Below are 453056 nucleotides of genomic sequence, written 5' to 3' on the forward strand. Positions count from 1 at the left end.
GTGCAGGCTCGACCGATGACTCGCCTGTGCTGCGGGTGCTGACCGGTTCCCCGAAGAACGGGTGCGGCTCCCCCGCGCCGAACGTCTGCTCCTCGTACGCCGGAGCCGGGGCGGCCGACTGGACGGCCACCAACTCGTCGTTCCCCGGCGCCCCGGCAGCCAGTACGGCGGCCGCCCGCTCCGCCACTTCGCCCGCTGCCGCCCGGAGCTCGGCAAGCACCGGCTCCAGCAGAACCTCAGGCACAAGGCCACAGGTGTCCCGGTCAGTCAGGCCGTAGTCCCGCGCAAGGAACGCCGCGAACTGCTCCGCAGACGCGATCGTGCCGTACTGCGCCACGAAGTCCCGCCCGGCCTGGGCCAGGTCGACGAGAACGGGCCCGGGCACCTCCTCCCAGATACCGGGAGTTGCAGCCACGGGCTTGACCGGCAATTCCGCTTCCAGAGCCGGAGCCGGAGCTGGCGCGGGGGTGTCCGCGGCGGCGGGCTGGCTGGCCGGCCGCAGTTCCGGAACCTCGGCCGAGGCCAGCCCAGCCGCGAGCTCAGGTACGGATGCAAGCTCGGGCTCGGGGCGAGAGAGCAGGATCGGGCTCAGGCCGGCTGCGGTCAGTCCCGCGGAAGCGGTCTGCGCGAGCGGGACGCCGATCCGGGCCAGCCGCAGCGGCATCAGCGCGTCCACCGGCGCCTTGCGCCGCCACCCGCGCCCGTACCGGGCCTGCATCCGCGCCTGATAAATCAGGCGGTCCTGCTCCATACCCACGGCCTGCTCGTAGCTGCGCAACTCCCACAGTTTCATGCGGCGCCACAGCTTGAACGTCGGGATCGGGGCGAGCAACCAGCGCGTGAGGCGGACGCCCTCCATGTGCCGGTCGGCGGTGATGTCCGCGATCCGGCCGACCGCGTGCCGGGCCGCCTCCACCGTGACCACGAACAGAACAGGGATCACCGCGTGCATGCCCACGCCGAGCGGGTCCGGCCACGCGGCCGCGCCGTTGAAGGCGATCGTCGCCGCGGTGAGCAGCCACGCGGTCTGGCGCAGGAGGGGGAACGGGATGCGAATCCAGGTCAGCAGGAGGTCGAGCGCCAGGAGCACGCAGATGCCGGCGTCGATGCCGATCGGAAACACCAGAGAGAAGTCCCCGAAGCCCTTCTTCAGCGCGAGTACGCGCACCGCGGCGTACGAGCCCGAGAACCCGATCCCCGCGATAGCCACGGCACCGGCGACGACGACGCCGATGAGTATCCGGTGCGTACGAGTCAGCTGTAGCTGCGCCACTGGCCTTGATCCCTCGTTCCTCGCGTTGTCGTTGAGGCCACCCTTGCATCGGGAGTTTGTGCAGGCAGGGGATTTACCTCGAATGGATGTTGGACACGGCCGCTGATGGGGAGCGGACGCCGTATTACGTCGTAATACGGCACGCTGGGCCGACCGGTCAGGTACGTACGCCGCTCGTATTACGACGTAATGGGCTGGGCGGGGCTGCCGCTGCGTGACGCAGCACATCTGGTGAAGCACAGTCAGTCCGCCCGTGTCATGGGCGCTGACGCGGCCGCCCGCGCCGGGACGACGGCCTTTCGGATCCCGTGCCGTACACACTTCTCGGTCCGGCATGCCCAAAGGCTTGCCCACCGCCCTCAGTACGCAGGTGGGAGGCTTGCCCTCTGCCTGGGCAAGCCTCCCGTGACCGATCGGGCAAGCCTGATGGAGAGTTGGGCAAGCCCCCTTGTGACCGGTCCGCGCAAACCCGGGCAAGCCCCCAAGGGGGGTGGGCAAGCCTCAGAGTGGGGTGCGGAGGTTTGCCCGCACGCGATGCCGACAGCGAGGGTGCGGTGGAGGGGTGACCGGTGGCCTCAGGTCGGTCATGACCGGTGACTGGCGGGGCACGGATCGACCACCTGGCCGGTCGGCCTCGGTCACGGACCGATCGGTCACGCCAAGGGACTACACGAGGAACCGCTCGCCGGTGACCGATGACCGGTCCCAGTACCCTGGGAGGGGTACTTCGGTCGGCGTCCGGTGGAGCACAGGTCCGCCCGGCCCCGCTCCTCGCGCCGTTCTTCCAGGTACCGCGTCGCGACCAGGACCTGACGCCGACTGGTCTTCGGGGAAAGCCCGGGCGCCGGCCGACCGCAGCCCCCGACAGCCTGATGCCGCCATCCCCCGCTCCGGCCGGCCAGGCGGCCACTTACTCGATCTCGTGCTGGATCGACCCGTCGCAGGCCCGGGGCATCGCCAGTCTGCCGCCTCGGAACGCGGGTCACCTCACCGCTCGCAGTCACATCGGCCAGCCAGCCCCCGGCGTCCGGATCGATCAGGCCGTAGTCGCGGGCAAAGGAGTCCGCCAGATCCGCGGCAAAAGCCTCCAAACCGCCGACGAGCTGGAGCTGTAGGTATCAGCTGAGCACCTTCTGCCGTTCCCCGGAAGACGTCCTGTTGACGACGGGGTCCTCGCTCGTATCGGCGGGAGCTCGCGGAACAGCAGCACGCCCTCAGAGACCCGGCGATACATGAACTGTCGCAACGTGGCCTTCAACGGCGCGTGCCCGTCCACGATCTGCCGTCCGGAATCGAAGCAGACCTCTTCCCCCGGCTGTCGCGTGGGAAGAGGTGTCATTCTCCGGAAGTGACCTGCCCACTGGGCCTGGCCTGCACAAACGGGCCGCCTGCGATTCCAGGGGTTCACACCTTCGGTCACATCCGCGGTCCCCCACCGGAAGCAACCCTCCAGACAACGGTCCAGCCCCGCTCCGGTGCAACCCCTCTCCACCGCCCGGACGCCGCCTGACAGTGAGGCGGCACATACGCCGCCAGCAGCGGGGATAAGGCCCCTGGGCCTGGGGCCGGGCCCGGCCCTCAGGTCCAGCGGCCGCCGCCGCTGGCCGGACGCGAACACTCCCCTGCCACGTGCCCGCCCGGCAGGACCACCGGCCGGCCCCGGCCGCGATGGTGCGTAGCACCGCATTTTCTCGGCGTCCTCGCCGAGTTCCTCCTTTCGGCCGGTGAGGCGTTTCTAGGGGGCGCGGCCGACCCGCGTCGGAGACGGCCATGCCCAGGCGGTGGACCATCGCCGCGGCCTGCGCCGCCTCCCCCAGCGCCTCGGGTGTGGCCGTCGGCCGGCTCGTCGAGGTCGCATGACGGGTGCCGCAGCGTCGACGTCGAGTCCCACGTCCAGGCGCGGCCGCTGGAACGGAGCGGTACCGGAAGACGAGGCGCAAGCCGCGGTCCGCACGGTCGCCGGGCAGCGCCACCGCGTACCCGACCAGGGTGCCGTCATCGCCGTGGCGCTCGCGTACGCGCAGCCCGGCACGGAGCCGCTCCAGGGAATCGGTGTCGCCGTCGACGAGGGCGGCCGCGGTCCGGACGGTGCGGTGCGGCGCGGCGCTGGGACTCCCGGGCGGTCTCGGCCAGACCTCGGCGGGCGGCCTTCTCCGCCTTCCCGGTGACGGGGCGGCGGCGCGCGGTGCGGTTCGGGGGTGACATCGGGGTGAGGCCTCGAGTCGTCCCGTGCGGGGTGTTGAACCGCCCCGCACGGGACTCGCCGGCGTGCCTCGCGGGCGCCGGCGTCGCGCACGGCGTGTGTCGTTACGCCGAACGGCGCCGTCGGGCCATGCCGTACAGGGCTCCGCCGAGCGTCAGGGCCGCGGCGGCGAGTCCGCCCGCGACCAGCGCGGTGGATCCGGTGTTGGCCAAGTTGCCGCCGCTACCGCCGTTCTGGACTGGGGTGTTGCCGGTGCCCGGGGCGGTGCTCGTGGAGGCCGAGGCCGAGGGCGTGGTCGAGCCGGACGGGCTCGGGGAGGTCGAGGCGGACGTCGACGGGCCGGGCTGCGGCTTGTCGGCCGGTGTCACGGTGATGGTGAGCCGGGCCGTGTTGTTGCCGAGGTCACGGTCGATGTCGGCGATCTTGAGCTGGCCGGGACCGCGGTCGGCCTTGTACCGGTACTCGCCGTGGTACGTGCCCGGCTTGACCCACGACTCGATCTTGAAAGTCCCCTTGACCGAGCCGCCGGTCCCTCCGAACACCCGGCGCCCCTCCGGGCCCGGGCGGCCGCCGACGAAGCTGATGCCGGGCGGCAGTACGAACTCGGTTTCCACCACGTTGTCGTCGGCGCCCGTGGCGGCGACCGACCCGGTTCCCTTGATCTGCCAGCCCGGGTTGAGCAGCACCTGACCGCCGGCCGGGCCGCTGCCGCTGGCCCCGGTCACGGTGAAGTCGGGCTGGTTCGCGGGGTTTCCGACCGTCACCTCGCGGCCCCAGAACCCCCACTCCTTGAACGGCTCGGACGGTGTGACCTTGATCGCCGCGGCGGTTCCCTTGACCCCGCCCTGCTGCGGCTTGTAAATCGGCTTGCCGCCCGGCGTCCAGGAGACGTAGAAGAGATCCCGCCACAGCTCCGGGGTCGCGGTGACGTTCAACCCCGTGTCGAGCCGGTAGTACTTACCCGGCTCGAAGGTGCCGGTGAAACTGCAGAACAGGTACTCGTCACGGTACTCCCGCACCGGGTCGACCTTGAAGTGTTCGCAGTTCGAAGGCCGCTCCTGAGGATTCAGTTCCAGGCCCGGCGGCAGGTGGACGCCCAACTCCGCCCCCTCGACGGGCTTGTCGCCAGCCACTTTGAAGCCCAGACGCAGGCTCTGCTTCTGGCCGTTCTCGACCGTGGTGTCGAGAAGCTCCTCGGAGGCGACGAGACCGCCGAACGGATCCTCCCGGTTGGCTTCAGGCCGGTTCGGGCCCTGCCCACCCACCGGGTTGGCCGGCGTCACCGGGCTCGGCGCCGACGCCGCCTGGGCAGTGGTCGCGACGCCCAACACCACCGTACCGGCGGCCAGAGCCGCCCCTATCCGCCGCGCTGCAGTGCTGTGCGTGCGGTTCAACCGCATCAAGATGGTCCCCCTCGTGTCACATGGGTCAGACGTTCGAGCACGCCCGACTCCTGTACGACCGACAGGGAGTCTGATCGGTTGCCCAGAATGATCAAGAAATCCGGGCGCGAGCCGGACCCGACTCACCCACGCGCGCTGCGAGTTCGCCGCCGCTCGGGCTCTCGTCGAAGAACAAGGATTCCCGTGGCGACGTCCTCACGATCCGGACCCACGAGATCGAACTGCCGGCGCTGAACGAACGGCACCGGCCTCTGGACGAACATGGGCAGGCCGGACCCCTCTTCACCCCTCGTCCGGCGAGCGCTCGAGGTCGCAGGTGCCGAGCGTCAGGTACCCGTCGTCGTGAGGCAACTCGCCGCTGCACAGACTGCAATGGCTCGCCTCCGAGATCAGGTCCACCAGGGCCCGCTTGAAGGAGAACACCGAGTGTGTCGAACGCCTCCGGAAGACGCCGCACTCGCCACGCCGACCACGCTTGACCAGCCTTTAGGGTTTACCCATGAGCTTGACAGCAGGTCACGAGGGAGGAGCCCTGCCCGGTCCGACGGCATCGGCGCGGGGCTGGCAGGCGCCGAGCGCGGTCGAGCGGGGGCTGTACGAGGCGAAGGCGTGCGGCGACTGGCCCGCGTACTACGACCTCGTCGCACGGGCCGACCTGTACATGATGCAGTCGCGGGCGTACGTCGACGCGAACGGGAGCAACACCCGCTTCCACCCCTACTGGAACCCGCAGACCCAGACCATGTGCCTGGCCGTCTACACCGGCGGCATGCTGCCGCCGCCCGTCACCGACCCGGTCTACAACTGCTACGACCTGGGCTGGTTCGCGGAAGTCTGGAACCAGAACGACCCGCCCTACCTCGTCGTCAACCCCGGCAGCCCCTGCGAGGGCGTCCTGCCGGCCGGGCCGGACGGCCGCGCCCTGTGGCAGCGTCACTCCGCCCCGGTCGAACGGCCGGGGCTGGCCCAGGACGTCGTCCACACCCTGGAGGTGGGCGGCCCCCTCACCGGCCCCGTCGCGTTCGGTCTCGCGGTCGGCGCACACATCAACGTGCACAACGGGCGCTACTGGAACTCGATGGCCTACCACGGCTGCGGCTACCGCGACGAGAAGCGCACCCTGGAACGCTGGTGGGGCGTCACCACCCGGGAGGACTGGCAGGACACGCAGGAACAGCTGCTGCGCGCCGGAATGGTCAGCGGGGTCTGGGAGTCCGTCCTGCAACTTCGTCGCGCCATGGCCCTGGACTTCGCGGGACCCGTCGACGTCGACCACTGGCGCCAGGCCGCGGAAAACGTGGTGCGCCGGCGCGCCGAAGCCGCAGCCGAACCCCGCCTGACCGAGGACGGCGTCACCCCGGGCCGCGCCGTCACCGCCGCGGAGCTGGAGGGCCAGGTGACCGGCCGTCAGCGGCTGATCGGCCGCATCGCCCGCTACGAGGCGCGGTTCCGCGCCGACGGCCTGCTGCCCGAGGGGGGCTTCGTCCGTAGCGTCGAGGCCTGGGACTACGGCCGGGCCTCAGGCATGGCCCGCTGGGGACTCGCCGCACGCCTGTGCTCCCTGCAGGAGGCGGAGGCGGCCGTGGTCCGGGCCGGCCGTCTCGTCCAGCTCAACTACCGTTCGTGGGAGGACTTCTCGGCCGCCTACATCCTGGGCCGCTGCCTCCACTTCGACGAGGAGGAGTTCGGCGAGTGGTACGAGACGGTCCTGGCGACCCACCGTGCTCTGACCACGGACCCGGCGAGCCCGTGGCGCACGCTTCCCTGGACCTGAGGATCCCGCCTCGGCACCACGGTTCGGCTCCCCTCAGGACTGGAGGAGGAGGGTGTACGGGCTGCTCGACAAGGCGTCGCGATCGGTGGAAGTGAGGCCGTGGAGCCGAAGTGCCGGGACAGAGCCCTGTTCCTCTCCGAGGAAGCCAGAACCAGGGGCTTGACCTCTGTCTCCCGGCCCACAAAGCCCAATTGGGTGGCTGCGTCATCGCACTTGCGGCATGGCAGGCCGTCAGGGTCGCGGGAGGGTGAGGAAAGAGTGGGGCGGCACGCCGGGACAGGCCTGCCGCTGCGGGTCTCCCTGCTGCGGTGCAGGCTGACGGAACGGATTGTCCAACAGACCTCCGACAACGGAGTTCGGTGCTGCCGGGCCACTGCGCCGCTCAGACCCTCCCAACGTCCGCACAGGACTCCGTGACCTTGACAAGAACGATTGGGCATCCTTACCGCGCTGCTCGCGGCCTCGGGATGCGCCACCGTCCACCCCGTTCCTGCCTCAGCGATTGCAGTCAAGTACGACCACGTCGTCACCCATGCCGATGACGAGGCTTTGGCCGACGGCGGTCATGCACTGGGCCCGCGTCGGCAGCGCGACCTTCTCCCGGAGCCGGACCGGAGCGAGATCCCAGACGTGGACCGTACCGCTGCCGTCCAAGGTGACGGCGTCCGTACGGTCGTCCCGCTTGGTGCAGGCCACCGCGAGAACTCCTGACGGGTGTCCCGCAAGGGTGGACCGCAGGGTGCCGTCCGTCAGATCCCACACTTGTACTGCGGTGTCGTTCCCGCCCACGGTCAGCGCGTGGGGACGGCCCTCCAGGACGGTGCCGGCGAGTGCCCGTATCCAGTGGTGCCCTGTGTGGACGGTGGCGGTGACACGTCGGCCCTTCTCCGTGAGCCTCCACAGCCGCAGTGCGGCGTCATCACTGCCCGTGAGGAGGTGGGGGCGGCCGTCGACGGTGACGGGCTCCATGGCCCGCACCGCCGACCGGGTGCGGTCGCTGTGGAGCGGGTGCACCACGTCCTCGTCCAGATCCCACACGCGTATGGTGCGGTCCTGGTCGGAGGTGACCACGTGGGGACGGCCGTTGACATCCGCCCACGCCGCGGTCTCCACCCGGAGGTCGGAGCCGGGAAGGTCCCGAAGCCCGGTCCCTGCGGCGAGGTCCCAGACCCGGGCGACGCCGCAGCAGCCTCCGACGGCAGCGTAGGGGCTGTCGTGGACTCTTGTGCACGACAGCGCCTCCACACGGTGCCCGTGGGGCAGGGTGCCCCGTTCCGTCCCATCTGCCAGATCCCAGACCCGTATTGTGGTGTCGCCTCCGGTGACTACGTGCGGACGACCGTCGATCTCCACGGCGTCCACGGCCTGTACGGTCCCGGTGTGGCCCTTGCGTCCCGCGGCCAAGGCGACGTCACCCAGGTCCCATACGCGCGGGGGCGCGGAATGGCCGCCGCTCACAGCGTACGGGCGCCCGTCGATCTCCGTGCTGGCCAGCACGTCCACATAGCCGTGGTGTCCGGTCAGGACGGCGCGCTCCGTGTCCTCGGTCAGATCCCACACGTGCACCGTGCAGTCACCACCGGCGGTCAACACGTGGGGGCGTCCGCCCAGGTCGAAGCAGCTCACGGCAGCTATCCACGACGTGTGCCCGTCCAGCACAGCGCGCTGCGAGCCGTCGGCCAGGCACCAGACCCGTGCCGCGTGTTCCCCGCCGCTCCCGGTGATGGCGTGGGGGATGCCGTCGATCACCGTGCAGGCCACCGAGTAGACGGCCGACGTGTGACCGGTGAGCACGGCCCGCTCGACGCCGTCCTCCAGGTCCCACAGCCTCACCGTGTTGTCATAGCCCCCGGTCACGGCCACGGGGCGGCCGGCGACCTCGGTGAACGCCACCGCTCGTACTTCCTCGGTGTGGCCGGGCATCCGCGCACGTTCCGACCCGTCGACCAGGTCCCACAGCCGGACCAGGCAGTCCTCTCCCGCAGTCACGGCATGCGGACGGCCGTCGATCACCGTGCAGCCCACCGCGCGTATCCAGCCCTTGTGACCTGCGAGGGCGAACCGCTCGGCCCCGGTATCCAGATCCCACACCCGTAGGCTGCCGGAGCAGGTTCCTGTGACGACATGGGGACGCCCGTCGATCTCGACGCAGTCCAGTGCGTAGACCCCGCCGTCCTCGGTGATGACAAGGCGTTCGGTTCCATCGACCAGGTCCCACACACGGACGTTCGCGTCGTAGCAGCCGGTCACCGCGTGGGGACGCCCGTCGATGACAGTGCACGCGGCGGCGTCCACACCCAGTCCCGTCTTGGTGAAGCGCAGCGCTGGATAAACCATCGTGCCGGTCGCCCAACGCGGCCGCCACGGGCGGCCGCGAGACAGCTCCCGGGCGAGGCCGATCTCACCGTGGCGCGCGGCGTCGACGGCGAGGACGTCCCGTCTTTCGGGCAGGGTCGCGATGGCATGGACGTGGACGGATGCCCGGTAAATACTCCGCCGCACCGTCTCCTGGGACGAGCCTGGGATGTTGAGCGCGCGGAGCAGCCCCCGCGGGGCCGCGTGCACCATGTACTCGGCGTCCTCGAGTATCTCGTCCAGGGCACCGGCCGCGGCGGCGTGCGCGGCGAGATGGTCGACGATGTACGGTGCGGCAGCCAGCCAGTCGCGGTGCCCGCTGTCCCCGTCAAGGGGCACCTCGGCCAGCAACGCGCTCGTGACCGCCCGTTGCGTCTGCCGTTCGCCCGACCGAGCTCCCCGGGCACGCAACCGGTAGGCCACACCCTCCGGTGTCTGCGTCTCGACCAGGAGTTCGCCCGCCCGGTCCCGGAACGCGCTCACGTCCTGAGCCGTCCACGGTGACCCGACAGGGCACGTGCCAAGACCGCCCACAGGGCAAGTGGCAGACCCTCGCCTTCGGCGAACGCCAACGGCCGCAACAGCGCGGCTTCGACGTCGGAATCCAGCGTCGGCCCGACGTCCCTGTTACCGTTCGCCATCGCCACACGCTCCTCGCAGCCCGTTCACGACCCCGTCCCTCCCCACTGCGGGTGGACGGGTCACCAACCTGGCCACGGATGCTACAGAAAGCCACTGACATTGATACTCGTACGCGGGTTCCTGAGGTCGTGGCTCTGCCACTGGCTGGCGCCCTGCTGGGCTGTCTTCGGGCTGTACCGTCCGGCCGCCGGGGCCCGTTCCAAAGCGTGCGTCCGCTGCCCGATGTCAGGCCATGAAGGCCAGCAGCGGCCTGGGTCTCACCCACGCGGTGATGGGGGGTAATGGAGGTAGCGCACACGATCCCGGAGCCCAGGGACCAACGGGCCAACGGGCCAACCGCCAGCGGCGCGGAAGCAAGGGCGGCCGTCCGACCGGGTCCGACATAGAGATCTACCGGCGCCGCAACGAAGTGGAGCGGACGATCAACCGGCTGAAGATCTTCCGTGCGGTCGCGACCCGTTACGACAAGCGAGCCTACGTCTTTCACGGGACGGTCACCGTCGCCTCGATCCGGCTCTGGCTGCGCACGTGAGCCTCGGTCGCCGCTACTCCAGCATGCGTTCCGCGTTATCCGGAACCCAGGGAAAGGGCACGTCGGGCCACCGTGTCGAGACCCACGCGTCGAGGTCGACGGCGAGAACGGCATCCATGAAGGCATGCGGCGGTCTGTAGCCGTGGGCGGTGACGTAGTGCGTGATCAGGAACGGAGCGGCATAAGCGATGCCGGGACCGCCCGGAATCCGCACCTCCCCGTTCCCTTCCGGAGCCTCATCCTCAGGACACAGGTCGCACTCGTGCACCCCGAGGCAGACATTCATCCACTGGACCTCCTGGACAGCCTTCAGCTTCTCCACGAACACCGTGGGGACCGTCCCTGTCGAGTACGGCCTGCCGGCTTCCAGCCACCCGATGTTCAGGCGGGTGTACGCCGGGCGGTACGAGAGCGCGTAGAAGCCCGACGCTCTGTCCGTGAACGCATCCTCGTCCTGGTAGTCGTACTCGCTGAGATCTTCGTAGAACACCCGCACATCATCGCCGCACCGCCCGTTGACGCCCACGCGATTCCACGACCCATCGGACACGACCTGGACGGCCTGGTCCCGGCACTGAGCTGACGCCGCCCGAAACCCCCGTCCTCGGGCGGCGTCAGCTCAGTGCCGGGATCGCGAGAGGCCCCCGGTCGTCGGCGGGGGCTCCGGTTTCCCGTCCCCTCACCGACCCTCCGGCGCCCACTCTGCCGAGCCCCGGAGCACCGCGCATTGGCCTGGCGTGCACAGTGTCTTGACGGAGAGTCGCCCCGCCGCCCGCGCCCCGGGGCCCGGCTCTTGTTGCGCGAGCCGCTACGGCCGGTGTAAACCCGTGATCATGCTGCCCGAGAGAACGTTCCGCAGCGCGGAACTAGCGCCCGCCGACCGTTTCGAGAGCTGGCGGGCCCTGATGTCGGAGACGCATGCGCCCATGGAGATGCGCAGTGAGCACGCCGCCGACTTCTGGGTGAACCAGCGCGTCATCTCGCTCGGCGGGATCACGGTCTATCCGATGGAATGCCGTCCCCTGACCTTCCAGCGGACACCGAAGCTGATAGCGAGGTCGGACCCCGAGGCGTTCCACCTCTCGCTGATCAAGCGCGGGGCGGGAGCGGTAACGCTGGGCAAGGACACGGTGGTGCACGGTGTGTTCGACATCCACACCAGTGACACGTCACGGCCGTTCGAGATCAGTTCCGGCCCGCATTCCGTCGAGATCATCGGGGTCGAGGTACCCAAGGCGCTGCTGCCGCTGTCCCCGCATACCGCCGGCCGGGTCATCGGCAAGCGCATCTCGGCCCGGGAGGGAATGGGGGCCCTGCTGGCCACCTTCCTCAACCAGGTGACCAAGGACAGCCGGTCCTACCGGCCGGCCGAGGGCCCGCGCCTGAGCGGCGTACTGGCCGATCTCGTCGCCTCGCTCTTCGCCGGCGTCCTCGAAGCGGACCGGTCCTTGACCCCGGAGACGCACCGGCGCGCCCTGGCGCTCCGTGTGATGGCCTTCATCCGGGACAACGCCGACGATCCGCTGCTGGACGTCCCCGCGATCGCCGCCGCCCACCACATCTCCGTCAGCTATCTCCACCGGGTGTTCCAGCAGGTGGGGGACGGGGCGACGGTCGCGGCCTTCCTTCAGGGCCAGCGGCTCGCGCGGGCACGCCAGGACCTGGCGGACCCGCTGCACCAGGAGGTGCCCGTGCACGTCATCGGCGCCCGGCGGGGCTTCCGGCACGCGTCCGCGTTCAGCCGGGCGTTCCGCGAGGCCTACGGCCTGCCGCCTGCGGCCTTCCGCGGGCAGGCCCGGGCGCAAGACCTGGCCGGGGCGGACGCCTCCTAGACCTTCTCTTCCGGATCTTGCCGAGTGGACTCGCAGACAGAGAGGGCTCGCGCGCTGGCTGCGGATGTGGTCGGCCGCCGGGCTTTCGGGCTGAAGGTAAAGGAGCCGAAGGTGCCCTTCGCCGCGAGGAACAGCCCGTCTTCGTCGGCGGCGGCCAGCGCGTCCAGGCGCCGACCCGGCAGGCACACACACACGATCCGGCCGTCGGCCCCAACTGCCGGATGCCGCCGTTGGCGTCCCCCCACCAGGACGCCGTCGGCGTACGGCGGAGGGCCGACCACCATCCGCCGATCCGCCTCGACTGACCACGTTGACGTCCCGTTGGTGGAATCCACTGCCTGACCACCTCCCTCGGGGCTTGTCGGCCCCCTCTTCCAGGGTCCGCCAGACCAGCCGGAGGCGGCTCTGCAGGATGGCCATCGCATCATCCACCCGGGGGCAGCGGGCCTGTCGGAGGCGCCCTGCGGGGCGTGTGCGGCACGGTGGCGGCATGCGTCGCTGGTCCCTGCCCCTGCTCCTTGTCGCGCTGCTCGCGGCCTCGGGATGCGTCACCGTCCATCCCGCCCCTACCCGGCCCGCCGGGGCCTCGCCCGTCGCGGTAGCGGAAGACCGCAAGCACCCCGTCGACCCCCGACCCGCGCGACCGGACACGGGGGTGGCGCTGCTCGTCTCTCCCATGCTCGAGTCTGCGGCCGCACCTCCGGCCGGCGACGCCGTTCCCGAGGCCGGTCGACCCCGCCCCGGTCCGCCGTGCGCCCCGCTGCCAAGCCCAAGCCCAGGAAGGCGAAGGGGCCGAGGCGTACGCCCGCACCGCACCGCCCGGTACGCGCCCCAGGAGCGGGGGGCCGCGGACATGACGGAGCTGCGCCGCGCCGCGCACGGCGTTGCCAGCCCCGCCGTGGCCGCGCCCTGCCACCAGACCTACGTGTGACCGTGCACCGCAGTTGGCCCCGCTGGACAGCTCTGATGCACCATCACAGCCCGGTTGCTGAGAACAGGGAGTCCCAGAAGACCGCTTCCGGGTCGGGTTCTTCTGGGTGGAGCATGCAGCGTCTGCAGCGCAGGAGTCCTGGTTCGTTGGTGCCGGAGGCGGCGTTCATCCATGGCAGGGACTCCATGGCGTGTGCGCGCTTGTCGTCGGCGAGGGTGTCGACGGTCTGGCGGAGTTCCTCGGGTGCGGATTGGTCGGTGAGGCAGAGCCAGCCGACCGCCGCCGCCAGGCGCGCTTCGGGAGCCTCCGTCCGGTCGTGCCACCGTTCGCGCAGCCACGTGACGCTCGGCGGGTGCGGGTGGGCCCGGGTTATCTCGGCGGTGGCCAGGAGCAGGGCGGCGCGGACCATGGCGTCACCTTCGGCGGCGAATCCGTTGGTCAGGGCGGTCCGGATGGTGTGGTCGGGGTCGGCGGCGGTCGCCAGGACGTAGGCGGCGTCGACGCGGACGGTGGGGTCGGATTCTCCGAGGAGGGGCAGGAGTGCGGAGGTGTCGGTGGTGATCGCGGCTCGGGCGGCGGCCACCGACCAGCCGGCCGGGTAGCCGGTCACTTCGTAGCCGTAGTCGTCGTGGGTGTCGGGGGCGTCGAGCCGGGGATCGTTGCGGTGGAGGAGGAGTTCCTCGCGGGAGGCGACGCCGTGGTGCCTGGCACGGGCGGGGCCGGAGAGTACGGCGAGGGCGGCGGCGCGGTGCGGGTGGTGGGCGTCGATGGCCAGGGGGATGAGGAAGGGCACGGCGAGGGCGGCGGCGGCCCGGCTGTCGTTGGCGCACAGGCCCCACAGCACACCCGTCGCGTCCATTCCCGGTTCGCCGTCAGTGCGCAGGTGGTGAACGGCCTTTCGGGCGTCGTGCCCATGGGGGAAGTTGCCCCACGGGACCGCATCAAGGTCCAAGCCCTGTCGGGGTTCGGGCAGGATGCCGGCCACCACCGCCCGCACGTCGAACGGGCCGCCTGAGAACGAGGCCAGGTCCGCCCCGTCCGCCACTTCCCGGCACATCGCGAACGTCGGATCGGTCCGCCAGTCCTGCACACCACACCCCCACCGTCGAACCCCCGGAACTTGATCATGACCGGTCCGGCGGCCCACCGGAAGCCACTCGGCGGATTGACATGCACAGCGCGACAAGTCCAGTGCTCATCGGACAGATGCAGTGCTCAGTCACACGTGCGACTGAGCACGATACCCGGCCTGGATGGCCAACTCCGGTGCTCAACATTGCGGCAGGTGCATGGCGGGCAACGGCTGGCGCGGCCCCGTGCCCCGTGGGGGGGGTGAGGCTTCTGCACCACCCCTCGAACGGCCCCGCCGAGCGGGAGCAAAGAGCTACGCGGCGTTCGACGCCTGGTGGCGGGAGTCCGGGAAGCAGCCGACACGGCCTCGTACTCCCGAAGCTGCCGCGAAGTAACAAGTAGCTCTACGTCATCAGGCGCAACTCGGCCTGCACCGGATTCCCCTCGTCGTCAGTCACACGGCTGACCCTCGGTAGTAGAGGCAAGGGCCTGGACATGTGACAGGGCGATACGACGGCGCGCGAGATCGACGTCGATGATCTTGACAGTGAGGGCGTCGCCGACCTCAACGACGTCTCTGGACGATTCATCCAGCTCGCTGGTGCGCACGAGCCCCTGGAAGCCGTCCTCTCGGTCCTCGATGCCGACGAAGACGCCGAACGGCACGATCTTGGTGACCGGCCCGATGACCACCTCGCCGATCCTCTGCGCCACCTGCGGCCAGGGGTCTTCCTGCACTGCTCGGAGCGACAGCGGTACCCGTTCCCGGACCATGTCGACGTCGAGGACCTCGGCCGTGACCTCCTGGCCGACGCTGACGACGTCGGACGGGTGGTCGAAGGGACGCCAGGACAACTCCGGGATGTTGATCATCGCGGTGAAGCCGCCGATGTCCACGAAGGTGACGCCGAAGCTGGCGATGGTCGTCACTGTGCCGGTGACGACCTGGCCGCGCCGCAAGGTCTTCAGGAAGGCCCAGTCCCGGTCGCTGGGCGTCGGCTCGGTCTGCCAGCGAGCGCGTAGAACGCCGTCGCTGTCGGGCAGCACAGCTGTGAACAGCGGGAGATCTTCACCGGCATACATGGATACGACGCCGGCAGCACGCGCGGTGGCGAGCTGGGAGGTCACTGCCTCGAACTGGGTCTCGTCCACGACCATGCTCGTGATCTGCCCGTCCTCGTCCTCCCAGACGATCTCCACGAGGCCTTCGTCGGGCAGAGCGGCCACGGCCGTGTCGACGTCGGTGAGCAGGTCTGGCCAGATTGCCAGCTGTGCGCGTGGGGCCAGCTCGGAGCGCACAGTCTCGATGTTGTCGCGGGTCAGGCGGTGCCACCGGGAGGCGTTGACGGCGAAGACCTCCTCCAGGAACAACGCGCGGTGGGCACTGACGGTCCAGTGCAGGCGGCCCCAGAAGTCGGCGTCGGCCGGGCGCTGCACGTACGCGGGGTCGTCGGGGGCGAAGTCATACGGCGAGGCGTCCAGGCGTTCCGGGAACAGGCCGAGCGCGCGGGTGCGGGCCAGTGCGGTTGCGCAGGGCTGGTTGCTACCGATGTAGATGTACTGGTCCCAGCCGACGTGCACGGCGAACGCTCCCCCTGCCTCCAATCGGCACCAGGCGCCGTTGCCGCGGAGCATGGACCGGACGAGTTCCAGGCCGACGGCGATCGGCACCAGAGCGCCGTCGTGGAACCCGGCCGGGAACAGGTAGGACAGGCCGTAGCCGTCTACCGGTGGCTCCAGGCCGAAGTGGGCGAAGCCTCCGATCTGAGGCTCGCGGATCTCCAGCTGGTCAATGCCTGCCGCCTCCGCGAAGGCGGCGATTGCCGCCAGGTAAGCCTCCTCGACCGGCCCGTGGTCACTGACCGTGTCCTCAGCACCGGTGTAGTGACCGCGCTCGTCACGGTGGGCGGGGTCGTACTTGGTGATCCGGTAGACGAACGGCGGCACGCTGCTCCCTGGCTGGTCTGAAGGGGATCCCAGCGTAGGTTCCGCTGCCGGGTCCGCAGTCAGGATTTTCGGAGGAACAGCCCAGGTCACCCTGGCTGGCTGCACGGCCCGGGCGGGCAGGGCAAGACCCGAGTCACCCACCACCTCTACCAGCTGCTCACGGCCCAGGGCTGGACGGTACTGTGGCCGCTCGCCGGCGCCCGCCCCGACCAGCTCACCGCCCTCGTCGAAGCCGCCTCCAAACACCCCGGCACCAGCTCGTTCAAACTCCTGCTCCTGGCCCGCACCGCCGGCGACTGGTGGCAGCAGGCTGCCACCCGCCACCCGCCAGGCCGAGGATCACCTCACCACCGCCCGCACCAACCTCCTCGCCCCCTGGAAGACAAGCGCGACCGGCGCGCCGGCCACTACCTCGACGCTACCCGCGCCCTCGCCCAACCAGGTCACCGCCTGGCTCGCCGCCCTCTACCCCGCCACCAGGTCGCGGAACGGTCCACCGTGGGGCGCCCTGCAACCCGACCGCCTCGCCGAACGCCACACCGGCCGCACCCTCGACGCCGACCCGCACCTCGCCGACCGCCTCCTCGACGGAGTCGGCGGCACCCAGGCTGAACAACTCCTCACCGTCTACAGCCGCGCCGCCGCCCACCCCGCCTTCCGAGGCAGGCTCGACACCCACCTCACCGACCTCTGCATTCGCCACCACCGGCAACTCAGCCCGCACATCGTCACCACCGCCACCCGCACCGACCACCCCACCCCACCCCACTCACCACCGCCCTCGACACCATCACCACCGACCCCGCAACCACCCTCGACGACCTCGACGCGCTGTACGGCCGATTCCCCCGCACCAGCCACCGCCTCGCCACCACCGCCGCCCGCCTCGCCACCACCCTCACCCGCCGCTACCGCTCCCTGGCCGAGGCGAACCCCGACGCCTACCTGCCCGACCTCGCCAGCGCCCTCAACAACCTCTCCAACCACCTGGGCGGGGGCGGCGCGATGAGGGCTGGCGTAACGCTCCACTACCCGAGGTCGGCGGGTCCCATGTCCGCCTCCCCCGGCTGGGCCGGCCGGAGCGGCAGGGCGCGCACAGGGGCGACCCGGCGGGGAATTCCGGAGACCGGGTGGAAGGTGCCCGCTGGGTCTTCTTCCGGGCACAGGTGGCCGTGCGGGGCGGCAGCGACCAGGCGGAGTGCCCTGGCACCGGGCATGCGCGAGATCGGGGACTTCACCGGTACCCGACGACGTCCACGGCCGGGCGTGACGCGATGGTCACGTGAACGGGTCGAGAGAGCAAGCTTGTGGTCTCCTCGGGCGGCGCGGCGGTCATCGAGATGGCCTCCCATTCACCGAGCTCATCTTGCCCGGTTTCGCCGCCCTTGCCGTCCGAGGACGCGTCAAACGCTGAACCCGCTGCAGGAGCGCGGTTCGCGATGTTTCCAATTGGAGACATCGCTGGCACGGTGACGGCCTCATGGAGGAGGGCGTCACCGTGCCTCAGGGCAGAAGTCAGGTGTTGGCCGGTGCGCTGGTCCCGTCCTCGACAATGTCAGCGTCGGTGACGTCTTCGGTAGAAACCTCTGCTCGGGGAGACGGGAGGGTGGGGGCACTCTTGTCGACCGCCTTGCGACCGTCGGCAATGCGGCGCTCGGCCTTGCGGAGTTCAGCTTCCGCCGCATCGAGGAGCTGACGCGCCTTCTCCGGGTCCTCCTTGGCCAACGCCTCCACGGTGCGCGGCGCGACGGCCTTGCAGGCGGCGCCGAGGTGGGTCGCGGCAGTCGCGCGAGCCCTGCCGGGTTCCGGCTTCTGCGGGGCCTTCGTGTAGCCGGGCGCGATGGCGGCGACCTCGATCGAGGCTGCGGTAATGCGCGCGCTGCGGACGGCGCCGCGCCGGGCGAGCTCCGAGGCGATGTCTGCCTCAGTAACCGGCTCCAGGGCTACGGTGAACTCCTCGCCCGTGCCCTCGGCGGCCTCCTTCGCGGCCGCATGGGCGTCGACCTTCGCCTTCTCGGCGGCCTTACGAGCCTTCTCCCGGCTTCACGCTCGGCCGTGGCTTCGTTGATCTCCAGGAGCGGCGTTTGTCGACTGATTCCGGAGGCAGTTGGTGATCAGGGGGCCCGAATGTCGATGCCGAATGACGGCACAGCCGTGTCCCAAGGCTCGGTGACCTGCGCCGGATAGCCCGATGGGGGTGCGATGCGGGCCTCGGCGAGAATGGCGAGATGGATCATCGTTTCGTTGGTATTCCGGACCTGGCTGACGTTCCGCGCGTTGCGGTCGTCGTCGACGTGATGCGGGCCTTCACCGTCGCTGCCTGGGCGTTCTCGCGCGGCGCGGAGAAGATCGTCCTGGCCTCGTCCGATGGTGAGGCGCTGGCCCTCAAGGAGAGTCGTTCGGGCTGGCTGGCTCTGAAGGACGGTGCCCCGGCAGCAGGCTTCGACACGGTGAACTCACCCGGTCTGATCCGGTCACTCGATCTGGCCGGTCGCACGGTGGTGCAGAAGACGACATCCGGAACCGTCGGCGCGCTGGCCGTCGCGAGCGCGCCCCTTGTCTTGTGCGCGAGTTTCGTGGTGGCCGGCGCGACAGCGCGGTTCCTGAAGGCGGAGGGTTCCGGGCCGGTGACATTCGTCGTGACCGGCGACGCAGGCCAGGCCGCTGAAGACCTGGCCTGCGCTGAATACATCGCTCAGCATCTCGCCGGAGGCGACGCCGAGGCGGCCCCGCATCTCCACCGTGCGAGGACCTCCCGGGCAGCCGCCGACCTCGCCGACGGGGTGCGACGCGGATACCAGGGTGTTCATCCCGACGATGTCGACCTGTGCCTGCAGATGGACAGGTTCTCCTTCGCGATGGTCGCTCGCCAGGAAGACTCTCTGACTGTGCTGCGGCCTTCTTGGCAGTCGCGGTGCGCAAGACAGCCGCGATCGTCATAGCAGCTTCACCAGGTGTGCGAGGCCGGGATGGCAGGTACCCCGGCTGGTGAGGTTCTGGCCCGATATCACTCGAAGTTACGCTTTTCCAGTCCGCCGCTCGGCCCGGCATAGGTCCGTGCGGGGGATGCGTCGGCATGCCGATCCTCTGACGGGAGCCGACAGGACGTCCTTCCGCTAGACACCCGCCCATGGTCATCGACTACTGCAGGACAACGACCGCTCGTTGGCGGTCCATGGGCGGGACCGGCCTTCCGAAGCAGACTGAAGGGCGGATCCCATGGCGCTGGGACGGCTTCCCGAAGTGAACCGGCGAGCACTCCGCGCGGCGCGCGGCTGGCCGCGCGCATTGGTCCTCGTTCTCGCTGTCGCGCTCGCCACGGTGACACCGGCCGCCGGGGTGGCTGCCGAGCCGCGTCCCGGCGCCCCGCGCACGGCCGCCGGGCCGGCGCGGGCGGACGGGGAGGGAACCCTGACGCGCGCTCCGCTGAAGCGGCGCGTCGACGTCCGGTCGCTGCCGCGACCCCAGAGCACCGCCAAGCCGCAAGTACGGCCGTCCCTCCCCGCTCCGAAGCGGCGGGCGCCTGCGGGGCCGAGGCGGGAAGCGAGCCTGCCGGCCACCGCCGCGGCCCTGACCCCGAAGGCCACGGAGACCGGAGGGTCTTCGAAGGCGGCGCCGTCCACCGCCGTCATCGAGCGGCTGAAGACCTTCCGTACGCTCGGGAACGCGGACAACGCCGCTGCCGCGCGAACCGCGCCCTCCGACACGCAGCTTGCGGTCGGGCCCACGCACATCGTTCAGTTCATCAACCGGTCGGGGCAGGTCTACGACAAGGCCGGCAACCGGGTTGGTGCCACCTTCGACCTGGGATCGTTCTTCGGCTTCGCGGCGAACAGCGGCGGTGACCCTCGGGTGCACTACGACGCGGGGTCGAATCGCTTCTTCGCCGCGTACGAGGGGCTCCTCACCGGTGGCGACGAAGTCGACGTCGCCGTCAGCGACACCTCCGACCCCCGCGGGAACTGGTCCGTCTACGTCGCTGCCGCCAACACCGGCAACGTGCAGCACGACCGGCCCAAGCTCGGCTACACCAACGACAAGGTCACGCTGACCTGGAACAACTACGACCTGACCACGAACCCCAAGACCTTCCTCGGCGAGGTGACCGCGGTCGTCAACAAGGCGGAGCTCCTGGCCGGCGGCCCCGCGGTCACCATCATCACGTTCGGCCAGGACAACACCAAGGGCGAGGTCGCCCCGGCCGTCTCGCTGTCAGGGATCAACGACCAGCTCGCGTTGGAGCACGCCGGCACCGACATGGTGGTGACCACCATCACCGGTGTGCCCGGCGTCAGCCCGGTCAACCAGACCGAGAACACCGTCGCCATCGGAACCGCCCCGCCGCCGCCGGACGCGGTCCAGCCGGCCGGGGGCGACTCCTCGATCGAGACCAACGAGGACCGGATCCTGTCGGTCGTCTGGCAGAACAACCGCCTGTGGGGCGTCTTCAACGTCAGCTGCACACCCGTCGGTGACACAGCGGTCCACGCCTGCCAGCGGTACATCCAGATCTCGACCGGCGGCACGCAGACCCTGACGACCAACCTCGACCTCGGCATGGTGGGCGGCGACATCTACTACGGTTCGCTGGCACTGAACGACGAGGACGACCTGTTCTCCGGATTCACCGCCTCCTCCTCCACCATGTTCCCCACCGCGGTCGCCATCGCCGTTCCGGGCGGCAACTTCCCGGCGAGGACGTTCGGCGACTTCTACGCCGCGGGGACCGAGGCCTACGCATGCCGCTGCCTCGGCAGGCCGCGCTGGGGTGACTACTCGGGCACCGCCCGCGACCCCAGCAACCCCAAGGACGTCTGGACGGTCCAGCAGATCGGCGCCGTCGCCAACACCGGATCCTTCGGCGGTGACTGGAGCACGGCGATGGACCGGGTCACGCTGTCCCCGCCCACCGTCACCGGCGTCACCCCCAACCACGCACCCGAACTCGCCCAGTGTGTGAACACCGTGACCGTCCGCGGCACGGAATTCCCCACGAGCGGTGCCACCGTCAACTTCGGCTCCGTGCCGGCGACGAACGTGAACGTCATCGGGCCCGAGGAACTGACCGCGCAGGCGCCACAGCAGGCTCGGGGCACCGTGGACGTCACCGTGACCAACGCCAACGGCACCAGCCCGGTCACCGCCGCCGGCCGGTTCACCTACGACCCGGACACCTCCCCACCAGCCACCTTCGCAACCATCTCGCCGACGCCGAACAGCGCCGGCTGGAACACCGCCAGCCCCGCGAACGTCAACATCGGAGCACTCGACGGATCCTGCGGCTCCGGCGTCCAGAAGATCACTTACAGCGCGAGCGGCGCCCAGCCGGCCGCCTCCACCGACGTCCCCGGTGCGGCAGCCACCGTGGCCATCACCACGAACGGCGTCACCACGGTGACGTACACCGCCACCGACGCCGCCGGCAACACCTCCCCCGTACAGACGATCACGGTCCGGCTCGACACCGCGGGTCCGGTGATCACCATCGTGCGCCCGGCGGCCGGCACCTATCTGTACCGCCAGCCGGTCACCGCGTCCTACTCGTGCACGGACGCCACCTCGGGGGTGGCGAGCTGCGTGGGCACGGTCCCCAACGGCAGCCCGATCAACACCTCGACGCTCGGCTCGCACACGTTCATGGTCAACGCCACGGACAACGCCACCAACCCGTCCACCAAGACCGTCAACTACAACGTGGGGTACCGGATCTGCCTGCTCTACGACCCGAACCGCCCGGTCCGCCTGCTCGGCCAGGTCGTGATCAGCCTGCGGATCTGCGACGCGAACGGCAACAACCTCTCCAGCTCGAACATCACGCTCACCGCCGCCCGCATCACCGGCCCCGTCACCAGGCCCGTCACAGGCCGGTTCAGCTACCTCCTCTCCTCCTACAGCCTCCCCGTCAGCACCCAGAACCTGCCCAACGGCAACTACAACCTCGAATTCACCATCAGCGGAGCCGACACCACCACCCACGTGGCACCCTTCACCCTGCGCTGACACCCAAACTCCCGTCGGAACGCACCGGCCCGACCCCAGTCCCTCAGGGTTGGGCCGGTGCGCGTCACGGCCCGGCAGCGTGTCGTGCGCCGGTCCGGCCGGGGGTGGCCGCCGCGCCTGGCAGCGTGCCGCGTACGGTCAGCGAATGCACGATCAGCGAAACCAGGATCAGGGCCCCGACAAGCCGGAACAGAGGCAGGCCGCCCTGCCCGCTGACATCACCGACGGGGCTGCAGAGTCTGAAACGGTGGTGTTCGTGTGCGCAACATGTGGCGTCCCCCTGACGGGGCCACTCACACTGCTGCCCGGAGTTCCCGAGGCTCCGTACTACGCATGGTGGGACGCCGATGAGCCGGGTCCGTCACCGGCGACCGTGCCGTCGGGCTGCTATGCGATCGAGACGGAACCGTACGGTGGGCCCTTGGTCGTCGCCCAGGCGCCCGGGCCGGTGATGCCGCGCCACGGGGAGCACTGGAACGTGGAGGGGAAGCCGCTGGTGTCGCAGGGCCCGCGAGGCAACATCGTCATCAACCCGGGCGACGCCCGCGGCCTGAGGCTGCAGCATGCATCCCCCGCCTGCTGCGGAGCGACCCCGGACGGCGGAATGAACCAGCTGTGCGCCTGCGGAACCCTGGTCGCGACCCTCTGCTCCGACTGCTGCCTGCCGTACGAACTCCACCTCTCAGCCGACCACGTCCGCGCGGTTCGCCCCTGAGCCGGACGCGGGCCGCTGCTGCCTCTCGCCGAGATTCCAACGTCGGCCAGGCACCGGCTGATGCCGGCCACGACGACAACCGCTGCCAGATCTCGGTTCGGGCACAGATCCAGGGAGCGGTTGCGGAGGGTAACGGTTTCGTTCGGTTGCAGAGAAGGGCCCGGGTCCTTCAGCGTTCACGCATCCTGGACCACCACCAGCCGTCCATTGCCCACTCGAGGCAATTGGGCTCCGGCAAGGTACGGCGCTCGAATTCCTGATCGATGCGCGCGATCAGTCGGCCCAAGTCCCTTTTGGCTCCAGGGGGAAGGTGCCGCATCGCCAACTCCAGTTCGTCACGGGCATCTTCCACTTCGATCCCGGGCGAACAGGCCTGGGAGGCGTTCAGGTAGCGTCCAGGCTGCTTGAAGGCCCACTCGAAGCGGGAGAGCGCAGTGGCGACCGCGTTGGGCCACATCTCCTGGTCTTCGACCCGGCAGATTGCTGCACGAGTCCGCGCGGAGACACCTTGGACCCTCAGGACCGAATACTGCCATCGTGGCCGCCACCGCTCGGCGCGGACGGCCTTTGGACGCCTACGCGGCATCGCCCTTTCGGATCAACATGAGGCCATCCTGCCATGGCTCGGTTCTCGCGCAGATCGGAATGGCTGACGTCCGGGCTGCCGATCTCCTTCCGTCCGCTCCCGTCCTTGACCGCGAGCGGGAGCGCGGACACCGCGACCCCGATCGGCAGCACCTGCGGCACAGCCGCGGCCCGCACAGGGGCGTCGGGTTGTCCGGCCGCCTGCGCGACCGCGGGTACGGTCCGCCCGGACGCGGCGCGCTTGAGCGCCGCTGCCGGCAGGCCGGTCTTGACCGCCAGCTCGTCGCACGTCAGCCGCGCCTCGGTGCGCAGCGAGCGCAGCTCGGCGGCCAGCGCGCCGCGGAACCGGACCGTGCAGTCCACGGGCAGTTCAGGACCTCCCACCCCCGTCCCTTACCGGCCAGCCCGGTAGGCGGCCTGGGCGGCCGCGGCCACGCTGCCGCGCCCATCCGGGGCCGGCGTGAACACGTCAGCATCCTGATCCCCGCGGCACCGCTCAGGCGCTTGAAGATCTCCGCCAGCTCCATCTGTACTCAACGGGACGTGGCGGCCATAGGAGGGGAGGTCTCGGCCATTCCTCTGCGGAACCCTGACGGGGTGAAACGGGACTGGCATCCTCGTTGTGCCCATGACATCACATTCGTAGTGAAAGGGGACACCTGTGCAGATCCGAGGGCTCATCAGGTCCGCGACGGTGTTGGGTGTTGCGGCGTTGATCGGAGTGACCACCGCAACGTCGGCGTCAGCTACGACCGTCGGCCGCGGAGCCAACAGGGCCGAGGCATGGTCGGGAGGGGCACGCGCGTACGACGGGGAGCGCGACGGCAACGGCGTGTATGCCGAGGTGTATACGGCGGCCGGCGGGCACACCTACGTCTGGGACGGCAACGGCAGCGACGGCAACTGGGGGCCGTGGACCGACTTCCCCGGCACCCGCATCACGCAGTTCCGTGTCTGCGAGGATCACTCGGGCTGCTCCACCTGGGTCTACAACCCCTAACGTCTCCCTTCCTCCGAGCGCGCGATACCCAGCCCTGCCCCCTGCCGCCTCCCCGGCGGCAGGGGCGTCGTCACATCCACACCCCGCAAGGATCACCGCGCCACGAGCAGGAGGCGGGCCGGCGCAGTCACCGTGCGCTCCCCGCGGTCCTGGCCGGCGCGGTCTGCTGCCGGTGGCCGGGGCGGCGGCGACGGCCTGGTCCACACCGACACCCGCCGCGTGCGCGTCGGCGAAGACACGGGCGACGTCAAATGCCCTGGGCGTCGAGGCTGCCCATCGCGGCCGCATTGTCAGGCCAAGAAGCAGACGCGCGGATAGACGCACCCGTGGCAGGTCGTCGCCGAAGCGGTCGGCGCGGTGGCGAGACCGACCGAGGCCAGGGCGCCGAGGGCGGCCCCGATGACGGTGATTCTTCGATAACAAGGCGTGCCGACCGCACAGCGACTGGTAAGCAAGATCAGGAGGCGGCGGCCTTCCTCCGGCTGGCCGCTTGCAGCAAGGATTTCGACCGCTCGTGATCCGCATGTGCCGTTTCACGTCAGGCTTCGCTTCGGGCCTCCGTCCTCTCCCGCCGTCGCCGGAACCTGGAGCAGCACCGGTAGCGCCAGGCGGAGGTTCCGGGGGTTCATCGGCCGCTACGGCGGCCGGGAGGACGTACGGATCGAGGAACGAGCGGAATTGCATCGGATGCATCAGTCGGCGTGAACTCGGACCAGGATTGGCGCTGGCCAGCATGGCAGCCCCCGGGGAGGGCATGCTCGGGGCTCCGTTGGTCACGTTGCTGAACCCATGCGATGGGCTCGGCGCAGAGCACGTGTTCCACGGAGCACAACGAGCGAGAATCCGGCCGCTGGTAGTTGCACATGCCGTAGCGGCATGTGGTGTCGTCGAGGGCACCACAGCACGAAAGGCCCTGTCTGCGATGTACCCCTCCGCCACGCCTCCCCGCGAGGTCAAGATCGGCGATGCCGCCGCCTTCGCCGGAACCACCCCGCGCGCCATTCGTCACTACCACCAGATCGGGCTGCTGCCGGAGCCCGAGCGAGGCGGAGACGGACGCCGCCGCTACGGCTACGACGACATGATCCGCCTGCTGTGGATCCGCAAGATGTCCGAAGCCGGCATCGGCCTGGACGACATGCGGGCCGCCTTCGACGAAGCCCGGGACGTCGAGGACGTCCTGGGCCGGCTGGAGGAGACCCTGGCTGCCCAGGAGGCCGACATAAAGCGTCAGCGCGCGGCAGTCCAGCGCCTGCGGGTCGTGGGCAGCCCACTGGGCTTGCTCTCCCCGTTGGTCACGGATCGGCTCAGCCACCTACCGCCTGGCGCACTGCGCCCCTCCGACCTGGACGCCCTGCTGGTCACGGAACGGATCTTCGGGCCGCTGGGAGCGGCAATTCAGGCCAGCGTGTTCATCACCCTGGCGACCCATCCCGCCCTACGGGCCGAGGCAGACCGCCTCGACGCGGCCGACGCCGCCCTCGATGACACCGTCGACCCCCACGACCCGCAGGTCGAGGAACTTGCCGCGCAACACTGCGCCCACCACGAGGCCCTGCTCCAGGCTATTGAAGCCGCCGGACTGGACGTGGCTGAGGAGAAGCTCTTCGAAATCTACGACGCCGAGGCGAGCTGCGAGGAGGAACCCCAGATGAGTGCCTTCGAAGCGATAACCAAGATGCCCTACGGCTTCTCCGCGGCCCGGACGCGGTGTATGGAGCTCACGGCACGGCTCCTTCACGGGGGCCTCGCCGCAGGCAGCTGATCGCTGGTGTGGCCGTGCGTGAGGATCCCGGACGGGCCGCCGACCCGAAACCGGCGTCTCGACACGGCCCGCACACTCCACGAGCGGGAACCCAAGCCGCCGACCCGGACCACGCTCCTTGAAACTCCCCACTTCGTTGAACACCAGAGAGAGTGATGCGAGGAGCATCCTTGGCCGTCTTCAAGGCTCTGGCCGCTTTTCCGTGAAGGCGAGGAGGCCGGCAGGAGGCAGGGGTACCGCCCCGAATATGTCATCGCCGCAGTTGCGGGCGGTCGCTGCCGAGGCCGCTCCTGGCCGCCTCCACGAAGGCGAGACGGCACTCGCGCTTGGTGGGTGCCCGGCCGTTTGCCGCCACGTCGCGGACGATCTGGTGGAGTGCCTCGGTGTAGCGACGCGCGGCTTGAGCGACCTCATGCAGGCAGACCAGTTCAACGGCCTTTTCGGCGAGCCACAACGCGTGGAGGATCTGGTCTTCGGGCTCATCCGAAGCTGGCAGACCCAAGCTCCTTCGGTCCAGCACCAGTTCGACCTTCTGTGCGGCGGCCAGGAATGTCAGGATGACTTCCTTGCGCTCTGCCCGCTCGGTCTCCACTCGGCGTTGCAGGTCGCGTCGCATCTCAACGCGAGTTGCCATGTGCTGTCCCACGAGTGTGCCCATGGTTCCCAAAAGGACGCCGACCAAGGCAAGTACCGTTCCCACGCTGACTCCGTCCACGGCATCCAGGCTGACTCATGCCGGCGGGCACCGTCCAGGACTTCGTACTTGCCAGGCACTTTGGGGCCGTATGCGACTCGGTCTGATGCGGCTGCGTACGTGAAAACGAGGTTCTGGCACAGATCTTGGGGAGCCATCGCGGTGCGTTACCTCGGCGCTTGATTGCGAGGGACGGGATTATGTGAAACTGCGTACGTCATGGCCTCCGCAGCCGGACTTGGCGTTCCGTCATTTTCCCGGTCATCTCGGCTGTAGACGGTGAAGGTGACGGTGCTGGACGACCTATTCCCCTTCCCCGCGCCTCTCGGCCCGAGGATGGCCGGTCCGCGTGTGCGGTGGTGACTACCCACCGCCAGCACCCAACTCCCCACCACACGCCCCCGGTCACCACGGCCAGGAGGGTGCTCCCCCTTCCGCGTGATCGGAGACGACCGATGGAAGCGGAAACACACCAGAGGCGCCGGGGGTGGGGTGCCGGACCGCCAAGGCCGGCCTGGGCCGCGGTCGGCCGGGGTCAGGACCCGCCCCGCCTACCACACCCGCCGCTCCACCCAGGCGCCTCGACAGAAGAAGATCCGGGTTGGCGTCACACTTGCGACAGGCGTGCTGTTCAACGTCGTCGGCGTCCGTCCGGTCAGTCGGGGAGAGCTGCCGAGGGTCCGTCATGGGACCGGATTTCACACCAGGCAAGTCTCGGTCCGTCCGCTTTTGAATGAGAACGAGTTCTGTGAACGGATCCGGGACCCGCGGGGGCCTGCGGCTCATTATTGATCTTGCTCGCGCAAAGGACCGTTCATGCGAGATCAGACCGTCCATGAACGGCCTGGAACGTTCCCGCCGCGGTGAACGCGTTGGCGATCGGCGCGATGAGCGAGGCAAAGCGGCGGGTACCCGCGGTGCCGATCGGCGCCCATAGTTCGGCGCAGTGCTCGTCCGTTTCCACTTCGATGCGCTCGCGTGCCGCACTGCCGGCGTCGGTTACCACGCCGTGGGAGTCGAGCCAGCCGCGCGCGACGAGGCGTGCGGTCGCTGCGCTCCACTCCTCGTCGTCCCACTGACGGGTCGCTCGCGCGAGAGCTGTCGGGAGGCGGCCGGTTGCGGTGTGCAGAACGAGGCAGTCGCACGGCCCGAGGCCGTTGTCGGCGAGTACAACGAGGTGGGCGTCGCCGCGCCACTCGCGCGCCACCGTGATCTGCTGCCACAGTGCGACAAGAGGATCGGAGGGAAGCGCGACCGAGGCGTTCGCAGCGGCCAGCACCTTGCCGGCGTACTCGGCACCGGCGACGACAGGGTCGATCAGCAAGCGCGCCTCGGCAAGGTGGCCGTCCGTGAGATGCACGTTGACGCGCCGCATCGCCCGACCGGCGGCCAGGAAACGGGCGGCCTGCCACCGCTCAGGCGGCGCGGCGTCCCACACGCCCGCCATGGCCCGCACTGCCCGCGGGCTGAAGTTGTAGAAGGCCGCGAGCGTGACCTGCCACGGAACCGCGCCCATCGCGGCCGACCGGAAGGCCAGATACGCCGGCCCGCGGTCGGTCACGCCGAGCCCGGCGGCCTCCTCGGCGCTCTCGGGGGCGAGGTAGATGAACAGGTGGGCGGCGCTGACGACGCGGCTGACGTCACGGACGGCGTTCAGGTCCATCGGGCCGTCGCCGAGGAGGGCGGAGTCGGGAAGGTTGTCGAGGTGCATGGCGGTGGTGCCTCCGGGGAGTCGGGCGGCGCTGTCAGGCGGGTGTTTCGGCAGTGGCGATCAACACGGCGCGCCGAGGGTGTGACCGGCCGCGGTGAAGCCGAGGACGGCCGGTGTGGTGTCGGCCGGGACGCCTCTGGCGGGGATGTCGAGGGCGTGCACCGCGATGAATTGACGGTGCGGGTCGCGTCCTGCCGGCGGGGCGGCGCCGAAGTAGTGGGCCACGCGGGCGTCGTTGGGCAACCGGTAGACACCCTCAGGCAGTTGTGAGCCGGTGCCGTCGCCGGCGCTCTCGGGGAGCTCGGTGACGGTGGCGGGGATAGCGGCGACCTCCCAGTGTCAGAACCCGGACTCGGTGGGGGCGTCGGGTCGTGGACGGTGACGGCATAGCTCTGGGTGCCGGTGCTGGTGACAGTGAGCGAGGCCCGCTTGGGAAAGACGGGCGAAGGAGTCGTTGGCAGGCACGGCTGTCGTTCCTTTCCGGACGAGGACGTCCTCATCAGCTCCTGAATCGACAGTAACATGGATAATCGATTATCTAGTGGATCGTCTAGGATGGGCTCATGACTCAGACGGCGCACTCCTCCAGCCCGCCGGGGAAGCAGATGCTTTCCGAGCAGGTCTACGCACACCTGCGAGACGCGATCATGCGCGGGGACCACTCCCCCGGCGCCCCCCTCAAACCGCAGGATCTCGCCAAGGAGCAGGGCGTGAGCTTGGCCGTGGTGCGCGAGGCGCTCGTGCGGGTGGTCGGCGAGGGGCTCGCCGACCGGCTGCCCAACCGCGGTTTCGCGGTCCCGTCCTTCTCCGACCGCCGCTGGCAAGAGATCGCGGAAGCCCGCCGGACCGTCGAACCGGTCGTACTGCGCATGTCCATCGAACGCGGCGACGTCGACTGGGAGGCCCGCGTGCGGGCCGCCCACCATCGCCTGGTGCGCACTCCGGCGTACGTGCCGCAGGAGAGCGAGTACTACACAAGCGCGTGGGCCGAGGCTCACAAGGCCTTCCACCGCACCTTGCTGGAGGGGTGTGACAACAGCGCACTGCTGGAGACCTTCGACCGTTTGTGGACCGCGAGTGAGCTGGCCCGCCGTTGGTCGGCTCACCGCAACCCCGACCGGGACGGCGCCGAGGAACATCGCAGGCTGGAGGAGGCGGCGCTGGCCCGCGACGCCGACACCGCAGCCGCGCTCCTGGTCCAGCACCTCACCTTGACCGCGGCGGCTCTGACCGACGATTCAGGCCTCTGAGGAGGATCGGGTCCTCCAGGCGCCGTAGCTCGGGGATGAACCGGGACAGCGGGTTGTCCGCGGATCGGACGGCGTATGCCTCGATCACCTTGAGCGCGTCGCCGTCGCCGGTGGTGAACCCCGCCCGGCCAGCCGTGACGCCCCTGCCGTCGCGGATGTTCTTCGCGTAGCCGTACTGGATCTCGGTGGTGCTGTTCCCGAAGAGGCTGACCAACTGGTCGGCACGGCGCCGCTGCTCGGCGGTCAGTCCGGCCGGGTGCCGGCGGCGCCGTCGAAGTCGTCCGACCAGACCGGGTGCCAGGACGAGGGCGGAGGTGCCGGGGACGGGCTCGCGGGCGGGGTGCAACCCGTCAGCGCCCGAGGAAGGCCTTCGCGTCGGCGGGGGTCGGCAGGCCTTTGGGGTGCGGGGTAGGTGTCGCAGTTGTCGGGGTCGGCGGCCTGGTAGCGCTTGGCCGCGCAGTCGTCGATCCACGCGTACATCGTCTGCGCGATCCGGCGGCGCTTGGCGCCGGTGCGGACATCCGGCATCGCCTCGTTCCAGTCGTTGTCCATGACCACCGCTCCGGACGCGACGCGCAGCAGCAGATCGGGTTTCCACTCCCTGCCCGCTCCCGGCTGGGCCTGGAAGGCGTTGATGTAGCGGATGTTGTACGCGCCGGGCGCGTGCTGCGCCGTGACGGTGTCTCGTCCGCTGCCCGGCCGCCTTCGCTCAAGCAGCCGGACATCGTGAAGGCGCCGGCCAGGGCCGCCACCGTGAGCGCCGCGGCCGTCCGGCCGGTACAAGTCCGCTGTTTCATGGGCATGGAGACCTCCAGGTCGAGAGTTCGTGGGTCAATTCGTCCGCGTGACGGGCAGGCAGGCATGCGGGAACGGCGTCCCGGCGGACGGCGGGAGGACGAACGGGTCCGTGGCGTGGCGCCACCGGCTCACGCATGCCGTTTCGAGGTGCCGGCCGGACGGCCTCCAGGCGGGTCGGGGCCGGTCGGTCAGGCGGTCAGGCGGTGCCGGACACCAGGCCGGCGCGGTGGGCCAGGACGACCGCCTGGACCCGGTCGCGCAGGCCCAGTTTGGCCAGGATCCGTGAGACGTAGGTCTTGACGGTCTCCGGGGCGACGAAGAGGGCTTCGGCGATCTCCGCGTTCGACAGGCCCTCGGCCACCTGCCGGAACACCTCCAGCTCGCGCGGTGTCAGTGCCTTGACGACCTTCTCGTGTTCGGGGTTGGTGCGACGGATGTGCTCGGCGAAGTGGCCGATGAGGTGGCGGGTGACCGCGGGCGCGAGCAGGGCCTCGCCCCGGGCCACCGTCCGGATCCCGTTGACCAGCTCGGCCGGTGGTGCGTCCTTGAGGAGGAAGCCGCTCGCTCCGGCCCTGAGGGCGTCGTACACGTACGCGTCGACGTTGAAGGTGGTGACGACCAGGACCTTCGGCGGGTCCTCGGCATCGGGTCCGGCCAGTTGCGAGGTGGCCTGGATGCCGTCGAGCAGGGGCATCCGGATGTCCATCACGACCACGTCGGGACGCAGCCTCCGCGCGGCCTGGACCGCCTCGTGCCCGTTCTCGGCCTCGCCGACGACCTCCATGTCGGGCTGCGCGGAGAAGATGGTCACGTAGCCCGTGCGCACCAGTGCCTGGTCGTCGCAGACGAGTACGCGGATCGGCGGCGGCGCGTCGCTCTGGCTCACGGGGCTACTCCTGCAGGGGTTTGGTGGGAATCGTGGCGCGGACCTCGAATCCGCCCTCGGGCCGGGGTCCGGCCCCCAGTTGACCATCGAGCATCCGCACCCGGGCGCGCAGCCCGGCAAGACCTCGCCCGCCCTGCGGTCCCGGCCCGTGCAGTACTGGTGCGGCCTGCGGGGAGCCGGCGGATCCGTCGGTGATCACCGTGATCTCGATGCGTTCCCCGCCGTGGTGGACCGAGACCCGTGTCGGCTGCCCGGCCGCGTGCTTCATCGCGTTGGTGAGCGCCTCCTGCACCACACGGTAGGCGGCCAGTTCCACGTTCACCTGCTGCGGCCGCCGCTCGCCCTGCTCGCTGAACTCGACCGGCTGGCCGGACCTGCGGGCCCCTTCGACGAGGTCCGTCACCCGCCCCAGGGTCGGGGCCCGCTCCGCACGCGCCGCCTCTGCGGCCGCGCTCTCGCCGGTCGCCTCCAGCACGCCGAGCAGATACCGAAGCTCCCTCAGCGCCCGCCGCCCGGTGTCGCTGACGGCAACCAGCCCCTCTCCGGCCCGCTCCGGTGCGGAAGTGATCAGGAACTGTGCCGCGTCGGCCTGGACCACCATGGCCGTCACGTGGTGGGTGACCACGTCGTGCAGCTCGCGGGCGATCCGGGCCCGCTCGGCCGCCGTGGCCACCTCGGCGGCCAGCCGCCGCCGCTCCGCCTCTTGCGACCTGCGCACGCACACGCTGCTCCCGACCAGCCAGATCGCAGCCAGAGTCAGGTAGAACGCGGAAAAGTCCGCGACGCCCAGTGGTGAGCCGAGACGGTTCAGGACGAAGGCCAGGGCGACGTAGCCCGCACTCGCCGCGGCCGCCGTGCTCCGGCGGAAGCGGACCTGATGGGCCCCGGCCGAGTACAGCGCGACGTACAGGCCCATGCTGCCGAACGTCGTCGCGAAGCCGAGCGCCTGGTGCGCGGCGAACGCAGCGGCGACGACGGCCAGACAGGCGGCGGGCCACCGGCGCCGGGCCGCCAGCGGCAGCGTCTGGGCCAGGGTCAGCGCGATGCTCAGCACGCTCGCCGGCCGCTCCGGCAGATCGCCGATCTGCGCGCCGATGTTCGACAGGGTCGGCGCGAAGGCGAGCAGCGCGAGCACCAGGGCCAGGACGCCGTCCTGGAAGGAGGCGCCCTCTTCCCTCCACCGGTTGAGCGGCGCCCGGAGCCGTGAGAGGCCCCAAGATGCCTGACGGGACGTCATTTCCGTATCCTCCGGCCGGTCTGTGTCAGTGCCGGGCCCGCCGCCGGGGCAGCAGGTTCCCGCCCCGGCGGGCGAGGACGAACATCGGGACGGTGATCAGCACGCTGAGGAGGACGGGCACGACCGATGCCTCCAGTCCGAAGATACCGCCGGTCAGCAGCGACGAACCGTGGGCCTCCACCGTGAACAGGCCGTCGGGGGTGTGCCCGGAGACCGGAACACCGGCCAGCTGCTGAACGGTGTTCCAGGCGAAGTGCAGGCCCGAGACGAACCAGATGCTGCGCCGCCACATGTACGCGGCGCCGAGCATCACACCCGCCTGCACAGCGATCGCCAGCGCGCTCCACAGGCCGGCCCCCGCCCCGCCCAGATGGGCGGCACCGAAGGACACCGCGGTCACCGCGATGGCGATCCGGCTGCCCCACCTCTGCTCCAGGCCCTGCAGGAACAGACCGCGGAACATCAGCTCCTCGGTGACCGCGGTACCGATCTGCACCATGACCGCGGACCCGACGACCGGAAGCAGGCTCTTCCCGGCCCAGGAGAAGGAATAGCCCCCGGACGACGAGATCAGCAGCAGGGACACGAGGATGAAGCCCAAACCGATCCCACCGCCGAGCAGCGCCTCGCGCAGCGCGCCGGGCCGGGCGATCTCCGGCGTGGCGCGCCCGGCGAGCCGGCGCATCACCAGCGCGTACACGGCCACCGCGGCGGCCGCACCCAGCACCGGCACCGGACCGGGCCCCGTCGCGGTCACACTCGCGACCAGCCCGACCCCGACCAGCCCGGTCGCCGTCCAGCCGAGCGGGGAGCGCAGGATCCTGCCGAAACGGCCGCCCCGGCCGACCGGCTCGGTGTCCGGACCGGGGTCCGCTTCGTGCTTCGCAGTGGATGTCGTGCTCATGATGGCCTCCCCTGTGGCGGTGGTCGCACCGGCGGCGACCTGACGACCACGCTAGGAATTCGAAGGCATCCGCGAATCACCCTCCGATGGACAACCCTGGTAGCTCTCACGGGGGATGCGCCGCACCTGGCGACCCGATCCAGCCCTCTCGACCGCGGAACGCAGCCGAGGCACGAACAGGAGACGCTGCTGTTCCTCGCGGCGCTTGCCCGGCTCCTGGCGCTTGTCCGGCATACCGCCCATGACGGCGACTCCTCACATGCGTGGGGTGGGGATTCCACCCGCCCGCCGAAACGGCACGTCACCACTCGCGCCCACTCGGCTACGGATCACGGCGAGAGGGTGACGGTCTCGCTCCGGCGCGATGTGGATTCGCCATGCGCGGAGAGCCTGCTGCGCAAGGTCGTGGACCGTGAGTACAGCGCGGACGCCGAGCGTGTAGCTCTACCCGCGCCGTCCGGCCACCGTGGATCGCCGAGCAGGAACAGCAGTTCAGCAGCGCCGATCAGTCTCAGCGGAACGCGGCGGCATTGCGGGCAGCCCAGTCGGCGAAGGAGCGCGGGGCGCGGTCGAGGACCTGCTGGACGTCCGGGCTGACGCGCAGTTCGGCCGGTGTCGGGGAACCGAGGATGTCCAGAGTGTCGTCGGCGAGCTCTGCCGGCATGCTTTGCGTCATGGCGGTCTTGGCTTCGTCCCGGGTGAGCTCGTGGAACGTCACCGGTGAGCCCAGCGCGGCGGCGATGGCCCGTGCCTGCTGGCGGGGGGTGATGACCTCCGGGCCGGTCAGCTCGTACACCCTGCCGTTGTGCCGGTCATCCAGCAGGCAGGCCGCCGCGACTGCGGCGATGTCCGCCGGGTCGATGATCGGCACACCGACGTCGCCGAAGGGCGCGGCGACGGTCTGCCTCGCGCGGACGGACTCGGCCCACCACAGAGCGTTGGAGGCGAAGCCGCCGGGCCGCAGGATGGCCCACTCCATGCCGGACCCGCGCAGTGTGTCCTCCAGGGTGCGCATCGCGATCCGCGTCGGGCCGAAGGGCCTGGTCGCCACGCCCAGCGTGGAGAGCAGGACGACCCGGCGGACCCCGCCGGCCGCAGCTTCGCTGACGATGTCGGCAGCGTCGGCTCCGGCGGAGTGCAGATCGCCGGACAGCAGCAGGAACAACGACTCCGCCCCGGCCAGCGCAGGCCTGAGGCCGGCCGGCTCGGCCAGGTCGGCCACCACGTGCCGGACCCCGTCCGGCACCGGCGCCGGATGCCTCGAGACAGCTGTCACCTTCTGGCCCGCCTCCGCCAGCGCCTGCGTCAACGGCCGGCCGATGTTTCCGGTAGCCCCGGTCACCACGATCATGATCATCTCCTGGTCGAAAGTCCTCTTTGGCCTTGACGCTAGGAGCCGGGCTAACCTTTGGTAAGGACATACCTCTGGGTAAGCTCATTCCATGACGGAAAGCGCGCAGCTCAACCATGCCGGGCCGGTGCAACGTTATGACGTGTTTCACACGGACTGCCCAGCGCGCAATGTGGTCGACCACGTGACCAGCAGGTGGGGCATCTGGGTGCTGATCTCCTTGCGCAGCAACGACCTCCGGTTCTACGAGCTGCGCGAGAGCATCCACGGCATCAGCGAGAAGATGCTCGCCCAGACCCTGCGCACGCTGGTCCAGGACGGCCTGGTCTGGCGGGAGGTCGAGCCGGCAACGCCGCCCCAGGTCACTTACGGGCTGACCGAGTTCGGCCGGGACCTCGGTGAGCCTCTGACCGAGCTGTTCGACCGGATCACACGGCGGCTGCCACCGCGCGCCGCGGAATAGTCGCCCCTGAGGCCCATCGAGACGGCGCACGTCGTCCAATCTGCAGTCCTGCGCCTGGTTGTGATGGTCGGCGGCCATCGGACAATTCGGGGAGGCCCGCGTCATGACGGCAAGCCGGGCGCGCGGGCGGCCGCATGCCCTTTGGTGTGGAGTGCCTTGGTTCGGCTGCCGAGTTGGGGATGTTCAAGCCCGTCGGTCAGCGGCCCGTGCTACCGCTTGATGTCCCCGCCTGGGTCGGCGGCTGGCGGGTGCGGGGCCGGCACGCCTGCCGCAAGCCGGGCGTCCGGACGCGCCGTGTGGGTGCGGACCGCGGGCTCCCGCCTGGACGGCCCCGCCGGAGCCCGATCGTCGCCGGGGTCAGGAACAGGCCTCTTCGGTCTGCCCCGTGCCGAACGTGACTTGAGTGGTGGCGCCGTGGGTGCCGGGCGCCGGGCCCTGCCGAAACCACTCCGCCGCCGCTGCCCGCGGGTACGGGCGCGGCAGATTCCAGCCGGTGGGCACCGGTGACCACCGCGCACAGCGGCGGAAGATCGACTTACTCGCTCCGGGCTGTTCCAGGAAACTGAGGAAGGGCGATCCCCTCAAGCGGGATGGTGGAACCGCCGGATGCCGTTGCCATCCGCCACGTCGCCGAGCGGCTGATGAAGGCTCACCCTCAGATGGACACGGGGCTGGTGCAGAGCTCAGTACAGACGGCCTACGAAGAGCTCAGGTACGCGCGCGTGCGTACCTACCTGCCGGTCCTGACGGAACGCAGGGCCAAAGACCTGCTGCCTCCCGACGAGCAGACGGAACGCCACAACTGACCCCGACCTGGGCGGCTGCCCCCTACGACACCAGCACCTTGCTCTCACCCCGGTGGCCGACGAACCGTCCCTGTGCACATCGGCCGCCCCCTCCCGCGCCTCTCCCTCACCAGGACGACGAGAGAGCGCAGCAGCCGGACCGGCCTGCCCGGCCGAACCACACAACTCCCCCGCGCCGGGAGGCGGGAGCACTGCCAGCTGCCGCTCGGCTCGGCGCCCGCCTCATGTTGGCTGAGGCATCCGGTCGGGGAGCAAGCTCGCCGGCTCGGCACGGGTAAACCCGGAGGGCGGTACGCCATCGGACAGCGGGCCGCGACGTCCTGTTCGGCACCGTGCGGTGCCCGAGAGGTCCACGCCCGCCGGGGAGGGACGGAAGGGGCTCCGACCAACCGGCCACCCCCTGATCACACCGCCTTCTCCCCGGTCCCGCCGACAGCCCGGCCGGATCCCGACTGCGACCCGCCCCGCCCGCGCACCCGCCCACGCCCCCGCGGCCCGACAACGCACATGGCCTCGGACACCGGACGAGTAGGTACGTATTCGTTGGTCAAAGGTTCTGGCCGACTGGGAAGGAAGAACGCCGTCGCCGGCAGCAATGGACAAGTACCGGGAACCAAGGGCTGTCGACAGTCAGCCGGCCAGAGGGTTTCCGCAGGTCGGCAGTGTCGGCAACCGTGTCGGGAATCAACGTCGGCAATCGGCAGGCACCGACAGTCCTACTCGCGGGTTACTTGCTTCCCGGTGTCCGCGGTGGGAGTCCGCGCAGCAACGTGGGCGGGCCGGGCGCTGAATTGCAGGGCCGACAGGGCGCGCGTCACCCTGATAGTCGAGGGCAGGTGCTGACGTGCATACCAGCGACGAGATCTACCACCGGGTGCTCTGGGACCCGCGCTTCGACCCCGAGCGGTTCGTGATGGGGATCGCCGAGCGCGGGGCCCCGCCGAAGCGGGTCCTGCTCGGCGACTTCGTGCCGGGCGGGGAGATCCCCTGGCACCGGGTGGTGTTCTTCGAGGCGGACGGCCAGCTCGTCTGGGACCGCGCCTCCGGCGTCGACCGGCTCGACGAGACCCTCGTCGAGCCGGTCATTCCCGTGCCGGCCCCGGCCCCGGCCCCCGGCGATGTCCTCGCCGTCCCGTCGACGAACCGCACCGCCGTCGCCTGGCTGCCGCCGGCGCAGTTGTGGCCGCCGATCCAGCACATTCGCCGCGAACACGACCGGCAGATCCGCCGCTGGCCGCCGCACGTCAACGTGCTTTTCGGTTTCGTCCCCGAGGCCGAGTTCGCCCGGGCCCTGCCGCTGGTCGCCGCTGCGCTCGCGGAGACGCCGCCGTTCACCGCCCGCCTGGCGGGCGTCCACTGGTTCGTACACCTCGAGGACGCCACCGTCTGGCTCAACCCGGCCGCTGCCGGCCACGAGCCCTGGGAGCGGCTGTGGGAGTCCCTGGAGCTCCGCTTCCCGCTCTGCGGATCGCACCCGCACGGCTTCACCCCGCACCTGTCCCTTGGCCGTACCCCGAACCCGCGCTCCCTCGCCCACAAGGTGGAGGCCCTCCTCGGCCCCATGACGGCCCGGGTCGACGAGCTGGTCCTGCTGTCCCGGCGCGGCGACGAGCCGATGCGGGTCCGGGCCCGCGTTCTGCTCGGCAGCGGCGAGGTAGGTCACCCGGAGAATCCGGCCCTTCCGAACGGCCCTCCGCCGTCACCGCCCGCCTGATCAGACGCTCACCGGTCTCCACGATCGCCGCCCCAGCGGGGAGTCCTCGCACGGGTACGCGGTGAACCGCTGTGGTCGATGCCGGTGCGCGGCGGCGGTCAACCGGCGTAGCGTGGTGGGGTATGAGCGAGGTTGTGGAAGCCAGGGGTCCGAAGGTTCCGCCGAGTTTTCCTCCGAAGTCGCCGCCGCCTCAGAAAAAGCCGGTGGAGCCGCCGCGGCCGCAGCCGACGGTGAAGCCGAAGTCGCTCACCGGGGTACCGCCCCGGCTGGTCGTCACCAGTCGGCGGGCGAGGGTGCTGGCGTTCCGTGCGGACCAGTGGGCGGCGAAGAAGGCCGCGGGGCAAGCCGCGCTCGCCGTCGCCGAGTGGGACTACCCGCTGCTGGACGAGCACGACTTCCTCAAGACGGTCCACAGCCTGGTCCACACGGCCGTGGCAGCCGGCGGGAAACGCGTCAGCGTCCACCTCGCCGACCAGGACGCCAAGATCCTCGTCATGGTCCTCAACCACCAGACCGGCGAACACCACGATGCGGGACCCGCTCCGACGGAGGTGGCGGTACTGCGTACGGTCGACGCCTGCGGCACCCACACCGACCACGACGGCCACGCCTGGTGGGCACTCCTAGACGCCGCACCCCGGCCGAAGAAGGGCCTGTCCTAAAGGTTGTTGCAGAAGGTTGGGTGCGGGCAGGTCTGCGTGTGAGTGGACCTGCTTGTTCACCGTGTCATGGCGAGGTTGTGCATGGTGGCGACGGCCTGGACAGCGTGGTGGAGGCCGTCGCCTTTCTGGCGGCAGTCGCGGAGGATCTTCCAGTTCTTCATACGGGCGAAGGAGTGCTCGACGCGGGCACGGACCCTTCGATGTTCGGCGTTGTCCTCCTGCTGACCACGCAGGAGGGGGCGTCCAGCACGTTTGCGGTGCGGGACGATCAGGCCGGTGCCCAGGTAGGCGCCGTCGGCGATGACCGTCGTCCCCGCGGCCGTGGCCGGCAGGCCGGACTCGCGCCAGACGTGGGCATCGGCCTTGTTGCCGGGCGCGGGCCGGGCCGAGGCGACGACCAGCCGGGTGTCGGCGTCGATGACGACCTGCACGTTCGCCGAGAACCGGCAGTTCCTCGAGGAAGCGCCCACACTGCGGTCACGGACCGGGATCAGGGTGCCGTCCACGATCCACAACCGGGCCGCGTCGGCGACGGGCCGCGGCGCCGGCTCCAGTGCCAGCAACGGCCCGAGCCGCTGGATGACCCGGCAGACGGTGGCCGGGGAGACACCGAAGAGCGGGGCGAGCTGCCGCATCGTGAGGTTGGTGCGGTAGTAGACGGCCACCAGCAGCACCCGGTCCGCCAGCGGCAGACACCACGGCCGGCCACCACCGGGCCCTTCCCCAACCCGCTCCCCCACCACCCTCACCAGCTTCGCGAACCGGTCCATCCGCAACCCGGTGAACGTCTCCACCCACACCGGCTCAGCCCACAACACCCCACCCATACAGGAGGAATGCCCAGAACCGAGGCTTCCGCAACAACCTTTAGCGCCTGTTGTGAAAGTGGCTGGAGATGCGGGGTGGCGTTCAGAGACTGCGGATGGCCCCGGCCAGGTCGGATCCGTAGGAAGCCCAGCAGATCACTGAGCCGTCAGCGTCAAGCTGACCCATGAACCACTCACCGTCGTCCCTCACGAGGCACAGTTCGTGGAACGCAAGAATCACATCGGGCTGGAGCAGCTCGTAGTCGTCCTGCCCGGCGGTCTCGACGACTACGAGCCGATCGAAGGAGAGCGGGGCGGCGCTTGGGTCTCCGGAAAGAGCGCGCAAATGTTCGATCGTCCATCCGGCGGGGAGTCCTGAGTTCACCGGCACATGGTCTCAACCGGGTGCCCGTCACAGCCACTCGTTGGTGACTGCGCCATGCCGGCTAGCCGCCACCGCCCCCGCCACATCCGCTGCTGCCGCCGCAGCTGTAGCCCCCGGCGCCACTGATGCCGATGCCGGATGGCCCGCCCCGGCCGCGGTTCCGGGGGCCGGGGCGGCGCCGGGGCGCGGGGCGGGTGGTGCGTTTGACGTGGAGTTCGAGCAGGACGGCCGGCCCCAGGGCCTGCTCCAAAGCCGCGAGGAGCTGTCGGGCGTCGGTGTCCGGCGGGAGGACGGCCCGGCAGACGTCGGAGTCGTCCCGGATCAGGCGCAGCGTCAGGACGCGGGTGGCGGGGTCGGGGTCCCCGGCGTACGGCTCCTCGATCTCCTGCTCCAGGCGCAGGCGAGCCGGCTCCTCCATCGGCCGCCACGGACCGCTCCCCAGGCCGCGCACCAGGCGCACCCCGGGGGGATCGCCGACGGCGGAGAACCTGATCCGGTACACCCGGAAGCAGGCCACGGCCAGTGCGCCCGCGAAGCCCGCCGCGGCGGCCGCGGACACCATCCAGAGGGCCACCACCCCCACCGTGGCCCAACCGGCTCCGGAGAAGAGCACGATCACCGCCACCGGCAGGACGAGGGCGAGCCCGAGAAGGCCCGCACCGAGCGCGGTCTGCGCGGCGCTCCCCAGCGAGCGCGGCACGGTGAGCCAGGAGGCGCCGCCCGCCCGCAGCACCACGTCCGTCGTCCCCGACTCGCCCCGCTCCACGCCGCCGGGCGCCCCCGGGCTGTGTGCCGTCATTGCTCCACGGTAGATGTGACGCCAGGTCACTGACCAGATGTCGTACGCGAGACGGCGTTGAGGCACATCGGTACACCCGTTGGCGCAGAGAATGACCACGGGTGGGTGTGTTGTCCCGGGCCGTCTCCGACGCGGCGCTACAGCCGATCGGGAGCAGGCAACGCCCGTGGCCTCGGCTCTCTCACCCCCCGGCCGCCGTCCCGTGCGCTGCGCCCGGGGCGGGACCGTCCTTTGGAGGGTGCGGGCAGCAGTGATGCCGTGTCAGCCCAGGGCGCGGTCGAGGTTGAAGGCGGCGCTGATCAGCGAGAGATGGGTGAAGGCCTGGGGGAAGTTGCCCAGCTGTTCTCCGGTCGGGCCGATCTCCTCTGCGAACAGACCGAGGTGGTTGGCGTAGGTGAGCATCTTCTCGAAGGCGAGCCGGGCCTCCTCCAGCCGGCCTGCGCGGGCCAGCGCCTCCACGTACCAGAAGGAGCAGATCGAGAAGGTTCCCTCCGGGCCGTGCAGGCCGTCCGGACTGGCGGCCGGGTCGTAGCGGTATACCAGCGAGTCGGAGACCAGATCCACGCCGAGCGCGTCCAGGGTGGAGAGCCATTTGGGGTCGGTGGGCGAGATGAACTTGGCCATCGGCATCATCAGCAGCGAGGCGTCCAGCACGTGGTCGTCCAGCCCCTGGACGAACGCCCGTCGCTCGGCCGACCAGCCGCGCCGCATGATCTGCCGGTAGATCGCGTCCCGGGACTCCCGCCAGCGGGTCAGGTCCGCCGGCAGACCGCGGCGGTTCGCCATGCGCATCGCCCGTTCCAGCGCCACCCAGCACATCAGCCGCGAGTACACGAAGTTCCGGCGGCCCGCCCTGGTCTCCCACACCCCCTCGTCGGGCTGGTCCCAGTGCTCGCACAGCCAGTCCACCACGGCACCGACCTCGTCCCAGCGGTCGCTGCTGATCGGCTGCCCCCACTTGTCGTACAGATAGATCGAGTCGATCAGGGCGCCGTAGATGTCCAGCTGAAGCTGTCCGGTGGCGGCGTTGCCCACCCGGACCGGTGCGGAGCCGAGGTATCCCTCCAGGTGCGGAAGCTCGTACTCGGGCAGCTCGGCGCGCCCGTCGATGCCGTACATGATCTGCAACGGACCGGTCTCCCCCGTGCCCCGCAGGATGCCCCGCTCGGAGATGAACCCCATGAACGCCTCGGCCTCCGAGGTGAACCCCAGGCGCAGCATCGCGTAGACGCAGAAGGCGGCGTCGCGGACCCAGACGTAGCGGTAGTCCCAGTTGCGCTCGCCGCCGATCTGCTCGGGCAGGCTGGTGGTCGGTGCTGCGACGATCGCGCCGGTCGGCGCGTAGGTGAGCAGCTTCAGCACCAGCGCGGAGCGGTTCACCATCTCCCGCCACCGCCCGTGGTAGCGCGAGCGGGCCAGCCAGTGGCGCCAGAACCGGACGGTCGCCTCGGCCTGCTCCTGAGCCTCGGCGCGCGGGCACGCCCGGGGTGGGGCATCGTCGCCGATCTGGTCGAGGGCGAACACGTTGGACCCGCCCTCACGGAGCTTGAAGTTCGACCAGACGTCCCGGCCGTCCGTTTCCAAGGGGGTGGTGGCGGTCAGCGCGAGCGTCAGTGAAGGGGAGCGGAACACTGCCGTGTGGCCTTCGAGGTGCGTGGTGTGCGCTTCGGTGCCATAGCCGAAGCGGGGGGCGATCCGCGCCCTGAACGGGAGGGTTCCGCGCACGCAGACCACTCGTCGGATCAGCCTGTGCCGCGCCGCCTCGCGCGAGTCGTCGACCACGGGCATGAAGTCCTGGATCTCCGCCACCCCGTCCGCGGCGAAGAACCGCGTGATCAGCACGTTCGTGTCGGGGAAGTAGAACTGCCTGGTGCGGGTCGCGACCTCGGCGGCCAGCTCGAACGACCCGCCCCGCTCGGCGTCGAGGATGGACCCGAAGACGCTGGGCGCGTCGAAGCGCGGGCAGCAGTACCAGTCGATGGTGCCGTTCGTGCCGACCAGGGCGGTCGTACGAAGATCGCCGATCAGGCCATGGTTGGCGATCGGGATGTAACGGCCGCTGTCCACCTGCTCGAAACCAGTCGTGTCGAACGCCATGCGGGCCTCCCTGCCACTGCGGCCGGGGCCAGGAGATGAGCCTCGCTCTTCATGCTAGACCGTTGGTGCGTTGCGGCCCGTCGCAGCCCGTTGCGGCCCGTTGCAGCTCCTGGAGCTCCGGCGCCGGCCATCGCACGCTCGGCCTGGATCACGCCGAGCAGCGCGTTGACCGTCCGTACTCGGTATGTGGCCGCACCGCCTGCCGAGCCGGTGCCACACGAACCATGGTTCATCCTCCGGATCTCCGCCGCACGGCAGGCGGCGCGGCCCGCGTCAGTGACCGGCGTCGGACGGGATCTGCGGTATGAGGCTGATCATGTCCGGTGCGACTGCCGTCCTGTCGCCTCGGTCTGCTGGAACGCACGCCGATGGCCTCCCTCGAAGCGGAGCAGCACCGTCGCCTCGTCGCCGACTCCGAGAATGTCCTGGAGTTAGATCTTCAGGTGGGGAAGTCATGAAGAATCGCCCCCACGGCGCTCGAGACGCTGACCGAACGCACCCTGCGTCTCGCCGGGCGGCTCCTCCCGGTGCGTGGCGGGCCACGGGAGGAGTGATGCCTGCTCCCGTGGCCCGGCTCCTGCCGCCCTGCGGACCGCGGCCTTCGGCACCGGTCCGGATCCGTGACCGCCGGCGCCTGCCCTGTGACGCGCCGGCGGCTGGGTGGCGGGCGGGCATGCGGTCCGCGGGGACCCTGGAGCTTCACCGTCCGGGCGTGGCACCCAGGGCGATGTCCAGCAGTGTGTGGGCTGCCTGCCGGGCATCCGTGAACACCTGCGCGTCGTTGCAGGAGGCTGCCAGTGCGTTGGCGCCTTCGTAGAGCACGGCGAGTTGCCTGCCGAGCGCGTCCGGGTCGGCTGCTCCGGCTTCTGCGGCTGCGGCCACGAGGCGATCACGGAAGGCCTGCTTGTGCCGCTGCGCAAGGCGGGCCACCTCTGGGAGTTCTCCAGCCCCCTCGATGACGGCGTTGTGGAAAGGGCATCCGCGGATCAGTGTCGGCGGATCCCCCTCGGCGGGGGCGAAGATCGCCAGAAGCCGCTGTGCAGGGGGCAGGTCTTCGCGCTCCAACTCCGCTTCGGCAGCGATCGACTTCTCCGACTCGAACCGGCGGAGATACTCCTCCACGAGCGCGTTCTTGGTCGGGAAGTGCACGTAGAAGGTCCGGGGCGAGACGTGCGCGGCCTCGATCAGCGCCGCCACGCCGGTGGCATGTATGCCACGGGTGTAGAAGAGCTCCTGTGCTGCCCGCAGTATGCGCTCACGCGCACCACGTCCGCCGCGGGCCGTCCCGTTCGTCGATGCCGTTGCCGCCACGCCCGCAAGTATAGCGAACGCTTTACTTGCGTCAGGAGGAGGCGTAGCGTCGATATCAGGTAAAGCGATCGCTATACCCTGACGGAGTCAACAGGGGAGATCCCCATGACACGGTCCTACGCACAGGCGCCGATCCGGACGGTGGCCGCCGCCAACGGCATCGAGTACGCGTACCGCGAGGTCGGCGAGGGTGGTGTGCCGCTGGTCCTGCTCATGCACTTCCGGGGCAACCTCGACAACTGGGATCCGGCGCTGGTCGACTCCCTGGCCCAGGGCCGGCGGGTCATCGCCTTCGACAACACCGGCGTCGGCCGCTCCAGCGGCACGACCCCCGGAACGATCGCGCAGATGGCGCTGGACGCCATCGCCTTCACCGACGCCCTGAAGTTGGCCCAGGTCGACCTCCTCGGCTTCTCCCTGGGCTCCTTCGTGGCCCAGGAGATCGCGCTGATCCGCCCCTCTCTTGCACGGCGCGTCGTACTCGCCTCGGCGGCACCTCAGGGCGCACCCGGTATGCACGGGTGGACGAGCTGGGTCATCGACGCCGTCGGCGCTCCGGAGATCGATCCCGCCCGGGTGCTCGACGTCTTCTACACCCGCTCCCCGGAGAGCCGGTCGGCCGGCGAGAAGGCCATGGGGCGGATGTTCACCCGGGAAGAGCTGGACGTGCCCACGACGTGGCAGACACGCCAGGCACAATACGACGCGGTCACCGCCTGGGGCATTCCCAACATCTCGTTTCTCGGGCGGGTGACGGCCATCGGGGCATCGGTGTTCGTCGCCAACGGCGACAGCGACCCGATGATCCTCCCGCGCTACTCCCATCTGCTCGCCGGTCTGATCCCGCAGGCACGGCTGAAGATCTACCCCGACTCGGCCCACGGGTTCCTGTTCCAGCACCACGCCGAGTTCGCCGCCGACGTCGAAGCGTTCCTCACCGATCCGCAGTGACCGAAAGGAGGAGAAGCGATGACCGATCTGCTCGATGAAATCGTGGAGGCCCACGGCGGTCTCGTCCGCTGGGACGAACTCGCTCGAAGAACCGGAACGACCGCGGGACCCGTTCGCCTGCCGCACCCTCGGTGCGCCGTGGACGACCCTCCAACGGGCCTGCTTCGCCGGCACCGCGATGTGGCCGTACCTCATCCGGCTCTTCACCTTCACCCTCCCGGACCTCGACACCACGGACCTGGAACCCAGGCAGGAGAACGGTGCGCAGTGGCGACGGCTCCAGATGCGCTGGCCGGGCCGTCTCGCCACCCACAAACAGCGTCCAGCCCGTCCACGTCGGCAACGACGGCCTGATCCGGCGCTCGGACTACGACGTCGACATCATGGCCGGGGGCCTCGGCGCCCACTACTGCACGGGCTACACGCAGAGCGCCGGAATCACCCTCCCCACCGCGCACCGCATCCTCCCCCGCGCACCCGAGGGCCAGGCGGCGGCCGAGCGCTGGTCGTCTCCATCGACCCCAGCGACATCACCTTCGCCTGATCACCCCGAGACAACCGCCCGCGACGGCCCGACGACCGCCCGAGCCCGGCCACCCGGACCGCACCGCACCGCACCAACGCATCAGAAGGGTCAGCACTCATGAACACGCAGTCCCTCGGCTACGCCGTACACATCTGCGACCCGCTCCCCATCAGCGTCACCGAACCCCTGCCCAACGGCGAAGGCCGCACCTTCCAGCCGATCTCGACCACCCTCGTCCACGGCGAGCGGGACGCCGTCCTCGTCGACCCCCCGTTCACCTCGGGCCAGATCGAGGAGGTCGCCGCATGGGTGGCCGCCGGCGGGAAGAACCTCATCGCGATCGTCGCCACCCACGGCCACGGCGACCACTGGTTCGGCGCCAACGAGTTCGCCGAGCGGTTCGATGCTCCCGTCGTGGCCACCGCCGGCACCATCGCCGTCATGCACGGCAACGTGGAAGCCCGGCCCTTCGCCTGGGACAAGCTCTGGCCCGGGCAGATCCCCGACGCCCCGGTCACCGCCGTCACCGTCCCCGACAACACCCTCGCCCTCGAAGGACACGACCTTCACCTCGTCGAGGTCGGCCACACCGACACCGAGCACACCAGCGTCCTGCACGTGCCCGACCTGGGCCTGGTGGCCGCCGGCGACGTGCTCTACAACGGCGCCCACATGTACATCGGCGAGTCGGCGGGAGGCGGCCTGGACGCCTGGCGCGACGCCATCGACACCGTCGAGGCCCTCGCACCCCGGTACATCGTCGCCGGCCACAAGAACAAGGACCTCGACGACGACGCCACCCGTGTCATCGCCGAGACCCGCCGGTATCTCGACGACGCCGAGGCGGCGCTGCAGGAGTGCTCCTCCGCGACCGAGTTCTTCCACAGGATGGTCGACCGCCACCCCGGCCTCCCCTACGGCAGGACCCTCCTGTGGGTCGGCGCGAAGACGCTCTACGCCCTGCGCGAGCCGGGGGCCGACCCCGTCGGCGCCGCCGTGGGCGGCTGGTTCTAGGAGCGGTCACGTGCACCCCGCGACGACACATCTGATCGTCCTGCCCGGCGGGGGCTATGCCTCGCACGCCCCGCACGAGGCGGAACCGATCGTCGCGTGGCTCTCCGCACCGGGCCTGTCGGCGAGCGTCTTCCGCTACCCGCTCCAGGTGCGGTACCCAGAACCCCTCCTGGCGTTGCGGGCCGAGATCCGCCGCAGGCGCGAACAGGGGGCTGAGCGCATCGGCGTGATCGGCTTCTCGGCCGGCGGGCATCTCGCGGGCCTGGCCGCACTCGCTCCCGGCGACGATCCGCGCGAGTCCGTCCAGTTCGCCGTCCTCGGCTACGCGATCACATCGATGGAGACCGAGACGTACCGGCCCGCGCGGCTGATCCTGCTCGGGGAGGACGCCTCACCGGACCTGCGCCGCCGGACAAGCCTCGACGCGCTGGTGACCGAGGCTTCTCCGCCCTTCTTCCTCTGGCACACCGCCGAGGACATGTACGTCCCGCCGGAACACACCTACCGGCTCGCCTCGGCACTGGCCGCGCACGAGGTACCGCACACCGTGCACGTCTTCGCCCACGGCCCGCACAGTCTCGGCCTCGCCGAGGGGGCCGGCGACGCCGCGACCTGGACGAAGCTCGCGGAATCCTGGATCGCCGAACAGGTCCGCACGACGCACCCGGACACGTCCTGACCGGATCCACGCACCACTGGCTCTGTTCACGAGACCTCGTGGACAGAGCCGTCCCTGGGACCGGCGCGCTGCCGCGGTGTCCCGGGCACGGCGTGCGGAGCGCGTCGAGCAGGCCCGGCCGACCGCGATTCGTACGGGCCGGGCTGCCCCAGGCGGACAGCTACTGGTTCATCCGATCGGCTGCTCGCGCCGCTCGGATCGGCCGGGATCGAGTAGTTGGGGTTGGCTTGGGAGACGCGTAGAGCGGCGGAAGATCGACTTCCGGGCCTGGGGCCGCTCGGCAAGACTGGGGGAAGCGATCCCCGATGGAAGGCCGAGGTGCGTGGTGCCGCAATCCGAGGATGCACTCGTCATCGGCCACGTCGCCGAGCGGCTGATGAAAGCGCACCCTCAGCTGGACCCCGAGCAGGTGCAGGCATCCGTGGAGACAGCCTACGAGGAGCTCCGCTACGCACGCGTCCGTACCTATCTGCCCGTGCTGATGGAGCGCCGGGCCAAGGACCTGCTGCACTCCGACGAGCAGCCGGGATCCCCCTGAGCGCAGGTGGTTCCGGCGCCGGGCGGGGGAATTCGAGGCAGGTCGGTACTTCTCTCTCCAGGAGTCGTGCCTGCTGTCGGGTCGGCGCGTCCGCCGGACGGGCCGGGATCGGGTCGAATGCGGGCGGTGGGTCAGTCCGTGGCTTCGGCGGCCCGCTCGATCAGCTTGGCGGTGATCTTCGGGTTGCTGATCATGGCGACGTGTGAGGCGCCGGGGACTTCGACGACGGTGGCGCCGGCCCGCTGGTACTCGAAGCGTTCCAGCGCCGGCGGGATGGCTTTGTCGGCGCCTGCGACCAGGCCCCAGGAGGGGATCGAGTGCCAGGCGGCCTGCTGGGTGGTGTCCTCGAAGGACTGGGCTGAAGGGTCGCTGGGTGGCCTGCATGACGCGTGTGGTGGAGGCGGGGAGGTCGGCGGCGAAGACGGTGCGGAACGTGTCGGCCTTGAGGTAGAGGTCGGTTCCGGTGGTGCCGTCGGGGTTGGGGTAGGGCACGGGGTTGAGGGCGGCCTGGATCTCGCTGCCGGGGTACTTGTTGATGAGTTCGCCGAGTTTTTCGCCCTTGTCGGGAACGAAGGCCGCGACGTAGACAAGTGCCTTGACGTTGGGGTTTCCGGCGGCGGCGTTGGTGATGACCGCGCCGCCGTAGGAGTGGCCGACCAGCACGATCGGGCCCTTGACGGATGCGAGGACGCTGGCGAGGTAGGCGGAGTCGGTGGTCAGGCCGCGGAGCGGGTTGGCCGGTGCGAGGACCGGATATCCCTTGTCCTGGAGGCGTTCCACCACGCCGTTCCAGTTGGAGGCGTCGGCGAAGCCGCCGTGGACCAGGACCACGGTGGGCCTGGGCGTCGGACGCTTGTGGTCGCTGTCGTGTTCGGTGGCGGTCGCGGCGGGTGTGACGGTGGCTGCGGCGAACACAGCGGCCAGGGCCGCGGCCCCGCCGAGGGCGCGGCGTCTGTGCGGGGGCTTCAAGGCAGTCTCCTGTCGGGGCGGGCGGGGAGGCGGCGGTTCAGCTGCGGGCTGCCTGTCGGATCAGGTCGGCGACGGCGTCGGGCTGCGAGACGTAGACGGAGTGGCTGGCGGCGACCTCGACGGTCTGGGCGCCGATCCGCTCGGACATGGCCTGCTGGGCCGGGGGCGGGATCATGCGGTCGTCGGTGGCGATCAGGTACCAGGCCCGCTTGCTCCGCCAGGCCGGCTGGGACACCGTGCCGCCCAGGGCGTCGACGCCCCAGGGGACCTGGGAGGCGGCCATGAAGTCGGCCTGGGCGCGGGGCAGGTCGCCGGCGAAGGACTCGGCGAACTTCTCGCGGTCGAGGAAGAGGAAGCCGTTGTCGGGCGGCAGGATCGGCGGGACGGGGGCGCCGGGCGGCGGGTCGGCGATCAGGGTGCTGACGGACTCGCCCTTGTCAGGGGCGAATGCGGCGATGTAGACGAGTGCGTTCACCTTGGGGTGGTTGCCGGCCTCGGTGATCACGACGCCGCCGTAGGAGTGGCCGACCAGGGTGACGGGTCCCGGAAGGCGGTCGATGACCTGCTGGGTGGCGGCGACGTCGCCTTCGAGGGAGAGGGTGGGGTTCTGCACGACGGCCACGTCGTAGCCGTCGGCGGTCAGGGCGTCGTACACGCCCTGCCAGCCGGAGCCGTCCACGAAGCCTCCGTGAACGAGCACGATGTTCCCGGCCGGTGCGTCGTCGGTCATCGGTTCCTCCTGGGGTGTGCGGGTGTGGGCCCGGTCTGCTCGGGCCGTGCGGTGACCTTACGAATGCGGTCGAATTCATCGCTTCCGTCATCTGACGTAGTTCCGGCCTGCCGGTGAGTGCCCGGTCGGGTCACTGCTGGTCGAGGCGTTTGAGCGCGTCGCGAAGTCCGGCTCGGGAGGTCACTCCGACCTTGGGGAACAGCTGGTAGAGGTGGGTGGAGACGGTGCGCGGGGACAGTGCGAGCCGCTCGGCGATCCGCTTGTTGGTCAGGCCGGCGGCGGCCAGGGCTGCGATCTGCCTCTGCTGCGGGGTGAGGACCGCGCCGGCGGGGCGGGGTGCTGTTCGGGCGGGGGTGCCGCAGGCGCGCAGTTCCTGGTTCGCGCGGTCGGCCCACGGCTCCGCGCCGAGTTGCTCGAAAAGGTCCGCGGCGGTGCCCAGGTGGTGTCGGGCTTGTGCGCGGGCGCGGGCGCGGCGGAGCCGTTCGCCGTAGTGGAGGTGGATGCGGGCCAGGTCGAAGGGCCAGCGTTCGCCTCCTTCGACCGCGAGGGCGTCCTGGAAGCCGGGGTGGCGGTCGTCGTCGGCCGTGAGTGCGCCGGTGGCGTGGACCAGCATCTTCAGGCGTGGGGAGAGCGTGTCCAGCCCCGCGGTGCGGGCTGCGGTGGCGTGGTCCTGGGCCTGGGTGCGGCGGCCTGTTCTCATGGCCGCTTCTGCCAGGTCCATGACGGTCCAGATCGCGTGCGAGGCGAAGGGCGGCAGTGTTCCGGGGGGTGTGATGAGCGTTGCCTGCTGGTAGGCCTCCTCGAAGTCGCCCTGTCCCAGGGCGGACAGGGTTCTGGCGTGGGCGGCGTAGGCGCGTACGGTGTCGGCGCGCCGGGGGCCGGCCCAGTGGTTCATCTGGTCGGTCAGGGTGCGGGTGGTCCCGTGGTGGCCGCGGGCCGCGGCGGTGCATGCGAGAAGGTATTTCCCGACCCAGGCCTGCATGGGGTAGTGGTGCTGTTCGCACAGGTCAAGCCCTTCCCTGGCCGCCTGCTGCAGTTGCTCCCACTGCCCGGTCAGCCAGGCGTGGTTGCCGAGGAGGAACAGGGCGTCGATGGCGGGTGCGATGTGCTCGCCGCGGCGGCCGCCGGCCACGACGCGGTGCAACGCTTCGGTGCATCCGTCGAGCCGGTCCAGGTATGCGCCGGTGATGGCGGTGCGGACGATGCGGCGGGGGTCCGGATCGTGGGTGAGGGCTGCGATGGCTTCGTCCAGCACGGCGAGGTCCGACGGACCCGTGCGGGCGGGGTCGGCGAAGGTCCGGCGGGCCGCCGCCAGGAGGACGGGGGGCACGGGGTAGTTGGCCAGAGCGGTGTCGAACGGGGGCCACAGTTCGGGTCGGCCGCCGAAGAAGCAGACCAGGAGCAGAGTGTGGAGGGCATCGGCCAGCCCCGTGTCGGCGGGGTCGTAGGGTGCGGGCCGGGTGGTGAGGGCGCCGCACAGCAGCCTGTGCGCGGTGTCGATGTCGCCGGAGCCGTTGAGGAGGTAGGCCGCCCCGGCCACCGCCATGGCCGGCGAGTCCGCCCCAGGCGCCGTGCGCCGCGCGGTGTCGAGCAGATGCGGCACGTCCCGCAGGTCGCCGCTGAGGTGCGCGCTGGTGCAGGCCGCCTCGGCGAGGCGGCGGGCCCGCTCGGGGGCTTGGGGGGTGAGGTCGGCGGCGCGCAGCAGCGCGGCCACCGCGGCGGGCCCGTCACCGCGGCCGGCGATGACGCCGGCTGCCCGTTCCAGCAGGGCGGCGACCCGTTCGTCGGGGCCTTGGGCGGCCTGGGCCAGGTGCCAGGCCTGCCGCTCCGGAACCTCTTGCCAGGCCCGGGCCAGCGCGCGGTGGGCGCTGCGGCGCTGGTCGCTGGTCGCCAGCTCCACCACCGCGGAGCGGGTGAGCGGATGCCGGAAGTGCAGGCCGGCCGGTTCGTGGACGCGGATCAGCTGGGCGCGTTCGGCGGGAGCCAGGTGCTTGAGACCGCACCGGCCGGTGGCGGCGCGGCGCACCACGTCCAGGTCGCCGGTGGCGTCCAGGGCTGCCAGGAGCAGCAGGTAGCGGGTGGCCGGGGGCAGGCCGGTGATGCGGGAGGCGAACGCCGACTGGAGCCTTCGGCTGAGCGGTAACCGTTCGGGCAGGGCGGTTGCGGTGCGGGGTGAGGCGTCGAGTGCGATCGGGAGCTCCAGGAGCGCGAGGGGGTTGCCCTGTGCCTCGGTGATCAGGCGCCGCCGTACCCGGGGGGCGAGCGCGGGAAAGGACCGCTCCAGCAGGTCGTGGGCGTCGGCTTCGCCGAGGGGGCGCACGTCGTGGATCGGGAGCCCGCTGTGGTCGAAGAAGCTCTCGGTGCCTTCGCGGGCCGCGCACAGCATCCCGGCGGCGAAGCCCGCCATCCGCCGTGCGACGTCGCCGAGGATCGTGGCGCTGGCCGGGTCCAGCCACTGGATGTCGTCCACGACGATCAGCGTCGGCCGGTGGCCGGCGAGCCGGGCGGCCAGCGACAGGACGTCGCGGGCCACCGATCCGTGGTCGGGCGGCGGGCCGTCCCTGTGGCCCAGGGCCACGGAGAGCGCTTCTCCCAGATCGGCAGGCGGCTGTGCCGCGGCCGCCTCCGCGATCAGCCGACCGAGGCCGCTGTAGCTCAGCTGCGCCCGGTACTCCGCGCCGGCGGCCGCCACGACGTGCATGCCCCGGTGCTCGGCTCGGGCGGTGGTGGCTGCCAGGAGCGCGGTCTTGCCGACGCCCGGCTCGCCGAGCAGGAGCAGCGGGCCGCCGCCGCCCGGCGTGCGGGCGATACCTTCGAGGAAGCGGTCGATCCGGGCAAGATCCGCCGTGCGCCCGACCAGAGGGCCGTCCGCCTCGAACACCCGCGGACCGACTTGACCCGCCGCGCGGCCGTCTTCGGCGCCGCTACCGCCGGCTGACTGCTTCGATGGAGTTGGCATCGCGCATACCTACCCGTTGTCGGCGAGGACGAAGGCGGCGACCTCACGGGCGAAGCTCTCCGGCTCCTCGATACGGCCGAAGTGCCCACTGCGCTCGAGGACCGGTATCCGCGAGCCGTGCGGCAGCTTGTGCCGTTCCTCCGCCCACCGCGCCCCGCACCCCACGTCGTGGCGGCCGGGCGTGAGTGATGGCGGGTCGGGAAATCCCGGTGAGAACGATCTTGCTGGGGGTTCGCCTGCCTCGTAGGAGCTTCGAGCTGACGGGGGGACTGCGCCGGCGCGCGGTTCGCGCAGGTCGGGGGGTCTTCCGGCACCCGTCGGCTGTGGGCGCGTCGATCTGCCGTTCGAGCTTCTGCCCGCCGGTCGAGACCCGACCGGTTCGAGGTAGGTCATGGCCCGGTTTTTTGACGCCTGCCCTCACGTGCGAGGGCTCCGACGTGCGGGCCGTGTCGGTGGTGCGCTGTCGTGGACGTTGCCGATCTTGGCTACCGGGCCCGAACGTTGACCGGCTGCATTCTTCCGCTGCTGGTGGTGCGGCTTCTCGAACTCGGTCATGAGCGGAAGGTGGAGTCCCAGGCCGGCCGCGGGCAGTGGTTCTGCGCGCTGGAGTGGGCACGGCTGCTCGGGCATCGGGGCAAGCCCGAGCAGGCGTTGGAGGTGCTCGCTCCGTACATCGCCACGAACTGGTGGCCGACGATCCGAGCCCGGGCGGGGCTGCTGGAGGACTGGGGCCGGGTGGAGGAGGCGATCGCGCCGTCCCGCCCGTACGCGGAGGCCGGTGACCGGCTGGCGCTGGTCTGCTTCGCGCGCCTGCTGGCCCCCCACGACCGCAGCGGTGAGGCGTTCATACTGCCGCGCGCCGGGATCCAGGACCGGTTCCTCGCCGAGTGCCTGGTCGACGTCGCCGAAGCGGCGCCCCTGTTGGAGGCCCGGGTAGAGGCGGCGGTCCCCGCTCGCAACGACCCCGACTGCAACAGCCTCCGGATGAAACCGTCCAACGCAGTGGGCCTGCCCGCCACGATCAGGGAACGCCTGGGGCGGATCGAGGAGGCCATCGCCCTGCTGCACACCCGCGAGGCCACCTCCGTCAACGGCCGTGACCAGCTGACCGACCTGCTGGCCAGGCACGATCGGATCACGGAACTGCGTGTGTACGCGGCGTCCGAGCATCACGGGCACGCCCTGCAGCGCCTTGCCGAAGTACCGGAGGAACGCGGCGACATGGAAGGCGCGATCGCCGCCCTACCGCGCGGTGCTACGCCGGACGGAATGTGGCATGTGGCCGTACCGCTGTCCGAGCTGCTGGTCCGGCACGGATGGGGTGACGAGGCGATCGAGCAGACGCGGGCGCACCCCGAGGGCGACACCTGGTACGCGGCCCGGGCCCTGTCCGACGTGCTCGCCGAAGCCGGCCGCACCGAGGAAGCCGCCGCAGTCCTCGAACAGCACCCGACATTCAACAGATCTCTCCGTGCCGAGCTCCTCATCGACCTCGGCCACATGGGACGGCGCCTATTCCACCGAACCACCGTTCTGACAGCCCGGGCTCGTACGCACCACGTCTCCACCGTACGCCGCGGGCCGGTTCATTCACTGCCCTCGCCGTCTTCGACGGCGTGCTGCCCGAGATCAAGCCGTCCCCGCCGTTCACCACCAGCTCAGGGATCACCCGGACGGCCGAGTTCGGCGGCCTGGCATGCGCCGGTCTGGGCATCGGCCTCGTCGTGGCCGCCCGCTCCTCTTCCGCCCGCACCCACCCGGTCTGTGCCAGCGCCATGGCAACGGGGAGGCCCATGGGCCGGGTGCCGGAATGCCAGATTCCCTCTGGGGATCGACGAGCGGCCGCGACGGTTCCCGGTCGAAGCGCGCAAGAGAGCGCCCGTCCGGCCGAATGGGGCTTCGCACGCCCGGCACCGACCGCGATCACCCGAGCAAGACTCCCGTTCGATCGACAAGCCCCACGATCGGTACGACAACGGCTTCTGAGCTTGTCTTTTATGGTTTGTGAGCTTTGAGCTTATTACGTTCAGTGATGCTTTCAGGGCGTCTGGTTGATTTGCCCACGTCGTAACGGGTGGCGGGCCATCGGTTCTTCGAGCCAAGTGGGCGCCCTGGTCCGGGAGTTGAAGGTTTGGGCGCACGGGCCGGACTGTGCAGGTGAGGGCGGGGGTTCCTGAACCCGCGGCGGACGCGGGCCGGGGTGAGCCGGGCGGGCTCGGCCGGTTTCTCCCAGGGGCGGCGGAGATCGGCCGCGGCCTCGCGGGTGAGCCGGAGCTGGGTGTGGGCGGCGATCACGAGCCACGTCCACCGGTCCGCGGCCTCGGGTGCACGGAGCCTGGGGCGGGTCCAGCCGAGTGTCTGCTTTACGAAACGGAAAGTATGTTCCAGGCCGAAGCGCCGCAGGAACGCTTGCCGGCGCAGGTCGACGTCGGTGCTGGCCATGCCGGTCTTGGAGGACCACACCCAGAGGGGCAGCGGGTCCTGGCCGCCGGGCAGGTGGTCGACCTCGAGGCGGATGAGGCTGCCCTCGATGACGGGGAGTTCACCGGTGTGGTCGATCCACGCGCTGCGGGTGGTGAGCCGGGGGTGGATACGGTCCCAGGCCATCGCCTTCGCGGTGCCGTAGCGGTCGGTGACCTGCACCGTCTCGGCATCCGGCTCGCCCCAGGTGTCGGGCTTGGCGAAGCGGAACTCCTTGCCGCGCTTCGGCGGCCGCCCGCCCTGGGGAAAGGACAGGGCGTACTCCTTGAGCGAGGGCGCCGGACGGCGCATCACCCGGTCCGAACGCGTCCGCCCGAGCACCTCGATGGGGAGGCCGGTAGGGAGGTAGGCCATGCGCGGAGCGTCGTAGCCGGCGTCGAAGACGACCAGGATGTCCGGGTCGCCGTCTTCCCACTGCCCCTGGGCGATCAGGTCGGTGACGACGCGGCGGACCTGGGCCGCGGTGACCTCGGCGACGTCATCGTCGGGGCCGAGCCGGACGGCGTCGAGCAGCTGGCACCACGACGTGCGCCCGGTCTCCAGGGCGGCGACGAAGGAGTAGGGCCAGCCGGGGATGAACTGGTCACTGGAGCGTCCCGAGCGTCCGTAGACATGGCAGAACAGCCGGTCCGGGCTGGTCGGCGCGTCCGGACGCAGCCACGCGGAGACATCGACGGCCAGGACCAGACGGTTGTCGGCGGCCTTGGGCTGCGGCAGCATCGCCAGGGCCTTGCGCAGCCGGACCGCGTCGACACGGCCCTGGTTGAGCGCGTCGTACAACGCTCCGTGCCCCCGCCGGTGCTCGGCCAGCAGCGTCAGGTCCACCGGCGAGGTCACCGGGCCGTCCTCGCAGAGCATCGCGTCCGTGAGCTCGAACAGCGTGTCACCACGGCGGGTCAGACATGCGTAGAGGTCCTCCCGAAAGTGGGACGTGAAGTCGAACGCCTCGTGCCGGGCATCGTGGTGCAGCACACTCGCTCCTGCGGCCTTCGTACGAGTGCGGTTCTGTGACGGAACGCATGCTCGTGCGGGGGCCGTCCGCCTGTCCGGCAAATGCCCAGGTGAGTGACCCAGTTCGAGACGCCATTCGAGGGCGTGGCACGATATTCCGCATGACGACAAACCGAAAGGTCCATGCCGCGTAACCGGCCAGGACACATCCGGGCCGGCCTTCCGCGCCGGCACCGAGAACAGAACGCCAAGCCCGTCATCGACGGACTGTCCCCACGAGTGCTGTCCGAGATCGCTCGCCTTGAGCGCACTCGGAACTACCTGGAGCCGGGAGAGACTGGCTGGGCCGTGCGCTTGTGGAAGGACCATGTTCGCCGGTCCGCACGCGAGTTGTGGCACCACTATGAGCACGGCGACGTGCACGACTACTGCTGCGGCAACCCCTTGCAGGCCCGCGCCGTCCTCGACACCGTGCTTCGGGCCATGTCCCCTCGCGGCGCCCGTGAACTCCGCAAAGTCATTGCCCACCTCGACAACCAGCTCACTCGCAGCACACACCCGCCGCAAGTGACCGGTGGCGGACCATAAAAACAAGCTGAGAGCGGCGAGCACATCGACGACGACCCGTCCGAAGACGCGTTGTCCCTGCTGATCGACGACCTCGACGGCGCGGACCGCGGCGCTCAGGAGCGCGGCAGCGTATGCCCGAAGGCCCGGACCGGTTGCAGACCTTCACCGGGTACCTGGAGCGCAGTGGTGCCACCCGAACGGCACCGCAGGACCTCACACGGACGCCGGGATCCGCTGCGCCTCTCACCCTGCCGCGCCGGCCTGGGCTCGGCTCTTGCCGCCCGCGCCGGAGTGTCCCACCGTCCCGTTGCGGCCCGGCCGATGTCACCGGGGCGTGTTCGCCCGTCAGCCGTCGAAGCGGTGACGGGATGCCTCGATGTGACCGACGTACTGGTGCGTCCAGTCGCACAGTCCGTCGATCGTCACCCGTAGCGCCTGACCCGGCTCCGTGAGGGTGTACTCGACCCGCGGCGGCACGACGGGATACACGGTCCGCTCAAGCAGCCCGTTGCGCTCCAGCATGCGCAGGTTCTGGGTGAGCATCTTGTGGCTGATGCCCTCGATCCCGTTCCGCAACTCGCTGAAGCGCAGGGTGTCCTCCCCCAGGGCCTCGATGATCAGGAGCGCCCACTTGTTGGCGATGTCCGAGAAGATCTCCCGCCCCAGAGAGTCCGCACGCCTCAGGTCCGCTTCGTCGGGCGAGCCTGAGAGCTGCTTGGTCACCATAAGGTTCCCCAGTCACCGAAAAGTGCGTTCTTCCATGTCAGCGACCACTCTCCTACGGTTCCTGAGTAACCACAAGTGACCAAGCGAGTCGTGGATTGCCTCAAGCAAGCTCACGGACGCTCATGACAACGGAGGCGCACAGCATGGCCATCACCCTGGTCAACCCCAGCGGACTGCCGGAGATCGACGCCTACCGGCAGGTGTCGATCGCTACCGGGTCGAAACTGGTCTTCGTCGCCGGGCAGGTCGCCTGGGACGCCGACGGTGTCACGGTCGGCGAAGGCGACCTCGCCGCTCAGGTCGAGCGGTGCTACCTCAACATCGCCACCGCGCTGGCCGAGGCCGGCGCCTCCTTCGACGATGTGGCGAAACTGACCGTCTACGTCGTCGACTGGACCCCCGCCAAGATGCCCCTGCTGATGGAGGGGATCACCCGCGCGTCCGCGAAACTGGGTGCCGCACCGGTCCCACCTGCCTCGCTGCTGGGCGTCGCGGCACTGGACGTACCCGAGCACCTGGTGGAGGTCGAGGCCACCGCCGTCATCGACTGAACCCCGTCGCCACGGCTCCTCGGCGCCCCGGCCGGCCAGGGGACCGAGCCGACCGGGACCGACCCCAGCCAGGAGGGCCGCGTCCGCGCCCTCCCCGGCGATCAGGTACCTGAGATCGGTCAGGGCCGTCAGCGCGACAAGCGGGTCCTTCACCGCAGTGGTCGCCGTGTTCGCCTTGGGGCGGTCAGCATGGCAGAGCGATAGCCCGCCCGCCCCGGTGGGCGGCGGATGAAGTCCTCGAGCGCGGCGAGGGCCTGGCGCTGGTCGATCGTGTCTTGGCGGGCGATTCGGACGAGCGCCCCACCGGTCTGCGCACCGTCCCTCCGGGCTTCATCCGGGTCCGTGGCCGGGGGTGGCGGGCTGAAGCCGGAGCCGGGCCGTATGCCGCCGACCGGGGCGGTGACCGGCGACGTGCGACGGCTGCGGGTCCTGCCCGCGGTCGACAGCGCCACGGGGCCGGGAGCGGCCCTTGCAGGTGCGGCCCGCGGCGGGGTTCAGAAGGAGACGTCGAAGGAGTCGATGCCGGCGGACTCGACCCGGAGCTGGTCGGCGCGGGTTCCGCCGTCCTTGAAGTAGATCTCCTGCAGTCCGTCGGCGACGATCGCCGCAGTTCGCGGCCGTCGGCCCCCTGGGCGCGGGGCTCGAACAGGCGCAGGAGGAGGCACAGCGGTGCGACGCACATGGAAGAGGCGGCCCGCATCAGTGCGTCACGCGTCCGGCCGGCCACGGCGCTCCGGCCACCTGTGCGGCCACCGCACATGCTGCGAGTTCACCCCTCGGAGCTGGTGAGCTTTTCGAGCTTCCGGGCCGCCGCCTCCGCCCGTGCCCATGCCTTCGCAGCCGTACGCCCGGCCTCCCGCAGACGCGTAGCCGCGCCCGCGCCCGCCGCACGGGCCGTCACCAGTAGCTCCCTCGCAGCCTGTACGTCGTCCTCGGCCACCTCCACGGCGGCGGCCGCGCGGTTCAGCAGTTCCTGCGCGGCTGCCCGCCCCGCCTCCACACGCTCGCGTTGCGCCTGCCCCGTCCCGCCTGCCCCCATCCGGTACCTGGGTCCGGACGTGCTCCGGCGCCGATCCCCCGGACCGGGCTGCCTGCGCCCGTCGCGGCGGAGCGGCGCCGGGCAGCGGTTCCAGACCGGTGGAACCCAGCACCGTGTCCGGGGCCTTCGCCAGCCGGCGAGGAGCACGTCGACCGCCGCGAGGTCGAGCTCGGCTCATGAGCTCACCAGGTTGGAGAGCGACCTCATGCAACGCAGGACACAGGCCGAGACCGAAGGCCGGATCGGTCAGATCGAGGGCATCGACGTCGCCCCTGCATTCCTACCTTCCTTCGCACCAAGCGCAACGAGACCCAACGCCGATTTCAGCGGCCATCCGTCGACCTCGGCCTCCCCGAAGCGAGAAGTCATGGGACCGGAAAATGATCACACCCAGTTCAGGCGGGCCAGGTGCCGAGAGCGCGGGCGAGTTTGTCGTTCTGCTCACGCGTGATGCCTTGTCCCAGCCGGATGCCGCAGCGGGGACTGTGGTGAGCACCGCAGACGAGGATCCCGTCGAAGATCTCGTCGCTGCCGATCGGCTTCTCCGGAGCCGGCATGACCCATTGGGCGGCTGCGAACAGGGGATGATCCAGCATCCGTCCCGCCAGACGTCGTGCTTCACCGGCCGGGACCCTCGCCCACAGCAAGGCTTCGGCGACTACGTCGACGGCTTCTGCCGGGGTGTCCTGGTCTCCCAGCGTGGGCAGCAGGAGCAGCAGCCGGGCATGGGGGTTCTGGACGCCGGGCGCTGCTGGGTCGGGGGTATGGGCGATGTGGATGAGCTCTCGCCATGCCAAGCCGGGGCCGGCGTAGTGGCCGTCCACAGTGGCCAGGTACCCGTGACGCCCCCAGTCGGCATGAGTCACGAAGTACTCAATGCCGGCGTCATCGGGGTGGTTGGCATGTATCACGACAGCGGTGTGATCGTCGGCGAACGGTATTCGGAAGGCCAGCCACGCTTCCTCGTTCATCAGTACCTCGGCCGCCGCGTCAGCGTCGGCGCCGTCCACGCCGAACAGCTCGGGCAACGGGACATCGTGCTCGTCGTCCGACTCGCACATCCACATCAGGCAAGCCGCCCAGAACCCGGGTAGGGCCATCAGCTCTTCGCCGGCCACAACCGGGCCCTCGTCGTATCCGTTGATCAGCACTCATCAAGAGTGCCAGGCCCCTATGACAGTGCGTTCCGTCCTTCTCCCTCGTCAAGCGACAGGTATCCCACCCCCCTCTTCAAAGGAGCCTCACTGACGAACCACATACCTACCCTCACCCGATCGACCAGAGCCGTCGCGGCCGAGCTCGGCGTCGGCCGGCGCTTCGTCGAGCGCTACCGCCCCAGCGAACGAAAAGCCCGCGCCGACCACCTCGAAGTCGAACTCACCGACATCGACTGCATCGACGTCTCCTTCCGAGAACAAGCCGGGCGGTCGCACCCCACCCGAAGCAGACTGAGCCGAAGCACGACAGTTGACGCAGAAGCGGGCTTGTTGTCATCCGGAAGACGGCTGTCCTGTCGTAGGCAGGGCTGCGTCTTCGGGCGGTGCCCGGGTCGGCTGCCGACCCGGGCACCCGGTCCACGTCTCTACTCCATGAACTGGAAGGTCCACGCCTGGCTTCGGTCGCTGACGTCGAGTGGCCTCAGCGCGATACGGGGCGGGAAGATCCGCAGCAGGCTGAGGTCCAGGGCCAGCTCCTCGCCGTCGACGGGGCCTCCGGGGACGACGATGTGGAAGGTGTGCGGCTGGTCGCTCTGGTAGAGCGCCCACTCGCGGGGCTCGGGGTATCCGACGACCGGCTTGTTCGTCTCCGGGTCGCCGTCGTAGGAGACATAGGTTTCACTGCGGAGGTTGCGGATCGTGTAGTTGCCGTTGCTGAGTTTCTCCAGCTGCCATTCCTGCTCGCCGGGATTGCCGGTGGGCGGCAGCAGGACAACGGGTGTCTTGGGTTCCGATGCCCCGTCCAGCAGCGTGAGCAGCTGCTCGCGAGGGCGGGTGATCATGTACAGGCCGTTCGGTACAGGTGCCATGGCCGACTCCACTCGTGTCGTGCGGTGCCCGCGAGGGTCACCGCTGATCTTTTGGGTCAGGCGAATCCCTTCCCTGCCGACGTCCGACAGAGGGTCGGAAAGGCCCTGCGTCACCCTCCAGGAGTACAGCGGATGCGTCCCGGCGCTCGATCGTCTCCGTCCGGCGGCAGATGCTCTGCGCATCCCATGGCGTGAGAAGGAGCGTGCCGATCCGGTGACAACTACGGCGCCTCACCAGGTCGACACCTGCCGCTGGTGACACCTGCCGTACGTCGGCACACAGGCGTACCTCTCCAGAACACGGCGGCGGCGGTCACCATGCCGGTGACCGCCGCCGTTTCCCGCCCGGCTGCGTCAGCCGGCCCGCTCGAAGGCGAGGTTCGCGTTCGGGCAGCCGGCCGCATACGACAGCAGCGCCTCGCGCTCGGCCTGGTCCACCGCCGGCCCCAGCGGTGCTTGGTGGCCACCCACACACCGATGCCCCGGCAGTGCACCGCCGGGGCCGGCCTCCAGGTCGCTCTTCTGACGGTTCCAGCGGGCCGTGACGCCGACGAGGGTGACGTCCGATCCCAGGTCGTTTCCGTACCGGTGGCGGCGCTCCGTCTTCCTGCCGTGGCCACCGGCCGACGGGGAGCGCAATTCGAGTCGGGTCGCGTTCCCGGACCGCCCTGGTGGCGAGCAAGGCTGCTCATCCTCACGGATCCGGCCTCACGGCCTGGCGTCCGGTCCACGATCATGGAGCGGGAGTCCGATCCTCGCCCCCACCCTTCGACCGACAAGGAGCCCGCATGTCCGTCGAGCTCGACTTCCCGGAATTTCCCTACGAGGAGCCCCCCGGCGGCATCACCTGCCGGCAGGAGCCCTGGAACGGCGTCCTCGTCGCGGTGGACCAGATACCTTTCAAGACCGGCGACAAGGTCACCTTCCACATCACGGTCTGCAGCGACGCCACCGGGCAGACGCCGGCTGCGGAGATCCAGGGTGTCGCGAGCATCACCGCTGACACCACCTCGGCCAGCTACACCATCCCCTGGGACGGCGTCCTGGACGCCGTCACCGAGGGTTCCATCATCGCCTTCTACACGCTCACCCCCGCCGACGGCAGCGCGTCATCGACCTCGCAGGAAGCCATCGTCCGGTACTCCCGTCAACGGCCCGGCGGCGCCGTGTGCGGTCCGGACGACTGAGCCGCGTGGGGCAGGTCCTCGCGCCGGCTGCCGTGCTGCGAGTCGAATCCCGATGGCGTTCCTGCCCGCATCGCCGCGACGGGCAGCCGGAGATCAGCTGTGGGGTTGCGACGTGCGGGCTTCCAGCTGGGCGGTCCAGTCTGTTGCGGCGCAGCGGCGCCGTGGTGTGGCGGTCACGACGTGAAGGCCGAGGAGTGGGGCCGGAACGGCCGAGGGAGGTCTTGGGCGAGTGGGGTGAGCGCGGTATTGCGGGCAGGACGCATGGGAATGCCGTGTGCGCACTTGGTCCCGCTTGTACACGTCACGGATCTCCTCCGCGATCGGCAGAGACATAATCGTCTCTGTGAGGGTGTACTCGTCAGGGTGGGCGGTCGTCGGGGCGAGGACGGCACAAGCCTGGGAAACCGCGACGACACTGCGACGGCAAGTCGTGATCACGGTCCGGTGATACCGGGCGCAGCACCACCGGTATGAAGGCCCCGCCTCCGGCCGACCCACGGCCGTACTCCGTCTTCCTCGGTGCACGCCTGGCCCGTCTGCCACGGTGTCGCTGACCGCGCCGACCGCGCGGTGTGTCCTTCGACCTCCGCAGGCTCCGGCGCTGTTGAATCGAGTCATGACCAAGCGCGACGACTCGGCTCTGTTCGGCAACCGATTCCTGACGGTGCCCGCCCCCTCGGAGACCTTCCCCGAAGAAGGCATGGCCGCGACGGACGCGATGAGGCTCGTGGATGTGGATCTCGCCATGGAGGGCGACCCGCAGCGCAACCTCGCCACGTTCGTCACCACGTGGATGGAACCGGAGGCGCAACGGCTGATCGCCGAGAACCTTCACCGCAATTTCATCGACCATGCCGAATACCCCATTTCCGCCGAGATCGAGCAGCGCTGCGTGCGCATGCTCGCGGACCTCTTCCACGCGCCCGGCAGGACGACCGGATGCCGGACCCAGGGCTCGTCCGAGGCGATCATGCTCGGCGCGCTGTCGTTGAAGTGGAAGTGGCGCGAGCGCCGCCAGGCGGCCGGCCTTTCCATCGACCGGCCCAACCTGGTTTTCGGGGGTGACGTCCACGTCGTGTGGGAGAAGTTCTGCCGCTACTTCGACGTCGAGCCGCGGATCATGCCGCTTGCCGAGGACAAGTACACGATCGGCCCGGAGGACGTGGAGCCCCACCTCGACGAGAACACGATCGGCGTCGTCGCCGTCCTCGGCACCACGTTCACCGGCCACATGGACGATGTCGTCGGGATCGACAAGCTCCTGCGGGACGTTCGCAAAAAGCGGGACCTCGACATTCCGATCCATGTCGACGGCGCCAGCGGCGCATTCGTCTGGCCCTTCCTCTACCCGGACTCGAAATGGGACTTCCGGCTCGAGCAGGTCCGTTCGATCAACGTCTCGGGACACAAATACGGACTGGTCTACCCCGGCATCGGATGGCTGGTCTTCCGCGAAGAGGCCGACCTCGCCAAGGACCTCGTCTTCTACGAGAACTACCTGGGCAAGACCGACGCGACGTTCACGCTGAACTTCTCCACCGGTGCGTCGATGGTGCTCGCGCAGTACTACAACTTCGTGCGGCTCGGTCGCCAGGGCTACACCTACGTCATGAAGGCGATGCAGGAGAACGCCCGCACACTGGCGGACAACCTGCGCAGCAGCGGCCGCTTCGAGGTGATCGGAAGCGACCTCGAGCAGCTGCCGCTGGTCGCTTTCCGCCTCGCCGGCAAGCACGCCTACGACGAGTCCGACATCGCCTGGCAGCTTTCGGCGGAGCGGGGCTGGATGGTGCCGGCATACACCCTCCCGCCCAACGCGGAACGGGTGAAGATCCTGCGCGCCCTGGTCAAGGAAACCCTGAGCCGCGAACAGATCGACCGCCTGACCCAGGACATCGCCGACGCATGTAGCACGCTGGACGACAAGGGGGCGGCCCACAGCATCGAGCGGACCCAGGTCAAGCGCGGCACCGGCTACTGACGCACTGTCACGGAGTGGTCCTCTGAGCGGCCGGCAACCGGCAACCCGTGCTGTTACCTGTCCCGCGCGGTCAGGTGCAGGACCTGGGCCTTGGAGCGGGTGGTCCCGACCACCGCAAACATGCCGTCGTCACACAGCACGCCGGCGGCCGCCCGGCCCACCCGGGGGGGCAGCCGCTGACCAGCGGTGTCGGCTACCGCAGGTCTTGCTGTTCGGCTTGTTCGGCCTGTTCGGCCTGTTCGGCTCTCGTGAACAGGGCCGACGGGTGGCTGTCGCCAGCTCGGTGAAGTGCGTTCGGAAGCCGTCCCGGTCCTGTTCGACGGCAGACAGCAGCCAGTCCTGCTGGGCGGCCCGATCCGATCAGCGCGCCGGCGGCCAACGGTGTGCAGGTCTCCGTGCAGAACGTGGCAGCAGGGCGTTGCGGTTGTCCGGGAGACGGCCTCACGCTGCTGGACTCGCTGCACGGGCGCCCGACGGCCCGCGGGGACGTCGCAGGGGCCGGACCCGGCGGGTCCGGCCCCTGCGGGCTTGTGTGGGGCGTCAGTTCTTGACGGGCTCCGTGCAGAGGACGAACTTGTCCGTCTCGAGCTGCTGCGCGAGAGCGACCTCGGCCACGCCCTCGCACTTGTCGAGATCGAAGGTGTTGTCAACGACCTTGACGACCTTGTAAAGGTCGGCCACCTTCTCGGTGCAGCCCTTGCTCTCGACCTTGGGGTCGTTCTCCGGGCCGGTGACGACGACGCAGTCGCCGGCCTTCGCGTGCACCGGGGCCTCGCCCGTCAGGTAGGGAAGGCCCAGGCGCCAGAACAGTGCGACCGCGATCGCCACGCCGACGCCGAGGATCTTCTTCCCCAGGCCGCCCTTCTTCTTCGCGGGCTCGGACGGCGCGACGGTGGCGTCGAACGGGCCGGGAGCGGCGGGCTGCTCGGGGGTCTGCGGTGCGGGCGGCGTGGCCATGGAGTTGCCTGTTCCTGCGGGATGCAGTTCGACCTCGCCACCACTACCGGGGGGTATGGCCGAGCCGATTCCGAAGACTTCACCGAGGCCCAGGCCGATGAGCGGCCCCTCACCGTCCAGCGGTAGTTGCGCAGAATCGTGCTCGTGAAGGGACGAGTTGTTACGACCAGCCCTGCTTCACTTCGGCGGGTGCGGTGTTCCAGTTCTTGGGTATGAAGGTGATGATGTAGGTTCCGCGGTCGAAGTCGGTGTATCCGGAGGACCAGTTGCGGAACTTGCTCTCGTACACCTGCATGGGCCCCATTCCACCTTCCGGCGAATGGTAGTGGTTGGCGTGGGTCCATATGGTGTTGTTCGGGTTTGCTTCTTTTTGATCCCCGAACCAGCCGTAGTCGAAGTTGACATAGCTTTCGCCGGGCTTGGCGGGGCTGCGTGAGGTGTTCTTGTCCTTCGACATGTCGACGAGGCCTGTGTTCTCGTTGGGGCGGAAGGCGTCGGGGTCGCCGTACTTCCGCTTGTCGGAGGCGCTCCGGGGGTCCTGCCCGCTCCAGAAGTGCTTCGAGTAGATGACCGCCTTCATCTTGGACGGGTCGTGGTTGCCCCCGTTCCTGTCCTTGAAGGACGGGGTGTTCCTCAGGGCCGAGTAGAAGTTGGAACGGCTGTCTTCGGCGGCGAGAGCGTCGTCGCGCTTCGTGAGCTCCGCCTTGAGGCTGCTCAGGTAGGCAGTCTCGTCGTGGGCGCTGTCCAAGGCCTTGTTCATGACGGATGCCACATCGCGGGCCCGGTTGAAGCCCTTTGCCTCGTCAAAGCTTTGCTTGGCGATGCGCCCCTCGAATTCGGCCCGCGTCTCGCCCGGCCGGGGGCTGGTGTTCTCCAGAGCGTCCCTGTGCTTTTCCTCGTCGAAGGACGCGAAGGCCAGTTTGTTCGTCGGGTAGGGACCTGAATTGACCCAGGTGACACCGACGCACCCGTAGGACAGCTGCTCCCGCTGTTGTTCGGTCATCTGCTGCACTCGTCCGTCGCGGTGGCTGTAGACCTGCTGCCACTTGCGTATGTAGTTGCTGACGCCGGTGGTGGCCCTGTCTCCACGGGCCCGGTATGCGTCGGGCATGCGGTCCAGTGGCTCGGCGGGCGGCGTCACCCTGCCGTCGGCCGCAGCGGAGGGCCTGAGGGACTCGGTGGCGCTCGGCAGGTCCCCGCCGGGGGTCTTGTCCGGCCGGCCCAGGTCCAGGGCCTCTTCGTTCAGCGCGTTGATGAGCCTGATGTCATCCGCTGTCAGGCCGTTGCTGTCGGCATAGGAACCCTTCCCGTCGCCGGTACCGCCGACTGCCTGGCTGACGGACGGGGTGAGACCAGCGGTGCACAGCACGATGCCCACTGTGGTGAGGGCGAGGAACCCTGAACGTTTGTACATGAAAGCCTGGAATTCCTTTCATTGAAAAATGACACGCGAGAGCGCGAAGCGTGTGCGCGGCGGCATGAAAGAGCTGCCGAAGCCGTCCTGCTCCCGGCTCCCGGCTCCCGCTTTTGCCTCGCGCGTCCGGAAGTGGCAAGAGACCGGCACCGGACGGAATTTCACTGCTCCTACGCCGGTTCTCGAATGGATAGTCAGGTCGTACGAGAAGTGATCATGTCCCGGTGCCGATTCCTCGGCAACACTGCGGCTCCACATTCGGCCAGCAGGCCAATGGGGTGGTATCCGGTCATGCGGACCGGGCCTGCCCTGCGCCGGTACGTGCAGCGGCAGCGTTCTCCTGGCCCCTGCCGCACGATCCGTGGCGCGACCGGACCCGGCCGCCTCGAAAGCCCCGCGGAATGGTCTGTGGTGGCGCTGTCAGCCGTGCCGGGGAATGTCAGGCGCCGGCGGCGATACGGACGCGGGAGCTCCGGCCGACGCGTGCGGAGTTCCGGCCCGACGCGGCTCTGCCTGCCGGGAGGACCGCAAGGTCTTCGCCACTCTCCCCTTCGAACCTCGGTCGGCTCGCTGCCGGCCCAGCTCTGTCATGAGCCGTCGTCTTCCGTAGAACGGCCGGTAAGGCCCTCTCCGTGCGGAGTTCTTGGCGACTGCAGCGGCAGCGGCAGCGTGCACGGTGTCCTGATCGGCGCCCGGCAGCACTGACCTGTTCCCGAGCCGGGCCGCGGGGGCCCGGCGCCTGCCGCGGTATCCCGGACGACGAGTCGCCATCGCGGACCAGGCCGCCGGACAACCGGCCGGGCAGCCGCACCCTTTACGTGCCCCGTGCCGTCGCGGTTACCTGGAGCGCACACGTACGAGCCACGGGGGCGGGCATGGCGGGCTGGCACGGGGGATGGGCGCGCGGACTCTGGCGGACGGCAGTGGCGCTGGCCGCGCCGCCGCTGGCCGCGGCCCTGGCGTTCGGGGTGGCGTGGGAGTCGGCGTACGGGGCGTTGGGCGACTGGGGGTTCTTCCTCGGCGGGCTGCTGCTCCCACTGGTCCTGCTCGGCTGGCACGCCACACGGCGAGGGGCCTCGCTCATCGCGTGGTCCGCCCTCCCTGCCGGTCTCGGCGCCATCCTGGCACTCGCTTCCGTGGGGCACAGCGCGCTGGAGGACCGGGGCGTCGAGATCAGCTGCCTCGTGCTGAAGGTCACCGAGCACACCGAGACGGAATCCTCCATGGACTCGGAAGGCCACTGGACCTCCACGACCCGGACCTCGTACGACCACCGCCTGGGCTGCCCCGCAGGCGGACCGGAACACCTGGACGCCTCCTCGCGGCTCGCGAAGGAGGGCGAGTCGCTGGCGGTGGTGCACGACCCGCAGGGCAAGGTCTCGCCGAGGGCTGCAGGGGACGTCCACGGCCGAGGCCTGCGCACCGCGGCTGAGGTGGCGGTCGGGGCGGCGGTGCTCCTGGGGCTGGTCGGCGGAATCAGGGAGGCGTACCAGAAGCGGCGCCGGAGGCCGCGGGGGCCGGCCGGGCGGTGAGACGCCCGTTCGAGGGCGGCACTTTTCAGGCGTTCCGCGGCACCCGCCCACGGCTCCTTTGACCTCGCCGTACGTGGTGGAAACGAGCGGGCCGGCTCACCGTCGGGGGGCGCTGATGGAAGCGAACCCCAAGCCATGGACGCACGTGTGACGAGACGTGAGCGGGATCGACCCGTGACTCCAGTACTTGGGTGCACCCTGTGCGGTCAGACCTCGGTCCGGCGGCGCAGCCGCTCGGTGACGGCATGGCCGATGCTCCGGGTCCGGGCGGCAGTCGCGAGCGGGTACAGCACCGCGTACCCCGTCCAGGCGTGCCGGACAGCGGCGGGTCGGCGCTGGGGCGGGAAACGGGACAGGGCCACGGCCACGGTTACGGCCAGAAAGCGCGCTGCCGCGCCTTCTGCAGGTGGGGCCGAGCCCGCCGACCGCGCGCGGAGGTTCCCGTGGCGGTCCGCCTCCCGAAGGACGCCCCCTCACTCGTCATGAGAACGCGCAGCAAGGCGGACTCGCATTCGCGCCCGTTCCGGGATTCCTGCCCGAACGTGGTCACCGGGCTACCGCGCCTGCAGAGGGTGGACGCCGTGGATCCGTGATCTCGATCATCGGGGCAGCTCGTCCGGCATGGGTGCGAGCACTTGGGCCACGTAATCGCTGAACAGCTTGCTCCGGACCGCGCGCTGGGCACTTGGCTGAAGGCCTTGAGTCGCCGGCCGGCGGAGCGGGGCGCCCGAGCGCCGGGCGCTGGCCAGCACCACCGTCCCGGCCGGGAGGCTCAGGGCCAGACCGACGGTCCCGTACCCGGACCGGTCAGCCCACCAGCCGCACGCGGCCAGCACCATAGCCGCCAGCATGCCCGCGCCGGTACGGCGCTGCCTGCACCGGGGTCACCCCCTTCCAGTTGATACGGCCACCCCGGCCAGGCCCTGAGTCCAGGCTCCGTAACCCGTCCCGCGACCCGCGACCCGCGACCGAACACACCGGACACTGACAGCGCCTGCTGCCCGGCAAGGGACAGGAACGCCCACCCCGAAATCGGTTCGCCATCGGCTACCGTCCGTGGGGTTCGGGCGGCTCCTCCCCCGCGTACATCCCCGTGAGTTCGGCGGCGATCCGGGCCAGCCACTGCCGTACCTCCGGCGGCTCCAGTACCTCGACCCGCGCTCCCAGCCCGGCCAGATGCCCTGCCAGGGCCTTGGCGGCCGGACCGTCGACCCACACCTCGGTCCAGCCGTCGGGCAGCGGACCGCCGACGCGCACGCGGCCGCCGAGGAACCGTTGCAGCAGGGCCAGTGTGTCGGGGTGGACGCGGGCCCGGGCGGTCACCGCGTGCATGCCGTCCTGGAAGGCTCCGGACAGCGTCCGCCACGCCGTGGCGAGGTCGAAGTCGGGCGGCCGGGTCACCGGTTCGCCGGTCGGCTCGACGGAGGTGACCCGGCTGAGCCGGAAGGTGCGCAGGCCCTTGTCCGTACCGGCGACCAGGTAGTCCACGCCCGCCTTGGCCACGAGCCCGAGGGGGTCGACGGTGCGTTCACCGACTGGTTTGCCGACGCCCGCGTACCCGAGGCGGACACGGATCCCGTCCACGACGGCGCCCTGGAGCGCGGAGCGGTGGGCGGCATCGGCGGTGACGGCGTTGCGGGACCAGTCCGTGGCGTCGACGACCCCCGCGCGAGTCGCGGCCTGGGCCTGCGCCCGCATGGTCGGCGGCAGGGCCCGGACCAGCTTGCGCAGGGTGGTGCGCAGTTCGGGGGTGGCCGACAGGGGGCCGGTGACGAGGAAGAGCGCCCGGATCTCGTCGGCGGTCAGCCCGGTGAGGTTGGTACGGGCCCCGCCGACGAGGGACCAGCCGCCGCCGCGGCCGCGCTGCGAGTAGACGGGGATGCCGGCCGCGGCCAAGGCCTCCAGATCTCGGCGCGCGGTGCGCTCGGACACCTCCAGTTCCGCGGCCACTTCGGGGACGGTGACGCGGCCGCGTTCTTGGAGGAAGAGCAGGGTCGCCACCAGCCGGTCGGCTCTCATGTGCCCTTTTTCCTCCTTCGTGGGTGCCGCGTCGTCGCCTCTCAATTCTCTTCGAAAAACTGGCCAGAAGGTGGCCACTTCTGCTTACAGGATGAACCCATGAACAAGACCGAACAGCTCATCGAGACCCCGTCCGACTCCACCGGCACCGTCGCCGCCCCCTCCTCCTTCGATCCGCGGACCGACCTCGCCGCGGCCGTCGAGCTGGCGGGCCTCACGCTGGCCGCCGTCCGGCCCGAGCAGTACGACGCCCCGACCCCCTGCGAGGAGTTCGATGTACGGCGACTGTCGAGCCACCTCGTCGCCGTCGTCCGCCGGATCTCGGTGATCGGGCGCGGCGAGGACCCGTTCAGCGTCCCGTCCTTCGCCGACGAGATCGCCGACGGCGCATGGGCGGCGGCCTGGGTGCCGGGCGCCCGCGAGGTCGCGGAGGTGTGGGCGGATCCGGGCATCCTCGGCCGGCAGCTGCGCCTGCCGATGGGCGTCCTGCCGGGCGCGGCCGCCGCGGCCGTCTACACCCACGAACTCACGGTGCACACCTGGGACCTGGCCAGGGCGACCGGACAGGACCCGGACTGGGACCCGGCCCTCATCGAGCGCGTGATCGGCGTCGTGCGCCGCGCACTGCCGGCCGAAACCCGCGGCGGGCGGATCCCCTTCGCAGAGGTGGTGGCCGTGGACCCCGAGGCCCCGGCCATCGACCGGCTCGTGGCCTGGGCCGGACGCCGGCCCTGAGGGCCCCGGTACGGGGGCAGCCGGAGGGCAGCGGCCTATGGGGCACGGTCGACCGCCCCGTCCGGGCTCTTCCTCACAGCCCAGGCCGCGCACTTGTCCGTCGCCCCCCCGGCCGCCCTGTACGCGTTCTGGCAGCTGACCGGGCTGATCGGCCTGGTCTGCGGGTTCTTCGGCAACGCCGGCGCCCGCAACGCCTGAGTGCTGTTCGGTATCGGCAGCTTCGCCATGATCTGGTCAGCCGCCCCGGCCGGGGGCCGCGCCGCCGCCGGGCACGGCATACGCGGTACCGCGCGCGGACTCAGTTGTTGACGAAGGTGAGGCTGGTCGCGTCGTAGCGGGTGCCCGCGATCTGCTCGGGTGGGGCGGCGGCCTCGATGGCGGCGAGGTCGTCGGCGGTCAGCTCGACGGCCAGGGATGCGAGGTTCTCCTCCAGGTAGCGCTGTCGCCGGGTGCCGGGGATCGGCACCACATCGTCGCCCCGGTGCTGTACCCAGGCCAGGGCGAGCTGGCCGGCGGTGACTCCCTTCGCCTCGGCGAGTTCGTTCAACTTCTCGACGATCAACAGGTTCCGCTCGAGGTTCCCGTCGGCGAAGCGCGGCTGGCTGCGCCGCACGTCGTTCTCCGCCAGCCCTTCGACCGAGCTGTAACGGCCGGTCAGGAAGCCGCGCCCGAGCGGGGAGAACGGGACGAGCCCGATGCCGAGTTCGCGGCAGACCGGGCCGATCTCCGCTTCGAGGTCGCGGGTCCACAGCGACCATTCGCTCTGCAGCGCCGCGATCGGGTGCACCGCGTGCGCCCGTCGGACGGTGTGCTCGCCGGCCTCGGACAATCCGAGGTGACGGACCTTTCCGGCCTGCACGAGTTCGGCCATCGCGCCGACGGTCTCCTCGATCGGCACCTGCGGATCGACCCGGTGCTGGTAGTAGAGGTCGATGTGATCGACCCCGAGTCGACGCAGCGACGCCTCACATGCCTGCCGCACGTAGGCGGCGTCGCCCCGGACACACGTGGGCTCACCCAGACGGTTGGCGAAGCCGAACTTCGTGGCCAGCACCACCTCGTCGCGGCGCCCGGCCACCGCCCGTCCGATCAGTTCCTCGTTGTGCCCGGCGCCGTAGAAGTCGGCCGTGTCCAGAAGTGTCACCCCCAGATCGAGAGCACGGTGCACGGTGGCGATGGACTGCGCGTCGTCCGTCGCACCGTAGCCGTGGCTCATGCCCATGCACCCCAGGCCCTGCGCGGAAACCGCCAGACTGCCCAGGTGCCGGATGGGAACTTCGGTCATGTTGCTGCCTCCTGAGCTCGGAATCACTGCTCAGGACGTTAGGTGTTGGAGCGCACTCGAAGTCAACCCGGCGCCCACCCCCGTCCTCCGGGCCACAGAGCGGCTCCGCCCACCCGGCTCGCAAACACCACCACTCTCCGCGAGGGGACCTGTCGCTGCGCCGGGGGTGTCCGTGCAGACGCATAGGCCGAGACAGAAGCGGATGCTGAGCGCTGAACGCCGGGTTGCGTGTCCCGTTCCGGGGCGAGTCCCGGGCTCCTCGGCGTCGCCCCGCCAAAGGTGCCCCGAGGCTGCCGCGGAAGCCGGCAGGCAAACCTCCTGCAGAGGGCCGAGAGGAACTCGCCGCACACCGATTCCAGTTGACCGGCGTACCCTCGGGCCTGGACAAGACGACCCGCGCTGAAGCCCTTCGGTCACTTACTGGGCTGCGGCAGGCCAGGACCGTGCCGCGACCCGCACCGACGCGATGCACTCCGCCACAACGACCGCCTCCGCCGTCCCCCACAGACCACAGCGCTCATGCCAGGAATCCGGCCGAGGGCGTGCGGTGCGCCGGATTCCGGCCCGAAGTGTCGACGGCCATCGGGACATTCGGCAGACCGGTCCACCACCCCGAGCCGCCCCGGCCGCGGACAATCGCGGCCGCGCCGTCGACCACACCCGGCTCGCCGCCGCCCCGGCCTCACGCTCCGGAGCATCCCCACAGGTGTGGGGTCGACGCCGGCTCCAGCCGCTCGACGGCTGTGACCAGGGCTGTGCGGCGTGCGGGGGTGGGGGTGGGGGTGGGGTGTCGGCGGTCTGCCTGGCCGCGGCGGCACCGACCTCCGGCCGACCCAGGTGGTGGCGATCCGGTTGGCTGGTGCGAGGACATCGACAGGGTCCCAGGACGGGGCGGCTGTCGGTGCGGGCAGCGGTCACGTACGGCGGTCTTCGTGCAGTACCCGGAGGACCCCGGAGCGGGTCGGCGGCGACGGGATCCACTTCGCGCCGACCGTGACCGAGTTCAACGGCACGCTGTGGTACCCGGTCACCGGCGCCGGCGGCGCCGTGTACTGGCGGACCTTCACCGAAGCCGTCGGCTGGAGCGCGATCACCCGGTTCCGGGGCTACATGGCGACGACCGGCCGCACCCTGGCCACCCACGCAGCAGGCTGTGGCTGCTGCCCGCGGGCAGCGACAGCCTTCTGTGGCTGACCGTCACACCGGCGGCAACGCCTGGGACCCGGCGTTCCCCGACAAGCTCGGGCGGAAGTTCACACACACCATCGTGCTCGCCTTCTACAGCGGATACACGTGGCGGATGCGCAGCGCCGAGGACTGCGCCCTCCACCCCGCCCGATGCTCCGAGAAGCCGACCGGACCCGAAGGGGACGGACGCGATCCATCAACGGCCGGCGCACCAACCACGGCCCCGCCCTCGCCATCCACGGCGGCAGCATGTGGATCTCCACCTCAGCCTCGCCGGCGACCTCTACGCTTCCGTCCGCGGCGGCGCCCACTGGGGCACCCCCAGATCGTCGGCGGCGGAGCCGTCAAGCCCATGGATGAGGCCGTCGCCGTCGCCGTCGACCACGACAACAAGCCGTACGTGATGTACCGCCGCTGACGGCTGCGGGCCCACACGCGGACACGGTGCCCTGCCTCCGCACACCACAGGCAGGACACCACCCGCAGCAGCATCAGATGGGGCGGACCTGCTGCGCCTGGGGACCCTTGGGGCCCTGGCCAGTGGTGAACTCCACCCGCTGGTTCTCCTCGAGCGACCGGAACCCGGACGCATCGATCTCGGAGAAATGCACGAACACGTCCGGAGTGCCGTCATCCGGCGAAATGAACCCGAACCCCTTCTCCGCGTTGAACCACTTGACAGTCCCCTGAGCCATGACACGCCTTCCCGGTCCACCCCGGCCCGCGAACACCGCAGGCCGGCAGCACACCGTTACTCCCCCACCCCGCACAGGCGAAACACCACCCAGGAGTGAAAGAGACGAGACCGAGCACGACGACTCCCCCGCCTCCCAGTGGCCGAGCAACAGGCCGTCTCCGCGAGCGCGAGGCCGACCGAGGCACGGAGTCGATTACGCGCGCTCCGGCTGCCGGATCCAGTCCCGCGAACCATCTCCGCAGGTGCAGCGTTCAGCCGCACGTGCATCGCCGCCCTCGGCGGCATGCAGGGAAAACGTGGCCTGCAAGGACGAACAGACGCAGCCCGTCAACCGCCCACCCTTGACTCGTACCCGGCGCCGCCAGCAGACTCGGTACGCTTGCTGATCTTCGCTGGGGGGGCTATGAACGGCTTGATCATTTTCTATGCATGTCTGGGACTGCCGGTCTGCGCACTGGTCGCGTTCCTCCTCTGGAGCGACAAGGCCACACGGACGAAGAATCTCGACGGGCTGCAGATGGAGGAACAGGCCCGCCAGCAGGCCCGATTCGACAAATTGTCCCCCGCACGCAGGCTGTACACCCCGCCGGGCGAACTCAACCGCCGCCGCTGACCCACGGGCGGCCCCGCCCAGGAGAGCCCGCCGGTGCAGAGAACCGCCCTCGTGCCCTACTCCCGTCTGCCCCGTGCGCACCACGACCGTCACGTCCTGACCAGTACTGTCGACGTCTTCGGCGCCGCCCACTGGCTGCTCTCCGAACGGGCTCCGGAGCCCGGCGGCGATGTCCGGCCCTTCGACGCGCTGGTCGTCTCCGCCCATCCCTACGGCAACGTCGAACTCACCGAGCTGCGCTCCGTGCGAGCCCGGTGGCCGCACCTGGACCGCCTGCCCGACGGCGGGTTCGTCGTCGCCGCGGCCCGCGCCCGCCGGTACGAGGACGCGGACCAGGTCCAGGTCCAGGTCCAGGTCTCCGTCCAGGTCTTCGACGAACTCGGCCGCGAGACCTCGTCCTTCTGTGTCGGGGACGCCATCGAGCGCCTGCTCGTGGACGGGACCGGCCACCTCTGGGTCGGGCATTTCGACGAGAACCCTGTGGGAACCCGACGCTGGAGCGCCACGGGGCGGCTGGCCTGGGCGTCCGACGACGTCCACATCCCCCGACTCGTGGACTGCTACGCCCTGAACGTGTCCGGCACCTTCGCCTGGGCCTGCCCGTACGCCGACTTCCCACTCCTCGAGATCCGCCCCAACCGCCCCGACCGGGCGGTGAAGGTGCGGGCGAACACCGTGCGGGGCGCCGAGGTGGTGGCCGTCCACGGCGAGCGGGTCGCCTTCTACGGCGGCGACGGCGAAGAGCGGGACCGGCTCGCCCATGGAGAGCTCACCGAGACCTCCGTGGAGCCGACGGAGGTCGGCCTGCTCACCCTGCCCGACGGCGCTCCCCACGGCCGCCGGCGGGTCGTCGGCCGGGGAAGCAGGATCTACGTACAGGCCGATCGCCGCACTCCTGGTGATCCGGGGCAGCTCGCGATGAACCTGGAACTGCCGTACCGGGACGACCTGATCACCCCCTGCGCCGAAACGGACCCGGAGGTCTTCCAACTCGCGAAGCGGAGTGACCGGCCGAACGGATCTGCGCCGCCTGCCCCAGCACCGCCCCCAAAAAACAGCGCCCGCCAGAACAGGATCTGGGACGGGCGAGTGGCCGCCGGTCTCATCCCGACTGGGGCGGGGCGAAACGATCCACAAGTCTCCGAGAACACGAAGTGGCGGGCGCCGCCCATTAAGAGCTGCCGGGCGCCGAGCAGTATGTGTGAGACTCCCTCTGAATGATCACTCGGGGGGAGTTTCGCGTTGAACGCGCTGTTGAAGAGGGTGTGGATCGGGCTGGCCACGACCTTGATCGTGAGTCTGGCCGCCGTGGTCCTGCCGAACCACGTCCAGATAGGCGACGACGGGCACATCCACCTGGGTGCGCCCCCGCCCGCGCCGTCCCCGTCCACGGCGGTGCCCACTCCGGAGTCCACGTCACCGCCCCTCAAGCGGGACGCCGTGGAGGAGGTGATCCGGACCGCGGTCAGCGCGGCCGGCCTTGACCCGGCGCAGGGCCGCCCGACCGTCGCGGCCGCCGCCAACTCGGACAGGACGGGCTGGATGGCCGTCCGCGAGAAGACCGCCGCACAGGCGGAGATGAACGCGATCTGCGCCGACCTGGAGCGCCAGGGCTGGACGCTGAACCCGAACGGCGACCGCCCCGACGCCTCCCGCAGCTACAAGCGCGGGGGCTGGTACCTGCTGGTGAGCACGCGTGGGAAGACCCAGGCGCCGTCCACCACCTCCACCTTGACCGACTCGCAGACCTACCTCACCCTCACCGGGCTCCAGCTGAACCTTTCCGACATACCCCTCCCCGAGATCACCGTCCGCATCGGCTGACCCCTTGATACGGCCGAGGGCAAGGCGTTGCTACCCGAGCCAGACGATGTCCCGGACGGACAGGAGCCGGGTGACGTCCGGACAGGCGCACCGCCCCGGACGTCGTCCATGAAGGCGTCGACGGCCGGGGCCGCAGCGACCCGCAGCTGCCAGGTGCGCACCACCTCGTGCGAAGGGCTGCGGCCGTCACGGCAGGTGGAGGTCGCCCTGGGCGTAGCTGCATGACGCGGCCTCGCTCGTACCCAAGCTGTCGCAACCTTCTCCATCGGAACCGTCGGCCGCTCCGGTGAGAACCCGACTTCACCCGCCGACCCGCCCGCTCCTGGAACGCCACTGTTGTGCGTGCCGTCACCTGTCCCGCGCGGGCAGGAGCAGTACCAGGGCCTTGGAACGGGTAAGTCCCGAGCACGGCGGCCACCGCTTCGGCGCCGTTGCGCCAGTCGGGCAAGCTGCGCGACCCGTGGGGAAGCCCTGCGGCAGGGAAGACCCTGCGGTCCGCCGAGAAGGTGAAGCCGAACCGCGCCTCGACCACCTTGAGTGGGGGCACCGGGACTGCCCGCGACCGTGGCGCCGCGGACGAGTACGCCGCGCCGAGGGAGGCTCCAGTGCGCGGAAGCCGCTGTGTCCACACTGAAAGACCTGAACGACGCGGTGTGAGCCCGCAATCGGGTTCGCACCGCGTCGTCCTGGTTCGGCTGGGTGGTTACAGCTTCAGCCAGGGGCTCTTGTTGGCCAGGGTGGCGGTGTGGCTGCTCGTCCAAAAGATGGTCGTGTAGTTCCCGTAGGCCCGGCCGGCCCGGCCGTTGAAGTCGGGTGAGGTGAGGTGCATGTTCCTGACGGCTCCTGAAGGGCAGTCGTAGATCTTCTGCGACATGATCCTCGAGCCGCCGGTCTCCAGTGTCTGGAGCATGATCTTGCAGGCGGGGTGCCCCGCGCGCAGGGTGACGTACGCGTCGGGCCGGCCGACGCCCGCCCTCGGGGCGCTGATGCAGGACTTCCAGTCGACGTAGCTGGAGCCGAAGCCCTCCGAGTACTCCCAGCAGCCGCCACCGCTCGCCGCGTGCGCGGCGGGAGCGAAGACCAGTGACGAAGCGAGGATTCCGGCCGCGCTCAGGATGCCTGCGGCGACCCTGGCGATCTTTGACATGCCCATTCCCCCATACTGTAGCCGCGTGGTGACGGATGGTCACGATCGAAATTATGGCCCGCCCCGCAGGCCGTCCACCGATCGACCCACGTTCAGAGGTAAATTTGAGGAAGCGGCACCACGGCCATCCTCGCCCTCGACCCTGACCAGCGACGGATCGCCGTCGACCCGGCCGAGCGCGAGGCACTCCTGCGGTACGCGGCCCTCTGCCCCAACACCCGACCGGCTCTCCGCACTTGGCGACTCGCGTACGGCGCGCCGGTCAGTCGCGTCTGACCGCTTTGGATATCGCGTCCCGGCTCCGGTGTAGCCGTCTCCCGGTTGCAGAACGGCTGGCGCGAGGCCGGGCCCCTCACGTGTGCAGGTCGCGCGACTGACGGGTGATCCGGCGGACCGCCCAGGCGATCACCACGGCCGACCGGGCGGCCAGCCACAGCGTGGCGGAGGCATCCGGACCGGCGGACGGTCCGACCACGCTGTGCCAGAGCCAGGGGGCGGTCACGAACCCTGCGGCCAGGGCGGGGGCCAGTCGCCACAGCAGGAACGGCAGGGCGGCGAACCAGTCGAGCGAGAGCGCCAGGAGGTCGTACCGGGGCGCGCCCCGGTAGGCTCCGACCAGCGCTGTTGCCACAAGCGCCGGCCCCGCGACGAGCAGCGTCACCGCATAGGTGGTGAGCGTTCCGGCGGGGGCGCCCGGCAGGAGGGCGGCCGACCGGGCAACCGCCGCCGCGGCCCAGAGCAGCAGGCCGGGTACCACCAGGTGACCGACGGCCAGGGTTGCGGGAGAGACGGGCAGCAGCAGCGTACGCCGCGGCCGGTCGGTGTCCTGATAGGCCGGTTCGGCCAGGGCAACCGCGGCCAGATGGAGGGGCACGACCAGGAACAGGCCCAGCGCAGTGGCCTGCAGCGGCCCGACCGGGCCGTGCGGGGTGTCCCGCATCCAGTGGGTGACCAGCTGGAGCTGGGCGACGCCGGCGGCCAGCACTACGAGGGCTGCGGCCGAGCGGCCGGGGTGGCGCAGGAGGACGACGGCGTCCCGCCACGGCCCCACCGCCCAGCGCGATCGGGGCAGCGGCAGACGCAGCCGTGGGCGCCGCCGTCCGGTACGTGCGGCCGACTGCATCACCAGCGTCAGTGCGCGCAGGTCCAGCAGGACCGCGCCTTGCGCGGCCTGCCGGCTCGTCCCGCCCCGGCTCAGCAGTTCGGTGGTCGGGATGCTCCCCGCCACTTCGAAGGCCGCCCGCAGTACGGCGGCCGTACCGAGCACGAGTACACCGAGCGCCGCCGCCCAGGCGGTCGCGTCACCCCGGGACGCCGCCACCGTCGCCCATCCCGCCCAGCCCCACGGCCCGCAGAACGCGGCCGTCGCCGTCAGCGCGGGCACGGACGGGCCCGCGACGACGACCGTGCCGCCGGCCACGGCGAGACAGACGCCCAGGGCCCGGGCCCGGGGGGCCAGGGCGGGGCGGGCTTCTGCCAGTGCTCCCACGGCCACGGCCAGACAGGCCAGTGCCACGTGCGCGCCGAGGGCCACGGGGAGCACGGTGAGCCGCGGTTGGCCTTCGAGCAGGAGCGCAAGGGCAGCCATGAGGGTGCCGATGAGCAGTCCAGCGAGTGAGGCAGCGGCCACGGCGCGCGTCAAGCGGGGCCGAAGGAGTCGTCCGCGGTCACCGGGCAGCGGTAGCAGCCAGGTGATCTCGGAGGCGGCGAGCAGCACCGGCCCGAGCCTCGTACACACCGCCAGTTCGCCCGCCCACAGCAGCAGGTTGGCGCCGACTTGCACGGCACGGGCCGTCGCGCCGCCGGACCAGCCGAGGGCGTGTCCTACGGCGGGTGCCGTCCGTATCAGGCCGGCGAGCACGACGGCGATCGCGATGGCAGCGCACGCCCAGGTCCATACGTCGTCGAAGCGCAGCCGTCCCGAGCCACGCTCGCGCCGGGCCGCCGTCATTCCTGCGATCGCCTCGGCCGTGGCGGCCGCCGGATCGGCGGCGTCGTGCAGACCGTCTGCGCTGCGTTCGGTCACCGCCATGGCCACGCCGCCGACTGGGCGGTCACCTCGGCGGGCGTTCCGAGAGCGGCTGCGCGGCCCCGATCGAGCAGCAGTACCTCGTCGGCGACCTCGCCCACGACTCCGCGGTCGTGGGAGGCCAGCAGGATGGCCGTACCGTTCTCCTTCGCCGCCAACAGCGCGGCCGCAAGCCTGCGCCGGGCCCGTACGTCCAGCCGCTGTTCGGGCTCGTCCACGACGATCAGACGTGCAGGTCGTACCAGGACCGAGGCCAGCATGAGCATCTGCCGCTGTCCCGCCGACAGGGTGCCGGGGAAGGCGTCGAGCCGCTCCGCCAGCCCGAGTTCCGCCAGGACCCGGGCCGCTGCCGGTCCTGCGTCCACGCCGAGGCCGTGGGCAGTTGCGACCATGCGCACATGCTCGGCGACCGTCAGATCCGGGAAGCAGTCGGCCCCGTCGAGCAGCAGCGCGACGTCGCGGCGGAAGGCCACGTCCACTTCACGCGGCGGGGCGTCGGCGAAGCGCACGTCACCCCGGTCCGGTTGCTGCCGGCCGACACAGACACGCAACAGTGTCGATTTCCCGGATCCGTTGGCACCCGCCAGGGCCAGGCAACGGCCCGGCCCCAGGACCAGGTTCACGTCCTCGAGCACGGCCTCGCCGTCGTATCCGACGTGGATGCCGCTGGCCCGTAGGAGATTCGGGCCCGGCGCGTCCGGTGTGTCAGTCATTCCCCGCCGCCCTCTTCCCCACTCGCGGTCCAGAGCCGCAGGGCTGTCTCCGCCGAGATAAATTCATCATGCATGAAGATATCAAGGCGGTTCGGCGTCATTTGGGTGTGAGATACGAGAAGGCTGGTTTCCCTCGATGCCGACGGACCGCAGATCGACGGTGTCCGGATCCGGGGGCGAAGTGCAGGTGCGGCCGCGGGTGCTTCGCCGAGCCCGACCGAGAGGACCTCTCCGTACGGGTGGCACTGAACGCGAGACCGAACGGGTCGCGGAACGCGCCGCCAGGCGGCCAGTCCTCAGCGGTGAGTGCGCCGGCGCCGGCCGCAGGACCCCCTCGCGGTCGATCGCCCGAACCGCAACGGCTCGCGGCAGGTCGCAGAGTCGCACATCGTGACCTGCGAAGATGCCGCTCGTCCCGACATGTGGCCCAGTTCTTACCGGCGGGGCTTACGGGGGTATTGTCCCCCGGTCACGGACGGCAAACGGATCGTCCGTCCAACACAAGGGAGCCGACATGACGGATCTGAACGCGCTGCGGGGAAGCCTCGCGTCAGGTGAGCACCAGTTCGCCGACACCCTGACCTTCGTCACCGCGCATTACGAGTATCAGCCGCAGGCGTTCCGCAACGGGGACCTGGAAAACGCCTCAGGCGAGAACGAAGGCTCGTGCAAAACGCTGGGACTGGCCCTGCTGGAAGGGCTGAGCGACCAGGAAGCCCTGCAGGCATTCGGCGAGCACTACCGCAGCGTGCTGGCGACGCCGAACGACACTGATCACGGCAACATCCGCAACCTCATGGCCCATGGCCTTGCAGGGGTGAATTTCGCCGGGCAACCGTTGACCCGCAAGAGCTGAACAGCGACGGCACCGGCAGCGAGGTGGGTCCGGCCTTCCCGGCGCGCGCCCTGGCACGCCGAGCGCGTACGGCGACCTGCTCGCGCGCTGTCGGCCCGCCTCCTCACCCGAAGTGGTGACACCTTCCCGCCGCTGTTGATGCCGGTGGCGATGTCCTCGGCGTCACGAGCTTCGTAGACCTCGATGTCGCCTTGGGCTCCGGCATGGAATCCGCCGAGGGTCTGGTCGCCGCACATGCCGAGGGCGTCCTTGTTGCTGTCGACGACCACGGCCTCGAGCTCCTCGTCTGCACGGGACGCCCACGCCGGATGCGGCAGATCTGAAAGGATCCTCGGCATGCCGATCAAACAGGGCCCGGCGGCCCTCCTCGATGACGCAACTCCGTGGAACGGCCTGTACGAGCAGGCCGCCGAGAAACAGAACGACCTGGTCTCGGAGGTCCGTACCGCGGTCGAGTACGGAATGCACGACCCGGTGGACTCGGTGGAGATGGCCTGCACTGCGGCCGAGACCGCCGGTGCCACGGTTCAGGCCCTGTCAAGCCCGTGGTCCCTCTACACCCCGCAGGACGCCGCGACGGTCGCCTCGGCGCTCTTCGTCCAGCTCCGGTACAGCGCCGACGCCCTTGCAGAGCTGCAGCGGGCGGTGGGGCGGGTGGTCGAGCGCGGCGAGGCCGAGCTGGTTGCCCCGGCTGGTGCCGGAGAGTCGACGAACCTGAGCGACGCCCTGGAGTCGCTGCGTGCGCTGTCCGACACGATCTACGGCCTGGTCGCCCGGCATGCCTCCACCACGGTGCGCGCCCTGCACGCAGCCCCGGGTTCGGCCCCGGTGCCGGCTGACGCACACCAGACGGTGGCGGCCGTGGCAGCCCTGCTCGCGGAGCGGCGCGAGGGGACGGTGACGCTGAACACCGGCCACGAGGACGGCGACTACGACCCTCACGACGATGACGGGTTCGGGTGCGGCTGCGACGTCACGATCCTGGTCGACGGCGAGGAGTACAACTTCCACCGTGGTGACTCGGAATGGTCGCTCACCAGGGCATCGGACGGCCTGGAGACATCGAGCGGCAGCACGGTCTACGACTCCTGGGAGACCATGAGTACGACGTTGAAGACCGCCCACCCACAGCAGCTGGCCGGCGACATCCTGAAGGTCCTCGCGGCCGACCAGAGTGCTCGGCAGGGCTCCGTCGGCTCGCTGCGGGTCGTCACGACCGACCGGAACTGAGGCGTCGTCGAGAAGGCCGGCGGCTGGTCGGCACGCACCCGGGCCGGAGCCGCCGAGGCGGTCGCGCCCTGGTGCGTTGCCGGGCCAGAGGTCGATCCGGATGTCCTGGACGCGCGTGGCTTCCACCTTCAGGCCATGGGCGGGCCCGGGCGGCTGCAGCACCCCGCATGTCGGCCTGGACCCACCAGACGTCTCCCCGGACATCCGCACTCATCGTTGTGACCGGGCCGCTCATCGCATGCGGGACTGATGACTGCCCGGCACGGGGCCCAGGCGGCGTACCGCGCCGACCACGTACAAGGGATTCTTGCCCGAGTGGCTCGGGACGTCGGACAGAAGCAGAAATGCCTGGACCACCACGCCAACGCCCCACGCGCGGACGCTTCCGCTCGGCCAGGGCTCGGCCCGCGCCGTTGCACGTCGGCCGGGCCCACGTCGCAATCGGTTGAAGAACGACCGGTAATGCTGCAGCGCCAGCCGCAGTTCTTCCGTCGCTACCTGCTCACCTTGGCCCCACTGCTCCTCCAGCCCCTGCTTGTGGGCGGAGAAGGTACGGGCGAGGCTCTGCATCACTTCCGCCACCAGGGCGTCCGCCGATGTGACCGCGTCCTGCGGGTCGTCGACGAACCGGCTCTGTATCTCACTCCACTTCTTGTGGTACTCCGCCGTGTCCTCGGCACCCAGCAGCGGTTCGTCGGTGCCCGCCTGGGCCGGGCCGGTCCCCGCTTCGCGATCCGTCGGGGTTTCGTCCCCGCCTTCGCGGAACCCGCCCTCATCGGCGGCCACGTCCCTGGTGGCCTCCCCCGGGTACACGGGCGGCCTCGGACCGCCGACGGCCCGTCTGAGCGCGTCGAGCTCGTCATCCGTCGCCGAGGTTACGAGGACGACCCGCCAACCCCGTCGGTCCAGCTCGCGCAACAGATCCGCCGCCGCTTGCAACGGGGGCAGCCGGTCGAAGTACGTGCCGTAGAGGGTGCTGTGCGCGGCGCTGAGCCTGTCGTCCTCGCTCGTATCCCTGTGCTCGCCCAGCACATGGGCAAGGAGGTCCTCGCCGGGCAGTCCGATCGCGCGGTGGATGTCGTGCATCGCAACGTCGTGGCCCGCCTGCCGCAAGGCCTCCCACCAGCAGACCACGTGCAGGTGATTGGTATCGGCGAGGGTACCGTCGACGTCGAACAGCGCGGCGCGGTTCATGTCCACCTCCCGCAGGGTTCAGCGACCGAGCTCGTTCCTGATCCGGGTCTCGTTCACGGAGGAGGGTCGCGGAGGGTCGTTGTCACAGCTCCCTCGGTGTCAACAACGGCTTTGTCCCGGACCGGTCCAGGCCGAAGTGGCTGCCGCGGTGGCTGACGTGGTGGCTGACGCACCCGTCGGCGAACAGGGAGCATATCGGGCGCCTTACCGCCATAGTCCGGTTGAAACGTTCCGAAACGTGTCCGTGCACGGCGGATCGCACGCCGCTCTGTGCATACCCGCTGCCGGATGCCCTCTTCCTGGTGGAGGGCCCTGCCCAAGGCCTCAGGCCGGGTGGCCGGGCTCCAGGTCGCGCAGCTCCCGGTAGCGGAGCAGTGGGGGCAGGCCGCCCTCGATCGGCGGGCAGACCGCTACGGGAGCCAGGAGGAAGCCCACGTGGTCACCGCCCTCGATACGTCCTTCGATCCGGCCGGTGAACCAGATGGGCACCTGTTCGAGGACCGGACTGCCTGCTTCTCCGGGCCGCCAGGCGACCCGCGCGAACTTGTCCACCTCGTCGCCCGTCTCCCCTCCGAAGAGTTCCGCCAGCGCCCGGTCGTCGCGGCGGAGCAGGTGCACGGTGAGGCACTCGGCCTCACGCGCGACGCGGTAGGTGCGGTTGGCGATCGACAGCCAGACGGTGAATCTCGGCGGGTCGATGGAGCACTGCGAGGCGAAACCCACCAGGCAGCCGTCCCGCTCGCCGCCGGACGCGGCCGTGACCACGAACACCGGGCCGTCGAGCACGGCGGTGAAGGGGTCCAGCTCCGTCACGGCGTCTCCTTGTTCCGAATGCTCCGGTGGCTCTCTGGGCGGCTACCCCGGGTGGTGATCCGCAACCGTCGACGCGGCCCCGGCAGGGCAGGCTGTGCTCGGTCGACCGCCGGCGTCGCTCGGGGGCGGGGCTCACAGGCCGAGGCCGAGGAGGGCGTTCTCCACGACCTCGGTGAGCGCGGGGTGGATCCAGTACGGGGACTTGGCGAGGGTCGTGGCGTCGATGCCGAGGGTCGCCGCCAGGACGAGGGGCTGGATGAGGGTGGGGGCTTGCTCGCCCATCAGGTGGGCGCCGAGGAGCCGCCCCGTACCGGGCTCGGCCAGCACTTTGCAGAAGCCGGTGGTGTTCTCCATCGCCCAGCCGTAGGCGATGTCGCCGTAACCGGCCATGCCCGTCCGGTAGTCCAGCCCTCTGTCGCGGCACTCCTGTTCGGTGAGACCCATGGAGGCGATCTGCGGGCGGGTGAAGACCGCCGAAGGTACCAGCTCGTGGTCGGCGGCGATCAGGTCGTCCGGGTTGCGGAGGTTGTGCGCGACCACCTGCGCCTCGCGGTTGGCCACGTGCTTGAGGGGCACCGGCGAGCAGATGTCCCCCAGCGCGAAGACGCCTTCCGCCGTGGTGCGCTGGTGTGCGTCGACGACCACTCGGCCGTCGTCGTGGGTGGCGATTCCAGCAGCTTCGAGGCTGAGCCGGTCGCTGTTCGGGACCCGGCCCACCGCGACGAGCAGCATGTCCGCCTCGACCGTCGATCCGTCGTCCAGGGTCAGCCGCAGCGCGCCCGGCCGGCCGCCGACCGCCGTGAGTTCCCGGCCGAGCCTGAGGTCGTAGCGGGAGCGGACCAGGTCGGTGAACCGTCCCCGGACCGTCTCGTCCTGGGGGCCGAGCAGGTGCTGCTCCTTCTCGATGATGGTGACGGAGCTCCCGGTCTCGGCGAACACGTCGGCCAGTTCCGCGGCGATGTAACCGCCGCCGAGGACCGCCAGGTGCCGGGGCGGAGCGTCGATGCGCATGATCGTGTCGGACGTCTCGTACGGCAGGCCCGCGTCCAGTACCGGCCCCGGGACCAGGGGCCGACCGCCCGCCGCGACGACGATCTGCCCGGCGCTGACACCGACGGCCCCGTCCGCCCGGTCGATGCGGAGGGTCCTGGGGCCGGTGAACCGCGCCCTGCCCTCGTACACGGTGACCCAGTCCTGCTGGTCACGGCCCGTACGGCCTTCGTCCCGTTCGGCGTCCAGCCGCGCGAAGACCCGGTCGCGCACCGCCCGCCAGCGCACCGCCCGCAGCTCGGCGTCCACGTCGTACGTGTCGGCTTCCCGGACGGTGCGGGCGACGTGCGCCGTGTAGGCGAGCATCTTGCTCGGGATGCATCCGGCGTTCAGGCAGGTTCCGCCGAACCAGCGCTCCTCGACGATGGCCACGTCCAGATCGGCGAACGAGTCGCCGATGACGGCGTTGCCGGACCCGGCACCGATGACGACAACATCGTGGTGACGCATCCGGTCAGCCTACGAGGCCCTGTGCCGGGCCGACGCGTCGGCACACTGGTACGCCGGCCTCTGCCCGGCGCGTGCCGCGAGCTCACCTGCACGCCGCCGGCTGTCCGTCGGGGCGCGACATAGCGCAGGAGCTGGAGCAGGCGGCACAGCACGCCGGCGATCCGGCCGGGCGACAGCGGTTGCGGCCGCGGCTGCGGGAGAAGGCCGAGCAGGAGTACGGCAGGGGCAGCGGAACCACGGACCCCTGCAGGCCGGGCCCACGGGTGATCGGCTCCGGCCCCAATCGCAGGGCGAACCGCTTCAGCCTGCGACGGCTGTGGCCCGGACCAGATCGCTCACCACGTCACTGAGGTGCCCCCGCCGCAGGTACGCGGCGCGCTGGCGGGCGGCCCCGCCTCCGGAGCGCCGCACCCGGTGGAACAGCTCCTCCGCGAGCTCGAGGTCTCCCGTGGCGGCGAGCCCGGGCGCGGCACGGACCAGGAGCCGCTCCGTCAGTGTCAGGGCCGGTGCGTACTCCCCTCGCGCGGGGTCGAGGCCTTCGCCCGCCAGCCCGTGCCGGGCGGCGAGCCGGTGGGCGGCGTGCAGGCACCCGGTGGGCAGGTCGGGCGGCGGGCGCCCGTCCCCGATGTCGAGCAGCAGTGCGGTGGCCAGGCCCCGCACCAGGGCGGTGAGCAGCAGCACCACGTCGAGGTCGGCGTTCACGTCGCAGACCCGGATCTCCAGCGTCGGTACGTGCTCGGAGGGGCGCGCGTACCAGTAGATCATTCGGCGGTCCAGCAGGGTGCCCGTCTTCACCAGGTGGTCTGCCAGGCGCTCGTAGCCGCCTTCGTCGAGGAGGGGTGCGGGCCCCACGCCGGGCCAGCGCGCGTGTTCCACGGATCTACGGCTCGCCCATCCGCTGTCCTTCCCGAGGGAGAAGGGCGAGTTGGCGGCGAGGGCCTGAAGTACCGGCAGCCAGGGGCGCATGTGGTTGGCCAGCGCGAGGGCCTGGCCGCGCCCGTCCGCCCCGATGTGGATGTGGCACCCGCACACCATCCCGTCGTACGAACCGACCAGGGAGGGCCAGCGGGCAGCCATCCGCCCGTATCGCTCTCCCGGGGTCACGGTCGGCGGACTCCCGGGTGGGATCACGGGGGTGCCGGTGGCGACCAGAAGACATCCCTCACTGGCTGCCACCTCCCCCAGCACCTTGCGCAGCAGGGACAGTTCGGCCCTCAGCTCGCTCAGTTCCGTCGTGGGCCCGGTGCACACCTCGACCTGCGCGCTGAGGAATTCCGCCTGGACCTGGTCGCCCAGGACCGCGCTCGCGGCTTGCACCACGTGGGGACCACGGGCCGCAGGCCGCCCCGTCAGCCGGTCCACCAGCACGAACTCCTCCTCCACCCCCACCGTCGGACCGGGCCTGCCCTGCAGCAGCGTCGTCTGTGGACGGTCTGTGCCGCAGGCTGGGGCGATCACCATGGAGGACATGAAAAAGCCCTTCGTCGAACGGGCCGGAGCCGACCGCAACCGGCTCCCCTCAGTACCTCGCTCCTACCCCGTCGACCGACGGCCAGTCGCTGGGGAGGCCCGTCCTCCGCCGCCGAGGAGGAGTCACAGATCCTGCCCGGGCTGATCGCGGGCCCACGTCCACCTCGGCGACGCCGGCGCTCGCCCCGCACCCCCCTCGTTGCCCGGGCCCGCGCCGGATGGCGGCCGTGATGAGGATCTGCCGCCAGGAGCGGTCTTCGTCCGTGGCGCTGGGAGCATCCCCTCGCCTTCGACGGTCTTCCAGACCTGTTTGAACGCGTCGTCGCCGGCTGACTTGTCGCGCACCGGACCGCGCTCCTTCTCCGTCTCGTCGGCGTACTCGTGGTGCGTCACCGGTGCCCGTGCAGGCCCTCTGCGATGAGGGAGACGCCGATGCCCAGCATCCAGACGTCCTTGGCCAGCGCGATTCCCTGCTCGGTCGGTCGCAGACTGCCTTCCTCCCGCATCCCCGGCGTACGCAGATAGAGCCCGATCGTGCCTACGGAGAACGCGGTGAGCGCAACCCCGGCGACGGCGGCAGGCACGACCGGCACGAGCAGCGCGGCGGCGATGGCGAGCTCCCCGGCGGAGAGCAGCCGTACGAACTTCTCAGCGTCGTGCTTGTCCAGGAACGGGTAGGTCGTGGCGGCGAACTGGTGCAGCTGCTCGGCTGTGGCCTCGTCCGCGCCGAGTTTCGTGAGCCCTGAGTTCAGAAAGAACGCGCCTACCGTGAGCCGGAGCGGAAGCTGTCGTGCTGCGGAGCATCTTGCCCAAGCGGATGCCATGCCGAGCCTCCCAACATTGGCCCCGTATACCACCCTGCCATCCGTTCCGACCATGTCAAACGGGGCCACTCCGCTCCCAACCGCCGGACCGGGTTCACCCGTATGGACGGGATGTCGGTCGCCTGGCAGGACCGTCGGTGATCCGTGGGCGATGTGTCGGTGGCCGCTGGAACCGTGGGGGTCGCGCTTCCCCGAGCGGGCAGCCGCAGCCGCCTTCAACAGCAAGGGATCCCCGTCGCCATGTCGTCCCTCTCCTCCGCTCCGCCCTGGAACGTCCGACGGCTGCCCGGTGCCCATGGCCGTGTCTTCCTGGTCACCGGCGGCAACGCGGGCATCGGGTACTTCGTCGCCGAGCAGTTGTCGGCGACCGGAGCCACCGTCGTACTCGGCAGCCGGAATCCCGCCAGGGCCGAAGCCGCCACGGCCTCGATCCGGGCACGCGTCCCCGGCGCACGGGTGCGGGCCGTACGGCTGGACCTCGCCGACCTGTCGTCGCTCGGAACAGCGGTGGAATCACTGGCGGTGGAACGCCTCGACGCGGTCGTCCACAACGCCGGCATCGCGCTCGACGACATGCCGCGCAAGGAGACCGGGGACGGTCACGAGCTCATGTTCGGCACGAACCACCTCGGGCACTTCGCCCTGACCCGGTGGCTGATGCCACTGCTGTCGGCCGCGCCCGCGGCCCGCGTGGTGACCACGGGCAGCTTCGCGGCGAAGTCCGAGCGGCTCGACCTCGACGACCTGCAGTCCCGGAAGGACTACCGGCCGGGGCGCGCCTACGGGCGCTCCAAGCTGGCCCAGATGTACTTCGGCATCGAACTCGACCGACGCCTGCGCGCTGCCGGCAGCACGGTGGCGAGCGTGGTGGTCCATCCCGGCGGCGCGCTGGACTCCCTCACCCCGTCACGGCCACCGGTCCATGTGACAACCACCGGCGCACGGCTGAGCGCGGCGCACCCCGACGCGAACCGGTGTGGAACCACCTCGCAGACCCGTCCGCCGCGGCACGATTGTGGGACGCGAGCTGCGGGCTGACCGGCGGCGACCCCGCTGCCGTCCCCGGATAACGGGCCCGGCCCAGTCACCATCAGCGTGCCCCCTGCCCGCACGGCTGACCGATCGGAGGACACATGGTCATGGGGTCATCTGCCTTCTTGCGCACCCGTTCAGGTGAGGAGGGAGCGGGTGTCGGTGAGGGTCAGGAGCCGCTCGACCCGGCGCCCGGCGGCAGTGATGTGCAGGCCGCGTCCAGCCCGCAGGGCAGCATGGCGGGCGGCCAGGAGGGTGTTCAGGCCGGCGCAGTCGCAGAAGGTCACCCGCTCCAGGTCCACCAGCAGGGTCGCACGGTGGGAGACGAGGGCAGCCAGAAGGGCCCTGCGGAGGAACGTGGCGTTGTCGAAATCGATCTCGCCGCTCACGACGACCTGGACCGTCCCGGGCTCCGGGCCGGAGGTCACCCCGACCTCCAGACCGGCCGCGCTCGAAGGACAGGGCCCGGAGTCGGACATGATGGCGGTCATGGCTGCCTCCCCACACGTTCTGGGGCTGTTTCTGCTTCCAACAGCATGGTCGGCACCCAACCGACATACGTCAAGAAATACGCGAAAAACAGGACGTATATACAAAATGGGTGCAAGCTTGGGGCATGGGTGATGAAGGACTCCCCCACGGGTCGTGGACGTTCCTGACCAGCCACGCCCGCGTCCTGCTCGCTCTCGCTCGCGACCCCGAAGTCCGCCTGCGGGAAGTCGCCGAGACCTGCGTGCTCACCGAGCGGACCGTCCAGGCGATCGTCGCGGACCTGGAGCAGGACGGATACCTCACCCGGGTACGCAAAGGACGACGCAACCACTACCGCATCACCCCCGGAGCCACGTTCCGCCACCCCGCGGAGGAGGGCCGCGACATCGCGGGGCTGCTCGCCCTCTTCGCCGACGACCCGCCTGCGAGCCACCGCAGACCGCGGCGGGCCTGACCGGCACCGCACACGTTCCGGGCCTCCGGCCCTCACGGCACGCCGCGCGCAGGGCGTGGACCGCCCACCCCCCTGGCCGGCCTACTCCCCCTGCGTCGTGGCGTGCGGTACGGCCCCGCGCGTGGCACGGTGGCAGGGCGACGAGAGGTCCACGCACGCGGGGCCCGGCCGGTCGACGAAGCCACCCCGGCCGGGCCCCGCCACGGATGCCGACATGATCTCCACGGTCCGCTCCGCGTGAGACCTGGTCGCCGGAAGGCACGCTCGTCGCCCAGCGCTTCCGGGCGCTGGACGGCGCGCCGCCGCCACCTGCCGGGCGGTACTGCGCGGCGTACTCGCCCGGCCCCCGGCACCGAGGCAGAAATCACTTGGACGACAGACCCTCGTCGTCGCGGGCGAGCGCATCCTCCGGCACCGGCGTCGCCGTGCGCCCGACGAACCTCATGGCGACGCACGCCCCCAGGTACAGCAGGGCAGCGACCAGCAGCAACGCCTGATAGCCCGTCACCAGGGCCAGGTACTCCAGCGCGCCCCCGGTCAGCGCGCCCAACAGGTTCGCGCCGAACGCGGAGGTCGGGTCAGGGGCGAGCGCGAGGCGGTCCGAGAAGATGAGGTTGGCGAAGAAGATGGGGGCGAATGCCAGGGCGACGGCCGCGGCCAGCCGTGCGGCGAAGGGCAGCGAGAGCACGGCATCCGCCGGAGCGAGCCAGGCCACCGCGAGGGAGCCGAAGAGCAGAAGCTGCAGCAGTGGCTGTTTGACCCGCGGTAGGCGGCGCCGGACCTCGACCCCCGCGAGGACGGCGAGCAGGACGCCGATGAAGACGAGGGCGTTGACCAGCCAGGTCGTACCGAAGTAGAGCGCGAAGTTGATCACGTTCTTCGTTTCGAGCAGCATGAAGGCCGCACCCAGCAGGAACATGTCGGTGTAGCGGACCGTGTTGCGGAGGCGAACGCCGGCCAGGCGCACCGACGCAACGGTCACCAGCAGGATCGCCCCCAGCACGCCCAGGTAGAGGGTGGGAATGTCCCGGCGGAACAGGTACGGGAAGGGGTGGTCATCGCTCGCGGCCGCCGGGACCGCGCCACTGGGCTGCCAGGTCTGCTTGCAGGACTGGTCTGCGGGCGTCATCCCGGCCATCAGTACGACCGCGTTCGTGCCGAACGGCGTCATACAGGGGGCATGGCCGTAGATGTCTTCGAGGGTGCCGGCGAAGCGGTCGATCAGCCAGCTCGTCCGGTAGTAGTTGTACATGACGAACGCGCCGTTCGGCGCGAGGTGGTCGCGCGCGGCTTCGAACGCCTGCCGGGTGAACAGGTAGCTCTCCAGACGCAGGTTGCTCGCTCCGGACACCAGCGTCAGTGAGTCCGGCAGCGCCAGGACGACGAGGTCGTACTTGGCGTGCGTCCGCTCCAGGAAAGCCCGCCCATCGTTGATGTGGACATGCACCCGTGGGTCGTCGTACGGCTTCGCAGGGTGCAGCTGGGCGCCGATCTGCTGCAGCCGCGGATCGATCTCGACCGCGTCCACGCGCTCCGCTCCGTTGGCCAGTGCCACCGCGACGTCGTTGCCGTTGCCGGCCCCGATGACAAGGACTCGCTTGTGCGGGTTGGCGGGGGTCTGGTCGTAGGCCTGCCGGTAGAGCGAGTTCTCCTGCAACAGCGTGGGAAGGGGCATGATGAGCTGGTGCGGGACGCCGTTGACGGAGATCGAGCCGTCAAAGAGCTGGATCTTGTAGTACGGCGACCAGGAGGTGCCGGCCGTCGTCGTCTCCGAGAACAGGGCGAAGACCATCGCCGCGAGCGGGATGCCGTACCGCAGGATGTTGCGCCGTCCGCCGAGGATCAGCAGGGCCGCGGCGGCGAGTACGCCCCAGACGACCGACGGGGCACGCAGCCACGACAGCAGGGCGAAGGACACCGAGCCGGTGAGGCTGCCGAGCAGGTCGTAGCGGTAGGCGTCGAGCGGGGGCAGGCGGCGGAAGAAGTCGGCGGTGATCTTGCCGATCACCATCATGATCACTGCGGTCAGCAGGAAGATGGCCGGCAGCGTCGCCCACTCGGGGAAACCGGTGGTGTTCACGGAGGTGAAGTAGATGATCTGGCTGCTGCTCTGACGCACCTGCACCGGATACTCGCGGACCAGGACGACGAGGAGCGCGAGCGGGACCGGTGCCCAGCGTTTGAGCCACTGCCCGCGGGCGGCGGGAATCAGGAACCCCAGGCCGACGCCGAGGAACGACCCCAGGAGGATGAAGTTCGAAAAGTAGCTGAGGTGGACGACGTTGGCGCCCGCCCATCTGATCAGCGCCAGCTCGACGAAGAGCATGGTGGCACTGGCCAGCAGTAGCATCCAGCGTACCGAGTTGCCGGTTTGGCTGGTTTTGGTCAGCTTCATGTGTGGTGAGACTGCCACCTTGGGCAGGGGGAGACGGGACGCCTTGCCGGTCGGGCCCGGAGTCCGACGGAAGCCCCTGCCGCTTCGGTGAAGCGGTCACGGAATCAAGGGGCGGTCAACGCGTTGACGAGCCGGGCGAACTCCGTACGCTGCCGGTCGGTCAGCGAGGCGTAGAGCTGCGCCTGCATCTCGTCGGTGAGCTGCTCCGCACGTTGCAGTCGTGGGATTCGTGTCGCGGCAACGGGGTGCGGATCCTGCCAGCCGTAGCGGGTTGCCTGTTCGACACCGAGGTTGATGACCATGGCCTCCTGGCCGCTCAGCCCACACAGGCGCACCGCGGTCAGATGGCAGGCACCACGATGTTCCCGTAGTACGTGTATGCGCTGCATGGCCGCACCCACCGGGTCGTTGCCGGGGCAGGGTTGCGCGCGCCAGCCGGCGAACAGCGGAAGGGCGTCGGTGTCGGCCTCGTCGATCAGCTGCTGTGCCAGGTGATTGAAGTGCTCCACATCGACGTCGCCGGGGACATGGTCGCGCCCCCATGTGCGGAGGGCCTGCGCGTAGCAGGCGGCGGCCTCCTCTGCCGGCATCACGGGCCGTCCCGCCAGCCAGCCCGTGGTGACGAGGTGGGGGCCGAGGAAACCCTGTACCGCTTGGACCACCGAGACCGGTGCCTCGCCGAGCACCCCGAACCGTCCGCGGCAGTAGAAGCCGCGCCCCGGGGCGAACCCGGCACTCATACCGACGGCGGCCGTCGCCTCGTCGGACATGAACGCGTCACCGAAATCGTGGAGGGGCCGGGCAACCGCGGAGATGCAGTCGAAGATTTCCATGCACTGAAGGTCACGCACACCGACTCGACAGGTCAAGGGGATCTTTTCTGATGGAATCCTTTAGCTAATCTATCGGATCATGCTGGATATCCGCCGTCTGCACATGCTCAAGACCGTCGCCGCCCGCGGCTCGATCACCGCGGCCGCCCAGTCACTGGCGCTGACCGCCGGGGCCGTATCCCAACAGCTGGCTACACTCCGGCACGACGTGGGAGTCGACCTGCTGCGCCCCGACGGGCGAACCGTGGCACTGACGGAGGCGGGCCAGGTGCTCCTCGAACACGCCGACCGGATCTTCGCCGCCGTAGAGGAAGCCGAATGCGCCATCGCAGCGGCCAAGGGAACGGTCGGTGCCACCGCCACGCTCGCCGCATTGCCCTCCACCGTCGCCAGGATCGTGGCCCCCGCGCTCACCGCACTGGGCACGCACCACCCGCAGCTCACGGTGACCTGCCTCGTCACCGACCAGGCACAACTGCGGGAACTCACACTCGGCACCGTCGACGTGGTACTGGGCCAGCGGTATCACCACCTGCCCGACACCGCTCCCCGGGGCATCGACATCTCTCCGCTGCTCGACGATCCCCTGCTCGTCGTCACCGCGGCAGACCAAGCCGGCGAGGGGCCCATCGCCCTGCGCGACCTGGCCACGCACAGCCTCGCCGTACCACCGCCGGCCACGGACTGCGGACAGGCCATCCTGCGCGCCTGCCACCAAGCGGGTTTCACGCCCACCACGCGCTACATCACCGCCGACATCGCCGCCCAGCTCACCCTTGCACGGGCCGGCCTCGCCACCGCGCTCGTCCCCCGAACGGCCATCGACCCGGCCACACCAGGAATCCGCACGGCACCCATCGCGGACCACTCGATCCAGCGCCTCCTGTTCGCCGCGACCCGTCACACCGAGGCCGCGAACCCGACAACCGCGGCCGTCATCGCGGCGCTGCTCGCAGCCGCGCGGCAGGATCTCACCACAGACCACCCGCCGGTCTAGGCCGGTATCGGCGGGTGGGCGGCAGGAGCGGTCAGGCGACGCGCTCAGCCCGCACTCCCCTGCCCGGCCCGGACCGGCGAGTACGCCGGCGGCGGTCCGGGGTGTGGAAGTCAGGCGGCCGATAGACGGCAGGAACGGAAAAAGTTTTCCGCAGACGTCTATCGAATGGCCGTTCGCCGGGAATGCTGCGTGTGATCCCCCGTCCTGCGCGACGCTCCCACACGGCGTCGCCCGGGCGGGCCTTCCGTTCTGAGCCCTCGGGAGGTACTAACGCCATGCAGTCATCCCCCACTCCGTCGCCGGCCCCCAGCCGCCGCGACATCCTCGGCCTGGCCGCCGCCGCCCCGCTCGTCCTCGGCATCACCACCCGCCCCGAACGCCCACACGTCCCGGTCGGCCCGACGGTCCTGCTGCGCGGCGCCTCCCTCGTGCTCACCATGGACCCGGCCCTCGGCAGCGACTCCCTCGGCACCCTCGAGGACGCCGACGTCCTCATCCGAAACGGCACCATCGCCTCCGTCGGCACGGGTCTTCGGCCCCCGCCCGGCACCTGGATCGTGGACGCGTCGGGCAAGCTGGTCATGCCGGGGTTCGTCGATACCCACACCCACCTCTGGCAGGCGGTGATCCGCGGGGGCTGTACCGACGGGGACCTGTTCGGCTGGTTCACACGATGTACCGACCCCCAGCGGGGCCGGCTCACCCCCGAGGCCCTGCACAGCTTCGTACGCCTCGCCGCCCTCGACGCCGTCCAGTCGGGGGTGACCACCCTCGTGGACTGGGTGGACATCTTCTCGTACGACCTCATCGAGAGCTACGTACGGGCCCTGGCCGGAACCGGAGTGCGGTTCACCTACGCGATGTTCCCCTCCGCAGCCGACCCGACGCTGGTCACGAAGGTGAAGAAGGAACTCGTCGACCCCGTTCCGCTCGGCGGCTTCCAGGTCGCCACGCACGCGGCGCGAGCCGTCCAACACCTCAACCACGCGCACTGGGAAGCCGCCCAGGACCTCGGAGTCATGCTCAACTCCCACGTCCTGGAACGCCCCGAGCAGCGCGCCGACGACCCCATCGGGGTCCTCGCCGACATCGGCGCCCTCGGTCCGCGGCTGCTGATCAACCACGCGATCCACCTGACCGACGACGAGATCGCCGCCGTCGCCGCGCACGACGTGCGTGCGGCGCACTGCCCGCTCAGCAACATGCGGCTGGCCTCCGGCATCATGCGGCTGTCCGAGTTCGGGCGGCGGGGCGTCAAGGTCGGCCTCGGCCTGGACGGCGGCACCAACGACAGCTCGGACTTCCACGCGCTGATGAAGACGGCCATCGGCCTGCAGCGCGCCCGCGCGACGCAGGCCGGGATCTTCCCGCAGGTGCACGACGTCCTGCGGATGGCCACCCTGGGCGGCGCCGAGGCCCTCGGGATCAGCGACCGGACGGGCTCGCTGACCCCCGGAAAGCGGGCCGACGTCGTGGTCGTCGATCCGGCCGCCCTGAACTTCGCGCCGCGCTTCGACTGGGTCGGCCAGACCGTCTTCAACGGGCGGCCCGAGAACGTCGAGGCCGTGTTCGTCGACGGACGGCCCCTGAAGTTCGACGGCCGGCTCGTGGACATCGACACGAGCCGCGTCGTACGGGAGGCGGAGACGGCCGCCGCCCGACTCCGCGCGGCCGGATAGACCACGCCGGCCCGGCGGACCGTATGCCGCCCTGATCCGGCTTCTCCGGACCTCCTCGCTCCGGTTGCGATGGGTGATCTCAGGCCTGTACCGGTGGCCCGGCCGCCGCCGCTGGGTCAGCCGACCGCCTCCCAGGCCCTCATCGGACCGTCCAGCCAGGCCGGTGGCAGCTCGGCGGCGTCCCACTCCTCCCGCAGTGCGGCCGCCGTCGTGGCGAGCCGCTCCAGCACGGCGACGCTGGTGGCGGAGTGCAGGAGGGAGTAGCGGCTGTGGATGGCGGTGGCACTGCCGGGCCCGTACTCCACGTACAACCGCTCCAGACGGGCCCGGTGCGCTGCGGCGAAATCCGCCAGCCGGCCGGCGTACCGGGCCCTCTGCCGGGGGGTCATCGTGGCGAGGACGGCGCGGAGTACCTCCTCGGTGACCTCGGGGTCGAGATCGGAGACGGCGGTGAAGGTGAGGTACAGGGGAGTGACGGCCGCCTTCGCCTGCTCCACCTCCATCCGGCCGACGGGCGGCCGGGCGGCGGAGGCGGTGCTCGGTCCGTCGGGGTCGACTGTTTGCCTCAGTGCCCGTTCGGCGATCCCGCCGAGCCCGTCGGCGACGGCACGGGCACCGTCCAGCCAGCCCGACTCGTACGGCTCGCCCTTGTCCCCCGGAACGGACCCCCCGAGCGCGCCGACCTCCTCGCACGCCCTGGCCAAGGCGCCCGCCTCGACCAGGGCGATCAGGCCCTCCGCATCATCGGCGGAGACCCCCGCCCGGCCGAGCAGCTGGAGCAGCGTCCTCTTCGCGTTCAGGACGCTGACCGAGTCCAGCTCCTGCCGGTTCTCCTCGGCGGCATGCATCGGATCCTCCTCTTCCCCTGGGCCGGCGGTGCAGTGTGGTGTGGTGTGGTGTGGTGTGCCGGCGCGCAGCGCACCGTTCGACGGTTCAACGCGGGACGGGGCCGCTGTGATCCCTGCGGACGCCCTGCTGCCCGACGACTGCATCCGTTCGGCGGAACGGCCTTGACCAGGCCCGGCGCGGCTCCTCCGTGCGGCGGGGGCCCGTCAGCCCAGGACGAGCGGGAACCTGACCGCCGCGTCGCGCAGTTCGGCCCGCTGCGCCTCGGTGGGCGCGCTGCGGCCGGTGCCGACCAGGAGCGCGTCCCGGTCGGTGAACGACGTGGGGAAGGCCGCCCCGGCGATCCGTTCCAGCAGGGCGCGGGAGCGGGCCAGGCTCTCCTCGGGCGGCCGGGTCCGCGCGTCCGGGAGGTGGGCGATCAGGTCGAGGTGGTGCAGCGTCCACTCCAGGACGTACGCGCCGAGGTAGTCGCCCACGGTGAGGACCTCGTCGCGGGTGCCCACCCGGGCCCTCGGGTCGGCGAGTTCGGCGGCACGGCCGGCGGCGGAGCCGATGTCGTCGAGGTGGAACCGCAGCAGGTGCGGGTCCTCGTACGCGGCGGCCAGCCGGACGGTGAGAGCGTCGAGCGGGTCCTCGCCGGTCGGGGGCCGGTCCTCGACGTGCCAGTAGGTCACCGCGTCGACGGTCGGCTCCGCCACGGCGGGGGTGGCGAGGGTGATCAGGACGTCCTGGGCATCGATGACCAGGTGGCACACGAGGTCCCTTACGAGCCAGCCGGCGCAGCCCGACGGCCGCGCGAAGTCCGGGTCCGGGGTCTCGGCGACCGCCGTGCGCAACGCCGTCCAGGAACGGGTGAAGAGGTCCACACCTGCACCGTAGTGCGGCGCCGCCGCGGGGGACAAACGCGGCTGCCGGGTCCGGTCGGTGATGGCCGTCCGCCTGGACGCGACCGACCGAGTGCGGTACGTGTTCGGCCTCGCCCGGGTCCCCGACCAGGTGGGCCGGTACCTGGCGGACCTGGACACGCCCACCGCGGCGGTCCGGGCGAGGCCGTCCTGCGTGTCCTGGCCGAAGGTGGTCCGACCGGCCTCCGGCAGGGCGCCGATCGCCGGCTCCAGGGCACGCCGCGTGGAGCCGACCCCGTCCGCGCCGACATCGCCTCCCGCCGCAAACTGCGGCCGTCCCCGCAGAGTTGTCGGAAGATCACAAGTTCCGCGGCGGCCGGTCGGCTCCGGGTTACGCTCCCGCTCCGGGTTCCTCGGCACCTACGCCATCTGGGCAACCTTGCCGAACGCCCGGGCCTGCCGTGAGATCGCCGTCCGCCCGCGGTTGCTCTCGGCGCAGACCGACCACCATGTCCAAGACCTCGCACAGATCGGCCGGCATCTGGAGGTAGCCGTCGCGGTCCTGCCGCCGCCGCATCACACCCCCGCACCGCACCCCCTCACCGGCCGTTGGCGCCACGCCCGTGGCCGCAGCAACTTCGGCCACCTCCGCGTCCACACGACGGCGACAGCCCGCTGGACCCGGCTCTGCCCCCGCCCCGCACTCCCTCGGATGGAAAGCCCTGCCCTGGTGACCCTGGCCGCACACCCGACCACCGCCCCGCCGCTCGCCACATACGGCGCCGTACTGGGCAGCCGACACGTTGTCCGCCTGCTCGGCGGCACCCTGATCGGGCGGCTGCCCAACTCCATGGTTCCCGTGGGGCTCGTCCTGTGGATCACCGGCGGCGGCGGGTCGCTGTCCTTCGCCGGAATGCTCGCCGCCCTCTACGGGCTGGCGTCCGGGCTCTCCCAGCCGGTCAAAGGCAGGCTGATGGACCGCTACGGTCAAACCCGTGTGTCGACACCGGCGGTGCTGCTCAACGCCGGCTCCCTGGCATCGCTCCCCTTGATCCGGGCCTGCGGGCACCCCGCGGCGGTGACCGCGGTGGTCGGGCTCGCGGGTCTGGTCACGCCACCGCTGGAGGCAGGGCTTCGGGCGCTGTGGCCGACGGTCCTCCCCGACTTGGGGCGGCGCCGAGTCGTCCAAGCCCTCGACACTGGCTCGCAGGGACTCCTTTACATCGCCGGCCCCCTGCTCGCCTCGTGGCTGGCGACCACGCACGGGCCCGACACCGCCCTGGCCGCGACCGCCGCCCTCGGGCTGGTGGGCACGACGGTCGTCCTGACCGCCGCGCCCTCGCAGACCTGGCGCCCTGCCGCCGGGGTGACCGAACGAGGACGGCTGATGAGCGCCGGCCTGGTCCTGCTGTTCACGGCGCTGGCGGGAACGGGGTTCGCGTTCGGAGCGATGAACGTGTGGGCCGCAGGCATGGCGGGCACCCATGGGCAGGCCATGCTCTGCGGACTGCTGCCCGCCGTGTTCTCCACGGGCAGCTTCCTGGGCAGTCTGATCTACGCCCGCCGGGCGTGGCCCGGCACGACCAAATCCCAGCTCATCACCACCAGCGCCCTGTTCCTCCTCGGTTGGATACCCCTGCTGGCCCAGCCCGGACCCCGTACGGCCTTCGCCCTCATGGCGATCCCGGGGCTGTTCTTCACCTTGATCATCACCAACGGCTTCCACACCGTGGACTCTCTCGCCTCCGCCTCCCGCACCACCGAGGGGTACTCCTGGCTGATCCTGTCGGTCGGCACCGGGCAGGCGGCCGGAACCGCCCTCACCGCGGCCCTCGCCGCCCACCCGGATGTTCTGGCCGCGCTCCCCGCCGGCGGCGCCGCCACCGCGCTGACCGTTCTCGTCCTCGCCCGCCGCAAGCTCGGCCCAGGCCGTCGCCTCGGCCGCCACCGGCGTCCCCGACAACAAGTGCCCCGGCTGGTCGCGTTCGAGGGAATCGGTGTCGCCGCTGGCGGGAGCGGCTCGACCACTCGGCGAACCGGTTGCGGTACCGGGCGAACAGCGTCCGCCGACGCTCCGTTGAACGCAGTGGTGGCGCCCCAGGCGTCCGCGTCGCCGGGAGTGGAGAAGGGCGGTCGCACGACGGCTCCGACATCTGCGGCCCCGTCGGATCCACCACCGGTCGGCACGGCCCCGAACGGGGACGTCCGCGGCCTCGACCGTCGGCGCGCAGCGGACCGTCTTCGGGCTCGCCTGCGCGCCGGTGGCGAGGGTGGGGTCGAGGTCGACGGTGGTGACCTGCTCGTCGCCCACCAGCGCGTACGGCAGACCCCCGTCGAAGCCGGTCCCCGCGCCCAGCCCCAACACTCGTACACCGGCCGGGCCTGGTCCTGGGCCGGGGGCGGTGAGGCCGGCCAGGATGAGCATCCGGGCCACCATGGAGGGCATGGAGGCTGACGTGGGCGGCGCCGCCCACGACGAATCCGTTGCGATCCGTCACCGGTCACGTCTCGACCGACCACCGGTAGGACTGCTCGTACTGTCGGCAGACCTGCCCGGACTGTCCGCGCCCGGGGCCGCGAGAAACGCTGACGGGGTCCCGCACGGTGCGGGACCCCGTCAGGCGACTGCACGGGCAACGCCCAGGTCCGGGGGCAGGAACCCTACGGTCCGGTGGCGCTGGACCGGCGGGGCCGGACGTGGCCGGTCAGGCCGTCGTACGGCGGCGTCGGCCGGTACCGGCCACCAGCGCCGCGCCCATGGCCAGCGCCACGCCGGCGCCTCCGAGCGCCCAGCTGGTGGCCGCGTCGGCACCGGTTGCGGCGAGCTCCCCGCCGGACTCGGTGGTGGTTCCGGAGTGGCCGGTGGTGCCGGTGTCGCTGATCGGCGTCGTGGTGGTGCCGCCGTTCGGGGCGGGCCGGTTGCCGGTGTTCGTGTCCGGGGCGGCGGCCAGGATCTTCACCAGGACCGGGCGGCTCTCGCTCCGGATGTTCCCGCCGATCTCGAGGACCGTACCGGAGGCCCGGAACTGCGCGAAGCCGAGCGGCGTATCGGCGGTGAACCGGATGCGCAGCTTGACGTCGAACGCCTTGCCCGCGGGAACGGCGCCGCCGGCGAGGTGGTTGACGACGTAGACGCCGTCGCTGTAGCCGAGTTCCGCGCGCTCCCAGCCGTTCCTGCCGTAGACCTCGACCTCCAGCTGCTCGCCTTCCGTCGGGACCCAGTCGGGTCGGGCGAGGCTGAAGTACAGGTGGAAGTCGGCCAGGGCCGGCTTGCCGGAGTTGTCGACGTGGACGGTGAGGTCCTGCCAGGCCCCGCCCACCGCGATGCCGTCGGGCAGACCGCCGATGGTGAGCTCGGGGCCTTCGGTGACGACGGGCAGGTCGGTGTTGGGGGCCGCGCCCGTGATGGCGGTGTTGTACCAGGCCGAGGGCGAGGCGCTGGTCTTGCCGCCGACGCGGCTCCTGCCGTCGGAGGTGAGGTCGAATGCGACGACCGGGGTGTCCGCGGCGAAGCTGATCCGCACGTCGACGTCGAAGACGGCGTCGACGGCCACGGAGGCGGTCGTGGCGAGCCTGTAGTCGAGCCCGGGGCCGCGCTCCGGGCCGTGAACCAGCTTCGCCGGCTGCCAGGAGACGGACCCGTCCCCGGCGGTGACCCGCTGCTCGACCTTGACCTGCGAGGCCTTGATCTTCCCGTCCCACTGCATGACGGAGATCTCGGGCGTGTAGTTCGGAACGGCGAGGTGGCCGGTGTTGTCGACCCGCACGGTCAGCGGGGTCCAGCTGCCGTCGGCCTTGAAACCGGCCTTCGGGATCCCCCGCACGCTGACCTCGGGGCCCATGAGCATCCCGGTGGGCGGCTCCTCGTCGGGGTCCTCGGCCGCAGCGCCTGCGGCGTCCTTGGCCGGCGCCTGGGCGGCCGGGGGTACGGGCGTTCCGGCGGCCGGCGGCTGCGGGGCGGCCGGCGGTGCCACCGCGGGCCCCCCGGCCGTCGGCTCGGCCGCGGTGCCGGTGGCGGCGGGCTTCTCCGCCTCCGCCTGGGTCGTCGGCCCGGCGACCGGCGCCGAGTCGCCCTTCGGCTCGGCATCCGGCACGGTCACGGCCGGCTGCCTCTGCTCTTCGGCCATCGCGGGCGTGGTCAGCAGGACCGGACCGACGACGGCCGCGGCCGCGACGGCGGCGATACGCTTGATCTTCACTTCTGGGATCCCCCTCGTTTTGAACATGCTCAGATTAGAGGGAGCAGTGGGGCGGGTGTCCGAAAATCGGATCACGGGTCGGACAAGACTTCCGGACGCTCCCGCTCCGCCCCGCGCGCACCCCCAACCACCGGACCACCGCTACGCGTCGTGCCCCTCGGGAGGCGGGCGGGGCGGGGTCCGTCCTCCGAGGTCCATTAGGGTCCATCACGGCGACCCGGCGCCCGGGCCGCGCGGCGCGGGTCGGCAACGGCCCCGGGGACAGGGGGAACCATGGAGTCTTTGCTGCCCGGTGACCCGCCGGAGATCGGCGGGTACCGTCTGCTGGCCCGGCTCGGTGCGGGGGGCATGGGCGAGGTGTTCCTGGCGCGGACGGCGTCCGGGCGGGCACTGGCGCTGAAGACCGTGCACCGCGAACTGAGCCTGGACGCCGACTTCGCGCACCGCTTCGACCGGGAGATACGCACCAGCGACCGGGTGCGCAGCCCCTGGACGGTGTCGGTGGTCGATTTCAGCGCGCCGGGCGCGTCACCGCAGTGGCTGGCGACCGAGTACGTGCCCGCGCCGTCCCTGGGTGACTGGGTACGCGGATGGGGGCCGCTGCAGGCCCAGGCCGTCCGGAGCCTGGGACAGCAACTCTCGGCGGCACTGGTCGGCGTACGGGCGGCAGGGGTGGTCCACCGCGACATCAAACCGGCGAACGTACTGCTCGGCACGGAGCGGCCCTTCCTCATCGACTTCGGCATCGCCCGCACGGTCCGCGACCCGCGGCACACCCGCACCGGCACGGTCATCGGCACGCCCGGCTTCCTGGCACCGGAACAGGCCACCGGCGCGGTGGCCGGGGCCGCGGCCGACGTGTTCTCCCTCGCCGCGGTACTCGTGTACGCGGCGACCGGCCGGAGTCCCTTCCTCGCGGACGGCGAAGAACTCGACCTGCCGGCCCTGCTCTACCGGATCGTGCACGAAGAACCCCGGCTCGACGGGGTGCCGCAGCCGCTGCACGCTCTGGTGAGGGAGTGCCTGGCCAAAGACCCGCAACAGCGTCCCCGTGCCGAGGAGATGGCGGCACGGCTGGCCGACGACGGGCCGGAACAAGGCTGGGGACCCGCCGCACCCCGGGCCCTGGCGGCGGAGGCCGGACGCCGGGAGGCCGAACTCCGTCACCTCCTCGCCCTCCCCCCAGCGCCCACCCACACCCCCGGGGCGGACGGCCCTCCCCCCGCGGCCGTGCCCGCATCCGTGCCTACGGCCGTGCCGGTCCCGCTGTCGCCTCCGCCGCCGTCGCCGTCGCCGTCGGCGCTGCCGGGCGTGCACGCCGGTGCCGGGACTCCGCCGTACTCCCCCGCACCCCCGAGGCGCGCGCCGGGGCGGGCAGTCCTGCGCTCGCGGGGCGCCGGTACGGCAGCGGGAGCCGCCGCCGTCACCGCCGCGGCCGTCGCGCTCGCGGTATGGCTTCCCGGACACGGCGACGACGGCGACGGGCGCGGGGCGCCCTCCCCCGGAGCCTCGGCACCGTCCTCGCCCGGGGCGTCCTCACCCACGCCGTCGGCGGGCCCGGCAGGAGCGCTGCCGGCCTCGTGGGCCGGTACATGGGCGGGTACCGGACCCGGAACACCGGACGCGGACGGTGTGTCCCGGGCACGCACCGGCGAGTTCTCGGTCACCGTCACACTGAACGGCGGAACGGTGGGCGAACTGGTGGGCCGACAGGTCAGCGACCTCAAGGAGGCCGCCACCGGGCGGAACCTCGGATGCACCGAAGCCCTGCGGCTCCAGCAGATCCGCGGGAACACCGCGGTGTTCGAAGCGGCCACCAGCCATCCCACCGACCGTGCCGCGGTCCTCGAGTGCCCCCGGGGCAACCTGTACGTGCTGACGATGACGGAACCGGACCGCCTCACACTGGAATCGGAGGGCGCCCAGTCGGCAGGAGCTCCCACGGCGCTGAACCGCCGCCCGTGACCCCCACGCCTTTGACCTCGACCGGACTTGATGTTCTACACATGGAGGCATGACCACTCCACTGCGTCTCGCTCTCGTCGTCGGCAGCACCCGGGAAGGCCGGTTCGGCCCCACCGTCGCCCGCTGGTTCGAAACGGTCGCCGCCGCCCGCACCGACATCGAACTCACCGTCGCCGACCTCGCGGACGCCGACCTCCCGGCACACTGGACCACCGACCTCACGCCCCGCGGCCACGCATTCGTCGAACGCCTCGCCGCAGCGGACGCCTTCGTGGTCCTCACCCCCGAGTACAACCACTCCTTCCCGGCCTCCCTGAAACAGGCCATCGACATCACCGGACCCGTCTGGCGGCGCAAACCGGTCGGATTCGTGTCCTACGGCGGCCTCTCCGGCGGCCTGCGCGCCGTCGAGCAGCTCCGCCCCGTCTTCGCCGAACTCCACGCCACCACGGTCCGCGAAACCGTCAGCTTCCACCGGTTCCCCTTCGACGAATCAGGGACACCGCACGACAGCGACACCGCCGCGCACGCCGCAACGGCCCTCCTCGACGACCTCCACTGGTGGGGCCACGCCCTGCGCACCGCACGCCGACACGACGAGACCCTGCGTGAAACCGCCTGACGGACCCCGACGCCCCTTCAGCGGGCGGCCGGTGCACGGGCTCAGGTGGGAACGGCACGCGGCAGCGCGGGGCCGCGCAGGACGTCCAGCCGTGCCTGCGCCAGCCGCAGATGACGGGGGTCCAGGGCGGGCAGGGCTCCCAGCAGAGCGAGCAGTTCGGGCCCCGAGCCGACCACCGAAGCCCGGTCCCTGACCTGGGACCAGCAGTACAGCGCCCCGGCCGCCGCGGCGTAGACCTCGGGAGCAGCCGCCCCCTGACCGGCCAGCCGGACCCGGCAGGCGCCCATCCACAACCCCGTCGCCAGCAGGAAGTCACCCGCCATCCGCGCCAGATCCGCTCGGATCTCCGCCCACTGGACCGCTTCCGGGGAGGAGAACCCGTACACGTGCCGGACGTGCTCCTCCCAGGCCCCGGCCAGAGCAGCCGCCTCCGCATGACGGCCCCCGGTCGCCAGCGCATGGATGTACGGACGCGGATCCCCGCCGGCGGGCGGAGCGGCCGGCCCGCTCCCGTGCTGCAACCACCCCTGCAGGTCCGGCCCCTGCCGATCCGGCGTTTGCTGTGGAGGTAGTTGCTGCGTGCCGGGGCCCGTGCCCAGCTCGCGGGCCGTCGGCAGAACCAGCGCACCCGGCGGAAGGCCCGCGGCCCCCGCCGCCAGGGCATGCAGCTGCACATCGGCCGGCCGGACCGGACCGCGGCGCAACTGCTCGATCCAGTGCCGCGTGTAACCGCTGACCGTGCCGTTCCCCGCCGCGAAGCCCGGCGGACACACCACCCCGACCACCACCCCACCCGGCAGGCCCGGCAGACCGCCCCACTCCTGGAGCAACGGCCACGCCTCCCGGTCCGCCACCAGATCGACGAGCACCCTCGTCGACCCGGCAGGACGGGCCCGCAACTCACCCACCACCCAGTCCCACGGCACAGCCGTGTACCGCACAGCTGCCCGTGCCGTCCCCGCCAACGCCAGAAACAGCCCGCGGCCACGCCGGCCGGCCGTGAGCCGACCCGAGAGGTAGACGAACAACGGACCCGGAGTCACAGCCGCCGCACGCAACCGCACCAGCACCGTGTTCGGATCACCCACCCCGTCCAGACACACCATGTCGGTGGGGAGTTCGCTCCCCAGCAACACCGAAGCCGGCACCATCCCAAGAGCCGCGACATTCGCACTGGGGGCGAGATGCACCGCCCGGCGGGACACCGCCGCGTCCCCCGCCACGAGTAGGACATGACCCCGCTGCTGCCCCGGACCGATCAAGTACATGAACAGACCGTACCCACCCCACGAACACCACCACCACCGACCGCCACCGGACGGGCCCCACGCAACCTGGTCTACCCTCGGTCGGATGATCGAGTACGTGAACCAACTCGGCCCCGGCGCACCGCGGATCGGGCCGCCGCCCGCGGGCACGGCCGCCTCGGTATGGTCCCTGGACACCACCGCGGACACGGTCGGCGGGTACCGGGTCCAGGAGGCGGACGCCGTCCTGGACGCCGGGGAACGCGAGAAGGCCGCGCGGCTGCTGCTGCCCGGCCACCGCCACCGCTATCTCGCCTCGCACCTGGGACTTCGGGTCCTGCTCGGCGCCCGCCTCGGCCTCGACCCGCGGGAGGTCACCCTGGTGCGGGAGGACTGCCCGTGCTGCGGCGACCCCCACGGCCGTCCCGCCGTCGCCGGCGGCGGGATCCACTTCTCCCTCTCCCACAGCGGCGACCTGGCCTACCTCGCCCTCGCCGCCGTCCCGGTCGGCGTGGACATCGAGGAGACACCGGGCGCGGACGCCGTCGCCGACGTCCTGGGCTCCCTGCATCCGGCGGAGACCGCCGAACTGACCGCCCTCGTACCGTCGCTTCGCCCCGATGCCCTCGCCCGCGTGTGGTGCCGCAAAGAGGCCTGCCTCAAGGCCTCCGGCACCGGACTCGCCCTGGGCCTGGCCGAACCGTACGTCGGCTCCTCCCCCGCCCCGGCGCCCGTGCCGGGCTGGATCCTCACCGACCTGCCCGCTCCCGACGGCTACGCCGCCGCCCTCGCCATAGCCGACCGCCAGGAGCGGGGGAACCGGGCATGATGATCACCGTCCCGGGCGGACACGTCACCCTCTCGGACCGCCGCACCGAACGCAGCTGGACGGTCGAGGTCGCCCCGTACCTCCTCGCGGCGTACCCGCTCACCCGGGCCGACTACGCACAGGTGGCCGGAACGCACCCCGACAGCGGGCAGGACGGGGGGCGGCTCCCGGCGCACAGCGTGTCGTGGTGGGACGCGGTCCGGTACTGCAACGCCCTGTCCCTGCGGGAAGGACTGGCCCCCGCCTACGACCTCGCCGACACGGCAGACGCCGCCGACTGCGTGGACGACCCCATCGCGTGGGACCCGGACGCGGACGGCTACCGGCTGCCCACCGAGGCCGAATGGGAACACGCCTGCCGGGCCGGCACCGCAGGCCCCCGCTACGGGCCCCTCGACGACATCGCCTGGCACCGCGGGAACTCCGGGGAACGGATCCACGAGGTCGGCGGCCGCCGTCCCAACCCGTGGGGCCTGTACGACATGCTCGGCAACGTCTGGGAGTGGTGCTGGGACCTCTACGACCCCGAGGTGTACGGCTCCTACCGGGTGCTGCGGGGCGGCGGCTGGTTCGACGAGCACTGGAGCTGCCGCGCCTCCGTACGCCGGCGCAGCCACCCGACGCTGCGGATCGAGGACGTGGGGCTGCGCCTCGCCCGCTCCCCGCGGCCCTGACCCGCCGTTCGTTGACTTCGGCGCGGCAGGCAGGGCCTCGTGCGGACGTCAGGACTGCGGCGACGGCACCTCCGGCGCCAGTGAATTGCCCGTGGGGATGCGGCCGCAGTCGGACGGGGCCGGCCTGCCCGCGAAGCGGTCGCCCAGCCAGCCCAGCGCGGCGGGGGCCCAGGCCACGGAGGCACCCGTGTGGCTGAGCAGCTCGTACTGGCTGTACTTGACGGCGGAGTTGCCGGTGGCGCAGTACTGCCGGGCGAGCGCCCGCACGTCTCCGGAAACCATGACGCCGTCGCCCGTTCCGATTCCCGGGTGGTTGCCGAAGGTCCCCTCCAGGACGCCCGCGTCGCCCTGCGCGATGAACCCGGGGATGGCGGGGGTGGCCGCCGAGCCGAGGTTGATCTTGTTCATCGCCTCCACGAACGCGGGGATCGAGTTGGGGTCGGCGTACTGCGACTTCGCCATCTTCTTCCAGGTCAGCCCGGGGTAGCGGCCGATGGCGTCGACGATGGAGCCGTGCTCCAGCTCCTTGTACACCTCCAGGCCGTAGCCGTTGAGATAGGACTTGAGGTCGATGCCGTAGGAGCGGGAGACTCCGATGACCGCCATGGGGATGACGCCCGACCACGCCAGTGAGCCGTCCACGTACTTCAGGTTGTGCGCCGGGTCCACGAGCAGGCCGCCCTCGGCGTAGCCGACCAGCTTGCGCTGGACGTCCGGCGCGTAGCTCGGCGCGAGCGCAGCGGCCCAGTTGGTCGCGATGGAGCCGCCGGAGTAGCCCATGAGGCCGAATGCGGTGGTGGAATTCAGTCCGGTCTGCGCCGACCTGGTCGCGGCGCGGATCGAGTCCAGCGTGTTCGTCCCGTACTCCGGCCCCGCGGCGAAGTTCGCCCGCTGTCCCTCGGTGTCCGGGATGACGACGTCGTAGCCCTGCGTCAGCAGTGGCGCCAGGAAGACGGCCTCGACGTTCGGGATGAGGCCGCCGAGGCTGACGTTGCCGGCGATGGCACGGGAGGGCCCGTCCTCCGGGCTGAGGGAATCGTAGAACGACTGGTAGGACACCGCCTTGCTGCGGTCGCCCGTCGGGCTGCGCACCACGGTGGTCACGTTGGCGGCCGGGCGGCCCTGGGCGTCGGTGGTGCGGTAGAGCAGTTGGACCGCCTTCAAGGGCGTGGAGATGCCGAGGAGGTGGTACTGCAGGGTCCGGGTCTTGAGCACGGTGCCCGGCGCGAACGCGGACAGGGGCGCGCTGCCGCCATAGGTGTAGAACGGGTCGCCTGTCGTGGAGGTCGCCGCCGCGGGGGCGGACTGGGCGGCGGTGGCCGCCGGCGCGGCGGTCATGGCCGCCGCGGTGACGACGGCGACGGCGATCAGGCGAACGGCTGCCTTGGACATGTGTTCCTCGAATTCCGGGTGGGGGGACTGACGCGCCGGTACGAGGTCGTGTACATCGGCGCGCCAGGCCGGGGAGGGCGGTCCCCGGCAGGGGGATTGCGGTGCGCGACACGGCCGGGTCTGCCGCGTCTGGCCATCCACCGGCCAGTCGTGTTACCAACCAGTAGGTGATGTCCCGGAAACATCATCGAGCCGGTAGGCGGCCGCGTCTCCGGGGCGGGGAACAGAGATGTGCGAGGTGGATTGTGACCGGATCCAACGCGGTGGGACGGGTTTCGGTACCGCAGTTCGGCGGTGTGCCGGTACACAAGCGGCTCCAGGACGCCGCCGGGGCGCTGGAACGCGCGGTGATGGTCCGGCTCGTCGAGCGGCTGCCCGTCTACGGAACGCTGTCCGCGGAACACCTCGGCGGCGACATCGCCAAGCAGGTGACCCGCGGTATACGGAGCTTCGCGGCCGTGCTGAGCACCGGGGAGATGCCCGGTCAGGCCGAAGCGGCGGCGATCCGCGAGTCCTCGGCCCGGCGCGCCGACGAGGGCGTGCCGCTGGAGGCCGTGGTCGGTGCCTACCACCTGGGCGCGGAGGAGTGCGCCACCCAGGTCTTCTCCACGGCCGAACCGGGTGACCTGGGCGACGTACTGCTGGTGCAGCGCCAACTGCTCGCCTATCTGCGGCTGGTGAGCTGCGAGGTCGCGGCCGGGTACGTGCAGGAGCGGCAGACGGCGCTCAGTGACGAGCAGGTGGCCCTGCAGTCGTTGCTGTCCCGGCTGCTCGAGGGCGGCAGCCCGCAGGCCGCCGCCGACCGGGCGGGCATCCGTCTGCCGCCCTGCTACCTGGTGCTGAGCATCGCCGTGGGACCGCACCCGGACGAGCTGGTGCCCGGCATGAACCATGCGGTCGCCGCGCGCCGCAAACTCCGGCGGCTGCGCAACGAACTGCAGCGGCAGACGAGGGGTGTCCCGCTGTCCGTGCTGTCCGGCGAGGGCGGGCTGGTACTGATCCCGTACGAGACGCCGGCCGCCGATTTCGGCCGCGTGGACCGGGACCGGGTCTCCCGGCTGGTCCAACAGCTCGGCCGGATGTGCGGCGCCGAGCTGGTGGCCGCGGCGGCGGCCGCAGCGCCGGAAGGCGTGGCCGAGGCCGCCCGGCTGGCCGGCGAGGTACGCGAGGTGGCGGAGGCGTCCGGCCGGGGACCGGGCCTGTACCTCCTCGACGACGTGCTGCTCGAATACCAGCTGAGCCGCCCCAGCCCGGCCAGGGACGGACTCGCCGCGCTGCTCGACCCGCTCGACGCGCGCCCGGAACTGCTCGTCACGTTACGCGCCTTCCTCGCGTCCGGCCTCGACCGGCGCCGGGCCGCCGCCCGGCTCCAGGTCCACCCGAACACGGTCGACTACCGCCTGCGCAAGGCGGCCGAGTTCACCGGACTGGACGCTGCCCGCGGCGCCGACGCGCTGACGCTGCGCGCCGCACTGGCGGCCCACGACGCCGTACGGCAGGGCAGGCCCGACTCGGGCTGACGGGCCACCCGTTCGGCCGGCAGGCCCCTACCGAAGACGGTCAGCCGGGTATTACGGTGGGACGCGAAGGCCTCCGTGCGGTGAGTTCCCAGAAGGCTCCCACCGCACCTGAGGCCTTCGCCATGTTCAGGACCTGCCGGGCGTCAACCACGCTCGCGGCCGTCAGAAGAGACGGTGGCCCCGCACCCACACGGTCCTGCCGCCGTCGGGGCGCACGAACCGTAGCTTCTTGACCCCTGAGTACTGTCCCGCAGTCATGAGGAACGCCGGTCCGAGGATGATGCCGACAGCGACGGCAAGGACGAGTTCGCCCACCGTGTTCACCGCTGCCGTGTCCCCCTCCTCGACGGTCTGTCCTCCGTAGTGGATGAGCAGCGGGAAGGTGACGAGCAGCGAGAGCAGCAGCAGCCATCCCAGCCATCGGTAGACCTCGTACTTCGCCCGGGCCTTGGCCCGGCTCTCCACCACGGCGGACATCGTTCTGCGGCAGCGCGGGCAGATGAAGTCGACGGTCTCATCGCCCTTCGAAGGCCGCCGGCCGCCGTTCACCGACATGTGGGCCACGCTCCACTTGACGGTCATGGAGCCGGCTCCCTGCGTGATACTGACCCTGCATCCCACGCTCAGCGTGCAGTCCTCGGTCAACAGCGTCTTCGCCAACCCCATGGACCCCCCAGCCCCCTGCCCCGTGTACGCCACGAGAGCAGCCAGAGTGTAGGCCCTCGACGCGGGCCTTGGAGGCGAGTTCTACTCATCCCCCGCCGCGGGCCTCGTCGGGCCGGGGCGACACCGTTCGATCGGCAGACCCGCCGTTCAGTGCCCGGGGCCGGGCCGGGCGGGAGGGTCGGGGTTTCCGAGGGATTGGCACAGCGGACATCCGTGGGGGTCGTTCGTGGCGCTCGCCCGGCGAGGCGAGGGCAGGGGGAAGCCCGCCCTGTATTCGTCCTGGAGTACCTGGATCGATCCCCTTTTCCCCTCGGGCGAAGTGATCGAGCCGGCCGTGCCGGCTTCAGCGAGGCGGCGCGTCACGCGCATCAGCGCGGCCCGGACCGCGCTCGCCACCCGCACCGTCGCCCGCCGGACACGGCGTCGCACAGCCGACCATGAGCATCGGTCCGATAAGTCGCCACAGGGCCCTTTCCCGTGTCCCTTCACAAAATCAGTTACTCCTCGGTCGCACGGAACAGAAATAGAATGATACGCTTTTTGTTTTAGGTATTTCCCGCCCTTCGCGCCGGACATTTAGCACGGGGGTGCGTCGAACGGGAATTACACACACCGCCGACAGTTCAGGAGGGACACCGTGACACCAGATCCGGCAATGTACGAATTGCCGGGGTTTTTACGTGATCGACAATGTGTGGATTGCCGGGGTTTTTAAGGGATTCAACGCCGACAACCGCACTTTCGGTCGAGTGCACGCCCTGTCGGATGCGAGAAATTGCATGGCATTCCGTCCGAGATCATCGGCGCATCGCCATACGGCAGTAGCATCGAATGCCTATCGCGAGCCGGGACCCTCGTCGCCGGGCGTCGGCATCACCCGGCCCACCGGGGAGCACAACGGCCAGTACGGCTCATGGGCGATCTGGAGCGGGTCCGCACCCGGGTAGGCCGAGACACCCGCCGTCCGCTCCACCTGCGCCGCGCCTTGCCGGCGGGCCAGCCGGATGGCGTCCACATGGCAGGACAGAACGTCCTTGAAGCGCTGTTGGCGCCTCAGCTCAACGGCGTCCACGCGCCACAGACGGCCGGTCCCCGATGACGCGAACGCGGTACAACCTGTACCCAGTGCGGCAGAGAGCAGCACCATCCACAGGAGAAGATGTCCCACAACTGATCCTTTCGAAGGCTGAAGCTCGAGGGGGCACACGATCCGGCCCCCGTCGATTGCCCGGCATAACGCAGAGGCATATGCAGAGTTGCGCCCCACGCGCCGATTGCAGCCATGCGCAGCAATCTGCCGGTGTTCGCATCTCAGCTGTTTTGCCGATGATCAGTCAGCGAGCAGTGACCCCGGCCGCCGATCGGTGCGCGCGTGCACAGGAATGTAAATACGACGAGCCGGCGACATGCGCGGACTCATCCGGTCGCACGGGCTGGGTGCCGTCAGAGGGGCGCATGGCAGGCGACAGAACCGGTGCGGGCCCGCGCCAGCGCGACCCTCATCGCCCCCCTGAGCTGCGGATTGGCAGCGCGGCGGGACGTGGCCGCTGAGCTCTTTCCGCGTTCCGGGAATCGGCGGAGGTGGGACCGACGCTTATCCATCCGCCACGATCACCCGGATGGCGCATACCCTGACCAACATCAACAGCGTTTATGGAATATGACAACAGCAAAGCCCCCCTTCTTCTTCCGCAGGCCTCCAGAAGAAGACGAAGGGGGAGGTGGTTTTCACACCGGGACTACCCGGATCGGAAAGTGGACTTTCACTCCAGGATCAACCGGCTGCAGCGGGAACGGGAACGCGACGCTGGAGGACGAGGGCCGGGAAATCGATCTGAGTTACTCGTCCTCGGTCCTCGAGGACTTCCTCCGTACGATGAGCATGATCCAGGTCGAGTTCGACCGGAGGTCAGGGAGCGCAGCACCGTCCACGACCGTCGGCGAGCGCTCGGGCGGCAGTTGCCGTGCATGAGCCGTACGGGTACCCGGACGTCCACGGCCTCCACCCCGAGCCGGCCACCACCATGTCCTGGCGTCTGCCGGAACACGGGGAACCCCTGGGCAGGTCCGGTGAGACGCCTCTGGCGTGGGATCCGGTGGAAGAACTCGCGAGCCTGCTCCAGGAGGGCTCCGCACCGGGACAGCCGGAGTCCTTCACCCGCACCGGCTACGACGGCACCGGTGACACCGTCAGCACCATCGGCCTCGTCGCGGGGCTGAAGCAGACCCCTGCCGAGCGGCCGCCCAGACGAACTTCCAGCGGTCACCGGCGGAACGGGTCGAGGACGCCGGTGGCGACCCTGCTGCAAACGGGGAGCCTGTTCACCGCCGTGCTGGTCGCCGTCATCGCCGCCGTGGTGAGCGTCCTCAGCGGGATGGCCATCTGCGACGCCCTGCGCCACAGTGCCGGACTCCACACGGCCCGCGATGTGGTGAGCTGGTGGCCCCTGCTGATCTACGGGCCCTGGACCGTCGCGTCCCTGTCCATCCTCCGGTCCGCGCTGCACCAGCGCCGCGCGGTTCATTCCTGGTCGATCGTTCTGCTGTTCTCCACCTTGGCGACGCTCCTGTGCGTGGCCCAGGCACCCAGAACACTCGCGGCCGAGACGTCGTCCGCGCTCCCCGCCGTCGCGGCGCTGGCCTGCTTCCAGCAGCTGGTCCGTCAGATCACGCTCACGCGGCCGCCCCGCCAGGCCGCTCCACGACACCGGAACCGGTCGGCCTCCGTCCTCGGGGCCGGGCAGACGGCCACGGCCCGCACCGGCCCGGACGGCGCCCGTCCCGGCTACTCCGCGGCAGACGGAAGAACGGACCGCTCTCCGTCCAACGGCCGCAGGTTCGGGTACGGCGCATGACGGTCGCACCTGCGCGGCGGCATCCCTCGCGCAGGCCAGGGCTCCCGCGCGCGCGTGCGGTACGGGGCGACCGCGAAGAGCGGAGGCAGTGACAGCCGCCAACTTCCTGGTCAACCCGTTCCTTCCCACGCGTCACAAGGGTGCTCGCCTGCACCTTTGAAACGAAGATCGAAACCGATAGTCACGGGCCGTACGAAGACTCAATCCGACGGTCCATGCCCAGGTCCGGGCCCGTTCACCGGGCCCCGGGCATCCTGCTGCCGCGGCACGTCCGAGCGACGCGTCGTTCGGCGCCGTGCCCCGTCGGCTGCCCGCGGCCACCTCTCGCCCCACTCCCCCTCCATTGCGCATGAAAGGCAAGAACCATGGTCTACGAACTGAGCCACGCCGAGCGGATGCAGTACAAGCGGCTTCAGGACGCCGCCTACCAGGACGGCGAAGACGCCGTCACCAACCTCCAGGCGGCGCTCGCACTCGCCGGCATGACCCTGCCCTCCCTCTGCAACGACGGCCCGGTGGCCAGCCACGGTTTCGTCCGGCTCGGTGGATGCAATGCGGCCTTCGCCAACCGGCTCGCCGAGGTCATCGCCGCGGGCGCCGACGCTCTGCAGTACCAACGGTGAACCGGCACACGGCCACCTCGGGCCGACCGCAGCACAATGCCGCCGAGTTCAGGCCTGCCGAACGAACCCGCCATGGACCCCCTTGACCGCTGGGACCGATCCGCACCGACCATCCGCGCAGGCGCGCCGGCCGTGGGCCTGTTGCCCACTCGGAACGCTCCGGCTCGCCTGCGCGGCCTCATTTGAAATCCAAACGACATTTATTGTGTATTTTTGCAACCCTTCGGGCCGAGAAACACATCCAAACAGACGGACCTACCCGTTCTGCCCGTCCGAGGGCAGCCGCCCTGTTCGGAGCAATGTTCGTGCACGAGTACCCGCAGACGCAGCAGCCCAGGCGATCCCGCAAGAAGGTGTGGATCACTTCCGCGGTGGCGGTGGCCCTGCTCGCCGGCACCGGCGCCGGGTTGATCTACTGGACGACGGACTGGTTCGACGGGAACGGGGAGTCCGTCAGCTACGCGAAACCCGCCGCAGGTGCGGGCGAGGACAAGGGCAAGGACACCGGCGGCGGGAAGCAGGCCGCCGCGCCGAGCGCGGACCCGGACGTGTCCCTCCCCGCCGGTCCGTTCACCGACTTCAAGCAGACGGTCAAACTGGACGACGGCACCCGCATATCCAAGGCCCGGGTCAAGGGCGCCAAGTCCGGTTTCGACGGCAGCGTCTGGGTGTGGACGCCCAAGGAGTACGACCGCCCGGAGTACGCGAAGAGCGCCTTCCCTGTCATGATCGCGCTGCCCGGAGGCAACGGGAACGCCGACAACTACTGGGCGACCATGCCGAAGCTGGGCCTCCAGAAGGCCATATCCGAGGGCTCCGCAGCCGGCAAGAGCCTCCCGTTCATCCTGGTCATGCCGATCCTCAACCCGGACGCCAAGTACTACTACGACGGCTCCGACATCCCCGGCCAGGCCAAGATGGGCACCTGGATCGGTGAGGACGTACCCGACATCGCCCGGGCCAACTTCCGTACGTACAAGTCCCGCGACGGCTGGGCCTTCATGGGCAATTCCTCCGGTGCCTTCGTCGGCCTCAAGCAGCTCCTGCAGAAGCCGGACCGGTTCCGGGCCGTCATCGCCAACGGCGGTGAGATCGTCCCGGACTCCCCGCTCTGGAAGGGCCACCAGGCGGAGATGGACGCGAACAACCCCGAGAAGCTCGCCCCGAAGCTGATAGCCGGCAACGGCCCGGAGGTGAACGTCCTCTTCCAGTACGGCACGAAGGAAGGCGGCCGCGACCGGATGGAGAAGTTCCAGCAGCAGTTCGGCAAGGGCCCGATCAAGGTCACGATCCACGAGATACAGGGCGGCGACCACAACGGCTGGGACTACGTCCGGGGTATGACGGAAGGCGCCCTGGAAGAGCTCAGCAAGCTGATGAAGGGCCCGAAGCCGCAGTAGGGGCAGGTGCGCAAGGCCTGGGCGGCCGGGCGTGGTACGGGTGGCCGCGCCCGGAGGCCCCTGGGGTGGGGCTCCGGGCGCGGGGCGTGTGTCAGGCGTGGTCGGGCGGCATGGCGCCGATCATCTCTGCCAGTACGGTCCGCCGGTCCTCTCCCGGGCGGGCGCGCAGCGGACGGGCCAGGCGGGCGCTGTCGTAGTGCCAGCGGTGGTCCAGGTCGCGCGGGACCGTTGCGCTCTCGTGGAAGGCGGACCGGGTGCCGAGCAGTTCCGTGAGGTCCTGGGCGAGGTCACGCCAGGACACGTGTCCGCTGCACGCGTTGGCGACTCCGTGCACGGGCCGGTCCAGGCACTCGGTCACCGCCCGGGCCAGCGCGGCCGCGTGCACCCAGGCGGCTCCGTACCAGGCGTGTCCGCCGGTACCGGGGCGTGGCAGGTCGATCGGCCGGCCCTGGCGGGCGGCCTGGTAGAGGGTGCCGATGGCACCCCAGCGCAGCTGTTCGCGCAGCCGGTCGTGCGCGCCCCAGACGAGCGGTGACCGCACGGCGCTCGCGCCCCCGCGTCCCTCGGTCCCCGCGGCGCGCAGCACCATGGCCTCGCAGTCGAGCTTGGCGGTCCCGTACGGGCCGACGGGCTCCTGGGGCGGCGCCTCCTCGGCGACCCGGTCGGTTCCGGGGTGCCCGTAGGCGTCGACGCTGCTGACGAAGACGAACGGTCCGCGCCGCCAGGCGTCGACCATCGCCTCCATCGCCGCCAGGTCCACGTCGTGCCGGGTGAAGGTGCAGGCGGCGTGGACGACCGCGTCGGCCTGCGCGACGGCGTCCCGCAGCCCGGCCGGGTCGGAGAGGTCTCCTTCGATGACGTCGACGCCTTCGGTGGCGATCAGATGGGCGGACTCGGGCCGGGCCAGTGCCAGCACGGGGCGGCCCTGGGCGGCGAGTTCACGTACGACGAACGCGCCCACGCCGCCCGTCGCGCCGGTGACCAGCACCGTGCCCGGGCGGATGTCCCGGGAACGGCGGGCCGGCCTGCTCGCCGCCTTCGCGGCGCTCTGCCGTGCCGCCCGTTCGTCGAGGAGCGCGGTCAGTGCCCGGGGGGTGCGGGCCTGGAGCACGTCGAGGCCCGTGAGCGGCAGTCCGAGGTCCGTACGGAGCCTTTCGGCGAGCTGTACGGCTTTCAGGGAGTGGCCGCCGAGGGCGAAGAAGTCGTCGTCCGGTGCCGGGGCGACGCCGAGCACTGCGGTGAAGGTGTTCTCGACCGCTTCGGCCCGGGGGCCGGACGGGATGTTCGGCGTGGGCGGCCCGGGCGGCCCGGGCAGCCGGGCGCGGTCGAGCGGCCCGGCGGCCGAGCGCGGCAGCGCGTCCAGCAGCGTGACCGTCGCGGGCAGGGCCTCGGGGGCGAGCGACCGGCGCAGCAGGCTCAGCAGTTCGTGGCCGGACGGGCCGACGCTGTCGTGCAGGACGGCGTAGGCCACGGGCTGCCCGTCCGCGGGCCGGACCACTGTGGCGTCGGCGACGCCCGGGTGGGCGCGCAGGGCCTGCGCGGCCGGGTGGCGGTCGCCTTCCGGGTCGGCGTCGTCCCGGTGGCCGGCGGCGTGGTCCGGTCCGGGCAGGGGCAGTCGGCTCAGGGCGAGTTCCGGGTCGGCCGCGACCGCGTGGAGCAGGGCCGCGTAGTCCCGTACGGCCGCCTGCGCCACGGTGTCGTCCAGGGTGTTCGCGTCGTACTGGACGAGCGCCTGCGGCTGTGCGTCGTCGCCCGGCACCAGGCCGTAGGACAGGGTGAACTTCGCGCCGTCGGAGGGGATGTCGACGTACTCGGCCGAGGTACCGGGCAGCCGGAGCACCGTCGGCTCGCCGAGGATGTCGGAGGTGACGCGGACCAGTGCGGTGCCGTCGGCGCCGCGGGCCCCGGCGCCGAGGCGTTCGAGGACCAGGTCGAAGGGGATGTGCCGGTGGCGCTGGGCTTCGAGGAGCGCGTTGCTCACGCGGCGCAGGAGTTCGGCGAACGAGGGGTCGCCGGAGACGTCCACCCGTACGGGCAGGGTGTTGACGCACAGGCCGACGAGGCCGCGCATGGCGGTTCCGCTGCGGTGGGTGCCCGCCACGCCGATGACGAGGTCGTCGTCGCCGGTGAGGCGGTGCAGTGCGGCGAAGGCCGCGGTGAGCGAGACCGCGAAGAGCGTGGCCTGCCGCTGTGCGCCCAGCGCCCGCAGGGCTTCGGGCACGCCGGGCGCCAGCGGTACGGTGTGCGCGGCTCCGGGGCGCGCCGTTGTGGGCGGGGCGGCCGGCCGGGGCAGGCGCGGTGGGGCGGCGTCGGCCAGCAGGGCGCTCCAGCGGTTCAGTTCCGCCTCGAAGCCGGGGATGTCGTCGTGCTCGCGGCGCGCGTGGTCGGCGTACTGCGGTGCTGCGGCGAGCGGGGGCCGGCCCGTTCCGTCGGCGGCCGCCGTGTAGAGGACGGCGAGTTCGGCGGCCACGGTCTCCAGTGAGGCGGCGTCCACGGCGATGTGGTGGAACGTCAGCAGCACGGTGTGGTCCTGCGGGGCGTGGCGCAGGACGAGGGCGCGTACGGCGTCGCCCGCCGCGAGGTCGAACGGCCGGGCCGTCTCGCGCCGCAGCAGCTCCGGGGCGTGTCTCAGGTCGGTGTCGACGACGTGTACGGGGACCGTCCTCGGCGTCGGGAGCACCTCCTGGCAGGGCTCGCCCGCGTGCTCCGTGTAGCGGGTGCGGAGAACGGCGTGCCGGGCCACCAGCCGGGTGAGGGCGGTGGCGAACGCGGCCACGTCGAACGGACCGCGCACACGGGTGGCGAACGGTACGTGGTACGAGTCGCCCGCGCCGCCGAGCCGCTCCATCAGCCACATGCGGCGCTGGGCGCGGGAGAGGGGGACGCGTGCGGTCCGCGGTGTGTGGCCGTCCTGGCCGGTGAACGCATCAGCAGTGTGCTCGGCCGTCGTGCGCCGGGCGGTTCCGGCCCGGGCCCGGCGCAGCAGCTCCTGCTGGAGTTGCTGCCGGCTGTCGCGGGCCGCGGAGTCGGTGTCAGTGGACATCGCTGTGCTCCGGGGTCTCGGGGTGGAGGTCCGCGTGGGCGGCCAGGAGGGCGCTTTCGACCAGTGCGGCCTGGGCGGCGACGGTCGGTGCGGCGAAGAACTCGGCGAGGGAGAGTTCCACGCCGAGTTGCTCGCGCAGGTCGTCGGTGACGGCGAGGGCGAGGAGGGAATGGCCGCCGAGGAGGAGGAACTCGTCTGCGGCGCGGGTGACCTCGATGCCCAGGGCCTGGCTCCACACCTCGGCCACGGCCTGTTCCAGCGGTGTCATGGGCGCCGCCGCCGGCTCGTCGGCGGGCCGGTGTCCGGCGGCGTGGGCGTGTGGGGTGACCGCGCGCGCGGTGAGCGCGCGCCGGTCGACCTTGCCGGCCGGGGTGAGGGGAAGCCGCTCCAGCACGGTGACCGTGTCGGGAACCAGGTGGGCCGACAGGACCGCGGTGAGCCGCTCGCGCAGTACCGCGCCCTGCGGTACGGGGCCGGGCGCGGCGACGACGAACGCGACGAGGCGCGCCTCGGGGGTGCCGGCGCCGTCGACGGTGACGGCGGCGTCGGCCACGTCCGGCTGCTCGCGGAAGGCGTGTTCGACCTCGGCCGGTTCGATGCGGAAGCCGCGGACCTTGACCTGGTCGTCGTTGCGGCCGTGGAACCGGAGGATGCCGTCGGGCCGCAGGGAGACGATGTCGCCCGTACGGTAGAGCCGCCCGCCGCCGGCGGGGTGCTCGACGAACCGTTCGGCGGTGAGTGCGGGCAGGCCCGTGTACCCGTCGGCGAGCCTGCTGCCGCCGATCCACAGTTCGCCCCGGTCGCCGTCGGCGACCGGGTGGCCGTCGGCGTCCAGGACGTGCGCCGTGGCCCCGGAGATGGGCCTGCCGATCGGTATCGGCCCCTCGCAGTCCTGAGCGGTGACCCGGTGGGCGGTGGCGAAGGTGGTCGTCTCGGTCGGCCCGTAGCCGTTGACGAGCTCCAGCCAGGGGAAGGCGGTGAGCACCTCGCGGGCCGGTGCGGCGGCCATCGCCTCGCCGCCCACGACGACCGAGCGGAGCTGGGCGAAGACGCGGGAGCGGCGTGCGGCGAGCTGGTGGAAGAGGGCCGTGGTGAAGAACGCCACGGTCACGCCGTGCCGTTCGACGTGCCGGGCCAGGTCTTCCAGGGAGGGCCGCTGCTCGGTGCAGACGACGACCGCGGCGCCGCCCGCGAGCGCGCCCCAGACTTCGAACGTGGAGGCGTCGAAGGTCATGGGCGAGTGGAACAGCACGCGGTCACGGCCGGTGAGGGTGACGTAGTCGGGTGCGGTGACCAGCTCCGCGATGGCCCGGTGCGGCACGAGGACGCCCTTGGGGCGGCCGGTGGATCCGGAGGTGAACATGATGAATGCGGGGCTGTCCGGGTCGGACTCGTCGACCGGCCGACCGGTCGTGAGCGGCTCCTCGGGCAGGGCGAGGACGGGGCCGTGGAGTGCGGCCGCGTCCAGCATCTTCGCGTCGCCGAGGGTGAGCGTCACCTCCGCGTCGGCGATCATCGCCTCGGTGCGCGGGCGGGGCTGGGCGGGGTCTAGCGGCACGCACACGGCTCCCGCCAGCCACAGCCCGAGCTGTGCCACGACCGTGCGGGACGACCGCGCCGTCAGGAGCGCCACCCGGTCGCCGCGGGCCACCTCGTGTGCGCGCAGGTGTGCCGCGAGGGCGCGGCCGGCCTGGAGGAGGCGTCCGTAGGTGAGGGTGGTGTCGCCGTCCACGACGGCGAGGGCGTCGGGGGTGAGTTCGGCGTGCCGCGCGACGAGCGCCGGCAGGGCGGTCGCCCGCGCCTGCGACGGTACGGGGGTGTCGTGCGCCGGGTCGGCGGGCTGCGGGATGGTGGTGGTCATGTCAGGCTCCTTCCGGGCGCGGGGTCCGGCGCTGGTCGAGGAGGGCGGCGAAGGCGCGCAGGTCGGTGCTGCGCAGCAGCTCGGGGGCGCGCAGGCGTACTCCGGTCTCGCGTTCCACGGTTGCCAGCAGCCGGGCGGCGACGACGGAGGTGCCGCCGGCGTCGGTGAAGTGGTCGCCGAGGCGGATGCCGGGCCGGCCGAGGAGGTCGCGCACGGTCGTCAGTACCAGCCGCTCGGATTCGGTGGCGATGGCGGTGGCGTCGGCGGGGTCGTCCGTGGTGGCGGTCCGGGGCGCGACGGGCGCCTGGGCTTGGGCCTGGGCTGCCAGGGCGGGCCGGTCCACCTTGCCGTTGGCGTCGAGCGGGAAGCCGTCGACGATCCGTACGGCGGTGGGAACGGCCTGCTCGGGGAGCCACGGGCGGACCGCGTCGAGGAGGTCCGCCGCCGCGGGTGCGGTGCCGTCGGCGGGCCGTACGTGGGCGACGAGGCGGCCGTGGCCGGAGCCGTCGCGCAGCACGGTGACGACGGCGGTGCGCACGCGGGGGTCCTGCTCGAAGGCGGCTTCCACCTCGACCGGTTCGATCCGCACGCCGCTGATCTTCACCTGGTCGTCGAGGCGGCCGAGGAAGTCCAGGCTGCCGTCGGCGTTCATCCGCACCCGGTCGCCGGTGCGGTAGAGGCGGTCGATCGCGGGCAGCGCCAGTTCTTGCGGAGGCGAGGTGAAGCGGCGTGCGGTGAGTTCGGGGTCGAGGTAGCCGAGCGCCAGGCAGTGGCCGCCGACGCGCAGTTCGCCCTCCTGCCCGCGGGCGACGGGGCGGCCTTCGTCGTCCGTGACGACGAGGGTGACGCCCGGCAGCGCGGTGCCGATGGGCGGCGGTGCCGGGTCACCGGCCTCGGGGTCGGTGCCGCGCATGGTGTGGGTGGTGGTGACGACGGTGGCTTCCGCGGGGCCGTAGGCGTTGTGGACGGTCGCGGTGACGTCGGCGCCGGGGCGGCGGCGCATGCGGTCGCCGCCGACGACGAGGTGACGCAGCTTCAGGTCCTGCGGCCAGGGCCGGTCCAGGAGCGGCTCGACGGTGGGAGTGGCCGCCACGGCGTGGGTGAGGCCGCTGTCACGCCACCAGTCGGTGAGCAGGTGCGAGTCCCAGCGGGTGTCGTCCGGGGCCGGGACGAGGGCGGCACCCGAGGTCAGGGCGGCCCACAGTTCGAGCAGATGCGGGTCGAACGCGACACCGATGAGCAGGGACTGGCGGTCGCCCGGTGCGAGGCCGGTCTCGGCCCGGTACCAGTCGAGGGCGACGGACAGCGAGGACTCGGCCACGGCGACCGCCTTGGGGCGGCCGGTGGAACCGGAGGTGAGGACGGCGTACAGGGCGCCTTCGGGCGCGCGCCGGGTGCCGCGGACGGAGTCGGCGAAGGCTGCCACCGCGGTGGCGGGGGCGTTGACCCCGCCGGTGGGCAGCGGGAGCAGGGCGTGCTCCCCGCCGCGGTGTTCCTCGGGCAGGACGGCGGGATCGCCGATGAGGCAGGCGACGTCGAGGTCCTCGGTGACGGCCTGGATGCGGCGCTCGCCGGGGCGCGGGCCGAGCGGCAGGTAGACGGCGCCGAGCCGGGCGAGCGCGACGGCGGTCACCACCAGGGCGGTGGACCGGTCGAGGCAGACGCCGACCAGGTCACCGGGCCGGACGCGGTCGGCCAGATCGGCGGCGACCAGCGCGGCCGCCGCGTCGAGGTCCTGGTACGTCCAGATCTGGGTGCGGTCGATCACTGCCGTGGCCTGCGGGGTGCGCCGGGCCCAGTCCTCGAAGCGGGCGAGCACACCGGTCGGTTCGGCGGCGGGGCCGTGGGCGACGCTCAGTGGGGATCCGGCATCGAGGGGCGTGGCGGGGGCGACGGCTGCGGTCGGGGACTGGATCATCACGACTCCGTGGAAAGGGTGGTGGTGGCGAGGGCCGCGGCCTGGTCGGCGAGCACGGGGTTACGGAAGAGCACCTTCAGCGGCGGGCGCGTGCCCAGCCGGGGCTCCAGCCAGGCGGCCAGCTCGGCGGCCAGCAGGGAGTGGCCCCCGCTGTGGAAGAAGTGGGAGCGGGCGTCGAAGCGGCTGTGGCCGAGGACCTTGCGCCAGCCTTCGGTGAGCAAGGCCGTCACCGGGTCGTCGGACACGGCAGACGCGGCGGACACGGCGGTGGCCTCGGCCGCGGGCCCGGGCTCGGAGTCGGCTCCGGGCTCGGGCGCCGCGTCGTCGCCGGAATCGAGCGCCGCCGCCCGACGGGACAGTGCCGTGCGGTCGGGCTTGCCGCCGGCGAGGGTCGGCATGCTGTCCAGCCGTGCCCACCGGGCGGGCACGAGGGGGCCGGGCAGGCGGCGGCTCAGCTCGGCGTGCAGTGCCTTCTCGTCGAAGGCCGCGCCGGCGGCTCCGTCTTCGAGGAAGCCGACGAGCCGGGGCCCGCCGGGGCCTTCCCGGTCCAGTACGACGGCGCAGGACCGGCCGCCCAGCACCGCGGACGCGGCCGCCTCGATCTCCTCCAGCTCGATGCGGTGACCGCGCAGCTTGATCTGGTGGTCGCGCCGACCGAGGAAGTACAGCAGACCGTCCAGACCGCGGTAGCCGAGGTCGCCGGTGAGGTAGACGCGCTGTCCGTCGAGTGCGTCGACGTGGACGAACCGGGCGGCCGTCGCCTCCGCATTGCCCGCGTAGCCCTGGGCGAGACCGGGTCCGGCGACGGCGAGTTCACCGACCGCACCGGTGGGCAGCGGGCGGTGGTGGGCGTCCAGGACGTGGACGCGCTCGCCCGGGAGTTCGGTGCCCAGGGGGATCTCGGTGCCCTCGGCGAGGGCGTCGCGGGAGATCTCGTGGACGGTCGAGCTGATGGCCGCCTCCGTGACGCCGTACGCGTTGAGCACGGTGGCGTCGGTGTCGGCGAGGACACCGCGCAGTGCCTCCGCGGGAAGGCGCTCACCGCCGAGGACCAGGAGCCTGGGCGCCCAGCTCTCGTCACGCAGTACGGGACGCAGGTCCTCGCGGGTGGCCAGGAAGTAGCTGGTCGGCAGGTTGGCGACGGTGACCCGGGCGGACGCCAGCAGTTCGGCGAGTTCGGCGCCCGTGGGCACCTCGTGCTCGGGCAGGACCAGGCACGCACCGGCGTGCAGGGCCGGCAGCACCTCCTCGAGCGCCACGTCGAACGACGACTGGGCGAACATCAGGACCCGGTCCGAGGTGGTGAGGCCGAACCGGTCGGCGGCCGCCGTCAGATGGTGCACGAGCGCCGCGTGGCCGACGGCGACCGGCTTCGGCGTCCCGGTGGAGCCGGAGGTGTGGATGACGTACGCGGTGCCGGGGAGTTCGGCGGTTCCGTGCGCGGGAGGCAGGACCGGTGCGTCGATCCGGGCGGTCGGCAGTGCTTCCGGCAGGGCCGGGGCGCCGTCGCCGGTGAGGACCAGCGCCGGGGCGAGGCGCTCCAGCAGCAGACCGAGCCGGGCCGGCGGATCGGACGGGGACAGCGGGCAGTAGACGGCGCCGGTCCGCAGGCATGCGAGCAGGGCGACGAGCGAGTCGGTCCCCCTGGGCAGGACGGCGGCCACCGGCCGGCCGGGCGTCACGCCGGCGGCGCGCAGTCGCTCGGCGAGCGAACCGACGCGGTCGTCGAGCTCGCCGTAGGTGAGACGGCGGGCTCCGCACAGCAGGGCGGGCAGCGACGGGTGGTGCGCGGCCACGGGATCCAGCGGATCGCGGTCGGCGGGGACGGGCACGGGCGCGGCGGCCGGCTCCACGGCGGTCGGTACCAGGTCGGCCAGCGCGGTCTCGGGGCTGTCGAGGTAGGCGCGCAGCAGGTCCAGGAAGCGACCCGAGAGCAGCCGGGCGACGTCTTCGCCGAACAGGTCCGTGTCGTAGTCCCAGACCAGTGTCATCCCGGGCGAGCCGTGGCGCGGGGTGACGCCGCGCCGGTCGTCCGGGAGCAGGACCACGTCGAGGTCGAAGCGGGTGGTGCCGGTGTTGAAGCCCTCGAAGAGGGTGATGTCGAGGCCGGGCACGTCGATCTCGGGCAACGGTGCGTCGTGGGCGCTGAACATGACGGAGAAGAGCGGGTTGTCGGCGCCGGAGGTGTGCATGCCGAGCGCCCGGGTCAGCTCCTGGACCGGTACGTCCTGGTGCGGCAGGGCCCGGATGAGGGTGTCGGTGACCTCGTCCATGGCGTCCTGGGCGGGGGCGGCGCCGTCCAGGGCGAGCGGCAGCGGGATGGTGTTGACGAACATGCCCACGGCGTCCTCGTAGCCGAGCGGGCGGTTGCCGACGGCGGTGCCGATGACCATCCGGGAGCGGCCGCTGTGCCGGCGCAGGAGTTCGGCGAACAGCCCGAGGAGCGTGGAGAAGGGGGTGAGGCCGCGTGCGCGGGCGTGCGCGCGCAGGCGTTCGGCGAGATCGGCGCCGATCGTCTGGCGCAGCTGTCCGCCGTGGTGCTTGCGGCGGGCACCGGGGCGGGTCAGGCCGGGCAGCGGCAGGTCGTGCTGCTGGTCGCGCAGTTCGGCCCGCCAGAAGTCGAGCGACTCGGGGGCGTACGCGGCCCCGGCCCGTTCCTGGACGTGGTCCGCGTACGAGGAGGCGGGCGGGAGCTCCAGGGGCTCGCCGAGGACGTGGGCGCGGTAGACGCGGAAGACGTCGTCGAGCAGGATCGCGAAGGAGTGCCCGTCGTGGATCAGGTGGTGTTCGACGTGGATCAGCCGGTGGTGGCGCTCGGCCAGTCGTACGAGCGTCCAGCGGATGAGCGGTGCCTCGAAGGTGTCGAGCGGTGTCTCGGCCTCGGTGCGCAGGAGACGGGCGAAGGCCGCCTCGGGGTCCTCCTCGGTGCCGAGGTCGACCGTGTGCAGCCTCGGCGCACACTGGCGCGCGACCCGCTGCGCCGGTACGGATCCGGTGGAGGCGACGAGTTCGAGCCGCAGACCGGGGTGGCGTGCCAGGGTGGCGTCGAGGCCGCGGCGCAGCGCCTCGGTGTCGAGGGTGCCCCACAGGTCGAGTGAGGCGGTGAAGTTGTAGGCGCGACTGCCGGGCTGCATCTGCTCGTGCAGCCAGACGATCTCCTGCGAGGAGGAGAGGGGAAGCATGGGCGATCCCTGAGGTTGTCGGGTCGGTCTCCGTGCCGGTCACGGTCGTGTCCGGTGGTCGTGCGGGCGGCTTCGCGGGTCGCGCGGTGCCGCTTTCCACGTGGGGGGCCGTGGGGGGGGGATGCCGTGGGGGGATGCCGTGGGGAGCTCGGGGGGGCGCGGTGGCGGGGTCACCGCAGGGTGTGTTCCCAGGGGGCGTCTTGCCGATCAGGCCGGATCAGGGAGCGGGATCTGATCGGCAGGACACCCCCTAGGCAGTGTCCGCAAAGTAGCGCCGGCCGCCCGGAGGGCGGGCCCCGCGGCGTCTGGTGCCGTGCATCGCAAGGCGGAGGGCCGCCCGTGTACTGGACGTACTCGGGCGGCCCGACAACGCGGCGAGGTGCGGTGCCAGGCGTCGCGGGGCAGGCGGGACTTTGCGGACACGGCCTACGGGCGCAGCGTGTGGGTGAGTGCGTCGAACGCCCGGTGCGCGGTCTCGTCGTCGAGTACCGCCCGGTCCCACACCATCCGCACGCGGATCTCCGCTCCCTGGGTGACGGAGACGGCGAAGGGACCGCGTACGGGTCTGCCGTCGACGTGTACTTCCCGTCCCTCGACACCGGCGAGCACCAGGGGCGGGCGGCGGCTGTCGTCGTCCACGGTGAGCAGTCCGTCGAGGCCTCCGGTCCAGGCCGAGCCGGCGGCCCGGACCGCGGCCACGACCGCGTCGAACGGTACGTCGGCCCGGTCGAGGTCGTCCCACCACGCGTCGGCCGTCACCTCCGGGCCGGGTCCGTCGCCGGTGTAGGCCGGGAAGACGAGGGTGTTGAGGAAGCAGCCGACGACCGGCGCCGTTCCCGTGGGGCGGCCGCCCCACGGGTAGCCGAGCGGGACCGCGTGGCCGGGGCCGTACAGCTCGCGGGCCGCGGAGCGGCAGGCGTCGAGCAGCCCGGGGAAGGACACGCCGCCGTCGTACGCGGGCAGCCGGGCCTGCGCGGCGCCGCTGGGCCAGGTGCCCTCGGGCACGCGTGCCGGACGGGGTGCCGGGGCGTGGGCCTGCAGCGCGCGCAGCCGGTCCGCCCAGTACGCGGCCGCTTCGGGGGTCTCCGCCCTTTCCTCGGCGGCGAGTTGCCGCAGGACCGCGTCCTGGTAGGCGGCGAGTTCGGCTTCCGTCTCCCCCGGTTCGACGGGGGGTTCGGTGGCTTCCTCGCCGTACGCGGCGCCGAGTTCCTCGACGATCCGCGCCAGCGAGCGGCCGTCGCAGACGGCGTGGTCCAGGGCGACGGCGAGGATGTCCTCCGCGCGCTCCTCGTCGCGTACGAGGAAGAGCCGCAAGGGGGGACCCTGCGCGTCCCAGGCGGCCAGCGCGCGACGGAGCCCGTCGGCGGGCGACTCGCCCGGTACGAGGGCCGACCGGGTCACGGCGACGTCCGGATCGGCGACGCGCAGGACGGGGGTGCCGCGGACGACGGCGGGCCGTGAGCGCAGGGCGGTGTGCCGGGCGGCGAGCCTGGACGCCGCTGCCCGCAGGCGTTCGGGGTCGATGGTTCCGGACGGGAACGCGAAGAACATCGGTACCACGTCGGGACGTCCCGACGGGTCCAGCGAACGCATCAGCAGGAAGCGGCGCTGTGCGCCGGTGACCGGCAGCAGGGTGTCGGACCGGTCGCCGGTGAGGCGCCGGTGACGGGCCAGGTACTGACTCGTGATGCTGAGCACGTGGTCCTCTTCGTCGTGGCCGCGGTCGCGCGGAACGGGGTGGCGGCGGGGCGCGGTGCCCGCGCAGGGCTCGTCCCCGGCCGCCGGACGGCCGCCGTACGGTGCGGTGGTCGGGTGGTGGTCAGGCGGTGGCTGCGGGGGCCGGTCGTTCGTCGCCGTCGGTGGGGGCCGCGTCCTGCGGTGTCCCGTGGGTGTCGTCGGCACCGCCGTCGTCCGGCGGACCGGGCAGGTCCCGCATCCGGCGCAGCGGGGAGAGCAGCAGCGGCAGGGGTACGGCGAGGATGCCGACGGCGCACCAGGCGAGTGCCGTACGCGACCCGTAGGACTGGGCGAGGACTCCGCCGAGGAGTGCGCCCAGCGGCAGGGTGCCCCACATGAGGAAGCGCAGGGTGGCGTTCATCCGGCCGAGCAGCCGTGGTGGGCACATCCCTTGCCGGAAGCTGACCTGGGCGACGTTGTAGACGACGGCGCCGAAGGAGACGACCGCCGATCCGGCGGCGAAGAGGACCGCCCCGGGGACGCCGTGCCCGGACAGCGGCCACAGCAGCGCGAACGGGCCGGTCACGAGGACGGAGAGGAGCATGACCCGGGCCTGCCCCAGCCCGGCGGCGAGGCGCCCGGCGCACAGGGCGCCCAGGAGCCCTCCTACGGCCGACGCGGACAGCACCAGTCCGAGCCCGCCGGCCTCCAGGCCGACGACACGGACGAGATGCACGGTCTGCGTCGCCATGAGGACGGCCGTGGAGAAGTTGGCGAGGCCGGTGGTGAGGGCGATGACGCGGAGCAGCGGATGGCCGAAGACGAAGCGGACGCCTTCGCCGATCTCCTTGCGCAGGGAGCCTCCGGCGGCGGCGGGTTCGGGCGCTTCCTCGGCCCGCTCGACGCGCTGGAGGAAGAGGGCGGAGAGGACGTAGCCGACGGCGTCGACGATGACCGCGAACTGCGCTCCGACGAGCTGGACCAGTCCGCCGCCCATGCCGGGGCCGGTCACCTGGGCGGTGGAACGGACGGTCTCCAGGGCGCCGTTGCCGGCCACGAGTTGATCGCGGGGCAGGATCTGCGGCAGGTAGCTCTGGTGGGCGACGTCGAAGAACACGGTCGCCACGCCGGTCACGAGCGCGACGGCATAGAGCTGGGCCATGGTCAGGACGTCGGCGAGCGCGGCGGCGGGGATGCTGGCCATGGCCACGGCGCGCACCAGGTCCGCGCGGATCATCAGGGGCCGCTTGCGCATGCGGTCGGTGAGTGCGCCGGCGGGCAGCCCGACGAGCAGGAAGGCGGCGGTCTCCGCGGCGGTCAGGAGGCCCACCTGAAAGGCGGGAGCGTCGAGTTCGAGGACGGCCACGAGGGGCAGCGCCACGAGTGTCACCTGTGCACCGAACTGTCCGGTGGCAGCTCCCGCGAGTAACAGTCGGAAGTCGCGCAAGCGCAGAGGGCCACCGGCGGTGGCTCGGGATGTGTCGGACATGTGAACGACATTCACGGATTCATCGCGCAAGAGTCAAAGCAAACCTGTCACTTTCGGACTTGTTTTGCTGCCTTGCGAACACAGATCGGGAAATCTTTCGCGCCACCTGGGGTGCGGCCGCGTGAATTCCTGTCAGTTGCGTGTGACGCGTGGGGCAGGTGAGGCAAGGGAGGACAGGGGGAAGGGTGGGGGGCCGAGCGACACCACTTACCCTGAGTAACGGGTTCTATCCTGACCGAAAAGACCCACCCTTGATCACACCCCCGCGGAGGCACTCGTTCCGTCCGCTATGCACGCCACCGGACGGCGGCAGGGGTGCCGGCGTCCGCGCCCGGGCCGGCGCCGGCCGCGGTCCGGCGCGCGCAGTGCCGGACGACCGAGGCCAGGTCCCCCTCCGAGCGCAGCAGGCGCCGCTGGACGCGTGCCCCGTTCCCGTGCTCCAGGAGGCCGGCGATTCCGGCCCGCACGAGCTCCTCGTCACCGGAGTCGGCCAGGGCGTCGCCCACGTGCCGGTACAGCGCGTCGACGGCGGCCTCGGGCGCGGTCTCCCGCAGCGTCCCGGGGTGCAGCAGCGGACCGTCGAGTCCCGAGCGGCCCGCCTGCCACGACGCGAGCCGGAGCAGCCCGGTGCTGACCCTGGCCGGGGGGTCGCCGGCTCGCCACTCCCGGGCCGCGGTCTCCACCAGGGCGCGTACGAGGGCGGCCAGCAGGACGGGGGTCGACGCGTCGAGGCACACGTCCGCGACCCTGACCTCCACCGTCGGATAGGAGGCGGACAGCCGCGCGTCGAACCAGATCATCCCCGTGTCGCGCAGCACGCCCGACCCGACCATGGCCCGCACCTCGGCGTGGTAGCGGTCGGCGGAGCCGAAGACGTCCACCGGCCCGGCCGCGGGCAGCCGGTTCCAGACCCGGCTGCGGTAGCTGCCGTAGCCGGTGTCCTCGCCCTGCCAGAACGGGGAGTTCGCGCTCATCGCGGTCAGCACGGGCAGCCAGAGCCGGATGCGGTCCAGTACGGCGACGCCCTCCTCGTCCGACTCCACCGATACGTGGACGTGGCAGCCGCAGGTCAGCTGCTCCTGCGCGGTCATGCCGAACTGCCGCGACACCCACTCGTAGCGGTGTCCGGGGGACATCGAGGGGCGGACGGCCAGCGGTGACGTACCGATCGCCGCGACGACCGCACCGGCCGCCGCGGCGTGCCGGGACGCCTCGGCGCGCCACCGGAGGATCTCCTCCTGCAGTTCGCCCATCTCCGTCACCGGTCTCGTGCCGAACTCGACCTGCTCCTCCTGGAGCTCCGCCTCGAACGTGTGGCCGACCTCCTTGCCGTCCGCCGCACCGGCGGTCGCGGCGCGGTCGGCTTCGGCGAGCACGGCTCCCGACACGGCCAGCGGCTCCCCGCTGTCCGCGTCCGCCAGCAGCAGCTCTTCCTCCACGCCCACGCTTCGCATGCCATCGCCCATCGCTTCGTCGTTGTGTTCCCCGATCGGTTGTCAGCGTCTGCCCGGACCCACCGCGGATATGCGGAAGGAAACCCTCCGGGTCAGGTTCTGCGGCACGGCAGGCGGCGGGCTCGGGGAGGGGGCGGGGCGCGGCCCCGGACAGCAGGACCGTCACTCGCTCCCGGACGGGGCCGACTGCTGTTGCTCGAACGGGGAGGGCACCGGGAAGTAGGCCTCCAGGAAGGCAGTGACGACGTTGTGCTGCTGCGCCGCCGAGAGTCCGCCCCCGGCTGCGCCCTCGCCGGGTCCGTCCGGGTCCTCGTCGTCCGCGAGGCAGAAGGCGTCGTGGCCGCGCTCGTCGGCCAGATCCGGCAGCCGCTCGATCTCGGAGCGGCGCGCGGTGCTGACGTAGGTGTGCGCGAGGTCGCCTTCGACGGCATGTCCCTCGGCGAGCGCCAGGTGGGCGGCGAGGGTGACGGGGGCGAGGTCGTCGGCGCTGCGAAAGACGGAGCGGGCGGTGGCGGCGAGCCGACCGGGCAGCAGTTCTTCGACGCGGGCGAACGCGGAACGCGTCAGGGGGTACGGGGTGTGCGCCAGGATGTGGGGGTAGGTGCGGCCGACGGCCTCCTCGACGGCCTGCCGGGTGACCTTCTGGGACGAGGTGAACACGTCGTCCCCGGCCCGGCCGCCCGGGTCCACCGCCCGCCAGTCGTGGAAGACCTTGGGCAGTCCCGAGGGCAGGAAGTAGTTCTGCGGGCGCTGGGGCCGGCCGAGGAAGATGTCGTCGTTGAAGTAGAGGAAGTGCTCGGCCAGGCCGGGGATGCGGTGCAGCCGGCTCTCGATGGCATGGGAGTTGAACACCGCGGGGGCCGCAGGTTCCGTGGACAGCTCCCGATGGTCGATGACCGTGATGTGGGGATGGTCGGCCGCCAGCCAGGCGGGGGCCTGGTCGTCGGTGACGAGGAAGATGCGCCGGACCCAGGGTGCGTAGGCGGCGATGGAGCGCAGGCAGTAGCGGAGCTCGCCGCGGTCGCGGTAGCGGTTCTCGGCGAGGTCGATCCCGCCGGTCTCGTCGGCCCCGGAGGGGTGACCTGAACCGGCCTCCGCCTCGGCGGCCTGGTCCCGGCGTCGGCGCCAGGCGGGGTCGGCGGCGTCCACCCAGGTGATCACCGCGTCGATCGGGAAGTCGATGTCATCGGGGAAACGACTCGAGAAGCAGTCGACGACGGGGTACTCCCGGTCGTCGATGCGGCGGGTGGTGGAGGCGGCCAGGGAGGGGACCCACCAGCCGTACGGGGTCTCGCGCAGCACGGCGAGAGCGCCCTCGCCGGAGTCGGGGGCCTCCCAGAACTCCAGGTCGCAGCCGGTCTCGGGGCCGTACCTCAGGGTCCGGCCGGAGGTGATGACCGGCCGGTGGACGCGGACGGCCCGCACGCGGGCGGTGTGCGCCGACTCCTTCCCGTCCACGCCGTCCTTCCCGGTCTCGACGGACTCGACCGCCGCCGGGAGGTCCTCGGCGAGTACGTCCCCGGCTTCACCGTCGGCGGTGAGCAGGCGCGCGTAGACGGGGAGCCCCGCAAAGGCGGCGGCGCACGCTTTCAGAGCCGCGGCCCGGTCGCCGGGGGCGATGGCCACCCGGTGGACGAGCCCCCCGTCCGGGACCAGCCCGTAGGGGACGGCCGCCGCCTCCAGGGCCTCCGCGACCGACCGGAGACTGGCGGTGCGGGCATCGGCGGGGAGGAGGTCGTCGCGTACGGTCACGAGCCGGCCGCAGTGCCGGATCAGGCCCGGCATGCTCGCCAGCAGCTCCGCCTCACGGGAGGTGAGCCCGCTGGACGAGGGGATCCTGGCGCCTATGCGCTCCCGCCCCGCGGGACCGGACTGCGGCGGAACACCGCCGGGCCGACGCAGCGTCCGGGCGAGTCTGCGCAGCCCGGCGGGCAGGAGAAGGCGGTGGACACCCTGCATGTACGACCTCGGTGTGGGGTGCCGGTGCGCTGCAGCCGGTCGACCGAGCGTCCGGGGCAGGAGCGGCGCGCTCAGCGGCAACGATGGATACCTTGTTCACGCTCACTTTTGCTGTTGTTCGCTTTTCACGCAAGAGTCGTGAGCGCCGCCGTCCCGACTCACAGCCAATTCTCAGTTGTGCCGGCAGTTCGCCGGGCCACTCCCCCCGTACCTCTGGTGCCGCGGCCCGCCCGGAGGGGATCATGGGCGCTGCGCGTTGGCCGTCATCGCCGCAGCGAGTGCTGGAGGTACGTGTGTCCGTAGCGTCGAGTCGTGCGTCCGGGGGCTCCGAGGTCCCGCTGCTCCGCGAGACGATCGGGGACAACCTCGACCGGACCGTACGTCGCTTCCCCGGCCGGGACGCCCTCGTGGACGTGGCCGCCGGCCGCCGGTGGACGTACGCGGAACTGGCCGCCGAGGTGGACGCCCTCGCCCTGGGGCTGCTGGACCTCGGGATCGTGCGGGGCGACCGGGTCGGCATCTGGGCGCCCAACCGTGCCGAGTGGACGCTGGTGCAGTACGCGACGGCGAAGATCGGGGCGATCCTGGTCACGGTGAACCCGGCGTACCGCTCCCACGAGCTGGAGTACGTGCTCGGGCAGTCCGGTATCCGGCTGCTGGTCGCGGCGGAGCGCTTCAAGACCTCCGACTACGCGGCGATGATCGAGGAGGTCCGGCCGCGCTGCCCGGGGCTGGAGTTCACCGTCCTGTTCGACGGGCCGCGCTGGGACGAGCTGCTGGACCGCGGGCGCGGGGTCGATCCGGCCGCGCTGGCGCGGGCGCAGGCCGCACTGAGCCCGGACGACCCGATCAACATCCAGTACACCTCGGGCACCACGGGCTTCCCCAAGGGAGCGACCCTCTCGCACCACAACATCCTCAACAACGGCTTCTTCGTGGGCGAGCTGTGCGGTTACGACGAACGCGACCGGGTGTGCATCCCGGTTCCCTTCTACCACTGCTTCGGGATGGTGATGGGCAACCTCGCCTGCACCAGCCACGGTGCGGCGATGGTGATCCCCGCGCCCGCCTTCGACCCGGCGGCGACGCTGGCGGCGGTGGAGGCGGAGGCCTGCACCTCCTTGTACGGGGTCCCCACCATGTTCATCGCCGAGCTGGCCGCGCCCGGGTTCGACGGGTACGACCTGTCGAGCCTGCGCACCGGGATCATGGCCGGTTCGCCCTGCCCGGTGGAGGTCATGAACGAGGTCATCGAGCGGATGGGGATGACCGAGGTCTCCATCTGTTACGGCATGACGGAGACCTCGCCGGTCTCCACGCAGACCCGGGCGGACGACTCGGTCGAGCGCCGGGTCTCCACGGTGGGCCGGGTCGGCCCGCACCTGGAGGTCAAGGTCGTCGATCCGCAGTCCGGCCGGACCGTCCCGCGCGGCACCCCGGGAGAACTGTGCACCCGGGGCTACTCGGTGATGCTCGGCTACTGGGGCGAGCCCGAGAAGACCGCCGAGGCCGTCGATCCGGAGGGCTGGATGCACACGGGCGACCTGGCGGTCATGGACGGGGACGGCTACCTGAGCATCACCGGCCGGATCAAGGACATGGTGATCCGGGGCGGTGAGAACCTCTACCCGCGCGAGATCGAGGAGTTCCTGCACGCCCACCCCGACGTCATGGACGTCCAGGTCATCGGGGTGCCCGACCCGAAGTACGGGGAGGAGCTGATGGCGTGGGTGCGGATGCGCGAGGGGGCCGAGCCGCTGACCGCGCAGGCCGTGCGCGCGTACTGCGCCGGGCGGCTCGCCCACTTCAAGATCCCCCGCTACGTCCACGTCGTCGAGGAGTTCCCGATGACCGTCACCGGGAAGATCCGCAAGATCGAGATGCGCGCGATGGCGACCCGCCTGCTGGAGGCGGAGGCGGCCGGCGGCGCCTGACCCTGCCGGGGCAGCGGCCGGGCGGCGGACGGTCCGGCCGGGCCGCCGCGGCCGCCGGCGCCGTGCCCTGAACAACCCCCCGGCGGCTCTCAGTCCTTCCGTTTCGCCGCCGGCTTCGCGAGCGTGCGATAGCCGGGGTGCACGCCCGGCGTCAGTTCCTGCTGTGCCGCGACGCGTTCGAGGAGTTCCAGAAGCCGCGCCCGCCCGTCGGGGTCGAGGGCGGCCAGCAGGTCGTCCTCATGGGCGGCGGCCGCCCGGGAGACCCCACCGAGGGCCCGCCGCCCCTCGGGGGTGAGGTGCAGTTCGTAATTGCGGCGGTCCTCGGCGCTGCGCCGCCGCTCGACGAGCCGCTTGTCCTCCAGGACGTCGATCAGGGCGACCACACGACTCGGTACGACTCCCAGGTCCTCGGCGAGGGCGCGCTGGCTGCGGCCGGGCTGCCCGGCGACCATCCGCAGCAGGCCGACGTCGGCGGGGGTGAGCCCCAGGGTGGCGACGCGTTCCGCGAACCGCCCCGCGGCGTGGGCACCGATCTGCGCGAGGAGGAAGGCCGCTCCGCGCGGAGCCGGAGCCTGGGCCTGGGCCGGAGTTGAGGCCGGGGCCGCGGAGGGATCTGGTTGCCGGGCGGTGTTCACGCGGCTATCGTACGCGACATGTAATGATTCACCGCAGTGAATCGTTCTCCTCAAGAACGGATTGTGCCGTGGAAGCGATCAAGAACCTTGTCCCGCGCGACACCCGTACCAACGCCCCGCAGTCCGGGCCGCCGCCCGGCGTCCTCGCCGTGGTCTTCACCGCCCTGTTCCTCGGCGGCCTCGTCCTCAGCACCGTGCTGGCGGGCGGCGATCCGTTTCCATCGCCGTTCGGCGACTCGGACGCCATCACCGCGTACTTCCGCGACCACGGGAACGCGGTCCGCGTATCGGGGGCCCTGCAGTTCGCCGCCTCCGTCCCCCTGGCCATCTACGCCGCGACCGTCTCCGCCCGCCTGAACCGGCTCGGGGTCCGGGCGCCCGGCGCCACCATCGCCCTCGCGGGCGGGGTGCTCGCCTCGGCGTTCCTGGCCTGCTCCGGCCTGGTCACCTGGGTCCTGTCCCACGCCGAGGTGACACAGCGGCCGGAGCTCGTACGGGCCCTGCAGTACCTGGCGTTCGGCCTGGGCGGCCCCGGGCACGTGGTGCTGCTGGGCCTGCTCGTCGCCGGGATCGCCGTACCCGGGCTGCTGGCCGGGCTGCTGCCGCGGGCACTGGCCGTCGCCGGTCTCGCCGTGGCCGCCGTCGCCGAGCTGGCCACCCTCGTTCTGCTGACCGAAGGCGTCGCGCTGCTCCTGCCGGTCGCCCGCTTCACCGGGCTGGCCTGGCTGATCGCGGCCGGCTTCCTGCTGCCGCGCAGCCGTGCCCGTATCCGCGTCCGTGTTCCCGAGGAGAGCTGACATGACCAACACCGGCCCGAACACCTCGCAGGTACAGCGCCTGCTGCGGTTCCACCAGCCGGAGAAGCTCCTGCGCCACCTGGGTCCGCTCGACGAGCCGGTGCTGGCCGCCCTGTTCGGGACGGACGCCGGGGACTACCGGGGCCGGCTGGCGCAGTTCGAGGCACGCAACCGGGAAGCGGCGGCCGCGCTGTCGGCCGAACCGGGCGCCACCGCTCGGATCGCCGCACTGCCGTTCCGGCCGGGTGAGCACGTCGTGGCCCTGGGCGAGAGCACCACCGCCGACCGGCTCTCCTGGTTCGAGATCCTGCGGCACCTGCTCCCCGAAGGCGTACGGTGCACCAACCTGGCCGTCTCGGGGAGCACCACCGCCCAGGCGCTGGCGCAGCAGCTGCCGGCGCTGGGGTTCCGGCGGCCCGACTGGGTGTTGTGCATGCTCGGCGCGAACGACGTGCAGCGCATCGACGGCACCCCGCTCGTCGGGTTCGCCGAGACCCGTCGCAATCTGGTCGCCCTGCACGACCTGGCGGTGGCCCGGACGGGGGCCCGGTGGGTCTGGCTCACCCCGGCGCGCACGGACCCCGGCCTCGTGGACCGGTACGAGCACTTCCGGCGGGCCGGTCTGAGCTGGTCCGACGCGGACCTCGACGCCGTGGCCGACTTCCTGCTGGCCCGGCCGGAGCCGGTGGTCGACACGCGCCGCGCGGCGCGCGGGCACCATGAGGCCGACGGCCTCCATCTCTCCCCCGCCGGCCAACGCGCCGTCACCGCCGCCCTGCTGGAAGCCCTCCACCCCTGACCACGTGGCGTGCGCGCGCGGCGGTGCCGCCTGCAGCAACATGGTGTTCACCGCATCGCGCACCCGGGGTAACACCCGCTTCCTAGCGTGACCGGCGCGGGACCACAGGCATGAACGGCGCCGCCGCAGCACACTCATGACGGCTCATCGCCCCCCGTCCTGTCGGCGGCGGCGCATCACCGGCACCCAGCCCCACCGGGAGGCGTGGCATGAGCACCACCGAGTCGCAACGGACCACGGCACGCACGAGGAAGGCCGCGGCCGACCAGGCGGTCAAGGAAACGCTGGAGGACTACACCCTCCGTTTCGCACCCCGTGGTTACCGGCGCTGGACCCCCATGGTCGTGGCCACCACGGCCCTCGGCGGCATCGCGTACATGGCCGACTTCTCCATCGGCGCCGGCATCGGCCTGACCCATGGCACCGGCAACGCGCTCACGGCCATCGCCGTCGCCGCGGTCGTCATCTTCCTCACCGGCTTACCGCTGGCCTACTACGGCGCGCGGTACAACATCGACCTCGACCTGATCACTCGCGGCTCCGGTTTCGGCTACTACGGCTCGGTCCTCACCAGCGTCATCTTCGCCAGCTTCACCTTCATCTTCTTCGCCCTCGAAGGCTCGATCATGGCGCAGGGCCTCGAACTCGGCCTCGGACTGCCGCTGTGGCTGGGCTACGCCGTCTCCACCCTGATGGTGATCCCGCTGGTCGTCTACGGCATGAAGGCGCTCAGCAGGCTCCAGGTGTGGACCACCCCGATCTGGCTGCTGCTCATGGTCGGACCGCTGGTGTATCTGATCGCCGCCGACCCCGGCACGGTGGACCGCTTCCTGGCCTACTCCGGCACGGACGGCGACGGCGCCGTGAACACCGCCTCCGTCATGCTCGGAGCGGGCGTGTGCCTGTCCCTGATCGCGCAGATCGGCGAGCAGATCGACTATCTGCGCTTCATGCCGCCCAAGACCGAGGCGAACAAGCGGACCTGGTGGACCGCCGTGGTCATGGCCGGCCCCGGGTGGGTCGTGCTGGGTGCGCTCAAGCAGGCCATCGGCGTCTTCCTCGCCGTCCGCGTCATCGCCGAGGTCGGACCGGCGGCCGCGCCCGAGCCGATCCAGCAGTTCCGCAGCGCCTTCGACGCGATGATGCCGGCCTGGTCGGTCGTCCCGCTGGCCGTGGTCCTGGTGGTCATCAGCCAGATCAAGATCAACGTGACGAACGCGTACTCCGGCTCGCTGGCCTGGACGAACTCCTTCACCCGCGTCACCCGGCACTACCCCGGCCGCATGGTCTTCGTCCTGGTCAACCTGGCGTTCGCACTCGCCCTGATGGAAGCCGACATGTTCAGCTTCCTGGGCGGCATCCTGGGCTTCTACTCGAACTGCGCGATCGCCTGGGTGGTCACCGTGGCCACCGACATCGGCATCAACAAGTACGTCCTGAAGCTGTCCCCGCTCCAGCCCGAATTCCGCCGCGGCATGCTCCACGCGGTCAATCCGGTCGGCGTCGTGGCCTTCACCGCCGCCTCCGGCCTGTCGATCGCCATGTACTTCGACCTCCTCGGCGACATCGTCCAGCCGTACTCGCCCGTGGCCGCGGCCGTCATCGCCTTCGTCCTCACCCCGCTGATGGCCGTGGCCACCAAGGGCCGCTACTACCTGCGCCGCACCGACGACGGCATCGGCGAGCCCCTGCTGGACAGCGACGGGAACCCGAGCGCGGCCGCCTTCGACTGCCACGTCTGCCGGCAGTCCTACGAGCGCCCCGACCTCACCGCCTGCGCCACCCACGACGCGGTCGTCTGCTCGCTGTGCCTGAGCACCGACAAGGCCGGCGACCACGTCCTGCCGGCCACCGCGTAGGCCGACCGGCCCACCCCGGCCGGCCGGCGGTCACTCCGGGCTGTGCCGGGGTACGTCGGCCGTCGGCGGGATGGACGCTCCGCGTCGCGGGATCTGCAGGTGGAGCCGGTAGCCGCCGTCCGGGGTGGGTCCGTCGGAGAGGGTGCCGCCGAGGTGTTCGGCCCGTTCGCGCAGGCCGATCAGTCCGTGCCGCGCGCTGGGCAGCGCCAGAGCGGGATGCCGGGCCCTGGTGTTGGTGACCGTCACGTCGAGGGCGGGTCCGGGTCGGCGGAACCCGACCACGACGGTCGAACCGGGGGCGTGTTTGCGTACGTTGGTCAGGGCCTCCTGGACGGTCCGGTAGGCGGCGCGCTCCACGGCGGGGCTCGCGTCACGGGGGACGTCACCCGTCAGTGTCACGTCCAGGCCGCTGTCCGCGATCAGGCCGTCGAGCCGGTCCAGGGCCGCCTGCGGCTGCCGCCTCGGCTGCGGTTGCGGGTCGGAACCCGCGTCGCTGCCGCCCGGGGCTCTCAGCACGGCGACCATGTGGCGCAGTTCGTCCAGCGTGGCCGCGCTCAGCGTGCGGATGGTGCGCGCGGCCTCCCTGGTGTCCGTACGGTCGGCGGACACCTGCAGGGCGCCGGCGCGGACCGCGATGAGGCTGACCTGGTGGGAGACCACATCGTGCATCTCCCGCGCCAGATGGGCGCGCTCGCGGGCGAGGACCTGCTGGGCGTGGAGCTCGCGCTGGTGTTCCTGCGCCGCGCGCAGCTCCTCCATGTTCCGGGCGAGTTCGCGGCGGGTGAGTACGAGCCGGCCGAGGAGCACCGCCACTCCCCCGGCGGTGAGCGAGTAGCCGACGGCGACGGCGAACTCGGCGGGGTGGGCTGCCTCGTACGGGCCGAGGTCCGGCAGGTTGGCGCCGGTCCCGTACGCCAGTACGCACCCGGCCAGGGCCCTGCGGGTGCGGTGCCGCTCGGCCACGGAGAAGAGGGCGGCGAGGGCGGCGAGGACGTTGTTTCCGAGTTGCACGACGAGCAGGGCGAACACGAACACCGTCACCGGCCGGTGTCGGCGTGCCAGCAGAGCCAGGGCGGCGGCGGCCCCGGGAGCGGCCGCCGACCATGTGCCGGTCCCGGAGAACACCCACGCGTCGGCCATCGCGGCGGCCGCCAGCCCCGCGTCCACCGCGCGGGGGCCCGGGGTGCGGCCGGTGAGCCACGCGGGCCCGGGTCTGTCCGGGTCCGTACGGTCGCTCATGTCCGCGCCCCGTCGAGCAGGCCGGCACGCTGCGCCCACAGGGCGGCCTGGACGCGGTTGCTGACGTCGAGTTTGGACAGCACGGCGCTCACGTAGTCCTTGACGGTTCCGACGCTCAGATGGAGACGGCGCCCGATGTCGGCGTTCGACAGTCCCTGCGACAGCAGCACGAGGATGTCCCGTTCGCGGGCGCTGAGCAGGGAGACCGCGTGGGTGGCGGCGCGCTGCTCGCCGCGGTGGTGGAGGTATCCGCTGATCACGGTGGCCGTGACCCGCGGGGCGAGCGCCATCGCGCCCGCCGCCAGTGACCTGACCTGACCTGGCAGGCGAGTTCGTCCGGGTCGGTGTCCTTGACCAGGAAGCCGGAGGCCAAGGACTGTCTGCTCAAGGCCGGCATCGGCGGCGCCGCCGCCCTGATCGTCGGACGCGTCAACAAGGACGCCGCGAAGAAGATCGCCACCAGTGTGGTGGCGGGCGGGGTCACCGGCTGCCTGAGCGGGCTCGTATGAGCACCGCGCTCCGGTGGGCGGCCAAGGCCGCAGCCACGGCCCTGTCCGTGCTCGCCCTGGTCCTCGTACGCGTACTGGCCGGCCCGCCCTACTGGGCCGAACTCCTGCTGACCGCGGTCGTGGCGGCAGCCGGCGCCTGTGTCTGGTCATGGATCGACAGGACGGAGCCCCGAGCCACGGAGTCGCCGACAGCCGCCCGGCCCTGAACCGGCCCCGGTCCGGGGCGCGTCCGTGTCCCTCGCGGGCACGCACCGGACCGGGGGCGTCGTTCGGGGCGGCCGGATAGGCGGCCTCCAGGACCGCGCCCAAGGTCAGCCGCTCCAGGCCCTCAGCACTCTGTCGTCCTCGACCTCGAAGTTCAGCCTGCCTTCGAGGTACTCCATGGTCAGCACGGTGCCGGGCGGGACCACGCGCACGGTCGTCCAGCCGCGTGCCAGTGCCCGGCGTTTCGCCTCGCCGGTGCCGAGCCCTGCGTAGTGCGCCGGATCGTCAGCGGCGGGTACGGAAGCGGATGCGGTCATGGCTCCCACCTGCCCCACCGAGGTGCTGCACATGCCCCGACCGCCCGACCGCTGCGCACACCTCACGCGTCACGCGCCGCGGCCCGGCTGGGCGCCCGGTCGAGTGCGTACCGCACCAGGGCGGCCGCCAGCACCGGAAGCTCTTCGGCATCGACGAGACGTGCCAGTCCCCCGGCTGTGGTCGGCAGGCCGAGCGAGGCCGCGGCCTGGCGGGCGCGGCCGTCGAACGACGGGCGCAGCTCGGGCCACACGCTTTGGGCCTCGCGACAGAAGATGTCCGCCCCCACCGGCCCGATCCGGTCGACCTCCTGCAGCAGCTCCCGCACCCGGGCCGGGTCCCCGTCCGCCGCCTCGCGCAGCCGTCGCAGGTCTCCGCGGTAGCGGCGCAGGACGAACTCGGCCCCGGATGCCAGCGCGGTGGCCGTGCTCTCGTCGTACCGGCGGTAGTGGGCCCGCCCGAGGGCGTCGACCCGGTCCTGCCACGAGGAAGCAGCCATCGCCCGCGGGGTGCGGAATCCGGCTGCGAAGAGTTCCCGGGCCGCGACCACCGCGATCGCCGCCTTGATCCGGACGGAGAACAACACGCAGAGGGTCAGCAGCTGATACAGCGGAGCCGGGGTGTTCCGCAGCCGGATGCCGGCCTCCTCGGCGTGAGTACGCCCGTACTCACTCAGCAGTCCCCGCACCGCGGCACGTCGTTCGACCATGTCGAAGCCCTTTCCTTCGAGAGTCGACGGCGGTGGATCCGGCCGTACGCCACGGTCCTCACCCGCGGTCGACCCTGCCTTGGATTTTTCCCATTTCTATCGATTCACGCGTTTCCGGCACCGGGCTCCGGGCAGGCGCCGACTGGGGGGAACCGACGTACAGGGAGAATCCGCCATGGACGACCAGGGAGGCGCCGGCGGCGCCCCGCTCCACGACCACGACGACGAGCAGAGCCGGCGCAGGGCACCCCACGTGGCGCCCCGCTCCACGGCGCCCCGCCCGGGCGAGCCGGCCGTACGGGCGGCGGACACCGACGAGGCCGCCCGCCTGGACCGGCCCGGCGACGGCAGCGAGTCCCCGCGCGAACGGCGCCGGCCCGGACGGGAGCACTGACAGCGCCCCTGCCCTGCCCCTCCCCCGACGCACGGGCGGGGGGCGGGCGGACGGTCCGCCCAGCGGTCGGCGCGGGCTTCTCAGAGCCCGTAGCGCATGCGCCCCAGGGCCGTCATCGGCCGGTCGTGCGCGGCGACCGGGGCCGGGAGGCAGGTGGAGCCGGTGAGGTACCGGTCCACGGCGGCGGCCGCCGCCCGGCCCTCGGCGATGGCCCACACCACCAGCGACTGCCCCCGGCCCGCGTCGCCCGCGACGAACACTCCCGGCGCCCGCCCGCCGCCCGCCGCGAAGCCGGCGTCCCGCGCGAAGTTGCCGCGCTCGTCGAGCTCCAGCCCCAGCTGCTCGCGCAGGCCGCCGGCCCGCTCGGGGCCCGAGAAACCGAGTGCCAACAGGACCAGCTCCGCCGCTATGACGTCCTCGGTCCCCGCCAGCGGGCTGCGGGCCACCGGCTCGACCGCGGTCAGGTGCAGCGCCCGTACCCGGCCCGCCACGTCCCCCTCGAAGCGCAGGGTGGCACAGGCGAACAGCCTGGGGTCGCGGCCCTCGCGCCCGCGGGCCTCCTCGTGGGCATGGGAGATCCGGTACGTCCTCGGGTACACCGGCCAGGGCTCGTCGTCGGTCCGGCCCGCGCCGGGCTCGGGGTTGATGTCGAGCTGGAGCACGGAGATCGCGCCCTGCCGCAAGGCCGTCCCGAGGCAGTCGGAGCCGGTGTCGCCGCCGCCCACGACGACCACGCGTCTGCCTTCGGCGGTGACGGGCGACACGGCGTAGTCGCCCTCCCGTACCCGGTTGGCGCAGGTCAGGTAGTCCATGGCCTGGTGGATGCCGTGCAGCGAACGACCCGGGACCGGCAGCTCCCGGCGCTCGCCGGCCCCGATCGCGACGACGACGGCGTCACAGCGGCTCCGGAGCTCGTCGGCTCCGGCACCGGCCGGACCGCCGACGTCCGCACCGGTGACGAACGCCGTGCCCTCGGCCCGCATCTGCTCGATGCGCCGGTCCAGGTGGACCTTCTCCATCTTGAACTCGGGGATGCCGTAGCGCAGCAGTCCGCCGATCCGGTCGGCCCGTTCGTGGACCGTGACGCGGTGTCCGGCCCGGGTCAGCTGCTGCGCCGCGGCCAGTCCGGCCGGACCGGAGCCGATGACGGCCACCGTCTTGCCGCTGCGCTTCTCCGGCGGTCTGGGCGCCATGTAGCCGCGCCGCAGGCCCACGTCCGCGATCGCCTGCTCGACGTTCTTGATGGTCACCGGGTCCGCGTTGATCGTGAGGACGCAGGCGTCCTCGCAGGGGGCCGGGCAGAGCCTGCCCGTGACCTCCGGGAAGTTGTTGGTCGCATGGAGCCGCTCGTACGCCGCCTGCCAGTCGCCGTGTGCGGCGTACGCGTTCCACTCGGGTATGAGGTTTCCCAGGGGGCAGCCGGTGTGGCAGAACGGTATGCCGCAGTCCATGCAGCGGCCGGCCTGCCGGGAGACGAGCGGCAGCAGCGCCTGGCCCGCGTAGACCTCGCGCCAGTCGCCGAGCCTCTGCTCGACCGGGCGGGCCGGCACTGCCTCGCGGGGGATCCTGAGGAAGCCGAACGGATCGGTCACGGGCCGCCTCCCTGGATCGTGGGCGCGGCAAGGTACACGGCCCGCGCACCGTGTCGCCCGTACGCGCGTTTCTGTGGCGGTTCAGCCAGGTTACGCCGCCTGCGCGGCAGTGCCCTGCGCGACCGGAAAAGGTGACCGGGCGGATACGGAAGGTGACGGCCGCCGACCGTGTCGGTGCCGGCGTCGCCGACGCCCGGCCTCCGCCGAACGTCGGCGTCGTCCCGTAGGACAAGCCCTAGTTGAACGGTTCCAGCGTCATGAAGGCCTCTTGCGGGTTGCCGTCGTGCACGAGCGACTCGTGGGCGCCGACGTCGTCGAAGGCGAAGCCGTACGCCTTACCGTCGGCCATCTGTCCGTGGATGATGCGGGAGTAGTGGTTGGTGACGGCGTCACGGTAGAAGCCGGCGTTGTTCGGGTCGGGCTGGACGGGGTTGGTCAGAAGCGTCGACCGGTTGAAGCCCGCGCACAGGGTGCGGGAGATCGGACCGCGAACCTGGTCGTTGGGCGCGTCCAGGAGCTTGTAGCAGCCGAAGACGCTGTCGGAATCCGGTTTCTGGAAGCTGGTGACCACCGCTCCCGAGCCGTTGGTGAAGTTCATGACGTTGCCCGAGACCCGGCCGTAGTACTTGGTGTTCGGCTGGTTCACGAAGGGCGTCACTGTGAGCGTGGAGGAGCTGTACTTGTTCCAGACCCGGTTGATGTAGTCGTTCATGACACCGGCGGGGATTCCGCCCGCCTCGATGCCGTGGCCCGGCGCGAGCGCGCGCAGCGGCGTGCCGTCGGGGCGGGTCTGGATCAATCCGCCCCAGCCGGCCGAACGCAGTTGGCCGAAGACGGCGTTGTAGCCGCCCGGCCTCAGCCGGCCCGTGTTCGTGACCGCGCCGTTCGCCGCCTTCACGCCCACCGCGTACGGGGCCGAGAACATGTCGACCTGGGTGCTGTTGATCCACAGGCCGGCATCGTTGAGCGTGTACTCGGACCAGTTGAACAGGATGTTGCGGTTGGGGTCGGAGGGGTTCTGCACGGCGGGCTGCACGAGGCCGCCGGTGCCGAGCTTGAAGACGATCTTCTGACCTATGGAGAAGTAGACGCGCCCGGAGAACTTGGGTATCCGGATCGTCTTGGTCTGCCCGTCGGCCGGACCCGTGATCGACGCGTCGGGAGCGGGGGTGGGGGGATTCCCTCCCACGGGCCAAGGGTGGAATCCGCCGTTGGCGTCGGCCCAGCCCTGCCGGCCCGTCGCGAGCTGCGTGCCCAGGTTGTAGACGTATACCGGCTCGCTGCGTCCCGAGGTGTTCTTGATCGTGAGCGGGATGGTCGCCGGTACGGCCTCTGCCGACGTGAGCGGACCGAGGGCCATGAGGCCGGCGGCGACCGCCAAAGCCGAGAGCCCGGATGCCAGCACCTTCGATAAACGGAACACGATCTTCCTCCTTGTGGGGCACCTGACGTGGGGGAGGTGCGACGCTCTCACGCCTATGAGTTGACGGGTGAGAGCGCTCTCAGCCTCCGACTGCGTTCAACTCCTGTCAATGAACTTGTCCGATGCGGAGCAGAAAGCCCGATCGGCGTCGCGACCCTCAGAACGGCGCGGGCGCTCGCGTGAACCGGTCCGAGACGTCCCCGACGAGGTCGGTCCCGTCGGGTCGCAGCGTCATGACGGGAGCGCCGGGCGACAGGTCGAAGCGGTCGATCTCGGCCCACAGGAGATTCGGGCCGGTGGCCAGTTCGAAGAAGTACCGCTTGCCGGTGAGGTCGCAGACGGTGCGGTACTCGGTGTTGTAGGTCTTGAACCTCCCCTCCCGGTACGGCGCGCCGAAGGGCACCGACGCGTTGCGGGTGACGGCCAGGATCGCGGCGACCGCCTGCCGGTCGTCCGCCGGCTCGGGCAGCAGCGCACCGAAGTAGGCGGCGCGCTGGAAGCGGTCGACCGCGTTCACGTTTCCCGGGAGGGGGACCTCGCTGCTGGGCCGGTCGTGGCCGAGCCCCTGCACGGCGCGCACCTTCTCCCGCAGCAGCCGCAGTTGTTCCTCGTAGGAGGGTTCGTTCGTCATGATCGTGTAGCTGCGGTCGTGGTGCACCTGCCGCCGGCCCTCGATGTATTCGACGATCGCCGAGTCCCCCGCAGCGTCCTCCAGGGCCACGTGCACCGAGGCCTGGAAGCCGCGCAGCTCGACCGGCACCAGCTGACAGGTGTCGAGCAGGTCCAGGGCTTCCTGCACATTGCGGGCGCTGTCCAGCAGGTACTGGATCCACAGGGCGATCTGGAGGCCCGGCCTGCCGGGGTCGCGGGGGCCGAGGTCGGTGCTGTCCAGGTACAGCATGTGCGCTGCGAGGCCGGCTTCGTTGATGCCGTCGGCCGTTCCCGCGCCGTAGACGGTCGTCACGAGGCTGCCGAATCCACTGGTCCACCGCAAGGGGTTGTCGGCGACGACGGTGGTACCCCCCAGCATGCCGCCGTTGCGCTCCAGGCCCCGGGGGAACACGGTCAGGACCGGCTCGGTCGACTCCGGCCAGTCCATCGTCCGGCCGGCGAGGACGGCGTGGTGGTTGGTGTTCCACAAGATCCGCGTGCACATGGGTGACTCCCTCGTCCCTCTCTAACCGACGGGGTCCTGACCGATCGGGTCCTGACCGATCGGGCTCTGACCGACGGGGCCAGGACGAGCGCGGGCGCGGGTCCGGTCGCGGAACCACGCGCACGCTCCCACCAGCGCCGCAACCCCCACCCCGTACACCGGCAGCCACAGGGTCGTCGTGGCCGCCAGGCACTCGGCGACGGCCTTACGGGCCTGCTCCTCCCGAACGAACGCCACGGCCGCGCCGTCACCGGCGGCCAGGTTCCCGACCGCGGCCTCCGCCTGGAGGGCCGCGTACCTGCCCGCCAGCACGCAGTCGCCGCGCGTGCCCGGCATCGGGAACAGCCAGGCCCGGCGCTGCAGCAGCGGGGCCAGCGCGACGGCCACGCACAGGCCGACGACCAGCGAGTACGCGACCAGGCCGCGCATGTACGGCGAGCGGATGTCCGGGCTCCACTCCGCCCGTCGCTGAAAGGCGACCATCACCGCGAGCAGGGTCACCCCGATGAACGTGGCGAACCACTGCCACGAGCCCTGGGCGAGCGCGAACGTCAGAACCGCGGCAAGTCCGATGCCGATGACCCCGGGAGCGGGAACGGCGTCCGCGGCGGACACGGCCCTCGTGGCCACTCGCGGTCCGGAATCACTCACAGGCCTCTCCTGCAGGGCGGGAAGACCCAGCATGCGCCGCCGGACGCCGCGGCCCCGGGTGCCATGCCGGGCGCTCCCCGCGGCCCGCCCGGATGGCCCGCGCCCTGGCCGGCGGCCACCGGCCAGGGCGCCGGAGGCGGATGTCTCCGGCTCGGCTACTGTCGGCGCCACCGATGTTCGTTCCGCGGTCCGGGCGCGTCGCGTCCGAACCGCCGTCCGGGAGACGCCGAAGCATGCACACGCCACCATCGCCGCCCGGGGCGGAGCGTACTGACGGATCGTCCGTCCGGATCGGCGCTCTCGTTCCGCTGACTCGACCCGGCTGGGTCGAGGCGGGCCGACACCTGCTCGCCGGTCTCGAACTGGCCGTGCGCGAGGTCAATGACGCCGGCGGGATCGGCGGAAGGCCACTCGGGCTGGTGGTCCGGGACACCGCGGCCGATCCGCAGAGGGCAGCGGCGGCCGTGGACGAGTTGGCTCGCCTGGGCGTGGCCGCCGTGGCGGGTGAGTACCACAGCGTCGTCGCTCGCGCCGCTGCCGCCCGGGCCGACGCCCTCGGCCTGCCGTTCCTCTGCTCGTCCGCGGTTCTCGACGCGCTCACCGAACAGCCGTCGCGATGGGTGGCGCGCCTCGCCCCGGCACAGTCCCACGGCTGGCGGATCTACGCGGACTTCCTCCTCGGCGCGGGCCACGGCCGGATCGCGGTGGCGACCCAGCCGAGTGTCTACTGGGCGTCCGGGGCCCGCATTCTGCGGGAGTACCTCGCTCCGCGCGGGGGCACCGTCGTCGAAATCGACGTGCGCGGCCTCGACCCCGCCGCGGTGTGCGACGAACTCGTCTACCACCGGGCGACGGCCCTCCTCCTCCTGGTCGGCCACCCGGAGCCGGCCGTGCCGATCGTCGAGGCCGTCCGCCGTGACCGGCGCCTCGCCGGGATCCTGATCGGTGCTCCGGCCGGGCAACCGGAATTCCCCGCATGGGCGACGCTGCTGGGCGGCGACGGCGCCGCGATCCCGTTCCTGCGCTACCTGCCGGAACGCCTCGGCCCGCTCGGTGCCCGCGTCGGGGCGGCCCTGCGCGAGCGGCTGGGCCAGGCACCCTCCTTCGTCGCCTTCGAGGGGTACGACACGGTCGTCGTCCTCGCCGACGTGCTGCGTACTCAGGCCGGCGAGGACGGGGCACGCGCGGGCGGACCCTGGCCGCACGTGGCGGTCGAAGGCACCCGCGGGCAGATCCGGTTCACCCGCACGCCGGGCATCGGCGTCTGGCAGTGGGCCTGGGCTCCGACCCAGGTCGTGGACCGAGACCCGGCGGAACCCGATCGCTTCCGCATCCTCCGCGCCGGCTGAGCGGACACGGAACCCGCGCGTGGGTGCCCAGGACATGAACACTGCTGGTGACGCGGGGCGCGGCCGGGTAACCTCCGCTTGATCATCCGCATCGTTCCAGGGGGCCGACCATGCCGAGACGCGTTGCACGACGGACTTCCGGCTTGCCGGCGCTCGTGGCCCTTGCCACGCTGGCCGCCGCCGGCTGCAGCGCGAATCCCTCGAAGCCCGCATCCGCGCCCCCGGCCTCCGCACCCGCCGCGTCCCCTTCGGCCGCATCGCCTTCCGCCGCGACTTCCGTGAGCCGTACGCTGACCGCCGAACAGCTGGTGGCGGCCGCGCTGCCGACCGAGGAGGGCCCGGACTCGTACGGGCACCCCGTCGCCGTCCGCGAGTCCCGGGGCAAGGACCGGGAGTCCGAGGCCTCCGACCCCGCGTGCGCACGGATGCTGGAAGCCGCCGATGCCCGGCGGCCCTCCCGCCCGTCCCCGGTGGTGGCCGACCAGACGTTCAACTGGAAGAACGACATCAACGGCGGCAACTCCACGCTCGCCTCCTACGGGAACTCCGGCGCAGTGGCGGTGTTCGCCGAGGTCCGCGAGGGTCTGAGCACCTGCCGGTACTACGAGAGCCCGGGGCCGACCACGACGTACAAGGGCACGGTCACGGTCGACCCGGCCCCGCAGCTCGGTGACGAGGCGGTGCAGTTCGAGATCACGGCCCCGAGCGAGATGGGCCCGCACGTCACCCAGTACACGGTGGTCCGCACCGGGAGCGTCATCGCCACGTTCACCAAGCTGTCGGTCGGCGGCCATGACGTACGCGCCTTCCCGCCCGCCATGATCGCCCAGCAGATATCCCTCCTCCAGCAGGCACAGAGCCGAGTCCGGCTGGAGACGACCTAGCCGGCGGCGGCCGGTCCCAGGGCCTGTTCCAGGACTTCCAGGACGGTGCTGACGAACAGCTCGGCCTTGTAGCCGGTCTGCGGCAGCGGCCGGCAGCGGGCGAGGACCGTCGCCGCGGCCGCGGCGAGGACGTCGGGCGTGGCCTCGCGGCCGATCAGGGCGGCTTCCACCTCCGTGAGTCGCAGTGGTACGCGGGCCACCCCGCCCGCCGCGACGGCGGCGTGCCTGACGGTGGAGCCGTCGAGCACCAGGCGGGCGGTGGCTTCGACCAGGGGCCATTCGGCGTGGGCCCGGCTGATGGCCCGGTGGCAGGCGGCGCGTTCGCCGGGCCAGGGCGCGGGCAGGTGGACCGAGGTGAGGATGCGGTCCGGTGGCAGGAGGTGGTCGGCGTGGGAGAGCCGGTCGCCATCGCCGTACAAGTCGGCCACGCCGCGCGGGGATTCGCCGTGGACGTGTACCTCGGCGTCGTAGGTGAGCAGGGCCATCGCGAGGGTGGACGGGTGCGGGGCGACGCAGGGGCCGTCGCCGCTGACCACGCCGAAGTGGTGGTCGCCCTGGCGCGCGGGGCAGCCGGGGCCGCCCTTCTGGAGGCAGCTGAAATGGGGATTGCGGTAGTACCAACAGCGGTTGCGCTGCAGCAGGTTGCCGCCCACGGTGCCGGCGGCGCGGATCTGCGGGGTGGCCGCGGTCCCGGCCGACAGGGCCAGGGCCGGCCAGCCGGCGTGTACGCGGGGATCGGCGGCCAGCTCGGCGAGAGTCGTCAGGGCGCCGATCTGCAGCCCTCCGCCGGGCAGCGGCGTGCAGCCGCGCAGGTGGCCGGCTCCGGCGAGGTCGGTGAACGGCCCCGGAGAGATGCCGCTGCGCTGCCGGGCGCTGGTGTCGGTGCCGCCGGCGCGCAGCTCCCCGCCGCGGGCCAGGACGGCGGCCGAGAGGTCGGTGAGGGCGGTCTCGGTGCTCACGTACCCAGTCCTTCCAGGAGCCGGTCGGGGCGGATGGGCATGTCGTACGGGCGCCAGCCGGTGGCGTCGTGGACGGCGTTGGCCAGGCAGGCCGCGGTGGGCAGGGTCGCGATCTCGCCGAGGCCGACTCCGCCGCCGGGCACGTGCTCGAAGCCCTCCTGGTGGAAGTGGACGGTGATCTCGGGGGTGTCCCCGATGCCGGGGATGCGGTAGTCCTCGAGGTTCTCGGTCAGTACCCGCCCGGTGGCCGGGTCGGTGCGCCGCTCCTCGTACAGGGCGTAGCCGATGCCCTGGACGACAGCGCCCTGGCACTGGCTGCGGGCGAGGCGGTCCTCGTGGATCCGACCCGCGGCGATGCCGCTCCACACGCTGAGCGGGCGGACGCGGCCGAGCCGGGTGTCCACCTCGACCTCGGCGACCTGCACCGATCCGGTGAAGCCGCGGCCGATCACGATGCCGCCCAGGGTGAAGGGGGTGACGAAGCCCCGGCGGTCGCGGGGGCGTCGGCCGGTCACCCGTACGCCGTGCGCCATGGCCAGCCGGGCGGCGACGTCATCGCCGCCGAGCGCGTCGCGCAGCCGGGCGGCGGCGTCCGCGGCGGCGGGCACGAGGGAGGGCGTGGTGCGGCTGCCGCCGGAGATGGGGCCGTGGACGGCATCGCTGTGGCCGACCTCGGCGCGCACCCTGTCCTCCGGCAGGCCGAGTGCCGTGGCGACGGCCCGGCGCAGCACGGTGCGCGAGCCCGTGCCCATGTCCTGTACGGCGCACCGGGCGACGACGATGCCGTCCTCGACGGTGAGTTCGACCTCGGTGACGGGATCGAGGAAGTACATCCAGTTGGCCGCCGCGACGCCGACGCCCCGGCGGAACCGGCCGGTGCCGCCGCGGGGGCCCGACCAGACCGGGAGCGCGGCGGCCCGCTCGTAGAGGGCGTGCCGCTTGGGGTTGCCGTCCCAGCGGCGGCGCAGGGCGATCGGGTCCTGGCCGAGCCGGTGGGCCATCTCGTCGACGGCCTGCTCCAGGGCCCAGCACATGGTGGGTCCGCCGGGGCCGCGGAACGGGGCGCCCGGCGGACGGTGGGTGACGGTGTCGAAGTCGCGGAGCCGGCGGGGGGCCTTGCCGTACATGAACCGGGCCAGTGCCGCCACGGTGCCGCCGACCGAGACGCCGCCGTCGCTGTCCGCGTCCATGGCCAGCGCGCTCAGATCGCCGGCTTCGTCCGCGGCCATCGCCAGCCGGATCCGGGCGCCGGGCCGGTATCCGCCGTCGGTGAGTTCCTCGTCCCGGTCCAGCACCACCCGCACCGGGGCGTCGTGCAGCCGGGCCAGCTCGACGGCGGCGACGACGTCGGAGGTCAGTCCCATCTTGCAGCCGAAGCCGCCGCCCACGTGGACGGCCCGTGCCACCACCTGTTCGACGGGCACGCCGAAGCGTTCGGCGGCGAGTTCGGCCGTGCGTTTCACGGACTGGGTGGACACCTCCAGGTGGAGGGTGCCGTCGATCCAGTGGGCCAGGCAGGCGTGCGGTTCGAGCGGGGTGTGGGTCTGCGCGGCGGTGGTGTAGACACCTTCCACGACCCGCTCGGGGGTGCGGCTGCGGGCCTCGGTGATGCGGCGCACGGCTGTGGCCGGGCGTTTGCTCATGGCGGACGGGCCCCGGAGGTTGCCGCGCCAGCGGGCGGGCACGAGTTGGGGCGTCTCGCCGGAGCCCGGTGCCCGCTTGCGTGCCGCCTTGTCCGCGTACACCAACGGGCCCTCGCCGGTCCGGGCCTGACGTACGTCCAGGGCCGCCGGGAGGACCTCGTAGTCCACCCTGACCCGGGCGGCCGCCGCCCGTGCGGACGCCCGGTCCGGCGCTGCGACCGCGGCCACCGGCTGTCCGACGTACCGCACCACGCCGTCCGGGGGCAGCAGCGGTACGAGGGGCAGGTCCCCTGCTTCGAGGGAGCGTACGTGCGCGTGCGCGTGCGGCGAGCGGATGATCACCCCTTCGAGCAGTCCCTCGGGGCGCAGGTCCGTGGTGTAGCGGGCCGATCCGTCGGTCTTCTGCGGAGCCTCGGTGCGCGGAACCGCCGGTGCCTCCCCGCCGGTCGGGGCCGTGTCGTAGTCACCCGCGCAGGCCGCGGCCACCGCGCCGAGGATTCCCTCGTACGCACCGCACCGGCACAGGTGGCCGGCGAGCGCGTCCGCGATCGGCTCCCGTCCGGGCCGGGTGCGGCCGTGGTCGGCTCGCCACCGCTCGAAGAAGGCCGCCGCGGCGACGACGAACCCCGGGGTGCAGTAGCCGCACTGGAGGGCGTCCTCGCCGGCGAAGGCACGCCCGACCGGGTGACCGGACAGGCCCTCCACGGTCGTCACCTGTCGGCCGGCCAGCGCGACCGCCGGGGTCAGGCAGGACACGCGGGGTTCACCGTCGACCTGGATCGTGCAGGCCCCGCACACCCCGCCCGCGCAGACCAGTTTGGTGCCGGTCAGACCCAGCCGGTCCCGCAGCACGTCCACGGCGGCCGGGTCGTCGTCGACGTCCACCGCGTGCCGGGTGCCATTGACCTCGAACTCCACGACGCGTTCTCCTCACCGCGGGGGGAGGGTGGCGTCCGTCGGACCTCGCGCCCGCCCTCAAGCACCTTGATATCCCGCTCGCGGCTCCGGCGCAGGTCGGCGCTCAGCGGGAGTCGTCGCGCGTGGCGCTCGCGGCGCGGCGGAACTCGGCGTTGATGCGCTGGGCCTCTTCGAGCTGGTCCTCCAGGATGACGATGCGGCAGGCGGCTTCGACCGGGGTGCCCTGGTCGACGAGCTCCCGGGCGCGGGCCGCGATCCGCAGCTGGTAGCGGGAGTACCGGCGGTGACCGCCCGGGGAGCGCAACGGTGTGATCAGACGGGCCTCGCCGATGGCGCGCAGGAAGCCGGGGGTCGTGCCGAGGAGTTCGGCGGCCCGGCCCATCGTGTAGGCGGGGTAGTCATCGTCGTCCAGCCGGCCGCCGAGCGAGTCATCCGCTGTCATCTGCACCTCTTCTTAGAACGCGTCGAAGGGCCTTGGTGCCGTACGGCACCAAGGCCCTGAAGGGAATTCAACACCATCTGTCGGCCTCAGCGCTGCGCCGACCTTCTGTTTCCGCGGTCGCGCCCTGGAGACGGGCGGGAGTGCGGGGATCGCGAATGCCTGACCGGGGACCACCTGCCGTTCGGGGGTCGTGCGGTACCCGAGCCGTGTACTCCTGCCCGGGCGATCCTGATGGTGTCTGCCTCCTCCCCTTGCTCGGGAGTCGCTATGCGAGAAACCTTAGGCACGTCGGAGTGGGATGTCTACCGTGACGGGGATAGATTTTCTTGTGTCCGACGATGAGGGATCTGCTCCCGGACAACGCGTGAGGGCCCGACCGGATGTGCCGGTCGGGCCCTCACGTGCTGTGCGGGTGGTGCTGTGCGGTCAGACGGAAACCGATACGGGCGCGGGCTCGCCGAGCATCGCCGAGGCCCGCTGGAACGCGGTGAGGCCGGCCCCGGCCGCGCCCGCGGGAGTGTGCGTGGCGGGGGCCTCCGGCAGGCCGCGGCACGTGAACCCGAGCAGGGTCATCGCCCGTACGACCTCGGCTGCGCTGAAGTCCCGCCGGTCCTGGCGGGTGACGACCTGACCGACCTGCTTGACCGGGTAGTGCCGGCGTCCGATGATCACGGACTCACCGTCGACGGGCTCGGGCTTGACGCCCTTCATCGACTCCAGCACCCCGCTCTTGGTCAGGTCGAAGGGGAAGCGGGCGATGACGACGCGCATGGTGCCTCACAGGGGGGAAGGAGAAGGGTTCACGCTGCGGAGCCGGCGGCGGACTGCCGTGCCGGCCTGCGTCGGGCGCCGGCCGGGGCGGGACGGCGGCGGTTGCGCGGGGCGGAACCGCTGCGCTCACGCCGTTCCGCCGCCGGGGCGGTGATGACGACCGGGATGCCGGAGGGGGCCTGGGCGCCGGTGATCCGGCTGAGGGCCTCTTCGCCGGAGCGGACCTGGGTGGTCTGCGGGGTGATCCCGGCGGCGGCCATGAGCCGCACCATGTCGCGGCGCTGGTTCGGGGTGACCAGGGTGACGACGCTGCCGGACTCCCCGGCACGGGCGGTACGACCGCCGCGGTGCAGGTAGTCCTTGTGGTCGGTGGGCGGATCCACGTTGACGACCAGGTCGAGGTTGTCGACGTGGATGCCGCGGGCGGCGACGTTCGTGGCGACGAGCACGCTGACGTGCCCGGTCTTGAACTGCGCCAGGGTGCGCGTGCGCTGCGGCTGCGACTTGCCGCCGTGCAGGGCGGCGGCCCGCACTCCGCTGTTCAGCAGGTGGCTGGTGAGCTGGTCCACGGCGTGCTTGGTGTCCAGGAACATGATGACGCGGCCGTCGCGCGCCGCGATCTCGGTGGTGGCGGCGTGCTTGTCACCACCGTGTACGTGCAGCACGTGGTGTTCCATCGTCGTCACCGCGCCGGCGGACGGGTCGACGGAGTGGACGACCGGGTCGGTCAGGTAGCGGCGCACCAGCAGGTCGACGTTGCGGTCGAGGGTGGCGGAGAAGAGCATGCGCTGGCCCTCGGGGCGCACCTGGTCGAGCAGGGCGGTGACCTGGGGCATGAAGCCCATGTCGGCCATCTGGTCGGCTTCGTCCAGGACGGTGGTCGCGACCTGGTTCAGCCGGCAGTCCCCGCGGTCGATGAGGTCCTTCAGCCTGCCGGGCGTGGCGACGACGACCTCGGCGCCGCCGCGCAGCGCGCTCGCCTGCCGCCTGATGGGCATCCCGCCGACGACGGTGACCAGGCGCAGCTTCACCGAGCGGGCGTACGGGGTGAGGGCGTCGGTGACCTGCTGGGCCAGCTCACGCGTCGGTACGAGGACCAGTGCGAGCGGCTGATGGGGCTCGGCGCGCTGCCCGGCCGTACGGGCCAGCAGGGCCAGCCCGAAGGCCAGGGTCTTGCCGGAGCCGGTCCGCCCGCGGCCGAGCACGTCGCGGCCCGCCAGGGAGTTCGGCAGGGTCGCTCCCTGGATCGGGAACGGTACGGTCACGCCCTCCGCGGTGAGTGCGGCGAGCAGTTCCGCGGGCATGGCGAGATCGGCGAAGGCCTCGACGGCGGGCAGAGCGGGCGTGATCGTCTTGGGCAGGGCGAATTCGCCCTGCACCGCGGCGGGCCTGCGGCCGTACCCGCCCGAGCGGCTCGGGCCGCCACCGGAACGGCTCGGGCCGCCGGAACGACTGGGGGCGGAACCGCCGAAGCGGCCGCCGCTCCTGCCGGATCCGGCTGTGCTGTTGCGCGTACGGGCGAATCGGTCGTTGGTGCGCGTGCGGTTCATGCGGAACCTTCCTCGATACGGCGCATATCAAGGAATTCCCGCAGGCGTGCAGTGCGCGGAGAATTGCAAGAAACGGGCCGAATGAAAATTCGAAGCGGACCTGCCCGGCCGGAGATCCTGGCGGGTGCAGGTACGGAAAAAGAGGCGACGCCGTCAGGGCGCACAACCGGCGTGTCGGCCGGGGCGTGATCCGCGTACAGGGGGCTGCGGATTCCTCGGCGCCGTCCCCGCGGCCGGCCGGTACGGGGCCGGGCCGGGCGGGGCGGAAAATGCGTGCAGCTGGGGCCCGCACCCCGAAGGATGCGGGCCCCAGCTACGAAGTGCGCGTCAGCGTCAGGCGGGAACGATGTTCTCGGCCGTCGGGCCCTTCTGGCCCTGCGCGATGTCGAAGCTGACCTTCTGGCCCTCGAGCAGCTCGCGGAAGCCCTGGGCGGCGATGTTCGAGTAGTGGGCGAACACGTCAGCGCCGCCACCGTCCTGCTCGATGAAGCCGAAGCCCTTTTCCGCGTTGAACCACTTCACGGTTCCAGTAGCCATGTCATATCTCCTTTGGGGCAGTACATCGGGATCCACACTGTGCGGATTCCGTGTCGCCGCGATGATTACCCCGTCCGATAATGACCGGAAAATAAAAGTACCCCCAGGGGTGTAGACACCCGCCGGGGCACTTGAAGTTTTGGGAACCACAACTGCAACTGAGATCGACAGTAGCACGAATCGACACACCGTGTACGGTGAAACATTTCACGACACCCGCCGCAGGAAAAAGCCTCATGGCGTGGTTCGTCTCATTCTCATCGCGCGAACACAGATATTGTTCCGCCGCCGGTCGATGTCCGCACACGACGTCCGGTCGGGTGGGCTACGCCCACCCCTCCGGCATCGTCCGGGTCTCCCGCACCGTCCCCCGCTGCCGGGCGGCCGCCAGGCGGGCCGCCTGCTCCGCGACCGGCCCCAGGTCGGTGGGAGCGCTGCCCGACTCCGGCGGCACGGCGCGCTCCCCCATCAGCTCCACCTGACGGGCCAGTTCCACGGCGAACACCTCGGCGGGCAGGAACCAGGAGGCGGCGCCTGTGACGTCCACCTGGTGCAGCAGGCCCTCGGCGGCGAAGTGCAGCCGGTAGCCCAGGTACTGCCGGTCGGCGTCGAAGAGCAGGCTGCCGGTGACCTGCCCGCGACGCTCCCGCGCCCACCGCACCAGCCTGCCCACGGCGAGCGGCAGCGTACGGGCCCGCCCGGCCGCCGCCGCGTACCCGTCGGCCTCCACCCCGCCCTCGGCATAGCGGCCCGTACGGGTGACGGTCATCGCGCCGGGCTCGGCCCCGGTACGGAACTCCAGCCGCCCGTCACCGCCGTCGTCCGCGACATGGCGGCGGCGCAGTTCGAAGTACCGCGCCGTATTGGCCGCGGCCGTCCCGATGGACGCGGCGACCACGGTCACCCGGGCCGCCGGGTTCCCCGCGAGGAGCGCCTCGGCCGTGGCCAGCGCGTGGTCTCCGCCGCCGGCCACGATCCAGCTGTCGGCAAGCGTTGCCGCGATCCGTCCGTGTACCAGCTCGTCGCCGAAGCAGAGGGGTCCGGCGCCGTCCTCGGAGGCCCGCAGGAAGGCGGCGAACGCGCGGATCGCCTCGATCGGCGCGCCGACCGGAGCGAGTAGCGCCGGGTCGAGCAGCGCCGGGTCGACGCGGTCCAGCAGCGCCAGCACGTCCGCCGGGCCGCCCCTGCGGTCGAGTACGTCGACGAGCGCGGCGGCCGCCTCGCCGGCCGCCGGCCCCATCCCGACCAGCTCGGCCAGCAGTACGCCGGCCGCCCGGTCGAAGGAGTGGAGTGCGGGACCGGTGCCGGGCGCGAGCTGCGCGGGCAGCCCGGGGGCGAGCGTGGGTATGCCGTCCACGTCGACGATCAGCCGCTCGGCGGCCCCGGTGGGGTGGATGGCTGCGACCAGGCGGCGTTCCATGTCCACGGCCAGCTCGGCGGCGCCGTCGATCACCGGGCCGGAGGCCGCCAGCCGGTCCAGCCACAACCGGACGGCCAGCGTGGGCACCCGCTCCGCCGGGGCGGCGTACGCGTAGGGGTCGAAGCCGAGCGCGTTCAGATGGCGCAGCTGATCGGGGGTGTGGCCGAGATCGGCGAGGACGCCTCGATGGAACGGCCCGCCGCGATCGTCGACCAGCAGGGCCCCGGCCGGGCGGGCCAGGACGGCGGGTCCGCCCCCGATCATGATCCGCACAGCCGTACTGATCTTCTCGGGCATCTTCGTGTCCCCCGCCTCAGTGATCATGTGGCCACAGTAACCGTGCGCACCGACACGCGGCAGGGGCACGTGCATCGGCAGGTCGCTGCAACCCCCCGCCCTGTGAGTGGAGTTGCCCCGGGCCCGGCGGTGCGGCGGGCCCGGTCGGGAGCGGGCGCGGCCGGGGCGCGGCCGGCGGCGCGCGGCTCGCCGTAGGGGCGTGACGGACCGTCCTGCGGGTCGGGTGCGTTACGGTCCGTTACCTGATCTTCGCGTCACGTGGACGTCCGACCAGCTCCCCCCGGAGACCACCGTGTCCCAACTCCCCCGCCCCGCTCACACCCGGCGACTCCGGTCGGCCGCCGTGGCCTTGGCCTTGCTGGGCCTGCTGCTCGCCCCGGCCGCCGTACCCTCGGCCGCAGCCCCCCGCCGCCCGGCCGGTCCGGGTTCCGCTCCCGCCGCGACGACGGTGGCACCGGGCGGGACCGCCGCGCTGACCGGGTACGCGATCCGGTCGGCGGCCGAGGTGCCCGACACGGCAGCCGCCGTGTCCACGCCCGACTATGCGGCGACCGGCTGGCACCGGGCCGGGCCCCGCTCCACGGTGCTCGCCGCGCTGGTCGCCGACGGCACGCACCCGGACCCCTTCTACTCCACCGACCAGCAGCGCATCCCGCGCCGTGACTTCGCCGGTCCGTGGTGGTACCGCAGCGACTTCGTACTTCCCGGCACCTCGGAGCGCACCTCGCTGGACTTCAGCGGGGTGGTCTCCGCGGCGGACGTGTACGTCAACGGCCGGCAGGTCGCCTCGGCGGCCGAGGTGGCCGGTGTGTACACGCACCACGCACTCGACGTCACCGATCTGGTGCGGGCCGGCACCAATACGGTCGCCTTCCGGATCCAGCCGAACGATCCGCGCAAACACCTCACACTGGGCTGGCTGGACTGGCTGCAGCCGCCGCCCGACGCCAACATGGGCATCGTCCGTGATGTCCTGGTGCACCGGCGGGGGCCGGTTTCGCTGCACGACGCGCACGTGGTGACCGGCCTGGACGTGCCGTCCCCGGCATCGGGCCCGCAATCGGGCCCGGCCGAGCTGACCGTGAAGGCGCGGGTCCGCAACGACTCGCGGGAGGCCGTCACCGCGACCGTCACCGCCGCCGTCGGCGGTGCCGGGATCGGCGGGTCCGGGATCGTGCTGCGCGAGGACGTCACCCTGCGCGCCGGGGAAACCCGTGCGCTCGTCTTCGCCCCGGACCGCCATCGGCAACTGCGCCTGCAGCGGCCCGCCCTGTGGTGGCCGGCCGGTATGGGACCCCAGAACCTGTACGGGCTCCACCTGACGGCGGCGGTGGCCGGCAGCCGCTCGGACTCCGTCCGCCACTCCTTCGGCATCCGTGACGTGCGGGCCCCCCTCAACTCCGCCGGCGCCCGCCAGTACACGATCAACGGCCGCCCCCTCCTGATCCGGGGCGCCGGCTGGTCGGCCGACGAGCTGCTGCGCTGGGACACCACCGCCGCGGAGGACCGGATCAAGGCCGCGCTCGACGCCGGTCTGAACGCCTTCCGCCTCGAAGGCCATATCGAGCCGGACGAGTTCTTCGACCTGGCCGACCGGCACGGAATGCTGGTGCTGCCCGGCTGGGAGTGCTGCGACAAATGGGAGGGGCCGGTCAACCCGACCGGTTCGGGCGAGAAGTGGAACGCCGCCGACCGTCTCACCGCCCGGGCCTCCATGGCCGCCGAGGCCGCCCGGCTGCGCGACCATCCCAGCATCCTGTCCTTCCTCATCGGCAGCGACTTCGCACCCGACGCCCGGACCGAGCGGGACTACCTCGACGCCCTGCGCGCCGCCGACTGGCCCACCCCGGTGGTTCCGGCCGCCTCCGCCGTCACCACGGCCCTGAGCGGCCCCTCGGGCATGCGGATGACCGGACCCTACGACTGGGTCCCGCCCTCGTACTGGTACGACAAACGCGAAGGCGGCGCGACGGGCTTCAACTCCGAGACGAGCGCCGGACCCTCGATCCCCACCCTCGACACCCTGCGCCGCACGCTCTCGCCCGCGGAGCTCGAAACCCTGTGGACATCGCCGGCCGCCCCCCAGTACCACCGCTCCCCCTCCCCCACCTACAACACGCTGAAGCTGTTCAACGAGGCCCTCACGCGCCGCTACGGCGCGCCGCGCAGCCTGCGGGACTACGTGGCCAAGGCCCAGCTCGGCCAGTACGAGAACGTCCGCGCCCAGTTCGAGGCCTACGCCCGCAACGCCACGGACCCCGCCGACCCGTCGACGGGGCTCGTCTACTGGATGTTCAACAGCGGCTGGACCTCCCTGCACTGGCAGCTCGTCGACCGCTACCTCGACCGGGGCGGCGCCTACTACGGCGCGAAGAAGGCCAACGAGCCCCTGCACATCCAGTACTCCTACGACGACCGGACCGTGGCCGTCATCAACCGCCGGTCGGCCGCCGCCTCCGGTCTCACCGCCCGGGTCACCCTGTTCGACACCGACGGGACCTCCCTCTTCGACCGCACCGTACGCGGACTGCGGGTCGGCGGTGACGGCGCGAGGACCACCGCGCTGACCGTTCCGGCCGTTCGGGCCGCCGCGGACCGGCCGGATGCCACGTACCTCGCCCGGCTCACGCTCACCGACGGCGCCGGCCGCGAAGTCAGCCGCAACGTCTACTGGCTCTCCACCCGCCCCGACGTCCTGGACTACGACGCCACCGACTGGTACCACACCCCCACGACCGGCTACGGCGACCTCACCGGCCTGAACTCCCTCGCGGCCGCCACCGTGACCGCGACCGCCCGCACCACGCGCCACGCCGGCTCGATGTCCACCACCACGGTCACCGTCCGCAATACCGGCAGCGGGAACACGCCCGCGCTGCTGACCGATCTCCATCTCGTCGACGGCCGGGACGCACCCGTGCTGCCGGTCCGCTGGAACGACAATCAGATCACCCTCTGGCCCGGTGAGAGTGCCGTCCTGACGGCCGACCACCGGACGGGCGACGCGGCCGGCGCGGCACTCCGGGTACGGATCTCGGGCTGGAACACACCCACCACCCACATCACCCCGAGCTCCCCCTGACGCCGGGCAGCCCTGGCGGGCACGACCCGCGAAATTCGCTTGCGCACCCTCGGCCACTCGGGCCAACGTCGGCAGACACCGAACGAAGGCAGAACCGATGACCACCGCACCTCCCCGGCCCGTCGACCACGAACTCGTCCAGGCCGCAACCCACATGGCGCGCACCCGGTGCCACGGCGACAACCACACCGTGGCCGCCGCGGCCCGCGCCCGGGACGGCCGGATCATCACGGCGGTGAACGCCTACCACTTCACCGGTGGCCCCTGCGCCGAGCTGGTCCTCATCGGCGCCGCGGCCGCCCAGGGCGCGTACGCACTGGACACGATCGTCGCCGTGGGCGACCGCGACCGGGGGATCATTCCCCCGTGCGGCCGCTGCCGCCAAGTCCTCCTCGACTACTTCCCCGCCATCGAGGTCATCGTCGGCACGGGCGACCGCCCCCGGACCCTCTCCATCACCGACCTGCTCCCCGAGAGCTACGTCTGGGCCGACCACCAACTCGGCACGGCATCATGAGCGATGCCCCCTTCGACGCCGTGCTCTGCGACTTCGACGGGGTCCTGCGCCTGTGGGATCCCGACGGCATGACCGCGCTCGACCGGCAGGCAGGACTGCCCGAGGGCACTCTCGCATCGGCCGCGTTCCGCCCCGAGCTCCTCGACGCCGCCGTCACGGGTCTGATCAGCGACGAACGGTGGCGCCGGCGCGTCGCCGAAGACCTTGCCGAGGTCTGTGGATCACCGGCCCGCGCTCAGGATCTCGTCGCCGGCTGGTCGGCGCTCACCGGTCGTGTCGACGCTGCGGTCCTGGAGCTCCTGACCGCGATACGCAGCCGGGTGCCGGTGGTACTGGTGTCGAACGCGACCACTCGGCTGGAGGCCGACCTCACCGCGCTGGGGCTGGCCGACGCGTTCGACGCGGTTGTCAACACCGCTCGCACCGGGGTCGCCAAACCCGACCACCGGGTCTTCGAAGCCGCGGCGGAGGCGGTGGGAGTGGAGCTGCGGCGATGCCTGTTCATCGACGACACGCCCGGCCACGTCGCTGCGGCGCGGGCGGCCGGGCTGACCGGAATCCACTACCGGCACGTCGATCAACTGCGGACTGCGACCGCGGCGCTGCGACCGTGACGGTGACCGGAGAACATCGTGTACGTCCCCCGGACGCGGCGACCCGCGCGTAATTCCCGGGTGACAGCGATGACGGGTCTCGTACAGTGCGGTGATGTCGACCGTACGAGCGATGACCGAAGCCGACGTCGCGGCTGTCTCAGAGATACGCGTGACCGGCTGGCAGGCCGCGTACGCCGGGATCGTGCCCCAGTCCTACCTCGACCGCATGACGGTCGAAGCGGATGCGCACCGGCGCCGGCAGTACTTCACGAAGCCGGACAAGGCCACGATCGACCTGGTAGCGGTGGACGCCCAGGGCGCTGTGGTGGGTTGGGCCTGCCTCGGGCCCTCCCCCACGGCTGCGGGTGAGCTCTACGCGCTGTACGTTCGGCCTTCACTCACCGGCTCCGGCATCGGCGCCGCGCTCCTCCGGGCCGTGCACGCCGAAGTTCTCGCTCGTGGCTTCGGCTCGGTCCTGCTGTGGGTGCTCACGGACAACACCAGGGCGCGCCGGTTCTACGAACGCGCCGGCTATGTCGCCGACGGCGCCGTCCAAGCCGACGCCTACGACGGAGTGTCCATCCCCGAGGTCCGCTACCGGATCACCTTGTAGCCGGGGCGCTGGCCGGATTTGCGGCTGGACAGCCGGCAGGAGCCGCCGGAGCATGGCGCGCAGGTGCGACGCCTTTCCAGCGGAAGGACCGTCAGGATGAACGTGGACGACGGGAAATCGGGCGGCCGGCGGCCCTGGCAGCGGTCGCCGGCGAACGGCGACCCAGGACCGGTGGGCCCGGGAGGACTCCCCCACGGGCCGATTCCCCCCGGCGCGCGGATGCCGGACGCCGTCAGGAACCTTCGTGTACTGATGATGGTCCTCGGCGGCATGCAGGCCCTCCTCGGAGTCGCCCTGGTGACCAACAGCGTGGCCGTCGCCACGTCCATCTGGGGCGACGGGGACGCCTCCACCCCGTGTTGCACCACGCCCGGCGGGGATCACGCCGGGATGGTCGTGTTCGTCGGCCTGCTCGTCCTCGGGGTTTCCGCATGGGGCGTCACCACCGCCCTCAAGTTCCCCACGCGCCAGCGGATTCTGCGCGTGTCCGCCCTCGCCTACGGGTGGACGGCCCTGCCCTTCAGCTGGGCGTTCTTCCAGGTGATACCCCTGCTGGGGTTCGCCTGGCTCGTGCCGGCGATCCTGGCGATCGTCCGCCCGAACCAGCCGGAAAGCCGCGCCTGGTTCAACCACCGGCCCCTGTGACACGCAGAGGCGTCATTCCGGCCGGATGACCCCGCGGCCGTACGGCGGGTGCGCTTCAGGTGATCTCGAAGGTGAGGGCGACCATCAGCGCGGCGGCGGCCAGTACCGCGGCCGCGACGTGCGTGGGGCGGCGCGGCTTGCGGGCGAACTTCTCGGTCGTGACGATGCCGGTGAGCAGCACCATCCAGCCGAGCATCCCGATCCCCCCGCTGGCCCCGCTCGCCACGGCCATCACGAGCATCAGCGCCCAGCACGAACGGAAGCAGGCTCCGCCGTGGCGCAGCCCGAAGCGGCCGGCCCCCGCCACCGCGGGCCAGCCGCTCAGTGGTAGCGGGGAAGATCGGTGGCAGTCCCTCAGGGCGCGCCGTTTGTGGACGGTCAGCTGCCATACGGCCGCGAGCGCCAGCGCCGAGGCCAGTACGACCTCGTCGGGCAAGGGCGACCACAGCGGTGCCAGCCGCAGCAGCAGCGCGCCGTATCCGATCCAGACGGCCAGGAAGACCGCGGCGAAGGTCGCCATCGCGCGCTGCCGTCGTCGCCGCAGGCTGTTCGTGCCCACGTGCTCGAGCACGGGGACGGCCGCAGGCAGCATCATCGCGAAGCTCATCAGCGTCCACATCGCCAGGTCCATGGAGCCGGATGCCCCGAAGCCGGCCGGGGGGCCGCCCGGTTCCACGGCGCCACCCGTTCCGTGCATGTGGGTGGCGCCATCCGTGCCGTGCGTCCGCCCGGCCACGACCAGCGAGACCAGGGCGATCCAGGCGGCTACGGCCGCCAGCTCGAAGCCGAGGGAGACGCGCGGCCGCAGCACCCGCCGCAGGCGCATCGTCCGCGGAGAGCGCACGCGCTCCGCGCTCTCCTGGGCCATCAGGTGTAGCCGAGGCTGACGCGTCCGATCTGGACCGGAGGGTCGTCCTCGCCCTCAGGCTCCGTGAAGCCGAGCGGAAGGAAGGTCACGCGCATCTCGCGATCGTCCCAGGCGTTCTCCGCTTCCAGCCTGCGCACCAGTGGGGTGATCTCCACGGTCACCCGCAGGCCGTGCGGGTGTTCATCGCCTCGTGGATCCTGTGCCAGCTCGATACCGAAGAACGGCAGATTGCCGACCCGGTGGCTCTCCGCCAGTTCGTCCGATGCTCCGTCGGGCAGGTTGACGTAGATGCCGTAGACGGTGTCGGGGCTCTCGTCACCCTCGATGTCTTCAACGCTGAGATATACCCGCCCTTGGGCCTCGGCGGCCATGGCTCCGAGGCCCATGCCGAGCGACCGTACCGTGCGTTCGTCGATGGGTACACCGACGCTCGCAGGGCGACCGACGAGGCGTACGGGATGCTGTGACGCGCCGACCAGTTCCCTCCGCTCGGTCCGGGCCGGCCCGGAGGGGTTCGGATTGCTCATCGCCATCTCGGGGACCGGAAGCGGGGGCGGGGGCGGGGTGGTGATCGCCACGTTCGACTCGTACGTGTACCCGAGCTGGTTCGCGATGTCTACGACGTCGGCCCCGGTCAGAGGTTGCACGGTCCCGTCGGCGTCGAAGAACCGGTATTCCTGGTCCGTCCAGCGCAGGTCGGTCGGGTTGCTGTGCCCCGGGTGGCTCGACCATTCGAACCACAGGCGGTCGATGTTGGCGTGGTGAAGCCAGAAGATGGGATCCTTCGCGGCCGTGAGGGGGTTCCTCATGAGGCCGCCGAGGTGGTTGTGCACGGCGCCGTGCGGCGTGAGCTCGATCTGTCCGTGTCTGTTCCAGATGGAGTCACCGTCCGGGGTGATGCCACCGCCGAATTCCGCCTCCCCGATGAACTGGGGGCGTGCCAGCGCTGACACCGCGGAGGTGATCTGGAAGGGCAGGGCTTGGCCCAGATTGACGTTGTTGCCCCGCTGGGCGAAGAGGGGGTTGGTGCCGCCTTGCGATTCGCGAAAGGCCGGGGGAATCCGGGCTTGCGTTCCGCCGGCGTCGTAGCCCCAGAACGGCAGGGCCCAGTCGGCCGGGCCGCCCAGGTCCACGACCGTCGCGCGAACGATCCGCTCGAAGAAGTAGAGGTACATGCGGTGCCAGGAGAGGAAGAACCAGGACCCGTGCTGGCAACCGTTCCACAGCGGCTTCGGCGGCGTCACGGTCGTCTTGTGCATGGCTGCCTGGTAGAACCAGCTCGTGGGGTCGTCCGGGTCCCGGCTCTTCATCTCGCCGACGGCCGCAGCATAGTGAGCAAGCGTCTGATCACCGTCCTGAAGTGTCCACACGTTCTTGCGCAGGTGCATCACCATGGCGTCCGCCTCCGTCACCCCGGGCATGGTTCGGTCGCTCGCATCGCCCGGCCGCCCGTTGTCCACCAAGCAGACTCGCGAGCCGGAATCGGGAGAAAGCTACCGAAACGGCACGCCTGAATGGACTCGGCGCGCGGGCGACAGGGCCAAAGGGAGGCGTCTCTCCCCTCCTCGCCGTTGCCCTGTCGCCCCTGCCGCGCCACCACGCCCGCGATGGCGGCGTCCGCCCGCCGGGCGGGCGGGCGGGCGGGCGGACCCGATCAGCGCAGTCCGGCGAAGAGGTCGTTCTCGGGTACGGCCGCGCCGGTGGCGTCCTTGACACGTACGAAGGTTTCCATGCCCATCAACTCGCCGAACCGCTCCTTGCCCATCCTCAGGAAGAAGATGTTCTCGCCCTGACTGGCGTGCGCGGCCAGCGCGTCGAACTTCTGATCGCTGAACGCGGTGGTGTCCACCCACGTGGTGATCTCGTCGTCGGGGAGGCCGATCTTGGCCATCGCGGCGGCCTCGGCGGGGTCCGGCTCCGGCATGTCCTCGTGGAACTCGCGCATGATCTCCCCGAACCGCTGCATCCCCGAGCGGGGCATCGTCGTCCAGTACACCTTCGGTGTCAGCGCGGTCATCTCCAGCGCCGCCATCGTGATGCGGTGGGCCTGGATGTGGTCGGGGTGGCCGTAGAAGCCGTTCTCGTCGTAGGTGACGACCACATCGGGTCGGTAGTGCCGCATGAGTTCCGCGAGTCGGGCGGCGCCCTCCTCCACGGGGGTCTGCCAGAAGGATCCGGGGGCGTCGTTGCTCGGCCAGCCCATCATTCCGGAGTCGGCATAGTCCAGCGTTTCCAGATCACTGATCTTCAGGACGTCACGGCTCACTTCGAGTTCTTGACGGCGCATCAAGGCGACGGTCGCCGGATCGTGCCCGGGATCGCCCGGCTTGACACCCCCCGGTCCGTCACCGCATCGGCCGTCGGTACACGTCACGAGAACCGTGCGGATGCCCTCCGCCGCGTACCGCGCGAGGACTCCTCCGGTTCCGGTGGCCTCGTCGTCGGGGTGGGCGTGCACTGCCATGAGCGTCAAGGGCCGGTCACTCACGAAACAATCCTCCTGGAAAAGCACTTCTCGGTCCGAGTGCGCGGCGGACATGCCGCGATCCTGGGGGCCCGGGTCCTGGTGGGGCGGACGACCTCATGGTCTCCGTGCTCCCCGCCCGTGCGACGCCGGTCCCTCGGTCGATGCAACCGCGCCGACCGGACCGCCTGTTCCCGGCACGGCCACTTGGCCTTTCACCCTGCCTCCAACCTCACCCCAGCGCATCGGCCATATGCCCTTCCGCGGCAAGGTCGCCCCGCCCCTCGGGCATGCCTGCGAGCCCGCGCCGGTACGTCTGCCCGGGGCCTGGATGGCGGGTCGGCGCGTCAGCTGGCAGCCTGGAGGGGAAGCCGTAGCGGGGGCCGTGCCACGTGCCGCCACTTGCGCGCCGCGGCGCCTCCGCTGCCGGAAACCACTGATCGTGTTCGCGGGAGGTGGACCTCCTTGAGCAGGCACGTTTCGTTCATCAGAACCGCACGGAGTCTCGCTGTGGCCGGAGTCCTGTCGGCCGCACTGGTACCGGTATCGGCAGCGCCGGCGACAGCCGCCGCGTGCGACGCCGCGGCCGCTGCCCGGGCCCCGAACAGCAGCAACGACAGCGCCGTACGGAATGCACTGGTATGCCTCATCAACAACCAGCGTACGCAGAGGGGTCTGCCCGCCCTCACCACCAACCAGGCACTGACCACTGCGGCGCAGCAGCATTCCGCCGCCGCCGTGCAACAGAAGTGGTGGGGACCGGGTAAGGATTCGCACCGCAACCCGCAGACCGGTTCGACGCCGCAGAGTCGGATCAAGGCCGCGGGCTACTGCCCGAACCCCAGGTCATGGGCCGTCGCCGAGATCACGTACACCGGCTGGGGCGGCTCGGGGACCCCGAATGCCGCGGTCAACTGGTGGATGAACGTGAGTACATGGGGCCACCGCCAGATCATCCTCGACCCGTCGATGCGAGAGATCGGTGCCTGGGCCCAGCCGGGTTCGGCCGACCCGGCCGGGGCCGGTGCGAGTCAGGCCGGAACCTACGTCGTGACCTTCGGGCGCTGCCAGCAGTGAGCCGGTGGGTGCGGAGCCGCGGCCGCCCGGCCCGGCCGGAGCGGCATGCTGCAGCAGGAAGGACCGAGGGTCCGACCCGCGTGGCACCCCCCTCCGGGGCCGTCGGCTACTTCTGCTTCGCGGCGCACAGGGCCGTGTCCACGACGCTCTCGACGCGCCTCGTGGTCGCCACGTCGGTCGGGACGGCGGTCACCGTGACGTTCGCCGCCGCGCGGCTGTCGTCGGTGACCCCTCCGCGGGTCTCGTACCCCATGATGTCGCCGCCGTGGCCCCAGTAGAGGCCGCCGCACGACAGCGGCCTGCTCATGATCCCCAGTCCGTACCCGGCGCCGGTGTCCCCGAGGGGGACGGTGGTGCGCATCTCGGCGAGCTGCGCGTCCTCCAGCAGGTCGCCGGCCAGGAGCGCGGTGTAGAACCGGTTGAGGTCGGAGTTGGTGGAGATCATCTGTCCCGCCGCCCAGCTCGCGGACGGGTCGATGTCCGTGACGTCGCGCCACGGCCCACCCGCCGCTTCCTTGCGGTAGCCCCGGGGATGGCGTTCCCGGACGGTCGTGTCACCGGCGGCCGGGAAGTAGGTGTGGCGCAGTCCGACGGCCCGGACCACCCGCTTGTCGATCTCCTCGGCGAGCGGCCGGCCGGTGACCTTCTGGACGATCAGGCCGGCCAGCACGTAGTTCGTGTTGCTGTAGGCCCAGCTCTTCCCGGGGGCGAAGTCGGCCTTCTTCCGCAGGGCGATGTCCAGGATGTCGCGGGGTTCCAGGTACCGGCGCTGGAGGAAGGCGCTGTCGACCTCGTTCTCGTAGTCGGGAATCCCGCTGGTGTGCTGGAGCAGCTCACGGACGGTGATGCCGCGCCCGTCGATCCCTTCTCCGCGGACGAGGCCCGGCAGATGGGTGTCGACCTTGTCGTCGAGGCCGACTTTCCCCTCGGCCACCAGTTGCAGGACGACCACTGCGGTGAAGGTCTTGGTGGTGCTGCCCACCCGCACCTGCCCGTCCTCCGGTACCTTCGCCCCCGTGGCCAGGTCGCCCACCCCCGCGGTGTAGTGACGGGCGCGCCCCTTGACGTCCTGGACGCTCGCCAGCGCGGCGGGCAGTCCGTCGGAACGCACCAGCGCGTCGAGACCATGCTGGACCGCGTCCGGCCGGGCGGAGGATGCCGCGGGCGGCGCCAGGGCTCCCAGCGTCATCGCGCAGACGGCCACCGCGGCCGCGGCCGTCGCGGCTCTGCGCCGGCCACCCTGCTGCCGACAGAAAGAACGAAGCGTGTGCCAGGACTGTGCGTGCACGGGCCAACTCCTGTGAAGCGTTGGGGATCCAGCGGTTGCCGCTCCCAGCCTCTCCGGGGGTGCACGTCCTCAGCGATCATGCCACCCGGCCCGTCCCGGGTGGGGATATCCCCCGGGACCAGGGGAAGCCGTGCCTGAATCGGGTGGTTCCGGCAGGTGGGACCGGCCCGGGACCGGCCCCGTGCCGGCATCGTTTTCACTGGTCAACGGCGCTGCGAGCCGTGGGCTCGCCGCAGTGCGCGGCCCCCGTCAGTCGGCGGCCCGGCGCCTGCCCCGTCGGCGGCGTGGGTAGGGGAAGAGCCGTGGCGGGCGTTTGGCGGCCAGGTCCTCGACCCAGCCGAAGGTCAGCACCAGCAGGCCGAGGAGCGGGATCGCCACCAGCAGCGTGAACCATGGGCTGGCCAGCAGCCACTGGAGGTTCGCGTAGAAGAAGTGGACGCTCCAGAGGGGGTCGATCAGCGGGACGGCGACCACCAGCGCGGCCTCGTGCCAGAGGTAGACGCTGACGGCGCGTGCGTTGATCAGGCTGACCAGGCCGTTCCAGCGTGCCAGCGGCCTCGGCCACTCCTCCCAGGACGGGCTGACGTGGAGCAGGATGGCGACGAAGCCCAGGGACCACAGGGCCTGGGCGATCGGCCAGGACTCGATGTCGGTCGGTTCGGTCGGATCGACCGGCCGGGTCTGCAGGTACCAGAGGCCGGCCACCATGATCAGCGGCGCGATGGACGGCAGTACGTACTGCGGGATCTTCTTGAGCAGCCCTTCCTGGTGGGCCATGCCGAGGATCCAGCAGGAACCGAACATGGCGAAGTCGTTGGCGGTCTCCCACACCCGGCTGTAGATGAACTCCTGGTCGGCGAAGAACGTGTTCATGACGATCGTCAGCGCCAGGGGCGTGAACAGCGTCACCACCGGAAACCGTCGCAGTGCCCGCAGCATCAGCGGTGAGAGCAGGACGTACCACAGGTAGGCCCGGAGGTACCAGAGCGGGACGATGATCTGCGCGGCCCAGACGTGTTCCACGTGATGGTGGAAGCCGGCCAGCTCGTCCGCGTACGGCGGAGTGCTCAGCGGCAGGATCCAGAACGCCAGCTTGGCCCACCACCAGGTGGGGTGGCCCTCGGAGTCGGGGCCCCAGCCGTCGAGGATCTGGAGGGTGATCACGACGGCGCCGAACAGCCACATCGGAGGCAGCAGGCGGCGCAGCCGGCCGCGGATCACGCCGAGAGCGGGACGGCTGAGCGAGCGGGCCATCAGCGAGCCGGCCAGCGCGAACATCACGCCCATCGAGGGGAAGACGAGGGGCAGCCAGAACCAGCCGAAGTTGTGGTAGAGCACCACGCGGCCCAGCGCCAGCGCGCGCAGCAGGTCGAGATAGCGGTCCCGGCCGCCCTTGCGCTGGGGCGGTGCGTCCGGCTCCGGCTCCTGTCGCAGCACGGCGGGGACCCTCAGCTGGACGGTGTCGAAGGCGCGTCCTGGGTCGACGGATGCGGGCACGGTCAGGCCTCCACGGGGACAGCGACCTCGCCGGTGCGCCGAAGCTTCTGCCACCGCAGCCGGCCACCGGGCATCGCCGTGATCGCGGACTGCAGCAGGACGATGTACATCAGCTGCCGGTAGACGAGTTGCTGGATGGGCAGGCTGATCAGATGCCAGGGCTTCTCGCGGTCGAGCCGGAAGGCGTACCAGGAGAGTGCGGCCTGGAGCAGGATGAAGCCGCCCCAGCTGGTGAGGGTGATCGGGGCGTCGCCGAACAGCACGCCGTACAGCAGGAACATGTCGACCAGCGGCGCCAGGAGCGGGGCGACCACGCCGAACAGCACGACGAGCGGCAGCCCGAGCCGGCCGAAACGCCCGGCCGGGCCGCGGGAGGTCACCGCGCCGCGGTGCTTCCACATCGCCTGCATGCTGCCGTAGCTCCAGCGGTACCGCTGGGACCAGAGCTGCTGGAGGCTGGCGGGAGCCTCGGTCCAGGCTCGGGCGTACTCGGCGTAGACGATCCGCCAGCCGTCGCAGAGCACCGCGATGGTGATGTCGGTGTCCTCGGCGAGGGTGTCGTCGCTCATCCCGCCGACCCGCTGCAGGGCCTCCTTGCGGAAGGCACCGACCGCGCCGGGGATGGTCGGGATGACGCCCAGCATGTCGTACATCCGGCGGTCCAGGTTGTGGCCGAGGACGTACTCGATGTGCTGCCAGGCACCGATCAGGCTCTCGTGGTTGCCGACCTTGGCGTTGCCCGCGACCGCGCCGATCGCCGGGTCGGCGAAGGGCTGGACCAGCTCGCGCACGGTGGACGGCTCGAAGACGGTGTCGCCGTCCATCATCGCGATGATCTCGTAGGAGGCTGCCGCGATGCCGGTGTTGAGCGCACTGGACTTGCCACCGTTGACCTGGCGGATCAGCCGGACGAACGGCAGGTCCATGGCTTCGACGATGTCCGCGGTGCCGTCCGTCGAGCCGTCGTCGATGACGATCACCTCGATCGGATGGTCGCAGGCGGCCAGGGAGTCGAGGGTGTTGGCTATGCACTCGCGCTCGTTGTAGGCCGGGACCAGTACGGTCACCGGCTCGGAAACCGGCGGTCCCCAGGCGTCGCCCCGCTTGGAGCGGCGGGCGTGGATCGGTGCGAGGACGAGCATCAGCGCGAACTGGCCGAAGTTGAGGAAGCCGACGAGGGCCAGCAGCGCGACCAGCACCGGCAGCGTGAGCACGGCGAACTGGGTGGCCCAGATGAATCCCTTGCCCGCCCACAGCTGGAAACCGTGCACCGGCATGGTGGCGCTGGAGGCGCCGAGTGCGTCGGAGATGGTGGTGAAGCGGTAGCCCTGGGCCTGCAGCTTGTCGATGATCTGTACGAGGGCGGCGATGGTCTGGGTACGGTCGCCACCCGCGTCGTGCAGCAGGATCAGCGCGCCCGCACCGGGCTTGGCCGGCATCGCCGCCTTGACGATCTGCTCGACGCCGGGGCGCTTCCAGTCGTCGGTGTCGCGGTCGATGAACGCGGTGAGGTAGCCGCGCGCGCCCACGTACTTGACCACCGGGTAGTTCCAGTCGTCCATCGCGGTGGCGTCGGAGGAGTACGGCGGGCGGAACAACGCGGAGTGGACGCCCGCGACGCCGGCCAGCGCCAGCTGCGTCTGCGCCAGCTCCCAGCTGGTCCGGGCGTGGGACTGGTACACCAGGTCGGGGTGGGTGAAGGTGTGCACCCCGAGCTCGTGGCCGCCCGCGACGATCTGCCGGATCAGCTCAGGGTTGCGCGTGGTCATCGCGCCGGTCACGAAGAAGTCCGCACGGACCTTGCGGGCCGCGAGCACCTCGAGGATCTTCGGGGTCCACTGCGGCGAGGGACCGTCGTCGAAGCTCAGAACAGCGGTGCGGTCGGGAATGTGATAGCTCACGGGGTGCTCGTTCTTGGTGCCCCGCGCGTCGATGATCGGGCCGCCCTTGAGCAGGTTGGCCGGCACGGTCGTCTTGTCGACCGAGATCGCGATCCGGGAGTCGTGGAACGCCTCGTTGGTGGCGAGGCCGCGCAGGACGAGGAGCGCGAGCAGGCAGGCCAGCAGGGACAGCGGCATGAAGAAGCGCAGCGGCGGCGCGGCCAGTCGGCGCGGCCTGAGCAGGGACTGCCGGCGGCGCTGGTGGCGGGACAATGACGCTCCTGGAAATGGGTGGTGCGGACGATCAGGGGTGTTTGGCCGGTCGGCCGGAGGGCGCTGCCCCGCGTGGTGCGGTGGTCGTGGTCTTCGGTGTCGTCGCCGCGGCCTTCGTCGCGGCGGCCGTCGGCTTCGTCCCGATGGGCGTTGTCTTCGTCGCGGTGGGCGGGGTCTTCGTCGCCGCGGCCGCGGTCTTCGCATGGGGTGTCGCAGACCGCGTGGCCGTCCGGGGCGCGGACGACGAGGACGACGGGCCGGACGGCGGTGGCGCGGATGCGGGCGCCGGGGTGGGTGGCCGCGAGGGCTGCACGGGTATGCCCACGGCCGGGGCGTCCGCCTGCACACCGATCAGGCTGCTGCCCATGGCGACCGCCAGGACCGCGCCGACCACCGAGACCGGCCATCCGATGCCCCTCAGCAGACGGCCGCGCAGACCCGACTGGTCGACGAATACCGGGGCGGGAGCGGACTCCCGGAAATTTGACTCAGCCATGTCAGACTCCGCCTGGTGCGCCGATCAGCGGTCGACGGAATTGATGCGTGCGCGCACCCTGCGAGGCCTTTCGGCGCAGGGTACGCAGACCGCGGGACAGCAGGGCGAACGCCAGTACACCGAACCGACTCGAATTCGGCCCGATGTCTACATTTGGCGCGATCTACTCAGGCGCTCCAATCGGATCGAAATGCCAATGGGATGTACCGATCGGTAGGCGAGGCCTCGGCCACAAAATACCGATCGACCGCCTGCGAGACACCGTATGAGCGGGCGCAAATATGCCCCCTCGTCTGATCGGTCATTTGATCCTCATGCAAAAAGGGCGCGTCCAGGTACCGCCCCCCATGCCCCAAGGAGCCCCCGTGAGTCAGCCCCGCCGCACCTCTCGTCGCCGCGTGTGGACCGCGCTCACACTGCCTGCCCTCCTGTGTCTGCTCGCCGCGTGTTCCGGCGGCCCCGCCTCCGACAGGGGTGCCGATGCCGCGGCCCCCGGCGCCTCGCCGACCCCGTCCGGACCGCCGGGAACGCTGTTCGACGGCTTCCAGTACAGCGGGCCCGACGACCCCTCGCTCACCGCCAACGGCTGGGAGGTCCGCAACGGCGCGGGCAGCCCGGGGATCAAGGACACCTGGTCCGGCGCCGGCGTCGGCTTCCCCGCCGACACGACCGCCCAGGGGGGCAGGGTCCTGCAACTGCAGGCCTCCACCGACGGCACCAAGCAGGGCACCAGGCAGGTCGAGGTGCAGAGCACCGGCACCGACCTCTTCACGGGGACCTACGCCGCTCGGGTCTACTTCAGCGCCAAGCCCACGAGCGGTCGCAACGGCGACCACGTCGTCCAGACCTTCTTTCCGATCTCCTCCTCGGAATCCTCGGCGAATTACAGCGAACTCGACCACGAGTACCTGCCGAACGGCGGCTGGGGTTCGGTGGGTTCGCAGCTCGACAACGTCAGCTGGTACCAGGCCGATCCGCCGGACCGAGTCAGCCACACGCTCAAGCGGCACCTTGATGGCTGGCACATCATGATGATCACCGCCGTGAACGGAAAGGTCACCTATTCCCTTGACGGCAAGGAGCTGTTCACCAGCTCGGGCAAGTACGTACCGCGCGAGAAAATGGACATCCACTTCAGCAACTGGTTCATCGACCTTCCCTTCACCGGCGGTCCGCGCACATGGGACATGAAGGTCAACTGGTTCTACTACAAGGCCGGTGAGGCTGTTTCCCAATCGGAGGTCCAGAAAACGGTGGACGGCTTCTACAGTTCCGGCACCAACTACATCAACACCGTGCCGAAGTCCTGACCACGACCCGGGCACCTCTCTCATGCCGGTGCGCAGGTGGTGGGTGCGGTCCCCGCCGGAAGGAACGATCCTCTGCGGGGCCTCCCGGGTGACACGGCAAGGCGCCCGGCACGGCATACCGCCCCTCGGTGGTCCGCTTCACCACCATGTGCCCGTGATCCCATCCCACTTTATCGGTGCGCTCTCCGCCCTCGCCCTGCTCACACCCGCCTCCGCCTACGCGGCCTCCGCCCCCGCCTCCGTCACGCCCCCGGCCCACGGGCCCGGCCGGGCCGGGGACTTCTTCGCCGACCTCCCCAAGGGTGGTGACCTGCACAACCACCTGTCCGGAGCGGTCACCACCGAGTTCCTGATCGAACTCGCCGCCGAGGACGGCCTGTGCATCACCACCGACACCACCACCGCGGTGCCCCCGCCGTGCGGGGCAGGCACCCGGCCCGCCGCCGACGCCGTCACCGACGCCGCCTTCCGCCAGCAGGTCATCCGGGCCTGGTCGATGCAGGACTTCCCGGCGGACGGCAACGGCCACGACCACTTCTTCGCGACCTTCGGCAAGTTCGGCGAGGTGACCTGGCGACACCCGGGCCGCATGCTCGCGGAGGTCGCGGGCTCCGCCGCCCGGCAGAACCAGTTCTACCTGGAGACCATGATCTCCCCGGCCTCCGGCCAGGCCCGTGAGCTCGCCGACCGGGTCGGCTACGACGCCGACCTCGACCGCATGCACGACAAGCTCCTCGCCGGCGGGGGCCTGGACGCGGTCGTACGGCAGGCCCGCGCCGATGCCGACAGCACGGATGTCGAGTTCCGCACCGCCGCGCACTGCGACACTCCACAGCCCGACGACGCGTGCTCCCTGCCGTACCGGTGGATCTCCCAGGTCGCCCGCGCCGGCACCCCGGAGCGGGTGTTCACCCAGATGGCGCTCGGCATGCGGCTGGCCGAGCGCGACCCGCGCTTCGTCGCCGTGAACCTGGTGCAGCCGGAGGACGACCCGGTCGCCCTGCGCGACTACCGCCTGCACATGCGGATGCTGAACTACCTCAAGACCCAGTACCCGAAGGCGCACATCACCCTGCACGCGGGCGAGCTGGTGCCCGGCCTGGTCAAGCCGGAGGACCTCACCTTCCACATCAGGGAGGCCGCCCAGACCGGCCGCGCCGAGCGGATCGGGCACGGTGTGTCCGTCCTGCACGAGGACCGCTGGGAGTCGCTCATGCGCTACATGGCCGAGCGGCGCATCGCGGTCGAGGTCCCCTTCCACAGCAACGAGCAGATCCTGCGCGTCTCCGGCGACGCGCACCCCTTCGCCACCTACCGCCGCCACGGCGTGCCGGTCGTCCTCGCCACCGACGACCCGGGCGTGTCCCGGATCGAGATCACCGACGAGTACCGCAGGGCGGCGGAGATGTACGGACTCGGCTACCCGGAGCTGAAGGACCTGGCCCGGGCCTCCCTGGAACACTCGTTCCTGCCCGGCCGAGGCCTGTGGAACCGTGACGTCCGTACCGGATACCGGCCGACCGGGGCGTGTGCCAAGGAGCGGCAGGGCGCCGAGCACCCGGGCGAGCGGTGCGCCCGGTTCCTGAAAGCCAGCCCGAAGGCGCAGGTCGAGTGGCGGCAGGAGGCGGCCTTCCAGCGCTTCGAGACCGACCACGTCCGTGCCACCCGCCCCGGCTCCCACTGATCCCGGGACCATCCGGTCGGAACCGGCCCGCGGTGTCATCGACGAACAGCGCATGATGGCGCTCATGGAGAACGTGGTCGAGAAGATCAAGGTGTGGTTCCGGTTCGTCCCGCGCGAGGGGTGGTTGCCGCAGGACATCGAGGGCCTGTGGGCGTCGAAGCTCGGAGATGACACCGCGAGCGTGGAGAACTGCCCCTTCCTGCAGGACGGGGTGGCCGAGGGGGATGTCGTGCGGTACCGGACCGACTCCGACGGGCTCCACTGGGCCGTCGGGCTGGTCAGTTCCTCCGGCAACTGCACGATCCGTGTGGTGCCCGTGCCCACCGGTCCCCTGGGGCGCAGCCCGCAGGCGGTGCACCAGCGCCTTTCGGAGTTCGGTCTCGGTGGCGAGGTCTTCAGCGAGGACTTCCCCATGCTGTCCCTGACCGCGGAGGCAGGGGCGGACTTCGCCGGGATCAAGGCCCTCCTGAACCGGGGCCGGGACGAAGGATGGTGGCACTACGAGGTCAGCTGCGGCACGGATGCATGGTGGAACGCCTGACCCCGCAGGAGTGAGACCGACCGGTTCGAGCGAGTTTCGGGACCGGTCGGCCCGGTCGGCCCGAGCCCGCACGGGCCCCGCCTCGCATCCGGACACGGGTTCGCGCGATGCCCCCGGTTCGGCCGTGACGGCCCCGTATCCGGACCGTTCTCCAGGGCACCAGTGAAGGAGCATCGATGAACGAATCCGTCGAACCGCACGGCACCGCCGCACTGCTGGTCGACTCGCGAGGCCGGTACCTGTTGCATCTGCGCGACGCCAACAAGAACATCTGCGATCCGGGCACGTGGTCGGTCCCTGGCGGAGGCCGGGAGGGCGAGGAGACGGCGGCGCAGGCCGTCGAGCGGGAACTCCTCGAGGAGACCGGCCTGACGGTGCCTCTGGAGCCCTTCACGATCGTCGCCTGCCACGGGCCCGGGCCGGACGGGCCGGCCGAGGGCCGAATCCAGGTGTATCTGGGGGCCTGGGACGGCGACGCCGACGAACTCCCGTGTCCCGAAGGCATCATGTTCCGCCATTTCGACGCGGCCACGATCCCCTTCCTGACGATGTGCCCGTGGACGAAGGAGGTCATCGACCTCCACCAGGCCCGGGGCCTCGCCCCGGCCGCCGTACCGGCCCAGGCGCGGCCCGGCGGCCGCGCACTGCGGAACATCGTCGGCGTTCACCTCTACCTCGAACGGGACGGGCGGATCCTGCTCGGACTGCGGCACCCGGACTCCGCCTTCGCCGCGTCCACCCATCACTTCCTCGCCGGACACTGCGAGCAGGAATCCGCCGTCGCCTGCCTGGTGCGGGAGGCGGAGGAGGAGGCCGGCCTGGGCATCGACCCGGACGATGTGGAACTGGTCCACGTCGTGCACGTCGTGGACCGACCGGGCGGCCGGCCCCGTATCCAGCTCGTGTTCCGTGCGCGGCGCTGGCACGGCACACCCGAGGTGCGCGAACCCGACCGCTGCCTGTCCTGGGGCTGGTGGCCGGCCGACGACCTCCCCGAACCGGTCGTCCCCTACGCCCGGGCCGCCGTCGAGGGCATCCGGGCCGGCCGCCTCTACTCCGAGCTCGGCTGGGCATGAACCACCCATGACCTCGATCCGCTTCGCCGTCGCCGTCGCCGTCGCCGGAACACCGGACCGTCCCCACGACCGCGGTCTCCGGGGCCGCCGCCCCCGGGCCGCATCGTGAGCGGCGGCCCCCGGCACACGGTGCCGGTCGACGTCCACCTCCTCCTGCGCCGCGACGGCGGCCGCGGCCCGGAGGTGCTGCTGTCGCGCCGGGCCGGGCCCGTGTACGCGACCGGCCTGTGGCACCTGCCCTCCGGGCACCTCGACCCCGGCGAGGACATGGTGGAGGCGGTGATCCGGGAGGCCCGCGAGGAGACCGGTGTCCTCATCGCGGCGCCGGACGTGACCGCGGCGGTCACCGTCCACCACCGCCCTCCCCGGGGCAGCGGTTCGCGGATCGGCATCTTCTTCGAGGTACGACGGTGGGCGGGCCTGCCCCGGGTGCGGGAGCCGGACCGGTGTGACGGCATGGGCTGGTACCCGCTGGGCTCTCTGCCGGAGCCGATGGTCGCGTACTGCCGGGCCGGCCTGGACGCCTACCGGGCCGGCCTGCCCGCCGCCGTGCACTTCCAGCAGCCGGGCGACCTCGTCGAGTACGCCGCGGACGGCATCGACCGTACCCACCTCCTGCCCGGCCCGCCCCCGCCCGACGGGACGGAACCCGAACACCGCGCCGCGGACCGCTCGGGGGTCGGTGGCGTGCCCCGAACGATCACGGGAGGTGAAGAGACCCGGCTCGTGGTCCTCCGGGGGAACTCGGCATCGGGCAAGTCCTCGGTGGCGGCGGGGATCCGCGACCGCTTCGGCCGTGGCCTGGCCCTCGTCGGCCAGGACAACCTGCGGCGGATCGTATTGCGAGAACGTGATGTGCCCGGCGGCGCGAACATCGGGCTGATCGACACGGTCGCCCGCCACGCACTGGACGCCGGCTATCACGTGGTCGTCGAGGGAATCCTGTACGCCGACCGATACGGCGACATGCTCGCGGGCCTGCTCGGCGACCATCGTGGGGTGTCCCGCTGCTACTACCTCGACATCCCGATCGAGGAGACACTGACCCGCCATGCTTCGAAGGCCGACCCCGATTATCTGGCGCAGGTCACCGAGCGAGAACTGCGGGACTGGTACCGCGGGCGCGACCTCCTTCCCGGCGGCGTCGAGACCGTCATCGGAGCCGACAGCACACTGGCCGACACGGTCGAGCGCATCATGCGCGACACCGGCCTCGCAGGGCGCCGGGAATCCTGTTGACCTCATGTGCGATCGAGTTTCCGGCGTGTCCTCACGTTGATCAGCCGGCGGGAGGCTCGTGCCCGGATGGCCGCGGTCTTCGGGGAGAAGGCCGCCGATGCGGTGCTCGACGTCACGGGCGGAGACGTCGCCCCTGATCTGCCGGGCCCTGATGGTCCAGGTCGCGATCAGGTGTTCCGTCCGGAGGGTCAGAGTGTCTCGCTCAGCGAGTCGGCCGGGCGCCGTCGGGCCGCCCGGGTCGCCGGCAGCGCCGCCGCCACCACCGCGCCCAGGACCGCCCCGACGATCACCATCGACAGCACGGGCAGCGGCGGCAGCTGGGCGATGCCCGCGCCGATGCCGCTCGACGCGCCCTGGGTGTCCACCAGCCATCTGCCGGACAGCACGCCCACCGTCGTACCCACCACGGCGGAGGCCAGCGCCGTCAGCCCGGCGGCCGTCACGATCATCGCGCCGATCTGCCGGGGTGTCAGCCCGATCGCCTTCAGCGCGAGCAGGTCCCGGCCGCGGTCCCGTACGCCGGTACCGATCAGGGTCAGCAGCTCGATCAGCCCGATCAGCGCCAGGACCGCGATCAGGGCGGCGATCACCGCGCGCGCCGGTTCCAGCCGGTCGACCGGGTTCGGCGTCTCCCGGACCTCCAGCGTTCCGGCCGCCGCCCCGGCGAGCGCGGCGCTCACCGTCTCGGGGTCCGCGCCCTCACGCAGCACGAGGGCGTGGAACTCGGGCCGCAGCCCCGGGTCGCGCTCGCGCAGGGCGTCGATGGTCGTGGTGATCACCCGGCCCCCGGATTCGGGTTCGATGGTGCGGCCGACGACGTGCAGGATCTGCGGACGCCCCTCGACGGTCATCCGCACCCACGCGCCGACCCGTACCCCGAGGAGGTCGAGCAGCCCCTGTCCGGCCACCGCCTCGTCCGGACCGCTGACGGCGCGCCCTTCCACGACCTTGGCGGGGTACGGGTCCCGGGCCGTACCCAGGCCGCGGAGCGTGATGGTGCCGGTCTGCCCCGGCACGAGCGCCGCCATCTCGGCGCCGGGGTGGACCGCGGCGACGCCCGGGACCTCGGCGAGGGTCCGCTCCAGTTCCGCGTCGGAGGCCCCGGCCGGCTGCCCGGCCCGTACGGTCAGTGCCGCGGGGAGTCCCATCTGCGCGGGTCGGCTGCGGAACTGGTCGAGCGTCGACCAGGCGACGAGTGCGACGGTGATGAGGACCAGCGGCAGGGCGAGCCGGGCGACGGGGAGGAGCGTCCGGCCGCGCCGCGGGAAGGCCGCACGCCACCCCAGGACCAGGGCGGGCGGCACGCGTGTTCCGAGGGCCCGCCGGCCGAGTGCCGTCATCGGCGCGGCGGAGGGCAGCGCCGCCCGGGCCACCGGGACGGGCGGGACCCGTCCGGCCCGCCAGGCCGAGAGTCCGGTCGCGGCCGCGATCAGCAGCACCGCGCCGCACGGGATGCCGATCATGAGCGCGGTGTGGCCGGGCAGGTCCTGCCACACCGCCGTCGCCTCCCCGATCCGTCCGGGTATCCGGGCGCCCAGCAGGGCGATCGCCGCCGTGCCGAGGGTCACGCCGAGAAGGGCGAAGGCCAGGTGCTGTACGAGGAAGCCGCGGGTCACCTGGCCGGGGGTGAAGCCGACGGCCTTGAGGATCGCGATGTCCCGCAACTGGCCGCGGACGCGGGCGCCGATCGCTCCGGCGGCGGCGAGCGCGGCCGCGAGCAGCGCGCCGAGTCCGAAGACCGCGAACATCTGCCCGAGCAGCCGGTCGTCGCCGCCCGCCTCGGCCCGTGCCTGCTGCCACTTGGTGACCTGGGCGACCCGGTCGGCGCCGAGGACGGTCACGGCCCGCTGGACGGTGAAGTCGGTGTCGTCCGGATCCTGCAGGCGCAGGCCCACGCTCTGCCCGGTGTCGCCGTGGGCGACCTCGTCGAGGGTGTCGTCGAGGACCCAGCCGATGCCGGGCCCGCCGCCCGGGTGGTAGCGGGGCTCGGCGACCTCGGCGATCCCGCTGACCCGCAGTGCGTGCGGGGCTCCGTCCGGGCCGGTGACCCGTACGGTGTCGCCCGGCTCGGCCCACAGGGCCCGCGCGACCGAGGCCTCCAGGACGACGGCACCGGTGCCGGTGCTGTCGGGTCCGGCGAGCCAGTTGCCGTCGGTGACGAGCGGCCGTGCGGTCTCCGGGGGCACGGTCGCGGCGGCGCGCAGCGTCACCCCGACCCGGGCACCGCGCGACTCGACCGTCGTCGCGGTCGTGCGGTAGGGCCCGGAGAGGGCGGCGACCCCGTCCACCCGGGACAGGGCGGCCGTGTCCGCACCGGCGCCGGTGTGCAGCCAGATGTGTGCGCCGTGGGACTGGTTGAAGACGCGCTGCCAGGGGTTGGCGGCGTAGCCGAACAGTGCGCCGGCGAGCAGGAGCGAGGCGATGATCCCGGCGCTGGCCAGGACGACGAAGAGGGCTTCGCCGCGGTGTGCGCGGAAGTCGGCGTGCGCCCAGCGCAGCGTGGCCCGCACGGTCACTCCTTGAGTTCCAGGTCCAGGTCCAGCACGCCGGAGACGCCGCGGGCCGGCCCGCGGCGTCCGCCGCCGAGCTGTGCGTCGTCGGCTATGCGCCCGTCGAAGAAGCTGATGACGCGGTCGGCGGCGCTGGCCATCCGGGCGTCGTGGGTGACCATCACGATCGTCTGGCCGCGCTGGTGGAAGCGGGAGAGCAGCCGCAGCACCTCGCGGGTGCCCTTGCTGTCGAGGCTGCCGGCCGGCTCGTCCGCGAGCAGCAGTGCGGGGTGGTTGACCAGGGCGCGGGCGAGTGCGACCCTCTGCTGCTCGCCGCCGGACAGCTCGCCGGGCATGGAGCGTTCGCGGCCTTCGAGGCCGAGTTCGGCGAGCAGTTCGGCACGGGATGCGCGGGCGGCCTTCGGGGAGGCTCCGGCGAGCAGGGCGGGGAGTTCGACGTTGTCGGCGACGGTGAGGTTGGAGACCAGGTTGAAGAACTGGAAGACGACGCCGATGCTGCGGCGCCGCAGGACCGCCCAGCGGGCCTCGCGGTACTCGTCGACCCGCTCCCCGCCGATCCACAGTTTCCCGCTGTCGGGGCGCTGGAGGCCGCCCAGCAGGTGCAGGAGCGTGGACTTGCCGGCTCCGGAGGGTCCGGTGACCGCGACGAACTCGCCGGGCCGGACGGACAGGTCCACCCCGCGTACGGCGTGCACCGGTACGCCCTCGCCGTGGTGCGTCTTGGTCAGGCCCTCGGCCCGCACGATGGGCTCGGCGGACGCGCCAGGAGCGGCGGTGGTGGCGTCGTCGCTCATTCCAGCTCCTCCTGGCAGCGTTCCAGCCAGTCGAGGTCGGCCTGCAGGTGCAGCATGGCGCCCTCGATCAGCAGTTGGGAGATCTTGTTGTCGCGGTCCTCCGCCGCGGCCAGCTTGGACAGGTCCCGCATGGTGTTGAGGTACTGCCGCCGCTGTTTGTTGATCAGTGCGACCGGATCGGCGAGACCCGACTGCGGCGCGAGTGCGAGCTTCATGAAGAACTCGTCCCGTACCCGGGGCTCCTCGGCGGTGTCCTCGAACCAGGCCAGTACGGCCTCGCGTCCGGCGTCCGTCAGCTTGTACGTGCGCTTGTTGGGGCGTCCCGACTGCTCGACGTCCTCGCCCTCGATGAGGCCGCTCTTCTCCAGCCGCCCGAGGGTGACGTAGATCTGGCCGACGTTGGGCTGAGGGTACGCGGCGCCCAGGAGCTTCTCAAGGTCCTGCTTCAGCTCGTAACCGTGCGCAGGGCTACGGGTGAGGAGCGCAAGGAGCGCCAGCCGCACTCGCTCCCCCTCCTTCCCGCTCCGTAGTCAACGGTTCACTCGGCAGCGGGCCGAATTGCGCCGCCGTCCGTCTCGTCTGCCTGCGCGTCTAGTATCGCCCATGCCTAACGGGTATATATAGGCCACGATGGTCGGCGACGCAGCCGGATCGTGTACTGGGAGGAATCTATGCGGTGGATGCGTGCCGCGGGTAGAGCTCTCCTGGTCGGAGCGGTCGTCCTGGCGGGCTACACCGGTCTCGGCGTCCACGCCGGGGCGGGCGCGGCTTCCGAGGACCGGGGCCGCGGTCCCCTGACGCTCGTCACGGCGGGCGATCTCACGGACTACCTCCCCCCGCTCCTGGCGGAGTGGAACGACGCCCATCCCGGCGAGCGCGTCACGCTCGTCGAGCTGCCCGACTCGGCGGACGAGACCCGGGCCCAGATGATCAGTGAGCTGCGCTCGGGCCGCGACCGGTTCGACGTGCTGAACATCGACGTCGCCTGGACGTCGGAGTTCGCGGCGGCCGGATGGATCTCCCCGCTCCGCCGTGAGCGCTTCCCGCTGGACTCCTTCCTGCGGCCCGTCGTCGACACCGCGACCTTCGACGGCCGGCTGTACGCGGTCCCGTACGTCACCAACGCGGGGCTGCTCTACTACCGCAAGGACCTCCTGGACCGGGAGGGCGAGCGTCCGCCGCGCACCTGGGACGAGCTGGCGCGCCAGGCGCGCACGATCGCCCCGAAGTACGGACTGGACGGTTATGCCGGTCAGTTCCTGCCGTACGAGGGGCTCACGGTCAACGTCACCGAGGCCGTGCACTCGGCGGGCGGCTCGATCCTGCGCGACGACGGCGCCCGCGTGAGCGTGGACTCGGACGCGGCGCGCGCCGGGCTGCGGTTCCTGGCGGACGGTGTGCGGGAGGGCTGGATCTCCCGCGACGCGCTCGGTTACAAGGAGGAGGAGTCGCGGCGGGCCTTCCAGGAGGGCCGGCTGCTGTTCCTGCGGAACTGGCCCTACGTGTACGCGGACGCGGGCGCGGAGGGCTCGAAGGTCGCGGGCAGGTTCGGCGCCGTGCCGCTGCCCGGGCCGGACGGGCCCGGCACCAGTGTGCTGGGCGGCTCCAACCTCGCCGTGAGCAGCCATGCGCGCCATCCGGCGTCGGCGGCCGACCTGATCGCGTACCTCACCAGTGAGCGGGTCCAGCGACAGGTGCTCACCAAGGGCTCGCTGCCTCCGGTGCGCGCCGCGCTGTACGAGGACCCCGAGCTGATCCGGGCGTATCCGTACCTGCCCACGCTGCGCGAGAGCGTGCTGTCGGCGGTGCCGCGTCCCAAGAGTCCGCGCTACGACCAGGTGAGCCTCGCCGTGCAGGCCGTGGCGCAGGACCTGCTGGCGCTGCGCCAGACGCCGGAGCAGGCGGCGGCGCGGCTCGCACGCGAGCTCGGGACCATCTCCCGCACGGGCTGATCGCACTCTTCCGTCCCCCTCTCTCAAGGGCCTCTACTTACATGTTAAGTAGAGGCCCTTCCTCATGCATCCGGGCAATCACGTACAAACCACCCCAGCTTTTCACTGTTTCTGGACACATCGTTGACACCTTCCAGTCGCTGCTACTTAACATGCATGCATAACAGCGCACCGATCCGGAGCGCTCTCGCATTCAGCAGACAGGTCGACGCGAGATGCTCAGCACCCTTCCGGCCGCTACCGGCCACCCCTCCCCCACCGCCACCTCATCGGCCCCTTGGTGGCGCGACGCGGTGATCTACCAGGTCTACGTCCGCAGCTTCCTCGACAGCACCGGGGACGGCATCGGAGACCTGGCCGGCGTCCGGGCCGGGCTCCCCTACCTGCGCAGGCTCGGTGTCGACGGCATCTGGCTCAGCCCCTTCTACCCGTCGCCGCAGCACGACCACGGCTACGACGTCGCCGACTACCGCGGTGTCGACCCGGTCTACGGCGACCTCGCGGAATTCGACCGGTTGGTGGCCGACGCCCGCCGGCTCGGGCTGAAGCTGCTCCTCGACATCGTTCCCAACCACTGCTCCAGCGAGCACCCGTGGTTCCGGAGCGCGCTCGCCGCGAAGCCGGGCAGCGCCGAACGCGCCCGCTTCCACTTCGCTCCCGGCCGCGGCCCGGACGGAACGGAGCCCCCCAACAACTGGCGCGCCATGTTCGGCGGCCCCGCCTGGAGCCGGACCACCGGGCCCGACGGCGCCCCCGGCGAGTGGTACCTGCACCTCTTCACGCCCGAGCAGCCCGACCTGAACTGGCGCGATCCGGCCGTGGGCGACGACTTCGAGGAGGTGCTGCGCTTCTGGCTGGACCGCGGGGTCGACGGCTTCCGCATCGATGTCGCCGCCGGACTGTTCAAGCACCCCGAGCTGCCGGATTCGGACGACCCGGGAGCCGACGAGCGGGCCCGCGACGCCGTCAACCAGCTGGCCTGGAACCAGCCCGAGGTCCACGGCGTGTGGCGGCGCTGGCGCTCGGTCTGCGAGGAGTACACCGCACGGGACGGCCGCGAGCGGCTGCTGGTCGGCGAGGTGTCCGTGCCCACCGCGCGCGAGCACGCCGAGTACGTCCGCCCCGACGAACTGCACCAGGCGTTCTTCTTCGACCTGCTGAGCGCCCCCTGGGACGCCGACGCCTTCCGCACGACGATCACCGACGCGATGCGCGACATCGCCGGCACCGGCTCCACCGTCACCTGGGTCCTCAACAACCACGACCAGGTCCGCACGGTCACCCGCTACGCGGGCGAGCCCGGGGTGGAAGGCAGCGGACTGGGGGCCGCCCGCGCCCGCGCCGCGGCGCTCCTGATGCTCGCGCTGCCCGGCGCCGCCTACGTCTACCAAGGCGAGGAGCTCGGCCTCCCCGAGGTCCTCGACCTGCCCGACGAGGTCCTCACCGACCCGATCTTCCACCGTACGGGCAGCCGCAAGCACGTCCGGGACGGCTGCCGCGTGCCGCTGCCCTGGTCCGGGCACGCCTCGCCGTTCGGCTTCTCCGGGGAAGCGGCCGGCGCCAAGCCGTGGCTGCCGCAGCCCGAGTGGTTCGCCGAACACGCCACCGACCGCGCCCTGGCGGACACCCGTTCCTTCTGGCACCTCTACCGCGACGGGCTCCAGCTGCGGCGCACCCTGCCGCAGCTCGGCGAAGGCCCGCTGCGCTGGCTGGACACGCCTCCTCAGGTGCTGGCGATCAGCCGCGGCGACGGCCTGGTCTGCGCGGTGAACTTCGGCACCGAGCCGGTCCCCGCCCCGGTCCCGGGGACTCCGCTGCTCGCCAGCGGCCCCTGTCCCGACGGGGTCCTGCCCGCGGCGACCGCCGCCTGGTGGACGGCCGAATGCCCCGCCCCGTGACCACCGGCCCCTGACCTCCTCCGCTTCCTCCGCTCTCCTCTTCTCCCTCCCCCTTCCTCCCCCGCGCAGTCCGGGCCCCGCCCCGCGTCCCGGACCTCCAGACAAGGACTCCCTCATGCGACGACCCAGCAAGACGACCCGGCGGACCGCGGCCACCGCATCGGCGGCCCTCGCCCTCGCCCTCGGTGCCACCGCCTGCGGCAACACCACCGGACCCGAGAGCAGCGGCGAACTGAGCGGCCAGACCGTGACCGTGACCGGCGTCTGGACCGGCAGCGAGCAGCAGAACTTCAAGAAGGTCCTGGACGCCTTCAGCGAGAAGACCGGCGCCAAGACGGTCTTCGTCCCCTCCGGCGACAACGTCTCCACCTTCGTCGGCAGCAAGATCGAAGGCGGCAACGCCCCCGACGTGGTGCTGGTTCCCCAGGTGGGGGTGCTCCAGCAGTTCGCCAAGGAGGGCTGGCTCCAGCCCCTGTCCGAGCAGACCACCCGGAAGGCCGGCTCCTCCCTCGCCCCGGTGTGGCGGAACTACGGCACCGTCGACGGCACCTACTACGGCCTCTACTTCAAGGCCGCCCACAAGTCGACCGTCTGGTACGCCCCGGAGGCCTTCGCCCAGGCCGGTGTCAACGAGCCCACGAGCTACGCCGACCTGCTGAAGGCCGGCCGCACCCTCGCCGACTCCGGCCGCCCCGCCTTCGCCATAGCCGGCGAGGACGGCTGGACCCTCACCGACTGGTTCGAGAACATCTACCTCTCCCAGGCCGGACCGGAGAAGTACGACCAGCTCGCCCAGCACAAGCTCAAGTGGACCGACGACAGCGTGGTCAAGGCGCTGACCACCCTCGGCGAACTGTTCAAGGACAAGCAGCTCGTCGCCGGCGGTGCCCAGACAGCCCTGAGCACCGACTTCCCCACGTCGGTCGCGCAGGTCTTCGGCCCCGGGCCCAAGGCGGCCATGGTCTACGAGGGCGACTTCGTCGGCGGCATCGCCAAGGACCAGTTCGGCAAGAAGCCCGGCAAGGACGCCAAGTTCTTCCCGTTCCCCGCGGTCGACGGCGGCAAGGCGCCGGTCGTCAGCGGCGGTGACGCGGCCGTCGTCCTCAAGGACGCGAAGAACGGCAAGGCCGGCATGAAGCTGCTCGAATTCCTGTCCAGCCCCGAGGCCGCCGAGGTCTGGGCCCGCGCCGGCGGCTTCCTGTCCCCCAACAAGGAGCTCGACATCACCGCGTACGGCGACGAGACCACCCGCAGCACGGCCGACTCGCTCATCGCGGCGGGCGACTCCATCCGCTTCGACATGTCGGACCAGGCCCCGGCCGCGTTCGGCGGCACCAAGGGCGCGGGCGAGTGGAAGCTCCTCCAGGACTTCCTGCGCGACCCGTCGGACCCGCGGGGCACGGCCGCGAAGCTCGAGGCCGAGGCCGCCAAGGCCTACGGGAACTGAGGCGCCTCCCATGGCTGACACCATGACCGCCGCCCGCGGCGCCGCCGACGGGCGGCGCCGGGCCCAGCGCAGAAAACGCCGCCTCGCGATCGTCTTCGTCCTGCCCGCCCTGCTGCTGCTCGGCGCGCTGGTCGTCTACCCGGTCCTCTTCTCCTTCGGCCGCAGCCTCTTCGACGCCGACGGCGACCGGTTCGTAGGAGCCGCCAACTACGCGGCGATCGTGCAGGACCGGGCCACCCTCAAGGCGATCCGCAACAGCGCACTCTGGGTCGTCGTCGCCCCGACCCTGCTGACCGGACTCGGGCTGATGCTCGCCGTGCTCACTGAGAAGGTGCGCTGGGCGACCGCGTTCAAACTCGTGCTCTTCCTGCCGATGGCCGTGTCGTTCCTCGCCGCGGGCATCATCTTCCGGCTCGCCTACGAACAGGACCCGGCCCGGGGCGTTCTCAACGCCGCCGTCGTCGGTGTCCACGACAGCTTCGTGGACACCGCCGCCTATCCGACGGCCCGGGCCCGGGAGGGCCAGGGCCTGACGGGCGGGCCGGGCGGCCCGTACAGCACCGAGGAGGCCGTCCGCCCGGGCCGGTCGGTCGCTCTCGGCCTCATCGGGGTGGCACCCGACGCGATGCCGGCCGGGGCGAAGGCCGCGGCCCCGGCGGCGGACCGGCCGGACACCGTCGGGGGTGTCGTCTACTTCGACTTCGCCCCCGGCGGCGCCGGTACCCCGGGCCGGATCGACCCGGGCGAGAGCGGGCTGCCCGGCATGACGGTCGAGGCGGTACGGGACGGCCGGGTGGCCGCCACCGCCGTCACGGCCGAGGACGGGTCGTTCCGCTTCACCGGGCTGGCCGACGGCCCGTACACCGTCAGGCTGCCCGCGGCCAACTTCGCGGCCCCGTACCAGGGGGTGAACTGGCTCGGACCGGCGCTGGTGACACCGGCCATCATCGGCGCCTACCTGTGGGTGTGGACCGGCTTCGCGATGGTCCTGATCGGCGCCGGCCTCGCGGCCATCCCGCGGGACGCCCTGGAGGCGGCCCGGATGGACGGCGCCTCCGAGGGCCAGATCTTCCGCAAGATCACCGTGCCGCTGCTCGCTCCGGTGCTCACCGTCGTCTTCGTGACCCTGGTGATCAACGTGATGAAGGTCTTCGACCTCGTCTACATCATCGCGCCCGGACCGGTCCAGGAGGAGGCGAACGTGCTGGCCACCCGCATGTGGCTGGTCTCCTTCGGCGGCGGCAACGACCAGGGGCTCGGCAGCGCGCTCAGCGTGGTGCTCCTCCTGCTCGTCGTCCCGGCGATGGTCTTCAACATCCGGCGCTTCCGAAGGAGTGGAGCATGAGCGGCCGCGGCACCATCGAGCGACGACCGTCCCGGCGGACGACGGCGGTCCGCTCCGTCCCCGGCCCGCCGGCGAAGGGGCCCGCGCACGGACCAGGGCGCCGGCGCGGGAAGCGGCTGTCGCGCCTGCTGAGCAACTCCCTCGTCCAGGGCGCGCTGATGCTGGTCGCCCTGGTGTGGATCACCCCGCTGGCGGGCCTGCTCATCTCCTCCGTGCGTTCCGAGGGGGACAACGCCGCCGACGGCTGGTGGACCGCGCTCACCGACCCGTCCCAGCTGTCCCTGGACAACTACTCGGCCCTGCTGAAGGACTCCGGTATGGCGGCGGCCTTCGGGAACACCGTCCTGATCTCCGTGCCCACCACCGCCCTGGTGGTCGCCATCGCGGCACTCGCCGGATACGCCTTCGCGTGGCTGGAGTTCCCCGGCCGGGACGCCGTCTTCCTGGTGGTCGTCGGACTGCTCGTGGTACCCGTACAGATCGGGCTGCTGCCCGTGGCCAAACTCTTCGGCGCGGTGGGGCTGTTCGGCACGGTCGCGGGCGTGGTCCTCTTCCACGTCGCCTACGGGCTGCCGTTCGCGATCTTCCTGCTGCGCAACTACTTCGCCGAGATACCGCGCGAGATGCTGGAAGCCGCCCGGATGGACGGCGGCAGCGAGTGGCGGATCTTCTCGCGGCTGGTGCTGCCGCTCGGCCGCCCGGCCATCGCGAGCCTGGCCATCTTCCAGTTCCTCTGGGTCTGGAACGACATGCTCGTGGCGCTGCTCTTCGCGGACAGCGGGTCCCAGCCGCTCACGGTCGCGCTGCAGTCCCAGATGCGGCAGTTCGGGAGCAACATCGGCGTCCTCGCGCCCGGGGCGTTCCTGTCCCTGGTGGTCCCGCTGATCGTCTTCTTCGCCTTCCAGCGGCACTTCGTCCAGGGGGTGATGGCGGGCTCGGTGAAGTGACCGCCACCATCCCGCCGGAGCGGATCCCGTGCCGGAATCAGGGGGTGGGAACGGGCCAGGGAACGTCGGTGGCCACCGTGGCGGTGTAGTCGACGCCCGGCACGGCGAAGCCGTACAGGCGCTGGACCTCGGTGTGGAACCAGTCGAGGTCGGCGAGAGCGGCGATGGTGTCGGTCGTGGCGGCCTCCCAGCGCCCGGCGACGGCCGCCTGGACGTCGTCGGTGAGTTCCCAGGTGTCCAGGCGGACCCGGCCTTCGTCGTCCAGGGCGAGCGGCGCCGTACCGGTGAGCTGGTCCCACAGGGCGGCGAGCTGCTGCACCGGCGGGACCAGGTCCGCTCCGAGGACGCCGCGCAGCAGCCCGGTGTACAGGGCGATGCCGGGGATGGCGGTGGAGGACTGGGTGACGGCGGCGCCGTTGACGGAGGTCACGGCCCGCCCGCCGAGCGTCGTGCCGAGCCGCTCGTTCAGAGTGCGGGCGGTGGCCTCCAGGTGGGCCTTGGCCGCGCCGATGGTGCCCTGCCGGTAGATGGCCGCGGTCAGCGGCGAGCCGATGTACGACAGCGCGGCGGTGGCGAAGCCCTCGCCGAGCAGTCCGCGGCCGGCCAGGTGGTCGATCCAGCGTTCCCAGTCCGCCCCGCCCATCACGGCCACGGTCTGCTCGACGTCATCGCCCTCGGCCGGCCCGGTCTCGACCTCGCGTACCGCGGGCACGCCCCGGTCGTCGAAGACGAGGGTCTTGGTGCGGTTCGCCCGGCCGATCGGCTTGAGGACGGAGGCGTGGGTGGTGCCGGTGTCGGGGTCGGTGCGCCTCGGCGCGGCGACCGAGTAGATCAGGTAGTCCAGCCGGCCGCCGAAACGCTGCTCGATGAGGTCGGCGACCTCGTTCTTCATGGTGTCGGAGAACGCGTCGCCGTTGAGGAAGACCAGATCCCGACCGGCGGTACGGGCGAGGTCGGCGGTGGCCGCGGTGCGGTACCAGCCGGCCGTGGCGGTACGCCGTTCGGTGGGGGCCTTCTCGAAGGAGACCGCGATGCCGCGCACACCGGCGCGCTTGAGTCCGGCGACCGTGGCCGCCAGGCCGTAGCCGGCCGAGGAGCCGATGATCAGGGCCACCGGTCCGGCCCCCTCCGGCAGCTCGGCGGGGTCGGGGCAGTCCTGCCACATGTCGGCCACCAGCCGCTCGCAGCCCGCCGGGTGGGAGTCGAGGAAGAGAAATCCCCGGTTGCGGGGGGTGAGAACGCGCTTGCTCATGCTTGCAGTCCTTGGGTCGGTCGGGCCTAGGCCGTCTCTTTCGGATCTTGTCGGATGAGCCCGGGTCGTCCGGTGCGGTGCATCTCCCCCAGCTACCGCTGGGAGGTGCCCCCGGGCGGAGGGGCGCTCGTGTACTGGACGTACTCGAGTGCCCCGACAACCTGGGGGTCCCCCCGGACGGAGTCTGGGGGATGAGGTGCCGTGCCGGGCGGGCCGGGCCCGGCAAGATCCGGAAGAGACGGCCTAGGAGGCGGCGACCGGCCGGGCCGCCACGTCCCGTCAGTCTGCGACAGGACGGACACGGACGGTGGCCCCACCGGAGACAAGGATCGCAAGTGGATCTTGGAGTGTTCCGCCACTTCCGCTACTTCCGCTGCTTCCGCTGCTTCCGGCAGAGCGGGAAGGGGCCCATGAGCTCGGGGCGGGCGAACTCGCCGTGGCTCGCCGGGTTCCAGGACGGCGGCCCCGGCCTGGAACCCGGCGGGCCGTTCGGTGCGCGGCGCGGTGGGCACCAGCTCTCGCGTCGAAGCGCTGCCCCTCCGGTGTGCCGGACGGTCAGTTGGCCGGGGTTTCGCCCTGTTCCCGCATGCCCCACGGGGAGCCGTACCCGGTGAGCAGGTCGAGGAACGGGAGCGGCGGCAGGGCCTCGGGACCCAGGACGCCGGGCTGCGACCAGACGCCGGTGGCCAGGAGTTCGAGGGCCACCACCGGGTTGACGGCGGTCTGCCAGACGACGGCCTGGGAGCCGTACTCGCGCATGGACCACTGGTTGTCGACCACGTGGTAGAGGTAGACCTCGCGGGGCAGACCGTCCTTGGTGCCCTTGACCCAGGTGCCGGCGCACGTCTTTCCGGTCATCCGGTCCCCGAGCGTCGCCGGGTCGGGCAGGCAGGCGGCGACCACGTCGCGGGGTGAGACCCGGACCTCGCTGCCGTCCTCACCGCGGACCGCGACCCGTGCGGTGGAGTCCAGGCCGAGGGCGTGGAGGGTCTTGAGCTTGCCGATGAAGTCGTCGCCGAGGCCGTACTTGAAGGTGACCCGGCGGGCCCCGACCCAGCGCGGGACGAGGAGCACCTCCTCGTGTTCGACGTTGACGCACTCGACGGGGCCGATGCCCTCCGGGAAGTCGAAGACCTCGGGCTCGCTGAACGGCTCGGTGGTGAACCAGCCGCGCTCGCGCTCGTAGACCACGGGCGGGTTCAGGCACTCCTCGATCGTCGTCCAGATGTTGAAGGACGGGGCGAAGTCGTAGCCCTCGACGGCCAGGTTCGCTCCGTCGCGGATGCCGATCTCCTCGATGTCGTCGAAGAGGTGGTCGGCGGCGTAGCGGGCGAAGACGTCGGAGAGTCCGGGCTCGACGCCCATGCCGACGAGGGCGAGGCGGCCCGACTTCTCCCATTCCTCCGCCCGTTCGAACTGCTCGTCGCCGAGCTTCACGCCGCATTCGCTGTGCGGGTGGTCGGGGTGCGGGCGGGAGAGGGACATGGCCATGTCGAGGTAGTGGCTGCCCGCCGCGAGCGCGGCGTTGAACAGGGGCATCACGAAGCGCGGGTCGGTGGCGTTCATCAGGACGTCGCATCCGCGCTCGGTGAGCAGCCGGGTGACCGCCTCCTCGTCGGAGGCGTCGACTCGGCAGGCGCTGAACCGCTGCTCGTCGCCGCCCAGGGCCGCGACGGCGGCCTGGGCGCGGGACAGGTCGTAGTCGGCGACGACGAAGTGGTCGAAGAAGTCGCGGCGGGCGGCGATCTTGGTGATCGCGCTCCCGACACCGCCGGCACCCACAAGCAGAACACGCATGGCGAGGTCCTTTCTCGGTGAGGCGTGCGCCTCAGGGGGCTGATGGAACCGTTCCGTCCGAGTTAAGGTCAATGGTGTTGGCATAAGGATGGACGGAGGCGGCGATGGCGAAGGACGTGGTCCCGGAGGAGGCCCGCAGGCGGCGGCGCCCGACCCGGCAGGGGACGGTGCTCTCCGAGCGGCTGATCGTCGAGACGGCCCTGCGGATGGTGCGCGAGCACGGCAGCGCGGGCCTGTCCGCCCGGCGGCTGGGCGCCGCTCTGGGTGCGGATCCCAGCACCCTGTACCGGTACTTCGACGGCATGGACGGGCTGACCCTGGCCATCGGCGAGGAGCTGATCGGCCGGGCGCTCGACGGCTGGGTGCCCACCGGGCGGTGGCGCGAGGACCTGCGCTCACTCGGGCTGCGCATCCACGGTGCCTACCTCGCTCACCCGCAGGCCGCGCTGCTGACCGCGAGCCGGGTGAGCGGCCGGCCGCGCGAGATCGCGGCCGACGAGGCGATCCTCGGCAGCCTGCGCGGCGCGGGCTTCGCGGACGTGGACGCCGTACGGATCTACCACGCCTACATCGACCAGGCCCTGGCCTTCGCGGCGCTCGACGCGGGGCCCCTCGCGCTGACGGACAAGGCCCGCGAGTCGGACGAGGAGCGGTGGGAGTCGACGTACGCCAGGCTGCCGGCCGACGCGTACCCGAACATCGCGGCCACCGCGGGACTGCTGGCCGCCCGGATGCCCCACAGCGCGTACCCGGTCGCGCTGGAGATGCTGCTGGACACCGCCGAGCGGCAGCTCGCGGACGCGGCGGGGGCCGGGGGCGGGGGCGCGGCGGGGGCCGGGGGCGGGGGCGCGGCGGGGCGCGCCTGACCGGGCCTCCCGGGCAGGCTTATGCCAACACCATTGACCCCCTGTGCGGAGCCCGGGTTTCCTCATCGCATTCACGCCCCGTTCACAGTGCACCAGTGAGGGACCATGGTCGAAGACACCCCGCGGACGCCCGCCGCCACCGCCACGCTCAGACCGAACGCGATCGGGTTCGTCGACGCCCTCGCCATCGGGCTGAACGCGACCTCGCCGGCGTACTCCCTCGCCGCCGTGATCGGGCCGATCGTCGCCCTGGTCGGCGTCCACGCCCCCGGGGTGATGCTCGCGTCGTTCGTTCCGATGGTGCTCATCGCATCCGCTTTCTACTACCTGAACCGGGCCGACCCCGACTGCGGCACGACCTTTTCGTGGGTGACGCGCGCACTGGGTCCCACGACCGGCTGGCTGGGCGGCTGGGCGATCACCATGACCGGCGTGCTGGTGGTCGGCTCGCTCGCCGACGTCGCCGTCAACTTCGGCCTGCTGGCCGTCGGTCTGGACGGCTGGGCCGGCAACACGCTGATCCGCCAGGCGCTCACCGTGCTGGTGATCGTGACGATGGCGGCGCTGTGCGTCCGGGACACCCAGGCCGCGGCCCGTCTGCAGAACGTCCTCGTACTGCTGCAGACCGTCTGCCTGTTCGTCTTCGCGGCCGTCGCCCTGTACCGGGTCTATGCCGGAACCGGCTCCCTCGGCGCGCTGCGCCCCTCCGTCGGCTGGCTCGACCCGTTCGGAGCGGGGAGCACGGCGCTGACCGGCGGGCTGCTCCTCGGTGTCTTCGTCTACTGGGGCTGGGAGTCGGCCGTCAATCTCACGGAGGAGACGAAGGACCCCTCCTCCGCCCCGGGCCGGGCCGGCCTCTGGTCGACCGTGGTCCTGCTGGCCACCTATGTCTCCGTGGCCTTCGCGGTGGTCGCGTTCGCCGGCACCGGCTATCTCGCCGCGCACGCCGACGACGAGGAGGCCGTCTTCGCCTCCCTGGCCCGCGAGGCCCTCGGCGGCTGGGACTGGATCGTCCTGCTCGCCGTCGCCACCTCGGCGCTCGCCTCGACCCAGACGACGATCATCCCGGCCTCCCGCACCGCGCTGTCCATGGCGCGCAGGCACGCCCTTCCCCGCCGGTTCGGTCTGATCCACGACCGGTACCGCACCCCCGCCGTCGGCACCTGGTGGGTCGCCGGCACGGCCACCGTCTGGTACCTGTTCATCCACCTGATCAGCGAGAACGCGCTCGCCGACTCGCTGACGGCCCTCTCCCTGCTGATCGCCTTCTACTACGCCCTCACCGGTATCGCCTGCGCGGTCTACCACCGGCGCCTGCTGACCGCGGGGGTGCGCGAGTTCCTGTTCATCGGCGCCGGCCCGCTCATCGGAGCGGGGATGCTGATCTGGCTGCTCGTCGAGGCGGTCGTCGACATGGCGGACCCGGCCAACTCCTCCGGCGGGACGTCCTGGTTCGGTCTCGGCCCGCCGCTGGTCATCGCCCTGGGCCTGAGCCTCGCAGGGCTGCTGGTGATGCTCGCCCGGCGCGCGGCGTCCGGGGCGTTCTGGGCGGAGCGCCCGACCGTCCACGAAGGCACGGCCGTCGACGAAGGCCCGGCGGACCTGCCCGACAGCTCGGCGGACGCCGCGGCGAGGGCGGCGGAGCCCGCGGCACGGGGATGAACGCGCGGTGGGCGTGCGGGCCTTGACGGCCCGCACGCCCACGGGGAGGGGCCGGCGGTGAGCGGCCCGGGGCGATTGTCAGTGGCTCGCGAGAGGATCACTCCCATGACGAACCTTTCCGCCGATCAGGCGCTGTCCAGCACGTCCAGCCGCTCCGCGTACGAGGCCGCGCTCGGGCGGCTGCGCGACGCCTCGGGGGCGTACTACGCCGACGGCGACAGCCCGATGGACGATGCCGCCTACGACCAGCTCCGGCTCGCGGTGCTGGCCTGGGAGGCGGAGCACCCCGAGGAGACCGCCGCCGACTCCCCCACCGGGCAGGTCGGCGACGGCGCCGCCCCGGCCGGCGATGTCGCGCACACCACCCGGCTGCTCAGCCTGGACAACGTGTTCAACCCGGACGGCCTGCTGTCGTGGGGCGAGTCCCTGCAGCGCAGGCTGGGCAAGGCGCCGGCCGGCGGGTTCACCGTGGAGCCGAAGCTGGACGGCGCGGCCGTCGCGGCCCGGTACCGGGCCGGGCGGCTGGTGCAGATCATCACGCGCGGCGACGGCAGCACCGGTGAGGACGTCAGCCATGTCATCGGACAGATCGAAGGCCTGCCCGAGCGGCTGCCGGTGCCGGCCACCTTCGAGGTGCGCGGGGAGGTGCTGTTCACCCAGGAGCAGTTCGAGACGGCGAACGCGGTCCGCACGGCGCACGGCGCACAGGTCTTCGCCAACCCCCGCAACGGCACGGCCGGCACGCTGCGGGCCAAGGACCGCCCGTACCGGCTGATGATGACCTTCTGGACCTACGGCGCGGTCGAACTGGACGGAGAATCGTTCCTGCCCGCCGGAGCCACGCACGCCGAGACCCTGGCCGCGGTCGCTCGGGCCGGGGTCCGCACGACCGCGGACACCCCGGTCGGACTGCACGTGGTCGCCTCCCTCGCCGAGGCACAGCAGCGGGTGGACGAGATCGCCGCCCTGCGCGCGGGGCTGCCGTTCGGTATCGACGGTGTCGTGATCAAGGTCAACGACGCGGCCGAGCAGGAAGCGGCGGGACTGGGCAGCCGGTTCCCCTACTTCGCCGTCGCCTTCAAGCTCCCGGCCGTCGAGCGGCAGACCGTGCTGGAGGACGTGGTGTGGGAGGTCGGCCGGACCGGGGTGCTCGCCCCGACCGCCGTACTCGCCCCGGTCCTGATCGACGGCTCCACGGTCACCAGGGCCACCCTCCACAACCCGGCCGACATCCGGCGCCGTGATCTCCACCTCGGCGACACCGTGACGGTCTACAAGGCGGGCGACATCATCCCGCGGGTCCAGGCCGCCGTGGTGGCGCTGCGCCCGGCCGGGGCGACGGAGGTGCCGCTGCCCGAGGCGTGCCCCCAGTGCGGCGGGGAGATCAACAAGACGCAGGAGCGGTGGCGCTGCGCGCAGGGCGCGGCCTGCGCCCTGCCGGCGCTCATCGAGTACGCCGCCGGGCGCGAGATGCTCGACATCGACGGGCTGGGCAGGACGTACGTCAAGGCCCTGGTCGACGCCGGTGACGTCACGGACGTCGCCGACCTGTTCACCCTGTCCCCGGACCAGCTCACCACCGCCTCCGGCAGCGCCAAGCGAGGCGCGAAGCTGGCCGAGCAGATCGAGGCGGCGAAGGCCCGGCCCCTGAGCCGCGTCGTCTGCGCGCTCGGCATCCTGGGCACCGGGCGCAGCATCTCGCGCCGTATCGCCCGGCACTTCGGCACGATGGACGCCGTCCGCCGGGCCGATGCCCTGGCCATGCAGGCCGTGGACGGGATCGGTCCGGAGAAGGCCCCGGTGATCGTCGAGCAGATCGCCGCGCTGGCCCCGGTCATCGACAAGCTCGCCGCGGCGGGCGTCAACATGAGCGAGCCGCAGGAAGCGGCGGCGGCGCAGGAGTCGGGGCCGCTGGCCGGGAAGGTCGTCGTGGTGACCGGGAAGATGACCGGAGCGCTCGAGGGCCAGGGGCGGGACGCGATGAACGCACTGATCGAGAAGGCGGGCGGCCGCGCGGGCAGCAGCGTCAGCCCGAAGACCGCCATCCTGGTCTCCGCGCCCTCCGCGAGCGGCAAGCCCAGCTCGAAGGCGGTCAAGGCCGCCGAGCTCGGTGTCGAGGTCCTCACCCCGGAGGCCTTCGCCGAGCTGGTGGCCGACTACCTGAGCTGAACCGAGCCGAACCGAGCCGAACCGAGCCGAACCGAGCCGAGCTGAGTGGGCCCGAACCGAGCTGAGCCGAGTGGGCCCGAACCGAGCCGGCCCGGGCGGCGGTCCGGCGTCCGGCACGGAAAGACCTCCGGCCGTCCCGCGTGATGCGGAGACGGCCGGAGGTCTCAAGTCGGTGGCGAGGAAAGCGAAGAGGCTATTTTGGATTGTTGAGAAGGAAGCCCCTTCATGGCCTCGCCACGGCTACGTTAACAGTCAGGCGGGGATCAGGTCACACAGGTTTTCGGGGGTGACGATCCGCGACCCCGGGTGCAGCTTCTCGGGCCGCTCCAGGCCGATGTAGGTGACGGGACCCGCCGGAACGGTCTTCCCGTCCCACACGGTGACGGTCGTCGCGCTGCCGGTCATCAGCTCGATGAGGTAGCGGACGGTGAGCTGCTCGCGCTCGGCGACGGCGCGCATCAGCGTCGCGACCGTCACCCGGTGGTCCTCGACCCGGTTGTACGACAGGGATCCCGTCAGGTACAGGTGCAGCCACTTGGCGCGCCACCGGCCGTCGGACCCGCGCAGGAACACCAGCGGCAGCGCGACCCGGCCCGGACCGCGCAGGTCCGACTTCATGCGCACCGTACGCGGCTCGAAGGGTCGTCCCTTCTGCTCGGTCTCGCGCAGCATGAACCCGAAGAACGACTCCTCGACCTCTTCGAAGCCTTCCCCGGAGTAGATGTGGACCTGCGGGACGATGCAGGTGGCGCGCACCGCGTCCAGGCGCAGGTCGATGAACTCCGAGGCCCCGTGGGGCGCGTTCGTGATGTCGCCGGAATGCTTGCCCCCGATCTCGGTGAGGTTGGTGTACGACAGCCCCGAGACGGTCGAGTAGTCGCTGTCGAGCAGGGCCGCCGACAGGTCGTAGTCGGTGGTGCGCGCGGTCTGCTTCCAGTACACGAAGAAGCGCAGCAGTTCGCCGTCGACCGGGGACACCGAGCCGCGCGGCAGCACGCCGAGACCGGACGCCGTCGCCTTGCCGCTGAGCGGCAGCGCCACGTCCAGGACGTCCGGGTCGATCAGCAGGTGGTCCGCGACGGGCACCCGGCGGCGCAGTTCCGCGTCGATCGCGGCGATCATCCGCTTGCGCTCGGGCGCGAACACCGGCGGACGGGTGTCCTCGGTGACCCAGGCCCGGCCGGAGCGGTTGACGAACACCCGCTGTTCTCCGGTCTCCTGGGCGCGGTTGTGCAGGTGCTCGCGCACCGACAGCAGGACCCGGCCGGAGGCGTCGGGGAGGGCGTGCTCGGCGGCGGCCGCGACGGCGTCGCGCTCGTCCTGGGTGTGGGCGGAGCGCAGCAGCCGGTCCAGGGAGCGCAGCAGCTTGCCGGGCGCGGCCTTCAGCAGCTCGGCGGCGCCGGTGGGGTCGAGCCGGGCGTGCAGTTCCTCCACCCGGCTGTCGAAGGTGCGCACCGCCTTCTCGCCGCGGGCGACGGCGAACACGTCCGCCGCGTGCGGCCACTGCGGGTACTCGTGCGGGTGCAGCCGCTCGCCGAGCCGTTTCCACGTCTCGCGGTGCGCGTGTACGTCGGCGAGCTTGGCGGGCGCCGCGCCGACGACCGCGTCGAGGCCCGCGAGCAGGGCCCGGCGCACCGGACGGGAGAGCCCGCGCAGCCGCGTCGGCTCCTGCAGGCCGACGTCACCGCTGGCGAGGGCGCAGGCGAGCCGGAGCACGTCGGTGACCGTGTCCAGCAGCAGGCTCGCACCGGTCTTCAGCCGGGCCTCGTTGACCACGGCCCGGTTCTCCCGTACGGGGATCTCCTCGGGCTGCGGTCCGTCCGCGCAGTGGCCGGCGAGCTCCCGCAGGTCCCGCAGGCCGTCCTCGCCCAGAGGTGTGGTGCTGCCCGCCAGGGCCAGGTAGAGGGAGGTGAGTTCGTCGTCGGGGGTGCCACCGAGGTGCAGGACCGTCATACGGTCGCCCGCAACGGCGATCAGCTCGTCGTGGTGGGTCAGCATCTCCGCGTAGGAGTGCCGGTAGTTCCCGTACGAGGGGAGCGTGAGCAGGTTCACGACGCCGGTGCTCAGCTGCTCCAGCGTGCCGATGCGCGCGTCGTCGTCGGCGAGCGCCTCGGCTATGCACCGCATCCAGAAGTCGAAGGTGTCCGGCACGTTGGCCGGGAAGTCGACGAAGTACACGTTGTGCCGGACGTGGTCGCCGACCATCTCGCGCACGGTGCCCAGCGTCCGTACGGCGGTGTCGACGACCGCCCGCTCGGACAGCCCCGACAGGTGTTCGAGCAGCTGCGCCGAGAGCTTGAAGCCCACGGACATCAGAGCGGCGTCGAACTGCTGTGCCGCGACGGCGCCTTCCCCGACGGGTCCCGTGGGGCGGGGGATGCGGTGCGTGTGCCGGAGTACCAGAGGGTCGAGTCGGTGGACCATTCCACCATGATCCCAAGGCCGTACGGGCGGCCGCACCCGGTTTTCCGGGGGCGGAACGGTGTCCGCCGAAACCTGATGCGTGCCGGACGGGAAGCGGCCTACCGTGGCGCGATGACTCAGGTGATCATTCTCAACGGTGGTTCCAGCTCGGGGAAGTCCGGGATCGTACGGTGCCTGCAGGCGGTGCTGCCGGACCCGTGGCTGTCGTTCGGGTGCGATGCGTTCGTCGACGCGCTGCCTGCCGCGATGCAGACGGCGCAGGAGGGGATCGAGATCGCGGCGGACGGCACGGTGAGCGTCGGGGCGGCCTTCCGGACGCTGGAGGCGGCCTGGACGAAGGGGATCGCGGCGATGGCCCGTGCGGGTGCGCGGATCGTCGTCGACGACGTGTTCCTCGGCGGGGCGGCGTCCCAGCAGCGGTGGCGGGAGGCGCTGGGCGCTATGCCGGTCCTGTGGGTCGGTGTGCGGTGCGACGAAGCGGTGGCCGCGGGCCGGGAGATCGCGCGCGGGGACCGGGTCAGGGGAATGGCCGCGGCGCAGGCGGACACCGTGCACCGGGGAGTGACCTACGACCTCGAGGTGGACACCACGCGCACCGAATCCCTGGAGTGCGCACGGATCATCGCCTCCCGCGCCGGCTGACCGGGGAATCCCTCGAATCCCTTCCCGGCGAAGGGATTCCCCGGCGGACGCGCTCGGTGCGATCAGCGCGCGGCGCGGCCGTGGAGCAGCGTCGCGCGGGCGAGAGCGGTGAGGGCCGCGGTGCAGAGCAGGGTGCGGACGATGTTCGTGGTGACCCAGGTGGTCTTGAACCGCTCGACGATCGAGAAGTCCGTCATCTGCTCGACCGCGCCCCCGTCGGCGAGCTCGTTGTTGAGCGGGATGTTCACGCCGAAGGTGATCACGAGGACGGCGAGGTACGCGACCGCGGCCACCCCCACCCACAGGGCGGTGGCGCGGCGGCCGCCGCGGTACTCCACGACCGCCGAGGCGGCGGCCGCCAGCAGGGCCAGCAGGAACACCGAGCCGAAGAGCGGATTGCCGTCGATGGCCTTGTTGAAGGCTCGCATCGCGGTCACGTACGTCGCCTCGTCACCGGCCGCCAGCCCCGGCATCACCGAAACGTCGAAAGCGAAGAACAGCCCGGCCATCAGGCCCACCAGAACGGTGGCCAGCGTGATCAGGGTGGCGGCGAGCCGGGTGCCCCCCAGCCGGTCCGGTGTCGCCGACGGGGCCGGCGGCCGGTTCGGAACGTGTGGCGTCGGGTTGGTGGTCATTCGACTCTCGTCCTCTTCCAACAGTCAATACAGCACGGTGCGATGCAGTGCGGTGCGACGCGTTCTGGACACGAACGCCCGATCGTGACATCACCTGTTCGATATTCCGCCGGGTTTCGCCGACCCCTTGGGTGAATCTTTAGCCATTGCCGCGCACTCCCGGGGAGTGTCGGATCCGGGGATACGCTGGGGTCATGCAAGCCCTGAACACCCCCGCACCGGGCCCGCTGCGCCTGGAGCCCGTCACCGGTGACAACTTCGACGCGGTCTGCGCGATACAGGTCCGCCCCGATCAGGCCCATCTGGTCTCCCCCGTGGTGAAGTCGCTCGCCGAGGCGTACGTGCACACCGCGACGGCCTGGCCCCGCGCCATCGTCGACGGCGACGAGGTCGTCGGCTTCGTCATGGCCTTCCACGACATCGTCTGGGATCCGGCCGCCGACCCCGACGACCGGCGCAGCGGCATCTGGCGGCTCAACATCGACGCCCGCCACCAGGGCAAGGGCTACGGCCGCTTCGCCGTCCGGGCGGCCGCCGAAGAGATCCGGGCCCGCGGCATCCACGACGTGTACGTCAGCTGGAACACCGGCGCGAACAGCCCCGAGCCCTTCTACCTCGGCCTCGGCTTCCGCCCCACCGGCGAACTGAGCGGTGACCAACGCGTCGCCAGGCTCTCCCCCGCCCCGGACGGGACCTGACGGCTGTTCCGCGATCCGGCTCCCCGGATGCCTGCCTCAGGAGACGGCCCGGCCGAGCACGACCGTGCCCCGCGGGCCCTGCGCCATCGCCGCACCCGGCGCCGTCGTCCCTGAGCGGAACTCCCGTGGGCTGACCCCGCGGACCCGCTTGAAGGCGGCGGACAGGGCGAAGGCACTGCTGTAGCCGACCTTGCGGGCCACCTTCTCCACCGTGGCGTCCGGTTCCCGCAGGAGATCGGCCGCCAGCGTCAGGCGCCAGCCCGTCAGATAGCCGACCGGCGGCTCGCCGACGACCTCCGTGAAGCGGCGCGCGAGCGACGCCCGGGAGACGCCGACCTTCAGGGCCAGCTCCTCCACGGTCCATCCGTGCGCCGGGCTCTCGTGCAGCAGCCGCAGCGCCGGCCCGACCACCGGATCGCCCTGCGCCCGGAACCAGCCCGGGGCGCCGGACCCGGGTGCGGCGAGCCATGCCCGCAACACCCCGATCAACAGCAGGTCCAACAGCCGGTCCAGGACCACCTCCTGGCCCGGCTCGTCGCTGGAGATCTCCGAGGCGAGGAGCGTGATCAGGGTGGAGTCGGCGGCCCCGGCCGGCCTCACCAGGATCGTGGGCAGCGCGCCCAGCAGCCGGCCACCGACCTCGCCCGGCGCCTGGTAGGTACCGCTCAGCATCACGGCCGCCCCTGCGCCCGGGCGGGCGACGCCCCAGGTCCGCACACCGAGCGCCATCGAATCCGAGACGTCCTCGCCCTGCTGCGTACTGCACCGCTGGTCCGGCCCGACCGTGATCTGGACGGGGGTGTCCGGCTGGTCCGCGACCGTGTAGGGCACCGGCCCCCGTACGACGGCCACGTCCCCGGGGCCGATCCGTACCGGCTCGGCGCCCTGTTCGTCGGGCAGCAGCCAGGCAGAGCCCTGCACCATGGTCACCACCGACAGCGGGGCACGGTCCTCGATCCGCACCGACCACGGGGGGTCGAGCACCGACTTCAGCAGGAACGCGCCCCGGGCCTGCGGGCCCGCGAGGAGACCGGTCAGCATGTCCATACGCACATCCTCCCCACGACGGAACAACACCCGGGCACCGACCCGGGCGCGGGCGTGGCCGGTCCGCATCAGACGGCCCGGACGTCCCAGACGCCGGTGGCCGCCGCCTCCCGGGCGAAGTCCGAGAAATCCCGGGGCGGCCGCCCCAGCACCTCCTCGACCCCGTTCACGAGGTGCGCGTTGCGCCCGTCCAGGATCAGGGTGAACAGCTCGGCGAACTCCTCCGGCAGCCCGTTCTCACGCAGCTCCGCACGATAGTCCTCCATCGGGATCGGAGCATAGGTGATCTCACGGCCGGTCACCTTCGAGAGCTCGGCGGCCACGTCCTCGAAACTCAGCAGGCGCGGCCCCGACAGCTCGTACGTCCTGCCGATGTGCCGGTCGTCGGTCAGCGCGGCCACCACCACGTCGGCGATGTCCCCGGTGTCGACGAACGCCTCGACCGCGTCCGCCGTCGGCAGGACGATCTCGCCCGTCCGCACGGAGTCGAGGAAGAAGCTCTGGTCGAAGTTCTGGTTGAACCAACTCGACCGGACGATCGTCCAGTCCGCGCCCGAGGCCTTCAGCCCTTCCTCGCTGCGCCGTGCCGCCTCCTCACCGCGCCCCGACAGCAGCACCAGGCGCCGGGCCCCGGCCGCCACCGCCGCCTCCGCGAAAGCCGTCACCTGAACGGCAGCCCCCGGGAAGGCGAGATCGGGGTAGTACGTCACGTAAACCCGGTCCACGTCTTCGAGCGCCGGAAGCCAGGTCGCGGAATCGTTCCAGTCGAAGGCCGGCTCGCCACGGCGGGATCCGACCCTGACGGGGCGGCCCTGGGCCGTGAGCCGCTCGGCGACCTGCCGGCCGGTCTTGCCGGTGCCCCCGATCACCAGGGTGATACCGCCCGCGCCGGTGGTCCGTGCAGCGTTGTCGTTCGCGTTCTCGTTCTTCGTCGTCTTCGTCATGACCCCAGTCAATTCCAACGACGCGAGACGCGACATAGCCGAAGAGCTCACCTGCATACGCGTACGTCCAAGGGAAACCGGATGACAGGGTGGCGGGCGGGGAGGAAGACTCGCGGCGTGCGCGAACGTGTCGAAGTTTCCCCGGGTTTGGTGCTGCGGAGATGGGCCGTGCGCGACGCGGCGTCGGTGGCGGCCGCGTTCGCAGATCCCCTCATGCGCGAGCAGACCGGCCGGCCCATCGGTTCACCGGACGACGCGGAGCGGTGGATCGCGGAGCGTACCGCCGAGTGGGAGGCGGGCTCCGCCTTCGCCTTCTCCGTCGTCGACGGCGCCGACACCGTACTCGGACAGGTTTCGGTCGGCGCGGTGAACCGGCGGCACTCCGTCGGCTGGGTCTCCTACTGGACGACGGCTGCGGCCCGGGGGCGGGGCGTGGCCTCTCAGGGCTGCCGGGCCCTCGCTGGCTGGGCGTTCCACGAGGCCGGACTGTTCCGGCTGGAGCTGGGGCACCGGGTGAACAACCCCGGATCGTGCCGGGTCGCTCACGCCGCGGGCTTCGCGGTGGAAGGACTGCAACGCCAAAAGCTCGCCTACGACGGCATCCGCTACGACGTCGGGCTCCACGCCCGTCTGGCGACGGACCCGGAGCCGCTCTCGACGTCGCCCGGCGATCCGGTCAGTACACGAGCTTGTACGTGACGTCCTTCGGGACCGGGGCCGGTGCGGTGTCCGTGTAGAGGAGCCGGATCGTGGTGAAGCGATCGACGTCCGGGTGGCCCGGCCAGGGTTCCGGAGCGCTCAGGGTCACCGTCACCGGGTAGGACCGGAAGCGGCCCGCGGCGCAGTAGGGGACGCAGTCGTTCACCATGTCGGTGCCCGTGGCCGTCGCGGTCTTCGGCCCCCAGGTGTCCCAGGTCAGTCCGACGAGGCGGTTGTTGCCGTCCCCGCAGGCCAGCAGGTACTCCTCGGGGCGTACCTGGGACTGCGAGAAGCAGTCGACGACCACGAGGGGTTCCGCCGGAGCCGATACGGCCCGGGGGCTCTGCGCGGAGGCCGGGGCGGCGGTCGCGGCAAGAGCCGCCGCCGCACACAGCACGGTGGCGGTCCGCACCCTGGACCGGAACCAGGACCGGGATCGGGGTGCACGCATGAGCCGGCCGTCTTCTGAGGTATCCACGAGGCCCTCCTCGCCCTTCTGTCCCGCTGTCGGCGGTGCGGCTAGGTCGTCTCTTTCGGATCTTGTCGGCCGAGCCCGCGGCGTCCGGTGCCGTGCATGGCAAGGCGGAGGGGCGCGCCGTGTACTGGACGTACTCGGGCGCCGCGACAACGCGGCCAGGTGCGGTGCCGGGCGTCGCGGGCCCGGCAAGATCCGGAAGAGACGGCCTAAACCCAGCTTCCCCCATCCGGGCGGGCCGCGCACGTGGTGAGGAGTTCGGCGTCCGGGCGGGCACCTGGTACCGCAGCGACTCCGGTGCCGGCGGAACCGGCCCTGTTCCGGGGAGCGTGATCCAGCTCAAACCATGTGATCATATTGCGGCATGACCACGAAGACTCTCCACTTGCTCTGCTCCGCCGCCCCGCCCGTCTTCGACGTCGCCCGGGTCATCGAGGACGCCCAGGCCCGCGGCTGGGACGTGTGCCTCGGTCTCACCCCCACCGCAGCGCACTGGCTCTCCGAAAGCCTCGACGGCCTCGCCGTTCTCACCGGCCATCCCGTCCGCTGGCAGTACAAGCTCCCCGGCCAGCCCGACGTATGGCCCGAGGCCGACGCCCTCCTCTTCGCACCCGCCACCTTCAACACCATCAACGCGTGGGCCCTCGGCCTGACCCACAACCTCGTCGTCGGCCTCGCCGCCGAAGCGACGGGCAAGCGCACGCCCGTCATCGCGATGCCCTGCACCAACACCGCTCTCGCTGCCCACCCCCAGTTCGAGGTCTCCCTGAACACCCTGCGCAACGCCGGAGTCGAACTCCTCCACGGCGAAACGGGATACAGCTCCGACCCCGCCGACCCCGACGCCCCGCTCCACTTCCCGTGGCCCACCGCCATCAACGCCCTGGGCGCCCTCGACCACGCCGTGCCCCAGCCGTAGGGCCCGCAAGCGATTTCCGGTGAGCCGACCTCCGTACCGGCGGGTTCCGGCCAACCTCCCGTGCGTCCGGGCCCGGGAGCCCGGCGGCGCCCGAACACGATCAGCGGCCACGGCCGGGGAGCCGTCGCCGCGAGGTCGGCCAGATCCCGCTGCTCCGGCCTTCGGCCTGCGCTGTACTCACTGCCTCCAGTTCCCGCGACCACGCAGCCGCCCCTCCGCACAGCGCGGAGACGGGCTTCTCCGGCATGCGCTGCGAGCGCCGAACCGGCCTCCAAGACGATCCGGTTGAAGGAGAGGCAGCATGTCAGAGCAGCAGACCGAGGACCGCAAGACCGCCGCACCACCGGCTCCACCCACCCCACCCGCCCCACCGGAGTTCAAGTACACCTGGGGCCAGCACAACGAGACCATGGAGGCGCTGTCGCTCGGGCAGATGGCCCGCCGGGTTCCGTCCGCCCTGCGGCAGACCGCGCGGCTCGCGCTCGCCGTCAACCGCACGGCGTTCCACGTACTGGTCGCCGCCCAGATCCTCGGCGGGATCTGCACGGCGGCAGCGCTCACGGCGATCTCGCGGGCGATGGTCCCGCTCCTGACCGGCGACGGCATCGAGGAACGGATCTCGGCGGCGGCCTGGCCGCTGGTCGTCGCGGCCGCCATGACGGCGCTCGGCACGCTGGCCTCCCTCACCTCGGGCAGCGCGGCCCGCCGTCTGAATCCCGGCATGGCCACCCTCGCCGATCTCGCCATGGTCGACGCGCACATGGACGTCGAACTCGCCGCGTACGACGCTCCCGACTTCACCGAGCGCTCCGAAGCCGCCGAGACCGGATCCGCCCGCTCCGCCATGTTGCTGCAGGACGCCCTCGGCTTCACCGGCGGCCTGATCGACATGGCCGCCGTGGCGTCCGTCCTCGCCGTGGTCCACCCCGTGCTGCTGCCGCTGCTCCTGCTGTCGGTGGTCCCCCGCGGCCTCGGCTCGGTCCATGCCGCCCGCCTCGACTACCGCCTCCACAACCAGACGATCGCCTCCCGCAACATCAAGCACATGATGCGCTGGCATCTGACCACCCCGAAGCTCGCCGACGAGCTGCGCGGCAACAGCATGCGGCCGTACGCCCACCACTGGTACGCGGCCGTCTGCGAGCGCATCGACTCCAGGATGGTCGGCTCCGCGCCCCGCTACCTCACCGTCCACCTGATCGCCGCCACCGCCTCGGGGGTCTTCGTCGTGGCGACGTACGGGGCCCTCGCCGGGCTGGTCGTCGGCGGGTACATGGCGATCGCCGCCGCCGGCACGGCGATCGTCGCCATGCGGACCTCCACCGCCGCCCTCTCGCAGCTCGTCGTGTACGGGGCGGCCATGTTCCAGCACGCCCTCTACCTCGGCGACTACACCGCCTTCGTGGCCGAGGCCGCCGAGAAGTCCGGTCCGCGGGGCCCCCAGGTCATGGAGGCCGCGCCGGAGAAGATCCGCCTGGAGGAGGCCACGTACACCTACCCCGGCAAGGACACCCCCTCGCTCGGACCGGTCTCCCTGACCCTGTCCCGGGGCGAGGTCATCGCCGTCGTCGGGGAGAACGGTGCGGGCAAGTCCACCCTGATCCGGCTGCTGACCTCACTGACCGCCCCGACGTCCGGGGTCGTCTCCTGGGACGGGGTCCCGACCTCCGACGCCGACCAGCGCAGCGCCTGGCGGCACGTCGGCCTCGTCACCCAGTCGTACGGGTACTGGCCCTTCTCCGCCAGGGAGAACATCACGCTCGGCCAGCCCGGCCCGCGCGGGGAGGAGGCCGTCTGGGACGCCCTGGACGCGGTCGGCATGCGGGAGGCCGTCCAGGGGTTCCCGGACGGCCTGGACACCCTGCTGGCCCGCTCGATCTGGGGCGGGCACGAGCCTTCCGGCGGCCAGTGGCAGCGCCTGGCGTGCGGACGGGCGTTCCATCGGAGGCCGGGGCTGCTGGTCATGGACGAGCCGACGTCGGCCATGGACCCGCGCGGTGAGCACATGGTGTTCTCCGGGCTGCGGGACATGAAGGACGACCGGATCACGGTGATCGTCACCCACCGGATGGAGAACTGCCGCCTCGCCGACCGGATCATCGTCCTCGACGCGGGACGGATCACGGAGCAGGGCGGTTACGAGGAACTGGTGCGACTGGACGGCTCCTTCGCCGAGCTGGTCAGGCTCTCCCAGGACCGGTAGCCCGGCGGCGTCCGGGGGACGCGCCGGGGCCGCGCGTCCCCCGGCGCGTCACCCGAGGCCCCCGGCCCGGTGCTCCGGCCGGAAGTGCACGACGGTGATGGTGTCGGCCGGTCCGATGCCGGGGTAGTGGTACCGGAGTCGGTCGTGGAGCTCGGCCAGGTCACGGAAGCCGTCCGCCAGGGCGTCCGCCTCACTGAGCCGGTCGACCGTCTTCTCGGTGACATGCGTGACGACACCCGGCAGGGCCACCTCCTCGTCCAGCTCGAACACCAGGCTGACGGGGCCCACCTCCACCGGGTCACGGAAGCGGACGGTGGTCGTCTTCCGGCCGGCCCGCACGGCGTCGAGGTAGTCGGGATGGAAGTACAGGGACTGCGAGTTCATCGGTGAACCCTAACCCCCGTCGCAGCGGCGGACGGATCCGGGGACCGACTCGATGGAGAACCGACGCCCGGGACGGTGGCGGGGCGACGGGGGACCGCCCCCGCGCCGGGGTGCGCTCGACCCGGCACGGGGTGAAGCTGGTCCTGACGTCCTGGGCGCCGCACACGACAGCGAGCCCATCACCGCGATCTGAACCCGACGGCGAGACCGCCGGCGGCTGGACCGGGAGGCGTGGGCATGAGGGTGCAGAGCAGTTCCGGGCCGTTGCGCGTACAGGCCATCGCCGGAACGCATGTGGTGGTCCTGGGTTTCGACCACGATCGAGCCGCGATGAACGGCGTCCTCGGTTTCGCGGTCGAGCGGTTCGATCACGCGGAGGGCCAACACCGTTGGCTCGACAACCGGCTCCGGTTTCCTGAGGCAAGACGCCGATGGGGGTCCAATTGGAACCCGTTCCAGACCTTCACCTGGGGTGACTACCGTGTCAAACCGGGGCAGACCTACACCTATCGCGTGCACTCCATGACCGGAACCCCGGGGGAGGAACTCACGCCGGCGTCGACCGTCGAACTGCAGGTGCGGACCGAGGAGCCGGGCGTGCACGGTGTCTGGTTCAACCGTGGCGTGTACGCCTCACAGGCCTACGCCGAACGCTTCCAGAACCTCCATCCCGACGACATCCCCCACCGCGCGGCCTGGCGCTGGCTGTCGCGCGGCCTGGAGGAGGCGCTGCTCGCCTTCATCGGCACCGCCGACGGCGACGGGTGGCAGCTCCACGCGGCGCTGTACGAATTCGAGTACCTGCCCGTGCTCGAAGCCTTCCGCGTGGCCGCGGCGACGGGCGCGGACGTCCGGCTCGTCGTGTTCGACCACCCTGACAACCGCAAAGCGGTGACCGCCGCCGGCATCGACGACCTCGTCGTCACCTGGCGGACGCGGGCCACGATCCCGCACAACAAGTTCGTGATCGCGAGTCACGAGGGTGCGCCGCGGGCCGTCTGGACCGGATCGACCAACATCACCGAGAACGGGATCTTCGGACAGTCCAACGTCGGGCACACCGTCACCGATGCGTCGGTCGCCCGGCAGTACCGCGACTACTGGTCCCAGCTCGTCACGGACCCGACGCCCGGCACCCTCAACGACTGGGTGGACGCCGAGAATCCGATGCCCGACCCCTGGCCCGCCGGCATATCGGTCGTGTTCAGCCCGCACACGCACACCACGGCGCAGGACCGCTACGCCGATCTCTTCGGATCGGCCCAGGACCTGCTGTGCATCACGTTCCCGTTCAACCTCGATCGCCGATTCGCGGGCCGGCTCCCCGGCGACCACCCTGCGCTGCGCTGGCTGCTGTTCGAGAACGCCGGCATCGCCGACGCGCACCGGAGCCAGGTCACCGATCCCGAGACCGAGCTGGTGGCCTGCGGCCTCGTCGAGGAGGGCGGCCTCGCGGGGTGGGCGGCCGAGCACATCAATCCGTTCTCCCACAACATCGAGTACCTGCACACGAAGTACCTGCTGATCGACCCGCTCGGCGACGATCCGATCGTGGTCACCGGCTCGGCCAACTTCAGCAATCCCTCCGCGAACAAGAACGACGAGAACATGCTGGTGATCCGGGGCGACCACGGCCTCGCGGAGATCTACTTCACCGAGTTCTCCCGCCTGTTCAACCACCACCGCTTCCGGGACTCGCTCCGCCTGGCCGGGCACCAGCCGACGCCCGGCCCCGAGACGGGAGTCGAAGCCCCGGTGCCGCTCGTCGCCGGGCACTGGTCGGACAAGTACTACGACGAACCGGCGCGGATCCACCAGCGCCGGCTGCTGGCCGGCTCGCCGTAGTGCGTGCTCCACGGGCGGCGCCGTACGGCTCAGACCTCGGGAAGGGACGGGTCGGGCGTCCAGGGGCTCGGTGCGGTGACGGCCCAGCGCTCGTGGTCCCGCCAGTCCCCGTCGATGTAGAGGTAGGCGGGCGAGAGCCCCTCGTAGCGGAAGCCCAGCCGCTTGACCAGGGCGAGCGACGCCGTGTTCGCCGGCTGGATGTTGGCCTCCAGCCGGTGGAGCCGCAGGTCGGTGAAGGCGTACCGCAGGGTGGCGGCGACCCCTTCGGTCATGTACCCGCGCCCCGCGGACGGGGCGAAGGCCGCGTAGCCGAGGGACGCGCCCTGGTAGCGGCCCCGGATGATCGAGTTGATGTTGACCATGCCGACGGCTGCGCCGGTGTCCCGGACACGCACCAGGAAGCCCAGGTTGGTGCCGTCGTCGAAGCGGCGCGTCCAGACCTGGAACTCCTGCGCGGTCGCCGGTAGCTGCATCCATGGCCGGTGCAGCTCGGAGCTGGCCCGCACGAGCGTGCAGAACTCGTCCTGGTCGGAGGGGGTGAGCGGGCTCAGTTCAACACGTTTCGGCATATCGATCACGGACCGAGGTTAGGGCCTGGCGGGCCGCGGGGGCACGGATTCCGGCATGCTTTAATAAATGCACGTGCATTTATTAAAGAGGAGCGACGGTGGCCGGACGTCCCCGCGGGGTGGAAGACGAGGTGATCCTGCGTGCGGCGGCCGAGGTGATGGGACGGGTCGGGCCGTCCGGGCTGACGCTGGCGGTGGTAGCCCGCGAGGTCGGGCTGGTGCCCGGCACGCTCGTACAGCGGTTCGGCTCCAAGCGCGGCCTGATCCTGGCACTGGCCGATCAGTCAGTGCGGGACACGGACGCGCTGCCCGACCGGGTCCGCGCGGAGCACGGCTCGGCGCTCGGGGCCCTGGCCGCCCTGCTCGCGGAGTGGACGGCTCCGATGGTCTCGCCGCAGACCTTCGCCAACCATCTGGCGTTCCTGTGCATGGATCTCACGGACCCCGAACTGCACGAGCGGGCCCTCGCCGTGCACGAGGCCCAGCGCCGGGCGGTCGGAACGCTGCTGACGCAGGCCCTGTCCACGGGCGAGCTCCGTGCGACGACGGATGTCGAGGCGCTGACCGCGACCGTGCAGGCCGTCACCTCCGGCGCGGGTCTCGTCTGGGCGCTCGACCGCCAGGGCACCATCGTCCAGCGCGTCCGGCGCGGGCTAGACGCCGTGCTGGCCCCCCATATCGCCGCCCACACCGCCACCGCCACCGCGTGAACCCGCTGGAAGACCTGGAGAAGAGATGACGACGAGGACACGACGGCTCGCCGGAAAGGTCGCGCTGGTCGCAGGCGGCACCCGCGGCGGCGGGCGGGGGATCGCCATCGAGCTCGGAGCCGCCGGCGCGACCGTCTACGTCACCGGCCGCAGCAGCGGAACGCAGCGCTCCGATCTCGACCGCCCCGAGACCATCGAGGAGACGGCCGAGAGGATCACCGCCGCCGGAGGTGTGGGCGTCCCGGTCCGCACCGACCACAGCGACCCGGAAGAGGTCCGGGCCCTCGTGGCGCGGATCGCTTCGGAGCAGGACGGCCGGCTCGACGTCCTGGTCAACTCCGTCTGGGGCGGCGACCCGCTCACCGACTGGGAACACCCGCTGTGGGAACAGGACCTGGACCAGGGCCTGCGCCTCCTGCGCCGGGCGGTGGAGACCCATGTGATCACCAGCCGGTACGCGCTGCCGCTCATGGTCGCCCGCGAGAGCGGCCTGGTCGTGGAGGTCACCGACGGCAACACCGCCCGCTACCGCGGCTCCTTCTTCTACGACCTGGCGAAGTCGGCGGTGATCCGGCTGGCCGTCGCTCAGGCCGCCGAGCTGCGGCCGCACGGTGTCGCGGCCGTCGCCCTGACCCCGGGGTTCCTGCGCTCGGAGGCGCTGCTGGAGCATTTCGGAGTCACCGAGGCCAACTGGCGTGACGGCGCCGCCGCGGACCCGAACTTCGCCCACTCCGAGACCCCCGCCTACCTGGGGCGGGCGGTCGTGGCCCTGGCGGCCGACCCGGACGTCATCGCCAGGACCGGCCGGGCGCTGGCCACCTGGGACCTCTACAAGGAGTACGGGTTCACGGATGCCGACGGCACCCAGCCCGACTTCGCCGCACACTGGGCCAGGAACCTGGAGGCGGAGTACGGGCCCCTCGGCGACCCGCTCTGACACCGCCGCACCCGCGGCGGCGCTGTCAGTGGCAGGGGCTAGCCTGCGTCACATGATCAGGGGGGAATTCGCCGTACCGTCACTCGGTGCGCTCACCGACGAGGTCGCGGCCGTGCTGGCCGGTCGCCACGACCCCGGCGTGGTGCCGTTCGAGCGGGTGCTGAACGCCGTGGTGAGCCACGGCTTCCGGGACAGGGAGGCACTGGCCGCAGCGCTGGGTTCCGTCCCGCGCGAGTTCAAGGTGAAACCGCACGCGCAGGTGCGGTGCACGGCCGGCATCGTCGGCGCGGCGGTCGGTCCGGTACGGGCGGAGGAGTCCTGGGAGAAGAACGCCGGGGCGGGCTGGCTGGAGCTGTGCCAGCACGTGGCGCTGGACTACATAGCCGGTGCGCGCGCCGACGAGGTCGCCGCCCGGTTGCGGGCCGGTGACCACGTGCCGTTCCTGCTCTCCGTACCGAGCGGGCCGACGGGTGCGGTGGAGCCGTACGAGCTGGTGGAGCGGCTCGCCGAGTACGAGCGTCTCGGCGTCCGGCCCGGACCGGCGGACCTGGGGCAGGCATTGCTGCGGTGCGGCGGCCGGATCGACCCCGAAGCGGTGCGCGCCGCCGAGCGGTTGGAGATTCCGGAGGGGGCCCGGGTGACCGCCTGGCTGCGGCAGGGCGGTCTGCCCCGGCCGGCGTGGTGGCGGGAGCGCGAAGCGGGTGAGGCCGAGCGTCCCAGCAGGCGCCGGGGAGCGCGCATCGGCCGCCGGATCCTGGTGGGCCACGAGGCCATCGAAGGCCGCGGTGCGTTCCCCCGGCAGTTCTGGTCACTGTTCCGCATGTTCGAGCCGGCCATCTCCTGTCCCCACTGGTCCCTGCCGGACTACCGGGACGCTCACACGGTGGCCACCCTGCCCTGGCATCCGGAGATAGCCGCGGCCCGGCTGCTGACGGGCGTCGCGTCGGCGGCCGATCAGGACGGCTGCGGCTCCCCCGCCTTCCTGGAGGCGCTGGCCTCGGCCGACGGCCCGGCCGGGCCCGCCGTGCATCTGGCCGTGGCCTACGGGCTCGCCTCCGTCCCCGAGCCCGACCGGGAGGCCGCCCGGCGGGCACTGGTGGTGCTCGCCTCGCGGGGCCGGCTGGACGGCGAGCTGCTGGGCCGGGAGCTGACCGAACTCGTGGGGCTGGGCACGCTGAGGGTGCCCCTGCTGACCGGGTCGCTGCGGGCGGCCGTCGCCGTACCGGAGGGCGCCGGGGCCGTGTGGGCGGTCCTGGCCACCGCCCTCCCCGGCCTGCTGGCCCGTACCCGGCCCCAGGTGCACGGGGCGCTGCTGGCCGTCGCGGCGGACTCCGCCCGGCTGTCGGGCGCGCGCGGGGAGCTGCCCGAGGTGACGGCGCTCGCGCGGCGACCGGGCTCGTCCCAACTGCTCGGGCAGGCGCGGAGATTGCGGGAAGCGCTGGCGGTGGTCTGACCCGGCGGCCCCGGGACGTACGGCCCGCGGCTGTCAGCCGTGCTGGTGCTGCTCGGGCAGCAGGCTGTCCGGGTGCGCCCACAGCAGTACGTTGTCGGGCCGCTCGTCGCGGAAGAAGTCCAGGACGTCCTGGTCCGAGTGACGCAGGCTGAAGTGGGTGAGGACGAAGAGGGTGTCCGGGTGGGCCTCGACGACGGGCTTCAGCCGGCTCCAGACGGTGTGTCCGACCCGGTCGGCCCGCTCCAGCTCGGCGTCGTCGAGATACGTGCACTCGGTGATGACCACCGGGTACTCGAAGAGCCAGGGGTTGTCCTCGAAGACGCTGACGTGGGTGTCGCCGAGGAAGGCGAACAGCGGCCTGCGCACCTCGCGTTCGACCTCGGCGCCCGCCTTGCGGCGCTGCGCCAGGATGCGGCCGAACTCCGCTCCCCGGCCCTGTTCGGCGAGGGCGCGGCGCAGTTCCTCGTACTCGGGCAGCAGGGCCTTGCGGCGTTCGGCGAACGCGTAACCCACGCAGGGCACCTTGTGCACGCACTCCACCACCCGTACGTGGTGGCCGCGGCGCCCGAAGGTGAACTCGTCGCCGCCGCACACCCCGTGGAGCCGGCAGCCCGCGGCGAGGGCCGGATCGTAGGCGCTGCCGTGGTTCAGTTCGGCGGAGGCCCGCAGAAAGGCCTCCGCGTACGGCACCGCCGCCGCGGGCAGGTGGATGTCGACCCCGTCCGGCCTGGCCGCGAGGTGATCGAGGTCCTTGGAGTGGTCGTGGTGGGTGTGCGTGAGGAAGACGGTTTCCGGCTGACGCCCTTCCACCAGTCCGGCGTCGAGCGCGCAGCGCAGTTCGGGGATGTGGAAGAACGTCTTGTCGTTGGCGCGCGAGTACCCGGTGAGGGTGAACTCGGTGCCGGGTATGCGCCAGGTCTTCCACTGGCGGAACGGGTGTCCCCGCTCCAGCCGTTCGGGGTGGGCGGGGGTCCGCGCAGGTGCCGGTGTCATCGGTGCCTCCGTCGGACCGCCGTGATCGGGTGAAGGCCCGATCGTAACGGGCGCCGCCCCGTCGCGGCCCGCCGTTTTCCTCCCCCGTCCCACCCTTCCCAATGCACCGGAACCGGTGGACGCCCGTTCCCCGAGGACCCGAAGATGGGGCCGGTCCGCGTCCGGTGGGCCGCGAAGGGAGTGCCATGACGACGTCCCCGGCGGCCGGCAGGCCGGCTCCACCGCCGAGCACCGCCAAAGAGGTCCCGGACAAGGGCAAGTGGGCCGTCAAACCGCTGAACGACGGCAAGTCGGCCTACGCGTTGCCCACCGAGTGGAAGTCCGGCGCCCTGCACCACAAGATCTCCAAGGAGCGGCTCAGCTCGATCGCCGAGCAGCTCGCCCCGGCCTGGAACGCGAAGGACTCCCGGCTCCAGGGGGCGGCGCGGACGTTCTGGAATCTGTGCTGGGCGGTGGCCGGCGAGAGCGTCGCCCAGGCCGTGGCGATGGCGGGGCACGGCGGCAGCCCCAACCCGCACCGACTGCTGTGGAATCTCCCGCTGATGGTGTCGCTCGGCCCGCAGAGCCCGGCGAACGACCCGGGCATGAACTTCGACCCCGACACGGAACCGGTGCCGGGCGGCGCGGGCACCCGTCGGATGGACGCCGTGTCGATCGCGCTCAAGGAGCTGGAGACCGCCTGGCTGACCGCCGCCGACGCGGACGGCGGGCGCGGCGTGTACGACGCCGCGCTCTGGACCACCCTGCACCGGCACCTGCAGACCGCGCACATCGCCGCCGAACGGATCCAGCGCGGTGAGCGGGTGCTGTACCCGCCGCTGCGCGAGCAGTGGGTGTACGACGCCACCACCAAGCAGAACCTGCGCAAGGGCCTGACACCGTTCCCGACGCCCGAGCAGGGCCTGCGCCTCTTCGCCGGGGCCCGGTCGAACGCACCGTCGATCGCGGCGTACGCCGCCTCCGGAGCCGCCGCCGCGACCGCCACGGTCCGCGCCGCCGTGGGCGGGCGGCAGGTCACCCTGCGGCTGACGGCGGCCGAGGAGAACGTGCACCACGTGTGCGTACGCCACACGCTCACGTTCTTCGACTTCACGGACGCGTCCCGGCCCCGGCCCGTCAACACCTTCTGGCCCGACGTGCGCACCTTCGCCGACACCACGGCCCTCGCCGCCGCGCTGCTGCCGGGCATCGGACGCAGTTGTCTGCTCGAACTGGACCGCACGCTGGGCAACGTGGCCGAGGCGGCCGACTGGCTCGACGAGGTCCTGGAGATCTCCAACGCGGACGTCGACGGCCGGCTCGTCTTCTACAACGTGCAGTTCACCGAGGTGAACGGTACGGACGCGGCTCCCGCCGTCGAGGCCGTCATCGAGTCGTTCGCCCCGGACGGCTCCGACGGTCCGGGCTTCACCCGCGGGGATCTGGACCTCATCGCCGGACGGCTGTAGCACCGGCCGGGGAAAGGGGGAGGGCACGGTCCGCGCCCTCCCCCGCCGTACCCTGAATCCCGTGCCGCCCTCCCGCCTCCACCGTGTAGCCGTCCTCGTCCTCGAGGGCGCGAAGCCCCTCGACGTCGGAATCCCCGCGCAAGTGTTCACGACCCGCGCGAGCATGCCGTACGAGGTACGGGTCTGCGGCGCGGCTCCCGGCCTCGTCACCGGCGGCGACGGCCTGTCGTACCACGTCACCCACGGGCTCGACGCGCTCGCGTGGGCCGACATCGTCTTCGTCCCCGGCTACCGCTTCCCCGACCGCGAGGACCCGCCGCGGGCGGTCATCGACGCTCTGATCGCCGCCCACGGCCGAGGGGCGCGGCTCGCCGCCATCTCGACGGGCGCGTTCGCCCTCGCCGCCACCGGGCTGCTCGACGGCAAGCGCGCCACGACCCACTGGCACTACGCGCGGGCCCTCGCCGCGAAACATCCGCTCATCCGGCTCGACGAGAACGTCCTGTTCGTCGACGAGGGCAGCGTGCTCACCTCGGCCGGCGCCGCCTCGGGCATCGACCTGTGCCTGCACATCCTGCGCCGCGACCTCGGCGTGGCCGCCTCCAACCACGCGGCCCGGCGCCTGGTCGCGGCCCCCTACCGCAGCGGCGGCCAGGCGCAGTACGTGCCGCGCAGCGTGCCCGAACCGCTCGGCGAGCGCTTCGCCGCCACCCGCGAGTGGGCGCTGCACCAGCTGGGCGAACCGCTCACCCTGGAGGCGCTGGCGCAGCACGCGGGGGTCTCGCCCCGGACCTTCTCGCGGCGCTTCGCCGAAGACACCGGGTACACGCCGATGCAGTGGGTCATGCGGGCCCGGATCGACGTGGCACGTGAGCTGCTGGAGCGTTCGGAGCGCAGTGTCGAGCAGATCGCGGACGACGTCGGCCTCGGCACCGGCGCCAATCTGCGCCTGCACTTCCACCGCATCCTCGGCACCACCCCGACCGAGTACCGGCGCACCTTCACCCAGGGCGAGTAGCCCGGGACGACGCGTGGCGAGATCCTTACGAACCATGGCGATCTCGCCGCTGTCGCGGAGGGTGATCGGCGGCGAACCTGATGGCGAACGAAAGGGACATCGTCATGACTCGCATTGCCATCAACGGATTCGGCCGCATCGGACGCAACGTGCTGCGCGCGCTCCTCGAGCGCGACACCGACCTCGAGGTCGTGGCCGTCAACGACCTGACGGAGCCCGCCACCCTCGCGCGGCTGCTCGCGTACGACACGACGTCCGGCCGGCTCGGCCGCCCGGTGACCGTCGAGGGGAACGTACTCGTCGTCGACGGACACCGGATCACGGTGCTGGCCGAGCGCGAGCCTGAGCAGCTGCCCTGGGCCGAGCTCGAGGTCGACCTCGTGCTGGAGGCGACCGGCCGCTTCACCTCTGCCGAGGCCGCCCGCGGCCACCTCAAGGCCGGTGCCCGCAAGGTGCTCGTCAGCGCTCCGTCCGACGGCGCCGACGTCACCCTCGCGTACGGGGTGAACACCGACGCCTACGACCCGGCCCTGCACACGATCGTCTCGAACGCGTCCTGCACCACCAACGCGCTCGCCCCGCTGGCCGCCGTGCTCGACGAGCTCGCGGGCATCGAGCACGGGTTCATGACCACCGTGCACGCCTACACGCAGGAGCAGAACCTGCAGGACGGCCCGCACCGCGACCCCCGCCGTGCCCGCGCCGCCGGCGTCAACATCGTGCCGACGTCGACCGGTGCCGCGAAGGCGATCGGCCTCGTGCTGCCGCAGCTCGACGGCAAGCTGTCGGGCGACTCGATCCGCGTGCCGGTCCCGGTGGGCTCGATCGTCGAGCTCAACACCACCGTCGCCCGCGACGTGACGCGCGAGGAGATCCTCGAGGCCTACCGCGCCGCCGCGCAGGGGCCGCTGGCCGGGGTGCTGGAGTACTCCGACGACCCGCTCGTGTCCTCCGACATCACGGGCAACCCCGCCTCGTCGATCTTCGACTCGGAGCTCACCCGGGTCGACGGCCGCCACGTCAAGGTGGTCGCCTGGTACGACAACGAGTGGGGCTTCTCGAACCGTGTGATCGACACGCTCACGCTCCTCGCCGCGGGCTGACCCGACAGCGGTCCCCGGTGGGGGCGGGCCAGGCGCCCGCGTGCGGTAGGTCCAGGTCATCGATCCCGGTGGCCCGACCGGCCGCGCGCGGGCGCCTCGGCGTACCCGCCCGGCCGCGCCGGGGCTTCGTACTGCTGCGGCCCGCTCAGCGCATGCGCGGAAGGCGGAGGCTGAGCAGGACGGTCAGCGCGATCAGGCCGAGCTGGACGAGCAGGGTGGTGGACACGGCCGCGCGCAGGCCGGCCGTCGCGACCAGCTCGAGGAAGAGGCTGCCGAGCGTGGCGACCCCGAGCGCCACGGCGGACTGCTGGGCCGTGATCATGACGCCGCCGCCCACCCCGGCCCGGTCGGCGGGGACGTCCGACAGCATCAGGCGCATCAGGACCGGCAGTTGGAGGCCCTGGCCCAGTCCCGCGAGGGCCACACCCGGCGCGAGTACGGCCACGCCGAGGTCCGGCCAGCCGTGGCGGAGGGTGGCCAGCAGGAGGGCGATCCCGGCCGCTTGGACGACACCTCCGGCGGTGATGGTCCGGCTGCCGAAGCGGGAGACGAGGCGCGGCCCGGCCAGCGCGGCCCCGAAGAAGGCCACGGCCATCGGCACCAGTGCCATGCCCGCCGTCACCGGGCCCATGTCCAGGCCCTGTTGGAACGTCACGGCGAGGACGAACATGAAGCCGCTGAAGCCGACGGAGAACGGCAGCAGGAGCGCCAGGCCTCGCCGGAGCGACTCCAGCCTCAGCAGGCTCGGCGGCACCAGCGGGGTGTGGCCCTTCCGGTCGGCCCGGCGCTCGGTGACGTAGAACGCGGCGGCCGCGACGGGGAACACACCGAGCGAGACCCAGGTCCACAGCGGCCAGCCGGCGGCCCGCCCCTCGGTCAGCGGCAGCAGCAGCGAGACCAGCGACAGCGCGAGCAGCAGGGTGCCGGGCACGTCCACTGCCGCGGGCCGGCCCGCCCGGGTGTCGGGGACGGTGCGCACCGCGAGGACCAGCCCGAGGAGCACCACGGGTACGTTGACCAGGAACACCGCGCGCCAGCCGGTTCCGCCGATGTCCGCGGCGACCAGGACGCCGCCGAGGATCTGCCCCGCGACCATGGAGAGGCCTCCGGTGGCCCCGTACAGGCTCATGGCCCGGGCCCGGCGCGGGCCCTCGGTGGTGGCCTGGATGGTGGCGAGCACCTGCGGCAGCATGAGGGCGGAGGCCGCGCCCTGGGCGACGCGGGCGGCGACGAGGGTCCAGGCGTTCGGGGCGAGGCCGCAGGCGAGCGAGGTGACGCCGAAGGCGGCCATGCCGACGAGGAAGAGCCGGCGGCGGCCGAGGCTGTCGCCGACGCGCCCGCCGAGGACCAGCAGGACGGCGTACGCGACGCCGTAGCCGCCGACGACGAGTTCCAGGAGGGCGGGGCCCGCGGCGAGGTCGTGCTCGATGGACGGGAGCGCGACGTTGACTATGAAGAAGTCGATCAGGGGCAGGGCCGCGCCGAGGAGCACGGTGAACAGGCCGAGGCCGCCCAGCCGGGGCGCGGCGGGCGCGGTGGTGCTGTGCGCGGGATTGCCGTGCACGGGGTCGGTGCGTGCAGGGTTGCTGCGTACGGGATTGCTGCGTACAGGGATCTGGGTCACCTTCCGACGATCTCCCGGCTGTCGGACGGGTTCCAGAGTGTCGTTATCCGGGTACCAGGACCACCTGGCAACAGGATGGGCGGTGCGGCAGGCTGGGATCATGACCACTGTGGCCCCTGGAAGCGATGTTCGCCGGCACGAGCTGGCCGAGTTCCTGCGCACCCGCCGTGAGCGGATCACTCCCGAGCAGGTCGGGCTGGTGCGCGGGCCGCGCCGCCGGACCCCGGGGCTGCGCCGCGAGGAGGTCGCGCACCTGTCCTCGGTGGGCGTGACCTGGTACACGTGGCTGGAGCAGGCGCGCGACATCCAGGTGTCGGGGCAGGTGCTGGACGCGGTCGCGCGGGCACTGCTGCTCGACGTGAGCGAGAGGGAGCACCTGTTCTCGCTGGCCGGGAGCCTCGACCCGGTGCAGCCGGCGGTCTGTCCCAGCGTGACGCCGTCCGTGCGGGCCATCGTCGACCAGCTGGGCCACATCCCGGCGTGCGTCCAGAACAGCCGGTACGACATCGTCGCCTACAACGCCACCTACGGGCGCCTGCTCGGCGACCTGGACGGCAAGCGGCCGGAGGAGCGCAACTGCATGTGGCTCGCCTTCACCGACCCGGAGTGGCAGGCATCGGTGGTCGACCTGCCGAGCACGCACCGGATCATGGCGGCGCGGTTCCGGGCGGCGATGGCCGAGCACCTGGCGGAGCCCGCGTGGACGACGCTGCTGGCCCGGCTGGAGGGGGCGTCGGCGGAGTTCCGGGAGGTATGGGCCCGCCACGAGGTGGTCGGCGGGCAGGTCGCGAAGTCGAAGTACATCCGCAACGCGCACGTGGGCATGCTGTACCTGGAACACAACAACCTGTGGCTCGGACCGCGGACCGGCCCCAGGCTCGTGACGTACGTACCGCTGGACCAGGAGTCGCGCGAGCGCCTGGAGGAGCTGCAGCGGCTGACGCACCGCCATGCCGGTCCGGATGCGCGGATGGCGGCGGCCGCCGTCTGATGCCGCGGGGCCGGGCCGGTACCGGCCTTCTGGTGGCACCACGCGCCGAGGGGCGGCGGGCCGCTGCGCCGGGGCGCTGCTACGCGCGGCGCGCCAGCAGGTGGACGTCGAGGAAGCCCCGCTCGGAGGCCGGGTCGTGGAGCAGCCGGGCGAACGTCGCGAGCCCGGCTCCGGCCAGCAACCCGGCGAACCGGTCCACCGGCCAGCTGTAGGCGGGCGTCACCTTGTGGTCGAAGCGGACCGGCTCCGGTCCGTCGGTCCCGAAGAACGAGACCAGGAGCAGGCCCCCTCGCGCCAGGACGCGCGCCTGTTCGGCGAGCAGGGCGGGCAGTTCCCCGGGCGGCGTGTGGATCATCGAGTAGTGGGCGAGCACGCCGCCGAGCGCACGGTCCTCGACCGGCAGGGCCTCCATCCGCGCCTCGTCGAACCGCAGCGCCGGATGGGCCCGCCGGGCATGGTCGATCATGCCCGGGGAGAGGTCGAGGCCGAAGGCGTCCAGCCCGAGCTCGTTCAGCAGGGCCGTCAGATGCCCGGGCCCGCATCCGGCGTCGGCCGTCCGCAGGTTCCCCGTGCCGCGCACCAGCTCGGCGAAGGTGCCGACCATGGTCCGCGCGAACGGCTGCGTCTCCAGCCGATCGGCGAACATCGACGCGTAGAGCTCGACGACCCCGTCGTAGGCCGCCCTGGTCTCGTCCTGGTGTTCCACCACGGGCAGGACGATACTCCGGCCGGTGGCGGCCCGGACCGCCCCTAGGAGAAGGGGCCTTCGGCCGTGAAGCGGCGCAGGTGGCGGGCGAAGGTCTCGGCCTCGCCCGGGGGCCAGGAGGACAGGCTCGCGGTGATGTGGTCCGCCAGGCGCGCACGCAGCTCCGCGACGACGAGACGTCCCTCCTCGGTCAGGACGAGGAGGTGTGCGCGCCGGTCGGCGGGGTCCGGTTCACGGCGGACGAGGCCTGCGGCCTCCAGCCGGGAGGCGCGGCGGGTCACGCCGGAGCGGTCGACGCCCACGTCGTGGGCCAGTTCCGCCGCGCTGCGGGGGCCGGTCCGGGCCAGGGCGCTGAGCACGGGGTAGGTCACGTCGTCGACGGCCTCGCCCATGCCCTCCGTGAGCCGCTGGTGCAGGTGCGCGCGGGTCGTGCGCTTGAGCAGGACGCCCAGCGCGTCCGCGATCTCATTGCCGATCTCGTTGTCCACGACAGAAGAATAGCGTGCGTCGCGCACGCATCCCTGCTACGGTTACCGAAGTGCGTGCGCCGCGCACGCATTACGTCCCGCTCCACATCGAAAGGCAGTCCCATGACTCGCACCGGCATCACGGCCGCCCTCACCGACCTGCTCCTCAACCGCGACCTCACCGTTCAGGAGGCCGCCGACCGCCACTTCGCCCCCGAATACCGTCAGCGCACGGACGGTCGGTGGGCGGACCGGGCCGGCTTCATCGAGCACATCTCCCACCTGCGCACCGTCGTCGACCACGGCCGCGTCGAGGTCCACGAGGAGCTGTACGACGGCAGCCGGTACGCCGACCGGCACACCGTCCACGTCACGAAGACGGACGGTTCGACGGTGCGCACCGAGGTCTACCTGTTCGGCGAGTTCGCGCCCGACGGCCGCTTCAGCCGTATCGAGGAGACCACCTTGATGCTCGAAGGATCCGAGTCCGACCGCGACCTCGGCAGCGCCCGCTAGGACATGTCCCGGCCTCGGATCAGGGGCGGAAGCGCAGGGGGTGATCGGAGGGGACCTCCACCACGGCGATCCGCACGCCGTCGGGGTCGGCGATCCACATCTCGATCAGCCCCCAGGGCTCGCGCTCGGGAGGTCGCAGCACCTCCGCGCCCCGGCCGCGCAGTTCCTCGTACGCCGCCTGCACGTCCGCGACCTGGAGCCACAACCGCAGGCCCGGCGCGGGCGGCGGCTCCTCGGCGCGGCCGGACAGTTCGAGGAAGCCGCCGCCGAGGAAGTAGACCGTGCCGCGGTCGGGGCCGGTGCCGAACTCGCGGTGGACGGCGAGCCCGAGGGTGCCGCCGTAGAAGGCGCGCGAGCGCTCGGGGTCCGTGGGGCGCAGCAGAACCCTGCTGCCCAGTACGTGCACCATGGCGCCTGCCTTCCCTCACCCACGGTCCTGCCGCGGCCGCCTCAGCGACTTCCAGCGCCCGTGCCGCGAGCGCGTGTGCTGGTCGAGTTCCTCCAGCAGGCGCTGGGAGCGCTTGTCCACGCCCAGCTCGTCCAGGACCCGGTCGATCTCGGTGAGCAGCGCGCCCCTCAGCTGCCAGTGTGCCGGGTCCTCGCGGGCGGAGGCCAGCAGCAGGACCGCGAGCCGGTCACGGTGGGTCCGCGCGACGGCCAGCTCGCCGGTCAGACGGGCCTCCGCCTCTTCCGCGTTGGCGCTGACCTGCGCGGTGATCAGCTGGGCGAAGCTTTCCACCGCGATGGCCGTGTGGCGCAGCACCTCCCGCAGCGCGGTCGCGGTCGCGGGGTCGAAGAGCGGACCGTCGGGGCGGGCCCGGGCCAGGTCGGTCAGCGTCCGGCAGGCCACGCGGAGCACGACCGCGCAGATCTCCAGGGTGTCGAGGCCGGTGCGCAGCACCAGCCTGAAGAGCAGCCCCTCCTTGACCCGCGGGTTGAGCCGGAGGCTGTCCTCGGCCTGCCGGAGGGCGGCGTCGACCTGGGCGATGTCGTTGTCGAGGCGGCGTGCCTCGTGCAGCCGGGCCGCGGCCTGCTCGACCCGGGCCGGTCCGGAGGGCTCCTCGCCGAGGTGGTCGAGGAGCCGGCTCATCCGCCGGGCGAGGTCGGTGATCGCGTCGCCGGCCGGGCCGACCCACAGGGGCGGTGCCAGAAGCAGGTTGACCAGCAGGCCGACCACCGCGCCGATGACCGTTTCCAGGACCCGGTCCCAGGCGGTGTCCGCGACCTGGGTGACGCCGAGGACGAGCATGGCGCTGATCGCGACCTCGGGCACGAACTCGTCCACGCGCACCAGGTGGCCGACGACCAGGGAGGCGAGGATCAGCAGGCCGAGGCTCCACCAGGTCAGACCGACCAGGGCGCTGAAGCCGATCGCGATCAGCACGCCGACGACGACGGAGTTCACCCGGCGGATGCTGGTGGTGAGGGTGGAGTACAGGGTGACCTGGACGACGAGGAGCGCGGTCAGCGGGGCGGTCAGCGGGCTCGGCTCGCTGCTCAGGCGGAGCGCGACGACGTAGCTGATCACGGCGGCGGCGGTGGAACGCAGGGCCTGGACGGCGACCGGCTCACGGCGGCGGCGTGCGACACGGGTGGCGAGGCTGCTGATCGTTTCCGGCATGCGGGGCGCCTTCCCGCTGCTGGGCCGGATGACGCATGGCGTGGCCGTCCGGTCCCGATCGGCCGAGGATGGGCCGTACGAGGAGAGCGACCCGGCCGTTCGCGGGCAGGCTGTGAGCGTCCGGGGCGGTCCCGGTCGGTGAGTTCCACGAGCGCGAGGGAGAGAAAAGCCATGGAGGGTACGGAGGACAGGCGTGAGAAGTCGGGAAAGGGTCGTGCGGAACAGGCGCAGGAGCATCCCGGTCCGGACCCGGTGCACCCCGAGGCCAGCAAGCGGGTCGAGGGCAAGAGCCCGGAGGAACTGAGGCGGCGGCAGGAGCGCAAGTCGACCCGTACGGGCGACGACGACGCGGAGTAGTGGAGTAGCGGGGCGGGGTGGGGCGGGGGGCTGCGGCGAGGCCTACGGGCCCTCGTCGTAGGTCCCCGCCTCGATCTCCAGGGCTAGCTCCTGGAGGACCCCGATCGAGGAGATGTCCGTCCGCCCGCTGTCGTGCACCATCGCGAGGCTGGTGAACGCCAGGCTGAAGCCCGAGACCATGGTGTGCAGGGCCGGCCCGAGGGCCTCCGCCACCAGGGCCGCCACCTGCTGCGGGGAGGCGTCGGCCGGCACCCTGATCGACGGCAGCATCTCGTTCAGGAGAAGAGTGGCCACACCGGCCGTCGGCGGCGACCCGGTGCCGTCCTCCCCGGCCTCGCCGCTCCCGTCGCTCTCCCCGGCCTCGGCGGCCCGGCGGATGTCCTGGGCGTCGGTGAGGATGGCGATCACTCGCTTGAGTACCTCTGCGCGTTCCATCTGCGGAGCGTAGCCCCGAGCCCCGGACCGGCGCCGGAGTTCGCCCCCGCCAGGCGCTGCCCGGCCCTGCCCCAGCCCGGCCCCGGCCCTGCTCCGCCTCACGGGGCATCGGCCCCGATCGGGGGCGGATGCATGACCGCGGCCGAGCCGGGCAGGCGCGCCGTCACGACACGGATCGATGGAGGGAGCTGTCACTCATGTCCGAGAACGTCTGGGCCTACCGCGTCACCGTTGACCGCATCACGGATGTGGACCTGACCGGCTACAAGGTGGAGGCGGCCGACGGCAGCATCGGAAAGGTCGACAAGCACTCCGACGAGGCGGGATCGGCTTATCTGGTCGTGGACACCGGCCCGTGGGTCTTCGGCAGGGAGGTCCTCCTCCCCGCGGGCACCGTCACCGGTATCGATGTGGAGGAGAAGCGGATCCGCGTCGGCCTGACCAGGGAACAGGTCAAGGACGCGCCGGAGTTCATCCGGGACGAGCATCTGGAGAGCACCGACTACCGGCAGCTGCTGGGCGGTTACTACGGCATCATCCCGCCGCGCTGGCTGTGATCCACCGCCGGAGGACTTGCCTCTCGCGCGGGCGCCGGGCCGTACTCGCGGCCCGGCGCCCACGGGTGCGCCACGGTTGCGGACCCTCCCGGGCCGGGCCCGGCACATACTGGACACATGGCGAGGGCGACGACGGTCCAGCGGATCAGGCGGCAGGCCGGCGAGGCGGTCTTCCTGCGCGTCGCCGGGCCGGACGGGCCCCGGAACAGGGCACGGATCCACACGGCCCCCGGGCCCCGGTGGTTCGCACCGGACCGGCCGGTGCGAAGGGTCCACGGGGACGCGTCGATGTTCGTCGGCGGGCTGGCCGCCCTGCTGCTCCAGTCCCTGCACCCCCTCGCGATGGCTGCCGTGGCGGCGCACTCGGGGTACCGGGGTGACCCGTGGGGGCGGCTGCAGCGCACCAGTACCTTCCTGGCCGTCACCACCTTCGGTACGAGCTCCGACGCCGAGGCGGCGGTGGCCCGCGTACGCGAGGTGCACGCGCGCGTCCGGGGGCGGACGCCCGACGGCATCCCGTACCGGGCCGACGATCCGGAGCTGCTGACGTGGGTGCACGTCGCCGAGGCGGACTGTTTCCTGCGGGCCCACCAGCGGTACGGCAGACGGCCGTTGGACCCCGCGGGCTGCGACGCGTACCTCGCCGACACGGCGCGCGTGGCCCGCGCGCTGGGGGCGGACCGGCCGCCGGAGAGCGTGCAGGAGCTGGCTGCGCGGATGGCGCGGTACCGGCCCGGCCTGCGGCCGACGGCCGCCTCCCGGGACACGGCCCGGTTCCTGCTGACCGATCCCCCGCTGCCGGGGGCCGCCCGGCTGCCGTACGCGCTGCTGGCGGCGGCGGCCGTGGATCTGCTGCCGCCCTGGGCGAAGTCCGCCGAGGCGCCCGCGGCCGCCCGAATCCCACCCTTCGCCGCTCGCGCGGGCGGCCAGGCCGTGACCCGCGCGATCCGCTGGGCGCTGCCGCCGGCTCCCCCGCCGCCCCCGCCCGGCCGGGGGCGGGCCTCTCAGTACTCCTCGTCCGGGTAACCCCAACGGACCTGCGGCTCGGCTCCTGCCGCCACCGCGGCGACCGTCGCCGCGAAGACCCCCTCGAAGTGCGGTTGCCACAGGTAGAAGCGGGAGGTGCCGAGCGGGAAGTCGGAGTCCCCGGAGACGAAGTAGGAGCCGGCGTCGTCCACCGCCACCCCGATGGTGACCTGGTCGGCTATGTCCTCCTCGTACATCAGCTCCTGCAGGGCGCGGACGATCGCCCAGGCCTGCGGCTCGTCGGCGACGCCGGTGACGGTGAAAGCAAGATCGATGTTCACTGACATGCCGGAAGGATAGGCGGGGCCACTGACACCGCGGGCGGGTGGCGATCCCGGACGGCCGGGAGGTTCCGGGGCCGTGACAGGGGACCTCAGCCCCGACAGATCGTTCGTTGTTTACCGAAATCATGGGGCATCCTGGACGTATGAACGAAACGCATCCGGGGCCGACCTCCGCGGGCGGAGCGGCCCCTGCGGCCCTGCTGGCCGCCTTCGCCGCCGCCCTGGCCGACGAGACGCGGGCCGCGATCTGCATGACGCTGCTGGAGGGGCGCGCCTGGACCGCGGGCGAGCTGGCCCGGATCACCGCGGTGGCACCCTCCACCATCAGCGGCCATCTGACCCGGCTGCTCGACGCGGGCATCTGTGTGACCGAGCGGCAGGGCCGCCACAGCTACGTGCGCATCGCCGACGGCGCGACCGCCCGCCTGCTCGACGACCTCGCCTGCCACGCCATTCCGGACCGCGACGCGGCGCACGCCGTGCCCGTGGTCGCCGCGCCCGACCCGCTGGTCCGCGCCCGGACCTGCTACGACCACTTCGCCGGGCGGCTCGGCATGGCGGTGACCGACGCGATGGAGCGGCGCGGGCTGCTGCACACGCAGGACGCGTTCGAACTGACGGAGGCCGGCCGGGCCTGGTGCGCCGAAGCGGGCATCAGCCTGGCCGGCGAGGGGCGCAGGCCGCTGGCGAGCTCCTGCCTGGACTGGACCGAACGGCGCCGCCACCTGGGCGGCCTCGCCGGGGCGCGGCTGTGTGCGCGGGCCTTCGAGGAGGAGTGGGTGGTGCGCCCGGCGGGCGGCGGGCGGGCGCTGGAGGTGACCGGTGCCGGGGGGCGGGCCTTCGGCGATCTGCTGGGGCTCACACCGGAGGCGTGGAGCTGAGCCGCAGCCCCAGGCACGAAGGAAGCATTAATTCGGTCGACACCGAAATGTTGCAGCCGTAGGGTGGGCGCATGACGTTCCGCTCGAGTTCGATCCCGCCCGGCGTCCTCACGGTCGGCGCCGTCACCTTCACGGTGTTCGCCTGGGCCTCCGCCTTCGTCTCCATCCGCAGCGCGGGGGCCGCTTTCTCGCCCGGCGCCCTGGCTCTCGGCCGGCTGCTGGCCGCCTCGCTGGTACTCGTGGTGCTGCTCCTGATCAGCCGCCAGGGCCTGCCGCCCCGCGAGGCCTGGCGCGGGATCCTGGTGTCCGGCGTGGTGTGGTTCTGCGGCTACACGATCGTCCTGAACTGGGGTGAACGGCTGGTCGACGCGGGCACGGCGTCGCTGCTCGTGAACACCGGGCCCATCCTCATGGCGCTCCTCGCGGCCCGCCTCCTCGGCGAGGCGCTGCCCCCGCGGCTCCTGGTGGGCATGGCCGTCTCCTTCGCCGGGGCGGTGGTCGTGGGCCTGTCCATGTCGTCCGGGGACGGCGGCTCGACCTCGGTTCTCGGGGTCGTACTCTGCCTGCTCGCGGCGGTGGCCTACGCGTCCGGCGTCATCGCCCAGAAGCCCGCGCTCTCCTACGGCACTCCCCTGCAGGTCACCGCCTTCGCCTGCCTGACGGGAACGGTGGCCTGCCTGCCCTTCACCGGCCGGCTGATCGCGGAGCTGCCCCAGGCGCCGGTGTCCGCGACCTTGAACATGGTCTACCTGGGTGTGGTGCCGACCGCCCTCGCCTTCACCACGTGGACCTACGCCCTGGCGCGCATGCCCGCCGGCAAGCTGGGGGCGACCACGTACGCCGTCCCGGCCATCGTCGTGCTGCTGAGCTGGGCCCTCCTGGGTGAGGTGCCGGCCTGGCTGACCCTCCTCGGCGGGGCGCTCTGCCTGGCCGGTGTGGCCGTCTCCCGGTACGCGCCGCGCGCCTCGCGGACTCCCGCCGAGGACAGCCCGCTCGGTGCGGGCCGGACCTGACCACCTCTGTCATCTCCCCGCTCCCCTCCCCCTCCCTCGAAAGGCACCCCTTCATGAGGATCCTCACGGTCGGCGCCGGCGCCGTCGGCGGCTTCTTCGGCGCCCGGCTCGCCACGGCGGGCCAGGACGTCACCTTCCTGGTCCGACCGGGCCGCGCGAAGGCCCTGGAGGCCCGCGGCCTGCGCGTTGCGGGGCAGGGGGAGGAGCTCCGCCTCACGCCGAACCTGGTGACGGCCGGCGCCGTGGGCGGACCGTACGACCTGGTCCTGCTCTCGGTGAAGGCGACCGCCCTGGACACGGCCCTGGCGGACATCGAACCCGCCGTCGGCCCGGACACCGCCGTCGTCCCCCTGCTCAACGGGGTCGCCCACCTCCAGACGCTCGTCGCTCGCCTGGGGGCCGGAGTGGTCCTGGGCGGCGTCGCGAAGGTGGTCACCACCTTGAGCGACGACGGGGACATCCTCCGCATGGCTCCGCCCGCGGTCGTCCTGACCGGCGAGCTCGACGCACGCCCGTCGGCCCGGGTGGACGCGATCCGCGGCGTGCTGGCCGAGGCCGGCATCGACTCGCCGGCGACCGAGGACATCGTCGCGGCCATGTGGCACAAGTGGGTCTTCATCTCCACCCTCGTCGCCCTGACCTGCCTGATGCGGGGCACGGTCGGAGAGGTGAACGCCGTTCCGGGCGGGGCGGACCTGGCCGCGGCGCTGATCTCCGAAACGGCGGCGGTGGCGGAGGCCGCGGGCCACCCGGTGACCGGGGCGGAGCTCGCCTTCACCACGTCGACCGTCACGAGCCCCAGCTCCCCGCTCACCCCGTCCCTGTACCGCGACCTCGTCGCCGGAGCACCGACGGAGGCCGACCACGTCCTGACCGACCTCACGCTCCGAGCCCGCGCGCTGGGCGTGGCCACTCCCCTGCTGGACCTCGCCGCCCTCCAGCTGCGCGTGCACGAGCACCGGCTCGCCGCGGAACGCCCCTGAGGGCCCGCTCGTACCCGGCGCGACCGCCGTACGCACTCACCCGGATGCCCCGCCCGTTGGGCATCCGGGCAGCCGGGCCGTTGACTGGGAGGTCCGGAGGTCCGGAAACACCGGTGGAGGCATGGTGGCGAGGGTCGCGTGGTCGCGTGGTGCTGCAGGTGCGGTGGTGCTGTCGGTGGTGGCGCTCGGCGCCGCGGGCTGTTCGGACGGTGAGGGCACCCCGTCCGGCGCCGTGTCGAGCGCCGCGTCGGCTGTGAAGTCCGCCGGCGAGGCGCTCTCGTCGGCCGCTGCCGAGGCCTCGAAGGCCGCCGAATCGGCGGCTGCCGTAGCGAAGGACAAGCTCGCCGAGGTGAAGGACGGGGTCGGTGCCAAGGACGAGGTGTCCCTGGGCACCGTGACCACCGACGGCGACGGATACACGACGGTCCCCGTGACCGCGCGGAACACCGACGACGCGACGAAGTCGTTCGCCGTGCAGGTCGAGTTCAAGGACGAGAGCGGCAATCTCGTCGACACCGTGGTCGTGACGATCAAGGACGTCGCCGGGAAGGGCACGGGGCAGGGAACGGCCCGCAGTACGCACAAACTGTCGGGCACGGTCTCGGCGCAGACCGGTTCGGCCCTGCGCTACTGAGCCCGGGCCGCACCCTGCTCCGCGCCATCCGGGGTCAGCAGTTGTCGCCCACCCCGTCGATCTTCGAGCCGAAGCGGCCGCTGTAGTTGCTCGCGTAGTCGCCGCTGCGGACCGGTCGGCACTCCTTGCCGGTCGCCCAGTCGATGAAGGCCCCGCTCCTGTTGGCCCGGAACGACCCCACATGGTTCACGAACCTGCTGGGGAGGTCCACATAGCCGCCGCGCCAGACGTAGAGATCCCCGGTCCCGTCCTGGTACCGCCACAGACAGATCGCGTTGGCGGGGCACGCGGGCAGGGCCTGAGCGGGTGGGATGGAAGTGAGTGAGACCAGCGCCACCGCGCCGGCGACCAACAGGGTGCGTAAGTGACGTGTCCTCATGCGGATCCTCCCCTTCGTCCCGTTCTCCTCCCATCGTCCTCGCCCGCACGCCGACGCAGCCGGCAACACCCCGATCCTCCCCGCCTCTTCACCACATCTCCCCGAGCGGCTTCGTGCGCGCCCGGCCCACGCCGCCTCATGGGACCCGGATGGCTCCTCGCCGTTACCGCCGGCGGCGGCCTGGGTGCGGTATACGTCCTCTGGGGGTGCCTCGATGCCGGCGAAGGGAGTGGGTTGCGTGGAGCGGACCACCTGCTGCGTGGTGGGCGGAGGGCCCGCCGGGATGGTGCTGGCGCTGTTGCTGGCCCGGGCCGGGGTGGAGGTGACCGTGCTGGAGAAGCACGGTGACTTCCTGCGCGACTTCCGCGGTGACACCGTGCACCCGTCCACCCTGTCGCTGCTGGACGACATCGGTCTGGCGGAACGCTTCGCCCGGCTGCCGCAGCGGCGCGTCAGCTCGGTGCAGCTGCCCATCGCGCCCGACCGGTCCCTCGTCACGGTCGGGGACATCGGAGCGCTGCGGGGGAAGTACAACTACATCGCGATGGTGCCGCAGTGGGACCTGCTCGACCTGCTCGCCGACGAAGCACGCCGGGAGCCCTCCTTCCGCCTGCGCATGAACACCGAGGCGACCTCCTTCCTGATCGAGCGCGGAAGGGTCACGGGCGTGCGGTACCGGACCTCGGACGGCGGCACCGGTGAGCTCAGGGCCTCGCTGACCGTGGCCTGCGACGGACGCGGCTCGCTGGCCAGAGCGCTGCCCGAGCTGGGGCTGGAGGAGTTCCCGTGCCCCATGGACGCCTGGTGGTTCCGGGTGCCGCGCCGCGAGGAGGACCCCAGCGGGCTCGTCGGCGGCCTCGGGGACAGGCTGTTCGTCGCCCTCATCGACCGCGGCGACTACTGGCAGTGCGCGGCGCTCATCCCCAAGGGGTCCGACGCCGGGCGCCGCGCCGAGGGCCTGGGGGCGTTCATGGCGCAGTTCGCGGAGGCGGTCCCCTGGCTGGCCGACCGGGCCGGTGCCGTCACCTCCTGGGACGAGGTCAAACTGCTCGACGTACGGCTCGACCGGCTGCGCCGCTGGCACCGCCCGGGGCTGTTGTGCATCGGCGACTCCGCCCATGCCATGTCGCCGGTGTTCGGCATCGGCATCAACCTCGCCGTGCAGGACGCGGTGGCCGCGGCCCGTCACCTGGTGGGCCCGTTGCGCGAGGGCACCGTAGGGCTGCGGGACGTACGCCGCGTACAGTGCCGGCGTCTGCCCACCACCGTGGCCACCCAGGGGCTCCAGCGCCTCGCGCACGCCAAGGTCGTCGGGCCGCTGCTGGCCGGCCGTGCCGCGTTCGGAAATCCCCGGCGGGCGAAGCGGCTGACCGAGCTCCTGACCGACTCGCGCCGGCTGAACCGGCTGCCGGCCTACTTCCTCGCCTACGGGGCCCTGCGCGAGCGGCCCCCGCGGGAATCCCTCCGCTGACCCCGCCGGAGGCCGAAAAGTGACGTATCGGGATGGTCAGGCGGATAACCTCGCTCCCACAGCGAGGACGACACGCTCCGGGAGGCCTCATGAGTGAGCAGCAGCCGACCCTTCTGCCCTACGCCGACCCCGCCTTCGTCGCGGATCCGTTCCCCCTGTACCGGCAGTTGCGCGAGGACGGCCCCGTGCGCCGCGTCGTCGTCGCGGGCGGCCTGGACGCCTGGCTCGTCACCCGCTACGAGGACGGACTCGCGGCCCTGTCCGACTCCCGCCTCAGCAGCGACGTACGCGATGCCTCGGACAGCCGGATCCCGCGGCAACTGCCCGAAACGGAACGCGATTCGATGCTGAGCAACATGCTCCGCACCGACCCGCCCGACCACACCCGCCTGCGCCGCCTGGTGTCCCAGGCGTTCACCGCCCGCCGTGTGGCGGGGATGCGGCCACGGATCCAGGCCATCACCGACGGCCTGCTGGACGCGGTCGTCCCGGTCGGCCGCGCCGACCTGGTGGCGGACTTCGCGCTTCCGCTCCCGGTCACGGTGATCAGCGAACTGCTCGGGGTCCCGGTGGACGAGCGCCGCGACTTCCAGCAATGGACCGACCGGATGCTCAGGCGGGGCGTGGAGCCGCCCGATCCCGCCGTCGTGAACGAGGCGTGGCAGCACATGCGCGCCTACCTGACCGGGCTCATCCACGCCAAACGGTCGCACCCCGGCGACGACCTGCTCAGCGGCCTCGTCGCCGCCCGCGATGCGCAACAGCGGCTGAGCGAGGACGAGTTGATCGCCATGGTGTTCCTGCTGCTGGTCGCGGGCTACATCACCACGGTCAACCTGATCGGCACGGGCATCGCCACGCTGCTGGCCCACCCGGACCAGCTCGACCTGCTGCGCTGCGACCCCGAGCTGCTGCCGGGCGCGGTCGAGGAGTTCCTCCGCTACGACGGCCCGGTCAGCCCCGGCATCGCGCGGTTCGCGCGCGAAGACGTCGAGATCGCCGGGGTGGCCGTCCCGCGCGGCGCGACCGTCCTGATCGGCTCGGCCGTCGCCGACCGCGACCCGGAGCGGTTCCCCGACCCCGACCGCCTCGACATCACCCGCAAGGACAACGCCCACCTCGCGTTCGGGCACGGCATCCACTACTGCCTGGGGGCTCCGCTGGCGCGGCTGGAGGGGCAGATCGCCATCGGCACGGTCCTGCGCCGGCTCCCCGGGCTCGCCCTCGCCGCGGACCCGGACGGGATCCGGCGGCGTCCCGGCGGACTGCGCGGCCCCGAGAGCCTGCCGGTGACCTTCACCCCGGGCGGCTGAGGCCGGCGCCGCCTCGCGGTTCAGCCGCCCTGCTCGGAGAAGTGCTGGTAGTCCGGAGGGCTCCAGCGGCCGCCCCAGTACCAGCCGATCTCCCGGAAGGCCCGGGTCACGACCCCGTCGGGGGTGATCATCCCGGGGCGGGTGCCGACGCGGTCGAGATGGGCGCTCCCGTTCGGGGGATGGCTGGTGCCGCCGACGTCGACGTACGGGTTCTCGACCGGGTTGATGTCGACGGCGTCGCCCCAGGAGTGCCGGGACATCCGCGTCGGGTCTCCGGTGACCTTGCGGCAGTTGAAGGCGGAAGTGTTGTCGTCGGCCATCGCCGCGTCGTCGCTGCTTCCGTACTCGGCCATCACCCGCATGCGGCGGATCGGGAAGCGGGCGTCGAAAGCCTTCCCGAAGGCCCGCAGCACGGGGGCGACCACGTCCTCGTGTACCACCAGTTCGCCCCGGTGCACCGTGCCGTCGAAGCCCCAGTGGTTCATCCGGACGAGCCGCAGCCGCTCCGGCGGCACGGGGCAGCCGGGGTGGTGGGTGGCGGCGAGCTTCTCCGGGGGGACAGCCATGACCTGCGCGGACAGCGTCTTCACCTCGGGTTCGCGCGCGATCTGGAAGTGCGCCTCGGACCTTGCCCCTGTGCATGACAACGCCGTCGCGCACAGGGTGCCGGCCAGGGCGACGCAGGCGAGGCGATGGCTCACCGTTCCACCGTAGGTTCGCCCGGCCCCCCTGGCATGCCGGAGGGGCCGGCTCCAGGTTCCACGGGCGTGCGGGGCCGGGCCCGGGCTGCGAGTACGGCGACGTCGTCCTCCGCGTGCCGGGCGTCGAGGCCCGCCACGACGGCGTCCACCACCGCGTTCACCCCCGCCCCCACCGGGGGACGCACCGCCACCAGCCGGGCCAGTGATACGTCGATGTCCTCGCCCCGCCGCTCCACCAGCCCGTCGGTGAACATCAGCAGGGTCTCCTGCGGGGTGATCGTGCGCGTGACGGCTTCGTAGCCGCCGATGCCGGTGCCCAGGGGCGGGCCGACCGGGACGTCGACCAGCGAGGCCGAGCCGTCGGCCCCGAAGACCGCCGGTGGCAGGTGGCCGGCGCCGGCGAACATCGCGACGCCGCGCGCGGGATCGACGCGTACGAGCAGGCAGGTCGCGGGCCTGCGGGCCGCGTCGCCGGCGGCCAGGGCGTCGAGCTGGCGCAGGACGCGGTGTGGGGCGAGGTCCGTCGACGCCACGTCGCGCAGGGTGGAGCGGTACGCGTTCATGTCCACGGCCGCGTCGAGCCCGTGGCCCATCACGTCTCCGACCACGAGCAGGGTGCGCCCGTAGTGGAGGCGGATGGTCTCGAACCAGTCGCCTCCCACCAGTGCCCGGGGGCCGGCCGGCAGATAGCGGCTGGCCACCTCCAGGTTGGGGTGCGGGCGGCCCGGTTCCGACACGAGCGCCCGTTGGAGGTTCGAGACGGTGTCCTCGGTGGCGGCCAGCTGCCGCGCGTGCCCCAGGTGCACCGCCGCCAGCCGGGCCGCGAAGTGGACCGTCGCCGCCTCGTGGTCGCCGAACCCCGCCCGGGCCCGTACGGCGGTCACCATTCCGTGGGCCTGTTCCCGGTCGGGCAGCGGGACGGCGAGGACGTGGACCGGAACGCCGTCGGCGACGGTCGCCCACTCGGAGAGCTGATGTCCGCCGTCCGTCGCCCGTACCGAGGGCGCCGCGCCGGTGCCTGCCGTCAGCAGCGCGACGGCTCCCGCCGTCGCCACGCGGCGGGATCCGCCGTCCTCCGCCAGGAGGTCCACGGCGACCGCGTCGCACACGCTCCGGGACAGGAATCCGGCCAGTTCCTGGCAGGTGGTCACCGCGTCGAGGGTCGTACCGATCTGCCCGACGGCGGCCTCGGCCGCCCGGACACGGGCCCACAACCCCTCGGGCCCACCCGCGGACCCGGTGGGCCTCCCGCCACGCTCCGGCAACGGACCTCCTCGCCATGGACCGCCGATACAGCCATTGCAGCAGGAGTACCGGGCACAGGCACGCACGGCGCGCCTCGCGGGCCGTCCGGTCCGGGGACCGGGCGTGGCGCGTCCGGTTCCTCGAACAGGTTCCCGAGGCAGCCAACTTCCCTGCCCCGCTCGGCGGATGGCCGTCCGGCGCCGGTGCCCGCCGACCGAGCCGGAGGGCGTATCGTGCCCGCATGCCCGCCGATCCGATCCGCATCGTCTCCCGCGATTCGCCGATGGCCCTCGCCCAGGTGGAGCGCGTCCGCGCCGAGCTCGCCGCACTCCACCCGGGGATCAGGACCACGGTCCTGCCGGTGAAGACCACCGGTGACAAGTGGATGGGAGACCTCGCGCAGGTCGAGGGCAAGGGCGCGTTCACCAAGGAGGTCGACGCCGCGGTCCTCTCCGGTGCGGCCGACCTCGCCGTGCACTGCGTCAAGGACGTCCCGGCCGACCGTCCGCTGCCCGCCGGAACGGTCTTCGCGGCGTTCCTGGAACGCGACGACATCCGCGATGCCCTCATCCACCCGGAGGGGCTCACCCTCGACCGGCTCCCGCCCGGTACCCGCGTCGGGACCTCCTCCGTGCGCCGGATCGCCCAGCTCGCCGCCGCGTACCCGCACCTGGAGTGCGTGCCGATGCGCGGGAACGCCAACAGGCGCCTGGAGAAGCTCGCCGCCGGTGAGGCGGACGCGCTCCTCCTCGCCGCCGCCGGCCTCCACCGCATCGGCCGCGCGGACGCCATCACGGAAATCATCCCGGTGGACACCCTGATGCCGCCGATCGGCGCCGGTGTCCTCGCGCTCCAGTGCCGGGAGGACGACACCGGACTCGTCGACACGGTCAGCGCCCTCGGCCACCCGGACACGCACCGCGAGACGGTCGCCGAGCGGATGCTCCTCCATGTCCTCCAGGGCCACTGCAACAGCCCGATCGCGGGGTACGCGCGGGCGGAACGCGGAGGGGATCTCTCCCTCCGCGCCTGCGTGTTCTCCCCGGACGGCAAGGAGGTCCTGAACGCGCACGAGTGGGCCGGCCGCCTCGACCCGGCCACCCTCGGCACGTCCGTGGCCGTCGCCCTCCTCCGGCAGGGCGCCCGCGAGCTGATCGACAGCATTCCGCACTGACCCCGCCCCCGTGCGGGCCGGCGCCCGTTCCCGGTCCGGCCCGCCTCGGTACCAGGCACTGCCCAGACCCCCGTCCGGGGCAGTGCGTTCGCCGGGGCCCGGCCGTCCTATGCGGCCGGTGCCAACGCGGCGGGCGTCAACGCGGCCAGCGCGAAATCGTCTCGGGTCAACTCCACGGACACTCCTCGTAGAACGGATCACTGTCAGGTCCTCGCGGGCGGAAAACACCTTCGGGCAGCGGTCCTTCGGTGCGGCACACCCGTCCGGCGGGCCTGCTGTCCGCACCCCGCGAGAACGATCACCACGCTATGGCCGCACGAACCACCGGGCCCAGGGCAGCTCACGCCAGCCAGGGGACCGTCCGCGCCACGGGGGGACCGACAACGGCGCCTGAGCGCTGCCGCACAGCGCTCCCTCGTCCCCCTCCGTGTCCCCCTGGCCGCCAGGACACCCCGCCGGCACGACGCCCTGATCGAGCTCTACGGCATCCGCAACATGGGACCTCAGCATCGACGCGATCGCCGCCCGCAGCGGCTACGCCGACGCTCGCGCGCCCTGCGCCGGGCGGTACAGCGCTGGTACGGCGCCGTGCCGGCGGCCCTGCGCCGAACCGGTCACCCGGGCCCCGCCGGGGAGTCCCGCCGCGAAGTCGGGGTTGACTAACTCGTGATGGGTGCCGGGCACCCCGGGAGTTCCGGGCGGTCCTTCGTCCGTACGGCCGGCAGCCACGCCCGGGCGTCCGGGTCCGGGCCGGGCAGCCGGACCCTGAACCAGTGCGTGGACTGCAGGTCCGACTCGTCGACGACGGCCTCGCCGCGCAGCAGTTGGCAGTCGGCGTCGAGGACGTCGGCGTGCCAGACCCGGGTCGGGACGACGTTTCCCGCGGTGTAGGGCCGCAGGGGGTCGACCGCCAGGCCGAGGCTGCACTGCGGGTCCCGGTCCGTCCGGTCCTGGCAGGCCCGTTCGGCGTTGAACACCCGGATCCGGCGGGGTGGTTCCTCGGCCGCCTCCCGGGCGGCGTACGGCCAGACGGCGGAACCGACCGCCCCGCACGCCGCCACGGCCACGAGGACGGCCCGCGCCGTCCGCCCGAGGCGGACCGGCCGACTCCGGCGGGCCGGCTCAGGACCGCCGGCCCACTGGGCCGTGATCCGCTCCAGCAGGCTCCCGGCGGTGTGCGCGGCGCGGGCGGCGTGTGTCGGAGCGAGGCAGTCGGCGGCCAGCGCCCGCCAGAACTCCGGGATCCCGTGGGCCATGCGCAGCGGTGCGCGCCCCGCCGCGTACTCCTGGACGGCGGCTCCGCGCGCCACCGGGGTGGCGCCGGGGAACAGCGGGGCGCCGGAGGCGAAGACTTCGTGGATCACGATGCCCAGGGCCCAGATGTCGGCGCTCGGGCGGATCTCCACGCCCTGCTCCCCGAGCGGGGCCTTCCAGCGCTCGGGCGGGAGGTAGTCCAGGGTGCCCATCGGGGGCGCGTACCCGTGCGTACCGGTCAGCTCGGTGGCGAGCCCGAAGTCCGAGAGCTTGACCGAGCCGTCCTGGCCGATGAGGACGTTCTCGGGCTTGAGGTCGGCGTGCACCCAGCCGACGCGGTGCAGGTGGGCGAGGCCTTCGCAGATCCCGGCGATCAGCCGGCCGCCTTCGGCCTCGGTCACCCCGGAGTCGAGCAGGTCCCGCAGGCTGCCGGTGGCCCGTTCCATGACCAGCACGACGGCCCCGTCCAGGGCCGGGTGGTCCGGTGCGGTCAAGACGGTGCTGTCCAGCAGCCGGACGAGCCGCGGGTGCCCCGCGCGGACTCCGATCTCCACTTCGCGCCGGGCGGCCTCGGCCACGTTCCGGGCCTGGCGCGGGGCGAGTCCGGCGGTGGGCATGATCTTCAGGGCCACCTCCGCGGGCTCCCCGCGCCCGGCTGCGGCCCGCGCCGCGCGCTCGTCGGCCCGGCGGCCGGCGTAGACGGTGGCCCAGCCGCCGGCTCCGATCGGTTCGGTGACCGCCCAGTCGCCCACCCGGTGGCCCGGGGGCAGCAGTTCGGTGTGGCTGCTGTCCCACCAGGCGCCCAGGCCCTGCACCCGCGTCACGTCGCCGACCGCCCCCGGGCGGCCGGTTCGGCCCGGGGCGGCAGCAGCGTGAGGTGTTCTTCCCGCACGATGCCGAACCGCAGGGCGATCCCGACGACCGCGTCCCGCTTGCCATTGCGCCGGTCAACGGCGCCGGTACCGCTACCGCTACCGGCTTCGGATACGGCGGCGGCGGCCGGGAGACCGATGCGCAGTTTCTCGTCGGCCAGGTAGTCGATGTGCGAACTGACCGCGCGCGCCGTGAGCCTGCCGCCGGCGGCGTGTCCCCGCAGACGTTCGACCACCTGCGGGGTGGTGGGCACCGAGACGGGCGACTGGTCGCGCAGCCAGGGCTCGCAGAGGGCGACGAGCACCAGGAAGTAGGTGGCCGTCTCGTCCAGGGAGTACGCCGTCACGGTGCGGCTGGCCCAACTGCCGCCGGTACCGGGCGGATCCAGGTAGACGTGGTCGGGGGCGAACACCTGGAAGGAGACCGTGGTGCCACGGCGCGTGGGCAGCACCACCCGGGCGAACTCGAAGGGGATGGGCGCCCCGGCCCGTCGCGGGGACACCCTCAGGTACTCGCCGGCCCCTTCCGGATTCTCCACGAGATAGCTCTGGGTGGTGCTGTGGTTGGTCAGTTGCCAGTGGTCCTCGGTGACCCGGATCTCCCCGGCCAGCCGGGAGATCGCCTCGTCGGCGAGGCGCAGCTCGACCGGTGTGGTCGAGGATCCGCGCCCGAACCGTACGACCTCGCCCGGCCCGAGCCGTAAGGTCACCGCACCGCCACCCGGCTCCCCGTCGGCGACGCCGCCGCTTCCCTGCGGCAGATGCACGACAATGCCGCTCACCGTTCCCCCCGTCCGACGTGTTGACAAGACGTCGGACTGGGAACGTTACCGGCTGGAAGCGCGGCTGCACGGTGGGACATCGGCCATTTCCGACGTCCCCGGCAGGGTCTGCGGGCGGCGGGTCAGTTGACGGCCGGGCCGGCGGTGTCGCCGACCCAGGCCCAGCCGGACCAGGTGGAGAACCCGGTCTGCCATTTGTGGAAGACACCGGCGCCACTGGTCCCGAAGACCTCGATCCGGCCGTCGGCATTGGTGGTGGCGGTGATCTCGGTGCCGCCACCACCGAATTCGGCCCATTCGCTGTAGGGCGCGTTGACTCCGGTCTGCCAGGTCTTCATGGCGGCGCCGCTGTTGATGGCGAAGACCTCGACGCGGCCATCGGCGGTGCGGTCGCTGGTGAGCTGCGAGCCGGCAGGTCCGCCGGAGGGTTCCCATTCCGACCAACCGGCGCCACTGGTCTGGTACTTGTGGAAGACACCGACCGGGCCGGAGGCGAAGACCTCCAGCCGGCCGTCGGCGTTGTGGTCGACGGTCAGATCGTGCCCGCCACCACCGAAGTCCTCCCAGGCGGACCAACCGCCGTTGACGGCCGTCTGGTACTGGTGCTGGAAGGTGTCCCCGTTGACCGCGAAGACTTCCAGCCGCCCGTCAGCGGATTTCTCCATCTCGATCCGGCCCTGCACCGGCCCGCCGCCCGTCGGCTCCCATCCGGACCAGCCACCGTTGGGCGCGAGCTGGTAGCGGTGGAAGATCCCGGCCGGACCCGAGGCGAACACCTCGATACGACCGTCCGCATTGGCGCCGGCCGCGATGTCGCGACCCCCGCCCCCGAAGGACTCCCACCCGGACCAGCCACCGGAAGGCGCGAGCTGGTAGCGGTGCTGGAAGGTGCTGCCGTTGATCGCGAACATCTCCAGCCGGCCGTCCGCGTTCGCGGCGATGGCCAGCTCGCCGTTGCCGGGACCGCCCAGGCTCTCCCATGCGGACCAGCCGCGGTTGGCGTCGGTCTGCCAGGCGTGGTGGACACCGTCGGCGCCGGCCGCGAACACCTCCAGCCGACCGTCGGCCGACCGGGCCGACACCACCCGGCCCGACTCCACCGGATGCACGAGAGGGGCGGGACCGGGGCCCGGACCCTGGCCCGGTGTGCAGGGCATTTCCACCCCGCGCTCCGCGAGGTAGGGGACGGGGTCGGTGCGGATGCTCGCATTCGCGTCGGCCCAGACCCTCAGATGGAGGTGGGGGCCGCTGGACTGGCCTTCGCTGCCCATGAGGGCGATGCGCTGTCCGGCCGTCACACGGTCGCCGACGGCGACGTCCCGCTGCTTCATGTGCCCGTACTCGGTCACCGTCCCGTCGCCGTGACGGATGCGGATCCACTGGCCGTAGCCGGGTTCGTAGCCCGAGACGGTGACCTCGCCGTCGCCCACGGCGTGGATCGGGGTGCCGTAGTCGTTCGCGATGTCGATGCCGTTGTGCTCCTGGCTGTAGTACTGGGATATGAAGCCGGACGTCGGGCACGAGGCGGCGAAGGCCGCGGTGCGGGCAGCGGCGGTGGACGGGGCCACCAGCGCCGGCAGTGCCGCGGCGGCCGCCGCCGCCAGAACCAGTACCGACGCGCGTCGGGACATACCGAGAAGCACGTGACGTTCCTCCCCCTGGGTCGTCGAGCCGGTCAGGCCTTGCGGAGCCGCGCGATGATGCCGTTGATGTCGTGGTCCAGCAGGTCGTGGCGGACGAAGTGGCCGCCGGGCACCTCGTGCGACTCGTGCGGGATCCCGGCGCGGTCGAGGAGGCCGCGGAACTCCCGCTGACCGGCGAGCACCTGTGTCTCGTTGGCGGTGTCGAACCAGCTGATCGGGTCGGGACTGGTGCCCGCGACCAGGAAGACCCGCTTGTTGCGGTAGCTCTCGATGCGCTGCACCGGGTTGTCCGCGTTCACCCGCGCCTCGTCCCACAGCGGCGCGCCGTAGACCGTACCGCCGCCCAGGTCCAGGGCCGCGGAGGAGAGGTTGGCCCAGTGGGTCACGAGGCCGTTGTCGCGGCGCATGCTGGCCGGGCCGGAGTGGGCGCTGACCGAGGCGAAGTGGCCCCAGTACTTGGCGGCGTACTTCAGCGCGCCGAAGCCGCCCATCGAGAAGCCGCCGACGGCCCGGCCGTCGTATTCGGCGAAGGTACGGAAGTTCGCCTCGACCCACGGCAGCAGCTGAGCGATGTGGAAGTGCTCCCAGTTCCGGGGACCGACGTTCGAGCTCACCGGGTTGGAGTACCAGCCCGCGTGGCCGCCGTCCGGCATCACCACGATGATCGGCTTGCCCGCGGTCCAGTCGCGGATGCGCTCGCGGTCGAAGGTGATGAAGTCCTGGTCCGTGCCGCCGCCGTGGAAGAGGTAGAGGACGGGATAGGTGCGCCCGCTCCAGTGGTAGTCGTCGGGGAGCAGCACGTTCACCGCCGGATCCCAGCCGATGGCTTCGGTGTCGAACCGGTAGTACCACATCCGGTGGTCGTTCTCGTTGCGGTCCACGATGCGCAGGCCGAAGCCGTCGCCGACCGCCGCGGCCGGGGACGCCGCCGACAGGACGCCTCCGGCGCCCAGGGCCATCGCGGCCGAGAGCCCGCCGGCCGTCTTGAGGATGTTCCTGCGGGTGGGGTGGTTCGCGGCCAACGGGGCCTCCTGGTCGGAAGGGTGCGACGCCGGTCGGTGGCTGCGGATCCGGCGCGCAGCGGTGTGGGCTGGCGGTGGGGAACCTAGCAACGGGGCCCGGGACCAGGGGATCCGGAACATTGCGGGATGACAGACGGGCGCGGCTCGGGTAGGGCTGGGCGGGTCCGGCTGGGCCGGGGCGGCCGTCGCGTGCGGATCTCTCGCCGGAGGGGTGCCGCCGTGTCGTCCGCACGGCGCGCTGCCCGCCCGCCTGCGGGACGGGGCCGTCGGCCGGCCCTACCGTAGGCGCCATGGCCCCTGACGAGATGCCCCCGGCCGGGTACCCCGGCGGCGCCGTCCCCGGCGCGGACGACGAGCGGGCCTTCGATCGCGATCCGCACTTCGCCGCCGCGCGGCTGAAGGAGCGGCTGTACGCGACCATCGCCATGATCTCGGTGGTGATCGGGCTCGCGGGCTCCGATCACATCAGCGCCACCGGAGCCGCCGCGACCGTCCTGACCGCGGCGGTGGGCCTCTGGCTGGCCGCGCTGGTCGCGGACCAGCAGGCCCACCGTGTCGTCCACGGGCGTCTGGCGACCGGCCGCGAACTGCGCCGCATGCTGTCCGTCAGCAGCCCGCTGCTGCTGTCCGCCGCGGGACCGCTGGTCCTGATCGGTGCGGCGGCGCTCGGGCTGATGGCGGTGGACACCGCCCTGCTGGTCTCGGCGGGGGTGAGCGTCGCCGGGCTGTTCACGTGGGGGTGGTACGGCGGCATCCGCATGGGTGTCGGCACGGGTCTGGCCCTGCTGGCCGGCACCCTGGACGCGGCCATCGGCACCGCGGTCGCCCTGGTCAAGGCCGCCGCCGGCCACTGATCGCCGCCCGCGGCCCGCCCTGGCGCCCTGCCCGCGCGGGCCGCGCTGCCGCGGGGACGCGAGAATCCCGGACCCGCCGTAGCGTGGAAGCATCAGAGGCACTCCGCGGTGAGGGGCGATGCGCCATGACCTGGGCTTCGTGGACGACGACAGGCGTCTTCGCCGGACGAGGCGGAGTACGCACCGACGAGGCGGGAGTCCTCACTGGCGACCTGACCGTGCACACCACCTGGTCGAGCCCGGAGGCCCATGTGGCGGTGCAGTACAGCGGAGGCTCGGACTGGTTCACCGTGACCGGCAGTCCGGTGCGCTGCGAGTCCGAGGAGTTCAGCCGCCTCCTGCATCAGACCGTGGTGGATGCCGTACGCGCCGACGGAGCCGCCACGGTCCCTCAGGACCTGCCGGAGGACGCCGCCCGCCCGGTCCCCCCGCGCGCGCCGGCCCCCTGACCGGCTCCGGCTCCGGTGCCGGTGCCGGTGCCGGTGCCTGCGCTGGTGCCGGTGCCTGCGCTGGTGCCGGTGCCTGCGCCTGCGCTGGTGCCCGTACCTGTGCCGAGACCAGGCTCCAGGCAGTCGATCACTTCGCCTGGGCGAGCCGGACCGCGTCGGCACCGGCCGGGAACCGCAGCTGGCCGGTCGTGTCGTGGACGGCCCGCCACACGGTCTCGGCGACGTCGCCCTCCCTGGTGTACAGGTCCTGGCCGGTGAACTCCTCCATGACCTTCTTCGCGAAGGCCGCGTAGGGCGCCGGAACCAGTTCGTCCGGCGACCCGTCGTTGGTCGCCCGGTGTCCGAAGTTCGTCGTCAGGCAGGCGCCCGGCTCGACCGTCTTGGCCTGTACGCCGAAGGGCGCGAGTTCGAGTGCGAGGGATGCGGTGAACCCCTCGACGGCCATCTTGCTCGCCTTGTAGACGGCCGTGAGCGGCATGTGGCCCAGCACCACGCTGGAGGTCACGTTGACGATCACGCCGGAGCCGCGCTCACGGAATCGGGGCAGTACCGCCTGGGTCATCGCCATCACGCCGAACGTGTTGGTCTCGAAGACCTCCCGCACCCGGGCCATGGGAGTGCCCTCGAACACCCCGATCGAGGGGACGCCCGCGTTGTTGACCAGGACGTCGACGGGCCCCGCCGCTTCGAGCGCGGCGCTGATGCTCCCGGGCTCGGTCACGTCGAGCTCGACGACGCGGAGCCGGTCCGACTCGGGCAGGACGACCGTATGCGGGGTCCGCATGGTGGCGATGACGTTCCACCCCTGCTCGTGGAAGTAGCGGGCGGTCTCCCGGCCGTAGCCGGAGGAGGTACCGGTGATCAGAACGGTCTTCATGGTGTGCCCCTCGCGATGTGGTGGGATCCACGGGCGGACAGGCATTTTCCTGCTGCCCGGAAGAACCTCTGACCCCATTGAATCGCTCTGACCTGCACGAATAGTAGAACTATCCTCGCCTCTCCTTGCACGATCCTCCCTCCTTACCGGCCTCGCTCAGGGGAGGGCTCCTACGGGTGCCGGCGTGCGTACGGTGCTCCGCAGGCGGGCCGCGTCCCGGCTCGGTGGCTCGCCGAACTGGCGGCGGTACTCGCGGCTGAACTGCGACGGGTTGTCGTAGCCGACGCGGTGGCCGACCCCCGTGACGTCACCCGGGTGCATGGCGAGCAGCAGCCGGGCCTCCTGGAGCCGGATCTGCTTCTGGAACTGGATGGGGCTCATCGCGGTCACCGCCTGGAAGTGGCGGTAGAACGCGGAGACGCTCATGCCCGACAGCCGCGCCACGTCCTCGACCCGGAAGGGCTCGGCATAGTGCTCGCGGATCCAGCGCACGGCCCGGGACACGTGGCTGAGGCCGCTGTCGGCGAGGCCGAGCTGGCGCACCGCCGCCCCCTGCTCGCCGGTGATCACACGCCACAGGATCTCCCGCTTGACCAGCGGGGCGAGCACGGCCCGGTCGCGGGGCTCGTCGAGCAGGCGCAGCATCCGGACCACCGCGTCGAGCAGGGCCGGCGGGGCGTCGCTGACGGCCATCCCCGACGGCGCGGCGCCCGAGCCGGCACGGGGGATGTCCCCGGGACCGGCCTGCAGCAGCAGTTCGGCGATGGCGGACGGTTCGAGCACGAGGCCGAAGCCGAGGGCCGGCCGGTCGGGGGCGGCCTGGGTGAACTGCCCGGTGACCGGCAGGTCGACGGATGCCACCAAGTACTGTCCGGATCCGTACTCGTAGACCCTCTCGCCCAGCGCGAGCCGTTTGGCGCCCTGCGCGATGACGGCCAGGACCGTGCCCGACATGGAGGGCGCGGGCGGATCCGGCCGGTCGACCTTCGAGATCAGCACGCCGTCGACGGCAGTGGTCCAGTCGGGGCGGGCGTGCCGCGCCAGCAGGGTGCGGAGCTCTTCGAGGCACATGCCACCATTGCAGCACCCTTTGGGTCCACGCCTCGCAGGAGCGCGAGGATCGTGCAAGCAGCAGCGCGCATCGTGCCACGTGCCCGCAGGTCGGGGCGTTGACCGGATCAGCCCTCTTTCTCCCATCGGTCTCGGACGGTCATTCTCGGCACGCTTGGCCGGGAATGACCGATGCGCAGCAGAACCTAGGGGATGGCCGCGCCGAACCATGTGGGCAGCCGGTCGAGCAGGTCCTGCTGGTCGTCGCCGACCCATGCCACGTGGCCGTCCGGCCGCAGCAGCACCGCGGGCACGTCCAGTTCCTCGCTGATGTCGACGACGTGGTCGATCCGGTCCGCCCAGCCCGCCACCGAGAGCCGGCCGGTCCGGTCCAGCAGCAGTCCGCGGCCGCCGTGCATCAGCTCGTAGAGGCTCCCCTGCTTCAGGGCGATGTCCCGCATCCGCCGGCCGAGCAGTTCGTGGCCCTCGCCGAAGTCGTAGCGGAGCCCGATGGCGGTGATCTTCTCGATCAGGTACCGGTTGACGTTCTCGAACTCGATCAGCTCGGACAGCAGCCTGCGCACCGCCCGGGCGCCGGGCTCCGTGGACATCAGCTCCATCTGCGCGCGCGTGTTGTCCAGCACGTCGGCGGCCACCGGGTGCCGTTCGGTCTCGTACGTGTCGAGCAGCCCCTCCGGCGCCCAGCCGCCCACCTCGGCGGCCAGCTTCCAGCCGAGGTTGAAGGCGTCCTGGATGCCCAGGTTGAGGCCCTGCCCGCCGGTCGGCGGGTGGATGTGGGCCGCGTCGCCGGCCAGCAGCACCCGGCCGACCCGGTAGCGCTCGGCCTGCCGGGTGGCGTCGCCGAACCGCGACAGCCAGCGCGGCGAGTGCACGCCGAAATCGGTGCCGCCGACGGCCCGCAGCCGTTGCTTGAACTCCTCGAAGGTGGGCGGGACGGCCCGGTCCTGCGCCACCCCCTCGGCGGGCACGACGACGCGGTACACCCCGTTGCCGAAGGGCGCCGCGCCGAACCGCAGCTGCGTCTTGCGCACTTCGGCCATCACGGCGGCCAGCGTCTCGGGCTCCGCGGTCAACTCCATCTCGCCCAGCAGCGTCTCGACCCGGGAGGGCTCGCCGGGGAAGCCGACGCCGAGCAGCTTGCGCACCGTACTGCGGCCGCCGTCGCACCCGACGAGATAGCGCGAGCGCAGCCGCGTACCGTCGGCCAGCTCGACGTCCACCCCGTCCTCGTCCTGGCTCAGCCCCACCAGTTCGCAGCCCCGCCGGATCTCCGCACCCAGCTCGGCGGCGCGCTCGGCCAGCAGGCGATCTGTGATCGTCTGGGGGATGCCGAGGACGTACGAGTGGGCGGTGTCCATCCGGTCGGGCCATGTCGTGCCGAGGCCGGCGAAGAAGCCGCCGACCTCGTAGCGCCGGCCGTGCTCGAGGAACCGGTCCAGCAGGCCGCGCTGGGCCATCACCTCGATGCTGCGCACGTGGAGGCCGAGTGCGCGGACGTACGGGGTCGGCTCCGTCTCCTTCTCCAGTACGAGCACGTGCACACCGTGCAGCCTCAACTCGCAGGCCAGCATGAGACCGGTCGGCCCGCCGCCGACAACGATCACGTCAATCATCAGGATTCCCCGTTCGACAAGGTTGCGTCCCGCCAGTCGCTCCGCGCCCCCGCGGGCCCGTACGTACGCAGGCATAGCTGTACGTACGTCACGAATCCCTGATTTCGTCAGGTTCTGGCTTCGGTCGGAGATTCTGCTCCACGACCGGGGTCTTGCCGCAAGGCCCCTGGTGCGCTATATCTTGAGAGTGGCAAGGAGTGAGTGACCTCCTTGCCTTTTCTTTTTGCCGTCTGCGGTGAGGACGCGGCCCGGCGCGGACGCAACGCGGCGGGGGCGACCACCCTGTGGTCGCCCCCGCCTGTTCATCGCGGCTCGGAAGTCACGCGCCGTCCCCTGGACTCAGAACTGCAGCGCCCACGAGTCGATCTTGCCGGTGTCGACGTTCGCGTTGTCGTTCACGCGGAGCTTCCAGACTCCGTTGGCGACCTCGGCGGAGGCGTCGACCGTGAAGGTCTTGACGATGTTGTCCGCGCTGCCGCCGGCGCGGTTGTGCAGGGTGTAGACGGTGCCGTCGGGCGCGACCAGGTCCACCTTGAGGTCGCCGATGTACGTGTGCTTGATGTCGACGGCGACGGCCAGCGACGCCGGGGCGTTGCCGGCGACCCCGCCGACGGTGACGGGCGACTCGACGGTGGCGTTGTCGTTGATCGCGTAGTCGGCGGTGTTCTCGAAGCGCTTGCCGGGCGGGACGGTGCCGCCGTCGCCCACGTTGAGCAGCAGGTTCGGGGAGCCCGTGCCGGGGCTGGTCACCACGTTCGGGGTCGCGGCGCCCACCAGGCCGTCGCGGACCTGGGCGGGGGTGCTGGCCGGGTTCTGCGCCAGGTACAGCGCCGCCGCGCCGACCACGTGCGGGGTGGCCATCGAGGTGCCGGAGATGGTGTTGGTGGCCGTGTCGCCGGTGCCCCACGAGGAGGTGATGGAGGAGCCCGGCGCGAAGATGTCCAGGACGGTGCCGTAGTTGGAGTAGCTGGCCTTGGCGTCGGTGTTGGTGGTGGCGCCTACCGTGATGGCCTCGGCCACGCGCGCCGGTGACTTCGTCGAGGCGTTGGTGGACTCGTTGCCCGCGGCGACGCCGTAGGTGATGCCGGAGGCGATGGAGTTGCGTACGGCCGTGTCGAGCGCGGAGTCCGCTCCGCCGCCGAGCGACATGTTGGCCACCGCCGGCTTGACCGCGTTGCGGGTGACCCAGTCGATGCCCGCGACGACCTGGGCCGTCGTGCCGCTGCCGTTGTTGTCGAGCACGCGGACGCCGACGATCTTGGCCTTCTTGGCCACGCCGTACGCGCCGCCCGCGACGGTGCCGGCGACGTGCGTGCCGTGGCCGTGGCCGTCCTGGGCGGTGTTGTCGTTGTCGATGGCGTCGTAGCCGTAGGAGGCGCGGTCGCCGAAGTCCTGGTGCGTGATGCGGACACCGGTGTCGATGATGTAGGCGGTGACGCCCTCGCCGGCCTTGTCCGGGTAGGTGTAGCTCTGGTTGAGCGGGAGCGCGCGCTGGTCGATGCGGTCCAGGCCCCAGGACGGCGGGTTGGGCTGGGTCGCGTCGACGGTGAAGACACGGTTCTGCACGACGGACCTGACCGCCGGGTCGGCGGCGAGCTTCTTCGCCTGCGCCTCGGAGACCTCGACGGAGTAGCCGTTGAGGGCGGCGCTGTAGGTCTTGTCGATCTTCGCGCCGTACCGCTTGGCGACGGCCTTGCCGCTGTCGGCGGTGGAGCGCGCGGCGGAGTCCTTCAGGGTCACGATGTAGCTGCCGGAGACGGTCCCGGCGGCACCGGCGTTCTCGATGACGCCCTGGGGGCCGCTGTCGGCCGCCGAGGCGGGTAACGCGGCGGCCGCGCCGAGCGCGAGGGCGGCGACGGCGGTCGCGCCGATGCCGGCGAGCCTCCGGCGGGTGTGACGCATCACGGACATGTGGGGGGTCCTCCTCTGGGTGGGCACTGCGGGTGGAACAGCGGCCTGACGGAGCCGTGGATATAGGCATGACCATGACAATGCGAAGCCCGACAGGCCGTCGTCTACGAAAGGTTGACCCAGCCCCGACGCACCCACAAGGGGTCCACGGATGCGTAACATCCCTGCCATGTCCCGGTCATGATTGAGCAAAGGTGCGCCGCACATGACGTAGGCACGGCCCGGTCGCGCCGGCTCCGGGCCGGCCCCGGGCCAGGCACCCGCGCCGCCGCACGGACGGCTCCCCGGCCCCGCCCGGTGCGCGGCTCTCCCGGACACCGCGATTTCCCGCCGACCCCGGCCGTGGTACCCCACCGGCCGCAGGGTCGGACCCGTCCTCGCCGTACGGGTCCGGCCCGCTGCCGCCTGGGATGTTCCCGGTGCCCCCGGAGGAGGGGCCCACCTCGGCCGCCCCGCCGACCGGGCGGGTTCACGCCAAACGGAACATCCTCGTCCCGCGCCTGCCGTACGAGGGCCCGGGGTGCCCGAACCCACACGGACCCGGCCCTGCGGCCGTCCGCCGGAGCCGGCCCCGACGGACGGCTGCGACCGCGTGGGGACGCCCCTGGCCGCGTACCGCGCACGGTCCGCGCCGAGTTGTGAAACTTTCGTGCCCGCGGCCCTCGCCCGGCTCTGCCCGGCCCGGCCCGGTGGCCCCGTGGTATCCCCCGGCCTCCCCCGGACGGGGGAGGCGGGTGCGACAGGCGGCGGATGCGGCCGCCCGGAGCCGCCGTCGAGGATGGGACTCCGTCTGGTGGAAGGGGAGTTCGGGTGGAACGGTGGGATCGGGTCGGGCGGCGGGCCGCGTACGGGGCGGCACTGGCGCTGCTGCCGTACCTGCTGATCAAGGTGTCCTGGGTGGTGGGTTCGCTCATGGGGCTGCTGCCGGTCGGCAACGGGTTCGGCAAGACGGAGTGGGTGGTGCTCAACACCGTCACGGTCGGTATGGCCGCGATCGGAATCGCACTGGCGCTCGCGCTGGTGCGGCCCTGGGGCATGCGGATACCGGGGGCGCTGGTCGCGTTCTGCGCGTGGGTGGGGTCGGGGTTCCTCGTCTCGATACTCCCGTTCGGCGTGCTCGGCGCGCTGCTGGACACGGGCGGCGACGCGGGGGCCGACGGGGCCGGTGGTCCGGCCGACCCGGCAGATCCGGCCATGCCGGTCTGGGAAGGCGTACTGGTCCAGTTCGGCTTCGTGGGGATGGGGCTCGGGCTGGCCCTCGCGGTCCCCGCGTACCTGCGGCGCCGCTGGCCGGGTGCGTTCACCGGGCGGGTCGGCGGGGGCCCGCGCAGGGCCCTGCCCTGGGCGGCCGTCGTCGGTGCGGCGGTCGGGCTGCTCTGGCTCTACTGGGCGGCCGGCGGCACGGCGGGCATCGCGCACCCGGTCGAACGGAACACCGACTGGTACGTGCTGGGGGCGGTCTCCGGATTCTGGGCGCTGGCCGCCTCCGCCGCCGCCGGGGTGATCGCCCGCGCACGACCTGCCCGCTTGCCCCGCGTGCTGCCCCTGGTGTTCGGCTGGGTCGGGTCGGGTTCGCTGTTCGCGTGGAGCGGATGGAAGCTGCCCATCACCCTGTACATGGCGTGGGCCGAACCGGTCGGCGCACGCCCGCCCGAGAACCTCGCCGTCGCGGTGGTGCTGCACGCGTGCGCGGTGGTGGCGGGCGCGGCGATGCTGCGGACGCTCGTCCGCCCGCGAGCCCGGCCTGATCGGCAGGACGCACCCTAGGGGGCGAGCTGCCACCACTGGTCGTCGTAGTGGTCGCCGCAGGACGTCTGGGCCGCGGGCCGGGTCGTCTCGCGTCCCTGTACCGTCAGGCACTTGGTGTTGACGGCATTGCGCAGCATGAACTGTTCGGCCCGGTCGCCTCTCCCCCACTGCAGTTCCCAGTGCTGACCGTCGTACCGGGCGGCGGTGCAGGCGAACTGACGGGCCGGGGCGAAGTTCTCCGTGCCCACCACGGTCAGACACCGGCCGCTGTGCGCGTTGCGCAGCGTGCGGGTGTCGCCGTCGGCGTCCTGCGGGGCGAGCGTCCAGGTCCGGTCGGCGGCGTCGGTGCAGGTGTCCTGCACCGGGACGAGGCCGTCGTCGGGGCCGGGCACCCGTAGGCACAGCTTGCTGTCGCGGTTGACCAGCCGCCCGGTGAGGACCGACGGATCCGCCGCACCCGGACGTGGTGCCGTGGCCGTGGCCGGGCTCTTGGCCGGCGGGGAGACGGCCTCGGTGTCCCGGTCGCCCCCGCCCACCCGGACGGCGATCACGGTGGCCACGCACACCAGCGCGACCGCGCAGGCCGACACGATACCGGCGCGGTGCTCGTGGAAGTTGACCTGGAGGTTCCCGCTGCCGCGCTGGACCCCGGACGGGCCGGTGTAGGTGTCGCCGCGCACGTCGCCGCGTCCGTCGTCGCCCCTGTCGGACTCCGTCCCGCTCACGGGCGGGCGTCGAACCGGTTCACCTGGACGTTGCCGTCCCCGGACTGCACCGCCGTCGGGCCGAGGAACACGTTCCGCGTGAATCCCGCGGCGCCCGTGCGCGCCGCCTCCGCCGCCTCCGCCGCCTCGTCGAGCAGTGCCCGGAGCTCCGCCGCGGCCGCGGCCCGCTCGTCCGGTTCCAGTTGCTCCAGCAGGTCCTCGGTACGGGTCCGCCAGGCGGCGCCGTGCAGGGTCCGCTCCTCGTTCCCATCGCCGTCCTGCCCTGCCGCGGTCAGCTCGGCCCCGGTCCGGTCCAGGCGTTCCAGCTGTACGGTCTCCTGCTGCCGGTCCCCGCGGCCGAACAGCCGCGCCAGCCGGTTCCGCAACGCGAGCCAGGCGTCCGTTCCGGCGGCCTGTACGACGCCCGAACCGACCGAAGCCGCCAGCGCGACCATCGCCTCGTCCAGCATGAAGCTCCCCCTTCGCCGTCCCCGGGCAACAGCGACAACGGTAGCCCCGCCGGGCCGGGGGTCAACAGCGCTGCGCGGCCTCGGAACAAGCCACTCCTAGGTCGGCCGTCGGGGTGTGCTGGCCACGCCCGAGGGGCGGCCGCTGAGTTCGGCGTCCAGGGTCTGCTGGGCCGTGCGCATGGCCGCGGCGTACTTCGGCTCGGACATGCGCCGCCAGGCCTCGTCCGGGGCGACCTCCTCGACCCGGCTCATCACCCACCAGATGTTGCCGAACGGGTCCCTCACCCGGCCCCCGCGGTCCCCCCACGCGCTGTCGGCGGCCTCGGTGACCACGCGGGCTCCGTGGGCGACGGCGGCGGCCATGGCGGCGTCCGCGTCCCGTACGTAGACCCGCAGCATGGAGGGCGTCACCGGCCAGTCCGGCCGCCGGTCGAAGGCCAGCACGACCGTGTCGCCGACCCGGATCTCTCCGTGGCCGATGCTGCCGTCCGCGACCGCGACCCGGGCGATCTCCTCGCCGTCGAACGCCGCGGTGATGAAGTCGAGCAGCGCGCCCGTGTCGTCGGTGACGACCCATGGCGCGACGCTGGTGTACCCCTCGGGGGTGAAGTGGTCCATCGGCCGCTTCCTTCCTCTCCTGTCGCTCCTCGTGACGTCACCACCGTAGGCGTGAACGAGGTCAGGTCCTGTCCTCATTGGGGCGCCGATCACCCAGGGCGGTGCGGTCTGCCCGGCCGGGTGTGTCGGTGGTGGCCGGGACGCCTTCCGTCCGGCACGGTGGGCGCGACCGGTGGCCGTCGCGCGGCCGTGTGACGGTCGCGCAGCGCGCGGGAGAGGTTCGCATGACCGAGAACGGCAGTTCCCCGACCAGCCGCCGCGCCCTCCTGCTGGCCGCCGGATCGGCCGGGGTCGCGGCGCTGACGGCGGCCTGCGCCGGGCCGGCCGGGACCCGGGGTGCGGCAGGGCAGCCCTCCGCGTCACCGACCCTCCCGCCGTCGCCGGGCGGCAGCTCCCCGGCCTGCGTCCTGGCCGTGGAGGCGGGCGCCGGCCCGTACTACCTGGACCTGGACCGGGTCCGCTCCGACATCACCGAGGACCGCAAAGGCGTGCCGTTCCGGCTGGACCTGACCGTCGTAAGGGCCTCGGCGGGCTGCCGGCCGGTCACGGACGCCGCGGTCGACATCTGGCACGCCGACGCCTCGGGCGCCTACTCCACCGGCGGGGCCACCTTCCTGCGCGGGACCCAGGTCACGGACGCCGCCGGCCGCAGCACGTTCCGCACGATCGTGCCCGGCTGGTACGCGGGGCTGGCACCGCACATCCACTTCAAGGTCCGTCCCGACCGCCGCACCGGGACGACCTCGCAGTTCTTCTTCCCCGAGGACGTGCTGGTGCGGGTGTACGCGCGCCCGCCGTACGCGGAGCGCCGCGCGCCGCAGCACCCCAACGCCCGCGACAGCCGCTACCGCGCCTCCGGGGCCGCGATGACGCTGGCCCTGGTCCCCGACGGGGACGGCTACCGCGCCGCGTACACCGTGGGAATCGCCTGAGCGTCAGAGGAGGGCGAGGCCCTCGATGAGTTCGGCTCCGGGGATCTGCGCGAACAGCTTCCCGGGTGCGATGAGCTTGCCGCGCCGGCGTCCGCTGCCGACGAGTACGTACGCCATGTCGGCGACCGCTGCGTCCACCAGGAGCGGCCAGTCCTGCGGCAGGCCGAGCGGGGTGATGCCCCCGTACTCCATGCCCGTCAGCTCCACGGCCGTCTCCATGGGCGCGAAGGACACCTTGCGCGCGCCCAGGTGACGCCGGACGGCGCCGTTGACGTCGACCCGGCCGGCGGAGGGCACGAGGCAGGCGGCGAGGGTGACCGCGCCACCGCGCTTGGCGGCGACGACCACGCAGTTCGCGGATTGCTCGAGGAGCTCCGGTCCGTAGTGGGCGACGAAGGCGCCGGTGTCGGCGATCTCGGGGTCGGTGTCCACGTAGACGATCTGCTCGGCCGGCACGTCACCGGCCCAGCCGCGGACCGCTTCGGCGACGGGCGGGGTGAGTTCCGCGAGGCAGTCCGGAGCCGGCACCGCATTGTCGAAGGAGCCCAGGGGAGCGCGCATGCCCGCACGCTAGCACCCGCCGCACGCGTCAACGCGGCCGGTGCGGTCGCCGGTTCGGGGTGGTCGAGGGCCGGCCCCGCTCGTCGGACTCGCCGCGCGCCGTGTCGTCGCGGGCGTCAGCCGACCTGGATTCCGATGACGCAGGTGTCGTCGTCCGTGTCGGACCGGCTCTCGGCGAGGAGGCGGTCCAGCTGCCCGTCCAGGTCTCCGGCGCCGGTGGCCGCCGCGTTCATGAGGTGGCCGAGCGAGTCCTGCACCGAGGAGTCCCGCCGCTCCACCAGCCCGTCCGTGTACATCAGCAGGGTGTCGTCCGGTTCGAGCCGCACCTCCCGCTCGGCGTACGCCACTTCGGGGAGCGCGCCGAGGAGCAGGCCCCCGATGAGCGGGAAGGCTTCCGCCTCGCCGCCGCGGACGAGTACGGGAGGCAGGTGCCCGGCACGCGCCCAGCGCATCACCCTGGTGCTGGGGTCGAAGATCCCGCAGACCGCGGTGGCCGTCACGTGCTTGGCGAGATGGTGGGTGACCGTGTTGAGCCAGGACAGCAGTTGGGCGGGGCCCGCTCCGGTCACGGCGAGGCCGCGCAGGGCGTTGCGGAGGACGACCATGCCGGTGGCCGCCTCGATACCGTGTCCGGCGACGTCGCCGACGGAGAGCATGACCAGCCCGGACGGCAGGACCACGGTGTCGTACCAGTCGCCGCCGACGAGCGACTCGGTCTCCGCCGGACGGTAGCGGACGGCGACGCGCAGGCCGGGGGCTTCGACGGCCGGCGGGGTGGGGGGCATGATCGCGTGCTGGAGCTGCAGGGCGAGGCGGTTGCGTTCGGCGGATTCGGCCTCGGTGTGGGCGAGTTGGTCCCGGGTCGCGGCCAGGGCGACCTCGGTCCAGTGCTGCGCCGAGATGTCCTGGTAGGCGCCGCGGACCGCGTGCAGCCGCTGGTCGGCGTCGAGGACGGGCTCGGCGACGACGCGGATGTGCCGGGTGATGCCGTCCGGCCTGCGCAGGCGGAGGTTGACGGAGGAGGGGCGGCGGTAGCGCAGCACGGCCCGCAGGAAGCGGTCCAGGGCGGCGGAGTCGTCGGGGTGGGCGTAGCCGGGCAGGTCCCGGAGCCGGACGGGCGGGGCGGTGGCCGGCAGTCCGTGGAGCGCGTACAGCTGTGCGTTCCAGGTGATCGCGCCGGTGACGAGGTTCTCCTCGAAGCCGCCGATCCGGCCCAGGCGCTGGGCGTGCTGGAGCAGGTCGGCCAGTCGTGCCGTCTCGTCCTCGACGCGCCAGATCAGCAGGACGGCGGCGCCGTGGCGGCTGACGCTGATGTCCGCGACCGAGGTGAGGGGGATCTGGTCGACGAGCGCGGTCAGGCTCATGCGTTCGGCGCGGAAGGGCTCGCCCGTCGCGTGCACGCGCTCGACGATGTCGAAGAGGCCGCTCTCGCCCCCGGCCATCGGGTAGGCCTCCAGCAGCAGCGCGCCGTTCACGTCGCCGCGCGGCCGCCCGGCGGGGTCGACGAACCGGCTGCTGGCGTGGCGGATGCGGAAGTCGGCCAGCCGGCCCTCGTGATCGAGTACGGGGGTGAGGACCACGGCGGGGTCGTGCAGGCCTTCGGAGAGGTCGATCAGCTCCGTGACGTCCGGGAGCACCGCGTCGGTAGTGCCGGCGTCGCCGGTGGGCGGGGCGTCCATGGTGCGGGCGCACAGTTCGGCGAGGGCCTCGACCTGGCGCTCGATCTGCGGGGGTTGTGGCGCCAGGGGCTGCGGCCAGCAGATTTCGAGGACGCCGTGGATCCGTCCGCCGGTCCCGGCCGGTACGGCCATCCGCCCGCCGTCGGGCCGCTGGAGTTGGCCGATCGAGGGAGGTCCGTTCTGCTGGAGCCGGGTGAGGGTGACCAGTCGGCGCTCCTGCAGTGCAAGGCGGGCGACGGTGGAGACGCCCGGGGGTACGTGGCGCCAGCGCTCGGCTTCCCCGGGCGGGAAGCCGGCGTGGCCCGCGAGGGCCAGGGAGCCGTCGGGGGCCGCGCTCCATACGGCGACGGCGTCCGCGCCCAGTGGTCCGAGGGCGTTCGTCAGGAGGGACTCGGCCACCGCCTGGGTGTCGTCGGCGGCGGCCAGTACCCCGCTTTCGGCCGTGCGCAGCCGTACGGAGACGGTGGTGGACGCCTCGGCCGGTTCCGGCGTGCCGGTGCGCCGGGCGAACGCGGCGGCGACCTCGCTGACGTGGTCGCGGGATGCCTGGTTGACGATGTCGGCGGCGAGTTCGAGCGCGGACAGCCCGGTCTCGCGGGACAGTTCGTCGAGCTGGCGTGCCGCGGCGGCGGGGGTGCAGCTCAGCTGTCCGATCAGGATGCCCTTGGCCAGCTCGACCAGGGCCCTGCCGTCGGCGGCGGCGTGCGCCGCCCGGACCTCGCGGCGGAGCCGTTCGACGGTGGCGACCAGGCGGCCCAGGGGTTCCGGTGCGTGGTGCGGGGCCGTGTTCCGGGACGGCTCCTCGGCGGCCGTTCCCGGCGGGTCGACGTCGTCGGGCCGCCGTGTGCCCGGGCTCATCCGGTGAGCCAGTGCCGGACGCGGGCGATGAGGTCGTCCGCGTCGACCGGCTTGGTCACGTAGTCGCTGGCTCCCGCGGCGAGGCTCTTCTCGCGGTCGCCCGGCATGGCCTTGGCGGTGACCGCGATGATGGGCAGCCCCGAGTAGGCCGGCATCCGCCGGATCTCGGCGGTCGCCGCGTAGCCGTCCAGTTCCGGCATCATCACGTCCATCAGGATCAGGTCGACGCCCTCGTTGCGGACGAGGGTGTCGATCCCCTTGCGGCCGTCCTCCGCGTGGAGGACGCGAACACCGTGCAGTTCGAGCACCCCGCTGAGCGCGAACAGGTTGCGCGCGTCGTCGTCGACGACGAGGACGGTGCGTCCGGCCAGGTCGTCGTCGAGCGGATGGGCGCTCTGCCGGTCCGGCGCCTCCTCGTGGACGAGGGGCAGTACGTCCCCCGGCCGTTCGGCGGACAGGTGCAGCACGATGCGTTCCCGGAGCTCGTCCAGGCTCGACAGCAGTTCCAGCCGCCGCGACGCGGCCCGGTCCCGCAGCACCCGCTCCTGCCCGGTCTTCAGGCGGGGGTTGTTGTGCGCGAGGACCGGGAGGGCGGAGAGCGCCGGGTCTCCGTCGAGCGCGTCGAGGAAGCGCAGGGCCTCCCCGCCGGGCATGTCGAGTTCGAGGACGACGCAGTGGAAGGAGTGCGAGGCCAGGGCGGCGGCGGCTTCCCGCGAGCTCGTGGCGTTGACGACCTGGACGCCCTCGCGGTCGTCCCTCGGCGGCAGGTGGTCGGGGGTGAGGTCCCGGTCGGCGCTCTCGGCGACGAGGGAGAGCAGGCCGCGGGGCCGCTCCTCGATCACCAGAAGGCGGCGGGGCCGCCGCTGCGGCGGGACCGGGGCGGCGCAGACGGCGCCGGCCGGTGCGGGACCGCCGATGGCGCCGGCGTGCCGGGCCGCCGCCGCGGGGGCCTCGGGGACGGGTTCCTCCTCGTAGTCCGCCCGGCTGACCGGCAGGTAGAGGGTGAAGGTGCTGCCCTGCCCCGGTGTGCTCTCCGCGATGACCGCACCGCCCAGGAGTTGGGCGATCTCGCGGCTGATGGAGAGCCCGAGCCCGGTGCCGCCGTACTTGCGGCTGGTGGTGCCGTCGGCCTGCTGGAAGGCGCCGAAGACGGACTCCAGCTGCTGCTCCGGGATGCCGATGCCGGTGTCCCGTACCCGGAAGGCGAGCAGCGGCCCGCGGCCGGGGAGCCCGGAGGGGACCTCGGCCGGCGCCGCGGGTTCGATGCGCAGCTCGACACCGCCGCGCTCTGTGAACTTGACCGCGTTGGAGAGCAGGTTGCGCAGGATCTGGCGCAGGCGCGCGTCGTCGGTGAGCAGGTCGGCCGGGGCGTCGGGGGCGGTGGTGACGGTGAAGTCGAGGCTCTTCTGCGTGGTCAGCGGGCGGAAGGTGGCGTCGACGTACTCCAGCAGCTGCGGCAGGTCCACCCGCTCGGGGTTGACGTCCATCTTCCCCGCCTCGACCTTCGAGAGGTCGAGGATGTCGTTGATCAGCTGCAGGAGGTCCGAGCCCGCCGAGTGGATGATGCCCGCGTACTCGACCTGCTTCGGGGAGAGGTTGCGGGTCGGGTTCTGGGCGAGCAGCTGGGCGAGGATGAGGAGGCTGTTGAGCGGTGTCCGCAGCTCGTGGCTCATGTTGGCCAGGAACTCGGACTTGTAGGTGGAGGCGCGCGACAACTGCCGTGCCCGGTCCTCCAGTTCCTGGCGGGCCTGTTCGATCTCCAGGTTCTTGGCCTCGATGTCGCTGTTCTGGCTGGCGAGCAGGGCCGCCTTCTCCTCCAGCTCCGCGTTGGAGCGCTGCAGTTCCACCTGCTGGACCTGCAGTTCCTCCGAACGCGCCTGGAGCTCCCCGGTCAGCCGCTGGGACTCCTCCAGGAGTTCGTCGGTACGGGCGTTGGCGACGATGGTGTTGAGGTTGACTCCGATGGTCTCCATCAACTGGCCGAGGAAGTCCCGGTGCACGGGGGTGAAGGCGGAGAAGGAGGCGAGCTCGATCACCCCCAGGACCTGCTCCTCCACGACGATGGGCAGGATGATCAGGCTGCCCGGGGTGGTGTGGCCGAGCCCCGAGGAGATGACGTAGCCGCCGGGGACCTGGTCGGTGGCGATGATCCGGTGGCTGCGCGCGGCCTGCCCCACGAGGGACTCCCCGAAGGCGAAGCCGGTGCCCCCGCCGGTACCGGCGGGGCGGCCGTAGGAGCCGACCAGGACGAGCCGGGGGCCGCCGGGGCCGTCCTCGGCGAGGTAGAAGGCTCCGTACTGGGCGGCGACGAGCGGCGTCAGTTCGTCCATGACGAGTTCCGCGACTGCGGTGAGGTCCCGGTGGCCCTGCATCAGGCCGGAGATCCGGGCCAGGTTGGACTTGAGCCAGTCCTGCTCCTGGTTGGCGCGGGTGCTCTCCCGCAGCGAACCGACCATGGAGTTGATGTTGTCCTTGAGCTCGGCGACCTCACCCGAGGCGTCGACGGTGATCGAGCGGGTCAGGTCGCCCTCGGCGACGGCGCTGGCGACCTCGGCGATGGCCCGGACCTGGCGGGTGAGGTTGCCCGCCAGCTCGTTGACGTTCTCGGTCAGCCGCTTCCACGTGCCGGAGACGCCCTCGACCTCGGCCTGGCCGCCGAGCCGGCCCTCGCTGCCGACCTCGCGGGCGACGCGAGTGACCTCGGCGGCGAAGGAGGAGAGCTGGTCGACCATCGTGTTGATGGTGGTCTTCAGCTCCAGGATCTCCCCGCGCGCGTCCACGTCGATCTTCTTGGACAGGTCGCCGTTGGCGACGGCCGTCGTGACGAGCGCGATGTTGCGGACCTGGCCGGTGAGGTTGTTCGCCATGGAGTTGACGTTGTCGGTGAGGTCCTTCCAGGTACCCGCGACGTGGGGAACCTGTGCCTGGCCGCCGAGCCGGCCCTCGGTGCCGACCTCGCGGGCCACCCGGGTCACCTCGTCGGCGAACGCGGACAGCGTGTCGACCATCGTGTTGATGACGCCGGCCAGCGCGGCGACCTCGCCCTTCGCCTCCACCATGATCTTCTGTGAGAGGTCGCCGCGGGCGACGGCGGTGGCCACCTGGGCGATGGAGCGCACCTGGCCCGTCAGGTTGGACGCCATGACGTTGACGTTGTCGGTGAGGTCCTTCCACGTGCCGGAGACCCCGCGGACCGTGGCCTGGCCGCCCAGGTTGCCCTCGGTGCCGACCTCGCGGGCCACCCGGGTCACCTCGTCGGCGAAGGCGGAGAGCTGGTCGACCATCGTGTTGATGGTCTCCTTCAGCTCCAGGATCTCCCCGCGCGCATCCACCCGGATCTTCTGCGTCAGGTCGCCCTGGGCCACCGCGGTGGTGACCTCCGCGATCGAGCGCACCTGGGCGGTCAGGTTGTCGGCCATGACGTTGACCGACTCGGTCAGGTCCTTCCAGGTGCCGGACACGTCCTTGACGTCCGCCTGACCGCCGAGCCGGCCTTCGGTGCCGACCTCACGGGCGACGCGGGTGACCTCTCCGGCGAAGGAGGACAGCTGGTCGACCATCGTGTTGATGGTCTCCTTCAGCTCCAGGATCTCTCCGCGCGCGGTGACGTTGATCTTCTGCGAGAGGTCGCCCTTGGCCACGGCCGTGGCGACCTGGGCGATGGAGCGCACCTGGGCCGTGAGGTTTCCGGCCATGAAGTTGACCGAATCCGTGAGGTCCAGCCAGGCGCCCCCGACACCGGGTACGTCCGCCTGACCGCCGAGCGTTCCCTCGGTGCCCACCTCGCGGGCCACCCGGGTCACCTCGGACGTGAACAGGGAGAGTTGGTCGGCCATCCCGTTGAACACGGTGGCGATCTCGCCGAGGAGCCCGTCCGCCGCATCGGGCAGCCGGGTACGGAAGTCCCCGTCCCGTACCGCCGTCAGACCCGCCAGCAGCTGACGCAGTTCCGTTTCGCCGATCCTGTCCTCGCCTGGGAGCGCAGGTGACCTGCCCGGTGCCTCTGTACCCGTCCGCTCAGCCATCCGCCAACCTCACTCCAGACAACGACCATGCCGCGCAGGGGACAGGACGTGATGGGGATCCACCATCGCCGCACGACCGGTGATGAAGGCTATCGTCGACGGAAGCACACCTGATCACCCGGTGACGGCGATGGCGGCGGTGCCGGGCGGCGGCCCGGCCGGTCACGGCCCGCCGACGGCATCCTCGACGCTCGGGTGGAGGGAGAGGACCGTATCGGCGCCCGTCAGGGCGAAGAGACGGCGCAGTTGCTCACCGGGGGCGGCGATGCGGAGCGTGGTGAGGTGGTGCAGCCGCAGCAGCAGGTTCAGGAACGAGGAGTCTCCGAAGGTGATGGAGCCCGCGTCCAGGACCACCAGCCCGTGCCGGTCCGCGGCGGTGGCGAGCGCCTCCTCGAGCGGGGCCAGCGTGTCCTGGTCGAGCTCCCCGTGGGCCGCCACCACCCACCCGGCTCCGGCCGGGTAGCTGTCCCCGACGACGCCTTGGTGGTACGCGTCCCCTGCTCCGGTCATGTCCGCCTCCCCGGATCGTCACCTGTACGGCTTCCGCAAGGGAGTATGCCTGCTCGCCGGCCGGTCGGCGGCGCCGAGCCCCGCGGCACACGCGCCCGGAGGCCGGGGCCACCTCATCGGCGGCAGCCGCGGAGAAAAGTTTTCGCTAGGGGCGTGTAAGGGCGTGGAGTCCGGGCACAAGCGCCCGAGCAGCCGTCAGTCAATCGGGAGGGAACGGCCACCATGTCTCGCTCGGCCACCGTCGCAGGCCCCATTCGTGCAACAGACGCGCACCTGACGCCCGCTGTGCCCGGCGCCGTGGGAGCCCCACGGCAGGACGTGGAACTGCCCGAGGTGAAGAACGCCCGGGAGATGGCGCCTGCCGATGCGCGCGAGCTGTCGAAACTCTTCTTCCTGCGGCTCGGCGCCCTGGAAGAGGGCACGCGTGAGTACCAGTACGCCCGGAACACCCTGATCGAGATGAACCTGTCGCTGGTTCAGTTCGCTGCGCGGCGCTTCCGGTCCCGCGTGCTGGGCGGGGGGCTGGACATGGACGACATCATCCAGGTGGGGACCATCGGCCTCATCAAGGCCATCGACCGCTACGAGCCCGAACGCGAGGTCGAGTTCTCCACCCTCGCCCTCCCCTACATCACCGGTGAGATCAAGCGCTACTTCCGTGACACCACCTGGGCGGTGCACGTCCCGCGCCGTCTGCAGGAACGGCGTACGGAGCTCGCCAGGGCCCAGGAGGCCCTGACCGAGGTACTGGGCCGGTCGCCCACGGTCAAGGAGGTCGCCCAGCACCTCGAACTGACCGAGGAACAGGTCGTCGAAGGGCTGGTCGCCGCGAACGGCTATACGAGCGGCTCCCTGGACACCTGCGCCGAGGGCGACGAGCCGTCGACGGCGACGAGCCGCACGACACGTCCGCTGGCGGACCGGCTCGGTGAGGTGGATCCCGCCATGGAGCTCTTCGAGGAGTTCCACACCCTCGCTCCCCTGCTGGCGGATTTGGACGAACGCGACCGGCTGATCCTGCGGATGCGCTTCGGCGAGGACAGGACGCAGGCGGAGATCGGCGCGGAACTGGGCATCTCGCAGATGCAGGTCTCGCGCCTGCTGTCCCGGACCCTGGCCCAGCTGCGCGCCGGAATGCTCTCGGTGTAGGCAGCGGGCATGCCCTCACCCCACCGGCACGACGGACCCGTACCGCCCGTCCCACTCGTCCCGCCCGTCGGCGCGCAGGCGCTCTACGACGACGGGACGTGGGCGGACGCGGTCGTGCGGTGCGCGAACCCTGCGACGAACGCCGCGACGGGTTCGGCGGCGGCGCTGACCGCCCGGCCGTTGCGCGACCGTCCCGGCGCCCTGCTGAGCGGCCCCTGCGACCTCGACACCCGGGCGGTCCTGCGCGCGGCGCTCGGCGTCGTCACCCGGATCCCCGGCCCGGTCGTCCATCTCGACCTCTCCGCCGTGGCCTTCCTCGACACGGCCGCCGTCGCCGCCCTGGTGCAGGCCAATGCCACCGTCACCGGCCAGGGGCGTCGCCTGCTGCTCCACCACCCGCCATACTCGCTCCGCAAGCTCGTGGAGATGTTCCCGGACGAATGCGCCGCGCTGGAGGTCGCAGCATGATCCGTCTTCCTGCGTCCGGCGCCTACGGGACCTTCGTCCACCCCGCCCTCTTCTACCGGGGGCAGGCGGACTACCTGGCAGGCGTGGGCGGGTTCGTACGAGCCGCCCTCGCGGCCGACGAACCGGTGCTCGTGGCCGTGCCCGGCCCGCGGCTGGACGCCCTGCGCGAGGACCTCGGCACCGCCACGACCGGGGTCACCTGGACGGACATGACCCACCTGGGCCGCAACCCCGGCCGCATCCTGGCCGCCCTGCAGGAGTTCGCCGACCGGCACGCGGGCCGGCCGGCCCGGATCGTCGGCGAGCCGATCTGGCCCGGCCGCACGCCGGCCGAGGTGCTGGAGGCCACGCGCCACGAGGCGCTCATCAACACCGCCTTCGCGGGGCGGCAGGCCACCGTCCTGTGCCCGTACGACGCCCTCGGCCTGCCGGCCGCCGTGGTGTCCGATGCCCGGCGTACGCATCCGACGCTGCTGGAGGGCGGCGAGGCCCTGCCGAGCCCGGACTACGCGGACGCCTCGTCGGTCTGCGCGGACTGCGACGGCCCCCTGCCCGAACCCGACGGCGGTGCGCCCTGGCTCGCCTACACCCATGGGCAGCTGAGCGAGGTGCGCGCCTACGCCGAGGCCTTCGCCCGCGGCACGGCCCTCAGCGCGGCGCGGCGCGGCGACCTCGTCCTCGCGGTCGGCGAGGCCGCCGCCAACTCCCTCGCCCACGGGGGCGGGAGCGGCGCGCTCCGGCTGTGGAGCACGGCTGGATCCGGTGCCGGTCAGGGTGCCGGGGTCGTGGCGGAGATCCGCGACGGCGGTCGTCTCGCCGACCCGTTGGCGGGGCGCCGCCGCCCCGCCCTGGCGTCGGTCCACGGCGGCCGCGGCCTGTGGATGATCCACCAGCTGTGCGACCTCGTGGAGATCCGCGCCTCGGACGGCGGCTTCACTCTGAGACTGCACATGACAACCTTCTGAGCGGCCGGCGGTCCCCTTAGACTGTCACTCGCGTACTCGGGTGTCCTCGGCCCCACGGGGCCTGTTCGTTCCCGCGAACGGCGACCAAATGTCATCGGTGGGGGTGAGAGACCACAGTGGAAACGATCGGGCCGGAAACCGGCGATCGCAGGCCTGCCGGACTTTCGGTCGCGGGGCAGCGCCGTCGGCTCGCCCTGGCCGGCGTACGCGGACCCGTGGCCAAGGGCCGCGACTTCGCACGCCAGGCCCTGCTCGACTGGGGCTGGAGCGGGACCGAGACGTCCGAGGACGCCCTGCTCCTGGTGTCCGAGCTGCTGACCAACGCGGCTCTGCATGCGGGTGGTTGCATCGAGCTCGCGCTCTCGGCCGGTGAGGTGCTGCGGATCGAGGTCTTCGACGGCACGACGACGCCGCCCCACCGCCACCCGTCCCCGCAGCGTGGCCTTCCGGGCGGCCACGGCCTCTACATCGTGGAGCGCGTCTCCGATCGCTGGGGCACGCACACCCACGAGGACGGCAAGGCCGTCTGGGCGGAGATCGAGGCGTCGCGGCTGACCTCGGGCAGGTCCACGGGGCTGTGACCCGGTCGGGCCGCGCGGGCCTCCCCCGTGCCGGTCTGCGCCCGCCCGCGGCCGCGGCCCGGAGCTTCGTTCCGCGCGACGGGGGCAGGCGCGCGGTATGACATCCCACGCGCTCGACTCCCTGGCCCTGACCCCGGCGCCCGGCCCCGCCTGGCTCCATCTGGCCGTCATCGCGTTCGCCCTCCTCGTCCTGCTCCACAGCCTGGCCAGGCACCGGTAGGCGTCCGCGGAGCGTTGGTCCGCGAACCCTTTTCCGCGGTTCTGTTTGAGCCGTCGATTCGGGGCCAGACGCGTAGGTGTCGGCGGGTCGCCGTTTCGAGCGGGGCGGCGACCCGCCGAGATCCGCGGCCGCACGCCGGTGTCCCGTCCCCCCGGGCATCGTGTGCGGCCGCGGTCCTGCAAGGCCCTGACGGCGGTGACCGGTATCGCGGGACGCGGGGCGGTGCCGCCGACGACGACACGGAAGGGATACGCATGTCGCACGTCGAGGAGTACGTCGAGGTCAACGTTCCGGCGCGGACGGCCTACAACCAGTGGACGCAGTTCGAGGAGTTCCCGGCCTTCATGGAAGGGGTCGAACGCGTCGAACAGCGCACGGACACGCTCACCCACTGGGTGACGAACGTGAACGGCGTGCGGCGTGAGTTCGACGCGCAGATCACCGAGCAGTTCCCGAACCGCCGCGTCGCGTGGATGACGGTGGACGGAGAGACCCGCCAAGCCGGGCTGGTGACCTTCCAACCGATCGACGCGACCACCACCAAGGTCGTCCTGCACATGAACTGGGTGCCCGAGGGGCTGGCCGAGAGCGCCGCCGACAAGCTGGGCTTCGTCAAGCGCCAGGTCGCCGGGGATCTGAAGCGGTTCAAGCTGTTCATCGAGTCCCGCGGAGCCGAGACGGGCGCGTGGCGCGGCGAGGCCTGACCGCGACGGGCAGCGGCCGCGCGAGCAGCGCCGTCCGGGCCGCGTCCCGCGGTGGCGGGGGCCGGGAGGTCACTGCGCGCTGCGGGCTGCTGGCCCGCGGGGTGCTGTACGCGCTGGTGGGAATACTCGCCCTGCGCGTGGCCGTCGGTGACCCCGGGGGCCAGGAGGCCGACCGCCAGGGCGCCCTCCAGGAGCTCATGGGAAAGCCCTTCGGCGGCATCCTCGTCTGGGCCGTGGGCATCGGGCTCGTCGGCATGATGCTGTGGCGCCTGTCGGAAGCGGCATTCGGCGCGGCCGGACCCGACGGCGGCAAGCCGGTGAAGCGGCTGGCCTCTGCGGGCCGGACCGTCGTCTACGCCACGGTCGCCTTCTCCGTCCTGTCGTTCGCGGCGGGCGGAGGCGGGCACTCCGGAGACCAGCAGTCCCGCGATATGACGGCGCGGGCACTCGAGCTGCCCGCCGGCCGGTGGCTGGTGGGTGCGGCCGGGCTCGGGATCGCCGTCGCGGGCGCGGTCATCGCGGTACAGGCGGCGCGGCGCACCTTCCGTAAGCATCTCGCCATGGGCGGGATCTCGGCGCGGTGGCGTGCGGCCGTCGGCTTCCTCGGGGTGGCCGGCGGCCTGGCCCGGGGCACCCTGTTCGCGGCGGTCGGCGGCTTCGTCGTGTACGCCGCCGTGCGCTACGACCCGGCGCAGGCGAAGGGCGTCGACGACACCCTGAGGTCGTTCGCCCGGACTCCGGCGGGGCCGTGGCTGCTGGTCGCGGTCGCCCTCGGGCTGATTCTCTTCGGGGCGTTCTCCTGGGCGATGGCCCGGTGGCGCGAGGTCTGATCCCGGGCGCGGGGCCACTGCACGGCCGGTCCGGGCTCAACGGTGCCAGCAGTGCCTGCCGCGCGGGTCCGGCGCCTCACCACGCCGCCGTGCGTCCCTCCATGTCATGCGGGCGCGATTACCCTGTGGACGGCTGTGTACGCGTGCTCCGCTGACGGTCCGCCACGGCATCCCGGTCGCCGGGTCACCCGTACGTGGGACTTCCCGCGCGCGTGCCCAATGGCCCCGGCGGACAGAGGGAGGCCTCATGGCGCACGATGCCCGGGACGGGCGGAGCGAGAGCGTGGAGGAGCGCGCGGACCGGCAGTGGCAGGAGCTCATCCAGGAGATCCGCGTCGCGCAGACGGGTGTGCAGATCCTCTTCGGCTTCCTGCTGACCGTCGCCTTCACCCCGCACTTCCAGAGCCTGCCCGAGACCGACAAGGTGATCTACATCGTCACCGTGGTGCTGGGCGCGCTGGCGACGGGGGCGCTGATCGGGCCCGTCTCCTTCCACCGCATCGTGTCGGGCCGCCGGATCAAACCCGAGGCGGTCGCATGGGCCTCGCGTCTGACCTTCACCGGACTGATCCTGCTCCTGGCCACCTGCACGTGCGCCCTCCTCCTCGTGCTGCGGGTGGCCACCGACAACGCCGTCGTGCCGTGGCTGGTCGCGGGAGTCCTGGCCTGGTACCTCCTGTGCTGGTTCGTCCTCCCCCTCTGGGCACGGGTCCGCTACACCGCGGCGGACTGAGCGGCGGACTGAGCGGCCGGCCGAGCGGCGGAAGGCCTCAGAAGGCGGGGGTGGCCGTCGTCGTGTCCGCGCAGCCGAGGACCACGCCGGCGAGATCTCCGCGCTCGGCCAGCAAGGCGCGTTGGACGCGGGCGCCGTTGCCCCGTTCCAGGAGGGTGGCGATCTCCGCGTTCACCCGTTCGTCGTCGCCGTGATCGACGAGCGCCGGGCGGACGTACTCGTGGAGGGCCCGTACGGCGGCGGCGGGAGCGGTCTCCTGCATCGTCAGTGGGTGCAGCAGCGGTCCGTCCAGCCCCGACCGCCCGGCCCGCCAGCCGGCCAGTCGCAGCAGGCCGGTATCGATCCGGGGCGCCGGTTCCCCGGCCCGCCAGGCCCGGGCGGCCGTTTCCACCAGCGCGCGGACGAGGGCGGCCAGGAGCACCGTCGTCCCCGCCTCCAGGCAGACGTCCGCGACCCGGATCTCCACCGTGGGATAGACGGCCGAAAGGCGGGCGTCGAAGTAGATCATTCTTTCGTCGTGCAGCACGCCGGTGCCCACCATCGTGCGGACCTGCTCGTGGTAGCGGTCGGCGGACCCGAAGACGTCCACGGGCCCGGCCGAGGGCAATCGGTTCCACACCCGGCTCCGGTAGCTTCCGTACCCGCTGTCCGTGCCCTGCCAGAAGGGTGAGTTCGCGCTCATCGCCATCAGTACGGCGAGCCAGGGGCGGATCCGGTCCAGGACGGCCACGCCCTCCTCGTCCGACTCGACCGCGACGTGGACGTGGCATCCGCAGGTCAGCTGCTCCTGCGCGGTCAGGCCGAACTGCTCGGCGATCCACTCGTAGCGCTGCCCGGCGCTGCGCGAGGGCCGCACGGGCAGGGGGGAGGTGCCGAGGGCCGCCACGAGGGCTCCGGCGGACGCCGCGTGCCGGGCCGCCTCCGTGCGCCACCGGACGATCTCCTCATGGAGCTCGCCCATCTCCGTCACCGGTTTGGTGCCGAACTCCACCTGCTCCCTCTGGAGCTCCTTCTCGAAGACGTGCTCCTTCGCTCCCCCTCCTTTGGAGCACTCCCCCGTGCAGTGGTCCGCCGCCGCCAGGACCGCGCCCGACACGGCCAGCGGCTCACCGGTGGCAGCGTCCACCAGCAACAGCTCTTCTTCCACGCCCACGCTTCGCATCCGCCGCCGCCCATCGCTCCCTGGTTCAGATCGATACAGGTGGCCGCGTTCGAGGTGAGCGCCCCGATGCCGCACGCACCCGCGGAAACCTTGCCGTCCCACGTTCACACGTATCGCGGTTCCATGCATCCGCCGTCACGGACGGTACCGCCGCGCATGTGCCGAGGTCCCGCACCCGTGACGGGTGCGGGACCTCGGCGCAGACGCTGGTGCGCGGTCAGCGCTTGAAGACATCCTTCATCTTCTCCTTGGCCTGACGGGCGTCGCCCTTGGCCTTTTCGGCCCGGCCCTCCGTGGTCAGGCGTTCGTTGCCCACCGCGCGTCCTGCGGTCTCCTTGAGCTTTCCCTTGGCCTGCTCGGCCTTGGCGCGGCTCTTCTCCTTGTCCGACACAGCTGATCACTCCCTGGTGAATCGAAACGAATAGGGGTACTGCGTACGTCTTTCACCCGACCGGAATTCCGAGGGCCGAAGTCCGAGCCCCGGCGTCCCTCGTACGGCGAAGGGCCGACGGTCAGTAGTAGTGGCGTCGGCCACCGACTGCGTGCCCGACCGAGCCCAGGATCCACAGCACCGCACCCACTACGAGCAGGATGATCCCGATCGTCCACAGGATGGAGATCCCGGTGAGGAATCCGACGACCAGTAGAATTAGCCCGACAAGAATCATGGCGTCCTCGTTCTCACTTCGGAATTCGACGGAACAGTTGGATCCGCCGGGGCGTCTCATACGGCGTCTACCCTCGAAATCCGCCTTTACCGGTTCCAGTCCCGCTTATTTCCGGCGACCGTGAATTCCTTCACGTCGCGGCCCTGCAACTCATCCGCGGTGGCTGCCGACCGGCCCTTCGCCGGGCAGCCAGGTGATGCCGTAGTAGCTGCCGACTTCCTCCCGGTAGCCGGCGTCCTGCAGGTGCTTGTCCCGGTGGAACTCGGGGGCGTTCTTGATCCGCTCCTTGTCGGCGTTCACGTAGACCTTCTCCTCCTCGAGGTCGATCCGGGACACGGTGCTCGCCGGGAGGAGGACCTCCTTGCCGAAGACCCACACTCCGGTGTCGACGACGAGGTAGGCATCACCCACGTCGTAGGAGTGCTTGTCGACCTTCCCGATGGGGCCGTCGGTCGCCTCGACCCTGTAGCCGGTGAGATCGGCCCAGGTCAGGTGACCCGATGCCGGCCGGAAGCTCCACACATGCTCAGTCACGCGAAACAACTCCTCCCGGTAGGGGTGACCCGTCACGTCGCGTTCCCGACCGACCGGCCACGGACCGCACCGCGACACGCCGGACCGCCTTCGTGGGGCCCTCCGTGTTGACGCGGCTGCCCGCCCTCCCGCCGGCCAAACACCGGCGCGGGCCGTTCGAGGCCCGCAGCACGGCCGAGGAGGGACACCGCCCGGTTCGAACCGCGCCTCGCGGCCCAGCGCCGTCGCCCGGTCTACGGTGGAAGGGTCCCGTCCCCCGTCAACGGCAGATGAGGCTGACAGCTGTGTCGACTTCGAGCCACGAGATCTTCGGTTCCCCGTGCTGGGTGAGTCTGCTGGCCCGGGATCTCGAATCCTCACAGCGGTTCTACGCCGGGGTGCTCGGCTGGGACTTCCGCCCCACCCACCTCGGCGGCGGCATCATGGTCGCCTTCCGTGACGGGGCCCCCGTGGCGGGCATCGGCGCACTCGCCGGGAGCACCGGCGCCCCGGTGCTGTGGACGCCGTACTTCGCCGTCGAGGACGCCGACGTGACCGCCGCCCGGGTCCTCGAACGCGGCGCCACCATGGCGGTCGGCCCCGTGGCCTTCGGCACCGGCCGCATCGCCCTGGCGGCGGACCCCGCCGGGGCCGTTTTCGGCTTCTGGCAGGGCGAGGTCGTCCCCGACTGGTCGGTCGGCCGTGGCAGTGCACCCGCCTGGCTGGAACTGCGGACGCGGGACGCGTTCGCGGCCGCCATCTTCTACGGGGAGGTCCTCGACTGGGCCGGCTCGCGTCCCGGCTGCTGCGCGGTCTCGTACGAGCACGCCCACGTCGTCCTGCGCCACGGGCGCGACACCGTGGCCCGCATCAGCGGCGGCGCGCTCGAACAGGCACCGGACCCCGAGGTCCGTCCCCGATGGCACGTCCACTTCCGTGTGCCCGACCTGGAGGCCGTGGTCGAGGCCGCGCTCCGGCTGGGCGGCAGAATCGCGTCGGCCGTACAGACGTCGACCACGAGCCGGTCGGTCGTCCTCGCCGATCCCGAGGGGGCCCTCTTCACCGTGGTGACACCCCAGGACTAGGCCGACCCCCAGGACCAGGCCGACCGGGGCGGAAGCCGTGACGATGGATTCCCCGACACGAGAGTCCTATCGTAGGAGCGACACCTGGAGCGGCCATGATCGTCACCTCACCCCCGGCCCCTCGCTCCCAGCCGCAGAACATCGCTCTCGACGACTCGTACGAGCGTGACCCGGCGACATGATCGGGTCGGGTGGATCCAGTGGGCTGTCGCCCGTCGGACGGATACGCAGCGCGGTACGCCGTGCGCGGGCCGGACGCCACTGGGGACGCGTACGGGACGTCGAGCTGTGGCAGCGCTCCCTGGGGTTCTCGGCGCTGGGGTTCCTGACCCTGGTGCCGCTGCTGATCGTCGTGTCCGCGGCGGACACCGCCACCGGGCAGGGGTTCGCGCAATGGCTGGGAGACGGGCTCGGCGTGTCGCCGGCCGCCAGGGCGGAAATCGACCGGCTCTTCGCTCTGCCCGGCCAGGCATGGCGGACCACGACGGCATTCGGCCTGGCCGTGCTCACCGTGTTCGGCCTGTCCTTCGGGACCATGCTGCAAAGCGGCTACGAAAGGATCTGGGATCTGCCTCCGGCCCGCTGGTGGGCCAGGTGGCGGCATGTGGTGTGGCTCGCCGTGCTGGTCGGCGTCCTGTACCTGTCTGCCATCACACCACCCTGGCGCGAGTCTCCGGCCCGCGGGTTCGTCACGGTGGCGATCGGCACTCTGTTCTTCTGGTGGTCCCAGCGGCTGCTGCTCGGCGGCCGGGTGGCATGGACCGCTCTCCTGCCCGGGGCGGTCGCCACCATGGTCGCGCTGCTCGGGCTGCGGATCTTCTCCCGGCTCGTCTTCTCACCGCTGATCGCCTCCAGTGCCGTCACGTACGGCCCCTTCGGAACCGTCCTCGTCATCCAGACCTGGCTCGTGGGCATCGGCGTCGTCGTCTTCGGCGGCGCACTGGCCGGCCGCCTGCTCCACGACGAACTGCCGCGCCGGTCGGGCCCTCCCCAGCCCGGTTAGGCGATCGAGCCCGCCGACGGCCACGGGCTCCGACTGTACGACTGCAACGGGTCTGTGGTGCGGTGTCGGTCCGTAGGCGTCAAGGGGCTTGCCATCGGGGCGACTTCGACGAAGGTCCTCGACGTGACCGGTGGCGTGAGTGCCGACGGCACTGTCGTACCGCCCTGTTACGGTGCACACGAACGAGCGCCAGGGCGGGGTCACACCCAAGTAGTTGCAGCCCACACCCATGTGACGGGCCGTGCAGCGCCCCTCACGGGACACGCGGCAGACGGGTGGACCGAGGGCCGCACATCCGCTGTTAGGGTGTCATGCGCCCATCAAGCCGGGCCTCTCACATACTGATATTCCAACGGGGTTGACGTGAAGCTTCGCCATGTCCGCGCGGTAGCCGTATTCGGTATCGCAATCTTCGCACTCACCGGAGCCCGTGGTTCCCACGGCGGCAGCTGCGGTGGTGGCAGCCACAGTTCCGGTTCGGGCTCCAGTGGTTCCAGCAGCTCCAGCGGCGGCAGCCACGGCAGCGACAGCACGAGCGGCAGCACCGGTAGCACCGGCAGCAGCACGAGCGGTTCCTCGGTCACCGGTGGATCCGGCAACAACAAGGCCGAGCGCGACATCAAGATCGACGCGTGCAAGATGGACGCGTCGGGCAAGAACCTCGTCGCCAAGATCACCGTCACCAACAGCGGCTCGGTGGACTACACGTACAACATCACCATGAAGTTCCGCGGGAGCGCCACCTCGGCGGCGACCCCCGCCCAGGCCAAGGTCGCCGCGCTCACGGTCAAGGCGGGCGCGTCGAAGCAGGCCGAGGCGACCACGGCGTACACCGGCAAGGGCGACGGCAGCGAGTACAAGGAATGCGTCGTCGACAGCGCGTCGAAGAGCGCTCTCTGAGCCGTTCCCGATCGAACGGAGCCCCCTCTCCTGGTCCGGTGGAGCGGGGGCTCCGTCATGTTCGGACGGAGGCGGTCCGGCCGCCGGTACGGATCACGGACTGACCCGGGCCCGGGCCCGGCCCCGGGCTCGCCGGGCACCCGCGCGGGTTCCGACGGGCGTCGCGGTCGCGCCGGAGTCGGTAGCCACCCGGGCGGTGGCACCGCGCCGCCGGTGGATCAGGGCGTCGAGGGACAGGGCCGGCGCACCGGCGAGGATCAGGGGGGTCCAGGCCAGCAGGTAGATCACGTCCGCGCCGAAGTAGTACGGGGTGGTCGACCAGCTCATGGTCAGCCACAGGCTGAGCGAGATCAGCGCACCGCCGAGAGCCGCGATCCGGGTCAGCAGCCCGGCCAGGGCGCCCAGGCCGACGGCCAGCTCGCCGGCGGCGATCGCGATGCCGAAGGCGACCGGCTGGGTCAGGGAGAAGTCGATCAGCGCAGGAATGCCCGCGGCGTCCCGCACGGCTTCCATCTGCTGGCCGATCGAACCGTCGCCGGTGGCGGACAGGAACGCCGGATCGGTCAGCTTGTCCAGACCGGCGTAGACGAAGGTGACGCCGAGGAAGAGGCGCAGCGGCAGGAGTGCGTACTCGGAGGCTCTCGCGCGGAGGCCGGCGGAAGGCGTGTTCATGACCCTCACACGAGGGACCCCGCCCTCCGGTTCGACGCCGGAGCCCGCTCTTCACGGCCGGCCGACACCACCGGGCGCATCCCGATCACGACAGGTGCCAGATGAAGCAGATGGTGCTAGCGTCATTGGCACCATGTTGCTGAGGCTGAACATCGCGGACAACCGCCCCCTGCACGAGCAGGTGGCCGGGGCCGTCCGGCGTGCGATCGCCGAGGGGGAATGCGGGCCGGGTGACCGGTTGCCGTCGGCGCGGGAGTTGTCGCAGGCGCTGGGCGTCAACGCCAACACCGTCCTGCGGGGGCTGCGCGCGCTGCGTGACGAGGGGCTGCTGGAGTTCCGGCGCGGCCGCGGGGTCACCGTGGCCGGTGGGGCGGACGGGCGGTCGGCGCTGCTGGAGCGGGTGCGGGAACTGGTGGCCGACGGGGCGCGCCTGGGATACGGCAGGGCCGATCTCATAGAAATGATCAAGGAGGCGCAGTGAGTGGGCACAAGGATCGCGGAGAGCGTGGACGCAGCGGCTTAACGGGGTCGGGGAGCGGGCCCGTGTGGGGGACGGCCGCTTGGGCGGCCGGGATCCTCGCGCTGCTGGTGCTGCTGCCGCCGGCGGCGCGCAAGGGGTTCGGGGAACAGCTGGCCACGCACTGGAACGCCTCCGGGGAGCCGAACGGTTCGCAGCCGCTCTGGGCGGTGGTGCTGGTGCCGGCCGCGATCTGGATCGTGCTCGTCGCGGTTGCGGTGTTCTGGCGTGCGGCCCGCAGGTGGCGTGGGGCGGTGCTGGTGTCGTGCGGGGTGCTGCTGGCCGGGGTGCAGGTCTCGATCGTGCGCGCGAACCTCTCCCACACGGACTGGCACGACGCGGACCCGGTCACCGTCGGGGCCGTGGTCACGGTCGTGGCGGCGGTAGCGGCCGGGCTGGTGGGGGTGCTGATGAGCGGTCGGCGCGCGTCCTCCGCCGCCCGGGGGCAGGGCCCTCGGATGGACATTCCCGCAGGTGAGCGCCGCGTGTGGCTCGCCTCCACGGGGAACCGGTGGCTGTACCTGCTCGCGGCCGTCATCGGGGTGGGCGCGTCGGCCGCACCGCTGATCGGGTTCGGCGGTCCAGCGGCGCCGATGTGGCTGCTGACCGTGCCGTTGCTGTTCGCCTCGGTGTCCGTGCTGGCCTGCTCCTCGGTGAGCGTACGGGTCACGGAGCGCGGTATGGACGTGGCGTTCGGGCCCCTCGGGTGGCCGGTGCGGCGCTGGGACGCGGCGGACATCGAGTGGGCGCGGGCGGAGAACCGCACGCCGGCGCAGGTCGGCGGCTGGGGCTACCGGCTCAGCGGGCTGGGCACGACGGTGATGCTGCGCAGCGGCGCGTGCCTGGTGGTCCGGGCCAAGGGCAAGGACTTCGCGGTCAGCGTGGACGACGCCGAGCGGGGCGCGGCCCTGCTGAACTCCCTGGCCGGGGCCCGCACCGAACAGCACTGAACCCGGCTGCTCAACTCCGCCGCCCGGCCGGCCCGTAGACCCTTGGCTCGGCCGGCTCCTCCTCCGGCAGGTCCGCGAGGAGCGCCCAGGCCAGGGTCAGGTCGCCGAGGCGTTCGCGGCGCAGGCCACGGCGGTCCGTCGAGCTCGTCGAGGGTGCGGTCCAGGTGGAGGAGACGGGTCATGTGCCCATCCTCGCAAGTCGGGTGGACGGGCCCGGCCGCAGGCCGGACGCGTCCACCCGGCCCGGACCGGTCCGGACTGCGGCCGGGCTCCGGTTCAGTGGAACAGCATGGACGCGTCCCCGGCCGGGGTGGTGACCGATCCCGGGCACAGGAAGCTGCCCGAGGTCTTGGCGGCGGTGAAGGACCGGTTGATGTACTTCCGGCTCGTCGCGTCGCGGTCCCACACGATGCCCGTCGCCTTGTAGCGGCAGGAGATGAAGCTCTGCCTGCCGGTGATGTCGATCAGGTCGGTCCGCGCCGTGCCGGCGGCGTCGTCGAAGGTGAAGGCGGGGTTGTTGTTGAGCGTGGCGGCGATGCCGCCGCCGCAGGCCAGGTTGCCGCCCGGCGTGTTGATCGTCGTGCGGTCGACGGTGAGGGCGTTCGGGGGGACGGCGCTGGTGCTCGCGTTGGTCCAGCTACAGCTGTTGCCGGCGACCACCATCACGCCGTCGACCTTCTGGTCGACGGCCGAGGCGCCGGTGCTGTGCGCGAGGGCCGTGCCGGTGCCGGTGAATGCCGCCGCGACGACCAGCGTCGCGATACCGGCGAGGCGTGAGATACGGGTGCCGTGCGTGATGTGCCTCATGGTTCGCTCCTCCATGCCACGTACTGGTGGGGGTGGGCGAGGCGTGGGGCCTCACAGAGTGTGCGGAGTGCGTGCCGGGAGAGTCCCACAGCCGCCTTGAACTGTCAGGAGCATGTCAGCACCGTGCCGAGAATTGGCCGAAAATGACGACCCGGCGCCCCCGCCGAGCCGCGCGCCGCGCGGGACACTTAGCCTCTCCGCATGGTCCGTGATCGTTTCCACTGCCGCTGCGTCCTCTGCCACGACTACGGCGACCGCGCCGAGGCGGACCGGGTGGACGAGCTCATCATCGGCAACGTGCGGGCGCACGGCTGGCACGTGGTCATGGTCCCCGAGGACGAGGTGGGCCCCGGGTTCGCCTACACGATCGGTCTCGCCCACACGTACGGCGCCCCTGAACTGAGCACGTTCGGACGTGATGTCCACGAGATGCACCGCATGCTCAACGTGCTCGGCGACCTGGCCGGCGCCGGCGCCTCGTTGGAGGACGGTCGGGAACACCGGGGCGTGCTGGACGGCGGGCCGGTACGGCTCAGGAGCGTCGACACGCGCTGGTACCGGACCTTCTTCGGACGGGCGACCAGGATCTACCAACGCCCCCGCTCCCGTTCCTGCAGGTGCCCTGGCCCGACGCGGGTGGGCGCTGCCACTGGGAGGAGCAGGCCGGCCGGGACCACCAGGCGTCACAGCCCCGCCTGTGGCTGGCGCCCGACGACCAACCCGTGGGGGTCTGGACCGTCGAACTCTGAAGTCGCGCGTCCTCAGCTTGTCCTTAGACGTTGTTTCTTTTGGCGTGATCGTTCGTTGAACCGTGCATGACGGATCTGGTTGAGCGGCTGGTGCCGGACGAGTTGTGGGTGCTGTTCCGGCGGGTGGTACCTCCTACAGAGGCCATACGCCCGCAGGGCGGCGGCCGGCGTCGAGCTGGTGACCGCGAAGCCTTGGCCGCGATCATCTTCGTGGCGACCTCGGGCTGCACGTGGCGGCAGCTTCCGCCGGTGTTCGGCCCGAGCTGGCAGACGGTCTACCGACGCTTTGCCCAGTGGAGCCGGGCCCGGGTCTGGGCCCGGCTCCACCGCGTCATCCTCGACGAACTCGGCGCCCGCGAAGAACTCGACTGGTCGCGCTGCGCGATCGACTCCGTCAGCATGCGGGCTGCAAACGGGGGCCTCTGACGGGACCGAATCCGACTGATCGAGGCAAGTTGGGATCGAAGATTCATCTGCTCACCGACCGGAACGGGCTGCCGCTGTCGCTGGGTATCTCCGGTGCGAACATGCATGACAGTCAAGGTCTTGAACCGCTCGTGCGGGGCATCCCGCCGATCCGCTCACACCGCGGCCCACGGCGGCGACGACCGGCGAAACTACATGCCGACAAGGGCTACGACTCCGATCACCTGCGCCGATGGCTCCGCAAGCGCGGCATCCGCCACCGCATCGCCCGCCGCGGCATCGAGTCCTCGCAGCGGCTCGGCCGCCACCATTGGGTTGTTGAGAGGACTGTGTCCTGGCTCGTCGGCTGCCGTCGGCTTCACCGCCGCTACGAGCGCAAGGCCGAACACTTCCTCGCCTTCGCCGGCATAGCCGCGGCCCTCATCTGTCACCGCAGACTCGTTCGCGTGGACGAGTAGGAACAGTCAGCGTGAGGCCCCGACACTGGCGACCCAGACACCGAACGGCACGATCTCCGGCCCGGTCTCGGTCTTCACCGTGACGCTCTGCACGTCGTTCAGATCCGACCAGGCGCTGGAGACTGTCTCGCTGACAGCCAGAAACCTCTCGACGACCGGACCGAGGTCGTCGGAAGCCACATAGGCGCCGCTGAACGGCAACGCATCCGGGGGCACAGAACCGGTTGAGCACCGAAGCTGCCCGGCCTGTTCGTCGTGCCACACGTAGAACGTCGCCACGCCGGGAAAGCCCAGGTCGCGAATGCGTTCCTGGATGGCAGCAGCAGTCCGCTCGAAGGCGGCCACCACTGCGTCGACGGACAACGAAATCCTGTCCTCGTCCGCCGTACTCAGCGACCAGGTGTTGGTCTCCCACTCCACCCGCCGGTCAGCCGGCTCCAGGACCAGGGGCTCGGCCGCCACCTCAGCAATCCACGTCAACAGCACTACAGCAGTATCCTGCACTGCTCGGCCCGCGAGGCACCAAAAGAAACGACGTCTTAACCTCCATGCCGTGACGGCTGAGGTTGATCTCCAGCTCAGACCCGTGCGAGGCCTCGTTGACGGTCGGCGCATGATGGCCGTCATGGAGAACGTGGTCGAGAAGATATAGGTCTGGTTCCGGTTCGTCCCTCGCGAGGGACGGTTCCCCCAAGACACCGAGGACCTGTGGGCGACGCCCCTCGGCAATGACACGGCGTGTGTGCAGAACATCCCGTTTCTCCAGAATGGGGTTGCCGAGGGCGATGTAGTGCGATAGCAGACCGACACCGACGGGCTCCACTGGGCTGTCGGGCGGGTCAGTTCGTCCGCCAACTGCACGATCCGTGTGGTGCCTGTGCCCACCGGCCCCCTGGGACGCAGTCCGCAGGCGGTGCATCAGCGCCTTTCGGTTTTCGAGCTCGGAGTCGAGGTCTTCAGCGAGGACTTTCCCCTGGTGGCCTTCACCGCACCGGAGGCCGGATGTAGCACCGGCGAGTGGTGAAACGCCTGAGCTTGCCGGCTAGCCGATTCGTCGAGGTTTGGTGCCGACCTTGTGATGTGCGGGTCGGGCGTACGACTCGCCTGTGGCGAGGACGCGTCCGACGTCGTATCGGATGGCGGGTCTCCGGTTCTTCGAGCCGGGTGGGCGGCCGGGTCCCGGTCGAGTGGGTTTCGGTGCACGGGCTGGAGTGCCCGTCTTCACGCGGAGGCTCGTGAACCTCCGGCGGACTCGGGCGGGGGTGAGTCTGTTCGGTTCTGCCGGCCGTTCCCACGGCCGACGGAAGTCGCGCGTGGGTGGCCGGGCGAGCCGAAGTCGGGGGTGGGCGGCCAGGACGAGCCAGGTCCAGAGGTCGGCCGCGGCGGAGTCCCGGAGCTTGGGTCGGGTCCAGCCGAGCGTCTGCTCGAGCAGGCGGAAGGTGTGCTGCACGTCGAACCTTCGCAGGACGGCCTGCCAGCATCGGTCTACGTCCTCGGGGCGGGCGCTGGTGCCGGACCCACCAGAGCCAGACGGGCTTGTTCACCCCGCCGCTGGGCAGTTTCGCGACCGTCAACCTGATCACGGTGCCCACGATGATGGGCAAGGGGCCGTCGTGATCACCCCATACCGCCCGGCGGGTCAGCCGGGGTGTAGCCGGTCCCAGTCCTGCGCGGTCGCCGTCCCGTACCGCTCGGTGTCGGTCACGGTCCTACCGCCACCTCTCCCCAGGTCTGATCGCCTGCTTCTTCCTCCAGGGCCTCGCCTGGCAGATGCCGGCGACCCCGCCGGCTACCAGTTCTTCACCGACCTCGGCCTCTGAGGTCCTGCGCCGCCGCCCCCGGCCAGCGGGACGCGCGAAGGCCCCGCCTGCGACCCAACCGCAGGCGGGGCCTTCGTCATGCCGTGCTCGCGGACCGGGCCCCGGCCGCGGGGGCTGCGGACCGGCGCGCGGGGCCGTCAGGGAGCGGCGACGTACACGACCTGGCTCACGGCGTTCTCGAACTGCGGCGCGCCGGTGTAGGTCGCACGCCAGTAACCCGCCCCTGCCTGCGGGGCGGTGGTGGAGAAGGCGAAGCCCTCACCGTTCCACCTGGCGTCCGGCACGGTGGCAACGGTGGTCCAGCCGCCCTTGCCGGTGGCGGAGTACTGGATGTTCACCGGGATCGTGCCCGGCGTCGAGTTGCCTTCGAACCCCATGCTGCCGCCGACCTCCACGGTCGCGGCATCGGAGCGGGTCGCGGTGAGGAACCGGAACGCGGCGGGCTGCACGACCATGATGTCGACGCTCGCCTGGGCGTCGGCCAGGAACAGGTCGTCGCTGTGCCAGCCGACCGCGATCGAGGAGTTGCTCCAGAGCGGCTGGGTCGCCGGGAAGAGCGCGTTGCCGCCGGCGTCCGTGGTGCGCTGGACGAAGTCGCCGAAGGAGTTGGAACCCATCGTCTTGCCGGCCAGCGGCTGCCAGCCGGTGGGCGAGTTCCAGAGCAGGGTGGCGCTGGTCGAGTTCACCGTGCCCTTGAACGGAACCTTCCGCTCGCTCGGAGTCTCGACGATCTTGGTGGCGGTCTTCTTCACCGTGATCGGGAAGGTCTTCGAGGAGGACTGGTTGTAGAAGACGTGGTTCGGGTCGTACTGGAAGGCCGCCTCGATGCGGTTCTGGTATTGGTCGGTGACCGGGAGCGTGGCGGAGAAGCTGCCGTCCGCCGCGGTCGTCACCTCCGCGTACTCCATGTACGAGGTGACCGCCACGGTCAGCCCGCCCATCGGGGTGATGGCGCCGGAACCCGGCCACTGGCCCATCAGGTGACCGCTGATGGTGACGCTGCGGTGCTGGTAGTCGACCGTGGTGCGGTCGACCTTCGTGTCCTTCATGTTCGTCTGCACGGCGTAGTAGAAATAGCCCACGCCGGCGGCGGAAAGCGTGTCGCCGCCCTCGTCGGAGGCCGACACGTCGATGCGGTAACTGCCCAGGTCCGGCAACTGGATGCGCCCGCGGTTCTTCCACGTACCGTTCTCGGCGGTGCCGGAGGTCAGATCGAAGTTCCCCACCGTGGCCACGGTCTGCTGGGTTTCCATCGAGTACAGGCTGACCTTGACGTTCTTGACGGCGCTCGGCGCGGTCAAGGACAGGACGATCTTGCCGTTGTTGGTCCAGTCGTTGTGAGCTTCCTGGACCGTGATGCCGGTGACTCCGCTGTCCGCGTGCGCGGCCGTGGTGCCGCCCAGAACGAGACTCCCGGCGGCCAGCGCTGCGGCACAAGCCAGCAGGGCACGACGAGTTGCCATTGTTCCCCCCTTGTACACCGCTGTGTCGCCGACTGGCGATCAGCAGACGGACGCTACCAGCACCCCCGCCCCGTCCTCCAACGGGATATGCGGGACGTGGCGGGGCCGCGGTCACGACCCCGCAGGGCCGGTGCGGCGCCTGTGCCCGGGCGCTGGGAGGGCTTCGGGTGGCTCAGGCGGGTACGGCTCCGGTACGCAGGGCGAACTCCCGAAGGCCTGGCAGGCGTGCCGGACTGTAGAGCAGGCTCGACGTCAGCGCCCGCAGCGCCGGGCGCCGGACTTCTTGAGCAGCCTCTTGCCGGACGCGGCGCAGTGCGGCGAACTCCTGCGCACCGACGGGGACGCACGACACTACTGCCTGTCGCCGCACGGGGGCGCCGTGCGGGACGGTGACGGCAGCAGGCGGACGGCACAGGGCCGTTACGCTGCCCGCACCACGGCCGCATCGACATCGACGGGCTGCGGCGGACGCTGGCCGCGCTGCCCCAGCCCAAGGCAGCCGATGACCGGCTCCTGCTGGCCGTGGACGTGACCAACTGGCTGCGGCCCGATGCGGAGTGCAGTGCGGACCGGCTGTTCTGCCACACCTTCGGCCGCGGCCGGGACCAGCACCTGATGATCCCGGGCTGGCCGTACTCGTTCGTCGCCGCGCTCGAATCGGGCCGCACCTCCTGGTGCCAGCTGCTGGACGCCGTGCGACTCGGCCCCGAGGACGATGTCGCCGAGGTCACCGCCCGCCAGGTCCGCCGGGTGGTCGAGGACCTCGTCGTCTTCGACGCCCCGCGCATGGCCTACCTTCTCGACGGGCTGCCCGACGAGGTCCTGGGGCGGATGCGCTCGGACCGTGTCGTGCGCCGACCAGCACCAACACAGTTGGAGTATGCCTCGGCCTATCCCCAGGGAGGGCGTCCTCCGAAGCACGGCAAGGAGTTCCGGTTCGCCAAGCCCGAGACCTGGGGCGGGCCCGACACGGCGACCGTCCAGGTCACCGACCGCTACGGCACCGCGCAAGCGACGGCCTGAGACCGCATCCACCCCCGCCTCACCACCCGCTCAGCCTGGATCGACCACGACGCCGAACTCCCCATCACTGGGGGGACGTTGATCCGGCTGGCAGTCGACCGTCTGCCAGCCGGCGGAGACCCGGTGCCAATGTGGCTGTGGTCCTCCGCCACCGGCATGACCGGTGCCGATGTCGATCTGCGCTGACAGGCGTTCCTCCGGCGCTTCGACCTGGAGCACACGTTCCGGATGTTCAAGCAGACGCTCGGCTGGACCCGGCCCAAGCTCTGCACCCCAGAGGCGGCGGATCGGTGGACGTGGTTGATCATCGTCGCGCACACCCGGCTACGGCTCGCCCGGCCGCTCACCGAGGACGCCCGACGGCCCTGGGAACGGCCAGCGGAACCGAACAGACTCACCCCGGCCCGGGTCCGGCGGGGGTTCAGGACCCTCCGCCCACACCTACCCTGCCCGGCCCCGTGCACCCAAACCCGCCCGGCCCGGTCCCGGCCGCCCGCTCGGCTCAAAGAACCAGAGGCCCGCCACCCGCTACGACGTGGGCAAAACCGTCCGGCGCCCCGAGAGCATCATCGAACGCGACCGGATCAGACCATAAAGAACAAGCTCAGACGCGGTGCGCGAACGCGGCGGGGACCGGGCCCTCGGTGCGCAGCAGCAGCAGGGCGATGTCGTCGGGGCGGGGGCCGTCGCGGTGGGCGTGCTCGATGAGTTCGTCCGCCAGGTCCCCGAGCGGGTGGTGCTCGGGGGCGTCGCCGATCAAGGCCGCGACCGCGCCGATGGCGTCCTCGATGTCCCGGCCGGGGGCCTCGACGAGCCCGTCGGTGTAGAGGGCGAGGAGGGTGCCGGGGCTGAAGGGGATCTCGACGGCCGTGTACGAGGCCCCGGGCTCGATGCCCAGGAGGAGTCCGGCCGGCGGGTTCAGCATCTCGGTCTTCCCGCCGGGGTGGCGCAGCAGGGGCGGCGGGTGACCGGCGGAGGCCAGCCGGACCGTGTGGCCGGCGAGGTCGATATGGGCGTACAGGCAGCTGGTGAACAGCCCGGGTTCGAGGTCGGTCAGGAGCCGGTTGGTGCGGGCGAGCACCTCTTCCGGGGGCGCTCCGGCGCCCGCGTGGACGGCGGTTCGAACCTGGCCCATGAGGGCGGCGGCGTTCACGTTGTGGCCCTGGACGTCCCCGATGGCGGCCGCGACGGTGGTGTCGTCGATGCGGATGAGGTCGTAGAAGTCGCCGCCGATCTCGAGGCCGTGCGCGGCCGGACGGTAGCGGGCGGCCACCTCGAGGCGGGGGACGCGCGGCAGGGTGTGGGGCAGCAGGCCCGTCTGCAGGCTGCGGGCGAGCTGGTGGGTGGCGTCGTAGAGGCGGGCGCGGTCCAGGGCCTGCGCGATCAGCCCGGCGATCGAGGTCAGGACGGCGCGCTCGCCGGGGGCGAAGACACGGGTGTGCGCGTAGGCGAGGACGAGGGAGCCGATGGGGCGGTTGGAGGCGATCAGGGGCAGGAACGCCCAGGCGGCCATGCCCTCCTCGACCACCGCGTCGGGGTGGGCGGCCAGGAGCTCGCCCACGTCGCCGAAGAACAGGGGGGTGGAGGTGTGCAGGATGTGGGTGATGGCGGTGTCGGCCGAGACGGGGGTGCCGTCGAGCGCCGCCAGGTGTTCGGCGGAGTATCCGCGGTGGCCGACGATCCGCACCCGCCCGTCCTGCTCGGCCAGCATGGCGAGGGCGTGGGCGCCCAGGGACGGGACGATCTGGTCCGCGGCCTTCTCCACGACGTCCTGCGCGTGGGCGGCCTCGGTGAGGGTGACGGCCAGCATCATGAGCGGGTAGAGCGCGGTGGCCCGGCTGGGTGCGGACTGCTCGGGGTCCGCCGACGGGAGGGGGGCCGGGGGGCCGTCCCGGTCGCCGAGCGCGGTGATGCGGACGCTGATCCCCGTGTTGTCCGGGTAGAGCTCGAAGCACAGCTGCTGTCCGGTGGGGCGCTCGGCGGTGAAGCTCCGGGGCAGCCGGCTCATCGCGGTGGCCCGGTAGTGGTTCTCGATGGCGGGCGTGTCCATCCAGGGAAGGGCCTCCCAGGGCAGGGCTCCGAGCAGGCCGGAGACGGGCGCGCCGAGCAGGTCGGCCGCCTCCTGGGTGATGAAGGTGATGGTGCCGTTCAGGTCGAGTGCGCAGTTGCCTCCGGGGAGGCGCCGGACGAAGGCCATGGTGGCCGCCGCCTCGGCCGGGCCCGGTGTGGGTGAGGGGAGCGGTCGCAGGATGACCGGATGCGGTGCCGGCCGCAGCGGCCGGCCCTGGCCGGCGGCCCGTAGCAGGATGCGCGCCATGAGGCTGCGGGCCGATTCCAGGGCCTTGCGTTCCCGCTCGTCGAGGTCGGGCCCGTGCGAGCCGGGCCACAGGAACACCAGGCCGGCCCCGGTGGGCTCGGCGGCCCGGTCGGCGGCTCCGGCGGTCAGGGGGGCGGCGGCGAGCGCGAAGTCGTACGGGAGGACGAGGCCGAGGCGCGGATAGCGGCGGGCCGTGTCCTCCTGGCCGCCGAGCCAGACGAGCCGGCCCTCACGGACCGCGTCGGCCACGGGGATGGGGTCGTCCAGGGCGACACGGGACCAGGGCGCCGCGAACTCCCGGGAGAGCCCGGAGGCCAGCATCAGGTGCAGTACGCGCCGGGTGGGGTCGGGGTCGGGCAGGTAGAGCATGCCGATGGACGCTCCCGCGTCGGCACAGGCCCCGACCAGTGCCTCTCTCAGCGCACGCCGGCCGGCCTGCTGATCACGCCCCGGAACGTTTCGCACCTGACCATGGTCTCTCCATATCCCCCCTCCCGTCGGTACCCGCCCGTCCCGGCGAGCCCCTACGAGCCGTCGGCGGCCCCGCCCGGGGCTTCAGGACGGCCCCTGGGGCCCGAGGTCGGGATGGTCCTTGAGCAGGCCGGGCGGCGCGGCCTGGCGCCAGGAGTCGACGACGATGGCGCGGAGCTCGTCGGTGTCGTCGAGGGCCGCCAGGCGTGCCCGTACCCAGGCGAAGGACGCCTCGTGGTCCGCGACCCAGAACTTCCCGGGCTCGGCGCGGACCAGCTCGTCGCGTTCCTCCTTGGGGCAGCGGACGGCCAGCGACGTCTCGTCGTCGGGCAGGGTCAGGAACATCTTCCCGGCGACCCGGAAGGTGGGCATGGCCCAGGCTTCCTTCTCGGTCGTCTCCGGGAGGGCGAGGGCGATTTCACGGACTTCGTCGGACGTGCACACACCCTGACCGTACGACAGGCCACCGACATCGGGACTCGGCACGGACGCGCGGATCGCTCGGGCGTAGGCTTCGATCGGCACGGACGCATCGGGGGGCGGGGTTCATGACGGCGGAGACGGCACAGCGGTGGGGTTCGACCCTCGATTCGGTCGTGGTGTACGCGCAGGGCGCGGTCTGCCGCCGGCTGGTCCGGGGCAGCGTGCCGGCGGACGGACGGGTACGGGTGATGGGGCTGCCCCGCTCGCTCGACCCGGGCTCGCTTCGGGCGAGTGTGCTGGGCGCCCCCGGGGTGCGCGTGACCGAGGCCCGGGTCGAGGTCGAGGCCGCCCCGCGCGGCACCGGCGGCGCACCCGATGTCCTGCGGCGCGAGGTCGAACGGCTGCGCGACGAGTACGCGGCGGCGCAGGGCCGCCGGGACCGGCAACAGGTGCTGATCGACGAGGTCAGGGCCCTGCGGCCGGTGCCCCCGGCCCCTGACCCCGAGGCCCCGCACCGCCGTACCCCGGTCGACGCGTGGCTGGAGCTCGCCGACTTCACCGAAGGGCGGCTGACGGCGCTGCACGCCCGGCTCGTCGAGCTGGAGGACGCGCTGCGCCTCGCCGGGCACGAGCTCGGCGTCGCCGCGGACCGGCTCGCCCGCGCCTCCACCGACGCTCCGCAGGCGCACGTGGAGACCACGGTCTCCGCGCTCCTGACCCTCGCCACCACGGGGGACGCGGAGGGCGACGCCGGGGAGGTCGAGCTGGAGTTGGAGTACGGGGTTCCGGGAGCCGTCTGGGTACCGGCGTACCGGCTCACGCACCGTCAGGGCGACGGCGACGGCCGTCTGGTGCTGCGCGCCTCGGTCGCCCAGCGCACCGGCGAGGACTGGACCGGTGTGCGCATCGCGCTGGCCACCGCCGACCTGCGGCGCCGCACCGACCTGCCGAAGCTCCGTTCGGTCCGGATCGGGCGCCGGCAGGCCGCCCCCGCGCCGTCCGGCTGGCGCGAGCCTCCGGCGGGTCTCGCCGACCTGTTCACCGGCTACGAGGCGGCCGGCCCCGGCCGCGCTGCCGTGACCGTCCCGCCCCCGGCCGTCAGGGCCGGCTCCGCGTCCGGTCCCGTACCGCCGCCCCCGCCACCACCACCCGCCCCGGCGACTGCGGCCGCGCCCGCGCCGCAGGGCTACGGCGCACTCCCGGTGCCCGGCGGCGCGTACGGCGCCGTCGCGGACGGCGTCGGCGGCGCGCTGCCCGCTTTCGCCCAGCCTGCCCGCCCGCGGCCGGCGGGCAGGCCGCGGGGCGGCGGCGCGGCCTTCGGCGGGGCCCCCGCTCCCGCGGCTCCCGCGGCCCCCGGCCGGGCCGCTCCCCCGGCGCCCGCACCGGCTCCGACGCCGGAACCGCAACCGGTGGCCGGTCCTCCGCAGCCGAGCGGCGCCGAACTCGACTACGCCGCCCTCGTCCTGTGCGGCGCCGCCGAGCAGGGCGGTCGCAGGGGCCGGCTGTTCCCCGGCTCCCCCGCCGACCCGGTGGCGGCCGAACACCGCCGCCGCGCCGAGGCGGTGGGCGGGCTGCCGCTGCCCGGGCACGCCGTGCGGCCCCGTGAGTCGGCGGGTTCCTTCGACCACCGCTTCGATGCCGCCGCCCGCGCCGACATTCCGTCGGACGGCACCTGGCACACCGTCACCGTCGGGGAGATCCCGGTCGGTCTGCGCACCGAGTACGTGTGCGTGCCGTCCGTGGAGCAGACCGTGTACGCGACGCTGGTGCTCTCCAACGCCACCGACCAGGCGCTGCTGGCCGGCCCGGTGGAGGTCACCGTCGGTGAGGACTTCCTGCTGACCGCCGCCCTGCCCACCCTCGCCCCCGGCGGGGTCCGCCGGGTGGGGCTCGGACCCGCCGAGGGCGTCCGGGTCACCCGTCGTACGAACCTGCGCGAGTCGACCTCGGGCCTGCGCAACAACACCACGGTGCTCGACCACCAGGTCCACGTGGAACTGGCCAACCGGCTCGCCGGTCCCGTCACCGTCGAGGTCCACGAGCGGGTGCCCGTCACCTCCGATCCGGACGTCCGGATCGAGGAACGCGCCGGCTGGACGACACCCGAGGCCGGCGCCGGACCGGAACACCACGCCCCGGGCACCCGCGTCTGGCGGGTGGACCTGCCCGCCGGGGGGACCACCGCCCTCGACGGCGGCTACGAGATCCGCATCCCGGCCGGCAAGGCCCTGGTCGGCGGCAACCGCAGGAGCTGACACCCATCATGTCCACGGCCCCGAAGCCGATCGCCCTTCCCGTCACCGCCGTCACCTGCCTGGAGGACCGCGCCCACGTCGAGCGCACCGCCGTACTGGACCTGGAGGCGGGGGTCCAGCGGCTGCGGCTCGGTCCGGTCAGCGCGCTGGCCGTCGACCGCACCCTGCACGCCGAGCTGGCCGCCGAACACCGGGCCACCGTGCTCGACGTACGGATCGTCCGCAGCTGGGAGCCGCGCGGGCCGCTGCCGTCCGCCGACGAGGACTCCGCCCTGCGCCTGCGCGTGCACGCCCTCGAAGAGGACCAGCTCGCCCTGGGGCAGCTGCGCGACCGGCTGCACGCCCGGCTCGACGTGCTCGGCGGCCTCGCCGCCGATCTGCTGCGGGAGATCGGCGAGGGCGCCGGCTCCGGGGAGACCGACGGGGCCCGCTGGGCTCGCGAGATGGACCGGGTGGACGGGGAGCGCGATGCGTACGGTGAGCAACTGCGCACCGTCGACGCCCGGTTGGCCGCCCTTGCCGTGGAGCTCGGGGAGACCCGGCAGGCCATGGACCGCTCCGAGACCGAGCCCGCCGAGCTGGTGGGTCATATCGAGCTGACCGTGGACAGCGCGGCCCCCGGTCCGGCCCGGCTGCGCCTGAGCCACCTCACCCCGTGTGCGCTGTGGCGGCCCGCCTACCGGGCCGTCCTGGACGGGGACTCGCTGACGCTGGAGACCGACGCGATGGTCTGGCAGCGCACCGGCGAGGACTGGTCCGACGTGCGGCTGACCCTGTCGACGGCCCGGTCGGCGCTGGCCACCGAGCCGCCGCGGCTGGACGAGGACCGCCTCACGCTGGGTGACCGCACGGCGGCGGAGCGCCGTACGGTCGACGTCGAACTGCGCGAGGAGGAGATCGGGGACCTCGGTCCGGCGGCTCCGGTGCTCGGCCTGCCCGGGGTGGACGACGGGGGCGAGGCGCGGGTGCTGCACTCCCCCGCACCGGTCTCCGTACGCGCGGACGGCCGCGCCCACCGGGTGCCGCTCTCCGCCTTCAGCACGGCCGCGAGCAGCGAGTACGCCTGCTCCCCCGAGCTGTCCCCGCTGGTCACCCGGGTGGTGTCGTTCGACAACCGGTCCGGTCACGCGCTGCTGGCGGGTCCGGTGGACCTGGTCCGCGGCAGCGGGTTCGGCGGCCGCGGCACGCTGGACTTCACCGCCCCGGGCGCCCCGGTCGAGCTCGCCTTCGGCAGCTGCGACGACCACAGGGTGGTCCGGTACGCCGAGGAGTCCCGCGACTCGGCCGGATTCACCCAGCGGACGGTGGTCACGCGCACGGTCCGGCTACACCTGTCCCGGTTCTCCGCCCCCGGGGACCACGGCGAACGGATGGTCGTCGTCCGGGAGCGGATCCCGGTCTCGGAGGTCTCGGCGGTGGAGGTGCGCCTGCGCAAGGAGGCCTGCTCGCCGGCGCCGGACACGGTCGATTCCGAGGGCATCGCCCGCTGGAACGTGCCGCTCGCGCCGGGCGGCCGCCGGACGGTCACCCTGGTCTACGAGCTGTCGGCGAGCGCCAAGGTCACCGGGCTCTGAGCGGAGCGGAGCGGCGGCCGTGACCGACGGCCGACCCGGACGGCTGTGGGCGGCTACGACGGCGCGCTGAAGCGCCGCTTCCACGCGAGGGGTCGGGCCGCCCGGTCCGTTTTCCGGATCTGACGCCGCTCAGGGCGTCACGAGGCGGTCGACCTCGGCGTCGAAGAGCAGGGCCGGGTCCAGGCCCATGCCGGTGAAGTGGCCCGCCAGTTCCAGGGACAGCACGCCGTGCAGGCGGCTCCAGAAGGTCAGGGCCAGGCGCAGCGCCGACGGCGGGGCGTCCGGGTGGCTGCCCGCCCATGCGCGGTGCGCGGCCAGGTGGTCCTCGACGGCGGGCGGCTCCGTGTCCGGGGCCGCGGCCGGTACGGCGGCGGCGCAGGCGTCCAGCAGGACCGACATCAGTTCCGAGGCGATCGCGGTGACGTCCGCGGGCGCGTGGTAGCCGGGCACCGGGGTGCCGTAGACGAGGAAGTAGCGGTGCGGGTCCGCCAGGGCCCAGCGGCGCAGTACCTGCGCCAGCCCCGCGAGGTCGGGCCGGCCCGCTCCCCCGGCGCCGGCGGCGGCGATGAAGGCGTCGGCGAGGCTGCGGTAGGCGTCGCGGATGAGTTCGGTGATGAGCTCGTCGCGATTGGCGAAGTACCGGTACAGCGCCGGTCCGCTCATGCCCATCTGCTTGGCGATCGCGTTGAGGGAGAGCGCCGAGGCGCCGGAGCCGGCGATCTGCTGCCAGGCCTTCTCCTTGACCTCCTCACGCACCTGCTGCCGGTACCGCTCCCGGGGGGTCTTCGTGCTGCCCGTCATGCCCGCCGCCTCTCACCGCTCGCTCTTCACCACCAGGCGAGTTAGAGGCTATCACCATCGGCACAGCCACTTTCGATCGGACGAGCCACTCCCTTGACATCGACGAGATAGCCCATCACTCTTGTTACAGCTTCTAACGAACACGAGAAGCGGGAACTCACAGGAGGTCATGATGACGAACACCGTCGAGCGGGTCGAGGTCGTTCTGCCGGGCAAGGTCGAGCCGGAGGGCCTGCAGTTCCACCGCGGCCCCGTCCCGGTGCCGACGGCCGGCCAGGTGGTCGTCGCCATGGAGGCGACGGGCGTGTCCTTCGCCGAGCAGCAGATGCGGCGCGGCCGGTACTACGACCAGCCCCCGTTCCCCTTCGTCCCCGGCTACGACCTGGTCGGCACGGTGCAGGCGGTGGGTGACGGCGTCGGCTCCGCGCTGCTCGGCAAGCGGGTCGCCGCCCTGACGAAGACCGGAGGCTGGGCGAGCCACGTCGCGCTCACCGCCGCCGACGTGGTGGAGGTGCCCGAGGGCGTCAGCCCGGTGGACGCGGAGACCGCGGTGGTCAACGGCATCACCGCCTGGCAGATGCTCCACCGCAAGGCCCGGGTGCGCGCCGGCCAGACCGTCCTGGTCCACGGCGCCAACGGCGGGGTCGGCTCGATCCTGGTCCAGCTGGCGCTGGCCGCGGGCGCCCATGTGATCGGCACCGCCTCCACCCGCCACCACGACGCGCTGCGCGCTCTCGGGGTGACCCCCGTCGACTACCGCTCCGGGAACGTCCCCGCACGGGTACGGGCCCTCGCGCCCGGCGGGGTGGACGCGGTGTTCGACCACGTGGGCGGCGACGGCATCGTCGATTCCTGGCGGCTCCTGGCCCCCGGCGGCACGCTCGTCTCCTACGGCAGCGCCGCCACCCGCGACGACGAGGGCTCCGGCGCGTGGCCGGTGCTCAAGCTGCTCGGCCGGGTGTGGGTGTGGAACGCACTGCCCAACGGCCGCCGCGCGTACTTCTTCAACGTGTGGGCCGGGCGCGCCTACGCCAAGGACCGCTTCCGGGCACGCCTGCGCTCCGACCTCACCCAGGTGTTCACGGCCCTGCAGCGCGGCGAGATCACCGCCAAGGTCGCGGCCGAGATCCCGCTGGCCCGCGCCGCCGAGGCGATGCGCCTCGCCGAGTCCGGCACGGTCGCCGGGAAGGTCGTCCTCGTCCCGTGAATACGGCACTTGATCGACGGCTGCCTCACCGGCACGGGGTCTTGTGCTGGACTCCTGATGCACCGCACCCACACCGCGGTCGGTCGCACGGGCCGGGCGCGCGACCACGCCCGGCCGATGCCGCTGCCTGCCCGTCAGGTATTGGCCCCTCGGGCCGCTACCGCCCAGCGGTCCACGATCTGCCCGCCCTGCACCATGACCAGCACGCTCACCGCCGTCGCCACGGCGAGCAGGGCCAGATCGGCTGCCGCCTTGCCACGACGGCGGCGTCGGCCGGGAGGACCCCCGTGCGGTGGTGGCCGCTGTCGACCTCGATCACCACCTCGACCGGCGCGTGGTCCCGCGAACGGCATGCCCGAGACGCTGAACACTCTCGACGGAGTCGGCCCCGACGCGCAGGGCCGCGGTCTCCGCGAGTCGCCGAAGCCGCCGAGCCTTGCCGCTGTCGACCTCTGGTCACCACGGACGTGGCGACGCTGTTCAGCGCCATGGTGGCGGATGACAGCTCCATCAGTCGCGGCCAGCCGTTGAGGAGAGAAGGCAGGCCCAGGCAGCCCGAGTCTCCACTGGGGGACATCCAGCAAGACGGGACGCCCCGCCTGCACCGGATGAGCAGGTCGCCGGATCCCATCTCCCCGGCATCGGACAACACGTGCAGCCGGTCCCACCACCTTGCCGACGAGCAGCGAACGACGGCAGCAACGGGGCGGCCGGCTACCGGAGTTCATCAGGAACCAGACGCTTCGATGGATCAGCACCCACCGGCACCGTGCCGCACGGGCACCAAGTCACAGGAGACGACCGCTAAGCCTTGGTCGGTGCGGCCGACCTGGCGGCCTGCTCGATCTTCGCGCAGTAGGCCGCACGGGCTTCCTCGTCGATCTGCTTCTCGAGTTCGGCGCGCAACCCGGTCCGGCCGTCGAGGCCCTCGCGCAGGACATCGGCGTGCCCGGCATGCCGGATGGACTCGCCGAGGACATGGACCATGACGGCGAACAGGTTCGTGTCGGCATAAGGCTCCGGCCACCACGGCACGTGGCCGGGGGCGTCGAGGGGAAGCTCGTCGATCGTCGCGTCCGAGTGTTCCCACGTGCGCCGGTAGAACCCGATGATCTGATCGCGGGTCTCGTCCTCGGTCGCCCACAGATCGCTGCCGTCGGAGTCCTGCCACCGGGGCAGCGGTTCCGGGGAAGGGCGGTCGAAGACCTCGCCGAAGTACCTGGCTTCGACGGTGGCCACGTGTTTGACCAGGCCGAGGAGGTTGGTCCCGGTCGCTGTCAGGGGCCGGCGGGCGTCGTATTCGGACAAGCCGTCGAGTTTCCAGAGCAGCGCCTTGCGGTCCCGCCGCAGTCTCCCGTGCAGGTTGTCCTTCGCGAATTCATCGATCATGCAGCATGAGCCTGCCATGAGCTGCCCGTGGTCTCAAGATCCCTTATGTGGTCCGCGCCGACCGCCGGAGCCGAGGCCCGGCCACCGGCGCGGCCGCCGGGCACCTCAGGAGAAGGGCTGCCGGTCCGGCTGGCAGATCGTGCCGGGCGGCGGGAGCGTGCCGTCGATGAAGTAGCGGCTCTCGAAGTTGTTGATGCAGGTGCTGGAGTTGTTGAAGAGTGCGGTGTGGCCGTACCCGTTGTTGGTGAGCAGCCGGGCGTCGGCCAGCTCCTTGGCCATGGCCTGGGCGTCCGAGTGGGGTGTCGAGGGGTCGTAGGTGGTGCCTACCACCAGGACGGGGTTCGCCGTGGGCTTGTTCCACGGGCCGTCGTACCGGTTGGCGGCCCGGGCCGGCCAGGTCGCGCACGGCTCGCCGGACCAGGTCCAGTAACGTCCCGCGTCACCGGCGCGCTTGGCGCTGTCCTCCTCCAGACCGTGGTAGACGGCCGGGTCGCGCGGGTTGGGGCTGTCGCCGCACCACACGGCTCCCGCCTGTTCCTCCCCCAGGTACGGATTCGGGTTCGCGACCGGGGGCGGGGGCGGGTACTGGGCCGGCTTCGGGGCGCGGCCCTGCCAGAGGTCCTGGAGCCGGGCGGCGAGATCGGTCCAGCCGGGGTGGACGATGTAGAGGCTGCTGACCGCGTCGGCAACGGTGGTGGCGTACGTCCACCGGCCCACCGGGTGCTCGCGCAGGCGCCCCATCAGCTGGTCGAACTTGTCGCGGGTGGCCTGCGGGCTGCCGGCCGAGAAGGCGCAGCGGGCGGTGGTGGCCGATCCGCAGAGGTCGAGGAACTTGTTCAGGGTCGCCGCCCCGGTGCGGTCCGAGCCCATGCGCAGGAGGGTCGTGGTCCTCGGTTCGCTCGTCGAGGCGTTGTTCGTCCACGCCAGCGGGTCGATGTTGCTGTCGAGGACCATGGCGCGGACCTTGTCGGGGAACAGGTTGGCGTAGGTGGCGCCGAGGATCGTGCCGTAGGAGACGCCGAGGTAGTTGAGCTGCGGCTCCCCCACGGCCCGGCGGAGCAGGTCGAGGTCCTGGGCGGTGTCGGCGGTCGACACGTGGCGCAGGAGGTCGGGGTCGCGCTTCTCGCAGCGGCGGCCCAGGTCCTCGTAGGCGTCGATCCAGGCCGTGCGCTCCTTCTCGCCCACCGGGAAGCCGACCGGCTTGCCCGCGCCCCAGGCCTGGGCCTCCTCCGGGCTGTCGAAGCAGTTCACCGCGGTGCTGTTGCCGATGCCCCTGGGGTCCCAGCTGACGATGTCGTAGCGCTCGCGCAGGTCCTTCGGGAAGGAGTCGTAGTTCTGCGGCACCTGCACCGTCCCGGGGCCGCCGGGGCCGCCGGGGTTGACGAACAGCGTGCCCAGGCGTTTCGCGGGGTCGCCCGCCTTCCGGCGGACGACGGCCAGGTCGATGGTGCGGCCGGCGGGGGCCGCGTGGTCCAGCGGCACCTTGGCGGTGGCGCAGTCGTACGGGCTGCCCGGTTTGCAGGGGCTCCAGTCCAGCCGGGGGACGGTCTGCGAGGGCGAGGGCTCCGCCCGGGCCGCGGCGAGTTCCGGCGCGACCAGCATCGAGGAGCAGACCGCCGCCACGGTGAGGGCTGCCGCGCACCGGCGGCGGCCGGTCATCGGTCGGGGTGCGGGTCCAGATCCAGGCATGCTTCGCCCTCCTCCGGCACGTCGGGGGCGTGGTGCGGCGACCGGTGCCGTCGCACCGGTACGCGCCGCCGGCTCATATCTCAACCAAACCTCTGTTCGCGGGCGTGCGCGAGCCGGGCCGCCGGATCACGGCCGCAGCCGCAGTCGTGTCCGCAGGGGGGCGGATCCACGGCCCGAGCGCTATCCTCCGCGCCATGCTGATTGACATGGACATGCGATTACGGGTGCGGTCGCGCACCCTGGTGTGCCTGCTCCTGCTGGCCCTCGTGGGCACGGTGACCACAGCGGCCGCCTCCCCCGGGCCCGCGGCCCCCGCCACGGCCACGGCCCAGAAGGCCCCTCCGACCACCGCGGGCACCGCCGCCGCGGCCGCGGCCGCCCGCTGGGGCGACCGGCGGCTCGACGAGGTCGCCTTCCTGACCACCCACAACGCCTTCACCAACTACGAGGACTCCCGCTGGAGCTCGGTGAACCAGTCCGAGTCCGTACGCGCCCAGCTCGACAACGGCGTGCGCGGCCTGAGCCTGGACACGCACTGGTACGAACGCAGCACCTGGCTGTGCGTCATCAGCTTCGGCAGCGACTGCTACCCCAGCGACGTATACCTGTGCCACGGCGACTGCAAGACCTTCGCCGGAGCCACGTACGCCCTGCCGCGGCAGACCTTCCGCGGCACGATGCAGACCGTCGTGGACTTCCTCGCCGCCCATCCGCAGGAGGTCGTGACCGTCTTCCTGGAGGACTACGTCGGCGCCGATCAGCTGCAGGCGTCCCTCGGCCGGGTCAGCGGGCTGCAGGACATGGTGTTCCGGCCCGACCAGTGGGGCGTGCGACAGCACGGCTGGCCCAAGGTGGCCGACCTCGTCACCTCCGGCAAGCGGCTGCTGATCTTCTCGGACCGGTCCGACCGCGAGCACCTGGGCGTCATGTACGACAAGTCCTGGACCGTGAGCAACTACTGGAGCCTCGGGGACCTGGGCAACGACCTCTCGTGCGTCAGCCGCTGGTCCGACGTGCCGCTCGACCGCCAGGAGCCCGGATTCCGGCGGCTCTTCACGATGAGCCACCACCGCAACGTGCCCACGGTCCTCACCGCCGCCCTGGACAACGGGGCCAAGCTGCGCAGCCGCATCGCCGAGCAGTGCAGGTCGGCCACCGGGGGCCGCGACCCGAACTTCGTCTCCGTCGACTTCCACCGCCTCTCGGACGGCAGCGGCCACACGCCCGCCTCGATCGTCGCGGAACTCAACGCGCGCCCCTGATCCGCCGTCGGCCCGAGGCCCGCCGGCCGGGTGGACCGCCGCGTACGGCGCGGCGCACCCGGCCGGTCAGCCCGCCTTGCGCGCGCCCAGCGCCCGTCGCTCGTCCTCGGTCAGTCCGCCCCACACCCCGTACGGCTCCTGCACGCGCAGCGCGTGGCCCAGGCATTCCGCCCGCACCGGGCACAGCGCGCAGACCTCCTTGGCCTCCTGCTCCCGCACGGAGCGCTCCTCACCGCGCTCCCCCGCCGGGTGGAAGAACCGGTCCGTGCCGAGCTCCCGGCACGCCGCTTCCTCCTGCCACTCCCACAGGTGCTCCGCACGGCCCGGCAGGCGTGCCACCTTCGTCATGTCCCGACTCCTCTCCTCCGCCTTGCGCATGTCTTTCGACTCCTTGCTCACGCGTCTGACCCGGGTGCCCGTTTCGAAACGCCGTCCGCGTACTGCGACGGGACGGCGGCCGCGGACGTGGAGACCCGCGGCAGGGCGTACGGGTGCTTCTCGGCCAGCCAGGCGACGAGCTGTTCGCGTACCGCACAGCGGGCGGTCCACAGGTCGTCCGCGTCCTTCGCGGTGACGATCGCCCGCACCACGATGGAGCTGGGCGTCGTGTCGGTGACCGCCAGGTCCCAGCCCCGGCCGTCCCACGCCTCGCAGCCCTCCAGGATCTCCCGGAGCTTCTCGCGCATCAGCGCGACGGGGGTGGTGTGGTCGCAGTGCAGGAAGACCGTGCCGGTCATCTGGATCCCGCCGCGCGACCAGTTCTCGAAGGGGCGCCCGGTGAAGTACGAGACGGGCATGGTGATCCGGCGTTCGTCCCAGGTCCGCACGGCCAGGAAGGTGAGCGTGATCTCCTCGACCACTCCCCACTCGCCGGCCACCACGACCGTGTCGCCGATCCGCACCATGTCGCCGAAGGCGATCTGGAATCCGGCGAAGAGGTTGCCGAGGGTGGACTGGGCGGCCACGCCCGCGACGATGCCGATGATCCCGGCCGAGGCCAGCAGCGAGGTCCCGACGGCGCGGAGGCCGGGGAAGGTCAGCAGCATCGCGGCCGCGGCCACCACGGCGACCACGGCGGTGACGATCCTCATGATCAGCGTCACCTGGGTCCGGACGCGGCGCACGCGTGACGGGTCGCGGGTGCCGAGCGCGTAGCGCGCGTACGAGGACTCGACCACGGCGGAGGTGACGAGGACGACGCACCACGCGCCCGCGCCGATCAGTACGAGCGTCAGGACCTCGCCCACGGCCGCCTCGTGCTCCTGCAGCGGCTCCCACGCGATCTGCCGGTACACGGCGCGCAGCACCGCCGCGAAGAGCAGGAGCCGTACCGACGAACGGCAGCGGCGCAGCATGTTCCAGAGCGGTGTCTCGGGGTGCCGGGCACCCGCGCGCCGCAGCAGCAGGTCGGTGACCCTGCCCGCGACGAAGGTGAGCACGAGCGAGCCGCCGATGACGGCCGGTACTTGCACGAGGCTGTTCATGGCTCCTCTGGACGGGTCTGGAGGACGGGTCCCGTCGCGCGTGCCCGGCCCTCGCCCGGACAAACGGGGCGTCCGTTCCGTGATGGCGGGTACAAGCGACCACGACACGACAGCCGAGGACGAGGTGAGTGCGCAGTGCAGACCATCGGACCGGACACCGGCGGGCCCGTACCGGACGCGCGGGGGCCGGCCTTCCCCCAGCTCCGTCGGCTCGCCCTGCGCGACGCCTTCCGGCAGGTCGCGCGGGGCCGCCGGTTCACCCGCGAGGCGCTGGAGGACTGGGGGTGGGACGGCCGGGAGGCCGCCGAGGACGCGGTCCTGGTCGTGTCCGAACTCGTCACCAACGCCAACCTGCACGCCGGCGGCTGCCACGAGCTCGTGCTCCGGGCCGGGGACGTGTTCCGCGTCGAGGTGTACGACGGCCGCGCAGGGCTCCCGCGGCCGCTGCCCGCGCCGCATCCGGGCCGGCCGGGGCGCCCTGGCGGGCACGGCCTGCGCCTGGTGCACCGGCTCGCCGACCGCTGGGGCGTCCGGGCGGTCGGGCACGGCAAGGTCGTCTGGGCCGAGTTCGACGCCGAGCGCCTGCGGACGGACCGGGTCAGGTGTGCAGCAGTTCCTCGCGCAGGGAGCCCAGCGTGCGGGTGAGCAGGCGGGAGACCTGCATCTGGGAGAGGCCGATCTCCGCGCCGATCTCCGCCTGGGTCATCTCCTGGCCGAAGCGCAGCTCCAGGATCTGGGTGGAGCGCTCGTCCAGGTCGGCGAGCAGGGGCGCGAGGGCGTGCCGGTCCTCGACCGCCTCCAGGGCGGGGTCGATCTCGCCCATGGTCTCGGCGAGGCTGCGCGTGCTCCGTGCGGCGGCGGACGCCTGGGTGCCGCCGGTGGCGCCGTCCTGGGGTACGTCGAGGGACTGCGTGGAGTAGGCGTTGGCCGCGACCAGGCCCTGGCGGACCTCGTCCTCGGTGAGGTCCAGCCGCTCGGCGAGCTCCGCGGGGGTGGGCGCGTGGTCCGTCTCGGCGGTCAGCTCCTCCGTGGCCTTCGCGAGCTCCAGGCGCAGCTCCTGGAAGCGGCGCGGCACCCGTACGGCCCAGGTGGTGTCCCGGAAGTGGCGCTTGATCTCGCCCGTGATGTAGGGCAGGGCGAGGGTGGTGAGCTGTGTGTTGCGCTCGGGGTCGTAGCGGTCGATCGCCTTGATCAGTCCGATGATGCCCACCTGGACGATGTCCTCGTTCTCGGGGCCGCCGGGGCGGTCGCGGAACGGGCGGGCGGCGAACTGCACCAGTGAGATGTTCATCTCGATCAGCGTGTTGCGCACGTACTGGTACTCGCGGGTGCCCTCTTCGAGGCTCTGCAGCCGTTCGAAGAAGACGCGGGTCAGCTCCCGGGCGTCGCGGGTCGACAGTTCCCGTGGGCAGGGCACGTCCGGGAGCCCGCCGAGTGCGGGGGCTTCGCCGGTGCCACCGCCGGGGGTGGCCGTCGTCGGGATCGTCGTCGGGGTCATGGCCTCGGCCGTGGCCGTGAAGGTCATCGTCTTCGCTCCTTGGGCACGTGTGCTTGCGGTGCGGTGCGTCGCTCGATTGCTCAGGTCATGCGGAACTCTGCTTCCGCTTCCCCTGCACCCTGTCGGGGCCGGGGACAGACGTCAAGTAATACCGGAAATCTGGTTCTGGAATTGCTTTTCGTGAGTCATCCCTCAAGAATGACGATGTGGAGAGCGAGCGCCCAGGTCCCCGCCGTAACGGCTGGACCTTCCTGACGAACCATGCCCGGGTTCTGATCGCCATCGCGCGCGACCCCGGCATCCGGCTGCGCGACATAGCGGCGGACTGCGGTCTGACCGAGCGCACCGTGCAGGCGATCGTCACGGACCTGCAGGCGGACGGGTACCTCGACAAAACGCGGGACGGGCGGCGCAACCGCTACGTCGTCGCCCCCGGCGCCCGCTTCCGGCACCCGGCGGAGGCCGGCCACGAGATCGCCGGGCTGCTGGCCTACCTCACCAGCCCGCTGACCGCGCCGACGCCGACCGCACCGGAGCCCACCACTCCGACGCCGCCGTCCGCCGAGGTGGCGAACGACACACCCGGCCACGGCGAGTCCCGCACGACCGTGTGATCGCCTGGCGGGCGCCGTACCCGTGTCAGGAGCGTCCCAGGGAGGGCCGCCCGAACCGCACGGGGACCCCCGGCGAGTAGAGCACGCTCACGGGCGGCCCGGCCGGGGCGGGCAGGCCCGCCGCAACCACCAGGTCCTCGTCGCAGTCGAGGAGCTCCGCGCGGTGCAGCGGCCAGCGCGGGTGCGCGTTCGGGACGTACAGCGGCCGGCCGAAGAGCTCCGTGTGCATGCCCCAGCGGGCGGTCAGGAAGTGCTCCAGGACCGTCGGCTCCGCGATGCGCCCGCCCACGCGTACGGCGATCCGGCTGTGCGCGCCGCGCGGGCCGGGCAGGCGCCGGCCACTGGTGTACGTGACCGTGTCGCCGTCATGGCGGACCGTCATCCGGGACCAGACGTACGGCAGCCGGAACGCGGCCCGGCCGACGGCCACCGGGATCAGCCGGGAGGCGTCCAGTGAGCGGAAGACCACACCCCGGCGGCCGCCGGCGTCGACCGAGTAGAGGCGGACGTTGGTCTCCGGGAAGGAGCCCAGGTAGGGGACGCCGGGAAGACGGAACCAGCCGACCTTGTGCATGCGGAAGGCCACCAGCCCGACGTACGTGACCCCGTCCAGCGTGTCCGGCACGGTGCCGGCCGGCAGCAGCGGCGCGACCTGGGCCGGGGCGGCGGTCCAGTGCAGGAACGCCAGGTCGAGCCAGGACTGGGTGAGCAGGGGCCGGTTCACCGGATGCGGCGGGTCGGCCGTTATCGGCTCCGGGACCACGGCGGGCGGCGGATTCTGACGCATTCGGCCAGTATTCCCCCGCACGCCCGGGCTCAGGCGTCGACGGTGACCGTGGGCCCGCGGCGCCCGGCGGCATCGGCGGGGGGAGCCACCGGTACGGGGGGCTTCGCCCGGCGGGTGAGGAGGTCGGCCAGCGGTTCGGTGCAGCGGGCGGTGAGCGGGCCGATGACGACGAGGATCAGGACGTAGGCGGTGGCCAGCGGGCCGATCCGGGGTTCGACACCCACGGCGAGGCCGGCGATGACGATGGAGAACTCGCCGCGGGCGACGAGGGTGCCTCCGGCCCGCCAGCGGCCCTTGGCGTGGATCCCCGCGCGGCGGGCCGCGTACCAGCCGGTGGCGATCTTCGTGAGCGCGGTGGCGACGGCGAGGAGCAGGGCGGGGAGGAGGACCGGCGGAATGTCCGCGGGATCGGTGGACAGGCCGAAGAAGACGAAGAAGACCGCGGCGAAGAGGTCCCGCAGCGGGGTGAGGAGGGTGGCGGCGCCCTCCGCGACCTCTCCGGACAGGGCGATGCCGACGAGGAAGGCGCCCACGGCCGCGGAGACCTGGAGTTGCTGGGCGATCCCGGCGACGAGGAGGGTGAGGCCGAGGACGACGAGGAGCAGCATCTCGGCGTTGTCGGAGGAGACGGCGCGGCTGATGAGCCGTCCGTGGCGCAGGGCCACGTACAGCACGGATCCCACGGTCCCCAGGGAGATCAGCAGGGTGACGGCGCCTCCCGCCAGGCTCACTCCGGCGAGCAGCGCGGTGAGGATGGGCAGGTAGACGGCCATGGCGAGGTCCTCGATGACCAGGATGCCGAGGACGACGGGGGTTTCGCGGTTGCCGAGGCGGCCGAGGTCACCGAGGACCTTGGCGATGACTCCCGAGGAGGAGATCCAGGTGACGCCGCCGAGGGCGACCGCGGCGACGGGTCCCCAGCCCAGGAGCAGCGCGGCGGCGGCTCCGGGTGCGGCGTTGAGGACGAAGTCGACGGCGCCGGAGGGGTATTGGGTCTTGAGGTTGGTGACGAGTTCGGCGGCGCTGTATTCCAGGCCGAGGAGGAGCAGGAGCAGGATGACGCCGATCTCGGCGCCGGTTCCGACGAACTCCCCGCTCGCCTGGAGGGGGAGGATGCCACCGCGGCCGAAGGCGAGTCCGGCGAGCAGGTAGAGGGGTATGGGGGAGAATCCCACGCGCCCGGCGAGCCTGCCGAGCAGGCCCAGGGCGAGGATGATGGCTCCGAGTTCGATGAGCAGGGCGGTCGTGTGGTGCACGGGCGTCGGTCCTCCGGTCGGTTCGGTGACGGCGTCAGTGCCTTCTCGGGTACGGGAATCCGGGTGCGGTGCCCGGTGGGTGTGGTGCTGCCCGGCGCGGCAGGCGTGCGCGACCGCCGGCCGGCCGGCGAAGGCGGGACCGGGCCGGTCTCGGCGTGCGGGTGGGCGAAGGGACGGCGCACCGTTCACGGCCCGGTCTCGGGCACGGTGGGCGAACCGGAAGGCGTCGGCTCACTCTTGGCGGGCGCACCGGGAACCGGGCGGTCGACGAAGGCCGTTGGGGCCGTCGGGGAAGGGACCACGCGGCGCGTGGTTACGCGTCGTCAGACGCGAGGAGCGGTGCGGCCGGTATCAGGCACGCTGTCGCGGGCCGTGTTGTCCATACGGACCGCCCTCGCGGGGCGCACGGGCCGCGGGTTCGGCGACGGGGCGGCGGGCGGCTTCAGGGCATGGATGTCTCGACCCATGTCATGTCCCCCCGTTCGCACCGACGTCCGGACCGGACGACAAAAAGCCCCCAAGAATGAGCATTTACCCGCTCAACAGAGCGTAATGACTCGGTAAAGAACTTTACCTCATGATCAGGACGGCGATGCCCGGCAGCGGTGTTCTGCTCGGACGCGGAACGGGCACGGGAAACCCCCGGTGTGCGCGGTGACCGACGGAGGGGAGCCGCGAAGTCCCCACCCCTGCAGTCGCTTTGGCGACGCTCCGGGCGCCCTTCCCCGGTGGTGCATCATCTCCGAGAGCCCCGACGGCGGGGCATCGCACGAAGGAGGCGTCGCATGGTCGAGTGGAAACGGATCGGCTCGGGCATTCGTCCCGTACCCAGCCCCGCCGCGACCCCCTCGGTCTGGGCGGCGGCCGCCGCCGCGGCCGTCACCCTGGTCGCCGTGCTCAACTTCCTGGACGGACCCGACGACCCCACCGTCGACCTCATGGCGCTCTCCCTCGCCGTGGCCGTGGTGAGCACCGGAGCCCGCCTCGCCGCCGCGCCGGGGACCGCCCTGCTCTGCTGGCTCGTCCTCAACGTCTTCGCCACCGCGCCCGTGGGTGAGCTCAGCTGGGAGACCCCCTACGACCTGGCACGCCTCGTCTGCCTCCTCGCCGCGGCAGGCACGGGAACGGTCACCGCCCGCCTCATCCACGCGCGGGCCGCGCACCGGCGGCTCACGCCTTAGGGGGTGTCTTGCCGTGCGTCAGCCGGCGGGCGTGGCCGCGGAGGTCTTGCGCAGCACGCCGACCTTGTCGATGCGGTGCTCGGGATTGCCCTGGGCGTCGTGCCAGAAGTTGCCCTCGGCGTGGTCCTCCGGTGTGGCGCAGGTCGAGATCGTGATCATGGCCTGGGTGGGGGCCGCCCCGGGTGCCCCGGGTACGGCGGCGCGCTGTTCGCCGAGCGAGCGCTCCGACCGGAAGGACGTCTTGCGGGTCGCGGTGATCTCGTAGGTGTACACCACCTCGCCCGCGGTCACGAGGACCGTGTCGCCCTGCCCGACGGTGGGCAGTGCGCCCAGCGGACCGCCGGCCGACAGCCGGTGCGCAGTGACCAGGAAATTGCCCACCTGACCCGGCCCGACCCCGCCCCCCTTGCCGTACGGGCTGGCCGCCACGCCGAGGTCCTGGATGCGGGTTCCCGCCACGTCGTCGGTGGTGCCCTCGTACGGAACCACGCGCAGCCCGGTGATACCCGCGGCGGGTATGGACAACGTGGATCCCACGGGGGCGGGCGCGGGCGCGGCGGCGGGGGTGACCACCGACGGGGGCGTGGCGGCCGGGGCGGAAGCGGGTACCGCGGCTCCGGCGGCGGTCGAGGAGGTGCACGCCGCCAGCAGGGCGGTCACGGCACCGGCCAGCACGGCGGGGACGGCTCGGTACGGGAACGGCAAGGACATGGGTGTTTTCCCTGTCGGTCGGTCGGCCGGGGCGTGCGGTGGGCGGGAGGCCCGGTGCGCCCGGCCAGAGTGACATACGGAGCAAGAGGTCCATAAGGGTCCGGCCCTGTGACCTCGCTCCCGGTGCTTCCACGAGGCGGGCACACGAAATCGGAAGTCGCGGGAACTTCCTTCCGCTTCGCTGCGACTACCTCGCCGGAGGAAGTGCCGTCCCGGCTCCGGCACGGCCGGATCGGCACCTCGTCCGTCTGGAACCGAGTACAAGAATCCGGAGTGACGATGACGGACCGGCTTGAGTACCCGACCCTGGCGATCACCGCGCTGAAGCGGTGGGCGCCGCCGCCCGCTCTCGCCGGCTTCGTGGCGCTCCTCATAGTGATGTTCGGCGTGGCGTACGCGGTGGGATCGGGCGCCGGCCCCGTGGCTCCCGGCATGCGGTCCACCGAGGTCGAGAGTCCGGCGTTCGTCGGGGACCTGGGGCGGCCGCACGGGCACAGCGGCGGTACGGGGGGCACGCGGTGACGGCCGAGCGGACCGAGGTGGTGGTGGGCACCACCGATCTGGTGGTCGGCGGGATGACCTGCGCGGCCTGCGTGAACCGTGTCGAGAAGCGGCTGGCCCGGATCGAGGGCGTGAGCGCCACGGTCAACCTCGCCACGGGGCGGGCCCGGGTGCTGCATCCGTCGCACGTGACGACGGAGGACCTCGTCTCGGCCGTGGAGCGGGCGGGCTACAGCGCCCAGGTGCCGGCGCCGCCCGAGCCCGCGCAGGACCGGACGCCGTCGGCGGGGACCGGGGGCTCCCCGGGCGGCGAGGAGAGACGGCGGCTGCTGATCACCGCCCTGCTGTCCGTTCCGGTCCTGGCGCTGTCGATGGCTCCCGCCCTTCAGTTCCGCAACTGGCAGTGGCTGTGCTTCGTGCTGGCCGCGCCGGTCGCCGTCTGGGGTTCGCTGCCGTTCCACACCCGGGCGGTACGGGGGCTGCGGCACGCGGCGGCGACGATGGACACCCTGGTGTCGCTGGGCGTGGTCGCCTCCTTCTCCTGGTCGGCGTACGCGCTGTTCCTGGGCGGGGCGGGCGATCCGGGGATGCGGATGCCGTTCAGCCTGCTGCCCTCGGCCGGCGGCGAGGTGGCCCACATCTATCTGGAGGCCGCGGTCGGGGTCCCGCTGTTCGTGCTGACCGGGCGTTTCCTCGAATCCCGGGCCCGCCGTGGCACGGGTGAGGCACTGCGCTCGCTCGCCGGCCTGGCCGCCAAGGACGTGACCGTACGGGAGGACGGCCGCGAGCGGCTCGTCCCGATCGGGCAGTTGCGGGTGGGGCAGGAGTTCGTCGTCCGGCCGGGCGAGCGGGTCGCGACGGACGGGGTCGTGGCCTCCGGTGGTTCGGCCGTCGACCTGTCCCTGGTCACCGGCGAGAGCGAGCCCGTCGAGGTGGGCCCCGGCCAGGCGGTGGTCGGCGGTGCGGTCAACGCGGGCGGTCTGCTGATCGTCCGGGCCACCGCGGTCGGCGCGGACACCCAGCTCGCCCGGATCACCCGCATGGTCACCGAGGCGCAGTCCGGAAAGGCCCGGGCCCAGCGCCTGGCCGACACGGTGGCGGGGGTCTTCGTCCCGGTGGTGCTGGCCCTGGCCGTCACCGTTCTCGGCTTCTGGCTCGGTGCCGGGGCCGAGCCGCAGGCGGCCGTCACGGCCTGTGTGGCCGTCCTGGTCGTGGCCTGTCCCTGCGCGCTGGGGCTGGCGACCCCCACCGCCCTGCTGGCGGCGACCGGCCGGGGCGCACAGCTGGGTCTGCTGGTCAGCGGCCCGCGGGCGCTGGAGACCCTGCGGCACGTCGACACCGTGGTCCTGGACAAGACCGGCACGCTGACGACCGGCCGGATGACCGTCGCCCGCGTGACGGCCGTGCCCGACGGGATGGGCCGGGAGCGGGCCCTGTGGCTGGCCGCTGCGGTGGAGCAGGGTTCCGAGCACCCGCTGGGCCGCGCCGTGGTCGCGTACGCCCGGCAGGAACCGCCCCTCGGCCCGCCGGCCGAGGTGACCGGGTTCCGGGCCACCGCGGGCATCGGTGTGACCGGGGTGGTGGACGGGCACCGCGTGGAGGTCTGCGCCGCGGGTGCGGACCTGCATCCGTCGCTGGACCGGGCCCTGGCCGAGGCTGAGGCGGCCGCGCACACGCCGGTCCTGGTCCGGGTGGACGGCGCCGACCAGGCCCTGATCGCTCTCGGGGACGTCCTGCGCCCGGGCAGCTACCGGGCCGTCGACCGGCTGCGGCGCCTGGGGGTGGAGCCGGTCCTGGCCACCGGCGACCGTGAGGCCACCGCGGTCCGGGTCGCGGCCGCGCTCGGGATCCGGGACGTACACGCGCACTGCTCGCCCGAGGAAAAGGCGCGGCTCGTACGGGAGCTGCGCGTTCAGGGGCGACGGGTCGCGGTGATCGGCGACGGGGTGAACGACGCGGGCGCCCTGGCCGGGGCCGACCTCGGCATCGCCATGGGGAGCGGAACGGACGTGGCCATCGGCGCGGCCGATGTCACGCTGGTACGCGGTGACATCGAGGCGGTCGCCGACGCCGTCGAGCTGGCCCGGCGGACCCTCAGGACGATCCGGGCCAACCTCGTCTGGGCGTTCGGTTACAACGTCGTCACCGTGCCGCTCGCCGCGGTGGGACTGCTCAACCCGATGGTCGCGGCCGCCGCGATGTCGGTGAGTTCGCTGATGGTGGTGGCCCACAGTCTCCGGTTGCGCACCTGGCAGCCGGCACCGCACGCACGCCGGGCGCGTACGAGCAGCCGAACGAGAGGTACGGGGCGATGACGGATGCACCTTCGGAACGGACCCCGGGCGGGCGGCTCCCGATCGATCGACGCGTGCGCGAGGGGCTGCGTGCCGCGATCGTCCCGGTGGCCGCCTGCACGCTCGCGCTGACCGGTCTGACGGCGTGGACCTCGGCCGGCGCCGCGGGCAGCCCGCCGCAGATCGCCGCCGGGAACGGCCGCGTCATCCTGCCCGACGGCAGTGGCCGGGACACGGCCGCCTTCTTCGACATCACCAACATCGGTGGCGCGGACGACCAGTTGACCGAGGTGACGTCATCCGGCGTCGAGAAGACGCTGCTCAGCCGGCGGGAGAGCTCCGGGCTCGGGGCCGACCTCGTACGGGCGGCGGGTCCGGTGCGGGTGCCCGCGGGCGGCACCGTCACCATGTCGCCGTTCGACCTGAGCGTCACGACGCGGACGAAGGAGACCCGCTGGCAGGCGGGCGACATGGTGCCGTTCGTCCTGCACTTCCGCTACAGCGCGCCGGTCGAGTTGATGGCGGTGGTGGTCCGGCCCGGCAGCTGACCCGCTGTCGGGCCGCGGCCCGGTCCCGGGGCCGGGGCCGGGGCCGGTCCGGCCCGACCCCGCGGGAGTCGCCTGGTTCGACTGGCTGGCCGAACCCGAACTCGAGGAGCTCGTCCGCCGCTCCGCGTTCGTACCGGACGCCCGCGAGGCGTTCGACCGCCATCGCGCCCTGGGCGCCCCGCTCGCGCACGAAGAGTGACGCACGGCCACGGCGTGCACAGCTTCAACCCCTTGGGAGAAGGGTATGGGGCTCTGAGGGGACACCCCGAGGAGGCTTCATGCCTGCCACTCTCCGTAGCCAGACCGGCTCCGAGCCGCAGGAGACCCGCGAGATTCGCGATCCGCGGTCCGTGAGCACCGCTGACGCCCACGACCTGTCGGTGACGCTCTTCCGGCGGCTGCACGAACTGGACGAGGGGACCGCGGCGTACTCGTACGTGCGCAACACCCTGGTCGAGCTGAATCTGAGCCTGGTCAAGTACGCGGCCACGCGCGTCCGTCACGTCGGCGCGCCGTGGGAAGACGTCCTGCAGGTCGGCACCATCGGCCTGATCAAGGCCATCAACAGGTTCGACCCGGAGCGCGGGTTCGAGTTCATGTCGTTCGCCCTGCCCACCATCGTGGGAGAGATCAAGCGGTACTTCCGTGACACGACCTGGGCCGTCCGCGTCCCGCGCCGGCTGCAGGAGCTGCGCATCGACCTGGCCAAGGCGAACGACGCCCTGGAGCAGGAGCTGGGCCACGCGCCGGGTACGCGGGAGCTCGCCGAACGGCTGGACATCACCCTGGAGGAGGTCCGCGAGGGCCGGCTCGCGGCCAACGGCTTCACCAGCCTGTCCCTCGACGTACCCGTGACGGCGGAGGAGGACGAGGCACCTGGCGTGTCCTCCCGGAGCCTCGGCATCGAGGAGAGCCGCTTCGAGACGGTCGAGGACCTGGAATCGCTGAGGCCGCTGGTGGGAGAGCTGTCCGAACGGGACCGGACGATATTGGCCCTGCGTTTCGGGGAGGAACTGACGCAGGCCGAGATCGGCGAACGCCTGGGCATGTCGCAGATGCACGTCTCCCGGCTGCTGAGCCGCATCCTGGCCCGGCTGCGGGAGGGACTGCTCGCCGAGGAACCGCCGGCCGAGACGGCATGAGGCCCCCTTGAGGCGTCCCCTCACTTCCGTACGGGACGGACAGGCATGTCGCGCCGGAACCCGGGCAGGTGCAGGGGTGCACGACGGAAGGGTGATGCCGGATGGTGCCGGAGGCGGAGAGTGAACGCTTCACCGTCGCGGTGGAGACCGTGGACGGGGCGGTCGTCCTCACGCTCGCGGGGGAACTGGACCACGACACGGCGCAGCCGCTGCGGGACGCGCTGGACGAGGCACTCGTCCCGGGCCGCCGGCTGCTGGTCGATATGGCGGGGCTGGGATTCTGCGACTCCACCGGGCTGAACGTGCTGCTGAACACGCGCCTCGCGGCACAGGAGGCGGGAGCCGGTCTCGAACTGGCAGGTCTGCACGGACCGGTCGCCCGCATGTTCCGCATCACCGGTGCGGACGGTGTGTTCCCCGTCCACGCCGATGTCACGGAGGCCCTGCGGACGCCGCACGGCGAAGGGGCCTGAGCGTCATGGAAGAGCGCGGGCCGTCCGACCGGATCTGGAGCCTCATGCTGTCCGGAACCACCGATGTCGTCTCGCGCAGCCGTGACTTCGCCCGCCAGGCGCTGACCGCCTGGTGCTGGCTCCCGGGGACGGGAGAGGTCGACCGCGAGAGCGCCGAGGACGTGCTCCTGCTGGTGTCGGAGGTGGTGGCCAACGCCTGCCTGCACGGTGGCGGACCCCGCGCGCTCGTCCTCGACTGCTCGGCGGAGCGGCTGCGGATCGAGGTCACGGACGGTAACCCGGCACCGCCGGTGCGCGTGCCGGCACGCGGGCCGGGCGACCGGAGAGGGCCGGTCGGTCACGGATTGCTGATCGTGGAACGTCTGGCGCGGGCCTGGGGCTCCGAACCGGGGGTGGACGGCAAGCGCGTCTGGTGCGAGGTTCCGTGTCCGCCGGGGATCCGCGTTCCCGGATGACGGTGGCGGGGCTGCCGGGGCACCCGCGCTGCCGGGCCGCCGCGTGTCGCGCGCCGGGGTCACACGCCGGGCACGGCCCGGACGCTCACCCGCGATGCGGGTTCCTGGTGTCCGCCGCTCGCGATCATGCGCACGTCGCCCTGGTCGCTGATCTCCGCCTGCACGATTCCGGTGTCGTCGGCGTAGATCGGATGGCCGCCGGGGCCGGTCCGGTCGGTGCGGTGTACGAGGACCGATTCCTCGCCACCCGGTACCGCATGGTCAGGGGCGGCGAATACCAGTTCGTACCTGCTGTCCCGTCCCATTCCGGCCTCCTTCGTGCGAATGCCCTGTCGCCCACCATTATCGGGCAGAGCGACGTGGCCGCGCGCTTCCGGGCACGGGCGAGAGGGAGGAAGCCTCACCTGTGAGAACGCCCCGCGCACACTCGGGGTTCCGGCTCGCGATGTGATCTTCCCCCACCCCTGCGCGCCTTTCCGGCACGGCTTTCACCTGCGCATACTCCAGGACCCGCCACGCCCCGAACCGTCGGGGGCGAGGGCCGACCGGATGGAGTTGATCAATCAGATGACGTCGCACACGGTCTCCGCGACAGCTTCGGGCACATGGGTGCTCGGCGATCTCACGGTGAACCGGATCGGCTTCGGAGCCATGCGCCTGACCGGCAGCGCGGCCTTCCACGAGGGCACTCCCAGCGACCGGGGACGGGCGATCGCCGTACTGCGCCGGGCGGTCGAGCTCGGCGTCGACCACATCGACACCGCCGCGTTCTACTTCTCGCGGCTGCGTTCGGCCAACGAGCTGATCAACTCGGCGCTGGCGCCGTATTCGGACGGCCTCGTCGTCTCCACCAAGGTCGGCCCCGCCCGGGACGCCTGCGGCGGGTGGGCCGAGTCGGCCCGGCCCGACCAGCTGCGCGGCCAGGTCGAGGAGAACCTGCGCCAGCTCGGCCGGGACCACCTCGACGTGGTGAACCTCCGCATCATGGGCCAGGAGTCCATCAGCGAGCACTTCGGGGCCCTGTCCGAGCTGCGTGACGCCGGACTGGTCCGCCACCTCGGTATCTCCAACGCCCGCCCGGAGCATTTGGCCCAGGCCGAGGCGATCGCACCGGTGGTGTGCGTCCAGAACCGCTACGGGATCGACGCGCCCGACCGGGCGGGGATGCTCAGCGCCTGCGCGGCACGCGGTATCGCCTTCGTGCCCTTCTTCTCCATCGCGGGAGAGGGGGCCGAGTCCGGCGCCGTCCGGACCGAGCACCCCGAGGTCCTCGCCGTCGCCCGGGCGCACGGCGCGTCACCGGCGCAGGTGCGGCTCGCCTGGATCCTGGGGCAGGGCTCCCACGTACTCGCCATCCCCGGGACGGGCGACCCGGATCATCTCGCGGACAACGTGGCGGCGGGGGCGCTCCGGCTGACGCCGGACGAGCTCCGGCTCCTGGACTTGAACAGAACACCGGAACCGCTCACGTAAAGGTGTCCGAAGAAATGGTCGGAGCACTCGTTACAGGGCCCTGAACCCGTTCGGCGCAGAGCGGAAGGTGGTCGCGAGGGCGGCACACCCGTGCGGAAGGGCCTCTGCCTCCGGGCCCGCCAAGGCATGTGCGGCACGCTGGCGCCGTTCGCGTCAGCGCGACATTGACAGATGTCCGATACACGGGAGAGTCACCGATAGATCCGCATTTCGCAACACGCCCCGAATTGGTGGCTTTTGGTGGCGGTCGGGGGCCAGAGTGTGGCTCCTCGGCAGGACGCCGGGAACGGTTCCAGGCCCACCCGCCCCGCACGAGGCGGACCGGGCTGCTGTCTGTTGAAGGGGTCATCTTCATGTCTGCTTCTCTCGCCACCCGCCGGTTCGTCGCCGCGTTCCTGGCCGCGGGCGCCCTCGTCGGCGCCGCCGCCCTCCCGGCCTCCGCCGACGACCACTGGCGCGACCGCGACCACCGGGCTCCGCACTCCTCGATCGTGATCAGCGACGTCCAGTACGGCACCGCCGGCCGCGACCGCTCCGACCGTGCGCTGAACCGGGAGTGGGTCGAGGTCGAGAACACCGGTCGCAGGAGCGTTAACCTGCGCGGCTACACCCTCACCGACCGGCAGGGCAACCGCTACCGCTTCGGCGACTTCCGCCTGGACGGCAAGTCCAGCGTGCGGGTCCACACCGGCCAGGGCCGCGACACCCGCCAGGACGTCTACCAGGACCGTCGCCACCAGATCTGGGACGAGCGCGACACCGCCACCCTGCGCGACAACCGCGGCAACGTCCTCGACACCGACTCCTGGAACGGCCGTCGGCACCACCGCAACGGCTGACCCGGACGGGTCATCGGCCTGACGCGCGCCCGCACCCCCCGCACGGTGGGGGGTGCGGGCGCGCGTCGATATCGGGCTGCGACTGTCAGAGGGGGGTGGCAGGATCATCGGCGGTGATCCGACCACCTACAGGGGGCAGGGATGGGGAGCACGACGTTCGAGTGGCCGCGCGGCGCGGAGGCACGGGACACGGCGGCGCTGGAGCTGTGGCTGGCCGTGCACGGCTGGGAGGTCGACCCGTCGGTGTTCATGGCCGGCGGACTCGGCCCGGCCGTGCAGGTGCAGCCGATCGGCGCGGCGGGTCAGGACGGGGAGCCCGGGCTGCTGATCCTGCCGGGCGAGACCGTGGAGTACGCGCGGGACCGGATCCGGATCGCTCCCCGGGCCGCCGCTCCGACAACCGCCGGGACCGGGCTCAGTACGTGACGACGATCCGGCGGGCCGGACCGTCCACCCGGATGCGGCCTCCGACGGGAACCACCAGCTGCGGGTCGGTGTGGCCGAGGTCGACGTCGAACACGACCATGGTGTCGGGGGCGTACTGACGCATGGCCCGCAGGACGGCCTCGCGCTGTTGCCGCCGGAAGTCCGCCTTGGCCTCGGCGTCGAGCCGGTGCTCGAACGACCAGCTCTTCGCCCTGCCCATGAGCAGCGCGGGGAACTGCCGCAGCAGCCCGCGTTCGCCCATGCCGCGCAGGATCCGGTAGACCTCTTCGGCGGGCGGCATCTCCTCGGAGGTCTCCAGGAACAGTACGTTGCCTGCGTAGGACTCGGCCGGCCCCGCCACGCGGTCGGCCATCAGCAGCCAGGAGATGATCTCCAGGTTGCCGCCCCAGCCGATGCCTTCGACGACCCGGTCGGCGTTGTGCCAGGACCAGCCGTCGGCGGGTTCCATGACGGGCTCGGATGCGAAGGTCCGCGGGTCGTCCCAGGGGCTGTCGATGTCCCCGCAGGCGCTCGCCGCGGTGAGTTCGTACTCGCCCGAGGTGAACAGCGCGGCCCGGAGGGAGTCGGCGGTCGACGGGTGCATCGCACCGGGGCGTCCCAACCCGACCATGACCGACCCGCCGTGGTAGCCGACGATGCCCAAGTCCCGGAGGAACAGCAGCAGGTTGGTGTTGTCGCTGTAGCCGAAGAACGGCTTGGGGTTGGCGCGCAGGAGGTCGCGGTCGAGGTGGGGCAGGACGGTGATCTGGTCGTCGCCGCCGATGCTGGCGATCACCGCCTTGATGTCGGGGTCCGCGAAGGCCGCGTGGATGTCCGCGGCGCGCGCTTCGGGCGTCGCACCCATCGTCCGGGTCGTCGGGTATTCCACCGGCTTCAGCCCGAAGTCGTCCTGGAGCCTGCTCAGCCCCAACTCGTAGGGCAGCGGGAACAGGCCGGGGAGACCGGACGAGGGTGAGATCACGGCGACCCGGTCGCCGGGGCGGGGCTTCACGGGATAACGGGGAATTTCCATCCGATGATCATAGAAGTCGGCGGATCCGACCTCGCGTCAATTATCCGGCGCGAGCCCCCGATGGCACGGTGGACCGGCGTGTCGGGCGCGCCCCTATGGCAATCATTCAGCCTTATCATCTCGAATCGAATGCAAAATCGAGACAAATCAGACTGTGTCCCGCGCTGTTCGGTGGATCCCGTCGGAGAAAACTGGTCCGCCGTCAGAGCCATGACGCATTCGACCGAGAACAGGACCCCGATCACTGATCTGACTGTTGCCTGCCAACCGACCGCGGAGGTGTCACGATGCCCTGCTTGAGGACCGACTTCCGAAAGGCCCCCAAGGGCCTTCTCCCCACGTGTTGTTGCCCCAGAACCCGCGCCATACTCTCCCTGCTGCTCCTGACGGCCGCCGTGACGACCGGCCCCGCGGCCCCGGCGCACGCCGCCGCCACGTATGGCGAGAAAGCCGTCGCGGTGGCCGCCTCCAAACAGGGCTCGCCGTATGCCTACGGCGCCACCGGCCCCAAACGCTTCGACTGCTCGGGCCTCACCCTCTACGCCTTCAAGAAGGCGGGCAAACGGCTGCCGCGCACCGCCGAGCAGCAGTACGAGCACACCGTCCACATTCCCGAGGCCGATCGCGCGGCCGGGGACCTGGTCTTCTTCCCCAGCGGCGCGACCATGACCCACGTAGGGATCTACGCCGGCGACGACCGCATCTGGCACGCTCCCCGGCCCGGCACCCGGGTGCGCCTGGAGCGGATCTGGAGCTCAGCGGTCCGCTACGGGCGCGCCACCTGATCGGGCACCCGGCCGGTCCGGGCCCTTCGGTCCTGGTCTCCCGCCGCGACGGCGGCCGGATCCGGGTCCGCGGGCAGCCTGCGTACCGCCCGTACGCTCGGGGCGAGCAGCAGCACCAGGCTCGCCAGGACCATCAGTGCGGCACTCCAGAGAAGGACCGACTCCGCACCGAGGGAAGTCGCCGCGGCGCCCACGACGAGGTAGCCGAGCGGCACGGACATGAGCTCACCGGCCGAGTTGAAGGAGCCGACCCGACCGAGCACCTCGGACGGGAGCTGCTCCTGCACGGCGGTGTTCCAGCACACGATCGCGATGTCGAGGCCGACGCCCGCCATGACGCTCGCCCCGGCCAGCACGGCGAGCGGTGCGCCCCAGGCGAGTGCGAGGAAGGGCAGCGCGAGAGGCAGGTTGGCGCATACGCACACGACCATGATCCTGGACGGCTTCCATTTGAGTGAAACCATTCCACCCAACAGCAGGCCCGCCGCGAATGCGCCCTGGACGATTCCCCAGGAAGGAGCACCGAGACGACTGTTCTGGGCGATCACCGGGCCGAGGAGCTGATAGCCGCCGAGCCAGAGGGCGACGACCACGGTGCCGGACAACGTATAGGACCAGACCCAGAAGAGACAGGAGAACTCTTTCCAGCCGTCCTTGAAGTCGCGGAACACTGAAGCCGTGGCCTTGACGGGCCCGGACACGTCGAGACGGCTGCAGAGGAAGGCCGCGACCGCGAAACTGGCGGCGTCCCAGCCCAGGGTCAGCTCCGGGCCGACGAGGGCGACGAGGGCGCCGCCGACCGCCGGCGCGAGGATGCGGATGAGGTTGCCGGGCAACCGCATCAGCGCGTTCGCCTGCTGCAGCTCGCCGGGATCGACGAGCTGCGGCAGGAGGCTGTTCATGGCGGGCTGGGTCAGCGCCGACGCGCAGCCCGCCAGCGCCGCGAACAGGGCGATCCGCCCGGTGGTGGCCGTTCCCGTCGCCACGAGCAGTGCGACACAGCCCTGGGTGACGGCAGGCAGCACATTGCCGATGACGATGGTCCGTTGCCGGGAGAACCGGTCCGCGATCACTCCTCCGACGAGGAGCAGGACGAGCTGCGGAGCGGTGTTGGCGGCGAGGACGATCGCCAGGGACGCCGGGCTGCTGTCGAATCCGAACACGGCGAAGGCCAGGGCCACGGGGGCCATCGCCGTTCCGCTCATCGAGATCAGACGTGCCAGGAGGAATAATCTGAACGGCTTGTGCCGCAGCGTGGAGAGGGATCCATGTCGAACCATTCGACGGAGACTAACCTGCTCCTGCGCAGGTGGCGGGGCCGGGAGGGGACACGGAGGAGCCGGCGCCTCAGAGCGATTCGCCGGGCCGCAGATAGCGGTAGCCGTGCGAAGTCTCCTGACCGAGCCAGCCGTTGACGCTGCCGAGACCGCGGTCGTTGATCTGTGCGTCGTGAATGGCGAACGCCCGCCGCGGCCCCACGGCCTTGACGAAGTCGATCACCTCCGCCATTTTCAGCCAGGACCCCTGCGCCGGCACCAGCAGCGTCTCGATCTCCTGCTCGGGCACGTGCAGCGAGTCACCCGGGTGGTAGACCGCGTCGTCGACGACGTAGCCGAGGTTCGCGCAGTCGGGTTGGCCGCCGTAGATGAAGGCATGGCGGCCGCCGACCGCCCGTATCCGGAAGTCCGCGGCGGTGAACTCCGCACCGGAGGACACCCCGATGACGTCCAGCTCCGGAATGTCCGCCTCGGCGGGGGCGTAGACCGGTACGCCGAGCCCCGCCAGGCGCAGCACGTCGACGTGGTCGATGTGCTCGTGGGTCACCAGCACGGCGTCCGCGCCGGCCAGGGCGGCCGGTTCGCTCCACGTACCGGGATCGATGACGAGAACCCGGCCGCCCTGCTCGATCCGGACACATGCGTGGGTGTACTTCGTGATCTTCATGACTTCGGACCGTACCGTGCCGGGCCCCACCGCGGCCCGGTCATTTTCCGGGTCGTGGCGGGGTCATGGGCGGGGTCATGGCGGGGTCATTCCCCGGTCGTCCCGTCGATGGCCTCGCGCAGCAGGTCCGCGTGCCCGTTGTGGCGGGCGTACTCCTCGATCATGTGGGTCAGGATGTAGTGCAGCGAGTACGGCTGGTCGCCGAAGTGCCCTGTCGCGTTGAGGGACTCGGCGGCGTCCACGATCGCGCGCGACCGCTCGCAGGTCTCCTCCCAGATCCTGAACGAGTCGGCCACGTCGGCGTCCTCGACGTCGAACTCCGTCCACTCCCCCGCCTCGTTCCCCGGGAAGTAGCCGCGTACGTCCTCCCCGGCCAGGACGTTGCGGAACCATCCGCGCTCGACCTCCGCGAGGTGACGCACCAGCCCCAGCAGACTCAGGCCGGACGGGGCCACCGCCCTCGTCCGCAGCTGCTGTTCGGTCAGCCCCGCGCACTTCATCATCAGGGTGTCCCGCTGCCGCTGCAGGATGCTGGTCAAGGTGGCGCGCTCGTCGCCCGTCAGCACGGGCCGGGTCCGCTGTTCATCGATCACCGGGCGATCATCACATCCGGTGCCGGCGCCGGCCCACGCGATTTCACATGCTGGTCAGCGCAGTTGCCGGAAGAAGGCGCGGATGTCCCCCACCAGGAGATCGGGCACCTCCATGGCGGGGAAGTGGCCGCCCCGGTCGTACGAGGTCCAGCGCACGATGCTGTCGGTGCGCGCGGCGACGTGGCGCAGCGGGATGAAGTTGTCCCGGGGGAAGTCGGCCAGTGCGGTCGGGGTCCGCGACACCTCGGGCGGCAGGCCCGCGTAGGCGGCGTGGGCCCGCTCGTAATAGATGCGGGCCGCGCTGCCGGCCGTTCCGGTGAGCCAGTACAGCGTCACATTGGTCAGCATCTGGTCCCGGTCCACCGGGCACGCGGGATCGCTCCACTCGGTGAACTTCTCCGCGATCCAGGCGAGCAGTCCGACCGGCGAGTCGTTGAGCCCGTACGCGAGGGTCTGGGGCCGGGTCGCCTGGATGTCGGCGTACCCCTGCCGCTCGCGCGCCCAGGTGCGGTACCGCTCCCAGGAGGCCAGCGTGCGCTCCCGTTCCGCGGGGGACAGGGCGGCCAGTTCCTCCGGCCCGGGTTCGGCGGTGGCCCCGCCCCCGGGCAGCAGGTTCAGGTGCACGCCGATCACGCGGTCCGGCCGGATCAGCCCGAGTTCCCGCGAGATCGCGGCGCCCCAGTCGCCGCCCTGCACCCCGTACGACCGGTGGCCGAGGCGGTCCATCAGCACGCCGAAGGCCCGGGCCACCCGTTTGAACTCCCAGCCCGGCTCGGTCGTGGGCCCCGAGAGGCCGAAGCCGGGGATGCTCGGCAGCACCAGGTGGAAGGCGTCCGCCGGGTCGCCGCCGTGCGCCCGGGGGTCCGTGAGCGGGCCCGCGACGCGCTGGAACTCCACCGGCGAGCCCGGCCAGCCGTGGGTCATCAGCAGCGGGGTCGCGTCCGGCTCGGGCGAGCGGATGTGTGCGAAGTGCACCCGCGCACCGTCGATGACCGTGGTGAACTGCGGCCACTCGTTCAGCCGGGCCTCGGCCGCCCGCCAGTCGTACCCGTCGCGCCAGTGGTCGACGAGCTCCCGCATCCGGGCGAGCGGCATCCCGTACCCCCAGCCGACCCCGGGCAGCTCGTCGGGCCACCGCACCCGGCCCAGCCGCTCCCGCAGGTCGTCCAGCTCCCCCTGCCCCACATGGAGCCGAAACCCGTGCAACCGCTCGTCAAGATCACTCATGCCGCGCATGCTAAGGGCTGTCGGAGCGGGTCGGGGCGGGGGTCTCCGGGGTGGCATGTGAGGTGGAAGGCCAGGGGCCGGCAGCGGCCGTCGGCGGCGAGGTGGATCTTCGTGGTCAGCCCGCCGCGCGACCGGCCGATCGCATGGTCGTCCGGCTCGCCGACCGGGGCCCCCTTTTTCGCGCACGGCCGCTTGCTGGTGGGCCCGCACGATCGTGGAGTCCACCGAGACGGCCCAGTCCAGCTCCTCTTCGGCATCGGCCTGAACCTCAACGCGGTGAACACTCGCTCCCAAGTGCCGTCAACTGCCCACGTCCGCAGTCGGTTGTAGACGCCTCGTCAGTTGCCGTACCTCTCCGGCAGATGGACCCACTGCGTTCCCGTCTGGAACTTGAAGGCGATCGCGTCGATCACCTCACGATGATCCCGCCAGCGGCCACGCCGCTTCGGCGTTCGGTCCGGGAGTAACGGCTCAATCCGTGCCCACTGCAGGTCAGCCAACGTCACACCCGGAGCAACGACCCGGCTGATCCAAACGGAACTGCCTAGGCCGTGTCCGCAATGTCGATCGGTCGTTACTCCGTTCGTGGTGCGACGTCATGAACTGACCGATCAGGCCTGGGAAATCATCGGACCGTTACTGGCTCCGCCCCGGATGGGACGTCCGGTGCGGGACCGGCGGCAGGTCCTCAACGGCATCCTGTGGAAGCTGTCCACGGGTGCTGCCTGGCGGGACCTGCCCGAACGGTATGGGCCGTGGAAGACGGTCTACGAACGGTTCCGCCGCTGGTCGGCGGACGGAACCTGGGACCGGCTCCTGGCCCACGTCCAGCAGCACTCGGATGCGATCGGCGAAGTCGACTGGTCGGTCGTCTGCGTCGACTCGACGATCGTGCGGGCCCACCAGCACGCTGCCGGAGCCCGAAAAGGGGGCCCTGGACCGGTGAGGCACTCGGCCGGTCCCGAGGCGGACTGAGCACCAAGATCCACCTCGCCTGCGACGGCCGGGGCCGCCCTCTCGCGTTCACGCTCACCGGCGGGAACGTGAACGACTGCACGCAGTTCGAGCCGGTCATGGCCCGCATCCGCATCAAGCGGTGCGGGCCGGGCCGGCCCCGGACCCGACCGGAACGGGTGGTCGGCGACAAGGGCTACTCATCCCGCAAGATCCGCTCCTACCTGCGCAAACGCGGCATCGCCTGCACCATCCCCGAACGCGTCGACCAGATCAGCGGACGGCGTCGACGCGGAGAGAGCCTGTGCCGTCTCGACCGTGAGGTCTACCGGCGCCGCAACGTCGTCGAACGCTGCTTCAACAGGCTCAAGCAGAACAAGGCCCTCGCCACCCGCTACGACAAACGAGCCCGCCACTACAAAGCCCTGGTCACCCTCGCCTGCCTGCGACTATGGCTCCCCGGCTGACATTGCGGACACGCCCTATTGATCAGAAACTCAAGGGGTTCTCGTCGAGGACGTAGCGGACGTGCGGGCCGCCGAAGTAACCGCGGACGATGTGTGGTTGACGCTGGCGCCTGTGGAAGAATCTGCGGGTTTCGGCGGCGAGTTCGGCCTGGTTCCTGGCCCGGTGGGTGTGGGGCAGGCTGCGTTTGAGGTCGGCGTTGACCAGCTCGTCGGGGTTCAGCTCGGGTGAGTACGAGGGCAGGAAGTGCAGCTCGATCTGGTCCTGGTGGTCGGCGAGCCAGGCCCGGACTGTCTTCGAGCGGTGGGCCGAGTGCCTGTCGACGATCAGGTGGATCTTCCGGTCGAAGTGCCCGACGAGCCGGACGAGGAAGCGGCACATGACCTTCGCGTCGAACGACTCGGTGAAGACCATGAAGTGCATCCGGCCGCGGGTGCTGATCGCGGACATCGCGTTCACGGAGAACCGGTTCCCGGTGCGGCGGACGATGGGAGTCGTGCCCTTGGCGCCCCAGGTGCGGCCGGTGACCTGGTCCGAGCGGACCCCGACCTGGTCGCCGAAGAGAACTTCGCCGTTCTCCGCCTTCGCCCTGGCCCGGATCGCCGGCCAGGTTTCCTCGTGCCAGACCCGGACCGCTTCCGCGTCCTGCTCGACCGCCCGTTTGTCCGGACGCTGGAAGGTCAGCCCCCAACGCTTGAGGTACTTGCCCACCCCGGGCTCGGTGAAGCGGACCCCGTACAGCTTGAAGACCAGCTCGCCTATCTGCCCCCGCGTCCACAACTGACCAGAAAGTCCCACGTCGGAGGGGACGTGATCGAGGACAGCCTGCCGAACGGCGGCCTGCTCGGCCTCAGACAGGACCTGGTGCTCACCCACGCGACGGCCTCGTGGGCGGGACAGCAGTGCGTCCCGGCCGCCGGCTTGCCACTTCGCCCACCAGTTGTCCACGGCCTTGACCGACACCTTGAACAGGGCGGCAACCTCAACCCGGTCCCGGCCCTCCACCAGAGCCGACACCGCCGGCAACCGCACAGCCTCCTGCGCATCCGGCGACCAGGCCCGCGCATCCCCCACCAGATCACTCACACACCATCAACGAGCCTGAACCCAAAGCGTTTCGGATCAATAGGAGGAGCAACGGACCCACCAGCTCCAGATCTCGGGCCAGAATTCCGGAAACGCTTGAAATCGATCGCCACCGCACTCGCCATCATCATCGGCAAGCATTACCTGCTGGGATCCGACCCATTCCAGATCGACGATCTCGGCGACTTCCTGAGCGATTGGGGGGCGATGCTAACGCCCTTGGGGAACGAGGTGAAAACGCTACTGAATCGTCGCGGCCGGCGGAACGAACCGACTGAGGACCAGGAACCTGGCACAGCGGACGCCACCGATGACGAAGCCGACACAACTGTCGGCCAGAGCTCCCCGCCCGCCCCGCCGAACGTAGAGAGCGTGGACACCGGGGGCCAAGGAAATCCGCCAGGCCCCGGCGACACCCCTCCGCTGTAGCGAACCGCCACGACCGCCAGCCGTCGCGATCAGCGGCCTTGGCTCAGGGCGCGACCCATTCAGGTGCGGCGCTGTCTTCGCCTACGGCACGATGTGCCCATGGACCTCCAAGGAATCGGCGCAGTCGCGGCTGCGGGCGTCACCCTGGCAACTATCCCCGTACTCCTCATCACCGGCCGGTGGCAAACCCGTGCCGCCTTGCAGGGCGCGCAGGAAGCGGGGCGTGCCGGGTTCGCGCAGGCGCAAGCGACGTACAACTCTGCTCTGGATGCAGTGAACGCCCAGGCGTCTGCCGCGCACGCCCAGTGGCGCCACGGTATCCAACGAGATGCCTACGCCTCGTTCCTCCTGGCCGCTCAGCAGGTTGCTGAGGCAGGAGACCAACTCATGATGGAGACGACTGCCGAAGCAGCGACAGTGCGCACAGCAGAGCTCGACAGCGCCAAAGCCGCTCTACGAGCCGCGGCCCAAATCGTCACACTGGAGGGTCCAGACAGCGTCGACGGCGCCGCCCACAGCATCCTCGCTTGCAGCCTCTCCCTCGCGAATATGCACGTTAGCGATGCAGCGATGAACCGGCTTCGAGAACGGCTCCTCACCATGTCTGAGCTGCGCGGGGGAGATACGGACACCGTAACGCGCGATCGGGCCAGGAGGCTCCTCACGGCCAGCGCACGGCTCCAGACCGCCATAGCTGAGAACCCGCATCCACTCCCAAATATCAACGACTACAGGTATACACCGGAGGTCATACCCACCGCCGTGGCAGACGCGGCTGCGGAAGCCAGCGCCGCCCTTTCAGCGTTTCCGGACCGAACCTTCAGTGGGGAGGAGCTGAACGTCCTCAGCAACATGCAGTACCGCGGCCCCTTCTTGACCCAACCCCGCTACCACGAGAGACGACGCGAACTGGAAGAGGCCCACGTGGAATTCCTCCGCACAGCACGCGCGGAACTCGGTTCAACGAGTAGTAACGCCTATTGATCAGAAACTCAAGGGGTTCTCGTCGAGGACGTAGCGGACGTGCGGGCCGCCGAAGTAACCGCGGACGATGTGTGGTTGACGCTGGCGCCTGTGGAAGAATCTGCGGGTTTCGGCGGCGAGTTCGGCCTGGTTCCTGGCCCGGTGGGTGTGGGGCAGGCTGCGTTTGAGGTCGGCGTTGACCGGCTCGTCGGGGTTCAGCTCGGGTGAGTACGAGGGCAGGAAGTGCAGCTCGATCTGGTCCTGGTGGTCGGCGAGCCAGGCCCGGACTGTCTTCGAGCGGTGGGCCGAGTGCCTGTCGACGATCAGGTGGATCTTCCGGTCGAAGTGCCCGACGAGCCGGACGAGGAAGCGGCACATGACCTTCGCGTCGAACGACTCGGTGAAGACCATGAAGTGCATCCGGCCGCGGGTGCTGATCGCGGACATCGCGTTCACGGAGAACCGGTTCCCGGTGCGGCGGACGATGGGAGTCGTGCCCTTGGCGCCCCAGGTGCGGCCGGTGACCTGGTCCGAGCGGACCCCGACCTGGTCGCCGAAGAGAACTTCGCCGTTCTCCGCCTTCGCCCTGGCCCGGATCGCCGGCCAGGTTTCCTCGTGCCAGACCCGGACCGCTTCCGCGTCCTGCTCGACCGCCCGTTTGTCCGGACGCTGGAAGGTCAGCCCCCAACGCTTGAGGTACTTGCCCACCCCGGGCTCGGTGAAGCGGACCCCGTACAGCTTGAAGACCAGCTCGCCTATCTGCCCCCGCGTCCACAACTGACCAGAAAGTCCCACGTCGGAGGGGACGTGATCGAGGACAGCCTGCCGAACGGCGGCCTGCTCGGCCTCAGACAGGACCTGGTGCTCACCCACGCGACGGCCTCGTGGGCGGGACAGCAGTGCGTCCCGGCCGCCGGCTTGCCACTTCGCCCACCAGTTGTCCACGGCCTTGACCGACACCTTGAACAGGGCGGCAACCTCAACCCGGTCCCGGCCCTCCACCAGAGCCGACACCGCCAGCAACCGCACAGCCTCCTGCGCATCCGGCGACCAGGCCCGCGCATCCCCCACCAGATCACTCACACACCATCAACGAGCCTGAACCCAAAGCGTTTCGGATCAATAGCGGCGGTAGCCGCTCGGGCCAAGGAATGCGTGTCGAAGACATTCGCCTGCGGGCCTCCGCCGGGTGAAGAGGGGACGTTCATGTCCGCAACCTCCGCGCTCCGAGGGCTACATCCACCGTAATGCGAGTACCTGCCTCGTGCCTGCCGGCGGAGAGTGGTCGACCAGCGAGCCCTCCTTCGACGAGAAGCGGGACCGGCACGTTGCCGAGCTGAAGGCGGCGGGTGACCAGGGCCGCCGGGAAGGGCTACTCGCCCAACGGCGCAAGCTGGCCGACGGCATCCCGGCGACGGCAGCAAGCCCCACCCGCGCCGAGTGCGAGCAGCGGTGGACGGACGCGGGCCGTAAGGAGAGGACCGTCGGCGCCCGTGACGTGTTCGTCGGAGCCTGCGCCAGCTTCCCCCTTCCCGGCCTGCCTGGTCATCCCGCAGCCGTCGCCGAGGCCGAAACGGTCACGCCGTAACCTGAACAGGCGGCGTGGGGGCCGACTGCCTGGAGAACGCTGTGGGCCTGCGCAAGCTGATCACCGACGTATGGAGCTGGCTGGACTACAAGCCGGTCATGGCTGACCCCCGCCGTCCCGGCCGTAACGCCTGGTCCGACCTCACGTCCTCGTGGGTCCCGGATGAGGATCTGCGGCGCCTGTCTGCCTACCGGCTGCTGGCCGCCTACGACTCCAACCAGGCCGGCCAGGTCGCCGCGATCACCGGCGACGACGTCGCGGGCGGGGAGCGGCGGGAGCTCGGGGACGCGAGCAAGCTGATCGACACTGCCCTGGGCTACCTGCTCGGCTCCGAGCAGACGATCATCGTGCCCGGTGCGGAGCAGGCCGCCGGCGAGGAGCCCGAAGGACATGTCGAAGCTGCCGCGGTGCAAGATCGCCTCCGAGCCTGGGCGGAGAAGGAGCTCCTGCCCCTGCGCCTCCAGCAGGCCGAGCGGACCGCGCTCCTCCTCGGCGACTCCGTCTACTCCCTGGCCTGGGACCCCGCCAAGGGCCGCGTCCTGCTCCGAACCTGGGACCCGGGCCTCTACTTCGCCGAGTGGCCCGACGATGAGCAGGACTCAGGCGAGTTCCCAACCCGCGTGCACCTCGCCTGGGAGATCCCCGAGGACGTACGACGCGGCACCAAGGCACGGCTGCGCCGGATCACGTACGAGATCGGACCGATCGCGCCTGCCAGCCGACCTGCCACCGCCAAGGACGGCGCCGCGTTCCGCGAGCCGATTGTGGGGGAAGGCGGAGACGCCCTGCTCGTACCCGGCGACGCCCAAGACCCCACCACGGGCCTGATCACCCGCTCGTACCCGTGGGCGGCAGGCCGGACCTCGCCGTACACCTGCTACCTGACCGACGCCGAATGGGATCTCGAGGACCTGAAGCACTCCGACCTGCTGTACGACCTGCCCCTACACAAGGCGACCTTCCGGGTCCGCGCCGACGGCGAAGTCCTACACGGGCTCGACCTCCAGGTCGACTTCATCCCCCTGATTCACATCACCAACAACATCCCCCACTCCGGTGACCACTGGGGCAAGCCGACGTTGGCGACCGTCCTCCAAGCCCTCGATGAGCTGTCTGCCACCGACACGGACTCCTCTGCCGCCAGCGCCACCACCGGCTCTCCAATCATCGGACTCGCCGGCGCCCGACTCCCCATCGACCGCAACACAGGGCAGCCCCTGCCGGTGAAGGTCCGCGCGGGCACCGTCTGGCAGCTCAACGACGGCGGCCGCATGGACGTCCTCGACACTTCCGCGCAGCTCGCCGAACTCCGCTCCCGAGTCGACCACGTCCTCGACCGCATCGCCGCGAACAGCCGCCTCACCTCCGCCGGGCTCGGCACGCTCGACCCCACGGCCCTGCCCTCCGGCTACGCCCTCCAACTCGCCCTCGGCCCACTCGACTCGCTCGTTGCGGCGATGCGGCTGGCCAGGGCCCACAAGTACGTGATCCTGCTGCGCATGGTCCAGCGACTCCACCAGGCCGGCCAGGCGCAGGGCTGGCCAGCAGGCCAGTCAGTACCCGCCCAGCTCACCTGGGGGCCCCACACCCCGACCGACCGAGCCGCTGTCCTCGACGAAGTGGTCAAGGGCGTGGGCGCCGGTGTGCTGTCGTTGGAGACCGGCGTGCGGATGCTCCAGGATGCCGGGTACCCGATCGATGACGCACAGCACGAGATCGAGCTCATCCAGACGCGAGCCTTCGATGCAGCTGCGCGTCTCGCTGACGCGACCGGCGACAACGCCGCGGTGCGTGCCTATCTCGGGCTACCGGCAGCCGATCCGGACACCCTGCGCGTCCCCTTGCCGGAGACGCAGAATGCCGACCCTGAATGATCAGGCCGCCGCCGGGCTCGCGGCGATCTCAAGAGGTACGTTCCAGACGGAGCTTCCCGACCGTGCAGTCACCCGCAGACGCACAGGCGCATCCGCATAGTCCTGCCGCCACCGCTCCGTTCCGATCGTCATCCACGTCGGCGGCATGGTGGGCGTGAGGGCGTACTGCGTCCATTCCCCGACGAGCAGTTCCTGCGGGGCGATGGCCCTACCCCGGTCGTCGCAGCCGTCGGCGCTGAACCGCCACGGCCCCCATACGGTGGCCCGGACTTCCTCCGGAAGGGGCCCACCAGCGACCGGCGAGGCGTGGCCCCTCCACGAGCTGTCGTTCCGGATCGACACCGTCACCTCGATCGGCCCCCTGGGTTCCAACCCGGCGGGGCCGTCGAGGTGCAGACGGAGGAGGGCGGACGCCCCGTCCTCGGTTACCGCCAGTTGGCATCGGAAACTCGGAGTGAGGGCCGCGTGCTGCCGCTCCTCCTCGATGCGCGACAAGATCGCCGCCGCATGGTGGGAGTGCCGAGCTGCTCGCCAAGCCCCTACGGTTCCGACCGCAGCGACGATGGAGACGCCGAGAGCGAGGATGGCGATCACGTCCGTTGTGCTCATGGCCGGCACGCTATCCGCCCTGCCTGGCCTGCGGCTCCGCTTTGGGGCAAGTGGCCGGCCCGCGGTTCAGCCGTCGCCGATGCTGTCGAAGCCCTTCAACAGGGGCTCCAGTTCGTGGGCGGCGCCGCACAGTGCGCATAGGCGTGTACCCGGCCGCTCGGCGTGGTCAAGAGCCTGCTGCCAGGTCAGAGCCGGTCTGTTGAGGCTCTTTGAAAACGGCGACCCCTGCTCGCTGACACCACTTGGTTGCAAGCTCAACGAGGGGGCGGTTCGCTAGATAACTAACAGCGGCCCCGACAAAGCGGCTACGAGTGGCCCAGCAGGGTTGCGGATTCAAGGACGGTGTGAAGTGGCCCCACGCGCCGAACTGGTACGTCAAGTGGGTTTGGTGGAGCTAATTCGCGCCGCATCAAACGGCTGTCGGCACCGCTGGCGGCCGCTTTCCCTGCACATCCGTTAGTTGGAGTCGGTCGGCCGTTGCCCGCGGCTATTCCTCGACATCGCTGAGCAAAAGTGCGTGCGAGGAGGTGGGAGGAGCTTGTCGACAGCGTTTGACAGGCCCTGAGCAGTGGCGCGTACTGGAAGAAAGGCCCGGACAGCAGTGGGCAGGGGCAGCCCACAGGGGCACTAGGCGCCGGCACATGTGGACAGCAGTGAGGCGGAACGGCCCGTTAATCGCGCCCAACTGGCGCCGCGCCTGACCAACTGGAGGACCGTCAATGACCAACGAGTTCTCACGTAAGCAGTCGGAGTCACCGTCACGTGTCGCGCCAGAGCTCGACCTAGCTAAGGCTCGCGGGACCCCCTCGCTGGCCGCGTGGTTCCTTGGGCCGATGGCCGAGAATCAGCAGGTTCTGACCGAGCTGATCAACGATGCACTGAACAAGCACTGCGAGGACCGCAAGAACTTCTACCCCAACGATCCGGAGTACGTCAGCGACGAGATCAAAGAATCACAGGCTTACCAGGACAGCGTTGAGGTGCTTCGCTCGGAGCACACCAAGCTGCTGAAACGGCTTGAAGGCTCGGTACCGTTCTTCAGCTACCGCTATCAGGCCCACATGTTGTGGGACCACACGCTTCCGTCCATAGCTGGCTATTTCGCTGCCATGCTCTACAACCAGAACAACGTCGCCGCAGAAGCCTCGCCGGTGACGACGCGGCTGGAAGAGGAGGTCGGCCTGGACCTGTGCAGGATGCTCGGCTATGACGAGGCCGGTACACCGGCGCCTTGGGGGCATCTCACGTGCGACGGGACCGTCGCCAACCTGGAAGCTCTGTGGTCAGCGCGCAATCTGATGTACTATCCGCTCGCGGTCGCTGAAGCGATCCGGCGGCACCAGGATGCCCTCGGCACCGCTCGCGACATCACCGTCCGTCTGGCCAACGGCCAGGACGAGCCCCGGCTGCTCGACTTGGATGCCTGGGAGAGCGTAAACCTCCCGGTGGACGAGGTTCTTGGGCTACCAAACCGGATGGTGAAGAAGTGCCACATCCAACCGGACGACCTGCGTCTGATCAACGAATTCACGCTGCAGTATCTGGGCTATGAGGCGTTCCAGCGCCGCTTCCTAGACGGCCAGGTGGGCGACCCTGCCGTCTTGGTGACAGCCACCATGCACTATTCGTGGCCGAAGGCGGCATCAATTCTCGGCATCGGGCAAGGCGGCTTGATCCCGATCGACGTCGACCTAGACGCCCGGGCCACAGAGGGCTGCGTACGGGCCAAGTTGGATTCCTGCATGCAAGACCGACGTCCGGTTGTCTGCCATGTTGCGGTACTGGGCAGCACCGAGCAGAGCGCCATCGACCCCTTGGAGCGCATGCTCGTGGTGCGTGAGGAGTTTCACCGGCGCAATGTCTCGTACCCGATCCATGTCGACGCCGCTTGGGGCGGCTACTTTGCGGCGATGAGGCGCAAACCCTCGCCGCCGAGCGACGGCCAGCTTCCCAGAGAGACACCCGCCGTAGAGATGAGCAGGTACGCCAACCGGCAGTATGACTGTCTCAACCGGGCCGACTCGATCACGATCGACCCGCACAAAGCTGGATTCGTACCCTACCCGGCGGGCGGGTTGTGCTACCGCAACGGTGCCCAGAAGAAGATGGTGTTGTTCTCCGCACCGTACATCGATCAGGGCTCGTCAACCGTTGGTGTGGGGAAATACGGAGTCGAGGGATCCAAACCGGGTGCCGCAGCGGCGAGCGTGTACCTGAGCCACCGTGTCATCACGGCAGACCAGAACGGCTACGGCAAGATCCTCGGACAGGCGCTGTTCAACAGCAAGCGGCTGTACGCGGCAGTCGTCACCATGGGCCTGGACAACCCGGACTTCCTGGTCGCTCCGTGCCAACGGCTGCCAGTGGAGCGCACCTCTCCAGACGACGAGGAGGCCCTGAAGGGCCAACTACGCTTCATTAAGGAGCGTATCGTCGACCGGAGCAATAACGACCTCAAGGCCGATACCGAGGCAATGGGGCTGCTCGCCGAACTGGGCTCCGACCAGCTCATCATCGCGTACGCGTTCAACTCGCGCTCCGATGACATGCCGAACCCAAATCTGACTACGACGAACTTGATCAACCGCCGGATAGCCCGGAAGCTGGCTATCCTCCCGGAAATCGCTGTCGCCGAAGGCATGCCCAAAACTGAGCAGCGTCCCACCATGATCGTCAGCGGCTCACAGCTCGATCCAAGCCTGTACGGCCAGGACTACATGCGCTTCCTGATGAAACGGCTGGGCGTCCGGGGTGATCCCACCAAGGACTCGATCGACTACCTGTTGTCCTGCACCATGGATCCCTGGATGACCAGCACTGTAGACGGGAACTTTATCGACAATTTGCGCGAGCTCCTAGCGGAGGCGGTACGCGAAGCGATCCTCCACGTCGCCCGTGAGGGTTTCTAATGGCCTGTTCCGACAGAACGCCCTTCGGCACCTGACGTCCACCGGTTTGTCCGGCTCTGCCCCAAGCGAGCCAACTCAACCGCTAACGGGCCAGCTCAAGCTCCCAGTCACGCCTGCCTCACCCGGATCAGCCACGTCCCGATGTGGGGAACGAGAGCAGGTCTGGGGAACGAGCCGATCGTGGGTGGGGAAGCTCTGTGCGTGTCCCGTGCCGACTCGGGGCTTGGGACGCGTACGAGCAGCAGCTGATGTATGACGAGCTGAGAGGTCGGTAACGCCCTCAGCGTGAGGTACGCCGCGGGTGTGACGTCGGCTGGCGGGAGCGGGGCGAGCTTACGACCCCGTTCGGCGCACTCCTGCTGGAGGAGTGGGTTACTGATGGGCGGCCCCGATCCCGTCGGCGTCACACCTCAGCGCGACATGATCAAGCTAACAGCCTCGCAGGACATCTCTGGCCGTGCGCTCGTTACGGCCCGATCAGTAAACGGCCCGGCTTGGAGGCGGGGCTAAACTGATCAACGGCGTGGGGGCGCTGGAGACCTTGACGACGTTCACGTATGACGCGCCCGCTCCCTTCGCCGCTCGCGCCGGTCGGCTACCGCCGAGACGGTCGCCCGATCTACCCGATTCTCGGTGCCGCCCCGAACGACCCGTCGGCCGAGCCCGCAGACCCGGCGGACTCGCCCGCCCCGACCGTGACCCAGGACGACCTGAACCGCCTCCTTGCCCGGGAGAAGACTCAGGGTGGTCGAGCGGCCGTGAAGAAGCTCTTGGGGGAGCTCGGATTCGACACTCCCGAGGCGCTGGGCGCGTTCATCACCACGAAGCGCGAGGCGGACCAGGCGGCCCTGTCGGAGGTCGAGCGCCGCGAGCAGGCTGCGGCCGAACTGGAACGGCAGGCCAGCCAGCGCATCGCCGACGCGGAGACCCGGGAACGGGCAGCGGTCCGCCGCACCGTGCTTGCCGGACTGGGCGCTAGCGGCGAGGACCTGGCGGACGCCGTCGTCCTCGTCGAGCGGGCCCTCGCCGATCAGCCGGACGCCGACGAGGTCGCCGTCACGGCCGTCGCCGAGCAGCTCAAGGAGCGCCGACCGAGCCTGTTCGGGCAGCAGACCCCGCCGCCGGCGCCCGGAGGCTCGCCCGCTGGGGGCCCGCCGAGCCGTGGGGGAGTGCCGCCGCGACCGGGCGCCGCCGGTCTGGAGATGGCCCGCCGCCGCGGCTTCGTCACCGGCTGACCTGCCCGGCAGCCAGCCACTCCCACCGGCGGGCAAGCCGGACCAGGGGACCACGCCCCGTACTTCCGTGGACGACGCCACCACCTGGTGTGCGCCCGCCCCGCTTCGCGTCCCACGGAAGGACAGGCTGTGACCATCCAGCCGATCACCACGTCGGTGTCGTACACCGCTGACCGGGCCTGGCTCGGCAGTCTGCACGGCACGGACTCCACCGAGACGATCACCCTCGACGTCTCCAAGCTTGCCGCCGCCCACGTCCAGGCGTCCACCGACACCAGCCAGCCGTACGGCCGGGTCCTGTCCGGGGTGCCGGTCGGGAAGATCACCGCCTCCGGCCTCTACGGATCCTTCGACCCTGCCGCAGCCGACGGCCGCCAGAACTTGGCCGGCTTCGTGTTCGCCGAGACGCTGTATGCCCCGTCGGCGGCGAAGGTGCCCGCGGCGCTGCTGTGGCACGGCGTGGTCGTGACGGCGAAGGTGCCCGGCGGCATCGACACCACCAAGGTCACCGCGTCGGTGACCGGCCCGCAGATCCGGTTCGTGTGAGGGGACGACGATGACCATTCAGGACCTGATCAAGAACGTTGCGGTCAACGACCTGACCACCTTCGCCTGCGCCATCCCCTCCCAGGCGGACCACCTGCTTTCCAAGGCCGGCGGCATCATCCCGACCCTGGAGCAGGACGAGGTGAAGTGGCAGGTCAAGGACAACGGCCGGTACGTCAACGTGGCCAAGTACCGGGCTTTCGACGCGTCCGTGCCGTTCGCGACCCGCGAGGCGTGGCAGACCACGCGCGAGGGCATGTTGCCCCCGCTCGGCCAGAAGCTGCTCGTCGGCGAGCAGGAGCAGATCCTCCTGGAGGCATCCCGAGGCGCTGACGAGGACCGGCTGATCGAACTCCTCTACGACGACACCGAGCGGCACGTCGAGGCCATCCGCTCCCGCATCGAACTCGCCTGGGGCGACGTGCTGACCGACGGCAAGTTCACCCTCGCCGCCGAAAACGGACTCACGATCGAAGTCGACTGGGGCGTCCCGGCCGGCAACATGCCCACTGTCCCCAAGCTGTGGAGCGACCCGACGTCCGACCCCATCAAGGACGAACTCGCCTGGATCCAATACCTGGACGACCGAGGTGCCCCGGCACCGGAGATGGTGCTGACCAGCCGCAAGGCGTTCTCGTTCCTCGCGGCCAACAACGCCTACCGCGCGGCGTACTACGGCAGCGTCAACCCCTCGAACACCCCGACGGCGACGCTCACCCCACAGCAGATCAACGTGGTCCGCGACAACTACGGACTGCCGCCGGTCACGTTCTACAAGGGCCAGGTCCGTGTCGACGGCGTTCAGACCAAGGTGCTGCCCGAGGACCGGTGGATCCTGCTGCCCCCGGACCGCTCCAAGTGGGGCCAGACCATCTTCGGCGTGACGGCCGAGGCCCTCGCCCTTTCGCGGGGCACGAACCCGGAAATCACGAAGGAGGACCGGCCGGGAATCATCATCACCCGCGGCGCGCAGGACGACCCGGTTCAGATTTGGACGAAGGGTGCAGCCGTCGGCATGCCGGTCCTTCACACCCCGGACGCCCACGTCGTTGCGAAGGTGATCTGATGGCCCGACTCTCTGCCGCCGTCCACGTCCAGCACCCGACGACCCGGGAGTGGATGGTCCTGGAGCCGGGTGAGGAACCAGCACCCGAACTCGCTGCCGAGATCACCAACCCCGGCGCCTGGGAGAGCGGCGTGCTGCCCGAGCCCGAGGACCAGGCGGAGGACGAGGGACCACCCCCCTTCGGCTTCGCCTCGGAGGAATCGGTCGAGCCGGAGCCGGATCCGGACGCCGATCCGGAGTCATCGCCCACTCCGCAGCGCCGCCGGAAGACCGCCACCACGTAGCCGTACCCGACAGGGACCGCCGACTCGTCAAGAGGGGCGGTCCCCCTGCTACGCAGGGAGAGTCCGTGAACCCCGCCGTCCTCGCTTGGCTCCTTGCCCAGCTCGGCCCCGCCACCGACCAGACCGACCTCACCGCCCGCTACGCGCGACTCGCCAGCGCCCGGGAAGTCGCGCGCGAGGTCCTCTCCGAACGCCGCGCCAACCTGCTGGCCGAACCGCTGCGCATGGTGGTTGACGGCGTCGTCACCATCGACCAGAGCAACAACCTCCAGGGCCTCGAACGCCAGCTTGCTGCGCTCACCGAGACGTCGGCTCCTGACGATTCGGTCGCCGGCGAGCCAGGCATCGAGCTGGTCACCGCGCCGCTCGTACCGGCCCACCGGATTCGGTAGCCGCCGTGGCGTACGACTGGCCGCCGCTGGTGCCGGGCGACCCGGACGAAGTCGCCCGGCGCGTCGCCGCGGTACTCGACGAAGCCTGGAAGCGCCTCGCCGCGCAGCAGGAACGCGTACTCAAGACCTTCGAGCAGCAGCCCCGCAGCCGCCTGGTGCTGCTCACACTGGAGGAGTTCAAGCGCGCCGTCCAAGCGTTCCGCCGCGAGATCGACACCGAGGCCCTCGCCTTCGTCCGCCGGCAGCTCCCGCACCTCTACCAGCAAGGCGCCGAGCGGGCTGCCGAACGGCTCGGCGCCCGGTTCACGTGGACGATGATCCACCGTGACGCCCTGATGAGCCTGGCCAGCGACTCGTACAACGACTTCCTCCGGCGGTCCGAAGAAGCTGAGCGGATCGCTACCAAGTTCTACCGCGCCGCACGGGCAGCGGGCCGTCTCGAGGTTCCCCTTCTCGCCGCAGGCAACGTCACCGCGAAGCAGGCGGCATCGAACCTTGCAGCGCGGCTTCGAGACGAACATCATCTGGCCCACGTCGTCTACCGCAACGGTGCCCGAGTGCCCGTCGACGTGTGGGCGGAGGCAGCGACCCTGGCGAAGAGCGCAGTGGCCTACAACGCGGGCACCCTCAACCGCACCCGTGAGGCCGGCGTCAGGTACGTGGAGGTCTTCGACGGCATGGACTGTGGGTGGGCCAGCCACCAAGACCCCGACAAGGGCGCCCGCACTATCCGCACCGTCGAGGACGCCGCTGAGTTCCCGATTGCCCACCCGCGCTGCCGCCGGTCCTTCGGCCCGCGTCCCGATATCGAGCCGGGCGGGGAGGATGCAGCAGCTAATAACGGTTTTGCAGCAACAGCCTACTTGCACAAGCAGTGATCAGAGTGAGAAATCCCCGATAATAGAGACATCTTCCCCAGCCCCACTATCGCGAAGAACCTGTACGGCGTCTAGAAGTTCGACTCTCGAAGAAGTGTTCATAAGTACGTGCAAGCCGCCCTCTACTTCCTTCGTCCGTTGAACCTTGAGTCCGTGACTCTCTAGGAGAGTCGAAACATCGACCGGTGAGACTTCTGAATTCATGACGAACAGCGTGGGTCCTCCGGTGGGCCACCGGTGTTCATCGTCGGATCCCTCTTGGGCCCGCCTTTCAGGCTCCCCTCCGGTGGGCCACTCTTTTTCCTTTCCGTTACCCATGCCTGTCACCTCGTCACGGCCACGGCAGCCAGAATTACGGCAACCTCAACCAGTAGAAGGAATGTGGCCCCTTGATAGAGGCGTGACATGAACACGATCTGCTTGCGATTCCTGGACAGGTCACCTAGTAGATCCTCTACCAGCTTGGTGTCGATTGGCCTGCGGTGGGCGTCTTCAACTTTCGGGTGAATCAACGCTGTAATCTCGTGACCATAGGAAAAGCTTCTTGGCCACAAGATCAACATGATGAGTCCGCCTTGAACGGCTACAACGGACAGCAGGGTTATTGCTGCCCAGTACGGAAAAACTGCACCCTTGCCCGGGTCGTTTCCAATCAGTCCAACTGAGGCGGAGAAAGAAACTACAAAGGCGGCCGTAGCGAATATCGCCGTCGCTCTAGTGCGGTAATTTCCCACGGTCCTCTCTTGAGCGGAGAACAGAGACATTACGGCCTCGTATGCCAGCTTCTCGCGCTCCTCCAAATGATGCGGAGCGAAGGGGGCAGGGCTAGGTTGGGCGTCAGTCATGGTGACTCCACGCGGACCTGTGGTATGCATCCCTCCGTCCAGCATGCACCTTCCATCGTGGCTTCGCGATGTCACGGAATCCCGTTCGCAATAGTCTCGGTTTCCATAATTGAATCCTGAAACTGCGGCGTACGCGGCTTACCGCCACCATGACGGAGCGTTTTGCCCCGTTGCTTCTCTTCGTCGCTCGTGGAACGTTGAAGGTTCTTGGAGCGCGATCGCGGCCTCGCTACGGATGCAGGCACTGCCGTGAGGCGCCGCAGGGTGGCGATCTTTCGGGTGTGGGCCGCCGCCGGGTCGTCGGGCTGCGTGATCGTTTGGCTCCCCGGCTCACGCAGGTCAAACGCCACCCTTCGGCCGGAATCACGTTTGGTGATCCGCGTGCGCCGGGTGCAGTGCCTCCCGTATCGTCCCCTGAGTGACCATCTCACCCATTGCTGACAAGATCCATATTTCGGGAGACGAGCTGTTCAAGCTCGCCGGCGTCTTCGGGATCGGCACTGTCCATGAGCAGCGTCACCTGCCTGATGGACTCATGAATGTGAACTGGCGGCTCGATGCGGAGGCCGGCACGTTCGCTCTCAAGCGCGTGACGGACGTCCCACTGGAACGGCTGCGCCGCAACCTCGGGGTACTCGGGTTCCTCGGCGATCACGGTCTCCCCGTGTGCGCGCCGATCTTGGCCAGTGACGGGTCCGCGGTGGCTGAGACCCCGGGCGGCGGGTACTGCCTGTTCCCCTGGGCGGCCGGCGAGCATATTCCCGGCGCTTCGCTCACGCTGGGGCAGGCAGCGGCGCTCGGCGGACACATCGCGAGGCTTCACGTCACCCTCTCCTGGGCCGCCGACGGCCGCACGCTGCCTCGGACGCCGGAGTCCCTCGCTGTTGACGTCACGAGCGTCCAGAGGGCTGTGGAGAAGGCGGAGCGGCTTGCGGTTGCCGTGGCCGCGCAGGGCCGCGCGAGCACCTTCGATAAGGAGGCCGCAGTCGCGTTGAAGGCCCGGCGGGCAATGATCGCCGCGCACGTCGACCGCCTTCCGGCCGATGAGGTCCCTGTCGGCCCGTATGGCTGGACCCATGGTGACCTCCAGTACCGGAACCTTTTGTGGTCCGGCAGCGAGCTGTCTGCGGTCCTCGACTGGGACCGGGTTGCCGTCCGCCCGTATGCAGAAGAGGTCGTGCGGACGGCACAGGTCCAGTTCGGCGGTGCAGACGGATTCGATCTTGAGCGGGTGGCGGCGTTCGTTGGCGGGTACCGGTCGGTGGCGCCGCTGTCGACAGCCGCGCTTGAGGACGCGGTGCACCGGTTGTGGTGGAAGCGCCTCACGGACTTCTGGCAGCTGGAGTTCCGCTACAACAAGGGCGACCACTCCTTCGATGAGCTGTTCACCCAGGACGAGGCGCTGCTGCACTGGTGGACGGACCGGCTCGACGAGGTGGAGGCGGCGTTCACGTCGGCGTAAGGCCCAGGGCGACGATCTCCGGCAGGACGGGGCGGGTGTAGCGGGCGGCATCGAGTCGGGCCCGCTCCCCGACCCCCCGGTGGTTCATGGCGTGGATCGCGGCCGCCCATTCCGTGAGGTCGGCGTCGGCGTGCAGGACGGTCCCTCCGGCACCAACGGCTTCCGGGATACCACCCCGGTCGGTGCCGATGGTGGGCACACTGTGCAAGGCCGCTTCGACGATCACCCGAGGGAAGGCGTCCTCGACAACGGACGGCACCAGCAGGAGGCGGTGCGACCGGTAGAGCGGAGCCATGTCGTAGACGCGTGGGACGTACGTCACGTTGGGGTACTGCCGGAACTCGGCTGCTGTGTTCCACCAGCCCTCGACCAAGGTGAAGCGTTCATCAGGCATGGCTTGGATCAAGCCGTGCATCAGCTGTGATCCCTTCGCGGGAATCGGGTTGATCATGAGGACGGGGCCGTCGGCTCGGTCCGCGTTCACGGTGCCGGGGCCCGGTTGCGTGAATGGCGGGTACCACAGGGACATACGGGTGCCAGCTGGGCGACCTGCGCGGTGGCGCACGAACTCCGAGACGGCCAGGCCGACATGCGGGCGGCCGGCCAGGACGCCGAGTCCGGTGCCGGATACCGAGTGGCAGATGCCTGCGGTGAGCGTGTGAGTCCGGGCCTCGGCCGCGATGTCGGCGCTGCCTTCCTGCGAGGTGAAGACAACGTCGGGACGGATGTCGGTGAGCAGCGCGGCGAGCGTGGCGGGGATGCGGTCCTGGGCGACGGCGATGCAGTCCACGCCGTTCCACCAGTAGCGCACGGCGCCGCTGGCCGACTTGTGCGGGGTGTGGTTGGTGTCGAGGTAGGTGGTGATTTCGGCGAGCTGCCCGGGGCCGTCCCACGGCGGTTGGTGGGCGCCGAGGTAGACCACGCGCCACCCGGCGGCGGCGAGTTGTTCGGCGAGGAGCTGTTGGGTCACCTCGGCCCCGCCGATGAGGAATGGGGGCGGTGTGCGGCGCCAGGCGATGAGGGCGGTGGGCATCACTTCGTCCAATGGAGTATCAGGGCGCGGGCGACTTCAGCGACGTCAGTGGGGGTGGTGTCGGCAGGCAGCAGCGTCACCTGCCGCGAGACCGGTTCGGCGCCGGATGTGGGGGTGGTGAAGTAGGAGCGGGCGTGCTCGAGGAACGCGGGGTTGTGAAGGAAGTACTCGGACTCCGCAGCTGCGTGCCCGATGACCTTTCGCCGCAGGTGGAGCGTCTCGGGGGGAACGTCGAGGAAGATGGTGTGGTCAGGCTTGAGGTGCGGCATGGTGGCGAGGCAGGCCCGCAGTCGGGCCTGCACGTCGTAGCCGTAGAGCTTGTCGAGGGCGTAAGCGTGGGCGAGGAGGGTGTCCACCGACCGGTCGAGGATGATGAGGTCGGCAGTGGACTCGGAGACGGCGGCGACCCGGGCGGCTTCGATCTGCATGAACTTTTCGAACGCCGCGACCTGCTCGGCGGCGGATCCGGTGCGCGCGGGCGGGATGTCCTCGCGACGGTCGATGTGGTCGACGTAGCAGGCCGACACGAACGCGTGGGGACCGATGCCGCGCATGCCTCGGAGTCGTTTGATCGTGGACGACTTGCCTCCATAGGAGGCGCCTTCGAAGGCGACGATGGTCATGCCAGCTCCTTCCGGTAGAAGCGTTCCGCGTAGAGCCCGCTGTCGAGGAGATCGGCGGCGACCGTCCAGGCGTGGCGGATCGGCCGGTACTGCTTACGCGGGGGGCTCATCTGCGAGCTGTGCATCCGGAGGACGGTGACCTTGTCGAGGATGACGGGGGTGATGTCGACCAGCTCGGGCATCAGAGGGCCGTGGCCGGACCGGGTGTTGAACAGGTGGAGGTCGCAGCCGGCGAGCGCGTACGTCGACCAGAAGGCGAGGTCCTCCCAGAACCAGCGGCAGCCAAGCCGTACGGCGGCGTCGTGAACCAAAAGGTGGTCGGGGTGGCGGGTGACGGCGGCGGGGGCGAGCAGTTCAGCGCCGGGGTTCTGCTTGACGAGCGCATGGAGGTCTTCGGTGATCTGGTCAAGGTGGCCGGGGTCGTAGGACCGGTAGGGCGGGTCGGCGTCCTTGTGGCGCAGGAGGCGACGGGCGGCGCCGAGTGGGGCGAGCGCGGCCGCGCCTTCCTGGGCCCGCAACTGCGAGACGGCTTCCTCGGTCGGCAGGCTGGGTTCCACCGTGGGGTGGACGCTGCGGGACCGGGTGAAGACCGTGACCACGGTCAGGGGCCTGGGGTGGGCGAGGAAGGTGCCGGAGGCGGACAGGGCGAAGTCGTCGTGGTGGGGCTCGATGGCGAGGACCGGTCGTCCGGTCGGGGTGCGGAATTCGATGTGGTGGACGGCTCGGCTGTGAGGGGCGGTGAGTTCCAGCACCTGGTGGTCGCCTGCCGCGTACCGGGTGGCGAGGCGTGTGCTGTGTGCGGTGTGCGCGTGGTCGAGGTCGTCGGGGAAGGTGTAGATGCCGGTGTGGTCGGGGACGGGAAGCTGGTTCATCGCACGGTGCTCCCCTCATACCAGTGGCGCCACATGCGGGGCGAGGCTAGGCGCCGGCGGGCGGTGAGGGGGTTCTGCCACCACAGCATTCGCGCGGTGGACCACTGGTCGTAGCGGCGGGTGGAGGGGCGAACACGGAGATCGTCCAGGATGGCGACGGGGCCGTTGGTCTGTCGGCCGTGGGCGGTGAGTCGGGCGAAGAACTCGACGTCCTCGCTCATCAGCAGCTCCGGTCGGTACCCGCCGACTGCTTTGAACGCGTCGGCGGTCGCGAACTGGGCGACGCCCTGTGCTCCATCCCGCCGTGTGCGGTAGTGGTCCCAGTAGGCGCACAGCAGTCGGGCACCGAGTCGAGCCGGGGTGTAGAGCGGGGGGATCGCTCCGCCGACGGCGCCGGCGTCGACGGCCGTGGTGGCGGCGGTGAACGTGTCGAGTGGGAGTGCTACGTCGGCGTCGGTGAAGAAGAGGAGGCTTCCGGCGGCGGCTGCGGCGCCGGTGTTGCGGACAGCGCCGATACTGCGGACGGTCTCCGTAATGACACGGGCGCCCAGCTGGGTGGCGAGGTCGGCCGTGGTGTCGGTGCTCGTGTTGTCGACCACGATCACCTCCCCCGTGCCGCCGGTAGCGGCCTGCCAGTGGTCGAGGGCGGCGAAGACGGTGGGCAGGTATCGGGGGAGGTAGGCGGCTTCGTTGTGGGCGGGGATCACCACTGAGAGTGTGATCATCTGGGGCTCCTCACGGTGCGCGGGGTGTGAAAGAAGCGGGGGTGCTCGTGGGCCAGATCGGCCAGGCGGCGTGTCCAGCGGGAGCGTTCGTCACCGGACGAGGCAGTCGCCCGGCAGCGGGCGGTGTGGAACACGCACCAGGCCGTAAGACGGGAGTCGTCCAAGGCGAGGGGGTAGGCGCTAGTAAGGGTGAGACGGCCGCGCACCGAGACGGCGTGGGCCATCACCAGGGCCTGCGCGACGTCCGCTTCCCGCGGGCCAGGGGTGGCGTCGGTGAAGTCGATCAGGTGGTGTGTGGCCCCCGGGCCTGCGATGACGATGTTGTCGAAGTGCACGTCGCCGTGGCACCACACCAGCGGTACCAACGCTGGGGCTTCGGATAGGACTTCGAGAGCGGGAGCGATCCGGCCGATGGCGCCGGCATCGCGGTGGCGCAGGGAGGTGACATCGTCGAAGAACGGCCTTCGGGGTGTGCGAGGGGCGACCGGCGCCCTATGGAGGCGGCCGAGGAGGTATCCCACGTCCCGCAGAGCGCGGTCGGTAGTGATCTGCCCATTGCGAACGGCGGCGCCGAGGGTGAGTCGGCCGAGGTCTTCACTGATCAGGGCGGTGAGGTCAGTGCCCTTGACTCGGCCTGCGGCGAGGATGCGGGCCGTGGGCACAGCGCCGGCGGCGGCCCGGATTGCGGCGGCCTCGGTCACCGCGTTGCGACGTGTGGCGGCCGCGTACATCTTGACCACCACTGCGCGACCGTCAGCGAGGCCAGCACGGTAAACGGAGGTGCGGTTGCCTATGGTAAGGCGTTCTGCGGTCACCGGCCGGACAGCGAGGAGGCTCGTGCAGGCACGCACGACGGCCGGAGGCAGGCCGGTCACTGCCAAGCCCCCACGGCACCCAGGCGTCGCACATGCCGGTTGGTCGTCCTGAGGTGCGCTCGGTAGTCGCGGACGTCGTCGGTGGGAGGGCAAAGGGACGACCACGGTTTCTCGGGGCCGACGAAGTGGACCAGCGCGGCGGACGGGTCTGGGCGCAGACTGCGATGGACCACTCGGCGCACCCATTCCCCTCGTTCGAGGAACCGGCCGGTCTCGAACCGGTTGAAGCGGGAGGGGACGGGGTGGACGCGGCCGGTACGCAGTAGCCAGAGGTTCAGGGCGTCCTGGTCGTTGTGCAGGATGTGCGCCCGATGCTTGACCAAGGCGCCGGCAACTCCCTGGCGCATCGCGGGGATGTCGGCGGTGTGCGCCCATAGCATTCCGGCGTTGTAGTAGGGGCGGCCGCGCCAATGGGGCCAGCGGTCGGCAGCACCGGGAAGTGCGGGGCAGGCCCCGACGGCAGGGTTGAACTCGTCCGCGACGGCGCCGATCCGGCCGGGCTGGAGGGATGCGAGGGGGCTTGTGATGTCGTCACGTACGTGGGTGTCGGCGTCTAGGTAGATCAGGTAGGGACGGCGGACGAAGTCACGGGTGAATTCGAATCGAAGGTAGGTGGTGATCGTGATGTAGCTGTCGTCGGCCATGTGGGAGGCGGCGAGCGGAGGCCGGTACGCCAGGTCGAAGGATCCGAAGCCGCACCGCTTCGCGAGGTGCGCGAGGAGGAGGGCGTGAGCGGGCGGGAGGTCCATGGTCAGGACCCGCAGGGCGGCACCGCGGCGCGCGGCGGGGGTGAGGCTGTCGGTAAGGGAGGTGACGGCCGCAAGGCCGGGGAGGAGGTACTGCCGGTCGATGCACAGGCCGAATGCGTACACGTGGGTTCGCCTTTCGAGCGTGGTGCTGCGCAGGGTCGGGGTAGTGAGCCCCGCGGCCCGAGGCCAATGCCGCCGGGGAGGGGCCGGTAGCAGGCGTCCCGGGGCGCGGGGCGGCCCGAAGCTCCGGTGTGGCCCGTCGGACGGGCGGGCGAGGCCGGATGCTTTCAGATGGTGGTGCGGTCAGCGCAGCGGCAGGCCCGGGTGCCCCCGTCGGCGTGCGGGTCGATGTCGGGACGGGAGGCCGTCGGCCTCTTCGGTTCGGGTGCGGCGTGGACGTGCGAGGTGCCGGTATTGGCAAGGGGCGCACCGACCGCGACGTGTCCGACGACCCAGACGGCGGTCAGGAGCGAGCCAACCCAGTCCTGGTGTAAGCGGGGTTGGGTTGCAGCATGGCGGTTGCTCACAGGCCTTCCGCGCCGGTCTCGGGCCGGTCATGGCGGATGCCGTCCAGTTCACTCCAGCCGGAGGCGGCTTCGAGGACGCTCCGGCGGCGGGCCTGCTGGCCCGGCGTACGACGAGGAACCGACGCTGTGGCGACCGCGAGGAAGCCGCCACGGTCGCGGATCAGGGCGCCGAGCCGCTCGAACTCGGCCGAGTCGGAGACGACGTGGGCCTGGTCCGCGACGACGATGCCCCGGACCATTCCGTTACCGAGGGCATCTGTTATGCCACGCCATCCAATGCGATCGATCAGTGGTACGTCCGGGTCAGGGTCGGACCAGGCTCCCGCTACGGGCCACAGGCGGGCGTCAGCGTAGCGACGGGCGTACGCTTCCGATTCCTGGATGGTGGCAGCGTGCGGGGAGGAGCTGTAGACGGCGACGGGAACATGTCCGATGCCGCCGCCGTGCGGGTTCGTCGGCATGGTCCAAGCGTCGCGGGGCCGGGATGATCGGCCCAGGCACGAGGCGTGGCATTCGCCGCAACTCGCGAACGGCCAGACTGCCATGGGGCGTGGCGGTGGGTTGTCGTGGCTGAGCCTGGACTACTACGTTCCGTGGTAGTCACCCACGTGAGGGGCGGTCAGGCTGTCACGGGGCGTGGTGGTTGAGGGACGGGTGGGTCAGTTGGCTCTGTAGGTGGGTTTCGAGCACGTCTGTTGCTCGGCAGCAGGAACGCTCCTCTCTTCCGAGAAGTGATGTTGCCGAGTTCCGAGAACACCTCAGTGCTTACTTCAGGACCTTGGTTGTGCTTAGCCCGGCATGCCGAGGGTCGTGCGCTCAGCTCGTTGAACACCTGGTGGGGTGATCAGCGTTTGATTCGTCCACGTACGGCAAGGGCGGCCAGGGCGAGGAGGGTGGGTTCGAGGAGGCGGGAGGCCATTTCGATGTAGGTGCCACTGGTGGTCAGGTCCTGGCCGCTGGAGCGGAACACCACCGAGTTAAGCGTGACGTTCAGGGCCTTGTCGAACCGCTTGCTGGTGAATCTGTCCCCGGTGGGGTTCCGCGGATCCTCTTTGTCGATCACGAAGGTGGCCGTGCCTCCGCCGGGCGGCACAGTGCCGGCCGCTTGCTGCTTCGGCGAGTTCTGGGGGATCCCGAAGCCCATCAACAAGGTGATCGTCACCAGCATCGCGGCAGCGAGCCAACCCAGTGCGCGGGAGGCACGCAGGCCGTAGCCGGAGAGCAGCCAGTAGCCGTGTAGCAGGCCGCGTTCGCCGGGCGGGGTGCCGGTGTGATCGTGGCGGCGCATCTCCATCTCACCGTAGTAGAAGTCGGCCGCTCCCGGTTCGTTCTTGCCGTCCTCGAACGCCTTACGGAGTTGCCGGTAGGTGGCGGCGACATCCTCCGGGTCGGGGGTGAGGGCGGGGTTGGGATGGCGTGGTCCGGTGCGCCAAACGCTGGGCGAGGGAGGCCGCCCCGGGGCTGCGGCGGGCTGCCCGATCCACAGGGCCCGCCAGTGGTGTTCCTCGGCAAGGGTGCGTCGGCGGGTCCAACGCACCGGCCGTATGCCGCGGCGGTGCCAGCCTGTGGGGGTGGGGGCGAAGGTGCAGCGGCCTTCCAGACGGAGCTGGTCAAGGTGGAAGGCCCCGGTGAACAGGCAGTCGGACAGGTCGGTGTCGGTCAGGACCAGGTGTGCAGCGTCCACACCCTGTACCGAAGCCACCCGTACCTCGGCTGAGCCGGCCAGCAGGCTCTCGTTCACCGGCACCCTCTGGCTGATGCGGGCCTGAGGGTAGACGGCGAAGGCCGTGGGGTGGGTGATGACCGCTACGGGGAAGGACAGCACCGCGTGGCTCAAGTCCACCCGGGCGTAGCGCAGGCGCACCGTCGCCGTCGATTCCCACCGGGTCCGCACACAGAGCACCTCACGCGCCGCGATCTCCAGCGTCACCGGCGCCTCGAACACCGCACCAGACAGATCGACCACTTGCCCACATGCCAACGGCCCGAACCGCGACAGCACCGCGAACCGCGCCTCGTTGAACCCAGCGTCGCCGGAGAACCGTGCCCCCCCGAAGCCGGTGTCGCCGGAGAACTGCGCCCTGCCGAACCAGGCGCCGCCGGAGAACTGCGCCTCGCTGAACCCGGTGTAGCCGGAGAACTGCGCCCTGCCGAACCCGGCGCCGTCGGAGAACTGCGCCTCGCTGAACCAGGCGTTGCCGGAGAACTGCGCCCCGTCGAACCCGGCGCGGCCGGAGAACTGCGCCCCACCAAACTTGGCGTCGCCGGAGAACTGCGCCTCGCTGAACCAGGCGTCGCCGGAGAACTGCGCCCCGTCGAAATGGGCGGCGCCGGAGAACTGCACCCCGTTGAACTCGGTGCCGCCGGAGACCTGCACCCCGAAGAAATAGGCGCGGCCGGAGAACTGTGCCCCGTTGAACTCGGTGCCGCCGGAGACCTGCACCCCGCCGAAATGGGCGTCGCCGGAGAACTGCACCCCACCGAACTGGACGTCGCCGGGGAACTGCACCCCGTTGAACCAGGCGTTGCCGGAGAACTGCGCCCCGCCGAAATGGGCGGCGCCGGAGAACTGGGCGGCGCCGGAGAACTGTCCCCTGCCGAAATGGGCGTCGCCGGAGAACTGCGCCTCGCGGAAGTGGGCGTCGCCGGAGAACTGCGCCTCGCGGAAGTGGGCGGTGCCGGAGAACTGCGCCTCGCCGAAATGGGCGTCGCCGGAGAACTGCGCCTCGCGGAAGTGGGCGGTGCCGGAGAACTGCGCCTCGCGGAAGTGGGCGGTGCCGGAGAACTGCGCCCTGCCGAACTGGGCGTCGCCGGAGAACTGCGCCCCGCCGAACTGGGCGTCGCCGAGGTGGGGTTTTTGAGTGGTGGGGTCATGGAGAGCGTGGAGGAGTGAGGTGAGGAGTGGTTCGGTGAAGTGGGTTCCGCGGTGGTCGATGTCGGCGCCAGGCATCAGGCTGACCAGGTACGTGTTGCGGTCGGCGTCAGTCAGGTGCGCCAGGCATGCGGTGTGCCCGGGGACGTGGATGCCGGGGCAACCGATTGGGTCGCTGGCGGGGTTCGCGCCGTGTGCGCAGTGCGGCCAGGGAGGTGCAGTCGGTATGGGGTTCGACGGTGTGTTCATGCGGGTGGTGGCTCCGATGGTGTATCTCGGGGCAGGGGCGACGACAGACGTTGTGGTCTCTGTTCAGGTGCTGCCGTCGGGGAAGGGGCTGTACGCACGCAGGGGCTGTCGCCGGCTTCCCTGCGGGGGTGGCGGTCGCCCTGGTAGCGAGGCACATGCCCCAGCACTCGTCGCTTTCGGCAACCCCCTGCCGGCCAGTCGCTCTCCACCAGCCCAGCCTGCCAGCCAAGTCACAAGAACACAGGCGGGTTCAACAAACCGGACACCCACCCGCTACTCATGACGCCGCTGCTGCCTGAGGGTCAGCAGCGGGCCGCCGTTGCGCGACACGCACGCAATTCTGTTCCTGGTACTCGCCAACATTTCGGCAGCAGCCATCCGCGGTCGTTCCCGAAATCCGACAACAACCGTTTCCGGATGTGGCCTACGTAGCCAGTCAGTGCATGCCGAAGGGAACCCCGGCAGCATGGGCAAGGCCGCGAAGGCGGGCGACGGAGACGCCAGCTAGGCGGCTGATGATGACGCCAGGGAGCATCTGGTGGCGCACCCAGCCGGGTGCCATCCGGCACACGCTGTCGAGAGTTTCGGCGGCCTGATCCCACTTGCGGCACTCGAGGTGGGTGAGGGCAACGTCAAGGCCGTATCTGGCGCGGGTGGCCAGGGGGACGTTGTTGCCCAGGTGGACGGTATCCATGAGGCGCAGCGCGCCGGCGGTGTCGCTGAGGGCGACGGCGATGCTCATCGCCTGTGTGGCGGCGTACATCGGACCGTAGGGCTGGGCGTGGTCGCCACGGGCGTGCTCGATGCCGATGCGTGCTGCGACTGCGTGAGCTTGGGACAGGTATTCGCGGGCGGTGTCAGCGGTGGCGCCGCCGCGGGAGGCGGCGACAGCGGCGTTGGTGACGAGCTGCCCGTACACCGACAGCCGGTCCGGGTCGTGTTCGCTCATCTTCGGCTCGATGCGGTCGGCCTGTGCGGCAGCGAGGGCGAAGCCTTGGGCGGTGCGGCCGTCGCGAAGGTTCACCCATGCCGTTGTGGCCGACAGGTGTGCGTCCCGCAGATCGTCCCCGGCCTGCACGGCGATCTGTCGACCGTAGGTGAGGGCGGCGTAGGCGAGATCTCGGGAGCCCAGGACGTTCGCCATCATCCCGGCCGTCTGGAAGGTGTCAGCAAGGAGGCCGGCCGCCTGTTCCTTCTCGGCGTGATCGGCGTGGTCGTAGCGGGCCCGCGCTTCGGGGAGTAGGCGGGTGAGTAGGGCGCCGAGATGGGTGTACTGGCCGGACCAGTAAGCGGCGTCGGCGTGGCGGACGACGCTGCGGAGCTCGTTCAGCGTGCCGGGGCTGGTGTCGGCGGGAATGCCGATCGCGGCGTCGTGGGTGACGGCGGACAGGGCTCGGAGGGCGGAGCGTTCATCGCGGTCCATGGAGCGGCGGGGCGCTTGCTGGCCGAGGAGGACGGCGATGTCCGTGCCGAGGGCGTGGGCGACGGACAGGAGGGACGCGATGGAGGCGGTGCCGCCGCGTTCGAGCTTGCGGATCACGCCGACTGATACTCCGGCTGCTTCGGCTAAGCCCTCCTGGGTCATGCCGCTGCGGAGGGCCTTCAGTCTCTCGCTGTTCGTGTACTCCGACCACTGCACGCGCGCACCTCCTGTGATGAGTGAGGTACGGACCGTACAGGGGGTGGGGTGGCTGCCGACAGGGTTCGACCGGCCGGGAGTTGACGGCTTCCGGCCTGGTCGGCGCCACCGGAGTTCAGACGGTGAGAGGAACGCTGATTCCGAGGAGGGCTTCCAACTCCGAGACCGTCGCTTCCTCATCGGCAACAAGGACTGTGGAGATGCCGAGGGCGGCCGCCGGGGGAAGGTTTACGGGGTGGTCGTCGGCAAATACGCATGCCTCGCCGGGAAGGCCAAGTCGTTCGAGGGTGAGCTGGTAGATCTCCGGGTTGGGCTTGGCTAGGCCTACCTGTTCGGAAATGACGTGGACATCGAAAAGCCCCCAGATCCCGGCATGCTCGTACGGGTTGTGAGGGTCCATTCCGAAGCTGTTCGAGAGCAGCGCGGTACGGAGGCCGGCATCGCGTGCGGCCTGTGCGAGGGCGGCCATCCGGCGTGCGGTCGGCACGCCTGACCAGGCTCGGCCCATCAGGTTGGTCGGGTCCACACCAGGGCCGATCAACGGCGCAGTGCGGGCGTTCCACTCCGCTTGCCCAATCTCCCCGACTTCGAGGGCTTCGTACAGTCGGCGCCCTTCGGGGTGATCGTTCAGGGTCGATCGCCATGCTTCGGGGTCGAGCCCCTGAGCGGAGCACCACTCCCGGTGGATGGGGCGCGGGTCGGACGTGAGGACCCCGGCAAAGTCGAGGATGAGCCCCTGAAGGGCTGAGCGAGTTGCGCTGTCGGTGGGGTGCGGCATGCTGTGGGCGTCCCTTCTGATGGCCTCACTTGGGACCGTACAACCCGCCCGCCCTTGAGCGTTGGGCGTGAGGGGCTTCGCTTGCAGGGGATTGGCGCTCGGCAGTCAGGCGACGTGCGGCAGATGACTCCACTGTGGCGGACTCTGTCAGTAGTTCGGCATACGCTCGTGGCATGAGCACTCCCACTGAGGGGCTGACTCTGGGGGGCGTCAGCGCGATCGTCGAGAAGAAGGTCCTCACCAGCAGGATCAGGATCGAGCGCAAGGGGAAACCGGTGTTCAACCCGACCACCGGTCAGTACGAACCAGGGCCCCCGGTCGTGGTCTATGAAGGGCCCGGTGCGCTCTTTCCCGCTGACGGGCCTTCCGTTGTACTCCACCTGGCAGGGCAGGCGTACGTGGACGACACGCGCTCCCGGTACAGGCTGCTGACGCCGCTCTCCGCGCCCGTTGCCTCCAGGGAAGACGTTGTGCGAGTCATGGAGGCAGCCGATCCGGCAGCAGTAGGCCGCACGTGGCGCGTGCTGGACATCGGCGAGACCGCCACTCTGAGCGTGGTCCGCACCACCTGGATCGACCAGAACACGCAGCGGACGGGCGGCACGCCATGACCACAGGCATCGACCCGGACGAGGTGCGCCGCCACCTTGAGTCGGCGCTGCTCGTCGACACCGTGCGCATCACCCGCCCCACCGGTACTGCTCCGCTCGACCCGGACACCGGCCTCGTCGGCGCCGTGCCAGTAGAGGCCGTGTACGAGGGGGCGGGAGCTGTGCTGTCCGGACACGGGCAGGTGACAGCCGAGGGCATCGTCGGTCGTCAGTGGCTGGACGACACTGTCTCCTGGTACCGACTCCTTACTCCGCTGGGTGCGGCGCTGCCAGCCCGGTATGACCGCGTGGAGGTGGTAGCCGCGCACTCCGGCAGTCCCGCGACTGTTGGCAGGATCTGGCAGGTCCTCGACCCGTCCGAGGCATCCACCGTCGAGCTGGTTCGGGTTACGCGCCTGGACGAGATCACCCCGCCCTGAGCGAATCCGAGCGATCTACGATCGGGCATACGCTCGAATCATGGAGATCACGACCAACCGGATCACCGATCCTCACCAAGTCCGAATCACCTCAGGCGCCGGCGGCGGGACTATCGCCCTCGACGGCGTAGACCTCTCCCGCCTCGTCCAGGGCTACACGCTGCACCAGGTGGCCGGTCAACCCGCGCAACTGATCCTAGAGTTTGCGCCTGGCCGGCCGGTCGCGGAGTACGACGGCCTCGCCCGAGTGGCGGTCGGCGTGCCGTACGAGCCCGGAGAGGCGGCAGACCGCTTCCTAGCCGCCATCGACGCCAAGCTCTTGGAGGAGGCGGCCATGCACCGGATGGACCTGGCAGGCGGCAGGTTCACTGCTGCCGTCGTCGAACAGCTTCGCCAGTGGGCTCGGGGCGACACAGGCGAGGGGGCAGAACCCAGTGCCCTCCTCGTCTAACTCCCACCCCAACGCACACGGCGCCGCTGGGGCTTACACGAACGCCGCCCAGATCGCGGCGCTCCTGGATGCGCGAGCGGCCAGGACTCTGCCGGAGACGCTGTCTGTCGTCCAGCATCACGCCATGCTCCTTGAGACCCGCATCAAGGCGCGGGCCTCCGGTCGGCCCGGCCCCAACGCGCCGACCGGGGACTACCGGCGCAGCTGGACCCATGAGGTATCCACCGACGGTGTCACCGTGACGGCTGCCGTCGGCACGAACAAACCCCAGGCGCGACGCCTGGAGTACGGCTTCGTTGGCGCAGACAGCCTCGGACGGATCTACAACCAGGCCCCTCTGCCGCATGTGGGCCCGGCAGTTGAGGAGGTCCGGCCTCTCTTCCTCGCCGCCCTCGGCGACGCCATCGGAGACTGACCGCTCCTGCGTACCGCAGGAGGAGATTGGAGGAGCTGTGCCCGTCTCCGGCCGCGAGGTCTCCCTCGCCGTGCAGAAGATGTTGTCCACTGCCACCACCCGAAGCTGTGGGTACGGAACTGCACCCACCGCCTCCAGCACTCCCACCGGAGCCCAGGTTCCCTACTCGGTTCTCTACCCGCTGGGGCTAACGACCGCCGGACCGCCGTACGGACAGGCCGACGGTGACGCGCGCGCCCTGCTGCAAGTCACCAGCGTGGCCACCACCGCTGAGCAAGCCGAATGGATGGCGGACCGGGTCCGGGCCGCGATGCTGTCCCGGAAGGGCGGCAGCAACGGCGCGTACGCGACTGACATCGCCATCCCGGGATGCGCCGTCCTCCAGCGTGCCCTGGACAAGGAGGAGGGAGTGGCCGTCGCCGGCGGGATATACAGTTACGTGCAGCGGTACGTGGTTGAGGTGACGTCGCTCTCCTGACCAGCACCGCCCTTACCGCGGAGGCCCCGACGCGGACGTCCGGCCGACGGCACGGACTGATTCCCCAGTCGCGCTGCGCGCGGCGTCGTGGGGACGGGCCTCCGGTGCGTGCCGCTCCAGGGGTGTCCCCGGAGCGCGAGAATCAGTGGGTACCACCCAGCAGCGGTTCATGCGGCGTGGAACGACCGCCTTTTTCTTCCTTAAGGCCGTTGCCGCCCCTTCCAACATCCCGACGCGGGCGGAGCTGACCGGCAGCAACGCGACCGATCTGGCCGAGGCCATCTCGGACATCGAGGGCTGGGCCCTTGAGAACGTCCCCATCGAAACGCCGGACATGGCGAGCGAGTTCACGACCTCCATCCCGGGTGAGGACAAGGCCGACAACAGCAGCTTCACCCTGTACGAGGACAAGGTCGACGGCACCCTGGAGACGCTGCTGTCCAAGGGCAGCGAAGGCTACGTCGTGATCCTGCGCAAGGGCGACATCCCCCAGTCCAAGTCGATGGATGTCTTCCCAGTCCGCGTGGGCAGCCGGTCCGCGACCTACACGGCCGGCGCCGAACCGGCCAAGTACAAGGTGTCCTTCGGCATCACCGCGAAGCCGAGCCTCGACGCCCCCATCCCGGCGAAGGCGTAAGGGGAAGCCGCATGTCCACGCACACCCCTCCCCCCTCGGTCGTGGCCCGCGACCCCCACTGGGCCGCCAAAATGCAGCGGCTCCGCAGCCGGCGCCTGGCCGAACGAACCCTGTCCATCTGCGACGACCCGACCCTGAAGGCCGCCGTCACCGAAGCCGCCCTCGGCCTCGCGCGCGCCCGAACCGAAGCGCAGGCCGCGTCGATCGAGCAGGGCATCACCGAATCTGCCCGCTCCGAGTGGGTAGCCCAGCGCCCGGAGGTCCTCGCAGCCGAAGGGAGACTCGCCGACGCCCAGAAGGAACTCGATCAGGAGACGGAGCGGCTGACCTTCCGGGCTCTGCCCCGTCCGGCGTGGGAGCAGCTGCTTCGCGAGCATCCCCCGACCGAGGCCCAAGCCGACGCGGGCATGGAGTACAACGTCGAGACGTTCCCCGCGGCCCTGATCGCGGCGTGCCACATCGAACGTGACGCGGCTGGAGCCGAGGTGCCGAGCATGACGGAAGCCGACGCCCAGGAGCTCCTCGACAGCTGGGCCGACGCCGACGCTAAAGCCTTGTTCACGACAGCACTGGTCGTCAACCAGACCATCCGTGCCGACCTGGGAAAAGGCTGATCGAAGACCCTGTGTTCAGGGCTGAGATGCAGCTGTGCGCCTCGTACGGCATCCCGCACAGCCACTTCTCGGGCGCCGGGGACGGACGGTGGTCGGCGCTCGACCGGGCGAAGGCCCTCGCCTACCTGGCCTACACGCAAGCCTCGTGCGACGGGTGCGGCACCCGCGCGGCCGAGTGGGACGAGGGCGTGGGCGGCGATCGGTTCGCCTACGTGCCCGAGCCGTACCGCTGCCCTGGGTGCGAGCTGATCGAGATGGAGCGTGAGCAGGTCCCGGATGGGGCCGAGGGCCGGGGGATGAAGATCGGGCTGCGGCCCCGGAAGGACGTGACGCCGTGAGCGGCGCCTACACCCTCTACGTCAACCTCATGGCCAACACTGGGGGCCTCACCAGCGGCCTTCGGGGCGCCGCCGGTCAGCTGCGAACCTTCGACAGCGGGTTGGCCGGGGTCGGAACACGTCTGGGGTCGGTACGGACCGCCACCGAGGCCCTGACCCGGGCGCAGGCAGCCGCGTCCGCCGAGGCGATCCGGTCCCAGGCCCGGGTGACCCAGGCAGCTGAGCGGGCGGCGGCCGCGCAGCAGGTCGTCACCCGGGCCCACCGAGCCCAGGCCCTCGCTGCTTCCTTGGCGACCCGGGCTCAGGAGGCGCATACAGCCGCCACCATCGCCGGTGAGCGTGCGGCACGCGCGCAGGCCCTCGCCCAGACCATGGCTTCGCGGGCCCAGGCCACGGCCGGCGCGGGGGCGGCCGCCGCTGCCCGCACCGCAGCCGCCGCTCAGGTCGCCGCAGACCGCGCAGCCCAAGGAGGCGGCGTCCATCCCCTGATCTTCGCAGGGAACCTCGTCCTGCAGGGAATGTCGGGGTTGGTGGGGCCGGACGGCGCGAACCGGGGTTTCGGAGGCCTCATGGCGGCCACACGCGCAGTGGGAACGGACTACGAGGGAAGGAAGCGCTCCCATGACGACGATGGTCCTGCTGATCGCTCCGATGGCGTTGGCCCTGCTGCTCGTCCACCGCAGGGGCGGGCACCGTGCCCGGCACCGGGCGAGCCGGTCCTGACGGGCGTCCCGGCCGGTCCGGTCCGGCGTCACACGAGAGCGCGAGCGAGGTGAACGCGGTGTCCATGCGTGCCAAGGGCTGGGCCGCTTCCTTCCCCGTGCACCGAGGGGTGCGCGAGGCCCGCCGGTGGACCGCGGAACGCCTGGACTCCCTGCAGTGGACGACCAACGCCCCCGACACCGCGCACTCCGTCCTGTTGACGGTGTCGGAGCTCGTCACCAACGCGCACGTCCACGCGCACAGCGGCGCCGGGCTGGTGCTCACGTGGGACGGCCGGTGCCTGCACGTCAGCGTCGCCGACGCAGACCCGGAGCTGCCGGCCCCGCGCGACCCCTCACGCGAGGCGACTTCCGGACGGGGACTCGCCATCATGGACGCCCTCGCCGATGCCTGGGACGCCCATTCCTTCCACGGCGGCAAGACGATCACCGCCTGTTTCCGTCCCCGGGTGACACCCGCCCCGCACACCGGCGAGTCCCCCGACGCGTGACGGCCCAGCGGTCCGCCGGGCTCCGGCCCGGTGCGGCGGTGCGGTGGCCGCACCGGGGGCGCGGTCCTGTGCCGCTGTCGGGCCTGTTCCGTACCCTGGCTGCATGCGTACGCGCCCCACTCTGAGCTGGACCCCCACCGAGGACCTGCGGCCGGGCACCACGGATCCGGAGCCGGTCGCCGATGCGCTGAGGACCGGCGGCGTTCTGGTGCTCAGCGGGGCGGGCCTCTCCACGGAGTCGGGCATTCCCGACTACCGCGGCGCGGGTGGCAGCCTGCGTCGGCACACGCCGATGACCTACCAGGAATTCACCACGAGCATCCACGCCCGGCGCCGCTACTGGGCCCGCAGTCACCTGGGCTGGCGCACCTTCGGCCGCGCCCGGCCCAACGCCGGGCACCGGGCCGTAGCGGCGTTCGGGCGGCACGGCCTGCTCTCGGCGGTGATCACCCAGAACGTCGACGGCCTGCACCAGGCCGCCGGCAGCCAGGACGTGGTGGAACTCCATGGAAGCCTGAACCGGGTCGTCTGCCTTTCCTGCGGTGCCTTCAGCACGCGCCGGGAGCTCGCCCGGCGGCTGGAAGAGGCCAACGCGGGCTTCGAGCCCGTGGCCGCCCGGCTGAATCCGGACGGTGACGCCGACCTCACCGACGAACAGGCCGGAGACTTCACCGTCCTGCCCTGCTCGGAATGCGGCGGCATCCTCAAACCGGACGTGGTGTTCTTCGGCGAGAACGTTCCCCCGCACCGGGTCGAGCGCTGCCGCGAACTGGTCGATGCGGCGACCTCACTCCTGGTCCTGGGATCCTCGCTGACGGTGATGTCCGGCCTCCGGTTCGTCCGCCAGGCAGCCCAGGCGGGAAAACCCGTACTGATCGTCAACCGGGACCCGACCCGAGGCGACCGGCACGCCGCCACTCGCGTCGCGCTCCCCCTGGGGGCGACCCTCGCCGGCCTCGCCGACGGACTGGACATACCCGTCGACGGCCGGCCGGCGGACTGAACCAGGCTCCCGCCCGGGCCGAGCGCCGTCGAGGACAGCCGGGCGGGGCCCGGACTCGTCGAGTCCGGGCCCCTCCCCCCATCGCGGGTCAGACGAACGGGCCGCCGAACGGGCCGGCGGGGCCGTAGTAGAGGGCCAGCTGCTCGCGGTAGCCCGCGTCGCCGAGGTGCCTGTCCCGGTGGAACTCCGGGGAGCCCTTGATCTGTTCCTTGGTGCGCTCCACGTGGATCGTCCGCTGCTCCGGGTCGATCGAGATCACGGTGGCGGCCGGCAGGAGCACTTCCCTGCCGAAGATCCACACCCCTGTATCGACGACCAGGTAGGCGTCACCGACCTCGTCGGAGTGCTTGTCGACCTTGCCGATGCTTCCGTCGACCGCCTCGACCTCGTAGCCGGTGAGATCGGTACCGGCCAGGTGGCCCGACGTCGACTTGTAACTCCACGCGTGCTCGGTCACGTGAGAACAACTCCTCCGGTTCGAGTGAAAGGATCGACCGACCTCTTGAACGGCGTCTGCCCCGGCATCCCCGTTGTGAACACACGCATTTCTCCTTCCACCGCATCACGCGAGAGGGCGGAGGGTGCTCACGGGCGTTTCGCGGCCGGCCGGCGTCCCGCGGTGCCCGTCAGCCCTCACGGCCCGGCAGGAGCTCCTTGGCCTTGGCCACGGCGAAACCCCAGCCCTGGGCCACAGTCGGTTTGCCGGGCACGGCCACTTCCTCCGGGTTGGTGAGCACGTCCAGCAGGACCGGCCCCGGCGTCTCGAAGGCGCGGCGTACGCCTTCGTGGAGATCGGCCGGGTCGGTGACCCGGATCCCCGTCAGGCCGAGGGCCGTGGCCACTGCGGCGAAATCGGGGTTGTCGAGTTCCGTCCCGAATTCCGGCAGCCCTGCCTGCTCCTGTTCCAGCTTGACCATGCCCAGGCGGCGGTTGTCGAAGACGACGAGCTTCACCGGCAGCCCGTACGTCTTGATGGTCATGAGGTCGCCGAGCAGCATGCTCAGCCCGCCGTCCCCGCAGAGCGCGACGATCTGCCGGTCGGGCGCCCACAGCTGGGCACCGAGGGCCTGGGGCATGGCATTGGCCATCGAGCCGAGGTTGTACGAGCCGATCAGGCGGCGGTCGCCGCGCATGGTGACGAATCGGGAGAGCCAGACGGTGGCCATGCCGGTGTCGGAGGTGAAGACGGCGTCGGCGTCGGCGTAGGCGTCCACCGCCGCCGCCAGCGCCTCCGGGCGGATGGCGTGCTCGCGGTTGTCCAGGACGGCCCGCAGCTTCCCGGTCCAGCGGTGCTCGTGCGCAGGGTCGGCCAGCCGCTGCTGTCCCTCCTGCCAGCGCAGGAAACGCTCCCGGGCGTCGTCGAGGTGCGCACGGTCCGGGACCGCCTTCACAAGCGGCAGCAGGGCCCGCAGCGTGGCGCCGACGTCGCCCGCCAGGCCCACGTCCACGGGGGTGCGGCGTCCCAGGTGCTCCTCGCGGGAGTCGACCTGGATCACCTTGGCATCCTTCGGGTACCACTCCCGGTAGGGGAAGTCGGTCCCCAGCATGAAGAGCACGTCCCCGCTGTCGAGCGCGTGAGCGGCGGCGGGGTTGCCGATGAGGCCGGTCTGGCCCACCTGGAAGGTGTTGTCGTCCTCGAATCCCTCCTTCGCCTTCAGCGTGAGCACCATGGGCGCCGCCAGCAGCTCGGCGGTCCGCAGGACCTCGGTACGGGCCTCGCGGGCGCCCTGCCCGACGAGGAGGGTCACCCGGGACGCGGCGTTCAGCAGCTCGGCGGCCCGGGCGAGGGCCGGGTCGTCGGGCCGGGTGACGGCGCGGTCCAGGGCGAACCGCGTGGGCCTGTCGTCGCTCAGCTCCTGATCGCCCAGGTCGCCGGGGACGGTCAGGACGGCCACCCCGCCCTGGGTCACGGCGGCGCGCACGGCCGATTCGAGCAGGCGCGGCATCTGGTCCGGGGAAGTGACGGTGGCCCGGTGGACGGCGACATCGCGGAAGAGCAGGTCGTTGTCGACCTCCTGGAAGTAGTCGCTGCCGATCTCGGCGAGGGGGACCTGGCCGCAGATGGCCAGGACGGGCGTGCGGCTCTTGGCGGCGTCGTAGAGGCCGTTGAGCAGGTGCACGGATCCGGGTCCCACCGTGCCCATGCACACCCCGAGGGTCCCGGAGAGCTGGGACTGCGCCGAGGCGGCGAAGGCCGCGGCCTCCTCGTGGCGGCAGCCGACCCAGTTCAGGCCGACGGATGTGCGGATGGCGTCGGTCAACGGGTTCAAGGCGTCACCGACGACGCCGAAGACGTGCTGGACGCCGAGCTCCTCGAGTGCGTCGACGATGACGTGGGCGACGGTACGTGCCACGGGACAGCCCTTCGTTTGCCGGTTCAGCGGCCGGTTCGGCGAGTGGAGTGGGTGAAGCGGTCGGGGTCGGCCGCCTTCCAGTCGGCTGCCCAGCTTTCGGGCGGCGAAGCGATCAGTTCCCCGGGGGCGAGCCAGGCGTACAGTTCGGCGTACGAGCGGACGGTGTGCGGATCCACCCGCTGGAGCAGCATGTGGGGGCGCAGCCCGCGCGCGTCGTCGACGCCCATGGCCGCCATGATCTGCAGCGCGCTCTTGACGGTCGCCTCCTGGTAGCGCCGTACGCGCTGCGCCTTGTCACCGACGTCCAGGGCCCGCGCGCGCCGCTCGTCCTGGGTGGCGACCCCGACGGGGCAGGTGTTGGTGTGGCAGCGCTGGGCCTGGATGCAGCCGATCGCGAACATCATGGCGCGGGCCGAGTTGGTGTAGTCGGCGCCTTGGACCAGGCGTTTGACGAGGTCGCTTCCGGTGGCGACCTTTCCGGAGGCTCCGATCCGGATGCGGTCGCGCAGCCCCGAGCCCACGAGGGCGTTGTGGACCGTCATCAGGCCGTCGCCGAGCGGCAGGCCGACGTGGTCGGCGAACTCCAGGGGCGCCGCGCCCGTTCCGCCCTCCGCCCCGTCGACGACGATGAAGTCGGGGGTGACGCCCGCCTCCCGCATGGCCTTGCACACGGCGAGGAACTCGCGGCGCGAGCCGACGCACAGCTTGAACCCCACGGGCTTGCCGCCGGCGAGCTCCCGCATGCGGGCCAGGAAGCTCACCAGCTCGCGCGGGGTGGAGTACACGCGGTGGAACGGCGGCGAGACGACCGTCTCCCCCTGCGGCACCCCGCGCACCCGCGCGATCTCCGCGTTCACCTTGGCACCGGGCAGGACGCCGCCGATGCCCGGCTTGGCGCCCTGACTGATCTTCAGCGACACACATTTGACCTGTGGGTGCGCGGCCTTCTCGGCGAACTGCCGCTCGTCGAAGCCCCCGTCGTCGGTGCGGCACCCGAAGTATCCGGTGCCGATCTCCCACACCAGGTCCCCGCCGGGGCGCCGGTGGTACTCGGACACGCCGCCTTCGCCGGTGTCGTGGGCGAAACCGCCCAGCTGGGCACCTGTGTTGAGGGCGAGGACGGCGTTGGCGGACAGGGAGCCGAAGCTCATCGCCGAGACGTTGAGCAGGGACATGTCGTACGGCTCGGTGCAGTCGGGTCCGCCGACCCGGACCCGGGGAGGATCGGCCCGTACCGGGTGCGGGGCCATGGACGGCGTGAGGTATTCGCTGCCGGGCCGGAGGAGGTCGAGTTCGGTGCCGAACGGCTCCTCCGCGTCGGTGCCCTTGGCCCGCTCGTAGACGATGCTGCGGGTGTCACGGTCGAAGGGGCTGCCGTCGATGTTCCGCTCGATGAAGTACTGCTGGATCTCCGGCCGCAGCGCCTCCAGGGCGAACCGGAGGTGACCGAGCAGAGGGTAGTTGCGCAGGATGGAATGCCGGCGTTGCAGGAGGTCGTACGAGGTCACCAGAACGAGCGCCGCCGACGGAACGGCCGCAGCCCACCACCAGGGCGAGAGGAGGACGGCGCCGGCCGCGGCGAGCGCCGCTGCGGCGCCGGGCAGGATGAGGGCAAGTGTCTTCAGCACGTCCCGCTTGTGTCCCGTCGGCCGCGCCCCAAGCATTCCCGAGCGAGCCGCCCCGGACGGTCGGCACCCGAAAAGCCCTTCCGCCTCTCCGCGGCACAGCCCAATCCTGCGCGAGCGGCCACTCATGATCCGGCCTCTGCGGGGAACACGGCCGTCACCGACCGAAAGGGGCATGGACATGCTCGGCATCACCGCCGCAGTGCTGTTCTTCGTCGCATTCCTGATCAACGCCGCCACCATCAGCACCGACGAAGTGTTCAGCTCCACCAACTTCATGCTGCTCGGCCTCGCCGCGCTCGCGCTCCACGTCGCCGGCATAGGCCACGGGTGGGCGGCCCGCGGGCGGGGCCGGGGCCGTAGGCGCTGATCCCATGACACGGAGGGAAAGAAGGAGCGGCGTCCCGCGGAGCGGCGCAACGCTCGGGCGCGATCTGGTGCTCGCCGTGGGGCTGGCCGGGACCGCCGTGGGCGGACTGGCCGTCTTCGTCAGGGCCGCCTCGGCGGCCGGGACGCGGCTGCCGGTCCTGCCGGTGGCCGCGGCGGCGGTGCTGCTGATCGGCGTGGCGCTCGCCGGATGGAGCGCGTCCCCTGTGCAGCACCGCTCCACGGCACCACCCGACCCCGGTGCACGGCCCGCGACGGATCCGCCGGACGTGGGAGCCGACGCGCTGGACCATGCCGCGGTCGATGCCGACGGCTTCGAGCACACCATCGCCGCGCTCTGCGTACGCGACGGCTGCACCCCGGTGGAAGTGGTGGGCGGCGCGGGTGACCTGGGCGCCGACGTGACCGCCACGACCCCGGACGGACTGCGCGTCGTCGTGCAGTGCAAGCACTACGCCGAGGACAACCGGGTCGGCTCGCAGGACCTGCAGCGGTTCGGCGGGACCTGCTTCGCCGTCCACGACGCCGACGTCGCGATCATCGTCACCACCGGTCAATTCACCGCGCCCGCCCTTGAGTACGCCGCCACGTGCGGCATCGTCTGTATCGACGGCGAGGCCCTGGCGGCCTGGACCGAGCCGGGCGTACGGCCGCCGCCCTGGGTATCGGACACGGTCCGCTCCGACCTCACCCCGGCGCCCGGCGGCCGGGCCCCGAGGTGAGGTCGAACCGGGCACCGTGCGTCCGATTCCGGGTGCACCGGATCGGGCATGCGCGATCATGAGTGGAATGGACACTCGATTCCTCGGCATATCCGATCTGTCAGAAGCCCCGTCCGTGGCGGTCGTGGTCGACGTCATGCGTGCTTTCACCGTGGCTGCCTGGGCCTTTGCCCAAGGGGCAGAGAAGATCGTTCTTGCCGAGTCGCCGAACGAAGCCCTGGCGCTGAAAGCCGGGCACCCGGATTGGGTGGCGCTCAAGGACGGTCCGCCGGCGCCCGGCTTCGACCTCGTCAACTCGCCGGGCCTGCTGCGGTCGGTCGACCTCGGCGGACGGACCGTCGTGCAGAAGACCACGGCGGGAACGGTCGGCGCCCTTGCGGTCAAGGAGGCGTCGCTGGTGCTGTGCGCCGGCTTCGTGGTGGCGGAGGCGACGGCTCGGCTCCTGCGGACGCAAAACAGTGACAGCGTCACGTTCGTGGTCACCGGCGAGGACGGGCAGGCCGATGAAGATCTGGCGTGCGCCCAGTACATCGCCCTGAGGGCCACCGAGGCGGGGACGGATGCGGCCGAGTTCCTCCGCCGCGCCGCGCAGTCGCGCGCCGCCGCCGAACTGGCGGAGGGTGGGCGTCAAGGAGTCCACCCCGACGACGTCGCGCTCTGCCTCGAGGTCGACCGGTTCCCCTTTGCCATGGTGGCGGCCTTGGAAGGCTCGCTCATGGTCCTCCGCCCGTGGGGCGGATCCGGCTGAGCGACAACACCGGGTGCAACAGCGCCCGGTGCGTGCGCGACGTCAGTCCCCGTCCGCGCGGCGGGTCATCAGGAGTTCGAGCCCGTCCAGGATGCGGCCCAGCCCGAACTCCAGGGCCTGGTCCCGCCCGCCGTGTGCCGCCGCCGAGGCCAGGGCCGCCCCGAGTGCGGGGAACCGTTCACCGTGCTCACGCATCACCTCGCCCAGTACCGCCGCGAGCTGGGCGTCCGGGCCCTCCCCCGCGGCCCCGGACCCGGGTCCCGCGCCGGCGGCCCGCTCCTGTTCCGCGATGCCGCGTACGTGTCCGGCGAGCAGTACCACCGCGTCCATCGCCTCGGCCCCGGTCAGCCCGCACCCGTCGAGCGCGGCGAGGGCCCGCTCCATCCATTCCAGCTCCCGGGGGCCCATGACCCGTACGCCGACGGTCGCTTCCAGCAGCCACGGGTGGAGCCGGAGGCCCTCCAGCAGCCCCCGCGCCCACTCCTCGAGCCGCTCCCGCCACGGGCCGCCCGTCGACTGCGCCGACTCGGGCATCGCGCCCTCCACCATCAGCGCGACCAGTTCGGCCTTCCCCGGCACGTACCGGTACAGGGCCATCTTGGTGACGGACAGCTCCGCCGCCACCCGCTGCATCGACGCGCCGCCCAGGCCCTCCGCGTCGGCGATCTCGATGCCGGCCCGGGCGATCCCTTCCAGCGTGAGCCCCCGCTTCGGTCCCCGCGCGGGTCCGGCCGGCGGCGGCCCCCACAACAGGCGTACGGCCGGGCCCCACTGTTCGCTCGTCATCGCATTCACCTTGCGCTCGCACCAAAACCGCGTCTACCGTACACGGTATTGAATCAGTGTCCGTCGGACACAATTATCTCTCGGCCCAGGAGTCCTCCATGACCACACCCTTCGCACCGGCCGGCGGCCCGCGCCCCGCGGCCCGCAGCGTCCTGATCTCGGGCGCCGGCATCGCGGGCCCCGCCCTCGCCCACCGACTCGCCCGCCACGGCCTGCGCCCCACGGTCGTCGAGGCCGCCCCCGCCTTGCGCCCGGGCGGCCAGGCCGTCGACTTCCGCGGCGCAACCCAGCTCCACGTCCTGCGCCGGATGGGGATCCTCGACGCCCTCCACCGGGTCCGGACCGGCGGCAGCCCGATGACCTTCGTCGACGCCGACGGCCGCGAACTCCTGCACCTGCCAGCCGAGTTCGCGGGAGGCGACATCGAGGTCCTGCGCGGCGACCTCTCCCGGATCCTCCACGAGGCCTCGCTCGCCGCCGGCGCCGAGTACGTCTTCGGGGACTCCCTCACCTCCCTCGCCGAGACGGCCACCGGCGTCGACGTCACCTTCCGCCGCGCCCCACCCCGCACCTTCGACCTCGTCGTCGGCGCCGACGGCCTCCACTCGAACGTCCGGCGCCTCGCCTTCGGCCCGGACGCCGACCACGTCACCCACCTCGGCCACTACGCCGCCACCTGGAGCCTGCCCCACCACCGGGACCTGGGTCTGGACCTGCGCCCCGGCGCAGGCGCCATCGGCCACAACGCCCCCGGGCGGCTGGCCAGTGTCGCCGCGGACCGCACCGACCCCGCCCGGGCCCGCGCCTTCTTCGTCTTCGCCTCCCCCGAGCTCGCGTACGACCGCCAGGACCCCGAGGCCCACAAACGCCTCCTGCTCAGGGCGTTCGCGGGCCTGCCCTGGAAGGTGAACCGCTTGCTCGACTCCCTCGACACCGCCGACGACCTCTACTTCGACTCGATCAGCCGCGCCGACGTCCCCGCCTGGTCCGTCGGCCGGATCGCCCTCCTCGGTGACGCCGCCTGCGGCGCGACCATCGGCGGGATGGGCACCGGCACCGCGATCCTGGGCGCGTACGTCCTGGCCGGTGAACTCTCCCGCTCGCCCCGGGACCACCGGGCCGCCTTCACCCGCTACGAATCCCTGCTGCGCGCCTACGCCCAGGACCGCCAGAAGGGCGGGGCCCGCACGGGCCGTTTCCTCGCCCCCTCGTCGAGGCCTGGCCTGCGCCTGCGCAACACGGCGCTCAGCCGGCCCCGCGTCCTCGCCTGGATGCTCGAGGCGGCCAAGGACGCCACCGCACTCGCGCTCCCGGACTACTCGGACTTCCCGGACCGCCCGGTCAACTCACCTTCGGCACACGCCCATTGACGTCAGAGTGCGCTCACCGCAGAAAAAGAATCAGGCAAAGAAGCACACAACTCCCCGAACCGCTCCGCGTCTTCGCAGAAAAGTACCTGCCGACTGGTTTCCTTTCGCAATGCCCGACTAGATTGACGGGACACCGCGGCGAACACCGCTCGGGCAGTGACCAAGGGGACGAGCAGAACGTGGCGAGGGCCAGACAGGAGCGGGCCGAGATCACCCGCCAAGCCATACTCGACGGGGCGGCGACCGCCTTCGATCTCAGCGGGTTCGAGGGCACCAGCCTCAGCGACGTCGTCAAGCACGCCGGAGTCACCAAGGGCGCCCTGTACTTCCACTTCCCGTCCAAGGAAGCCCTCGCCCGCACCCTGATGGACGAGCAGTTCCAGGTCTCGGAACACGTCCCCACCGTCGAGAACCCGGGCCTGCAGACCGTCATCGACCTCACCCACCAGATGGCCCACGGTCTGCGCACCGACGTCCGCATCCGCGCCGGCATCCGCCTGGTCATCGAGTTCGGCTCCTTCACCCACCCCGACCCGACCCCCTACGACGCCTGGATCGACACCTGCCGCAGCTGCCTGACCCCCGCTCAGCAGCGCGGCGACATACACCCGTCGCTCGATGTCCAGGACCTCTCGACCCTGCTCGTCGGAGCCTTCACCGGCATCCAGGTCACCTCACACGTCCGCACCCGCCGCGAAGACCTCCACACGCGCGTCACCGACCTGTGGAACTTCCTCCTCCCCACGATCGTCCCCCCGCAGCGCATCACCCGCTTCCACCCCACGGGCACGCCCGAGACGGCCCCACCCGCCCCCGCCCACTGACGCAGGACGGCCCCGCACACGCCGTGGCGAACCACGGGGGTGCTCGCCACGGCGTGCCCGAGACCGCCCTGCCCCGAACGAACCGAACCGCACCGCACCGGCCCTACGGCCGGGGGCTCTCCAGTACGTACGCCTGCTTGGACGCGCAGGTCCAGATCACCGGCCGGACCCGGTTCTGTGCGTCCAGCGCGGCTCCGCCGACCCGGTCGTCGTCCGTGACGGCGAAGGCTGCGGTGAACAGGGCCGGGCCCAGCCCCGGCAGGACGCGCATCGGCCCCTTGCCGGTCCAGTACTGCGCCCGCGCAGGCGGGCTGTCCGGCGGGCGCGGCGACGCGTAGGCGAACTCGGCCAGGCCGACCGCGACGCCGGTGTTCGGGCTGATCGCGTCGAACGTTCCGCCGATCGCGCCGGGCGCCCAGGGTGCGTACACCGCAGGGCCGTCGGGTCGGTTCCACACCACGGCGTACTCCGCGGTGTCGGGCCCCTGGCCCCGCTTCGCGTAGCCGACGATCCGGCCCGAGTCGTCGATCCCCCGGGTGACGTGGTGGTCCCCCGTGTCGTCGAAGGGCGCCAGCACCGAGGGCGCCGAGTCCGGGTACGCGGGCCAGTAGAGCCCCGGGACGGCGAGGAACTGGCGGCCGGGGCGCCGTTCCAGCTCCCAGGCGTTGCCCGACACCTGCCCGGCGTTGTTGAGGCCGGACATCTGGCTGAGCATGTATCCGGCGGGCGGGGGCAGTTCGCGGCGCGGCCGGCCGTGCGACCATTCCACGCCGACGGTCCGGTTCCGGGCGGCGTCCCAGAGACTGCCGACGATGACGCCGCGGTCGTTGACCCCGCTCGCCTCGTCCCCGCCGGGCAGTACGGTGATGGCGGGATCGCCGTGCCGGTAGCTGAACGCCTTGCTGCCGTCGCCGGTGGTCACCTGCCCGACCATGAGGCCGGACCGGTTGACGTCCTTGACCCGGCCCGTGCTGGAGCCCTCGGGCACCGGCACCGCGTACACCTGCTCGCCGATCCAGTACGCCGGCTTCATGCCGGACATGCCGACCGCCAGGCGCGACTGCCCCGGTGCGATGGCCGAGACCTGGGTGTGGCGCACCCAGGGGCTCGGATGCGGATCGTCGGTGGCGGGCAGCTTCTGAAGGACCTGGATGGACGGCTTGCAGGATGCAGCCGTGGCCCCCGCGGCCGCCTGCGCGGGAGCCGTCATACCGAGGGCGGCGAGGAGACTGCCCGCCACGGCGAAGCCCGTACGCCTCGTACGTCCTGTACGCCCTGCGCCCCTCGTGTTCCTGGTGCGTCGCGTTCTCGTTGTCATGAATCCCCCCGGATCACGTCACGTGGAAGCCGAACCGCAGGGAGACATCCTTGCCCCGCCGGACCGGGATGAACAGCGACGATCCGGACAATCGACTCGTCACTTCCGGACCTGCCCACGGAATCCGCGGACGCCGGGCCGGGCTCAGGACCCGGCGGGGGCGAGGGAGTCGACATCCTCCATGAAGCTCAGCATCCGCTCGTTGACCAGGTCGGGGTGGTCGATCTGCGGGCCGTGGCCGGTCGCGGCGACGATCTCGGCGCGGGCGCCCGGTATCAGGCGCGGCACGCGTTCCAGCTGGCGCTTCGGGTGTACGAGCAGGCTGCGCTTGCCCAGGACGAGGTAGAGCGGGGTGCGGATGGAGCGCAGCGCGTCCTCGGCCAGCGGCAGGGGTGCGGGGCGCCGGATCCGGAAGGCGCGGGCACCCAGCTGGACCCACTTGCGCAGCTCGGGCACGACGATGACCGGCTGCTCCAGCCAGGCGGCGAGGCGCGGGCGCAGCGCCTTGGGCGCGAAGCTGGCGAAGAGGCTGACGAAGACCCAGGCGAAGAAGCGCAGGCCCACTTTCTCCAGGCCGCCCGGGTCCAGGAGCGTGACGGAGGCGAGCCGGCCGGGCCGGCGGTGCGCCTGGTTGAGCACCAGCCAGCCCCCGTAGGAGGAGCCGACGAGGTGGACCCGGTCGAGGCCCAGTCCCTCCAGGGCCTCGTCGAGCCACTGGGCCGCGCGCTCGGGCTGCCACATGGGTTCGCGGTGGATGCTGCGGCCGGCGTCACCCGGGGTGTCGAGCGCGTAGACGGGGCGTTCGGCGCTGAGTGCGGGGGTGTTGGGGTACCACATGGCCGAGCAGTAGCCGGCGCCGTGGATCAGGACGACCGGGGTGCGGGACTCGGCGGCCGGGTCGTCGGGGCCGTAGCGGTAGACGTGCGTGGTGCCGAAGCCGGTCTCGACGTCCGTCTCGTGGCGGGCGGGTGCGCCCATCGCGTAGAGCGCGTCGCCCGCGGCGAAGTACCGGTCGCGCAGCTCATCGCTCACATAGCGGCCGACGTCGCGGCGCGGGCGGGTTCGGGCGGTGTTCTCGGGCACGGGGCACCTCCGGTCTTCGAAGATCCATTCTTCGTAATACGAACGTACCATAAAGCTGGTACAGCGGTACCATGAAAGAGTCCGGGCGGTCCGGACCGCGAACGCGAGCGCACCACCAACGGGCGGAGACACGACACATGCCGAAGCGCGTGGACCACGAGGAACGGCGGGCCCAGATCGCCGAGGCGCTCATCCAGGTGGCCGGGCGGCGCGGACTGCACGCCGTGGGCATGCGCGACGTCGCGGCGGAGGCAGGGGTGTCACTGCGACTCGTGCAGTACTACTTCGAGACCAAGGAGAAGCTGCTCTTCTACGGACTGCAGCACCTCACGGACCGCTTCACCGCGCGCGTGGGCGAGCGCCTGCGCGCCGTCGGCCCGGACCCGGGGCCGCGCGCGACCATCGAGGCGCTGCTGCTGGCCTCCCTCCCCACCGACGAAGAGGGGCGCACCTTCCACCTCCTCTACAGCTCGTACTCGATCCTGTCCGTGACCGACGAGGCCCTGGCCGCCCAGCCGTTCATCGACAACCCCGACGCCGCGGAGAACGCCGTCGCCGGGCTGCTCCGACAGGCCCAGGAGAGCGGTCTGGCCGACCCGTCCGCCGACGCGCGCATCGAGGCGATCAGCCTGCTCGCCATGACGGCGACGATGGGCACGAGCATCCTGGTGGGCCAGCGGAATCCCGAGTCGGCCGTCGCGGTACTCCACCACCACCTCGACCGGATCTTCACCGCCTGACCCCCGCCCCGATCCCTCCCCCGGCCCGCAACGACCCGGCCACCCCGGCGAGTTCCAGGACTGTTCACCCCCACGTGACCCGCACCTCCCCGGACCCGCCGGGCGCGGCCGGTCGAATGGCGAACCGAGAGGTCTGGACCATTGAAGTCGCGCCAAACCGTGGCGCATTGGCTCCGGTGCCACACTCTCGCAACAACTGGTCTATACCTTTGGCATTAGGGTGGGCCATCTGAAACGGGTACATGCACAGCCGTGGGGGGCTTTATGACCTTTCATCATCTTCCGCAACCACCATCCGACGAAGAGCTCTACTGGTACTTCGGTCCGCAGCGCCGCTGGGTCCTCGTCAGCACCTCGCTCGCCTTCGTGTTCACGGCGGCGACCATGTTCACCTTCGCCCTGCGGACACCGGCCCTGTGGGCGTTCCTCGCCGTCCTCGGCCTCAACCTCGTCGCCCTCGTCCTGTCCTGTGTCAACAGCCTGCGCCAGCGCCGGCTCACCCGGCAGTCGCACGAGGTGCTCATCCGGGCCTGGCGGCCCGCCACCCTGCCGGACGTCGATCTGTACCTGCCGACCTGCGGCGAACCGCTCGACGTCCTGGGCAACGCCTACCGCGCGGTCGCCGCCGTCGACTGGCCCGGCGCGCTGACCGTCTGGATCCTGGACGACGCCGACCGGCCCGAGGTCGCCGCGCTGGCCGCCTCGTACGGCTACGAGTACGTCGTACGACCCGACCGGGGGCACCTGAAGAAGGCCGGCAACCTCAACCACGCGCTCACCCTGAGCAGCGCCGAGTTCATCGCGATCCTGGACGCGGACTTCGCCCCGCGCCCGGACTTCCTGCGCCACCTCGTGCCCTACCTGGCCGATCCGGCCGTCGGCATCGTGCAGAGCCCGCAGTGCTTCGACACCGACGAGTCCATGGGGTGGATCCAGCGGGCCGCCGGCTCCGCGCAGGAATGGTTCTTCCGCTGGATCCAGCCGTCCCGGGACGCGAGCGACGCCGCCATCTGCTGCGGCAGCAACGCCGTGTACCGGCGCGGCGCGATCGACCTGGCCGGCGGCTTCGCCCGGCTCGACCACAGCGAGGACCTGTACACCGGGCTCGCCCTGCACGAGCAGGGGTTCCGCACCCTGTACGTGCCGGTGCTGGTCGCCAAGGGCACCTCGCCCGACCGGGTCACCTCCTTCGTCAACCAGCAGTACCGGTGGGCGATGGGCAACCTCCACCTGCTCGGCACGCCCGTGCTGCGGCGGATGCGCGCGCCCTGGCGGATGCGGCTGTGCTTCTACGAGGGCATCGTCGGCTACCTGACCACCGCGGTGAACACCTTCGCGGCACCGTTGCCGCCGCTGGTGATGATGTTCTGGTTCCCGGACCACATCCGGCCGTGGCACGTACTGCCCCTGCTCGCCCCGCTGTGGCTGTGGCACGTGCTGCTGCCGCGGATCAGCCGCACCCGCTGGCGGGTGGAGGTCATCCGGGCGAACGTCCTGACCAGCGTGGCCGCCGCGACCGCGTTCGTGCACACGCTGCGCGGGCGCAGCGCCGCCTGGGTGCCCACCGGCGCGCGGGGTGCGGGGGCTCCCGGCGGGATGGCCCGCCGGGTGGTCGCCGTCTCGCTCGTCTGGCTCGTCCTCTCCAACGGGGCCGCGGCCACCGGTCTCGCGCTCGCCGTCGCCCGCAACGGCTGGGAGCCCAACTGGGGGCTGCTCCTCTACCTCCTGGTCCAGTGCCAGATCAACGTCCCGCTGATCCGGGACCTGGTGGCCGAGCTGCACCCGGCGGCGGGGCCGGTGCGCGCCCGGGTACGGGCCGCGCTGCGCCCGCGCGGCGGCGTGCTGCCGCGGCGCTGGCCCGAGACCGTCGCCGCTTCCGCGGTCCTCCTGCTCACCGGCCTGCTGGCGTCGGGGTGGGTCGACCCGATGCTCCCCTGGCTGAGTTGAAAGGCACCATCCGCATGTCCTTCCTCGTCACACCCGGCCGGCGCCGGCCCCGCCGGAGCGCCGCTCCCGGGGCCGGAGGGCTGCCGTCCGGCTCCCGTTCCGGCAACGAGTCCGGGCCGAGCCCGCACCGGTCCGCCTTCCGGCCCGACATCGAGGGTCTGCGCGCGGTCGCCGTCCTCGCGGTACTCGCCTTCCACGCCGGCATCCCCTGGGCGACCGGCGGTTTCGTCGGCGTGGACGTCTTCTTCGTCATCTCCGGCTACCTCATCACCGGTCTGCTGGTCCGCGAGGCGATCACCACCGGCCGGATCCGGCTCGGTGACTTCTTCTCCCGGCGGGCCCGGCGGCTGCTGCCCTCCGCCGCCGTGGTGCTCGCCGCGGTGGCCCTCGCCGGGGCCTGGCTGACCGTACCGCTGCGCCGCACCGACCTGGAGTACGACGTCGTCGCGGCGGCCCTGTCCTTCGCCAACTGGCGGTTCGTGTCGCAGCGGACCGACTACCTCGCCGCCGGACACGACCAGAGCCCGCTGCTGCACTTCTGGTCCCTCGCCGTCGAGGAGCAGTTCTACCTGTTCTGGGCTCCGCTGCTGGCGGTGCTGGTGCTGTGCGCGGCCCGGGCGGTCCGCCGGGGCCGGGCGGTACGGCTCGTCGTGGTGCTGGCCGCCGCCCCGCTCGCCCTGGCCTCGTTCGCGCTGGCGGTGTACTGGACCGGGCACTCCGCATCCCTCGCGTACCTCGGAACTCCGTCGCGGGTCTGGCAGTTCGGGGTCGGGGCGCTGCTCGCCCTGCTGCCCTGGCACCTGATGCGCGGTCCGCGACCGCTGCGGCTGCTGTGCGGCTGGGCCGGGGCCGCGGCGATCGGCTGGTGCGTCGTGGTGTACGACTCCGGAACCCCGTACCCCGGTCACGCGGCGCTCGTGCCGACCCTGGCCACCGCCGCCGTGATCCTCGCCGCGATACCCGGCCGCGGCGAGCGGCACACGCGGGGCAGGTGGGACGTGGGTCGGCTGCTGGCGGGGCGGGCACCCCGGGCCGTCGGGCGGCTCTCCTACACCCTGTACCTGTGGCACTGGCCGGTGCTCGTCCTCGCCGAGGCCCGGCTCGGCACGCTCGGCTGGCCCGCGAAGACCGCGCTGACGCTGGCGGCCGCATTGCCGGCCCTGGCCACCATGCGCTGGGTCGAGCAGCCGCTGCGCCGCAGCCGTACGGTCTCCGAACTCCCCCGCCGCGGACTGTCGGTGGGCGTGTCGGCGATCGTGCTGCCGGTGGTCCTCGCGCTGGTGGTGGGTACGACGACGCTGCGCGTGCTGGGCCCGGCCGGACCGGTCGACACCCAGGGCCTGCCCCCGGGCGCCGCCTCGGGCCCCACCCTGCTCTCCCGCACGGCCGGTACGCCGCTCGTCGACGGGCCGGTGGTACCGAGTCCCGCGCAGGCGCGGGCGGACTTCCCGCCGGACGGGGCCTGCGAGGTCGCCCCGGCCGGGACCCGCAGCCCGGACTGCCTGTTCGGCGCGGTCGACAGCCCGGACCGGATCGTGCTGCTCGGGGACTCGCACGCGGGTCAGTGGTTCTCCCCGATGCTGGCGCTGGCTTCGCAGCGGGGCTGGGCGCTGCAGGAGTTGGTGAAGCAGGGCTGCCCGCTGCCGGAGCTGGCGGTGGACAGCCCGCAGCTCGGGCGCGCCTACCGGGAGTGCGACACCTGGCGGGCGGACTCCCTGGAGCGGCTGCGGCAGCAGCCGAAGCCGCGCCTCATCGTGATCGCCTCGCTCAACCGCTACACCGACGACGCGCACCTGCTGGCCGAGGCGTGGGAGAAGACGCTGACGCCGCTACGGGCCCTGGGGGCGCCGATCGTCTACGTCGAGGACACGCCCGTGCCCGGCAAGGACGTCCCGGCGTGCGTGTCCGGCAGTCCCGCATCCCCGGCCGACTGCGCGTTCAGCCGCACGGACGCCCAGCTGCCGGATCCGCTGGCGCAGCGGATCGCGTCCGGCGCCCTGCCCGGCGTACGGAGCGTCGGCGTGAACCGGGTCCTGTGCCCGGGCGACGGGCCGACCTGCCCGGCCGTGCTCGACCGGATCCTGCTCTACCGGGACGACGCCCACCTGACCAACGTGGCGGCCGTGGTCCTGACCAACCGGCTGGAGCGGCTGCTCACGGGGGCCGGACTGCTGCCCGCCGCGGGTGGAGCGGCAGCGGGGGCTGACGGGTGGACGCGGCTGCTGCGCGACGACTTCGACGGCCCGGCGGGCTCCCCTCCGTCCGCCGCCGACTGGATCCACGACATCGGCACCTGCTACCCGGGCTGCCCCGCGCCGCAGTGGGGCACCGGCGAGATCGAGACCATGACCGACTCGACCGAGAACGTCCGCCTCGACGGGAAGGGCGCGCTGGAGATCGTGCCCACCCGCGAGGACGGGCGGTGGAGTTCGGGGCGGATCGAGACGCGGCGCTCCGACTTCGCGCCCCCGCCTGGCGGGGTCCTGCGGATCGAGGCGTCGATCGCCCTGCCGGATGTGACCGGGGAGAAGGCGGCGGGATACTGGCCGGCCTTCTGGACCCTGGGGGCACCGCTGCGCGACGGGTACACGGGGTGGCCGGGTGTCGGGGAGCTCGACGTCATGGAGTCCGTGAACGGGCGGGACACCGTCTTCGCCACGATGCACTGCGGTGTCCTGGAGGGCGGCCCGTGCCGGGAGCCCGCCGGCCTGACGTCCGGTCCCCAGCCGTGCGCCGGATGCCGTACGGCGTTCCACTCGTACGCCGTCGAGGTCGATCTCGCGCCCGGCGCGCAGGAGGTGCGCTGGTATCTGGACGGGCGCGTGTACCACCGGGTGACCGCGGACCGGATGGACCCGGGGACGTGGCGGGCGGCCGTGGACCACGGGCTGTTCCTGATCCTCAACGTGGCGGTCGGTGGCGGTCTGCCGCTCGCCGACGGCGCGAGCGCGGGTCCGGCCACCGAGCCGGGCCATGCGATGCGGGTGGACCACGTCACCGTCTCGGCGCGGGAGCGGAGCACGTAGGGCCATGGAGGTACGGGCCTGTGGCGGGGCGCGCTCCACGGGATGCCCGGAGCACGCCCCGCACAGGTCCGGCTCAGATCCGACGCGGGTCCGACGCGGGTCCGACGCGGGTCCGACGCAGGGTCAGAACGCGAAGACGGCGTTGCCGTTGAGCGTCGCGGACATCACGCAGCTGTTGGAGAAGGTGTACTTCCAGGCGACGCGGCTGCCCTTCCACACGCCGTCGGCGGTGACCGTGACCGGGGCGTAGTGCATCGGGCAGGCACGGTCCGGGTTCGGCGAGGCCAGCAGGCGGTCCAGCGCTCCGCCGGTGGAGTTGAGGGCGGCGCAGGCGGCCCGCGGGTCCGGGTGGGTGCCCACCGCGGTCGGGGCGCAGCTGAGGGTGGAGGCCCGGACGATGGTGGCGGTGGCGGCGTCGTCCCCCTGCGCGACGGTGAACACCAGGGCGGACGGGGCGTACAGGCTGGAGGGCTGAGCGGCAGCAATCCCTGTGGCGCCGGCCAGGCAGAGGAGCGTGGCGGCGGAGGCAGCTGCGATGCGGTGGCGCACGACAAAACTCTCTTTCGATTCAAAGGTTGAACGCGACATTTGGTTTCGATATCGCGCCGTTGCGGGATCAGACTGTCTGACCCGAAGCCAAGTCGCACATCCATGACCGATTTACGGACAGAGCATCCGCATACCGGCGAACGAATGGTCGTTCGGGCAGCTCACAGGGGACGCGCCCACTCCGCCGCCGCGCCCCGGCGCCGGCCACGCCGTCCGCGACGTGCGACCCCACCCCTCCCTGACCTGCCGTCGGCCACCCCCGGTTCACCCGACGGCCACTCAGCTTGACCGGATGTGCGCGCTCGAACCCCCGAGGGCGCCGCGCCGCGCCGATCCAACTCCACGACAGCCCAGAATAGTTAGGCAAGCCTTGCCTAAAAATGCCTTACGATGCCGACATGAAGAAGATCATCAGAGTGCTGACGGCGGTGGCGGCAGGTCTGGTCCTCGCCGCGCCCGGCACCCTCGCCACGCCCGCCGCGGCCGCGTCCGCCCCGCCCGGCGTCACCGGACTCGGGCTCCCGAGACCCACCGGCGGCTTCGCCGTGGGCCGCGACACCCTCCATCTGGTGGACCGGGAGCGCAAGGATCCCTGGGTGCCCACGGCCGACCGGGAATTACTCCTGTCCCTCTACTACCCGGCGCTCGCGCACACCGGAAATCCCGCTCCCTATATGAGCGCCCCCGAGGCCAAGGCACTGCTGACCGACCGGGGGCAGCTCGGCGAGTACGTCACCCCCGAACGCCTCGCGGCCACCCGGACGAACGCACGGACGGACGCCCTGCCCCGGCCCGCCGCGAACCGCTACCCGCTGGTCGTGCTCTCCCCCGGCTTCACCATGCCGCGCTCCTCGCTGACCGCCCTGGCGGAGGACCTCGCCAGCCGCGGGTACGTCGTCGCGGCGGTGGACCACGCGTACGAGTCGGACGGCACCGTCTTCCCCGGCGGCCGGATGCTCACGTGCAAGGCGTGCGAGCAGGTGTTCCCCGACGGGTCGCTGCACCGGGTCTCCGACGGCCGGGCCCGTGACATCCCGTTCGTCCTGGACCGGCTGACCGGCCCGCGCCCGGCGTGGCGGTACTCCTGGCTGATCGATCCCCGGCACATCGGCATGGCCGGGCATTCGATCGGCGGGGCGGCCGCATCGGCCACCATGGCCGTGGACCCGCGCGTGGACGCCGGGGTCAACATGGACGGCACCTTCTTCACGCCCGTACCCCAGACCGGCCTCGCCGGACGGCCCTTCCTGATGCTCGCCGGTGACCCCGCCCTGCTGCCGCCCGACTTCCCCGACACCTCCTGGGAGGACAGCTGGCCCCGGCTGGACGGCTGGAAGCGCTGGCTGACCGTCACGGGGGCGGGCCATCCCGGCTTCACCGACTGGCCCGTCCTGGGCGACCAGGTCGGATACCCGCACCCGGAGACACCGCTGTCGGGCACCCGCTCGCAGCAGATCACCCGGGCGTACGTCGGCGACTTCTTCGACCTGCACCTGCGCGGGAAGCCGGCGCCGCGCCTGGACGGTCCGACGGCGGCCGACCCGGAGGTCGTGTTCCACCGCAGCTGACGCCGGTACCGGGGGCGCCCGCCCGTCCCGGCGGGTGCCCCCGCACCTGACCCGTTCCCCCGAAGGCCGATCCTCGCGACCACGCCGTGGGGCTCAGGACGGGTCGGCGTAGCGGGCGGCGAGCGCGGCGGCGCGGTCGCGCAGGGAGGTGCGCAGCGACTGCGGGGTCAGGGCTTCCGCGTCCGTGCCGAGCTGCCACAGGGCCCATTCGGCGTGCCGTGAATCCTGGAAGGTCAGCTCCAGCCGCAGTCGGCCGTCCGGTTCGGGTTCTTCGGCGCGGACGGCCAGCGCGGTGTCGAGCAGGTCCTCCCGCCGCGCCGGGTTCACCCGTACCAGCACGGTGATGTGGCCGTCGCTCAGGAACCGCGCGGCGCGTTCCCGCCAGATCCGGTCCAGGTCGACGCGGTCGGGGCGCTGTGCCGGTTCGGGGAGTTCCTCGGCGGCCAGCACCCGCGACAGCCGGTAGGTGCGGTCGGCGCCGGATCTCGTGGCCAGCAGGTAGACCCGGTCGCGTACGGTGACCAGGCCGATCGGGTCCACCGTGCGCCACTGCGGTGGCCGGCCGGTGGCGGCGTAGTGGATGCGCAGCTTGTGTCCGGCGAGCACGGCGCGCCGGACGTCGATCATGGTGGTGCCGGGTACCTCGTCCGTGACGGGCCGGCGCGAGAGCAGGTCGATCTCCGGCTCGACGAGAAGGCGCCGGGCCGCGTCGCTCGCGGTGGCCCGGTGGTCCTCGGGCAGCGCGTCGACCACCTTGCGCATGGCCGAAGCGAGCGCCGAGCCGAGGCCGAACGCCCGCTCACCGCGCGCCGATCCGGCGGCCAGCAGGGCCAGGGCCTCGTCGTGGTTCAGCCCGGTGAGCTCGGTCCGGAAACCGGGCAGCAACTCGAAACCGCCGTGCCGCCCGCGTTCGGCGTAGACCGGGACGCCGGCTGCCGACAGTGCCTCGATGTCGCGCAGCACGGTACGGGTGGACACCTGCAGCTCGCGGGCCAGCGTGTCCGCGGTCAACCGACCCCGTCGGCGCAGCAGCAGCACCAGTGAGACCAGCCGGTCGGCACGCATGCGGGAACCGTAGCGGAATACCTGACCAAGGGTGTCGTGATTTGTTGGGAGGCTCGTGGACACGACGTCGAGGCCGGTGGCCGCCGAGCCGGTGGACGTACGTACTCCCGATGAATCGAATGGAGCTGACGTGGCGATGGAACGAACAGCGGTCAACCCGGTGACGTGGTCGGTGGAGCTGGGGTTCAACCAGGGCGAGGTGGTCTCCGGACACACCCGGACCCTGTACGTCTCGGGGCAGACCGCGATGAGCGGCGAGGGCAAGCCCCAGCATGACGGTGACATGGCGGCGCAGTTGGCGCTGAGCGTCGACAACCTGGAGGCCGTGCTCGGTGAGGCCGGCATGTCCCTCGCGAACCTCGTGCGGCTCAACGTGTACACGACCGACGTGGACCTGCTCTTCCAGCACTACGGCGGGCTGGCGGGGCGGTTGGGCGCCGCCGGGGTGGCCCCGGCCACCACGATGCTCGGGGTGACTCGCCTGGCGGTCCCCGGCCAGTTGGTGGAACTCGAGGGAACCGCCGTCGCCTGATCCGGTCGGGGCGGGCGCGACTTTCATCCACCGGCAGCCGGCGAAGGAGTGTCGTCGCCGGTGGCGAGGGTGACCTGGGCGGTCCACGACCAGGGCTCCTGGGGCGGCTCCCAGGTCACCTCGACGTCGGTGTCATGGAAGTCGCGCGCGAGTTCCGACACCATCACCGCTGCCGCGGCCCGCGCGTCGTGCGGGTCGGTGTCGATCGGCACGTCCAGGCGTCCGCAGTGCATTCCGCCGTCCATGGTGAGGACACTGATGCGCCAGCCCTCCGGCCTCGCCAACAGGACGATCCCCGTCGGAATGCCCAGGACGGGCCGCTTCTTCTTCTCCTTCTTGCGTCTCACGATGCTGCTGTCGGGCGGGGCCACACGCCGAACCACTGCTCGGCGCCGTATTCCTCGAACCTCTGCACCTCGGTGAATCCCAGCTTCGTCGCGAGGCGCAGCGCGCGGTCGTTGGCGGTCTGGGTGCACAGGACCACCGGCTCGCCCGGATGGGCGGCGGCGAACCAGTCGAGTGCCGCCGTGCACGCCTCGGCGGCGTACCCGTGACCCCATGCCTCCGGGAGGAACATGCAGCCGAGTTCGGCTTCACCGGCCTCCGGTCGGACGTGGCCCCGGCGCTCCGCGGCGCGCCGATCGAGTGTGATCATTCCGATCATCGCTCCGTCGACATCGATCACGAAGAAGCCGGGGCGCCTCCCGGGCACCTCGGGTGCGGCGTGTTCGAGCTCGGCACGCGGTCGAGCGCCGCCCACGTACGCGCCCACCTCCGGCGATGCGAACAGTTCGATGAATGCCGCACGGTCCTGGGACTCGGACTGGCGCAGCACGAGCCGTTCGGTCCTGATCGGGGCGGGCGGCCAGGTGGCGGATCCGAGTTCGGGCATGGGAGGCAACCTATCGCAGGCTCGTGCGAGTGGTCCGCGGGGCTAGACCGGTTCGCCCTTCAACCACCTTGCGGCCCGGCCCGGTTGGGATGAACCCGGCGCGCCCCGGGAATCACACGACTGCGGTCGCATATCCCCCCTCCCACTCCACAATTAGGTTAGGCTTACCTAAGAGTGGGGGTGTGGGGATGCAGGACAAAGCGCGAGACCAAGCGCAGCAGGACGAGTGGGCCGACGACGTACTGGCCTGGATGAGCTCCCAGGAGGAGATGGACCGGGCGCTGCGCGACGCACTGCGCCGCACGCCCAGTCAGCGGGAGGAGACGATCGCCCGGATGGCGGACGCCCTCCGCGGTGCGGCCCAGGGACTGACCATCCCCGGGTGCGCGGCGGCGGCCGGCGTCCCCGAGCGCATCCTGCGCGAGTGGCTGGAGATCGACTCCAGCTTCGCCACGGCGCTCCGCGCCGCGCACGCGCTGGCCGAGGCGCACGGACTGAGACCGGGGGCGACGCCCACACCGGCCGCGTTACAGCTGATGCTGAACGCGATCCGCAAAGGGGCCGCCTGGCCGGCCGCGGCGACCCTCGTGGGCATCTCCGTGCGCGGGTTCAACCGCCTGCGTGCCGAGGCGCCGCCGGTGGGGGCCCTGATCGCGGCGGCCCAGCGGGCGCGTTCGATGCAGACCGGAGCGGGCCGGCGGCGCAGACCCCCCAAGACGGCGAGCCGCCGGGTCGGGTACCGGATCGTGCAGCTCGACGACCCCCTCCTGTCCCCGGACAGTCAACCGGACGCCCCTTCCGGCGGATTGAGCGACCGCGCCACGCGCCGGGACTGAGCGTCCGATCGCACGAGGAAGGAAGCCGGAGGGCGCCGCCCACCCTCCCCACCGGGAGATCCGGTGAGGCCAAGTTGACCAATGGATGAGGGCCGGGGCATCCTCCGCCCCTCGTGGAGCTCTGCGCGCCCGTTCACCACCGGCGCTCCGCGCAGCGCCGGTGACAAGGAGATCCAGCCGTGGGCCCTGTGACCATCGACCCCTATCCCATGCCCACCCAGGACCTCGTGCCGCGCTCCGTGGCACCGTGGTCCGTCGACCCCGACCGGGCCGCCCTGCTGATACACAACATGCAGAACCACCTGCTGCGGCCCTTCCCCCGCGATCACCCGCCCCTCGTGGACCTGATCGGCAACATCACCGACCTGCGCAGGTCCGCACGGCGGCTCGGCCTCCCGGTCGTCTTCAGCGCCGTACCGGCGGGCGAGCGCCCCGAACAGCGGGGCCTCGCGGCCGAGATGGAGACCGGACCGGTGGCGGCGGACCGCGACGTGTCCATCACCGAGGAACTGACCCCGCGCCGGGGAGAGCACGTGATCACCAATGCGCGGCACAACGCCTTCCTGCGCAGCCACCTGGAGCGCATCCTGCGCGCCACGGGCCGGGACCAGCTGATCCTGTGCGGCATCTTCGCCCACGCCGGCGTGCTGCTCACCGCGGCGGACGCGTTCATGAACGATATCCAGCCATTCGTCGTCGCCGACGCGGTGGCGGACACCTCCGCGGAGGAGCACGCGCTCGCCCTGCGCTGGACGGCCGCACGGGGCGCCGTCGTACACACCACCACGACCCTCATCGACGAGCTGGAAGCCTGAATGACGACCGCACACCCCACCCCATGAGCGGACGGCCGGCGCCGCGGGCGCGCACTCTCATCGAGGCCCTGCCGCGGCTGGAGCGGTTCCAAGGCCGCACGGTCGTGGTCAAGTTCGGCGGCAACGCCATGGTGAACGAGGAGCTCAAGGCGGCCTTCGCCCAGGACGTGGTCTCCCTGCACTACGCGGGGCTCCGGCCGGTCGTCGTGCACGGCGGCGGCCCCCAGATCAGCGCGATGCTCGAACAGCTCGCGCTGGAGGTCCGGTTCGCGGCGGGTCTGCGGGTGACGACCCCCGCGGTGATGGAAGTCGTCCGCATGGTGCTGGCCGGGCAGGTCCAACGGGACATCGTCGGACGGATCAACCGTCACGGAGCCTTCGCCGTGGGGATGACCGGCGAGGACGCCCGTACCCTGTCCGCCGTCCGGCGGCCGGCCGTGGTGGACGGCGCCGAGGTGGACATCGGCCTGGTGGGCGACATCGTGCACGTCGACCCCGACACCGTACGGGGGCTGCTGGAACGCGGCCGCATTCCCGTGATCTCCCCCATCGCCCGGGGAGCGCACGACGACAGCGTCTACAACATCAACGCGGACCTCGCGGCCGCCGCCCTCGCCGGGGCACTGGACGCCGAGAAGCTGGTGATGCTCACCGACGTCGCGGGTCTCTACGCGGACTGGCCGCACAGTACGGAGGTCATCGACCGGCTCACGGCCGGTGAACTGGCGGAACTGCTGCCCTCGATGACAGGCGGCATGGTGCCCAAGATGGAGGGCTGCCTGCGCGCGGTGCGCTCCGGGGTGCGGATGGCGCACGTACTGGACGGCAGGGTTCCGCACGCCCTGGTCCTGGAGGTCTTCGCCGACGAGCACACGGGCACCACGGTGGTGCCCGACGGTCCGCCGGACGGGGAGCCCCTCGCCCGCTGAACCGGGGAAGGTCGGCCCGCCCCGGCCCTCCCCCGTACCCCGTCCCCGGAGCCGACCCGGCTCCGGGGCCTTCCGCGCACCCAACTCCGCCCACCACGCACCGGGTTGGTGCGGATCGAGACAGTCACGGGTCCAACTTGACAGCCCCCATCCCGTCAGAGATGTTAGGCCAGCCTTGCCTAATCAAATGGGGTAGGACCGAGGAAGGATGGGCATGTCCGCACCGCACGCGAGCTCCACCCCCGGGGACGCTCTCCCGGACGTCAGGGACCTGGTGGGCATCGGCTTCGGGCCGGCCAACCTGGCCCTGGCAATAGCGATCCGGGAGCACAACGGCCGACGCGCCCCCGGCGAGGCGATCCGGGCCTCGTTCATCGAGCGCCAGGACGGCTTCGGATGGCACCAGGGCATGCTCCTCGAAGGGGCCACCATGCAGGTCTCCTTCCTGAAGGACCTGGTGACGATGCGCAATCCGGGAAGCTCCTTCAGCTTCCTGCACTACCTGCAGGACCGGGACCGGCTGGCCGACTTCATCAACCAGAAGTCCTTCTTCCCCACCCGCCTCGAATTCCACGACTACTTCCGCTGGTGCGCCGCCTCCTTCAGCGGGCTCGTCGACTACGCCACCGAGGCCGTCGGGGTACGCCCGGCCGGTCCGGCCGGCGCCGCGGAGCAGCTGGACGTCATCACCCGGCCCGCGTCCGGGACCGGGCCGCAGCGCGCCACCCGCACCCGCAACCTCGTACTCGGCACCGGGCTGCGCCCCCGCGTCCCCGACGGGATCAGCACCGGTCCGCACATCTGGCACAACCGCGACCTGCTGCACCGCGCACGGGAACTGACGGCCCGTCCCCATCGCCGGTTCGTCGTCGTCGGCGCCGGACAGTCCGCCGCCGAGACCGCCGACCACCTTCACCGCACGTTCCCGGACGCCGAGGTCTGCGCCGTCTTCACCCGGTACGGGTACAGCCCCGCCGACGACAGCCCCTTCGCGAACCGGATCTTCGACCCGGCCGCGGTCGACGAGTTTTTCAGCGCCCCGGAGGAGGTCAAGCAGCAGCTCATCGGCTACCACGCCAACACCAACTACGCGGTGGTGGACGGCGAACTGATCGAGCAGCTGTACCGGACCGTCTACCAGGAGAAGGTCGCCGGCACCGAGCGGCTGCGCATCCTGAACGCGACGGCCCTGACCACGGTGGAGGAACTCCCCGACGGGGCCCGGGCCGTGGTGCGCTCCCTCACCACGGGAGAGACCCTCACCCTCGACTGCGACGCGGTGGTGCTGGCCACCGGATACCGGCCCACCGAGCCGGCCGAGCTGCTCGGCGACCTGGCCGGGGAGTGCCTCACCGACGGGCAGGGCAGGCTGCGCGTGGGCCGTGACCACCGGGTGGAGACCACCGACCGCGTCCGGGCCGGCATCTACGTCCAGGGCGCCGCCGCCGAGCACACCCACGGCATCACCGCCTCCCTGCTGTCCACGCTGGCCGTGCGCTCGGGCGAGATCTGCGACTCCCTTCTGCTGCGCGGCACCGAACGCGAGGTGCGGGCGGCATTGGCGACCAGGGCGGCGGCCGTCGCCGACGGCGTCCCCGCCCAGCGGGGCTGAGCGGCCGTGCCGCGCACCGATCCCCCGGCGGCGGCCGGGCCGGCCGGACTCACGGCGGCGCAGGCGCACGTCCTGGCGGCGCAGAGCGCGGATCCCTCGTACGCCGGCCACAACATCGGGCAGTACATCGAGCTGGTGGGCCCGCTCGACACGGTGGCGCTCGACGAGGCCGTGCTGCGCACCCTCGACGAGGCCCCCTGGCTCCGCCCGCGGCCGATGACCCGGGGCGGCCTGCCGCGCCTGGACACCTCCGCGGCGGCCGACCCGGTGGGCGCCGCCGTCGCTCTCGTACGCGACCAGCTCGCCTGTCCGCCCCGGCCCGAGCTGCTCACCGCCCCGGCGGACTCCGGCCTCGCACCCGACCTCACCGGCGCCCTGCTCGTCACGGTCGGCCCCGAACACCACCTGCTGGTGCAGTACTTCCACCTGCTGGCGGTCGACGGGTACGGGGTGGCGCTGCTGAGCCGGCGGATCGCCGAGGTCTACACGGCCCTGGCGCACGGCCGCCCGCCCGGCCCGACCCCCTTCGCGCCGGTCTCCGTACTGACCGACGCGGACCGCGCCTACACCGGCTCGGCGGCGCAGGCCGCGGACCGGCGGTACTGGACGGGGCGGTACGCCGACCGCCCCGTACCCCTGTCGCCCGCCGGGCGGGTGGCCCCGGCCCGGGACACCGCGCGGCGGCACACCGTGCACCTCGGCGCGGCGGACGGCGCGGCCGTCCGGGCCGCCGCCCGCTCCGCGCGTGTCACCTGGGCCGAGGTCGTACTCGCCACGACCGCGGTGCGGGTGACCGCGCAGGCCGGCGCGCGTGAGGCGGTCCTCGCCGTGTACGCGGCGGCACGGACCGGGGACGCTGCGGGTGCCGGCGACGGCGGTGAACCTCCTGCCGGTGCGGCTGCCGGTCCGGGGGGCGGGCACCTTCCGGTCGCTGCTGCGCGCGGCGGCCGGCGAGCTGACCCTGCTCCGTCGCCACCAGCGGCTGCGCGGCGAGGAACTGGCGCGCGAGGTGTGGCCGGAGTACGGGGGCGGCCGCGTCCCCGGACCGCTTGTCGACCTGCGGCCGTTCGAGACGGAGCTGGACTTCGGCGCGATCCGCGGCCGGGTCGTCAGCCTCGCCTCGGGGCCGGTCGACGACCTGGCGGTGTCCGCCGCAGCGGGCCCCGACGGGCGGCTTCGCCTGGACTTCGACGCGAACCCGGCGCTCTACGAGGAGGCCGAACCGGCCCGGTTCGCCCGCCTGTTCACCGCGGACCTGGCGGCGCCCTGCCGCGCCCCCGACGTACCGGTCGCCTCCCTGGCGGCCTCCCCCGTCCACCACTGATCCCATCCCCCAACCGACCGTCCCGGTCATCACCCGAGGAGAGGCACCATGGCCACCAACCCCTTCGAGGACGACGACGCGCGCTACTTCGTGCTGGTGAACGCCGAGAACCAGCACTCGCTCTGGCCCGCCTTCGCGGAGGTTCCCGCGGGGTGGACCGTCGTACACGGCGAGGACAGCCGGGAGGGCTGCGCCGCGTACACGGAGACGCACTGGACCGACATGCGGCCCGCCAGCCTGGTCGCCAGGGGCTGACCCGGCCCCGTGGGGCCGCCCGGTCCCACGGTGTCACGACCGGGGCCGGACCGGAGCACGTCCTCCGGTCCGGCCCCGGTCGTGCGGTTCACAGCCTCCTGGAGAGCACCTCCGAGCCGCGTGCGGGGTCCAGCGCCGCCGCCCAGGCCGCGGGCGCCCGGCCCGGGCCGGCCGACGCGAAACCGTGCCGCCGGAAGAAGGCGGCGCCGGTCGCGGTCGCCGTGAACACCTCCCGCACGAGGCGGCTCCGGGAGTCGGCGAGCGCGGCGCGCAGCAGCGCGGCGCCCAGCCCCTGGCCCTGGTTCCCCCGGGCCACGCAGAAGTTGTAGAGCACGGCGACCCCGTCCCCCTCGTCGCTCAGCGCGAGACAGCCCAGGACCGAGGTGCGACCGCGACCGGTCGCGAGGAGGAACTCCCCGGCGTGCGCCAGGTAGTGGTCGATGCTGCGGGAGCGCAGGGCACCGGAGCGGATGAAGGCCAGGGAGAGTGCGTGCAGGGCGGGGGCGTCGCGCAGACGCGCCCGGCGGACCAGCGGCGGGAGGCCGTCCGTGCCGTGCAGCGGGGGACGGGGGGTGGCGGCAGCAATCACATATTTAGGTTAGCCTTCCCTAAATTGACCCGCAATTCGCCTCGCGGTGAAACTCGGGGGCTTGGGGTTCAGGCCGGCGGCGGAGGCCCAACACCACTGTTCACCGGAGTCATCAGGGAGCCCGCAGCATGACCGGCACCACGGAGGCCCTCAGCGACGGGAGTCATCGCCGACCGAATGGGCAGACGTGCCGGCATCGTGATCGGCCAGCTGCTGATGGCCGGATGCCTGCTCGGCCAGGTGGCGTTCTCCCACTACTGGGTGTTCCTGGCGCTGTTCATCGGGCAGGGCGTGGGCATGGCATGTGTGTCCGGTTCGGACACCGCCCTCCTGTACGACCTGCTCGTGCGCCGTGGTGCAACGGCCGGCTACGTCAGGATCAAGTCCCGGTTCACCATGCTCGGGACGGTCACCTCGGGAGCCGCCATCGTCCTCGGCGGCCAACTGCAGAAGATTTCCTGGGGGGTCGTCTACGTCGCTTCGGCGGCGTGCCTCGCCCTGGCCGTGGTGGTGCTGATGTCACGGGTGCCCGAGATCCGCGGCGCGGACGCGGTGGACGAGCAGGACCGAGCGGCAGAGGAGCAGGGCGACGCCACCGCATGGCGGGCGATGCTGCGGGTCGCCACGCCGGCGCTCGTGACGCTTGTCGTGGTGTCCGGATTGATGCATGCGACGTTGACGCCGTACATCATTTTCACGCAGAAGACCCTCTCCGTTCAGGGAGCGGGCACCGCATCGGCGGGATTCCTCGCCGGCGGGCTCACTCCGCTGCTGTCGGACCGCGCGGACCGGCGCATCGGGTATCGGGTCGTGGTCCCGGTGTCGCTCCTGACGCTCGCCGCGGCACTCGGCCTGAGCGGCCTCGGCCTTGTCTGGGTCACCGTCGCCGCTTTCCTGGCCCTGGTCGGGATTCCCGAGATCACCGCCGTGATCGTGGACAACGTGTTCAACGAGGCCGTGCCGTCGCGCCACCGGGCGAGCCTGCTGTCGGTGATCGCATTCGTGGAGTCGGCGCTCATCGGCATCGGCTATCTCGTCCTCGGCGCGCTCATGGACGGGCTGGGCTCCAGCGTGGGCATGGCCACCTACGCCGCGGTCCCCCTGCTGGCATGTCTCCTGTGGCTCCCGGTGCTCTTCCGAGGGGCACGGGTGACCACCGAGATGCGGCCGGGCGGGGCTCAGGGCTGTTCCAGGTAGCCGGCCAGGGCGGCGCGGCTGTGCCGCAGGCCCTCGATGCGCGCGTCCATGGCGGCCAGTTCGCCGTCGAGGACGGTCCGGATCTCCTCGCACCAGGCGAAGCGCACCCCCTCGCCGCGCACGCACGGCAGCACCGCGCGGATCACCTCGGTGGACAGGCCGGCCGCGAGCAGGGCACGCACCTTGCGTACGGCGGCCACGGAGTCCGCCGTGTAGTCGCGGTACCCGTTCGGGCCGCGCTCCGCGTCGAGCAGCCCCTGCGCCTCGTAGTAGCGCAGCAGCCGGGAGCTGACGCCGGTGCGCCGGGACAGTTCGCCGATCAGCATGTGCCCTACCTCTGCATCCGGTTGACCTTCACATTGATGTCAACGTCTAACGTCGCGCCTACCGGCGGGCATTCCGCCGGCTTGACCGCGCACCGGTGGAGTGATGTTCATGTCCGACCGCTCGTTCCTCTTCGTCCTCGGCAGCTCCCGTTCCGGCGGGAACACCGAGATCCTCGCGAGGGCGGCCGCCGAGCAGTTGCCCGCCGGTGTCCGGCAGCGGTGGGTCGACCTGGCCGGGACGGCGTTGCCCGACTTCCAGGACGGGCGGCACGAGGCCGAGGGCTGGATACCGTCGGAGGGCGAGGAGGCCCTGCGGCTGGCCACCCTGGAGGCGACCGACGTCGTCATCGCCTCACCCCTGTACTGGTACGCGCTCTCCGCGCACACCAAGCGCTACCTCGACTACTGGTCGGGCTGGCTCACGGCCCCCGGCTCGGACTTCAAGCAGCGGATGGCGGGCCGGACCCTGTGGGGTGTGACGGCCATGGCGGACCACGCCGAGGTCCACGCCGAGGGGCTGGTGACCGGCCTTCACCACACCGCGGCCTACATGCGGATGCGGTTCGGCGGGGTGCTGCTCGGCAACGGCTCCCGGCCGGGCCAGGTGCGCGACGACGAGCGGGCGACGGTCCGCGCCAAGACCTTCTTCGCGCAGGACGCACCCCTGGCCCTGTTCCCGTAGCGGGTCCACCGCCGGGGGGCGTCAGCTCGTGGCGGCCCGGGGGACGAGGCGGGTGCCGCACCGGCTGCAGTACCGGGCGTCGGCCTCGATGGCGTGCCGGTGGCACTGCTCGCAGACGAGGTGGAGCGGGCACCGGGGTGTGCGCGGTTCGGTGCGGGGCGGCCGGCCGATGGCCATGCCGGCCCGCCTGCGGTGCGCGGTGAGGAACACCAGTCCCTCGGGGCCGGCCCGGAGCGAGCGGGCCGAGCCGCGCGGCAGTAGGGCGAGGGAGCCGGGCACGACGTCCACCCCGGCGCCGTCCAGGGTCAGTGAACCGCCGCCCTGTACGACGGTGAGCAGGACGTCCACCTCGGGCTCCCGGTGTACGGCGATCTCGCCGCCGGGCAGCAGGCGCACCAGATTCGCGTCGAGTTGTCGGCCCTTGTGCCGTAGTCGCCACAGGGCGCCGCTCTGGCCGTCCGTGGCGGCCTCGACCAATCCCGTGACCGTGACACCCACGGCTTCCCGCTCGACCACCGCATGTCCTTCCCGCGCGTTCGGCTGCTCTGCCGACCCTCGTGATCGCCCATGAGATCACTTCGGCAGGTGCCCGCACCAACCACGTGGGTGCGAAGCGTTCGTCCGAGCGCCAGGACGTGTGTCGCTCGGCCCGCCCGACGCGCCGGAACGGCCGGTCCTCCCGCACCTGCTGACACCTTCCGCGCCTGGGCGAAGGCGAGTTGGGACGGCATACCGACCGTCGGGGTCAAGATCTGCCGGGTCACGGGTCTGTCCCGGCGCACGAAGACCTCGTACGGGTGTCCGAGAGCGACGCAAACCGCCGTACCGGCCGGTAGGAGGCGCCCCCGGGCGACTGCGGGCGTGTCGGGTTCGACGGTACGTGTAACAGGAAGGTACGGGTGGGCGGTCGGGTGGAACGGCGGTACGGGTCGGGCCACTCCTGCTGATCACAGACGCTCTCCCGTACCGGTCCGCACCGACCGCCCGACCGCCCGCAACGCCGACCGATCGATCCTGAGGAAGAAACGATGCGCGTTCACCAGCTGACCCTCGCCGCCGTGGCCGTCGCCGCGAGCCTTTCGCTCACGGCCTGCCAGAACGGCGCCGACGGCGCGGCGCAGAGCACCCCGTCGGCTTCGTCCACCGCGTCCGCCCCGTCCACCGCCTCGCCTTCGGGGGGCGGTTCGGATCAGGGCGGCGGGAAGCCCCCGCAGGGGACGGGCTCCGGCGGCAAGGGTACGGCCGGCGCCGGGACCGGCTCCGACGCGAGCGGCAAGGTCGGCAAATGCCGGACCGACGAGCTGGCGATCACCGCCGCGGAGCGCACCATCGGCGGCGACACGGACGGCACGGTCGCGGTGACCCTGAAGAACAGCGGTGCCCGGGACTGCACGATCTCCGGGTACGCGGGCATCGACCTGAAGACCGACTCGGGCTCCCTGTCCGCGCAGCGTACGGGGCAGCAGGCCGACACGGCCGTCCTCAAGAAGGGCGAGTCGACCTACTTCGGCATCAGCTACCCGCTCAACACCTCGGGCGGCTCCGGCGTCCGCGTCACGGGGCTGGTGGTGACCCCGCCGGACGAGACCAGGTCGGTCACCCTCGCCTGGCCGGGCGCAGGCACGCTGCCGGTCACGGAGGGCGGCGGCGCCCCGGTGAAGGTCGGCCCGGTGGGAAGCGCCGGCCAGGGCGGCTGACCCCGGACACCCGACAGCCGACTGCCCCGTATCTGAGCTACGGGGAAGGTCCGTTTCCGCCCGAGGGAACCGCGGCGATCCGTCGGGCGGCGGGCGGCCCCGAGGCCGCCTCTATGCCGACCGGTCCAGCGAGCTGCGCACGTACGCGCCCGGGGTCTGCCCGAAGTGGCGGCGGAAGGCCAGGATGTAGCCGTCGCTGCTGACGAACAAACCCCACCCGGGCGGCCACCGAGCTCGCCAGCCGGCCCTGCTCCAGTCCGGTCGAGCTCGTGCGGGGGTTCTCCGCCCACTCCGTCGCGGTGCACGGGTCGCTCGGCGTCCGGGCCGGCTCGCGCGCCACGGCGCCGGCGGTGTGGCCGGTGGGCTGGGGCAGCGGCCGGCAGACGGAGTCGGCTCCGAACCGTGCGCTGTGCGCGATGCCCGCCGGGATCCACAGGTCGTCCCGTCGGACGGCTCGCCGTCGTCGGCCGTCGCCCACCCGGACGCGTCGAGCGCCCCGTGGGTGGTCGGGCAGCTCACCCGCTCCTCGACCCCCGCTGTCACACGGCCCACGGGCGGGCCCGGCTCCCCCGCGAGCCGGGCCCGCCGACGGATCCGCGGGATTCAGTGGTGCCAGGCCCGGCCTCCGGTGTTGTGGATGAACCGCTGGAGGACCTTCAGCGTGAGCACGTACTCCTCGTCCGGGATGTCCCGGTGCCGCTCCTGCCACAGCTCCGCCTGTGTCGCGGCCACCCGGGCGTGGAAGTCCTTCCCCTCGGTGGTGAGTTCGAGGTGTCCGTCAGGGTCCTGCGTGACCCAGCCGCGGTCGACGGTGGCGTCGATCTCCTCGTCGAGGTCGTCGATGCCCACGGCCGCGTAGCCGCTGAGCACGCCGGTCACCCCGTCGCGGGTCGGCGGCACCTCGGCCTGTGCGATCCGGGCCAGGATCCATGCCTGCGGCTGGGTGGTGCCGATTCCGGCGAGGACGGCCCTGATACGGGTGACCACCGCGTCGGAGGCGGCCCGGCTCCAGTAGCCGATGGGCTGCCGGACCAGTTCGGCATCGTCGTGCGAGTACTCCATGGCGGATCCGCTCCGTTCGCTCTCTTCGAGATCGCCTGCGCACCACACCGTAGGAACTCAAGCGCACTTGAGGTCCAGCCCGTCCATGAGGCCGAGGGGCCCGCGTGCCGGATGCGGCGGGTGCCCCTGGGCGGGCCTCGGCTGCACGCCTTCGAACACGCGGGCCGGTCCCTGCCGGCGCCGCGCACGGAGGGCTTCGACGACCACGTGAAGTTCTTCTTCGCGGAGGAGGGCCGGGAGCCGACCTCGCTGGCGGAGCGGGCCTGCCGTGACGTCGGCCGGGGCCACCGCCTGGGGGTGCTCGCGCCGACCGCCTGAGCCCGGAGGCGGCGTGCCGCCGGGCCGGGCACGGTAGCGATCTACCCGGTTTGTGCCACTCTGTCGTCATGATGTCCGAGATCACGGCCGCGGCCTGGGCCGGGCAGCAGGTCGCCGCGGTCCGCGACGACCCCGCCGGGCGGATGGCCTTGATGGAGCGCTGCTACTCCGGCCCGTTCGGCAAGGCGCCCCGGCACCTGCCGTTCCGCCGGGCGGCGATGTCGTTCATGCGCTGGCAGGTGCGGCGGGGCGTGCTGCAGCCGCCGTTCGCCGACCGGCCCGGCAGTCCGTGGTGGCGGGCGGTGAACGAGCGGATCCTGCGTGACGGCTGCGAGGCGGTGGGCCTGAGCGGCGGGCTTCCCGGGCCCGCCTCCTCGCGCACGGTCGACCACTGGCTGTCCTTCGCCGACCACCCCACGGCCCGGGCCTGGTACCGGGCGCACAACGGGAGCGTGGTCGCCGCCTACCTGGAGCACCGCGACCTCGCGGAGGCGGAGAACGAGACCGAGCGGTTCTTCATGAACGTCGTCCTCTGCCGCGTCCTGTACGCCCACGCCCTCGTCGCGGCGCCGCGTATCGCCCTCGGCCGGCTGCGTCCGCTCGCCCCGTTCCTCGGCGATCCGAGAGTGGAGATGACCGGGATCTTCCTGCAGCTGTCCCGCGTGCTCCCCGACGAGTACCCGCTCCACGGCACGGTGCGGTCCCACCTCGACAGGGAGATCGGATTCGGCCGCCTCCTCGATTTCGGCGTGATCGCACCGAGACTGCAGCAGCTCTACGAGTGGTCGGCGCACGAACTCGCGGCGCCCGGCCTGCTCGGCTGCGTCCGCGACGGATCCCCGGTCTACGCCTGGTCGTTCGCCGACCGGTATGTCTGGGAGCCCCCGGATTCCTTCGTCCTGCGCGTGATCCACCGGACGCTCCCGCCTTCCCCGCGTACCCCGTACCGCTGACGGACGTCCGGGCTCCGGTCAGCTCCGTCCGGCGCCGGGGTCCGGTGCGCCCGCCCTGCGGGCGTGCAGCACATGCGCGTCCAGGGGCAGGGGCCGGTGGCCCACGAGCCGGAGTCCCGCGTCGGCGAACAGGCGCGCGTAATGGTCGGCCCGGCGCTCGCGGCCTCCGACGTTGCACAGCATGTGCAGGTCCCAGGCGGTGGCCAGCGAGGGGGAACCGTCGACGGGCAGCAGGCGTTCCACGACGAGCAGGTCCGCGTGGTCGGGCATCGCACGGACGCAGTGGCGCAGGATCTCGCGGCAGCGGTCGTCGTCCCAGTCGTGCAGGACCCGGGAGAGGACGTAGACGTCGCCGCCGGGCGGCACGTCGGCGAAGTCGCCGACGCGGTAGTCGCAGCGCACGCCGCAGCCCGCGGTGTCGAGCAGCCGGCGGGCGGCCTCGACGGCGTGCGGGCGTTCGAGGAGGACACCGTGCAGGCGCGGGTGCGCGGTGAGGATGCGGCCGAGGAGCTCCCCGTTGCCTCCGGCGACGTCCACGACGGTCGCGCCCGAGGGCGCCTGGGACGCGGCGGTGATGACCGGGTGGGCGGGGAGCGGCTCGAACATCCGCGAGCTCGCGGCCATGGACAGGTCGAAGAGGGCGGCGAGTTCGGGGTCGCGGGCGAAGTGGTCGAAGTGGTTCTCGCCGAAGAGGTGGTCGAAGGCCGGCCGGCCGGTCCGCACGGCGTGGTCGAGGCCGCCGAAGGAGCGGTAGAACGGGCCTCCGTACATCAGGGCCAGCGGCCGCATCGACCCGGGCGCGTCCGCACGGAGCAGGGCACCGAGCCCGGTCAGGCGGAATCCGTCCTCCTCCCGGTCGGGGCATCGGGTGACGGCGCCGAGCATGGCGAGGTGGCGCAGGAGCACGGCGAGACTGCGGGGGTGGCTGCCCGTGAGCCGGGCGAGGTCCTCGGTGCGGCGGGCGGTGCCGGTGTCCATGACGTCGGGCAGGCCCAGCCGGGCGAACGTGGCGAGCGCCTGTGTCGTCCACGCGCCGGTGAGGAGGCGGAGGAGCGTTTCGGCGGGCTGTCCGTCATGGCCGGGCCGGTCCAGGTGGGCGGCGAGGGTGTCCCGGTGGTCTCCCCGTGCGTAGAGCTCCAGGCGCCGGTAGTCGCAGGCCGCGTCGGCGGGGAGGGTGAAGTAGAGGACCGTGCCGTCCTCGTGCGGGTTGTAGCCGCCGCCATCGGGCCGCGCGCCGTGGCGGGCGAGGATCGCGCACAGGCCGCGCAGGGCCAGCGGCTCGGGGTGCTCGATCTCGAAGGCGAGGTGCGCCTCGTGCCGGCAGGTGCGTTCGTGGGCGGCGATCGGTTCCAGGTCGGAGTACGGGGGCACGGTCAGGGCGAACACCTCCACCGCGCGCCGTTCGCCGGTGGAGCCGTGCACCTGTGGGCGCAGGATCTGCACGTCGAGCTCGGCCGGGTCGCGCCGGTGGCGCAGGGCGAGGCGTTCGCGGACCACCACGCTGGGGTGGGAGGGGGTGTCCGCCGCCAGTTCGCAGTCGGCGAGTCGGGTCCGCAGGCCGTCCGCGTCCGGCGGGAAGAGCAGCACCCCCGCGTGGGCGAACCTGCAGTGCCCGGCCAGCGCCTGCAGGTCCGGGCCGTCGAGGCCGGGCAGGAGGAGGGGGAGCAGGGCGGCGCTGTCGTGCTCGCGGACGAACCGCACTGCGGCGCGCAGGCAGGCGGTGTCGTCGGCGGTGTCCAGGAGCAACGTTTCGTCGGGGAGGGTCGTCGTCATCGTGGAGGTGTCCTCGGGCCGGTACGGGGCTGGGCGGGGCAGGGCGAAGCGGTGGGCGGGCTGGTGCGGGGTTGAGTGGGACGGGGTGAGCGGTACGGGACGGGTGCCCGCGGCGGTCACACGCCGACGTAGTTCTCGGCGAACCAGTCCTGGTGGATGCGCGAGGTGCGCAGCGAAGCGAGCCGGGAACGCCGCAGGGCGGCGTGGAAGAACGATCCGGCATCCTGGTCGCGGTCGGGGGGCGCGTGCAGGAGCCGGGTCATCCACCCGGTGAACTCCTGCGCCCGCCAGATGTGCTCCAGGCAGCGGTCCGAGTACGTGTCGAGTCCTGCGGTGTCGCCCCGGGTGAGGGCATCGGCGAGGGCTTCGGCCAGGATCTCGGCCTCCAGGACCGCGAGGTTGGCGCCCTTCGCCGCGGCCGGTGCGAGCAGGCTCGCCGCGTCGCCCGCCAGGAAGAGCGGGCCGTGGCGCAGCGGTTCGACGACGTCGCAGGCGAGGTCGAAGACCCCGCGTTCCAGGAGTCTGCCCCGTCGTAGCGGGCCGTGCTCCGCGGCGCGCATCCGGACGTCGAGCTCGTCCCAGATCCGCTGCTCGGGCCAGGCGTCGGCGGGCGTGCCGCGCTCCCACTGGAGGTAGTAGCGCGTGACTTCCGGGGTGCGGGCCATGTGTCCGGCGAAGCCGTGGTCGTGGATGGCGTAGCCGACGGCGTCGAGACTCGCAGGGGCCTCGGCGAGCAGGCCGAGCCAGGTCACCCCGTGGTCGTACGCGTGGTGACGGACGGAGCCCGGCGGCAGTGAGCGGCGGGCCGCCCCGTACCGGCCGTCGCAGCCGGCGACGTAACGGGCGGTCCACCGGGTGGAACGGCCGTCGGGCTCGCAGGCCGTGACGGACGGCCGGGTGCCGTCGGTGTCGTGCACGCCGAGCGCCTCGGTGCGGAAGCGGATGCGTCCGCCGAGGCCGAGGTAGTGGTTCAGGAGGTCCGTGACCAGGTGCTGCTGCGGGTAGACGTGATGCTGCCCGCCGTGGCCGAGCGCTCCGTAGTCGAGGCGGAACCGGCCGTCCTCCGTGCGGAATTCGCAGGTGCCGTGCCGTCGGCCGTGCCGGTGCAGGCCGTCGGCGAGGCCGTGGCGGTCCAGGATCCGCACGGTGGTCGGGGCGAGGAACCCGGCGCGGGCCCGGGTCTGGACATGGGTGCGGGAGGCACGTTCCAGGATGACGCAGTCGATCCCGGCGGTGTGCAGCAGGATTCCGAGGACGAGCCCTGCGGGGCCGGCACCGAGGACGACCACGTCGGCCGATTCACGTAACGTGCGTGAGGTGTTACTTTCCGTCATAGCGGGTGAAGCATAAGCATGTGAAGATCCACAGACCTACATGAACCATCCTTAGGCGGGAATAGAGTGACAATCGCCATGGATGTTCCCGCCCGGGGGTGACGGGGCCGGTACCGGTTTCCGCAGGCGACGGGTGGTGCGCTCCAGGCGCGCGAAACAGGACGCGCTCTCCCGCATGCTCCGGCGCGCCCAAGGCAATCGGGCTACGGCCGGCCCGGCACCGTCCGCCGGCCCCGGCCTCCGGGGCCCACCACGGCCACGGCCGCGGCCCTTACGATCGCGGCGATCCGCCGCGCGGTCCGGAGCGGGAGCCGCCGAGGGAGGAGCGGCCGCGCGCACCCGTGCTCCACTCCGGACCCGGCCCCCGCTGCGGCTCCGGCTCCGCCAGCCCGTCCAGCGCCACCCGTGCCGCGACCTCGCCTTCCTCGTAGGCGTCGGCCCGGGCCTCCCGGATGGCCTCGTGGAGCTGTCGTACGGCCTCGCCGGTCCGTCCGACGGCGGCCAGTGCCTCGCCGTGGAGGGTGCGCAGGACCACCCGGCGCGGGGCCGCCAGCAAAGGCGCGGCGAGAGCCAGCCCGCGGGCCGCGTGTTCGGCGGCTTCGGCCGCGGCGCCGACCGACAGCAGGTGCTGGGCGAGGTGTTGGTGCGCCAGGGTGGCGGTCTCGGTCAGGCCCTCCCGCTCGGCCAGGGCGAGGGCGTCGGCCAACAGGCCCCCGGGCCGCTCGCGGTCTCCGTACCGCATGAGCGCGACGGCCAGGTTGATGCGGGCGACCGCCTCCCCGGCGAAGTCCCCCGCCCGGACGGCGAGATCGGGGGCCCGCTCCAACCGCGTCAGGGCCTCCTCGGGCCTGCCTTCCTCGGACAGCACCCAGCCGAGCAGCGCCGACGCCCGGGACTGGGCCGCCGGATCACCGTCGAGTTCCGCGGACGCCAGGCCCTGTTCGAGCAGCGGCACCCAGCCGTCGCGCACCTGCCACACGATCAGCGGCCACTGAAGCAGGACGAGCCGCCAGGCCCGGTCGTGCAGGCCCGCCGCGACGGCGGCCTCGACCGTTGCCCGCAGGGTGCCGCGTTCGGCGGAGTACCAGGCGAGCGCGGCCGTCCGGTCGGCGAACCGGCGGATCTCGGCCGTGCGCCCGGCGCCGGGCGGGAGGGCGCAGCACGGCTCGCCGCCGGGCTCCGCGGCCGCGCACGCCCCGAGCAGGGTCTGCACCCAGTGGTCGAGGAGCCGGAGCAGCCCGGCGGGTTCGTGGTCGGGTGCCAGGCTGCGGGCGAAGAGGCGCACCAGGTCGTGCAGCACGTAGGACTGCGGGCCCGTCTCGACGACCAGCTGCGCCGCGGCCAGCTGGTCCAGCGCCAGGGCGGCCCGGGGTGGCGGGCAGTCGGCGAGCGCGGCCGCGGTGCAGGTGTCGAGCGTGGCACCGGTGTGCGGGCCGAGGTGGTGGAACAGCCATCGCGCCGGTTCGGGCAGATGCCGCAGGCTGAGGCCGAGCGCCGCGGCGACCCCGGTGTCCTCCGCCTTGAGCAGGTCCAGCCGGTGCTGCTCGTCGGCGAGTTCACCGGCGAAGGAGGCCAGCCCCCGGTGCGGCCGGGTGGCGAGCCGGGCGGCGGCGACGCGCAGCGCGAGCGGCAGTCCGTCGCACAGGCCGGCCAGTCGCGCGGCGGCTTCCGGTTCGGCCGCCACCGCTTCCGGGCCCAGTACCGCGGCCAGCAGCGCCGTCGAGTCGGCGGCGGGTAGCGTGCCGACCGTCACCGGACGGGCGGCGTCCGTGGCCACCAGGCCGTCGAGCCGGTCGCGGCTGGTGACGAGGGTGACGCACTCGTCCCCGCCGGGCAGCAACGGGCGGATCTGCTCGGAGTCGACGGCGTTGTCCAGTACGACCAGCAGTCGGCGCCCGGCGGTCAGTTCGCGGTAGCGGGCCCCGAGAGCGGCGGGCGAACCCGGCATCCGCTCGACCGGGACGCCGAGCGCGAGCAGGAACTCGCGGAGCACGGCGCGGGTGTCGCGGGCCGGGGTGGGGCTGAAGCCGCAGAGGTCGGCGAAGAGCGTGCCGTCGGGGAAGTCGGCGCGGCGCCGGTGCGACCAGTGCACGGCGAGCGCGGTCTTGCCGACGCCGGCGCTGCCCGTGAGGGTGACGATGGGACCCGGCGCCGCGGTCGTGATGCGGTCGAGGGTGTCGAGTTCGTCCTGCCGTGCGATGAAACCCCGTGGCCGGCGGGGCAGCAGCTGCGGTGTGACGGCGGGCCCCGCGGCGGCCTCGTGCGACCTGGCGGCGGGCGGCCGGGCCGTACCGTGGTCGGCGTCCGCGTGAGCGTGGGCGTGGGTGTGGGCGTCGGCGTCGGCGTGGGCCTCGGGGTGGGCCCGGGCGTGGGCGTCCGTACGCAGGAGGGTGTTGTACGCGCCGGTGAGTACCGGTGCGGGGTCTACGCCGATCTCGTCGGCGAGCAGCTTGCGCGTGCGGTGGAACCAGTCGAGCGCGTCCGCCTGCCGGCCGGCCCGGGCCAGGGCCAGCATCAGTTGGGCCACGAGCGGCTCGCGCAGGGGGTGCGCGGCGGCCTCGGCGCGCAGCACGGACGCGGCGGCTCCGTGATCGCCCAACTGTCCGTAGGCGCTCGCCAGCGCCTCCACCGCCGTCAGACGCAGCTCCTCCAACGCGTGCGCCCGGGCCTCCAGCGGTGCGCTGTGCACGGTCCCGTCGAACGCCGGCCCCTGCCACAGTCCCAGCGCCTCGCGGAGGACCGCCACGGTCTCCCCCGGGTCCGCGCTCCGCCGGACGAGCCGGAGCGACTCCTCGAAACGGTGGGCGTCCACGAGCGTCTCGGGCAGGCGCAGCCGGTACGCCGCCCCCTGGGTGAGGAGTTCCACGCCGTGTGCGGCGGCGTCGTGCTGCGCGAAGACCGCCCGGAGCCGGGAGACGTGCCCCTGCAGCACGGTGCGCGCGTGCCGCGGCGGCTCCTCGTCCCACAGCGCCTCAGTGAGTCGCTCGACACCGACGGGCGTGTTCGGGTGGGCCAGCAGCATGGCCAGCAGGCTCCGGCGTTTGGCAGGACCGAGCGGGAGCGGACCTCCGTTCGCCGTCGTTACGGAGACCGGCCCCAACACGCGGAACTGCACAGACCCCACCCTTGTCGATCCGCACTGCTTCGTACCGTTCCGTTCGCGTAGTGATGGCCCCTGCCCGAGGATAAGTCGGATTGTTCCGGCGGCATGAGTACGACCTCGGCCAAAGACGGAAAGTCCGTTCCACTCTCGAACGCGCAGGTGGTCGATACGGCGCAGGCGGAGCTTTAGCAGGCCGTTAGGGCATCGTTTGCGGCCGGTGGAAGTGTTCGGTGCGTCAAGTCGTTCCGTCGTCGTCCCGATTGGGGAGCACCCACATGACCTTGGCCATCCTCCGCCGCTCCGCCCTCGCGGTCACCACCCTCGCGCTCTCCGGAGCCGCGCTCGCCGGTGTCGCCGCCGCCCCGGCGCAGGCGGCGGCGCCCGCCGCCGCGGCCGGCTTCTGCCACGTGTCCGGGCTCGGTGGTGACTACATCTGTGAGTACGGCGAGGCCTGGATGACGTACCCGGCCGGAAACCGTCAGGTGTTCATCGTCGGCACCGACTTCGCGGTGTGGACCCGCTGGCAGTACGCCGGGGGCTCGTGGAGCGACTGGACCTCCATGGGCGGGACCGTGCGCAGCGGGGTCCGGATCGAAGGCAACAACACCTGGAACCCGACCATCTCGATCGTCGGCATGGACGGTGAGCGCTGGTCCCGGCACCGCCTGAACAGCGGCAGCTGGACCCCCTGGCAGAACTGACCGCACACCCCCGGCGGGCCGCCACCCGCCCATCCCAGGGAGAGAGCGGTACGCCCGTGACGGGGGTGTCCCTGGCCCGGCGGTCCCCACCCCCACCCCCCCCATGCCCGACCTCCGGTCCGGCCGCCACCCGAGGTGGCCGCCGGACCGGAGGCGGGAGGCGGGAGCGTCAGAATGCGTACAGGGCGTTGCCGTTCAGGGTCGCGGACATCACGCACGCGTTGCGGAAGGTGTGCTTCCATGCGACGCGGCCGCCACCCCATACGCCGTCCGCGGTGATGGTGACGGGGTCTTGGCGCCTCGGGCAGGTCCTGCCCCGATCCGGAGCGGCGAGCAGGCGGTCGAACTCGCCCTCGGTCGCGTTGAGGGCGTCGCACGCGGCCCGGGGGTCGGGGTGCGTGCCCTCGGCGGCGTAGCCACAGCTGAGAACGGCCGCCCGCAGGACCGTCCCCGTGGCGACGTCGCTCCCCTGGACGACGGTGAGGACCATCGCGGAGGGTTCGTGCACGCTCGCGGGGCTCGCCTCCGCCAGGCCCGCGGTGCCGGCGAGGCAGAGGAGAGTGGCGGCGGAGACGGCGGCTAAGCGGTGGCGCATGACAAGGCCCACTTTCGAATCGAAGGCTGTTTGGCGCGCTGGAACTCTCATGTAGCGCTCAACTCGGGCAGAGCCTGCCAGGCCTGAAGGCCCGCCGCACACGGGCGGTCGATTTACGGACAGCCTGTTCGAATGGCGGTGATCCGAGGGGTGTTCGCGCAGCTCCTGCCGGATGCACGCACCGCGTGGACGCGCGGTGCGTCGACCGGCGTGACGCGACCTCACACACCTGCCGCCCAGGTGGCGGCCGCGCACGGTTCACCGAACGGACCGTCAGGGTGACCGGATCGGTGCGGTGACGAGCCCGCACGCCGGCTCGCAGGACCCCCGGTCCGGCCATCGGCCCATCGGGCCATCCGGTCAACCGGACTTCAGGCGGCGGCCGATCTCCTCGGTCATGCGGCGTTGGAGTTCGGCGAGCTGCTCGTTCGTGTAACCCGACAGGTCGCCCGGGTCCCCCGGGTTCTTCGCGCCCTCTTGCTGCTGTTTCTGCTGCTCCCGGCGTTTGAGCTCCTGCTCCTCGGTCGATCCGGGCACCGCGTACGCGCACCGGATGAGCCCGCCGTCGGCCGCCTTCAGGCAGGTCGCCTCACGGCCGCCCACCTGGCCCTTCCCCTCCACCCGGTAGCGGACGTTCTGCTCGCTGCCGACGGTGGCCGTCCACGTTCCGCCCCCGGTCGGTACGACCTCGAACACCTGGTCGTCGTTGTAGCAGCAGACGTCCCGGTACTCCGCCTTGATCAGCGCGACGAGCGCCTTCGGGGACGACCACGCCGGATCGAGGCGGTGGACGGTCATCGGCGCGAGCCCGCCGCCCCGGTGGCGGGTGGGCACCGTCGACACGGCCACGACCGAGCTGGCCTCCCCCTGCGGGGTCAGCGGGGTGACGTACGCGCTGCGCCCGGCCTCCGTGGCGTACCGCATGGTGAACTCGGACTCGTTGCCCTCGTTGGCGCCGTCCTCGGAGGCGTCCCATCCGCTGCGCTCGAACCACCAGTCGCCGAAGCCGCCCACCGCGGCCGTTCCTTCCCGCTGGCGGGCCGCCAGGCTGATCGGGTAGGACGGACCGGGCACGGCGGAGGTGTCGGTGGTGACGGTGAGCTTCCCGGTCCGGCCGTTGTAGAGCGCGACGCCGGCGGGGCGCTCGGTCACCACGAGGATCCCGCTCTGCCGCTTGAGCGGGACGACCACGACCGGTGTGCCGTCCGAGCAGGTCACGTACGCGTCGTCGGCCTCGAACCGGACCCAGCGCTTCTCGGCCGAGATCTTCCGGCCGAGATTGTGGGTGAACCAGCCGCCGATCCTCGCGTCCGCCTCGGACACGTCGAAGGGGCAGCGCTCCTGGCTGCGGCTCTCGCCGCCGAGGGGGACGTCCTGCACCAGGCCGACCTCGTACCCGGCCAGCCAGCCGCGCCGCTCGACCAGGGTGGCGAACCGGTCCGAGTCGGGCAGGTAGGTGATGTCGGAGATCTCGCCGGTGACATCGCCCAGGTGCGGGGCGGCCTGCGCCTTGCCGGCCACGTACGGCACCCGGGCCGCCAGAGCGGGTACGGGCTCGGTCACGACCCGCGCGGTGGCCATGTACGCGCGGTCCTGCAGGTACGAGCCGTACACCAGCCAGCCGACGGCGAGGCCCAGCCCGACGACGGCGCCCAGGCACCCGAGGGCGACGGCCGCGTTCCCGTCGCCCGCGCCGCGCCCCGCACGCCGGCGCAGCCGGCCCACCACCAGTACGCCCACCGCGACGGCCGCCGCGGCCAGCAGGGGCAGGGCGAACCAGGCGAAGAGCTTGCGCAACTCCCAGACCACGATGGTGGTGTAGTACGAGGCGTACCAGAGCACGAACCCCACCGGCAGAACCACGATCCCCACACGCAGTGCACGACCCATCAGCGCCCCCCGACCCTCGGCCCCACCCCAGTGCGTCCGATTCTCCACCCCGGACCGGACCGTGTCACCGGCTCGCGCGGACGCACGGGATTCCCCTGACCGCCCCCACCCCGGGGGGCTACTGTACGAGTACACCGAGTTGCACACGGTCACCCGAGGAGGAATCCTGTGCCATCGCCCTGTGACTCCAAGCACGCTGCCGTCGGCGATGTGGGTGCGGCACTCATGATGATCGACTCACGGCTCAAGGCCGTCTACTCCGGCAAGGCCGGGACCGACCCCGAACAGCAGCAGCTGATCGACCAGTTCACCGCGTCACTGGGGCCCGAGGAGGCCGAAGACCTGGTCGACGGCGCGTGCACGCTCATCTACATGTTCGTGCAGTGGCTGCGCATGGCCCACGAGGACCAGGACAGCGACGTCATCGAGTACGTGGTGCCCAGCTTCGTGGCCTCGCTGCGCATGATGCCCAAGAGCGTCCGCCCCGAGGTCATCCCCACCATGGTCGGCCTGGTCGTCGCGGCCGCGACCGGCCTGAGTCCCAACCTCTGGCGCAAGCAGTACGGAGACTGGACCGGGGACGAGATGAACTCCCTCGAAGCCACGGCCTTGTTGCTCGCGGAGCACATCAACCGGCTCACCGGAGACCAGGACTTCGCCACCCGCATGGTCACCGAGGCCCTGTCCCGCTCGAACCAGGACTGACCCAAGGGCGCCTTCACGCGCGTGCCCGGCGCCCTCCCGTGTCTCCCACAGGGGAGTCCGTGGTCACTGGTCATGACGGGCGGCCAGGCGACCCGGCCACGGCACTCCGGCCGGTACGGGACCGGCGGACGGGACGGCCGTCGGGGCCTTCGGTGAGCCAGGAGCCGTCGCCCAGGGGCATCCCGTCGTACGGGTGGGTGGCGTCGAGGGCGATCTCGCCGGCGGAGGTGCCCGTGCGCACGTCGACGAGGTGGTGGCGGAACCATTCCTCCTCGTCCGGGCGTTCACCGCCCAGGGTGACGACGGCCGTGTCCGGGGTCAGGTAGCCGCCGCTCCATTCGATGAAGGTGTCCTCCGGGTCGTACCCGAAGGCTTCGACGGACAGCGTGAACTGCACCTCCCCGCCGGGGTGGTGGTGGAAGGCGACGTCGCCCTGCCCGTGGTCGACGGTCATGAACTGCTGCCCGCCCGGCGCCAGGTCGATGAGGCAGCGGTCCGGCCAGGGGTACGTCACGAACCGCGGTGCGCCGTCGGCGCCGGTCACCCCCCTGAGGATGACCGACCCGTCCTGGCCCTCACCGACGTCGAGGTACACGCTGCCGTCCACCGGGTGCACGCAGTGGCGGGCGCCGTGCCCGGCGGTCTCCAGCTCCCGGTCGGCGAGGACCTCACCGGTGTCGGCGCCGTACACGACCCATCGGTCCGCACGCGCGCGTTGCGCCATCACGTCCGGCCGGTAGACCCACACGGTGCGGCCGTCCAGCGACAGCGAAACGCCGGGCCGGTGGCCGTGGCGCACGTCGGAGTGCGGCTCGAAGGACGACGCCCACACCAGGTCACCGGCGCGCGTGAGGCAGACGACCCCGTTCTGCGTCACGTACACGACCCGCTCCAGATCGGGCCGGACCACGGACTCCACCACCTCGTCGCCGGCGCGCGGCCGGAACACCGCGGCGGGCTCCAGCGTCCCGAAGGCGCCGGGGCCCACCACGTAGGCATGGACCTCACCGTCGCGGTGGCGCGTGATGACCTTCGGAGGCTGTGCAGGAATCATCCGCCGAGGCTATCCCGCTAGACCGTCAGCGGGAGGCTCCGGGGGTCGGCCGGGCGGGGTACGAAGACCGGGGAGTCCGACTGGTAGAAGAGGTCGATGTCGGCCTCCTCTCCGCCGGTGATCAGGGTGTCCCAGGCGCCGCTCTCCCGCAGGGTGCGCAGGGTCGCGGGGGCGATCGACGCGAGGTGGGAGCGGAGTTCGCCGTCCGTCGGCAGGCCGGGCAGCCGGGATGCCAGCCTGTCTCGGATGCCGGCCATCCGGTCCAGCAGCGCCTCCAGATCGCTCCCGTCCACGGCCCCGGTGCCGGTGCTGCCCGCGCCGCCGGCCTCCGCGCTGCGCGCGATGATGTCCCTGATGGCGCGGGTGACGCCCTGGTCGTCGGTGGTCACCATGGCGTTCCAGGCCCGGCTCTTGTGCCGGTACTGGAGCATGGACATGGCGGCCTCGTGCCGGATGAAGTCGGCATCCCGCAGCGGCTTGCCCTGCCAGGCCCGGCTGAGCGAACGGGCCAGTGAAGTGGCCGACGCCAGGCCGCTGTTGAGGCCGCGGCCCGGCCAGAAGTGGATGGCGTTGGCCGCGTCGCCCAGCAGGAAGCCGAACGTGCCGGGGCTGGTCGCGGTCGGCCGGTGCAGCTGCGCCGTGAACCGCGGGCGCTGCACCATGTCCAGCCGGAACGAGGTGATCGCCGACAGGTCGTCCTCGGCCACGCCGAACAGGCGCAGGCCCTGCCGGATCTCCTTCCACAGCGGGGAACTGCGCAGCAGGGCGGGCAGGAAGAGGGTGCCGTGGGTGGGGCAGCGGAACTCGTTGTCCTCCTCCTGCCGGCTCATCAGGCAGGGGCGGCTGGCGATGCACTCCTCGAAGACGTGGCGGACCGGGTCGATGCCGATGACGTTCTTGGCCTCCTCCCGGGTGAGCCGCATGTTCAGGAAGCCCTCACCGCGCAGCGAGTTGAGCAGGAACCGGTTCTGCGACACCGTGAGCAGCACGCTCATCGGGTCCGGCAGCTTCGACTTGACCCGCAGCCCCAGCACGACGTCCTGAAGGTGTTCGCCGTCGAGGGAGTAGATCGAGGCGTCGGCCGCGCCGAAGCGGTCGGCGTAGTGCTCGCGGGTGCGCGAGCGGCCGCCTTCGCTGACCACGAGGACGTGTTCCTGGGTGAGCCGGTTCTGCTGCTCCGTCACGTCGAAGCGCCTGGGGACGAGGCGGATCGCGGGCCGCCGGTTCGCCAGGTCCAGGAGCCGGTCCTCGATATGGGCGATCCGGATGTTGCGGGGCGGGCGGCCGTCGACCGAGTCGGGGCCGACGGGCCACATCTCGGAATAGGCACGGCCGTCGTCGAACAGCGCGCCGAGGACCTCCTCGGACAGGGCGAGGTACTGCCGGCTCTGGACGGTCACCACCTGCTGGCGGCGGAAGTTGCCCTGGGTCTCGTCCTTCCAGACGACCGCGGAGCCCTTCCTGGTCCAGCGCCCGTCGTAGACGGTGACGGCGGTCCGGCCGGGCAGCATCTCGTCGAGCGCGAGGGCGAAGGCGAGGCCCACCGGGCCGCCGCCGGTGACGGTGACCCGCAGCGTGCCGGGGTCCGCGGCGCAGATCCGGGGGACGTCCAGGAGGGAGAGGTCCATGACCGTCTCCATGGCGTCCTGCGCCTCGTAGAGGAACGTTTCGTCACCGATCCGGATGCAGTCGTTCGGGCGCAGCACATGCCGGGTGACGCGCTGGTCGTTGACGAACGTGCCGTTGCGGCTGCCCCGGTCGTGGAGGACGAACCCGGAGTCCTCCGCGAGGATCTCGGCGTGCAGCCGGGAGGCGCTGGGACTCACGATCACGACGCCGTTGTCGCTCTTGCGCCCGAAGCTGAGGGGCTCGCCGCCCAGGACCACGCTCTGTCCGGTGAACGGACCCGTGCGCCCGACGATGACCGATGGCACTGCACACTCCTTGAAAACGCGCTGCCGATGACTCGTACGGCAGTAACACGTCATCGAGAACGTGTTCGGTTCAACCATTTCTTGGAATCTTTTGAGTCGTTCTGAACCCGGGGCCCGGTCCGTACGTGATGTTCGCGTCGTCGGCGATCAGAGGAGAACCACCCCATGTACAACGACGAATCCGAGACAGTGACGGAGACCGCACTCGCTGGAACCCCCGCGCCGGGTCCGGCGGGCGGGGAACGGCTGATCGCCGGCCGCTACCGGCTGCTGTCCCGGCTGGGCGAAGGCGGTATGGGCACCGTGTGGCGGGCCCATGACGAGACCCTGTACCGGGAGGTCGCCGTCAAGGAGGTCCGGCCCCCGGCCGGCCTGGGGGGCGATGACATCGCCCGCATGTACGGCCGGCTGGAGCGGGAGGCGTGGGCGGCGGCCCGGATACCCGACCGCAATGTGGTCACGGTCCACGACGTGGTCATGGAGGACAACCGGCCCTGGGTCGTGATGGAGCTGATCCGCGGGCAGTCACTGGCCGATCTGCTGCGTGCCGAGGGGCCGCTCACCCCCCGGCACGCCGCGCACATCGGTGCGGAGGTGCTGGGCGCGCTGCGTGCCGCCCATGCCGTCGGAGTGGAGCACCGGGACGTGAAGCCGGCGAACGTGCTGCTCGCCGACGACGGGCGGGTGGTGCTCAGCGACTTCGGTATCGCGATGGTCGAAGGCAGCACCTCCCTGACCATGACCGGCGAGGTGGTCGGCTCCCCCGAGTACCTGCCGCCGGAGCGCGCGCTGGGCCGCCCGTCGGGCCCCGAGTCGGACCTGTGGTCCCTCGGCGTGATGCTGTACGCGTGCGTGGAGGGGATCTCCCCGTTCCGGCAGGACAGCGCGCTGAGCACCCTGCGTTCCGTCGTGGAGGAGGAACCGCCGGTACCGACGCGCGCCGGCCCGCTCGCCCCGGTGATCGCCGGGCTGCTCCGCAAGGAGCCCGCGCAGCGCACCCCCGCCGCCGAAGCCGCCGAAGCCCTGAGGGACATCGCGCACGATCCGGACGCCACCACGGCCGCGGCCCGCGTCCTGTCGACCCCTGCGGAAGCCGCGACCGGGCGGACCGGGGCGACCGACGAGGTCGCCGCGGTCACCGCCCCGCCCCGCAAGCGCCGTACGGCGGCCTTCGTCGCGGCTGGTACGGCCGCCTGCGTACTGATCGGCGGCGGGATCGCCTACGCGCTCAACGGCAACAACGAGGCAACCAACCCCGATTCGGGGGTACGGGTGTCGGTGACCGGCGCGAACACGACCTACACCGGCGCATGCCCGGTTCCCGCGGGCCGGGCCCCGTCGTTCACCGTGACCTTCACCGCGTCCGAGCCGACGCTGATCTCCTACCGCTGGGTGTCCGGCGACGGTTCGGTGGTGGATCCGCACTGGCGCACCCTGTCCATCGGGGGCAAGGCCGCCCCGACGGGTCGCGACACCGTGAGCCTGACGACCTACACGAAGACCGGCACCCTGACGACCGGCATGGCCGTGGAACTCCAGAGCCCCGCCCCCTTCACCTCCAACCCGGTCCCCTTCTCGATCACCTGCACCGGCTGAGCCCCGCACGGGCCCGGCCGACGGCGGCGTTCGGGGCCGTCAAGTGGCCTCGGTCCCGGCCGCCTCGACGTTGGCGACCATCCTGCGCAGCACCTTGAGGGCGGCCACGTACTCCTCGTCTCCGATGCCCTGGTGAATGACGGCGCGCTGCTCGGTCACCAGCTGCCGCAGTCGCGCCCGGGCATCTTCCCCGGCCTCGGTGAGGTGCAGCCGCTGTGTGCCGTCGGCCGCGAGCCAGCCGCGGTGGAGCAGCTGGTCCACGACCCGGGCGATCTCGTGCGGTCCTTCCGCGAGCGGGGTCAGCTGGGCGACCACCTCCTCGCGGCCGGGCGCGGGAAGCCCGCTGTTCACCCGGTTGAGCACCCAGTACTGCGGCTGGGTCACATCGATCCTGGCCATGGCGTCCCGCAACTGCCGGGTGACCGCCGTGTGGACCAGGCCGCTCCAGTAGCCGATGGGCTGGGTGGCCAGCATGTCGTCGGTGGCGGCCGGATCGGCCGGCGCCTGGTCGGTGGTGGTCGTGCCGGTCTGCGGTTTCACGATCACGACGCTACACACCCCCGGGCGCCGGCCTCACCGGTGGTCGGCTCCCGGGCAGGCCGGCTCCCAGGTGGCGTCCTTGTCATAGGTGCCGAGTTCCGCGCGGGTGAGGCCGCCGCCGACTGCCGCACAGGCGGCGGCCCGGGGGTCGCGGGCGGCCGCCACCGCCTCGGTGACGTCCCGCACGACGAGGACCAAGGAGCCGAGCAGGAGACGGCCCGGCGGAAGGGCGAACGCCCACGGGTGTTCGGCGAAGCCGTCGTTCCCGAGGGCCACCGGCTCCATGCCAGGTCGTACGAGCCAGGTGGTGAAGTCCCGGAATCCGGAGGTGGTGGCGAGCGCGCCCCAGGTCCCCTCCACCAACACGTCCATGGCGTGGGCCCCCTTGGGCATGGGGAGGTCGCCGAGGGGCTCGGCCTTGCCCTTGCCCGCATCGGCCAACCGCCAGCCACGAGCCCCGGACCGGAGAATGCTGCCGTCCTCGCTGAAGAGGAGCCGACCCCCTGGGGTCGTACCGGGGATGGTCTGCGTCCGTCGGGCCTTCCCCGGATCGGACAGGTCCCACACGGTCAGCCCCGTCGATCCGCCGCCCAGGACCAGTGTGCGCCCGTCGGGGGACAGCGCCCCGCCACCCCCGGAGTGGGGGTCGAATCCGGTCTCCGTGCCGGACTCGGACACCACGCCGGAGTCGAGGTCCAGGACGGAGCCGGAGTCGGAGCTCGCGCCGGGGGCGGCCGTCTCGTACTCCTCCGGACCTGCTCCGTCGCCCGGGATCGCTCCCGGCTCCGGCATGCCCGTCCCCGGGACCTGCTGCTCGTCCACCGTCGGGGTGGAGGTGCCGGACATGAGCCGCTGGAACGGCGCGGCGTGGCCCCCGTCGCCGTCCACCCGCCAGACCAGAGCCTCGGAGTTGCCGGCGCGCACCGCCACCACGGTCTTCCCCTCCGGGCCGACCAGCAGGGAGGTGATGCCCCCGGTCGTGCGTCCCGTTCCGGACCCGCTCGGGCTTCCGCTGTCCGCCGCGATGTCCGCGGGCAGCGGGAACGTGGCCTCCAGTCGGCGCGGCCGGGCCCGGTCGCTCACGTCCCACAGCGACAACTTGCCGTGATCGAACACGGCCATGCGAGTGGCGTCCTGGTCGATCCCCAACAGGTCGGCGGGGGTCTCCAGGGCGCCGAGCCGCCGGAAGGGCGGGCCGGCCGCGGCGTCGAAGAGGACGGTCTCCAGTTGCTGCTTCGTGGTGCCTTCGACGTACTGGGTCACGGCCAGGACCGATGTCCGCGGGGCGAACGCGGCCGTCTCGTAGCGTGTGAGGGGCTGCGCGGCCGTATGCCAGGTATGGGCGGACACGTCCCAGATCCGCACCGTGCCGTCGTCGCCGCCGAGCGCCAGCCGCTTCCCGTCCGGGCTGTAGGCGAGCGCCGGTACGGTGTAGACAGCCGACGGGGCCTTCGCGGCGGCCGTCGCGCCCGTCGTCATGCGCAGCACGACCTCGCTGCCGAGCAGGATCACCCCGGAGTCGTCCCGTGCCACGGCGTTCCCGCCCGGCCCGGGCACCACCCAGCTCGATCCCCGGAGAACCGCTTCGAGCCGGTATCCGGGGCCGGTCCGCTCCGGGTAGATGTTCCAGACCTTGATGAACCGGTTGCCGGCGCCCACTCCCGCCGCTAGGGGGTGCGTGGTGGCGGTGTAGAGCGTGTCGTCGTCCGAGTTGTGGAAGGCGACGCCCTCGGTGGGGTTGATCTGTCCCCCGCCGTCGCCGGCCTCGGCGGAACGGCCCGGTTCGATCGTGACGGTCACGGGAAGCGCGGCGGCCTGAGTGTCGTGCACCCAGATGTTGAGGCCGTCGGCGACGGCGACCCGGTTGCCGGAACGGTTGACCGAGAGGCCGACGGGCCGGGTGCCTTCCGTGGTGGCGTACTTGGCCACCTGCCCGGTCTTCCGAGGGGCGCCGGGGTCCGTGACGTCGTACACGGTGAGGGCCTCCGGGGAGACCGTGTCGCCGCCCGCCGGCGGGTCGAGCGGGCCGAGCGTGGCCAGGGTACGGCCGTCACCGCTGACGGCGGCCTGCAGCACCTGACCGCCGCCCGGCAGTTCCGCGAGCCGCCGCGGCTTCGCCGGGTCCGCGAAGCTCCACACTTCGGCCCGGAGGTCTGCGGTGCCGATGAGCACGGCCGCTCCCCCGGCAGTGGTCAGCGGCAGCAGGACCGGCCGTACCTCGCGCTGCGGCTTGCGGGCGTTGGTGCCGGTCGGCACCGGGAGCGTGGCCACCGCGGCCCGGGACGCCGCGTCCCGGACGGTGATCCGGTCACCGTCCCGGGTCAGCAGGCTGCGGCCGTCGCCGGTGTAGCCGAGCGCCGTCGGCCCGGAAGTGCCCGCCAGGGGTGGTACCTCGCCCCGGTAGCGGGTCTCCAGCAGGATCCGCAGCAGGCTGTCGCGCGAGGCGTCGCCCGGACTCATGCGGTGTGCCGACAGGGCCAGCCGCAGGGCGAGGGCGGGATCGGATTCCTGGACGGCGGTGGCTTCGTTGAGCAGCGACCGCGCCTGCTTCTGGCGTTTCTCCGCCGCGGTTTTCTGCGACTGGAGATGGGCGGAATACGCGAACACGAGGGCCACGGAGAGCAGGAGGGCGAGGGCCTGCCCGCCGAGGACCTTCCAGCTGAACGCGCTGGCCTTGCGCCGGGCCTTCGGCACGTTGGAGGCAGCGGCGATCTGCGTCGGTTCACCGGGGAGTTCACCGGCCACTCCGCGTGCCTCGCGCCCGTCCGACTCTGCGACGACGACCACCCCGAGGCCGTGCGCGGCTCTCAGTTTGGCGCCGAACCCGGAGACCGAGGCCAGCTCGCCGTCGTCCGTGAGGTCCGCCGTGACGGAGTTGCTCGCCCTGACCCGGCGGTAGAAGAGGGCTCGGCGCCCGAGGGCGGCGCACCACAGCCGGCTGTTGCCCCTGCGCAGGGCCGGCTGCCGGACGCGTACCGTCTCTGCGAGCAGCACCCCGAAGGCCGCGCCGAGGGACGGTCCCGCGATCCGGTAGGGCACCGAGCCCTTGGTGGCGACCGTCTCGCCCGCGAGCGCGAACCCCTGCAGGGACCACAGCACGGTTCCCGACAGCCGCCGCCCGGACGCGTTCCAGGCCCGGGCCATGGCCGCGGCGTACTTGTGGTCGGCGGTGAACAGCGGCATGGTCTCGGGATCGGGCACCAGGCCGCGGGGCCCGCCCGGCAGCAGGGTCAGGGTGAGCCGCCCGGAGGCGCCCACGCCCTGGTGGTCGAACAGGACGCGCACCGCGACCGGAGTCCTGGTGGGCCCGGGGAGCCGGCCCAGCGCCAGCCGGCACAGGGCCATGGCCGCGGCCAGCACCGGGCCCGTACGGACGGCGTCCCCCGCCGCGGCCGCGAGCCGGTCCAGCGAACGCCGGAGCCGCTCGTCGCCGAGGGCGAGCTCGGCCGCGTCCCAGGGCGCGGTCTCGAGGTCCGCCGTGGCTCCGGCGCCCCGGTACCAGGCCAGGGCGACCGCCAGGCGGGTCTCGTCCGCATCCGGGTCGAGGAGGTCCAGCGCGAGTGCGGCCTGGATCCGTACCGCGGCGAGGACCGGCTGCGACTCCATCGGATCGAAAACCACCAGGCCGGAGGCACTGCGCAGGCCGTCGATCAGGGTGGCGTCCGATCCCTGTACCTCGATCTCGCCCAGCGCGTCATGGAGGGCGGTGTCCTCCCCGGTGTACAGGAGACGGAGGGCGGGCGTGTCGGACCGTTCGACCAAGCGGGAGAGCCAGGCGACCAGCGCACCCGGGTCGCCGGACATCAGTTTCTGCAAGCGGCCGGCTTCAACGGCGGTCTGACGCGCACAGGCGAGGGCGGTGTCGAGGTCGTCGAGCGTTCCGCTCCGGCCCCCGCCGCGCCCGACGGCGGCCCCGGCCTTGTCCTTGTCCTTCATCACCGTCATCCCGCTCAGGCTCCTTCCCGGGCGCGGCGTACGGGGTGGCCGGCGGGGAGCCGGTCGAGCAGTGCGCGCCAGCGGCGCCGGTCGGAGGCCCGTACCTGGCAGGCCAGCGTCCTGCGGACGGCCTCGGGGTCCAGGAACGGCAGGTCCGCGAGGCCGAGCGGCGGACCTGCCTGGTCCGCGGTGATCTCGATCCGAGCCCTGGCCGTCATCTTGAGGTCGCCGGACAGGCGGTCGTCGAAGGGCATCAGCAGGACGTACAGGTCGCTGCCTTCGACGGCGCCGGTGACGTGCACGGGCAGCAGCAGCACCTCGTCGTAGCCGCCGGCCAGCAGCGCGGCGGTGGCGGTGTCGAAGGGCGTGGAGACCCCGACGTAGAGCCGGCCGTCGTTCTGCACGGTGAGGGTGAGGGTGAACGCCGCGCGCAGCACCCCGTCCCGGGCCGAGTCGGCTCCGCCCGCGGCGGCGGGTGCGAACTCGTTCCGTACGGAGGCCGGCCTGCCGTAGTCGAGCCGGTGCCATACGACGTCCGCGCTCCCGAGCCCGGCGCTCCCGCCCCCCGGGCCGGCGAAGGCCCCGGCGAGCCGTTCCGCCGCGAGTGCGGCCGTGGCGGACAGGAAGGCGTCGCCGCGGCCGACCGCGTCCAGCAGCAGGATCAGCCGCTCCCGGGTCGGTCGCGGGATCCGGCCGGTGGCGGCCCCCGCGAGGCGTGCGCACAGGGCGGTCGACGCGACCCGTCGGCGCCGCGGGTCGGACGCGCGCAGGGCGGAGCCGAGTTGCTCCAGTGCGGCGGTGAACCGGGACCCGGCGGGCGCGAAGTAGTGCCGCAGCCGTACGGGGCGATGCGCGGGAGCGTCGCCCTCCGTCGGTCCGGACGCGTCCAGGGCCGCGGTCACCTCGTCCGCGAGCCGGTCCACGCGCTCCCACGGCAGTACGTGGAAGCAGTCGGGTTCGGGCCGGCCCTCGGCCGCGAGGCGGTCCAGCAGGCTGTAGCGCAGCCCGGGGTGGGCCGCGGCGAGGAGGGCCCGTTCGGCCGGCTCCAGCCGCTCGGCCGGCCAGCGCCGTTCGATCGCGGCGACGGCCTCGGCCGTGGCGGGGTCGGCGGGCAGGGGCTCTCCGAGCTCGTCGAGTTCCAGTACGGCCTCGCCGGTGGCGGGCTCGATCAGAGCGAGGGCGTGGCCGCCGTCGGCCAGCGGCAGCGAGCCGCGCTCCCAGCCGGTGCGGAAGCGGTCCAGGCTTCGGGCGTCGGCGCGCTCGTCGCCCTCGTTGACGGGGCCGTGGGCGGCCCAGAACGGTCCCGGTGCGGACACGCGGGTGCCGCCGTTCCCTCGGACCTGGCCGGGGATCGGCGTGGTGTCGCCGGGGTGCGGCGCGGCGGGACGGGCGTCCCGGACCCAGGTGGTCAGTGGCCGGTGCGCGGCGGTCATGCGCGTGCCTCCGCGGTGAGTCGGTCCACCAGTGCCACGGCGGCGGGGCCGAGGAACCCGGCGATCTCCAGGGCCCGGTGCAGGCCTTCGTCGGGGACGCAGCTGCGCCAGGAGTGCCGCAGCGCCCGCCAGTCGGACTCGCCGAGCCGGTCGGGCAGGTCCGCGGGGAGCGTAGCGGCCCAGTCCCGCAGGCGGCTGAGGTCCGCGTCCGGGTAGCGGAAGGCGAACTTGAGGAAGCGGAGCAGCACCAGGGCGCTCCGTCCGGCGGGCCGCTCGGTGTTGCGGCTGGCGAGCACGCGCGGCCGGGCGCGCAGGTGGGCGATGCCCTCTCCGGTGGGGTCGACGAGCAGCCGTCTGCCGTGGTCGTAGTAGAGGCTGTTGACGGTCAGGTCGCGGGAGGCGACGTCGTCGGTCAGGCTGCCGCCGTAGGCGGGGAAGAGGAAGTCGGTCACCGCGAGCGCCTTGTACTCCAGGATGCGGGAGCCGCCGCCCTGTTCGGGCCGCGACAGGTGGACCACGAGGCTCGGTCGGCTCATCAGTGCCCGGTAGTCGCCGAGTCCGGCGTCCACGGACCAGTCGTCGATCTCCTGGCGCAACTCCAGGGGCGGTAGTGTCCCGGCGAAGTCCAGGTCGTTGGGCTCGGCCTCGGGGCCCACGTCCACCAGGTCCCGCACAGCGCCTCCGATCAGCCAGAAGTGGTGTCCGCGCTCCGGTAACCGCTTCATCAGCAGACGGATGAAGGCGCCCTCGGCTCCGGATCCGTCCAGGCACCCGTCGACCGCGTCCCCGATTCCCGGCGCCTCCTCCTCGGCCGGGCGGAAGGCCTTCGGGGGGCAGGCGTCGGCCGGGCCCGGTCCCTGGCACTCGATCCGCAGGTCCGCCCTTCCCGGTCCGTCCTCGGGGGGCTCCGGCGCCTCGCGGTCGCGTTCCCGCAGCAGCACCTCGCGGGGCTCGCCGGTCACCGCCATCCCCAGCAGCGGCTCGCCGTCGGCCAGATCGCCGCGTACGGGCGTGCCGTCCTGCGCGCGCCGGTACATCTGCGACGGTTCCTTCGTGTCGTTCTCGTCGGGCAAGGTTCCTCCCCTGTTCTGCCCCTGTTCCACCCTGCTCACTTCCCCACCGTGTGCCTCAGCTCCCCGACAGGGACCTGCCCAGCCCCAGCCCCACCGCCGAGGCGAGCACCCACCCGATGCCGACCAGTGCGTAGCCGAACCACTGGGTGGCGCCCACCGGTTGGAAGGCGGTCTCCTGGCCGAGGTTCACCAGCGGCAGGAGGAGGTCCAGTGTGTAGGCCGCCGCCTGGAAGCGCGGGGCTTTCTCCGGTTCCAGCGCGGTCGGCGGTAGGGACCCGAAGACGACGGTGCCGAGCACGACCAGGGCGGCCAGCCAGCCCAGGGCCCGCCACGGCCGGAAGCCGTATCCGACCGTCACCTGCAGTACGCCCTCCCACCAGCGGATCGGTCCGGACAGCGCGGCGCGGTGGCGGCGCTGGGCGGCGTAGCGGACCCTGCGGGCGTCCAGCGGGCGGCCGAGGGCCGTGTAGTGCTGGGCGAGTTGCTCGTACGGCTGTGCGGAGGCCTCGGCCGACGGGTCGCGGGTGAGCCAGCTCAGCCGTTCGGCGGCGGGCAGGACGGGGTGCAGGGCGCGGTAGGACAGTCCTGCGAGGCCGGCCCGCGCGGGCCAGTGGGCGGGGCCGTCGAGCAGGACTCCCACCGTGCCCTGGTCCAGGTTCAGCTCGTCGGCGCGGTCGACGCGCAGGTCGAGGGTGTCGCGTACGTGGATCCCGGCGGCCGAGACGGTGCCGCCGGTGACGGTGAGGCCGTGCAGGCTCACGTCGGACGCGGACAGCCGGTCCAGGGCGAGCGCGGTCAGTCCGCCGGGGTGGCCGATCCGGGCTCCCGAGAGGTCGAGGCGGGTGCGCAGTTCGGCCCCGGTCAGTCGGACCTCGCCGGCGGCGGTGAACGGCGCAGTGCACCACACCGCACCGCGTACGGTCGCCCCCGAGGCGCCGAGCGCGATGCCGTCGGGGTGGGTGAGGCGGGCGCCGGTCAGCCGGACGCTGCCCGCGACGTCCGCGTTGAACATCCGCAGCGCTCCGTCGACGACCAGCCGGCGGGCCAGCAGGCGGTCCCCGAGCACCGACCGGTCCAGGACGAGCGCGTCGCCGCCGGGCGCACGGACCGCTGCGTCGTCGAGCCGTAGCGGGCCCACCACCCGGATCCCCGCCAGGAACACCACCCCGGACGCCGCCGTCCCCGCGAGGTCCAGGGCTCCGGCGACGACCATGCCCTCCGCGGCCAGCGCCCTGCCGTCGGGGCCGGGTCCCAGCGTGCTGCCGGTCAGTACCACGTCGGTCTCGGCCCGTGCCCGCTCCAGCCGTACGCCGCCCGGGATCGTACAGCCCCGCAGCTCCAGCGGGCCCTGCACCCGTATCCGGTCCGCGTGCACGGCGGGCAGCCGGCACCGGGTCAGGCCGAGGCCGGGCAGCAGGGCGTCGGCGCACACGAGCGGCTCGTCGAACTCGCAGTCCTCGAAGCGGATCCGGAGGATCTCCGGGGCCACTCCGCCCCCCGTCAGGTCGAGCCGTCCGGCCACGCGCGCGCCGCGCAGCCGCAGGGCGGGCGCCCCGTCCCTCCCCGCGGCCGTCCCCGGCCGGCGCACCCCGCGCAGGAGCGCGGTGAGTGCGGCGGCCCGTACCGTACGGGCGGCCGTGCTCGCCGCCCCCATGAGGTCGGCCCGCGCCCCGTCGGCGAAGGCCTGCGCCAGCATGGTCTCCGCCGGGTACGGATCGGACGAAGTCCGGTCGGCGGCCGGGGTGTTCATGGGTAGGCTCCCATCGGAACGGGGGGCGGTGCGCGGGCGCGTGGTCCGGTACGAGTGCACCACCGCTCCGTCGCAGTCGTGTCGCACGGGAGGGACGGGCCCACCGCATGGCGGGAACACGGAGCGCGGACGGCCGGGTGACGGCCGCCGCCACGGCGGACCTGCTGCGCCGGCTGCTGGCCGAGCGAACGGCCTACCGCACCCGCTGGGAGCAGCAGGAAGTGCGCCGCACGGCGGGCCCGGTGAGCTCCTCGGCGGTGGCGCGGGTGCTGGCCCTGCACCTGTGGGACAGCGGTGAACGCCCGGACACGGAGCAGGATCTGGCGCGGCGCCTGAAGGACCGGGTGCACCGCGCGCTCGGCGGCGAGTTCCTGAGCCGGGAGACCCTGGAGTGGTTCGTCGCGGCCTTCGCGATGGACGGCGCCGACGCGATGGAGCTGCGCGCGCTGTGGTCCGGAACGGGGACGGCGCAGGTGGTCCCGGCGGCGGATGCGGGCGGCCCGGTGGCCCACACCCTGCGGCTGCCGCAGTACCTTCCGGTCCGGCAGCGCCACCGCACCGTCTCGGTGTTCGAGCGGCACGTCATCGGCCGTGACGGCGCTCCGGAACGCCACCGCACCACGCGCGCGGTGATGGCGTGCGAGGACGGCGTGCGCTCCTTCCCCTGCCGGCTGCCGCCCGGCGCCGTCGACGTCGTGGTGCTGCGCGGGGCCCGTGCCGGCGCCCGCCGGGAGTTCCCGGGCAGCACGCCGGTCGTGGAACTCGCCTTTCCGGCCCCGCTGGAGGCGGGCCAGATCGCCTCGCTGGAGTACGAGGTCCGCTACGCCCCGCTCCGGGAGCAGGTGACCGAGTACCGGAGGGTCGCGCACGCCCGGGCCGACAACGTCGACCTGGTCGTCGAGTTCCCGCCGGCGCCGCGCCCCGCCCGCGTCTGGTGGGCGACCTGGGACCACCACCGCGACGGCACGCTCCTCAGCGAGACGCCGGTCGCCCTCGCCCCGGACGGCTCGGTCCACCGGTTCGTCCCGGCACTGGAGCACGCGGCCGCCGGCTTCCGCTGGACCTGGTGACCCGAGGGCGGGGTGGGCCGTTCCGGTGGTCCCGTGGGCGGGTTCGCCGCCGGAGTGCGAGGGGTACGGCGGCCTTCCCGGGTACGGAGACCATCCTGAGGGTGCCGTGCGGCCCCGCCGCTGCCACCGCCCCCGATCCCGGCCCGCCGGGAAGCTACGGAGACCGATGTCCCCGACCGACGCCCCCGAAGCCACTGCCGCGGCCCTGGTGCGCCGCCCCCACCTGTGGCTGGTCCCCACCGTCCTGACGGGGCTGCTCGCCCTGCTGCTGTCGCTGCTCTACATGGGCGGCATCGTCAACCCCAACGCGGAACTGCGCGACCTGCCCATCGCCCTGGTCAACGAGGACACGGACGGGCCGCCGCCGGGGCAGCGGCAGAACCTGGGTACGCAGATCACCGCCGCCATCGCCTCGGACCCCGCGGGCAGCAAGGCGGACTGGCGCGAACTGAGCCTCGCCCAGGCGCAGGACCAGCTCGACTCGGGCCAGGTCTACGGCGCGCTGGTGGTCCCGGCCGGCTTCACGGCGTCCGTCACGGCGCTGCCCACGTCCGGCGCCACGAAGCGGCCGACCATCACGGTGCTCACCAACCCCGGCAAGGGCAGCCTCGGGTCCTCGCTGGCGAGCCAGATCACGACGCGGGCCGCGCACGGCGCGTCCCGCTCCGTCGGCGAACGGCTCACGGCCGCCGCCGGCGGCCGGGCGAGCGCCCCGGAGAAGCTGCTGCTGGCGGACCCGGTCGAGGTCGTCACACAGGTCGGTCACCCGATCGGCGCGCACAGCGGCCTCGGTCTGACGGCCTTCTACTACACCCTGCTGCTGGTGCTGGCTGGGTTCATGGGCGGCAACGTCATCAGCAACGGTGTCGACACCGCCCTCGGCTACGCCGACAACGAGATCGGCCCCTGGCACACCCGCCGCCCGACGGTGCCGATCGACCGCACGCAGACGCTGCTCCTCAAGATGCTGATGACCGCGGGCATCACACTGGTCAGCGTTTCCCTGGTGATGCTGGCGTGCATCGGCATCCTGGGGATGGACGCGTCCCACCTGCCCCTCCTGTGGATCTACTCCTACTGCGCGGCCCTCGCCGTCGGCCTGGGCGTGCAGGCCATCAACGCCGCGTTCGGCGGGATCGGCCAGCTCGTGTCGATGTTCGTGTTCATCGTGCTGGGTCTGCCGTCGTCGGGTGCGACCGTCCCGCTGCAGGCGGTCCCCGGCTTCTACCGCTTCCTCTCCCACTTCGAACCGATGCGTCAGCTCAGCGACGGCGTGCGCGCGATCCTCTACTTCGACGCCCGCGGCGACGCGGGGCTCACCCGCTCCTGGATCATGATCGCGATCGGCACGGTGCTGGCCCTGCTGTTCGGTTTCGCCATGACCGCCTACTACGACCGCAAGGGCCTCAAGCGGCTCACGCCGCAGCCCGCCTGATCCGTCAGGCGGGCCTGCCGTCGACGTACGTGGCGACGACCTCGATGGCTCCGATCCGCGAGGGGTCGACCCGCCTCGGGTCGTCGCCCAGGACGGCCAGGTCGGCGCGCCGGCCCGGGGCGAGGGCGCCCGCGCTGTCGTCCCAGTGGGAGGCGTAGGCGCCCGCCACGGTGTAGGCATGGAGGGCCTCGTCCACGGTGATGCCCTCGTCGGGGCCGATGAGGGCGCCGGAGGCGGAGGCCCGTTCCACCATGAACTGGACTGCCCGCAGCGGCGATCCGTCGGTGACGGGGCGGTCGGAGCTGCCCACCAGGGTGACGCCGTGGTCCAGGAAGCCCCGGCCCCGGTACATCCAGGGGGCCCGGTCCGGGCCCAGCACGGCCGCGTAGTCGTCGCCGAAGGAGCGCAGGAAGTGCGGCTGGACCACCGCGCTCACCCCCAGGCGGGCGAAGCGCGCCAGCTGGTCGGGCCGGATCAGGCCGGCGTGTTCGATCCGGTGCCGGGCGGTGGGCCGGGGCCGCAGCCGCTGGGCCCGTTCGATGGCGTCCAGGGCCAGGTCGGCGGCGCGGTCCCCGATGGCGTGCACGGCGAGCTGCCAGCCGGCCAGGTGGCCGTCGACGATGGTGTCGGAGATCCGCTCGGGGCTGTCCTGGAACTCCCCCGCGTGGTCGCTCCCTTCGTAGGGGCGCGTGAGTGCGGCCGTACGGGCCATCATGCCGCCGTCGGTGTAGACCTTGAGCGCGCCGAGGGAGAGCCAGTCGTCGCCGAAGCCGGTGCGCAGTCCGAGGCCGAGGGCGCGGGGGATCCCGTCCGAGGGGTGCGCGGCCACGGGCCGCAGGGTGTCGGCGGCCGCCATGAGCTGGACCCGCAGCGGCAGCCGCCCCTGGTCGCGCAGGAGTTGGTAGGCGCCGAGCTCGACCGGGCTGTGGCCCAGCAGGCCGCCGCCGATGCCCGCCTCGGCGCAGGCGGTGACCCCTTCGGCGAGGCAGGTGCGGCCGGCGTGCTCGATGGCGTCGGCGATCTCCTCCTGCGCGTAGGGCAGGCGCAGCCGGCGGGCGGCGGTCATGGCGCTCTCGGCGAGGAAGCCCTCGCCGTGGGCGAGTTCGCCGGGGAGCAGGTCGAGGACGGTGGTGTTGACGACGCAGCCGTGTCCGGAGTCGTGCAGCATGAACACCTTGCGGCCGTCGCTGACCTTGTCCAGTTCGGCGGCGGTGAGGTGCCGGCCGAGGGCCCGCTGGTCGTAGCCGCCGATGTCCACCCACGCGCCGCGCGGTTTCCGGGCGACCGCGTCTGCGACGACGGCGAGCACGTCCTCGACGCGTTCGCAGGGCGCCACGCTGGGGGTGGTCGCCTTGAGTCCGGTCCAGGCCAGGTGCACGTGGGAGTCGATGAATCCGGGCAGCACGGTGGCGCCTTGGAGGTCGACGACCTCACGGGCGGGCAGTGCGGTGACGGCCCCGTCCAGGCCGACGATCCGGCCGTGCCAGATGCCCAGGTCGTGGGCGACGGGGTGGTCGGGGTCCATGGTGAGGAAGGTGGCGTTCGTCAGCCTGGTGCAGAGCATGGGTGCTGGTCCTCAGAGGGTGGGCGCCGTACGGGAGGCCGGTACCGGTACGCGGCCGTGGGCGACGATGGACCGGAGGATCTCGCCGACCCTGACGGCGGTGTTCGACAGCAAGGAGGACGTGATGCCGTGCGTGTGCTCCGTCCCTCCCTGGAGGTAGATGCCGCAGCGCAGTTCGGGCTCGCTCTCCACACGGTAGTCGCGTGCCACGCGGACGCGGCCGAGGCCGTCGCGCCGGCAGTACTTCTCGACGTCCCCGAGCAGTCCGAGGCCGTCCGCCGAGCGGTATCCGGTCGCGTAGACCAGCGCGTCGGCCGCCAGGGCCTCCTTCTCCCCCGTGACCAGCGACTCGACGGTGACCCGTACGTGGTCGGGGGTCTCGGCGACGTCCGCGAGGCGTGACACCTTCAGGAAGCGCAGCCGCTCGGTGCCGAGGACCTTCTCCTGGTACTCCTGCCGGTAGAGGTCGTCGATGAGGTCGATGTCCACCACGGAGTAGTTGGTGTTGGCGTGGTATTCGATCAGCTTGCGCTTGATCTCCTCGGGGGCGGTGAAGTACTCGTCGACCGCCGAGGGGTCGAAGATCCGGTTGGCGAAGCCGCTGTCGTCGGCGGGGCTGTAGCCGTAGCGGGAGAAGACGGCGCACACCTCGGCCCGGGGGAAGGTGCGGTGCAGGAACGCCACGTTCTCGGCGGCGCTCTGGCCGGCGCCGACGACGATGAACCGGGAGGGGTCCGCGCCTCCCAGCGCGGCCACCCGCGTGAGGAGTTCCGAGGTGTGCCAGATCCGCTCGGTGCGGTCCACGCCTTCGGGCATCTGCGGCCGCAGGCCGGTGCCGATCACCAGGTTGCGCGCCCGGTGCACCACGAGCTCGGAGCCGGCGCGGGCGGTCACGTCCACGTACTCGATCGCCCCGTCGCGCAGGACGGGGCGTACGGCGACGACCTCGGACCCGTAGGAGACCATGTCGTCGACCTTGGCCGCGGCCCATTCGAAGTAGTCGTGGAACTCCACGCGCAGCGGGAACAGGTTCTTGTGGTTGACGAAGTCGATCAGGCGTCCCCGGCTCTGGAGGTAGCAGAGGAAGCTGTACTCGCTCGCCGGATTGCGCAGTGTCACCAGGTCCTTGAGGAAGGACACCTGCATCGTGGCGTCGTCGATGAGCATGCCCCGGTGCCAGCCGAAGCGGGGCTGCTGCTCGAAGAAGTGGGCGGTGACCGCCTCCTGCGGTCCGACGCCGGCGTTGTGCTCGCTGAGCGCGATCGCCATGGCCACGTTCGAGGGGCCGAAGCCGATGCCGATGAGGTCGTGGATCAGTGGCGCATCATCGGACAGATCCTGTGACATGTCACTCCCAAATCGTGCGGGGGGCAGCCGATCGCCATGCGTGGGGGAACCGGGGACAGGGCACGCCGAAGGAGCGGAGCCCGAGGCGAACTTAGGGAAGGCTAACCTGACATTGAGAAGCTGTCGATGGGCAAATCAGATCGAGCCGTGATCGGCACGGGGCTGAACTCTCTTCAAATGAGGGGATGTTGCACAGTTAGGTAAGGCTTGCTTTACTCATTTTGAAATCTGTCGCCGCTCCAAGGAGGAACCCCATGCGGGTCGTCATGTTCGGCTATCAGACGTGGGGGCACCGCACCCTGCAGGCTCTGCTGGAGTCCGAACACGATGTCGTTCTGGTCGTGACGCACCCGAAGAGCGAGCACGCGTACGAGAAGATCTGGAGCGACTCGGTCGCCGACCTCGCCGACGACCACGGCGTCCCGGTACTCATCCGCAACCGCCCCGACGACGAGGAGCTGTTCACCCGGCTGAAGGAGGCGGAACCGGACATCATCGTGGCGAACAACTGGCGCACGTGGATCCCCCCGCGCATCTTCAACCTGCCCCGCCACGGCACCCTCAACGTGCACGACTCCCTGCTGCCGAAGTACGCCGGCTTCTCGCCGCTGATCTGGGCGCTGATCAACGACGAGCCCGAAGTGGGCGTCACCGCCCACTTGATGAACGACGAGCTCGACGCGGGCGACATCGTGGTCCAGCGCGCCGTACCGGTCGGCCCGACGGACACCGCCACCGACCTGTTCCACAAGACGGTCGACCTGATCGCGCCCGTCACCGTGGGCGCCCTGGGCCGGATCGCGGCCGGCGAGACCGACTTCACCCGCCAGGACCGGTCGCAGGCCAGCTTCTTCCACAAGCGCTCGGCCGAGGACATCCGCATCGACTGGACCTGGCCGGCCGAGGACCTCCAGCGACTCGTCCGCGCCCAGTCGGCCCCCTATCCGGCGGCCTTCACCTTCTACCGCGGCAAGCGCCTGGAGGTACTGGCCGCCGTCGTCTCCGAGGGCCGCTACGGGGGCACGCCCGGCCGCGTGTTCTACCGCGAGGGCGAAGGCGTCGTGATCGTGGCCGGCGCCGACGCCCGCACCGGCCGCAACCACGGCCTCGCCATCACCCGGGTCCGCACCGAGGAGGGCGAAGAGATGCCCGCCACCGACTACTTCACCACCATGGGCGGCTACCTGACCAGCCGCTGAGCCACGGCGTCGACCCGGGCGCCGGGGCAGCCCCGGCGCCCGGGCGGCGACCTGGGCAGGGCCCGGGCACCACCCTCACGGAACTCTCGGCCGGGGCGGACGACGCCCGCCCGGTCGGTTCCGGAGCGCGATTGATCCGCCCCGGCCCGCACCATGATCAATACCGGTAGGGTGATACGGAAAGTCCCTTATGCCTTCCACCGGTTCACCGCACACGCCCCACCCCACCCCACACACCGAAGCGACGCACACCCGTGAACGAGACAGACCGAGCACCCATCGAGGACACCCGCTTCGGCGCGATCACCGTCCGCCAGGACGGCCAGGAGCGGCTCGAGGTCGACGGCGAGGCGATCCCCCGCGTGATCCTCGAGCGCGACCCGGCGACCGAGGCGGACCCGCAGATCGCCATCGGCACCCGCGACCCGGCGCACCTCACCCTGCGGGTCGACGGCGCGTCGGTCGGGCTGCTGCCGGGGAAGGGCCGCCTGAGCAGGCACTCGTACCGGGTGGACCTGACGTACGACGGAGCGGACTACCGCCTGGTCCCGGACTCCGTTCCCAGCAGTCGGCTGACCCGCGACGGCGTGCACCTGGGCGACTTCTCCTCGGACGGCGACGAGACGGTCATCGCCGAATGGCGGGAGGACCGCGAGATCCGGCCGGCCGACGCGGCGATCGGGTACGCCCTGGCCTCGGCGTTCGGCACGGGCGCCCAGCCGCTGTGGATGATGGTCGTCGACGGGGTGACCAGCGCACTCCCCTGAGGACCGCCGTGCGGGCGGGGGCCGTTCAGCGCGGAACCACCCAGCCCGGCGCCCAGGTCCCGGCGGCGGCCCGGCCGGCCGCCGTGGCGGCGGCCAGGTGGGCGCGGAGGGTGACCAGGGCCGGGTGGGGGTTGTCGCGGTGCCAGAGGAGCGAGTGCGGGTAGACGGGCATCGGGTCGGTCACCGGGATGCGCCGCAGACCGTGGCCGGCGGGCCAGATGAGGCGGGTGTGCTCGCCCATGAAGGTGGCCAGGGCCGGGGTGTCGGCGATGGTGTCCAGGAGCGCGTCGGACCCGAAGTTGGGGCCGGTCGCCTCGATGGTGAGGCCGAACTCGGCGACGAGGTCGTCGTAGTAGGCGCCCCACTCGGTACCGGGGACGATGCCGGGCATCCAGATCCGATGCCCGGCGAGCTGGGCGACGGTCACCGACCGGGCGCCCGCCAGCGCGTGGGCGGGGCCGGTGAGGAGCTGGAGCGGCTCGTCGAGCACCCGGACGGACTCGATGTCCTCGGGAAGGGGCCGGCCGGGCGCGGCGACGGCGCGGAACGACGCGTCGATCGCACCGGACCGGATCGCGGCGACGGCCGTCTCGATCTCGAACAGCATCACCACGTCGAGGTCGATCTCCGGGTGGGCGCGGTGGAAGCCGCGCATCAGGCCCGCCTGGGCGCCGCGCGAAGCGATCACGTCGACGCGCAGCGGACGGCGCCCGGGGCGCACGGAGGTGACCGCGCGCTCGGCGACGCGCAGCAGTTCGCGTGCGTGGGGCAGGAACGCCTGCCCGTCGATGGTGGGCTCGGCGCCACGGGGCGCGCGGGTGAACAGCCGCACGCCGAGGCCGCGCTCCAGCGCGGCGATGCGCTTGGAGACGGCCTGCTGGGTGATCGACAGGTCGTCGGCGGCCTTCTGGAACTGGCCCGCTTCGACGACCGCGACGAAGGTGCGTACTGCTTCGAGGTCCACGCCGATCACCTTAGTGAACAACGGATGGTTGTGGACAGCTGGTCGTGTGGTTGTTTGACCTGCGGTTGTAGTGCTCGGTTAGCTCTCCCGGGTCAACGTTGGTTTGTCCGGGTGGGAGCGCTGAGCAGGATGGGCGGGAGACCGTTGGGCCGACGGTTCGGCCGGCTGTGGGCGGCGTACGCGGTGAGCGCCTACGGGTCCGGGCTGGGATTCGGCGCGCTGCCGCTGATCGCCGTGCTGGCGTTGCACGCCGGTCCCGCCGAGGTGTCCGCGCTGTCCGCGGTGGGGCCCGCGGTGGGGGCGCTGATCGCGGTGCCGCTCGCGCCGTGGGTGGAGTTCCGGCGCAAGCGCCCCGTCATGATCGCGATGGACCTGACACGGTTCGCGGTCATGGCGAGCATCCCGGTCGCCCACTTCTTCGGGTGGCTCGGCTTCGTCCAGCTGCTCGTGGTCTCGGCCGTGGTCGCTGCGGCCAAGATCGCCTCCAGTGCGGCCGGTGGCACCTACCTCAAGGCCGTCGTCCGGCCGGACGACCTGCTCGTGGCCAACGCGCGGTTCGAGTCCACGAACTGGAGCTCCATCGCGGTCGGGCCGCCGCTGGGCGGGGCGGCGATCGGCCTGTGGGGGCCGGTCACCACCCTGGTGGCCGACGCGCTCAGCTACCTGTTCTCCGCGCTGTGCCTCACCGCGATCCGCGACCGGGAAGAGGCGCAGCGCCCTGCCGGCCGGGGCAGGGTCCGCGCGGGCACGCTGCTCGACGGCTGGCGACACATCATGGAGCATCCCGTGCTGCGGGCGCTCTACCTCAACAACATGCTCGTCTCCGGCCTGATCATGGCCACCGAACCGCTGCTGGCCGTGCTCCTGCTCGGCCAACTCGGTTTTCCGCCCTGGCAGTACGCCCTCGCCTTCGCCGCTCCCTGCCTCGGCGGACTCATCGGCTCGCGGCTGGCCCGCCGTGTCGTGGCCCGACACGGCCGGCACCGGGTCCTGCGGACCGCCGGCACCCTGCGCGCCGTCTGGCTGATCGGCCTGGTCCTCGTCCGGCCCGGCGTCGTCGGCCTGCTCATCGTGATGGCGGTCCAGCTGGCGATCGTCATCAACATGAGCCTGTACACCCCGGTGCTCGCCACCTACCGGCTCGAACACACCCCCGCGCATCTCGTCGCCCGCACCCTGTCGGCCTGGTCGATCGGCCAGCAGGCGTCCGTCGCCGTCCTCACCGCGCTCGCCGGTCTGCTCGCCGACGCCACCGGCCCGCGCACCGCTCTATCGGTTGCGGGACTGCTCATCCTGGTCTCCCCGCTCCTGCTTCCCGCGGCCACCCGTGCGACAGCGGACCGAACGACCTAGGGTCCGTCTTCAAAGTGGATACCGGGTAGCACACACCGCCACCCCCATCCCTGCGGCGAACGGCTCGACGGAGCCGCGTCAGTGCGGATGGCGATAGGGTCCGGGCATGTCAGATGCGATAGCGACCGCGATCACTGCGGCGGCGGGCCTCGGTGGAGCGCTTCTCGGCTCGGTACTCCCGCAACGCTTCAACGCCCGCGAACGCGCCGCCGAGGCCGAAATCGCCGACCGGAGAAGGTCCTTCGAGGAGCGGCGAGAGGCATACACGGCCATGAACCGTGCCTCCGAGCAGTTCCACACGCTCCTCAAGGACGCCCTGCACCGCATCCGTGACGGCGACTATGCCGAGGAGGACCGCACCCGTCTTGAGGATTCCCGCAGGGAGTACCGCGACCGCTACGCGGCAGCCCAAATGATCGTCCCCTTGCGGATCATGGAGGCCTCGCGAGAACTCAACAAGGTGCTCGCTGAGGTCGACGCGGCGGCCAAGCGCATTGACCGCGGCCTCGCGCGTGACGGCGAGAGTGCAGAGCACCTACTCGTCGAGGTAAAGCAGGCGGAGCCCCGGCTGGTAGCGATGCGGACACTGATGAGGGAAGACCTGGGGATCCGGGAGTAGAGATCGTCTTCAAGGTTCAGATCCAGAGCAGGATTGAGGCGATGATGACGGCGGCCTGCAAGGACTCGCGGGTCTTGTCGTAGCGGGTGGCCAGGCCACGCCATTGCTTGAGGCGGTTGAAGCAGCGTTCGACGACGTTGCGGAGGCGGTAGACGGCCCTATCGAAGCCGGGCGGTCGGCCGCCGGCGGGTCCACGTCGTCGGCGGCCGGCGGCTTGGTCCCTGCGTTCGGGGATCGTGTGGGGGATGCCGCGTCTGCGCAGGTAGGTGCGGATCTTGCGAGAGCTGTACCCCTTGTCGGCGATCACGTGGTCCGGTGTGGTGCGGGGACGGCCGGGACCGGTGTGAGGGACGTGGATCTCGGACATGACCTGCTCGAACCGAGTGCAGTCGTTGGTGTTGCCGCCAGTGAGAACGAATCCGAGTGGGCGGCCGCGTCCGTCGCAGGCGAGGTGGATTTTGGTGCTCAGTCCACCACGGGATCGGCCGAGGGCATGATCACCCGCTACGTCCCCATCACCAGCCCCCTTTTGCCGCCTGCGGCATGTTGGTGGGCGCGCACGATCGTGGAGTCGACCGACACCCGCCAGTCGATGTCGCCAGCCGCGTCCTTCTCCGCCTGGATCGCCCGCAGCACGCGACCGAACGTCCCGTCCAGGGCCCACCTGCGGAAGCGCGTGTACAGCGTCTGCCACGAGCCGTAGCGCTCCGGCACGTCCCGCCAGGCCGACCCGGTCCGCAGCTTCCACACGATCCCGTTCAATACCACCCGGTCATCCATCCGAGGCCGCCCAAAACCAGCAGGCGGGAGGAGCCGGGACAGCACCTCCCACTCCACATCCGAAAGCTCATGCCGACGCACCACACACGACATGATCTCTCATCAGATGATCCACTTTGAAGACGGACCCTAGGGGGACGGGACGGCTCCTGGTACTCGTCCGCTTCGAGCTCCGGCCCGACCGTGCCGCCCAGCATGCTGTTCCAGCAGTGCGACCGGGCGGGCACCGAAGGAACCCCCGTCACCGAAGAACGCTTCTATGCCTCTACGAAGCTGTCGGTCGTCGAGGCCTGGGTGCCGCGCAACCGGCGGCGCCTGACCAGGAGAACAGCGGTGCGTGTGAGGACCATGGCCAGGGCCATGAACACGAAGGCGTTCGAGTAGACGTCCTGTCCGCTCAGCTTGTTCTCGATGCTGAACAGGATGACATCCTGCGCGAACCAGTGCTCGGAACCGTAGGCGAACAGCACGCGGGAGGCGGACATCAGGGTCCAGACGATCGCGTAGGCGATGCCGCCCTTGGTGTAGACCTCACCGTCGGAGCCTCGGTGGGCGGGCAGCAGAATCGCGGCGATCAGGCCACAGATAACTCCGGCACCGATACCGGCCAGTTGGAGCCAGGGGTCGTTCCCGTCCAGGGGGAGCGTGTGGACGAAGAGAGCGATCACGATCGCGATCGCGATGATCGAGCGCAGCAGCCGCATGTTGGTGATCTGGCGGGTACCCAGGTCGGTGGACAGGATGATGATCAGGATCACCCCGCTGGCGATCAAGGCGGTCAGGAACGGGCTCATGGGGCAACCCCTCGTTTCGATGAGTACGGGGGCGCTTCACGCCTCTCCCGGATCTTCCACTCCAAGGCTAGGGAGCGGGAGCGGTGGACCTGGACAATCGACTGATGGACCGGCTGTCCATCGACCGGTGGACACGTGCGATCGGCGGGTGCGGCGTAGCTGAAGCGCAGGGTGGCGCCGAGCTTGCTCTGGTACACGTGTCACCCAGCACCGCCGGCCCGTTCTGGGAATGGGTGCGCTTGTGACACTGGGTGGGCGTCAGCCTGGTTGGGGCGGTGGTGCCTGCGTTCCCCGACTATTGGTTCTGATCATGGCTGTCATGGAGTGATCAAGCTGCTGCCGCAAGAAGCGCATCTCCGCGGTTGCCGGCTGCCATGGACGTGACTGTTCTGATGCATATGGCAGCGGTTCCCTTTCGTGGGCGGCACGCGTACGTACCCGGGGCTCCCGTCGCCCGCCATTGCATGACGTTGCGATGAGGTACCGCCGGAGGGCGACACGCTGTGCGCGGGATGGGCCAGCCCTGCAAGTCCCGCACCCTGTCGCCCACCAGGGGGCCGGCATTCAACAGATATGACCAACGCCCTCACCTGCGCAGACGACTTGATGGCGCGCACTGAGAGGGGTAGGGGGCCAGCTCCGCAACCGGGGCGTTGAAGGCGCTGCTGGCCCCGGTCGGTAGGGGAGGCCGGGGCCGGTCTGGTTCCGACCTTGGAGACGGAATGGCTGTAGGCCGAGGCGCCGTGGGCCCGTCGGCGGGCCGCAGGTCACCGAGTGGCGGGAGACGCCCGCCGAGTTCGGTCCCTGGCCCACTGTCTACGGACGCTTCCGCGTGTGGCTGGCCGCCGGACAGGCCGGGGACAGCCCGCAGTTCGTCCCCGTGCTCTCGCCGGTGAGAGTCCGGCTCCCGGTCGGCCGTGTCCCGCGGCAACCGCGACTACCTGCGCAAACGCGGAATTAAACCGTCATCCCGGATAAGAAGGACCAGGCCGCCAACCGCAAGAAGAAGGGCGCACGAGGCGGCCGGCCCATCGGCCACGACGTCGACCTCCACAAGGAACGGAACACCGTCGAACGCCTGATCAACAAGCTGAAAGCCTGGCGAGGCATCGCGCCGCCATGATCTGGATCGACGACCTGGTGAAAACCGCCGGCCGATCACGACATCACACAGGCCCTAGTCTTCCGAGTCAGGAATTCTGTTCAGATATGTAGGCTTGGCCTGTGGCGCGTACTGGGCGGCCGAAGGCCGAGTTGATCCTGTCGGGTGAGGAACGGGCTGCGCTCGAGGGGTGGGTGCGGCGCCGTTCCACGCCGCAGGCGTGGGCCTTGCGCTGTCGGATCATCCTGGCCTGCGCGGAAGGTGCTTCCAACAAGGACGTTGCCGCCCGGCTCGACTCGACGCCGCATGCGGTGGGCCGCTGGCGGGCGCGTTTCGTCGAGCATCGGATCGCCGGCCTGGGAGACATGCCCCGCTCGGGCGGTCCCCGGACGGTGACCGACGAGCAGGTGGCCTCGCTGGTCACCAGGACGCTGGAGTCGGCTCCGAAGAACGCAACCCACTGGTCGACTCGCTCGATGGCGAAGGAAGTGGGTCTGTCGCAGTCGACCGTGTCACGGGTCTGGCGGGCGTTCGGCCTGCAGCCACATCGCTCGGAGACGTTCAAGCTGTCGACAGACCCGTACTTCGTCGACAAGGTTCACGACGTCGTCGGCCTCTATCTGGACCCGCCCGAGCGGGCCCTGGTCTTCTGTGTGGACGAGAAGTCGCAGATCCAGGCATTGGACCGCTCGCAGCCGGTGCTGCCGATGATGCCCGGAGTACCGCAACGCGTCACGCATGACTACGTCCGCGCCGGGACCACCACTCTGTTCGCCGCTCTCGAGGTGGCCACCGGCAAGGTCATCGGTTCCCTGCACCGCCGCCACCGGGCCGAGGAGTTCAGGAAGTTCCTCATCAAGCTCGACCGGGAAGTGCCGGACGGCCTCGACATCCACCTCGTGCTGGACAACTACGCCACCCACAAGACCCCGGCCATCAAGACCTGGCTGCTGGCCCACCCCCGGTTCCACCTGCACTTCACACCCACCGGATCGTCCTGGCTCAATCTTGTGGAGCGATGGTTCGCCGAGCTGACGAACAAGCAGATACGACGAGGCGTCCACAAGTCCGTCCAGGCTCTGGAGAAGGACATCCGGACATGGATCGCAGCCTGGAACACCGACCCCAGGCCCTACGTATGGACCAGGACCGCGGACGAGATCCTCGAACGCCTCGCCTCATATCTGAACAGAATTCCTGACTCAGAAGACTAGGGCGTGTCCGCAATGTCAGCCGGGGAGCCATAGTCGCAGGCAGGCGAGGGTGACCAGGGCTTTGTAGTGGCGGGCTCGTTTGTCGTAGCGGGTGGCGAGGGCCTTGTTCTGCTTGAGCCTGTTGAAGCAGCGTTCGACGACGTTGCGGCGCCGGTAGACCTCACGGTCGAGACGGCACAGGCTCTCTCCGCGTCGACGCCGTCCGCTGATCTGGTCGACGCGTTCGGGGATGGTGCAGGCGATGCCGCGTTTGCGCAGGTAGGAGCGGATCTTGCGGGATGAGTAGCCCTTGTCGCCGACCACCCGTTCCGGTCGGGTCCGGGGCCGGCCCGGCCCGCACCGCTTGATGCGGATGCGGGCCATGACCGGCTCGAACTGCGTGCAGTCGTTCACGTTCCCGCCGGTGAGCGTGAACGCGAGAGGGCGGCCCCGGCCGTCGCAGGCGAGGTGGATCTTGGTGCTCAGTCCGCCTCGGGACCGGCCGAGTGCCTCACCGGTCCAGGGCCCCCTTTTCGGGCTCCGGCAGCGTGCTGGTGGGCCCGCACGATCGTCGAGTCGACGCAGACAACCGACCAGTCGACTTCGCCGATCGCATCCGAGTGCTGCTGGACGTGGGCCAGGAGCCGGTCCCAGGTTCCGTCCGCCGACCAGCGGCGGAACCGTTCGTAGACCGTCTTCCACGGCCCATACCGTTCGGGCAGGTCCCGCCAGGCAGCACCCGTGGACAGCTTCCACAGGATGCCGTTGAGGACCTGCCGCCGGTCCCGCACCGGACGTCCCATCCGGGGCGGAGCCAGTAACGGTCCGATGATTTCCCAGGCCTGATCGGTCAGTTCATGACGTCGCACCACGAACGGAGTAACGACCGATCGACATTGCGGACACGGCCTAGGTGTATTGACCCGCAGCGTTGTTGACGCGGCTGATGGGTGGGTGTCCGTCCAGTGCGGTGTGGCAGCGGTGGTGGTTGTAGGTGTGGAGGAAGTCTGCCAGGGCCTGGGTCCGCTCGTCGTTTGAGGTGTAGGGCCGTAGGTAGGCCCATTCGTCGAGCAGGGTTCGGTTGAAGCGTTCGACCTTGCCGTTGGTCTGCGGCCGGTAGGGCCTGATCTTCTTGTGGGTGATGCCGGCCGTGGTCAGGGCCTGGGTGAACTGCTTCGACTTGTAGCAGGATCCGTTGTCGGTCAGCACGCGTTCGACGGTGATGCCGTGGGCGGCGAAGAACGCGTTCGCTCGGTGCCAGAAGGCGATCGCGGTGTGCTGGCGTTCGTCGGGCAGGACTTCGCTGTAGGCCAGGCGGGAGTGGTCGTCGACCGCGGAATGGATGAACGAGTAGCCGATCACCGGGTGGCAGCTCTTGCGCCGGCTGGTGGTGGCGAGTTTGTTGTCCATCGCGGTGCGGCGGTCCATGACCTTGTGGCCGCCGCCGTCGGGGATGTTGCCGAGCTTCTTGATGTCGACATGGACGAGCTCGCCGGGGCGGGCGCGTTCGTAACGGCGGATGGCCTGGCCGGTGGGCCGGTCCAGGAAGGCGAGGCGGTTCAGGCCGTGCCGGGCCAGGATCCGGTGGACGGTCGAGGCGGGCAGGCCCAGGACCGGTCCGATCCGTGCCGGGCCGAGCTTGCGGGTTCTGCGCAGGTCGCAGACCCGGGCCTCGATGCCGGCGGGCGTCCGGCGGGGTGTCGTCAGGGGGCGGCTGGAGCGGTCGTGGAGCCCTGCGTCGCCTTCCGTCCGCCAGCGGCGGACCCACTTGTGAGCGGTAGCCCGCGATATGCCCATCTCAGCCGCGACGTGCGCGACAGGGCGGCCCGAGCGGACACGTTCGACCAGCAGCCGCCTACCGAAGACGGTCAGCCGGGCATTACGGTGGGACACGAAGACCTCCGTCGTGGAATGGGTTCCTAGACAGCTCCCACCACACCGGAGGTCTTCGCCATGTTCAAGACCTGACCAGTGTCAACAACGCTCGTGATCAATACACCTAGGCCGTCTCTTTCGGATCTTGTCGGCCGAGCCCGCGGCGTCCGGTGCCGTGCATGGCAAGGCGGAGGAGCGCACCGTGTACTGGACGTACTCGGGTGCCCCGACAACGCGGCCACGTGCGGTGCCGGGCGTCGCGGGCCCGGCAAGATCCGAAAGAGACGCCCTAGGTCCAACCGCGTATGGCGGGGGCGGGGACGGGTTGCGAGACTGCCGGGATGGATGAGCTTCCCGCGTCACGCGTGGACACGTACCTGCGGCGGATCGGGGCGGCGCGGCCCGGGTCGGCGAGTGCGGCCGCCCTGCGCGACCTGCACCTGCGGCACCTGCGGACCGTCCCCTTCGAGAGCCTGTCCATCCACCTGGGACAGGAGATCGTGCTGGAGGGGGAGGCACTGCTCGACAAGCTGCTGCTCGGCGGCCGCGGCGGATTCTGTTACGAGCTGAACGGCGCGTTCGCGCTGCTGCTGCACTCCCTGGGCTACAGGGTGGAGCTGCTGCAGGCCCGGGTGCACTCGGCCGACGGCGGGCAGGGCGTGCCCTACGACCACCTGGCGCTGCGCGTGGAGTGCGAAGACGGCCGCCCGTGGCTGGCGGACGTGGGCTTCGGCGACCACAGCCACTTTCCGCTGGCCTTCGGCGAGCGCGGCGAGCAGACCGACCCGGGCGGCGTGTTCCGGATCGTGCCGGCCGGCGGCCCGGAGGGGGACCTCGACGTCCTCCGGGACGGCGTGCCCCGGTACCGGCTGGAGACGCGCCCCCGGCTCCTGTCCGACTTCGTGACCGGCGCCTGGTGGCACAGCACCTCGCCCACGTCGGGTTTCACCCGCAAGCCGGTGTGCTCGCTGCTGACGGAGACCGGCCGGACCACCCTCAGCGACCGCGTGCTGACGGTCACGGCCGACGGGGAACGGACCGAGCGGACCCTGGTCGACGACGCCGAGGTCCTGGCCGCCTACCGCACCCACTTCGGCATCGACCTGCCCCGCGTCCCGGTCCCGCTTCACCCCCGCCCCTGAGGCCGGGCACGGGCGGCGCGCGGCGCGTACGGCGTCAGCTGCGTTCGAAGCCGTGCGAGTGGCCGATGACGGCGAAGCCGCGGCGCTCGTACCAGTGGCGCGGCCAGTCCGTGGCATCGGCGGTCAGGAAGCAGAAGTCGCTGCCGTGGGCGGCGGCCAGGCGCAGGGCGCCCGCCAGGACGGCGTCGGCGTAGCCGCGTCCGAGGTGGGCCTCCGAGGTGATCAGGTCCTCGATCTGGGCCGTGCCGGTCGCCCGGTCGACGTAGAGATCGGCCCATGAGGCGACCTCGCCCGCCTGGGTTCGGGCACCGATGAACCGGACGACGTCGGCCCCGCGCCGGCGGGCCTCGCGCCGGTCGACGAGCTGGCGCAGGACCTCGTCGTCCGCGTCCGGGAGGAATCCGCGCCACCGCCGGGTCAGCGGCACGCGCAGCGCGTCGAGGTCCACCTCCTGGGCAGTTCCGGCGTCCGGCACCGGGCCCGTGTGCAGCATGACGAGGTAGGTGGAGTGGGTGTATCCGGCCCGGATCAGCGGCCCCGCGCAGGCCTTGCCGGTGTCGTCGTCGAGTACGGAGATCAGCCGGTGCGGCAGGTGCCCCAGGGCTTCCTCCGCGAGGGCGGGCAGCGCCTCGGGGTCGACGGCCGCGTCGATGACGACCTGGTTGTTCGCATAGGACTGCGCGAACGCGTCGTCGTACACGGCGAACCCGCCGGGAAGGGACGTGGTGCGCCCGGCCTGGCGGCGGGCGAAGTCCGAAAGGAAGGCGTTGACGCGCTGGAGTGCTGGGCTCGGCATGGGCCGAGCCTATGCAGCCGGGGCCGTGGGCGCCTTCGAATTCTTCCGGCGGGCGGCCGTCACAGGCGGAGGACGACCAGCGCGGTGTCGTCGGTGATGCCGCCCGCGGGGATGAGTTCGGCCAGCAGGGCGTCGGCGAGGACGTCGGGGTCGGCGGTGCGGTGTCGTACGAGGGCGTCGGCGAGCCTGCCCAGGCCGACGTCGATGTCCTCGCGGCGGCGTTCGATGAGCCCGTCGGTGTAGAGGACGAGGGTGGAGCCTTCGGCGAAGGGGAGCTGGGCCTCGGGACGGCGGGCGTGCTCGGGCCGGGCGCCGAGCGGGGGGTCGGTGGCCCGGTCGAGGAAGGTGACCGTGCCGTCGGGGTGGCAGAGCAGGGGCGGGGGGTGGCCGGCGCTGCTGTAGGTGAGGGTGCGGCTGTTCCAGTCGATGAAGACGGACACGGCGGTGGTGGACTCGGCGCCGTCGATGGAGCGGGCGTACAGGCCGAGGACCTCCAGGGCCTGGGCCGGGCCCTCGGCGACGTGGGAGGCGGCCGACAGGGCGCTGCGCAGCTGGCCCATGACGCCGGCCGCCCCGAGTCCGTGGCCGACGACGTCGCCGACGGCCACGGCCGTGCGGCCGGGCCGGTCGACGAGGTCGTACCAGTCGCCGCACACGTTCAGGGCCACGGTGGCGGGCCGGTAGCGGACGGCGGCCCGGTGGTGGCCGAGCGGGCGCGGCGCGGGCAGCAGGGTCTCCTGGAGGTGGAGGGCCACCTCGCGCTCGTGGGCGTGGGCCCGGCGCAGGCGTTCGTTGACCTCCTGGAGCTCCCGGCCGCGGGTGTAGATCTCGGCCTCCAACACCTGGGCGTGGTCGCCGCCGCTGCGGGCGCCGGCCCGGATGAGCTCGGTGACCTCTTCCACCCGGTGCAGGAGCAGCGCCACGGTGCCGTCGGGGGCGAGGACGGGCACGTTGACGGGGCTCCAGTAGCGCTCGTGCCAGACCCCGGATCCGTCGGGGTACTCGACGTCGTAGCGCTGGACGGCCATGCTGTCGGGCTCCCCGGTGGCCGCGACCCGCTCCAGGGAGGCGCGCAGGTTGCGCATGCCGTTCGCCGCCGGATCGTTGGGGTTGTCGGGGAAGACGTCGAAGAGGTAGCGGTCGATGATCTGCTCGCGGCTGCGGCCGGAGGTCTCCAGGAACGACTCGTTGACGTCCAGGTACACCAGGTCAGGGGTCAGCAGGGCGACCGCGCCCGGAAGGGCGTGGAAGACCGCGTGATAGTCGATCCCTGATCCGTCCACATCCACCTGTTCGCGCGCCACCGCCGGTCATGAGGTCGTTTCCACGATAGGTGCGACCTTGCGGGGCGGGCCCGCCGTCGGCCCGGCATTGAGCCGTTCGGCTCAATGCCGGGCCGGCGCGGGGCGGCTCAGGGGGCGATCGGCAGCTGTCGCTTGTGCTCGGTGAGGCGGTAGCGGGCGACGATGGCCGCGAAGGCGGTCCCGGCGACGGGCTTGCCCTCCAGGAGGTCGTCGATGTCGTCGTAGGTGACGCCGAGCGCGTCCTCGTCGGGCTTGCCCGGGTCGAGCGTCTCCAGGTCCGCGGTCGGGGTCTTGTGCACCAGCTCGGCGGGCGCGCCGAGCTCCTCGGCGAGGGCGCGTACCCGGCGCTTGGTGAGGCCGGTGAGCGGGACGACGTCGGCCGCGCCGTCGCCGAACTTGGTGAAGAAGCCGGAGACCGCCTCGGCGGCGTGGTCGGTGCCGACTACCAGGCCCTCGTGCGCGCCCGCCACCGCGTACTGGGCGATCATGCGCTGCCGGGCCTTGATGTTGCCGTGCACGAAGTCCTGGTGGTGCGCGTCGCGGAAGACCGTGCCGCCGGCCAGCGCCGCTTCCAGGGCGGCGTCGCTCGCGGACTTCACGTCCACGGTCAGGACCCGGTCGGCCCGGATGAAGTCCAGCGCCAGCTGCGCGTCCTTCTCGTCGGCCTGGGTGCCGTAGGGCAGTCGCATCGCGAAGAACGTCGCCTCGTGCCCGGCGGCGCGCGCCCGCTCGACGGCGAGCTGGCACAGTCGGCCCGCGGTCGTGGAGTCCACGCCGCCGCTGATGCCCAGGACCAGGGCGCGCAGGCCCGTGGAGGTCAGCCGCTCGGCGAGGAAGGCCACTCGGCGCTCGATCTCCTGCCGGACGTCGAAGGACGCGCTCACCTGGAGATCGCGGGCGATCTCCTGCTGCAGGGATATGGACGCCAGGTCGGTCACGGTTGCTCCTCGCTCGGGCCCGTGCGCGGGTCGGCACGCGCCGCCCGGCCGGGGTCACAGTCACGTGTACGGGACGGAAGCACTCTAGAGGAAGGGCGGGAGGCCGTGGCCCGGAGGCCGTGGCCCGGAGGCCGTGGCCGGGGCCGCTCCGCCCGGGCCTGGTGGTGTCAGTGGCCCGTGCGACGATGCGAAGCATGATCGTCTCGCTCGATGCCCTGCTGCCCGCCTCCGGTCCGCACGCCTCCACCACGTACGCCGACTGGGTCGCCGCCCACGACCCGGGTGCGGCGGGGGTCGCGCGGGACCTGGTCGAGGACATGTACACCGAGCTCGGCCGGTCCCGGGACAAGCCCGGCCGGTTCGTCGACACGATGACCGCGCGGGCGCGGCGGCTCCCGCCGGCGCACCTGCCGTGGTTCTGGGACACGGTGGGCCATCGCCTGATCGGTTACGGGAGCCGGCCGGGCGGGCGCGCGTACGCGGCTGCCCGCGCGGCCGAGGCCGAGCACGGGCTGCCGGTGGATCCCGGCTACCGCAGGGCCAACGCCCTGCTGTTCGCGGCGGGCGGGGCCATGCCGGCCAAGGAGTTCGGGGCCCATCAGCGCTTCCTCGCCGAGACGCTCGATCCGGCGGCCGCGCACACCGCCCTGGAGGCGTTCCTGACCGCGTGGGCGGGCTCGCGGGCGGACCTGCCGGCGGATCTGGTGCGCCGGGTACGGGCTTCGGCCAGGGCGGCCGGGCACGGTGACGGCGAGGCCGCGCGGATGGTGGGCGCGATCCTGTCGGTCACCCGCGGGAAGTCGGTGCCCGAGGCACTGCTGTCCGCCGCGGAGGCCGTCCTGACGGCCCATCCGCCGACGGACGCCGTCCTGGCCGGACTGGTGGAGGTCTTTCCGGCCGGGGTCACCGACGGCGGGGCCTGGCTGCGGATGCTGATCGGCTGCGGCGCGACGGAGGCGATGGCGGCCGGGCGGCTGGTACCGGAGGGCGGGCCGGCGCACTGGGTCGGGCAGTTCGTCCGCATGTACCAGTACGCGCTGCAGTCCGGCGGCGGGGTGGCCCGGCAGCCGCTGCCGGCTGAGTTCCTCGACCTGGTGGGGCAGTTGGGCCCGCGGCTGCGGGCGGCCGGCACGCCGGTCGCGGTGCACACCACCCGGTACCACTACCAGGGCTTCGACGCGGACGTGCTGGACGCCTGCCTGGCCGCCGGCACCGCGGTGGTCGACCCGGGCGCGGAGGTCCGGATGCGGTTCTGGGGCGAGCGGTCCCGGCGGGACCTCGTCGCGCTGGCCGCGGACCCGGTGTTCGGCCCCCGCCTGGAGGGGACGGTCCATGCCGATCTGCTCCCCGACCACTGGGCCGCGCGCGGGCGACGCAGCGGGTCCGCGGTGACGCTGCTGCCGGGCAACGAGGGCATCGCCCACGAGGTGGCCGGGCGGGTCGGCAAGCTCGTCGGCACGGTCGGGGGCGGCGGCACGGCGGGGGCCGAGGAGGCCGTGGCCGAGCTGGAGACCCTGCTGGACCGGCCGACGGTGACGGCCCTCGGCGGGATCACCGCCGCCCTCGCCGGGGCGGGCGCGGCGGGCACGCTGCAGCGCTCGCTGGCGGCCGGTCTGCCGGAGGAACTGGCCTGGCCGGCCCTGGAGTCGGTGTACGCGGGGTTCGCGGAGTCCGCCGGGGCCGGCGCGCCGGAGGGGGCGGCCGGCGGAGCGCTGCCGGGCGTGGCCGGGGTGACCTGCACCTGGCCGGTGCTGACGGTCTTCGGCCGCGACCGGGCGGTCGCCGTCGCCCCGGACGGAGAGCGGGGCTCCTGCCGGTTCACGGTTCCCGAGGACGCGACCCTGTTCGCCGTGCACTACGTGGGCGGCGCGTTCCTGGTGAGCTGGACCCTCAAGCCGAACCCCTACTACTGCGACACCGCCGTCTGGGCCGACCGGCCCGAGCAGCCGTTCGAGCCCCAGGAGGTGGGCGGGCTCGTGCCGTTCGGCGGCAGCCTGGACGGGGCGTACGGCTTCCAGTTCGAGTCCGCCGACGGCGGCGGGCGCCACAGCGGCCTGCGCGTGCTGCGTCCGGGTGGCACCGAAGGCATCGACAGCGAGGAGCTGCTGCTCGGCGACGGCTCGCGGATCTGGACCAACAGGATCTACGGGAAGCAGCCGTGGGAGGTGGTGGACCCGGCCACCGGCGAGCGGCGGGGGCCCGTACCCCTGCCGGACTTCCCCGGCCGCGCACCGGGCGCCGATCCCGCCGCGGAGCCGTCCGAGGCGGGGATGAGCCTGGCCTCGGAGGCGCTGCAGCTGGCGCCGCTGCCCGCCGGGCTGCCCGGCTCCCCGCTGGGCAGCCGGGACGGGCTGGTCGGGACCCGGGTGCTGTTCCGTACCCGGCACCGCGACCACGCCCCCGACCACTACCTGGTGGAGAGCGTGGACGGACGGACGGCGCGCTTCGACATCGACCGGCCGGGGCAGGAGCCGTGGGGTCTGTGGGCCGCACCGGAGGGCGCGGTGGAGGACGTGGTCCTGGCCGAGGCGCAGACCCGTACGGGCGTGCGCGCGTACACCGCCGACGGTGTCCTGCTGTGGGAGCTGGACGGGCACCACTCGCCCAAGCACCCGCGGGTGCGGCCGGCCCGGCAGGTCACCGTGTCGGCGGGGGTGGCCCTGCCGCCCGCCTTCTGGTACCTGCTGCGCACGCGGGACGCGGCCGGGTCCCGGGCGCTGCGGAGTGTGGGCGGCGAGACGGCGCGGACGCTGCTGGCGGCCGCGCTCACCGGTGAACAGGCGCTGCGCGTCGCCGTGGCCCGGGAGTTGCCGGAGGTCACCGACCCGGTCCTGGTCGATGCGGTCGTGGCGGTGGCCGGGCGGGCGGCCCGGGTGGAGGAGCGGCGGCGGGCCCTGCACCGGCGCGTGTCCCTGCTCGCCGAGGCCCCGCCGGTCGTGCTGCGCCGGTCCGCGCGGGACACCGAGCTGCTGCCCGCGCTGTCCGGGCTGGTCCCGGGCGGGGAGGACGACCCGCGCCGGCGGACCCAGGACGTGGCGCTGCCGGCGACGCTGAGCGCGCTGGCGTCCGACGGCGCCTGCCTGGCCGGGACGATCGGGGAGGAGGTGCGGCGCCTCTCGCCGCCCGCGCCGCCGCACGACTGGTCGCAGCTGCTGGGTTCGATCGACGCCGTGGCGTGGCGGGCGGCGGTGGCACCGACCCCGGACGCGGACCGGGCCGCCCTGCTCGCGCTGCTCGACACCTGGGCCGAGCAGCCGTTCGCCCGTGCGGGCAGCCGGTGGTGGGTGGGCCGGACGGCCGACTCCGCGGACCTGGACGGGCTGCGGGCGGGCGGGACCCCCGTGGCGTCCGCCGCGCTGCGGGCCGGCGGGTCGGCGTGCTGGTTCGTGGCGCCCGCCGCCGGGGATCCGGACGGCGATCCGGTGCCGGCGGCGCTCGCACAGGCCCGCCCGGTCCGGGTGCTGCGGGACGACGCCGCCCGACTCCGGGCCCTGGTGGCGGCGGTCGAGGCGCACGGGCCGGTCCCGGTGCCCGAGTCGGCGGCGGCGCGCTTCGCGGAACTGACCGGTGTCCGGCGGGCCGTGGCCCGGCTCGTGGTCGCCGGTCTGGTCGGGCGGGCCGACCGGGACGAGGTCCGCGCCCTGGCGTGCAGGGCCCCGTACCGGGCGACCGCGCTGACGGCCGGGGCGTACGAGGAACTGCGCGCGCGGCTCGGGGGCGCCGGGCAGCGGGCGGTCCTGGCCGCAGCCCTGCCCGAGGACCCGGCCGAGCTGTGGCGGCCGGGCGGGGTCGACGCGGCGGCGGAGCGGATGGCCGGGGTGTGGCGGGAGCTGCTCGGGGCGCTGCCCGCCGTGCACGACGAGGCGGCGGACGCGCTGGAGACCGACCTGGGACTGGGCGAGGTATGGGCCCGGCGGCTGGCGGGCGGCTGGGCGGCCGCCACGGACACACCCGTGAACGCGCCCGTGAACGCGCCCGTGGAGGCGGCCGGCTGGGAGCTGGCGGCGACCCGGTACGGCATCGGGGTGGAGGTCCGGGCCGTGCCCCCGGCCGGGTCCGGACTGCCGTACCGCACCCAGGTGGGCCTCGACCTCCTCGGAATGGCGAGCGCGCTGGTGTGGGCCTGGACGGACCGGCCCGCCGGGGATCCGGCGGTGGCCGGAGCGATGGACGTGTACGAGCGGCTGCGGGCCGAACTGGCGCGTCCGGAGCTGCTGCTGGCGCTGCCCGGCGGCCGGGTCCAGGACACCTCGGCGCGGATCGCGGAGCGGTTCGGGCCGGGGCTGCTGCCGGTGGCGATGGACGACCGCAAGGAGGAAGGCCCGGTTCCGGTGACTGCGTACGACTCCGGGCCCCTGGTGGTGTGCGCGCCCGGCGGCGCCTCGTTCCTGCGGCCCGCGGCGGTGGCCGACCCCGAGGTGTGGCGGCGGGTCCGCGAGGTCACCGACCTCGCGGAGGAGCTGGACCGGGTGGCACCGCTGCTGGCCGGTGGCGGGCTGGAGCGGATGATGCTCCGGGCCCGCTCCGGACCGGTGCCGGCCGGTGCGTACGAGGCGGATCCGCGGCGGTCCTGCCCGGAGCTGGTCACGCGGGTGGCGGGTGAGCTCGGCGCCGGCGCGGACGCGGCGGCGCTGTACCTCCAGGTGGCGGCCCTGGCCTCCCCCACCGACCGGAACGTACGGCGGTGGAACGGCTGGACCGCCAGGCGGCACAAGGAGGTCCAGGCGGAACTCCTCGCCACCGGCGCGGTCATGGAGGCCAAGCGGGCGCGGGCGGGCCGGACCGTGTTCCTGCCCGGGGAGTGGACCGAGCTGAAGGCCCCGAACCTGCCGCTGGAGACGGTGAAGCTGGCGACCCACCAGGTGCGCCCGCTGTGGAGCAACTCGGTCCGCGCCCCCTTCGGCCGCGTGCTGCCGACGGCGCCCCTGCACGAGATGTTCGCGCAGGCCTGGGAGCGGAGGTCGACGGCATAGGGTGCCCGGACGGAAATGGGGTGCGCGGGGACACGGCCGTTGGCAGGCTGCCCCGGTGAATCATGAACAGATCTCAAGGATCGCCCACGCCGACCACCCCATAAAAGCCCCGCTCGGCGACGAATCGGTCCGCCGACTGCTCGAACACGGCGCACCGCGCGACGGCGAGCGGGTGCTCGACCTGGGGTGCGGAACCGCCGAATGGCTTCTGCGCGCCCTGGCCACGCACCCCGAACTGCATGCCGAGGGCGTGGACACCTCCGAGGAGTCGGTGACGCAGGCCCGCCGGTCGGCGGATCTGCTCGGCGTCGGGGAACGTCTCGTCGTGCACCGGCAGGAGGCCGCGGACTTCGTCTCCGACCAGCCCTTCGACCTGGTGCTCAGTGTCGGCGCCACCCACGCCTTCGGCGGCCTGCTGCCGACCCTCGCGGCGGCCCGGGAGCACCTGGCTCCCGGCGGCCGCGTGCTGCTCGGGGAGAGCTTCTGGGACCGCGCGCCCTCCCCGGAGGCCGTCGAGATCTTCGGCGAGCTCCACGACCTGGCGACCACCGTGGACCTCGTCGTCGCCGACGGGTGGGCTCCCGTACACGCGCATGTCAGCACGCGCGAGGAGCTGGACGCGTACGAGTGGTCCTGCCTGGGCTCGCTGGCCTCGTGGGCCCTCGACCACCCCGCCGATCCGGACGCCGCCGAGGTCCTGCGGACGGCCACCACCCGGCGTGCGGAATGGCTGCGCGGCTACCGGGACAGCTTCGGCTTCCTCACCCTGGTCCTGCGTCCGGTCTCCGGCCGGGGCTCCCGCGGCAGGTCCGTCCTGGCGTGACGGCGAGGGAGTGCGGGCGACGACGGCCGTCCGCACTCCGTCACCGACGTCCACGGGACCGGCGCCGGAGGAGCCGCGCTCCGAAGTGCCTACGCGAGGCCGTCGGCGACCAGGCCGGCGAGGACCGCCTGCCCCAGGGCCTGCACGGCGGACTGCGGGCGGACCATCACGGTGAACTCCTTGATGCGGCCCGCCTCGTCGAAGTGGAGCAGGTCGATCCCGTGGATCTCCCTGCCGTCCACCCCGGCCCGGAAGAGCAGGACCTCCGCCGGGGCCTCCTCGCCGTCGGCGCTGGTCTCGGCCGCGCCCTCGAAGCCACCGACGTAGCGGAAGTCCTCGAAGACGCGCAGCAGCACCCCGAAGAGCCCCAGGACCATGGGCCGGCCCTCGAAGGGCGTGAACTTCACCGGGCTGTAGAGCCGGACGTCCTCGGTGAACAGGTCCTCCAGCGCGGTGAGATCCCGCTTCTCCACGGCGGCGCGGAAGCGTTCGGCAGTCTCCATGACCCCTCCTCGTACTCATGAATCTGACTAGTCACTTTCATGAGTATGATGCAGGGGTTGGCGAGGAAGGGGAAGGGGTGACCGCGATGGCCCTGCGACATGCCGTACTGGCGGCGCTGCTGGACGGCGAGTTCAGCGGCTACGAGCTGGCGAAGTCCTTCGACATCGGCGTCTCGAACTTCTGGCACGCCCTGCCCCAGCAGCTGTACGCCGAGCTGGCCAAGCTGGAGAAGGAAGGGCTGGTCGAGGGCCGCGAGGTGGTCCAGGAGACCCGGCCCAACAAGCGCCTCTTCCAGGTCACCGAGGCCGGCCGCACCGAACTGGAGGAGTTCGCCGCGGCCCCGCTGAAGTCCTCCGTCATCCGTGACGACCTCCTCGTCAAGGTCCAGACCGCCGACCGGATCGGCATCGAACCGGTGATCGCGCAGCTCGAAGCGCGCGCGGTCGCCGCCGACGCCAAGATCGAGCTGCTCGGCAGGGTGCTGCGCAAGATGCGCGGCGACATGGAGGAGGAGGAGTTCCTGCTCCACGGCGATCGGATCGGCGGGTACCTGACCGGTCTGCGCGGCCTCGCCTTCGAGCAGGGACACCGCGACTGGTGCCGCCGGAGCGCGGCGATCCTGAAGGAGAGGTCGGCCCGTGCCGAACGGTGAGTATCTGCGCTACGTCGCCCTGGGCGACAGTCAGACCGAAGGCCTGGGCGACGGGGACGACACCGTGGGCCTGCGCGGGTTCGCCGACCGGTTCGCCGAACACCTCACCGCCGTCAACCCCGGTCTCCGGTACGCCAATCTGGCCGTCCGGGGACGCCTCGCCGGGCAGGTCCGCGCCGAACAGCTGGGCCCCGCCCTGGACCTGCGCCCCGATCTGGCCACCGTCGTCGCCGGGGTCAACGACGTCCTCCGGCCGCGGTTCGACGCCGCGGAGGTCGCCGGGCACCTGGAGGAGATGTTCGCGGCGCTCACGGCCGCCGGGGCCCGCGTGGCGACGGTGACCTTCCCCGACCTCAGCGTGCTGGTGCCCCTCGCCCGACCCGTGGCACCGCGCATAGCTGACCTCAACGACCGCATCCGCGCCGCGGCCGCCCGCCACGGGGTCGCCGTGGCCGAGACCGCCCGGCCGGTCGCCGTGACCGACCCGCGGATGTGGACCACGGACCGCCTCCACGCCAGCCCCGTCGGCCACGAACGGATCGCCGCGGCCCTCGCCCACGCCGTCGGCCTGCCCGGCAGCGACGACTCCTGGACGCACCCGCTGCCACCGCGGCCGACCGCCCCGGGCGGCTCGACCGTGGCGGCCGAACTGCGCTGGGCGGCCGCCTTCCTCGGCCCCTGGCTGGGCCGCCGCCTGCGCGGCCGCTCCTCCGGCGACGGCCGCACGGCGAAGCGCCCCGCACTGCTGCCGCTGACCGCGGCCGTCGACCAGGGTCTGCCTCTTTGATCGGACTCCAAGGACGCCATTCCTCGCGGTACTCAGGATGCTCTGCATGGGACTGCGCGAGCACGCGGAGCGTGTAGGTGAGGCCGACGAATCGCGCGGGACGAGTAAGCCCGGTCGGCCAGGACCGCCTCCGGCCGGGTCCTCGGTCTTCCGGGTCCACTTCGCGGAACACGGATGCCGGCCATGACAGCTTCGAAAGCCGGTGTGTCACCCGCCTGGCCTGCGGTGACGCGAAGGATCAAAGGCTGTGCACGGCTGTCGCTGACGAGATGGACCTTCGTGCTCAGGCCGCCACGGGAGCGGCCGAGCACGTGGTCGCCGGGTTCGGCCCGGCCGGACGCCCCTTCGTCCTGGCTCCGGCGGCGTGCTGGTGGGCTCGGCAGACGGTGGAGTCCACCGACACGGTCCAGCAGATGTCGTCACCGGCGTCAGCCGCCGCCAGGAGTGCGGCGAGGATCCGTTCCCAGGTGCCGTCCACGGCCCACCTGATCAGCCGTTCATGAGCGGTCTGGAACGAGCCGAGTTCGTCCGGCAGGCCCCGCCAGGGCGAGCAGGTGCGGTACTTCCACGCGATGGCCTCAAGGGTTCGACGGTGGTCGGCCCACCGCCGACCTCGGACCGGATCGGCCGGCATCGGCGGCTCGATCCGGTCTAGGCCGTCTCTTTCGGATCTTGTCGGCCGAGCCCGCGGCGTCCGGTGCCGTGCATGGCAAGGCGGAGGAGCGCACCGTGTACTGGACGTACTCGGGCGCCCCGACAACGCGGCCAGGTGCGGTGCCGGGCGTCGCGGGCCCGGCAAGATCCGGAAGAGACGGCCTAGGCGTACACGCTGCTCGGCGACACCCGCGCCGCGTACCGGGCACAGGACGACGCCCTGGCCCTCACGGTCTCGCCGCCGGTCATGACCCGGGCGCTGATCGCCATGGGCACCGCCGCGTGCCTGCGCCCTTCGCTCTGGCACGTCGTCGCTCGGCACGATCACAGAGTGACGTCGATCTCGAGGCTGAGACAAGACGCCGCGCGGCTGCGAAGGGGAAGGGTCCGCCGTAAAGGGGGGGGGTCGGTGCGGCGGCGAGTGGCGAACAGCGGTCCGCGGGTGCGGCAGCAGCCGGGCGGTACTGGCGGGCTCTACCGCCAAGAATCGGTCCGATCCTCCCCGAGGGCCTGCTCCGCGAAGACCCCGGTGGACAGCCCTGCCTGGGCGGCGTTCTGGACGGTCACAGGCCGATCCCTTCGGTGGCGGCGTCTTCCCGCTTCTCGCCGTCGTCGACGTACCCCCGCGCGTACAAGCCCTGCTGCTCGCGCACCCGGCTGACACAGATCGGAGCGGTTCTTCTGCCTGCCCGGTAAGACTGCAAGATCACCCCATGGCCCCTTTTGGGCTTACCTCGGCGATACCCCGTACGGGGCGGGCGGTCAGGCGCAGTCGAGGAGGTGGTTGCAGGTGTTGGTGCCGCTGGGGAGGTCGCTCTCACTGTTCAGGATGTAGAAGCCGCACTTTGCCGGAAGCACGATCATCGTCTGATACTGCATTCGGCTGTCGTCCCCGACCACGTGATGCCTGAGGGAGTAGAAGAGGTTGCCGCTGAGGTTCGGGGACTTCACCACCCGGTAGTTTCGGGTCTCCGATGCGAAGCCCGTCACCGGAAGCACCGTATTCTTCCACTTCGTCACGTCCGCAGTGATCTTCTGCTGCTTCTCATATCCTTCGAGGTCGTGCAACGCCTGGGCGGCGCAATGGGACATGTGGATGTGCAACTGATCTTGTCTGCGGGCCTGTTTGGAGTTGACGCCCAGTCCGGCCGCGGCTGGTTGACCGAAGTAGTGGGGGATCCTGCCTTGCGCGGCAGACCAGTAGTCGGTAGCACCGCCGGCCCAGATCTTGGAGCATTCGATCCCTTTGAGGCGCTCCGTCGGAACCAGTTGAAAGTCCGTCGTGCTTCCCTTACGGCCCGCCATCACGCCCCAACGGCTCTCCACTTCCCGGCAGGGTCCGGGCTGTTTCAGGACGCACAACTGGATTTCCTTCCAGAGATATCCGTCGTCCGTCGGGCTGCCGCAGTCGTCGCCGAAAGGATCGGCACCGGCAGCGTTCTCGTGATTATCCGTGGACATGGTATGCCTCCGTCCCTGTGGAGTCGCCCGAGAGCCTGTGTGCAGGATCGGCTGAGTTCAGAAATCCCCCCGATATCGAACGGATGACCAGCCAGGTGAGCCAATCACCCGCAGGGTGCGGCTGTGACGCCGCCGAACGTCCCAGCCGCCTGGTCTCCTTGGCTCGCGGCTCACCTCGCCGAACACCACAAGCGCAACGCAGTCGAACGCCGCATCAACCGCCTTCAACAGTGGCGCGGCCTGGCCATGCGAACGGACAAGCTCGCCATCGCCTCACAGGCCGCACTCCACCTCGCCGCCACCCTCATCCGGGCCCGCTGGTGACCCACGCGAGAAGCTCTAGGACCGATCGCCGATGCCGAGGGCGTGTTCTTTGAGGAATGCGCCCGCGTGGGCCGCCGCTTCCTCTGCGGTCGCGTACGGCGCCCCATCGGTGGCCGTGTCGGATGCTCCATCAGCGCCTCGACCAGTCCAGCCCCAACCACCGGAAGGCGACTGCACCAGCTCAGCAGTCCCTCCGAACAGCGCAAGCGTGCTTTTGCCCGCTGTCGCGGGTGCCGGGCGGCTGACAGCATCGGGCCATTTCTTACGGGCGCCCTGCCGGGTGATGCCCCAGACAGCTCCCAACTGCTCATAACTCGCGCCGTAGGAGCCGGCAGTCACTGCCGCCCGCTCCGTGAGCCGCTTGACCTCGCCATCCATCACCTTCCACGCAGCCAGGACGGACAGCGCCACTTCGACGGGACTCGCGTCCCACATGCGGTCGGCGGACAACCCGGTCTCCCGGGAGCGGATGGCCGAGGCCAGGGGGTTCAAGGCGTCGTACAGGGCCTTGTCGAGCTCTGCATGCTCTTCCGGGGTGATCTCAGAGGCCGTCATGCGACAACTTTAGTTTGCGAAGCCGTCCATGTAAACCAAAGTTTCCGGACTGCATGGGCTGTCACCACATCAGAGAGACAGGCCCCAGGCCGTCTCTTCCGGATCTTGCCGGGTCAGCGACGCCCGGCCCAGCCGACGGCCCCGCCCGTGCAGGGACCGTGCAGCGATCGTGCAGGCCCGACCGGGAGAGTCGGCCCCAGGTTCCGCCGGCAGCAAGCCGCGGAGGAGGCTCTCCTGGAGGATGGACATGAAGGTGTGGGGCAAGCGCGCGGTGACGGCGGGCGCGATGGCCATGGCTGTCATGGGAGTGGTGTCCGGCACCGCGAACGCGGCCGGTTCGCTGCCGTGCGGCAGCGGGTACAGCTGCGACGGCTATGACCCCAACACCGTCAGCTGGGACTCCGGACCCGACACGGACAGCTCGCAGTCGGTCACCGGGACGGCCACCGTGCACCTGCGTTCCGGCAAGAAGAACGGCCAGTGGTACGCGTGGGCCAAGGGTACGACGCAGGCGAAGGCCGGGATCTGGATCGACCGCTCCACCGACGGCGGACGGACCTGGGACGGCATGCGCGGCTACATCCACCTCGAGGGGGGCGAGGGCAACTACACCGCCATGAGCTACTGGCCCGACGGGACCCACATCCGGGCGTGCATCAACGTCGAGGGCGTCGCGTTGAAGTGCACCGGCTGGGTCAGCTGACCCGTGGGCCCGGGCCGGACGGCTACCGTCCGGCCCACCGCTCCTCGCCGTAGCGCGCCGTGGACGCCCGTTCAGCGGCTCGTGCACGTCCTCGGCCCGCTCCCCGGACGTCGGGCGGGGCCGGGCCGGGCCGGGCCGGCTCGGGGGCCCGCCGGTGCCCGGCTCCGCCCTCCGCCACCTCGCGGGCGTAGTCCTGGATCAGTGTGTGCACCGCGTGGCACCCGTCACGCCCTGCCGTGACGAACCCGGCGGCTGCCAGCCCCTCCAGTGCTGACGCACCCGCCTCGGGACCGCGTTCCAGGAGCCGCCCGGCCAGCGCCGGAGTCACTTGCGCGAGACGTTTCCCTCCCAGCAGAGGGAGGAGCCGGGCGGCCAGACGGCCGCGGGTGTCCGAGGCCCGGGCCAGAGCACGGTGGCCGGAGGCGAGGGACCTCCGCACGCTCAGGTCGTCGAACTCCAGCTCGTCCAGACGGCTCGCTCCCCGCGCCAGCGCACCCGCCAGGTCCGCCAGCGACAGTGCGGGGTGTGCCGCGAGCCGGGCCCCGACCACTCTGAGGGCCAGGGGCAGGTGGCCGCACAGGTCGGCGACGCGGCCCGCCTCCGCGGCTTCGGCCGCCACGCGCCCGGCCCCGGCCAGCCTGCTCAGCAGTTCCACGGAATCCGTCGGGGGCAACGGACCGACCCGCACCAGGGTGAACCCGTCGAGGCCGGCGAGCGGCGACCGGCTGGTGGCCAGCACCGCACACCCCGCCAGGGGCTCCAGCAGAGGCCGCAGTTGGGCCGCCCCGGCCACGTCGTCGAAGACGAACAGGACCCGCCGGCCGGTCACCGCGTGCCGGAGTCGAGCGGTGAGCCGGGACAGCTCCTGCGCGCCGGCATCGGACCCCGGAGCGGGCTCAGGCTCCAGGGGGCCGACGGTACCGCGCTCCCCTCCCAGCAGCGTGAGCGCCTGCCGCAGGACGCGGGCGGCCGGCGGCGGGGCCGCGCCGCCGCCCCGCAGATCGAGGTGGATCCTGCCGTCGGGGAACCGTTCGCCCATCCGGTGCGCGACGACGGCCGCCAGCGCGCTCTTGCCCGCGCCGGGCATGCCGCTCACCGCCACGGCGCGGGCCGCGTTCCCCGCAGGGCCGTCCAGCACCCGTTCCACCAGGCCCACCACCTCGGTGCGTCCGGTGAAGCAGGCCGGCAGGCGGGGGATCCCGGAAACGGCGCCGTGGCCCGTGGCCGCCGTGGCCTCCGTGGTCGCCGTGGTCACCCGAGCAGGTACGCGGTCCGGCGCCCGGACGTGGGGCGGGGCCGGCGGGTGGGCCTGGGAACGGGGCCGGACACCGTCCCGGCCGGCCGCCACCCGGCCTCGGGTGCGGGCCGGGGCGGGAACTCCGAGGCGGGCGGCGGTCCGGTCGAGCGCCTCGTCGCGCCCGGACAGGAGCGCCTGGTACCGGGCCTGCACCTGTTGCCCCGGGGCGACCCCGAGCTGCTCGGCAAGGCGGCCGCGCAGGCGTTCGTAGACGAGCAGTGCCTCCGCCGGGCGGCCGCACGCGTGCAGCGCTTCCATGAGCAGGCGATGGGCGTGCTCACGCAGAGGGTACCGGGAGGTCAGCCCGCCCAGCGTCCCGACGGCGTCCTGGGGGCGTCCGAGTTCCAGCAGCAGTTCGGCGTACGTCTCCGCCACCGTGGCCCGGACCTCCTCCAGGCGCGCCGCCTCCGCGGCCGTGCACGGACTGTCCTGGAGGCCCGAGAACGGCGCGCCCCGCCACATCGCGAGCCCGCGGGCGAGCACCCCCGCCGCACCCGACGGGTCACCGTGCTCCCTGCGACAGCGTGACTGCCGCACCAGGTCTTCAAAATCCCGCGCGTCGACGGCGTACCGGTCGAGGTCCAGTACGTACCCGCCGGGCTTGGTGACGACCACCGCTTCGCCGTCCACACCCCACTCCTTCCGGAACAACCGCCGCAGTCGCGAGACGCGCACCTGGACGGCGTTCAAGGGGTCGGCCGTCGGACGGCGCCCCCACACCCGGTCGACGAGGTGATCGCTCGACACGAACGACCCCGCATGGGCGAGCAGTTCCCCGAGAAAGGCCAGGTCCTTGGCGGCGGTCGGAGTGGCGTCACCCCCCTCCCGGCCGGTCACGGCGATGACTCCCAACACGCTGATGTGCATCGTTCCCCCCGTTGGCGACGCCGCGCTGGCGACGCCGCCCACCGTCCCCGGAGCCTCTAACCGCGCGATAACCGCAGCGCGTTCCGGGGCCGTGCTCCGGGATACGATCATGCTCCGGGGGCTGACCGACCGACCCCCGTGTCCACGACGGGGGTTGGGGCATGCGGTTCGGGCTGCTCGGCACACTGACGGTCCACGACGGACAGGGCGTCGCGCGCACGCCGCGTTCACCCATGGCTCGCACCCTGTTGGCGGCGCTGCTCCTGGAGCCCAACCGGGTCGTCTCCCTCGACCGTCTGGAAGCGCTCCTGTGGGAAGGGCGCCCGCCGGCCCGCGCCCGTGCCTCCCTGCACAACCATCTTCTGCGGCTGCGCCGTGCGCTCCAGGACCCCGCGCGCATCAGGAGCGGGAACGGCGGTCTTCTCGCGCACGTCGCGGAGGAGGAGCTGGACCACGTCCGCTTCGCCCGGCACCTCGACGCGGCTCGACGTGCCCGCAGCGGAGCCCATTGGCAGCGCGTATCGCAGGAGACGGACGCGGCCCTCGCCCTGTGGCGGGGCGTCCCCCTCGCCGAGTTCCCGGCACTGGCCCACGAGGCCGCGGCCCAGGCCGTCGAATGGCAGGAAGCCCGTCTCCAGGCCCTGGAGCTGCGTGGCGAAGCGGCCCTGCACTTCGGCACCCATGCGGATCTGCTTCCGGAACTCCTGCGGCTGTGCGCGGAGTTGCCGCTTCGTGAGACCTTCCACGCCCAGCTCGTGCAGGTGCTCCACCGCACCGGCCGGCGCGCCGAAGCGCTCGAGGTGTACCACCGGCTGCGCCGCACTCTCGTCGATGCGATGGGGGTCGATCCGGGGCCGGCCGTCCGCCTGGCCTACCAGCAGGCGCTCGACGACGACAGTCAGGCCCCGCGGGAGAACCGCACGGCGCTGACCGCTCTGCCCCGGGACGCGGCCTCGTTCACCGGCCGGGCCGTGGAACGGGATGCGCTGCTGGCCGCCGTGCGCGGGGCCACGGGGGCCGGTGACGGCGCGGTGGGGATCCACGCGGTGGACGGCATGCCGGGCAGTGGCAAGACGGCGTTCGCCGTGCACGTGGCGCACCGGCTCAAGGACGCGTTCCCCGACGGCCAGATCTTCCTGCCGCTGCAGGCCCATACGCCCGGGACCCCGGCGGTCGATCCGAAGGACGCACTGACCAGTCTGCTCCTCACCCTCGGGGAGAGCCCCCGGGACATCCCCGACGACCTCGCCGCGCGGGCCGGGCTCTGGCGCCGCCGACTGGCCGGGCGCCGCTTCCTCGTGCTCCTCGACGACGCGCACAGCAGCGCCCAGGTCGAGCCGCTCCTCCCGGGCACGGCCGACTCCCTGGTGCTCGTCACGAGCCGGAACCGTCTGGAGGGCCTGCGCGACGCCACTCCCGTCACCCTCGGCGTACTCGCTCCGGACGAGGCCGTACGGCTCGTGGTGGCCACGGCGGCGCGGCCCGACATCACCGCGCACGACCCCGCGGTCGGGGCGCTCGTGGCCCTCTGCGGTTGCCTCCCGCTCGCCCTCCAGCTCGTGGCCGCCCGCCTGCGGCACCGCCCGGCATGGACCGCCGCCGACGTGGTGCGGGACCTCGGCGCCGCCCGCGGGAGGCTCGACGCGCTCGTCTCAGAGAGCGCCTCCGTCGCCGCTGCCTTCGAGGTCTCCTACGAGGGACTCCCCCGAGCGGCGCAAGGACTCTTCCGTCGGCTGGGGCTGTTGATCGGGGACGACGTCGACGCCCGTGCTGCCGCGGCACTCCACGGCGTACCGCCGGAACGAGCCCGCGCCCTGCTGGAGGACCTGGAGAACCGGCACCTGCTGGAGGAGCGGGTACGCGGCCGCTACCGGATGCACGACCTGGTGCGTGAGTACGCCCGCACCCTGGCCGCCGCCGACAGTGCCTGCGAGTCGAAGGCCGCCCGGGAGCGCCTCCTCGACCACTTCCTGCACACCGCGATCGACGCGGACCGGCGCCTCGCCCGGTACGGCGAACCCGAAACCGTGCCCGGGAAGCAGCGCCCGGCTTCCGTGCCCGGTTTCCGTGACGGTGAGGAGGCGACGGCCTGGCTGCGCGCCGAGCAGGCGAACCTGGGCGCGGCCGTCGAGTACGCCGCCCGTCACGGTCATGTCGTTCACGCGATCCACCTGCCTGCGGCGATGGCCGAGTACCTCCGCAGGAGCGGTCACTGGAACGAGGCGCTGGGGCTGCACCGGACGGCACTGGACGTGGCAGTGGCGACGGACGACGTCGCCGGGCAGGCCATGGCCCACCGCAACATCGCGACGGTCGAAACCCTGTTGGGCAGGTACGGGCAGGCGGAGGCGGGCCTGCTGCGCGCCCTGGACCTCTTCCGGACGGTCGGCGACCGCCATCGGGAAGGCATCGTGCTCCAGAATCTCGCCAAGATCCAGCGCATTGCGGGGCGGACCGGCGAGGCCGCGGGGACCCTGCGAGAGGCGCTGGACCGCTTCGTCGGTGTGGGGGACGGGCGGGGGCAGGCCGCGGTATGGGTGGACATGGGGCAGCTGTACCAGTTCACCGGCCAGTACCCGCAGGCGATCGCCGGCCTGGAGAAGGCACTCGCGCTGCTCCGCCCCCTGGGCGAGGTGCTAGGTCAGGCCAACGCCCTCAGCACGCTGGGGAACGTCTACAGGGCGATGGGCCGGTACCCGGAGGCCGAAGCCCGGCACCGCGAATCCCTGGTCCTCTACCGGCGTCTGGGCAGCCTCTTGGGCCAGACGAACGCCCTCACCGACCTCGGCGACGTCCAGCGGCTGACCGGCGCGTACAACGAGGCGGACACCGGGTTGCGCGAGGCGCTGCGGTTGGCGCGCGCGGTCGGCAGCAGGATCGCGACGGCGGAGGCGCTGACCTATCTCGGATTCGTCCAACTGCGCCGTGGCCGGCTCACGGAGGCGGAGGCGGACCTCCGGGAGGCGCTGGCCCTGTGCGAGGCCCTCGGGAGCGGCCTCGGGCTCGCCCACGTCAGACAGCACCTGGCGGAAGTAGAGTGCGCCGCCGGAGCCCTCCCCGAGGCCCTCCGGCAAGCGCTGACGAGTCTGGAGCTCTTCCGTCGGGCGGAGAACCGCGAGGGTGAGACGGGCACGCTCACCGTCCTCGGCGCCGTCCACCTCGCCATGGGCTCTCCGGCCGAGGCCCTGGAGAGTTACCGGCGGGCGCTGGACCTGGCACGGGAGATCCACGCGCCCTTCAGGGAGTCCCGCGCCCTGGAAGGCGTAGGTTCGGCCCTCGCCCGCCTGGGGCGCACCGACGAGGCCAGGGACTTCCTGCGCCGCGCGCTGGCCATCGACCAACGGCTCGGGGTTCCCGACGCGGCCCGGGTGCGCTCCGCCCTGGCCTGTGAGTCGCCCTGGGACGGGGTGTCGGAGGCGCGTTAGAGGGGGCGGGAGACGTCTTTTTCGAACCGGGGGCAGGGACGGACGAGTGCATCGCCCCGGACCAGGGCGTGCAGGTGCTGATCGTGCCATCCGTCGGCGTGCAGCAGTGCGCTGCGCATGGTGCCTTCGAAGGAGTATCCGGCCTTGTCCGCCACACGGCACGATGCCGGGTTCGCCACCGAGTGGCACAGCCGCAGACGGTGCAGGCCGAGGTCGTCCAGAGCCCAGCGGCTGACCCGCCGTGTCGCCTCGACCGCGACGCCCGCGCCGCGTGCCGCGGGCAGCAGCCAGTAGACGATCTCGGCGCTGCCGCCCCGGAGGTCGACGTCGTTCCAGCCGATCAGGCCCAAGGCCTGGCCCCCCGGCCGGGCGATGGCCCAGATCGCGCCGACCTCGGCCTGCCACCGCCGGTGCATGCGCTCGATCCGCCGGCGCGCCTCGTCCGGGGAGTTCACCGGCAGGCGGTTCCAGAGGCGAACGGCCGGTCCCGGCCGGCGGCGCACAGGGCGTCGGCGTCGTCTTCGTGCCAGGGGCGCAGCTCCCATCCGTCGGGCAGCGCGAGTACGGGCTGTTCCGACCGGGCCATGCGGCCTGCGGGAACCACGTGCGGCATCGGCGAGCTGGAGATCATCGCGGCATCCTGCCACAGCTCCCGCGGCTCGTCCTCCTCACGATCTGCCCGGGGAACCGGGGAACTGGGGGAACCGGGGAATCGGGGACCTGTCCGCGGTCACCGCTTGCGCGGCCACCATCGGGCGCGTCTGCGCGAGCCGCGCGGACCGCGCTCGGGGCGCGCGGGTGGTGCCAGGGCGAAGACCACGGTGATGTGTGCGCCTCCCCGCGGGCCCTGCCCGATGCGCATCGTGCCGCCGGTGACGGCCGCGGCCCTGCGGGCGATGTCGAGGCCGAGCCCCGAGGAGCCCGTGCTGCTCCCGCGGGAGAGGGCCCGGTCCGGTTCCGGGATGCCCGGCCCCGAGTCCTCCACCACCAGTTCCACGGCCTGGGCGGTACGGGCGACACGGACCCCGAACGCGGTGCCGGGCGGGGTGTGGCTGAAGACGTTGCCGATGAGCGCGTCGACCACCGCGGCGATGTCGTCGTCGCTGAGGCTGACGGCCGTGGGCTCCTGGGTGATGTCGAGGGAGCAGGGGCGGTCCTGCTGCTCCGCCAGGACCGCCCAGAAGGCGGTCCGGCGCCGCACGACGTCGGCGGTCTCGCACCGGGGGCCCTCGGAGGGCTCCGTCCCCGTCCCGGTCGCCTGCCGGCCCGTACTCGTTTCCGCGCTGCGCATGCCGTGGCCCATCGGGCCCACGGCGAGCGGTGTCCGCGCCGCGGCGATGATGGCCTGGAGTTCCGACTCCAGCGCGTGCACCGCCGCCTCGACCCTGGCCGACTCCGGTGTGCCGGCCATCCGCTCCGATGCGAGGTGCAGGGCGGTCAGCGGGGTGCGCAGCCGGTGGGACAGGTCGGCGACCAGTTCGCGTTCGATGGCGAGCAGTTCGGTCATGCGGTGGGCCATGGCGTTGAAGGCGACGCCGGCGTCGCGCAGTTCCTTCGGTCCCATGGGTTCCACCCGGGTGTCCAGATTGCCCTGACCGAGGGTGTGCGAAGCCTGGGCGAGCTTCTTGGAGGACCGGACGACCTTGGCACCGAGCCGGTCGGCGACCAGCACCGAGCCGCCGACCAGGCCGACCGCGAGCAGCAGCATGACCCCCCAGGAGGCCTTGACCCCACGGGTCAGTTCCTCGTCGGGGACGAAGTTCTCGATGACGGCGACCCGGTCGCCGGGGAGCACCACGGGCTGCAGGCAGATCCATCCGCCGGGAGTCTTCTGGGAGATGGCCTCGCGTCCCTGCTGGGCCCGTTCGAGCAGTTTCACGGGGGCCTGGGAGTCGCCGAGGCTCTGCGCGTCGGGGAGATGGACGACCAGGTGCTCGGCCGCGTCGAGGCCGGCGGCGGACTCCCGTAGCGCGGACGGATCCGTGGTGAGCGTGAGGACGGGGGCGAGTGCTGCGGCGCGCTGCTCGGCCGCGGTGACGCTCTGCTCCTTGACCAGCGACATCACCAGTGCGCCCAGGGGTATGAGGAAGGAGAGGGCGACCATGGACGTCACGGCGAGCGCGACTCCCGCCAGAGAGCGTCTCACCGCGGGGCCACCAGCTTGATGCCGACGCCGCGGACCGTCAGCAGGTAGCGCGGGGCCGCCGCGCGTTCGCCGAGTTTGCGGCGCAGCGACGACAGGTGCACGTCCACGGTCTGGTCGTCGACGTACGGCTCGCGCCAGACCTCGGTCAGCAGCCGGCGTTTGGAGACGACCTGGCCGGTGTGGAGGGCGAGGAAGGCCAGCAGGTCGAACTCCCGCCGGGTGAGGTGCAGCTCCCGGCCGGCCAGGTACGCGGTACGCGCGCCGGGGTCCACCGCCAGCTCGCCCACGGTGGTGGCGCCGAGCGGGTCGGCGGCCGGCGCCGGCCGTGCCCCCGGCCCGGTGTGGGCGGCGCCCGCGGGGGGCGCGTGGCCGGTGCGCCGCAGGACGGCGGAGAGGCGGGCTATGAGCTGTCCTCCGGAGAAGGGCTTGACCAGGTAGTCGTCGGCGCCGGCGTTGAGGAGCTTGATGATTTCGGTCTCGTCGTCGCGGGCGGTGGCCACCAGGACGGGGACAGAGGATATGCCCCGGATCATGCGCAGTGCGTCTCCCCCGTCCAGATCGGGCAGTCCGAGGTCGAGGACCACCGCGTCCACGGGCGTCTGGGTGACCTCGCGCAGGGCGCCGAATCCGTCGCCCACGCTGCGCACGGCATACCCGTGCTCCGCCAGGACCTCGATGAGTGACTGGCGGATGCTGGGGTCGTCTTCCACGACCAGGACGCTGGGCATGGGCACACCTTAGGGGTTCGTTCCGGGCACCCTTCTAGGGGGCGGCGAACGCCGGTCCGTCGTCGGTGAGGCGCAGGTGTACGGGGTGGTCGGCGACCGGAATGGTGCAGCCCTCCTTCGCGCTGCAGCTCGCGTATCCGAACAGCACCGTCGCGTCCCCGTTGCCGTTGCCGTTGCCGTCGGCGCGGATGGGCAGGGTGGTGGTGACGGGGCCGTCCGGGTAGACGGGCATCGGGGCGTCGACGCCGGGCACGCTGATGGACCGTACGTCGGCGGAGGCCGTCAGCTTCCCGTCGGCCTTGAGGACCCCGGTGACGCCCACCGCGGTCGGCCGGCCCACGCCTTCCACCCCGGTGGGCGGCAGTTCGGTGCTGTACAGGTGGAAGCCCTTCTTCTCGGGGGTGAAGACGGCGGTCAGCGTGCCCTTGGGTGCGTGCCAGTCGGACACCGAGAGGGTGACGGTGACCCCGTTCTCGGTGAAGCTGGTGGTGCGCGGCGGCGCCGCGCCGGTGGCCGGGGTGGCCGCGTCGTCGTGGCCGGACGGGTCGCCGCAGGCCGTGAGCGCGGCCAGGCAGAGCAGGGCGACCGCGGTCGGGGCCGTCCGGGTACGCCTCGGGCGCGGGGAAACGTTCATGTGGGTCTCTGTGCCTCTTGTGTCGGGGGAACGGATCGGTTCTCGGGTCTTCGGGCGGTCCCGTACGGGGACCCGCTCACACGGCGGGGGTGAAGTCCGCGCTCCACAACTGCAGCCGGTACACCAGGTCGTTCCACACCCCGGTCGCCAGCAGTACGCCGACGAGCACGAGCATCCCGCCGCCGATCCGCAGGACCCACGGGTAGTGGCGTTTGACCAGGCCGAAGGCGCCCAGGGCCCGCCGGAAGGCCAGCGCGGCCAGGACGAACGGCAGCCCCAGGCCGAGACAGTACGCCGCCATCAGCAGCGCCCCGCGGGCCGCGCTGGCCTCGCTCCAGGCCAGCGCCTGTACGGCGGCCAGCGTCGGGCCGATGCAGGGGGTCCAGCCGACGGCGAACACCGCGCCCAGCACGGGGGCTCCGGCCAGTCCGAGGGCGGGCCGCCGGTGGCTGCGGAACTCGCGTTGGGTGAATCCCGGCAGGAGGCCCATGAAGGACAGCCCCATCAGCACGGTGAAGACACCGAGCACCTGGGTGACCACCTCCTGGTGGGCCAGCAGGGTGCGGCCGAAGTACCCGAACAGGGCGCCCCCGGAGACGAGGACCGCCGTGAAGCCGAGGACGAAGAGCAGCGCGCCGGCGGCCATCCGGCTGCGGCGCCCGCCGCGGGCCTCGGCCAGGTCGGAGACCGACAGGCTGGTGACGTAGCTGAGGTAGCCCGGTACGAGCGGCAGCACGCACGGCGACAGGAAGGAGACGAGTCCCGCGAGGAACGCCACCGGGGCGGCGACGGCCAGGGTCCCGTGCAGGAGGGAAGGGGTCTGCGCGGCGGCGAGCACCAGGCCCGCCGTCATGGCGCCTCCTCCGTCACGCGGGAGAGCAGCGGGCCCAGTTCGTCGCCGGTGACCGGACCGCCGATGCTGACGGCGATGCGTCCGCGGCGGTCGATCACCAGGGTCGAGGGGATCGCCTGCGGGTTGAGGAGGGCGGGGGGAAAGCGGAGCAGGAGCTCGCCGGTGGGGTCGTGGAGGCTGGGGAAGCCGATGTCGTGCGCGCGTACGAAGGACCGGGCCGCAGCGCGGTCCGGGTCCCGGGTGTTGATCCCGAGGAACCGGACGCCTTGGTCCCGGGTCTGCCGGTCGATCCGCGCCAGGTCGTCGGCCTCCGCCCGGCAGGGGCCGCACCAGGACCCCCAGACGTTGAGCACGACGACGTTCCCCCGCAAGCCGTCGAGGCCGACCGGCTTCCCGTCGAGGTCGTCGCCCGCCAGCGTGGGGGCGGCGGGCCGGTCGGCGGGGTCGATGACCGTGGCCCCGGCCGCGGTGCCGACCACGGCCCTGGCCGCGGTCACCGGTCCGGCCGCCGCCTCCGCGCGGCTTCCGTCGGCGGCGACCGTGCCGACGGCGGCGAAGACACAGCCGGCCACGGCCGCCACGAGGGCGGCTCCGGTCAGGACCGCCGTACGCAGCCGTACCCGGTGCGGGCCCACTGGTCTCACGAGGCCCACTTGCGCAGGAAGGCGTTGATCCCGTCCGCCGTGAGGGAGGGGTTGCCCGTGGCGTGGGTGTCGGTGCGCACCTTGCCGGACGAGTTGACGACGACCAGCACGGGCATCGTGTAGGTGCCGCCCGAGGGGCTGTACTTGCGCAGGAGCGCGGAGTTGGCGGAGCTGTTGCCACCGATGTCGATCTTCACCAGGTGGTACGAGGCTCCGAGGATCGCCGCCGTCTGCGGCTGGGCGAACACCTTGTCGGCGGCCTTGCAGTTGCCGCACCAGTTGGCGCCGAAGTCGAGCAGCACCGTCCTCCCGTCGGCCTTGGCGGCGGCCAGGGCGGCGTCGATCTGCTTCTGCGCGTCGGCCGAGCTGTCGTAGCCGGGCCCGGGGACCCGGGCCGGGGCGGGCGCGGCGGACGTACGGGCCGGCTTGGGGGCGGCCGAACCGCTCTGGGTCCGGGAGGGGGTCGGCGAGGAGGAGGCCTGTGCGGTGGCGGACGCCGACGGCGAGGCGGAGGCGCTCGGGGAGGCCTCGGTGGTCGCGGAGGCCGACGGCGCGGCGGCGGCGAGGGCCTGCGTGGACGGTCCGGCCGTGGTGGGCGAGGCGGAACCGGCGGTCCCGGAGGACGGTCCGCAGGCGGCGCACAGACCCGCCGCGAACACGGCCGCGGCGACGAGCGGCAGCCGGGCACCCAGGGGCGCGGCGGAGCGCGGCCGCGCGGTGCGGCCGGCACGGACGGGTCGGAGTATGCGAGAAGTCATGGCGAAGACACCCCAAGGCGCGCTGAGGACTACGGGAGGGCGAGAAGCCTCCCGACTCGGTGAAGCCGGCGGACCCGGGGTTCGCCGGGGCGGTGTGCCCGGGCGCCGGAGGCCGGTCGGCTGACGCGAGCATAGGACCGCGGCGGGCCCTGCGAACCGGCTGGGCGCGATCTTGAGGTTCCCCTAAGGAAGAGCTCACCTTCCGCTTCACCGGGACCCGTCCGATGAGGGGATACGGGGTGGTGAACCCCGCGAAAGGGATCAGGAGGGACCGAGCGGTGCGGACCGGCCGAAGCGGTCACGCCGCTGCGGTCACGTTGCTGCGCTCACGCCGCTGCGGTCGGCCGACCGGCCGTCAGAACGATGTCTCGCGCACGCTGGCCTTGGCCATCGGGTCGATCGTCGCGGTGATGACCGACCGGTGGTCCGAGCCGCTGAACGTGACGGTCAGGGTGTCGTCGTCGGTCTGTGACGTGGTGGCCTTGAAGCCGCGGCTCGGGACCGCCGAGATGAGGCACACGCCACGGCTCCCGTACCGCACCGTGACCTTGCCGCCCTGCGAGGGGACGGTGTGCAGGCCCGGGCCGCCGGTCTGGCAGTCGACGCCGGGTTTGGGCGCGGCGGTCCGGGGGGCCGCCGAGGGCTTCGCGGACGGGGAGGACGGAGCCGAGGGGGTCGGTGTCCCGGTCACGGTGGGCGAAGGGCTCGGGGACGCGGAGGCGGTCGGGGACGGCGGAGCGGGCGAGGGGTCCTGCGCCGCCTGCCACGCCGGCGGCGAGTCGAAGACCATGGGGGCGGACCGGGCCACCGGGGGCGTATGGCGGGTGGAGCCGACCACGAACTGGACCGTGGCGAGCACGGCCGTCACGCTGGTGGCCGTGCACGACAGCCATATGAACAGGTAGCGCGGAAATCGAGGCACGGCCCCATAGTGGCCGACGCGCCGGGCCGCGCGTCACACACTCCCCCGGACGGCGCGACGGGCCGCCGCCGATCCGCGGTGCACGGGCCCGGACACGGACGTCCTCCGACCCGCGTACGGATCGGAGGACGTGTGCGGCCCGGCAGCCGGTGGGGGGGGGAGGACCGGTGCCAGGGGCCGGGGGGAGGGGTTTGGGGGAGGGTTCCTACTTCGACGTCCCGAAGTCCTGCGTCCACCACGGGCCGCCGTCGCCCTTGTGGACGCCTATGCCGATCTCCTTGAAGGAGCAGTTGAGGATGTTGGCCCGGTGGCCGGAGCTGTTCATCCACGCCTTCATGACCGCGTCGGCGTCCGACTGGCCGCGGGCTATGTTCTCGCCGAGGCGGGACCACGCGTAACCGGCGGCCTCCACGCGGCTGGTCATGGTGGACCCGTCGGGTCCGGTGTGGGACATGACGCCGCTGCGGGCCATGGTGTCGCTGTACGCGCGCGCCGCGGCGCTCAGCTTGGAGTTCACCGTCAGGGGGCCGCAGCCGGCCGTGGCCCGCTCCTTGTTGACCAGGGCGAGGACCGCGGATTCGGAGTCGCCTGAGGAGCTGCCGGACCCGCCGGACGAACCACCGGAGGAGCCGCCGGACGAACCACCGGAACCGCCGGAACCGCCGGACGAACCGGAGCCGCCGCCGGTGCTCCCGCCGGACGTGCGCGCGGGCTTGCCGGCCGGGGCGGACTTGGCCGGGCCGTCCTCCTCCGCCGCGGGCTTCGCCGGAGCTGCGGACTCCGTGGCCTCGGCGGTCGGCGTCCCGGGCGGCGGCGAGCCCGTGGCGGCCGCGGCATCCGCGGTGATCTCAGGCAGCGGAGCGGTGGGGCTCGCCGTCCCGGCGGTGTCCGCGGGCGTCGGCGTCCCGGTCTTCGCACCGGTGGCGCCGTCGGCCCGCTGGTCCACCTGCGTACCGCCGCCGGAATCGGCAACGGCGACGCCGACCGCCACCGCCGCGGCGGCCGCGGTGAGAGACAGGACGATGCGCGTGCGCACCGCCTTCTTCCGCCGCGCCTCGACGCGGGACGGCGTTGCGGGAGTTCGGCTGCTCATGCCTGTAGCACCTCACAGAGGGAAAGGGGGTGGGGTGCGACCGAGCCTAGGGTCGTGATCAGTGAATTCCGCACGCCGGAGGGCTTCTTCAAGTTCCCTTAAGGAAGCCCGCAGGGTCGGTTCAGGGGACGAACCGCTCCATCCCTCACCATTCGGCCGATAAGGGCCCCGCGAACCATGGACGGACCCTCGGCGAACCCACGCCGAGCGCCCGTGCGTAGAGTTCGGCGCATGTCACAGCCCGTACAACTCGTCATCCTCATCACCACACTTCCGGGCCGCGGCGGGGAACAGGTCGCGGCGTTCGAGCGTCTCGCCCCCGTCGTTCGGGCCGAAGCGGGATGCCTGCAGTACGACCTGCACCAGGTGAGCGGTGAGCCCGACCGGTTCGTCCTCATCGAGCGGTGGTCGTCGCAGGCGGCGCTCGCCGCCCATGACGCCACGCCGCACATGATCGAGGCCGACGCGGCGAGCCCGTCGTTCCGGGCGGGACCGGCGCAGGTCATCCGGCTCGTCGCCGAC

Annotated in this window: 406 protein-coding genes and 19 pseudogenes (2 of these 425 running past the window's edge); 200 read left to right on the forward strand and 225 right to left on the reverse strand. The window is 71.7% G+C overall.

The window, feature by feature from the left end; genetic code table 11:
- The 3 genes from JYK04_RS01740 to JYK04_RS01750 form a co-directional block, all read right to left on the reverse strand.
- Positions 1-1273: the 5' portion of a DUF2637 domain-containing protein gene (locus JYK04_RS01740; protein WP_189747698.1), read on the reverse strand. 419 nt of this gene lie to the left of the window's left edge; the window shows 1273 of its 1692 coding nt (coding positions 1-1273); it begins with the start codon at positions 1271-1273; its stop codon lies beyond the left edge, outside the window.
- A 2307-nt stretch (positions 1274-3580) separates the two neighbouring features.
- On the reverse strand, positions 3581-4870 hold the full coding sequence (locus tag JYK04_RS01745) for a hypothetical protein (RefSeq protein ID WP_189747700.1): 1290 nt from the start codon (positions 4868-4870) through the stop codon (positions 3581-3583).
- Between the two features lie 291 nt (positions 4871-5161).
- Positions 5162-5302: a hypothetical protein gene (locus JYK04_RS01750; protein WP_189747702.1), complete on the reverse strand. Its 141-nt coding sequence runs from the start codon at positions 5300-5302 to the stop codon at positions 5162-5164.
- 76 nt (positions 5303-5378) lie between these two features.
- Here JYK04_RS01750 and JYK04_RS01755 point away from each other — a divergent pair, with 76 nt between their 5' ends.
- Positions 5379-6653 (forward strand): DUF1266 domain-containing protein, encoded by a 1275-nt coding sequence (locus JYK04_RS01755; protein ID WP_189747704.1) that lies wholly within the window; start codon positions 5379-5381, stop codon positions 6651-6653.
- Positions 6654-7148: 495 nt separating this feature from the next.
- Here the strand turns inward: JYK04_RS01755 and JYK04_RS01760 are convergent, their stop codons facing one another.
- Together JYK04_RS01760 and JYK04_RS01765 are read right to left on the reverse strand one after the other, a co-directional pair.
- The gene (locus tag JYK04_RS01760; protein ID WP_189747706.1) at positions 7149-9491 is read right to left on the reverse strand and encodes a WD40 repeat domain-containing protein; all 2343 of its coding nucleotides are present in this window, start codon (positions 9489-9491) and stop codon (positions 7149-7151) included.
- A complete protein-coding gene (locus JYK04_RS01765; protein ID WP_202186014.1) occupies positions 9488-9649 on the reverse strand; it encodes a hypothetical protein in 162 nt (53 codons plus the stop codon). Before JYK04_RS01765 ends, JYK04_RS01760 begins: the two co-directional genes overlap by 4 nt.
- 288 nt (positions 9650-9937) lie before the next feature.
- Between JYK04_RS01765 and JYK04_RS42285 the strand changes: the two are divergent.
- Positions 9938-10182, forward strand: a pseudogene (locus JYK04_RS42285) (IS5/IS1182 family transposase); the annotation flags it as partial.
- 13 nt (positions 10183-10195) lie between these two features.
- Here the strand turns inward: JYK04_RS42285 and JYK04_RS01775 are convergent.
- The gene (locus JYK04_RS01775; protein ID WP_189747708.1) at positions 10196-10672 is read right to left on the reverse strand and encodes a DUF7919 family protein; all 477 of its coding nucleotides are present in this window, start codon (positions 10670-10672) and stop codon (positions 10196-10198) included.
- A gap of 343 nt (positions 10673-11015) precedes the next feature.
- Between JYK04_RS01775 and JYK04_RS01780 the strand changes: the two genes are divergently transcribed.
- Positions 11016-12014, forward strand: coding sequence for an AraC family transcriptional regulator (locus JYK04_RS01780; RefSeq protein WP_189747710.1), 999 nt, complete (start codon positions 11016-11018; stop codon positions 12012-12014).
- Here the strand turns inward: JYK04_RS01780 and JYK04_RS01785 are convergent.
- The 5 genes from JYK04_RS01785 to JYK04_RS41840 all read right to left on the reverse strand — a co-directional run bounded on the left by JYK04_RS01785 (position 12011) and on the right by JYK04_RS41840 (position 18200).
- On the reverse strand, positions 12011-12349 hold the full coding sequence (locus JYK04_RS01785) for a hypothetical protein (RefSeq protein ID WP_189747712.1): 339 nt from the start codon (positions 12347-12349) through the stop codon (positions 12011-12013). The two genes, JYK04_RS01780 and JYK04_RS01785, sit on opposite strands and share 4 nt — an antisense overlap.
- 639 nt (positions 12350-12988) lie before the next feature.
- Positions 12989-14035 carry a hypothetical protein gene (locus JYK04_RS01790; RefSeq protein ID WP_229876921.1) on the reverse strand — a complete coding sequence of 349 codons (1047 nt, stop codon included), beginning with the start codon at positions 14033-14035 and terminating at the stop codon, positions 12989-12991.
- A 431-nt stretch (positions 14036-14466) separates the two neighbouring features.
- Positions 14467-16287: a S1 RNA-binding domain-containing protein gene (locus JYK04_RS01795; RefSeq protein ID WP_237410252.1), complete on the reverse strand. Its 1821-nt coding sequence runs from the start codon at positions 16285-16287 to the stop codon at positions 14467-14469.
- A gap of 1191 nt (positions 16288-17478) precedes the next feature.
- On the reverse strand, positions 17479-17688 hold the full coding sequence (locus JYK04_RS01800; RefSeq protein WP_189747716.1) for a hypothetical protein: 210 nt from the start codon (positions 17686-17688) through the stop codon (positions 17479-17481).
- 389 nt (positions 17689-18077) lie between these two features.
- Complete coding sequence (locus JYK04_RS41840) at positions 18078-18200, reverse strand: hypothetical protein (protein WP_268254188.1); 123 nt, start codon at positions 18198-18200, stop codon at positions 18078-18080.
- Here JYK04_RS41840 and JYK04_RS01805 point away from each other — a divergent pair.
- The 3 genes from JYK04_RS01805 to JYK04_RS01815 all read left to right on the forward strand — a co-directional run bounded on the left by JYK04_RS01805 (position 18192) and on the right by JYK04_RS01815 (position 22678).
- The gene (locus tag JYK04_RS01805; protein WP_189747719.1) at positions 18192-18905 is read left to right on the forward strand and encodes a 2-phosphosulfolactate phosphatase; all 714 of its coding nucleotides are present in this window, start codon (positions 18192-18194) and stop codon (positions 18903-18905) included. The genes JYK04_RS41840 and JYK04_RS01805 overlap by 9 nt on opposite strands.
- 301 nt (positions 18906-19206) lie before the next feature.
- On the forward strand, positions 19207-21963 hold the full coding sequence (locus tag JYK04_RS01810; protein WP_208809262.1) for an OmpL47-type beta-barrel domain-containing protein: 2757 nt from the start codon (positions 19207-19209) through the stop codon (positions 21961-21963).
- Between the two features lie 421 nt (positions 21964-22384).
- Positions 22385-22678, forward strand: coding sequence for a hypothetical protein (locus JYK04_RS01815; protein ID WP_189747723.1), 294 nt, complete (start codon positions 22385-22387; stop codon positions 22676-22678).
- 169 nt (positions 22679-22847) lie between these two features.
- Here the strand turns inward: JYK04_RS01815 and JYK04_RS01820 are convergent, their stop codons facing one another.
- Together JYK04_RS01820 and JYK04_RS01825 are read right to left on the reverse strand one after the other, a co-directional pair.
- Positions 22848-23135 (reverse strand): hypothetical protein, encoded by a 288-nt coding sequence (locus JYK04_RS01820; RefSeq protein WP_189747725.1) that lies wholly within the window; start codon positions 23133-23135, stop codon positions 22848-22850.
- A 59-nt stretch (positions 23136-23194) separates the two neighbouring features.
- The gene (locus JYK04_RS01825; RefSeq protein ID WP_189747727.1) at positions 23195-23626 is read right to left on the reverse strand and encodes a helix-turn-helix domain-containing protein; all 432 of its coding nucleotides are present in this window, start codon (positions 23624-23626) and stop codon (positions 23195-23197) included.
- A gap of 358 nt (positions 23627-23984) precedes the next feature.
- Between JYK04_RS01825 and JYK04_RS01830 the strand changes: the two genes are divergently transcribed.
- Together JYK04_RS01830 and JYK04_RS01835 are read left to right on the forward strand one after the other, a co-directional pair.
- Positions 23985-24263 carry a hypothetical protein gene (locus tag JYK04_RS01830; protein ID WP_189747729.1) on the forward strand — a complete coding sequence of 93 codons (279 nt, stop codon included), beginning with the start codon at positions 23985-23987 and terminating at the stop codon, positions 24261-24263.
- Positions 24264-25185: 922 nt separating this feature from the next.
- A complete protein-coding gene (locus tag JYK04_RS01835) occupies positions 25186-26028 on the forward strand; it encodes a MerR family transcriptional regulator (protein WP_189747730.1) in 843 nt (280 codons plus the stop codon).
- 250 nt (positions 26029-26278) lie between these two features.
- On the opposite strand, the gene JYK04_RS01840 is transcribed toward JYK04_RS01835, so the two are convergent.
- The 3 genes and pseudogenes from JYK04_RS01840 to JYK04_RS01850 form a co-directional block, all read right to left on the reverse strand.
- Positions 26279-26743, reverse strand: coding sequence for a hypothetical protein (locus JYK04_RS01840; protein ID WP_189747732.1), 465 nt, complete (start codon positions 26741-26743; stop codon positions 26279-26281).
- A 793-nt stretch (positions 26744-27536) separates the two neighbouring features.
- Positions 27537-28433 (reverse strand): SCO6745 family protein, encoded by an 897-nt coding sequence (locus tag JYK04_RS01845; RefSeq protein ID WP_189747734.1) that lies wholly within the window; start codon positions 28431-28433, stop codon positions 27537-27539.
- Positions 28434-28467: 34 nt separating this feature from the next.
- A pseudogene (locus JYK04_RS01850) lies at positions 28468-28898 on the reverse strand (YbhB/YbcL family Raf kinase inhibitor-like protein).
- A gap of 98 nt (positions 28899-28996) precedes the next feature.
- On the opposite strand from JYK04_RS01850, the gene JYK04_RS01855 reads away from it, so the two are divergent.
- A complete protein-coding gene (locus JYK04_RS01855; protein WP_189747736.1) occupies positions 28997-29683 on the forward strand; it encodes a GntR family transcriptional regulator in 687 nt (228 codons plus the stop codon).
- On the opposite strand, the gene JYK04_RS01860 is transcribed toward JYK04_RS01855, so the two are convergent.
- From JYK04_RS01860 to JYK04_RS01885, 6 genes are all read right to left on the reverse strand, one after another.
- Positions 29640-29897: a chitosanase gene (locus tag JYK04_RS01860; RefSeq protein WP_202186015.1), complete on the reverse strand. Its 258-nt coding sequence runs from the start codon at positions 29895-29897 to the stop codon at positions 29640-29642. The two genes, JYK04_RS01855 and JYK04_RS01860, sit on opposite strands and share 44 nt — an antisense overlap.
- Before the next feature lie 29 nt (positions 29898-29926).
- Positions 29927-30466 (reverse strand): endo alpha-1,4 polygalactosaminidase, encoded by a 540-nt coding sequence (locus JYK04_RS01865; protein ID WP_189747740.1) that lies wholly within the window; start codon positions 30464-30466, stop codon positions 29927-29929.
- A gap of 211 nt (positions 30467-30677) precedes the next feature.
- Positions 30678-31367: a response regulator gene (locus JYK04_RS01870; RefSeq protein ID WP_229876922.1), complete on the reverse strand. Its 690-nt coding sequence runs from the start codon at positions 31365-31367 to the stop codon at positions 30678-30680.
- Between the two features lie 4 nt (positions 31368-31371).
- Positions 31372-32604 (reverse strand): sensor histidine kinase, encoded by a 1233-nt coding sequence (locus JYK04_RS01875; protein WP_189747744.1) that lies wholly within the window; start codon positions 32602-32604, stop codon positions 31372-31374.
- 25 nt (positions 32605-32629) lie between these two features.
- Positions 32630-33508, reverse strand: a complete 879-nt coding sequence (locus JYK04_RS01880; RefSeq protein ID WP_189747747.1) for a CPBP family intramembrane glutamic endopeptidase — start codon at positions 33506-33508, stop codon at positions 32630-32632.
- A gap of 511 nt (positions 33509-34019) precedes the next feature.
- On the reverse strand, positions 34020-34859 hold the full coding sequence (locus JYK04_RS01885) for an SDR family oxidoreductase (protein ID WP_189747748.1): 840 nt from the start codon (positions 34857-34859) through the stop codon (positions 34020-34022).
- Positions 34860-34950: 91 nt separating this feature from the next.
- Between JYK04_RS01885 and JYK04_RS01890 the strand changes: the two genes are divergently transcribed.
- From JYK04_RS01890 to JYK04_RS01905, 4 genes are all read left to right on the forward strand, one after another.
- The gene (locus JYK04_RS01890) at positions 34951-35322 is read left to right on the forward strand and encodes a winged helix-turn-helix transcriptional regulator (RefSeq protein ID WP_189747750.1); all 372 of its coding nucleotides are present in this window, start codon (positions 34951-34953) and stop codon (positions 35320-35322) included.
- Between the two features lie 590 nt (positions 35323-35912).
- The gene (locus tag JYK04_RS01895; RefSeq protein ID WP_189747753.1) at positions 35913-36128 is read left to right on the forward strand and encodes a three-helix bundle dimerization domain-containing protein; all 216 of its coding nucleotides are present in this window, start codon (positions 35913-35915) and stop codon (positions 36126-36128) included.
- Between the two features lie 844 nt (positions 36129-36972).
- Positions 36973-37842, forward strand: coding sequence for an RNA repair domain-containing protein (locus JYK04_RS01900; RefSeq protein WP_189747755.1), 870 nt, complete (start codon positions 36973-36975; stop codon positions 37840-37842).
- A 203-nt stretch (positions 37843-38045) separates the two neighbouring features.
- Positions 38046-38504 carry a hypothetical protein gene (locus JYK04_RS01905; RefSeq protein ID WP_189747757.1) on the forward strand — a complete coding sequence of 153 codons (459 nt, stop codon included), beginning with the start codon at positions 38046-38048 and terminating at the stop codon, positions 38502-38504.
- 56 nt (positions 38505-38560) lie between these two features.
- Here the strand turns inward: JYK04_RS01905 and JYK04_RS01910 are convergent, their stop codons facing one another.
- The 5 genes from JYK04_RS01910 to JYK04_RS01930 form a co-directional block, all read right to left on the reverse strand.
- The gene (locus JYK04_RS01910; protein WP_202186016.1) at positions 38561-39331 is read right to left on the reverse strand and encodes a transposase family protein; all 771 of its coding nucleotides are present in this window, start codon (positions 39329-39331) and stop codon (positions 38561-38563) included.
- 82 nt (positions 39332-39413) lie between these two features.
- Entirely contained in the window at positions 39414-39695 is a 282-nt protein-coding gene (locus JYK04_RS01915) for a thioredoxin domain-containing protein (RefSeq protein ID WP_189743261.1), read from the reverse strand.
- Between the two features lie 61 nt (positions 39696-39756).
- Positions 39757-40494, reverse strand: a complete 738-nt coding sequence (locus JYK04_RS01920; RefSeq protein ID WP_189743263.1) for a hypothetical protein — start codon at positions 40492-40494, stop codon at positions 39757-39759.
- A 261-nt stretch (positions 40495-40755) separates the two neighbouring features.
- Positions 40756-42591 (reverse strand): glycoside hydrolase family 15 protein, encoded by a 1836-nt coding sequence (locus tag JYK04_RS01925; protein WP_189743265.1) that lies wholly within the window; start codon positions 42589-42591, stop codon positions 40756-40758.
- 699 nt (positions 42592-43290) lie between these two features.
- Positions 43291-43902 carry a TetR/AcrR family transcriptional regulator gene (locus JYK04_RS01930; RefSeq protein ID WP_189743267.1) on the reverse strand — a complete coding sequence of 204 codons (612 nt, stop codon included), beginning with the start codon at positions 43900-43902 and terminating at the stop codon, positions 43291-43293.
- A 105-nt stretch (positions 43903-44007) separates the two neighbouring features.
- On the opposite strand from JYK04_RS01930, the gene JYK04_RS01935 reads away from it, so the two are divergent.
- The 4 genes from JYK04_RS01935 (at position 44008) to JYK04_RS01950 (ending at position 47610) form a co-directional block, all read left to right on the forward strand.
- Positions 44008-44853, forward strand: coding sequence for an alpha/beta fold hydrolase (locus tag JYK04_RS01935; RefSeq protein ID WP_189743269.1), 846 nt, complete (start codon positions 44008-44010; stop codon positions 44851-44853).
- A 643-nt stretch (positions 44854-45496) separates the two neighbouring features.
- The gene (locus tag JYK04_RS01940) at positions 45497-46393 is read left to right on the forward strand and encodes an MBL fold metallo-hydrolase (RefSeq protein ID WP_189743271.1); all 897 of its coding nucleotides are present in this window, start codon (positions 45497-45499) and stop codon (positions 46391-46393) included.
- A gap of 10 nt (positions 46394-46403) precedes the next feature.
- Entirely contained in the window at positions 46404-47072 is a 669-nt protein-coding gene (locus JYK04_RS01945; protein ID WP_189743273.1) for an alpha/beta hydrolase, read from the forward strand.
- A gap of 325 nt (positions 47073-47397) precedes the next feature.
- A complete protein-coding gene (locus tag JYK04_RS01950) occupies positions 47398-47610 on the forward strand; it encodes a three-helix bundle dimerization domain-containing protein (protein ID WP_189743275.1) in 213 nt (70 codons plus the stop codon).
- A gap of 131 nt (positions 47611-47741) precedes the next feature.
- On the opposite strand, the pseudogene JYK04_RS01955 reads toward JYK04_RS01950, so the two are convergent.
- From JYK04_RS01955 to JYK04_RS01965, 3 genes and pseudogenes are all read right to left on the reverse strand, one after another.
- Positions 47742-48525, reverse strand: a pseudogene (locus JYK04_RS01955) (alpha/beta fold hydrolase).
- 91 nt (positions 48526-48616) lie between these two features.
- Complete coding sequence (locus JYK04_RS01960) at positions 48617-49309, reverse strand: alpha/beta fold hydrolase (RefSeq protein WP_189743277.1); 693 nt, start codon at positions 49307-49309, stop codon at positions 48617-48619.
- Between the two features lie 130 nt (positions 49310-49439).
- On the reverse strand, positions 49440-52190 hold the full coding sequence (locus JYK04_RS01965; protein ID WP_229876379.1) for a helix-turn-helix transcriptional regulator: 2751 nt from the start codon (positions 52188-52190) through the stop codon (positions 49440-49442).
- A gap of 813 nt (positions 52191-53003) precedes the next feature.
- Between JYK04_RS01965 and JYK04_RS01970 the strand changes: the two genes are divergently transcribed.
- Positions 53004-54254, forward strand: a complete 1251-nt coding sequence (locus tag JYK04_RS01970) for a hypothetical protein (protein WP_202186018.1) — start codon at positions 53004-53006, stop codon at positions 54252-54254.
- Positions 54255-54263: 9 nt separating this feature from the next.
- Here the strand turns inward: JYK04_RS01970 and JYK04_RS01975 are convergent, their stop codons facing one another.
- The gene (locus tag JYK04_RS01975; RefSeq protein ID WP_189743282.1) at positions 54264-55721 is read right to left on the reverse strand and encodes an NF041680 family putative transposase; all 1458 of its coding nucleotides are present in this window, start codon (positions 55719-55721) and stop codon (positions 54264-54266) included.
- A gap of 894 nt (positions 55722-56615) precedes the next feature.
- Positions 56616-56996, reverse strand: coding sequence for a winged helix-turn-helix transcriptional regulator (locus JYK04_RS01980; RefSeq protein WP_189743284.1), 381 nt, complete (start codon positions 56994-56996; stop codon positions 56616-56618).
- A gap of 143 nt (positions 56997-57139) precedes the next feature.
- Here JYK04_RS01980 and JYK04_RS01985 point away from each other — a divergent pair, with 143 nt between their 5' ends.
- Positions 57140-57547, forward strand: coding sequence for a RidA family protein (locus JYK04_RS01985; protein ID WP_189743286.1), 408 nt, complete (start codon positions 57140-57142; stop codon positions 57545-57547).
- A gap of 769 nt (positions 57548-58316) precedes the next feature.
- Here JYK04_RS01985 and JYK04_RS01990 read toward each other — a convergent pair.
- From JYK04_RS01990 to JYK04_RS02010, 5 genes are all read right to left on the reverse strand, one after another.
- Entirely contained in the window at positions 58317-58586 is a 270-nt protein-coding gene (locus JYK04_RS01990) for a hypothetical protein (protein ID WP_189743289.1), read from the reverse strand.
- 395 nt (positions 58587-58981) lie between these two features.
- Positions 58982-59737 carry a hypothetical protein gene (locus JYK04_RS01995; RefSeq protein ID WP_229876383.1) on the reverse strand — a complete coding sequence of 252 codons (756 nt, stop codon included), beginning with the start codon at positions 59735-59737 and terminating at the stop codon, positions 58982-58984.
- A 90-nt stretch (positions 59738-59827) separates the two neighbouring features.
- Complete coding sequence (locus JYK04_RS02000) at positions 59828-60004, reverse strand: hypothetical protein (RefSeq protein ID WP_189743291.1); 177 nt, start codon at positions 60002-60004, stop codon at positions 59828-59830.
- Between the two features lie 164 nt (positions 60005-60168).
- Positions 60169-60612, reverse strand: coding sequence for an RICIN domain-containing protein (locus JYK04_RS02005; protein ID WP_189743293.1), 444 nt, complete (start codon positions 60610-60612; stop codon positions 60169-60171).
- Between the two features lie 354 nt (positions 60613-60966).
- Positions 60967-61251 (reverse strand): hypothetical protein, encoded by a 285-nt coding sequence (locus tag JYK04_RS02010; protein WP_189743295.1) that lies wholly within the window; start codon positions 61249-61251, stop codon positions 60967-60969.
- Between the two features lie 149 nt (positions 61252-61400).
- Here JYK04_RS02010 and JYK04_RS02015 point away from each other — a divergent pair, with 149 nt between their 5' ends.
- Both JYK04_RS02015 and gad read left to right on the forward strand, forming a co-directional pair.
- Positions 61401-61799, forward strand: a complete 399-nt coding sequence (locus JYK04_RS02015; RefSeq protein WP_189743297.1) for a hypothetical protein — start codon at positions 61401-61403, stop codon at positions 61797-61799.
- A 544-nt stretch (positions 61800-62343) separates the two neighbouring features.
- Positions 62344-63780, forward strand: a complete 1437-nt coding sequence (gad, locus tag JYK04_RS02020; RefSeq protein WP_229876385.1) for a glutamate decarboxylase — start codon at positions 62344-62346, stop codon at positions 63778-63780.
- A 540-nt stretch (positions 63781-64320) separates the two neighbouring features.
- On the opposite strand, the gene JYK04_RS02025 is transcribed toward gad, so the two are convergent.
- Both JYK04_RS02025 and JYK04_RS02030 read right to left on the reverse strand, forming a co-directional pair.
- A complete protein-coding gene (locus JYK04_RS02025; RefSeq protein ID WP_189743299.1) occupies positions 64321-64737 on the reverse strand; it encodes an LppU/SCO3897 family protein in 417 nt (138 codons plus the stop codon).
- A gap of 160 nt (positions 64738-64897) precedes the next feature.
- Positions 64898-66151 carry a protein-glutamine gamma-glutamyltransferase gene (locus tag JYK04_RS02030; protein WP_189743301.1) on the reverse strand — a complete coding sequence of 418 codons (1254 nt, stop codon included), beginning with the start codon at positions 66149-66151 and terminating at the stop codon, positions 64898-64900.
- Positions 66152-67026: 875 nt separating this feature from the next.
- Here JYK04_RS02030 and JYK04_RS02035 point away from each other — a divergent pair.
- Positions 67027-67683, forward strand: a complete 657-nt coding sequence (locus JYK04_RS02035; protein ID WP_189743303.1) for a hypothetical protein — start codon at positions 67027-67029, stop codon at positions 67681-67683.
- Between the two features lie 206 nt (positions 67684-67889).
- Here the strand turns inward: JYK04_RS02035 and JYK04_RS02040 are convergent, their stop codons facing one another.
- Together JYK04_RS02040 and JYK04_RS02045 are read right to left on the reverse strand one after the other, a co-directional pair.
- Positions 67890-68045 (reverse strand): hypothetical protein, encoded by a 156-nt coding sequence (locus tag JYK04_RS02040; protein WP_189743305.1) that lies wholly within the window; start codon positions 68043-68045, stop codon positions 67890-67892.
- Between the two features lie 685 nt (positions 68046-68730).
- The gene (locus tag JYK04_RS02045; RefSeq protein ID WP_189743307.1) at positions 68731-69702 is read right to left on the reverse strand and encodes a helix-turn-helix transcriptional regulator; all 972 of its coding nucleotides are present in this window, start codon (positions 69700-69702) and stop codon (positions 68731-68733) included.
- 99 nt (positions 69703-69801) lie between these two features.
- Between JYK04_RS02045 and JYK04_RS02050 the strand changes: the two genes are divergently transcribed.
- The gene (locus JYK04_RS02050) at positions 69802-70437 is read left to right on the forward strand and encodes a TIGR03086 family metal-binding protein (protein ID WP_189743309.1); all 636 of its coding nucleotides are present in this window, start codon (positions 69802-69804) and stop codon (positions 70435-70437) included.
- 298 nt (positions 70438-70735) lie between these two features.
- On the opposite strand, the gene JYK04_RS02060 is transcribed toward JYK04_RS02050, so the two are convergent.
- On the reverse strand, positions 70736-71722 hold the full coding sequence (locus JYK04_RS02060) for an aldo/keto reductase (protein WP_189743311.1): 987 nt from the start codon (positions 71720-71722) through the stop codon (positions 70736-70738).
- A gap of 993 nt (positions 71723-72715) precedes the next feature.
- Here JYK04_RS02060 and JYK04_RS02065 point away from each other — a divergent pair.
- Positions 72716-72916: a hypothetical protein gene (locus JYK04_RS02065; protein ID WP_189743312.1), complete on the forward strand. Its 201-nt coding sequence runs from the start codon at positions 72716-72718 to the stop codon at positions 72914-72916.
- A 485-nt stretch (positions 72917-73401) separates the two neighbouring features.
- Here JYK04_RS02065 and JYK04_RS02070 read toward each other — a convergent pair whose 3' ends face one another.
- Positions 73402-73605 (reverse strand): cold-shock protein, encoded by a 204-nt coding sequence (locus tag JYK04_RS02070; protein WP_030832902.1) that lies wholly within the window; start codon positions 73603-73605, stop codon positions 73402-73404.
- A 405-nt stretch (positions 73606-74010) separates the two neighbouring features.
- Between JYK04_RS02070 and JYK04_RS02075 the strand changes: the two genes are divergently transcribed.
- The 3 genes from JYK04_RS02075 to JYK04_RS02085 are packed head-to-tail and all read left to right on the forward strand — an operon-like array spanning position 74011 to position 76044.
- Complete coding sequence (locus tag JYK04_RS02075; RefSeq protein WP_189743314.1) at positions 74011-74220, forward strand: hypothetical protein; 210 nt, start codon at positions 74011-74013, stop codon at positions 74218-74220.
- Between the two features lie 33 nt (positions 74221-74253).
- Positions 74254-75441, forward strand: a complete 1188-nt coding sequence (locus tag JYK04_RS02080; RefSeq protein ID WP_229876390.1) for a hypothetical protein — start codon at positions 74254-74256, stop codon at positions 75439-75441.
- A 21-nt stretch (positions 75442-75462) separates the two neighbouring features.
- A complete protein-coding gene (locus JYK04_RS02085; RefSeq protein WP_189743316.1) occupies positions 75463-76044 on the forward strand; it encodes a hypothetical protein in 582 nt (193 codons plus the stop codon).
- Between the two features lie 703 nt (positions 76045-76747).
- Here the strand turns inward: JYK04_RS02085 and JYK04_RS02090 are convergent.
- From JYK04_RS02090 to JYK04_RS02100, 3 genes are all read right to left on the reverse strand, one after another.
- Positions 76748-77191, reverse strand: a complete 444-nt coding sequence (locus JYK04_RS02090) for a hypothetical protein (RefSeq protein ID WP_189743318.1) — start codon at positions 77189-77191, stop codon at positions 76748-76750.
- Positions 77192-77543: 352 nt separating this feature from the next.
- Positions 77544-79223, reverse strand: a complete 1680-nt coding sequence (locus JYK04_RS02095; RefSeq protein ID WP_189743320.1) for a DUF6297 family protein — start codon at positions 79221-79223, stop codon at positions 77544-77546.
- On the reverse strand, positions 79214-79933 hold the full coding sequence (locus JYK04_RS02100; protein ID WP_189743322.1) for an ABC transporter ATP-binding protein: 720 nt from the start codon (positions 79931-79933) through the stop codon (positions 79214-79216). Before JYK04_RS02100 ends, JYK04_RS02095 begins: the two co-directional genes overlap by 10 nt.
- A 514-nt stretch (positions 79934-80447) precedes the next feature.
- Between JYK04_RS02100 and JYK04_RS02105 the strand changes: the two genes are divergently transcribed.
- Positions 80448-80789 (forward strand): HopJ type III effector protein, encoded by a 342-nt coding sequence (locus tag JYK04_RS02105; RefSeq protein WP_189743324.1) that lies wholly within the window; start codon positions 80448-80450, stop codon positions 80787-80789.
- 336 nt (positions 80790-81125) lie between these two features.
- Complete coding sequence (locus tag JYK04_RS02110) at positions 81126-82019, forward strand: hypothetical protein (protein WP_189743326.1); 894 nt, start codon at positions 81126-81128, stop codon at positions 82017-82019.
- 828 nt (positions 82020-82847) lie between these two features.
- Here the strand turns inward: JYK04_RS02110 and JYK04_RS02115 are convergent.
- From JYK04_RS02115 to JYK04_RS02125, 3 genes and pseudogenes are all read right to left on the reverse strand, one after another.
- Positions 82848-83213 (reverse strand): annotated as a pseudogene (locus JYK04_RS02115) (HAD family hydrolase); the annotation flags it as partial.
- Between the two features lie 324 nt (positions 83214-83537).
- Complete coding sequence (locus tag JYK04_RS02120; RefSeq protein WP_189743327.1) at positions 83538-84026, reverse strand: flavin reductase family protein; 489 nt, start codon at positions 84024-84026, stop codon at positions 83538-83540.
- Between the two features lie 132 nt (positions 84027-84158).
- Complete coding sequence (locus JYK04_RS02125; protein WP_189743329.1) at positions 84159-85526, reverse strand: mycothione reductase; 1368 nt, start codon at positions 85524-85526, stop codon at positions 84159-84161.
- Between the two features lie 71 nt (positions 85527-85597).
- Here JYK04_RS02125 and JYK04_RS40955 point away from each other — a divergent pair, with 71 nt between their 5' ends.
- Positions 85598-85876 (forward strand): DUF6381 family protein, encoded by a 279-nt coding sequence (locus JYK04_RS40955; RefSeq protein WP_229876392.1) that lies wholly within the window; start codon positions 85598-85600, stop codon positions 85874-85876.
- Here JYK04_RS40955 and JYK04_RS02130 read toward each other — a convergent pair.
- A complete protein-coding gene (locus tag JYK04_RS02130; protein WP_189743332.1) occupies positions 85827-86987 on the reverse strand; it encodes a carboxylate-amine ligase in 1161 nt (386 codons plus the stop codon). The genes JYK04_RS40955 and JYK04_RS02130 overlap by 50 nt on opposite strands.
- Before the next feature lie 398 nt (positions 86988-87385).
- Positions 87386-87820: a MauE/DoxX family redox-associated membrane protein gene (locus JYK04_RS02135; protein ID WP_189743334.1), complete on the reverse strand. Its 435-nt coding sequence runs from the start codon at positions 87818-87820 to the stop codon at positions 87386-87388.
- Positions 87821-88060: 240 nt separating this feature from the next.
- On the opposite strand from JYK04_RS02135, the pseudogene JYK04_RS02140 reads away from it, so the two are divergent.
- Positions 88061-88890, forward strand: a pseudogene (locus JYK04_RS02140) (SDR family NAD(P)-dependent oxidoreductase).
- 99 nt (positions 88891-88989) lie between these two features.
- Here JYK04_RS02140 and JYK04_RS02145 read toward each other — a convergent pair.
- Entirely contained in the window at positions 88990-89343 is a 354-nt protein-coding gene (locus JYK04_RS02145; RefSeq protein ID WP_189743336.1) for an STAS domain-containing protein, read from the reverse strand.
- Between the two features lie 125 nt (positions 89344-89468).
- Here JYK04_RS02145 and JYK04_RS02150 point away from each other — a divergent pair, with 125 nt between their 5' ends.
- The gene (locus JYK04_RS02150) at positions 89469-89798 is read left to right on the forward strand and encodes a helix-turn-helix transcriptional regulator (RefSeq protein ID WP_189743338.1); all 330 of its coding nucleotides are present in this window, start codon (positions 89469-89471) and stop codon (positions 89796-89798) included.
- Positions 89799-90162: 364 nt separating this feature from the next.
- On the opposite strand, the gene JYK04_RS02155 is transcribed toward JYK04_RS02150, so the two are convergent.
- Positions 90163-92193, reverse strand: coding sequence for a spermidine synthase (locus tag JYK04_RS02155; protein ID WP_189743340.1), 2031 nt, complete (start codon positions 92191-92193; stop codon positions 90163-90165).
- A gap of 104 nt (positions 92194-92297) precedes the next feature.
- Positions 92298-93026 carry an SCO6745 family protein gene (locus JYK04_RS02160; RefSeq protein WP_189743342.1) on the reverse strand — a complete coding sequence of 243 codons (729 nt, stop codon included), beginning with the start codon at positions 93024-93026 and terminating at the stop codon, positions 92298-92300.
- Between the two features lie 79 nt (positions 93027-93105).
- On the opposite strand from JYK04_RS02160, the gene JYK04_RS02165 reads away from it, so the two are divergent.
- Positions 93106-94023, forward strand: a complete 918-nt coding sequence (locus JYK04_RS02165; RefSeq protein WP_189743344.1) for a LysR substrate-binding domain-containing protein — start codon at positions 93106-93108, stop codon at positions 94021-94023.
- A gap of 275 nt (positions 94024-94298) precedes the next feature.
- Positions 94299-95702 carry an amidohydrolase family protein gene (locus tag JYK04_RS02170; RefSeq protein ID WP_229876402.1) on the forward strand — a complete coding sequence of 468 codons (1404 nt, stop codon included), beginning with the start codon at positions 94299-94301 and terminating at the stop codon, positions 95700-95702.
- 116 nt (positions 95703-95818) lie between these two features.
- Here the strand turns inward: JYK04_RS02170 and JYK04_RS02175 are convergent, their stop codons facing one another.
- A complete protein-coding gene (locus tag JYK04_RS02175) occupies positions 95819-96550 on the reverse strand; it encodes a hypothetical protein (RefSeq protein ID WP_189743346.1) in 732 nt (243 codons plus the stop codon).
- Positions 96551-96754: 204 nt separating this feature from the next.
- On the reverse strand, positions 96755-97414 hold the full coding sequence (locus JYK04_RS02180; RefSeq protein ID WP_189743348.1) for a maleylpyruvate isomerase N-terminal domain-containing protein: 660 nt from the start codon (positions 97412-97414) through the stop codon (positions 96755-96757).
- Positions 97415-98105: 691 nt separating this feature from the next.
- Here JYK04_RS02180 and JYK04_RS02185 point away from each other — a divergent pair.
- A complete protein-coding gene (locus JYK04_RS02185; protein WP_229876405.1) occupies positions 98106-99848 on the forward strand; it encodes an MFS transporter in 1743 nt (580 codons plus the stop codon).
- A 250-nt stretch (positions 99849-100098) separates the two neighbouring features.
- On the opposite strand, the gene JYK04_RS02190 is transcribed toward JYK04_RS02185, so the two are convergent.
- Positions 100099-101592 (reverse strand): hypothetical protein, encoded by a 1494-nt coding sequence (locus tag JYK04_RS02190; RefSeq protein ID WP_189743350.1) that lies wholly within the window; start codon positions 101590-101592, stop codon positions 100099-100101.
- 273 nt (positions 101593-101865) lie between these two features.
- Here JYK04_RS02190 and JYK04_RS02195 point away from each other — a divergent pair, with 273 nt between their 5' ends.
- Together JYK04_RS02195 and JYK04_RS02200 are read left to right on the forward strand one after the other, a co-directional pair.
- Positions 101866-103557, forward strand: a complete 1692-nt coding sequence (locus JYK04_RS02195; RefSeq protein WP_189743352.1) for a serine/threonine-protein kinase — start codon at positions 101866-101868, stop codon at positions 103555-103557.
- 49 nt (positions 103558-103606) lie between these two features.
- Positions 103607-104179 carry an NADPH-dependent FMN reductase gene (locus JYK04_RS02200; RefSeq protein ID WP_189743354.1) on the forward strand — a complete coding sequence of 191 codons (573 nt, stop codon included), beginning with the start codon at positions 103607-103609 and terminating at the stop codon, positions 104177-104179.
- 41 nt (positions 104180-104220) lie between these two features.
- On the opposite strand, the gene JYK04_RS02205 is transcribed toward JYK04_RS02200, so the two are convergent.
- Positions 104221-105048: a hypothetical protein gene (locus tag JYK04_RS02205; RefSeq protein ID WP_244372104.1), complete on the reverse strand. Its 828-nt coding sequence runs from the start codon at positions 105046-105048 to the stop codon at positions 104221-104223.
- Positions 105049-105532: 484 nt separating this feature from the next.
- Between JYK04_RS02205 and JYK04_RS02210 the strand changes: the two genes are divergently transcribed.
- Together JYK04_RS02210 and JYK04_RS02215 are read left to right on the forward strand one after the other, a co-directional pair.
- Complete coding sequence (locus tag JYK04_RS02210) at positions 105533-106255, forward strand: 4'-phosphopantetheinyl transferase family protein (RefSeq protein WP_189743359.1); 723 nt, start codon at positions 105533-105535, stop codon at positions 106253-106255.
- Complete coding sequence (locus tag JYK04_RS02215; protein WP_189743697.1) at positions 106255-106929, forward strand: formylglycine-generating enzyme family protein; 675 nt, start codon at positions 106255-106257, stop codon at positions 106927-106929. The genes JYK04_RS02210 and JYK04_RS02215 overlap by 1 nt, the downstream gene beginning before the upstream one ends.
- A gap of 48 nt (positions 106930-106977) precedes the next feature.
- Here the strand turns inward: JYK04_RS02215 and JYK04_RS02220 are convergent, their stop codons facing one another.
- A complete protein-coding gene (locus JYK04_RS02220; RefSeq protein ID WP_189743361.1) occupies positions 106978-108321 on the reverse strand; it encodes a lipase family protein in 1344 nt (447 codons plus the stop codon).
- Between the two features lie 245 nt (positions 108322-108566).
- On the opposite strand from JYK04_RS02220, the gene JYK04_RS02225 reads away from it, so the two are divergent.
- The gene (locus JYK04_RS02225; protein WP_229876420.1) at positions 108567-109841 is read left to right on the forward strand and encodes a PucR family transcriptional regulator; all 1275 of its coding nucleotides are present in this window, start codon (positions 108567-108569) and stop codon (positions 109839-109841) included.
- Positions 109842-110003: 162 nt separating this feature from the next.
- Here the strand turns inward: JYK04_RS02225 and JYK04_RS02230 are convergent, their stop codons facing one another.
- Both JYK04_RS02230 and JYK04_RS02235 read right to left on the reverse strand, forming a co-directional pair.
- The gene (locus JYK04_RS02230; RefSeq protein WP_189743365.1) at positions 110004-110423 is read right to left on the reverse strand and encodes a hypothetical protein; all 420 of its coding nucleotides are present in this window, start codon (positions 110421-110423) and stop codon (positions 110004-110006) included.
- A 919-nt stretch (positions 110424-111342) separates the two neighbouring features.
- A complete protein-coding gene (locus JYK04_RS02235) occupies positions 111343-111675 on the reverse strand; it encodes a hypothetical protein (protein WP_189743367.1) in 333 nt (110 codons plus the stop codon).
- 796 nt (positions 111676-112471) lie between these two features.
- Here JYK04_RS02235 and JYK04_RS02240 point away from each other — a divergent pair.
- From JYK04_RS02240 to JYK04_RS02250, 3 genes are all read left to right on the forward strand, one after another.
- Complete coding sequence (locus JYK04_RS02240) at positions 112472-113362, forward strand: hypothetical protein (RefSeq protein ID WP_189743369.1); 891 nt, start codon at positions 112472-112474, stop codon at positions 113360-113362.
- A gap of 365 nt (positions 113363-113727) precedes the next feature.
- Entirely contained in the window at positions 113728-113985 is a 258-nt protein-coding gene (locus JYK04_RS02245; protein ID WP_189743371.1) for a hypothetical protein, read from the forward strand.
- Between the two features lie 299 nt (positions 113986-114284).
- On the forward strand, positions 114285-115385 hold the full coding sequence (locus tag JYK04_RS02250) for an alpha/beta hydrolase (RefSeq protein WP_189743373.1): 1101 nt from the start codon (positions 114285-114287) through the stop codon (positions 115383-115385).
- Positions 115386-115476: 91 nt separating this feature from the next.
- Here the strand turns inward: JYK04_RS02250 and JYK04_RS02255 are convergent, their stop codons facing one another.
- The 8 genes from JYK04_RS02255 to JYK04_RS02290 all read right to left on the reverse strand — a co-directional run bounded on the left by JYK04_RS02255 (position 115477) and on the right by JYK04_RS02290 (position 131968).
- Positions 115477-118428 (reverse strand): condensation domain-containing protein, encoded by a 2952-nt coding sequence (locus JYK04_RS02255; RefSeq protein WP_189743375.1) that lies wholly within the window; start codon positions 118426-118428, stop codon positions 115477-115479.
- A complete protein-coding gene (locus JYK04_RS02260; protein ID WP_189743377.1) occupies positions 118418-120289 on the reverse strand; it encodes a non-ribosomal peptide synthetase in 1872 nt (623 codons plus the stop codon). The genes JYK04_RS02255 and JYK04_RS02260 overlap by 11 nt, the downstream gene beginning before the upstream one ends.
- A 1-nt stretch (position 120290) precedes the next feature.
- Complete coding sequence (locus JYK04_RS02265) at positions 120291-122207, reverse strand: non-ribosomal peptide synthetase (RefSeq protein ID WP_189743379.1); 1917 nt, start codon at positions 122205-122207, stop codon at positions 120291-120293.
- A complete protein-coding gene (locus JYK04_RS02270; protein WP_189743381.1) occupies positions 122207-125389 on the reverse strand; it encodes a non-ribosomal peptide synthetase in 3183 nt (1060 codons plus the stop codon). The genes JYK04_RS02265 and JYK04_RS02270 overlap by 1 nt, the downstream gene beginning before the upstream one ends.
- A 426-nt stretch (positions 125390-125815) precedes the next feature.
- Complete coding sequence (locus JYK04_RS02275) at positions 125816-127087, reverse strand: condensation domain-containing protein (RefSeq protein ID WP_189743383.1); 1272 nt, start codon at positions 127085-127087, stop codon at positions 125816-125818.
- A gap of 121 nt (positions 127088-127208) precedes the next feature.
- Positions 127209-128555 (reverse strand): MFS transporter, encoded by a 1347-nt coding sequence (locus JYK04_RS02280; protein WP_189743384.1) that lies wholly within the window; start codon positions 128553-128555, stop codon positions 127209-127211.
- A gap of 287 nt (positions 128556-128842) precedes the next feature.
- A complete protein-coding gene (locus tag JYK04_RS02285; RefSeq protein ID WP_189743386.1) occupies positions 128843-130009 on the reverse strand; it encodes a glutamate--cysteine ligase in 1167 nt (388 codons plus the stop codon).
- Positions 130010-130171: 162 nt separating this feature from the next.
- Positions 130172-131968, reverse strand: coding sequence for a stealth family protein (locus JYK04_RS02290; protein WP_189743388.1), 1797 nt, complete (start codon positions 131966-131968; stop codon positions 130172-130174).
- A gap of 242 nt (positions 131969-132210) precedes the next feature.
- Between JYK04_RS02290 and JYK04_RS02295 the strand changes: the two genes are divergently transcribed.
- On the forward strand, positions 132211-133902 hold the full coding sequence (locus JYK04_RS02295) for an AMP-binding protein (protein WP_189743390.1): 1692 nt from the start codon (positions 132211-132213) through the stop codon (positions 133900-133902).
- A gap of 89 nt (positions 133903-133991) precedes the next feature.
- Here JYK04_RS02295 and JYK04_RS02300 read toward each other — a convergent pair whose 3' ends face one another.
- Complete coding sequence (locus tag JYK04_RS02300) at positions 133992-134537, reverse strand: MarR family winged helix-turn-helix transcriptional regulator (protein ID WP_189743392.1); 546 nt, start codon at positions 134535-134537, stop codon at positions 133992-133994.
- A gap of 68 nt (positions 134538-134605) precedes the next feature.
- Here JYK04_RS02300 and JYK04_RS02305 point away from each other — a divergent pair, with 68 nt between their 5' ends.
- From JYK04_RS02305 to JYK04_RS02315, 3 genes are all read left to right on the forward strand, one after another.
- A complete protein-coding gene (locus tag JYK04_RS02305) occupies positions 134606-135334 on the forward strand; it encodes a hypothetical protein (RefSeq protein WP_229876423.1) in 729 nt (242 codons plus the stop codon).
- A gap of 1 nt (position 135335) precedes the next feature.
- Positions 135336-136133 (forward strand): SGNH/GDSL hydrolase family protein, encoded by a 798-nt coding sequence (locus tag JYK04_RS02310; RefSeq protein ID WP_189743394.1) that lies wholly within the window; start codon positions 135336-135338, stop codon positions 136131-136133.
- Between the two features lie 209 nt (positions 136134-136342).
- Positions 136343-137992, forward strand: a complete 1650-nt coding sequence (locus tag JYK04_RS02315; protein ID WP_189743396.1) for a purine-cytosine permease family protein — start codon at positions 136343-136345, stop codon at positions 137990-137992.
- 30 nt (positions 137993-138022) lie between these two features.
- On the opposite strand, the gene JYK04_RS02320 is transcribed toward JYK04_RS02315, so the two are convergent.
- Positions 138023-139231 (reverse strand): sensor histidine kinase, encoded by a 1209-nt coding sequence (locus JYK04_RS02320; RefSeq protein WP_189743399.1) that lies wholly within the window; start codon positions 139229-139231, stop codon positions 138023-138025.
- Positions 139228-139521, reverse strand: coding sequence for a response regulator transcription factor (locus tag JYK04_RS02325; RefSeq protein ID WP_229876424.1), 294 nt, complete (start codon positions 139519-139521; stop codon positions 139228-139230). The genes JYK04_RS02320 and JYK04_RS02325 overlap by 4 nt, the downstream gene beginning before the upstream one ends.
- 60 nt (positions 139522-139581) lie before the next feature.
- Between JYK04_RS02325 and JYK04_RS02330 the strand changes: the two genes are divergently transcribed.
- Both JYK04_RS02330 and JYK04_RS02335 read left to right on the forward strand, forming a co-directional pair.
- A complete protein-coding gene (locus JYK04_RS02330; protein WP_189743400.1) occupies positions 139582-139740 on the forward strand; it encodes a hypothetical protein in 159 nt (52 codons plus the stop codon).
- On the forward strand, positions 139737-139946 hold the full coding sequence (locus tag JYK04_RS02335; protein WP_189743402.1) for a hypothetical protein: 210 nt from the start codon (positions 139737-139739) through the stop codon (positions 139944-139946). The genes JYK04_RS02330 and JYK04_RS02335 overlap by 4 nt, the downstream gene beginning before the upstream one ends.
- 105 nt (positions 139947-140051) lie before the next feature.
- On the opposite strand, the gene JYK04_RS02340 is transcribed toward JYK04_RS02335, so the two are convergent.
- Both JYK04_RS02340 and JYK04_RS02345 read right to left on the reverse strand, forming a co-directional pair.
- A complete protein-coding gene (locus tag JYK04_RS02340; RefSeq protein ID WP_189743404.1) occupies positions 140052-140261 on the reverse strand; it encodes an I78 family peptidase inhibitor in 210 nt (69 codons plus the stop codon).
- Positions 140262-140323: 62 nt separating this feature from the next.
- Entirely contained in the window at positions 140324-140968 is a 645-nt protein-coding gene (locus JYK04_RS02345) for an endonuclease (protein WP_189743406.1), read from the reverse strand.
- A gap of 175 nt (positions 140969-141143) precedes the next feature.
- Between JYK04_RS02345 and JYK04_RS02350 the strand changes: the two genes are divergently transcribed.
- On the forward strand, positions 141144-141362 hold the full coding sequence (locus JYK04_RS02350) for a hypothetical protein (protein WP_189743408.1): 219 nt from the start codon (positions 141144-141146) through the stop codon (positions 141360-141362).
- An 80-nt stretch (positions 141363-141442) separates the two neighbouring features.
- On the opposite strand, the gene JYK04_RS02355 is transcribed toward JYK04_RS02350, so the two are convergent.
- The 4 genes from JYK04_RS02355 to JYK04_RS02370 form a co-directional block, all read right to left on the reverse strand.
- Positions 141443-142954: a glutamate synthase subunit beta gene (locus tag JYK04_RS02355; protein ID WP_189743410.1), complete on the reverse strand. Its 1512-nt coding sequence runs from the start codon at positions 142952-142954 to the stop codon at positions 141443-141445.
- 235 nt (positions 142955-143189) lie between these two features.
- Positions 143190-144377 (reverse strand): glycoside hydrolase family 64 protein, encoded by a 1188-nt coding sequence (locus JYK04_RS02360; protein ID WP_229876426.1) that lies wholly within the window; start codon positions 144375-144377, stop codon positions 143190-143192.
- A 157-nt stretch (positions 144378-144534) separates the two neighbouring features.
- On the reverse strand, positions 144535-145533 hold the full coding sequence (locus tag JYK04_RS02365) for a linear amide C-N hydrolase (protein ID WP_189743413.1): 999 nt from the start codon (positions 145531-145533) through the stop codon (positions 144535-144537).
- A gap of 21 nt (positions 145534-145554) precedes the next feature.
- Positions 145555-146184, reverse strand: a complete 630-nt coding sequence (locus tag JYK04_RS02370; RefSeq protein WP_229876428.1) for a hypothetical protein — start codon at positions 146182-146184, stop codon at positions 145555-145557.
- A 233-nt stretch (positions 146185-146417) separates the two neighbouring features.
- Between JYK04_RS02370 and JYK04_RS02375 the strand changes: the two genes are divergently transcribed.
- Together JYK04_RS02375 and JYK04_RS02380 are read left to right on the forward strand one after the other, a co-directional pair.
- Positions 146418-147533 carry an ABC transporter substrate-binding protein gene (locus tag JYK04_RS02375; RefSeq protein ID WP_189743415.1) on the forward strand — a complete coding sequence of 372 codons (1116 nt, stop codon included), beginning with the start codon at positions 146418-146420 and terminating at the stop codon, positions 147531-147533.
- A 278-nt stretch (positions 147534-147811) separates the two neighbouring features.
- Positions 147812-148417, forward strand: coding sequence for a hypothetical protein (locus JYK04_RS02380; RefSeq protein ID WP_189743417.1), 606 nt, complete (start codon positions 147812-147814; stop codon positions 148415-148417).
- On the opposite strand, the gene JYK04_RS02385 is transcribed toward JYK04_RS02380, so the two are convergent.
- The 7 genes from JYK04_RS02385 to JYK04_RS02415 all read right to left on the reverse strand — a co-directional run bounded on the left by JYK04_RS02385 (position 148414) and on the right by JYK04_RS02415 (position 156981).
- On the reverse strand, positions 148414-149376 hold the full coding sequence (locus tag JYK04_RS02385) for an FAD binding domain-containing protein (RefSeq protein ID WP_189743419.1): 963 nt from the start codon (positions 149374-149376) through the stop codon (positions 148414-148416). The genes JYK04_RS02380 and JYK04_RS02385 overlap by 4 nt on opposite strands.
- Positions 149373-151937, reverse strand: coding sequence for a molybdopterin-dependent oxidoreductase (locus JYK04_RS02390; protein WP_189743421.1), 2565 nt, complete (start codon positions 151935-151937; stop codon positions 149373-149375). The genes JYK04_RS02385 and JYK04_RS02390 overlap by 4 nt, the downstream gene beginning before the upstream one ends.
- 103 nt (positions 151938-152040) lie before the next feature.
- Complete coding sequence (locus JYK04_RS02395; RefSeq protein ID WP_189743423.1) at positions 152041-152379, reverse strand: MerR family transcriptional regulator; 339 nt, start codon at positions 152377-152379, stop codon at positions 152041-152043.
- 426 nt (positions 152380-152805) lie between these two features.
- On the reverse strand, positions 152806-153150 hold the full coding sequence (locus tag JYK04_RS02400) for an SCO5918 family protein (RefSeq protein WP_189743425.1): 345 nt from the start codon (positions 153148-153150) through the stop codon (positions 152806-152808).
- A 29-nt stretch (positions 153151-153179) separates the two neighbouring features.
- Positions 153180-154700, reverse strand: a complete 1521-nt coding sequence (locus JYK04_RS02405; protein WP_189743427.1) for a DEAD/DEAH box helicase — start codon at positions 154698-154700, stop codon at positions 153180-153182.
- 333 nt (positions 154701-155033) lie between these two features.
- Positions 155034-155237 carry a cold-shock protein gene (locus tag JYK04_RS02410; protein ID WP_004986771.1) on the reverse strand — a complete coding sequence of 68 codons (204 nt, stop codon included), beginning with the start codon at positions 155235-155237 and terminating at the stop codon, positions 155034-155036.
- 325 nt (positions 155238-155562) lie between these two features.
- Complete coding sequence (locus tag JYK04_RS02415) at positions 155563-156981, reverse strand: hypothetical protein (RefSeq protein WP_189743429.1); 1419 nt, start codon at positions 156979-156981, stop codon at positions 155563-155565.
- 265 nt (positions 156982-157246) lie between these two features.
- On the opposite strand from JYK04_RS02415, the gene JYK04_RS02420 reads away from it, so the two are divergent.
- From JYK04_RS02420 to JYK04_RS02440, 5 genes are all read left to right on the forward strand, one after another.
- Positions 157247-160036, forward strand: a complete 2790-nt coding sequence (locus JYK04_RS02420; protein ID WP_189743431.1) for a glycoside hydrolase family 2 protein — start codon at positions 157247-157249, stop codon at positions 160034-160036.
- 97 nt (positions 160037-160133) lie between these two features.
- Positions 160134-160553 carry a cytidine deaminase family protein gene (locus JYK04_RS02425; protein WP_189743433.1) on the forward strand — a complete coding sequence of 140 codons (420 nt, stop codon included), beginning with the start codon at positions 160134-160136 and terminating at the stop codon, positions 160551-160553.
- A complete protein-coding gene (locus tag JYK04_RS02430; protein ID WP_189743435.1) occupies positions 160550-161167 on the forward strand; it encodes an HAD family hydrolase in 618 nt (205 codons plus the stop codon). Before JYK04_RS02425 ends, JYK04_RS02430 begins: the two co-directional genes overlap by 4 nt.
- Before the next feature lie 94 nt (positions 161168-161261).
- A complete protein-coding gene (locus JYK04_RS02435) occupies positions 161262-161762 on the forward strand; it encodes a GNAT family N-acetyltransferase (protein ID WP_189743437.1) in 501 nt (166 codons plus the stop codon).
- A gap of 219 nt (positions 161763-161981) precedes the next feature.
- Positions 161982-162407 carry an AdipoR/hemolysin III family protein gene (locus JYK04_RS02440; RefSeq protein WP_189743439.1) on the forward strand — a complete coding sequence of 142 codons (426 nt, stop codon included), beginning with the start codon at positions 161982-161984 and terminating at the stop codon, positions 162405-162407.
- 55 nt (positions 162408-162462) lie between these two features.
- Here JYK04_RS02440 and JYK04_RS02445 read toward each other — a convergent pair whose 3' ends face one another.
- From JYK04_RS02445 to JYK04_RS02455, 3 genes are all read right to left on the reverse strand, one after another.
- The gene (locus tag JYK04_RS02445; protein ID WP_189743441.1) at positions 162463-163275 is read right to left on the reverse strand and encodes a DUF2182 domain-containing protein; all 813 of its coding nucleotides are present in this window, start codon (positions 163273-163275) and stop codon (positions 162463-162465) included.
- Complete coding sequence (locus tag JYK04_RS02450; protein ID WP_208809263.1) at positions 163275-164663, reverse strand: tyrosinase family protein; 1389 nt, start codon at positions 164661-164663, stop codon at positions 163275-163277. Before JYK04_RS02450 ends, JYK04_RS02445 begins: the two co-directional genes overlap by 1 nt.
- 266 nt (positions 164664-164929) lie before the next feature.
- Positions 164930-165763 (reverse strand): PIG-L family deacetylase, encoded by an 834-nt coding sequence (locus JYK04_RS02455; RefSeq protein ID WP_189743444.1) that lies wholly within the window; start codon positions 165761-165763, stop codon positions 164930-164932.
- Between the two features lie 486 nt (positions 165764-166249).
- Between JYK04_RS02455 and JYK04_RS02460 the strand changes: the two genes are divergently transcribed.
- A complete protein-coding gene (locus JYK04_RS02460; protein ID WP_229876432.1) occupies positions 166250-166816 on the forward strand; it encodes a CAP domain-containing protein in 567 nt (188 codons plus the stop codon).
- A 106-nt stretch (positions 166817-166922) separates the two neighbouring features.
- Here the strand turns inward: JYK04_RS02460 and JYK04_RS02465 are convergent, their stop codons facing one another.
- The 4 genes from JYK04_RS02465 to JYK04_RS02480 all read right to left on the reverse strand — a co-directional run bounded on the left by JYK04_RS02465 (position 166923) and on the right by JYK04_RS02480 (position 172250).
- Complete coding sequence (locus tag JYK04_RS02465; protein ID WP_189743448.1) at positions 166923-168005, reverse strand: serine hydrolase domain-containing protein; 1083 nt, start codon at positions 168003-168005, stop codon at positions 166923-166925.
- Between the two features lie 348 nt (positions 168006-168353).
- Positions 168354-169601, reverse strand: a complete 1248-nt coding sequence (locus JYK04_RS02470) for an acyltransferase family protein (protein ID WP_229876434.1) — start codon at positions 169599-169601, stop codon at positions 168354-168356.
- A 2-nt stretch (positions 169602-169603) separates the two neighbouring features.
- Positions 169604-171754: a bifunctional polysaccharide deacetylase/glycosyltransferase family 2 protein gene (locus JYK04_RS02475; RefSeq protein WP_229876437.1), complete on the reverse strand. Its 2151-nt coding sequence runs from the start codon at positions 171752-171754 to the stop codon at positions 169604-169606.
- Between the two features lie 31 nt (positions 171755-171785).
- A complete protein-coding gene (locus JYK04_RS02480) occupies positions 171786-172250 on the reverse strand; it encodes a hypothetical protein (RefSeq protein ID WP_189743450.1) in 465 nt (154 codons plus the stop codon).
- Positions 172251-172615: 365 nt separating this feature from the next.
- On the opposite strand from JYK04_RS02480, the gene JYK04_RS02485 reads away from it, so the two are divergent.
- The 6 genes and pseudogenes from JYK04_RS02485 (at position 172616) to JYK04_RS02510 (ending at position 178100) form a co-directional block, all read left to right on the forward strand.
- Positions 172616-173560: a glycoside hydrolase family 16 protein gene (locus JYK04_RS02485; protein WP_189743452.1), complete on the forward strand. Its 945-nt coding sequence runs from the start codon at positions 172616-172618 to the stop codon at positions 173558-173560.
- Positions 173561-173714: 154 nt separating this feature from the next.
- A complete protein-coding gene (locus JYK04_RS02490; RefSeq protein WP_373297481.1) occupies positions 173715-175244 on the forward strand; it encodes an adenosine deaminase family protein in 1530 nt (509 codons plus the stop codon).
- Between the two features lie 52 nt (positions 175245-175296).
- Positions 175297-175785, forward strand: a complete 489-nt coding sequence (locus JYK04_RS02495; protein WP_189743456.1) for a DUF4265 domain-containing protein — start codon at positions 175297-175299, stop codon at positions 175783-175785.
- 176 nt (positions 175786-175961) lie between these two features.
- Entirely contained in the window at positions 175962-176861 is a 900-nt protein-coding gene (locus tag JYK04_RS02500) for an NUDIX hydrolase (RefSeq protein ID WP_189743458.1), read from the forward strand.
- 129 nt (positions 176862-176990) lie between these two features.
- Positions 176991-177341: pseudogene (locus tag JYK04_RS40960) on the forward strand (NUDIX domain-containing protein); the annotation flags it as partial.
- 219 nt (positions 177342-177560) lie between these two features.
- Positions 177561-178100 (forward strand): P-loop NTPase family protein, encoded by a 540-nt coding sequence (locus tag JYK04_RS02510; protein ID WP_189743710.1) that lies wholly within the window; start codon positions 177561-177563, stop codon positions 178098-178100.
- A gap of 188 nt (positions 178101-178288) precedes the next feature.
- Here JYK04_RS02510 and JYK04_RS02515 read toward each other — a convergent pair whose 3' ends face one another.
- The 3 genes from JYK04_RS02515 to JYK04_RS02525 are packed head-to-tail and all read right to left on the reverse strand — an operon-like array spanning position 178289 to position 181907.
- On the reverse strand, positions 178289-180610 hold the full coding sequence (locus JYK04_RS02515; protein WP_189743460.1) for an ABC transporter permease: 2322 nt from the start codon (positions 180608-180610) through the stop codon (positions 178289-178291).
- Positions 180611-180612: 2 nt separating this feature from the next.
- Complete coding sequence (locus JYK04_RS02520; RefSeq protein WP_189743462.1) at positions 180613-181404, reverse strand: ABC transporter ATP-binding protein; 792 nt, start codon at positions 181402-181404, stop codon at positions 180613-180615.
- Positions 181401-181907 carry a PadR family transcriptional regulator gene (locus JYK04_RS02525; RefSeq protein WP_189743464.1) on the reverse strand — a complete coding sequence of 169 codons (507 nt, stop codon included), beginning with the start codon at positions 181905-181907 and terminating at the stop codon, positions 181401-181403. Before JYK04_RS02525 ends, JYK04_RS02520 begins: the two co-directional genes overlap by 4 nt.
- A 168-nt stretch (positions 181908-182075) precedes the next feature.
- On the opposite strand from JYK04_RS02525, the gene JYK04_RS02530 reads away from it, so the two are divergent.
- From JYK04_RS02530 to JYK04_RS02550, 5 genes are all read left to right on the forward strand, one after another.
- Positions 182076-183356: an ABC transporter substrate-binding protein gene (locus JYK04_RS02530; RefSeq protein ID WP_189743466.1), complete on the forward strand. Its 1281-nt coding sequence runs from the start codon at positions 182076-182078 to the stop codon at positions 183354-183356.
- A gap of 215 nt (positions 183357-183571) precedes the next feature.
- Positions 183572-185254 (forward strand): glycoside hydrolase family 13 protein, encoded by a 1683-nt coding sequence (locus tag JYK04_RS02535; protein ID WP_189743468.1) that lies wholly within the window; start codon positions 183572-183574, stop codon positions 185252-185254.
- Positions 185255-185369: 115 nt separating this feature from the next.
- Positions 185370-186701: an ABC transporter substrate-binding protein gene (locus JYK04_RS02540; protein ID WP_189743470.1), complete on the forward strand. Its 1332-nt coding sequence runs from the start codon at positions 185370-185372 to the stop codon at positions 186699-186701.
- A gap of 10 nt (positions 186702-186711) precedes the next feature.
- The gene (locus tag JYK04_RS02545; RefSeq protein ID WP_189743472.1) at positions 186712-188046 is read left to right on the forward strand and encodes an ABC transporter permease; all 1335 of its coding nucleotides are present in this window, start codon (positions 186712-186714) and stop codon (positions 188044-188046) included.
- 158 nt (positions 188047-188204) lie between these two features.
- Positions 188205-188993: a carbohydrate ABC transporter permease gene (locus tag JYK04_RS02550; protein WP_229876498.1), complete on the forward strand. Its 789-nt coding sequence runs from the start codon at positions 188205-188207 to the stop codon at positions 188991-188993.
- 37 nt (positions 188994-189030) lie between these two features.
- Here JYK04_RS02550 and fabV read toward each other — a convergent pair whose 3' ends face one another.
- Together fabV and JYK04_RS02560 are read right to left on the reverse strand one after the other, a co-directional pair.
- A complete protein-coding gene (fabV, locus tag JYK04_RS02555; RefSeq protein ID WP_189743476.1) occupies positions 189031-190245 on the reverse strand; it encodes an enoyl-[acyl-carrier-protein] reductase FabV in 1215 nt (404 codons plus the stop codon).
- 555 nt (positions 190246-190800) lie between these two features.
- Positions 190801-192042, reverse strand: a complete 1242-nt coding sequence (locus JYK04_RS02560; RefSeq protein ID WP_189743478.1) for a saccharopine dehydrogenase family protein — start codon at positions 192040-192042, stop codon at positions 190801-190803.
- Positions 192043-192146: 104 nt separating this feature from the next.
- Here JYK04_RS02560 and JYK04_RS02565 point away from each other — a divergent pair, with 104 nt between their 5' ends.
- The 3 genes from JYK04_RS02565 (at position 192147) to ligA (ending at position 196739) form a co-directional block, all read left to right on the forward strand.
- Entirely contained in the window at positions 192147-192908 is a 762-nt protein-coding gene (locus tag JYK04_RS02565) for a TetR/AcrR family transcriptional regulator (protein WP_229876440.1), read from the forward strand.
- Positions 192909-193013: 105 nt separating this feature from the next.
- A complete protein-coding gene (locus JYK04_RS02570; protein ID WP_189743480.1) occupies positions 193014-194570 on the forward strand; it encodes an APC family permease in 1557 nt (518 codons plus the stop codon).
- 105 nt (positions 194571-194675) lie between these two features.
- Positions 194676-196739, forward strand: a complete 2064-nt coding sequence (gene ligA, locus JYK04_RS02575) for an NAD-dependent DNA ligase LigA (protein WP_189743482.1) — start codon at positions 194676-194678, stop codon at positions 196737-196739.
- 252 nt (positions 196740-196991) lie between these two features.
- Here the strand turns inward: ligA and JYK04_RS02580 are convergent, their stop codons facing one another.
- Complete coding sequence (locus tag JYK04_RS02580; RefSeq protein ID WP_189743484.1) at positions 196992-199163, reverse strand: TerD family protein; 2172 nt, start codon at positions 199161-199163, stop codon at positions 196992-196994.
- Positions 199164-199274: 111 nt separating this feature from the next.
- Here JYK04_RS02580 and cpt point away from each other — a divergent pair, with 111 nt between their 5' ends.
- Positions 199275-199805, forward strand: a complete 531-nt coding sequence (gene cpt / locus JYK04_RS02585) for a chloramphenicol phosphotransferase CPT (RefSeq protein WP_189743486.1) — start codon at positions 199275-199277, stop codon at positions 199803-199805.
- 62 nt (positions 199806-199867) lie between these two features.
- Here cpt and JYK04_RS02590 read toward each other — a convergent pair whose 3' ends face one another.
- On the reverse strand, positions 199868-200440 hold the full coding sequence (locus tag JYK04_RS02590; protein WP_189743488.1) for an anthrone oxygenase family protein: 573 nt from the start codon (positions 200438-200440) through the stop codon (positions 199868-199870).
- A gap of 194 nt (positions 200441-200634) precedes the next feature.
- Here JYK04_RS02590 and JYK04_RS02595 point away from each other — a divergent pair, with 194 nt between their 5' ends.
- Positions 200635-201138, forward strand: a complete 504-nt coding sequence (locus JYK04_RS02595; RefSeq protein ID WP_189743490.1) for a GNAT family N-acetyltransferase — start codon at positions 200635-200637, stop codon at positions 201136-201138.
- A 36-nt stretch (positions 201139-201174) separates the two neighbouring features.
- Here JYK04_RS02595 and JYK04_RS02600 read toward each other — a convergent pair whose 3' ends face one another.
- Positions 201175-202185, reverse strand: coding sequence for an AraC family transcriptional regulator (locus JYK04_RS02600; protein ID WP_189743492.1), 1011 nt, complete (start codon positions 202183-202185; stop codon positions 201175-201177).
- Positions 202186-202253: 68 nt separating this feature from the next.
- Positions 202254-203129, reverse strand: coding sequence for an NmrA family NAD(P)-binding protein (locus JYK04_RS02605; RefSeq protein ID WP_229876442.1), 876 nt, complete (start codon positions 203127-203129; stop codon positions 202254-202256).
- An 81-nt stretch (positions 203130-203210) separates the two neighbouring features.
- Here JYK04_RS02605 and JYK04_RS02610 point away from each other — a divergent pair, with 81 nt between their 5' ends.
- Positions 203211-203828: a GNAT family N-acetyltransferase gene (locus JYK04_RS02610; RefSeq protein ID WP_189743496.1), complete on the forward strand. Its 618-nt coding sequence runs from the start codon at positions 203211-203213 to the stop codon at positions 203826-203828.
- Here the strand turns inward: JYK04_RS02610 and JYK04_RS02615 are convergent.
- Complete coding sequence (locus JYK04_RS02615; RefSeq protein ID WP_308444760.1) at positions 203806-204306, reverse strand: hypothetical protein; 501 nt, start codon at positions 204304-204306, stop codon at positions 203806-203808. The genes JYK04_RS02610 and JYK04_RS02615 overlap by 23 nt on opposite strands.
- 361 nt (positions 204307-204667) lie before the next feature.
- Between JYK04_RS02615 and JYK04_RS02620 the strand changes: the two genes are divergently transcribed.
- Together JYK04_RS02620 and JYK04_RS02625 are read left to right on the forward strand one after the other, a co-directional pair.
- A complete protein-coding gene (locus JYK04_RS02620; RefSeq protein WP_189743500.1) occupies positions 204668-205222 on the forward strand; it encodes a flavoprotein in 555 nt (184 codons plus the stop codon).
- Between the two features lie 301 nt (positions 205223-205523).
- The gene (locus JYK04_RS02625) at positions 205524-207425 is read left to right on the forward strand and encodes an ATP-binding cassette domain-containing protein (protein ID WP_189743502.1); all 1902 of its coding nucleotides are present in this window, start codon (positions 205524-205526) and stop codon (positions 207423-207425) included.
- A 48-nt stretch (positions 207426-207473) separates the two neighbouring features.
- Here JYK04_RS02625 and JYK04_RS02630 read toward each other — a convergent pair whose 3' ends face one another.
- A complete protein-coding gene (locus JYK04_RS02630; protein ID WP_189743504.1) occupies positions 207474-207809 on the reverse strand; it encodes an ASCH domain-containing protein in 336 nt (111 codons plus the stop codon).
- A 522-nt stretch (positions 207810-208331) separates the two neighbouring features.
- Between JYK04_RS02630 and JYK04_RS02635 the strand changes: the two genes are divergently transcribed.
- The gene (locus JYK04_RS02635) at positions 208332-209654 is read left to right on the forward strand and encodes a phospholipase D-like domain-containing protein (protein WP_189743506.1); all 1323 of its coding nucleotides are present in this window, start codon (positions 208332-208334) and stop codon (positions 209652-209654) included.
- 29 nt (positions 209655-209683) lie between these two features.
- On the opposite strand, the gene JYK04_RS02640 is transcribed toward JYK04_RS02635, so the two are convergent.
- Complete coding sequence (locus JYK04_RS02640) at positions 209684-210223, reverse strand: GNAT family N-acetyltransferase (RefSeq protein WP_189743711.1); 540 nt, start codon at positions 210221-210223, stop codon at positions 209684-209686.
- A gap of 98 nt (positions 210224-210321) precedes the next feature.
- Between JYK04_RS02640 and JYK04_RS02645 the strand changes: the two genes are divergently transcribed.
- From JYK04_RS02645 to JYK04_RS02655, 3 genes are read left to right on the forward strand one after another with little or no spacing between them, the layout of a single operon-like run.
- Entirely contained in the window at positions 210322-210933 is a 612-nt protein-coding gene (locus JYK04_RS02645; protein WP_189743508.1) for a TetR/AcrR family transcriptional regulator, read from the forward strand.
- 25 nt (positions 210934-210958) lie between these two features.
- Positions 210959-211870, forward strand: a complete 912-nt coding sequence (locus JYK04_RS02650) for an SDR family oxidoreductase (protein ID WP_189743510.1) — start codon at positions 210959-210961, stop codon at positions 211868-211870.
- A 52-nt stretch (positions 211871-211922) separates the two neighbouring features.
- Positions 211923-213323 carry a DUF7824 domain-containing protein gene (locus JYK04_RS02655; RefSeq protein WP_189743512.1) on the forward strand — a complete coding sequence of 467 codons (1401 nt, stop codon included), beginning with the start codon at positions 211923-211925 and terminating at the stop codon, positions 213321-213323.
- A gap of 33 nt (positions 213324-213356) precedes the next feature.
- Here the strand turns inward: JYK04_RS02655 and JYK04_RS02660 are convergent, their stop codons facing one another.
- Entirely contained in the window at positions 213357-214316 is a 960-nt protein-coding gene (locus JYK04_RS02660; protein ID WP_189743514.1) for an MBL fold metallo-hydrolase, read from the reverse strand.
- Positions 214317-214501: 185 nt separating this feature from the next.
- Between JYK04_RS02660 and JYK04_RS02665 the strand changes: the two genes are divergently transcribed.
- From JYK04_RS02665 to gap, 3 genes are all read left to right on the forward strand, one after another.
- Positions 214502-215764 carry a hypothetical protein gene (locus JYK04_RS02665; protein WP_189743515.1) on the forward strand — a complete coding sequence of 421 codons (1263 nt, stop codon included), beginning with the start codon at positions 214502-214504 and terminating at the stop codon, positions 215762-215764.
- A gap of 61 nt (positions 215765-215825) precedes the next feature.
- Positions 215826-216782, forward strand: a complete 957-nt coding sequence (locus JYK04_RS02670; RefSeq protein WP_189743517.1) for a GlxA family transcriptional regulator — start codon at positions 215826-215828, stop codon at positions 216780-216782.
- Positions 216783-216886: 104 nt separating this feature from the next.
- Complete coding sequence (gap, locus tag JYK04_RS02675; protein WP_189743518.1) at positions 216887-217885, forward strand: type I glyceraldehyde-3-phosphate dehydrogenase; 999 nt, start codon at positions 216887-216889, stop codon at positions 217883-217885.
- A 145-nt stretch (positions 217886-218030) separates the two neighbouring features.
- Here the strand turns inward: gap and JYK04_RS02680 are convergent, their stop codons facing one another.
- Positions 218031-219449, reverse strand: coding sequence for an MFS transporter (locus JYK04_RS02680; RefSeq protein WP_229876500.1), 1419 nt, complete (start codon positions 219447-219449; stop codon positions 218031-218033).
- Positions 219450-219609: 160 nt separating this feature from the next.
- Between JYK04_RS02680 and JYK04_RS02685 the strand changes: the two genes are divergently transcribed.
- A complete protein-coding gene (locus JYK04_RS02685; protein ID WP_189743522.1) occupies positions 219610-220500 on the forward strand; it encodes a helix-turn-helix transcriptional regulator in 891 nt (296 codons plus the stop codon).
- Positions 220501-220579: 79 nt separating this feature from the next.
- Here JYK04_RS02685 and JYK04_RS02690 read toward each other — a convergent pair whose 3' ends face one another.
- The gene (locus tag JYK04_RS02690; protein WP_189743524.1) at positions 220580-221209 is read right to left on the reverse strand and encodes a class I SAM-dependent methyltransferase; all 630 of its coding nucleotides are present in this window, start codon (positions 221207-221209) and stop codon (positions 220580-220582) included.
- 41 nt (positions 221210-221250) lie between these two features.
- Entirely contained in the window at positions 221251-221694 is a 444-nt protein-coding gene (locus JYK04_RS02695) for a MarR family winged helix-turn-helix transcriptional regulator (RefSeq protein WP_189743526.1), read from the reverse strand.
- Between the two features lie 102 nt (positions 221695-221796).
- Here JYK04_RS02695 and JYK04_RS02700 point away from each other — a divergent pair, with 102 nt between their 5' ends.
- Positions 221797-222189, forward strand: coding sequence for a nuclear transport factor 2 family protein (locus tag JYK04_RS02700; protein ID WP_189743528.1), 393 nt, complete (start codon positions 221797-221799; stop codon positions 222187-222189).
- Positions 222190-222208: 19 nt separating this feature from the next.
- Here the strand turns inward: JYK04_RS02700 and JYK04_RS02705 are convergent, their stop codons facing one another.
- Positions 222209-222598, reverse strand: a complete 390-nt coding sequence (locus JYK04_RS02705; RefSeq protein ID WP_189743530.1) for a VOC family protein — start codon at positions 222596-222598, stop codon at positions 222209-222211.
- A gap of 15 nt (positions 222599-222613) precedes the next feature.
- On the reverse strand, positions 222614-223810 hold the full coding sequence (locus JYK04_RS02710; RefSeq protein ID WP_189743532.1) for an FUSC family protein: 1197 nt from the start codon (positions 223808-223810) through the stop codon (positions 222614-222616).
- Positions 223811-223981: 171 nt separating this feature from the next.
- Between JYK04_RS02710 and JYK04_RS02715 the strand changes: the two genes are divergently transcribed.
- Positions 223982-224167, forward strand: a complete 186-nt coding sequence (locus JYK04_RS02715) for a hypothetical protein (protein ID WP_189743534.1) — start codon at positions 223982-223984, stop codon at positions 224165-224167.
- A 42-nt stretch (positions 224168-224209) separates the two neighbouring features.
- Here the strand turns inward: JYK04_RS02715 and JYK04_RS02720 are convergent, their stop codons facing one another.
- Positions 224210-224602 (reverse strand): hypothetical protein, encoded by a 393-nt coding sequence (locus tag JYK04_RS02720; RefSeq protein ID WP_189743536.1) that lies wholly within the window; start codon positions 224600-224602, stop codon positions 224210-224212.
- Positions 224603-224799: 197 nt separating this feature from the next.
- Here JYK04_RS02720 and JYK04_RS02725 point away from each other — a divergent pair, with 197 nt between their 5' ends.
- Together JYK04_RS02725 and JYK04_RS02730 are read left to right on the forward strand one after the other, a co-directional pair.
- The gene (locus tag JYK04_RS02725) at positions 224800-225159 is read left to right on the forward strand and encodes a ribosome maturation factor RimM (protein WP_189743538.1); all 360 of its coding nucleotides are present in this window, start codon (positions 224800-224802) and stop codon (positions 225157-225159) included.
- Between the two features lie 117 nt (positions 225160-225276).
- On the forward strand, positions 225277-226185 hold the full coding sequence (locus JYK04_RS02730) for an oxygenase MpaB family protein (RefSeq protein ID WP_189743540.1): 909 nt from the start codon (positions 225277-225279) through the stop codon (positions 226183-226185).
- On the opposite strand, the gene JYK04_RS02735 is transcribed toward JYK04_RS02730, so the two are convergent.
- The gene (locus tag JYK04_RS02735) at positions 226164-226472 is read right to left on the reverse strand and encodes a hypothetical protein (RefSeq protein ID WP_189743542.1); all 309 of its coding nucleotides are present in this window, start codon (positions 226470-226472) and stop codon (positions 226164-226166) included. The genes JYK04_RS02730 and JYK04_RS02735 overlap by 22 nt on opposite strands.
- Positions 226473-226612: 140 nt before the next feature.
- Between JYK04_RS02735 and JYK04_RS02740 the strand changes: the two genes are divergently transcribed.
- From JYK04_RS02740 to JYK04_RS02755, 4 genes are all read left to right on the forward strand, one after another.
- Positions 226613-227350 carry an ArsR/SmtB family transcription factor gene (locus tag JYK04_RS02740; RefSeq protein WP_189743544.1) on the forward strand — a complete coding sequence of 246 codons (738 nt, stop codon included), beginning with the start codon at positions 226613-226615 and terminating at the stop codon, positions 227348-227350.
- Positions 227351-227421: 71 nt separating this feature from the next.
- Entirely contained in the window at positions 227422-228363 is a 942-nt protein-coding gene (locus JYK04_RS02745; RefSeq protein WP_189743546.1) for a DMT family transporter, read from the forward strand.
- Between the two features lie 53 nt (positions 228364-228416).
- A complete protein-coding gene (locus JYK04_RS02750) occupies positions 228417-229346 on the forward strand; it encodes a ketopantoate reductase family protein (RefSeq protein WP_189743548.1) in 930 nt (309 codons plus the stop codon).
- 121 nt (positions 229347-229467) lie between these two features.
- Positions 229468-229980 (forward strand): hypothetical protein, encoded by a 513-nt coding sequence (locus JYK04_RS02755; RefSeq protein ID WP_189743550.1) that lies wholly within the window; start codon positions 229468-229470, stop codon positions 229978-229980.
- A 34-nt stretch (positions 229981-230014) separates the two neighbouring features.
- Here JYK04_RS02755 and JYK04_RS02760 read toward each other — a convergent pair whose 3' ends face one another.
- On the reverse strand, positions 230015-230359 hold the full coding sequence (locus JYK04_RS02760; protein WP_189743552.1) for a peptidase inhibitor family I36 protein: 345 nt from the start codon (positions 230357-230359) through the stop codon (positions 230015-230017).
- 238 nt (positions 230360-230597) lie between these two features.
- On the opposite strand from JYK04_RS02760, the gene JYK04_RS02765 reads away from it, so the two are divergent.
- Both JYK04_RS02765 and JYK04_RS02770 read left to right on the forward strand, forming a co-directional pair.
- A complete protein-coding gene (locus JYK04_RS02765; RefSeq protein WP_189743553.1) occupies positions 230598-231830 on the forward strand; it encodes an FAD-dependent oxidoreductase in 1233 nt (410 codons plus the stop codon).
- 89 nt (positions 231831-231919) lie between these two features.
- A complete protein-coding gene (locus JYK04_RS02770) occupies positions 231920-233143 on the forward strand; it encodes a cytochrome P450 family protein (protein ID WP_189743556.1) in 1224 nt (407 codons plus the stop codon).
- A 20-nt stretch (positions 233144-233163) separates the two neighbouring features.
- Here the strand turns inward: JYK04_RS02770 and JYK04_RS02775 are convergent, their stop codons facing one another.
- On the reverse strand, positions 233164-233844 hold the full coding sequence (locus JYK04_RS02775; protein ID WP_229876448.1) for a M15 family metallopeptidase: 681 nt from the start codon (positions 233842-233844) through the stop codon (positions 233164-233166).
- Positions 233841-235058, reverse strand: coding sequence for a PP2C family protein-serine/threonine phosphatase (locus tag JYK04_RS02780; RefSeq protein ID WP_229876456.1), 1218 nt, complete (start codon positions 235056-235058; stop codon positions 233841-233843). Before JYK04_RS02780 ends, JYK04_RS02775 begins: the two co-directional genes overlap by 4 nt.
- A 272-nt stretch (positions 235059-235330) precedes the next feature.
- Between JYK04_RS02780 and hemC the strand changes: the two genes are divergently transcribed.
- Positions 235331-236263 carry a hydroxymethylbilane synthase gene (hemC, locus tag JYK04_RS02785; protein ID WP_189743560.1) on the forward strand — a complete coding sequence of 311 codons (933 nt, stop codon included), beginning with the start codon at positions 235331-235333 and terminating at the stop codon, positions 236261-236263.
- 659 nt (positions 236264-236922) lie between these two features.
- Here hemC and JYK04_RS02790 read toward each other — a convergent pair.
- The 4 genes from JYK04_RS02790 to JYK04_RS02805 form a co-directional block, all read right to left on the reverse strand.
- Positions 236923-238341: a serine/threonine-protein kinase gene (locus JYK04_RS02790; RefSeq protein WP_373297482.1), complete on the reverse strand. Its 1419-nt coding sequence runs from the start codon at positions 238339-238341 to the stop codon at positions 236923-236925.
- Complete coding sequence (locus tag JYK04_RS02795) at positions 238338-239171, reverse strand: serine/threonine protein kinase (protein ID WP_189743562.1); 834 nt, start codon at positions 239169-239171, stop codon at positions 238338-238340. The genes JYK04_RS02790 and JYK04_RS02795 overlap by 4 nt, the downstream gene beginning before the upstream one ends.
- A gap of 122 nt (positions 239172-239293) precedes the next feature.
- Positions 239294-240814 (reverse strand): DUF8189 domain-containing protein, encoded by a 1521-nt coding sequence (locus tag JYK04_RS02800; RefSeq protein ID WP_189743564.1) that lies wholly within the window; start codon positions 240812-240814, stop codon positions 239294-239296.
- Positions 240815-240846: 32 nt separating this feature from the next.
- Complete coding sequence (locus tag JYK04_RS02805) at positions 240847-241773, reverse strand: alpha/beta hydrolase (protein ID WP_373297485.1); 927 nt, start codon at positions 241771-241773, stop codon at positions 240847-240849.
- A gap of 353 nt (positions 241774-242126) precedes the next feature.
- Between JYK04_RS02805 and JYK04_RS02810 the strand changes: the two genes are divergently transcribed.
- On the forward strand, positions 242127-242690 hold the full coding sequence (locus tag JYK04_RS02810; protein WP_229876458.1) for a hypothetical protein: 564 nt from the start codon (positions 242127-242129) through the stop codon (positions 242688-242690).
- Between the two features lie 125 nt (positions 242691-242815).
- Positions 242816-243139 (forward strand): hypothetical protein, encoded by a 324-nt coding sequence (locus tag JYK04_RS02815; protein WP_189743566.1) that lies wholly within the window; start codon positions 242816-242818, stop codon positions 243137-243139.
- Between the two features lie 127 nt (positions 243140-243266).
- Here the strand turns inward: JYK04_RS02815 and JYK04_RS02820 are convergent, their stop codons facing one another.
- From JYK04_RS02820 to JYK04_RS02835, 4 genes are all read right to left on the reverse strand, one after another.
- The gene (locus JYK04_RS02820; RefSeq protein WP_189743568.1) at positions 243267-244016 is read right to left on the reverse strand and encodes an SDR family oxidoreductase; all 750 of its coding nucleotides are present in this window, start codon (positions 244014-244016) and stop codon (positions 243267-243269) included.
- 156 nt (positions 244017-244172) lie between these two features.
- Entirely contained in the window at positions 244173-245087 is a 915-nt protein-coding gene (locus tag JYK04_RS02825) for an AraC family transcriptional regulator (protein ID WP_189743570.1), read from the reverse strand.
- A 185-nt stretch (positions 245088-245272) separates the two neighbouring features.
- Positions 245273-246700 carry a rifampin monooxygenase gene (rox, locus tag JYK04_RS02830; protein WP_189743572.1) on the reverse strand — a complete coding sequence of 476 codons (1428 nt, stop codon included), beginning with the start codon at positions 246698-246700 and terminating at the stop codon, positions 245273-245275.
- Between the two features lie 339 nt (positions 246701-247039).
- A complete protein-coding gene (locus JYK04_RS02835) occupies positions 247040-248611 on the reverse strand; it encodes a S8 family peptidase (protein WP_189743574.1) in 1572 nt (523 codons plus the stop codon).
- 810 nt (positions 248612-249421) lie between these two features.
- Here JYK04_RS02835 and JYK04_RS02840 point away from each other — a divergent pair.
- On the forward strand, positions 249422-250378 hold the full coding sequence (locus JYK04_RS02840; RefSeq protein WP_189743576.1) for a hypothetical protein: 957 nt from the start codon (positions 249422-249424) through the stop codon (positions 250376-250378).
- Here the strand turns inward: JYK04_RS02840 and JYK04_RS02845 are convergent.
- The 3 genes from JYK04_RS02845 to JYK04_RS02855 all read right to left on the reverse strand — a co-directional run bounded on the left by JYK04_RS02845 (position 250375) and on the right by JYK04_RS02855 (position 252152).
- A complete protein-coding gene (locus tag JYK04_RS02845) occupies positions 250375-251085 on the reverse strand; it encodes an RICIN domain-containing protein (protein WP_189743578.1) in 711 nt (236 codons plus the stop codon). The genes JYK04_RS02840 and JYK04_RS02845 overlap by 4 nt on opposite strands.
- The gene (locus JYK04_RS02850; protein WP_189743580.1) at positions 251082-251534 is read right to left on the reverse strand and encodes a hypothetical protein; all 453 of its coding nucleotides are present in this window, start codon (positions 251532-251534) and stop codon (positions 251082-251084) included. The genes JYK04_RS02845 and JYK04_RS02850 overlap by 4 nt, the downstream gene beginning before the upstream one ends.
- 96 nt (positions 251535-251630) lie before the next feature.
- The gene (locus JYK04_RS02855) at positions 251631-252152 is read right to left on the reverse strand and encodes a VOC family protein (protein WP_189743582.1); all 522 of its coding nucleotides are present in this window, start codon (positions 252150-252152) and stop codon (positions 251631-251633) included.
- A 224-nt stretch (positions 252153-252376) separates the two neighbouring features.
- Here JYK04_RS02855 and JYK04_RS02860 point away from each other — a divergent pair, with 224 nt between their 5' ends.
- Positions 252377-253084, forward strand: coding sequence for an intradiol ring-cleavage dioxygenase (locus JYK04_RS02860; protein ID WP_189743584.1), 708 nt, complete (start codon positions 252377-252379; stop codon positions 253082-253084).
- Between the two features lie 3 nt (positions 253085-253087).
- Here JYK04_RS02860 and JYK04_RS02865 read toward each other — a convergent pair whose 3' ends face one another.
- The 4 genes from JYK04_RS02865 to JYK04_RS02880 form a co-directional block, all read right to left on the reverse strand.
- Positions 253088-253645, reverse strand: a complete 558-nt coding sequence (locus tag JYK04_RS02865) for a YbaK/EbsC family protein (protein ID WP_189743586.1) — start codon at positions 253643-253645, stop codon at positions 253088-253090.
- Between the two features lie 116 nt (positions 253646-253761).
- Positions 253762-256182, reverse strand: coding sequence for a SpoIIE family protein phosphatase (locus tag JYK04_RS02870; protein ID WP_189743588.1), 2421 nt, complete (start codon positions 256180-256182; stop codon positions 253762-253764).
- The gene (locus tag JYK04_RS02875) at positions 256179-260207 is read right to left on the reverse strand and encodes a HAMP domain-containing protein (RefSeq protein WP_189743590.1); all 4029 of its coding nucleotides are present in this window, start codon (positions 260205-260207) and stop codon (positions 256179-256181) included. Before JYK04_RS02875 ends, JYK04_RS02870 begins: the two co-directional genes overlap by 4 nt.
- Before the next feature lie 162 nt (positions 260208-260369).
- A complete protein-coding gene (locus JYK04_RS02880) occupies positions 260370-260717 on the reverse strand; it encodes an STAS domain-containing protein (RefSeq protein WP_189743592.1) in 348 nt (115 codons plus the stop codon).
- A 222-nt stretch (positions 260718-260939) separates the two neighbouring features.
- On the opposite strand from JYK04_RS02880, the gene JYK04_RS02885 reads away from it, so the two are divergent.
- The 8 genes from JYK04_RS02885 to JYK04_RS02915 all read left to right on the forward strand — a co-directional run bounded on the left by JYK04_RS02885 (position 260940) and on the right by JYK04_RS02915 (position 266367).
- The gene (locus tag JYK04_RS02885) at positions 260940-261866 is read left to right on the forward strand and encodes a SigB/SigF/SigG family RNA polymerase sigma factor (RefSeq protein ID WP_189743594.1); all 927 of its coding nucleotides are present in this window, start codon (positions 260940-260942) and stop codon (positions 261864-261866) included.
- A gap of 9 nt (positions 261867-261875) precedes the next feature.
- Positions 261876-262334, forward strand: coding sequence for an STAS domain-containing protein (locus tag JYK04_RS02890; RefSeq protein ID WP_189743596.1), 459 nt, complete (start codon positions 261876-261878; stop codon positions 262332-262334).
- Positions 262331-263299 carry a sensor histidine kinase gene (locus JYK04_RS02895; RefSeq protein WP_189743598.1) on the forward strand — a complete coding sequence of 323 codons (969 nt, stop codon included), beginning with the start codon at positions 262331-262333 and terminating at the stop codon, positions 263297-263299. The genes JYK04_RS02890 and JYK04_RS02895 overlap by 4 nt, the downstream gene beginning before the upstream one ends.
- 116 nt (positions 263300-263415) lie before the next feature.
- Complete coding sequence (locus JYK04_RS02900) at positions 263416-263880, forward strand: ATP-binding protein (protein ID WP_189743600.1); 465 nt, start codon at positions 263416-263418, stop codon at positions 263878-263880.
- A gap of 97 nt (positions 263881-263977) precedes the next feature.
- A complete protein-coding gene (locus tag JYK04_RS41845) occupies positions 263978-264100 on the forward strand; it encodes a hypothetical protein (RefSeq protein ID WP_266601230.1) in 123 nt (40 codons plus the stop codon).
- A gap of 254 nt (positions 264101-264354) precedes the next feature.
- A complete protein-coding gene (locus JYK04_RS02905) occupies positions 264355-264804 on the forward strand; it encodes an SRPBCC family protein (protein WP_189743602.1) in 450 nt (149 codons plus the stop codon).
- Positions 264786-265634 (forward strand): DUF1206 domain-containing protein, encoded by an 849-nt coding sequence (locus JYK04_RS02910; RefSeq protein ID WP_189743604.1) that lies wholly within the window; start codon positions 264786-264788, stop codon positions 265632-265634. Before JYK04_RS02905 ends, JYK04_RS02910 begins: the two co-directional genes overlap by 19 nt.
- A 247-nt stretch (positions 265635-265881) precedes the next feature.
- Positions 265882-266367 carry a DUF6328 family protein gene (locus tag JYK04_RS02915; protein WP_189743606.1) on the forward strand — a complete coding sequence of 162 codons (486 nt, stop codon included), beginning with the start codon at positions 265882-265884 and terminating at the stop codon, positions 266365-266367.
- Positions 266368-266404: 37 nt separating this feature from the next.
- Here the strand turns inward: JYK04_RS02915 and JYK04_RS02920 are convergent, their stop codons facing one another.
- From JYK04_RS02920 to JYK04_RS02935, 4 genes are all read right to left on the reverse strand, one after another.
- Positions 266405-267529 (reverse strand): glutamate--cysteine ligase, encoded by a 1125-nt coding sequence (locus JYK04_RS02920; RefSeq protein WP_189743608.1) that lies wholly within the window; start codon positions 267527-267529, stop codon positions 266405-266407.
- 217 nt (positions 267530-267746) lie between these two features.
- The gene (locus JYK04_RS02925) at positions 267747-267920 is read right to left on the reverse strand and encodes a CsbD family protein (RefSeq protein WP_078909548.1); all 174 of its coding nucleotides are present in this window, start codon (positions 267918-267920) and stop codon (positions 267747-267749) included.
- A 121-nt stretch (positions 267921-268041) separates the two neighbouring features.
- On the reverse strand, positions 268042-268197 hold the full coding sequence (locus tag JYK04_RS02930) for a DUF6131 family protein (RefSeq protein ID WP_189743609.1): 156 nt from the start codon (positions 268195-268197) through the stop codon (positions 268042-268044).
- Positions 268198-268347: 150 nt separating this feature from the next.
- A complete protein-coding gene (locus JYK04_RS02935; protein ID WP_189743611.1) occupies positions 268348-268731 on the reverse strand; it encodes a PRC-barrel domain-containing protein in 384 nt (127 codons plus the stop codon).
- Between the two features lie 335 nt (positions 268732-269066).
- Here JYK04_RS02935 and JYK04_RS02940 point away from each other — a divergent pair, with 335 nt between their 5' ends.
- The 3 genes from JYK04_RS02940 to JYK04_RS02950 all read left to right on the forward strand — a co-directional run bounded on the left by JYK04_RS02940 (position 269067) and on the right by JYK04_RS02950 (position 271698).
- On the forward strand, positions 269067-269795 hold the full coding sequence (locus JYK04_RS02940) for a VOC family protein (protein ID WP_229876505.1): 729 nt from the start codon (positions 269067-269069) through the stop codon (positions 269793-269795).
- Between the two features lie 178 nt (positions 269796-269973).
- Positions 269974-270798: a YihY/virulence factor BrkB family protein gene (locus tag JYK04_RS02945; protein ID WP_189743615.1), complete on the forward strand. Its 825-nt coding sequence runs from the start codon at positions 269974-269976 to the stop codon at positions 270796-270798.
- Positions 270799-271161: 363 nt separating this feature from the next.
- Positions 271162-271698, forward strand: coding sequence for a hypothetical protein (locus tag JYK04_RS02950; RefSeq protein WP_189743617.1), 537 nt, complete (start codon positions 271162-271164; stop codon positions 271696-271698).
- 204 nt (positions 271699-271902) lie between these two features.
- On the opposite strand, the pseudogene JYK04_RS02955 reads toward JYK04_RS02950, so the two are convergent.
- A pseudogene (locus tag JYK04_RS02955) lies at positions 271903-272370 on the reverse strand (DoxX family protein); the annotation flags it as partial.
- Positions 272371-272503: 133 nt separating this feature from the next.
- Between JYK04_RS02955 and JYK04_RS02960 the strand changes: the two are divergent.
- Together JYK04_RS02960 and JYK04_RS02965 are read left to right on the forward strand one after the other, a co-directional pair.
- Positions 272504-272851 (forward strand): GntR family transcriptional regulator, encoded by a 348-nt coding sequence (locus JYK04_RS02960; protein WP_189743621.1) that lies wholly within the window; start codon positions 272504-272506, stop codon positions 272849-272851.
- Positions 272852-272913: 62 nt separating this feature from the next.
- Positions 272914-273837 (forward strand): DUF1648 domain-containing protein, encoded by a 924-nt coding sequence (locus JYK04_RS02965; protein WP_189743622.1) that lies wholly within the window; start codon positions 272914-272916, stop codon positions 273835-273837.
- A 276-nt stretch (positions 273838-274113) separates the two neighbouring features.
- Here the strand turns inward: JYK04_RS02965 and JYK04_RS02970 are convergent, their stop codons facing one another.
- Positions 274114-274644: a hypothetical protein gene (locus tag JYK04_RS02970; RefSeq protein WP_229876460.1), complete on the reverse strand. Its 531-nt coding sequence runs from the start codon at positions 274642-274644 to the stop codon at positions 274114-274116.
- A 324-nt stretch (positions 274645-274968) separates the two neighbouring features.
- Here JYK04_RS02970 and JYK04_RS02975 point away from each other — a divergent pair, with 324 nt between their 5' ends.
- Positions 274969-275463: a DUF4262 domain-containing protein gene (locus tag JYK04_RS02975; RefSeq protein WP_229876508.1), complete on the forward strand. Its 495-nt coding sequence runs from the start codon at positions 274969-274971 to the stop codon at positions 275461-275463.
- Positions 275460-276277 (forward strand): IS5 family transposase gene (locus JYK04_RS02980; protein WP_373297484.1). Its coding sequence is split into 2 segments (ribosomal slippage): positions 275460-275814 and positions 275814-276277, totalling 819 coding nucleotides; the frame shifts between segments, so codons are not numbered across the junction. The genes JYK04_RS02975 and JYK04_RS02980 overlap by 4 nt, the downstream gene beginning before the upstream one ends.
- Before the next feature lie 6 nt (positions 276278-276283).
- Here JYK04_RS02980 and JYK04_RS02985 read toward each other — a convergent pair.
- Entirely contained in the window at positions 276284-276763 is a 480-nt protein-coding gene (locus JYK04_RS02985) for a hypothetical protein (protein ID WP_229876462.1), read from the reverse strand.
- Between the two features lie 127 nt (positions 276764-276890).
- Here JYK04_RS02985 and JYK04_RS02990 point away from each other — a divergent pair.
- A pseudogene (locus JYK04_RS02990) lies at positions 276891-277301 on the forward strand (DUF4265 domain-containing protein).
- Between the two features lie 18 nt (positions 277302-277319).
- Here the strand turns inward: JYK04_RS02990 and JYK04_RS40965 are convergent.
- Together JYK04_RS40965 and JYK04_RS02995 are read right to left on the reverse strand one after the other, a co-directional pair.
- Positions 277320-277985, reverse strand: a pseudogene (locus JYK04_RS40965) (NF041680 family putative transposase); the annotation flags it as partial.
- Between the two features lie 249 nt (positions 277986-278234).
- The gene (locus tag JYK04_RS02995; protein ID WP_189743627.1) at positions 278235-279560 is read right to left on the reverse strand and encodes a hypothetical protein; all 1326 of its coding nucleotides are present in this window, start codon (positions 279558-279560) and stop codon (positions 278235-278237) included.
- A 438-nt stretch (positions 279561-279998) separates the two neighbouring features.
- Between JYK04_RS02995 and JYK04_RS03000 the strand changes: the two are divergent.
- Positions 279999-281178: pseudogene (locus JYK04_RS03000) on the forward strand (transposase); the annotation flags it as partial.
- 9 nt (positions 281179-281187) lie between these two features.
- On the opposite strand, the gene JYK04_RS03005 reads toward JYK04_RS03000, so the two are convergent.
- Positions 281188-283365, reverse strand: a complete 2178-nt coding sequence (locus JYK04_RS03005) for a SpoIIE family protein phosphatase (RefSeq protein ID WP_229876468.1) — start codon at positions 283363-283365, stop codon at positions 281188-281190.
- A gap of 90 nt (positions 283366-283455) precedes the next feature.
- Positions 283456-283815 carry an MmcQ/YjbR family DNA-binding protein gene (locus JYK04_RS03010; RefSeq protein WP_189743629.1) on the reverse strand — a complete coding sequence of 120 codons (360 nt, stop codon included), beginning with the start codon at positions 283813-283815 and terminating at the stop codon, positions 283456-283458.
- A 104-nt stretch (positions 283816-283919) separates the two neighbouring features.
- Here JYK04_RS03010 and JYK04_RS03015 point away from each other — a divergent pair, with 104 nt between their 5' ends.
- On the forward strand, positions 283920-286049 hold the full coding sequence (locus tag JYK04_RS03015; protein WP_189743630.1) for a DUF4139 domain-containing protein: 2130 nt from the start codon (positions 283920-283922) through the stop codon (positions 286047-286049).
- Between the two features lie 8 nt (positions 286050-286057).
- A complete protein-coding gene (locus JYK04_RS03020; RefSeq protein WP_189743632.1) occupies positions 286058-287623 on the forward strand; it encodes a DUF4139 domain-containing protein in 1566 nt (521 codons plus the stop codon).
- A 129-nt stretch (positions 287624-287752) separates the two neighbouring features.
- On the opposite strand, the gene JYK04_RS03025 is transcribed toward JYK04_RS03020, so the two are convergent.
- The gene (locus JYK04_RS03025) at positions 287753-288424 is read right to left on the reverse strand and encodes a TetR/AcrR family transcriptional regulator (protein WP_189743634.1); all 672 of its coding nucleotides are present in this window, start codon (positions 288422-288424) and stop codon (positions 287753-287755) included.
- Positions 288425-288596: 172 nt separating this feature from the next.
- On the opposite strand from JYK04_RS03025, the gene JYK04_RS03030 reads away from it, so the two are divergent.
- The gene (locus tag JYK04_RS03030; RefSeq protein WP_189743635.1) at positions 288597-289631 is read left to right on the forward strand and encodes a medium chain dehydrogenase/reductase family protein; all 1035 of its coding nucleotides are present in this window, start codon (positions 288597-288599) and stop codon (positions 289629-289631) included.
- An 804-nt stretch (positions 289632-290435) separates the two neighbouring features.
- Here JYK04_RS03030 and JYK04_RS03035 read toward each other — a convergent pair.
- Both JYK04_RS03035 and JYK04_RS03040 read right to left on the reverse strand, forming a co-directional pair.
- Positions 290436-291020: a DinB family protein gene (locus JYK04_RS03035; protein WP_189743637.1), complete on the reverse strand. Its 585-nt coding sequence runs from the start codon at positions 291018-291020 to the stop codon at positions 290436-290438.
- A gap of 105 nt (positions 291021-291125) precedes the next feature.
- On the reverse strand, positions 291126-292709 hold the full coding sequence (locus JYK04_RS03040) for an alpha/beta hydrolase (RefSeq protein WP_229876485.1): 1584 nt from the start codon (positions 292707-292709) through the stop codon (positions 291126-291128).
- A 194-nt stretch (positions 292710-292903) separates the two neighbouring features.
- Here JYK04_RS03040 and JYK04_RS03045 point away from each other — a divergent pair, with 194 nt between their 5' ends.
- A complete protein-coding gene (locus JYK04_RS03045) occupies positions 292904-293971 on the forward strand; it encodes a PI-PLC domain-containing protein (protein ID WP_189743639.1) in 1068 nt (355 codons plus the stop codon).
- Between the two features lie 66 nt (positions 293972-294037).
- Here JYK04_RS03045 and JYK04_RS03050 read toward each other — a convergent pair whose 3' ends face one another.
- The gene (locus JYK04_RS03050) at positions 294038-294319 is read right to left on the reverse strand and encodes a WhiB family transcriptional regulator (protein ID WP_189743641.1); all 282 of its coding nucleotides are present in this window, start codon (positions 294317-294319) and stop codon (positions 294038-294040) included.
- 47 nt (positions 294320-294366) lie between these two features.
- Positions 294367-295455 carry a mechanosensitive ion channel family protein gene (locus JYK04_RS03055; protein ID WP_189743643.1) on the reverse strand — a complete coding sequence of 363 codons (1089 nt, stop codon included), beginning with the start codon at positions 295453-295455 and terminating at the stop codon, positions 294367-294369.
- A 135-nt stretch (positions 295456-295590) separates the two neighbouring features.
- Between JYK04_RS03055 and JYK04_RS03060 the strand changes: the two genes are divergently transcribed.
- Positions 295591-296100, forward strand: coding sequence for an ATP-binding protein (locus JYK04_RS03060; protein ID WP_189743645.1), 510 nt, complete (start codon positions 295591-295593; stop codon positions 296098-296100).
- Here the strand turns inward: JYK04_RS03060 and JYK04_RS03065 are convergent.
- Entirely contained in the window at positions 296054-296980 is a 927-nt protein-coding gene (locus JYK04_RS03065) for a SigB/SigF/SigG family RNA polymerase sigma factor (protein WP_189743647.1), read from the reverse strand. The two genes, JYK04_RS03060 and JYK04_RS03065, sit on opposite strands and share 47 nt — an antisense overlap.
- Before the next feature lie 179 nt (positions 296981-297159).
- Between JYK04_RS03065 and JYK04_RS03070 the strand changes: the two genes are divergently transcribed.
- A complete protein-coding gene (locus tag JYK04_RS03070) occupies positions 297160-297567 on the forward strand; it encodes a helix-turn-helix transcriptional regulator (RefSeq protein ID WP_189743649.1) in 408 nt (135 codons plus the stop codon).
- A gap of 25 nt (positions 297568-297592) precedes the next feature.
- Here the strand turns inward: JYK04_RS03070 and JYK04_RS03075 are convergent, their stop codons facing one another.
- Positions 297593-298354 (reverse strand): YqjF family protein, encoded by a 762-nt coding sequence (locus tag JYK04_RS03075; protein ID WP_189743651.1) that lies wholly within the window; start codon positions 298352-298354, stop codon positions 297593-297595.
- Positions 298355-298383: 29 nt separating this feature from the next.
- Positions 298384-299610 (reverse strand): cation:proton antiporter, encoded by a 1227-nt coding sequence (locus tag JYK04_RS03080; protein ID WP_189743653.1) that lies wholly within the window; start codon positions 299608-299610, stop codon positions 298384-298386.
- Positions 299611-300395: 785 nt separating this feature from the next.
- Between JYK04_RS03080 and JYK04_RS03085 the strand changes: the two genes are divergently transcribed.
- Positions 300396-300791, forward strand: a complete 396-nt coding sequence (locus JYK04_RS03085) for a DUF4118 domain-containing protein (RefSeq protein WP_189743655.1) — start codon at positions 300396-300398, stop codon at positions 300789-300791.
- Positions 300792-300809: 18 nt separating this feature from the next.
- On the opposite strand, the gene JYK04_RS03090 is transcribed toward JYK04_RS03085, so the two are convergent.
- On the reverse strand, positions 300810-301502 hold the full coding sequence (locus JYK04_RS03090; protein WP_189743657.1) for a sortase domain-containing protein: 693 nt from the start codon (positions 301500-301502) through the stop codon (positions 300810-300812).
- Between the two features lie 279 nt (positions 301503-301781).
- On the opposite strand from JYK04_RS03090, the gene JYK04_RS03095 reads away from it, so the two are divergent.
- From JYK04_RS03095 to JYK04_RS03120, 6 genes are all read left to right on the forward strand, one after another.
- Positions 301782-302024, forward strand: a complete 243-nt coding sequence (locus JYK04_RS03095; RefSeq protein WP_189743743.1) for a hypothetical protein — start codon at positions 301782-301784, stop codon at positions 302022-302024.
- A gap of 53 nt (positions 302025-302077) precedes the next feature.
- Complete coding sequence (locus JYK04_RS03100; protein WP_189743739.1) at positions 302078-304318, forward strand: heavy metal translocating P-type ATPase; 2241 nt, start codon at positions 302078-302080, stop codon at positions 304316-304318.
- Positions 304315-304845: a copper chaperone PCu(A)C domain-containing protein gene (locus JYK04_RS03105; protein ID WP_189743659.1), complete on the forward strand. Its 531-nt coding sequence runs from the start codon at positions 304315-304317 to the stop codon at positions 304843-304845. Before JYK04_RS03100 ends, JYK04_RS03105 begins: the two co-directional genes overlap by 4 nt.
- Positions 304846-305123: 278 nt before the next feature.
- On the forward strand, positions 305124-305987 hold the full coding sequence (locus tag JYK04_RS03110) for a SigB/SigF/SigG family RNA polymerase sigma factor (RefSeq protein WP_189743661.1): 864 nt from the start codon (positions 305124-305126) through the stop codon (positions 305985-305987).
- Positions 305988-306088: 101 nt separating this feature from the next.
- Positions 306089-306460 carry an STAS domain-containing protein gene (locus JYK04_RS03115; protein WP_189743664.1) on the forward strand — a complete coding sequence of 124 codons (372 nt, stop codon included), beginning with the start codon at positions 306089-306091 and terminating at the stop codon, positions 306458-306460.
- Positions 306461-306465: 5 nt separating this feature from the next.
- Complete coding sequence (locus JYK04_RS03120) at positions 306466-306915, forward strand: ATP-binding protein (RefSeq protein WP_189743666.1); 450 nt, start codon at positions 306466-306468, stop codon at positions 306913-306915.
- A 59-nt stretch (positions 306916-306974) separates the two neighbouring features.
- Here the strand turns inward: JYK04_RS03120 and JYK04_RS03125 are convergent, their stop codons facing one another.
- A complete protein-coding gene (locus tag JYK04_RS03125; protein ID WP_189743668.1) occupies positions 306975-307220 on the reverse strand; it encodes a DUF6296 family protein in 246 nt (81 codons plus the stop codon).
- A gap of 262 nt (positions 307221-307482) precedes the next feature.
- Here JYK04_RS03125 and JYK04_RS03130 point away from each other — a divergent pair, with 262 nt between their 5' ends.
- The 3 genes from JYK04_RS03130 (at position 307483) to JYK04_RS03140 (ending at position 309653) form a co-directional block, all read left to right on the forward strand.
- A complete protein-coding gene (locus tag JYK04_RS03130) occupies positions 307483-308388 on the forward strand; it encodes an aldo/keto reductase (protein ID WP_189743670.1) in 906 nt (301 codons plus the stop codon).
- Between the two features lie 353 nt (positions 308389-308741).
- Complete coding sequence (locus JYK04_RS03135) at positions 308742-309227, forward strand: lamin tail domain-containing protein (protein ID WP_189743672.1); 486 nt, start codon at positions 308742-308744, stop codon at positions 309225-309227.
- Positions 309228-309368: 141 nt separating this feature from the next.
- Positions 309369-309653, forward strand: coding sequence for a hypothetical protein (locus JYK04_RS03140; protein WP_189743674.1), 285 nt, complete (start codon positions 309369-309371; stop codon positions 309651-309653).
- Here JYK04_RS03140 and JYK04_RS03145 read toward each other — a convergent pair.
- A complete protein-coding gene (locus tag JYK04_RS03145) occupies positions 309643-310686 on the reverse strand; it encodes a S66 family peptidase (protein WP_189743676.1) in 1044 nt (347 codons plus the stop codon). The two genes, JYK04_RS03140 and JYK04_RS03145, sit on opposite strands and share 11 nt — an antisense overlap.
- 287 nt (positions 310687-310973) lie before the next feature.
- Between JYK04_RS03145 and JYK04_RS03150 the strand changes: the two genes are divergently transcribed.
- Positions 310974-311471, forward strand: coding sequence for a C40 family peptidase (locus JYK04_RS03150; protein ID WP_189743678.1), 498 nt, complete (start codon positions 310974-310976; stop codon positions 311469-311471).
- On the opposite strand, the gene JYK04_RS03155 is transcribed toward JYK04_RS03150, so the two are convergent.
- The 5 genes from JYK04_RS03155 to JYK04_RS42290 all read right to left on the reverse strand — a co-directional run bounded on the left by JYK04_RS03155 (position 311453) and on the right by JYK04_RS42290 (position 315741).
- Positions 311453-312844 carry an MFS transporter gene (locus JYK04_RS03155; RefSeq protein WP_268254168.1) on the reverse strand — a complete coding sequence of 464 codons (1392 nt, stop codon included), beginning with the start codon at positions 312842-312844 and terminating at the stop codon, positions 311453-311455. The two genes, JYK04_RS03150 and JYK04_RS03155, sit on opposite strands and share 19 nt — an antisense overlap.
- A complete protein-coding gene (locus JYK04_RS03160) occupies positions 312819-313415 on the reverse strand; it encodes an MBL fold metallo-hydrolase (protein ID WP_189743682.1) in 597 nt (198 codons plus the stop codon). The genes JYK04_RS03155 and JYK04_RS03160 overlap by 26 nt, the downstream gene beginning before the upstream one ends.
- A gap of 86 nt (positions 313416-313501) precedes the next feature.
- Positions 313502-314005 (reverse strand): DinB family protein, encoded by a 504-nt coding sequence (locus JYK04_RS03165; RefSeq protein ID WP_189743741.1) that lies wholly within the window; start codon positions 314003-314005, stop codon positions 313502-313504.
- Between the two features lie 57 nt (positions 314006-314062).
- Positions 314063-315235, reverse strand: a complete 1173-nt coding sequence (locus tag JYK04_RS03170) for an epoxide hydrolase family protein (protein WP_189743684.1) — start codon at positions 315233-315235, stop codon at positions 314063-314065.
- Between the two features lie 338 nt (positions 315236-315573).
- Positions 315574-315741, reverse strand: coding sequence for a transposase (locus JYK04_RS42290; RefSeq protein WP_208809264.1), 168 nt, complete (start codon positions 315739-315741; stop codon positions 315574-315576).
- Between the two features lie 82 nt (positions 315742-315823).
- Here JYK04_RS42290 and JYK04_RS03180 point away from each other — a divergent pair.
- A pseudogene (locus tag JYK04_RS03180) lies at positions 315824-316656 on the forward strand (IS5 family transposase).
- A gap of 22 nt (positions 316657-316678) precedes the next feature.
- Here the strand turns inward: JYK04_RS03180 and JYK04_RS03185 are convergent.
- Positions 316679-317671: an IS630 family transposase gene (locus tag JYK04_RS03185; RefSeq protein WP_425282266.1), complete on the reverse strand. Its 993-nt coding sequence runs from the start codon at positions 317669-317671 to the stop codon at positions 316679-316681.
- Between the two features lie 165 nt (positions 317672-317836).
- On the opposite strand from JYK04_RS03185, the gene JYK04_RS03190 reads away from it, so the two are divergent.
- Positions 317837-318169, forward strand: coding sequence for a hypothetical protein (locus JYK04_RS03190; protein WP_189748735.1), 333 nt, complete (start codon positions 317837-317839; stop codon positions 318167-318169).
- Between the two features lie 99 nt (positions 318170-318268).
- Positions 318269-319153, forward strand: a complete 885-nt coding sequence (locus JYK04_RS03195; protein ID WP_189748738.1) for a hypothetical protein — start codon at positions 318269-318271, stop codon at positions 319151-319153.
- Here JYK04_RS03195 and JYK04_RS03200 read toward each other — a convergent pair whose 3' ends face one another.
- Positions 319154-320215 carry an IS630 family transposase gene (locus JYK04_RS03200; RefSeq protein ID WP_202186023.1) on the reverse strand — a complete coding sequence of 354 codons (1062 nt, stop codon included), beginning with the start codon at positions 320213-320215 and terminating at the stop codon, positions 319154-319156.
- A gap of 181 nt (positions 320216-320396) precedes the next feature.
- Between JYK04_RS03200 and JYK04_RS03205 the strand changes: the two genes are divergently transcribed.
- A complete protein-coding gene (locus tag JYK04_RS03205; RefSeq protein ID WP_189747244.1) occupies positions 320397-320720 on the forward strand; it encodes a hypothetical protein in 324 nt (107 codons plus the stop codon).
- A 41-nt stretch (positions 320721-320761) separates the two neighbouring features.
- Positions 320762-322594 carry a hypothetical protein gene (locus tag JYK04_RS03210; RefSeq protein WP_189747242.1) on the forward strand — a complete coding sequence of 611 codons (1833 nt, stop codon included), beginning with the start codon at positions 320762-320764 and terminating at the stop codon, positions 322592-322594.
- Here the strand turns inward: JYK04_RS03210 and JYK04_RS03215 are convergent, their stop codons facing one another.
- Positions 322595-323203: a hypothetical protein gene (locus JYK04_RS03215; protein ID WP_189747240.1), complete on the reverse strand. Its 609-nt coding sequence runs from the start codon at positions 323201-323203 to the stop codon at positions 322595-322597.
- A gap of 833 nt (positions 323204-324036) precedes the next feature.
- Here JYK04_RS03215 and JYK04_RS03220 point away from each other — a divergent pair.
- The 7 genes from JYK04_RS03220 (at position 324037) to JYK04_RS03250 (ending at position 330513) form a co-directional block, all read left to right on the forward strand.
- On the forward strand, positions 324037-326112 hold the full coding sequence (locus tag JYK04_RS03220; protein WP_189747238.1) for a pyridoxal phosphate-dependent decarboxylase family protein: 2076 nt from the start codon (positions 324037-324039) through the stop codon (positions 326110-326112).
- Positions 326113-326870: 758 nt separating this feature from the next.
- Positions 326871-327347 (forward strand): hypothetical protein, encoded by a 477-nt coding sequence (locus JYK04_RS03225; protein ID WP_189747236.1) that lies wholly within the window; start codon positions 326871-326873, stop codon positions 327345-327347.
- A 129-nt stretch (positions 327348-327476) separates the two neighbouring features.
- Positions 327477-327893 carry a head decoration protein gene (locus JYK04_RS03230; protein WP_202186024.1) on the forward strand — a complete coding sequence of 139 codons (417 nt, stop codon included), beginning with the start codon at positions 327477-327479 and terminating at the stop codon, positions 327891-327893.
- A gap of 10 nt (positions 327894-327903) precedes the next feature.
- Positions 327904-328959 (forward strand): major capsid protein, encoded by a 1056-nt coding sequence (locus JYK04_RS03235; RefSeq protein WP_189747234.1) that lies wholly within the window; start codon positions 327904-327906, stop codon positions 328957-328959.
- Positions 328959-329243 (forward strand): hypothetical protein, encoded by a 285-nt coding sequence (locus JYK04_RS03240; RefSeq protein WP_189747232.1) that lies wholly within the window; start codon positions 328959-328961, stop codon positions 329241-329243. The genes JYK04_RS03235 and JYK04_RS03240 overlap by 1 nt, the downstream gene beginning before the upstream one ends.
- 65 nt (positions 329244-329308) lie before the next feature.
- Complete coding sequence (locus JYK04_RS03245; protein ID WP_189747231.1) at positions 329309-329635, forward strand: hypothetical protein; 327 nt, start codon at positions 329309-329311, stop codon at positions 329633-329635.
- 5 nt (positions 329636-329640) lie between these two features.
- Positions 329641-330513 (forward strand): hypothetical protein, encoded by an 873-nt coding sequence (locus JYK04_RS03250; protein WP_189747229.1) that lies wholly within the window; start codon positions 329641-329643, stop codon positions 330511-330513.
- 323 nt (positions 330514-330836) lie between these two features.
- Here the strand turns inward: JYK04_RS03250 and JYK04_RS03255 are convergent, their stop codons facing one another.
- On the reverse strand, positions 330837-331358 hold the full coding sequence (locus tag JYK04_RS03255; RefSeq protein ID WP_189747227.1) for a hypothetical protein: 522 nt from the start codon (positions 331356-331358) through the stop codon (positions 330837-330839).
- A gap of 418 nt (positions 331359-331776) precedes the next feature.
- On the opposite strand from JYK04_RS03255, the gene JYK04_RS03260 reads away from it, so the two are divergent.
- Complete coding sequence (locus JYK04_RS03260) at positions 331777-332820, forward strand: phosphotransferase (RefSeq protein WP_189747225.1); 1044 nt, start codon at positions 331777-331779, stop codon at positions 332818-332820.
- Here JYK04_RS03260 and JYK04_RS03265 read toward each other — a convergent pair.
- The 10 genes from JYK04_RS03265 to JYK04_RS03310 form a co-directional block, all read right to left on the reverse strand.
- Positions 332807-333853 (reverse strand): glycosyltransferase, encoded by a 1047-nt coding sequence (locus JYK04_RS03265; protein WP_189747223.1) that lies wholly within the window; start codon positions 333851-333853, stop codon positions 332807-332809. The genes JYK04_RS03260 and JYK04_RS03265 overlap by 14 nt on opposite strands.
- Positions 333853-334476: a nucleoside/nucleotide kinase family protein gene (locus JYK04_RS03270; RefSeq protein ID WP_189747221.1), complete on the reverse strand. Its 624-nt coding sequence runs from the start codon at positions 334474-334476 to the stop codon at positions 333853-333855. Before JYK04_RS03270 ends, JYK04_RS03265 begins: the two co-directional genes overlap by 1 nt.
- The gene (locus tag JYK04_RS03275) at positions 334473-335348 is read right to left on the reverse strand and encodes a PIG-L deacetylase family protein (RefSeq protein WP_189747220.1); all 876 of its coding nucleotides are present in this window, start codon (positions 335346-335348) and stop codon (positions 334473-334475) included. Before JYK04_RS03275 ends, JYK04_RS03270 begins: the two co-directional genes overlap by 4 nt.
- The gene (locus JYK04_RS03280) at positions 335345-336073 is read right to left on the reverse strand and encodes a glycosyltransferase (RefSeq protein ID WP_189747218.1); all 729 of its coding nucleotides are present in this window, start codon (positions 336071-336073) and stop codon (positions 335345-335347) included. Before JYK04_RS03280 ends, JYK04_RS03275 begins: the two co-directional genes overlap by 4 nt.
- Positions 336070-336948, reverse strand: a complete 879-nt coding sequence (locus JYK04_RS03285; RefSeq protein WP_189747264.1) for an aminoglycoside phosphotransferase family protein — start codon at positions 336946-336948, stop codon at positions 336070-336072. The genes JYK04_RS03280 and JYK04_RS03285 overlap by 4 nt, the downstream gene beginning before the upstream one ends.
- Positions 336945-337820, reverse strand: a complete 876-nt coding sequence (locus JYK04_RS03290; RefSeq protein WP_189747216.1) for a glycosyltransferase — start codon at positions 337818-337820, stop codon at positions 336945-336947. The genes JYK04_RS03285 and JYK04_RS03290 overlap by 4 nt, the downstream gene beginning before the upstream one ends.
- Positions 337821-338220: 400 nt before the next feature.
- Positions 338221-338685 carry a hypothetical protein gene (locus JYK04_RS03295; RefSeq protein ID WP_189747214.1) on the reverse strand — a complete coding sequence of 155 codons (465 nt, stop codon included), beginning with the start codon at positions 338683-338685 and terminating at the stop codon, positions 338221-338223.
- A gap of 383 nt (positions 338686-339068) precedes the next feature.
- Positions 339069-341174 (reverse strand): pentapeptide repeat-containing protein, encoded by a 2106-nt coding sequence (locus tag JYK04_RS03300; RefSeq protein WP_189747212.1) that lies wholly within the window; start codon positions 341172-341174, stop codon positions 339069-339071.
- Positions 341175-341781: 607 nt separating this feature from the next.
- Positions 341782-342984 carry a helix-turn-helix domain-containing protein gene (locus JYK04_RS03305; RefSeq protein WP_189747210.1) on the reverse strand — a complete coding sequence of 401 codons (1203 nt, stop codon included), beginning with the start codon at positions 342982-342984 and terminating at the stop codon, positions 341782-341784.
- Positions 342985-343099: 115 nt separating this feature from the next.
- Complete coding sequence (locus JYK04_RS03310) at positions 343100-343762, reverse strand: HAD-IA family hydrolase (protein WP_189747208.1); 663 nt, start codon at positions 343760-343762, stop codon at positions 343100-343102.
- Positions 343763-343935: 173 nt separating this feature from the next.
- On the opposite strand from JYK04_RS03310, the gene JYK04_RS03315 reads away from it, so the two are divergent.
- From JYK04_RS03315 to JYK04_RS03365, 10 genes are all read left to right on the forward strand, one after another.
- Positions 343936-344373, forward strand: a complete 438-nt coding sequence (locus JYK04_RS03315) for a DUF6093 family protein (protein ID WP_189747206.1) — start codon at positions 343936-343938, stop codon at positions 344371-344373.
- Positions 344370-344792: a DUF6093 family protein gene (locus tag JYK04_RS03320; RefSeq protein WP_189747204.1), complete on the forward strand. Its 423-nt coding sequence runs from the start codon at positions 344370-344372 to the stop codon at positions 344790-344792. Before JYK04_RS03315 ends, JYK04_RS03320 begins: the two co-directional genes overlap by 4 nt.
- A gap of 40 nt (positions 344793-344832) precedes the next feature.
- Positions 344833-345243: a hypothetical protein gene (locus JYK04_RS03325; protein ID WP_189747202.1), complete on the forward strand. Its 411-nt coding sequence runs from the start codon at positions 344833-344835 to the stop codon at positions 345241-345243.
- 124 nt (positions 345244-345367) lie between these two features.
- Positions 345368-345658, forward strand: a complete 291-nt coding sequence (locus JYK04_RS03330) for an HK97 gp10 family phage protein (protein WP_189747201.1) — start codon at positions 345368-345370, stop codon at positions 345656-345658.
- A gap of 37 nt (positions 345659-345695) precedes the next feature.
- Entirely contained in the window at positions 345696-346136 is a 441-nt protein-coding gene (locus JYK04_RS03335; protein WP_189747199.1) for a hypothetical protein, read from the forward strand.
- 145 nt (positions 346137-346281) lie between these two features.
- On the forward strand, positions 346282-346773 hold the full coding sequence (locus JYK04_RS42515; RefSeq protein ID WP_229876887.1) for a phage tail tube protein: 492 nt from the start codon (positions 346282-346284) through the stop codon (positions 346771-346773).
- Between the two features lie 11 nt (positions 346774-346784).
- On the forward strand, positions 346785-347387 hold the full coding sequence (locus JYK04_RS03350) for a hypothetical protein (RefSeq protein ID WP_189747194.1): 603 nt from the start codon (positions 346785-346787) through the stop codon (positions 347385-347387).
- Positions 347388-347398: 11 nt separating this feature from the next.
- Complete coding sequence (locus JYK04_RS03355; RefSeq protein WP_229876886.1) at positions 347399-347725, forward strand: hypothetical protein; 327 nt, start codon at positions 347399-347401, stop codon at positions 347723-347725.
- 787 nt (positions 347726-348512) lie between these two features.
- Positions 348513-348938 carry an ATP-binding protein gene (locus JYK04_RS03360; protein ID WP_189747260.1) on the forward strand — a complete coding sequence of 142 codons (426 nt, stop codon included), beginning with the start codon at positions 348513-348515 and terminating at the stop codon, positions 348936-348938.
- A gap of 103 nt (positions 348939-349041) precedes the next feature.
- Entirely contained in the window at positions 349042-349941 is a 900-nt protein-coding gene (locus JYK04_RS03365; protein ID WP_189747192.1) for an NAD-dependent protein deacetylase, read from the forward strand.
- 88 nt (positions 349942-350029) lie between these two features.
- Here JYK04_RS03365 and JYK04_RS03370 read toward each other — a convergent pair whose 3' ends face one another.
- The 3 genes from JYK04_RS03370 to JYK04_RS03380 form a co-directional block, all read right to left on the reverse strand.
- Entirely contained in the window at positions 350030-350398 is a 369-nt protein-coding gene (locus JYK04_RS03370) for a PRC-barrel domain-containing protein (protein WP_189747190.1), read from the reverse strand.
- 169 nt (positions 350399-350567) lie between these two features.
- Positions 350568-352295 (reverse strand): thiamine pyrophosphate-dependent enzyme, encoded by a 1728-nt coding sequence (locus JYK04_RS03375; protein WP_189747189.1) that lies wholly within the window; start codon positions 352293-352295, stop codon positions 350568-350570.
- Positions 352296-352318: 23 nt separating this feature from the next.
- Positions 352319-353923: an FMN-binding glutamate synthase family protein gene (locus JYK04_RS03380; RefSeq protein WP_373297531.1), complete on the reverse strand. Its 1605-nt coding sequence runs from the start codon at positions 353921-353923 to the stop codon at positions 352319-352321.
- 178 nt (positions 353924-354101) lie between these two features.
- On the opposite strand from JYK04_RS03380, the gene JYK04_RS03385 reads away from it, so the two are divergent.
- From JYK04_RS03385 to JYK04_RS03395, 3 genes are all read left to right on the forward strand, one after another.
- The gene (locus JYK04_RS03385; RefSeq protein ID WP_189747185.1) at positions 354102-354290 is read left to right on the forward strand and encodes a hypothetical protein; all 189 of its coding nucleotides are present in this window, start codon (positions 354102-354104) and stop codon (positions 354288-354290) included.
- A 4-nt stretch (positions 354291-354294) separates the two neighbouring features.
- Positions 354295-355029: a restriction endonuclease gene (locus JYK04_RS03390; RefSeq protein WP_189747183.1), complete on the forward strand. Its 735-nt coding sequence runs from the start codon at positions 354295-354297 to the stop codon at positions 355027-355029.
- Positions 355030-355096: 67 nt separating this feature from the next.
- Positions 355097-355777, forward strand: coding sequence for a 2-phosphosulfolactate phosphatase (locus tag JYK04_RS03395; protein ID WP_189747181.1), 681 nt, complete (start codon positions 355097-355099; stop codon positions 355775-355777).
- A gap of 42 nt (positions 355778-355819) precedes the next feature.
- On the opposite strand, the gene JYK04_RS03400 is transcribed toward JYK04_RS03395, so the two are convergent.
- Positions 355820-356563 (reverse strand): TetR/AcrR family transcriptional regulator, encoded by a 744-nt coding sequence (locus JYK04_RS03400; RefSeq protein WP_189747179.1) that lies wholly within the window; start codon positions 356561-356563, stop codon positions 355820-355822.
- A 98-nt stretch (positions 356564-356661) separates the two neighbouring features.
- Here JYK04_RS03400 and JYK04_RS03405 point away from each other — a divergent pair, with 98 nt between their 5' ends.
- Complete coding sequence (locus JYK04_RS03405) at positions 356662-357933, forward strand: FAD-dependent monooxygenase (RefSeq protein WP_189747177.1); 1272 nt, start codon at positions 356662-356664, stop codon at positions 357931-357933.
- A 179-nt stretch (positions 357934-358112) separates the two neighbouring features.
- Positions 358113-358757, forward strand: a complete 645-nt coding sequence (locus tag JYK04_RS03410; RefSeq protein ID WP_229876885.1) for a ScbR family autoregulator-binding transcription factor — start codon at positions 358113-358115, stop codon at positions 358755-358757.
- 103 nt (positions 358758-358860) lie between these two features.
- Here JYK04_RS03410 and JYK04_RS03415 read toward each other — a convergent pair whose 3' ends face one another.
- Both JYK04_RS03415 and JYK04_RS03420 read right to left on the reverse strand, forming a co-directional pair.
- The gene (locus JYK04_RS03415) at positions 358861-359997 is read right to left on the reverse strand and encodes a hypothetical protein (protein ID WP_189747175.1); all 1137 of its coding nucleotides are present in this window, start codon (positions 359995-359997) and stop codon (positions 358861-358863) included.
- A 222-nt stretch (positions 359998-360219) separates the two neighbouring features.
- On the reverse strand, positions 360220-361158 hold the full coding sequence (locus JYK04_RS03420; protein WP_189747173.1) for an alpha/beta fold hydrolase: 939 nt from the start codon (positions 361156-361158) through the stop codon (positions 360220-360222).
- A 137-nt stretch (positions 361159-361295) separates the two neighbouring features.
- Between JYK04_RS03420 and JYK04_RS03425 the strand changes: the two genes are divergently transcribed.
- From JYK04_RS03425 to JYK04_RS03435, 3 genes are all read left to right on the forward strand, one after another.
- Positions 361296-361898: a TetR/AcrR family transcriptional regulator gene (locus JYK04_RS03425; RefSeq protein ID WP_189747171.1), complete on the forward strand. Its 603-nt coding sequence runs from the start codon at positions 361296-361298 to the stop codon at positions 361896-361898.
- Between the two features lie 264 nt (positions 361899-362162).
- Positions 362163-363845, forward strand: coding sequence for a glycosyltransferase family 2 protein (locus JYK04_RS03430; protein ID WP_189747169.1), 1683 nt, complete (start codon positions 362163-362165; stop codon positions 363843-363845).
- A gap of 14 nt (positions 363846-363859) precedes the next feature.
- On the forward strand, positions 363860-366871 hold the full coding sequence (locus tag JYK04_RS03435; protein ID WP_189747256.1) for an acyltransferase family protein: 3012 nt from the start codon (positions 363860-363862) through the stop codon (positions 366869-366871).
- Between the two features lie 123 nt (positions 366872-366994).
- Here JYK04_RS03435 and JYK04_RS03440 read toward each other — a convergent pair whose 3' ends face one another.
- Entirely contained in the window at positions 366995-367420 is a 426-nt protein-coding gene (locus JYK04_RS03440) for a subtilase-type protease inhibitor (RefSeq protein ID WP_229876884.1), read from the reverse strand.
- A 398-nt stretch (positions 367421-367818) separates the two neighbouring features.
- Between JYK04_RS03440 and JYK04_RS03445 the strand changes: the two genes are divergently transcribed.
- A complete protein-coding gene (locus JYK04_RS03445) occupies positions 367819-368988 on the forward strand; it encodes an alpha/beta hydrolase family protein (protein WP_189747165.1) in 1170 nt (389 codons plus the stop codon).
- Between the two features lie 93 nt (positions 368989-369081).
- On the opposite strand, the gene JYK04_RS03450 is transcribed toward JYK04_RS03445, so the two are convergent.
- Positions 369082-370053, reverse strand: coding sequence for a helix-turn-helix transcriptional regulator (locus JYK04_RS03450; RefSeq protein WP_189747163.1), 972 nt, complete (start codon positions 370051-370053; stop codon positions 369082-369084).
- A gap of 136 nt (positions 370054-370189) precedes the next feature.
- On the opposite strand from JYK04_RS03450, the gene JYK04_RS03455 reads away from it, so the two are divergent.
- Positions 370190-370585: a RidA family protein gene (locus tag JYK04_RS03455; protein ID WP_189747161.1), complete on the forward strand. Its 396-nt coding sequence runs from the start codon at positions 370190-370192 to the stop codon at positions 370583-370585.
- Between the two features lie 23 nt (positions 370586-370608).
- Here the strand turns inward: JYK04_RS03455 and JYK04_RS03460 are convergent, their stop codons facing one another.
- Together JYK04_RS03460 and JYK04_RS03465 are read right to left on the reverse strand one after the other, a co-directional pair.
- On the reverse strand, positions 370609-370932 hold the full coding sequence (locus JYK04_RS03460; protein WP_189747159.1) for a hypothetical protein: 324 nt from the start codon (positions 370930-370932) through the stop codon (positions 370609-370611).
- Positions 370929-371477, reverse strand: coding sequence for a GNAT family N-acetyltransferase (locus tag JYK04_RS03465; RefSeq protein ID WP_189747157.1), 549 nt, complete (start codon positions 371475-371477; stop codon positions 370929-370931). Before JYK04_RS03465 ends, JYK04_RS03460 begins: the two co-directional genes overlap by 4 nt.
- Positions 371478-371665: 188 nt before the next feature.
- Between JYK04_RS03465 and JYK04_RS03470 the strand changes: the two genes are divergently transcribed.
- The 7 genes and pseudogenes from JYK04_RS03470 to JYK04_RS03500 all read left to right on the forward strand — a co-directional run bounded on the left by JYK04_RS03470 (position 371666) and on the right by JYK04_RS03500 (position 377248).
- On the forward strand, positions 371666-372313 hold the full coding sequence (locus tag JYK04_RS03470; protein WP_189747155.1) for a serine/threonine-protein kinase: 648 nt from the start codon (positions 371666-371668) through the stop codon (positions 372311-372313).
- Positions 372314-372492: 179 nt separating this feature from the next.
- The gene (locus tag JYK04_RS03475; RefSeq protein ID WP_229876883.1) at positions 372493-373128 is read left to right on the forward strand and encodes an isochorismatase family protein; all 636 of its coding nucleotides are present in this window, start codon (positions 372493-372495) and stop codon (positions 373126-373128) included.
- A gap of 23 nt (positions 373129-373151) precedes the next feature.
- A complete protein-coding gene (gene argB / locus JYK04_RS03480; RefSeq protein ID WP_189747153.1) occupies positions 373152-374057 on the forward strand; it encodes an acetylglutamate kinase in 906 nt (301 codons plus the stop codon).
- Between the two features lie 214 nt (positions 374058-374271).
- A complete protein-coding gene (locus tag JYK04_RS03485; protein WP_189747151.1) occupies positions 374272-375669 on the forward strand; it encodes a lysine N(6)-hydroxylase/L-ornithine N(5)-oxygenase family protein in 1398 nt (465 codons plus the stop codon).
- 6 nt (positions 375670-375675) lie between these two features.
- A pseudogene (locus JYK04_RS42305) lies at positions 375676-376509 on the forward strand (condensation domain-containing protein); the annotation flags it as partial.
- Between the two features lie 22 nt (positions 376510-376531).
- On the forward strand, positions 376532-376993 hold the full coding sequence (locus tag JYK04_RS03495) for a hypothetical protein (protein WP_189747149.1): 462 nt from the start codon (positions 376532-376534) through the stop codon (positions 376991-376993).
- 48 nt (positions 376994-377041) lie between these two features.
- Positions 377042-377248 (forward strand): MbtH family protein, encoded by a 207-nt coding sequence (locus JYK04_RS03500; protein WP_189747147.1) that lies wholly within the window; start codon positions 377042-377044, stop codon positions 377246-377248.
- 88 nt (positions 377249-377336) lie between these two features.
- Here JYK04_RS03500 and JYK04_RS03505 read toward each other — a convergent pair whose 3' ends face one another.
- On the reverse strand, positions 377337-377837 hold the full coding sequence (locus tag JYK04_RS03505; RefSeq protein ID WP_229876882.1) for a GNAT family N-acetyltransferase: 501 nt from the start codon (positions 377835-377837) through the stop codon (positions 377337-377339).
- A gap of 156 nt (positions 377838-377993) precedes the next feature.
- Between JYK04_RS03505 and JYK04_RS03510 the strand changes: the two are divergent.
- A pseudogene (locus tag JYK04_RS03510) lies at positions 377994-379034 on the forward strand (MFS transporter); the annotation flags it as partial.
- On the opposite strand, the gene JYK04_RS03515 reads toward JYK04_RS03510, so the two are convergent.
- Positions 379016-379360, reverse strand: coding sequence for a MerR family transcriptional regulator (locus JYK04_RS03515; protein ID WP_189747145.1), 345 nt, complete (start codon positions 379358-379360; stop codon positions 379016-379018). The pseudogene JYK04_RS03510 and the gene JYK04_RS03515 overlap by 19 nt on opposite strands.
- A 109-nt stretch (positions 379361-379469) precedes the next feature.
- Between JYK04_RS03515 and JYK04_RS03520 the strand changes: the two genes are divergently transcribed.
- Positions 379470-380042, forward strand: a complete 573-nt coding sequence (locus JYK04_RS03520; protein ID WP_229876880.1) for a flavodoxin family protein — start codon at positions 379470-379472, stop codon at positions 380040-380042.
- 21 nt (positions 380043-380063) lie between these two features.
- Here JYK04_RS03520 and JYK04_RS03525 read toward each other — a convergent pair whose 3' ends face one another.
- Positions 380064-380558, reverse strand: a complete 495-nt coding sequence (locus JYK04_RS03525; RefSeq protein WP_229876879.1) for a hypothetical protein — start codon at positions 380556-380558, stop codon at positions 380064-380066.
- A gap of 512 nt (positions 380559-381070) precedes the next feature.
- Here JYK04_RS03525 and JYK04_RS03530 point away from each other — a divergent pair.
- On the forward strand, positions 381071-381739 hold the full coding sequence (locus JYK04_RS03530; protein ID WP_189747141.1) for a DUF4232 domain-containing protein: 669 nt from the start codon (positions 381071-381073) through the stop codon (positions 381737-381739).
- A 603-nt stretch (positions 381740-382342) separates the two neighbouring features.
- Here the strand turns inward: JYK04_RS03530 and JYK04_RS03535 are convergent.
- The gene (locus JYK04_RS03535; RefSeq protein ID WP_189747139.1) at positions 382343-382801 is read right to left on the reverse strand and encodes a MarR family transcriptional regulator; all 459 of its coding nucleotides are present in this window, start codon (positions 382799-382801) and stop codon (positions 382343-382345) included.
- Between the two features lie 111 nt (positions 382802-382912).
- Between JYK04_RS03535 and JYK04_RS03540 the strand changes: the two genes are divergently transcribed.
- Together JYK04_RS03540 and JYK04_RS03545 are read left to right on the forward strand one after the other, a co-directional pair.
- On the forward strand, positions 382913-383119 hold the full coding sequence (locus tag JYK04_RS03540; protein ID WP_202186123.1) for a hypothetical protein: 207 nt from the start codon (positions 382913-382915) through the stop codon (positions 383117-383119).
- A gap of 68 nt (positions 383120-383187) precedes the next feature.
- Positions 383188-384072: a hypothetical protein gene (locus JYK04_RS03545; RefSeq protein WP_189747137.1), complete on the forward strand. Its 885-nt coding sequence runs from the start codon at positions 383188-383190 to the stop codon at positions 384070-384072.
- A gap of 18 nt (positions 384073-384090) precedes the next feature.
- On the opposite strand, the gene JYK04_RS03550 is transcribed toward JYK04_RS03545, so the two are convergent.
- The 3 genes from JYK04_RS03550 to JYK04_RS03560 form a co-directional block, all read right to left on the reverse strand.
- On the reverse strand, positions 384091-385845 hold the full coding sequence (locus JYK04_RS03550; protein WP_189747248.1) for a methyltransferase: 1755 nt from the start codon (positions 385843-385845) through the stop codon (positions 384091-384093).
- A gap of 116 nt (positions 385846-385961) precedes the next feature.
- Complete coding sequence (locus tag JYK04_RS03555; RefSeq protein ID WP_229876878.1) at positions 385962-387179, reverse strand: 4-hydroxybenzoate 3-monooxygenase; 1218 nt, start codon at positions 387177-387179, stop codon at positions 385962-385964.
- 271 nt (positions 387180-387450) lie between these two features.
- The gene (locus JYK04_RS03560) at positions 387451-390303 is read right to left on the reverse strand and encodes an AfsR/SARP family transcriptional regulator (RefSeq protein WP_308444761.1); all 2853 of its coding nucleotides are present in this window, start codon (positions 390301-390303) and stop codon (positions 387451-387453) included.
- A 254-nt stretch (positions 390304-390557) separates the two neighbouring features.
- On the opposite strand from JYK04_RS03560, the gene JYK04_RS03565 reads away from it, so the two are divergent.
- Positions 390558-390983: a DUF8189 domain-containing protein gene (locus JYK04_RS03565; protein ID WP_189747133.1), complete on the forward strand. Its 426-nt coding sequence runs from the start codon at positions 390558-390560 to the stop codon at positions 390981-390983.
- Positions 390984-391152: 169 nt separating this feature from the next.
- Here JYK04_RS03565 and JYK04_RS03570 read toward each other — a convergent pair whose 3' ends face one another.
- Together JYK04_RS03570 and JYK04_RS03575 are read right to left on the reverse strand one after the other, a co-directional pair.
- A complete protein-coding gene (locus JYK04_RS03570; protein ID WP_189747130.1) occupies positions 391153-391578 on the reverse strand; it encodes an SSI family serine proteinase inhibitor in 426 nt (141 codons plus the stop codon).
- Positions 391579-391938: 360 nt separating this feature from the next.
- Entirely contained in the window at positions 391939-393468 is a 1530-nt protein-coding gene (locus JYK04_RS03575; RefSeq protein WP_189747128.1) for a hypothetical protein, read from the reverse strand.
- A 168-nt stretch (positions 393469-393636) separates the two neighbouring features.
- On the opposite strand from JYK04_RS03575, the gene JYK04_RS03580 reads away from it, so the two are divergent.
- Complete coding sequence (locus tag JYK04_RS03580) at positions 393637-394173, forward strand: hypothetical protein (protein WP_189747126.1); 537 nt, start codon at positions 393637-393639, stop codon at positions 394171-394173.
- A gap of 70 nt (positions 394174-394243) precedes the next feature.
- Here JYK04_RS03580 and JYK04_RS03585 read toward each other — a convergent pair whose 3' ends face one another.
- Positions 394244-395227: a hypothetical protein gene (locus JYK04_RS03585; RefSeq protein ID WP_189747124.1), complete on the reverse strand. Its 984-nt coding sequence runs from the start codon at positions 395225-395227 to the stop codon at positions 394244-394246.
- A gap of 17 nt (positions 395228-395244) precedes the next feature.
- Complete coding sequence (locus JYK04_RS03590; RefSeq protein WP_189747122.1) at positions 395245-397161, reverse strand: FHA domain-containing protein; 1917 nt, start codon at positions 397159-397161, stop codon at positions 395245-395247.
- A gap of 165 nt (positions 397162-397326) precedes the next feature.
- Between JYK04_RS03590 and JYK04_RS03595 the strand changes: the two genes are divergently transcribed.
- Positions 397327-398757, forward strand: a complete 1431-nt coding sequence (locus JYK04_RS03595; RefSeq protein ID WP_189747120.1) for a serine/threonine-protein kinase — start codon at positions 397327-397329, stop codon at positions 398755-398757.
- A 39-nt stretch (positions 398758-398796) separates the two neighbouring features.
- Here JYK04_RS03595 and JYK04_RS03600 read toward each other — a convergent pair whose 3' ends face one another.
- The 5 genes from JYK04_RS03600 to JYK04_RS03620 form a co-directional block, all read right to left on the reverse strand.
- Positions 398797-399231 (reverse strand): MarR family winged helix-turn-helix transcriptional regulator, encoded by a 435-nt coding sequence (locus JYK04_RS03600; protein WP_373297533.1) that lies wholly within the window; start codon positions 399229-399231, stop codon positions 398797-398799.
- 99 nt (positions 399232-399330) lie between these two features.
- Positions 399331-403242 carry a WD40 repeat domain-containing protein gene (locus JYK04_RS03605; protein ID WP_189747116.1) on the reverse strand — a complete coding sequence of 1304 codons (3912 nt, stop codon included), beginning with the start codon at positions 403240-403242 and terminating at the stop codon, positions 399331-399333.
- Positions 403243-403247: 5 nt separating this feature from the next.
- On the reverse strand, positions 403248-404666 hold the full coding sequence (locus tag JYK04_RS03610) for a hypothetical protein (RefSeq protein ID WP_189747114.1): 1419 nt from the start codon (positions 404664-404666) through the stop codon (positions 403248-403250).
- Positions 404663-405739: a tRNA nucleotidyltransferase/poly(A) polymerase family protein gene (locus tag JYK04_RS03615; protein ID WP_189747112.1), complete on the reverse strand. Its 1077-nt coding sequence runs from the start codon at positions 405737-405739 to the stop codon at positions 404663-404665. The genes JYK04_RS03610 and JYK04_RS03615 overlap by 4 nt, the downstream gene beginning before the upstream one ends.
- A 55-nt stretch (positions 405740-405794) precedes the next feature.
- Positions 405795-407489, reverse strand: a complete 1695-nt coding sequence (locus JYK04_RS03620; RefSeq protein WP_189747110.1) for a hypothetical protein — start codon at positions 407487-407489, stop codon at positions 405795-405797.
- Positions 407490-407596: 107 nt separating this feature from the next.
- Between JYK04_RS03620 and JYK04_RS03625 the strand changes: the two genes are divergently transcribed.
- Entirely contained in the window at positions 407597-408559 is a 963-nt protein-coding gene (locus JYK04_RS03625; RefSeq protein ID WP_189747108.1) for a hypothetical protein, read from the forward strand.
- A gap of 166 nt (positions 408560-408725) precedes the next feature.
- Entirely contained in the window at positions 408726-409994 is a 1269-nt protein-coding gene (locus tag JYK04_RS03630) for a YhgE/Pip domain-containing protein (protein ID WP_189747105.1), read from the forward strand.
- Between the two features lie 4 nt (positions 409995-409998).
- Here JYK04_RS03630 and JYK04_RS03635 read toward each other — a convergent pair whose 3' ends face one another.
- Both JYK04_RS03635 and JYK04_RS03640 read right to left on the reverse strand, forming a co-directional pair.
- Complete coding sequence (locus tag JYK04_RS03635; RefSeq protein ID WP_189747103.1) at positions 409999-411558, reverse strand: amidohydrolase; 1560 nt, start codon at positions 411556-411558, stop codon at positions 409999-410001.
- Between the two features lie 12 nt (positions 411559-411570).
- Positions 411571-412905 carry a lysine N(6)-hydroxylase/L-ornithine N(5)-oxygenase family protein gene (locus JYK04_RS03640; RefSeq protein WP_189747101.1) on the reverse strand — a complete coding sequence of 445 codons (1335 nt, stop codon included), beginning with the start codon at positions 412903-412905 and terminating at the stop codon, positions 411571-411573.
- 254 nt (positions 412906-413159) lie between these two features.
- Here JYK04_RS03640 and JYK04_RS03645 point away from each other — a divergent pair, with 254 nt between their 5' ends.
- Together JYK04_RS03645 and JYK04_RS03650 are read left to right on the forward strand one after the other, a co-directional pair.
- Positions 413160-414104 (forward strand): methionyl-tRNA formyltransferase, encoded by a 945-nt coding sequence (locus tag JYK04_RS03645; RefSeq protein WP_189747099.1) that lies wholly within the window; start codon positions 413160-413162, stop codon positions 414102-414104.
- A 254-nt stretch (positions 414105-414358) separates the two neighbouring features.
- Complete coding sequence (locus JYK04_RS03650; protein WP_189747098.1) at positions 414359-414871, forward strand: hypothetical protein; 513 nt, start codon at positions 414359-414361, stop codon at positions 414869-414871.
- A 25-nt stretch (positions 414872-414896) separates the two neighbouring features.
- Here the strand turns inward: JYK04_RS03650 and JYK04_RS03655 are convergent, their stop codons facing one another.
- A complete protein-coding gene (locus JYK04_RS03655) occupies positions 414897-415835 on the reverse strand; it encodes a LysR family transcriptional regulator (protein WP_189747096.1) in 939 nt (312 codons plus the stop codon).
- A gap of 129 nt (positions 415836-415964) precedes the next feature.
- Here JYK04_RS03655 and JYK04_RS03660 point away from each other — a divergent pair, with 129 nt between their 5' ends.
- Both JYK04_RS03660 and JYK04_RS03665 read left to right on the forward strand, forming a co-directional pair.
- The gene (locus tag JYK04_RS03660) at positions 415965-417188 is read left to right on the forward strand and encodes an MFS transporter (protein WP_189747094.1); all 1224 of its coding nucleotides are present in this window, start codon (positions 415965-415967) and stop codon (positions 417186-417188) included.
- Positions 417189-417294: 106 nt separating this feature from the next.
- Complete coding sequence (locus JYK04_RS03665) at positions 417295-417807, forward strand: hypothetical protein (RefSeq protein WP_189747091.1); 513 nt, start codon at positions 417295-417297, stop codon at positions 417805-417807.
- Between the two features lie 16 nt (positions 417808-417823).
- Here JYK04_RS03665 and JYK04_RS03670 read toward each other — a convergent pair.
- Together JYK04_RS03670 and JYK04_RS03675 are read right to left on the reverse strand one after the other, a co-directional pair.
- Positions 417824-418668, reverse strand: a pseudogene (locus tag JYK04_RS03670) (IS5 family transposase).
- A 176-nt stretch (positions 418669-418844) separates the two neighbouring features.
- Positions 418845-419381, reverse strand: a complete 537-nt coding sequence (locus JYK04_RS03675) for a hypothetical protein (protein ID WP_189747089.1) — start codon at positions 419379-419381, stop codon at positions 418845-418847.
- An 83-nt stretch (positions 419382-419464) separates the two neighbouring features.
- On the opposite strand from JYK04_RS03675, the gene JYK04_RS03680 reads away from it, so the two are divergent.
- The 3 genes and pseudogenes from JYK04_RS03680 to JYK04_RS03690 all read left to right on the forward strand — a co-directional run bounded on the left by JYK04_RS03680 (position 419465) and on the right by JYK04_RS03690 (position 421697).
- Positions 419465-419626, forward strand: a complete 162-nt coding sequence (locus tag JYK04_RS03680; protein WP_189747087.1) for a hypothetical protein — start codon at positions 419465-419467, stop codon at positions 419624-419626.
- 593 nt (positions 419627-420219) lie between these two features.
- Positions 420220-420533: pseudogene (locus JYK04_RS03685) on the forward strand (hypothetical protein); the annotation flags it as partial.
- A 72-nt stretch (positions 420534-420605) separates the two neighbouring features.
- On the forward strand, positions 420606-421697 hold the full coding sequence (locus JYK04_RS03690; RefSeq protein ID WP_189747085.1) for an IS630 family transposase: 1092 nt from the start codon (positions 420606-420608) through the stop codon (positions 421695-421697).
- A 15-nt stretch (positions 421698-421712) separates the two neighbouring features.
- Here the strand turns inward: JYK04_RS03690 and JYK04_RS03695 are convergent.
- Positions 421713-422545 (reverse strand): annotated as a pseudogene (locus JYK04_RS03695) (IS5 family transposase).
- A 40-nt stretch (positions 422546-422585) separates the two neighbouring features.
- On the reverse strand, positions 422586-423569 hold the full coding sequence (locus tag JYK04_RS03700) for an IS481 family transposase (RefSeq protein WP_189746517.1): 984 nt from the start codon (positions 423567-423569) through the stop codon (positions 422586-422588).
- 323 nt (positions 423570-423892) lie between these two features.
- On the opposite strand from JYK04_RS03700, the gene JYK04_RS03705 reads away from it, so the two are divergent.
- Positions 423893-424693 (forward strand): arylamine N-acetyltransferase family protein, encoded by an 801-nt coding sequence (locus JYK04_RS03705; RefSeq protein ID WP_229876823.1) that lies wholly within the window; start codon positions 423893-423895, stop codon positions 424691-424693.
- A gap of 34 nt (positions 424694-424727) precedes the next feature.
- Here JYK04_RS03705 and JYK04_RS03710 read toward each other — a convergent pair whose 3' ends face one another.
- The 3 genes from JYK04_RS03710 to nadE form a co-directional block, all read right to left on the reverse strand.
- Entirely contained in the window at positions 424728-425489 is a 762-nt protein-coding gene (locus tag JYK04_RS03710) for a GNAT family N-acetyltransferase (RefSeq protein WP_189746521.1), read from the reverse strand.
- Positions 425490-425548: 59 nt separating this feature from the next.
- Positions 425549-426793: a PP2C family protein-serine/threonine phosphatase gene (locus JYK04_RS03715; protein WP_425282267.1), complete on the reverse strand. Its 1245-nt coding sequence runs from the start codon at positions 426791-426793 to the stop codon at positions 425549-425551.
- A gap of 107 nt (positions 426794-426900) precedes the next feature.
- Positions 426901-427731 carry an ammonia-dependent NAD(+) synthetase gene (nadE, locus tag JYK04_RS03720; protein ID WP_272933160.1) on the reverse strand — a complete coding sequence of 277 codons (831 nt, stop codon included), beginning with the start codon at positions 427729-427731 and terminating at the stop codon, positions 426901-426903.
- A 194-nt stretch (positions 427732-427925) separates the two neighbouring features.
- Between nadE and JYK04_RS03725 the strand changes: the two genes are divergently transcribed.
- Both JYK04_RS03725 and JYK04_RS03730 read left to right on the forward strand, forming a co-directional pair.
- Complete coding sequence (locus JYK04_RS03725) at positions 427926-432704, forward strand: alginate O-acetyltransferase AlgX-related protein (RefSeq protein WP_189746523.1); 4779 nt, start codon at positions 427926-427928, stop codon at positions 432702-432704.
- Positions 432705-432759: 55 nt separating this feature from the next.
- Complete coding sequence (locus tag JYK04_RS03730) at positions 432760-433527, forward strand: SAM-dependent methyltransferase (RefSeq protein WP_189746525.1); 768 nt, start codon at positions 432760-432762, stop codon at positions 433525-433527.
- A gap of 89 nt (positions 433528-433616) precedes the next feature.
- Here the strand turns inward: JYK04_RS03730 and JYK04_RS03735 are convergent, their stop codons facing one another.
- Entirely contained in the window at positions 433617-434030 is a 414-nt protein-coding gene (locus tag JYK04_RS03735) for a nuclear transport factor 2 family protein (RefSeq protein ID WP_189746527.1), read from the reverse strand.
- A gap of 86 nt (positions 434031-434116) precedes the next feature.
- Here JYK04_RS03735 and JYK04_RS03740 point away from each other — a divergent pair, with 86 nt between their 5' ends.
- The gene (locus JYK04_RS03740; RefSeq protein WP_189746529.1) at positions 434117-434683 is read left to right on the forward strand and encodes a PadR family transcriptional regulator; all 567 of its coding nucleotides are present in this window, start codon (positions 434117-434119) and stop codon (positions 434681-434683) included.
- Positions 434670-435470, forward strand: coding sequence for an SGNH/GDSL hydrolase family protein (locus tag JYK04_RS03745; RefSeq protein WP_189746531.1), 801 nt, complete (start codon positions 434670-434672; stop codon positions 435468-435470). The genes JYK04_RS03740 and JYK04_RS03745 overlap by 14 nt, the downstream gene beginning before the upstream one ends.
- 67 nt (positions 435471-435537) lie before the next feature.
- On the opposite strand, the pseudogene JYK04_RS42310 reads toward JYK04_RS03745, so the two are convergent.
- The 5 genes and pseudogenes from JYK04_RS42310 to JYK04_RS03760 all read right to left on the reverse strand — a co-directional run.
- Positions 435538-435642: pseudogene (locus JYK04_RS42310) on the reverse strand (hypothetical protein); the annotation flags it as partial.
- Positions 435605-435781, reverse strand: a pseudogene (locus JYK04_RS42315) (IS5/IS1182 family transposase); the annotation flags it as partial. The pseudogenes JYK04_RS42310 and JYK04_RS42315, both read right to left, overlap by 38 nt.
- A complete protein-coding gene (locus JYK04_RS42320) occupies positions 435754-436104 on the reverse strand; it encodes a transposase (protein WP_373297518.1) in 351 nt (116 codons plus the stop codon). The gene JYK04_RS42320 and the pseudogene JYK04_RS42315, both read right to left, overlap by 28 nt.
- Positions 436105-436687: 583 nt before the next feature.
- A complete protein-coding gene (locus tag JYK04_RS03755; RefSeq protein WP_189746533.1) occupies positions 436688-436834 on the reverse strand; it encodes a hypothetical protein in 147 nt (48 codons plus the stop codon).
- Between the two features lie 52 nt (positions 436835-436886).
- The gene (locus tag JYK04_RS03760) at positions 436887-437585 is read right to left on the reverse strand and encodes a CDP-diacylglycerol diphosphatase (RefSeq protein WP_189746539.1); all 699 of its coding nucleotides are present in this window, start codon (positions 437583-437585) and stop codon (positions 436887-436889) included.
- A 183-nt stretch (positions 437586-437768) separates the two neighbouring features.
- Here JYK04_RS03760 and JYK04_RS03765 point away from each other — a divergent pair.
- A pseudogene (locus JYK04_RS03765) lies at positions 437769-437909 on the forward strand (IS5/IS1182 family transposase); the annotation flags it as partial.
- Between the two features lie 15 nt (positions 437910-437924).
- Here JYK04_RS03765 and JYK04_RS03770 read toward each other — a convergent pair.
- The gene (locus JYK04_RS03770; protein WP_229876824.1) at positions 437925-438464 is read right to left on the reverse strand and encodes a hypothetical protein; all 540 of its coding nucleotides are present in this window, start codon (positions 438462-438464) and stop codon (positions 437925-437927) included.
- A 241-nt stretch (positions 438465-438705) separates the two neighbouring features.
- Here JYK04_RS03770 and JYK04_RS03775 point away from each other — a divergent pair, with 241 nt between their 5' ends.
- Positions 438706-439167, forward strand: coding sequence for a hypothetical protein (locus JYK04_RS03775; RefSeq protein WP_189746540.1), 462 nt, complete (start codon positions 438706-438708; stop codon positions 439165-439167).
- Between the two features lie 22 nt (positions 439168-439189).
- Here the strand turns inward: JYK04_RS03775 and JYK04_RS03780 are convergent, their stop codons facing one another.
- A complete protein-coding gene (locus JYK04_RS03780) occupies positions 439190-441331 on the reverse strand; it encodes an AfsR/SARP family transcriptional regulator (protein WP_189746542.1) in 2142 nt (713 codons plus the stop codon).
- Positions 441332-441564: 233 nt separating this feature from the next.
- Between JYK04_RS03780 and JYK04_RS03785 the strand changes: the two genes are divergently transcribed.
- A complete protein-coding gene (locus JYK04_RS03785; protein ID WP_189746544.1) occupies positions 441565-444756 on the forward strand; it encodes an AfsR/SARP family transcriptional regulator in 3192 nt (1063 codons plus the stop codon).
- On the opposite strand, the gene JYK04_RS03790 is transcribed toward JYK04_RS03785, so the two are convergent.
- The 10 genes from JYK04_RS03790 to JYK04_RS03830 form a co-directional block, all read right to left on the reverse strand.
- Positions 444753-445211, reverse strand: a complete 459-nt coding sequence (locus JYK04_RS03790; RefSeq protein ID WP_308431136.1) for a GNAT family N-acetyltransferase — start codon at positions 445209-445211, stop codon at positions 444753-444755. The two genes, JYK04_RS03785 and JYK04_RS03790, sit on opposite strands and share 4 nt — an antisense overlap.
- Positions 445208-445387 (reverse strand): hypothetical protein, encoded by a 180-nt coding sequence (locus JYK04_RS42085; protein ID WP_308431137.1) that lies wholly within the window; start codon positions 445385-445387, stop codon positions 445208-445210. Before JYK04_RS42085 ends, JYK04_RS03790 begins: the two co-directional genes overlap by 4 nt.
- A 99-nt stretch (positions 445388-445486) precedes the next feature.
- A complete protein-coding gene (locus tag JYK04_RS03795) occupies positions 445487-446902 on the reverse strand; it encodes a sensor histidine kinase (RefSeq protein ID WP_189746546.1) in 1416 nt (471 codons plus the stop codon).
- Complete coding sequence (locus JYK04_RS03800; protein WP_189746548.1) at positions 446899-447630, reverse strand: response regulator transcription factor; 732 nt, start codon at positions 447628-447630, stop codon at positions 446899-446901. Before JYK04_RS03800 ends, JYK04_RS03795 begins: the two co-directional genes overlap by 4 nt.
- 34 nt (positions 447631-447664) lie before the next feature.
- Positions 447665-448264: a hypothetical protein gene (locus JYK04_RS03805; RefSeq protein WP_189746550.1), complete on the reverse strand. Its 600-nt coding sequence runs from the start codon at positions 448262-448264 to the stop codon at positions 447665-447667.
- 76 nt (positions 448265-448340) lie between these two features.
- The gene (locus tag JYK04_RS03810) at positions 448341-449117 is read right to left on the reverse strand and encodes a cytochrome c biogenesis CcdA family protein (RefSeq protein WP_189746551.1); all 777 of its coding nucleotides are present in this window, start codon (positions 449115-449117) and stop codon (positions 448341-448343) included.
- On the reverse strand, positions 449114-449761 hold the full coding sequence (locus JYK04_RS03815) for a TlpA disulfide reductase family protein (protein ID WP_229876825.1): 648 nt from the start codon (positions 449759-449761) through the stop codon (positions 449114-449116). Before JYK04_RS03815 ends, JYK04_RS03810 begins: the two co-directional genes overlap by 4 nt.
- Positions 449758-450519, reverse strand: a complete 762-nt coding sequence (locus tag JYK04_RS03820) for a thioredoxin family protein (RefSeq protein WP_189746554.1) — start codon at positions 450517-450519, stop codon at positions 449758-449760. The genes JYK04_RS03815 and JYK04_RS03820 overlap by 4 nt, the downstream gene beginning before the upstream one ends.
- 355 nt (positions 450520-450874) lie before the next feature.
- Entirely contained in the window at positions 450875-451441 is a 567-nt protein-coding gene (locus tag JYK04_RS40980) for a hypothetical protein (protein ID WP_229876826.1), read from the reverse strand.
- Positions 451442-451646: 205 nt separating this feature from the next.
- Positions 451647-452534: a CAP domain-containing protein gene (locus JYK04_RS03830; protein WP_189746556.1), complete on the reverse strand. Its 888-nt coding sequence runs from the start codon at positions 452532-452534 to the stop codon at positions 451647-451649.
- A 231-nt stretch (positions 452535-452765) separates the two neighbouring features.
- Here JYK04_RS03830 and JYK04_RS03835 point away from each other — a divergent pair, with 231 nt between their 5' ends.
- Positions 452766-453056: the 5' portion of a putative quinol monooxygenase gene (locus JYK04_RS03835; RefSeq protein WP_189746557.1), read on the forward strand. Its footprint extends 12 nt past the window's final position; 291 of the gene's 303 nt are visible here — the first part of the coding sequence; its start codon is at positions 452766-452768; its stop codon lies beyond the right edge, outside the window.

Source organism: Streptomyces nojiriensis, assembly GCF_017639205.1.
In the GTDB taxonomy this organism is placed as follows: Bacteria; Actinomycetota; Actinomycetes; order Streptomycetales; family Streptomycetaceae; genus Streptomyces; species Streptomyces nojiriensis.

What these genes read in the sequence shown, in the direction of transcription:
- JYK04_RS01755 (WP_189747704.1), top strand. Translation starts at nt 5,379, where the DNA reads ATGAGCTTGACAGCAGGTCACGAGGGAGGAGCCCTGCCCGGTCCGACG.
- JYK04_RS01765 (WP_202186014.1), bottom strand. Translation starts at nt 9,649, where the DNA reads ATGGCGAACGGTAACAGGGACGTCGGGCCGACGCTGGATTCCGACGTC.
- JYK04_RS01780 (WP_189747710.1), top strand. Translation starts at nt 11,016, where the DNA reads ATGCTGCCCGAGAGAACGTTCCGCAGCGCGGAACTAGCGCCCGCCGAC.
- JYK04_RS01805 (WP_189747719.1), top strand. Translation starts at nt 18,192, where the DNA reads ATGGATCATCGTTTCGTTGGTATTCCGGACCTGGCTGACGTTCCGCGC.
- JYK04_RS41840 (WP_268254188.1), bottom strand. Translation starts at nt 18,200, where the DNA reads ATGATCCATCTCGCCATTCTCGCCGAGGCCCGCATCGCACCCCCATCG.
- JYK04_RS01820 (WP_189747725.1), bottom strand. Translation starts at nt 23,135, where the DNA reads ATGTGGCCCAACGCGGTCGCCACTGCGCTCTCCCGCTTCGAGTGGGCC.
- JYK04_RS01835 (WP_189747730.1), top strand. Translation starts at nt 25,186, where the DNA reads ATGTACCCCTCCGCCACGCCTCCCCGCGAGGTCAAGATCGGCGATGCC.
- JYK04_RS01845 (WP_189747734.1), bottom strand. Translation starts at nt 28,433, where the DNA reads ATGCACCTCGACAACCTTCCCGACTCCGCCCTCCTCGGCGACGGCCCG.
- JYK04_RS01855 (WP_189747736.1), top strand. Translation starts at nt 28,997, where the DNA reads ATGACTCAGACGGCGCACTCCTCCAGCCCGCCGGGGAAGCAGATGCTT.
- JYK04_RS01875 (WP_189747744.1), bottom strand. Translation starts at nt 32,604, where the DNA reads ATGACGTCCCGTCAGGCATCTTGGGGCCTCTCACGGCTCCGGGCGCCG.
- JYK04_RS01880 (WP_189747747.1), bottom strand. Translation starts at nt 33,508, where the DNA reads ATGAGCACGACATCCACTGCGAAGCACGAAGCGGACCCCGGTCCGGAC.
- JYK04_RS01885 (WP_189747748.1), bottom strand. Translation starts at nt 34,859, where the DNA reads ATGATCGTGGTGACCGGGGCTACCGGAAACATCGGCCGGCCGTTGACG.
- JYK04_RS01890 (WP_189747750.1), top strand. Translation starts at nt 34,951, where the DNA reads ATGACGGAAAGCGCGCAGCTCAACCATGCCGGGCCGGTGCAACGTTAT.
- JYK04_RS01895 (WP_189747753.1), top strand. Translation starts at nt 35,913, where the DNA reads ATGGTGGAACCGCCGGATGCCGTTGCCATCCGCCACGTCGCCGAGCGG.
- JYK04_RS01910 (WP_202186016.1), bottom strand. Translation starts at nt 39,331, where the DNA reads ATGGGTGGGGTGTTGTGGGCTGAGCCGGTGTGGGTGGAGACGTTCACC.
- JYK04_RS01920 (WP_189743263.1), bottom strand. Translation starts at nt 40,494, where the DNA reads ATGACGGCACACAGCCCGGGGGCGCCCGGCGGCGTGGAGCGGGGCGAG.
- JYK04_RS01925 (WP_189743265.1), bottom strand. Translation starts at nt 42,591, where the DNA reads ATGGCGTTCGACACGACTGGTTTCGAGCAGGTGGACAGCGGCCGTTAC.
- JYK04_RS01935 (WP_189743269.1), top strand. Translation starts at nt 44,008, where the DNA reads ATGACACGGTCCTACGCACAGGCGCCGATCCGGACGGTGGCCGCCGCC.
- JYK04_RS01940 (WP_189743271.1), top strand. Translation starts at nt 45,497, where the DNA reads ATGAACACGCAGTCCCTCGGCTACGCCGTACACATCTGCGACCCGCTC.
- JYK04_RS01960 (WP_189743277.1), bottom strand. Translation starts at nt 49,309, where the DNA reads ATGACCGACGACGCACCGGCCGGGAACATCGTGCTCGTTCACGGAGGC.
- JYK04_RS01980 (WP_189743284.1), bottom strand. Translation starts at nt 56,996, where the DNA reads ATGGTGACCAAGCAGCTCTCAGGCTCGCCCGACGAAGCGGACCTGAGG.
- JYK04_RS01985 (WP_189743286.1), top strand. Translation starts at nt 57,140, where the DNA reads ATGGCCATCACCCTGGTCAACCCCAGCGGACTGCCGGAGATCGACGCC.
- JYK04_RS01990 (WP_189743289.1), bottom strand. Translation starts at nt 58,586, where the DNA reads ATGGGGGCAGGCGGGACGGGGCAGGCGCAACGCGAGCGTGTGGAGGCG.
- JYK04_RS02005 (WP_189743293.1), bottom strand. Translation starts at nt 60,612, where the DNA reads ATGGCACCTGTACCGAACGGCCTGTACATGATCACCCGCCCTCGCGAG.
- JYK04_RS02015 (WP_189743297.1), top strand. Translation starts at nt 61,401, where the DNA reads ATGTCCGTCGAGCTCGACTTCCCGGAATTTCCCTACGAGGAGCCCCCC.
- JYK04_RS02025 (WP_189743299.1), bottom strand. Translation starts at nt 64,737, where the DNA reads ATGGCCACGCCGCCCGCACCGCAGACCCCCGAGCAGCCCGCCGCTCCC.
- JYK04_RS02030 (WP_189743301.1), bottom strand. Translation starts at nt 66,151, where the DNA reads ATGTACAAACGTTCAGGGTTCCTCGCCCTCACCACAGTGGGCATCGTG.
- JYK04_RS02035 (WP_189743303.1), top strand. Translation starts at nt 67,027, where the DNA reads ATGGCGGGCTGGCACGGGGGATGGGCGCGCGGACTCTGGCGGACGGCA.
- JYK04_RS02045 (WP_189743307.1), bottom strand. Translation starts at nt 69,702, where the DNA reads ATGAGAGCCGACCGGCTGGTGGCGACCCTGCTCTTCCTCCAAGAACGC.
- JYK04_RS02050 (WP_189743309.1), top strand. Translation starts at nt 69,802, where the DNA reads ATGAACAAGACCGAACAGCTCATCGAGACCCCGTCCGACTCCACCGGC.
- JYK04_RS02060 (WP_189743311.1), bottom strand. Translation starts at nt 71,722, where the DNA reads ATGACCGAAGTTCCCATCCGGCACCTGGGCAGTCTGGCGGTTTCCGCG.
- JYK04_RS02070 (WP_030832902.1), bottom strand. Translation starts at nt 73,605, where the DNA reads ATGGCTCAGGGGACTGTCAAGTGGTTCAACGCGGAGAAGGGGTTCGGG.
- JYK04_RS02075 (WP_189743314.1), top strand. Translation starts at nt 74,011, where the DNA reads ATGAACGGCTTGATCATTTTCTATGCATGTCTGGGACTGCCGGTCTGC.
- JYK04_RS02090 (WP_189743318.1), bottom strand. Translation starts at nt 77,191, where the DNA reads ATGTCAAAGATCGCCAGGGTCGCCGCAGGCATCCTGAGCGCGGCCGGA.
- JYK04_RS02095 (WP_189743320.1), bottom strand. Translation starts at nt 79,223, where the DNA reads ATGGCGGTGACCGAACGCAGCGCAGACGGTCTGCACGACGCCGCCGAT.
- JYK04_RS02100 (WP_189743322.1), bottom strand. Translation starts at nt 79,933, where the DNA reads ATGACTGACACACCGGACGCGCCGGGCCCGAATCTCCTACGGGCCAGC.
- JYK04_RS02105 (WP_189743324.1), top strand. Translation starts at nt 80,448, where the DNA reads ATGACGGATCTGAACGCGCTGCGGGGAAGCCTCGCGTCAGGTGAGCAC.
- JYK04_RS02110 (WP_189743326.1), top strand. Translation starts at nt 81,126, where the DNA reads ATGCCGATCAAACAGGGCCCGGCGGCCCTCCTCGATGACGCAACTCCG.
- JYK04_RS02125 (WP_189743329.1), bottom strand. Translation starts at nt 85,526, where the DNA reads ATGCGTCACCACGATGTTGTCGTCATCGGTGCCGGGTCCGGCAACGCC.
- JYK04_RS02130 (WP_189743332.1), bottom strand. Translation starts at nt 86,987, where the DNA reads ATGGTGATCGCCCCAGCCTGCGGCACAGACCGTCCACAGACGACGCTG.
- JYK04_RS02135 (WP_189743334.1), bottom strand. Translation starts at nt 87,820, where the DNA reads ATGGCATCCGCTTGGGCAAGATGCTCCGCAGCACGACAGCTTCCGCTC.
- JYK04_RS02145 (WP_189743336.1), bottom strand. Translation starts at nt 89,343, where the DNA reads ATGACCGCCATCATGTCCGACTCCGGGCCCTGTCCTTCGAGCGCGGCC.
- JYK04_RS02150 (WP_189743338.1), top strand. Translation starts at nt 89,469, where the DNA reads ATGGGTGATGAAGGACTCCCCCACGGGTCGTGGACGTTCCTGACCAGC.
- JYK04_RS02155 (WP_189743340.1), bottom strand. Translation starts at nt 92,193, where the DNA reads ATGAAGCTGACCAAAACCAGCCAAACCGGCAACTCGGTACGCTGGATG.
- JYK04_RS02160 (WP_189743342.1), bottom strand. Translation starts at nt 93,026, where the DNA reads ATGGAAATCTTCGACTGCATCTCCGCGGTTGCCCGGCCCCTCCACGAT.
- JYK04_RS02165 (WP_189743344.1), top strand. Translation starts at nt 93,106, where the DNA reads ATGCTGGATATCCGCCGTCTGCACATGCTCAAGACCGTCGCCGCCCGC.
- JYK04_RS02170 (WP_229876402.1), top strand. Translation starts at nt 94,299, where the DNA reads ATGCAGTCATCCCCCACTCCGTCGCCGGCCCCCAGCCGCCGCGACATC.
- JYK04_RS02175 (WP_189743346.1), bottom strand. Translation starts at nt 96,550, where the DNA reads ATGCATGCCGCCGAGGAGAACCGGCAGGAGCTGGACTCGGTCAGCGTC.
- JYK04_RS02185 (WP_229876405.1), top strand. Translation starts at nt 98,106, where the DNA reads ATGGAAAGCCCTGCCCTGGTGACCCTGGCCGCACACCCGACCACCGCC.
- JYK04_RS02195 (WP_189743352.1), top strand. Translation starts at nt 101,866, where the DNA reads ATGGAGTCTTTGCTGCCCGGTGACCCGCCGGAGATCGGCGGGTACCGT.
- JYK04_RS02200 (WP_189743354.1), top strand. Translation starts at nt 103,607, where the DNA reads ATGACCACTCCACTGCGTCTCGCTCTCGTCGTCGGCAGCACCCGGGAA.
- JYK04_RS02210 (WP_189743359.1), top strand. Translation starts at nt 105,533, where the DNA reads ATGATCGAGTACGTGAACCAACTCGGCCCCGGCGCACCGCGGATCGGG.
- JYK04_RS02215 (WP_189743697.1), top strand. Translation starts at nt 106,255, where the DNA reads ATGATCACCGTCCCGGGCGGACACGTCACCCTCTCGGACCGCCGCACC.
- JYK04_RS02220 (WP_189743361.1), bottom strand. Translation starts at nt 108,321, where the DNA reads ATGTCCAAGGCAGCCGTTCGCCTGATCGCCGTCGCCGTCGTCACCGCG.
- JYK04_RS02230 (WP_189743365.1), bottom strand. Translation starts at nt 110,423, where the DNA reads ATGACCGTCAAGTGGAGCGTGGCCCACATGTCGGTGAACGGCGGCCGG.
- JYK04_RS02245 (WP_189743371.1), top strand. Translation starts at nt 113,728, where the DNA reads ATGGTCTACGAACTGAGCCACGCCGAGCGGATGCAGTACAAGCGGCTT.
- JYK04_RS02250 (WP_189743373.1), top strand. Translation starts at nt 114,285, where the DNA reads ATGTTCGTGCACGAGTACCCGCAGACGCAGCAGCCCAGGCGATCCCGC.
- JYK04_RS02255 (WP_189743375.1), bottom strand. Translation starts at nt 118,428, where the DNA reads ATGTCCACTGACACCGACTCCGCGGCCCGCGACAGCCGGCAGCAACTC.
- JYK04_RS02260 (WP_189743377.1), bottom strand. Translation starts at nt 120,289, where the DNA reads ATGACCACCACCATCCCGCAGCCCGCCGACCCGGCGCACGACACCCCC.
- JYK04_RS02265 (WP_189743379.1), bottom strand. Translation starts at nt 122,207, where the DNA reads ATGATCCAGTCCCCGACCGCAGCCGTCGCCCCCGCCACGCCCCTCGAT.
- JYK04_RS02270 (WP_189743381.1), bottom strand. Translation starts at nt 125,389, where the DNA reads ATGCTTCCCCTCTCCTCCTCGCAGGAGATCGTCTGGCTGCACGAGCAG.
- JYK04_RS02280 (WP_189743384.1), bottom strand. Translation starts at nt 128,555, where the DNA reads ATGTCCGACACATCCCGAGCCACCGCCGGTGGCCCTCTGCGCTTGCGC.
- JYK04_RS02285 (WP_189743386.1), bottom strand. Translation starts at nt 130,009, where the DNA reads ATGCGAAGCGTGGGCGTGGAGGAAGAGCTGCTGCTGGCGGACGCGGAC.
- JYK04_RS02290 (WP_189743388.1), bottom strand. Translation starts at nt 131,968, where the DNA reads ATGCAGGGTGTCCACCGCCTTCTCCTGCCCGCCGGGCTGCGCAGACTC.
- JYK04_RS02295 (WP_189743390.1), top strand. Translation starts at nt 132,211, where the DNA reads ATGGGCGCTGCGCGTTGGCCGTCATCGCCGCAGCGAGTGCTGGAGGTA.
- JYK04_RS02310 (WP_189743394.1), top strand. Translation starts at nt 135,336, where the DNA reads ATGACCAACACCGGCCCGAACACCTCGCAGGTACAGCGCCTGCTGCGG.
- JYK04_RS02315 (WP_189743396.1), top strand. Translation starts at nt 136,343, where the DNA reads ATGAGCACCACCGAGTCGCAACGGACCACGGCACGCACGAGGAAGGCC.
- JYK04_RS02320 (WP_189743399.1), bottom strand. Translation starts at nt 139,231, where the DNA reads ATGAGCGACCGTACGGACCCGGACAGACCCGGGCCCGCGTGGCTCACC.
- JYK04_RS02325 (WP_229876424.1), bottom strand. Translation starts at nt 139,521, where the DNA reads ATGGCGCTCGCCCCGCGGGTCACGGCCACCGTGATCAGCGGATACCTC.
- JYK04_RS02335 (WP_189743402.1), top strand. Translation starts at nt 139,737, where the DNA reads ATGAGCACCGCGCTCCGGTGGGCGGCCAAGGCCGCAGCCACGGCCCTG.
- JYK04_RS02340 (WP_189743404.1), bottom strand. Translation starts at nt 140,261, where the DNA reads ATGACCGCATCCGCTTCCGTACCCGCCGCTGACGATCCGGCGCACTAC.
- JYK04_RS02345 (WP_189743406.1), bottom strand. Translation starts at nt 140,968, where the DNA reads ATGGTCGAACGACGTGCCGCGGTGCGGGGACTGCTGAGTGAGTACGGG.
- JYK04_RS02350 (WP_189743408.1), top strand. Translation starts at nt 141,144, where the DNA reads ATGGACGACCAGGGAGGCGCCGGCGGCGCCCCGCTCCACGACCACGAC.
- JYK04_RS02365 (WP_189743413.1), bottom strand. Translation starts at nt 145,533, where the DNA reads ATGTGCACGCGGATCTTGTGGAACACCAACCACCACGCCGTCCTCGCC.
- JYK04_RS02375 (WP_189743415.1), top strand. Translation starts at nt 146,418, where the DNA reads ATGCACACGCCACCATCGCCGCCCGGGGCGGAGCGTACTGACGGATCG.
- JYK04_RS02395 (WP_189743423.1), bottom strand. Translation starts at nt 152,379, where the DNA reads ATGACAGCGGATGACTCGCTCGGCGGCCGGCTGGACGACGATGACTAC.
- JYK04_RS02400 (WP_189743425.1), bottom strand. Translation starts at nt 153,150, where the DNA reads ATGCGCGTCGTCATCGCCCGCTTCCCCTTCGACCTGACCAAGAGCGGG.
- JYK04_RS02405 (WP_189743427.1), bottom strand. Translation starts at nt 154,700, where the DNA reads ATGAACCGCACGCGCACCAACGACCGATTCGCCCGTACGCGCAACAGC.
- JYK04_RS02410 (WP_004986771.1), bottom strand. Translation starts at nt 155,237, where the DNA reads ATGGCTACTGGAACCGTGAAGTGGTTCAACGCGGAAAAGGGCTTCGGC.
- JYK04_RS02415 (WP_189743429.1), bottom strand. Translation starts at nt 156,981, where the DNA reads ATGATCACTGAGGCGGGGGACACGAAGATGCCCGAGAAGATCAGTACG.
- JYK04_RS02425 (WP_189743433.1), top strand. Translation starts at nt 160,134, where the DNA reads ATGACCACCGCACCTCCCCGGCCCGTCGACCACGAACTCGTCCAGGCC.
- JYK04_RS02430 (WP_189743435.1), top strand. Translation starts at nt 160,550, where the DNA reads ATGAGCGATGCCCCCTTCGACGCCGTGCTCTGCGACTTCGACGGGGTC.
- JYK04_RS02435 (WP_189743437.1), top strand. Translation starts at nt 161,262, where the DNA reads ATGTCGACCGTACGAGCGATGACCGAAGCCGACGTCGCGGCTGTCTCA.
- JYK04_RS02440 (WP_189743439.1), top strand. Translation starts at nt 161,982, where the DNA reads ATGCCGGACGCCGTCAGGAACCTTCGTGTACTGATGATGGTCCTCGGC.
- JYK04_RS02445 (WP_189743441.1), bottom strand. Translation starts at nt 163,275, where the DNA reads ATGGCCCAGGAGAGCGCGGAGCGCGTGCGCTCTCCGCGGACGATGCGC.
- JYK04_RS02450 (WP_208809263.1), bottom strand. Translation starts at nt 164,663, where the DNA reads ATGCACCTGCGCAAGAACGTGTGGACACTTCAGGACGGTGATCAGACG.
- JYK04_RS02465 (WP_189743448.1), bottom strand. Translation starts at nt 168,005, where the DNA reads ATGACGCTGGGAGCCCTGGCGCCGCCCGCGGCATCCTCCGCCCGGCCG.
- JYK04_RS02480 (WP_189743450.1), bottom strand. Translation starts at nt 172,250, where the DNA reads ATGGCTGAGTCAAATTTCCGGGAGTCCGCTCCCGCCCCGGTATTCGTC.
- JYK04_RS02495 (WP_189743456.1), top strand. Translation starts at nt 175,297, where the DNA reads ATGATGGCGCTCATGGAGAACGTGGTCGAGAAGATCAAGGTGTGGTTC.
- JYK04_RS02500 (WP_189743458.1), top strand. Translation starts at nt 175,962, where the DNA reads ATGAACGAATCCGTCGAACCGCACGGCACCGCCGCACTGCTGGTCGAC.
- JYK04_RS02520 (WP_189743462.1), bottom strand. Translation starts at nt 181,404, where the DNA reads ATGAGCGACGACGCCACCACCGCCGCTCCTGGCGCGTCCGCCGAGCCC.
- JYK04_RS02530 (WP_189743466.1), top strand. Translation starts at nt 182,076, where the DNA reads ATGCGGTGGATGCGTGCCGCGGGTAGAGCTCTCCTGGTCGGAGCGGTC.
- JYK04_RS02535 (WP_189743468.1), top strand. Translation starts at nt 183,572, where the DNA reads ATGCTCAGCACCCTTCCGGCCGCTACCGGCCACCCCTCCCCCACCGCC.
- JYK04_RS02540 (WP_189743470.1), top strand. Translation starts at nt 185,370, where the DNA reads ATGCGACGACCCAGCAAGACGACCCGGCGGACCGCGGCCACCGCATCG.
- JYK04_RS02545 (WP_189743472.1), top strand. Translation starts at nt 186,712, where the DNA reads ATGGCTGACACCATGACCGCCGCCCGCGGCGCCGCCGACGGGCGGCGC.
- JYK04_RS02550 (WP_229876498.1), top strand. Translation starts at nt 188,205, where the DNA reads ATGCTGGTCGCCCTGGTGTGGATCACCCCGCTGGCGGGCCTGCTCATC.
- fabV (WP_189743476.1), bottom strand. Translation starts at nt 190,245, where the DNA reads ATGAGCAAGCGCGTTCTCACCCCCCGCAACCGGGGATTTCTCTTCCTC.
- JYK04_RS02560 (WP_189743478.1), bottom strand. Translation starts at nt 192,042, where the DNA reads ATGCGTGTTCTGCTTGTGGGTGCCGGCGGTGTCGGGAGCGCGATCACC.
- JYK04_RS02565 (WP_229876440.1), top strand. Translation starts at nt 192,147, where the DNA reads ATGGCGAAGGACGTGGTCCCGGAGGAGGCCCGCAGGCGGCGGCGCCCG.
- JYK04_RS02570 (WP_189743480.1), top strand. Translation starts at nt 193,014, where the DNA reads ATGGTCGAAGACACCCCGCGGACGCCCGCCGCCACCGCCACGCTCAGA.
- ligA (WP_189743482.1), top strand. Translation starts at nt 194,676, where the DNA reads ATGACGAACCTTTCCGCCGATCAGGCGCTGTCCAGCACGTCCAGCCGC.
- JYK04_RS02580 (WP_189743484.1), bottom strand. Translation starts at nt 199,163, where the DNA reads ATGGTCCACCGACTCGACCCTCTGGTACTCCGGCACACGCACCGCATC.
- cpt (WP_189743486.1), top strand. Translation starts at nt 199,275, where the DNA reads ATGACTCAGGTGATCATTCTCAACGGTGGTTCCAGCTCGGGGAAGTCC.
- JYK04_RS02590 (WP_189743488.1), bottom strand. Translation starts at nt 200,440, where the DNA reads ATGACCACCAACCCGACGCCACACGTTCCGAACCGGCCGCCGGCCCCG.
- JYK04_RS02595 (WP_189743490.1), top strand. Translation starts at nt 200,635, where the DNA reads ATGCAAGCCCTGAACACCCCCGCACCGGGCCCGCTGCGCCTGGAGCCC.
- JYK04_RS02600 (WP_189743492.1), bottom strand. Translation starts at nt 202,185, where the DNA reads ATGGACATGCTGACCGGTCTCCTCGCGGGCCCGCAGGCCCGGGGCGCG.
- JYK04_RS02605 (WP_229876442.1), bottom strand. Translation starts at nt 203,129, where the DNA reads ATGACGAAGACGACGAAGAACGAGAACGCGAACGACAACGCTGCACGG.
- JYK04_RS02610 (WP_189743496.1), top strand. Translation starts at nt 203,211, where the DNA reads ATGACAGGGTGGCGGGCGGGGAGGAAGACTCGCGGCGTGCGCGAACGT.
- JYK04_RS02620 (WP_189743500.1), top strand. Translation starts at nt 204,668, where the DNA reads ATGACCACGAAGACTCTCCACTTGCTCTGCTCCGCCGCCCCGCCCGTC.
- JYK04_RS02625 (WP_189743502.1), top strand. Translation starts at nt 205,524, where the DNA reads ATGTCAGAGCAGCAGACCGAGGACCGCAAGACCGCCGCACCACCGGCT.
- JYK04_RS02630 (WP_189743504.1), bottom strand. Translation starts at nt 207,809, where the DNA reads ATGAACTCGCAGTCCCTGTACTTCCATCCCGACTACCTCGACGCCGTG.
- JYK04_RS02635 (WP_189743506.1), top strand. Translation starts at nt 208,332, where the DNA reads ATGACCGGAACCCCGGGGGAGGAACTCACGCCGGCGTCGACCGTCGAA.
- JYK04_RS02640 (WP_189743711.1), bottom strand. Translation starts at nt 210,223, where the DNA reads ATGCCGAAACGTGTTGAACTGAGCCCGCTCACCCCCTCCGACCAGGAC.
- JYK04_RS02650 (WP_189743510.1), top strand. Translation starts at nt 210,959, where the DNA reads ATGACGACGAGGACACGACGGCTCGCCGGAAAGGTCGCGCTGGTCGCA.
- JYK04_RS02655 (WP_189743512.1), top strand. Translation starts at nt 211,923, where the DNA reads ATGATCAGGGGGGAATTCGCCGTACCGTCACTCGGTGCGCTCACCGAC.
- JYK04_RS02660 (WP_189743514.1), bottom strand. Translation starts at nt 214,316, where the DNA reads ATGACACCGGCACCTGCGCGGACCCCCGCCCACCCCGAACGGCTGGAG.
- JYK04_RS02665 (WP_189743515.1), top strand. Translation starts at nt 214,502, where the DNA reads ATGACGACGTCCCCGGCGGCCGGCAGGCCGGCTCCACCGCCGAGCACC.
- gap (WP_189743518.1), top strand. Translation starts at nt 216,887, where the DNA reads ATGACTCGCATTGCCATCAACGGATTCGGCCGCATCGGACGCAACGTG.
- JYK04_RS02685 (WP_189743522.1), top strand. Translation starts at nt 219,610, where the DNA reads ATGACCACTGTGGCCCCTGGAAGCGATGTTCGCCGGCACGAGCTGGCC.
- JYK04_RS02700 (WP_189743528.1), top strand. Translation starts at nt 221,797, where the DNA reads ATGACTCGCACCGGCATCACGGCCGCCCTCACCGACCTGCTCCTCAAC.
- JYK04_RS02705 (WP_189743530.1), bottom strand. Translation starts at nt 222,598, where the DNA reads ATGGTGCACGTACTGGGCAGCAGGGTTCTGCTGCGCCCCACGGACCCC.
- JYK04_RS02710 (WP_189743532.1), bottom strand. Translation starts at nt 223,810, where the DNA reads ATGCCGGAAACGATCAGCAGCCTCGCCACCCGTGTCGCACGCCGCCGC.
- JYK04_RS02715 (WP_189743534.1), top strand. Translation starts at nt 223,982, where the DNA reads ATGGAGGGTACGGAGGACAGGCGTGAGAAGTCGGGAAAGGGTCGTGCG.
- JYK04_RS02720 (WP_189743536.1), bottom strand. Translation starts at nt 224,602, where the DNA reads ATGGAACGCGCAGAGGTACTCAAGCGAGTGATCGCCATCCTCACCGAC.
- JYK04_RS02725 (WP_189743538.1), top strand. Translation starts at nt 224,800, where the DNA reads ATGTCCGAGAACGTCTGGGCCTACCGCGTCACCGTTGACCGCATCACG.
- JYK04_RS02730 (WP_189743540.1), top strand. Translation starts at nt 225,277, where the DNA reads ATGGCGAGGGCGACGACGGTCCAGCGGATCAGGCGGCAGGCCGGCGAG.
- JYK04_RS02735 (WP_189743542.1), bottom strand. Translation starts at nt 226,472, where the DNA reads ATGTCAGTGAACATCGATCTTGCTTTCACCGTCACCGGCGTCGCCGAC.
- JYK04_RS02740 (WP_189743544.1), top strand. Translation starts at nt 226,613, where the DNA reads ATGAACGAAACGCATCCGGGGCCGACCTCCGCGGGCGGAGCGGCCCCT.
- JYK04_RS02745 (WP_189743546.1), top strand. Translation starts at nt 227,422, where the DNA reads ATGACGTTCCGCTCGAGTTCGATCCCGCCCGGCGTCCTCACGGTCGGC.
- JYK04_RS02750 (WP_189743548.1), top strand. Translation starts at nt 228,417, where the DNA reads ATGAGGATCCTCACGGTCGGCGCCGGCGCCGTCGGCGGCTTCTTCGGC.
- JYK04_RS02755 (WP_189743550.1), top strand. Translation starts at nt 229,468, where the DNA reads ATGGTGGCGAGGGTCGCGTGGTCGCGTGGTGCTGCAGGTGCGGTGGTG.
- JYK04_RS02760 (WP_189743552.1), bottom strand. Translation starts at nt 230,359, where the DNA reads ATGAGGACACGTCACTTACGCACCCTGTTGGTCGCCGGCGCGGTGGCG.
- JYK04_RS02770 (WP_189743556.1), top strand. Translation starts at nt 231,920, where the DNA reads ATGAGTGAGCAGCAGCCGACCCTTCTGCCCTACGCCGACCCCGCCTTC.
- hemC (WP_189743560.1), top strand. Translation starts at nt 235,331, where the DNA reads ATGCCCGCCGATCCGATCCGCATCGTCTCCCGCGATTCGCCGATGGCC.
- JYK04_RS02805 (WP_373297485.1), bottom strand. Translation starts at nt 241,773, where the DNA reads ATGGCCCTGGGCGCCGGAGGCGTCCTGTCGGCGGCGTCCCCGGCCGCG.
- JYK04_RS02810 (WP_229876458.1), top strand. Translation starts at nt 242,127, where the DNA reads ATGGCCCCTGACGAGATGCCCCCGGCCGGGTACCCCGGCGGCGCCGTC.
- JYK04_RS02815 (WP_189743566.1), top strand. Translation starts at nt 242,816, where the DNA reads ATGACCTGGGCTTCGTGGACGACGACAGGCGTCTTCGCCGGACGAGGC.
- JYK04_RS02820 (WP_189743568.1), bottom strand. Translation starts at nt 244,016, where the DNA reads ATGAAGACCGTTCTGATCACCGGTACCTCCTCCGGCTACGGCCGGGAG.
- JYK04_RS02825 (WP_189743570.1), bottom strand. Translation starts at nt 245,087, where the DNA reads ATGTGCCTCGAAGAGCTCCGCACCCTGCTGGCGCGGCACGCCCGCCCC.
- rox (WP_189743572.1), bottom strand. Translation starts at nt 246,700, where the DNA reads ATGATTGACGTGATCGTTGTCGGCGGCGGGCCGACCGGTCTCATGCTG.
- JYK04_RS02835 (WP_189743574.1), bottom strand. Translation starts at nt 248,611, where the DNA reads ATGTCCGTGATGCGTCACACCCGCCGGAGGCTCGCCGGCATCGGCGCG.
- JYK04_RS02850 (WP_189743580.1), bottom strand. Translation starts at nt 251,534, where the DNA reads ATGCTGGACGAGGCGATGGTCGCGCTGGCGGCTTCGGTCGGTTCGGGC.
- JYK04_RS02855 (WP_189743582.1), bottom strand. Translation starts at nt 252,152, where the DNA reads ATGGACCACTTCACCCCCGAGGGGTACACCAGCGTCGCGCCATGGGTC.
- JYK04_RS02860 (WP_189743584.1), top strand. Translation starts at nt 252,377, where the DNA reads ATGACCGAGAACGGCAGTTCCCCGACCAGCCGCCGCGCCCTCCTGCTG.
- JYK04_RS02865 (WP_189743586.1), bottom strand. Translation starts at nt 253,645, where the DNA reads ATGCGCGCTCCCCTGGGCTCCTTCGACAATGCGGTGCCGGCTCCGGAC.
- JYK04_RS02870 (WP_189743588.1), bottom strand. Translation starts at nt 256,182, where the DNA reads ATGAGCCCGGGCACACGGCGGCCCGACGACGTCGACCCGCCGGGAACG.
- JYK04_RS02875 (WP_189743590.1), bottom strand. Translation starts at nt 260,207, where the DNA reads ATGGCTGAGCGGACGGGTACAGAGGCACCGGGCAGGTCACCTGCGCTC.
- JYK04_RS02880 (WP_189743592.1), bottom strand. Translation starts at nt 260,717, where the DNA reads ATGACCGGAGCAGGGGACGCGTACCACCAAGGCGTCGTCGGGGACAGC.
- JYK04_RS02885 (WP_189743594.1), top strand. Translation starts at nt 260,940, where the DNA reads ATGTCTCGCTCGGCCACCGTCGCAGGCCCCATTCGTGCAACAGACGCG.
- JYK04_RS02890 (WP_189743596.1), top strand. Translation starts at nt 261,876, where the DNA reads ATGCCCTCACCCCACCGGCACGACGGACCCGTACCGCCCGTCCCACTC.
- JYK04_RS02895 (WP_189743598.1), top strand. Translation starts at nt 262,331, where the DNA reads ATGATCCGTCTTCCTGCGTCCGGCGCCTACGGGACCTTCGTCCACCCC.
- JYK04_RS41845 (WP_266601230.1), top strand. Translation starts at nt 263,978, where the DNA reads ATGACATCCCACGCGCTCGACTCCCTGGCCCTGACCCCGGCGCCCGGC.
- JYK04_RS02905 (WP_189743602.1), top strand. Translation starts at nt 264,355, where the DNA reads ATGTCGCACGTCGAGGAGTACGTCGAGGTCAACGTTCCGGCGCGGACG.
- JYK04_RS02915 (WP_189743606.1), top strand. Translation starts at nt 265,882, where the DNA reads ATGGCGCACGATGCCCGGGACGGGCGGAGCGAGAGCGTGGAGGAGCGC.
- JYK04_RS02920 (WP_189743608.1), bottom strand. Translation starts at nt 267,529, where the DNA reads ATGCGAAGCGTGGGCGTGGAAGAAGAGCTGTTGCTGGTGGACGCTGCC.
- JYK04_RS02930 (WP_189743609.1), bottom strand. Translation starts at nt 268,197, where the DNA reads ATGATTCTTGTCGGGCTAATTCTACTGGTCGTCGGATTCCTCACCGGG.
- JYK04_RS02945 (WP_189743615.1), top strand. Translation starts at nt 269,974, where the DNA reads ATGATCGGGTCGGGTGGATCCAGTGGGCTGTCGCCCGTCGGACGGATA.
- JYK04_RS02960 (WP_189743621.1), top strand. Translation starts at nt 272,504, where the DNA reads ATGTTGCTGAGGCTGAACATCGCGGACAACCGCCCCCTGCACGAGCAG.
- JYK04_RS02970 (WP_229876460.1), bottom strand. Translation starts at nt 274,644, where the DNA reads ATGAGGCACATCACGCACGGCACCCGTATCTCACGCCTCGCCGGTATC.
- JYK04_RS02975 (WP_229876508.1), top strand. Translation starts at nt 274,969, where the DNA reads ATGGTCCCCGAGGACGAGGTGGGCCCCGGGTTCGCCTACACGATCGGT.
- JYK04_RS02995 (WP_189743627.1), bottom strand. Translation starts at nt 279,560, where the DNA reads ATGGCAACTCGTCGTGCCCTGCTGGCTTGTGCCGCAGCGCTGGCCGCC.
- JYK04_RS03015 (WP_189743630.1), top strand. Translation starts at nt 283,920, where the DNA reads ATGACGGCGGAGACGGCACAGCGGTGGGGTTCGACCCTCGATTCGGTC.
- JYK04_RS03020 (WP_189743632.1), top strand. Translation starts at nt 286,058, where the DNA reads ATGTCCACGGCCCCGAAGCCGATCGCCCTTCCCGTCACCGCCGTCACC.
- JYK04_RS03025 (WP_189743634.1), bottom strand. Translation starts at nt 288,424, where the DNA reads ATGACGGGCAGCACGAAGACCCCCCGGGAGCGGTACCGGCAGCAGGTG.
- JYK04_RS03030 (WP_189743635.1), top strand. Translation starts at nt 288,597, where the DNA reads ATGACGAACACCGTCGAGCGGGTCGAGGTCGTTCTGCCGGGCAAGGTC.
- JYK04_RS03035 (WP_189743637.1), bottom strand. Translation starts at nt 291,020, where the DNA reads ATGATCGATGAATTCGCGAAGGACAACCTGCACGGGAGACTGCGGCGG.
- JYK04_RS03040 (WP_229876485.1), bottom strand. Translation starts at nt 292,709, where the DNA reads ATGCCTGGATCTGGACCCGCACCCCGACCGATGACCGGCCGCCGCCGG.
- JYK04_RS03045 (WP_189743639.1), top strand. Translation starts at nt 292,904, where the DNA reads ATGCTGATTGACATGGACATGCGATTACGGGTGCGGTCGCGCACCCTG.
- JYK04_RS03050 (WP_189743641.1), bottom strand. Translation starts at nt 294,319, where the DNA reads ATGACGAAGGTGGCACGCCTGCCGGGCCGTGCGGAGCACCTGTGGGAG.
- JYK04_RS03055 (WP_189743643.1), bottom strand. Translation starts at nt 295,455, where the DNA reads ATGAACAGCCTCGTGCAAGTACCGGCCGTCATCGGCGGCTCGCTCGTG.
- JYK04_RS03065 (WP_189743647.1), bottom strand. Translation starts at nt 296,980, where the DNA reads ATGACCTTCACGGCCACGGCCGAGGCCATGACCCCGACGACGATCCCG.
- JYK04_RS03075 (WP_189743651.1), bottom strand. Translation starts at nt 298,354, where the DNA reads ATGCGTCAGAATCCGCCGCCCGCCGTGGTCCCGGAGCCGATAACGGCC.
- JYK04_RS03085 (WP_189743655.1), top strand. Translation starts at nt 300,396, where the DNA reads ATGGTCGAGTGGAAACGGATCGGCTCGGGCATTCGTCCCGTACCCAGC.
- JYK04_RS03090 (WP_189743657.1), bottom strand. Translation starts at nt 301,502, where the DNA reads ATGTCCTTGCCGTTCCCGTACCGAGCCGTCCCCGCCGTGCTGGCCGGT.
- JYK04_RS03095 (WP_189743743.1), top strand. Translation starts at nt 301,782, where the DNA reads ATGACGGACCGGCTTGAGTACCCGACCCTGGCGATCACCGCGCTGAAG.
- JYK04_RS03100 (WP_189743739.1), top strand. Translation starts at nt 302,078, where the DNA reads ATGACCTGCGCGGCCTGCGTGAACCGTGTCGAGAAGCGGCTGGCCCGG.
- JYK04_RS03105 (WP_189743659.1), top strand. Translation starts at nt 304,315, where the DNA reads ATGACGGATGCACCTTCGGAACGGACCCCGGGCGGGCGGCTCCCGATC.
- JYK04_RS03110 (WP_189743661.1), top strand. Translation starts at nt 305,124, where the DNA reads ATGCCTGCCACTCTCCGTAGCCAGACCGGCTCCGAGCCGCAGGAGACC.
- JYK04_RS03115 (WP_189743664.1), top strand. Translation starts at nt 306,089, where the DNA reads ATGGTGCCGGAGGCGGAGAGTGAACGCTTCACCGTCGCGGTGGAGACC.
- JYK04_RS03120 (WP_189743666.1), top strand. Translation starts at nt 306,466, where the DNA reads ATGGAAGAGCGCGGGCCGTCCGACCGGATCTGGAGCCTCATGCTGTCC.
- JYK04_RS03125 (WP_189743668.1), bottom strand. Translation starts at nt 307,220, where the DNA reads ATGGGACGGGACAGCAGGTACGAACTGGTATTCGCCGCCCCTGACCAT.
- JYK04_RS03130 (WP_189743670.1), top strand. Translation starts at nt 307,483, where the DNA reads ATGACGTCGCACACGGTCTCCGCGACAGCTTCGGGCACATGGGTGCTC.
- JYK04_RS03135 (WP_189743672.1), top strand. Translation starts at nt 308,742, where the DNA reads ATGTCTGCTTCTCTCGCCACCCGCCGGTTCGTCGCCGCGTTCCTGGCC.
- JYK04_RS03140 (WP_189743674.1), top strand. Translation starts at nt 309,369, where the DNA reads ATGGGGAGCACGACGTTCGAGTGGCCGCGCGGCGCGGAGGCACGGGAC.
- JYK04_RS03145 (WP_189743676.1), bottom strand. Translation starts at nt 310,686, where the DNA reads ATGGAAATTCCCCGTTATCCCGTGAAGCCCCGCCCCGGCGACCGGGTC.
- JYK04_RS03150 (WP_189743678.1), top strand. Translation starts at nt 310,974, where the DNA reads ATGCCCTGCTTGAGGACCGACTTCCGAAAGGCCCCCAAGGGCCTTCTC.
- JYK04_RS03160 (WP_189743682.1), bottom strand. Translation starts at nt 313,415, where the DNA reads ATGAAGATCACGAAGTACACCCACGCATGTGTCCGGATCGAGCAGGGC.
- JYK04_RS03170 (WP_189743684.1), bottom strand. Translation starts at nt 315,235, where the DNA reads ATGAGTGATCTTGACGAGCGGTTGCACGGGTTTCGGCTCCATGTGGGG.
- JYK04_RS03195 (WP_189748738.1), top strand. Translation starts at nt 318,269, where the DNA reads ATGGACCTCCAAGGAATCGGCGCAGTCGCGGCTGCGGGCGTCACCCTG.
- JYK04_RS03215 (WP_189747240.1), bottom strand. Translation starts at nt 323,203, where the DNA reads ATGAGCACAACGGACGTGATCGCCATCCTCGCTCTCGGCGTCTCCATC.
- JYK04_RS03220 (WP_189747238.1), top strand. Translation starts at nt 324,037, where the DNA reads ATGGCCGAGAATCAGCAGGTTCTGACCGAGCTGATCAACGATGCACTG.
- JYK04_RS03235 (WP_189747234.1), top strand. Translation starts at nt 327,904, where the DNA reads ATGACCATTCAGGACCTGATCAAGAACGTTGCGGTCAACGACCTGACC.
- JYK04_RS03240 (WP_189747232.1), top strand. Translation starts at nt 328,959, where the DNA reads ATGGCCCGACTCTCTGCCGCCGTCCACGTCCAGCACCCGACGACCCGG.
- JYK04_RS03255 (WP_189747227.1), bottom strand. Translation starts at nt 331,358, where the DNA reads ATGACTGACGCCCAACCTAGCCCTGCCCCCTTCGCTCCGCATCATTTG.
- JYK04_RS03265 (WP_189747223.1), bottom strand. Translation starts at nt 333,853, where the DNA reads ATGCCCACCGCCCTCATCGCCTGGCGCCGCACACCGCCCCCATTCCTC.
- JYK04_RS03270 (WP_189747221.1), bottom strand. Translation starts at nt 334,476, where the DNA reads ATGACCATCGTCGCCTTCGAAGGCGCCTCCTATGGAGGCAAGTCGTCC.
- JYK04_RS03275 (WP_189747220.1), bottom strand. Translation starts at nt 335,348, where the DNA reads ATGAACCAGCTTCCCGTCCCCGACCACACCGGCATCTACACCTTCCCC.
- JYK04_RS03280 (WP_189747218.1), bottom strand. Translation starts at nt 336,073, where the DNA reads ATGATCACACTCTCAGTGGTGATCCCCGCCCACAACGAAGCCGCCTAC.
- JYK04_RS03295 (WP_189747214.1), bottom strand. Translation starts at nt 338,685, where the DNA reads ATGCCGACGAACCCGCACGGCGGCGGCATCGGACATGTTCCCGTCGCC.
- JYK04_RS03300 (WP_189747212.1), bottom strand. Translation starts at nt 341,174, where the DNA reads ATGCCTGGCGCCGACATCGACCACCGCGGAACCCACTTCACCGAACCA.
- JYK04_RS03310 (WP_189747208.1), bottom strand. Translation starts at nt 343,762, where the DNA reads ATGCCGCACCCCACCGACAGCGCAACTCGCTCAGCCCTTCAGGGGCTC.
- JYK04_RS03315 (WP_189747206.1), top strand. Translation starts at nt 343,936, where the DNA reads ATGAGCACTCCCACTGAGGGGCTGACTCTGGGGGGCGTCAGCGCGATC.
- JYK04_RS03320 (WP_189747204.1), top strand. Translation starts at nt 344,370, where the DNA reads ATGACCACAGGCATCGACCCGGACGAGGTGCGCCGCCACCTTGAGTCG.
- JYK04_RS03325 (WP_189747202.1), top strand. Translation starts at nt 344,833, where the DNA reads ATGGAGATCACGACCAACCGGATCACCGATCCTCACCAAGTCCGAATC.
- JYK04_RS03330 (WP_189747201.1), top strand. Translation starts at nt 345,368, where the DNA reads ATGCTCCTTGAGACCCGCATCAAGGCGCGGGCCTCCGGTCGGCCCGGC.
- JYK04_RS03350 (WP_189747194.1), top strand. Translation starts at nt 346,785, where the DNA reads ATGTCCACGCACACCCCTCCCCCCTCGGTCGTGGCCCGCGACCCCCAC.
- JYK04_RS03360 (WP_189747260.1), top strand. Translation starts at nt 348,513, where the DNA reads ATGCGTGCCAAGGGCTGGGCCGCTTCCTTCCCCGTGCACCGAGGGGTG.
- JYK04_RS03365 (WP_189747192.1), top strand. Translation starts at nt 349,042, where the DNA reads ATGCGTACGCGCCCCACTCTGAGCTGGACCCCCACCGAGGACCTGCGG.
- JYK04_RS03385 (WP_189747185.1), top strand. Translation starts at nt 354,102, where the DNA reads ATGCTCGGCATCACCGCCGCAGTGCTGTTCTTCGTCGCATTCCTGATC.
- JYK04_RS03390 (WP_189747183.1), top strand. Translation starts at nt 354,295, where the DNA reads ATGACACGGAGGGAAAGAAGGAGCGGCGTCCCGCGGAGCGGCGCAACG.
- JYK04_RS03395 (WP_189747181.1), top strand. Translation starts at nt 355,097, where the DNA reads ATGGACACTCGATTCCTCGGCATATCCGATCTGTCAGAAGCCCCGTCC.
- JYK04_RS03400 (WP_189747179.1), bottom strand. Translation starts at nt 356,563, where the DNA reads ATGACGAGCGAACAGTGGGGCCCGGCCGTACGCCTGTTGTGGGGGCCG.
- JYK04_RS03405 (WP_189747177.1), top strand. Translation starts at nt 356,662, where the DNA reads ATGACCACACCCTTCGCACCGGCCGGCGGCCCGCGCCCCGCGGCCCGC.
- JYK04_RS03425 (WP_189747171.1), top strand. Translation starts at nt 361,296, where the DNA reads ATGCCGAAGCGCGTGGACCACGAGGAACGGCGGGCCCAGATCGCCGAG.
- JYK04_RS03430 (WP_189747169.1), top strand. Translation starts at nt 362,163, where the DNA reads ATGACCTTTCATCATCTTCCGCAACCACCATCCGACGAAGAGCTCTAC.
- JYK04_RS03435 (WP_189747256.1), top strand. Translation starts at nt 363,860, where the DNA reads ATGTCCTTCCTCGTCACACCCGGCCGGCGCCGGCCCCGCCGGAGCGCC.
- JYK04_RS03445 (WP_189747165.1), top strand. Translation starts at nt 367,819, where the DNA reads ATGAAGAAGATCATCAGAGTGCTGACGGCGGTGGCGGCAGGTCTGGTC.
- JYK04_RS03450 (WP_189747163.1), bottom strand. Translation starts at nt 370,053, where the DNA reads ATGCGTGCCGACCGGCTGGTCTCACTGGTGCTGCTGCTGCGCCGACGG.
- JYK04_RS03455 (WP_189747161.1), top strand. Translation starts at nt 370,190, where the DNA reads ATGGAACGAACAGCGGTCAACCCGGTGACGTGGTCGGTGGAGCTGGGG.
- JYK04_RS03465 (WP_189747157.1), bottom strand. Translation starts at nt 371,477, where the DNA reads ATGCCCGAACTCGGATCCGCCACCTGGCCGCCCGCCCCGATCAGGACC.
- JYK04_RS03470 (WP_189747155.1), top strand. Translation starts at nt 371,666, where the DNA reads ATGCAGGACAAAGCGCGAGACCAAGCGCAGCAGGACGAGTGGGCCGAC.
- argB (WP_189747153.1), top strand. Translation starts at nt 373,152, where the DNA reads ATGAGCGGACGGCCGGCGCCGCGGGCGCGCACTCTCATCGAGGCCCTG.
- JYK04_RS03485 (WP_189747151.1), top strand. Translation starts at nt 374,272, where the DNA reads ATGTCCGCACCGCACGCGAGCTCCACCCCCGGGGACGCTCTCCCGGAC.
- JYK04_RS03500 (WP_189747147.1), top strand. Translation starts at nt 377,042, where the DNA reads ATGGCCACCAACCCCTTCGAGGACGACGACGCGCGCTACTTCGTGCTG.
- JYK04_RS03515 (WP_189747145.1), bottom strand. Translation starts at nt 379,360, where the DNA reads ATGCTGATCGGCGAACTGTCCCGGCGCACCGGCGTCAGCTCCCGGCTG.
- JYK04_RS03520 (WP_229876880.1), top strand. Translation starts at nt 379,470, where the DNA reads ATGTCCGACCGCTCGTTCCTCTTCGTCCTCGGCAGCTCCCGTTCCGGC.
- JYK04_RS03530 (WP_189747141.1), top strand. Translation starts at nt 381,071, where the DNA reads ATGCGCGTTCACCAGCTGACCCTCGCCGCCGTGGCCGTCGCCGCGAGC.
- JYK04_RS03535 (WP_189747139.1), bottom strand. Translation starts at nt 382,801, where the DNA reads ATGGAGTACTCGCACGACGATGCCGAACTGGTCCGGCAGCCCATCGGC.
- JYK04_RS03540 (WP_202186123.1), top strand. Translation starts at nt 382,913, where the DNA reads ATGCGGCGGGTGCCCCTGGGCGGGCCTCGGCTGCACGCCTTCGAACAC.
- JYK04_RS03545 (WP_189747137.1), top strand. Translation starts at nt 383,188, where the DNA reads ATGATGTCCGAGATCACGGCCGCGGCCTGGGCCGGGCAGCAGGTCGCC.
- JYK04_RS03550 (WP_189747248.1), bottom strand. Translation starts at nt 385,845, where the DNA reads ATGACGACGACCCTCCCCGACGAAACGTTGCTCCTGGACACCGCCGAC.
- JYK04_RS03555 (WP_229876878.1), bottom strand. Translation starts at nt 387,179, where the DNA reads ATGACGGAAAGTAACACCTCACGCACGTTACGTGAATCGGCCGACGTG.
- JYK04_RS03565 (WP_189747133.1), top strand. Translation starts at nt 390,558, where the DNA reads ATGACCTTGGCCATCCTCCGCCGCTCCGCCCTCGCGGTCACCACCCTC.
- JYK04_RS03570 (WP_189747130.1), bottom strand. Translation starts at nt 391,578, where the DNA reads ATGCGCCACCGCTTAGCCGCCGTCTCCGCCGCCACTCTCCTCTGCCTC.
- JYK04_RS03575 (WP_189747128.1), bottom strand. Translation starts at nt 393,468, where the DNA reads ATGGGTCGTGCACTGCGTGTGGGGATCGTGGTTCTGCCGGTGGGGTTC.
- JYK04_RS03585 (WP_189747124.1), bottom strand. Translation starts at nt 395,227, where the DNA reads ATGATTCCTGCACAGCCTCCGAAGGTCATCACGCGCCACCGCGACGGT.
- JYK04_RS03595 (WP_189747120.1), top strand. Translation starts at nt 397,327, where the DNA reads ATGTACAACGACGAATCCGAGACAGTGACGGAGACCGCACTCGCTGGA.
- JYK04_RS03600 (WP_373297533.1), bottom strand. Translation starts at nt 399,231, where the DNA reads ATGCTGGCCACCCAGCCCATCGGCTACTGGAGCGGCCTGGTCCACACG.
- JYK04_RS03605 (WP_189747116.1), bottom strand. Translation starts at nt 403,242, where the DNA reads ATGACGGTGATGAAGGACAAGGACAAGGCCGGGGCCGCCGTCGGGCGC.
- JYK04_RS03610 (WP_189747114.1), bottom strand. Translation starts at nt 404,666, where the DNA reads ATGACCGCCGCGCACCGGCCACTGACCACCTGGGTCCGGGACGCCCGT.
- JYK04_RS03620 (WP_189747110.1), bottom strand. Translation starts at nt 407,489, where the DNA reads ATGAACACCCCGGCCGCCGACCGGACTTCGTCCGATCCGTACCCGGCG.
- JYK04_RS03625 (WP_189747108.1), top strand. Translation starts at nt 407,597, where the DNA reads ATGGCGGGAACACGGAGCGCGGACGGCCGGGTGACGGCCGCCGCCACG.
- JYK04_RS03630 (WP_189747105.1), top strand. Translation starts at nt 408,726, where the DNA reads ATGTCCCCGACCGACGCCCCCGAAGCCACTGCCGCGGCCCTGGTGCGC.
- JYK04_RS03635 (WP_189747103.1), bottom strand. Translation starts at nt 411,558, where the DNA reads ATGCTCTGCACCAGGCTGACGAACGCCACCTTCCTCACCATGGACCCC.
- JYK04_RS03640 (WP_189747101.1), bottom strand. Translation starts at nt 412,905, where the DNA reads ATGTCACAGGATCTGTCCGATGATGCGCCACTGATCCACGACCTCATC.
- JYK04_RS03645 (WP_189747099.1), top strand. Translation starts at nt 413,160, where the DNA reads ATGCGGGTCGTCATGTTCGGCTATCAGACGTGGGGGCACCGCACCCTG.
- JYK04_RS03660 (WP_189747094.1), top strand. Translation starts at nt 415,965, where the DNA reads ATGGGCGGGAGACCGTTGGGCCGACGGTTCGGCCGGCTGTGGGCGGCG.
- JYK04_RS03665 (WP_189747091.1), top strand. Translation starts at nt 417,295, where the DNA reads ATGTCAGATGCGATAGCGACCGCGATCACTGCGGCGGCGGGCCTCGGT.
- JYK04_RS03675 (WP_189747089.1), bottom strand. Translation starts at nt 419,381, where the DNA reads ATGAGCCCGTTCCTGACCGCCTTGATCGCCAGCGGGGTGATCCTGATC.
- JYK04_RS03705 (WP_229876823.1), top strand. Translation starts at nt 423,893, where the DNA reads ATGGATGAGCTTCCCGCGTCACGCGTGGACACGTACCTGCGGCGGATC.
- JYK04_RS03710 (WP_189746521.1), bottom strand. Translation starts at nt 425,489, where the DNA reads ATGCCGAGCCCAGCACTCCAGCGCGTCAACGCCTTCCTTTCGGACTTC.
- JYK04_RS03725 (WP_189746523.1), top strand. Translation starts at nt 427,926, where the DNA reads ATGATCGTCTCGCTCGATGCCCTGCTGCCCGCCTCCGGTCCGCACGCC.
- JYK04_RS03735 (WP_189746527.1), bottom strand. Translation starts at nt 434,030, where the DNA reads ATGGAGACTGCCGAACGCTTCCGCGCCGCCGTGGAGAAGCGGGATCTC.
- JYK04_RS03740 (WP_189746529.1), top strand. Translation starts at nt 434,117, where the DNA reads ATGGCCCTGCGACATGCCGTACTGGCGGCGCTGCTGGACGGCGAGTTC.
- JYK04_RS42320 (WP_373297518.1), bottom strand. Translation starts at nt 436,104, where the DNA reads ATGCCGGCCGATCCGGTCCGAGGTCGGCGGTGGGCCGACCACCGTCGA.
- JYK04_RS03760 (WP_189746539.1), bottom strand. Translation starts at nt 437,585, where the DNA reads ATGTCCACGGATAATCACGAGAACGCTGCCGGTGCCGATCCTTTCGGC.
- JYK04_RS03770 (WP_229876824.1), bottom strand. Translation starts at nt 438,464, where the DNA reads ATGACGGCCTCTGAGATCACCCCGGAAGAGCATGCAGAGCTCGACAAG.
- JYK04_RS03775 (WP_189746540.1), top strand. Translation starts at nt 438,706, where the DNA reads ATGGACATGAAGGTGTGGGGCAAGCGCGCGGTGACGGCGGGCGCGATG.
- JYK04_RS03780 (WP_189746542.1), bottom strand. Translation starts at nt 441,331, where the DNA reads ATGCACATCAGCGTGTTGGGAGTCATCGCCGTGACCGGCCGGGAGGGG.
- JYK04_RS03785 (WP_189746544.1), top strand. Translation starts at nt 441,565, where the DNA reads ATGGCTCGCACCCTGTTGGCGGCGCTGCTCCTGGAGCCCAACCGGGTC.
- JYK04_RS42085 (WP_308431137.1), bottom strand. Translation starts at nt 445,387, where the DNA reads ATGATCTCCAGCTCGCCGATGCCGCACGTGGTTCCCGCAGGCCGCATG.
- JYK04_RS03800 (WP_189746548.1), bottom strand. Translation starts at nt 447,630, where the DNA reads ATGCCCAGCGTCCTGGTCGTGGAAGACGACCCCAGCATCCGCCAGTCA.
- JYK04_RS03805 (WP_189746550.1), bottom strand. Translation starts at nt 448,264, where the DNA reads ATGAACGTTTCCCCGCGCCCGAGGCGTACCCGGACGGCCCCGACCGCG.
- JYK04_RS03810 (WP_189746551.1), bottom strand. Translation starts at nt 449,117, where the DNA reads ATGACGGCGGGCCTGGTGCTCGCCGCCGCGCAGACCCCTTCCCTCCTG.
- JYK04_RS03820 (WP_189746554.1), bottom strand. Translation starts at nt 450,519, where the DNA reads ATGACTTCTCGCATACTCCGACCCGTCCGTGCCGGCCGCACCGCGCGG.
- JYK04_RS03830 (WP_189746556.1), bottom strand. Translation starts at nt 452,534, where the DNA reads ATGAGCAGCCGAACTCCCGCAACGCCGTCCCGCGTCGAGGCGCGGCGG.